This is a genomic window from Burkholderia stabilis (assembly GCF_001742165.1).
Lineage (GTDB): Bacteria > Pseudomonadota > Gammaproteobacteria > Burkholderiales > Burkholderiaceae > Burkholderia > Burkholderia stabilis.
Map to the genome: position 1 here is coordinate 802618 of NZ_CP016444.1, position 460312 is coordinate 1262929.

The 460312-nt window shown below is 64.3% G+C and carries 407 protein-coding genes, 20 pseudogenes and 2 riboswitches (1 of these 429 cut by a window edge); of the genes and pseudogenes, 213 read left to right on the plus strand and 214 right to left on the minus strand.

The window, feature by feature from the left end:
- Positions 1-88 precede the first annotated feature (88 nt).
- From BBJ41_RS36065 to BBJ41_RS36080, 4 genes are all read left to right on the plus strand, one after another.
- Positions 89-1489 (plus strand): cytochrome ubiquinol oxidase subunit I, encoded by a 1401-nt coding sequence (locus BBJ41_RS36065; protein WP_069751067.1) that lies wholly within the window; start codon positions 89-91, stop codon positions 1487-1489.
- A 3-nt stretch (positions 1490-1492) separates the two neighbouring features.
- Positions 1493-2500: a cytochrome d ubiquinol oxidase subunit II gene (cydB, locus tag BBJ41_RS36070; protein WP_069751068.1), complete on the plus strand. Its 1008-nt coding sequence runs from the start codon at positions 1493-1495 to the stop codon at positions 2498-2500.
- A 179-nt stretch (positions 2501-2679) separates the two neighbouring features.
- Positions 2680-3600 carry a bestrophin family protein gene (locus BBJ41_RS36075; protein WP_069751069.1) on the plus strand — a complete coding sequence of 307 codons (921 nt, stop codon included), beginning with the start codon at positions 2680-2682 and terminating at the stop codon, positions 3598-3600.
- Between the two features lie 258 nt (positions 3601-3858).
- Positions 3859-4245: a VOC family protein gene (locus BBJ41_RS36080; RefSeq protein WP_069751070.1), complete on the plus strand. Its 387-nt coding sequence runs from the start codon at positions 3859-3861 to the stop codon at positions 4243-4245.
- A 15-nt stretch (positions 4246-4260) separates the two neighbouring features.
- On the opposite strand, the gene BBJ41_RS36085 is transcribed toward BBJ41_RS36080, so the two are convergent.
- The 3 genes from BBJ41_RS36085 to BBJ41_RS36095 form a co-directional block, all read right to left on the minus strand.
- Positions 4261-4701 (minus strand): nuclear transport factor 2 family protein, encoded by a 441-nt coding sequence (locus BBJ41_RS36085; protein WP_069751071.1) that lies wholly within the window; start codon positions 4699-4701, stop codon positions 4261-4263.
- 244 nt (positions 4702-4945) lie between these two features.
- Positions 4946-6058 carry an NADH:flavin oxidoreductase gene (locus tag BBJ41_RS36090; protein ID WP_069751072.1) on the minus strand — a complete coding sequence of 371 codons (1113 nt, stop codon included), beginning with the start codon at positions 6056-6058 and terminating at the stop codon, positions 4946-4948.
- Between the two features lie 29 nt (positions 6059-6087).
- Entirely contained in the window at positions 6088-6930 is an 843-nt protein-coding gene (locus tag BBJ41_RS36095) for an alpha/beta fold hydrolase (RefSeq protein ID WP_083282128.1), read from the minus strand.
- 164 nt (positions 6931-7094) lie between these two features.
- Here BBJ41_RS36095 and BBJ41_RS36100 point away from each other — a divergent pair, with 164 nt between their 5' ends.
- Positions 7095-7466 carry a winged helix-turn-helix transcriptional regulator gene (locus BBJ41_RS36100; protein ID WP_069751073.1) on the plus strand — a complete coding sequence of 124 codons (372 nt, stop codon included), beginning with the start codon at positions 7095-7097 and terminating at the stop codon, positions 7464-7466.
- 213 nt (positions 7467-7679) lie between these two features.
- Here the strand turns inward: BBJ41_RS36100 and BBJ41_RS40930 are convergent, their stop codons facing one another.
- Positions 7680-7838 carry a hypothetical protein gene (locus BBJ41_RS40930; protein ID WP_156814987.1) on the minus strand — a complete coding sequence of 53 codons (159 nt, stop codon included), beginning with the start codon at positions 7836-7838 and terminating at the stop codon, positions 7680-7682.
- 147 nt (positions 7839-7985) lie between these two features.
- On the opposite strand from BBJ41_RS40930, the gene BBJ41_RS36105 reads away from it, so the two are divergent.
- Entirely contained in the window at positions 7986-8300 is a 315-nt protein-coding gene (locus tag BBJ41_RS36105) for an antibiotic biosynthesis monooxygenase family protein (protein ID WP_069751074.1), read from the plus strand.
- Positions 8301-8593: 293 nt separating this feature from the next.
- Positions 8594-9007, plus strand: a complete 414-nt coding sequence (locus tag BBJ41_RS36110; RefSeq protein ID WP_069751075.1) for a VOC family protein — start codon at positions 8594-8596, stop codon at positions 9005-9007.
- Between the two features lie 9 nt (positions 9008-9016).
- Here BBJ41_RS36110 and trpS read toward each other — a convergent pair whose 3' ends face one another.
- The 3 genes from trpS to BBJ41_RS40935 all read right to left on the minus strand — a co-directional run bounded on the left by trpS (position 9017) and on the right by BBJ41_RS40935 (position 10978).
- Entirely contained in the window at positions 9017-10030 is a 1014-nt protein-coding gene (gene trpS, locus BBJ41_RS36115) for a tryptophan--tRNA ligase (RefSeq protein WP_069751076.1), read from the minus strand.
- A gap of 209 nt (positions 10031-10239) precedes the next feature.
- Positions 10240-10395: a hypothetical protein gene (locus BBJ41_RS41355; RefSeq protein WP_163013089.1), complete on the minus strand. Its 156-nt coding sequence runs from the start codon at positions 10393-10395 to the stop codon at positions 10240-10242.
- 337 nt (positions 10396-10732) lie between these two features.
- Entirely contained in the window at positions 10733-10978 is a 246-nt protein-coding gene (locus BBJ41_RS40935; protein WP_156814988.1) for a hypothetical protein, read from the minus strand.
- Positions 10979-11280: 302 nt separating this feature from the next.
- On the opposite strand from BBJ41_RS40935, the gene BBJ41_RS36120 reads away from it, so the two are divergent.
- From BBJ41_RS36120 to BBJ41_RS36130, 3 genes are all read left to right on the plus strand, one after another.
- Positions 11281-12531 (plus strand): MFS transporter, encoded by a 1251-nt coding sequence (locus BBJ41_RS36120; protein ID WP_069751077.1) that lies wholly within the window; start codon positions 11281-11283, stop codon positions 12529-12531.
- A gap of 122 nt (positions 12532-12653) precedes the next feature.
- Positions 12654-13376, plus strand: a complete 723-nt coding sequence (locus BBJ41_RS36125; protein ID WP_167362250.1) for a TetR/AcrR family transcriptional regulator — start codon at positions 12654-12656, stop codon at positions 13374-13376.
- 206 nt (positions 13377-13582) lie between these two features.
- Entirely contained in the window at positions 13583-14821 is a 1239-nt protein-coding gene (locus BBJ41_RS36130; RefSeq protein WP_083282174.1) for a porin, read from the plus strand.
- A gap of 142 nt (positions 14822-14963) precedes the next feature.
- On the opposite strand, the gene BBJ41_RS36135 is transcribed toward BBJ41_RS36130, so the two are convergent.
- Positions 14964-16670: an extracellular solute-binding protein gene (locus BBJ41_RS36135; RefSeq protein WP_167362251.1), complete on the minus strand. Its 1707-nt coding sequence runs from the start codon at positions 16668-16670 to the stop codon at positions 14964-14966.
- Between BBJ41_RS36135 and BBJ41_RS42045 the strand changes: the two genes are divergently transcribed.
- Genes BBJ41_RS42045 through BBJ41_RS36165 form a run of 6 tightly spaced genes read left to right on the plus strand, consistent with a single transcriptional unit; the run spans position 16642 to position 21632 of the window.
- Positions 16642-17136, plus strand: a complete 495-nt coding sequence (locus tag BBJ41_RS42045; protein ID WP_335650842.1) for a YciI family protein — start codon at positions 16642-16644, stop codon at positions 17134-17136. The genes BBJ41_RS36135 and BBJ41_RS42045 overlap by 29 nt on opposite strands.
- Before the next feature lie 20 nt (positions 17137-17156).
- A complete protein-coding gene (locus BBJ41_RS36145) occupies positions 17157-18110 on the plus strand; it encodes an NAD(P)-dependent oxidoreductase (protein ID WP_083282130.1) in 954 nt (317 codons plus the stop codon).
- Positions 18103-19317 carry an alpha/beta hydrolase family protein gene (locus BBJ41_RS36150; protein WP_156814989.1) on the plus strand — a complete coding sequence of 405 codons (1215 nt, stop codon included), beginning with the start codon at positions 18103-18105 and terminating at the stop codon, positions 19315-19317. The genes BBJ41_RS36145 and BBJ41_RS36150 overlap by 8 nt, the downstream gene beginning before the upstream one ends.
- Positions 19317-20207, plus strand: coding sequence for an intradiol ring-cleavage dioxygenase (locus tag BBJ41_RS36155; protein ID WP_069751491.1), 891 nt, complete (start codon positions 19317-19319; stop codon positions 20205-20207). Before BBJ41_RS36150 ends, BBJ41_RS36155 begins: the two co-directional genes overlap by 1 nt.
- A gap of 12 nt (positions 20208-20219) precedes the next feature.
- Entirely contained in the window at positions 20220-20561 is a 342-nt protein-coding gene (locus tag BBJ41_RS36160; protein ID WP_069751080.1) for a Dabb family protein, read from the plus strand.
- 12 nt (positions 20562-20573) lie between these two features.
- Entirely contained in the window at positions 20574-21632 is a 1059-nt protein-coding gene (locus tag BBJ41_RS36165; RefSeq protein ID WP_069751081.1) for a maleylacetate reductase, read from the plus strand.
- Between the two features lie 97 nt (positions 21633-21729).
- Here the strand turns inward: BBJ41_RS36165 and BBJ41_RS36170 are convergent, their stop codons facing one another.
- Positions 21730-22674: a hypothetical protein gene (locus BBJ41_RS36170; RefSeq protein ID WP_069751082.1), complete on the minus strand. Its 945-nt coding sequence runs from the start codon at positions 22672-22674 to the stop codon at positions 21730-21732.
- Between the two features lie 151 nt (positions 22675-22825).
- Between BBJ41_RS36170 and BBJ41_RS36175 the strand changes: the two genes are divergently transcribed.
- The 9 genes and pseudogenes from BBJ41_RS36175 to BBJ41_RS36205 all read left to right on the plus strand — a co-directional run bounded on the left by BBJ41_RS36175 (position 22826) and on the right by BBJ41_RS36205 (position 33288).
- Positions 22826-23431, plus strand: a complete 606-nt coding sequence (locus BBJ41_RS36175) for a TetR/AcrR family transcriptional regulator (protein WP_167362252.1) — start codon at positions 22826-22828, stop codon at positions 23429-23431.
- Between the two features lie 250 nt (positions 23432-23681).
- On the plus strand, positions 23682-23930 hold the full coding sequence (locus BBJ41_RS41885) for an NAD(P)-binding protein (protein ID WP_197680907.1): 249 nt from the start codon (positions 23682-23684) through the stop codon (positions 23928-23930).
- Between the two features lie 26 nt (positions 23931-23956).
- A pseudogene (locus BBJ41_RS41800) lies at positions 23957-24499 on the plus strand (GMC family oxidoreductase N-terminal domain-containing protein); the annotation flags it as partial.
- A 63-nt stretch (positions 24500-24562) separates the two neighbouring features.
- Positions 24563-25387, plus strand: coding sequence for a GMC oxidoreductase (locus BBJ41_RS36180; protein ID WP_236872213.1), 825 nt, complete (start codon positions 24563-24565; stop codon positions 25385-25387).
- 431 nt (positions 25388-25818) lie between these two features.
- Complete coding sequence (locus BBJ41_RS36185) at positions 25819-28686, plus strand: type VI secretion system Vgr family protein (RefSeq protein WP_069751492.1); 2868 nt, start codon at positions 25819-25821, stop codon at positions 28684-28686.
- 35 nt (positions 28687-28721) lie between these two features.
- On the plus strand, positions 28722-30803 hold the full coding sequence (locus BBJ41_RS36190; protein ID WP_069751084.1) for a phospholipase D-like domain-containing protein: 2082 nt from the start codon (positions 28722-28724) through the stop codon (positions 30801-30803).
- Positions 30804-31143: 340 nt separating this feature from the next.
- Positions 31144-32475 carry an SEL1-like repeat protein gene (locus BBJ41_RS36195; protein ID WP_418222338.1) on the plus strand — a complete coding sequence of 444 codons (1332 nt, stop codon included), beginning with the start codon at positions 31144-31146 and terminating at the stop codon, positions 32473-32475.
- Between the two features lie 10 nt (positions 32476-32485).
- Positions 32486-32788 (plus strand): hypothetical protein, encoded by a 303-nt coding sequence (locus BBJ41_RS36200; RefSeq protein WP_069751086.1) that lies wholly within the window; start codon positions 32486-32488, stop codon positions 32786-32788.
- The gene (locus tag BBJ41_RS36205; protein ID WP_069751087.1) at positions 32785-33288 is read left to right on the plus strand and encodes a pentapeptide repeat-containing protein; all 504 of its coding nucleotides are present in this window, start codon (positions 32785-32787) and stop codon (positions 33286-33288) included. The genes BBJ41_RS36200 and BBJ41_RS36205 overlap by 4 nt, the downstream gene beginning before the upstream one ends.
- Positions 33289-33566: 278 nt before the next feature.
- Here the strand turns inward: BBJ41_RS36205 and BBJ41_RS36210 are convergent, their stop codons facing one another.
- Together BBJ41_RS36210 and BBJ41_RS36215 are read right to left on the minus strand one after the other, a co-directional pair.
- Positions 33567-35309, minus strand: a complete 1743-nt coding sequence (locus BBJ41_RS36210; RefSeq protein ID WP_083282134.1) for a thiamine pyrophosphate-binding protein — start codon at positions 35307-35309, stop codon at positions 33567-33569.
- 80 nt (positions 35310-35389) lie between these two features.
- Entirely contained in the window at positions 35390-36268 is an 879-nt protein-coding gene (locus tag BBJ41_RS36215) for a helix-turn-helix domain-containing protein (protein ID WP_069751088.1), read from the minus strand.
- Between the two features lie 321 nt (positions 36269-36589).
- Between BBJ41_RS36215 and BBJ41_RS36220 the strand changes: the two genes are divergently transcribed.
- The 4 genes from BBJ41_RS36220 to argE all read left to right on the plus strand — a co-directional run bounded on the left by BBJ41_RS36220 (position 36590) and on the right by argE (position 40255).
- Complete coding sequence (locus BBJ41_RS36220) at positions 36590-37912, plus strand: flavin-containing monooxygenase (RefSeq protein WP_069751089.1); 1323 nt, start codon at positions 36590-36592, stop codon at positions 37910-37912.
- 63 nt (positions 37913-37975) lie between these two features.
- Entirely contained in the window at positions 37976-38413 is a 438-nt protein-coding gene (locus tag BBJ41_RS36225; RefSeq protein ID WP_069751090.1) for a RidA family protein, read from the plus strand.
- A gap of 8 nt (positions 38414-38421) precedes the next feature.
- Positions 38422-39099, plus strand: a complete 678-nt coding sequence (locus BBJ41_RS36230) for a DUF1028 domain-containing protein (protein WP_069751091.1) — start codon at positions 38422-38424, stop codon at positions 39097-39099.
- Positions 39092-40255 carry an acetylornithine deacetylase gene (gene argE / locus BBJ41_RS36235; RefSeq protein WP_069751092.1) on the plus strand — a complete coding sequence of 388 codons (1164 nt, stop codon included), beginning with the start codon at positions 39092-39094 and terminating at the stop codon, positions 40253-40255. The genes BBJ41_RS36230 and argE overlap by 8 nt, the downstream gene beginning before the upstream one ends.
- 52 nt (positions 40256-40307) lie before the next feature.
- On the opposite strand, the gene BBJ41_RS36240 is transcribed toward argE, so the two are convergent.
- Positions 40308-41231 (minus strand): LysR substrate-binding domain-containing protein, encoded by a 924-nt coding sequence (locus tag BBJ41_RS36240; RefSeq protein WP_069751093.1) that lies wholly within the window; start codon positions 41229-41231, stop codon positions 40308-40310.
- Positions 41232-41619: 388 nt separating this feature from the next.
- Between BBJ41_RS36240 and BBJ41_RS36245 the strand changes: the two genes are divergently transcribed.
- Complete coding sequence (locus tag BBJ41_RS36245; protein ID WP_069751094.1) at positions 41620-43041, plus strand: purine-cytosine permease family protein; 1422 nt, start codon at positions 41620-41622, stop codon at positions 43039-43041.
- A 120-nt stretch (positions 43042-43161) separates the two neighbouring features.
- On the opposite strand, the gene BBJ41_RS36250 is transcribed toward BBJ41_RS36245, so the two are convergent.
- From BBJ41_RS36250 to BBJ41_RS36270, 5 genes are all read right to left on the minus strand, one after another.
- Positions 43162-45441, minus strand: coding sequence for an FdhF/YdeP family oxidoreductase (locus tag BBJ41_RS36250; protein ID WP_069751095.1), 2280 nt, complete (start codon positions 45439-45441; stop codon positions 43162-43164).
- Between the two features lie 123 nt (positions 45442-45564).
- Positions 45565-48411 (minus strand): ATP-dependent Clp protease ATP-binding subunit, encoded by a 2847-nt coding sequence (locus BBJ41_RS36255; protein ID WP_069751096.1) that lies wholly within the window; start codon positions 48409-48411, stop codon positions 45565-45567.
- Between the two features lie 635 nt (positions 48412-49046).
- Positions 49047-49316 (minus strand): hypothetical protein, encoded by a 270-nt coding sequence (locus BBJ41_RS36260; RefSeq protein ID WP_069751494.1) that lies wholly within the window; start codon positions 49314-49316, stop codon positions 49047-49049.
- A 105-nt stretch (positions 49317-49421) separates the two neighbouring features.
- Entirely contained in the window at positions 49422-50237 is an 816-nt protein-coding gene (locus BBJ41_RS36265; protein ID WP_069751097.1) for a family 1 encapsulin nanocompartment shell protein, read from the minus strand.
- Complete coding sequence (locus BBJ41_RS36270; protein WP_069751098.1) at positions 50230-51297, minus strand: Dyp-type peroxidase; 1068 nt, start codon at positions 51295-51297, stop codon at positions 50230-50232. Before BBJ41_RS36270 ends, BBJ41_RS36265 begins: the two co-directional genes overlap by 8 nt.
- Positions 51298-51674: 377 nt before the next feature.
- Here BBJ41_RS36270 and BBJ41_RS36275 point away from each other — a divergent pair, with 377 nt between their 5' ends.
- On the plus strand, positions 51675-52046 hold the full coding sequence (locus BBJ41_RS36275; protein WP_069751099.1) for a LysR family transcriptional regulator: 372 nt from the start codon (positions 51675-51677) through the stop codon (positions 52044-52046).
- A 107-nt stretch (positions 52047-52153) separates the two neighbouring features.
- Here BBJ41_RS36275 and BBJ41_RS40940 read toward each other — a convergent pair whose 3' ends face one another.
- Positions 52154-52408: a hypothetical protein gene (locus BBJ41_RS40940; protein WP_156814990.1), complete on the minus strand. Its 255-nt coding sequence runs from the start codon at positions 52406-52408 to the stop codon at positions 52154-52156.
- Positions 52409-52667: 259 nt separating this feature from the next.
- On the opposite strand from BBJ41_RS40940, the gene BBJ41_RS36280 reads away from it, so the two are divergent.
- Positions 52668-53510 (plus strand): M24 family metallopeptidase, encoded by an 843-nt coding sequence (locus tag BBJ41_RS36280; protein ID WP_069751100.1) that lies wholly within the window; start codon positions 52668-52670, stop codon positions 53508-53510.
- Here BBJ41_RS36280 and BBJ41_RS36285 read toward each other — a convergent pair.
- From BBJ41_RS36285 to BBJ41_RS36300, 4 genes are read right to left on the minus strand one after another with little or no spacing between them, the layout of a single operon-like run.
- On the minus strand, positions 53507-54436 hold the full coding sequence (locus BBJ41_RS36285; protein ID WP_069751101.1) for a LysR substrate-binding domain-containing protein: 930 nt from the start codon (positions 54434-54436) through the stop codon (positions 53507-53509). The genes BBJ41_RS36280 and BBJ41_RS36285 overlap by 4 nt on opposite strands.
- Before the next feature lie 19 nt (positions 54437-54455).
- Positions 54456-55907, minus strand: a complete 1452-nt coding sequence (locus tag BBJ41_RS36290; RefSeq protein WP_069751102.1) for a short-chain fatty acid transporter — start codon at positions 55905-55907, stop codon at positions 54456-54458.
- Positions 55908-55932: 25 nt separating this feature from the next.
- Positions 55933-56868, minus strand: a complete 936-nt coding sequence (gene lhpI, locus BBJ41_RS36295) for a bifunctional Delta(1)-pyrroline-2-carboxylate/Delta(1)-piperideine-2-carboxylate reductase (protein ID WP_069751103.1) — start codon at positions 56866-56868, stop codon at positions 55933-55935.
- Between the two features lie 23 nt (positions 56869-56891).
- Positions 56892-60338, minus strand: a complete 3447-nt coding sequence (locus BBJ41_RS36300; protein ID WP_069751104.1) for a molybdopterin-dependent oxidoreductase — start codon at positions 60336-60338, stop codon at positions 56892-56894.
- 183 nt (positions 60339-60521) lie between these two features.
- On the opposite strand from BBJ41_RS36300, the gene BBJ41_RS36305 reads away from it, so the two are divergent.
- The 5 genes and pseudogenes from BBJ41_RS36305 to BBJ41_RS36325 all read left to right on the plus strand — a co-directional run bounded on the left by BBJ41_RS36305 (position 60522) and on the right by BBJ41_RS36325 (position 62834).
- A complete protein-coding gene (locus BBJ41_RS36305) occupies positions 60522-61433 on the plus strand; it encodes a LysR family transcriptional regulator (protein WP_069751105.1) in 912 nt (303 codons plus the stop codon).
- A gap of 87 nt (positions 61434-61520) precedes the next feature.
- Positions 61521-61721, plus strand: a pseudogene (locus tag BBJ41_RS36310) (phosphate-starvation-inducible protein PsiE); the annotation flags it as partial.
- A 59-nt stretch (positions 61722-61780) separates the two neighbouring features.
- A complete protein-coding gene (locus BBJ41_RS36315; protein ID WP_069751106.1) occupies positions 61781-61978 on the plus strand; it encodes a hypothetical protein in 198 nt (65 codons plus the stop codon).
- A gap of 117 nt (positions 61979-62095) precedes the next feature.
- The gene (locus BBJ41_RS36320; RefSeq protein ID WP_069751107.1) at positions 62096-62551 is read left to right on the plus strand and encodes a DUF1269 domain-containing protein; all 456 of its coding nucleotides are present in this window, start codon (positions 62096-62098) and stop codon (positions 62549-62551) included.
- 34 nt (positions 62552-62585) lie between these two features.
- The gene (locus BBJ41_RS36325; protein WP_069751108.1) at positions 62586-62834 is read left to right on the plus strand and encodes a hypothetical protein; all 249 of its coding nucleotides are present in this window, start codon (positions 62586-62588) and stop codon (positions 62832-62834) included.
- A gap of 36 nt (positions 62835-62870) precedes the next feature.
- Here the strand turns inward: BBJ41_RS36325 and BBJ41_RS36330 are convergent, their stop codons facing one another.
- Complete coding sequence (locus BBJ41_RS36330) at positions 62871-64031, minus strand: NAD-dependent formate dehydrogenase (protein ID WP_069751109.1); 1161 nt, start codon at positions 64029-64031, stop codon at positions 62871-62873.
- Between the two features lie 242 nt (positions 64032-64273).
- Here BBJ41_RS36330 and BBJ41_RS36335 point away from each other — a divergent pair, with 242 nt between their 5' ends.
- Together BBJ41_RS36335 and BBJ41_RS36340 are read left to right on the plus strand one after the other, a co-directional pair.
- Positions 64274-65806, plus strand: a complete 1533-nt coding sequence (locus tag BBJ41_RS36335; RefSeq protein WP_069751110.1) for an FAD-dependent oxidoreductase — start codon at positions 64274-64276, stop codon at positions 65804-65806.
- Positions 65807-65846: 40 nt separating this feature from the next.
- Positions 65847-66224: a DUF5594 family protein gene (locus tag BBJ41_RS36340; RefSeq protein ID WP_069751111.1), complete on the plus strand. Its 378-nt coding sequence runs from the start codon at positions 65847-65849 to the stop codon at positions 66222-66224.
- 76 nt (positions 66225-66300) lie between these two features.
- Here BBJ41_RS36340 and BBJ41_RS36345 read toward each other — a convergent pair whose 3' ends face one another.
- The gene (locus BBJ41_RS36345) at positions 66301-66519 is read right to left on the minus strand and encodes a DUF6566 family protein (RefSeq protein ID WP_069751495.1); all 219 of its coding nucleotides are present in this window, start codon (positions 66517-66519) and stop codon (positions 66301-66303) included.
- Between the two features lie 194 nt (positions 66520-66713).
- Between BBJ41_RS36345 and BBJ41_RS36350 the strand changes: the two genes are divergently transcribed.
- The 11 genes and pseudogenes from BBJ41_RS36350 to BBJ41_RS36400 all read left to right on the plus strand — a co-directional run bounded on the left by BBJ41_RS36350 (position 66714) and on the right by BBJ41_RS36400 (position 75663).
- The gene (locus tag BBJ41_RS36350) at positions 66714-67352 is read left to right on the plus strand and encodes a MarC family protein (RefSeq protein ID WP_069751112.1); all 639 of its coding nucleotides are present in this window, start codon (positions 66714-66716) and stop codon (positions 67350-67352) included.
- Between the two features lie 45 nt (positions 67353-67397).
- Positions 67398-67862, plus strand: coding sequence for a DUF1269 domain-containing protein (locus BBJ41_RS36355; protein WP_069751113.1), 465 nt, complete (start codon positions 67398-67400; stop codon positions 67860-67862).
- A gap of 519 nt (positions 67863-68381) precedes the next feature.
- Positions 68382-69749 (plus strand): sigma-54-dependent transcriptional regulator, encoded by a 1368-nt coding sequence (locus BBJ41_RS36360; RefSeq protein ID WP_069751114.1) that lies wholly within the window; start codon positions 68382-68384, stop codon positions 69747-69749.
- A 124-nt stretch (positions 69750-69873) separates the two neighbouring features.
- Entirely contained in the window at positions 69874-72189 is a 2316-nt protein-coding gene (locus BBJ41_RS36365; protein ID WP_069751115.1) for a hybrid sensor histidine kinase/response regulator, read from the plus strand.
- Between the two features lie 193 nt (positions 72190-72382).
- Complete coding sequence (gene rpoN / locus BBJ41_RS36370) at positions 72383-73819, plus strand: RNA polymerase factor sigma-54 (RefSeq protein ID WP_069751116.1); 1437 nt, start codon at positions 72383-72385, stop codon at positions 73817-73819.
- A gap of 46 nt (positions 73820-73865) precedes the next feature.
- Positions 73866-74054: a DUF3008 family protein gene (locus tag BBJ41_RS36375; RefSeq protein ID WP_069751496.1), complete on the plus strand. Its 189-nt coding sequence runs from the start codon at positions 73866-73868 to the stop codon at positions 74052-74054.
- A gap of 46 nt (positions 74055-74100) precedes the next feature.
- The gene (locus BBJ41_RS36380; protein WP_069751117.1) at positions 74101-74262 is read left to right on the plus strand and encodes a DUF1328 family protein; all 162 of its coding nucleotides are present in this window, start codon (positions 74101-74103) and stop codon (positions 74260-74262) included.
- Positions 74259-74549: pseudogene (locus BBJ41_RS36385) on the plus strand (DUF3022 domain-containing protein); the annotation flags it as partial. The gene BBJ41_RS36380 and the pseudogene BBJ41_RS36385, both read left to right, overlap by 4 nt.
- Before the next feature lie 217 nt (positions 74550-74766).
- The gene (locus BBJ41_RS36390) at positions 74767-74994 is read left to right on the plus strand and encodes a hypothetical protein (RefSeq protein WP_069751118.1); all 228 of its coding nucleotides are present in this window, start codon (positions 74767-74769) and stop codon (positions 74992-74994) included.
- 159 nt (positions 74995-75153) lie between these two features.
- Positions 75154-75288: an entericidin A/B family lipoprotein gene (locus BBJ41_RS36395; RefSeq protein ID WP_069751497.1), complete on the plus strand. Its 135-nt coding sequence runs from the start codon at positions 75154-75156 to the stop codon at positions 75286-75288.
- Between the two features lie 18 nt (positions 75289-75306).
- Positions 75307-75663, plus strand: a complete 357-nt coding sequence (locus BBJ41_RS36400) for a SpoIIAA family protein (RefSeq protein WP_069751119.1) — start codon at positions 75307-75309, stop codon at positions 75661-75663.
- A 78-nt stretch (positions 75664-75741) separates the two neighbouring features.
- Here BBJ41_RS36400 and BBJ41_RS36405 read toward each other — a convergent pair whose 3' ends face one another.
- Complete coding sequence (locus tag BBJ41_RS36405; RefSeq protein ID WP_069751120.1) at positions 75742-76713, minus strand: LysR family transcriptional regulator; 972 nt, start codon at positions 76711-76713, stop codon at positions 75742-75744.
- 199 nt (positions 76714-76912) lie between these two features.
- Here BBJ41_RS36405 and BBJ41_RS36410 point away from each other — a divergent pair, with 199 nt between their 5' ends.
- Together BBJ41_RS36410 and BBJ41_RS36415 are read left to right on the plus strand one after the other, a co-directional pair.
- Positions 76913-77764: an aldo/keto reductase gene (locus BBJ41_RS36410; protein ID WP_069751121.1), complete on the plus strand. Its 852-nt coding sequence runs from the start codon at positions 76913-76915 to the stop codon at positions 77762-77764.
- A 224-nt stretch (positions 77765-77988) separates the two neighbouring features.
- Entirely contained in the window at positions 77989-79173 is a 1185-nt protein-coding gene (locus BBJ41_RS36415; RefSeq protein ID WP_069751122.1) for a sugar transporter, read from the plus strand.
- Between the two features lie 149 nt (positions 79174-79322).
- Here the strand turns inward: BBJ41_RS36415 and BBJ41_RS36420 are convergent, their stop codons facing one another.
- The gene (locus tag BBJ41_RS36420; protein WP_069751123.1) at positions 79323-80099 is read right to left on the minus strand and encodes an SDR family NAD(P)-dependent oxidoreductase; all 777 of its coding nucleotides are present in this window, start codon (positions 80097-80099) and stop codon (positions 79323-79325) included.
- A gap of 161 nt (positions 80100-80260) precedes the next feature.
- Here BBJ41_RS36420 and BBJ41_RS36425 point away from each other — a divergent pair, with 161 nt between their 5' ends.
- Entirely contained in the window at positions 80261-81163 is a 903-nt protein-coding gene (locus BBJ41_RS36425) for a LysR family transcriptional regulator (protein ID WP_069751124.1), read from the plus strand.
- Between the two features lie 295 nt (positions 81164-81458).
- Here the strand turns inward: BBJ41_RS36425 and BBJ41_RS40945 are convergent, their stop codons facing one another.
- On the minus strand, positions 81459-81653 hold the full coding sequence (locus BBJ41_RS40945; protein WP_156814991.1) for a hypothetical protein: 195 nt from the start codon (positions 81651-81653) through the stop codon (positions 81459-81461).
- On the opposite strand from BBJ41_RS40945, the gene BBJ41_RS36430 reads away from it, so the two are divergent.
- The 9 genes from BBJ41_RS36430 (at position 81652) to BBJ41_RS36470 (ending at position 91020) form a co-directional block, all read left to right on the plus strand.
- Positions 81652-83658 carry an alpha-galactosidase gene (locus tag BBJ41_RS36430; RefSeq protein ID WP_236872165.1) on the plus strand — a complete coding sequence of 669 codons (2007 nt, stop codon included), beginning with the start codon at positions 81652-81654 and terminating at the stop codon, positions 83656-83658. The genes BBJ41_RS40945 and BBJ41_RS36430 overlap by 2 nt on opposite strands.
- A 158-nt stretch (positions 83659-83816) precedes the next feature.
- A complete protein-coding gene (locus tag BBJ41_RS36435) occupies positions 83817-84254 on the plus strand; it encodes a hypothetical protein (RefSeq protein WP_156814992.1) in 438 nt (145 codons plus the stop codon).
- Positions 84255-84621: 367 nt separating this feature from the next.
- Positions 84622-85758 carry a muconate/chloromuconate family cycloisomerase gene (locus tag BBJ41_RS36440; protein ID WP_069751126.1) on the plus strand — a complete coding sequence of 379 codons (1137 nt, stop codon included), beginning with the start codon at positions 84622-84624 and terminating at the stop codon, positions 85756-85758.
- A gap of 52 nt (positions 85759-85810) precedes the next feature.
- Positions 85811-86746, plus strand: a complete 936-nt coding sequence (gene catA, locus BBJ41_RS36445) for a catechol 1,2-dioxygenase (protein ID WP_069751127.1) — start codon at positions 85811-85813, stop codon at positions 86744-86746.
- Positions 86747-86861: 115 nt separating this feature from the next.
- The gene (locus BBJ41_RS36450; protein ID WP_069751128.1) at positions 86862-88220 is read left to right on the plus strand and encodes a Rieske 2Fe-2S domain-containing protein; all 1359 of its coding nucleotides are present in this window, start codon (positions 86862-86864) and stop codon (positions 88218-88220) included.
- Positions 88217-88705: a benzoate 1,2-dioxygenase small subunit gene (benB, locus tag BBJ41_RS36455; protein ID WP_069751129.1), complete on the plus strand. Its 489-nt coding sequence runs from the start codon at positions 88217-88219 to the stop codon at positions 88703-88705. Before BBJ41_RS36450 ends, benB begins: the two co-directional genes overlap by 4 nt.
- Positions 88706-88744: 39 nt before the next feature.
- The gene (gene benC / locus BBJ41_RS36460; protein WP_069751130.1) at positions 88745-89767 is read left to right on the plus strand and encodes a benzoate 1,2-dioxygenase electron transfer component BenC; all 1023 of its coding nucleotides are present in this window, start codon (positions 88745-88747) and stop codon (positions 89765-89767) included.
- Complete coding sequence (benD, locus tag BBJ41_RS36465) at positions 89764-90540, plus strand: benzoate diol dehydrogenase BenD (RefSeq protein WP_069751131.1); 777 nt, start codon at positions 89764-89766, stop codon at positions 90538-90540. The genes benC and benD overlap by 4 nt, the downstream gene beginning before the upstream one ends.
- 81 nt (positions 90541-90621) lie before the next feature.
- Positions 90622-91020, plus strand: coding sequence for a RidA family protein (locus tag BBJ41_RS36470; protein WP_069751132.1), 399 nt, complete (start codon positions 90622-90624; stop codon positions 91018-91020).
- A gap of 23 nt (positions 91021-91043) precedes the next feature.
- Here the strand turns inward: BBJ41_RS36470 and BBJ41_RS36475 are convergent, their stop codons facing one another.
- The gene (locus tag BBJ41_RS36475; protein WP_069751133.1) at positions 91044-91706 is read right to left on the minus strand and encodes a hypothetical protein; all 663 of its coding nucleotides are present in this window, start codon (positions 91704-91706) and stop codon (positions 91044-91046) included.
- A 56-nt stretch (positions 91707-91762) separates the two neighbouring features.
- Here BBJ41_RS36475 and BBJ41_RS36480 point away from each other — a divergent pair, with 56 nt between their 5' ends.
- Positions 91763-92296, plus strand: a complete 534-nt coding sequence (locus BBJ41_RS36480; protein ID WP_236872166.1) for a P-loop NTPase family protein — start codon at positions 91763-91765, stop codon at positions 92294-92296.
- A gap of 133 nt (positions 92297-92429) precedes the next feature.
- On the plus strand, positions 92430-92912 hold the full coding sequence (locus tag BBJ41_RS36485) for a DUF1641 domain-containing protein (protein WP_069751135.1): 483 nt from the start codon (positions 92430-92432) through the stop codon (positions 92910-92912).
- Positions 92913-92962: 50 nt separating this feature from the next.
- Here BBJ41_RS36485 and BBJ41_RS36490 read toward each other — a convergent pair whose 3' ends face one another.
- From BBJ41_RS36490 to BBJ41_RS36515, 6 genes are read right to left on the minus strand one after another with little or no spacing between them, the layout of a single operon-like run.
- A complete protein-coding gene (locus tag BBJ41_RS36490) occupies positions 92963-93502 on the minus strand; it encodes a GNAT family N-acetyltransferase (RefSeq protein WP_069751136.1) in 540 nt (179 codons plus the stop codon).
- Between the two features lie 36 nt (positions 93503-93538).
- Positions 93539-94351, minus strand: a complete 813-nt coding sequence (locus BBJ41_RS36495; RefSeq protein WP_232036321.1) for a DeoR/GlpR family DNA-binding transcription regulator — start codon at positions 94349-94351, stop codon at positions 93539-93541.
- A gap of 34 nt (positions 94352-94385) precedes the next feature.
- Positions 94386-95360, minus strand: a complete 975-nt coding sequence (locus BBJ41_RS36500) for an N-acetylglucosamine kinase (RefSeq protein ID WP_069751138.1) — start codon at positions 95358-95360, stop codon at positions 94386-94388.
- Positions 95357-96529 (minus strand): SIS domain-containing protein, encoded by a 1173-nt coding sequence (locus tag BBJ41_RS36505; RefSeq protein WP_069751139.1) that lies wholly within the window; start codon positions 96527-96529, stop codon positions 95357-95359. The genes BBJ41_RS36500 and BBJ41_RS36505 overlap by 4 nt, the downstream gene beginning before the upstream one ends.
- A 22-nt stretch (positions 96530-96551) precedes the next feature.
- Entirely contained in the window at positions 96552-97835 is a 1284-nt protein-coding gene (locus tag BBJ41_RS36510; protein WP_069751140.1) for a D-tagatose-bisphosphate aldolase, class II, non-catalytic subunit, read from the minus strand.
- Positions 97832-98734 (minus strand): DMT family transporter, encoded by a 903-nt coding sequence (locus BBJ41_RS36515; RefSeq protein WP_069751141.1) that lies wholly within the window; start codon positions 98732-98734, stop codon positions 97832-97834. The genes BBJ41_RS36510 and BBJ41_RS36515 overlap by 4 nt, the downstream gene beginning before the upstream one ends.
- Positions 98735-99125: 391 nt before the next feature.
- Between BBJ41_RS36515 and BBJ41_RS36520 the strand changes: the two genes are divergently transcribed.
- From BBJ41_RS36520 to BBJ41_RS36530, 3 genes are all read left to right on the plus strand, one after another.
- A complete protein-coding gene (locus tag BBJ41_RS36520; RefSeq protein WP_069751142.1) occupies positions 99126-101261 on the plus strand; it encodes a glycoside hydrolase family 36 protein in 2136 nt (711 codons plus the stop codon).
- 97 nt (positions 101262-101358) lie between these two features.
- Positions 101359-102237 (plus strand): endo alpha-1,4 polygalactosaminidase, encoded by an 879-nt coding sequence (locus BBJ41_RS36525; RefSeq protein ID WP_069751143.1) that lies wholly within the window; start codon positions 101359-101361, stop codon positions 102235-102237.
- A 168-nt stretch (positions 102238-102405) separates the two neighbouring features.
- Entirely contained in the window at positions 102406-103533 is a 1128-nt protein-coding gene (locus BBJ41_RS36530) for a porin (RefSeq protein ID WP_069751144.1), read from the plus strand.
- A 22-nt stretch (positions 103534-103555) separates the two neighbouring features.
- Here BBJ41_RS36530 and BBJ41_RS36535 read toward each other — a convergent pair whose 3' ends face one another.
- Together BBJ41_RS36535 and BBJ41_RS36540 are read right to left on the minus strand one after the other, a co-directional pair.
- The gene (locus BBJ41_RS36535) at positions 103556-103777 is read right to left on the minus strand and encodes a hypothetical protein (protein WP_069751145.1); all 222 of its coding nucleotides are present in this window, start codon (positions 103775-103777) and stop codon (positions 103556-103558) included.
- Positions 103778-103843: 66 nt separating this feature from the next.
- Positions 103844-104095: an HPr family phosphocarrier protein gene (locus BBJ41_RS36540; RefSeq protein WP_083282137.1), complete on the minus strand. Its 252-nt coding sequence runs from the start codon at positions 104093-104095 to the stop codon at positions 103844-103846.
- Positions 104096-104471: 376 nt separating this feature from the next.
- On the opposite strand from BBJ41_RS36540, the gene BBJ41_RS36545 reads away from it, so the two are divergent.
- Both BBJ41_RS36545 and BBJ41_RS36550 read left to right on the plus strand, forming a co-directional pair.
- Positions 104472-104816 carry a zinc ribbon domain-containing protein YjdM gene (locus BBJ41_RS36545; protein ID WP_069751146.1) on the plus strand — a complete coding sequence of 115 codons (345 nt, stop codon included), beginning with the start codon at positions 104472-104474 and terminating at the stop codon, positions 104814-104816.
- Positions 104817-104860: 44 nt separating this feature from the next.
- Complete coding sequence (locus BBJ41_RS36550) at positions 104861-105697, plus strand: class I SAM-dependent methyltransferase (protein ID WP_069751147.1); 837 nt, start codon at positions 104861-104863, stop codon at positions 105695-105697.
- A gap of 33 nt (positions 105698-105730) precedes the next feature.
- Here the strand turns inward: BBJ41_RS36550 and BBJ41_RS36555 are convergent, their stop codons facing one another.
- Positions 105731-105916 (minus strand): ribbon-helix-helix protein, CopG family, encoded by a 186-nt coding sequence (locus BBJ41_RS36555; RefSeq protein ID WP_069751148.1) that lies wholly within the window; start codon positions 105914-105916, stop codon positions 105731-105733.
- A gap of 86 nt (positions 105917-106002) precedes the next feature.
- Complete coding sequence (locus tag BBJ41_RS36560; RefSeq protein WP_069751149.1) at positions 106003-106761, minus strand: YoaK family protein; 759 nt, start codon at positions 106759-106761, stop codon at positions 106003-106005.
- Between the two features lie 209 nt (positions 106762-106970).
- Here BBJ41_RS36560 and BBJ41_RS36565 point away from each other — a divergent pair, with 209 nt between their 5' ends.
- Positions 106971-107321, plus strand: coding sequence for a hypothetical protein (locus tag BBJ41_RS36565; RefSeq protein WP_069751150.1), 351 nt, complete (start codon positions 106971-106973; stop codon positions 107319-107321).
- On the plus strand, positions 107318-107530 hold the full coding sequence (locus BBJ41_RS36570) for a twin transmembrane helix small protein (RefSeq protein WP_048246513.1): 213 nt from the start codon (positions 107318-107320) through the stop codon (positions 107528-107530). The genes BBJ41_RS36565 and BBJ41_RS36570 overlap by 4 nt, the downstream gene beginning before the upstream one ends.
- 179 nt (positions 107531-107709) lie before the next feature.
- Here the strand turns inward: BBJ41_RS36570 and BBJ41_RS36575 are convergent, their stop codons facing one another.
- Positions 107710-108630: an AraC family transcriptional regulator gene (locus tag BBJ41_RS36575; protein WP_069751151.1), complete on the minus strand. Its 921-nt coding sequence runs from the start codon at positions 108628-108630 to the stop codon at positions 107710-107712.
- Positions 108631-108769: 139 nt separating this feature from the next.
- On the opposite strand from BBJ41_RS36575, the gene BBJ41_RS36580 reads away from it, so the two are divergent.
- Positions 108770-109735 carry an SDR family NAD(P)-dependent oxidoreductase gene (locus tag BBJ41_RS36580; protein ID WP_069751152.1) on the plus strand — a complete coding sequence of 322 codons (966 nt, stop codon included), beginning with the start codon at positions 108770-108772 and terminating at the stop codon, positions 109733-109735.
- Between the two features lie 149 nt (positions 109736-109884).
- Here the strand turns inward: BBJ41_RS36580 and BBJ41_RS36585 are convergent, their stop codons facing one another.
- Both BBJ41_RS36585 and BBJ41_RS36590 read right to left on the minus strand, forming a co-directional pair.
- Positions 109885-111189 (minus strand): HipA domain-containing protein, encoded by a 1305-nt coding sequence (locus tag BBJ41_RS36585; protein ID WP_069751153.1) that lies wholly within the window; start codon positions 111187-111189, stop codon positions 109885-109887.
- Positions 111179-111463 carry a helix-turn-helix domain-containing protein gene (locus tag BBJ41_RS36590; protein ID WP_069751154.1) on the minus strand — a complete coding sequence of 95 codons (285 nt, stop codon included), beginning with the start codon at positions 111461-111463 and terminating at the stop codon, positions 111179-111181. Before BBJ41_RS36590 ends, BBJ41_RS36585 begins: the two co-directional genes overlap by 11 nt.
- 480 nt (positions 111464-111943) lie before the next feature.
- Between BBJ41_RS36590 and BBJ41_RS36595 the strand changes: the two genes are divergently transcribed.
- Positions 111944-112561, plus strand: a complete 618-nt coding sequence (locus tag BBJ41_RS36595; protein ID WP_156814993.1) for a hypothetical protein — start codon at positions 111944-111946, stop codon at positions 112559-112561.
- 19 nt (positions 112562-112580) lie between these two features.
- Here the strand turns inward: BBJ41_RS36595 and BBJ41_RS36600 are convergent, their stop codons facing one another.
- From BBJ41_RS36600 to BBJ41_RS36610, 3 genes are all read right to left on the minus strand, one after another.
- Positions 112581-113447: a helix-turn-helix transcriptional regulator gene (locus tag BBJ41_RS36600; protein ID WP_156814994.1), complete on the minus strand. Its 867-nt coding sequence runs from the start codon at positions 113445-113447 to the stop codon at positions 112581-112583.
- A gap of 77 nt (positions 113448-113524) precedes the next feature.
- A complete protein-coding gene (locus tag BBJ41_RS36605) occupies positions 113525-114316 on the minus strand; it encodes an SDR family NAD(P)-dependent oxidoreductase (protein ID WP_069751156.1) in 792 nt (263 codons plus the stop codon).
- Positions 114317-114337: 21 nt separating this feature from the next.
- Positions 114338-115876, minus strand: a complete 1539-nt coding sequence (locus tag BBJ41_RS36610; protein WP_236872167.1) for an amino acid permease — start codon at positions 115874-115876, stop codon at positions 114338-114340.
- A gap of 359 nt (positions 115877-116235) precedes the next feature.
- Between BBJ41_RS36610 and BBJ41_RS36615 the strand changes: the two genes are divergently transcribed.
- The 5 genes from BBJ41_RS36615 (at position 116236) to BBJ41_RS36635 (ending at position 121548) form a co-directional block, all read left to right on the plus strand.
- Complete coding sequence (locus BBJ41_RS36615) at positions 116236-117165, plus strand: TauD/TfdA dioxygenase family protein (protein WP_069751158.1); 930 nt, start codon at positions 116236-116238, stop codon at positions 117163-117165.
- 47 nt (positions 117166-117212) lie between these two features.
- A complete protein-coding gene (locus BBJ41_RS36620; protein WP_069751159.1) occupies positions 117213-118244 on the plus strand; it encodes an ABC transporter substrate-binding protein in 1032 nt (343 codons plus the stop codon).
- A gap of 67 nt (positions 118245-118311) precedes the next feature.
- Complete coding sequence (locus BBJ41_RS36625) at positions 118312-119289, plus strand: ABC transporter ATP-binding protein (RefSeq protein ID WP_083282175.1); 978 nt, start codon at positions 118312-118314, stop codon at positions 119287-119289.
- Positions 119286-120164 carry an ABC transporter permease gene (locus BBJ41_RS36630; protein ID WP_069751161.1) on the plus strand — a complete coding sequence of 293 codons (879 nt, stop codon included), beginning with the start codon at positions 119286-119288 and terminating at the stop codon, positions 120162-120164. The genes BBJ41_RS36625 and BBJ41_RS36630 overlap by 4 nt, the downstream gene beginning before the upstream one ends.
- Positions 120165-120330: 166 nt before the next feature.
- Positions 120331-121548, plus strand: coding sequence for an acyl-CoA dehydrogenase family protein (locus BBJ41_RS36635; RefSeq protein WP_069751162.1), 1218 nt, complete (start codon positions 120331-120333; stop codon positions 121546-121548).
- Positions 121549-121550: 2 nt separating this feature from the next.
- Here the strand turns inward: BBJ41_RS36635 and BBJ41_RS36640 are convergent, their stop codons facing one another.
- From BBJ41_RS36640 to BBJ41_RS36655, 4 genes are all read right to left on the minus strand, one after another.
- Positions 121551-122738: an LLM class flavin-dependent oxidoreductase gene (locus tag BBJ41_RS36640; RefSeq protein WP_069751163.1), complete on the minus strand. Its 1188-nt coding sequence runs from the start codon at positions 122736-122738 to the stop codon at positions 121551-121553.
- An 85-nt stretch (positions 122739-122823) separates the two neighbouring features.
- A complete protein-coding gene (locus BBJ41_RS36645) occupies positions 122824-123351 on the minus strand; it encodes a c-type cytochrome (protein ID WP_069751164.1) in 528 nt (175 codons plus the stop codon).
- Positions 123344-124609 (minus strand): sulfite dehydrogenase, encoded by a 1266-nt coding sequence (soxC, locus tag BBJ41_RS36650; protein WP_069751165.1) that lies wholly within the window; start codon positions 124607-124609, stop codon positions 123344-123346. Before soxC ends, BBJ41_RS36645 begins: the two co-directional genes overlap by 8 nt.
- Positions 124610-124732: 123 nt before the next feature.
- A complete protein-coding gene (locus tag BBJ41_RS36655) occupies positions 124733-125917 on the minus strand; it encodes a porin (protein WP_069751166.1) in 1185 nt (394 codons plus the stop codon).
- Positions 125918-126401: 484 nt separating this feature from the next.
- Between BBJ41_RS36655 and BBJ41_RS36660 the strand changes: the two genes are divergently transcribed.
- Positions 126402-126746: a DUF3088 domain-containing protein gene (locus BBJ41_RS36660; protein ID WP_069751167.1), complete on the plus strand. Its 345-nt coding sequence runs from the start codon at positions 126402-126404 to the stop codon at positions 126744-126746.
- A gap of 450 nt (positions 126747-127196) precedes the next feature.
- Here the strand turns inward: BBJ41_RS36660 and BBJ41_RS36665 are convergent, their stop codons facing one another.
- Entirely contained in the window at positions 127197-128156 is a 960-nt protein-coding gene (locus BBJ41_RS36665) for an AraC family transcriptional regulator (protein WP_236872168.1), read from the minus strand.
- A 173-nt stretch (positions 128157-128329) separates the two neighbouring features.
- Here BBJ41_RS36665 and BBJ41_RS36670 point away from each other — a divergent pair, with 173 nt between their 5' ends.
- Complete coding sequence (locus BBJ41_RS36670) at positions 128330-129244, plus strand: alpha/beta hydrolase (protein WP_069751168.1); 915 nt, start codon at positions 128330-128332, stop codon at positions 129242-129244.
- Positions 129245-129546: 302 nt separating this feature from the next.
- Here BBJ41_RS36670 and BBJ41_RS36675 read toward each other — a convergent pair whose 3' ends face one another.
- The 4 genes from BBJ41_RS36675 to BBJ41_RS36690 form a co-directional block, all read right to left on the minus strand.
- Complete coding sequence (locus tag BBJ41_RS36675; protein WP_069751169.1) at positions 129547-130662, minus strand: NAD-dependent epimerase/dehydratase family protein; 1116 nt, start codon at positions 130660-130662, stop codon at positions 129547-129549.
- Positions 130659-131942 (minus strand): CaiB/BaiF CoA transferase family protein, encoded by a 1284-nt coding sequence (locus BBJ41_RS36680; protein ID WP_069751170.1) that lies wholly within the window; start codon positions 131940-131942, stop codon positions 130659-130661. The genes BBJ41_RS36675 and BBJ41_RS36680 overlap by 4 nt, the downstream gene beginning before the upstream one ends.
- 71 nt (positions 131943-132013) lie before the next feature.
- On the minus strand, positions 132014-133327 hold the full coding sequence (locus BBJ41_RS36685) for an acetyl-CoA hydrolase/transferase family protein (RefSeq protein WP_197680908.1): 1314 nt from the start codon (positions 133325-133327) through the stop codon (positions 132014-132016).
- Between the two features lie 123 nt (positions 133328-133450).
- On the minus strand, positions 133451-135847 hold the full coding sequence (locus BBJ41_RS36690; RefSeq protein ID WP_069751172.1) for an ATP-binding protein: 2397 nt from the start codon (positions 135845-135847) through the stop codon (positions 133451-133453).
- 193 nt (positions 135848-136040) lie between these two features.
- On the opposite strand from BBJ41_RS36690, the gene BBJ41_RS36695 reads away from it, so the two are divergent.
- Together BBJ41_RS36695 and BBJ41_RS42050 are read left to right on the plus strand one after the other, a co-directional pair.
- A complete protein-coding gene (locus tag BBJ41_RS36695) occupies positions 136041-137000 on the plus strand; it encodes an alpha/beta hydrolase (RefSeq protein WP_069751173.1) in 960 nt (319 codons plus the stop codon).
- A gap of 368 nt (positions 137001-137368) precedes the next feature.
- Positions 137369-137572: pseudogene (locus BBJ41_RS42050) on the plus strand (ABC transporter substrate-binding protein); the annotation flags it as partial.
- Positions 137573-137617: 45 nt separating this feature from the next.
- Here BBJ41_RS42050 and BBJ41_RS36705 read toward each other — a convergent pair.
- The 3 genes from BBJ41_RS36705 to BBJ41_RS36715 form a co-directional block, all read right to left on the minus strand.
- On the minus strand, positions 137618-139036 hold the full coding sequence (locus BBJ41_RS36705) for a glycosyltransferase family 9 protein (protein WP_083282140.1): 1419 nt from the start codon (positions 139034-139036) through the stop codon (positions 137618-137620).
- A gap of 417 nt (positions 139037-139453) precedes the next feature.
- A complete protein-coding gene (locus BBJ41_RS36710) occupies positions 139454-141097 on the minus strand; it encodes a serine hydrolase domain-containing protein (RefSeq protein WP_069751176.1) in 1644 nt (547 codons plus the stop codon).
- A 19-nt stretch (positions 141098-141116) separates the two neighbouring features.
- Positions 141117-143375, minus strand: coding sequence for a TonB-dependent receptor (locus BBJ41_RS36715; RefSeq protein ID WP_236872215.1), 2259 nt, complete (start codon positions 143373-143375; stop codon positions 141117-141119).
- Between the two features lie 383 nt (positions 143376-143758).
- Between BBJ41_RS36715 and BBJ41_RS36720 the strand changes: the two genes are divergently transcribed.
- Entirely contained in the window at positions 143759-144751 is a 993-nt protein-coding gene (locus BBJ41_RS36720) for an ATP-binding protein (protein ID WP_069751177.1), read from the plus strand.
- A 126-nt stretch (positions 144752-144877) separates the two neighbouring features.
- On the plus strand, positions 144878-146344 hold the full coding sequence (locus BBJ41_RS36725) for a M81 family metallopeptidase (RefSeq protein ID WP_069751178.1): 1467 nt from the start codon (positions 144878-144880) through the stop codon (positions 146342-146344).
- A gap of 34 nt (positions 146345-146378) precedes the next feature.
- Here the strand turns inward: BBJ41_RS36725 and BBJ41_RS36730 are convergent, their stop codons facing one another.
- The 7 genes from BBJ41_RS36730 to BBJ41_RS36760 are packed head-to-tail and all read right to left on the minus strand — an operon-like array spanning position 146379 to position 152849.
- Positions 146379-148040 (minus strand): serine hydrolase domain-containing protein, encoded by a 1662-nt coding sequence (locus tag BBJ41_RS36730; protein ID WP_069751179.1) that lies wholly within the window; start codon positions 148038-148040, stop codon positions 146379-146381.
- A 9-nt stretch (positions 148041-148049) separates the two neighbouring features.
- Positions 148050-149099 carry a dipeptide epimerase gene (locus BBJ41_RS36735; RefSeq protein ID WP_069751180.1) on the minus strand — a complete coding sequence of 350 codons (1050 nt, stop codon included), beginning with the start codon at positions 149097-149099 and terminating at the stop codon, positions 148050-148052.
- Positions 149092-150432, minus strand: coding sequence for an MFS transporter (locus BBJ41_RS36740; RefSeq protein ID WP_236872170.1), 1341 nt, complete (start codon positions 150430-150432; stop codon positions 149092-149094). Before BBJ41_RS36740 ends, BBJ41_RS36735 begins: the two co-directional genes overlap by 8 nt.
- Before the next feature lie 45 nt (positions 150433-150477).
- Positions 150478-150906, minus strand: coding sequence for an ExbD/TolR family protein (locus BBJ41_RS36745; RefSeq protein ID WP_069751182.1), 429 nt, complete (start codon positions 150904-150906; stop codon positions 150478-150480).
- A gap of 28 nt (positions 150907-150934) precedes the next feature.
- Positions 150935-151366, minus strand: a complete 432-nt coding sequence (locus tag BBJ41_RS36750) for an ExbD/TolR family protein (protein ID WP_069751183.1) — start codon at positions 151364-151366, stop codon at positions 150935-150937.
- A gap of 3 nt (positions 151367-151369) precedes the next feature.
- Positions 151370-152158 carry a MotA/TolQ/ExbB proton channel family protein gene (locus BBJ41_RS36755; protein ID WP_069751184.1) on the minus strand — a complete coding sequence of 263 codons (789 nt, stop codon included), beginning with the start codon at positions 152156-152158 and terminating at the stop codon, positions 151370-151372.
- Positions 152159-152213: 55 nt separating this feature from the next.
- Complete coding sequence (locus BBJ41_RS36760) at positions 152214-152849, minus strand: energy transducer TonB (protein ID WP_069751185.1); 636 nt, start codon at positions 152847-152849, stop codon at positions 152214-152216.
- 327 nt (positions 152850-153176) lie between these two features.
- Between BBJ41_RS36760 and BBJ41_RS36765 the strand changes: the two genes are divergently transcribed.
- Entirely contained in the window at positions 153177-153935 is a 759-nt protein-coding gene (locus BBJ41_RS36765) for a response regulator (protein WP_069751186.1), read from the plus strand.
- A 155-nt stretch (positions 153936-154090) separates the two neighbouring features.
- Here the strand turns inward: BBJ41_RS36765 and BBJ41_RS36770 are convergent.
- Both BBJ41_RS36770 and BBJ41_RS40950 read right to left on the minus strand, forming a co-directional pair.
- Positions 154091-156489 (minus strand): annotated as a pseudogene (locus BBJ41_RS36770) (penicillin acylase family protein).
- A gap of 469 nt (positions 156490-156958) precedes the next feature.
- Positions 156959-157094: pseudogene (locus BBJ41_RS40950) on the minus strand (transposase); the annotation flags it as partial.
- Positions 157095-157315: 221 nt separating this feature from the next.
- Here BBJ41_RS40950 and BBJ41_RS36775 point away from each other — a divergent pair.
- The 9 genes from BBJ41_RS36775 (at position 157316) to BBJ41_RS36815 (ending at position 171014) form a co-directional block, all read left to right on the plus strand.
- A complete protein-coding gene (locus BBJ41_RS36775; protein ID WP_083282142.1) occupies positions 157316-158779 on the plus strand; it encodes an acyltransferase domain-containing protein in 1464 nt (487 codons plus the stop codon).
- Between the two features lie 74 nt (positions 158780-158853).
- Positions 158854-159075: an MbtH family protein gene (locus BBJ41_RS36780; protein WP_069751188.1), complete on the plus strand. Its 222-nt coding sequence runs from the start codon at positions 158854-158856 to the stop codon at positions 159073-159075.
- A gap of 47 nt (positions 159076-159122) precedes the next feature.
- Entirely contained in the window at positions 159123-161549 is a 2427-nt protein-coding gene (locus BBJ41_RS36785; protein ID WP_083282143.1) for a non-ribosomal peptide synthetase, read from the plus strand.
- Positions 161521-162153 (plus strand): acyl-CoA synthetase family protein, encoded by a 633-nt coding sequence (locus BBJ41_RS41890; protein ID WP_083282144.1) that lies wholly within the window; start codon positions 161521-161523, stop codon positions 162151-162153. Before BBJ41_RS36785 ends, BBJ41_RS41890 begins: the two co-directional genes overlap by 29 nt.
- Before the next feature lie 17 nt (positions 162154-162170).
- Positions 162171-163106 carry an alpha/beta fold hydrolase gene (locus BBJ41_RS36795; protein WP_069751191.1) on the plus strand — a complete coding sequence of 312 codons (936 nt, stop codon included), beginning with the start codon at positions 162171-162173 and terminating at the stop codon, positions 163104-163106.
- A 162-nt stretch (positions 163107-163268) separates the two neighbouring features.
- Positions 163269-164612, plus strand: a complete 1344-nt coding sequence (locus BBJ41_RS36800; RefSeq protein WP_059667899.1) for a serine hydroxymethyltransferase — start codon at positions 163269-163271, stop codon at positions 164610-164612.
- A 153-nt stretch (positions 164613-164765) separates the two neighbouring features.
- Positions 164766-166181 (plus strand): multidrug transporter subunit MdtD, encoded by a 1416-nt coding sequence (gene mdtD, locus BBJ41_RS36805; RefSeq protein WP_069751192.1) that lies wholly within the window; start codon positions 164766-164768, stop codon positions 166179-166181.
- A 184-nt stretch (positions 166182-166365) separates the two neighbouring features.
- Positions 166366-168042, plus strand: coding sequence for a GMC family oxidoreductase (locus tag BBJ41_RS36810; protein WP_069751193.1), 1677 nt, complete (start codon positions 166366-166368; stop codon positions 168040-168042).
- A gap of 113 nt (positions 168043-168155) precedes the next feature.
- Positions 168156-171014, plus strand: coding sequence for a 2-oxoglutarate dehydrogenase E1 component (locus tag BBJ41_RS36815; protein ID WP_069751194.1), 2859 nt, complete (start codon positions 168156-168158; stop codon positions 171012-171014).
- Positions 171015-171095: 81 nt separating this feature from the next.
- Here BBJ41_RS36815 and BBJ41_RS36820 read toward each other — a convergent pair whose 3' ends face one another.
- From BBJ41_RS36820 to BBJ41_RS40060, 4 genes are all read right to left on the minus strand, one after another.
- Positions 171096-171404, minus strand: coding sequence for a putative quinol monooxygenase (locus BBJ41_RS36820; protein ID WP_069751195.1), 309 nt, complete (start codon positions 171402-171404; stop codon positions 171096-171098).
- Positions 171405-171544: 140 nt separating this feature from the next.
- Positions 171545-173044 (minus strand): amidase, encoded by a 1500-nt coding sequence (locus BBJ41_RS36825; protein ID WP_069751196.1) that lies wholly within the window; start codon positions 173042-173044, stop codon positions 171545-171547.
- 96 nt (positions 173045-173140) lie between these two features.
- Entirely contained in the window at positions 173141-173869 is a 729-nt protein-coding gene (locus tag BBJ41_RS40055; RefSeq protein WP_083282146.1) for a LuxR C-terminal-related transcriptional regulator, read from the minus strand.
- Positions 173870-174187: 318 nt separating this feature from the next.
- Positions 174188-174388 carry a DUF3563 family protein gene (locus tag BBJ41_RS40060; protein ID WP_083282147.1) on the minus strand — a complete coding sequence of 67 codons (201 nt, stop codon included), beginning with the start codon at positions 174386-174388 and terminating at the stop codon, positions 174188-174190.
- Positions 174389-174534: 146 nt separating this feature from the next.
- Here BBJ41_RS40060 and BBJ41_RS36835 point away from each other — a divergent pair, with 146 nt between their 5' ends.
- Positions 174535-175977 (plus strand): aminotransferase-like domain-containing protein, encoded by a 1443-nt coding sequence (locus BBJ41_RS36835; protein WP_083282148.1) that lies wholly within the window; start codon positions 174535-174537, stop codon positions 175975-175977.
- Between the two features lie 24 nt (positions 175978-176001).
- On the opposite strand, the gene BBJ41_RS36840 is transcribed toward BBJ41_RS36835, so the two are convergent.
- The 3 genes from BBJ41_RS36840 to BBJ41_RS36850 form a co-directional block, all read right to left on the minus strand.
- A complete protein-coding gene (locus BBJ41_RS36840) occupies positions 176002-177054 on the minus strand; it encodes a threonine aldolase family protein (protein ID WP_197680909.1) in 1053 nt (350 codons plus the stop codon).
- 297 nt (positions 177055-177351) lie between these two features.
- The gene (locus BBJ41_RS36845; protein ID WP_236872172.1) at positions 177352-178110 is read right to left on the minus strand and encodes a TolC family protein; all 759 of its coding nucleotides are present in this window, start codon (positions 178108-178110) and stop codon (positions 177352-177354) included.
- Between the two features lie 32 nt (positions 178111-178142).
- Positions 178143-178838 carry an IS3 family transposase gene (locus tag BBJ41_RS36850; RefSeq protein ID WP_083282176.1) on the minus strand — a complete coding sequence of 232 codons (696 nt, stop codon included), beginning with the start codon at positions 178836-178838 and terminating at the stop codon, positions 178143-178145.
- A 365-nt stretch (positions 178839-179203) separates the two neighbouring features.
- Between BBJ41_RS36850 and BBJ41_RS36855 the strand changes: the two genes are divergently transcribed.
- Positions 179204-179830 (plus strand): flavin reductase family protein, encoded by a 627-nt coding sequence (locus BBJ41_RS36855; protein WP_069751199.1) that lies wholly within the window; start codon positions 179204-179206, stop codon positions 179828-179830.
- Between the two features lie 216 nt (positions 179831-180046).
- Here the strand turns inward: BBJ41_RS36855 and istB are convergent, their stop codons facing one another.
- Both istB and istA read right to left on the minus strand, forming a co-directional pair.
- Positions 180047-180835: an IS21-like element ISBmu1 family helper ATPase IstB gene (gene istB, locus BBJ41_RS36860; protein ID WP_012213993.1), complete on the minus strand. Its 789-nt coding sequence runs from the start codon at positions 180833-180835 to the stop codon at positions 180047-180049.
- 4 nt (positions 180836-180839) lie between these two features.
- Positions 180840-182351, minus strand: coding sequence for an IS21 family transposase (gene istA, locus BBJ41_RS36865; RefSeq protein WP_027809980.1), 1512 nt, complete (start codon positions 182349-182351; stop codon positions 180840-180842).
- A 415-nt stretch (positions 182352-182766) separates the two neighbouring features.
- On the opposite strand from istA, the gene BBJ41_RS40065 reads away from it, so the two are divergent.
- From BBJ41_RS40065 to BBJ41_RS41480, 3 genes are all read left to right on the plus strand, one after another.
- Positions 182767-183030, plus strand: coding sequence for a hypothetical protein (locus BBJ41_RS40065; protein ID WP_156814995.1), 264 nt, complete (start codon positions 182767-182769; stop codon positions 183028-183030).
- A gap of 75 nt (positions 183031-183105) precedes the next feature.
- The gene (locus BBJ41_RS41475) at positions 183106-183168 is read left to right on the plus strand and encodes a hypothetical protein (protein ID WP_418222340.1); all 63 of its coding nucleotides are present in this window, start codon (positions 183106-183108) and stop codon (positions 183166-183168) included.
- A complete protein-coding gene (locus BBJ41_RS41480; protein WP_418222341.1) occupies positions 183165-183482 on the plus strand; it encodes a tyrosine-type recombinase/integrase in 318 nt (105 codons plus the stop codon). The genes BBJ41_RS41475 and BBJ41_RS41480 overlap by 4 nt, the downstream gene beginning before the upstream one ends.
- 35 nt (positions 183483-183517) lie before the next feature.
- Here BBJ41_RS41480 and BBJ41_RS40970 read toward each other — a convergent pair whose 3' ends face one another.
- Positions 183518-183841: a hypothetical protein gene (locus BBJ41_RS40970; RefSeq protein WP_156814997.1), complete on the minus strand. Its 324-nt coding sequence runs from the start codon at positions 183839-183841 to the stop codon at positions 183518-183520.
- A 47-nt stretch (positions 183842-183888) separates the two neighbouring features.
- Here BBJ41_RS40970 and BBJ41_RS36875 point away from each other — a divergent pair, with 47 nt between their 5' ends.
- Together BBJ41_RS36875 and mcrC are read left to right on the plus strand one after the other, a co-directional pair.
- Complete coding sequence (locus BBJ41_RS36875; protein ID WP_236872173.1) at positions 183889-186144, plus strand: AAA family ATPase; 2256 nt, start codon at positions 183889-183891, stop codon at positions 186142-186144.
- Positions 186144-187277 (plus strand): 5-methylcytosine-specific restriction endonuclease system specificity protein McrC, encoded by a 1134-nt coding sequence (gene mcrC, locus BBJ41_RS36880; RefSeq protein ID WP_069751202.1) that lies wholly within the window; start codon positions 186144-186146, stop codon positions 187275-187277. The genes BBJ41_RS36875 and mcrC overlap by 1 nt, the downstream gene beginning before the upstream one ends.
- Before the next feature lie 415 nt (positions 187278-187692).
- Here mcrC and BBJ41_RS40075 read toward each other — a convergent pair whose 3' ends face one another.
- On the minus strand, positions 187693-188619 hold the full coding sequence (locus BBJ41_RS40075) for a LysR family transcriptional regulator (RefSeq protein ID WP_083282150.1): 927 nt from the start codon (positions 188617-188619) through the stop codon (positions 187693-187695).
- 207 nt (positions 188620-188826) lie between these two features.
- Here BBJ41_RS40075 and BBJ41_RS36885 point away from each other — a divergent pair, with 207 nt between their 5' ends.
- Positions 188827-189963: an alkene reductase gene (locus BBJ41_RS36885; RefSeq protein WP_069751203.1), complete on the plus strand. Its 1137-nt coding sequence runs from the start codon at positions 188827-188829 to the stop codon at positions 189961-189963.
- 85 nt (positions 189964-190048) lie between these two features.
- Positions 190049-190325 (plus strand): annotated as a pseudogene (locus BBJ41_RS40080) (transposase); the annotation flags it as partial.
- Between the two features lie 150 nt (positions 190326-190475).
- Here BBJ41_RS40080 and BBJ41_RS36890 read toward each other — a convergent pair.
- A complete protein-coding gene (locus BBJ41_RS36890) occupies positions 190476-191789 on the minus strand; it encodes a spinster family MFS transporter (RefSeq protein ID WP_069751204.1) in 1314 nt (437 codons plus the stop codon).
- Between the two features lie 375 nt (positions 191790-192164).
- Between BBJ41_RS36890 and BBJ41_RS36895 the strand changes: the two genes are divergently transcribed.
- The 4 genes from BBJ41_RS36895 (at position 192165) to BBJ41_RS36910 (ending at position 196136) form a co-directional block, all read left to right on the plus strand.
- Positions 192165-192887 carry an enoyl-CoA hydratase/isomerase family protein gene (locus tag BBJ41_RS36895; protein WP_069751205.1) on the plus strand — a complete coding sequence of 241 codons (723 nt, stop codon included), beginning with the start codon at positions 192165-192167 and terminating at the stop codon, positions 192885-192887.
- A 3-nt stretch (positions 192888-192890) separates the two neighbouring features.
- Positions 192891-194090, plus strand: a complete 1200-nt coding sequence (locus tag BBJ41_RS36900) for a CaiB/BaiF CoA transferase family protein (RefSeq protein WP_083282152.1) — start codon at positions 192891-192893, stop codon at positions 194088-194090.
- Complete coding sequence (locus BBJ41_RS40085) at positions 194074-194937, plus strand: enoyl-CoA hydratase (protein WP_083282153.1); 864 nt, start codon at positions 194074-194076, stop codon at positions 194935-194937. Before BBJ41_RS36900 ends, BBJ41_RS40085 begins: the two co-directional genes overlap by 17 nt.
- Positions 194938-195041: 104 nt before the next feature.
- A complete protein-coding gene (locus BBJ41_RS36910; protein WP_167362254.1) occupies positions 195042-196136 on the plus strand; it encodes a porin in 1095 nt (364 codons plus the stop codon).
- Between the two features lie 82 nt (positions 196137-196218).
- On the opposite strand, the gene BBJ41_RS36915 is transcribed toward BBJ41_RS36910, so the two are convergent.
- Positions 196219-196869, minus strand: coding sequence for a GntR family transcriptional regulator (locus tag BBJ41_RS36915; protein WP_069751208.1), 651 nt, complete (start codon positions 196867-196869; stop codon positions 196219-196221).
- An 811-nt stretch (positions 196870-197680) separates the two neighbouring features.
- On the opposite strand from BBJ41_RS36915, the gene BBJ41_RS36920 reads away from it, so the two are divergent.
- The 7 genes and pseudogenes from BBJ41_RS36920 (at position 197681) to BBJ41_RS36955 (ending at position 206027) form a co-directional block, all read left to right on the plus strand.
- The gene (locus BBJ41_RS36920; RefSeq protein WP_069751209.1) at positions 197681-199417 is read left to right on the plus strand and encodes a flavin-containing monooxygenase; all 1737 of its coding nucleotides are present in this window, start codon (positions 197681-197683) and stop codon (positions 199415-199417) included.
- Between the two features lie 14 nt (positions 199418-199431).
- Positions 199432-200484 carry an alcohol dehydrogenase gene (locus BBJ41_RS36925; protein WP_069751210.1) on the plus strand — a complete coding sequence of 351 codons (1053 nt, stop codon included), beginning with the start codon at positions 199432-199434 and terminating at the stop codon, positions 200482-200484.
- A gap of 93 nt (positions 200485-200577) precedes the next feature.
- The gene (locus tag BBJ41_RS36935; protein WP_083282154.1) at positions 200578-201525 is read left to right on the plus strand and encodes an alpha/beta hydrolase; all 948 of its coding nucleotides are present in this window, start codon (positions 200578-200580) and stop codon (positions 201523-201525) included.
- Positions 201526-201628: 103 nt separating this feature from the next.
- Entirely contained in the window at positions 201629-203083 is a 1455-nt protein-coding gene (locus tag BBJ41_RS36940; RefSeq protein WP_156814999.1) for an NAD-dependent succinate-semialdehyde dehydrogenase, read from the plus strand.
- A 135-nt stretch (positions 203084-203218) separates the two neighbouring features.
- Positions 203219-203977 (plus strand): SDR family NAD(P)-dependent oxidoreductase, encoded by a 759-nt coding sequence (locus BBJ41_RS36945; RefSeq protein ID WP_257786498.1) that lies wholly within the window; start codon positions 203219-203221, stop codon positions 203975-203977.
- Positions 203978-204188: 211 nt separating this feature from the next.
- A pseudogene (locus BBJ41_RS36950) lies at positions 204189-204803 on the plus strand (AMP-binding protein); the annotation flags it as partial.
- A gap of 912 nt (positions 204804-205715) precedes the next feature.
- Positions 205716-206027, plus strand: a complete 312-nt coding sequence (locus BBJ41_RS36955; RefSeq protein ID WP_069751506.1) for a hypothetical protein — start codon at positions 205716-205718, stop codon at positions 206025-206027.
- Positions 206028-206101: 74 nt separating this feature from the next.
- On the opposite strand, the gene BBJ41_RS36960 is transcribed toward BBJ41_RS36955, so the two are convergent.
- From BBJ41_RS36960 to BBJ41_RS36970, 3 genes are all read right to left on the minus strand, one after another.
- Positions 206102-206476, minus strand: a complete 375-nt coding sequence (locus BBJ41_RS36960) for a DUF3564 domain-containing protein (RefSeq protein WP_069751214.1) — start codon at positions 206474-206476, stop codon at positions 206102-206104.
- A 55-nt stretch (positions 206477-206531) separates the two neighbouring features.
- Positions 206532-206876 (minus strand): c-type cytochrome, encoded by a 345-nt coding sequence (locus tag BBJ41_RS36965; RefSeq protein ID WP_069751215.1) that lies wholly within the window; start codon positions 206874-206876, stop codon positions 206532-206534.
- Positions 206877-207535: 659 nt separating this feature from the next.
- Positions 207536-209941: a phosphoketolase family protein gene (locus BBJ41_RS36970; protein ID WP_069751507.1), complete on the minus strand. Its 2406-nt coding sequence runs from the start codon at positions 209939-209941 to the stop codon at positions 207536-207538.
- Positions 209942-210224: 283 nt separating this feature from the next.
- On the opposite strand from BBJ41_RS36970, the gene BBJ41_RS42055 reads away from it, so the two are divergent.
- On the plus strand, positions 210225-210686 hold the full coding sequence (locus BBJ41_RS42055) for a CBS domain-containing protein (RefSeq protein ID WP_069751508.1): 462 nt from the start codon (positions 210225-210227) through the stop codon (positions 210684-210686).
- 52 nt (positions 210687-210738) lie between these two features.
- On the opposite strand, the gene BBJ41_RS36980 is transcribed toward BBJ41_RS42055, so the two are convergent.
- Positions 210739-212343: a bifunctional aminoglycoside phosphotransferase/ATP-binding protein gene (locus tag BBJ41_RS36980; RefSeq protein ID WP_069751216.1), complete on the minus strand. Its 1605-nt coding sequence runs from the start codon at positions 212341-212343 to the stop codon at positions 210739-210741.
- A gap of 487 nt (positions 212344-212830) precedes the next feature.
- Between BBJ41_RS36980 and BBJ41_RS36985 the strand changes: the two genes are divergently transcribed.
- The 3 genes and pseudogenes from BBJ41_RS36985 to BBJ41_RS36990 all read left to right on the plus strand — a co-directional run bounded on the left by BBJ41_RS36985 (position 212831) and on the right by BBJ41_RS36990 (position 214283).
- Positions 212831-213304 (plus strand): universal stress protein, encoded by a 474-nt coding sequence (locus BBJ41_RS36985; protein WP_069751217.1) that lies wholly within the window; start codon positions 212831-212833, stop codon positions 213302-213304.
- Between the two features lie 85 nt (positions 213305-213389).
- Positions 213390-213664: pseudogene (locus tag BBJ41_RS40090) on the plus strand (DUF1488 family protein).
- 184 nt (positions 213665-213848) lie between these two features.
- A complete protein-coding gene (locus BBJ41_RS36990; RefSeq protein ID WP_069751218.1) occupies positions 213849-214283 on the plus strand; it encodes an Hsp20/alpha crystallin family protein in 435 nt (144 codons plus the stop codon).
- Between the two features lie 103 nt (positions 214284-214386).
- On the opposite strand, the gene BBJ41_RS36995 is transcribed toward BBJ41_RS36990, so the two are convergent.
- The gene (locus tag BBJ41_RS36995; RefSeq protein ID WP_069751219.1) at positions 214387-215052 is read right to left on the minus strand and encodes a nitroreductase family protein; all 666 of its coding nucleotides are present in this window, start codon (positions 215050-215052) and stop codon (positions 214387-214389) included.
- Between the two features lie 230 nt (positions 215053-215282).
- Between BBJ41_RS36995 and BBJ41_RS37000 the strand changes: the two genes are divergently transcribed.
- Both BBJ41_RS37000 and BBJ41_RS37005 read left to right on the plus strand, forming a co-directional pair.
- Positions 215283-215933: a BON domain-containing protein gene (locus BBJ41_RS37000; RefSeq protein WP_069751509.1), complete on the plus strand. Its 651-nt coding sequence runs from the start codon at positions 215283-215285 to the stop codon at positions 215931-215933.
- A 55-nt stretch (positions 215934-215988) separates the two neighbouring features.
- Entirely contained in the window at positions 215989-216228 is a 240-nt protein-coding gene (locus BBJ41_RS37005) for a hypothetical protein (RefSeq protein WP_069751220.1), read from the plus strand.
- Positions 216229-216305: 77 nt separating this feature from the next.
- On the opposite strand, the gene BBJ41_RS37010 is transcribed toward BBJ41_RS37005, so the two are convergent.
- The 5 genes from BBJ41_RS37010 to BBJ41_RS37030 all read right to left on the minus strand — a co-directional run bounded on the left by BBJ41_RS37010 (position 216306) and on the right by BBJ41_RS37030 (position 221081).
- Positions 216306-218075 carry a SulP family inorganic anion transporter gene (locus BBJ41_RS37010; protein ID WP_069751221.1) on the minus strand — a complete coding sequence of 590 codons (1770 nt, stop codon included), beginning with the start codon at positions 218073-218075 and terminating at the stop codon, positions 216306-216308.
- 190 nt (positions 218076-218265) lie between these two features.
- On the minus strand, positions 218266-218502 hold the full coding sequence (locus BBJ41_RS37015) for a hypothetical protein (protein WP_069751510.1): 237 nt from the start codon (positions 218500-218502) through the stop codon (positions 218266-218268).
- 139 nt (positions 218503-218641) lie between these two features.
- Entirely contained in the window at positions 218642-219670 is a 1029-nt protein-coding gene (locus BBJ41_RS37020; RefSeq protein WP_069751222.1) for an LOG family protein, read from the minus strand.
- A gap of 22 nt (positions 219671-219692) precedes the next feature.
- Entirely contained in the window at positions 219693-220028 is a 336-nt protein-coding gene (locus tag BBJ41_RS37025) for a c-type cytochrome (RefSeq protein WP_069751223.1), read from the minus strand.
- A 51-nt stretch (positions 220029-220079) separates the two neighbouring features.
- On the minus strand, positions 220080-221081 hold the full coding sequence (locus BBJ41_RS37030) for an Acg family FMN-binding oxidoreductase (RefSeq protein WP_069751224.1): 1002 nt from the start codon (positions 221079-221081) through the stop codon (positions 220080-220082).
- 173 nt (positions 221082-221254) lie between these two features.
- Here BBJ41_RS37030 and BBJ41_RS37035 point away from each other — a divergent pair, with 173 nt between their 5' ends.
- The gene (locus tag BBJ41_RS37035) at positions 221255-222244 is read left to right on the plus strand and encodes a zinc-dependent alcohol dehydrogenase family protein (protein WP_069751225.1); all 990 of its coding nucleotides are present in this window, start codon (positions 221255-221257) and stop codon (positions 222242-222244) included.
- A 25-nt stretch (positions 222245-222269) separates the two neighbouring features.
- Here the strand turns inward: BBJ41_RS37035 and fnr are convergent, their stop codons facing one another.
- Both fnr and BBJ41_RS37045 read right to left on the minus strand, forming a co-directional pair.
- Positions 222270-223043, minus strand: coding sequence for a fumarate/nitrate reduction transcriptional regulator Fnr (fnr, locus tag BBJ41_RS37040; RefSeq protein WP_069751226.1), 774 nt, complete (start codon positions 223041-223043; stop codon positions 222270-222272).
- Between the two features lie 319 nt (positions 223044-223362).
- Entirely contained in the window at positions 223363-224010 is a 648-nt protein-coding gene (locus tag BBJ41_RS37045; RefSeq protein ID WP_069751227.1) for a response regulator, read from the minus strand.
- 339 nt (positions 224011-224349) lie between these two features.
- On the opposite strand from BBJ41_RS37045, the gene BBJ41_RS37050 reads away from it, so the two are divergent.
- On the plus strand, positions 224350-224820 hold the full coding sequence (locus tag BBJ41_RS37050) for a universal stress protein (protein WP_069751228.1): 471 nt from the start codon (positions 224350-224352) through the stop codon (positions 224818-224820).
- Between the two features lie 43 nt (positions 224821-224863).
- Here the strand turns inward: BBJ41_RS37050 and BBJ41_RS37055 are convergent, their stop codons facing one another.
- From BBJ41_RS37055 to BBJ41_RS37070, 4 genes are all read right to left on the minus strand, one after another.
- Positions 224864-225697: a universal stress protein gene (locus BBJ41_RS37055; RefSeq protein ID WP_069751229.1), complete on the minus strand. Its 834-nt coding sequence runs from the start codon at positions 225695-225697 to the stop codon at positions 224864-224866.
- Positions 225694-226197 (minus strand): universal stress protein, encoded by a 504-nt coding sequence (locus BBJ41_RS37060; RefSeq protein ID WP_069751230.1) that lies wholly within the window; start codon positions 226195-226197, stop codon positions 225694-225696. Before BBJ41_RS37060 ends, BBJ41_RS37055 begins: the two co-directional genes overlap by 4 nt.
- A gap of 69 nt (positions 226198-226266) precedes the next feature.
- Positions 226267-227466 (minus strand): acetate/propionate family kinase, encoded by a 1200-nt coding sequence (locus tag BBJ41_RS37065; protein ID WP_069751231.1) that lies wholly within the window; start codon positions 227464-227466, stop codon positions 226267-226269.
- Positions 227467-227474: 8 nt separating this feature from the next.
- Positions 227475-228314: a universal stress protein gene (locus tag BBJ41_RS37070; protein ID WP_069751232.1), complete on the minus strand. Its 840-nt coding sequence runs from the start codon at positions 228312-228314 to the stop codon at positions 227475-227477.
- A 153-nt stretch (positions 228315-228467) separates the two neighbouring features.
- Here BBJ41_RS37070 and BBJ41_RS37075 point away from each other — a divergent pair, with 153 nt between their 5' ends.
- The 4 genes from BBJ41_RS37075 (at position 228468) to BBJ41_RS37090 (ending at position 232684) form a co-directional block, all read left to right on the plus strand.
- Entirely contained in the window at positions 228468-228989 is a 522-nt protein-coding gene (locus BBJ41_RS37075) for a hypothetical protein (RefSeq protein WP_069751233.1), read from the plus strand.
- Positions 228979-229725 carry a beta-ketoacyl-ACP reductase gene (locus tag BBJ41_RS37080; protein WP_069751234.1) on the plus strand — a complete coding sequence of 249 codons (747 nt, stop codon included), beginning with the start codon at positions 228979-228981 and terminating at the stop codon, positions 229723-229725. Before BBJ41_RS37075 ends, BBJ41_RS37080 begins: the two co-directional genes overlap by 11 nt.
- The gene (locus BBJ41_RS37085) at positions 229722-231536 is read left to right on the plus strand and encodes a PHA/PHB synthase family protein (protein WP_069751235.1); all 1815 of its coding nucleotides are present in this window, start codon (positions 229722-229724) and stop codon (positions 231534-231536) included. Before BBJ41_RS37080 ends, BBJ41_RS37085 begins: the two co-directional genes overlap by 4 nt.
- A 107-nt stretch (positions 231537-231643) precedes the next feature.
- Entirely contained in the window at positions 231644-232684 is a 1041-nt protein-coding gene (locus tag BBJ41_RS37090; RefSeq protein WP_069751236.1) for a zinc-dependent alcohol dehydrogenase family protein, read from the plus strand.
- Between the two features lie 70 nt (positions 232685-232754).
- Here the strand turns inward: BBJ41_RS37090 and BBJ41_RS37095 are convergent, their stop codons facing one another.
- Positions 232755-234158, minus strand: coding sequence for an MBL fold metallo-hydrolase RNA specificity domain-containing protein (locus tag BBJ41_RS37095; protein WP_069751237.1), 1404 nt, complete (start codon positions 234156-234158; stop codon positions 232755-232757).
- Between the two features lie 279 nt (positions 234159-234437).
- Here BBJ41_RS37095 and BBJ41_RS37100 point away from each other — a divergent pair, with 279 nt between their 5' ends.
- The gene (locus BBJ41_RS37100) at positions 234438-234887 is read left to right on the plus strand and encodes a hypothetical protein (RefSeq protein WP_069751238.1); all 450 of its coding nucleotides are present in this window, start codon (positions 234438-234440) and stop codon (positions 234885-234887) included.
- 19 nt (positions 234888-234906) lie between these two features.
- On the opposite strand, the gene BBJ41_RS37105 is transcribed toward BBJ41_RS37100, so the two are convergent.
- The 6 genes and pseudogenes from BBJ41_RS37105 to BBJ41_RS37125 form a co-directional block, all read right to left on the minus strand.
- Positions 234907-236397 (minus strand): efflux transporter outer membrane subunit, encoded by a 1491-nt coding sequence (locus tag BBJ41_RS37105; protein WP_069751239.1) that lies wholly within the window; start codon positions 236395-236397, stop codon positions 234907-234909.
- Entirely contained in the window at positions 236375-237460 is a 1086-nt protein-coding gene (locus tag BBJ41_RS37110) for an HlyD family secretion protein (protein ID WP_069751511.1), read from the minus strand. Before BBJ41_RS37110 ends, BBJ41_RS37105 begins: the two co-directional genes overlap by 23 nt.
- 6 nt (positions 237461-237466) lie before the next feature.
- Positions 237467-238162: pseudogene (locus tag BBJ41_RS40095) on the minus strand (ABC transporter ATP-binding protein); the annotation flags it as partial.
- Positions 238159-239295: an ABC transporter permease gene (locus tag BBJ41_RS37115; RefSeq protein WP_069751240.1), complete on the minus strand. Its 1137-nt coding sequence runs from the start codon at positions 239293-239295 to the stop codon at positions 238159-238161. The gene BBJ41_RS37115 and the pseudogene BBJ41_RS40095, both read right to left, overlap by 4 nt.
- Positions 239296-239323: 28 nt before the next feature.
- On the minus strand, positions 239324-239512 hold the full coding sequence (locus BBJ41_RS37120) for a DUF2964 family protein (RefSeq protein WP_069751241.1): 189 nt from the start codon (positions 239510-239512) through the stop codon (positions 239324-239326).
- Positions 239513-239885: 373 nt separating this feature from the next.
- Positions 239886-240338 (minus strand): annotated as a pseudogene (locus tag BBJ41_RS37125) (lecithin retinol acyltransferase family protein); the annotation flags it as partial.
- 357 nt (positions 240339-240695) lie between these two features.
- On the opposite strand from BBJ41_RS37125, the gene BBJ41_RS37130 reads away from it, so the two are divergent.
- Complete coding sequence (locus BBJ41_RS37130; RefSeq protein ID WP_236872176.1) at positions 240696-241256, plus strand: hypothetical protein; 561 nt, start codon at positions 240696-240698, stop codon at positions 241254-241256.
- A 48-nt stretch (positions 241257-241304) separates the two neighbouring features.
- Here the strand turns inward: BBJ41_RS37130 and BBJ41_RS37135 are convergent, their stop codons facing one another.
- Genes BBJ41_RS37135 through BBJ41_RS37150 form a run of 4 tightly spaced genes read right to left on the minus strand, consistent with a single transcriptional unit; the run spans position 241305 to position 247796 of the window.
- A complete protein-coding gene (locus BBJ41_RS37135) occupies positions 241305-242429 on the minus strand; it encodes an ABC transporter permease (RefSeq protein ID WP_069751243.1) in 1125 nt (374 codons plus the stop codon).
- A 2-nt stretch (positions 242430-242431) separates the two neighbouring features.
- The gene (gene rbbA / locus BBJ41_RS37140; RefSeq protein WP_069751244.1) at positions 242432-245236 is read right to left on the minus strand and encodes a ribosome-associated ATPase/putative transporter RbbA; all 2805 of its coding nucleotides are present in this window, start codon (positions 245234-245236) and stop codon (positions 242432-242434) included.
- Positions 245233-246306 (minus strand): HlyD family secretion protein, encoded by a 1074-nt coding sequence (locus tag BBJ41_RS37145; RefSeq protein ID WP_069751245.1) that lies wholly within the window; start codon positions 246304-246306, stop codon positions 245233-245235. Before BBJ41_RS37145 ends, rbbA begins: the two co-directional genes overlap by 4 nt.
- The gene (locus tag BBJ41_RS37150) at positions 246303-247796 is read right to left on the minus strand and encodes an efflux transporter outer membrane subunit (protein ID WP_069751246.1); all 1494 of its coding nucleotides are present in this window, start codon (positions 247794-247796) and stop codon (positions 246303-246305) included. Before BBJ41_RS37150 ends, BBJ41_RS37145 begins: the two co-directional genes overlap by 4 nt.
- 450 nt (positions 247797-248246) lie before the next feature.
- On the opposite strand from BBJ41_RS37150, the gene BBJ41_RS37155 reads away from it, so the two are divergent.
- From BBJ41_RS37155 to BBJ41_RS37185, 7 genes are all read left to right on the plus strand, one after another.
- On the plus strand, positions 248247-250274 hold the full coding sequence (locus tag BBJ41_RS37155) for a PAS domain S-box protein (protein WP_236872177.1): 2028 nt from the start codon (positions 248247-248249) through the stop codon (positions 250272-250274).
- A gap of 11 nt (positions 250275-250285) precedes the next feature.
- A complete protein-coding gene (locus BBJ41_RS37160) occupies positions 250286-250738 on the plus strand; it encodes a response regulator (RefSeq protein ID WP_069751248.1) in 453 nt (150 codons plus the stop codon).
- Positions 250735-252213 carry a PAS domain-containing protein gene (locus BBJ41_RS37165; protein WP_069751249.1) on the plus strand — a complete coding sequence of 493 codons (1479 nt, stop codon included), beginning with the start codon at positions 250735-250737 and terminating at the stop codon, positions 252211-252213. Before BBJ41_RS37160 ends, BBJ41_RS37165 begins: the two co-directional genes overlap by 4 nt.
- A 421-nt stretch (positions 252214-252634) precedes the next feature.
- Positions 252635-254137 (plus strand): basic amino acid/polyamine antiporter, encoded by a 1503-nt coding sequence (locus tag BBJ41_RS37170; RefSeq protein ID WP_083282157.1) that lies wholly within the window; start codon positions 252635-252637, stop codon positions 254135-254137.
- Positions 254138-254237: 100 nt separating this feature from the next.
- The gene (locus BBJ41_RS37175; protein WP_069751250.1) at positions 254238-255461 is read left to right on the plus strand and encodes an arginine deiminase; all 1224 of its coding nucleotides are present in this window, start codon (positions 254238-254240) and stop codon (positions 255459-255461) included.
- Positions 255462-255498: 37 nt separating this feature from the next.
- On the plus strand, positions 255499-256503 hold the full coding sequence (locus tag BBJ41_RS37180) for an ornithine carbamoyltransferase (protein WP_069751251.1): 1005 nt from the start codon (positions 255499-255501) through the stop codon (positions 256501-256503).
- Positions 256504-256516: 13 nt separating this feature from the next.
- Positions 256517-257464: a carbamate kinase gene (locus BBJ41_RS37185; protein ID WP_069751252.1), complete on the plus strand. Its 948-nt coding sequence runs from the start codon at positions 256517-256519 to the stop codon at positions 257462-257464.
- A gap of 83 nt (positions 257465-257547) precedes the next feature.
- Here the strand turns inward: BBJ41_RS37185 and BBJ41_RS37190 are convergent, their stop codons facing one another.
- Positions 257548-257736, minus strand: a complete 189-nt coding sequence (locus BBJ41_RS37190) for a DUF2964 family protein (RefSeq protein WP_069751253.1) — start codon at positions 257734-257736, stop codon at positions 257548-257550.
- A gap of 295 nt (positions 257737-258031) precedes the next feature.
- On the opposite strand from BBJ41_RS37190, the gene BBJ41_RS37195 reads away from it, so the two are divergent.
- The 3 genes from BBJ41_RS37195 to ftsH are packed head-to-tail and all read left to right on the plus strand — an operon-like array spanning position 258032 to position 261157.
- On the plus strand, positions 258032-258679 hold the full coding sequence (locus BBJ41_RS37195) for a BON domain-containing protein (protein WP_069751254.1): 648 nt from the start codon (positions 258032-258034) through the stop codon (positions 258677-258679).
- 27 nt (positions 258680-258706) lie between these two features.
- The gene (locus BBJ41_RS37200; RefSeq protein WP_069751255.1) at positions 258707-259216 is read left to right on the plus strand and encodes a BCAM0308 family protein; all 510 of its coding nucleotides are present in this window, start codon (positions 258707-258709) and stop codon (positions 259214-259216) included.
- A 33-nt stretch (positions 259217-259249) separates the two neighbouring features.
- Positions 259250-261157: an ATP-dependent zinc metalloprotease FtsH gene (ftsH, locus tag BBJ41_RS37205; RefSeq protein WP_069751256.1), complete on the plus strand. Its 1908-nt coding sequence runs from the start codon at positions 259250-259252 to the stop codon at positions 261155-261157.
- A gap of 56 nt (positions 261158-261213) precedes the next feature.
- On the opposite strand, the pseudogene BBJ41_RS37210 reads toward ftsH, so the two are convergent.
- Positions 261214-261837 (minus strand): annotated as a pseudogene (locus BBJ41_RS37210) (ribonucleotide reductase-like protein); the annotation flags it as partial.
- A 406-nt stretch (positions 261838-262243) separates the two neighbouring features.
- On the opposite strand from BBJ41_RS37210, the gene BBJ41_RS37215 reads away from it, so the two are divergent.
- The 5 genes from BBJ41_RS37215 to BBJ41_RS37235 all read left to right on the plus strand — a co-directional run bounded on the left by BBJ41_RS37215 (position 262244) and on the right by BBJ41_RS37235 (position 267556).
- A complete protein-coding gene (locus BBJ41_RS37215; protein WP_069751257.1) occupies positions 262244-262564 on the plus strand; it encodes a DUF1840 domain-containing protein in 321 nt (106 codons plus the stop codon).
- Positions 262565-263161: 597 nt separating this feature from the next.
- The gene (locus BBJ41_RS37220; protein ID WP_059666580.1) at positions 263162-263587 is read left to right on the plus strand and encodes a MarR family winged helix-turn-helix transcriptional regulator; all 426 of its coding nucleotides are present in this window, start codon (positions 263162-263164) and stop codon (positions 263585-263587) included.
- A 122-nt stretch (positions 263588-263709) separates the two neighbouring features.
- The gene (locus BBJ41_RS37225; protein ID WP_236872178.1) at positions 263710-265284 is read left to right on the plus strand and encodes an APC family permease; all 1575 of its coding nucleotides are present in this window, start codon (positions 263710-263712) and stop codon (positions 265282-265284) included.
- Positions 265285-265341: 57 nt separating this feature from the next.
- A complete protein-coding gene (locus BBJ41_RS37230; RefSeq protein ID WP_230961111.1) occupies positions 265342-267318 on the plus strand; it encodes a chloride channel protein in 1977 nt (658 codons plus the stop codon).
- Positions 267302-267556, plus strand: coding sequence for a hypothetical protein (locus BBJ41_RS37235; protein WP_060170317.1), 255 nt, complete (start codon positions 267302-267304; stop codon positions 267554-267556). The genes BBJ41_RS37230 and BBJ41_RS37235 overlap by 17 nt, the downstream gene beginning before the upstream one ends.
- Before the next feature lie 70 nt (positions 267557-267626).
- Here the strand turns inward: BBJ41_RS37235 and pal are convergent, their stop codons facing one another.
- Complete coding sequence (gene pal / locus BBJ41_RS37240; RefSeq protein ID WP_059710520.1) at positions 267627-268130, minus strand: peptidoglycan-associated lipoprotein Pal; 504 nt, start codon at positions 268128-268130, stop codon at positions 267627-267629.
- A 405-nt stretch (positions 268131-268535) separates the two neighbouring features.
- On the opposite strand from pal, the gene BBJ41_RS37245 reads away from it, so the two are divergent.
- Genes BBJ41_RS37245 through BBJ41_RS37255 form a run of 3 tightly spaced genes read left to right on the plus strand, consistent with a single transcriptional unit; the run spans position 268536 to position 271554 of the window.
- Positions 268536-269723, plus strand: coding sequence for an MFS transporter (locus BBJ41_RS37245; RefSeq protein WP_069751258.1), 1188 nt, complete (start codon positions 268536-268538; stop codon positions 269721-269723).
- A 56-nt stretch (positions 269724-269779) separates the two neighbouring features.
- Positions 269780-271099: a chloride channel protein gene (locus tag BBJ41_RS37250; protein ID WP_060349225.1), complete on the plus strand. Its 1320-nt coding sequence runs from the start codon at positions 269780-269782 to the stop codon at positions 271097-271099.
- 56 nt (positions 271100-271155) lie between these two features.
- Positions 271156-271554, plus strand: coding sequence for a BspC domain-containing protein (locus BBJ41_RS37255; protein ID WP_069751259.1), 399 nt, complete (start codon positions 271156-271158; stop codon positions 271552-271554).
- 119 nt (positions 271555-271673) lie between these two features.
- On the opposite strand, the gene BBJ41_RS40975 is transcribed toward BBJ41_RS37255, so the two are convergent.
- The 4 genes from BBJ41_RS40975 to BBJ41_RS37270 all read right to left on the minus strand — a co-directional run bounded on the left by BBJ41_RS40975 (position 271674) and on the right by BBJ41_RS37270 (position 274404).
- Positions 271674-272066 carry a hypothetical protein gene (locus BBJ41_RS40975; protein ID WP_155687434.1) on the minus strand — a complete coding sequence of 131 codons (393 nt, stop codon included), beginning with the start codon at positions 272064-272066 and terminating at the stop codon, positions 271674-271676.
- Positions 272067-272225: 159 nt separating this feature from the next.
- Positions 272226-272852 carry a ubiquinol-cytochrome c reductase iron-sulfur subunit gene (gene petA, locus BBJ41_RS37260; protein WP_060349226.1) on the minus strand — a complete coding sequence of 209 codons (627 nt, stop codon included), beginning with the start codon at positions 272850-272852 and terminating at the stop codon, positions 272226-272228.
- A gap of 97 nt (positions 272853-272949) precedes the next feature.
- A complete protein-coding gene (locus BBJ41_RS37265) occupies positions 272950-273384 on the minus strand; it encodes a carboxypeptidase regulatory-like domain-containing protein (protein ID WP_060349227.1) in 435 nt (144 codons plus the stop codon).
- A gap of 51 nt (positions 273385-273435) precedes the next feature.
- Entirely contained in the window at positions 273436-274404 is a 969-nt protein-coding gene (locus BBJ41_RS37270) for a trypsin-like peptidase domain-containing protein (RefSeq protein WP_069751260.1), read from the minus strand.
- Positions 274405-274551: 147 nt separating this feature from the next.
- Here BBJ41_RS37270 and BBJ41_RS40980 point away from each other — a divergent pair, with 147 nt between their 5' ends.
- Complete coding sequence (locus BBJ41_RS40980; RefSeq protein ID WP_156815002.1) at positions 274552-274695, plus strand: hypothetical protein; 144 nt, start codon at positions 274552-274554, stop codon at positions 274693-274695.
- A 176-nt stretch (positions 274696-274871) separates the two neighbouring features.
- Positions 274872-276131, plus strand: coding sequence for a cation:proton antiporter (locus tag BBJ41_RS37275; RefSeq protein ID WP_069751261.1), 1260 nt, complete (start codon positions 274872-274874; stop codon positions 276129-276131).
- A 4-nt stretch (positions 276132-276135) separates the two neighbouring features.
- Here the strand turns inward: BBJ41_RS37275 and BBJ41_RS37280 are convergent, their stop codons facing one another.
- The 9 genes from BBJ41_RS37280 to atpD are packed head-to-tail and all read right to left on the minus strand — an operon-like array spanning position 276136 to position 282730.
- Positions 276136-276993: a F0F1 ATP synthase subunit gamma gene (locus tag BBJ41_RS37280; protein WP_069751262.1), complete on the minus strand. Its 858-nt coding sequence runs from the start codon at positions 276991-276993 to the stop codon at positions 276136-276138.
- Positions 276990-278537 (minus strand): F0F1 ATP synthase subunit alpha, encoded by a 1548-nt coding sequence (locus BBJ41_RS37285; RefSeq protein WP_069751263.1) that lies wholly within the window; start codon positions 278535-278537, stop codon positions 276990-276992. Before BBJ41_RS37285 ends, BBJ41_RS37280 begins: the two co-directional genes overlap by 4 nt.
- Complete coding sequence (locus tag BBJ41_RS37290) at positions 278515-279267, minus strand: F0F1 ATP synthase subunit B family protein (RefSeq protein ID WP_069751264.1); 753 nt, start codon at positions 279265-279267, stop codon at positions 278515-278517. Before BBJ41_RS37290 ends, BBJ41_RS37285 begins: the two co-directional genes overlap by 23 nt.
- Before the next feature lie 9 nt (positions 279268-279276).
- A complete protein-coding gene (locus tag BBJ41_RS37295) occupies positions 279277-279525 on the minus strand; it encodes a F0F1 ATP synthase subunit C (protein WP_038442209.1) in 249 nt (82 codons plus the stop codon).
- An 8-nt stretch (positions 279526-279533) separates the two neighbouring features.
- Complete coding sequence (locus tag BBJ41_RS37300) at positions 279534-280220, minus strand: F0F1 ATP synthase subunit A (RefSeq protein ID WP_069751265.1); 687 nt, start codon at positions 280218-280220, stop codon at positions 279534-279536.
- Positions 280217-280501, minus strand: coding sequence for an N-ATPase subunit AtpR (locus BBJ41_RS37305; RefSeq protein ID WP_069751266.1), 285 nt, complete (start codon positions 280499-280501; stop codon positions 280217-280219). The genes BBJ41_RS37300 and BBJ41_RS37305 overlap by 4 nt, the downstream gene beginning before the upstream one ends.
- Before the next feature lie 3 nt (positions 280502-280504).
- Entirely contained in the window at positions 280505-280864 is a 360-nt protein-coding gene (locus BBJ41_RS40100) for an AtpZ/AtpI family protein (RefSeq protein WP_236872179.1), read from the minus strand.
- Positions 280839-281303, minus strand: coding sequence for a F0F1 ATP synthase subunit epsilon (locus tag BBJ41_RS37310; RefSeq protein ID WP_069751267.1), 465 nt, complete (start codon positions 281301-281303; stop codon positions 280839-280841). The genes BBJ41_RS40100 and BBJ41_RS37310 overlap by 26 nt, the downstream gene beginning before the upstream one ends.
- Positions 281300-282730: a F0F1 ATP synthase subunit beta gene (gene atpD / locus BBJ41_RS37315; protein ID WP_069751268.1), complete on the minus strand. Its 1431-nt coding sequence runs from the start codon at positions 282728-282730 to the stop codon at positions 281300-281302. The genes BBJ41_RS37310 and atpD overlap by 4 nt, the downstream gene beginning before the upstream one ends.
- A 332-nt stretch (positions 282731-283062) precedes the next feature.
- Between atpD and BBJ41_RS37320 the strand changes: the two genes are divergently transcribed.
- Positions 283063-283752, plus strand: a complete 690-nt coding sequence (locus tag BBJ41_RS37320) for a CBS domain-containing protein (RefSeq protein WP_069751269.1) — start codon at positions 283063-283065, stop codon at positions 283750-283752.
- 181 nt (positions 283753-283933) lie between these two features.
- Here BBJ41_RS37320 and BBJ41_RS37325 read toward each other — a convergent pair whose 3' ends face one another.
- The gene (locus BBJ41_RS37325; RefSeq protein WP_069751270.1) at positions 283934-284500 is read right to left on the minus strand and encodes a cytochrome b; all 567 of its coding nucleotides are present in this window, start codon (positions 284498-284500) and stop codon (positions 283934-283936) included.
- A 43-nt stretch (positions 284501-284543) separates the two neighbouring features.
- Positions 284544-284918 carry a cytochrome b562 gene (locus BBJ41_RS37330; protein WP_060349418.1) on the minus strand — a complete coding sequence of 125 codons (375 nt, stop codon included), beginning with the start codon at positions 284916-284918 and terminating at the stop codon, positions 284544-284546.
- Between the two features lie 166 nt (positions 284919-285084).
- Between BBJ41_RS37330 and BBJ41_RS37335 the strand changes: the two genes are divergently transcribed.
- The 6 genes and pseudogenes from BBJ41_RS37335 to BBJ41_RS40105 all read left to right on the plus strand — a co-directional run.
- Complete coding sequence (locus BBJ41_RS37335; RefSeq protein WP_060349238.1) at positions 285085-285747, plus strand: response regulator transcription factor; 663 nt, start codon at positions 285085-285087, stop codon at positions 285745-285747.
- Positions 285747-287096: an ATP-binding protein gene (locus BBJ41_RS37340; protein WP_060349239.1), complete on the plus strand. Its 1350-nt coding sequence runs from the start codon at positions 285747-285749 to the stop codon at positions 287094-287096. Before BBJ41_RS37335 ends, BBJ41_RS37340 begins: the two co-directional genes overlap by 1 nt.
- Before the next feature lie 253 nt (positions 287097-287349).
- Positions 287350-287667, plus strand: coding sequence for a DUF4148 domain-containing protein (locus BBJ41_RS37345; protein ID WP_069751513.1), 318 nt, complete (start codon positions 287350-287352; stop codon positions 287665-287667).
- A gap of 622 nt (positions 287668-288289) precedes the next feature.
- Positions 288290-291226: a Tn3 family transposase gene (locus BBJ41_RS37350; protein WP_069751514.1), complete on the plus strand. Its 2937-nt coding sequence runs from the start codon at positions 288290-288292 to the stop codon at positions 291224-291226.
- Positions 291227-291449: 223 nt separating this feature from the next.
- Positions 291450-292934 (plus strand): annotated as a pseudogene (locus BBJ41_RS37355) (ISNCY family transposase).
- A gap of 189 nt (positions 292935-293123) precedes the next feature.
- A pseudogene (locus BBJ41_RS40105) lies at positions 293124-293342 on the plus strand (ISNCY family transposase); the annotation flags it as partial.
- Here BBJ41_RS40105 and BBJ41_RS37360 read toward each other — a convergent pair.
- From BBJ41_RS37360 to BBJ41_RS37395, 8 genes are all read right to left on the minus strand, one after another.
- The gene (locus BBJ41_RS37360; protein WP_069751271.1) at positions 293342-294559 is read right to left on the minus strand and encodes an MFS transporter; all 1218 of its coding nucleotides are present in this window, start codon (positions 294557-294559) and stop codon (positions 293342-293344) included. The pseudogene BBJ41_RS40105 and the gene BBJ41_RS37360 overlap by 1 nt on opposite strands.
- 181 nt (positions 294560-294740) lie before the next feature.
- Positions 294741-296039: an ATP-grasp domain-containing protein gene (locus tag BBJ41_RS37365; RefSeq protein ID WP_069751272.1), complete on the minus strand. Its 1299-nt coding sequence runs from the start codon at positions 296037-296039 to the stop codon at positions 294741-294743.
- A 3-nt stretch (positions 296040-296042) separates the two neighbouring features.
- Positions 296043-296876 carry an SDR family NAD(P)-dependent oxidoreductase gene (locus BBJ41_RS37370; protein WP_069751273.1) on the minus strand — a complete coding sequence of 278 codons (834 nt, stop codon included), beginning with the start codon at positions 296874-296876 and terminating at the stop codon, positions 296043-296045.
- The gene (locus BBJ41_RS37375; RefSeq protein ID WP_249762091.1) at positions 296848-297759 is read right to left on the minus strand and encodes a DapH/DapD/GlmU-related protein; all 912 of its coding nucleotides are present in this window, start codon (positions 297757-297759) and stop codon (positions 296848-296850) included. Before BBJ41_RS37375 ends, BBJ41_RS37370 begins: the two co-directional genes overlap by 29 nt.
- A gap of 12 nt (positions 297760-297771) precedes the next feature.
- Positions 297772-298740 (minus strand): phytanoyl-CoA dioxygenase family protein, encoded by a 969-nt coding sequence (locus BBJ41_RS37380; RefSeq protein ID WP_156815003.1) that lies wholly within the window; start codon positions 298738-298740, stop codon positions 297772-297774.
- A gap of 26 nt (positions 298741-298766) precedes the next feature.
- Positions 298767-299930, minus strand: a complete 1164-nt coding sequence (locus tag BBJ41_RS37385; RefSeq protein WP_069751275.1) for an NAD/NADP octopine/nopaline dehydrogenase family protein — start codon at positions 299928-299930, stop codon at positions 298767-298769.
- A 235-nt stretch (positions 299931-300165) separates the two neighbouring features.
- Positions 300166-301257, minus strand: a complete 1092-nt coding sequence (locus tag BBJ41_RS37390) for an IS5 family transposase (RefSeq protein ID WP_069746659.1) — start codon at positions 301255-301257, stop codon at positions 300166-300168.
- 152 nt (positions 301258-301409) lie between these two features.
- Positions 301410-302174, minus strand: a complete 765-nt coding sequence (locus BBJ41_RS37395) for a TauD/TfdA family dioxygenase (protein ID WP_069751276.1) — start codon at positions 302172-302174, stop codon at positions 301410-301412.
- 404 nt (positions 302175-302578) lie between these two features.
- Between BBJ41_RS37395 and BBJ41_RS37400 the strand changes: the two genes are divergently transcribed.
- Both BBJ41_RS37400 and BBJ41_RS41815 read left to right on the plus strand, forming a co-directional pair.
- On the plus strand, positions 302579-303571 hold the full coding sequence (locus BBJ41_RS37400) for an IS5-like element ISBmu2 family transposase (RefSeq protein ID WP_006412423.1): 993 nt from the start codon (positions 302579-302581) through the stop codon (positions 303569-303571).
- A gap of 255 nt (positions 303572-303826) precedes the next feature.
- Positions 303827-304054, plus strand: a complete 228-nt coding sequence (locus BBJ41_RS41815; protein ID WP_418222327.1) for a phage baseplate assembly protein V — start codon at positions 303827-303829, stop codon at positions 304052-304054.
- Here the strand turns inward: BBJ41_RS41815 and BBJ41_RS37405 are convergent.
- Complete coding sequence (locus BBJ41_RS37405) at positions 304040-304402, minus strand: hypothetical protein (protein ID WP_069751277.1); 363 nt, start codon at positions 304400-304402, stop codon at positions 304040-304042. The genes BBJ41_RS41815 and BBJ41_RS37405 overlap by 15 nt on opposite strands.
- Before the next feature lie 340 nt (positions 304403-304742).
- Positions 304743-305735 (minus strand): IS5-like element ISBmu2 family transposase, encoded by a 993-nt coding sequence (locus BBJ41_RS37410; RefSeq protein WP_006412423.1) that lies wholly within the window; start codon positions 305733-305735, stop codon positions 304743-304745.
- 182 nt (positions 305736-305917) lie between these two features.
- Between BBJ41_RS37410 and BBJ41_RS42170 the strand changes: the two are divergent.
- The 4 genes and pseudogenes from BBJ41_RS42170 to BBJ41_RS41825 form a co-directional block, all read left to right on the plus strand.
- Positions 305918-306427, plus strand: a pseudogene (locus tag BBJ41_RS42170) (helix-turn-helix domain-containing protein).
- A gap of 213 nt (positions 306428-306640) precedes the next feature.
- Positions 306641-307807, plus strand: a complete 1167-nt coding sequence (locus tag BBJ41_RS37420) for a porin (protein ID WP_069751279.1) — start codon at positions 306641-306643, stop codon at positions 307805-307807.
- Between the two features lie 123 nt (positions 307808-307930).
- A pseudogene (locus BBJ41_RS41820) lies at positions 307931-308143 on the plus strand (ISNCY family transposase); the annotation flags it as partial.
- A gap of 15 nt (positions 308144-308158) precedes the next feature.
- Positions 308159-308416: pseudogene (locus BBJ41_RS41825) on the plus strand (hypothetical protein); the annotation flags it as partial.
- Between the two features lie 9 nt (positions 308417-308425).
- Here the strand turns inward: BBJ41_RS41825 and BBJ41_RS37425 are convergent.
- The 13 genes and pseudogenes from BBJ41_RS37425 to BBJ41_RS37480 form a co-directional block, all read right to left on the minus strand.
- Positions 308426-309445 carry an acyltransferase family protein gene (locus tag BBJ41_RS37425; protein ID WP_069751280.1) on the minus strand — a complete coding sequence of 340 codons (1020 nt, stop codon included), beginning with the start codon at positions 309443-309445 and terminating at the stop codon, positions 308426-308428.
- A gap of 53 nt (positions 309446-309498) precedes the next feature.
- A pseudogene (locus BBJ41_RS37430) lies at positions 309499-309864 on the minus strand (DUF4158 domain-containing protein); the annotation flags it as partial.
- A 161-nt stretch (positions 309865-310025) separates the two neighbouring features.
- Positions 310026-311804, minus strand: coding sequence for a M61 family metallopeptidase (locus BBJ41_RS37435; RefSeq protein ID WP_069751282.1), 1779 nt, complete (start codon positions 311802-311804; stop codon positions 310026-310028).
- Positions 311801-312574: a hypothetical protein gene (locus BBJ41_RS37440; RefSeq protein WP_156815008.1), complete on the minus strand. Its 774-nt coding sequence runs from the start codon at positions 312572-312574 to the stop codon at positions 311801-311803. Before BBJ41_RS37440 ends, BBJ41_RS37435 begins: the two co-directional genes overlap by 4 nt.
- Positions 312571-313749: an NAD(P)/FAD-dependent oxidoreductase gene (locus BBJ41_RS37445; protein ID WP_069751283.1), complete on the minus strand. Its 1179-nt coding sequence runs from the start codon at positions 313747-313749 to the stop codon at positions 312571-312573. The genes BBJ41_RS37440 and BBJ41_RS37445 overlap by 4 nt, the downstream gene beginning before the upstream one ends.
- 3 nt (positions 313750-313752) lie before the next feature.
- Positions 313753-315819, minus strand: a complete 2067-nt coding sequence (locus BBJ41_RS37450) for a LodA/GoxA family CTQ-dependent oxidase (protein ID WP_069751284.1) — start codon at positions 315817-315819, stop codon at positions 313753-313755.
- The gene (locus BBJ41_RS37455) at positions 315816-316799 is read right to left on the minus strand and encodes a ferritin-like domain-containing protein (protein WP_197680913.1); all 984 of its coding nucleotides are present in this window, start codon (positions 316797-316799) and stop codon (positions 315816-315818) included. Before BBJ41_RS37455 ends, BBJ41_RS37450 begins: the two co-directional genes overlap by 4 nt.
- On the minus strand, positions 316796-318355 hold the full coding sequence (locus BBJ41_RS37460) for a hypothetical protein (RefSeq protein ID WP_069751285.1): 1560 nt from the start codon (positions 318353-318355) through the stop codon (positions 316796-316798). Before BBJ41_RS37460 ends, BBJ41_RS37455 begins: the two co-directional genes overlap by 4 nt.
- Entirely contained in the window at positions 318355-320082 is a 1728-nt protein-coding gene (locus BBJ41_RS37465) for a hypothetical protein (protein ID WP_069751286.1), read from the minus strand. The genes BBJ41_RS37460 and BBJ41_RS37465 overlap by 1 nt, the downstream gene beginning before the upstream one ends.
- A 434-nt stretch (positions 320083-320516) precedes the next feature.
- Complete coding sequence (locus tag BBJ41_RS37470; RefSeq protein ID WP_069751287.1) at positions 320517-322808, minus strand: sigma-54-dependent transcriptional regulator; 2292 nt, start codon at positions 322806-322808, stop codon at positions 320517-320519.
- Positions 322809-322879: 71 nt separating this feature from the next.
- Complete coding sequence (locus BBJ41_RS40995; protein WP_156815010.1) at positions 322880-323074, minus strand: hypothetical protein; 195 nt, start codon at positions 323072-323074, stop codon at positions 322880-322882.
- A gap of 225 nt (positions 323075-323299) precedes the next feature.
- Positions 323300-324292: an IS5-like element ISBmu2 family transposase gene (locus tag BBJ41_RS37475; protein WP_006412423.1), complete on the minus strand. Its 993-nt coding sequence runs from the start codon at positions 324290-324292 to the stop codon at positions 323300-323302.
- A 221-nt stretch (positions 324293-324513) separates the two neighbouring features.
- Positions 324514-325506: an IS5-like element ISBmu2 family transposase gene (locus BBJ41_RS37480; RefSeq protein ID WP_006412423.1), complete on the minus strand. Its 993-nt coding sequence runs from the start codon at positions 325504-325506 to the stop codon at positions 324514-324516.
- A gap of 589 nt (positions 325507-326095) precedes the next feature.
- Between BBJ41_RS37480 and BBJ41_RS37485 the strand changes: the two genes are divergently transcribed.
- Positions 326096-327538, plus strand: coding sequence for a sensor histidine kinase (locus tag BBJ41_RS37485; protein WP_069751288.1), 1443 nt, complete (start codon positions 326096-326098; stop codon positions 327536-327538).
- Between the two features lie 13 nt (positions 327539-327551).
- Here the strand turns inward: BBJ41_RS37485 and BBJ41_RS37490 are convergent, their stop codons facing one another.
- On the minus strand, positions 327552-328025 hold the full coding sequence (locus BBJ41_RS37490; RefSeq protein WP_069751289.1) for an acyl-CoA thioesterase: 474 nt from the start codon (positions 328023-328025) through the stop codon (positions 327552-327554).
- A gap of 243 nt (positions 328026-328268) precedes the next feature.
- Between BBJ41_RS37490 and BBJ41_RS37495 the strand changes: the two genes are divergently transcribed.
- Positions 328269-329207, plus strand: coding sequence for a response regulator (locus BBJ41_RS37495; RefSeq protein WP_069751290.1), 939 nt, complete (start codon positions 328269-328271; stop codon positions 329205-329207).
- Between the two features lie 162 nt (positions 329208-329369).
- Here the strand turns inward: BBJ41_RS37495 and BBJ41_RS37500 are convergent, their stop codons facing one another.
- Positions 329370-330506, minus strand: a complete 1137-nt coding sequence (locus BBJ41_RS37500; protein ID WP_069751291.1) for an alpha/beta hydrolase family protein — start codon at positions 330504-330506, stop codon at positions 329370-329372.
- A 718-nt stretch (positions 330507-331224) separates the two neighbouring features.
- The gene (locus BBJ41_RS37505; RefSeq protein ID WP_069751292.1) at positions 331225-331614 is read right to left on the minus strand and encodes a winged helix-turn-helix transcriptional regulator; all 390 of its coding nucleotides are present in this window, start codon (positions 331612-331614) and stop codon (positions 331225-331227) included.
- A 57-nt stretch (positions 331615-331671) separates the two neighbouring features.
- Between BBJ41_RS37505 and BBJ41_RS37510 the strand changes: the two genes are divergently transcribed.
- From BBJ41_RS37510 to BBJ41_RS37525, 4 genes are all read left to right on the plus strand, one after another.
- Positions 331672-332589, plus strand: coding sequence for an enoyl-CoA hydratase/isomerase family protein (locus BBJ41_RS37510; RefSeq protein WP_197680914.1), 918 nt, complete (start codon positions 331672-331674; stop codon positions 332587-332589).
- Between the two features lie 653 nt (positions 332590-333242).
- Positions 333243-334937, plus strand: a complete 1695-nt coding sequence (locus tag BBJ41_RS37515) for a M4 family metallopeptidase (RefSeq protein ID WP_069751293.1) — start codon at positions 333243-333245, stop codon at positions 334935-334937.
- Between the two features lie 226 nt (positions 334938-335163).
- Positions 335164-336504 (plus strand): nitrate regulatory protein, encoded by a 1341-nt coding sequence (locus BBJ41_RS37520; RefSeq protein ID WP_069751294.1) that lies wholly within the window; start codon positions 335164-335166, stop codon positions 336502-336504.
- 334 nt (positions 336505-336838) lie between these two features.
- A complete protein-coding gene (locus tag BBJ41_RS37525) occupies positions 336839-337681 on the plus strand; it encodes a formate/nitrite transporter family protein (RefSeq protein ID WP_069751295.1) in 843 nt (280 codons plus the stop codon).
- Positions 337682-337744: 63 nt separating this feature from the next.
- Here BBJ41_RS37525 and BBJ41_RS37530 read toward each other — a convergent pair whose 3' ends face one another.
- From BBJ41_RS37530 to BBJ41_RS37555, 6 genes are read right to left on the minus strand one after another with little or no spacing between them, the layout of a single operon-like run.
- On the minus strand, positions 337745-338659 hold the full coding sequence (locus BBJ41_RS37530) for an ABC transporter ATP-binding protein (RefSeq protein ID WP_069751296.1): 915 nt from the start codon (positions 338657-338659) through the stop codon (positions 337745-337747).
- Between the two features lie 45 nt (positions 338660-338704).
- The gene (locus tag BBJ41_RS37535; protein ID WP_069751297.1) at positions 338705-339679 is read right to left on the minus strand and encodes an ABC transporter permease; all 975 of its coding nucleotides are present in this window, start codon (positions 339677-339679) and stop codon (positions 338705-338707) included.
- Positions 339680-339727: 48 nt separating this feature from the next.
- Positions 339728-341596 carry an allophanate hydrolase gene (gene atzF / locus BBJ41_RS37540; protein ID WP_069751298.1) on the minus strand — a complete coding sequence of 623 codons (1869 nt, stop codon included), beginning with the start codon at positions 341594-341596 and terminating at the stop codon, positions 339728-339730.
- Positions 341593-345237, minus strand: a complete 3645-nt coding sequence (uca, locus tag BBJ41_RS37545; protein WP_069751519.1) for an urea carboxylase — start codon at positions 345235-345237, stop codon at positions 341593-341595. The genes atzF and uca overlap by 4 nt, the downstream gene beginning before the upstream one ends.
- Positions 345237-345890, minus strand: a complete 654-nt coding sequence (locus BBJ41_RS37550; protein WP_069751299.1) for an urea amidolyase associated protein UAAP2 — start codon at positions 345888-345890, stop codon at positions 345237-345239. The genes uca and BBJ41_RS37550 overlap by 1 nt, the downstream gene beginning before the upstream one ends.
- An 11-nt stretch (positions 345891-345901) precedes the next feature.
- Positions 345902-346657 (minus strand): urea amidolyase associated protein UAAP1, encoded by a 756-nt coding sequence (locus BBJ41_RS37555; RefSeq protein WP_069751300.1) that lies wholly within the window; start codon positions 346655-346657, stop codon positions 345902-345904.
- Between the two features lie 58 nt (positions 346658-346715).
- Positions 346716-346851: riboswitch (guanidine-I (ykkC/yxkD leader) on the minus strand.
- Positions 346852-347308: 457 nt separating this feature from the next.
- Positions 347309-347430: riboswitch (guanidine-I (ykkC/yxkD leader) on the plus strand.
- A 137-nt stretch (positions 347431-347567) separates the two neighbouring features.
- Between BBJ41_RS37555 and BBJ41_RS37560 the strand changes: the two genes are divergently transcribed.
- A complete protein-coding gene (locus BBJ41_RS37560) occupies positions 347568-348599 on the plus strand; it encodes an ABC transporter substrate-binding protein (protein ID WP_069751520.1) in 1032 nt (343 codons plus the stop codon).
- 120 nt (positions 348600-348719) lie between these two features.
- On the opposite strand, the gene BBJ41_RS37565 is transcribed toward BBJ41_RS37560, so the two are convergent.
- The 4 genes from BBJ41_RS37565 to BBJ41_RS37580 form a co-directional block, all read right to left on the minus strand.
- Positions 348720-349034: a hypothetical protein gene (locus BBJ41_RS37565; protein ID WP_122172766.1), complete on the minus strand. Its 315-nt coding sequence runs from the start codon at positions 349032-349034 to the stop codon at positions 348720-348722.
- A 104-nt stretch (positions 349035-349138) separates the two neighbouring features.
- Entirely contained in the window at positions 349139-349780 is a 642-nt protein-coding gene (locus tag BBJ41_RS37570; RefSeq protein ID WP_197680915.1) for a 2OG-Fe(II) oxygenase family protein, read from the minus strand.
- Positions 349781-349824: 44 nt separating this feature from the next.
- A complete protein-coding gene (locus BBJ41_RS37575) occupies positions 349825-350721 on the minus strand; it encodes a hypothetical protein (RefSeq protein WP_197680916.1) in 897 nt (298 codons plus the stop codon).
- A gap of 75 nt (positions 350722-350796) precedes the next feature.
- On the minus strand, positions 350797-352125 hold the full coding sequence (locus BBJ41_RS37580; protein ID WP_069751303.1) for an SAM-dependent methyltransferase: 1329 nt from the start codon (positions 352123-352125) through the stop codon (positions 350797-350799).
- A 315-nt stretch (positions 352126-352440) separates the two neighbouring features.
- On the opposite strand from BBJ41_RS37580, the gene BBJ41_RS41000 reads away from it, so the two are divergent.
- Entirely contained in the window at positions 352441-352809 is a 369-nt protein-coding gene (locus BBJ41_RS41000; protein WP_156815011.1) for a hypothetical protein, read from the plus strand.
- Positions 352810-352874: 65 nt separating this feature from the next.
- On the opposite strand, the gene BBJ41_RS37585 is transcribed toward BBJ41_RS41000, so the two are convergent.
- Both BBJ41_RS37585 and BBJ41_RS37590 read right to left on the minus strand, forming a co-directional pair.
- A complete protein-coding gene (locus tag BBJ41_RS37585) occupies positions 352875-353984 on the minus strand; it encodes a DNA alkylation repair protein (RefSeq protein ID WP_069751304.1) in 1110 nt (369 codons plus the stop codon).
- Between the two features lie 163 nt (positions 353985-354147).
- Positions 354148-355002, minus strand: a complete 855-nt coding sequence (locus BBJ41_RS37590) for a hypothetical protein (protein WP_418222328.1) — start codon at positions 355000-355002, stop codon at positions 354148-354150.
- A gap of 334 nt (positions 355003-355336) precedes the next feature.
- Between BBJ41_RS37590 and BBJ41_RS41955 the strand changes: the two genes are divergently transcribed.
- From BBJ41_RS41955 to BBJ41_RS41005, 3 genes are all read left to right on the plus strand, one after another.
- Positions 355337-355465 (plus strand): hypothetical protein, encoded by a 129-nt coding sequence (locus BBJ41_RS41955; RefSeq protein WP_021162513.1) that lies wholly within the window; start codon positions 355337-355339, stop codon positions 355463-355465.
- A gap of 594 nt (positions 355466-356059) precedes the next feature.
- Entirely contained in the window at positions 356060-357346 is a 1287-nt protein-coding gene (locus BBJ41_RS37595) for an MFS transporter (protein WP_069751305.1), read from the plus strand.
- Between the two features lie 13 nt (positions 357347-357359).
- On the plus strand, positions 357360-357515 hold the full coding sequence (locus BBJ41_RS41005) for a hypothetical protein (protein WP_156815012.1): 156 nt from the start codon (positions 357360-357362) through the stop codon (positions 357513-357515).
- Here the strand turns inward: BBJ41_RS41005 and BBJ41_RS37600 are convergent.
- The 11 genes from BBJ41_RS37600 to BBJ41_RS37655 form a co-directional block, all read right to left on the minus strand.
- The gene (locus tag BBJ41_RS37600) at positions 357512-358090 is read right to left on the minus strand and encodes a DUF2889 domain-containing protein (RefSeq protein WP_069751306.1); all 579 of its coding nucleotides are present in this window, start codon (positions 358088-358090) and stop codon (positions 357512-357514) included. The genes BBJ41_RS41005 and BBJ41_RS37600 overlap by 4 nt on opposite strands.
- Positions 358087-358506 (minus strand): MmgE/PrpD family protein, encoded by a 420-nt coding sequence (locus tag BBJ41_RS37605; RefSeq protein ID WP_069751307.1) that lies wholly within the window; start codon positions 358504-358506, stop codon positions 358087-358089. The genes BBJ41_RS37600 and BBJ41_RS37605 overlap by 4 nt, the downstream gene beginning before the upstream one ends.
- 407 nt (positions 358507-358913) lie before the next feature.
- Positions 358914-359846 (minus strand): LysR family transcriptional regulator, encoded by a 933-nt coding sequence (locus BBJ41_RS37615; protein WP_069751309.1) that lies wholly within the window; start codon positions 359844-359846, stop codon positions 358914-358916.
- Between the two features lie 298 nt (positions 359847-360144).
- On the minus strand, positions 360145-361293 hold the full coding sequence (locus tag BBJ41_RS37620; RefSeq protein WP_069751310.1) for a CaiB/BaiF CoA transferase family protein: 1149 nt from the start codon (positions 361291-361293) through the stop codon (positions 360145-360147).
- Positions 361294-361315: 22 nt separating this feature from the next.
- On the minus strand, positions 361316-362536 hold the full coding sequence (locus BBJ41_RS37625; protein ID WP_069751311.1) for a CaiB/BaiF CoA transferase family protein: 1221 nt from the start codon (positions 362534-362536) through the stop codon (positions 361316-361318).
- A 104-nt stretch (positions 362537-362640) separates the two neighbouring features.
- Positions 362641-363060: a Zn-ribbon domain-containing OB-fold protein gene (locus BBJ41_RS37630; RefSeq protein ID WP_069751312.1), complete on the minus strand. Its 420-nt coding sequence runs from the start codon at positions 363058-363060 to the stop codon at positions 362641-362643.
- Positions 363061-363079: 19 nt separating this feature from the next.
- Complete coding sequence (locus BBJ41_RS37635) at positions 363080-364291, minus strand: thiolase family protein (RefSeq protein ID WP_069751313.1); 1212 nt, start codon at positions 364289-364291, stop codon at positions 363080-363082.
- An 11-nt stretch (positions 364292-364302) separates the two neighbouring features.
- Positions 364303-364800 (minus strand): MaoC family dehydratase, encoded by a 498-nt coding sequence (locus BBJ41_RS37640; RefSeq protein WP_069751314.1) that lies wholly within the window; start codon positions 364798-364800, stop codon positions 364303-364305.
- A gap of 84 nt (positions 364801-364884) precedes the next feature.
- On the minus strand, positions 364885-366027 hold the full coding sequence (locus BBJ41_RS37645) for an acyl-CoA dehydrogenase family protein (RefSeq protein ID WP_059241745.1): 1143 nt from the start codon (positions 366025-366027) through the stop codon (positions 364885-364887).
- 329 nt (positions 366028-366356) lie between these two features.
- The gene (locus tag BBJ41_RS37650) at positions 366357-367511 is read right to left on the minus strand and encodes a CaiB/BaiF CoA transferase family protein (RefSeq protein WP_069751523.1); all 1155 of its coding nucleotides are present in this window, start codon (positions 367509-367511) and stop codon (positions 366357-366359) included.
- Positions 367512-367663: 152 nt separating this feature from the next.
- The gene (locus BBJ41_RS37655) at positions 367664-368956 is read right to left on the minus strand and encodes an acetyl-CoA hydrolase/transferase family protein (RefSeq protein ID WP_083282159.1); all 1293 of its coding nucleotides are present in this window, start codon (positions 368954-368956) and stop codon (positions 367664-367666) included.
- Between the two features lie 540 nt (positions 368957-369496).
- Here BBJ41_RS37655 and BBJ41_RS37660 point away from each other — a divergent pair.
- Positions 369497-369775 (plus strand): hypothetical protein, encoded by a 279-nt coding sequence (locus BBJ41_RS37660; protein WP_069751315.1) that lies wholly within the window; start codon positions 369497-369499, stop codon positions 369773-369775.
- Positions 369776-369783: 8 nt separating this feature from the next.
- Here BBJ41_RS37660 and BBJ41_RS41010 read toward each other — a convergent pair whose 3' ends face one another.
- A complete protein-coding gene (locus BBJ41_RS41010) occupies positions 369784-370101 on the minus strand; it encodes a hypothetical protein (protein WP_156815013.1) in 318 nt (105 codons plus the stop codon).
- 123 nt (positions 370102-370224) lie between these two features.
- Here BBJ41_RS41010 and BBJ41_RS37665 point away from each other — a divergent pair, with 123 nt between their 5' ends.
- On the plus strand, positions 370225-371406 hold the full coding sequence (locus BBJ41_RS37665; protein WP_069751316.1) for a porin: 1182 nt from the start codon (positions 370225-370227) through the stop codon (positions 371404-371406).
- A 115-nt stretch (positions 371407-371521) separates the two neighbouring features.
- On the opposite strand, the gene BBJ41_RS37670 is transcribed toward BBJ41_RS37665, so the two are convergent.
- Entirely contained in the window at positions 371522-372484 is a 963-nt protein-coding gene (locus BBJ41_RS37670) for a PDR/VanB family oxidoreductase (protein ID WP_069751317.1), read from the minus strand.
- Positions 372485-373025: 541 nt separating this feature from the next.
- On the opposite strand from BBJ41_RS37670, the gene BBJ41_RS37675 reads away from it, so the two are divergent.
- Both BBJ41_RS37675 and BBJ41_RS37680 read left to right on the plus strand, forming a co-directional pair.
- Positions 373026-373820, plus strand: a complete 795-nt coding sequence (locus BBJ41_RS37675) for an SDR family NAD(P)-dependent oxidoreductase (protein ID WP_069751318.1) — start codon at positions 373026-373028, stop codon at positions 373818-373820.
- 87 nt (positions 373821-373907) lie between these two features.
- Positions 373908-375419, plus strand: a complete 1512-nt coding sequence (locus BBJ41_RS37680) for an aldehyde dehydrogenase (protein ID WP_175984681.1) — start codon at positions 373908-373910, stop codon at positions 375417-375419.
- Between the two features lie 76 nt (positions 375420-375495).
- Here the strand turns inward: BBJ41_RS37680 and BBJ41_RS37685 are convergent, their stop codons facing one another.
- Entirely contained in the window at positions 375496-376431 is a 936-nt protein-coding gene (locus BBJ41_RS37685; RefSeq protein WP_236872180.1) for a LysR family transcriptional regulator, read from the minus strand.
- Positions 376432-376592: 161 nt separating this feature from the next.
- On the opposite strand from BBJ41_RS37685, the gene BBJ41_RS37690 reads away from it, so the two are divergent.
- The 3 genes from BBJ41_RS37690 to BBJ41_RS37700 all read left to right on the plus strand — a co-directional run bounded on the left by BBJ41_RS37690 (position 376593) and on the right by BBJ41_RS37700 (position 379081).
- Entirely contained in the window at positions 376593-377513 is a 921-nt protein-coding gene (locus BBJ41_RS37690) for an alpha/beta hydrolase (protein WP_069751320.1), read from the plus strand.
- A gap of 186 nt (positions 377514-377699) precedes the next feature.
- On the plus strand, positions 377700-378335 hold the full coding sequence (locus BBJ41_RS37695) for an SDR family oxidoreductase (protein WP_069751321.1): 636 nt from the start codon (positions 377700-377702) through the stop codon (positions 378333-378335).
- A 23-nt stretch (positions 378336-378358) separates the two neighbouring features.
- Positions 378359-379081, plus strand: a complete 723-nt coding sequence (locus tag BBJ41_RS37700) for an NAD-dependent epimerase/dehydratase family protein (RefSeq protein ID WP_069751322.1) — start codon at positions 378359-378361, stop codon at positions 379079-379081.
- A 67-nt stretch (positions 379082-379148) separates the two neighbouring features.
- Here the strand turns inward: BBJ41_RS37700 and BBJ41_RS37705 are convergent, their stop codons facing one another.
- Together BBJ41_RS37705 and BBJ41_RS37710 are read right to left on the minus strand one after the other, a co-directional pair.
- Positions 379149-379457 carry an H-NS histone family protein gene (locus BBJ41_RS37705; RefSeq protein ID WP_069751323.1) on the minus strand — a complete coding sequence of 103 codons (309 nt, stop codon included), beginning with the start codon at positions 379455-379457 and terminating at the stop codon, positions 379149-379151.
- A gap of 130 nt (positions 379458-379587) precedes the next feature.
- Positions 379588-379821, minus strand: coding sequence for a flagellar transcriptional regulator FlhD (locus tag BBJ41_RS37710; protein WP_069751324.1), 234 nt, complete (start codon positions 379819-379821; stop codon positions 379588-379590).
- Between the two features lie 359 nt (positions 379822-380180).
- Between BBJ41_RS37710 and galU the strand changes: the two genes are divergently transcribed.
- From galU to BBJ41_RS37730, 4 genes are all read left to right on the plus strand, one after another.
- The gene (galU, locus tag BBJ41_RS37715) at positions 380181-381065 is read left to right on the plus strand and encodes a UTP--glucose-1-phosphate uridylyltransferase GalU (RefSeq protein ID WP_069751325.1); all 885 of its coding nucleotides are present in this window, start codon (positions 380181-380183) and stop codon (positions 381063-381065) included.
- A gap of 25 nt (positions 381066-381090) precedes the next feature.
- The gene (locus BBJ41_RS37720; RefSeq protein WP_069751326.1) at positions 381091-381678 is read left to right on the plus strand and encodes a phosphatase PAP2 family protein; all 588 of its coding nucleotides are present in this window, start codon (positions 381091-381093) and stop codon (positions 381676-381678) included.
- A gap of 305 nt (positions 381679-381983) precedes the next feature.
- On the plus strand, positions 381984-383177 hold the full coding sequence (locus tag BBJ41_RS37725; RefSeq protein WP_069751327.1) for a hypothetical protein: 1194 nt from the start codon (positions 381984-381986) through the stop codon (positions 383175-383177).
- A 32-nt stretch (positions 383178-383209) separates the two neighbouring features.
- Positions 383210-384376: a sialidase family protein gene (locus BBJ41_RS37730; protein ID WP_069751328.1), complete on the plus strand. Its 1167-nt coding sequence runs from the start codon at positions 383210-383212 to the stop codon at positions 384374-384376.
- A gap of 62 nt (positions 384377-384438) precedes the next feature.
- Here BBJ41_RS37730 and BBJ41_RS37735 read toward each other — a convergent pair whose 3' ends face one another.
- From BBJ41_RS37735 to BBJ41_RS37805, 15 genes are all read right to left on the minus strand, one after another.
- Positions 384439-385374, minus strand: coding sequence for a KpsF/GutQ family sugar-phosphate isomerase (locus tag BBJ41_RS37735; RefSeq protein ID WP_069751329.1), 936 nt, complete (start codon positions 385372-385374; stop codon positions 384439-384441).
- A complete protein-coding gene (gene kdsB / locus BBJ41_RS37740; protein WP_069751330.1) occupies positions 385352-386167 on the minus strand; it encodes a 3-deoxy-manno-octulosonate cytidylyltransferase in 816 nt (271 codons plus the stop codon). Before kdsB ends, BBJ41_RS37735 begins: the two co-directional genes overlap by 23 nt.
- Entirely contained in the window at positions 386151-386702 is a 552-nt protein-coding gene (locus BBJ41_RS37745; protein WP_069751331.1) for a KdsC family phosphatase, read from the minus strand. Before BBJ41_RS37745 ends, kdsB begins: the two co-directional genes overlap by 17 nt.
- Complete coding sequence (gene kdsA, locus BBJ41_RS37750; protein ID WP_069751332.1) at positions 386699-387544, minus strand: 3-deoxy-8-phosphooctulonate synthase; 846 nt, start codon at positions 387542-387544, stop codon at positions 386699-386701. Before kdsA ends, BBJ41_RS37745 begins: the two co-directional genes overlap by 4 nt.
- 93 nt (positions 387545-387637) lie before the next feature.
- Positions 387638-388720 (minus strand): glycosyltransferase, encoded by a 1083-nt coding sequence (locus BBJ41_RS37755; protein ID WP_069751526.1) that lies wholly within the window; start codon positions 388718-388720, stop codon positions 387638-387640.
- Positions 388721-388774: 54 nt separating this feature from the next.
- Positions 388775-389749 (minus strand): glycosyltransferase, encoded by a 975-nt coding sequence (locus tag BBJ41_RS37760; protein WP_069751333.1) that lies wholly within the window; start codon positions 389747-389749, stop codon positions 388775-388777.
- Entirely contained in the window at positions 389746-390276 is a 531-nt protein-coding gene (locus BBJ41_RS37765) for a serine O-acetyltransferase (protein WP_069751334.1), read from the minus strand. Before BBJ41_RS37765 ends, BBJ41_RS37760 begins: the two co-directional genes overlap by 4 nt.
- A 1-nt stretch (position 390277) precedes the next feature.
- Positions 390278-391477, minus strand: a complete 1200-nt coding sequence (locus tag BBJ41_RS37770; RefSeq protein ID WP_069751335.1) for a capsular polysaccharide export protein, LipB/KpsS family — start codon at positions 391475-391477, stop codon at positions 390278-390280.
- A 28-nt stretch (positions 391478-391505) separates the two neighbouring features.
- Positions 391506-392738 (minus strand): lipopolysaccharide biosynthesis protein, encoded by a 1233-nt coding sequence (locus BBJ41_RS37775; RefSeq protein ID WP_069751336.1) that lies wholly within the window; start codon positions 392736-392738, stop codon positions 391506-391508.
- 63 nt (positions 392739-392801) lie between these two features.
- The gene (locus tag BBJ41_RS37780; protein ID WP_069751337.1) at positions 392802-395039 is read right to left on the minus strand and encodes a polysaccharide biosynthesis tyrosine autokinase; all 2238 of its coding nucleotides are present in this window, start codon (positions 395037-395039) and stop codon (positions 392802-392804) included.
- A 52-nt stretch (positions 395040-395091) separates the two neighbouring features.
- Positions 395092-395526 carry a low molecular weight protein-tyrosine-phosphatase gene (locus BBJ41_RS37785; RefSeq protein ID WP_069751338.1) on the minus strand — a complete coding sequence of 145 codons (435 nt, stop codon included), beginning with the start codon at positions 395524-395526 and terminating at the stop codon, positions 395092-395094.
- Positions 395523-396698, minus strand: coding sequence for a polysaccharide biosynthesis/export family protein (locus tag BBJ41_RS37790; RefSeq protein WP_069751339.1), 1176 nt, complete (start codon positions 396696-396698; stop codon positions 395523-395525). The genes BBJ41_RS37785 and BBJ41_RS37790 overlap by 4 nt, the downstream gene beginning before the upstream one ends.
- A 165-nt stretch (positions 396699-396863) precedes the next feature.
- Complete coding sequence (locus BBJ41_RS37795) at positions 396864-397940, minus strand: sugar transferase (protein WP_069751340.1); 1077 nt, start codon at positions 397938-397940, stop codon at positions 396864-396866.
- Between the two features lie 55 nt (positions 397941-397995).
- Entirely contained in the window at positions 397996-398199 is a 204-nt protein-coding gene (locus BBJ41_RS37800) for a hypothetical protein (protein WP_069751341.1), read from the minus strand.
- A 569-nt stretch (positions 398200-398768) separates the two neighbouring features.
- Complete coding sequence (locus BBJ41_RS37805) at positions 398769-399836, minus strand: GlxA family transcriptional regulator (RefSeq protein ID WP_083282160.1); 1068 nt, start codon at positions 399834-399836, stop codon at positions 398769-398771.
- Positions 399837-400264: 428 nt separating this feature from the next.
- Between BBJ41_RS37805 and BBJ41_RS41015 the strand changes: the two genes are divergently transcribed.
- Positions 400265-400585 carry a hypothetical protein gene (locus tag BBJ41_RS41015; protein ID WP_156815014.1) on the plus strand — a complete coding sequence of 107 codons (321 nt, stop codon included), beginning with the start codon at positions 400265-400267 and terminating at the stop codon, positions 400583-400585.
- Positions 400586-401319: 734 nt separating this feature from the next.
- Here the strand turns inward: BBJ41_RS41015 and BBJ41_RS42175 are convergent.
- On the minus strand, positions 401320-401583 hold the full coding sequence (locus BBJ41_RS42175; protein WP_156815015.1) for a hypothetical protein: 264 nt from the start codon (positions 401581-401583) through the stop codon (positions 401320-401322).
- A gap of 105 nt (positions 401584-401688) precedes the next feature.
- Complete coding sequence (locus BBJ41_RS37810) at positions 401689-403602, minus strand: sigma-54-dependent Fis family transcriptional regulator (protein ID WP_236872181.1); 1914 nt, start codon at positions 403600-403602, stop codon at positions 401689-401691.
- A gap of 399 nt (positions 403603-404001) precedes the next feature.
- Here BBJ41_RS37810 and BBJ41_RS37815 point away from each other — a divergent pair, with 399 nt between their 5' ends.
- Together BBJ41_RS37815 and BBJ41_RS37820 are read left to right on the plus strand one after the other, a co-directional pair.
- A complete protein-coding gene (locus BBJ41_RS37815; RefSeq protein ID WP_236872182.1) occupies positions 404002-405639 on the plus strand; it encodes an aldehyde dehydrogenase family protein in 1638 nt (545 codons plus the stop codon).
- A gap of 112 nt (positions 405640-405751) precedes the next feature.
- The gene (locus BBJ41_RS37820; RefSeq protein WP_069751343.1) at positions 405752-406837 is read left to right on the plus strand and encodes a Zn-dependent alcohol dehydrogenase; all 1086 of its coding nucleotides are present in this window, start codon (positions 405752-405754) and stop codon (positions 406835-406837) included.
- Positions 406838-407168: 331 nt separating this feature from the next.
- Here the strand turns inward: BBJ41_RS37820 and BBJ41_RS37825 are convergent, their stop codons facing one another.
- The 3 genes and pseudogenes from BBJ41_RS37825 to BBJ41_RS42180 all read right to left on the minus strand — a co-directional run bounded on the left by BBJ41_RS37825 (position 407169) and on the right by BBJ41_RS42180 (position 411301).
- The gene (locus BBJ41_RS37825) at positions 407169-408482 is read right to left on the minus strand and encodes an MFS transporter (protein ID WP_069751529.1); all 1314 of its coding nucleotides are present in this window, start codon (positions 408480-408482) and stop codon (positions 407169-407171) included.
- 271 nt (positions 408483-408753) lie between these two features.
- Positions 408754-409671, minus strand: a complete 918-nt coding sequence (locus BBJ41_RS37830) for a LysR family transcriptional regulator (protein WP_069751344.1) — start codon at positions 409669-409671, stop codon at positions 408754-408756.
- Positions 409672-409898: 227 nt separating this feature from the next.
- Positions 409899-411301, minus strand: a pseudogene (locus BBJ41_RS42180) (CaiB/BaiF CoA transferase family protein).
- A gap of 440 nt (positions 411302-411741) precedes the next feature.
- Here BBJ41_RS42180 and BBJ41_RS37840 point away from each other — a divergent pair.
- The 5 genes from BBJ41_RS37840 to BBJ41_RS37860 all read left to right on the plus strand — a co-directional run bounded on the left by BBJ41_RS37840 (position 411742) and on the right by BBJ41_RS37860 (position 417555).
- Entirely contained in the window at positions 411742-412542 is an 801-nt protein-coding gene (locus BBJ41_RS37840; protein WP_069751345.1) for an SDR family NAD(P)-dependent oxidoreductase, read from the plus strand.
- Between the two features lie 112 nt (positions 412543-412654).
- A complete protein-coding gene (locus BBJ41_RS37845; RefSeq protein ID WP_069751346.1) occupies positions 412655-413710 on the plus strand; it encodes a zinc-dependent alcohol dehydrogenase family protein in 1056 nt (351 codons plus the stop codon).
- Between the two features lie 67 nt (positions 413711-413777).
- Positions 413778-415238, plus strand: coding sequence for an aldehyde dehydrogenase (locus tag BBJ41_RS37850; RefSeq protein ID WP_083282178.1), 1461 nt, complete (start codon positions 413778-413780; stop codon positions 415236-415238).
- A 254-nt stretch (positions 415239-415492) separates the two neighbouring features.
- Positions 415493-416002: a MerR family transcriptional regulator gene (locus tag BBJ41_RS37855; protein ID WP_069751348.1), complete on the plus strand. Its 510-nt coding sequence runs from the start codon at positions 415493-415495 to the stop codon at positions 416000-416002.
- A gap of 2 nt (positions 416003-416004) precedes the next feature.
- The gene (locus BBJ41_RS37860; RefSeq protein WP_069751349.1) at positions 416005-417555 is read left to right on the plus strand and encodes an MFS transporter; all 1551 of its coding nucleotides are present in this window, start codon (positions 416005-416007) and stop codon (positions 417553-417555) included.
- 138 nt (positions 417556-417693) lie between these two features.
- Here the strand turns inward: BBJ41_RS37860 and BBJ41_RS37865 are convergent, their stop codons facing one another.
- From BBJ41_RS37865 to BBJ41_RS37890, 7 genes and pseudogenes are all read right to left on the minus strand, one after another.
- Entirely contained in the window at positions 417694-418149 is a 456-nt protein-coding gene (locus BBJ41_RS37865; RefSeq protein ID WP_069751530.1) for a nuclear transport factor 2 family protein, read from the minus strand.
- A gap of 185 nt (positions 418150-418334) precedes the next feature.
- Entirely contained in the window at positions 418335-418739 is a 405-nt protein-coding gene (locus tag BBJ41_RS41845) for a helix-turn-helix transcriptional regulator (RefSeq protein ID WP_236872185.1), read from the minus strand.
- Between the two features lie 61 nt (positions 418740-418800).
- Positions 418801-419376: pseudogene (locus BBJ41_RS41850) on the minus strand (cupin domain-containing protein); the annotation flags it as partial.
- Positions 419377-419551: 175 nt separating this feature from the next.
- Positions 419552-420343 (minus strand): helix-turn-helix transcriptional regulator, encoded by a 792-nt coding sequence (locus BBJ41_RS37875; RefSeq protein WP_156815016.1) that lies wholly within the window; start codon positions 420341-420343, stop codon positions 419552-419554.
- Between the two features lie 213 nt (positions 420344-420556).
- Entirely contained in the window at positions 420557-422527 is a 1971-nt protein-coding gene (locus BBJ41_RS37880; RefSeq protein WP_069751351.1) for a hydantoinase B/oxoprolinase family protein, read from the minus strand.
- 7 nt (positions 422528-422534) lie between these two features.
- On the minus strand, positions 422535-424580 hold the full coding sequence (locus BBJ41_RS37885) for a hydantoinase/oxoprolinase family protein (protein ID WP_069751352.1): 2046 nt from the start codon (positions 424578-424580) through the stop codon (positions 422535-422537).
- A gap of 12 nt (positions 424581-424592) precedes the next feature.
- On the minus strand, positions 424593-424814 hold the full coding sequence (locus tag BBJ41_RS37890) for a hypothetical protein (RefSeq protein ID WP_048027079.1): 222 nt from the start codon (positions 424812-424814) through the stop codon (positions 424593-424595).
- A gap of 490 nt (positions 424815-425304) precedes the next feature.
- Here BBJ41_RS37890 and BBJ41_RS37895 point away from each other — a divergent pair, with 490 nt between their 5' ends.
- From BBJ41_RS37895 to BBJ41_RS37910, 4 genes are all read left to right on the plus strand, one after another.
- Positions 425305-426240, plus strand: coding sequence for an alpha/beta hydrolase (locus BBJ41_RS37895; RefSeq protein ID WP_069751353.1), 936 nt, complete (start codon positions 425305-425307; stop codon positions 426238-426240).
- A gap of 121 nt (positions 426241-426361) precedes the next feature.
- Positions 426362-427135 (plus strand): SDR family NAD(P)-dependent oxidoreductase, encoded by a 774-nt coding sequence (locus BBJ41_RS37900; protein WP_069751354.1) that lies wholly within the window; start codon positions 426362-426364, stop codon positions 427133-427135.
- A 97-nt stretch (positions 427136-427232) separates the two neighbouring features.
- Positions 427233-427868, plus strand: a complete 636-nt coding sequence (locus BBJ41_RS37905; protein ID WP_069751355.1) for an SDR family oxidoreductase — start codon at positions 427233-427235, stop codon at positions 427866-427868.
- A gap of 12 nt (positions 427869-427880) precedes the next feature.
- Positions 427881-428615 carry an SDR family oxidoreductase gene (locus tag BBJ41_RS37910; protein WP_069751356.1) on the plus strand — a complete coding sequence of 245 codons (735 nt, stop codon included), beginning with the start codon at positions 427881-427883 and terminating at the stop codon, positions 428613-428615.
- A 62-nt stretch (positions 428616-428677) separates the two neighbouring features.
- On the opposite strand, the gene BBJ41_RS37915 is transcribed toward BBJ41_RS37910, so the two are convergent.
- Positions 428678-429832 carry an NADH-dependent flavin oxidoreductase gene (locus BBJ41_RS37915; RefSeq protein WP_069751357.1) on the minus strand — a complete coding sequence of 385 codons (1155 nt, stop codon included), beginning with the start codon at positions 429830-429832 and terminating at the stop codon, positions 428678-428680.
- A gap of 382 nt (positions 429833-430214) precedes the next feature.
- Between BBJ41_RS37915 and BBJ41_RS37920 the strand changes: the two genes are divergently transcribed.
- The 10 genes from BBJ41_RS37920 (at position 430215) to BBJ41_RS37965 (ending at position 440560) form a co-directional block, all read left to right on the plus strand.
- The gene (locus BBJ41_RS37920) at positions 430215-431129 is read left to right on the plus strand and encodes an alpha/beta hydrolase (protein WP_069751358.1); all 915 of its coding nucleotides are present in this window, start codon (positions 430215-430217) and stop codon (positions 431127-431129) included.
- A 169-nt stretch (positions 431130-431298) separates the two neighbouring features.
- A complete protein-coding gene (locus tag BBJ41_RS37925; RefSeq protein WP_069751359.1) occupies positions 431299-431916 on the plus strand; it encodes a TetR/AcrR family transcriptional regulator in 618 nt (205 codons plus the stop codon).
- A 206-nt stretch (positions 431917-432122) separates the two neighbouring features.
- Positions 432123-433010 (plus strand): HpcH/HpaI aldolase/citrate lyase family protein, encoded by an 888-nt coding sequence (locus BBJ41_RS37930; RefSeq protein WP_069751360.1) that lies wholly within the window; start codon positions 432123-432125, stop codon positions 433008-433010.
- A gap of 31 nt (positions 433011-433041) precedes the next feature.
- Positions 433042-433503, plus strand: a complete 462-nt coding sequence (locus BBJ41_RS37935) for a MaoC family dehydratase (RefSeq protein WP_069751361.1) — start codon at positions 433042-433044, stop codon at positions 433501-433503.
- Between the two features lie 25 nt (positions 433504-433528).
- Complete coding sequence (locus BBJ41_RS37940; protein ID WP_069751362.1) at positions 433529-434695, plus strand: acyl-CoA dehydrogenase family protein; 1167 nt, start codon at positions 433529-433531, stop codon at positions 434693-434695.
- Between the two features lie 131 nt (positions 434696-434826).
- Positions 434827-436065, plus strand: a complete 1239-nt coding sequence (locus tag BBJ41_RS37945) for a CaiB/BaiF CoA transferase family protein (protein ID WP_069751363.1) — start codon at positions 434827-434829, stop codon at positions 436063-436065.
- Positions 436066-436067: 2 nt separating this feature from the next.
- Positions 436068-437234 (plus strand): CaiB/BaiF CoA transferase family protein, encoded by a 1167-nt coding sequence (locus BBJ41_RS37950; RefSeq protein WP_069751364.1) that lies wholly within the window; start codon positions 436068-436070, stop codon positions 437232-437234.
- A gap of 118 nt (positions 437235-437352) precedes the next feature.
- On the plus strand, positions 437353-438039 hold the full coding sequence (locus BBJ41_RS37955; protein ID WP_069751365.1) for a nitroreductase family protein: 687 nt from the start codon (positions 437353-437355) through the stop codon (positions 438037-438039).
- Between the two features lie 47 nt (positions 438040-438086).
- Positions 438087-439583, plus strand: coding sequence for a class I adenylate-forming enzyme family protein (locus tag BBJ41_RS37960; RefSeq protein WP_069751366.1), 1497 nt, complete (start codon positions 438087-438089; stop codon positions 439581-439583).
- A 143-nt stretch (positions 439584-439726) separates the two neighbouring features.
- A complete protein-coding gene (locus BBJ41_RS37965) occupies positions 439727-440560 on the plus strand; it encodes an AraC family transcriptional regulator (RefSeq protein WP_069751367.1) in 834 nt (277 codons plus the stop codon).
- A gap of 216 nt (positions 440561-440776) precedes the next feature.
- Here BBJ41_RS37965 and BBJ41_RS37970 read toward each other — a convergent pair whose 3' ends face one another.
- Positions 440777-441706: a LysR family transcriptional regulator gene (locus BBJ41_RS37970; protein WP_069751368.1), complete on the minus strand. Its 930-nt coding sequence runs from the start codon at positions 441704-441706 to the stop codon at positions 440777-440779.
- A 112-nt stretch (positions 441707-441818) separates the two neighbouring features.
- On the opposite strand from BBJ41_RS37970, the gene BBJ41_RS37975 reads away from it, so the two are divergent.
- The 6 genes from BBJ41_RS37975 (at position 441819) to BBJ41_RS38000 (ending at position 447704) form a co-directional block, all read left to right on the plus strand.
- Complete coding sequence (locus tag BBJ41_RS37975; RefSeq protein WP_059241687.1) at positions 441819-442991, plus strand: acyl-CoA dehydrogenase family protein; 1173 nt, start codon at positions 441819-441821, stop codon at positions 442989-442991.
- 20 nt (positions 442992-443011) lie between these two features.
- On the plus strand, positions 443012-443761 hold the full coding sequence (locus tag BBJ41_RS37980) for an electron transfer flavoprotein subunit beta/FixA family protein (protein WP_069751369.1): 750 nt from the start codon (positions 443012-443014) through the stop codon (positions 443759-443761).
- 16 nt (positions 443762-443777) lie between these two features.
- Positions 443778-444710: an electron transfer flavoprotein subunit alpha/FixB family protein gene (locus tag BBJ41_RS37985; protein WP_069751370.1), complete on the plus strand. Its 933-nt coding sequence runs from the start codon at positions 443778-443780 to the stop codon at positions 444708-444710.
- Positions 444711-444790: 80 nt separating this feature from the next.
- Positions 444791-445648 (plus strand): HTD2 family dehydratase, encoded by an 858-nt coding sequence (locus BBJ41_RS37990; RefSeq protein ID WP_069751371.1) that lies wholly within the window; start codon positions 444791-444793, stop codon positions 445646-445648.
- A gap of 10 nt (positions 445649-445658) precedes the next feature.
- A complete protein-coding gene (locus tag BBJ41_RS37995) occupies positions 445659-446849 on the plus strand; it encodes a CaiB/BaiF CoA transferase family protein (RefSeq protein ID WP_069751372.1) in 1191 nt (396 codons plus the stop codon).
- A gap of 3 nt (positions 446850-446852) precedes the next feature.
- Positions 446853-447704, plus strand: a complete 852-nt coding sequence (locus BBJ41_RS38000; protein WP_069751373.1) for an HpcH/HpaI aldolase/citrate lyase family protein — start codon at positions 446853-446855, stop codon at positions 447702-447704.
- A gap of 167 nt (positions 447705-447871) precedes the next feature.
- On the opposite strand, the gene BBJ41_RS38005 is transcribed toward BBJ41_RS38000, so the two are convergent.
- The 8 genes from BBJ41_RS38005 to BBJ41_RS38040 form a co-directional block, all read right to left on the minus strand.
- Positions 447872-449290, minus strand: a complete 1419-nt coding sequence (locus tag BBJ41_RS38005; RefSeq protein ID WP_069751374.1) for an MmgE/PrpD family protein — start codon at positions 449288-449290, stop codon at positions 447872-447874.
- Between the two features lie 59 nt (positions 449291-449349).
- Entirely contained in the window at positions 449350-450639 is a 1290-nt protein-coding gene (locus BBJ41_RS38010; RefSeq protein ID WP_069751375.1) for an MFS transporter, read from the minus strand.
- Between the two features lie 89 nt (positions 450640-450728).
- Positions 450729-452138 carry an MmgE/PrpD family protein gene (locus tag BBJ41_RS38015; RefSeq protein WP_069751376.1) on the minus strand — a complete coding sequence of 470 codons (1410 nt, stop codon included), beginning with the start codon at positions 452136-452138 and terminating at the stop codon, positions 450729-450731.
- A 35-nt stretch (positions 452139-452173) separates the two neighbouring features.
- Positions 452174-453244 carry a zinc-dependent alcohol dehydrogenase family protein gene (locus BBJ41_RS38020; RefSeq protein WP_069751377.1) on the minus strand — a complete coding sequence of 357 codons (1071 nt, stop codon included), beginning with the start codon at positions 453242-453244 and terminating at the stop codon, positions 452174-452176.
- A 55-nt stretch (positions 453245-453299) separates the two neighbouring features.
- Positions 453300-454775: an aldehyde dehydrogenase family protein gene (locus BBJ41_RS38025; RefSeq protein ID WP_175984698.1), complete on the minus strand. Its 1476-nt coding sequence runs from the start codon at positions 454773-454775 to the stop codon at positions 453300-453302.
- A 36-nt stretch (positions 454776-454811) separates the two neighbouring features.
- Positions 454812-456302: an aldehyde dehydrogenase family protein gene (locus tag BBJ41_RS38030; RefSeq protein ID WP_069751378.1), complete on the minus strand. Its 1491-nt coding sequence runs from the start codon at positions 456300-456302 to the stop codon at positions 454812-454814.
- A gap of 37 nt (positions 456303-456339) precedes the next feature.
- Positions 456340-457230 (minus strand): SMP-30/gluconolactonase/LRE family protein, encoded by an 891-nt coding sequence (locus BBJ41_RS38035; RefSeq protein ID WP_069751379.1) that lies wholly within the window; start codon positions 457228-457230, stop codon positions 456340-456342.
- A 61-nt stretch (positions 457231-457291) separates the two neighbouring features.
- Complete coding sequence (locus tag BBJ41_RS38040; protein ID WP_069751380.1) at positions 457292-458104, minus strand: enoyl-CoA hydratase/isomerase family protein; 813 nt, start codon at positions 458102-458104, stop codon at positions 457292-457294.
- A 324-nt stretch (positions 458105-458428) separates the two neighbouring features.
- Between BBJ41_RS38040 and BBJ41_RS38045 the strand changes: the two genes are divergently transcribed.
- Both BBJ41_RS38045 and BBJ41_RS38050 read left to right on the plus strand, forming a co-directional pair.
- Positions 458429-459868: an MmgE/PrpD family protein gene (locus BBJ41_RS38045; RefSeq protein ID WP_069751381.1), complete on the plus strand. Its 1440-nt coding sequence runs from the start codon at positions 458429-458431 to the stop codon at positions 459866-459868.
- Positions 459869-459897: 29 nt separating this feature from the next.
- Positions 459898-460312: the start of an aldehyde dehydrogenase gene (locus BBJ41_RS38050; protein WP_069751532.1), read on the plus strand. 1058 nt of this gene lie beyond the right edge of the window; 415 of the gene's 1473 nt are visible here — the first part of the coding sequence; its start codon is at positions 459898-459900; its stop codon lies off the right edge, out of view.

Consider the following 460312-nt stretch of genomic DNA (forward strand, 5'->3'; position numbering starts at 1 on the left):
CGTTTGTGTTCGCATGTGTTGTCGGCAAGCCGTCGCGCGATTTCCTGCTTCGGGCGGACGTTCTCACAACCACGAGCAAATTACGGTCATGGAAATCTTCGATGCGTTCCATCTCGCACGATTGCAATTCGCGTTCACGGTGTCGTTCCACATCGTGTTTCCCGCGATCAGCATTGGCATGGCGAGCTTCCTGGCGGTGCTGGAGTGGCGTTATCTCGTCACCGGCGACGCCGCCTACAAATCCATGTTCCAGTTCTGGTCGAAGATCTTCGCGATCGGCTTCGGGATGGGCGTGGTCTCCGGCGTCGTGATGGCGTACGAGTTCGGCACGAACTGGGCCGGCTTCTCGCGCGTCGCCGGCAACATCACGGGCCCGCTGCTTACGTATGAAGTGTTGACGGCGTTCTTCCTCGAAGCCGGCTTCCTCGGCGTGATGCTGTTCGGCTGGCAGCGCGTGAGCCCGCGCGCGCACTTCTTCGCGACGCTGATGGTCGCGGTCGGCACGCTGATCTCGACGTTCTGGATCCTCGCGTCGAACAGCTTCATGCAGACGCCGCAGGGCTACAAGATCGAGAACGGCCTCGTCGTGCCGGTCGACTGGTTCAAGATCGTCTTCAACCCGTCGTTCCCGTTTCGTCTGGCGCACATGACGATCGCGGCGTTCATCGTCGCGGGCTTCATCGTCGCCGCGTGCGGCGCGTGGCACCTGCTGAAGGGGCGCCGCGACGAGCCGGTGAAGCGCAGCTTCTCGATGGCACTGTGGATGCTGCTGGTGCTCGCGCCGATCCAGATCGTCGTCGGCGACGCGCACGGGCTGAACACGCGCGAATACCAGCCGGCGAAGATCGCCGCGATCGAAGGGCTGTGGGAAACCGAGAAGGGCGGCACCGCGCTGAACCTGTTCGGGCTGCCCGACATGCAGGCCGAAACCACGCGCTATGCGATCCAGGTGCCGCACCTCGGCAGCCTGATCCTCGCGCACAGCTGGGACGGCGAGATTCGCGGGCTGAAGGAATTCCCGCCGCAGGATCGCCCGTATTCGCCGATCATCTTCTGGACCTTCCGGATCATGGCCGGCCTCGGGATGCTGATGCTGCTCACCGCGCTGCTCGGGCTGCTGCTGAGAAAGGGCGGGCGCCTCTATGAAACGCGCTGGTTCCAGTGGTTCGTGGTCTGCATGGGGCCGTCCGGCATCGTCGCGCTGCTGGCCGGCTGGATCACGACCGAGGTCGGGCGGCAGCCGTGGACCGTCTACGGCGTGCTGCGCACCATCGATTCGGTTGCGCCGTTGAGCGCGCAACAGGTCGGCGTGTCGCTGCTGATCTTCGTGGTCGTCTATTTCCTGGTATTCGGGACGGGTATCTACTACATGATGAAACTGATGAAGCGCGGGCCGGCTGCCCAGGCCGGGTACATCGAGCTGCACCGGCATCCGGGGCTGCGCAAGAGCGCGCTGTCCACGCCGCTGAACGTCACCGAAGCGGAGTAAGCCATGCAAATCGATCTTCCTGTCGTGTGGGCCGCGATCATCGGCCTCGGCGTGTTCATCTACGTGATGCTGGACGGCTTCGATCTCGGCATCGGCCTGCTGTTTCCGTTCTTCGACGCGAAAGCCGAGCGCCAGGTGATGCTCGACACCGTCGCGCCGGTGTGGGACGGCAACGAGACCTTCCTCGTGCTCGGTGGCGCGGGCCTGTATGGCGCGTTTCCGGTCGTGTATTCGACGCTGCTGCCCGCGAATTACCTGCCGCTGGTGCTGATGCTGGTCGGGCTGATTTTCCGCGGCGCGGCGTTCGAGCTGCGCGCGAAGGCGACCCGCACGCAGCACATGTGGGATCTCGCGTTCATCGGCGGCTCCGCGCTCGCGGCGTTCTGCCAGGGCATCGTGCTCGGTTCGCTGCTGCAGGGCATCAAGATCGAGAACAACCAGTTCGCGGGCGGCCCGTTCGACTGGCTGTCGCCGTTCAGCCTGCTCTGCGGGATCGGCGTGCTCGTCACGTATGCGACGCTCGGCTGCGGCTGGCTGATCCTGAAGGTCGACGGCGAGCTGCAGCGCAAGATGCGGCTGCTGATGAAGCCGCTCGCGGGCGTGCTGCTCGCGGTGATGGGCGTGGTCAGCCTGTGGACCGTGATCGGGCTGCCGGCCGTCGCGCACCGCTGGTTCGGCAGCGGCAATCTCGGCTGGTTCCTGCCGGTGCCGATCCTCGTCGTCGCGTGCGTGTGGGGCATCTTCCACACGGTGAAGCGCGAGCACGAAGCCACGCCGTTCCTGTTGACGCTCGCGCTCGTGTTCCTCGGCTACACGGGGCTCGTGATCAGCATCTGGCCGAACATCGTGCCGCCGTCGCTGACGATCTGGGATGCATCGTCGAGCCATTCAAGCCAGCTGTTCGCGCTCGTCGGCACGGTGATCGTGCTGCCGATCATCCTCGTGTACAACGCGATGCAGTACCGCGTGTTCCGCGGCAAGGTGCGCGAGGGCGACATCGGCTATCACTGAGCGGCACGCGATGTGACGGAACGCGGCGCGCGCGGGGGTATCATCTCGCGCAGCGCGGCGTCCGGCACGGCATCGATCCGAAAGCGGCCCGCCACGCGCGGGCCGTTGCGCATCGGGCGCGGGCGAGCCGCGTTGCGTATTCCCGCGTTGCGTATTTCCTTGGCAGTCGAGAAAACATCATGATCGTCAGACCACGACAAAACTGGCTCAGGATGCTGTTCGTGTGGAACGGCTCCGTGCTGCAATCGATCATTCCGCAACTCGTGTTCATGGCGATCGTCAGCACGCTGGCGGTCTTCACGAACGGGCGCATCTTCGGCGAGAAAATTCCGCTCAACACCGCGCCGTTCACGCTGTTCGGGCTCGCGCTCGCGATCTTCCTCGCGTTTCGCAACAACGCGAGCTTCGAGCGCTTCAAGGAGGCGCGGCACCTGTGGGGCAACCTGCTGATCGCGGCACGCACCCTGACGTCGCAGCTTCATCGCTACCTGCCCGACAACGTCGACGACGAGCAGCGCGGCCGGCTCGCCGATCTGCTGATCGCGTTCACTTATGCGCTGAAGCATCAACTGCGCCATACCGACCCGACGGAAGACCTGGCGCGGATTCTCGGCGCCGAGCGCGCCGGTGCGCTCGCGCGCAAATGCTTCAAGCCCGTCGCGATCCTCGACGAGCTGCGCGGCGGCATCGTCCGCGCGCTGGGCCGCGCGCCCGGCAGCGAAACGACGTGCTGGATGTTCGAGACGCAGCTCGACGAACTGGGCAAGTCGGTGGGCGGCTGCGAGCGCATCCTGTCGACGCCGATCCCGTTTTCGTACAGCGTGCTGCTGCATCGCACCGTGTATGCGTACTGCGTGCTGCTGCCGTTCGGTCTCGTCGATTCGACGGAGTTCTTCACGCCACTGATCTGCGTGTTCATCTCGTACACGCTGATCGCGCTCGAAGCGATCGCGAACGAAGTGGCCGAGCCGTTCGGCCTCGCGCCGAACGCGCTCGCGCTCGATGCGATGACGCGCACGATCGAGCGGTCGGTGCTGGAGCTCGGCAACCGAGAGATGCCGGAGGAATTCGTGCCGGCGTCGTCGTACCAGATCACGTAAGCGGGCCGCACGTCGCAGCGCTACATCGATTTCGATCCGGCACCGGGCGGCAAGGCCGGGCAGGTCGTGCGTTTCCTGCATGATCCCGACAGCTACGCGGTGATCGCCGACGACTTCGACGGCTACCTGCGCAAGCTGATCGACGATGGTTATGCGTTTGTCATCGATTTCGACGAAGAATAGCGGTGCGGCGTGTTTGCCAGGCGTCGCATGAGCGGAATGACGGCGGCGCCGGCTGCCTCATCAGGAGGAATTGAAATGCGAATCTACGTGACGAGTATCTTTGTCGACGATCAGGACAAGGCGTTGACGTTCTACACCGACCAGCTCGGGTTCAGGCTGAAGAACAACGTGCCGGTGGGCGAGTACCGCTGGCTGACCGTGGTGTCGCCGGACCAGCCGGACAGTACCGAGCTGCTGCTCGAGCCGAGCAATCATCGCGCCGTGGGGCCGTACAAACAGGCGCTGTACGACGATGGCATCCCGGCGGCGTCGTTCCAGGTCGACGATCTCGACGGCGAGTTCGCGCGGCTCACGGCGCACGGCGTGCGGTTCACGCTGGAGCCGATGGACGCGGGGCCCGTGCGTGTCGCGGTTCTCGACGATACCTGCGGGAACCTCATCCAGCTGATGCAGATGAAGTAACGCGCCGCGGGCCGCTCAACGCACCGCGACCGGCGGCGCGTTGTGCATCCAGCTGCGCTCCTGCATGCGGCTCTGGATGCGCCATCCGCATTCGGTCCGCACCAGCAGGTCGCGATACCACAGCCCGACGAAGCACACGCGATCGTCGCCGGTGTCGCCGGCCGAGATCATCATCGCCTGGCCGGCCGTGCGCGCGGTTGCGGCGTCGCCATCGACGACGACCAGCGACGTCGAGATCGTGTGCTGCGTGCCGCGCATCGCCGACGTCACCTGTTGCAGGTAGTCCGCGATTTCCGCGCGGTTGCCGACCGGCCCGCCGAAAGCCGCGTAATCGAGCACCGCATTGCTCGCGAAGAGCCGTTCGAAATCGCGCCAGTCCCGGCGGTCGACGGCGTGACAGTAGCGGGTCAGCAGATCCTGGATTTCCAGGCGGTCGATCGTTTCCTGTTGGGTCATGGTGTCGTGAACTGTGTGAATGACGGGGAAACGATAGCGGGTGCGCAGGGGCGCGACATCGGCGGAGTGGACTAAGAAGCCGTGGCGAAATGGGTGGGACGTTGTCTCGAGCGGGTTCCGGCAAGCAGGGTTGCATCGAGGCTGCCGCCGGAGGGCAGCGACAGCCTTGGGCCGCGGGTACGCACGAGAGCCGCCATGCTCCACCCCGTGCGACGGAGCAGGCCGCTTCGCGTGAGGTAACGAACTAGCTCAGCGTGGCGAAGGCCGAGGGCGTGAAGTCGGCAATGGCTTCGAGACGATTCTCGCGGATCTTGTCGAGCCAGGCCGGGTCCTGAAGCAACGGGCGTCCGACTGCGACAAGATCGAATTCGTCACGCGCCAGCCGTTCCAGCAGGCCATCGAGCGACGCCGTTTGCGCGTGCTTGCCGGCGAACGATTCGTAGACGTCGTTCGTCAATCCAACCGAGCCCACGGTAATGGCGGTCACGCCCGTGAGCTTCTTCGCCCAGGCCGCCAGGTTCAGCGCTGGGTCGACTTCCGGGAAAGCCGCCTGCCAAAACCGCTGTTGAGAGAGATGGAAGGCGCTGGCGCCTGCGTCGACGAGCGCACCCAGCCACTGTTCCAGCACCTGGGGCGTTGCGGCGAGACGCGCGTTGAAATCCTTCGGCTTCCATTGTGACAGGCGGAGAATGACCGGGAAGTCGGGGCTCACGACGGCGCGGATCGACTTCAGCACTTCAATGGCGAAGCGCGAGCGATCGAGAAGTGTCGAGCCGCCATACTGGTCGCTGCGCCGATTCGAATCTTCGGAGAAAAACTGGTTGATGAGGTAGTTGTGCGCACCGTGCAACTCGATACCGTCGAATCCGATTCTTTCGGCGTCGGCTGCCGCGCGTGCGAACGCGTCGATGGTTTGTGCTACGTCGGCATCACTCATCGGTTCACCTGCCGGCTGCCCCGTCAAGGAAAGACCCGAAGGACTCTCGTAGGGCGCCGGTGGTATCCAGTCGGAAGCAGCATTCGAGCGTTTCTGACCCACATGCATGAGTTGCGGTGCGATACGCCCGCCTGCTGCATGGACTTCATCCACGATCGTTTTCCAGCTGGCGAGCTCCGTTTCGCCATGAAAGCGAGGAATGTCCGGCTCGTTCAGCGCGGCCGGGCGATCGACGCCGGTGGCCTCGGTAATGATGAGACCCACGCCGTGCTCGGCGCGGCGACGGTAGTACGCGGCCATGTCGGCGGTGGGCACGCCGCCGGGCGACAACGATCGCGTCATCGGCGCCATCACCACGCGATTCGGCAAATCGAGCGTATGCAGGCGATAGGGGCTGAACAGGACATCAAGATTCGACATGGGCATTCTCGAGCTTGGAAGGGCGTGGACTACAGCGAATCGATCCACGAGGTCACGGCGGCATTCACGTCGTCCTTGCGGTCTTGCATGATCCAGTGACCTGCGTCAGACCATGCCTGCACCTTCGATTTCGGATGCGAGAACCATGGCCGCATGCGATCGGCCTGCACGGGATCGATGCACAGGTGGTAGACGGGCACCGTCAGGCCGGCGCAGAACGCGGCGCTCGCTTCGCCGATACCTACCTGCCCCTCGCCGAAGAACAGGGGTACGAAGGATTCGCGAATGACGTGCAACGGCACTGACTGAAGCCGGTTGGCGTGCAAGCGCTTGTGAGCCGGATCGGTCCCGGGGCCGTAGACCTGTTCGAAGAGGGCCGTGACCACGCCGCGCGTATCTTCCCCGTTCATGTCGCTCGCGGTTTTCGCGAAGACTTCGGCAGCTTCGGCGGGAAGTCCGAGCGCGCCGTCAACGGAAACGATGGCGCGGACCAGCTCGGGGCGGCGCGCCGCGAGGCGGGCCGCAATCTGGCCGCCCATCGAATGCCCCACCAGAATGAAGGGTTCGCTCGCGTAGCGCGTCGTGATCAACGATTCGATGTCGGCGACATAATCCTCCGGCGAGTACGCGCCGGACGGCATGATCTCGGACCTTCCATGTCCACGCAGTTCGACGGTCACGGTGCGATACCTGTTCGAGAAGGAGGGGGCTTGCCCGCTCCAGTCGTCGGCGTCGCAGGTCCAGCCGTGCAGCAACATCACGTTCCTGCCGCTGCCGACATCCGTTGAATAAAGACGTGCCGCCGATTCAATTGCAGTGTCGGCCGGACCGGCTCCATCGGCCAACCATGAATTGCTCGGGTTTGCTTCCATTCCGTATTCTCCGTGGTGTCGAGCCGGGCAATCCGGCTGGCATGCCGGCCGCGCATTTGCGATTCGAGGCCCGGTGCGATTGAGGTGACACCTATGGTATACGTCGGATATCTGCGGTCAATTACGCACCACGAAGTGCGTAGATATACAGGAGGATATCTGGCATGGCATGTGAGGTTGACGCAATATTCTTTGCGGACTGCGCCGCGCGCTCGTTTTTCGATCAGGTGGCGAATAAATGGTCCGTGATGATTCTCACACTGCTTTCGGAGCAGCCCACACGCTTCAATGAAATCAAGCGGCGTCTGGAGGGCGTCACGCACAAGGCGCTTACGCAGGCGCTGCGGCGCCTCGAACGTAATGGCTTGATCGCGCGCAAGGTGATCCACGCTTCGCCGGTTGCCGTCGAATACTCGATTACCGAGTTGGGGCGCACGCTGCAGGTGCCATTCGGCGCCGTCTACGACTGGTCGATCAACCACCTGGACGAGATCGAACAGGCTCGGCAAGCCTATGACGAGCGGGAAGGCGCGTGACGATCGTCGGCTCGAAGCGAGTCAACTGCAAGGCCGTGTGCGTGTGCGACATTTACGCGACGAATACGTATTCGGGAGAATGGCCGGCGCTTCGCGTCGACGAGCGGTCGTCGAATGGCGGCTTCGTTACTTGGCGCGACCCTTCATCATCGCCTCGCTTTGTGATCTATCTGGTCTGCATCGAAAAAGCGAGAGCATGATTTGATCAGGAAATCATATTGATTGTTGAGTGACGCTGGCGCGACGAGCTGATGAAGCGCTGGAAAGAACACCTTGTCGATCGCTTCGCGAATCGGGTCGGTTCTTCGTGGTGAGCACCGTGCCGACACGCGCATGCCGTGCAACATGGATATTGCCAAGAGACTGTTTCATGAAGGCTGTCTCCGACATCGGAACGATCGGAGCTTGACGGATGGGCCAGTCGATCATTTGCGGCGAAAGCAGCATTCTGATCCACGCGACATGTGCAACGCGTTGCAAACACCCCCCCTGCATCACCACGGAAGAGGAACATTGAACATGTATATCGCAGTCAATCGTTTCAAGGTGAAACTCGGATCCGAAGCTGCATTCGAACATATCTGGTCGACTCGCGAGACCTACCTGAGGGAACTCCCGGGCGCCATCGAATTCAATCTGCTGAAGGGTGGAAGCAGGGAAGATCACATTCTGTATTCCAGTCAGACGATCTGGACGGATTACGTGGCCTTCGAGTCATGGAGAAATTCGAAAGCCTTCGACGCCACGCATCGAGGTGAGTCGAACGACAGTCGCTCACTCTTTCTCGGGCATCCGGAATTTGAAGGCTTCGAGGTCGTTCAATCCATCAAGTAGGTGCGCCGATCGATCGCCGAAACCGCCGCGTAATGCATCTTCAAGCGCCGCGCGGCGCTCGAGCCCGGTATCGCGCAAGAAACATCGGAGATTTTCCGGGCCGGGTAGGCCAGCGTAGAATGACATCTGAAAGCACGATGCCCCATTTGAATCAGTGAAGTCATTCGGACAGGCGGTTCGCCGATCGAATCCGCTTCGCCTGATTTCAATGGACATGCGTGGTGCCCGTGCAGCCTTTTTCGACAGGGCGCTTGCACGTTTCCACAGGTGTTCAATTCTCGGTTGACCAACCCATGCAACTTCTTGATCACGTATCGATCAGTGTTCCGGATATCGATCTGGCTCGCCCTTTCTACGATGCCGTCATGACCGCGCTGGGCGCATCCAAGGTCTATGACCGGCCCACTGCGCTCGGCTACGGCGAACGGTGCAATGCGAGCGACACCGCGTCGACCTTCCTGGCGGTGTATCTGGATCCCGCCGAAGTCGGAGCGAGCAAGCGGCACTGGTGTTTCAAGGCTGTTTCCCGCGAGCAGGTCGATGCGTTTTTCGAGGCCGGTGTGTCGGCGGGCGGTCAGTCCGACGGCGATCCCGGTTTGAGGCCGCACTACCACGACGACTATTACGCGGCCTTTCTGGTCGATCCGGCCGGCAACCGGATCGAGGCCGTGTGTCATGCCGCTGCGCCGGAGCGCAAGCGGCCGTGACGGCGCCGCTCAATCGAAATACGTCAGCCCCATTGCGCCCTTCACCTCAGAGATCGTTGCGCCCGCCACTTCCCGCGCGTGCAGCGTGCCGCGCTTCAGGATCGCCATCACCTCGGCCTTGTCGGCTTCGAACTCGCGGCGGCGCGTGCGGATCGGCTCGATCAGCGCCTGCAGTCGTTCGTTCAGCACGCGCTTGACGACGCTGTCGCCGAGTCCGCCTCGGCGATAGTGAGCCTTCAGTTCGTCGACTTTCGCCACGTCCGGCTCGAATGCATCGAGGAACGTGAACACGACGTTGCCCTCGACCTGGCCCGGGTCGCTCACGCGCAGGTGGTTCGGGTCGGTGTACATGTCCTTTACGGCCTGCGTGATTTCGTCCGGCGTCGAGCCGAGCGTGATCGCGTTGCCGAGCGACTTGCTCATCTTCGCCTTGCCGTCGATGCCCGGCAGCCGCGTGACCGACGACAGCACGGCCTCGCATTCGACCAGCACGGGTTGCTCGACGGTCGCGTTGAAGCGGCGCACGAGTTCGTTGGTCTGTTCGATCATCGGAAGCTGATCGTCGCCGACCGGCACGTGCGTCGCCTTGAACGCTGTGATGTCGGCCGCCTGGCTCACCGGGTAGGTCAGGAAGCCGGCCGGAATGTCACGCTCGAAGCCGCGCAGGCGGATCTCTTCCTTGATGGTCGGATTGCGTTCGAGGCGCGCGACCGTGACGAGGTTGAGCAGGTATTGCGACAGTTCGGCGAGTTCAGGCACCTGCGACTGAACGACGATCGTCGAGACGGCCGGATCGATGCCGACGGCGAGATAGTCGAGCGCGACCTCGATCACGTTCTCGGTGACGCGCTGGCGGCGGCCCATGTTGTCGGTCAGCGCTTGCGTATCGGCGAGCAGCAGGAATTGCCGCGCTTCGTGCTGCATCTGCACGCGCGCGCGCAGCGAGCCGATGTAGTGGCCGAGGTGCAGCGGGCCGGTCGTGCGGTCGCCGGTGAGGATCGTCGGTCGGTTCGGATGGGTCATGGTTGTCGTTGGCTCCGGGTTGTCGAAGCGGCCAGCCATGATGTCGGCGCAGAAACGCAAATGCCGCCATGGCTGGCGGCATCACGTTTGGGACATGCAAAAGGAAACGGGCCGCCTGGGTCAGGCGCGCCACCAGCGATGCACGTTCGGCGAGGCAGGTTTGGTTTCCATCGCGAGAGTATAGCGCAGCGCCGGGTTGGCCGGGCGCGTCAGCGGATCACCGACTCCAGCGCGAGACACGCGGTTTCGGCGGATGGCCACAGCAGGTACAGCAGGCCGGCCATCAGCAGCAGCGCGCCTGCGCGCGCCAGCGGCGTGCGGTCTTTGTCGCGCGGGGTGCGGGTGGGCTGCTTCGAGTTCTTCATGCTTGCTGGCGCGCGAGGCGCCACTCCAACGGTTGCTGCAACGGGTCGCGCGGGGCGATGCCGGGGTGTCGCGGGGTTCAACGGGGGGCCGGGCAGGTCGTCGCCAACGGGACCGACGGGCGTTCATGGGCCGAGGCATCCGGTTGTTATGGCCGCAGGCGGCCCGATGCCGGGACGGCGGTCTGCACGGTATGAAAAGGGGCGCGATCGGGTGTCCCGAGCGCGCTCCGTGGAGCCCGGACGGCACCCTGCCGCGTATCGCCTATCGTGAGGCGACGCGCATGCTACCAGTTCGGCGATTTGCAGACCGTCAAGAATTGTCCAGGTCATGACCGAATCAACGCGCCATCGCATGAACGGGCACTGGCGATCGCTGGTACGCGTTGCCGAGCATCCGGCACGCGTCACCGGCCTCGATGTGCGTTTCGCCTTCCTTCAGCATTCCGATCATGCTCACTTTGCCGAACCGGGCCCCGTCACGACAAGAATTCGCCATGCTGCATGGCCGCAGCAACGAGAAGAGCAGCACCAGGAATCGTTGCGGTACAGGCAACCAACTATCCGTGATCAGGCGAATTTGCATCGAATCTGTCCAATTTCGATAAATCCCGCGGCTTTTCGAGGGCGGACATGAGCATGCCGGGTTTTCTCTAGATATCTGATTGGACACTCGTACAGATAATGGCGGCGAATCGACAGGGGGCACGGGTGGTGTGTGCGATACCGCGGGAGGTGCCGCATCGGAACGTGCTTTCCACACCTGTCGATCGTGGGATGGCAGGCAGTCCGGTAGCAGATTCCATTGCCCGGTACGCACCCTGCGTGGCGGCGGTGGAAACGGCGGAACCGGCTACAGGCCGACAGAGGATATTTAGGAGCGAGGCGATGTCGACGAAGTTGGACGTAGGGTCACCGAATCGGTGGCATGTTTTGTTCGCGAGTTTTCTGGCATACATGTTCGATGCGATGGACTTCATGCTGCTGGCCGTCGCGATGCCGGCGATCATGGCGGATATGAAGTTGTCCCTCACGATGGCTGGACTGATCGGAACGGCGACACTGGTTGGGGTAGGGTTCAGTAGCGTCCTGATCGGGTGGTACGCGGACAACCATGGACGCAAGAAGGCGCTGGTCGGAAGCCTGCTGGTATTTGGCGTGTTTACTGCCGCCGTGGGCTTTGCGCAGGACTGGAGCCATTTGATGATTTTCCGATTCCTGGCCGGCCTCGGTCTCGGCGGGGTATGGGGCGTCGCCGCGGCTTTCATCAGCGAGGTGTTCCCTTCGCGGCAACGAGGACGCGCCGCATCATTCGTCATCAGTGCGTGGCCGATCGGGTTCGGTGCCGCGGCTCTGCTCGCCCGATTCGTGCTGCCGGCGTACGGCTGGCGTGTGCTGTTCTTCTGCGGGGTGGGCGCGGTGGTGGCGGCCATCTATACGCTGGTCTTCGTGCGCGAATCGGAAGCGTGGCTTGCCGATCGCGCGTCGACGTCGGCGGCCCGGCGTTCGGTGTCCGTCCGGGAAATCTTCTCGGACGATCTGCGCGTCACGACCCTCCTTGGCACTTTGGCAGCCACATGCGCACTGGTGGGCTACTGGGGCGCGAATACCTGGATTCCGACCTATCTGGTCAAGGAACGCGGGCTCGGAACGGCAAGCATGACGGCTTTCGTGATCCTGCTCAACGTGGGCATGTTCGCCGGACTGCACTTCTTCGGCTGGCTGGGGGACCGGATCGGGCGCGATCGAGCCGTTGTCGTGTCGTTCATCGGAGCCGCCGTGATGTTGCCGATCTATGCGGTGATGCGAAACGACACGATGTTGCTCTGGATGGGACCCTTGACCGCGCTTTTCTTCCCGTTTGGCGGCCTGTTCGGGGCGTACTTCGGTGAACTGTACCCGGCTCGCGTTCGAAGCCTCGGAGCCGGCTTCTGCTTCAATTTCGGACGGGGACTGTCGGCATTCGCGCCATTCGCACTAGGTGCGATCGCCACGAAATCCAGTCTGGCTACCGGCATTGCGCTTTGCAGCGTGGCGTTCGGCTTCGCCGCGATCTTCACCGTCATGCTGGCGCGCGCCCAGCAACGTCGCGTATCACCGGCTCAACCGGCATCCGGTGTGCAACTCGCAAGGGAATAGCGACGGGAAAGTCGATCGAAGCGTCATGCGTGGGGCCTGGAGCGGGGCCAATCCGGAAAATGTGCTGTGCAATAATCGAAACTGTACAGATGTCCAATTTAGTGCGGACCATTTTCAGGAACATGAAGAAGCCCTCCATTTCGAGCGGAGCAGCGCGGCGTAGCCGCATTGCGACGAACTTGCCGGGTGTGGCTCGACCCCGGACCCGCAAGGCTGGCGACGCGACGCGGGAAAAGATCCTGGACGCTGCGGAAGCGCTCTTCGCGGAGAACGGGTTCCACGGTACGTCGATGCGGCAAGTGGCGGAGGCGTCGGATGCGCGTATTGCGCTCGTCACATACCACTTCGGCACCAAGGATCTCTTGTTCGACAAGGTGATCGAGCGACGTGCGTCCGTGATGGCGTATCACCGCATCCAGGCACTCGATCTTGCGAGGCAGCGCGCTTCGAACGGCCCGATTCCGCTGAAGGATCTCGTCGAAGGTTATGTCTGGCCTTTCGTCGAGCGCAGCGTCCACGGAGGGCAAGGCTGGAAGCATTACTCGCTGGTGATCTCGCGGCTAGCCAACTCGCCGAGTGCTGCGAAGGTGATCAGCAAGCATTTCGATGCGGTCGCAAGGCAGTATCTGGTCGAGTTCCGGCGCACGATGCCTGACGTTTCGGAGACGGATGTTTACCACGGCTTCAGTTTTATGGTCGGCGCGATGGTGGCGCTCAGCGCGGAGCCGGGGCGCGTCGAGTTGCTGTCGGTCGGGCGCTTTGCGTCCACGGATCTGACACAGGCCTATCAGCGGCTCGTTCCGTTCCTGATCAGCGGTTTTGAGGGACTTGCCGTAGCCGATTAGTTCTTGCCGCCGGAACCCGGCAGCGACGTTCTGTAAGCAACCAGATCGACATTCGTTCGTCTGGCCATTCATAAAAATTTGGATAACTAATAACAAGAAAAACGGATGTTCAATAAAAATCCGCCGATTGAGTGGTGCGCCGCTCGTTGTGGATGGACCGATGCATGATGGTTTTAAATTCGGATAGCTTAATATACAAGAGAGGTATGGAGATGAAGCGGGTTTTACGGGTGATGGTGGTTGGTGCCACTTGCGCATGGGCATACGGCGCATGCGCGCAAAGCAGCGTGACGTTGTACGGGGTTATCGATCCGGATGTTGTGTTTGTCAGCAACGCGCAAGTGAACAAGGCGGGCGGGGCTCTTCACGGCGCCCGTCAGGTGTCGATGCTGGATGCGTCGACATCTGCGTATGCCGGCAGCCGGTTCGGGCTCCAGGGGAAAGAAGAGCTGGGCGGTGGTACGTTGGCGATATTCACCCTGGAGAACGGTTTCAATGCGGCCAATGGTGCGCTGGGCCAAGGCGGGGCTCTGTTCGGTCGCCAGGCATTTGTCGGGTTGGTCAACGAGAGCATCGGCAAAGTGACGCTCGGGCGGCAATATTCACCGGTGGTCGATTTCCTGTCACCGATGACGGCAATCGTGCAATGGGGCGGATTCATCGCGGCGCATCCCGACGATATCGACAACCTCGGCATGACGGCCCGTCAGAACAACGCGGTAAAAGTCACGTCTCCCACGTGGCGCGGGTGGTCGGCGAGTGCGATGTACGGGGCCGGCGGGGTCGCAGGACACACGTCGCAGAATCAGACCATTGCTGCCGGCCTTGGATACACGGGCGGCCCGCTGCGGGTCGGCATCGGCTACATGAGCGCGTACGACCCGAATGTCTCGATGTGGGGGAGTCAGCCAAACGGTGGCGGTAACGAGGCGAACAACATCGGGTCGTTCGGCTCGGCGACCACGCCGGAAAAGAACCCGGTGATCGCCGGCTATGCGTCCGCACACCGGTTGCAAACCGTCGGTGCCGGCGCGAGCTATACACTCGGTCGTGCAGTATTGGGCGCGATTTACACGAACACACGCTTCATCGGTCTGGGCTCGGACGCCGGCCCGAATCCGCTGGGCTATGCCGGTAGTGCCACATTCAACACGATCGAGGTCAATGGCTCATACCGGTTCACTCCGGCGTTGTCGCTGGGAGTAGCGTATTCGTACACGCTCGCACACGGTCCCGAAGCAAACAATGCGCATTACAACCAGGCCAACGCAGGCATCCATTACGCGCTATCGAAACGGACGGACATATACATGGTCGCGGTCTATCAACGGGCATCGGGTGTCGATTCGCTCGGACAAACCGCTGTGGCGTCCATTAACGGCATGACGCCGTCGGCGTCACGGCAGCAGTTCGTCGATGCGATCGGTCTGGCGCATCGATTCTGATCGGTACGCTGCATGCGCGGTCAGGACGCCCGCGCATGCAGGATCTAATCGCACAGCGTGTGCAGCATGCACACGGATACGGCCAACGAGCGCCCATACAGCGACGTCAACGCTGCGACTGGAGGCGGCCGTCGATGTTCGGCTAACGGTCCAGCACCGTATCCAGAAGTTCCTGCACTCTGCCCTGGAGCTTCTGTAGCGCGTCTTCGTGCGAGATCCGGCCGCAGAGGGCGTTGTGGATCTCGATGCCCACGATCTCCTCGATTCGGCTGTATACGGGCGTAAGCGGCCGCATCGTATTGGAAATCAGGCCGTTGCGTGCCAGCTTGTCGACGAAGCTGACGATCGGTGACACGATGCTGAGTTCAGGATCGGAGCTGACGCTGAAGCGCGGTGCAACCGGCAATTCGTTGTGCGCATTCGACTTCATCGCCTGCGACGAAGTCATCCACTGGATCGCCTGATGGGCAAGTGCCGCACGCTCGGGTGGCAGATTGCTCGGAACGGCGAGAAAAAAACCGCCGATGGGCACCGATCGCCGCACGCCGTGGACGTTGGGATGGGGGAGAAACATCACCTTGCCCTTTACTTTGGACCGGATATCCAGCTCGAGGCGCGCGGCACGCATCGACCATGCGTAACACAGCGCGGCGCGCCCGGCCATGAACTCGCCAAGACTGTCATCCCAGTCGAAGTCGAGCGTACCGGGCGGGGAAACGGACAGCAGCTGCTCCATGAATGCCAGTGTCGTGCGCGCCTCCTTGCTGTCGAGGCCGGCGCGAACGCGCGGGGTGCGTGCGGAGCTTGAACGCGTTCGACCCGCCGATGAGCCGCTGGCGATGATCGAGCCGCCGTGCGCGTTCAGGAAAAACATGAAGGCGCTGGCGATCGGCATGCCGCGTGCAGCATTCCAGACGAGGCCATACTGGTCGCGCTTGGGCTTGTGCAGGCGCCGCGCCACGGCAAGGAGATTCTTGGGGGTCGTCGGGTACGCCAGCGCGTTGTTCTCGAAAATGTCCCGGCGAGCGATCAGGCTTTCGACCGTGACGTAGACCGGCAGTCCATAGAGACAGTCGTCGTACGTGACGCACGCCAGGGCGGCCGGATGAAAATCGGGAAGATTCGCGGACGCGCCATGAACATCAACGTCGAGCGCAGAGATCAACTCCTTTTGAGCGAATTCGGCGAGCCATGGGTAGTTCAACGTGATGATGTCGAACTCGGATTCGTTCCGGGCACCGTTGGCGAGTGCCTTCTCGTACAGATCCTGCAGGTGCACCAGTTCGAAATCTTCGCTTCTGCCGGCGTTGGCGCGGAAATCGATCCAGAGATTGCGCAGCGCCGAAAAATAGTTGTCGTCGTGAAACAGGAACCGCAGTCGCTTTCCGTTGCCGCTTCTTGATTCGAGAAGGTTGGACGGCGGAACCAGTTGCTGCAGCGATTTCCTGGGTTCACCGAAATAATATTGCTCCGAGTTCTGGCTTTCGTCGCGCTGCCCGACCAGCGTCGCGACCAGGGATTTGACCTGAAGCGCGAGCGCTTCGAACCCTTGCATCAGCGCTTGGCTGGGAAGAAGCACGCGGGATTTTCCCGTCGGCGATGCCGGGGCGATATCGATCAACCCTTCGTCGATCAGGATGTTGATGCGCCGATGAGCGGTTCCGTACGGAAGGCCGGAGGCTGCGATGAGCTGCGAAATCGATACCGCTTGCTGCAGGAGTTTCGCTCGAATCAGGTAGCTGGTCAGCGCCCAGTCGGAGTCGGGCGACATGCCGGCAATCTGTGCCGCGAACGGCGCCCGGGTGCCGTCTATGAACTCAATGATTCTCAGAAATTCGTGTTCGTTCATCGTGTTGACGTCGGTGATTTCCCCCGCCATCGGTTCGACCGCGCGAACCGATCAAGCGGAATATCCATTCTGGATGACCGGGCGGTTGGTGTCCAGAGCGATCCCCATTAGTCTAGGTTCCATCGTTGGCGCACCGATGCGGGAGCACGGCGTTGGCGACTTAACCGAGGAGGAAAACATGTATTTCGTCGTCCATTGTGTTGACCGTGAGGGCGCGCTGGAGCGCCGGCTCGCGAACTACGAAGCACACAAGGCTTACCTGGCCAGTGCGAAGGTGCGATCGATCATTTCCGGGCCGCTGGTATCGGACGAAGGCGAAACGATGATCGGGAGTTTTTTCCTGGTCGAGGCCGAACGCAAGGAAGACGTGATCGCGTTCAACCGGAACGACCCGTTCAGCGCGGCAGACGTCTGGGGGCAAGTCAGCATTCATCCTTTCCTGAAGCGTGTAGACAACCGGGAATGACACACGGACTGACGTCATGGATGGTCCGCGCCGGGCGCGAACTTCGTTGCGACGTCGAGATCGGAAATGAAATCATGAAAGACACCATTGCATTCATCGGGCTTGGAAAGATGGGGCTTCCGATGGCCGCGCATCTCGTGCGCGGTGGCTATGCCGTCACCGGATTCGACACGTCCGACGCGCGTCAAGCCGCGGCGCGGGAGGCAGGGTTGAGCGTGACGTCGGCGCTTGAAGATCTTCTTGGATCGAGCGCCGTTCTCGTTTCGTCGCTGCCGAACGACGCCGCGCTTCTGAGCGTCGGCGAGCAGATTGCCCGGCACGCCGCAGCCGGTTCGATCTTCATCGATACGAGCACGGTTTCGGTGGACGCATCTGCCGCCGTCGCGGAGCAACTCGCGCGTGCAGGCATCAGGTATCTGCGTTGCACGGTGTCCGGGAATACCGTGATGGCGGAGGCCGCGAAGCTGACCGTCATGGTTTCGGGCGACCGCGCGGCATTCGATGCATGCGACGGATTGTTCGGAAACTGGGGAGAAAAGTGCTTTTACCTGGGCGACGCCGAACAAGCCAAGCTGATGAAGTTGTCGATCAATCTCATGATCGCGCACACCGCGGGCATGCTTGCCGAAGCCATGTCCCTCGGGCAAAAGGGCGGGCTGGCATGGGCGGACATGTGGCAGGTCGTCGAGGCCAGCGCGGTCGGGTCCCCTATCGTGAAGGCGAAGGCCGGTGCGTTGTCGAAGCGGGACTTCACGGCAACCTTTACGGTCGAACAGATGCGCAAGGATGTCGGGCTGATTCTCGATGCAGGGAAGTCGTTGAACGTGCCTTTGGGTCTCACCGCGTTGACGGCCCAGTTGTTGTCGAGCGCGTCGGCAAGCGGTTACGCAAACGAGGACTACGCGGCAATCATCAAGGTGGTCGAGCACGCAGCGCATGTGAAGCGCGGCAACGTCGAGGTGGAAGGTGCTTGAGTACTTTGCCGATTACGCGTGGAACCTGGCGCTTGGCATGGCGCTCGACATGGGTGCCAACATGGACGAGATCGATCGTGCGTCTCGCACACTGCGCGATCGAGGCGCGCAGGACGCGAGCGATCCTGCGAAGGCGTTTTTCCATGCATGGACGGATGCGGCAGTGCAACTGGTCGAGAAGGCCGAACTGGATCGGCAGAACGGCAACGTTCTGAGTGCGTCCGAGAAGTATCGTCGCGCCGCGATCATGTATATCACCGGGGAGCGGATGCCTCCGCACGACTATCCGCCGCGGATCGAAGCCTACGACAGCTTGCTGACCTGTTTTTCCCGGTACGTGTCTCTCGGTGGCGTCAATTGCACGCGCGTATCCGTGCCATATGAAGGATCGGTTTTGCCGGCACTGTTCGTGCGCGCACAAGGCGACGGTCCCGCGCCTTGCATGGTGCACTTCAACGGGCTGGACGGGCTGAAGGAGTTCCTGTTTCTGTCAGGTTTCCCGCAGGCGCTTGCGCGGCGCGGCATATCGACGCTTGTCGTTGATAACCCGGGGGTCGGAGAGGCATTGAGAAAGCACGACCTGCACAATTTCGCGGAAGCGGAGCGGCCGGCAGGCGTTTGCGTCGACTATCTCGAAGGGCGCAATGACGTCGACGCGACAAGGGTCGGCATGGTCGCGCTGAGTATGGGCGGTCATCATGCGCCGCGAGCGGTCGCGTTCGAAAGCCGGTTCAAGTGCTGTGTGGCGTGGGGCGCGAACTACGATTTTGCGTCGCGTTTTCGCCGCCGTGTCGACGGTGTAGTAGATCCCGGCCTGGCACCGTCCGTGCCGCATCTCTTCGAACATATCCTCTGGGTCTTCGGGGCGAAATCCATCGCGGAGGCTCTGCCGATTGCGGATCGTTTCACACTCGAAGGTGTGCTCGATCGCATCCATGTACCGATCCTCATTACGCACGGCGAGTGTGATCGCCAGATCTCGGTCGAAGACGCATATCAGACTTACGACGGGTGCGTGAACAGCCCGCGGCGCGAACTGCGAATCTTCACGGCGCAGGAGGGCGGAGAGCAACACTGCAGTATCGGCAACATGAGTCTGGCGACCGACTTCATGGCGGACTGGATTGCCGATGTGCTGGGCGGGCGTGCGGCGACACACGCTCAAGCATGCCAATCGAGGCCGTCAGGCCACCAAAAGGAGACATGATGAGAAACGTCGACGAAGACACCATCACGCAAATCGTTCTTGCGCGGCACGCCGATGCGGAAAATCCACGTCTCAAACAGCTCATGACGAGCGTCGTCCAGCATCTGCATGCGTTCGCGCGGGATGTCGAACTGACCGAGGAAGAGTGGTTCGAGGGGATCAGGTTTCTCACTGAAGTCGGGCATATCACCGATGACAAGCGGCAGGAATTCATCCTGCTGTCCGACACGCTGGGGCTGTCGATGCTGGTCAATGCGCTCAACAACCGCAAGCCGCACGGCTGCACTGAATCGACGGTGTTCGGGCCGTTCTTCGTGGAGAACGCGCCGGAGTACCGGAATGGGGACGACGTCGCCAACGGAGCGAAAGGTGAGCCGTGTTTCGTGACGGGGCGGATCGTCGGGCCCGAAGGTGAGCCGGTGCCGAATGCGCGCATCGAGGTGTGGCAGGCCGATTCCGACGGCTTCTACGACGTGCAGTACAAGGACGTCGAGGGTAGCCAGGGCCGCGGCATGCTGCGCAGCCTGAGCGACGGCTCGTTCCATTTCCGCTCGATTACCGCAGAGCCTTATCCGATTCCGCACGACGGCCCGGTGGGTCGCATGCTGGAGGCACTTGGCCGGCATCCGTGGCGACCGGCGCATCTGCATTTCCTGATCGAGGCACCGGGTTACGAGCGGCTCATCACTCACGTGTTCCGCTCGGGCGACAAGTACCTCGATTCCGATGCGGTGTTCGGCGTGCGATCGTCATTGATCACGGACTGGGTGCGTCATGAGCCCGGCAAAGCACCGGACGGTAGCCGAATCGATACGCCGTTCAGCACACTCGATTTCAATTTCGTGCTTCATCGCGTGGATCACGATGCGGCCCGCGAGACGAACCAGTAGGGAGATGGGCAGATGATCAAACACATCGTGATGTGGAATGTAAAAGGCGATACGCCGGAAGAAAGAGCGCAAGCAATCGGCCGGCTGAAAGGCGCGTTCGAAAGCCTCGTCGGGAAAATTCCGGGATTGCTGCATCTGGAGATCGGTGTCGATTCGAGTCGTGTCGATTATGCGTGCGACGTCGTGCTCTATTCGGAATTCGATTCGAACGAATCGCTCGCGCAGTATGCGGTGCATGCGGAACATTTGCGTGTAAAGAACGAACTCGGCGACATGCGTATTGCCCGGCATCAGGTGGACTACCGTGTCGTGTCGGCCGCGCGCGCCGGCTGCAGTGACGTTTCGAACTATTGAGGGAGACCGGTCATGGTGGATACCTTCACCTATCAGATGCTGCCCGCACGCGTCGTGTTCGGACAAGGCACACGCAAGAGGCTGGCTGAGGAGGCGGATCGTCTTGGCGTGCGGCGTTTGCTCGTGCTGTCGACGCCTGAGCAAACGGCGCTGGCTGACGAAGTGTGCCGGTTGTTGGGTACGAAAGCGGCCGGCACGTTCGATCGTGCAACCATGCATACGCCGGTGGATGTCACGGAGCGCGCGCTCGAAGTCGTGAAAGCGCACAACGTCGACGGGCTCGTCGCGGTTGGCGGGGGTTCCACAACGGGCCTGGGCAAGGCGATCGCGCTTAGAACCGACCTGCCGCAGATTGTATTGCCGACGACCTACGCGGGTTCCGAGATGACGCCGATCCTCGGCGAGACACAGGACGGGCGCAAGGTGACTCAGCGGAGCCCGAAGATTCAGCCCGAGGTTGTCATCTACGACGTGGACCTGACGCTGTCGCTTCCGCCGGCGATTTCTGCATTGTCGGCGTTCAATGCGATTGCTCACGCGGCCGAAGCGCTCTATGCGCCGGACGGAAACCCGATCGTCGCGCTGATGGCGGAAGAGGGCGTACGTGCGATTGCCGACGCGTTGCCGCGCGTCATGCGTGCGCCGGGCGATGTCGACGCGCGCCGCTCGCTGCTCTATGGCGCCTGGTTATGCGCGTGCTGTCTGGGTGCGACGACGATGGGGCTTCATCACAAGCTGTGTCACACGCTCGGCGGCCTGTTCGATCTGCCGCATGCCCAGACGCACGCGATCGTGCTGCCTTATGCGCTGGCGTACAACGCGTCGCGGATTCCGGAAGCGCTCGAACGTCTTGCTCGCGCGATGAAGGCGTCGAATGCTGTCGACGCGATCTTCAGGCTGGAGCGTGATTGCGGGATACCGCTCGCGCTGCGCGACATCGGCATGCCCGAGAGCGGCATCGCCAGCACGGTGGCACAGGCCCTTGCGAATCCGTACGCGAACCCCAGAGCGGTCGACGCGGATTCATTGAGCGAGATGCTGACGCGTGCATGGCGCGGACAGGGTATTTGACGGGAAGGTACGTGCTGACCAAAGCGCGGCGCAACTGGCGGTCAGCGACACGCCGCTGACGCGCATGCCGTTCAGCGGCTGGCGCGGGGCTGCGCCGTCAATCGCCGGTCTCGGCGATATAGGCGGTAATCCAGTTGGAAAACTCGCAAGCAAGATGCCAGGCATGTTCGGTCGTTGTCCAGAATGGCAGCGTGCCGGGAAAGTAGACAGCGAGTTTGCACTGAAATCCTTGGTCGAGATCGCGGAATTGATGCATGACGCCGCCCACGGTGGAGCCCAGTCCGTTCACCGCCATTCCGGCGAGTCGAATGGGGTAGGCCAGGTCGATGTCCGACTGCGGAAGATTGTTCGCGTGATCGTAGTCGACCGTAAAGTGGGTGACGATGAGCGCCCCGCCGGTTTCTTCCATGACGTCCTGGCCTTTGGGTTGCAACGGCGCGAAAAAGTAGTGATCGGGGCAGGCGACGAGCATGGATCGTTCGTCGAAGTCGAGCATCGACTTGTTCAGAAACCAGTTCGTGAACCCCTCCGCGGTTCCCCGGTTGCTCGTCACCTCGGTCCTGCTTGGCGCGTAATTGCCGAAACTGGTGCTGGCCGCCACCGTCGACAGCGGATCGGAAACCAGCAAATCGGCAGCGACCAATGATTTCATCGCGGCGTGACCTGCACGAATCTTTGCATCCGCAAGCGCATTGCGCTCCTGGTCGATATGGGCGATGGAAGCCGGCGGCCGAACGATGAGTGCGGCGAGATCCGACACAAGGTAGGCGGGCAGGTTGTTCTTCATTTTGTTCGCGACGACCTGCACGCGACGGGCTTCCCATTGAAGTACCTGGTCCCGGCTGACCGTGGCGCCGTTCAGGTGCGACGTGAGTGTCAGTTGAGGCTTGGCGAGCGGCTGCGCGCCCCTGTTGACGGCAAGGTTCGATGCGCCGGGGACGCCCCCCGAACCGGATTCGCCGCCGCAGCCCTGCAGGGTGAACGGAAGCAGTGTCGATGCACCGAGTGCGGCTGTTTTTTGCAGAAATTTCCGTCGATGCATGGTCGTGTCTGGCTCCGGCAGGGGGCATGATAGGCATGTAGATCAAAATCTAGATCATGATCTAATGTAAGATGTGGCCCCGACGTGGTCAATTCAGGGTTAGCCATTAGTGATGAATCGGTCAGATCAAAGCGAGCGGGTCCGGCGACAGGTGATCGACACGGCGAAGCGCCTGTTTTTCGAGAACGGATACGATCAGACCACGTTGCGTCAGATTTCGACGGCCGCCGGTGTTTCACACGGAAGTATTTATCATCATTTCGCCGACAAGGAAGGCATATTCCTTGCCCTTGTCACCGAGGCATTCGACGAGATTCAGCAAATAACCGATCGGGAATTTTCCGAAGCGCGAGATCCTTATTTGCGACTCAGTTTGAAGTGGGCGATTCTGGTTGCGGCTGCATCGATTGATGTGCGTGTCGCGGAATTACTCGATATTGCCTACGCATCGAAGAAGATTTCAACGGAGATCGTTGCGTCCTCCACGTTGCGGCATCGCAACTGGCTGGGGGAGCAGCTCCCGGACTGGACAGACAACGATTTCTACGCTGCGACACTCGTGCTGAAGGGCGCGATGGCTGCTGTTGTCGAAGACAAGTTGTCGACGGATCGTCTGAGTATGGAGGAGCGGATACGCTCGGTGCTCCGTGCGGCATTGTTCGGCTTTGGGGCGGCCCCGGATCAAATAGCGGAGATTCTGGAGCGTGTCCTGGATGGCATGGCGCGTGTCGATCCCTTTGCGTTGTACAAATTCTGAGGAAGCATTCATCCTGCGGTGGAGGGAGAATCGGCAGGACTCGAAGGGTAACGGCCCGGCTCATGCCGGGCCGTTTTGCATGGCGGGTCATGAACGAGCAGCGGGCCTGGCGGGTTTCATGTGTCTGATGTCCATTCTGGATGAGCCTGCGATTGGTGCCGTGGAGCACGGTCGTTAATCTGATTGCACGTGTGAGGTCGCGTCTCGAGACGGTGCGCTCGGCGACTCACCGCTCATGCATGAGGAGACCATGGAGTTCGATTTCTTGATCGTAGGTGGCGGCACCGCCGGCGCGGTAATGGCCTCGCGTCTTTCCGCCAACCCGGATTGCCGCGTGCTGCTTGTCGAGGCAGGCGCGGACGTCGCGCCGGGAGCCGAGCCGGCGGATATTCGGGACGCCTTCCCGGCGTCCACACTGAATGCGGGCTACTTCTGGAGCGGCCTGACTGCGACAGCGAGGGACGGGGGCGGCCGGCGCCCTATCCGCAAGCCAGGGTGATGGGCGGCGGCTCGAGCATCAACGGCATGTTCGCCCTGCGCGGCATGCCGTCGGATTATCGAAGGTGGGCCGATGCCGGAGCCGGTCGTTTCTCATGGGACTCCGTGCTGCCGTATTTCCGCAAGGTCGAGGACGATCGAGACCGTCCGGGCAAGGCGGGTGGCGTGCACGCCATTGAGCGGATGCCGAAGGCGTAGTGGCCGGCATTTGTGCGCGCCATGGAGCAGGCCGCGCAGCGCTGCGGATTTCCGTCCATACCGGACATCAACGAGGAACCCGGTGACGGTTTTTTCCCGATGCCGCTCGCGATCGATTCGGATACGCGCGTGACCAGCACCGGTTGTTATTTGACGCGGGAGGTCAGAGCTCGGGCCAATCTCGAGATACTGTCCGAGACGCAGGTCATGCGATTGCGCATGACGGGCAACACCGTGCAGGGTGTCGAGGTGCTACGTGATGGTGCGATCGTGCATCTGAGCGCGCGCAATGTCGTCGTTTCGGCCGGTGGCATATTTTCTCCGGCCCTGCTGCTGCGATCGGGAATCGGTCCGGCTGCGACATTGTCCTCGCTGGGCATTCGGATGGTTGCCGATCGGCCCGGCGTCGGCAGGAACCTGCAGAACCATCCGTACATGTTCTTTGCGCTCACACTCCCGCGCGGCAAGCGCATCGCGGCGGACCTCAGGCGGTTTGCCGTGGCCGGTCTGCGCTCGTCGTCGGATGCGCCGGGCTGTCCGGCGAGCGACCTGTTTTCGTTCGTGATCGGTCGGGTCAGCGGCGCGTCTTTCGGGCCGGATTTCGCGTTGGTCGGGAGCGCGCTGTATGCGCCGAAATCGCGCGGCTCGGTGACGCTCGAAAGCGCCGATCCCCTCGTGAATCCTGTCGTCAACTTCCGGTTCATGTCGGACCCGGCCGATCCCCAACGGATGATCAAGTCGGCGCGGCTGACCGAACGGTTATTGCGCGAACCGGGTGTCGCTGCCCAGTATCACGAGGCCTTTCTGTTGCCCGGCGCGCTGGCGGTGACGCAATTCAATCGTACCGGGCTGACCGGAAAAATGCTCGCGATGGCGGCCGAGGCAGCGGCGAACGCCCCGGGCGTCGTGCGTCGCGCGATTTTCGGCCGCGCGTTTCGAAGCGGCGGACCCGTCGCATATCGTGGCGGTGGTCGCGAGATCTCGGATGACGACATTCTGTCGTCGATCAGCCCGATGGGGCATCCGGTCGGCACGTGTGCGATGGGCAGCGCGGACGACGCCATGGCCGTGGTCGATGAAGACTTCCGTGTGCACGGAATCCGGAACCTCTTTGTGGTCGATGCCTCCGTGATGCCGCTGATACCGAGTGCGAACACGAATCTGCCTACGCTGATGCTTGCCGAACTGGCTGCGGATCGTATCGGCGCGCGGGATGGCTGCATTCGGGCGGTTGCCGGTATCGACGCGTCGGGCCGCTGAGCGCGCCTTCGGCGCCGCATCTCGCGGCCCCCTTACTGCCACGCCCAGCTTTTTGCTCGGTAACATCAACAACAAACATCATTTCTCGACCGCCCGCGTGTCAGCGGATTGGTTCCACGCCAGTCGGGCAATGGCCGGGTTAAAGGGCGGGCAGGCGTGGAAATGTTTTAAAACAAATGTTTGAAATAATGAAAAATTAAATAAAATCAATATGTTGATGTTGATTTTATTGAAGGGGTCAAATGAGGTGATGGGGTATCGAGTATGCGCCGCGCCTGTCTTCTTGCGATCGAGCGGTTATTACCATAATGCGATTGTTTTTGTGTGACCGTTGCATTTAAAATCGACAGCCAAACAATCAAGCGCGCAGGTGACGTAGCGGTCTGAGAGTGCCGTCGCCAAATGCCCATCGACAAGTGAACGTGACCGAAATGCTGCGCGCCTTCGTGAGCGCGCTCGACCAGAACAATCGCGCGATCCGGTTTCATTGGGGCCGTCATCAGGAAGCGCTGGCGCATGTCCTCGTCCCGCAGAGCGTGGATTTGACGGAAGGCCTGTGTACCGGCATCGAAGGGCACCTGACCTGCCTGTCGTCCCGCCCGGACCTTCCGCTATCTGCTTTCCTGGGGCTGCCGCTTTCGGTGCAACTGGTCACGGATCGAGGCGAGCCATATCCGGTCAACGGGATCTTCACCGACGTGCGGGCCGGCCAATCGGACGGCTCGCTCACGTGCGTCCAGCTGACGTTGCGAGATGCGCTGAATATCCTCGAGCAACGTGTCAACAGCAGAACGTTCCGCTCAATGAGTGTTCCGGACATTCTGGAAGCGCTGCTGCACGAATGGCAGCAACGCAGCTCCGCGTTGGCACAGGCTTTCGATTTCGAGCTTGTGCTCGATCGCAATCAGTATCCAAAGCGCGAGCAGACGCGCCAGGCGGATGAGTCTGATGCGGCCTTCATTCGCCGGCTGTGCCGACGCGACGGCATTTTCTGGTATGCCCGGGCCGGCAAGCATGATGGCGCATCGACCGATACGCCAGTCCATACGCTGGTGTTCTGCGATGACCCGACGAAGTTGCCTCAGGCGGCGGCGGGCCGCGTGTCGTACCATCGCGGCGCGCAGTCCAGGGAGCGCGATTCGGTCACGCTCTGGTCCACCGCCCGTGTGCTGACGCCAGGAAGCGTGCGGCGCTCCAGCTGGGATTACAAGACCGGCAGGATGGCCCAGTCCGAGCAGGAGACGATCGTCGATCAGGGCGAGACCGGCAACGATCTGGCGAAGTTGCTGGCCGATTCTGTCATCGACGTCCCGCATGCAGGCGATTCGGACGCCGATCAAGAGCGTCTGGCGAAGGCCCGCATTCTGGCGCACGAGCATCGCGCCGAGTGCGTGTATGCGTCGAGCGATGTCCGGGATATCTCGCCGGGTTTCTGGTTCACGCTGCTCGGGCATCCGGAGGTCGATACCCGGCCTGACGAGCAGCGGCAATTCGTCGTGACCAGCCTTCACCACCGGGCGACCAACAATTTTTCGAAGTCGCTCGATGAGCGGGCGCAGGCGTTGTTTGCCGCGAGCCGCTGGAGTTTCGACGCGTTGCCGGCCGAAGACGGTGCCGGAGTCCGCTACGAGAACACTTTCATGTGCGTGCGCCGTGGCGTGCCATTGACGCCCGCCTACGATCCGCGCGTCGATTTGCCGCCGGTGCATCCGTTTACCGCGAAGGTGGTTGGCCAGGATGGTGAGGAAGTGCACTGCGACGAATTGGGCCGCATCAAGGTGCAGATTCTCGGTTTGCGCGCGGACGACCATACGCATGCGCAGGGCGCCGGCGCCAGCGGAACCGAGCGGGACAGCGCGTGGGTGAGATGGGTCAGCCCCTGGGCCGGCCCGAACTACGGCATGGACATGCTGCCGCGCGCCGGCATGGAGGTGCTGATCGACCATCTGCATGGCGATCCCGACAAGATGGTCGTGACCGGGGTGCTGCATGGCGGTCCCAACATGCCGACCACGTTCAGCCACACGGGCTCGCTTCCGGGGAATCGATATCTGTCCGGCATCAAGACCAAGGAGGTCAAGGCGAATCGCTACAACCAGTTGCGTTTCGACGATACGCCCGGCCAGATCAGCAGTCAGCTTGCCAGCGAGCACACCTATACCCAGCTGAACCTGGGCTACCTGACGGAGCCTCGCGATGATGGCAAAGGGGCGCCTCGCGGTGACGGTCTGGAGGCCAGAACCGATGCCCAGGCTGTCATTCGCGCCGCGAAGGGCGTCTATGTGACCGCACAGCAGCAGGGGCGTGCCGAAGGCAAGATGCTCGAACGTACTGCGTTGCAGACGTTGATCGAGCAATTGCAGGACCTGGTACGGAACCTCGGTGATGCATCCGCTGCGAACGACGCCGACAACACCGACCTCGCACGCATCGAAAAGATCGCGTCGCAGATCAAGGGCTGGGATGCCGGAAGCAACGTCGACCAGGGCGCCGGCGCCGGCGGCGCGCCGATGGTTGCGATCGAGGGGCCGGCCGGCGTGACCGTGGTCAGCCAGGACGCGATGGTGCTCGGTGCGCAGACCAACATCGATGCCGTGAGCGCCGGCAACACGCAGATCAGCGCGGGACGTCGTTTGCTGATGCGGGTCGGAGACTGGATGAGCGCGTTCGCGGCCAAGGGCATGACGCTGGTCACGGCTGACGGCAAGCTCCGGATCGAGGCGCACAAGGAGGACGTTGTGGTGAAGGCCGCCAGGCGGATCATCCTGGAGGCAGGCGAAGAAATCGTGTTTCGCTCGCCGAAGGTCAGCACCCAGGCGAGCGACGAAGCGTCGATCAACGGCGGCTCGAGCTACAGCCAGTGGAATGGCGGCGGCGTCGTGCACGGTACGAGCGGCGTATGGCGCGAACACGCGGCGTCGCACAGTCTCGTCGGGCCGGACAACAAACCGGTGAAAGCGCCCGATCCCCTGACCTTCAAGGAACTGGAGCAACAGGACAGCCTCGCGGTGGTGCTCCGTTCACACCCGAACGACGGCCGGCCGCTCGCCTACGAGCCGTACACGCTTTACAAGGGTGCGGCCAAGATTGCGGACGGGGTGACCGACGAGCATGGGCAACTGATCATTTCAAATCACCAGAAAGGCACGTCTTCCTATACGGTCAAGCTGCACAATGGGCATGAGATCGAGGTACCCGTGAAGGAAGGCGGGTTGACCGACGACGATCAACTGGCCGCGCAGGGATGGCGGGCAGTCGACGGTGAGCCGGAATCACGCCAGCGCCACGCAGAAGGCTGACGTTCGATGTGCCGCAGTTTTCGACGAGAAACTTGATGTCCGACACCAATACCCAAAACAAATCGAAGGCGCCGGTCGACGTTTGTACGCGTCAGACGGTCGCCAGTGCGCAATGGTTTCTCGAGAAGCAGGGGGACTACTACGCGCCGCCTTACGAAAAGAACAATCTCGACGTATTCATCTGCGGCGAGGATGCGTTCGTACAGATAGCGGCCGATTTGAAAGCGGCCAAGCATAGTGTTGAAATCATTTGCTGGGGCTTCGACCCGGGTATGGAATTGATCCGGAAGGGAGCGGTCTGGCCGCGGGGAGATACCTGGGGCGGGCTGCTGCGCGATGTGGCGGCGGGGAAGTTCAACAACGGCAAGCCGGTGCAGGTTCGCTTGCTCTCGTGGTATGGCGTGATCGGAAGTACCATTTCGAACAACATGCCGGGCTACAGCGGTGGTCGCCTTACCTACGAGCAGAAAATGGCCAGGGAGATCGGCAAGGGGGGCGGCATCTATTTGCGGTTGGGCGATGCGCCGCAGCCGCAGTCTCCCCAGGAGCGGCGCGAGGATTTCAATGCGCAATGGTACGACGACGCATTTGCCGGCCGCCTGCCCAACCTGTCGCTTCGTACACGGGACGGCAGCAGCAAGGACGTTCACGAAAGCTTGGCACACGAGCCGGGCAAGCGCGATAACCTGGAAGATTTCGGCCTGGAGAAATTGGCCACGGACCATCAGAAGACCATCCTGATCGACTACGACCACGAGGGCGGTACGCACGCGGTCGGCTACGTGATGGGACTGAACAGCGTGACGGACTATTGGGATACGCAGCAGCATATCTTCAACGATCCGCGTCGCGGAGAGGGATGGGAGGGCGCCAACGACTCGCAACCGGGGTTGAAGCCTTACCAGGACTACGCAAGCCGGATTCGGGGCGAAGCACTGGTGGCGGTGAGCAAGAACTTCACCGATGCGTGGAACCGGGCCAAGGGCACGGGCGCGAACCTGTCGCGAACGCACGATTTCAAAAAGGTGCCCCCGGGTTTGACGGAGAACCTTGGCACGCCGTGTCAGCGCGCGCAAATCGTCCGTACGCAGCCCGAAGAAAAGGACAAATCCGTCAAGGCCTTGTATCTCCAGGCGACGTCGTTTGCGCGCAGTTATATCTACATCGAGAACCAGTATTTTCAGTATACCGAGTGGCCGACGAAGCTGAAGGAATTGCGAACCGCGTTTCTGTCGTGCAACCAGGCGGCCGGAAAGAAGCCTGTCGACATACCGAATTTGCACGTGATGGCTGTCATCCCCACGCCCGAGCGGAAACAGATGGTGCCGCGTACGCACGATACGGTCAAGGTACTGGGCTATGCCACGTCGATGCCCAATCAGGACAAGGCGGTGGAAGATGAACTCGCGCGCAACCGGCAGCAACAGGCAACCTGGGACGCCTACGTCAAGCGGCAGAAAGCGAGTGGCGCAAGGATCGACCCCGACTATTACCCTGCTCCGCTGTCGCCTGCGGCGCAAAGTGCCAAGGACCTCGGCGACAAGGCGTCCCTGACGAAATCGCTGGATCAGATGGGTATTCGCGCGCTGGTCGGTAGCCTGTGGTCCTTTGACTACAATTGGCGCAGTTCCAAGCTGAACACCGAGACGGAGAAGAAGCAGGCTCGCTGGGACGACTACGTAAAAAAGCAGCAAGCCAAAGGCGAACTGCCCGACCCGGATCTGGCGCCGATGCTGCCGTTGCCGACACAATCATTCGCGGCCCGGTATAGGGAGATCTACATTCACAGCAAATTGTTGATGATCGACGACAGCTTCTTCACGTTGGGCAGCGCTAATCTGAATTTGCGGAGCATGGCAGTGGATGCCGAGATCAACGTGGGAACCGACGACCGCACGAAAAGCGAAGATCTGCGAAAGCGGGTGTGGAAGCTTCACACCGGAAATGCAGCGGATTGCAACCCGTCGTCGCTGACTCCGCAGGCCATGTCGAAGGCGTTCCTCAATTGGGTGCAATTGCTAAGGGCCAATGAGATTGCGCGAAAGAAGGGAGACGCGCCAACCGGTTTCCTGCATCCGTTCCATGATGAGCGCGTGACAGGCGTTCGCTTATCCTGAGTAGGCTTCCCAAATCGTGCTAAATCAATTGCGTTCGACTGCTGCCAACCGTATCGGCTTTACCCGGTTAGTTTCTGCTTTCCTGTTCCTTGCATGTGCCGCCTGCTCAATGAACGATTCTCTTCCTCGCAACATGTCGTTGACTGCCTTCAACCCTCATCGCGCAGCATTTGAGTGCAAGCACGAGGTTGATGTGGTTCCTCCGCTCGATCCGGAGGCCGATCGATGGAATCAGCAGGCAATGGCGCTGACCAGCGCGCTGTTGTGGCCGAACCAGCGCGATTACAAGGGTGCTGTCGATTTATGGACAAAGGCAGCCGAACGCAAGCACTGGAAGGCAATGCTGAATCTGGCGAATGCCTACGCCCAGGGGCAGGGTGTGGATCGTGATTCCGAACATGCCGTGCAGATCACCGAACAGGCAATGAAACTGGGTATTCCGGCGGCCTACGATCTGATGGGTACGTATCACATGAACGGGATGGGCGTAAAGCAGGATGCCAGCCGCGCCTATGCATTCTGGCAACTGGCCGCCGATATGGGCAGCCCGAGTGCGATGGCGTATCTGGGTGGCAAGATGGACGCGCTCTATGATGATCCGAAGGCGGGTTTCTGGGGCAACCGCAAGATCGCACTCCAGATGCTTGAATGTGCGGTCGCGCAGGGCAATGGACTTGCAGCATATGAGTTGGGAACGACGATTGCGGGTGATCGAGCCGAGTTGAGCGAGAACAATGAACGCGCACTCAAGACGCTGCATGCGGGCGTGAAATTCGGCAGTGCCGAGAGTGCGGGATGGTTGAGTGCGTCGTTTGGCAAGGGGGACGCGCTGGTCGGTCATGTCAAGGATGAAGCCCGGGCCGAACGTTATAGCGTTCTCGCCGACCGCCTCGAGCGCGACCCCGACCTGCGCCTGCCGAACCTGGACAAGGTGGTGCCGTTGCCGCCTGCCAAATTGCCCAAGTGGGACGGCCACAAGGAGACGTTAATCGACGCGGCGAAGGCCGTGACGTCCGCGCCGGTGTCGCCGGCCAAATCCGCCGTGCACCCCGTGTCGATGCGTACCGACCGCGCGCACGTGCCCTATGGCTACATGGTGCCGGAAAAGCCGTCGGTTGCCGTTCCTCCGCAGGCGGAAACGACCGCCGCCCCTGTCGGTGGCTACTGGATCGCACAACTGAAATATCCGACGGCCGAACGTCACTTCGCATGGAATGCGGCCCAGGTGCCGATGCATTACCGGAAGGACGAATTGTTCGACCGGAGCCGCCCCGGCTTGATGCCTGAGGACGGTCGCATCTTCTTCCATTACGTCGGCGACGCGATTCCCGTGCCCGCGCAGCAGGCTGAATCGCATCCCCGCGTGACGCAGGGCATCGTACGCATCGCGGAATTCCCGGACCCCGCCATCCGGTGTCGCGGCACGCGTGCGTGTCCGGTGACGGGCGTCTGGCAGGCCGGTGTGGCGGACGATCATCTTCGGGCGGCCACGTTCAATCAATGGTATCGCCAGGCCTACGTCATGCAGGGGGATACATTCCCCGATCCGCGCGCCATGCATCTGGACGTATCGCCGGCGGACGTGACGTGGACGTGGTGGAACGAAGCCAATCATCTGGGGTTCGCGAAACTGCCTCAGGTCAGCGTCGGCAACGCGCCCGAGCACGCTTGACGGAGCGAAGATGCGTAAATCGACGATTGCCGCGACGGTGTGTGTCGGAGGATTGATCCTGGCGGCCTGGGGGGCGATTGCGGCATTGGGGGCCGTGGCCCAGATCAGCGGAGGTAGCTACGGTTCGCACGAGGTGAGCGATTTCGCGATCGAGAACTTCCTGTTTCTCGGCCCGCTGCTTGCTTTGGGGGGCTTGGTCGCATGGTTCGCCAGCCGGGGTTCGGCAACATCCGATGACGACGATGATGAACAGCACTCGGGTAAGGATGAGAGCGATCCGGCTGCTCCCGCGCACCGGGAGGCAGACCGATGAGCAGTTCCGAAATCATCTACAAACATGACTTGTGGCGTAAGGGCGCGGGTGGCATGCCCGCGGGGCTGTCCGGTCAGGCGGACAGTTCGGCCTATGCGGGCCTTGATCTGGGGCTCGCGCAATTTGCCGCCAGCAATTTCAGCGGCAGCAGCTTCACCGCAACGTCATTCCGACAGGCCGGCTGGACGGGGTGCCGGTTCTCGGCCTGCACGTTCGCCGGTTGCGATTTCGCGGAGATTGCGATTTCCGGATGCACGTTCGTGGATTGCATCTTCAATGACGCCGCCTTTCAGGGCAGCACATTCAACGGCGTGAAATTTCTCGGATGCAAGTGGAACGGTGTCAGGTTCGACGGCAACACGTGGCGTTCGGTGCAGGTGCTGGACTGTACCGGCACCACGGTTGAAGCTCACGGTCTCAAGGGGCTGGACGTCGATTTCACCGGGAGCTATTTCGAGCATCTGGCCTTCGAGGATACGGAAATCAACGGTGGGCATTGAGTCGAGCCGGAGGCCGTTACCGGGTTTCGTCAACGTAGTGGCGAGTTTTACTGCAACGGGTATCCGCTCCGAATTCGATCGAGCATGGCTGCCCCGCTGAAAATGGCGTTCCGCCGGACCAGCGTGAGCACAACGCAGCAACGTTCTACGACGGTGTTCGCAGCGATACGCCAGGCAATCGGAGACGCTTCCGCTTCTGCGGGACCCCGGTTTGAATGGACCCCGACGAGGCGGCGCGATCCCGACGAGGCCCTTCGGCCCTGAACCACGAACACCGGTTACGTCACGCTGACCGGAATCTCTATCAGGTTCGGTCGTCCCGATGCGATCCCGCACTCGACAGCGGCCGCGATGTCTCCCGCACGCGCCACGCGACGGGCCGCCACACCCCATGATCTCGCGAGTGCCAGGAAGTCGATCGGCGGGTCCTTGAGGTCCATGCCGACGAAGCGATCGGCGTGGGCGCTGACGAAATGCTGCTGCGATTTCATGTACTTCTTCAGGATGTTGTACTCCTGATTGTTCACTACGACGAACGTGACCGGCAGACCTTCATGCGCCGCGGTCCACAACGCTTGCGGCGCGTAGAGGGCCGAGCCGTCGCCGATGATCGCGACGACGGGCTCCCGTCCGAGACCCAGCGACAGGCCGACCGCCGCTCCCATGCCCCATCCGAGAATGGCGCCCCGGGTACCGTAGTACTGCCGCGTACCGGCGGAGTGGAGCGCGCGGCGAATCAGCGGCATCGTCGCCGGCGATTCATCGACGAGCGGCGTCGTCGGACCCAGCGCCCGAGCGACTTCGTGCGCGGCGACAAGCGGCGTCGTCATCGCGGCGTTCAACCCGGACGCGACTTGCTCCTCGAGGCTGGCGCGCTGTCGTGCGCGACCGCGCTGCGCTTCGGCGTGCAACGCGTCGATTTCAGCGCGCCGATGCTGCGACGCTTCGCGCAGCATCGGCAGGAGTGCCTGGAGCGATGCGCGAAGGGCGCCGACGCAACCCAGTGCGGTTGCATGTATCCGGCCCAGGTCATGCGGATCGCTTGCCAGTTGATAGAGCCTGCACGCAGTCGGAATGGCCGGGCCGGTGGAGTAGAGGATCGTGATGCTGAAGTGGCCGCCCAGCACGAAGACCGCGTCGAAGTCGCGGAGCGTTTCATGCATGTCGGCGACCGTCATGGGCAGGTTGCCGCACCACAACGCATGCGACGTCGGAAACGGCAGGTGGGCCGGCCAGGATGGGCCAAATACCGGGGCGCCCAGCGTTTCGGCGACGGCCACGGCTGCCGCGCTGGCGCCGGCCGCGAACACTTCGTCGCCGACCACCATCGCGAGGCGTCCGGGGCGGATCGATGCCAATGCCTTCGCCAGATCGGGCAGCGCCGACGGGATCGAGGTGCGGTCGATCGCCGATCGCCGCGGGACAGGCTCGGTCGTGGCGCGCTCCATCACATCCATCGGCAGGGACAGAAAGACCGGTCCGGACGGCGCGGCCGCGCTGTCGTTGAATGCCCGCCGCACGAGCACGCCGATTTCATCCGGGTGAGAGACTTCCCGCGCCCATTTGACCGCCGGACGGGCGACGCCCAGCGAATCGCCGTACAACAGCGGATCGGTGTAGGCATGGCGGGTATCCTGCTGGCCCGCAGTGACGACCAGTGGCGTCCTGGCCGCCTTTGCATTCAGCAGGGCGCCCATCGCGTGGCCGAGGCCGCCCACCGTATGCAGGTTCGTGAAGCCGGGCCGGCCGGAAGCCTGCGCATAGCCGTCCGCCATCGCAACGACCGCGGCTTCCTGCAAGCCCAGCACGTACGACAGGTCGGGGGCGTCGGTCAGCGCATCGATGAATGACAGCTCGGTCGTGCCGGGATTGCCGAAAACGTAGCGTACCCCTTCGCTTCTCAGCACCTCGACCAGAACCTCCGCGCCGCGTCGGGGCCGGATGTCGTCGAGGGCCACGAAACTCGTACCGGCTTCGGCTTCCCCGATCGTCACGGGGCTTCGTCGTTGATCTGCGTTCATGTCTTCCTCCCATTGAGGGCGAGGATAGGACGCGATACGACGCTCGCGCTTGAACGTTCTTGTGCTGTGGGCCCTTTTCGTTACCGGGTGTCGCTCCAGCGACTCGGCGCGACGCCGTTTGCCTTCTTGAAGTGTCGGTTGAAGTGGCTCTGGTCCGCGAAGCCGAAAGTCGCGGCCACGTCGGTTGCGGGCACGCCGGCACGAAGCGCATCGCAGGCGCGGGCCAGTCGAACCTGATTGCGCCACGCATGCGGCGCCATGCCGACTTCGCGCGAGAAGATTCGCGCGGCATGGAATTTCGACAATCCAACGACATTGGCCAGCTCGGCCAGGTCGAGCGATGCGGTCAGCTCGTCGAGCATGCGCGCTTTCATGCGCTCGACACGCAGGCGATCGATGCTCATTGGCCGCGAAGGCGGGCGCATCCGCCCGTAGCGTTTCAGCAGCGTCGAAACGGCGTCGAGCAGCGCGTACTCCACGGCCAGCATGTCGGTGCCGGTCTCGAGCACGCGGTGCGCCCGCAGCGCGCGGCCGACCAGATCGGCATCCCTGATGATGTCCGAGTCGAACCAGGGCGTATCGTGATGGCGCAACCCTGCTTCCTCGGCCACGCCCTGCACGAAATCGACCGGCAAATAGAACGTGCGGCATTGCCAGCCCGCGTCGGCTGCGCTCGAGCCGGTATGAATTTCGCCGGGATTGATGATGGGAAGGGATCCGGCATCGGCGACGAACCGCGTACCGTGATAGTCGTAACGTTCGGCTCCGCGTTCTATCACCGATATGGTGTACGCGTCGTGCCAGTGGGGCGAGTACACATGGTCGGTGAATCGGGCCGTGACCATCTCTCCACCGGGGATCAGCGTGGAGCGCCAGACGCGCGCGTCATTCCGGCGCGTCGCCGTGCCGTTCGCCGGAAGCGCGTGTGGCTCGATATCGTCGGAGTCGATGGCAGACATGGGTCACTCGGGCAGGGTCATCCGTGTTCGAACCGCAGAATAGCGTCAAAACGAAATGTTCGCCGACGCGTTTTCGCCGGCAAGCCGCGACGGCCTTGCCAACGCGCCGTGCGGCCGCGATTGTGCCGACGATGCGCCCGGTATCCCGGGACAGGCGCCGCACCGCCGGCCGCACGACCGCCACCCGCCCCAGCTTTTTGCTCATCAACACCAACAAAAAACATCATTTCGCGCCCGCCGGCGTGTCAGCAGAATGTCTCCATTCCAACTCGTGCGACAGCAGGACCATCGCAGCGAGCCGCACTTCAGAAGGAGACACTCGTGGCACTCGAAACAACCTCAATCGATACGCTCGTCGTCGGCGCCGGGCAGGCCGGCGTGGCCATGAGCGAGCACCTGGGCAAGCTGGGCGTGCCGCATCTCGTGCTGGAGCGCAGCCGCATCGCCGAGCGCTGGCGCACGGGGCGCTGGGATTCGCTGGTCGCGAACGGCCCCGCGTGGCATGACCGCTTCCCGGGGCTCGAATTCGACGGACTCGATCCCGATGCGTTCGCCTCGAAAGACCAGGTCGCCGACTACTTCGAAGCGTATGCGCGCAAATTCAACGCGCCGATCCGCACCGGCGTCGAAGTGAAGCAGGTCGTGCGTAACACCGGCAAGCCGGGTTTCGTCGTCGAGACCTCCGACGGCACGATCGAAGCGAACCGCGTGGTCGTCGCGACGGGCCCGTTCCAGCGCCCGGTCATTCCGCCGATCGCGCCGGCCGACGCGCGTCTCGTGCAGATCCATTCCGCCGACTACCGCAACCCGGGCCAGCTTCCGGAGGGCGCGGTGCTGGTGGTCGGCGCGGGCTCGTCGGGCGTGCAGATCGCCGACGAGCTGCAGCGCGCGGGCCGGCAGGTCTACCTGTCGGTCGGGCCGCACGATCGCCCGCCGCGCGCGTATCGCGGCCGCGATTTCTGCTGGTGGCTCGGCGTGCTCGGCGAATGGGACAAGGAAGTCGCGACGCCCGGCCGCGAGCACGTGACGATCGCGGTGAGCGGTGCGCGTGGCGGCCATACGGTCGATTTCCGCGCGCTCGCGAACCAGGGCGTGACGCTCGTCGGGCTGACGAAGTCGTTCGACGGCGGCGTGGCCGTGTTCGAACGCGATCTCGCGATCAATCTCGCGCGCGGCGACGAGAACTACCTGTCGTTGCTCGACGCGGCCGACGCCTATGCGGTGCGCAACGGTCTCGACCTGCCGGAAGAACCGGAAGCGCGTCGCATCCTGCCGAACCCCGATTGCGTCGCGCATCCGATCCCCGCGCTCGATCTTGCCGGCGCGGGAGTCACGTCGATCGTGTGGGCGACGGGTTATGCGGTCGACTACGGCTGGCTGAACGTCGATGCATTCGCGGCGAACGGCAAGCCGCAGCACCAGCGCGGTGTGTCGAAGGAGCCCGGCATCTATTTCCTCGGGCTGCCGTGGCTGTCGCGGCGCGGTTCCAGCTTCATCTGGGGCGTGTGGCACGACGCGAAGCACATCGCCGATCACATCGTGACGCAGCGCAAGTACCTCGCCTACCACGACGCGTCGCAGCACCGCGCGGACGCGCAGCCGGCGCAGGCCGACGCGCGCCCGCTCGCCGAAGCAGCGAACTGACACGAACCCGCCGCGCCTCGTTCCGGCGCGGCGGGCGTTTCCATTGACGATCGAAGGACCCCGATGAGCCAGCCTACCCATACGCGTATCCGCATGTTCAACACCAAGGATACCTACCCGAACCAGACGCTCGACAACGACCTGTGCCAGGCCGTGCGGGCCGGCAACACCGTCTACGTGCGCGGCCAGGTCGGCACCGATTTCGACGGTAACCTGATCGGCCTCGGCGATCCGCGCGCGCAGGCCGAGCAGGCGATGAAGAACGTCAGGCAATTGCTGGAGGAAGCCGGCAGCGACATCACGCATATCGTGAAGACGACGACCTACCTGATCGACCCGCGTTATCGCGAGCCGGTGTACCAGGAAGTCGGCAAGTGGCTGAAGGGCGTCTACCCGATCTCGACGGGGCTCGTCGTGTCCGCGCTCGGCCAGCCGCAGTGGCTGATGGAGATCGACGTGATCGCGGTGATCCCCGACAACTGGCAGCCGAACCGCGCATAGGAGGCGACATGACTTTCTCCATCGTCGGGCGCTGCCCGGAGACGGGCCAGCTCGGGATCGCGATCAGTTCGTCGAGCATCGCGGTGGGCGCGCGCTGCCCGTGGGTGCGCGCGGGCGTCGGCGCCGTCGCGACGCAGAACATCACGCTGCCGGCGCTTGGCCCGCAGATCCTCGACCTGATCGAGCACGACCAGCTTGCGCCCGCCGCGGCGCTCGACCGCGCGCTGAATGCGAACGGCTGGAGCCAGTACCGGCAGGTCACGGTGATCGACGGACAGGGGCAGACGGCGTGCTTCACCGGCAAGGAAGCGCTCGGCACGCATCACGCGGTACAAGGCGAGCAATGCGTGGCGGCGGGCAACCTGCTCGCTGCGCCGGCCGTGATCGACGCGATGGCGAGCGCATTCGAGCACGCGCCCGGCCTGCTCGCCGATCGGCTGCTCGCCGCGATGCACGCGGCGATGGCGGCTGGCGGCGAAGCGGGGCCGGTGCATTCGGCCGCGCTAAAGGTGGTCGACGACCTGACCTGGCCGGTGGTCGACCTGCGCGTCGACTGGGCCGATGCCGATCCGATCGGGCAGCTCGATGCGCTGTGGCGCGCGTACCGGCCGCAGATGCAGGACTACCAGACGCGCGCGCTGAACCCGACCGCCGCGCCGAGCTACGGAGTGCCGGGCGATGAGTGACCTGTCGAGCCGCACGCTGCTCGAACGGCTGATCGGCTTTGCGACGGTCAGCCGCGATTCGAACCTCGAGATGATCGGCTTCATCCGCGACTATCTCGCGGGCTTCGGCGTGGAGAGCGAACTGTTCTACAACGCGGAACGCACGAAGGCGAGCCTGTACGCGACGATCGGGCCGAACGATCGCGGCGGCATTGCGCTGTCGGGCCATACCGACGTGGTGCCGGTAGACGGGCAGGCGTGGACGGTCGAACCGTTCCGTCTGAGCGAGCGCGACGGCCGCCTGTACGGCCGCGGCACGGCCGACATGAAGGGTTTCATTGCGTCGGTGCTCGCGGCCGTGCCCGCGTTCGTCGCGCGGCCGCTGAGCCTGCCCGTGCATCTCGCGTTCTCGTACGACGAGGAGGTCGGGTGCCTCGGCGTGCGGCCGATGCTCGAACAACTGGCCGCGCGTGAGCACCGGCCGCGCCTGTGCCTGATCGGCGAGCCGACCGAACTGAAGCCGGTGCTCGGTCACAAGGGCAAGCTCGCGATGCGGTGTCACGTGAAGGGCGCCGCGTGCCACTCGGCGTACGCGCCGTCGGGCGTCAACGCGATCGATTACGCGGCGAAACTGATCGGCCGGCTCGGCGAGATCGGCGCGGCGCTCGCACGGCCCGAACGGCAAGACAGCCGTTTCGATCCGCCGTTCTCGACCGTGCAGACGGGCCTGATCAAGGGCGGCCGCGCGCTGAACATCGTGCCGGCCGAATGCGAGTTCGATTTCGAGGTGCGTGCGCTGCCTGATTTCGATGCGCACGACGTGCCGACGAAGCTGCAGGACTATGCGGAATCCGAACTGTTGCCGAAGATGCGTGCGGTGCAATCCGATACCGACATCCGGTTGCAGCCGTTGGGCGCGTATCCGGGGCTCGCGACGTCGCCGGACAGCGAAGCCGCGCGCCTGCTCGCGATGCTGAGCGGCTCCGACGCGTTCGGCACGGTTGCGTTCGGCACCGAGGGCGGGCTGTTCGGGCAGGCCGGCATTCCGACCGTGGTGTGCGGGCCCGGCAGCATGGACCAGGGGCACAAGCCCGACGAGTTCGTCACGCTCGAACAATTGCACGGATGCGACGCGATGCTTGCCCGGCTGGCTGCGCATCTTTCATCGGCCGCCTGACTGTCGCAGCCGGCACGCACGCGCCCGTTCCGCGGCGCGTGCGTATTCGTTTCTATCGTGTCGTTTCCGCGACGATCTGCGCGAGCCGCTCGCGGCAGAAATCGACGAACGACTGCGCCTGCTTGGTCAACTGCCCGCGTTTCAGGCGCGCGCTCACGAGCCCCGACGGGCTCACCGTTTCGCTCAGGCTGATCGTCACGACGCGCTGGCCGTCATACGTGTATTCGGAATGCGGGCGCGTGACGAGCAGCGAGAATCCGAACCCCTGGCCGACCATCCCGCGCACCATCTCGATCGACGGCGAGCCGAACACGATGTTCGGCGTCAGCCCGAGCTCGTGAAACAGGCTGACGAAGTACGTGCGGCTCGGCTGCACGTCGAGCAGGATCATCGGCTCGACGCAGAGGTCGCGCAGCGACACGTGTGTCTGGCCCGCGAAACGGTGGTTCTCCGGCAGCAGCACGTACGGCTGCTGCGGCGGCATCAGCGGCTCGGTTTCGATCGTGCCGTCGAGATCGTGGTCGTACATCAACGCGAGATCGAAGGTGCCGGACGTCAGGCCCTGCACGAGCTCCTGCTGGTCGCCGTCGCGCAGCCGGATGTTCACGCCCGGGTAGCGTTCGCGAAACCCCGCGATCAGTTGCGGCAGATAGAGCGGCGCGACCGTCTCGAAGCAGCCGATGTCGATCTGCCCGGCGATCACGTCGTTGTCGGCGAGCGCGTTCTGCTCGAATTCATGCGCGATGCGCAGCAGCTCCTGCGCCTTCCGGTAGAAGCGCGTACCGCTCGGCGTCAGCGACACGCCCTGCGCGTGATGGCGGATGAACAGCTTCACGCCGAAGCTCTCCTCGAGCCCCTTGATCGCGCTGGAGATCGACGGCTGCGCGATGAAAAGCTGACGCGACGCCTCGGCGACGCTGCCGGATTCGACCGTCGTGATGAAGTATTTCAGTTGCCGCAAAGTGTAGTGAGCCACAAGCACCTCTGATGCCCGGCCCGCGCGTGCCGCCGCGGGCGCATGCTGTCCATGGTTTCGCGTAGCACCTTACCTGAAGTCGATCGGCGCCGGAATTTCCGCTGCAGAGCTTTTTCGTATGTCGCGGAAATATTTTTAGTATTTTCCGGTCGCGATACACGTGGCGCACCATCGTCTCCAACCTGGATCACGACGAGGCCGCGCACGCGCCGGCGGGATGTGTCATCCGTCCCCGCTTGACGCGCATGTTCCGCCTCGGCCGATACCGCCGCGCGTGCACGCGGCGCGCCGTCGCTCGCGTATCCGGACCCGATTGCCGGCGCGCACCCCGACGCGCGCCGGCGGAAACGGCAAGCGCGCATCGCCGCGCAGGACAGGAGACATCACCATGACGAACGTGGACCGCAACGCGTCCCCGATGATAGAGAAACACACGATCGGCTATGTGCCGCCCGCGGAGCGCCACGGCAAGGTGCGCGACCTGTTCACGCTCTGGTTCGGCGGCAACATCGCGCCGCTGCCGATCGTGACCGGCGCGCTCGGCGTACAGATCTTCCACCTGAACCTGATGTGGGGCATCGTCGCGATCGTCGTCGGGCAGGCCGTCGGCGGCGTGCTGATGGCGCTGCATTCCGCGCAGGGGCCGCAGATGGGCATCCCGCAGATGATCCAGAGCCGCGCGCAGTTCGGCTCGTGGGGCGCGCTGCTCGTCACGGTGATCGCGGCCGTGATGTACGTCGGCTTCTTCGCGTCGAACATCGTACTCGCCGGAAAGTCGGTGCACGGCATCGCGTCGTCGGTGCCGGTGCCCGTCGGCATCGTGATCGGCGCGGTGGGCTCGGGGCTGATCGGCATCGTCGGCTACCGGTTCATCCACATCCTGAACCGCATCGGCACGTGGGTGCTCGGCATCGGCATTTTCGTCGGCTTCTGGATGATCCTCACGCACGTGACGACCGACGATTTCCTGACGCGCGGCGGCTTCGACTTCGCGGGCTGGCTCGCGACGGTATCGCTGTCGGCGCTGTGGCAGATCGCGTTCGCGCCGTACGTGTCGGACTATTCGCGTTATCTGCCGGAGGACGTTGGCGTCGCGTCGACGTTCTGGGCGACCTATCTCGGCTGCACGATCGGCTCGACGCTCGCGTTCATTTTCGGTGCGGTCGCGGTGCTCGCGGTGCCGGCCGGCGCGGACACGATGGATGCGGTCAAGCAGGCGACCGGCCCGCTCGGCCCGCTGATGCTCGTGCTGTTCCTGCTGAGCGTGATCAGCCACAACGCGCTCAACCTGTACGGCGCGGTGCTCGCGGTGATCACGTCGGTGCAGACGTTCGCGTACAAGTGGATTCCGACCGCGAAGGCGCGTGCGGTGGTGTCGGTCGTGATCTTCGTCGCGTGCTGCTACGCGGCCATCGGCGCGTCGACGAACTTCGTCGGCAACCTCGTCGATCTGGTGCTCGCGCTGCTCGTCGTGCTCGTGCCGTGGACGGCGATCAACCTGATCGACTTCTACGTGATCCACCAGGGAAAGTACGACATCAAGTCGATCTTCATGGCGGACGGCGGGATCTACGGGCGCTTCAATCCGCAGGCGCTGCTCGCGTATGCGATCGGCATCCTCGTGCAGATTCCGTTCATGAACACGCCGATGTATGCAGGCCCGATTCCCGCGCATCTCGGCGGCGCGGACCTGTCGTGGGTGGTCGGGCTGGTGCTGACGTCGCCGCTGTACTACTGGCTCGCGACGCGCGACAGCGCGTATCGTCGCCGGCAGACGGGCGCGACGATGCCGCCGACGGCGGCGCGGTAAGCGGTTCGCAGAGCAAAGGACGGGGCGGCCGCATCGGTTGCGATGCGGCCGCCCATGGAGTGTTTCGGTATGACGACGGCGGGCCCGCGGCGGGCGAGGTGCCGCGGGCCCGTCCGTGCATCAGACCACCGCCGAGCGCGCGACGCGCACCGGCACCGACTTGTACGACGGCGTGCCGCTTTCCTTGTCGATGTAGTCGAGCGGCACGAGCACGTTCGCTTCCGGGTAATACGCGCCGACCGAACCCGGTGCGATGTCGTACTCGATCGCGGTGATCTTCTCGAGTCGCAGCGTGCGGCCCGACGCGGTGATCGTCTCGATGTCGACGAGGTCGCCGTGTTCGAGCCCGTACTTCGCGAGATCCGCCGTGTTCATGAACAGCACGTCGCGCCGCCCGAACACGCCGCGATAGCGGTCGTCGAGCCCGTAGATCGTCGTGTTGTACTGGTCATGACTGCGCAGCGTGATGAGCCGCAGCACCTGCTCGCCGCCGAGCACTTCGGCATCTTCCGCGACGCCCTTGTAGACCGAGAACATCGCCTTGCCGGTCGGCGTGGGCCACACGCGCTCGGTCGGCGGCAGCGGCAGGCGGAAGCCGCCCGGCGTGCGGATGCGCTCGTTGAACGCCTCGAAGCCGGACACAGTGCGGTCGATCAGGTCGCGGATGCGATCGTAGTCGGCGATCAGGTCGAGCCACGCGACCTTGCTGTTCGGCAGCGTCGCATGCGCGATCCCCGCGACGATCGCGGGCTCCGAGCGCAACTGGTCCGACGCCGGCTTGAGCTTGCCGGCCGACGCATGGACCATCGACATCGAATCCTCGACGGTGATCGATTGCCGGCCGCTCGCCTGCATGTCGAGCTCGGTGCGGCCGAGCACCGGCAGGATGAAGGTTTCCTTGCCGACCAGCAGGTGCGAGCGGTTCAGCTTCGTGCCGAGATGCACGCTCAGGTCGAGCTTGGCCATCGCCGGAAACGACAGTTCGGGATCGGGCAGTGCGACCGCGAAGTTGCCGCCGAGGCACAGCAGCGCCTTCGCGCTGCCGTCGATCATCGCCTGCATCGCCTGCACGGCGTCGTGCCCGTGATGCGCGGGCGGCGTGAACCCGCATACGTCCTCGATCTTCTTCAGGAACTCGGCCGACGGTTTCTCGGTGATGCCGACCGTCCGGTTGCCCTGCACGTTCGAATGGCCGCGCAGCGGGCACACGCCGGCGCCGGGCTTGCCGATGTTGCCGCGCATCAGCAGCAGGTCGGCGATCAGGCGCACGGTTGCCGTGCCCTTGTTGTGCTGCGTGACGCCCATCCCGTACGTGATGATCGTCGCGTTCGACTTCGCATAGGCGAGCGCGACCTGTTCGAGCTGCGCCTGGCTCAGGCCGCTCGCGCGCTCGATGTCGTCCCACGACGTGGCCTGCAGGTCGGCCGAGAACGCGTCGAAGCCGTCGGTATGCTGCGCGATGAAGTCGCGGTCGAGCACGTCGCCGCGCTCGGCTTCGAGCTGCAGCAGCGCCTTCATGATGCCCTTCAGCGCGGCCGCGTCGCCGCCGGCGTCGACCTGGTAGTACGTCGATGCGATCCGCGTCGAGCCGAACGACGCCATCTCGATCATGTCCTGCGGGTCCGCGAAGCGTTCGAGCGCGCGTTCGCGCAGCGGATTGAACACGATGATCGGCACGTGGCGGCGCGCGCACTCGTGCAGCGTGCCCATCATCCGCGGGTGGTTCGTGCCGGGGTTGTGGCCGATCGAGATGATCAGCTCGCACTGGTCGAAATCCTCCAGCGACACGGTGCCCTTGCCGATGCCGATCGACTGCGGCAGCCCGACGCTGGTCGGCTCGTGGCACATGTTCGAGCAGTCGGGGAAGTTGTTGGTGCCGAGCTCGCGCGCGAACAGCTGGTACAGGTACGCGGCTTCGTTCGACGCGCGGCCCGACGTATAGAACTCCACCTGCTCGGGCGGCAGTGCGCGCAGCACTTCGCCGATGCGCGCGAACGCGTCGTCCCATTCGATCGCGCGGAACGTGTCGGTCGCGCGATCGTAGACGAGCGGGTGCGTGAGCCGCCCCATGTTCTCCAGTTCGTAATCCGACATGCGCAGCAGCGACGACACGGTGTTCGCCGCGAAGAACTCGGGCGGCACGCGCTTGGTCGTCGCTTCCCACGTGACGGCCTTCGCGCCGTTCTCGCAGAACTGGAACGTCGACTTGTGTTCCTTGTCCGGCCAGGCGCAGCCGGGGCAGTCGAAACCGTCGGGCTGGTTGGTCCGCATCAGCACGATCGGCGCCTCGATGGTTTCCATCTGCGTGCGCACGGCCTCGGCTGTCGCGCGAAGCGCGCCCCAACCGCCGGCGGGCCCATCGTACTTCCTGATGCCTGGCACTTCGCGTCGATTTGTCATGTGAATCTCCATGAGCCGGCCCGGTGCGGGCGGCTCGGGTTGCGCCGCGTCGCGGCGTAGGGCGGCTCCGTCCGGTGGACGGAGCCGGTCATGCGAGCCCTGGGCTGCAGGGCAGGCGGGGTTTCAGTGCGCGTCCTTCTTCGAGCCGGACGACTTTTTGCCAGACGGTTTCGCCGCGGGCGGCGGCGCGTCGGCCGGCGCCTCGCCGGCCTTCGCTTCACCGGATGCCTTGGCGGCCGCCTTGCCGTTCGGCTTCGCCTTGCCGTCGGCGTCCTTCTTCGCGTCCTTCGTGTCCTTCGCTTCAGGCGCGGCGATCTTGTCGAACTTCACTTCGTCGCTGTCCTTGTCGTAGTCGACCTCGACGTGGTCGCCCGACTTCAGCCGGTCGGCGAGGATCTCCTTCGCGAGCTTGGTTTCGATCGTTTGCCTGATCTGACGCTTCAGCTCGCGTGCGCCGAACTCCGGCTGGTAACCGGCTTCGGTCAGGTGGTCGACGAGCGCGTCGCCCATCACGAGCGTGATGTCCTGCGCGGCGGCCGTGCGCACCACGCGGTCGAGCTGGATCTGCACGATCGAGCGGATGTTGTCCTTCGACAGCGCATGGAAGACGATCACCTCGTCGATCCGGTTCAGGAACTCGGGGCGGAAGTGGCCCTTCAGCACCTGCATCAGCTCCTCGCGGATCGCCTTGTCGGTCTTGCGCGCGGCTTCCGGTTGCGTGAGGTTGTCCATGATGATCGCCGCGCCGAGGTTGCTCGTCGCGATGATGATCGTGTTGCTGAAGTCGACCACGCGGCCCTTGCCGTCGGTCAGGCGGCCATCGTCGAACACCTGCAGCAGCACGTTGTAGACGTCCGGGTGCGCCTTCTCGATCTCGTCGAGCAGGATCACGCTGTACGGGCGGCGCCGCACGCGTTCGGTGAGCTGGCCGCCTTCGTCGTAGCCGACGTAGCCGGGCGGCGCGCCGATCAGCCGCGCGACCGCGTGCCGTTCCATGTATTCGGACATGTCGATGCGGATGATCGCCTGCTCGTCGCCGAACACGGTCTCGGCCAGCGCCTTCGCGAGCTCGGTCTTGCCGACGCCCGTCGGCCCGAGGAACAGGAACGTCGCGATCGGCCGGTGCGTCTGGCCGAGCCCCGCGCGCGACAGCCGCACGGCGTCGCTGACGGCGACCACCGCGTCGCTCTGGCCGACCACGCGTTCGCGCAGCTGCTCTTCCATCTTCAGCAGCTTCTGGCGTTCTTCCTGCGTGAGTTCGGACACGGGGATGCCGGTCAGCCGCGACACGACTTCGGCCACGGCTTCGACGGTCACTTCGAGCGTTTCGGAGCCGGTCTTGCGCTGCCACGCTTCCATCTTTTCATCGACCGCCTTCTGCTTCTCGTTGATCTGCTCTTCGAACTGCTTCGCTTCGTCGAAGCGCTTGCGCGAGGTCGCGTAGTCCTGTTCGCGCTTCAGTTGCGCGATCTGCGCTTCGCCTTCCTGAATATCGACCGGGCGCGACGTCGCGCCGATCCGCACGCGTGCGGCGGCCTGGTCGATCAGGTCGATCGCCTTGTCGGGCAGGAAGCGCGACGTGATGTAGCGGTCGGCGAATTCGGCGGCGGCGACGAATGCGTCGTCGGCGAACGTCACCTGGTGGTGCGCCTCGAGGCTGTCGCGCAGCCCGCGCAGGATCACGATCGTCTGCTCGACGCTCGGCTCCGGCACGAACACCGGCTGGAAGCGCCGTTCGAGCGCCGCGTCCTTCTCGATGTACTTCTGGTATTCGTTGAGCGTCGTCGCGCCGATCAGGCTCAGCTCGCCGCGCGCGAGCGCGGGCTTCAGCACGTTCGCGATATCGAGGCCGCCTTCGCCGCCGCCCTGGCCGGCACCGACGATCGTGTGCAGCTCGTCGATGAACAGGATCAGTTCGTCCTGCTTCGCGGTCACTTCGTCGATCAGCTGCTTCGCGCGCTCCTCGAATTCGCCGCGATACTTCGCACCGGCCACCATCGAGTTGATGTTGACTTCGACGAGCCGCTTGTTGCGCAGCACCTCGGGCACGTCGCCGTTGACGATCCGCTGCGCGAGCCCTTCGACGATCGCCGTTTTGCCGACGCCCGGCTCGCCGATCAGCACAGGGTTGTTCTTCTTGCGGCGCGCGAGCACCTCGATCGTGCTCTCGATTTCCTGCGCGCGGCCGAGCACCGGGTCGAGCTTGCCCTGGCGTGCGATCGCGGTGAGGTCGCGGCCGAACTTGTCGAGGTTCGGCGTGCCGGTCGGCGCATCGACGCGGCCGTCCTCGGCGCCCTTGCCGACCACCTTGACGACTTTCTGGCGCAGCGCCTCGGGCGTCACGCCGTATTTCTTCAGCAATGTACCGGCGATGCTGTCCGGCACCGACGCGAGGCCGATCAGCAGGTGCTCGGGGCCGATGTACGAGTGGCCGAGATCGCGCGACGCCTGGAACGCGTACTGCACGGCCTTCTTCACACGCGGGGAGATCGACAGCTTGTCGAGCGGCGCATCGGGGTCGGCCGTGCCGGTGTGCGCGTGCTCGTCGATATACGACTTGATGTCCTGCGGCGACAGCTTCAGTTCCTTCAGCAGCGCGGCGCACACGTCGGTGTCCGCGAGCGCGTAGAGCAGGTGTTCGGAATCGAGCTCGCTGCGGCGCAGTTCGTGCGCTTTTTCGGCCGCGCGCTGCAGCAGTTCGAGCGTCTGTTCGCTGAACGCGTCGGTCGGGTCGACCGACTCACGCGGTACTTCGGCGGCGAGCGGCGATTCGTCGCCGAGCTCGCCGAACAGCGACGACGAGCCGCCTCCGCCCAGCAGCGAATCGAACGGGTTCAGCATGCTTTGATGCCGCATCAGCTGACGGAAGTGGTAATCGCAGATCGAAATCGTCTTGCGCTCGCCGTCCTGCATCACGGTTGCGCGCGCGACGGCCGGCCGCGCGTGGCAGATATCGCAAAGTGCGGGCATGGTGGTCTGGCTCCTGTCTGTGAAGGTGGGTCGAAGGGTGAAGTCCCGATGCGGTGCGGCGCTCGCGCGTCCCGACCGCGAACAGACGACGCGCGGCGCGGCGGCGCGCGTGCCGCGCCCGCGCTGTCGCGCAGTGCGCGCCGGCGTCGCGCACGGTCGCGGTCGCGGCGGGGAGCACGAGTGCTGCGAGGAGCCCACGGCATGGCTTCGACTGCATTCAAAATAGCGAATCGGCGGGGGGCATCCAAGACACAGTTCCATGCCGGACCCACGGCGAATTGCACCCTCACATGCGTGCGCTTACGGGCGGCAAGGAGTACAGACGGGCGAGCATGCGGTGGCGCGGCCGTGCGCGGCGTGTGTCGTGCGCGTTGGCCGGAAGCGGGGAGCAGCGGAACGGGAAGGGATCGCGGTGCGACATCGGCGCGCAGGGCGCGGGCTGGCGGCAAGCGGGCGGTGATGCGGGGGGACAACCGCGGCACGAGCGCCGCGGTGTGAGCGCGTGCGCCGCAGGCGTGCGCGAAGTGGTCACGACCGGCCACGCGCACACCGCAACCGATGCGTGCGTGGCAGCCGGAGGAGCGGTCGGGTTGCACGGTGCGGGCCGGACATGGCGCAACCGTGGAGAACCGCGATCAGCCCGAGAGTTTCATCGCGAGCCGCTGCCGGGCAATCTGCTTCACGTCGGTTGACAGTGCCGCATTCGGCAGACCATTGGCCCACACGGAGAACGAATCCTCAATCAGGTTGCGCGTGTCGGGCGGCAACTCGGCCAGCATCAGCGACACGACGGTAAACAGCACGGCGGTGTCGCCGGCCTGGCTGCCCGCGTTCGCATCGACCGTCTTCTTCAGGCTGTCGACCGACGCTTGCAGCGCCTGCAGTGCATCATTCGTATCGCTCATGACAATCTCCATGCAGGATGGGTTCGATCGGCGACGAACATGCGGCCGGCGGCGCGGCCTGTCGCGCGCGACGCCCGGGCGGGCATCGCGCGCAGGCAACCGGGGTCAGGCCGCCGGATTGCCCTGCGGCGCCACGGCCACCGATGCTTCGCTCGTCAGCATCAGGAACGTGAACGTTTCGCGCAGGTACAGGCGGACGGCCTTGTCGGTATGGCTCGTGTAGCCGATCGATACGTCTTCCCCGAGGTGCAGCTCGTAATCGCCGCCGCGCATGGACAGCACGCAGCCGCCGCTGATCGCCGGCGCCCAGATGATCTCGCCGCTGACGATGCGTTTGATGTGACCGAGGACCGGATAACCCTGGTCGCGCGCCTCGCTGAGCGCGGTATAGGCGTCCGAGCCGAGCACGACCGAGTACGGGCCGTCGACGCCGGCGAGCCGCAGCGCTTCGAGCGCGTCGCTGATCGCGTCCGGGTACGCGCTGACGTCGGCCGGCAGCGTGAGCTTGCGGTTCGACGTGCCTTCGCGGATGCCGACGATGCCGGCCGCCGGATAGCCGTCGAAAATCGCGTTGTCTTCGGCGAACGCGAGCCGCTGCGCGGCGTCCTTCGCCGGTTGCCAGTCGGCATCGCGCGCGCCGCGCTCGACGCTGTCGATCGCATCGCGGCTCAACTCGAACGGCACCGTCAGCTCGACGATCGTGCGGACTTCGCGCAGCCGCGCGTTCACGTGCTCGCGCGGCGCGGCGACTTCCACCAGATGCCCGGTGCCGACGGCCGACAGCTCGGGGCCTTCGGGGCCGTCGACGTCGACGACGCGGCGGCCGGCCACCGATCGTTTGAAGGTGCGCGCCACTTCCTCCTCGATTTGTTCCCAGGCGGACGACGAGATCGGGGCGAGTTCGCGGTGCAGATTATTCATGGGCTTGGGTTCCTTTCAGCGAGCCGATTTTCAGCGAGCCGTCGCGATGCGGCGCGGACGACGAGGGTTCGGGTGGCGCGGCGTCGGCGGCGGGCGCCGCGCGATCGGCGAGCGCTTCGAGCAGGTCGGCCGACGGCACGAAGAACAGCGAGCCGGTGACCGCGCGGCTGTAGTCGAGCAGGCGGTCGTAGTTGCCGGGCGGGCGGCCGACGAACATGTTCTCGAGCATCTGTTCGATCGGCGCGGGCGAGCGCGCATAGCCGATGAAATAGGTGCCGAACTCGCCGGCGCCCGGGCGCCCGAACGGCATGTTGTCGCGCAGGATCTTCACTTCCTGGCCGTTCTCGTCGAGCGTGGTCAGCGAGCTGTGCGAACACGACGGCTTCACGTTCGGCGCGAGCTCGATGTCGGACAATTTGGTGCGGCCGATGATGCGCTCCTGCGTCTCGACCGCGAGCGCGTTCCAGCCGGCCATGTCGTGCAGGTATTTCTGCACGATCACGTAGCTGCCGCCGGTGAACTCCGCGTCTTCGTCGCCGATCACCGTGAAGTCGACCGCCTCGCGGCCTTCCGGGTTCTCGGTGCCGTCGACGAAGCCGATCATCGCGCGCTGGTCGAAGTTGCGGAAGCCGTGCACCTCGTCGACGACCGTGACGGCTTCACCGAGCGCGCCGAGCAGTTGCGTCGCGAGCTCGAAGCAGAGGTCCATCGCATCGGCGCGGATGTGCAGCAGGATGTCGCCGGGCGTCGCGACCGCGACGCGCTGGCCTGCGCCGAACTCGCGGAACGAGTGCAGCGACGCCGGGCGCGGGCCGCCGAACAGCGCGTCCCATGCGTCGGCGCCGAAGCCGCAGACGCACGACAGGTTGCCGCCCGGCACGCGCTTGCCGACCGAGCGCACCAGCGCGGCGATGTCGCCGCACCATGAACGGATCGTGTCGGCGTGATCGGCGCCGGGATTGATCGTCGCCACGAGGAAGATCGCGCTGCGCGTGATCGGGCTGTGAACGGCCTGGGAGAGTGGGGGAGGTGTCTGCATCGCGGGCTGCCGGTCAGTCATGTCGGGACGGACGGGCCACGGCTGCCGCGGCGCGCGAGGGCGAACGGTTGAACTGTGTCATGCGACTCTTCTCTTTGTGACATGCGGATGAAGGACGTTGCGCGGGCCTCGCGCAACGGGCCGCGGCAGCGGCGGCCGGCCGCCCGGCGCGTGAACTGCGCGCACCGCGTAACGTCGTCGAGCATGCAATCTAGCAGCTTCGACGGGTCTTTGGAACACGTATCGACAATCTGTCATTCGAATCCGTCAAACAGGCCCGGATTTTGCGCAACGCCCGCGCAGCTGTACTCCTGGGGCGCGCGGCGCTGTGCTCTTGAGCGCGCGTGCGGCGTGCAGTAGATTAGGTTCCGCTGCGCCCGCCGACGAGGAGCTTCATCATGAACCTGCTGGAAGCGATGCGTGTTTATGTCGCGGTGGTCGAGCACGGCGGCGTTGCCGGTGCGGCGTCCGAGCTGAAGCTCGGCGAAGCGCAGGTGAGCGACCGGATCGACTGCCTCGAACGGTATCTCGGCTGCCGCCTGCTGCAGTGCCGCGAGCGCGGCTACGTCGCCTGCACCGACACGGGCGTCGCATTCCACGTGTGCTGCCGGCGTACGCTGTCCGCGGTCGAGCAGGCGACCGGCGCGGCGCTCACGCGAAAGACCGACGCGCGGGATTGCGCAGACGACACCGCGCATTGCTCCACGCATTGCCCTGATTTCCCGCCGCCCGGTGCCGCTCACGCCTCCTCACACCGGCCGTCACCTTGATGTTCGCCAGGCGAGCGCATCCGCCGCCGCTTCGGTCATTTCCTGCTCGCAGCTGATGGCCGGGATGATCGTGATCGGCCTGCGACCGCGATGACGCAGGCAGCGTCTCAGGTCACGACGATGGTCTCGGTCCGGTGCTGATGGACATGCTTGCCACGTACGCCGCCAGGGCTGGCCGATCGAGCTTCGCTCGTCGACGGGCCGGATCGTGCGTCGTGATGCTCGATCCCTGCGCTGCATCCACTACCGAATGACGGTGTTCGATCATCTGATTGCTGCTTCGATATCGAGTCATTCGTTTCCGCCTTCCTGCTCATCTCGATGTCGTCTGCCGCTATGGATTTCGATTCGAGAATTTCCACGAGAGGCTGGCCGGTCCCCGTGAGGGCGGATATCAAAAATCGTTCACATCAGTCGTGAAAATCCATCGTTGGACGTTGGCGACCTGGAATCCAATACTTCCATCATGTCGACGCGATGAATCTCCCGCTCGACACGCGGTTGCGATCCGCACGTTCCGACAGTCCATCATGTTGTGTTTTGGGTCTAACGCATCAGGTGGTGGCAATCGGGCGCTTCGACATTGCAACATACGTTCAACTTGAAAGTGCACGGTACAACATGAGCCACAACGTCGACTACAACGAAATTTCGATCAAGACACCTGAAGAGATCGCGATGCTGCGTGCCGCAGGGCGCATCGCAGCGCAGGTCCTGCAGGATCTCACCCCTCACATCCAGCCTGGCGTGACATCGCGTCAGATCAACGACATCGCCTACGACCTGATCGTCAACAAGTACCACGCGGAAATCGATCGGGAAGATCTCTCCGGCTACGACTCGAGCGAGTACGCCTGCATTTCGATCGCGCATAACGAGAACGCCTTCAGTGGCGAACCGAACGACCTTCCGTTGAAAAAAGGCGATCTTTTCGGTGTCGACGTCAGCATCAAGAAGGAAGGATGGTGCGGCGACACTCAGCGCATGTGGATCGCGGGTGAGGAAACAAGTGCCGAGGCGCGTTTGCTGATGGCGGTCGGATATCAGGCCATGTGTCTCGGCATCAGTCTGGTTCGTCCGGGCGCGGCGGTGCAGGATATTGCGCGTCGCGTCCAGGCCTACGTCGAATCGTTCGGGTTTTCGATGCTGCGAGTTCCCAGCGGAACGGGGCATTCGATCGGTCAGGTTCACGCGGACGGATGGCTGATACCGTACTACGAGTCGTCCGTGAACGAAGGGCGCGTGCTGGAAAAAGGCATGGTCATCACGGTCGAGCCGTTCATCTGCGCCGGGTCCGGCGAGGGTATCCGTTTGAACAACGTCACGCGTTCGGCGCAGACCGCGGACAAGTCGCTTGCCGTCTACTGGGAGCACGTGGTCGCGGTCACGGAGTCCGGCTGCGAGGTGCTCGATCTGCGCGACGGCGAGGACGTTACGTTCTACGACGCTCGTCGTCGCGGCTAAGGCACGACGGTTTTGTCTTGCGCAAGCGAGTCCCGGTCTTTCTGTCGGACCATTTCCTCCAGCCAGGCCACGAACTGCAGGATGGCGTCCTGTTTGGGATCGCCTTCCCGCCAGCACAGATAGTAGGCAAGGTTGGAGGGAATTCGGGTGCTCCCGACCTGTACCAGTTTTCCCTCCTGCAGGTAAGAGCGTATCAACCGCTCTCTCAGCATGGCGACACCTTGCCCCGCGAGTGCGGCATGGAGCAGGGATGCGGCATCGTTGAACATGGGGCCGTACTCCGGGTCACTCGCAACGAGATCGGCAGCATGAAAGAACTCGCGCCACGACCGACCGGAGAAGCGTAGCAGCGGAACGCGAGCCAGATCCGTGACGGTCAGCGGCCGGTGCTTGTCGAGAAACGCGGGCGTGCATGCCGCAATCACCTGGTCGTCCAGCAGTTTCCTTGACTGGAATCCGTTTCGATCGATGCTTTTATGCCAGATGCCGATATCCGATTCGTGTCCTTCGGGAACGTCGAGCGTATTGCGAACCGCGATCGAGAGATCGAGATGCGGGTATCGGCTGTAAAACACGTCGAGCTCCGGAATCAGCCATGCGGTCGCGAAGTCGGCCATGACGCTGACCTTGAGAACGAGACGCTGTTGTCTATCCGCATCCCTTGCTTCCAGAAGCGCGCATTCGATGTCGGCCAGTCCCTGACGCACGCGCTCGGCCAGACGCGTACACGCGGGCGTTGGAATCATCTGCGACTGCGTACGCGTGAACAACGATATTCCCAGCATCGATTCGATCTGCCGGATCTGGTGACTGATCGCACTATGCGTAAGACTCAGCTCGTTGGCGGCCGCAGTAAAGCTTCGGCTTCGTTCGGCCGTTTCGAGTGCGCGCAGCGCAGAAAAATTGAATCGAATCCGGTCGGTCATCTCGAGGGCGGGGCGTAAGTTACGGGATGATCGGCGGATGGTAGGCGAGGGTACCCGCAAGGGCCCAGAGCATGAAGATCACCAGCGGAAGATGGACGACCAGTTGCGTGAACGTGAATCCGACGATGTCACGCGCACGCAGCCCGAGCACGCCGAGCAGAGGCAGCATCCAGAATGGATTGATCAGGTTCGGTAATGCCTCCGCCGCGTTGTACACCGTTACTGCCCAGCCCAGATGCACGTGCAGCAGTTTCGCGGCCTCGATCACGTACGGCGCCTCGATGATCCATTTGCCGCCGCCGGACGGCACGAAGAATCCGAGAACGGCCGAGTACACGCCCATGACGGCGGGAAATGACGAGTGCGAGGACAGCGCGACGAAGAAATGCGCGAGGTGATCGGACAGCGTCAATCCGGCGGGCGCCGACGCCTTCGTCAGGATGTAGGCGATGCCGCCGTACAACGGAAACTGGATCAGCACCCCTGCAACCGACGGTACCGAACGCGCGACGGCATTGAGGAATCGCCGCGGCCGCCAGTTCAGCAGCATCCCGAGCATCAGGAACAAGTAGTTGTAGGTGTTCAGATTCGAGATGGCGATCATCGGGTTTTTCGTCGTGAACTCGTGCCACGCCCAGATTGCACCGATCGCCACGATGACGATCGTGATGAGAGGACTGTATTCGAGCCAGTCTCCCGGGCGCGACGGGCGCGCGATCGTTGCATGGGCTTCGTCGAGTTGAATCCCCAACTCCGTCGCGGTCTTCGCACGTGCGTCACCGGGGGCGGACAGATAAGCGATCGCTAGCGATACGATGGTCAGCACGACGGCCATCAGAATCGACTGCGGCAGAAAGATGGTCTCCGAGAACGGGATCACGCCCGAGATCGCCAGCAATGCCTTGGGCAGGCTATCCGGATTCGCCTGAAGTTGCGCGGCGGACGAGCTCAATCCAAGCGCCCAGGTCGCACCCATGCCCAGATAGGCGGCCGCACCCGCTGCGCGATAGTCCATGCGCAGGTCGGCGCGGCGCGCCAGCGCACGAACGAGGAGGCCGCTCAGGATCAGGCTGATCGCCCAGTTGAACAGCGAAGCGACGATACTGACCAGCGCGACGAATGTCACTGCCGCACGTCCTGACGACGGCAGACGCGCGAGTCTTTCGATCAACCGCGAGGCGGGCGGCGACACGGCGACGACGTAGCCCGAGATGGCGACGATCGCCATCTGCATGGTGAACGGGATGAGGCTCCAGAAGCCGTCGCCGAACGCGATGCCGACCTGACTGACCGGCGCGCCGATCGCGAGCGCCCCGGCGGCCACGACGATGACCGCGATGGCGGCGAAAATATACGCGTCCGGAAACCACTTCTCCGACCAGCGCGCCACGCTCGCCGCCATCCGTTCAAGCGCGCCCTCGCGATCCGCCATGGGCGCGTCGCCCCTCTGCATTTCCGTCAACTCTTTCATCCTGGTCTCCTTGGCAGTCATCGCTTCAATTTGATTTTTCGTAGACCTGAACGGCAGCCGCAAGATCTTCCAGTGCGGTGCCGACGGCCTTGAACACGGTTCTCTGGCCGTGGTTCGTACGCCCTTCCGTGTCGTCGCGACACAGCGCGGTCAGCGTTCTGCTCAGGCTGCCGGGCGAAATGACGCCGCGCGACAACGGGCCAAGCAGGTCACCGGATTTCTGCGGCGCCTCGTCCGTATCGACGTAAATTTCCGCTTGCCGGAAGCAGGCGTCGTCGGCCTCGCGCATACGCGGCGTAAAACTGCCGATCAGGTCCAGATGCGAGCCGGGTGCCAGCCATGCGCCACAGACAATCGGCTCCGTCGCAAGGGTTGCGCAGGTAACGACGTCGGCGCGACGAACGCTGGTCTCGAGATGGGCGACCGGCATCGCATTGAAGCCCAGGCCGTTCAATCGATCGACCAGCGCGGCCACGGCCTCCGGATTGTGGTCCCACACCTCGACGTCCACGATCGGCAACTGGCTGCGATACGCGAGCGGAATCAGGCTGCCGACTCGTCCGGCACCCAGCAGGACGAGGCGCGATGCGTCCTGACGAGCCAGGTAAGTCGCAGCCAGTGCCGATGCGGCCGCCGTGCGGCGCGACGTGATTTCATTTCCGTCCAGTTGCGCAAGCGGGCTACCCGTTCGTCCGTCGTACAGCACATAAGTCGAGTGCAGCCCCGGCATCCGGTGTCTGGCGTTGCCGGGAAAGATGTTGACCGTCTTGATGCCCAGGTAGCCGTTGTCTTCCCAGGCAGGCATCACGAGAACGGTCCCCTCGCTTTCGCTGCCTGAATTGAGCACGTGCGAATGACGCAACGGCACGTGACAGCCATCGATGAAAGCCCGTCGCAAACGCACGATCAGCGATTCGAAATCCAGCGCGTCGCGCGTGGCGACGGCATCGAAAATTTTCATGTCAACCCTTTCCTCTAGTGAATTCATGCGTCGATGCTGATGTCCGTGACTGGAACGGCCTGGCAGGCCAGGCACATCCCCGCCTCGTCAGGCCCGGACCCGCCGGGATGCGTGACTTCACCCGACACGACCCTGACCGCGCAGCTTTCGCACTGCCCGACGCGGCAGCCGCTCGGCATCGCGATGCCGAGGCTTTCCGCGAACGACAGCAGGCTCCCGTCGCGCGGTGTCCAGATCGCCGTGCGATGCGATCGAGCAAACTGAACGGAAAATTGCTGGGACGGGTCGAGCGCCGGTCTGGACGGGGATCGGAACGCCTCCTTGAATATGTCGAACGGCGGAACGCCACGCTCGACCAGTCCTGCCGTGATGGCCTGCATCATCGGCTCCGGGCCGCACAGATAGAACCTGGCGCGCCGCAGGATCAGGTCGTCGCTGACCACGTCGGCCGTCAGATAGCCATGCATCCGGTAGTCGCGGCCCAGTACCTCGTCGCGCGGCTGGTTGTAACAATCGACGACCTCGAGCCGCGGCAAGCACTGCCTGAGCGCCCCGATGCGCTCGCGGAAGGCATGTGTCAGGCTGTTGAGGTTTGCGTAGAAGAGGTGCGACTCCGGCGCGTGGTCGCCCAGGTCCCGGATCGACTCCAGGTAGGAAAGGAATGGCGTGATCCCGATACCGCCCGCGAACATCACGATCGGCTGCTTCGACGCGGGAGGCACGATGAATGACCCGGCGGGGGCGCCGAGCAATACGGAATCCCCGATCGCCAGGACGCCGTGGATATGGGACGACATCACGCCTTCGAACGGCACGCCGTCGCGTGTGCTGCCCTTCTGGTGACGCACGGCGATCGAGTAGGTCCGGCGGTCATTGTCGTGCGCGGCACCCGTCAGCGAATAAGCGCGGGTCGTGCCGCCGTCGCCGAGCGTCGGGATATGGACGGTCACGTGCTGGCCGGGCAGGTAGTCCGGCAGCGCGCCGCCATCCGCAGCCCGGAACGTGATGGTTCGCACGCCGCTCGCTTCCGTCCGGACGGCTGACACGACGAACGCCCGCCGTCCCTGCCACGATCGGCGCGCCGGATCGATCGACGGGTCGCGGCGAATGTGGCAGCGTACGGAGCGCAGCGGCGACGAACCGCTCACCGGATCGAGTGTCGTCGCCGAGACGAGCTGGTTGAAATTGCTGTTGTTTCGGCCGCCGGCGGCGAGCGCGTCCATGCCGATCTCGTCGCAGGCTTGCCACCAGCCGTACTCGGCGACGATCACGTCCCGCGCGAGCTCCGGCACGAGGCGCGCCTTGAAGCGGGCCGAACCGTTCGTCGTTTCGATCAGGCACCAGTCGCCGTCGACAATGCCGTGCTCTGCCGCCAGTGCGTCGTTGAGTTCCGCGACCGGGTACGGCGCGCGGCGGCGCAGGCTCGGAAGGCCACGATGCTGGCTATGGCAGTAGTACCCGTTCTTCATCGAGGTCAACATATAAGGGAATCGCCGGCGATTGTTCGCCTCACCGTCCTGGCCATGCTGCGGCGGCACGTAGCGCGGAACGGGCGGATAGCCGTGACGATGCAGTCGCTCGGAATACAGTTCGACGCGCGTCGTCTCCGTGTTGAAGCCGCGCACGCCGTCGGGCGTCGCCGACGCATACTGCCGCTCGCGCTGGATCAGGGGCCTGTACACACCTTCCGGACGCGCGCGCAGCGATGCCACGTCCAGCCCGAGCGGCTCGAGCACGTGATTCCATCCCGCTTCTATGCTTCCGCCGAAAAACGCATCGCTCATGCCGAGCCGGACGGCCAGATCGAAGACGATGTCGTAGTCGGCGCGACTCTCTCCGCGCGGCGGCACCATGCGCTGCCTGAGCTGGATCAGCTCGACGGCGCGCTCGTTGATCTCGAAGCCGAGCCGCAACCCTTCGCGCTCCCACGGTGTGTTCACCGGCAACAGGATGTCCGCATAGCGCGACGACGGCGTCTCGAAGAGATCGCAGTGAACGTGAAAATCGAGTGCGCAGAGCGCATCGTGGGCGATGCCGCCGTCGGCCTGCGACATCACCATGTTCGTGCCGAACGCGACGAGCGCGCGCACCCGGTAGGGTTCGCCGTCGAGAACCGCGCGATAGACGTCGCGTGCCGTCACCCATCCTTGCGATGGCGGACCGAGCGGCCGCTCGTCGAGGCCGAGCGCCTTGGCGCGCTGCTGCGGATTCAGCATGGCATAGCGGCTGACAGCATTGGCCGGCTGCTTCGCCAGTTCCCTGTTCGAGCCGCGCGTGTCGAACGCACCCGTCAGCGCATACAGTGTCGCAATGGAGCGTTCTGTCTGCGTGGCGTTGGTGTGCATGCTTACGCCGGACCACGCGTGATACGCGATGCGCTGGTGCGGCCGCAGCATGTCGGCAGCCTTCTCGATGTCGGCCGCGCTGACGCCGGTCATTGCGCTCGCGTGTTCCGGGGTGTATTCCTCGAGTGCCTTCGCATAAAGGTCGAAGGCCGGCGCGCATTCCACATGCTGTCGGTGGCCGGCCGAATCGTCGATCGCGACGCGGCGCGTGCCAGCCATCGCCAGGTCGTCAGGCATGGTGCCTGGTTCTTCTCCGATCAGTTCCAGCCGATCCAGCACCTGGTTCCACACTGCATACCGGTTGCTCGCCGCGTGCCTGTCCATGTCCCGCTCGCGCAGGAACCGCCCGGTGTCGGCGCGTACCAGCAGCGGGCCGTTCGTCCAGGCCCGGACGAATGCATCGTCGATATTGCCGATTGCGATCATCTGCCTCGCGATGGCCATGGCGAGTGCGCCATCCGTACCCGGATTGACCTTCAGCCAAAGATCCGCTTCGCGTGCGAGGGCGGTCGGCCGCGGGTCGACAACGATCAGTTTCGCGCCGCGGCGACGGCCTTTCGCGATTGCGTCGGCCTGCGCCAACCAGGTGTTGGCGGGATTGTTGCCCCACAACATGATGACTTCGGCGTTCTGGTAGTCCGCGGTCGGCATCCCGCAACCAAACGTGAAGACATGGGCACTGTCCTTGTGCCAGTTGCAAATCTCGGTTGCGTAGCAAATGTTCGGACTTCCATATAACCAGACGAATCGCTCGACCCAGTCGATGCTGTCGCTCATCGGTGTCCCGCTGGGCGTGGTCACGCCGAACGCAACCGATTCGGCGCCGTTCTCGCGCTTGAAGTGCGCGAGCCGTTCCGCGATCTCGGACAACGCTTCGTCCCAGCCGATCCGCTGCCAGCCCGGATCGGCGGAATCCTTGGGGCGGGTGCGTCGCATGGGATACAACACCCGGTTGGGGCTATGCACCAATTCGGGCGCGGCTTTGCCCTTCATGCACATTGCATGGCCGGTCGGGTGTGTGTCGTCGGGGCGCACCTTGATCATCATGTCGCCTCGCACGACGTTGATCGTCCCGCACCGTGACCGGCACAGCGTGCAATAGCCCTTTTTCTCCTGAGTCTCCATCCGTTTGCATCGTCCGCTTCATGTTTGCGTCAATGCTATGAAGCCGGAGTGACCATGACAAATTCATCCTTTCGATGACTTGATATATATTTAATCAATATCACTCGACCCGATCCGAGGTACTGTTCGGGCCTTCGAGGCAGTGCTGTTCCGGAACTGCCCGGGTTTCTCAGGTTCCTCCCCATGGGCACGCACATCACCCTTCGCCAGATCGAATACTTCATCTCCGTGGCCGACACCGGCCAGATCTCGCAGTCCGCCAACCTGTGCGCGGTGTCTCAATCGTCGATGACGATCGCGTTGAAGAACCTCGAGGATGCGGTGGGTGTCACGCTGCTTCAGCGTCATTCGAAAGGGGTACGGCTCACGCAAGCTGGCGAGCGATTCCTGCGGCATGTCCAGCACGCGACGATGTCCGTCGACCGTGCCGTCGCGGCGGCACAGGAGGATCCCGAGCAAATCTCGGGGCATGTCCGCATCGGCGTAACCGAAACCATCTCGGCTTACCTGATGCCGTCGCTGATGTCCCTCGTTGCCCAGCGTTTCGGCAAGTTGAGCGTGAGCATCGTCGAGAGCGAACGCGAAGCGATCGAGGGAATGCTCGTCGATGATCGCCTCGATATTGCGCTGCTGCTGGTGTCGAACGCGCCGGAAATCAAGGAATTGAAGTACGAGACGATTCTTCGCTCCACGCGCAGGCTGTGGGCTCATCCGGAGCATCCGCTGCTGGAGGCGCAGCGGGTCACGCTCGACGATGTCGCGCGCGAGAACTATCTGCTGCTGGACATGGACGAGCATCTGCGGACCGTCGGCAAGTATTGGGGAGACTACGGAATCACGCCGAACATCTGGATGCAAAGCAAATCGATCGAAGCCGTCAGAAGCTTCGTTGCGCTCGGGCAGGGTGTCACGATTCTGTCGGATCTGGTGTATCGGCCCTGGTCGCTGGAAGGCAACCGGATCAGTCGCCGGAGCCTCAGCGTCACGGTCCCGACCATGGATGTCGGCGCGGTATGGCACCGGGACGGCGTGATGTCGACACCGTGCCGTGCATTGCTGGATCTGTTACGGTCACAAAAAAAGATTACGCGGTAGCGAGTGCGTCGTAGACGTGACGCCAGATGGAACCCTGGCACACGCTCGCTAACCAAGCATCAAGTCGGCGAACACGTGTAATGTTGCATGACGGTGCGGTCTCCGCTGTTCGTCGCGATGACGTCGCTCGCGCGCGACTTGATCCTGCGAGGCGCGACCGACAGCCCTGGGCGGATGCGGATGACGACCTTCGGCATCGTGTTGCTCGCGGTGGGCGTGCTGATCCTGAATGTCGGCCAGCATCGCTTTCCGGCCGAGGTCAACGATGATGTGCATGCGCGCCGCTGACACGCGGCCGCCATGCTGCCCATGTATGCCATGTCTCTGTCTCTACAGGAGGGGGCCGGATGAGCACGCATTCAGTCGAAGCCCGGCAGGCGATCGAATTGCAGCGAGCGTCGTCGGACGCATACCGGCAGGCACGCGACGCGTATGACGCCGATCCGGCGCGCGCACACGCGGCGTCCGTCGACGCGCTGCAGCAGGCGGCCGCGCAAGCGTATGCCGACGCGGCCCGCGCACGTGTTGCCGCAACCGGCGCCTGAGTCGAACCCCGGGTCGCCGGCGCACGATGGGCGCCCGTCCCGTATCCGCTGCGCCGGACCGTTGTGCCGTACGACGTGCGGCGGCCGCGCGGCTCATTCACGCGAGGGAGGTATCGAATGACGAAGCAACTGATCGTCGCCGTGTTCGGCGATGTCGAAACGGCCCGGAAGGCCGCGAGCGATTTCGAGGCGTTGTCGGAAAAGAACGAAGGATTCCATATCGAGAACGGTGTCGTCGTCGAGAAGGATGCGACCGGCAAGCTCGCGGTGCTCGATGCCGAATCGCGGCCGTTCAAGGGCGGCGTGATCGGCGCGATCGCGGGCGGGCTGCTCGGCCTGCTCGCCGGGCCGATCGGGGTGGTGACGGGAATGGCGGCCGGTGCGGGCGCGGGCATTCTCGCGCATGCGGCCGGCAATGCGCTGCTCGACGGCACGTTCGTCGAAACGGTTGCGGCGCGGCTCTTGCCAGGCAGCATCGCGATCATTCTCGAGGCGAAGGAAGACACGCCGTTTTCGGTCGACAACGTCGTGACGGGATTCGGCGGCAAGGTCTTCCGCCAGTCGCTCGATTGAGCGAACCGCTTTCGGACCGTTCCAGGAGAACAGCATGCGCATCGATCAATCGTACCGGGGCTTCGACATCGCGGCGACGCTGTCGCCGCTGCCGGGCAACCGCGCGGTCGCGAACGTCGACGTGACGACCGAAGATCCGGCCCGCATCGCCGATCTCGGCACGGGCAAGTTCATGCAGATCAGCAAGTGGGTCGAGTCGAACGACGTCGCGCTGCTGACGGTGGTGTTCGACGCGTGCAAGGTTGCGATCGACCACTACGCGGACAACGTCGACGACGCGTGAACCCGCGCGCCGTCGAACCGGCTCGCGCGCGTCGCGTCAGGTCAGCCGGTACGACTGCGCGCCCGTTCCCGCGAGCGTGCCGCCGTCGACGATCAGGTATTCATTGCGGATCGGCCGGCCGTCGAACCAGCACTGCAGGATCTCCAGCGTGCCGGCCGCATAGCGCGCCTGCGCCGACAGCGACGTGCCGGAGATGTGCGGCGTCATCCCGTTGAACGGCATCGCGCGCCACGGGTGATCGGCCGGCGCGGGCTGCGGAAACCACACGTCGCCGCCGTAGCCGGCGAGATGGCCGGACGTGACCGCGCGCACCACGGCATCGCGATCGACCAGCTTCGCGCGCGCGGTGTTGATCAGGTACGCGCCGCGTTTCATCCGCGCGATCATCGCCGCGTCGAACAGGTGCTCGGTCGACGGATACAGCGGGATCTGCAGGTTGACGATGTCGACCGCGGCGGCGAGCGACGCGGGATCGGCGTGATACGTGAGCCCGAGTTCCTGCTCGATCGCGGCGTCGAGCCGGTGCCGCTGTGTGTAGTGCAGGTGCAGGCCGAACGGCTTCAGCCGGCGCAACACCGCGAGACCGATGCGTCCCGCGCCGACCGTGCCGAAGTGCATCCCTTCGACGTCGTAGCTGCGCGACACGCAATCGGCGATGTTCCAGCCGCCTTGCTGCGCGATCGCATGCGACGGCAGGTAGTTGCGCACCAGCGCGAGCGTCGTCATCACCACGTGTTCGGCCACGCTGATGCTGTTCGAGCCGGTGACTTCCGCGACGGTGATGTGTGCGCGCGCCGCGGCGTCGAGATCGACATGATCGGAGCCGATGCCGGCCGTCAGCGCGAGCCTGAGCTTCGGCGCGCGGGCGATCCGTTCGGCGGTCAGGTACGCGGGCCAGAACGGCTGCGAAATCACCACGTCCGCGTCGGGCAGCCGGCGTTCGAATTCGGAATCGGGGCCGTCCTTGTCACTCGTCACGATCAGCGTGTGACCGTGCGCTTCCAGGTAGCCGCGCAGCCCGAGCGCGCCGGACACCGAGCCGACGAGTTCGCCGGGCCGGAAACCGGGCGGGCCGGCCGGCGTCGGCGCGGTTTGTCCGTCCGCGTATCGCGTGATGACCGGAATCGTGTCGCGCACGTAGTGCGGCGGATAGCCGTCGACGGGATCGGGGTAGAGCACGCACAGGACGGTGGCCATCGGGTAGCACTCCTGGTGATGGAATGAAGGCGGCGTGGCATGCGAATTGCGTGTGCCGCGCAGAACGTGTCGCAAGCCGCATCGGCGTGTTGCGCCGCAACGTTGATGACGTTCTACGCCGGTCGCGGACCGCATACAAGTTACAGTCGGTGTTTGCGTGCGCTGCGGGGTCGTCTGTACCTGTTCTTTTCATGAAGGACGCCGATAATGGGATCGTTACCTGACTCTCCGGGAGCGACGTCATGTCCGGAAACGACGCCTCGCCGTCACGCCCTGATCTCGCACAGGGCATCGCGCTCGACGATATCGCCGACGGCGCGATGATCGAAGGCCATGTCGGCGATGCGTCGGTGCTGCTCGTGCGCCGCGCCGACGAACTGTTCGCCGTGGGCGCGCAATGCCCGCACTACGGCGCGCCGCTGGCCGACGGCCTGCTGGTCGGCGAGACGATCCGGTGCCCGTGGCACCACGCGGCGTTCTGCCTGCGCACCGGCGAACTGCTGCGCGCGCCGGCGCTGGACGGGCTGCCGTGCTGGCGTGTCGAACGCCGCGACGGCCGCGCCGTCGTGCTCGATGCGCGGCCGGCCGCCGTGCCGCCGGCGCTGAATTCGCCCGGGTTGCCCGCATCGGTGGTGATCGTCGGCGGCGGCGCCGCCGCGATTGCGGCCGCCGTGACGTTGCGGCAGGAGGGCTATCCGCATCCCGTCACGCTGCTGAGCGCCGACCGCGATCCGCCGTACGACCGGCCGAACCTGTCGAAGGACTATCTCGCGGGTACGGCCGACGCTGACTGGCTGCCGCTGCGCGCGCCGTCCTTCTATGCCGAACAGCGCATCGACGTGCGATGCGGCACGCGCGTCGCACGAATCGATCCCGCGCAGCAAGCGGTCGAGCTGGCCGACGGCAGCCGGCTCGCATACGGCGCGCTGCTGCTTGCCACCGGCGCCGAGCCGAACCGGCTGACCGTGCCCGGCGCCGACCTGCCGCACGTATGCGTGCTCCGGTCGCGCGCCGATTGCGATGCGCTGATCGGCAAGCTGAAAACCGCGCGCCGCTGCGTCGTGGTCGGCGCGAGTTTCATCGGACTTGAAGCGGCCGCCGCGCTGCGCACGCGCGGGCTCGACGTGCACGTCGTCGCGCCCGATGCGCATCCGATGGCACGCGTGCTCGGCGAAGCGCTCGGCGACACGATCAAGGCGCTGCACGAGTCGCACGGCGTCGTGTTTCATCTCGGCGCGACGCCCGCCCAGATCTCGCCGGACAGCGTCACGCTGTCGACCGGCGAGATGCTGCCGGCCGAGGTCGTGGTGGTCGGCATCGGCGTGCATCCGAACGTCGCGCTCGCACAGGACGCGGGCCTTGCCGTCGAGCGCGGCGTGACCGTCGACCGCTTTCTTCAAACGAGTGCGCCCGGCATTTACGCGGCGGGCGACATCGCGCGCTGGCCCGATCCGCTGACGGGCGAGCGTATTCGCGTCGAGCACTGGGTCGTCGCCGAGCGGCAGGGGATCGTCGCGGCGCGCAACATGCTCGGGCAGCAGCAGCCATTCGATGCGGTGCCGTTCTTCTGGAGCCAGCATTACGACATGACGGTCAACTATGTCGGGCACGCGGAGCAATGGGACCGTGTCGAGATCGACGGCGACCTCGCGGCGCACGACTGCTCGATCGCGTACTGGCGCGGCGACACGCGGCTCGCGGTGGCCACGGTCGGGCGCGATCTCGACAGTTTGAAGGCGGAAGCAGCACTCGAGCGGCAGATTGCAGCCGCGTGACAGTCGCACGGTGACACGATCCCGATCCATCGGAGGCGAGATGAATCCCGAAGTTCGCACACGTTTCGAAACCGAATTCGCGCCGCGCATTGCGGCGCGCCTGCTCGGCCTGTACCGGCCCGGGGAAGTGAAGGTCGAGGTCGTGCCGCACGACGGGCAAGGCAGCCCGACCTGCGTCGACGTGATCGGCCTCACGTCGACGGTCGGCCTGCCGAACCGGCTGAACGCGCGGCTCGCGTGGAGCGACGATGCGATCGACGGCCTGCTGGCCGAGCCCGACCGCAGCCGCTTCGATCGTTATCTCGCGGCGCTGCCGGTCAGGATCGAACGATGGCAGATGGCGTTGCCGGTCGACTTCAGCACGCGAACCCAGCGCGACCGCGAGATCCTGATCGGCGACCTGGATTTCGACGCGTGACACGCGTCGTGCGATGCGTGTGCGCCCCGCGGACGAGGCACCGATGCAACGATGCACGCGGGTAAACCGCGCGCGGCTAGCGGTCGTGCGTCTTGATGATCACGCGGCCCTGGTCGATACCGCCGCGCAGCGCTTCGTCGCACGTGAGCCATTCGGGCGTGACGAGCTCGGGCGCAGGCAGGTCGACCGGCGCGCCGTCGCGGAAGATCCGCACCTGCGCGACCCACGCGCCGCGTGCGTTGCGCGTCGCGTCGACGCGAATCTCGTGATCCATGAAGGTGTCGGTGGCTTGCATCGGTCGGGGCCCTCCGTCGTTCGTGAACGCGCTTGCGGCGGCAGTGCAACGCGCGCCCGCGTCGATGCCGGCGCCGCGCCGCTGAACGCGGTGCGTCGATCGTATCAGCATGGCGCGCGTGTTGCACCCGAAACGAACCGGAACCTGCCTGCGATTTTCCGCGCGGATCTGATGCGCGATAGGGGAGCGAACCTGTGGCCTTCGACCTGACGTTTTCCATCAAGGTGTTCGCGGCGCTGTTCGCGATCATGAACCCGATCGCGAACATCCCGGTGTTCCTGTCGCTGACGCAAGGCGCGCCGGACGGTGTACGCCGCAAGGTTGCGCTGACGGCCGCGATCGGCGTGACGATCGGCTGCATCGTGTCGGCCGTCGCGGGCGGCGCGATCCTCCGCGTGTTCGGCCTGACGATCGACGATTTCCGGCTCGCGGGCGGGTTGCTGGTGCTGCTGATCGCGCTGTCGATGCTGCATGGCGCGCCGAGCCGCCAGCATTCGCCGGGCGCGGACGAAGGCGCCGATCCGTCGGCGGCCGAAAGCATGGCGATCTACCCGCTGACGATTCCGCTGCTGGTCGGCCCCGGCACGATCGCGACGATGATCGTGCTCGGGCACGGCGCGTTCGCGACCGGGCAGGAACTCGCGTTCGCGCTCGGGCTTGCCGCGTTTCTCGTGCTGCTGGCCGCTGCGTTGCTGTCGGCGCCGCTGATCGGCCATTACCTGTCGCCGCGCGTGACGGCCGTCACGCAGCGCCTGATGGGGATGATTCTCGCGGCGATCGCGATGCAGATGATCGTCGCGAGCCTGAAGGCCGTGTTCGGGCTGCCGCATTGAGCATCGGACGCCGGAACCCGGCCGTTTGATTTCATGGAGTGACTGATGAACACGCTGATTGCGTTGTCCTATCCTGACCTCGAGACCGCCCACCGCGCACTGGCCGAACTCGGGACGTTGCGTGACCGGCACGTCGTCGCGTTGTCGGGCGTCGTGATCGTCGAGTGCGCGACCGGCGGACAGTTGCGCGCGCATGCGGTCGATCCCGATGCCGCATCGTCCGGGTCGCTGCTTGGCCGTGCGGTCGAGCGCATCGAATCGTCGATCGACGCATGGCGCGAGCGGCCGGTGGACGACGCGCTGATCGACCACGTCGCGCGCAAGGCGCGTCCCGGCACCGTGTCGCTCGGATTGTCCGCGACGCAATTCGACATCTATGCGCTGAGCGCCGCACTCGCACCGTTCGGCGGTGAAGTGATCGACACGACGTTGTCGATCGACGACGAACTGAAGCTCGTCGAAGCGATCTCGAACGCGCGTAATGGCAGCGGCGGTGCAGTAGCCGATTGACGCGCCGCGCCGCGTCCGATCGCGCGGTGGGTGCGCGGTCGCTGCTGCTCGCGCATCGGCCTTGTCGTACGTCGCCAGCCTGCCGATCATCGTCGAACGTGCGAACTTTGGCGGCAGGGTCTGACTCGAACGCGAGTCGCCATTTGCTTTCCTGGATGCATTTCGACATGCGAAAAACCGGACAGGAAAGTTTGACCGCCCATGTCGGCGCAGGATGCAAAAGCGACAGCCGTGACGGCTGAACGCCGCCTGAATCGTCGAAAACCATGACGTTCTTACCGATTCGCACGCATTGAATCTGGCAATGCGGACCGCCCGCATGGATAGATTTATTCGATGAGCGGCGAATGCGCGACATGGCTCTTCTATACTGACGAGGACCGCTTTTCATGGCAGGACAGCCAGTCCGCACGATGGCGACCATCGTGGAGTACCGTCGTGCGACCGACGGCAGGACGCGCTGCAACTCGCCGCGGTTTCGGCTGATACACGCGCCGGGCCGCGTCACAAGGAGCCACGATGCCCTATGTCCTGATCGTCGAAGACGACGCCGATACCCGCACGATGCTCGCGACGCTGGCGCGCACGCAGCAGCTTGCGTGCGATACGGCCGCGACGCTCGAGGAAGCGCGCACGCTCGTCTCGACGCACACCCCCGATCTCGTGCTGTGCGATCTCGTGCTGCCGGACGGCAACGGCATGGACCTGTTCGATGCGTTGCCGAAACGATCGCACTGCGAAATGGTGCTGACCACCGGCCACGCGAGCCTGGAAACCGCGATCGACGCGTTGCGGCGCGGCGCGACCGACTATCTCGTGAAGCCGCTCAACATGCAGCGGCTGAACAGCATCTTCGCGCGCGTGCCGCGCACGACCGCGCTGCACGAAGAAATCGCCGAGCTGCGCTCGGAGCTGCAGCGCCTCGGCCGTTTCGGCCGCATGCTCGGCAACTCGCCCGCGATGCAGGCCGTCTACGACGCGATCGGCCGTGTCGCGCGCACCGAGGCGTCGGTGCTGTTGACCGGCGAGTCGGGCACCGGCAAGGAGCTGGCCGCGCAGACGGTGCACGACCTCAGCCTGCGCCGCCGCGGCCCGTTCCTCGCGGTGAACTGCGGTGCGATTGCCGCGAACCTGGTCGAGAGCGAGATGTTCGGCCACGACCGCGGCAGCTTCACGGGCGCGGAGCGTCAGCACAAGGGCTTCTTCGAACGCGCGGACGGCGGCACGCTGTTTCTCGACGAAATCACCGAGATGCCGCTCGAATCGCAGGTCAAGCTGTTGCGCGTGCTGGAGACGGGGCGCCTCACGCGGCTCGGCTCGACGCGCGAGATCGACGTCGACGTGCGCATCGTCGCGGCGACGAACCGCGACCCGGAAGCCGCGATGGCCGATGGCAAGCTGCGTCCCGACCTGTTTCACCGGATCAACGTGTTTCCGGTGCCGCTGCCGTCGTTGCGCGAGCGTGGCGATGACATCCCGATGCTCGCCGACGCGTTCCTGCAGCACTTCAACGAAGAGAGCGGCCGGCATCAGCGCTTCGCACCGGCTGCGCGCGAGGCGCTGAAGAACTACGAATGGCCGGGCAACGTCCGCGAGCTGCGCAACTTCGTGCAGCGCGCGAGCATCTTCTGCGACGCCGACGTGATCGACACGCTGCCGCGGCCGATCATGGACGAGCTGTCGAACGTGGCCGATTCGCACGAGGATCGCGTGACCGTGTCGTTCGGCACGCCGCTCGAGGAAGTCGACCGGCGGCTGATCCTCGGCACGATCGCGCAATGCGGCGGCGTGAAGGCGCAGGCGGCCGAAGTGCTCGACGTCAGCCTGAAGACGATCTACAACCGTCTCGCGCAACTGGAAGACGAAGTGGAAAAGCCGGATTCCTGATGCCGTCGCGACTCGTGCCCATGCCTCCGTTCTGGTGCGTCGCCGCGCAGCGCCGCAGGGCGGCGGCGTGTTCCGCCCGGCCCGCATGCGGGTGCGACGGGATCGACCGGCCGGAGCACGCGCGATGATCGATATTTCACGGACGCGCGCCGGGAATTACGCAACGGCCGTGATGCTGGTCGCGATCGCGACCGTGCTGCAGGCGCTCGCGATCCGCTTCGGCGGCGTGAACCTGCCGCTGGCCCTGTACTACCCGCTGCTCGCGGGCGCCGCGTGGGCCACGTCGTTCCTGTTCGGGATGGTCGCGACCGTGGTCAGCGGCATGCTCGTGTGGACACTCTTCCTGTCCGATCCGGCCGCCTACACGGAGCCGTTGCCCGAGCGGCTCGTGCGGCTCGGCACGCTCGTGCTGGTCGGCGCGCTCGTCTGCGGGATCGCGTCGATGCTGCGGAACGCGCGATTCACGAACGACGACGCGCGCCGGCGCGATGCGGCCGCCCATCGGCGGCTCGAGGCCATGCTGCAGGCGTTGCCGCATGGCGTGATCGCCACCGATATGAACGGACGGCTCACGTACATGAATGCCGCTGCGGCCGCGCTCGTCGGCTGCGCGCCGGGCGACGCGGCGGGCCGTGCTGCGCGCGACGTGCTGCGCGTGTTCGACCGCGACGGCCGCCGCGTGCACGCGACGCCGCTCGACCGCGCGCTCGGCGGCGCGGGCGTCGTGTCCGACCGGCACTGGTTGCATGCGAACGGCGGCGAGCCGGTGCCGATCGTCGAGGTCGCGTCGCCGATCGATGACGCCGACGGCAACGTCGGCGGGGCCGTGCTGCTGTTGCGCGATGCCGGCGCCGAGCGATCGCGCGCCGATGCGTCCCGGCTGCAGCGCGCGGTGGTCGACGCATCGCCGGACGCGATCGTCGGCATCGACGCCGATGGCCGCATCGTCAGCTGGAACCCGGCCGCGCAGCGCCTGTTCGGCTACGACGAAGCCGCCGCGCGCGGGCGCGCGTTCGAAACGCTGGTCGCGATGCGCTGGCTGAAACGCAAGCCGTTCGCCGCGGCATTCGACGATCTGCGTGACACGGTCGGGCCGGTCGACCTGCTGTGCGTACGGCGCGACGGCCGGCGTTTTCGGGCGACGGTGTCGGCGTGCCCGGTGCACGGCGATGCGCGCGCGTACGTCGCGCTGTCGCTCACGTTGCGCGCAGCCGGCGCGCAACGCCGGCGCGACCTGCGTGCACTGCGGGCGCTGCGTTCGCTGCAGGGTGCGCGTGATGCGCGCGATCAGGCCGATACGTCGAACCGCCTGAAGGACGAACTGCTCGCGACCGTGTCGCATGAACTGCGCACGCCGCTGAACGTGATCTACGGCTGGATCGAAGTGCTGCGCAATTCGGGCGACAACGCGCTGCAGCAGCAGGCGATCGACGCGATCGACCGCAGCGCGCGTTCGCTCACGCGAATGGTCGGCGACATCCTCGACGCGTCGTCGCTCGCAACCGGCAAGCTGCAGCTCGATGCGATGCCGGTGGATGTCGTGCGGCTGTTCGCCGACTCGGTCGGCGCGTTCCAGACGGCCGCGTCGTCGGCCGGCATCGTGCTCGAGTTCGACTGCGCGGCGACGACCTGTGTCGTATCGGGCGATGCCGAGCGGCTGCGGCAGATGCTGTCGAACCTCGTGTCGAACGCGCTCAAGTTCACGCCGGGCGGCGGGCGCGTGACGGTCGCGCTCGCGCGCGACGACGCGCACGCGGTGCTCACCGTGTCCGACACGGGGCAGGGCATCGCGCCGGAGTTTGTGCCGTACGTATTCGACATGTTCCGCCGCGCGGACGATTCGCCCGCGTCCTCACGGCGCGGGCTCGGCCTTGGCCTGTCGATCGTGCGGCACATCGCCGAACTGCACGGCGGCAGCGTGACCGTCGAAAGCGCGGGCCGCAATCGCGGCGCGACGTTTACGGTGAAGCTGCCGCCCGGCTGGCAACCGGTTGGCGCGATGGCGTGGCGGGACGCGCATGCGGATGCCCGTCGCGATGCGGCAGTGCTCGATACGCACCGCATCCTGGTCGTCGACGACGATGCGACGACGCGCGCGAGCCTCACCGCCGCGCTGGCGACGTTCGGCGCGGCCGTCTCGACCGCATCGACGGGCCGCGAAGCGCTTTCGGTGGCCGCCGACGTGCGGCCGACCGTCGTACTGTCCGATCTTGCGATGCCGGATGGCGACGGTTTCTGGCTGCTCGACGCATTGCGGCGCGGTGCGGCGAACGGCAGTGGCGCGCCGTCCGGCGTGCGCGTGCTGGCCGTGACCGCGCACGCGGGCCTGGCCGACGAACGCCGCGCGCTCGAGGCCGGGTTCGACGGTTATCTGTGCAAGCCGGTCGACGTGCGCGAACTGGCGGACAAGATCGCACGCGTGACGAAGCGCGCCGGTTGACGGCACGGCCTTCGCTGCGCGCGAAATACGTGCCCAAACTTGCCGCCGGCTTGTAAAAAAGCGGTTCCTCCGCATGGCAGCACGGGGTGCGATCCCGCGCGAACCGCGTCGCATGGCGATCGGCCGGCCTGGCACGGAAGCTGCGTGAATCCTGGATACGAAGCGAAACCCGCGAAAGATCAGGAGGGCATCGATGTCCGTCACGCTTGCGTTGCAGATGCGGCAGCATCTGGCACTTACGCCGAGGCTTCAGCAGTCGCTGCGGCTGCTGCAGTTGTCCTCGCTCGAATTTCAACAGGAATTGCGGCAGGCGCTTTATCTGAATCCGTTTCTCGAAGATGGCCTGAGCGACGACGAGACGGCTGCCGAGCCGGCCGTGCAGGCGGCCGAAGCCGCCGTGCCCGAAGCGACGCCCGAAGTACGCGACGACGTGCGGCCGCCGGACGGCGAGGTGCCGTACACGGCTGCGCCCGCACCGCGCGGCTCGGGCAGTCAGCATGACGATGCGGGCGGCCTTTTGCCCGGCGAATGGATGGCGGCCGAGCCTTCGTTGCATCAGCAACTGCACGACGCGTTGCGGCTTTACCCGCTGAACAGACGCGACCGCGAAGCCGCACGCATCGTGATCGACGCACTCGACGACGACGGCTACCTGCGTCAGGAACTACCGGAACTCGTCGCCGCGGCCGATCCCGCGCTGCTGCTCTCCGAACAGGATCTCGCGGTCGCGCTGCGGCTCGTGCAGATGCTCGACCGCCCGGGCATCGCCGCACGCTCGCTGTCCGAATGCCTGATGCTGCAACTCGACGCGATGCCGGCCGGCACGCCGGCGCTCGCGGAAGCGAAGGCAATCGCGCGCGAGCACCTCGAACGGCTCGCACGGCGCGAGACGGCCGAGATCCAGCGGCGCGTCGGTTGCCATCAGCAGGCGCTGCATGCGGCGTGCGCGCTCGTGCGCGGGCTCGATCCACGCCCCGGCGATCACTACGGCAGCACGCGCGGCGACTACGTCGTGCCCGACGTGATCGTGCGCCAGGTGCGCGACGACTGGATCGTGACGATCAACCCGGCTGTGCTGCCGCGCGCGCGCCTGCACGAGCGTTATGCGACGCTGTTCGCGCAGTCGAGCGGCGAACGCGATTCGCCGCTCGGCCAGCAGCTTCAGGAGGCGCGCTGGCTGATCCGCAACGTTCAGAAGCGCTTCGACACGATCCAGCGGGTCGGCGAATGCATCGTCGCGCGGCAACGCGATTTCTTCCGCTACGGCGAGATCGCGATGAAGCCGCTCGTGCTGCGCGACATCGCCGAAGAACTCGACCTGCACGAATCGACGGTGTCGCGCGCGACGGGCAACAAGTACATGGCGACGCCGCACGGCACGTTCGAGTTCAAGCACTTCTTCCCGCGCAAGCTCGAGGTGGCGGGCAAGGGCGTGTGCTCGGCGTCGGCCGCGAAGGTGCTGATCCGCGACATGATCGCGGCCGAGCGGCACACCGATCCGCTGTCAGACGTGACGCTCGCGCAGAATCTCGCCGGGCGCGGCATTCTGCTCGCGCGCCGGACGGTGACCAAGTACCGCCAGGCGATGAAGATCCCGGCGGCCGACCTGCGGCGGCGGGACGCCGCGTGACGTTCGGTGAACCTGCCGCGTGCATGCCGACGACAGGAGCGCAACCATGCCAGCGAAATCGCAAGCCCGGCAGCCTGCCGCCGGGGCCGCACTGTCGGCCCGGCACGGCGACACGAACATGAAGGGCCTCACCCCGCCGGCGAAGTCGATGGCTAGCTCGACGAACGACAAGGCGCGCGAGGAAATGGCTTCCGCAGAGGCCCGACGCAAACCCGGGCACGAGCACGATGCGTGATCGACGACGACGCACGTTGACGACCGCTGTCCTTCAGGAGATATCCATGCTTCGATATGCCGTCATCTTCTTCATCATCGCGATCATCGCGGCCGTGCTCGGCTTCGGCGGCATTGCAGCCGGTGCGGCCGAGATCGCGAAGATCCTGTTCTACATCTTCGTCGTGATCTTCCTGGTCACGTTGCTGCTGGGCGTCGTGCGCCGATGAGCGAGGCGGCCGACCGGCCGCGGTGCATCAAGGAACTTGAGCATGCGGTCGCGAACGGCTTTCCGTCGCAGTCGACCGTCGTCGCTCATGGGGACGACGCATCCGGGCGGCCGACGATCCAGATGTCGTGGGTACGCGTGCCGGCGGAAGAAAGCGCGCACGAATGGCGTTGCGCGGTCGATCTGCGGTTCGCGTCGCACATGGTCGAGCGTTATGCGTGGCTCGATGCGGTCGACCGGCTGCACGTGCGCACGCATCTGTGCAACGGTGCGTGGCGCGCGGTGGATCGGCCGCTCAGCATTACACGCCGTTGAAAACTTTGCATGGGCTGGCGGGCACCGCGCGGTGCCATATCGCACCGCGCGCTTACGGCACGGGTACTCGCCGATTCGCGTGCATTGGCACGGTCCGTGCGTACATCGACGATTGTCGGCACGCGTATCGTGCCGCATGTCGGTGCGAAACCGTTGCCGCACCGCGCAAAGCCGTCGACGGGAAACGAGCATGCTGACCGCCCATGAATTCGCCGTGCTGTTCCTGGTGTATCGCGCGCCGGAGCAGATCCAGCTCGATCGCGAGGACGTCGTCGCGCTGGTCGAGCAGCACCTGATCGTGATGCAACGCGACGACGCGTCGGGCAAGCACCGGCCCGCGCTGACGGCCGACGGGCTGTCGGTCCTGCGGCGCGTGCAGCGACATGACGCGGGCGAGTCCGACGTTATCGATACATGACATGCAAGCGGGCACGGATTCAGCGCACGGTTGGCTGACGCCTCTCCTACAATGAGACTCATGCGGACGCCTCGCCGGATCGAACCGGTGCGCAGCGCCCGCGCAGGTTCAGGCTCGCTTCCGTTTGTCGTCGCCAAGGATCCATCGAAGGAGGGCAACATGACGAAACTCATCGCTCTGTTTCTGGTCGCCGGTAGTGCTTTTCTCGCGGGCTGCAACACCGTTGCGGGCGCGGGTGAAGATATTTCGAAGGGCGGCCAGGCCATCCACAACACGGCCGAACAAGCCAAATAACCGACAGGCGGTCTTGCCATGATCCTCTATCACACCGAGCCCGACTCGCCTGTCGTCGAAATTACCGTCGAAGGAAAAATCACCGACCACGATCTGCGCGAAGCCATCGAGCGCATGCGCGGCGATCTCGAACTGAACGGCAAGACCCGCGTGCTCGAACGCATCGAGCATTTCACCGGCATCGAGCCGAAGGCACTGTGGACCGATATCACGCTTGGCGTCCCGGTGGCCCGCAAGGTCACGCGCGCCGCGGTGGTGTCCGACGCGGGCTGGATCCGTGCATCGATGCATCTGGCGCGGTTCTTCGTCAAGGCCGAGGTCAAGGCGTTCCACGTCGACGAGCTGGAGCAGGCGCGCGTCTGGGTCAACGCCTGAGGATCGGCGAACGATTGTCCAGGCATCTGGCGCGCCGGGCAGGCGTGCGTCCCAGCCCCATTTGATGGAGCGATCGAACTATCGCCCGCGGATCGATCGCTTCGACCGCGACTTGAATCGCTCCAGTTCCTTGTCGGACAGTACGTAATCGGTGCAGTCATGCAGGCGCTCGAAGGCGAGATCCAGGAATGCCCGCACGCGCTTGGGCAACGCAGTTCGGCTTCCGTAATAAAGATGCAGGCCGATGTGCGTGCTCATGTGCTGCAGGAGAACCGGCACCAGTCGTCCGGCCCGGATGTGGCGTACCGCCGAGAACCCTGCCAGTTGCCCCATCACTTGCCCGGCAAGCACGGCTTGCACTTCAAGCTCGGAGTCGTTCGTCGAAAACGCCGGAGACATCTGCCGATGTTCGAGCTTGCCGTCGACGCTCAAATACCAGGGCGCCACCTTGCCCGTGCCGGGATGCCGGAACACGGCACAACGATGCACCGCGAGGTCATCCAGTGTCGACGGCGTGTCGTGTGCGTCGAGATATTCAGGCGTCGCGCACACGATCATCTGGATCGGAAAGAGCTGCCGGCCGATGACGCCTTCGCTGGCTGACGCGCCGATCCTGAAGCCGACATCGACGCGATCCAGCACCCAGTTGCCGATGCCGTCATCAAGCTGGACATCCGGCTGAATACCGGGGTGCTCGCGACAGAATTCGTCGAGCAGCGGCATGAGGATGGCGGCGAACGACGATTTCGGCCCAACGATACGCAACGGCCCCGCGATCTCGTCCTTGGACTCCCGCGCCAGGACCAGCGCCCGGTCCAGTGCGTCCAGTGCGGGCTGCGTGTTCTCCAGAAACCGCTGGCCTTCCTCGGTAAGGGCGAGGCTGCGCGTCGTTCGATGCAATAGCCGGACGCCGAGGCGCTGCTCCAGTTGCGCGATAGCCTGACTTGCCGCCTGGGGCGTGACGCCTTGGGCAAGCGCCGCCTGCCGGATGCTGCCGAGTTCCACTGCTTTGGCAAAGGTCGCGATGGCCTTGAAGTCGCTGGCGGGCATGGTCGATGTGTGCGTTGAAGTGCGGATGGTCGCGGTTTCGCGTCGTGCCAGTATCAATCTGCAGTTGATACTGGTGCAACAAGAATTCGACTATTCGCTTGAAACTGCGCCTTCTAAAGTAGCGACTTGGGCCAGGGTATCCGGCTCGTCGTCGAGCCGGCCCCATGCCGCCATCGACTTTCAGTGCAAAGGACCGATCATGCAGGATGTGACACTGAACAACGGGATGAAGATGCCGATCCTCGGCTACGGCGTCTTTCAGATTGCCGACGAGGCGGAATGCGAGCGCTGCGTCGTCGATGCGGTACAGGCAGGCTACCGCCTGATCGACACCGCTGCGTCCTACCGGAACGAGGCGGCTGTCGGGCGCGGCCTCGAACGTTGCGGGGTGCCGCGTGACCAGCTTTTCGTCACCAGCAAGCTGTGGGTCGAGGACGCCGGTTACGAGCAGGCGAGGGTGGCCATCGACAAGTCGCTGAAGCGTCTGGGCCTCGACTACCTCGACCTGTTTCTGATCCATCAACCGTTCTCGGACGTTCACGGCGCGTGGAGAGCGATGGAAGAGGCGCATCGTGCCGGCAAGCTGCGCGCGATCGGCCTGAGTAACTTCCACCCGGATCGCCTCATGGACATCGCGTGTTTCAACGAGGTGCCGCCAGCGGTCAACCAGATCGAAGTCAACCCGTTCCACCAGCAGGACGAAAGCGTCGACTTCATGCGCGGGCTCGGCGTTCAGCCAGAGGCGTGGGCGCCCTTCGCCGAAGGGCGCAACAACCTGTTCGAAAACGCGCAGCTCGCGGCGATTGCGCAGCGCCACGGCAAGACCGTGGGGCAAGTCGTGTTGCGATGGGTGGTTCAGCGGGGCATCGTCGCGCTGGCGAAGTCCGTGCGAAAGGAGCGAATGCTGGAAAATCTGGCCGTGTTCGACTTTGAATTGTCCACGGAAGACATGCAGGCCATCGCCACGCTGGAGACCGGCACGAGCAGTTTCTTCTCCCATCGCGATCCGGCGATCGTGAAGTGGATGAGCGAACGAAAACTCGGCCTCTGACGCGTAAACCTGGGCCGTCCGGCCTGCGTTGACGGCATCGAATATACCCCGTCCGGCCGCCCGGCCCGAGGGATCGCAAGGGCCTCGACACCGCGTCGCAAGACCTCGTCTGGCGGGGCACGCGACGTGCCGCTCCGCGTCAATTGCCGCTGGTACAATCGCGGCGATGCGCCGGGCCGGGGTTTTCCGCGCCGTACGCGCCCCAACCTTTGTCGATCCCAGGTATGGCCACACCGGACGCCGTCAGCTCCGGGCAATCGTGGCAGGGCGTAATCGCCCTGGCCCTGACTGCCTTCATCTTCAATACCACCGAGTTCGTGCCGGTCGCGCTGCTTGGCGCGATCGGCGACAGCCTTCACATGCAGCCGACCGACGTCGGGCTGATGCTGACGATCTACGCGTGGACCGTCGCCGTCGTATCCCTGCCGCTGACGCTGGCCACGCGTCACGTCGGGCGCCGCAAGCTGCTGACCTGGGCGTTGCTGGTGTTCATCGGCAGCCATATCGTCACCGGCGTCGCGTGGAATTTCGCGGTGCTGATGGTCGGCCGGCTCGGCATCGCGTGCGCGCACGCGGTGTTCTGGTCGATTTCCGTCCCGCTGGCCGTGCGGCTCGCGCCGATCGACCGCAAAAGCCGCGCGCTCGGCATGCTCGCGATGGGCACGTCGATCGCGATGGTCGCCGGCATTCCGCTCGGGCGCGTGATCGGCGAGGCGTTCGGCTGGCGCGTCACGTTCCTGATCATTGCGGGCGCGGCGGGCATCGCGTTGCTGCTGCTGCGCGCGACGTTGCCCGCGCTGCCGAGCCAGGGCGCCGGGTCCCTCAGCAGCATCGGCGTGTTCCTGCGCAAGCCGGCGCTGGTTGCGCTGTACGCGATCACGGTGCTCGTCGTGTCCGCGCATTTCACGTCGTACACGTATATCGAGCCCTTCGTCCAGAGCGTGAACCACGCGAGCAGCAGCCGGATCACGTATGTGCTGATCCTGTTCGGCATCGCCGGGATGCCGGCTGCGATCTGCTTCAATCGCGTCTATCCGCGCGAGCCGGACAAGTTCCTGCTGGCGTCGATCGTCACGTTGTCGGGATGCCTGCTGATCCTGTTTCCGTGTGCGCTGAACATCGTCACGCTGTCGGTGCATACGCTGGTCTGGGGCGGGGCGATCGTCTGTTTCGGCCTCGCGATGCAGGCATGGGTGCTGAAGCTGGCGCCGGAGGGGACCGATCTCGCGGTATCGATTTTCTCCGGGCTGTACAACGTCGGCATCGGCGCGGGCGCGCTCCTCGGCAACCATATCGCCGGCGACTTCGGGCTGCCGTGGATCGGGACCTTCGGCGGCGTGGTCGGCGCGCTCGCGGTCGGGATTGCGTGGCTCGCGCTGCGTCTTCACGCGAAGCGGGAGACTGCGTAACCCGCTCCGGGTTACGGATGGCGGCGAAGGCGGCGACGGCCCGATGAAATGGCTTCCCGGGCAAGCCGGGAGGCGCGACCCGGTCGCGTGCGGCAAGCCCGGTCACGCAAGGTGAGCGGCCGCTGCACGACCGGGTCGCGAGTCACATGTCATGCGATCGAATAGCCGCCGTCGGCGACGAGCGCATGCCCCGACACATAGCTGGAATCGTCCGACGCGAGGAACGCGACGATCGTCGCCATCTCCTCGGCCGACCCCCACCGTCCCGCCGGCGTCGACGCAGCGAAGGCCTGTTGCGCATCGTCCGACGGCCAGATGCCGCGATGATGGAACGGCGTTTCGATCAGCCCGGGGCACAGCGCGTTGACGCGGATGCCTCGCTTGAACCACTCGATCGAAGCCGTCTTCGTCATCCCGATCACGGCGTGCTTGCTCGCGATATAGACCGACGCGTTTTCGAAGCCGATGAGCCCGCCCATCGACGCGTTGTTGATGATGCTGCCCGAGCCCTGGCGCAACATGATTTCTGCCGCGTACTTCATCGAGTTGAACACGCCGCGCACGTTCGGTTCGAACACCTTGTCGAAGCGTTCGGCATCCTGTTCGAGCAGCGGCGCGAATACCCCTTCCGTGCCGGCATTGTTGAACGCGATGTCGAGGCGTCCGTAGGTCGATACCGTGAAACCGAAGAGCTTGCGAAGATCGTCTTCGTTGGCGACGTCCGCGACGAATGCGCTGGCTTCGCCGCCGGCGGTCGCGATTTCGTCGACCAGTCGATCGAGTTCCGTCTTGCGTCGCGCGCTGACGACGACTTTCGCGCCGCGACGTGCGAGTTCGATCGCCGATGCGCGGCCGATGCCGGAACTGGCGCCCGTCACCAGGGCGATGCGGCCGTCGAGTTGGGTCGATTGGGTGCGTGCATTCATGATGGGATTCTCCTGAGAGGTTGCGAACCGTTCACGTCGAAGCGACGTCTGTTGCTCATTGTGGTCGCTCATCGGTCGCAATAAAATGGAACAATCGCGCATTGAGAATTCCCGTTTCAGGAATTAAATGCGATTTTTCCAGAGCGTCAGAAGGATTCGCCATGCTCAATCGACTCGACATCCTGAAGATCTTCTCCGCGGCAGCTTCAGCGCCCACGTTCCGCGAGGCGGCGACGCGTCTGGGCGTGTCGCCGCAGGTCGTGACGCGCGCGGTGCGCGAACTGGAGGAGACGCTCGGCGAAACCCTGTTCCATCGAACGACCCGCAGTATCCGGATTACCGCCTTCGGGCAGTCGTTTGCGCTTGAAGCGCAGGCGGCGCTGGCCGCGGTCGACGGGCTGTTCGGGGCCGCGAACGGTCAGGGCGATGAACCGGTCGGCGTCGTCAGGATGACGGCGCCGTCGGGCATGGGGCGTCATTACGTACAACCGATCCTGGCCGATCTCGTGCAGCGGTATCCGGGCCTCGTGCCCGATCTGAGGCTGTCCGACGTGCCTTCGCCGGTGGTCGACGAACAGATCGACATCGGCGTGCGGGTCGGCGCGATCGGAGACAACCGCTTCGTCGCGCGAATGGTCGGGCCGTTGCCGATGTGGGTCGTCGGCGCGCCGGCGCTGATCAAACGGCTGGGCGAGCCCAGGAACCTCAAGGAGCTCGAATCGATGCCGGTGACGTGCCTGATCGACCGCGCGAACGGCCGGGCATGGCCGTGGATTTTCCGCGGAGAGCGACAATTCAAACCCGCGTCGCCCACCTATCTGACGGACGACACCGAGGCGGAGATCGAGGCCGTTTGTGCGGGGTTCGGATTGGGCCAGTGCTCGGAGTATCTCGCGCGGCCCTACATCAAGAAGGGACGCCTGGTGCGGTTGCTGCCCGGCCTCGAACCCGAGCCGTGGAAGCTGTACGTCTATCGGCCGCGGCGCGGGCCGATGCCGCGTCGCATCAGGGTGGTGTACGACGAACTGGTGGCGAAGCTCGGGCAGGCGACCTGGCGAGGATAGTCGGCGCTGCCGGGATGCTTCATGAGTCGAGCCAGCCGAGGCGAAGTGGAATGAACGCCCGGTTTCACCATAAACCCGCAATAACCATCCGGATTGTTTCCGCGGCGTCGGCTGTCTCTCCAAAGATTGGGTATTGGCCGTCAATGAGTTAAATCATCAACGACAAAACATTCCCGCTGGAAAATCCGTGTTCTCCCAGTATTTGATCGCATGCTGCAAAGATTGAAACAGGCCAAGGAACGTCATTAATCTGCGTACGCGTACGAAGCCGGCTGACGTGCGTCATTCACAACAATCAGGAGACGGAGATGAAGGGCGTAAATAAGTTAGGAATATTGATGACATGCTTCGTCGCGGCAGCGATAGGGCTGTCCGGATGCGGTGGCGACGACGTCAGTGCGTCGCCATCGGCAAGCGCATCGCCACCGGGCACGGGAACGACACCGGCGACCGGCGGAAACGGAACCACGAATCCCTCGCCTGCGGCCATGCAGCAGATCGCGGTGAATCCGCCGCCGATGGGCTGGTCGTCGTGGAACAGCCTCGAGGAAAACGTGAGCTTCGCGACGATCAAGGCGCAGGCCGACGGGCTGGCCGCGTTGAACGCGAACCTCGCAACGGGCAACAAGTACCAGTATGTGAATATCGACGAGGGCTGGTGGACGTCGAGAAAGCGCGACGCGAACGGCAATTTCATCATCAACGTCGACATGAACGGCAATCCCACCAACCAGTGGCCGGGCGGGATGAAGGCGATGGCCGATTACATTCACGGCAAAGGGTTGAAGGCCGGCATCTATATCGACTCGGGCCCGCAAGGCTGCGGGAGCACGAACGACACGCATTTCGTCGGCAGCGATTACGCGCATTACGATCACGATTTCCTGCAGTTCGCGCAATGGGGCTACGACTTCGTCAAGGTCGACTGGTGCGGCGGGCGGGTGGCCGGATACGATCCGCAGCAGGCCTATACGGCGATATCGCAGGCGATCCGGAAAGCCTATGCGGCCACCGGGAAACTGCTGGTGCTGAACATGTGCGACTGGGGCACGCTCGGCGGCAGCGGCTACCCGGACTACAACCTGGGGCCGTGGGATTGGGCGGCCGGCATCGCGACATCGTGGCGGACGACGGGCGATATCTACGGCCCGGGAAGCGGCGTACCGAAGTTCGGCTCGGTGCTCGGCAATTTCAACGGAAACTATCACCCTGAAGGTCAGCACACCGGTTACTACAACGATCCCGACATGATGGTGGCCGGCATGGGCATGACCGCGGCGAACGACCTCGCGCACGTGAATCTGTGGGCTGTTGCCGGCGCGCCGATGATCCTCGGGAACGATCTGTCGCAAACCCTCTCGAGCGACACGGTGAGCCTGCTCACCAACCCCGAGCTGATCGCGATCGACCAGGACATGCTCGGCCTGCAGGGATTGAAGGTCGCAGACGCGAATGGACAGCAGGTGTGGGCGAAGCTGCTGGCCGGTACGGGGAAACGCGCCGTCCTGCTGTTCAACAACGGCGCGTCGGCGAGTTCGATGACGGTCACGTGGCAGCAACTCGGGCTGGCTGCGGGGACCTCGGCGACCGTTCGCGATATCTGGGCGCACAAGGATCTCGGCGCGGCAACCGGTTCCTATACGGTCGCAAGCGTGCCGGCCGGCGGCACCGTGATGCTGGTGCTGAGCGGCACGGATGTTCCGTCTGCGACGTTCCTGCCCAGTACGTTGTCCGGCGGCGCGACCTATTCGGACTGTTCTGCTTGCGCGAGCGGCAAGATCGTCACCGGGCTCGGGACGGTGGCATTCAACAACGTGACCTCGCAGACCGCGGGCGGCTACATCCAGATCGCGTACCAGAACGCCGGCACGGAAGTCGTCAAGGCACAGCTTGCCGCGAACGGCGGAAACGGCACGACGCTCGCGTTTCCGCCCACGGGCAATGCGGTCGGCACGGTGACGGTCTTCGTCAACCTCACGGCCGGGCAGAACGCGCTGACGTTGTCGAGCGTCGACGGCACGACGCCGGCGCCCTCGATCGCGTCTGTCGCCGTGGTCGCCGGGCCGGTGAAGGTTCCGCCGCCGCCGCCGCTGGCTTATGAAGCCGAAGCTGCCGGCAACACGCTCAGCGGTGCGGCTCGCGTGTCGTCATGCGGCGCGTGCTCCGGCGGGCAGGACGTCGGCTATATCGGCAACGGCGACGGGACCAGCAACGGGACGTTGACGATCAACGGCATTTCGGTGGCCGCGGACGGCACGTACAGCGTCGCGATCGCTTACGTGAACGGCGATTCGACACCGCGTAGCGCGCAGCTCAGTTTCGACGGCGCAGCACCGATCACGGTGTCTTTCCCGTCGACCGGCGGGTGGGGGAGCGTATCGACGCTGACGGTGACGGGCGCGTTCAAGCAGGGCAGTGCCAACACGCTGAAGTTCTCCAACCCGACGGGCTGGGCGCCCGACATCGACGGAATCGCCGCACCGGCCAAGCAGTAACGTGCGGGTGGCGCGGCTACCCGATCATGGGTGGCCGCGCCATGCTCCGGGTGCTGAGCCGACGAGGTCGCGCACGCACGGCAAGCCGACACATTGCGGCATCATCATGGGGCCGACGCACCGACGCCCGGTGCGCAATGTTCGACTGGAGACCTTGCATGCCGATAACCCGGATTGAGACCCGCGACGCGATGGGCGATCCCGATGTCGTCTACGTCAACCCGGAGCACGTGCTGTGGATGTCGCTGCCGACCGCCGCGTACCGGCGGCCGGACAGCATGGCCATTCGCGTGGACGACCGCGTCAAGGGCGGCAGCCTGCTGATGGCCGACAATCCGCCCGCCGGCCAGCTTCTTCAGGATCTCGGCCCGTTCGTGACGGTGACGCTGGCGAACCCGTCGTCCGACTATCCGGACGGTGTCGTGCATGTGCGTGCGCATGCGATCGTCAAGATCGCGACGGACGAGCACGACAAGCCGCTGGCCGACCGGATGCTCGGCTGGGTTCATGTCCAGGATGGCTCGGCCTTCAAGGCCAGGGATTACGCCGGCGTGGCCGCGCAATGGCAGGCGTCGATCACAGCGGCCGGCCGCTGACCGGCCATTCGTGCCGGCCGGATGAAGCAGCGTCCCGCCGCGAGGCTGCCGTCCGGCCGTCTTTCCCCTCAGGAAAACCCTGATCTTCCCGCAGCGACCGCCGGTTTCAGCGGTCGCCGCCCGCCTGCAAACGGTCGCAGCGCAATGCCCGGCCCGGCGTATCCCGCACGCGGGCTGACCCCGCTCCAGTAAGGCTCGGCGCACCGATAACCAACCAAAAAAGGTATGGTGCGCCGCAGTGATGCGTGAATATTCGCGGATTTCGATACCTATCAGGTATGAAAATCCGAGGCCAAAAGTATTGGACGCTCGTTTTGGGCGGGGCGTATAAATCCGTTCCATGAACACCCCACAAGCAGCGTGCCCCATGTCCACCGCCACCATCGAACGCATCGAAACCCGTCTCGTCGACCTGCCGACGATCCGCCCGCACAAGCTGTCGGTCGCGACGATGCATGGCCAGACGCTGATGCTGGTGAAGGTGTTCTGCAGCGACGGCGTGACGGGTATCGGCGAAGGCACCACGATCGCGGGGATGGCCTACGGCCCTGAAAGCCCCGAGGCGATGAAGCTCGCGATCGACGCGTACCTCGCGCCGGCGATCGTCGGCCGCGACGCGACGCGCATTCAGACGCTGATGGCGTTCCTCGGCAAGCTCGCGAAGGTCAACCACTTCGCGAAGAGCGCGCTCGAAACCGCGCTGCTCGACGCGCACGGCAAGCGGCTCGGCGTGCCGGTCAGCGAACTGCTCGGCGGCCGCCGGCGTGACCGCCTGCCGGTTGCATGGACGCTCGCGTCGGGCGACACGTCGACCGACATCGCTGAAGCCGAACGCATGCTCGACCTGCGCCGCCACAACGTATTCAAGCTGAAGATCGGCGCGAAGGCGCTCGATGCGGATATCCGGCACGTGGCCGAGATCAAGAAGGCCGTCGGCGATCGCGCATCGGTGCGCGTCGACGTGAACATGGCGTGGAGCGAAACGCAGGCCGCGCGCGCGATTCCGGCGCTGGCCGATGCCGGCTGCGAACTGGTCGAGCAGCCGGTCGCGTCGGCCGCGGCGCTCGCGCGCCTGATGCGCCGCTTTCCGGTCGCGCTGATGGCCGACGAAATCCTGCAAGGCCCCGACAGCGCATTCGAGATCGCGAAGCATCACGGCGCGGACGTGTTCGCGATCAAGATCGAACAGAGCGGCGGGCTGTTCGCGGCACAGCGCGTGGCCGCGATCGCGGATGCGGCCGGCATCGAGCTGTACGGCGGCACGATGCTCGAAGGCGCATTCAGCACGGTGGCTTCCGCGCACCTGTTCGCGAGCTTCGCGAACCTGCAGTGGGGCACCGAGCTGTTCGGGCCGCTGCTGATCACCGAAGAGATCCTGACGAAGCCGCTCGACTACAGCGACTTCGAACTGACCGTGCCGGGCGGCCCCGGTCTCGGCATCGAGCTCGACGACGCGAAGGTCGGGCGTTTCACCCGCGACGGGCTGACGAAAGTCGTCCGGTAGCACGAGTCAGGCCAAGGCCGTCATTCCCCCCAATACACGTGGAGACACCATCATGAGCGTCAAAGTTTTCGATTCCCGGGAAGTGCAGGATCTGCTGAAGGCCGCATCGAATGCCGGCGGGAACGGCGGCAACGCGCGCGTGCAGCAGATCGTGCATCGCCTGCTCGGCGACCTGTTCAAGGCGATCGACGATCTCGACATCACGCCCGACGAGGTGTGGGCCGGCGTCAACTACCTGAACAAGCTCGGCCAGGACGGCGAAGCCGCGCTGCTCGCGGCCGGCCTCGGTCTCGAGAAGTATCTCGACATCCGGATGGACGCCGCGGACAAGGCAGCCGGCCTCGACGGCGGCACGCCGCGCACGATCGAAGGGCCGCTGTACGTGGCGGGCGCGCCGGTGCGCGACGGCGTGTCGAAGATCGACCTCGACGCGGACGAAGGCGCGGGCCCGCTGGTGATCCACGGCACGGTGACGGGCCTCGACGGCAAGCCGGTGGCCGGCGCGCTGGTCGAATGCTGGCACGCGAACTCGAAGGGCTTCTATTCGCACTTCGACCCGACCGGCGCGCAGACCGATTTCAACCTGCGCGGCGCGGTGAAGACGGGCGCGGACGGCAAGTACGAATTCCGCACGCTGATGCCGGTCGGTTACGGCTGCCCGCCGCAGGGCGCGACGCAGCAACTGCTGAACGGTCTCGGCCGCCACGGCAACCGCCCGGCGCACGTGCACTTCTTCGTCGACAGCCACGATCACCGCAAGCTGACGACGCAGTTCAACATCGACGGCGATCCGCTGATCTGGGATGACTTCGCGTATGCGACGCGCGAGGAGCTGATCCCGCCGGTGGTCGGCAAGACCGGCGGCGCGGCGCTCGGAATGAAGGCCGATGCGTACCAGGACATCGAGTTCAACTTCGTGCTGACGCCGCTGCTGCAGGGCAAGGACAACCAGATCGTCCACCGCCTGCGCGCCGCCGCGCACGCATAACCGCCCGACGGCGCGGCGCGGTTGCGCCGCCGCCGGCCGGGCCCCCCGCGAGATTCAACCGTTACCGATGCGAGCGTGCCTTGCAGGACCCGGCACGCGCATGGGAGGAGCCAACATGTCCGCCACGATCGACCAAGCCAACGCACTGGATCACCTGCTCGCCACCGCCGTGCAGGACGACAAGGCAGCCGGCGTATTCCGCTGCCGCCGCGACATCTTCACGAACCCGGAACTGTACGAGCTCGAGATGAAGCACATCTTCGAGAGCAACTGGGTGTACCTGGCGCACGAAAGCCAGATTCCGGACAACAACGATTACTACACGACGTGGATCGGCCGCCAGCCGATCGTCATCACGCGCGACAAGACCGGCGAGCTGCATGCGGTCATCAATGCGTGCGCGCACAAGGGCGCGATGCTGTGCCGCCGCAAGCACGGCAACAAGGGCAGCTTCACGTGCCCGTTCCACGGCTGGACGTTCTCGAACACCGGCAAGCTGCTGAAGGTGAAGGACGAGAAGACGACCGAGTACCCGGTGCAGTTCAACACGCACGGGTCGCACGACCTGAAGAAGGTCGCGCGCTTCCAGAACTATCGCGGCTTCCTGTTCGGCAGCCTCAGCGCCGACGTGCTGCCGCTCGAGGACTACCTCGGCGAAGCGCGCGTGATCATCGACCAGATCGTCGACCAGGCGCCGAACGGCCTCGAAGTGCTGCGCGGCAATTCGTCCTACATCTACGAAGGCAACTGGAAGATGCAGATGGAGAACGGCTGCGACGGCTATCACGTCAGCACAGTGCACTGGAACTACGCGGCGACGATGGGCCGCCGCAAGGAAGAAGGCACCAAGGCCGTCGATGCGAACAGCTGGAGCAAGTCGGTCGCCGGCGTGTACGGCTTCGACAACGGCCACATCCTGCTTTGGACGCAGACGATGAACCCGGAAGTGCGGCCCGTGTATCAGCATCGCGACGAGATCAAGGCGCGCGTCGGCGACGTGCAGGCCGATTTCATCGTCAACCAGACGCGCAACCTGTGCGTGTACCCGAACGTGTTCCTGATGGACCAGTTCAGCACGCAGATCCGCGTCGTGCGGCCGCTCGGCGTCGACAAGACCGAAGTCAGCATCTTCTGCTTCGCGCCGAAGGGCGAGAGCGAAGCCGACCGCACGACCCGCATCCGCCAGTACGAGGATTTCTTCAACGTGACGGGCATGGGCACCGCCGACGATCTCGAAGAGTTCCGCGCGTGCCAGTCCGGTTATGCGGGCATCACGGCGATGTGGAACGACCTGTCGCGCGGCGCGCCGCTGTGGGTCGATGGCCCGGACGAGAACGCGAAGAAGATGGGGCTGAACCCGCGCATTTCCGGCGAGCGCAGCGAGGACGAAGGGCTGTTCGTGTGTCAGCACGAATACTGGGTGCACGTGATGCGCGATGCGCTCAGGAAGGAACGCGCGGAGGTGGCGGCATGAGCTTCGATTACCGGACCATCTGCGCCGCGCTGTATCGCGAAGCGCGCCTGCTCGACGATCGCCAGTGGGACGAGTGGCTGACCTGCTACACGGAAGACGTCACGTACTGGATGCCCGCGTGGGACGACGACGATCGGCCGACCGACGATCCTCAGAGCCAGATCTCGCTGATGTATTACGCGGATCGCGGCGGCCTCGAGGATCGCGTGTTCCGCATCAAGACCGAGCGCAGCGGCGCATCGACGCCCGAGCCGCGCACGAGCCACAACGTGACGAACGTCGAGGTGCTGGCCGAGCGCGAGAACGAAGTGGACGTGCGCTACAACTTCGACACGCTGAACCATCGTTACCGCGTGACCGATCACTTCTTCGGCACGATGTTCGTCACGTTGCGCAAGTCGGGCGACGAGCTGTTGATCGCGTCGAAGAAGATCGTGCTGAAGAACGATTACATCCGGCAGGTGCTCGACGTTTATCACGTCTGATGCCCGTTGCCTTGTCATGAAAGAAGTGGAGGTGATGCCATGTCCAGCTACAGGATTGCACTGAATTTCGAGGACGGGGTGACCCGCTTCATCGACTGCAAGGCCGGCGAGAAAGTCCTCGACGCGGCTTTCCGCGCGAAGATCAACCTGCCGATGGATTGTTCCGACGGCGTGTGCGGCACCTGCAAGTGCCGCGCCGAAAGCGGCCGCTACGATCTCGGCGACGACTACATCGACGATGCGCTAACCGAGGACGAAAAGGACGGCGGCCTCGTGCTGACGTGCCAGATGGTGCCGCAAAGCGATTGCGTGATCGCGGTGCCGACGTCGTCGGTCGCCTGCAAGACCGGGCAAAGCGGCTTTGCCGCGACCGTGACGAAGGTCGAGCAGCACAACGATGCGGCGGTCGTGCTCGAACTCGACGTCGGCGCGGCCGCGCCCGTGTTCCTGCCGGGCCAGTACGTGAACATCGACGTGCCGGCGAGCGGCCAGCACCGTTCGTATTCGTTCTCGTCGGCGCCGGCCGACGCGAAGGTGAGCTTCCTGATCAAGAAGATTCCCGGCGGCGTGATGAGCACGTGGCTCGAATCGGCGCAGCCCGGCGACACGCTGGAACTGCACGGGCCGCTCGGCAGTTTCTACCTGCGCGACGTGCAGCGACCGCTGCTGTTGCTCGCGGGCGGCACGGGCCTCGCGCCGTTCCTGTCGATGCTCGAAGTGCTGGCGCGCAGCGGGTCGCAGCAGAAGGTGCACCTGATCTACGGCGTGACGCGCGATCTCGATCTCGTGCTGGTCGACGCGATCGAGGCGTATGCGGCAAAGCTGCCGAACTTCAGCTTCGCGACGGTCGTGGCCGATGCGGAGTCGGCCCATCCGCGCAAGGGCTGGGTTACGCAGCACATTCCGGCCGATGCGCTGAACGACGGCGATGTCGACGTGTATCTGTGCGGCCCGCCGCCGATGGTCGACGCGGTGCGCAAGTACTTCGACGACGAAGGCGTGAAGCCGAACAGCTTCCACTACGAGAAGTTCACCCCCAACGTCACGGCAAAGGCGGCATGACCATGCAACGATTCTCCGGCAAGGTGGTGGTCGTCACCGGTGCGGCGCAGGGCATCGGCCGCGGTGTCGCGCTGCGCGCGGCGGCCGAGGGCGGCAAGGTGCTGTTCGTCGATCGCGCGGATTTCGTCGCCGACGTGGCGGCCGAAGCACCGCACGGCGAGACGGCGGGTTTCGTCGCGGATCTCGAGACATACGAAGGTGCACACGCGGCGATCGCGTGCGCGGTGCAGACGTTCGGCGGCATCGACATCCTGATCAATGGAGTCGGCGGCGCGATCCGGATGCGGCCGTTCGCCGAATTCGAGCCGGCGCAGATCGACGCGGAAATCCGCCGCTCGCTGATGCCGACGCTCTACACGTGCCACGCGGTGCTGCCGCACCTGCTCGCGCGCGGCGGCGGCACGATCGTCAACATCTCGTCGAATGCGACGCGCGGCATCCGGCGCGTGCCGTATTCGGCGGCGAAAGGCGGCGTCAATGCGCTGACGCACGCGCTCGCGATGGAATACGCGGAGCACAACATCCGCGTGGTCGCGACTGCGCCGGGCGGCACCAGCGCGCCGCCGCGCCGCGTGCCGCGCAATGCGGCCGGCGACAGCGCGCAGGAACAGGCGTGGATGGCTGAAGCCGTGCGGCAGGTGACCGACTCGACGTACTTCAAGCGCTACGGCAGCCTCGACGAACAGATCGCGCCGATCCTGTTCCTCGCATCGGACGAGGCGAGCTACATCACCGGCACGGTGCTGCCGGTCGCGGGCGGCGATACGGGTTGAGCGGCGCGTGGCGCAGCTACGTGCCAGCTGTTCATCGACAATCAACCGGCCGGCGCGAAGACGCCGGCCACGGAGACATCCATGCGTGATCGCAAAGCCATCGTTCCGGCCGGAATGGAAGCGGTGTACGAAAAAATCGGCTACGCGCCGGGCCTGAAGGTCGGCGATACGCTGTACGTGTCCGGCCAGATCGGCCGCGATGCGGCGATGCAGTTGGTCGAAGGCCGCGAAGCGCAGATCGTGCAGGCGTTCGAGAATCTCAAGCACGTGCTGGAGGCGGCCGGCGCATCGTTCAACGATGTAGTCGATCTCACGACGTTCCACACCGACATGCGCGACCTGCCGCTGTTCATGCAGGTTCGCGACCGTTACCTCGTCGGGCATCCGAAGCCGGCGTGGACGGCGGTCGGTGCGCACATGCTGGGCGGCTCGCCGGGGTATATCGTCGAGATCAAGGCGGTGGCCGTGTTGCCGGAATGACGTGTTCCCGGTGTTGCTGAACGCTACTTCGCGTCCTTCAGTCCCAGCATGCTCATCGGGACGGTGAGGTCGACATAAAACCCGGCGGGCAACGCGTTTCCTCGCCATGTGACGGGCGCAGCCAGAAAGCACGATCTCAATGCGGGGCCGGCCGGCGTGAGGTCGAAAACCGTATCGCCGCACGGTAGGCCGTCGATCACCGTGCCCGCGCTGACCTCCGCGCGGGCCTGCTCGCAACAGTTCTCGGGGATGAAGATCAGGCCGTCGATCGGGACGTTGCCCAGCAGGACGGGGTGAGCGCTGTGAATCGACTGCAGCGTGCGTTTTGCGCCCCAGCCGAACAGGCCGCCTTCGCCGTTGTAGCGGGCCTGGCTGCCGGGCGGAAAGGTGGCGCCGAATACCACCATCGGTTTCGTCGTGACTTCGGGCCGGTCGATGTATCCGTCGAGCGCGTAGTCCTTGAGGAGCGCGCCGCCGAGCATGAATAGCGGCAGGAAGAAAAACAGCACGGTACATGCGAGCCGCTTGAGCAACGGCAACCGGCGCAGGACCCACACGAACACCACCAGGGTCAGCACGATCCAGACCGCCGACGAGAACGTGAACGCGGCCATCGCGATGCCGCCCAGTTCGCCGGCTTCGGCATGGCTCATCGACGGGAACAGCGCGGACAGCAGGGCCGGCATGGCAAACTTGCCGAAGCGCGATCGGAGGTGTCGGAGTGGCATCGGTCGTTTGTTCAATGAAAGCTGATCGTTATTCGGGGCTCGTGATGGACTTCAGCAGAACGCTCGTGATCGGAAACTCGGGTTCCGGGAAGAGCTGGCTGGCCGAGCGTATCGCCGGTCGTATCGATGCCGCATGTGTCGACCTCGATCTGGTCCATTGGCTGCCCGGCGGGTACAACGCCGCCCGCGAACGGGCCGATGCGATCCGGCTGGTCCGGCAGGCGGCGAGTGCCGATCGCTGGGTTATCGAAGGCATTTACGGCTGGCTCGTCGACGAAGTCAAGCGCGACGCGAGCGCGCTGATCTGGCTGCGCATCGACGAATCCGAATGCGTGGCCAATATCCGCCAGCGCGGCATTCGGCGCGGCGGCTCCGCCGACGCTTTCGTTGCGCTGCAGGCGTGGGCTTCGACCTACCGGTCGCGCAGCGGGTCCAGCTCGCATGACGCGCACGCGGCCATTTTCAATCAGTTCGCCGGCGACAAGATCATGTTGGTGTCGCGCGATGCCGTCACGCAGTTCGCGAGCCGGTTGCTTTCAATCGGGTGACGACGCAGGCCGAGGAATCCGGGTACTAGACTGTAGGAAGTGGTGCCGTCTCGCAGTGAAAGACGAACGAGGCGAACCCGGCGCGCGACCGCCGCCCTGGCGGCCACGTGGCACGCCATCCGGAGACAAGCCGATGACCGAACGCCCGCCCCCCGACATGCCCCCTCCGCACGCGGAGCCCAGCGCGCACGACGCGCTCGAACACCTGCTCGGCAGCCTGCACCGGCATGGTTTCCTGCATTTTGCGAACGAGGTCGTCAGCGCGAACGCACGGCTGGCCGACACGTTCGTCGATGCGCTCGACAAGCCGGGCATGCAGAGCGGGATGCAGAACCTCGCGGTGCTGCTGACGGCGCTGTCGCGCATTCCGCCGGAGCAGTTCGGCAAGGCCGTGTTCGCCGCCGCCGACGCATTGCATCACGTCGGGGCGTGGAAGCCGGCGGAACACGAGCACGTCGCGCCCGGCGTGCGCGGCGCGTACCGGCTGCTGCACGACGAAGCGTTGTGGGATGCGTTGACGCCGTTGCTCGAAGGATTGAAAGTGTTCGCGCAGGGGCTCGCGCGTGACCCCGGGCAGGCGGTTACGGCATCAAGCGAAAAGCCGGGCGGCAAGTGACGAAGCGCATCGCGTATCTGTCGACAGCCGGCGACTGCCCGGCCTGGCCCTTACCGGCTCGCGCGTGAAAACAGCAACGAATCGGCGTCGTTGAACCGAATCCGCACCGGCTCGCGATATCCGGCTTTCTCCGCGACGCGGATCGACGCGACGTTGGTCGGCGCGATCAGGCACACGCTGCGCTCGAATTGCTGCTGCGAATCGAGCCATGCGTGTGCGGCCGCGAGCGCCTCGGTCGCGTAGCCCTTGCCGTGCGCCCAGGTCGCGAGCGCCCAGCCGGCTTCCGGTATGCCGCGAACCGACGGTTCGATGTTCCGGTGGAAATCCGCGAAACCGAGATCGCCGACATAACGGCCCGACGCCTTCTCGCGAATCGCCCAGTAGCCATAGCCGAGCAGCGGCCACAGCCCGCGATACGCGAGCATGCGCATCCACGAGTCGCGCGGTGCGGACGGCTCGCCGTTGAAGATGTGCGCGACGACGCCCGGCTCGGCCCACATGGCGGCGAGCGCGTCGAAGTCGCCGAGCGGATGGCCTTCGAGGACGAGGCGCGGCGTGTCGAGAACGGGCGGGGAGGAGACGAGCGGCATCGTGGTTTCCGGAGGAGAGGTGGATACGGTGGCGGGTCAGACCGTCAGCACGTCGATGCCGCGCTGGCGAAGATCCTCGACCACGGCCGCGTCGGCGCCCGTATCGGTGATCAGCATGTCGAGCTGCTCGACGCTCGCGATCACCGACAGGTTGCGCTTCATCAGCTTCGACGAATCGGCCACCGCGATCACCTGGCGCGCGATCTTCAGCATCTGCGCGTTGAGCTGCGCTTCGAGCAGGTGCGGCGTCATCAGGCCGATCTCGGGGTCGAGGCTGTCGACGCCGAGGAACAGCCGGTCCGCGTACAGCCCCTGCAATGCGACGACGGCCTGCGGCCCCGACAGCGAATAGGAATTCGGCCGAAGCTGGCCGCCCGGCATGATCAGGTTGATGTGCGGCGCCGCCGCGAGCAGCACGGCCACGTTCAGCGCGTTCGTGATCACGTTCAGCGACTGCAGCTTCATCGTGAGGATCTGCTTCGCGATTTCCTCGGTCGTGCTGCCGGAGTCGAGCAGGATCGTCTCGCCGTCGCCGATCAGCGCGGCCGCCGCCGCCGCGATCCGCACCTTCTCCGCGTGACGCAGCTTCTGCTTGACCGCGATCGGCACTTCGTCGCTTTCGCGCAGCACGAGCGCGCCGCCGTGCGTGCGCAGCACCGCGCCCGCTGCCGCGAGCGCGTTCAGGTCGCTGCGCACCGTGACGAGCGAAATGCCGAAACGCTCGGCCAGCTCCTCGACGGTGACTTTCTCCCGTTCGCGCACCAGCTCGCAGATCAGGCGGCGGCGTTCCTCGACGAGCAGCGGCGCGTGATCGACGGCAGACGGCGGAGGCACTCGGTGAGCGGGCATGTCCATTTCGGCAAGGCAGGGAGCCGAAATGATATCAAAACCCCTGCCCGGGCTGGAGCGCGCGCAATGCCGACGGTTCGAGCGGCCGGCCCGCCAGCCGCGCCGCGTGGACGGCCGCGCCGACATGCGGCCCGAGACGCGGCGCGGTGAGCACGGCGTGCGGCACGACGCGGGCGAGCGCGTCGCGCAGCGGAGCGAGCACGAGCGCGCCCGCGTTGAAGACGCCGCCCGAATACGACACGGGCAGCGGCTCGCCCGGCGGCCAGTCGAGCGCGCGCGCGACGCCGGCCGCGAGCTGCGCGAGTTCGTCGGCCGCGCGATCGATCAGCGCGTGCGCGTGCGCGTCGCCCGCGCGCGCCGCATCGATCACGAGCCGCGACAACTGCGCGAAGCGGCTGCGCACGGCACCCGAATTCACCGCCGCGCACACGTCGAGATCGTGTTCGAGCGAGAAGTGCGCACGCACGATGTCGAACAACGGCCCGCGCGCGGCGCGCCCGTCGGCCATCCGCGAGAACGCCGCGAGCCCTTCGCGCGCGAGCCAGTAGGCCGAGCCCTCGTCGCCGAAGATCTCGCCCCAGCCGCCGCAGCGCGCGGTGCGGCCTTCGAGTTGCCCGTACGCGATCGACCCGGTGCCCGCGACGATGCTGATGCCGTCGCCGCCGGCCAGCGTGCCGGCCCAGCTGCACACCATGTCGTTGCCGATCCGGCAGCGGTCGCGGTCGAACAGCGGGTCGAGCAGGCCGTCGAGTTCGGGCAGCAGGCGGCTGTCCTCGCCGTACGCGGGCAAACCGGCGAACGCATACGCGATCTCGCCGCGCGCGACGTTCGCCGCGGCCAGCACCGCGTGCACGCCGTCGGCGAGCAGCGTGCGCAGCGCGTCCATGCCGATTTCGAGGTAGTAGCTGGTGGTCGTCTCGTGGCGCGCACGAACGCGGCCTTGCGCGTCGATCACCATGAACGCGGTTTTCGTGCCGCCGCCGTCGATGCCGAGAAAGAGTGAGGTCATGAGGGCTGCCCCGCATACGGATGAATGGTGACGCCCGCCACGACGCGATTGACGGTGCCGGACGCGCTCGGATTGTCGGGCGTGAGCCCGAGCCGCAACGACGCGAGCAGCGCGAAGCATTGCGCGAGGATCAGCGCGACGGGCGCGAGCGCGAGATCGGGCAGGCCGGGCGGCAGCGGCACCGTCAGATCGTCGTCGGACGGCGGCGGTGCGCCGGTGCCGTTCGACGGCGCGGCACTGACCGACAGTATGCCGGCCGCGCGGTTTTCGCGCCGCAGTTCGCGCAGCAGGTCGAGATCGTAGCGACGCGTGTGCGGATCGCCCGACAGCAGCACGACGACCAGCGTGCGCTCGTCGAGGAACGTTTTCGGGCCGTGGCGGAAGCCGAGCGGCGATTCGGCCATCGCGACGATCAGCCCGTCCGTCAGTTCCAGCAGCTTCAGCGCGGCTTCGCGCGCGAGCCCGAGCAGCGCGCCGCTGCCGAGATAGACGACCCGCTCGGGCAACTGCCGCACGCGTTCGGCGATGCGCGCCGACTGCTCGCGCAGCAGCGTGCGCGCGGCGTCGGCCAGCGGTTCGACCGGCATGCCCGGCACGCCGAACGCCCATGCCGCGCCGAGCAGCATGCCGCTGAAACTGGACGTCATCGCGAACGCCTGATCGTGCGTGGCATCCGGCAACAGCACGACGTGCGCGTGCGGATGGGCGGCGAGGCGCCGGTTCAGCGTGCCGTCGGCCGCGCACGTGAACACGAGATGGCGGCAGCCGGCGACGACGCGGTCGGCCAGTTCGACGGCCGCGAGGCTTTCCGGGCTGTTGCCCGAGCGCGCGAACGACACGAGCAGCGTCGGCACGCCGGGCTGCAGCGTTTCGTCGGGGCACGCGACGATGTCGGTGGTGGCCACCGCTTCGACGCGGCCGCCGAACCGGTGTCGCAGCGCGGGCACGAGGCACTGGCCGATGAAGGCCGAGCTGCCGGCGCCCGTGAGCACGATGCGCAGGCCGGGATCGGCGAGCAGCGGCGCGAGGAATGCGTCGAGCGCCGCGCGTTGCGCGGCGACGACCGCATGCACGTCGGGCCAGACGTCGGGTTGCTGGGCGATTTCGCGCGCTGTATGGGCGGCGTGGCGGCGGGCAAGGTCGGCGGGATCGAAGTCGAAAAATTCCATGGGCGGATCTGAGGAGAGTCGGTCACGCGGCACACGCGTGAAGATACGGACGAACGGCCTCGGCCGTGCCGTCCTGCAACAGTGCGCCGGTACGCAATGGGAGCCGTCCTTCGCGGACGGCCTCGTACTGGCGCGGCAAATGCTGGCTGACCAGCGTGAGCGGCGGCGGCGACGCGTCGAGACGCGCGAGCAGGCCGGCGCACGCGCGCTGCACGGCCGGATGGGCCCAGTAGTAGCGGATGCGGTCGCTCAGGCTGTAGGCGAGGTCGAGATCGAGATGCGCGCCGGCCGCGTAGTAGTCGCGCCAGTGCGCGGGTTCGCTGCGCATCACGCCGAGCACGGTTTCGATGAAACCGTCGTCGTCGCCGAGCCATTCGCGTTCGATTGCGGCAAGCGCCCACAGCGTTTCGCGCATCGCGAAGGTCACGCCGGGTCCGACCTTCAGGATCGCGAAGTGGTCGCGCGCAAGTTGAGCGAGCCGATCGGGCGTCTGGTAGTCGGTCGAGTGCGCTTCGAACACGAGCGCCGGTTCGCTTTCGATGAATGCGCTCAGCGCGCGCGCGTTGCCGGCATCGTAGTCGATGACCTTGTGATGATCGAACTCGACGCCGGGCTGCACGACCATCGCGATCACGCGCGACCACGCATCGTCGAGGCCCGCACGCGCGAACGCGTCGCGGTGCAGCGCGAGCGTCGAGGCGGCCGCGTCAGGCGCGGTGACCGCCAGCGTGTCGAGCGTGTCGTGCGCGCCGCCGGGCACCGGCACCTCGGTGCCGATCACGTAGACCGGCGGCTCGCCGCGCGGCGAGCCGGCCGCCCAGGCGTGTTCGGCGGCGCGGCACAGGCGCACCGCGCGTGCCGCGATTTCGAATTCGGGCAGCGGCGACGGATCGTCCGCGCACGACATCGAGCAGTCGAGATGCAGCTTGCGAAAGCCGGCCGCGACGTACTGCGCGACCATTGCTTCGGCCTTGTCCATTGCGTGCGCGGCCGGCAGCCGGCGCCATGCGTTCGGGCCCAGGTGGTCGCCGCCGAGCAGGATCGCCTCGGGGCTCACGCGTTCGCGCGCGGCGATCTCGAACACGTAGCGGCGGAAGTCGTGCGGCGTCATGCCCGTATAGCCGCCGTCCTGGTTGACCTGGTTGCAGGTCGCTTCGATCAGCGCGGGGCGATCGAGCGCCGCGCACTCGCGCAGCGCCGCCGCGATCGCGACCGGATGCGCGGAACACACCGAAGGCATGCCGACCGGCGGCGTGCCGCGCGGCGCCTGCTTGTGACGGCGAACGAGATCGAGCAGGTATTTCATGCCGATTCTCCCGCCGCGCCGGCCGTTGCCGCGTTCTCCGGTTGCAGCGCGAGCAGCAGCGCGGCAAGCAGCGCCAGCGCGATGCCCGTCAGCTTGCTGCCGGTCGGCGTCGTGCCCGTGACGGCCATCGAGATCACCGACGTCAGCAACGGCGCGCCCGCGTTGACGAGCGGCGACACGACGATCGCCTTGCCGAAGCGGAACGCGTACACGAGCGTCAGCGCGCCGATCGCGTTCAGCACCTGGATGACGGCGGCGAGCCCCGGGCCGCTCATGCCGTAGTTGATCGTCCGGCCGAAGTCGGTCATCCACAGGGCGAACGGCACGCACAGCAGGCCGGTCAGCGCCATGTAGAAGAAGATCGATTCCGCATCCATCGTCGCGTTCGCGATCTTGATGAAATACGCCTGCAGCCCCCACGCGACGAGCACCAGCAGCGCGAGCGCGAACCACAGCCCGAATTTCGCGGGCCCCTGGCCGGACTGGAAGTCGAACAGCGGCAGCGAGCACAGCGCGAGCACGATGCCGGCGAGGCCGAGCTTGCCGGTGCGTTCGTGCAGCAGCAGGAACGACAGCGCGATCGTCAGCGCGGGCGACAGCGACACGATCGGGAACACGAGATACGGCGGCCCCGACTCGACCGCACGAAACAGCAGCATCTGCCCGCCCGCGCCGAGCAGCCCGATGGCGAGCCCCAGCGCCAGCGAACGGCCGTCATGCCGCACGCGCCAGCCGGCGCGCCCGAGCGCCACCAGCGCCGGCGGAATCATCGTGAACGCCCACACCACGTAGATCAGCGTATCGGGGAAGCCCTGTTCGGCGGGCAAACCGGTGAATGCGCCCCACACGCCCCACAGCAGGGTCGTGACGAGCGCGTGGACTAGCCAGTTGTTTTGCATCGGTCGCGTCTTTCGAAGATGGTTCAGAACCGTCGAATGCTTTCGTTTTCTGCTTTGCGAGCGCCGCCGGAAGCCAATCGATGGACCACTCCCGGTGACGTTTCACATAAAAGCGTCAGAATCGCCTGCCGGGAGTCGTCAATCTATTGGCTTTCGATTTCTTTCGTTATTAGTGTAAACCACAAACGAAAGAAATCGAAAGATCGTCTAGATTGCCGATCAGCACGATGCGGATGTGTCGGCGCATGGCCCTTCTTCACGAGGAACCTCGCATGAACGCTTGCTTTTCCTTTCGATTTTCGTTGTTTGGCCGGTTCGCCGGCCGGCTGCACCGGTTCGTGCCGGTTGCCTTCTGCGCTGGCGGCGCGCCGCTTCGGCACGGGGTGTGGCAATGACCACGCGACGGGCGTTCATGCAGTGGCTGGCCGCCGGTGCGGCGAGCCCGATCCTGATCGGTGTCGGCGTGCGCGATGCGCACGGCGGCGAGCCGCAGCGTGTCGCGTTGCGTGACGACCGGCTCGTGATCGAGTTCGATCCGGCGATGCGCTGCCGGCTGGGCGTCCGCCGCGGCGGCGGCACGCGCGCGCTGACCCGTTTCGATGCAAGCGAGACGCTCGAGCAGCTGATCGGTCCGGCGCCGCCGCCGACGTCGGACGGCCCGGCGCCCGACACGCGGCCGGTGCGCACGATCGGGCGCTTCGCGATCGTCGACGCCGCGCACGCCGAAGTCGCGACCGTGTTCGGTGCAGGCCGGCAACTGCGGCTGGTCGGCCGCTCGGCGGACGGATTCGAGAAGACGCTGCGCGTCACGTTGCTCGATGCGCGGCCGGGTGTCGCGCTGATCGACACGCAGTTTCGCAACGCCGGCACGCAGGCGGCCGATATCCGCGCATGGAGCGTCGGCGCGCACCGGCTGCTGCCGGCCGCCGCCGGCGCGGGCGGGTACTGGACCTATTCCGGGGCGAGCCATGCCGACCGGCGCGACTGGGTGCAGCCGGTGAAGGCCGGCTTCGACCAGCGCAATTTCATGGGCATGAACGCGTCGGACTACGGCGGCGGCACGCCCGTCGTCGATGTGTGGCGGCGCGACCTGGGCATCGCGCTAGGGCATCTCGACACGGTGCCGCGCCTCGTGTCGCTGCCCGTGCGCGCGGTGCGCAACGAAGTCGCGCTCGGCATGCGCGGCGAGAAGACGGTCACGCTCGCGCCGGGCGCGACGCTCGACACGCCGACCGCGTTCGTGATGCTGCACGACGGCGACTATTTCGTCGCGCTCGATACCTATCGGCAGATGATGGGCGCGCACGGTTTTCATGCGCCGCAACCGCCGGCGAGCGCCTACGAGCCGATCTGGTGCGCGTGGGGCTACGAGCGCCAGTTCAGCCTCGACTACGTGCGCGCCACGTTGCCGAAGGTGCGGGAACTCGGCTTCAAGTGGGCCGTGCTCGACGACGGCTGGCAACGGCGCACCGGCGACTGGGTGCCCGACCGCGCGAAATTCCCGGCCGGCGACGCGGACATGAAGGCGCTCGTCGACGACATCCATGCGAGCGGGCAGAAGGCGCGGCTCTGGATCGCGCCGCTCGCGGTCGCGCCGGGCAGCGACGAACTGCACGACCACACCGACATGCTGCTGCTCGACGCGGACGGCGCGCCGCAGGCGATCACGTGGTGGAACAGCTTCTACCTGTGCCCGGCCTACGAGAAGACGCAGGCGCACGTCGCCGCGCTCGTGAAGAAGGTGATCGGCGAATGGGGCTTCGACGGGATGAAGATCGACGGCCAGCACCTGAACGGCGTCGCGCCATGCTTCAACCCTGCGCACAGCCATGCACGGCCGGAGGATTCGGTCGAGCATCTGGCGGATTTCTACCGCGTGTTCCATGACACCGCGCATGCAATCAAGCCGGATGCCGTCGTCGAAGTGTGCCCGTGCGGCACCGCGTACGCGTTCCACAACATGCGCTACATCGACCAGGCGCCCGCGTCCGATCCGCTGTCGAGCTGGCAGGTGCGGCACAAGGGCAAGACGCTGAAGGCGTTGATGGGCGCGTCGTCCGCGTTCGCGGGCGACCACGTCGAGCTGAGCGACGGCGGGCGCGATTTCGCGTCGGCGGTCGGCGTCGGCGCGGTCATCTCGACGAAGTTCACGTGGCCCGTCGATCCGAAGCCGAAGAATTCGTTCCTGCTGACGCCCGAGCGCGAGCAGGCGTGGCGGCACTGGGTCGGCGTGTACAACGCGCACCGGCTTGCGGAGGGCCGTTATCGCGGCGAGCTCTACGACATCGCGTTCGACAAGCCGGAAACGCACGTCGTGGAAAAGGACGGCGTGCTGCATTACGCGTGCTACGCCGAGCGCTGGAATGGCGCCGTCGCGCTGCGCGGCCTGCAGCCCGGCCGGTCGTACCGGATCGTCGACTACGCGAACGGCAATCGCGAGGTCGGCCGCGTCGCGCCCGGACAGGCCGCGATCGCATTGCGCTTCGAGCATGCGGCGCTGCTGCGCGCCGAGCCGCTCGACGCGTAGGAAGCAAGCGTCACCCTGCATCACCCGTATCACTTCGCGTCACCGAGCAACCCGTAGTTCAATTCGTCATCCCGACTCCTCCACTGGAGATGCATCGATGAAAAAAACCGTACGCAACCTTTCCTGTGTCGCGGCGCTCGCGCTGTGTGCATCGATCCTGCAGGTCTGCGGCGACGGGTCGTCCGCCCCGTTGGCCAGCGCGTTCGCCGCGAGCCCGCCGGCCACGGCGACGCCCGCGCGCGCCGGCTCGCACTGGGTTCCCGTCGCATCCGACACATGGCAATGGCAGCTCAGGGGCAAGCTGAACACGTCCTACGACGTGACCATCTACGACATTGACCTGTTCGACACCGCGCCGGAGAAGATCGCGGCGCTCAAGCAGGCCGGGCGCAAGGTCGTCTGCTATTTCTCGGCGGGGAGTTCGGAGAACTGGCGGAGCGACTTCAAGAAGTTCAAGGAATCCGACCAGGGCAAGAAGCTCGATGACTGGGAAGGCGAGCGCTGGCTCGACATCCGCTCGAGCAACGTTCGCGACATCATGACGGCCCGCCTCGACCTCGCCGCGTCGAAGGGATGCGACGGCGTCGAGCCCGACAACGTCGACGGTTATGCGAACGACACGGGCTTCCCGCTGCAGGACGGCGACCAGTATGCGTTCAACGTGTTTCTCGCGAACGAGGCGCACAAGCGCAATCTGGCGGTCGGGCTGAAGAACGACGTCGACCAGCTCGTGGCGCTCGAGCCGTCGTTCGATTTCGCGGTGAACGAGGAGTGCAACGAGCAGAAGGAATGCAGCGGCTACAAGGTGTTCACGTCGAAGAACAAGCCGGTGCTGAATGCCGAATATGCGGGCAAGTACCGCACGCCGAGCGGCCAGCGCGCGCTGTGCAATGCGGCGCGCGCCCTCAACATGCGCACGCTCGTGCTGGCCAAGAAGCTCGACGACACCTACCGGTTCAGCTGCGACGCATCCTGATCCGGTCGCGCCCGCCGAAGCGGGCGAACCTGCGTGACTGATTCTCGCGCGCGCACGCCACGTGCCCAGGCGTGCGCGTCCGCGAGCGTCACGATGCCGTGAACCGGCACGGGCGACGCATCGCCGTCGCCCGTTCATCTCGATTCGCAGTACTTCTCAATAGACACGATGAAAAATTGCATGCTGATTGCAGGCGCTGCCGTTGCGGCCGCGTGTTCCGTCGTCGCGCGCGCGGAAGGCTCGGTCACGCTGTACGGCACGATCGATACGGGAATCGCCTATCTGAACCACGCGGAAGGCGGACGCTCGCGCGTGTCGATGTCGTCGGGCGCGCTGTCGTCGAACGAATGGGGGTTGACCGGCAGCGAGGATCTCGGCGGCGGGATGAGCGCGATCTTCACGCTGGAAAACAACTTCGACGTGGCGAGCGGCCAGCTCGACGGCGGGCTGCTGTTCGGCTCGAAAGCATTCGTCGGCATCGCGTCCGGCACGTGGGGCAAGCTGACGCTCGGCCGGCAGAACGATCCCGTGACGGACCTCGTGCAGCCGATCACGGCCGATGCGTTCAGCGGACTGTTCGCGCCGCCCGGCGACGTCGACAACTACGACAGCAGCGTGACGTTCAACAATGCGGTCAAATGGACGAGTGCGACATGGCACGGCGTGACGGTCGCGGCGATGGCCTCGCCGGGTGGTGTGGCCGGTGCGTCGGGGTCGGGCCTCGTGTATGCCGGCGCGGTCGGTTACGCCGACGGTCCGCTGAGCGCGGCGGCCGGCTACCTGCACGTCGACAACGGCAATCCGGCCCGGTCGACGCGTGGGGTGTCGTCGGCCGATTCGTTCTTCAAAAGCGCCGTCAGTCGCGCGTATGCATCGGCGCGTTCGATCGGGATCGCGCGCGCCGGTGCGCAGTACGCGATCGGCAACGTGACGGTCGGCGCGGCGTTCAGCTTCAGCGAATACCTTCCCGACGCGTCATCGACGTTCGTGCATGCGGAGCGCTTCCGGAACGGTTCCGCGTTTGCGCAGTGGCAGGCATTGCCGGCGCTGCTGGCCATCGTCGGCTACAACTTCACGTGGTCGGGCGGCGATTCGTCCGCGCGCTATCACCAGGTCAACGTCGGCGTCGACTATCTGCTGAGCAAGCGCACCGATCTCTATACGACGGTCGGCTATCAGCATGCGAACGGCTTCAACGGGAGCGGGCCGGCACAGGCCGTGATCGGGTCGTACAACGTCGATGCCGGCACGAATTCGCAACTGCTTGCGATCGTGGGTATCCGGCATCGGTTCTGAGCCCGATGGGGGGGCGGGCGGTCTACTTCCGGTTTTTCAGGAAAGTCCGCCCTGCGGCGGTGATCGACGCGCCGGAGCGGCCGTGCGCCGGATGGCTGACGAAGCCTGCGCTGACGAGCTCGCTCGCGATCGACCAGCCGAGCGCCGGCGCATCGCGTCCGTAGCGCACGTCGGCGAGGCGCTCGAGCGCCCAGATGGCGGAGGCCGACAGGTTCGGGGCGTTTGACGTGTGGTTGTCGCTCATCGCTTCCTCGTGGAGTGGAGATTCGGGGTGGGCGGCGCAATGCCGTGACATCGCGTCGCGCAAGGATCAGCCCGCCTGCAGCAGCGGCAGCAAGGCCTGAAGCGCCGCTTCCTCGTCGGGGCCGGTAGCCAGCACCTGCGCGGACGTGCCGCCGTGTACCTGCAGCGACGCGATCGCCGCGCCATCCTTCGCGTTGCCGCTGCATCCGTTCGCGATCAGCAGGATGTCGCTTTCGAAGCCGCATGCCGCGTCGACGGCCGCGTCGCGTGCCGTGCTGCCGCGGTTGCGGTTCCATGCGGGGCCGATTTGAACGTACACAACGGTTGCCACGATGTCGGAAAGCCTCTGAATGGATCGTCGGGATCGGTGCGCGGCGCCGGGCCGGCCGCGCGCGGAAAACACGCGAAACGCGCCTTCCCGCAGGGTTTCGGGGCGCCGGCCGACCATCGGTGGCAAGCAATCCTGCATTGAAAATGCCGGCATCCTCGGCGAAGCCGCCTGCAAATCCGGCTAACGGCGGAAGTGATGGATTATAATGCATCGATCAATGTATGTGTATTGCATTATAATGTCGTGTGCGCCAGCGACAGCGAGCCGATCCTTCGGCGCGCGCGTCCAGGCGGACCGGACGACGCGGTTTGCTCGTCCGGCTTTTTTATCGACCGATCCGAACTCCTCCCGAATGGAAGCTGCAATGAACGCCGCCCCCGCCTGCCCGCAATGCGCGATGGAAAACACCTACCCGGACGGCACGCTGACCGTGTGCGCGGACTGCGGCCATGAATGGTCGGCCGGCGCCGGCCCTGAAGCGGGCGACGAACCGGCGGGCGACGTCGTCAAGGACGCGAACGGCAACGTGCTGTCGGACGGCGATTCGGTCGTGCTGATCAAGGACCTGCGCGTGAAGGGCTCGTCGATCACGCTGAAGATGGGCACCAAGGTCAAGAGCATCCGGCTCGTCGGCGGCGATCACGAAGTCGACTGCAAGACCGACATGGGCGGCTTCATGCTGAAAGCCTGCTATCTAAAGAAGGTCTGAGCACGCGCTGCTTCAATCGACCGTCTGCATCCAGCGACCCGGACATGCCTGAAGATCGAACTTCGTACGACGCGTTCGTCAGGTTCCTGGCGACGCCACTGAACGACGGCCGGCCATTCGTGCTGGAGACGCAGCACGCGATTTCGCTGCACTTCGATCACTTCGGCACGCAGAGCTTCATGTCGCTCAGGCACCCGGTCAGGCTCGAACTCGGCTATACGCGCGTGATGATGGGCTTTCTGCTGCTTCAACCCGAGCCTGCCCGCATCTGCATGCTCGGGCTCGGCGGCGGTTCGCTGGCGAAATACTGCTACCGGCATTTGCCCGGCGCGGCGATCGACGCGGTCGAGATCAACCCGGACGTGATCGCATTGCGCGATGTGTTCAGGATTCCTGCCGACGACGCACGATTCGCGGTGGTGTGCGCCGACGGCGCGGATCATGTGGAAAGAGCGGACATCCGGGCGGACGTGATCCTGCACGACGCGTTCGTCGCCGACGGCACGCCGGGCCGCTGCGCGGGGCAAGCCTTCCTCGCAGCATGCCGTGCGCGCCTGAGCGAAACAGGTGTACTGGCGATCAACTTGATGGACGACGATCCGGCGCTGCCGCGGCATCTCGAGCAACTGCGATCGGTATTCGGTTCGTCGTATGCGCTGGTGCCGTGCGGCGACGACAACAACTTCATTGTGTTCGCATGGAAGGACGGCCATCGGCTGCCGTCGTTGCGCGTCCTGCTCGAACGCGCGCTCGCGTGCGAGCAGGCCGGCGAGCTCAAGCTGGCGGCCACGGCGAGGCGCATGAAGGCAGGAGAGGGCGTTGATCCGCGGCGGCTGGCACGGTGCGCACAATCGCACGGACGATGGGAAATCGGCGCGTAACCCGCGCCGCCGGTGCGGCCCCTGCAGCCGCGCTTACTTCACGCGCTTGCCGAGCGCACTCTTGGTCTTGTACGTGACGCCGTGCTGGTCGAGATACTCGCGGATCAACTGCCGTACGACTTGCGACGGCGTGAGATCCTGCTCCGCGCAGAGTATTTCGAACGCTTCTTTCTTGGCGGGGTCGATCAGGACGGTCAGGCGGGCGGTTTTCGTTTCCATTGCGGGGTGAGGGCGGTCGGTATGTTAATCAAATTATAATCGATCCGCTTTCGGCGGCATCGCCTGAAACACCGCCTGGTGTGCAGTCAGCGCCTGCGGCCGAGCAACGCGAGCAGGTCGTCGATCACGGGCACGATCGCGAGCGTGACGAGCATGGCCGCGAGCGGCACGGTCGACACGTAGCCGACACGCTTGAAGCCGATCGCGCCGGCCAGGCCGCCGACGAAGAACGACGCGAGCATCGCACCGTGAATCCTCAGTTTCGCGCGGTTGGCGGTTACGGCTTGCGCGTCGACGTCGGCAGCCGACCGGTTCCAGTAGAACAGCTTCCCGAGCTCGATGCCGAGGTCGGTCACGATGCCGGTCATGTGCGTCGTGCGGATTTCCGCGCCCGACAGTTTCGTGATCGTCGCATTTTGCAGCCCCATGATGAAGCACAGCAGCGTCACGGTGACCGGGACGAAGAACGCTTCCCACAGCGCCAGGTGGCTGCCGAGCAGCCCGAACAGGAGCAGCAGCGCGGCCTCGATCAGCAGCGGCAGCATGAACTGGCTCTGCAGGCCGCGGCGGCGCCCCCAGTTGACGAGGATCGCCGAGCAACTGGCGCCGATCAGGAACGACCCCAGCGAACTGATGCCGGCCAGCACGAGCCGCACGTCGCCGAGTGCCGTCTGGTCGGCGATCGCCGACACGATGCCGCTCATGTGCGACGTGTATTGCCTGACCGCGAGGAAGCCGCCGGCATTGGTCGCGCCGGCGACGAACGCCAGCGAAAACCCGAGCTGACGGTTTGCTCTCTCGCTGCGGTGTTTGCCTGTCAGGGTTCGAAAGTACTGCGCTGGCATAGGGGCTTCGCTCAATCGCCTCGGGTCGCGGGCATGGACGTGAAGACCGGCGCCGGGCGCCGGGTTTCTCGAATCATGTGATGAACATGATAATGTCATTATCATACTCTGTTAGCCTGATGGGGCTTTCAGTACAATGTGCGACGCGGTTCACCTGTGGCTTCGCGGCCGCGCGGCCCGCGTTCGCGACGACTTCGACCCACCGCTTCATGACCCCGACCAAGTTCATTCTTCGCTACACGGCGATCCCTTTCACGGCCATCCTGGCCGTGGTGATCTGGACTGTCATACCATCGATGAAAGAGATCGATGCGCGACAATATGCGGCGCTGTCGCGCGCATACGCGAGTTTCCCGCTGCCGTTCCGGCGCGAGATTTCCGAAACGATGGACGATGGCCGGATCAACGACCGGCGTTACCAGACACTCGTGCGCGATTCGCTGGGCAATGGCCTCGCCCTGGACTGGCCGGCGTCAGGCGTCGGCGACATCGCCGCCGAACGGCAAAAACTGGCCGAGCTGATTCAGGCCGATTCCGATCTTCAAAGGCAACACCGATGAAAACTCTGCTGGTTTCTGTGGCATTCGCGCTGATCATTGCAAGCCTGATCTTCGCGCTGTATTTCATGAATCACGATCGCGGAAAATCCAAGCGGATGGCGTGGTCGCTCGCCGCGCGCGTCGGGTTGTCGGTCACGTTGTTCCTGTCGCTGCTCATCGCTTACAAGCTCGGCTGGATCGAGCCGACCGGGTTGCCGATCGGACGTTGAGCGGTACACGCGCCGCAGGGTGCGGCGCGTTTGCACAAATGCAAGTTGTGCTCTTCAACAGGTGTATTGTGATAAGAATACTTATCCCGATGACGTTGATGTGAATGAATGCGGTCGATGGAATGGCGGGATGGCTTGCGTGACCGAGGCGGGTTCCGGGCTTCGACAGAGGCGCTAATCTAGCCGCCCGACTCGCTGGTCATGTCATGACGATACGCGCGTGGCGAGCAGCCCGCGATGCGCTTGAACGCATGTCCGAATGCGCTATCCGAGTCGTAGCCGAGCATCTGCGCGATTGCCGATATCGATGCGTTCGAGCGCTTCAGCTCCCGCATCGCAAGCTGTATCCGCCAACGCAGCACGTATTCGAGCGGCCCGAATCCCAGCCGCCGCTTGAAATGCAGCGCGAACGTCGAACGCGATACGTGGCAGCAGGCCGCGAGTTCGTCGACGGTCCAGCGTCGCGCGGGGGCCGCGTGTATGGCGGCAAGCGCCGCGCTCACCCTCGAATCCGCGAACCCGGCAAGCCATCCGACATCGCCGTTCGCGCCGTCGTCCATGTAGCGCCGCAGGATCTGCGCCAGCATCATGTGTCCGAGATGCTGAACCATCAACGACCCGCCTGGCGGCGCCGCGACGAATTCATGCGCGAGTTGCTGCAGCGCCCAGCGCAGCACCGCCGCCTGCTCGGAGTCGCCGCTCACGACGACCACCGGCGGCAGGTTGCCGAGCAGCAGGGGCATGCCCTCTTCGTACGAGAAGCGGCCACCGATCAGGAAGCAATCCGCCGGCTCGCCATGGTGCGCGATACCGCGTTCGATATTCCGGTACACGTCGGCGGCCGGCACCGGCGCAACCGACGGGTCGCTCGCCAGCGAAAATGCCCGCGGCGCTGCAAGCAGGAAGCAGTCTCCCGTGCGCAGCCGGATGGGCGGCCCTGAGCCGTCGACGGTCAGCCAGCAGCACCCTTCGACGACCGCATTGAACTTGATCCCGTCGGGCGGGGGAACGGCGACCGCCCAATCGCCGCCTGCTCGCAAGCCGACGAAATACGAATCTCGCGTTTCCAGCAGCGACAGCACTTCCGATAGGGGATCCACGCTCAATTCCCGGACGATCTCGACGAAAAACCGGATTTTATTGCATTCACAGTCCGGGTGCGTGACCGGAGAATGACTTCGTGCAGCGACGCGACCGACGGGCGGCCGCGTGCTTCACGCATCGTTCCTGGAGCCTTCAATGACGAACAGGCAGCAACCTCTTTATTCCGGATTCGACGCCGCATCGACGGCAAGCGACGTTCTGGCCGATCTCGACCTCCGCGGCAAAACCGCGATCGTCACGGGCGGCCACTCGGGTCTCGGCCTGGAAACGACGCGTGCGCTGGCGCAGGCCGGCGCGAACGTGGTCGTCGGTGCACGGAGCCCCGATGCCGCGCGCGAAGCGACGCACGGCATGGCCGGCGTCGGGATCGCGGCGCTCGATCTCGCCGATCTCGCGAGCGTGGCCGCCTTCGCCGCGCGGTTCGTCGATGCGCGACGCGACGTGCATATCGTGATCAACAGCGCGGGCATCATGGCGTGTCCCGAGGCGCGCATCGGCAATGGCCCGGAAGTACAGATGGCCGTCAATCATCTCGGCCATTACGCTCTCGTCAACCGGCTGTGGCCTGCGCTCGCGCACGGCCACGGCGCCCGCGTGGTTGCGGTGTCGTCGCTCGGCCATCGGCTGTCGCCGATTCGCTGGGATGACATTCAGTTCGCGCACGGCTACGACAAATGGCTCGCGTACGGACAATCGAAGACCGCGAACGCGCTGTTCGCGGTGCAGCTCGACGTGCTGGGCGCCCCGTTCGGCGTTCGGGCCTATTCGTTGCATCCGGGCAAGATCGCGACGCCGCTGCAGCGACACCTGACACGTGAGGAGATGATGGCGCAGGGCTGGGTGGACGAGCACGGGGTGCCGATCGATCCGACTTTCAAGACGCCCGAGCAGGGTGCGGCGACGCAGGTATGGGCGGCAACGTCGCCGCGCCTCGCCGGTATCGGCGGCATTTACTGCGAGGATTGCGACATTGCGGTGGTCACGCATGGGAACGAGGAGGCGGGCGTGCGGCCGCACGCGATCGATCCCGAGGATGCGGCACGTCTGTGGGCGTGGTCCGCGAAATCGACGGGCGTCGATGCCTTTGCGGCGCGTCGCTGATGCGTGCGTTCGCACGGCGCAATGCGTTGAAACCGGACACCGCCTGACATCGTCGGCCGCGCCGGCAAAGCGCTGGCAAAGCGCTGGGCAGGCGTTTCGCGCATCGGCCGCCATGAGGTCGCGGCCGATGCGCGCGTGCCGATAGCCGTTTATCCGGCCGCCTGGCGAAGCGCGCGGCTCATCTCCGCGATCGGCATCGCGGCAATCGAGTTCAGCAAGCGGGTTTCACCGGCGTCGGGGCGGGCAATTTCGCGCACTTCGTCGAGCGTTCGTGCAACGCTGCGATCGAGCGGTTCAAGAAAACGCTGAAGCTCGTTTTCGGCCGCTTTCTCCTTGAGCCCGAGTGCGTGGCCGAAAGCGATCAGCGCGCGCGTGTCGATGTCGGAGAACCGCGTCGCGGCGCCGAGCGGCATCGTCAGTTCGCAGTGCGGCCAGTGATCGCCGCGATGGTCGGGCCGGTGCGTGGGCGTGTGATAGACGACCGTGCTGACGATGTCGTAGAACGGCGCGAGCCGGTAGCCGTGCGCGTCGACGAAGAACGACAGGTTTTTCAGGTGCGCGTCGGCATTGCCTACCACCACGTTGAAAATCGTCCAGCGGAACACCGACAGGCGCGCCAGCGCGCGCGTGCTGGTCTGCCCGATCGCACGGCCGAGTTCTTCCGCGTTCGCGCGCTGGTACTTGAAGCCGCGATCGTAGTTCAGCAACTGCATCGCGTCGATCGTGTGCAGGCGTGCGGCCGGCTCCGCGGCGGTATCGCGGTCGAAACGGTCGATCACGTAGCACGCGGACGGCGCGCGCAGAAAGTGCACGTCGGGAACGTCGAGGCCCATCCGCTTCGCGAGCTTCATGCAGAAGAACTCGTTGATCGCCGAATGCGGGTAGCCGGCGGCGCGCATGTCCGGTTTCAACAGGTGCATCGACGGCTCGCTGCCAACCGGCTCGAACAGCGCGTAGTCCGGCGCGTCGCCGCGCAGGATCAGCAGCAGCTTCTGCTGCGCGCCGGCCGCGGACATGCGCTTGGGCGCGGTTGCCGTCAGCGCGTGCTCGGGCATCGCCTGGATGCGGCGCTCGAGTTCGTCGAGCGGGAGCGGTTGCATGCTGCCGGCCGCTTCCTGCTCGCCTTCGGCCAGCAGCGTGAGCGCGCCGGCCGATTCGCGCCCGAAGTACGCGAGCAGGCCCCAGGCGTCGGCGGCATCGATCTTCGCCTCGCGCGCGAGCGAGGTCCGCATGCCTTCTTCGGGCAGCAGGTTGTCGAAGAACCACTGCACCGGGCGATCGGTCGAGCTGTCGGTGAAGGTGTCGGCCCGCAGCGCGAAAGCGGGCGACAGCGGGTATGCGCTCGGTGACGCCAGCCACTGCGCATCGTACGTGAACGACCAGACGCCTTTGTCGTCGGTCAGCCGGCCCATGCGCAGCCCGTTCGCGGACGCGATCAGCGTTCTAGCCGCCATAGTTGCTCCTGCGGCGTTGTGCGGCTTTGTACGCGTTTTCCGCCGAAATCTCGATGGACGGCTGCGCGAGCAGGCGCACGCCCAGCTCGCCGAGCAGCAGCAGTACCTTGCCGATTTGCGCGGTCGGCTTCCCGGCTTCCACCTGGCTGATGAATTTCGGCGAGAGCCCCGTGGCGTCCGCGAGTTCGTCCCGCGTGAACCCCTGCTGGAGCCGCGCCGCGCGGATGAGGTTGGCGAGTGCGCCGATCGTGGTGACGGACAGGGTCTCCGGCATGACGTTCTCCGTGCTTCGTATCTGATCGGGAACAGTATTGCACAACTCGCAGGTGCGAGCATCCATTCGTATTCGATCGGGAACGAAATCGTTCGGACGGCAACGAAAGGATCGTTTCGTACCCGATCGGGAACCGGATGTCATGAAATCCGGGCCGATGGCGATTCCGTATCCAGGCGGATACGTGATGGCTCGACGTGCCGCATCGCATCGGTTCCGTGCACCGCCAGCCGCGCCTGAGCGGCAGTTTTCGGCACGTATACCGCGTGATCCGGTTTGACTAGAATCCGGATTCACCGAGGTCCGTCGGCTTTTGTCGAACGCGCTGGCAACAACAATCCTGCAAGGCGCCCGCCCATGCTCAGGCTGCTCCCGGACGAAATTCGTTCGTCGCGCGTTTTGCGACGCTTGCGCGCGACCTCGCGTTCGCTGTCGTCGAGCGGCGGCGATCCGGCATGGTCGAATCGTGAGGAGACACCGATGGCGACGACATCAGCATGGGTCACGCGTACCGGCCGGCTGCTGATGCTGATTACGGCGGTGGGCGTGTCGGGCGGTTGCCAGATGGCGCCGCGAGAGGCGTCCTCGCTACCCGGCACGACGGCGGAGCCCACCGCCGCGCCCGCATCGGCCGGCCTCAGCGCCATCCAGGCGCTGGAGCGCATGCTCGACCTGATCCGGGCCAGCCCGCGCGCCGCCGACATGACGCCGGACGTCGTGCAGCGCATCGTCGGCGTGCCGCTCGTGCAAACCCGGCCGCACCAGTTCAACTACGGCCAGCGCCTGCCCGGCGACTGGGCGTTCGGCGTCGAGATCGGGCAGGACGAAACCGGCCGCCCGCGTGTGGACCTGTTCATCGATCCGATCCCGGCCACGCCGGCCTCACCCACGCCGGGATGCGTGCCCGACTACGAGCGGGTTGCGGGCGAACTGGCATCGATGGGATTTGCGCGGCACTCGTGGTACAGCTCGCATCGCCAATGGCGCTACGACTACTTCCACCGGGACGGCATGACCGTGTACGTGTATCCGAGGACCGAGCGGTCGAGCGATGGCGCAGTCGTCATGACCTGCATTCACGGGATCAGGGTGTCGTGAAAGCCAACCCGCAAGCGGTTCACGACACGATGCGCCGCGAGAACAGATGCTCGACGAAGCGATGAAACAGCTCCGACTGGCTTGAAATCCCGAGCTTCGCGTGGATGTGCTTGCGGTGGTTCTTCACCGTGCCTTCCGCGATGTCGAGCAGGTGAGCGATCGACAGGCTCGAATGCCCGCGCAGGATCAGGCTGACGATTTCCTGCTCGCGCAGTGTGAGCGCCTCCGTCGCGAAATCGGCGAAGGCGGCTTCGAGGTAGCCGCGAACGTCCTGCTCCGGCTGTTCGACACGTTGCCCGTCGGGCCGCGCAGGCGCCGTCGCACTGGCGTGGCGGCACAGCAGCGCATTGAGCAGCGGTTGGATCGCGCGCAGCGCGGCGACGTCGCCGTCGGTGAAGCGCGCGCGGCCGTTGCTGCGCATCAGCGAATATGCGACGCGGCGCTCGGGCGTCGGCGCGCCGATGAACACGATTTCCTCGGCGAGCGACCCGGATGTCATCGAGATGCACGGATGCACGAGCGGCGAGTGATAGTAGTCGCTGTCGAAGAAGGCGTCGGGCGCCAGTTCTTCCATCCGGTAGAGGCCGGCCGCGATCGCACCCGCGCATGCCGAGTAGACGGGGTCAAGCAGGTACGTGCCCGTCAGGTAGTTGCGCATCGCGTCCGGCTCGGACACGTTCTTCAGGTTGTCGTGCAGCAGCAGCGGCGCGTGCGCGTGCTCGTACATCAGCACGCAGGTCAGGTCGAATTCGACGATGCGGGACAGTACGTCGTCGAGCGTGGCCATGAACGATGGTTCGCCGAGCGCGTCGACGAGCGACGGGGCGGCGGCGAGCCACGCATCGTGCGGGCGTGCGGGCGGGGACGATTCCGGTGAAGCGCTCATCGGCGGAAGGGCGAGAAAACGCGACCCGTGTGGCCGCGTGAAGATCCGCCCGAGCATAGCGTGCGCTCCGGAACGCGTCAAACCGCCGAAAAACCGTTGTCGACGAACAGGTGCGCACCGTTCACGAAGCTCGCATCGTCGGACGCGAGAAACAGCGCGGCGCGCGCGACTTCGTCCGGCTCGCACAGGCGGCCCTGCTGCTCGGCGATCGCGGCTTCGGACGCCGGCACGCCCATCGCCTGCAGGTCGCGCAGCTCGCGCAGGCCGTGCGGCGTGCGGATGAAGCCGGGTGCGATCGCGTTGCAGCGGATGCCGCGGTCGCGGTATTCGACGGCGATCGCGCGCGCGAACATGTGGCACGCGCCCTTGGTCGTGTCGTACAGCACTTCGCCCGGCGTGCCGAACTGCGCGGAAATCGACGACGTGCACACGATGCTGCCGCGCCCCTTGCGCAGCATCTGCGGGAGCACCGCGCGCGTCATCAGGTACATGCTCTTCACGTTGACGGCCATCAGCCAGTCCCATTCCTCTTCGGTCGTCTCGAGGAACGGCTTCACGATCAGCGTGCCCGCGTGGTTGAACAGCACGTCGGCGTCGCCGAAGGCGGCATGCGCGGCATCGGCCGCCGCCGCGACGTCGGTTGCGCGCGACACGTCGGCGGCCAGCCCGATCGCGTCGCCGCCGCCCGCGCGGATGCGTTCGGCGAGCGTGGCGGCGGCGTCCGCGTCGCGGTCGATGATCGCGACGCGCGCGCCGTGCGCGGCGAACAGCGTCGCCGCGGCGGCGCCGCATCCGCCCGCGCCGCCGCTGACGATCGCGACCTTGCCGTCGAGCCGGCGCGCGACCGGCGTGGAGAGAGTGGAAGTCATGCGTGATTCCTGTCGGTGAGATCAGTGGGATCGATGGTCGTCCGGCATGCCGCGTCGGCCGCCCGAGACGGCGAATTCCTCTTCGGGCGACAACACGAGCCGGTGGCGGCGATAGAAACCGAAGTAGCAGAGCCCGAGCGCGTACCAGAGCGCCGCGCCGAGCGCCGCCCATTTGTAGACGGGGTCGACGAACTGGAACGCGAGCGTCGCGGCGGCGATCGCGATCGTGACGACGGCGCCGAACAGGCCGAACGGGCTGCGGAACGGCCGCTTCAGGTTCGCGTGCAGGCGCTTCAGCCGGATATACGACAGGCTCTGGAAGATGTACGAGATCATCCCCGCGAACACGATCATGCTGACGAGCACGCCGCCCATCAGCGCGTTGTCGCGGCGGCCGAACGTGAACCAGAACGCGAGCAGCACCGTGAGCGCGAGCAGCGAGCCGGCGGTGAGCGCGCGGTTCGGCGTTTTCTTGACCGGATGCGTGACGGACAGCGCGGTCGGCAGATAGCCGGCGCGCGACAGCGAGTAGATGTTGCGGCCCGCTGCGAAGCTGCCGGCGAGGAACGACGCGGCGAGACCGAGCACTGCGACGCCCGCGAGCAGCTTGCTGGCGGTGTGGCCGAACAGCGCGCGGAAACCGTCGAGCAGCGGTTCGCCGGAGGTGCTGAGCGCGAACGTACCGTGCGGAATCGACGCGCTGAAGAACACGATGCCGAGCGCGAGCACGGTCAGGATCAGGATGCCGAACATCAGCGCGAGCGGCATGTGGCGGATCGGGTCGTGCGCTTCCTCGGCGGTGAGCGGCAATTGCTCGATCGCGAGGAACATGTACACCGCGAACGGCATCGCGAGCATCACGCCCGTCGCGCCGAACGGCAGCCACGGGCCGTGCCCGCCCGGCAGCTCGACCGGCTTGCCGGCGGCATCCGCGCCGAGGTTGAGCGCGTAGCGCGCGAAGTCGACGTGCGGCAACGCCGCGATGCAGAAGAACGCGAGCACGGCGACCGCGGCGATCGTGACGATCACGACGACCCGCATCGACAGGTCGAGCCCGCGCACCGACAGCAGCAGCATCAACGCGTAACCCGCGATCCACCACAGCGGCTGCGCGTCGGCCGGCGTGCCGAAGATCGCGCCGAGATACGCACCCATGAAGAACATGTTGCCGGCCGGCGCCAGCACGAATTCGATGTTCTCCGCGAGGCCGGTCGTGAAGCCGCCCCACGGGCCCATCGTCGTGCGCGCGAACGAATAGGCGCCGCCCGTATGCGGCAGCGCGGCGGCCATCTCGCCGATCGACGCACACAGGAACACGTACATCACGGCAATGATCACGGTGGCGAACAGCATCCCGCCGAAACCCTGCGATACGCCGAGGTTCCAGCCCGAATACTGGCCGGCGACCACCGCGCCGACCCCGAGCACGAGCAGCGTGAAGAAACCCGCGTGGCGCTGCAGTTGCCGCTGCTCGAAATAGCCGTGTTCGACGTGCTGATAGCTGACGCCTGGCGCGCCGGGCGGCGCGGCGCTGGCGCCGGTCATGGTTTTGTCCGTCACGATTCGTCTCCGGTCCTGGGCGCGCTCGAAACGGCGCATGGTGGACATCATCGGCTTGCCTGCACGGAATTTGAATGTCCCGAAGGGGACAGGCGTGGCGGGCGGTTCGCATCGACTCGGCACGGCCCGATCGACATCCGGTGTCCGGAAGGCATCGTGCGCATACCCGGCTCGTCGACGTAATCGTGACAAAACCCCGGCCGGCGCGGTGCCGTGCCCGGCGCGACCGCCCGTTGCCGCGCGTATGCCCGAACAGCGATCTTTATGACCGCAGCAGATAAACGTATCCGAATCGCTTCGTTGACGCCGTCCGGCACGCACTCGTAGATTCGCGTTTTGACCGAATCAGGGGCCGTGCCGTGACGACTGCTGCCATCCGCGACACCGCGTCGCTTTCCGCCGGGCATCCGCCCGTGTTGCAGCCGGATGGTGCGGCGCAACGCTTCGACATCGTTCCGTTCGACGCACCGCTCGACGCGGAAGTGATCGGCCTCGACCTGTCGCAACCGCTGGACGCCGATGGTTTCGCGCGCATCCATCGCGCGCATCTCGACCACCACGTGCTGGTGTTTCGCGACCAGCGCATCACGCCCGACGAGCACATCGCCTTCAGCCGCCGCTTCGGCCCGCTGCAGATTCACGTGCTGCACCAGTTCGCGCTCGCCGGCCATCCGGAGGTGCTGATCGTGTCGAACATCGTCGAGCACGGCAAGCCGATCGGGCTCGGCGACGCGGGTCATTTCTGGCATTCCGACCTGTCGTACAAGGAGAAGCCGAGCCTCGGCTCGCTGCTGCATGCACAGGAATTGCCGGCAGAGGGCGGCGACACGCTGTTCGCGAACATGCATCTCGCATGGGACACGCTGCCGGCCCGCCTGCGCCGCGCGATCGAAGGGCGGCGCGCCGAGCATACCTATCTCGCACGCTATGCGGAGCTGCAGGCGCGCAGCCCGTGGCGGCCGAACCTGTCGCCCGAGCAGATCGCGCAGGTCGAAGCGGTCGTCCATCCGATCGTGCGCACGCATCCGGAAACCGGCCGCAAGGCGTTGTTCGTCAGCGAGCATTTCACGACGCGCATCGTCGGCCTCCCGGAAGACGAAAGCCGCGCACTGCTCGACGAGTTGTTCGCGCACAGCGTGCGCGCCGAACACCTGTACCGGCATCGGTGGCGCGAGCACGATCTCGTGTTCTGGGACAACCGCTCGCTGATGCATCTCGCCGCGGGCACGCCCGACCACCTGCGCCGCAAGCTGTACCGCACGACGATCGAAGGCGACGCGCCTTTCTGAGCCGCGCGCCGCGTCACTCTTCCGCCCCCATCCTGACCGGAGTTCCGATGTCGTTTTCGTTTTTGCCGGCGCGCCGCGCGCTGGCGGCCACGCTCACCGCCGCGCTCGCATTCGCGGGCGCTTTCACGCCGCACGCCGCGCACGCGGAGGGCCGCATCCGCATCGCCGAGCAGTTCGGCGTCGTCTACCTGATGCTGAACGTCGCGCGCGACCAGCAACTGATCGAAAAGGAAGGGCGCAAGGCCGGCATCGACATCAAGGTCGACTGGGTGCGGCTGTCGGGCGGCGCGGCCGTGAACGACGCACTGCTGTCCGGCGCGGTCGATATCGCGGGCGCGGGCGTCGGGCCGCTGCTGACCGTCTGGGACCGCACGCGCGGCCGGCAGAACGTGAAGGGCGTCGCGTCGCTCGGCAATTTCCCGTACTACCTCGTCAGCAGCAACCCGAACGTGAAGACGATCGCCGACCTGAGCGCGAAGGACCGCATCGCGGTGCCGGCGGTCGGCGTGTCGGTGCAGTCGCGCGTGCTGCAGTACGCGGCCGCGAAGCAGTGGGGCGACAAGCAGTTCGACAAGCTCGACGCGCTGACGCAGGCGATTCCGCACCCCGACGCAACGTCCGCGATTCTCGCGAACAGCAGCGTGATCACCGGCCACTTCGGCAATCCGCCGTTTCAGGAGCAGGAGCTTGCCGGTAACCCGAACGCGCATATCGTGCTGAATTCCTATGACGTGCTCGGCGGCCCGAGCTCCGCGACGGTGCTGTACGCAACCGAAAAATTCCGCGACGACAACCCGAAAACTTACCGTGCGTTCGTCGCCGCGCTCGCCGATGCGGCCCGGCAGATCGCGGCCGATCCCGAGCGCGCGGCCGATACCTATATCCGCGTGAATGCGTCGAAGATCGACCGCACGCTGCTGCTGAAGATCCTGCGCAATCCGCAGGTGCAGTTCAAGACCGCGCCGCAGAACACGCTGCCGCTCGCGCAGTTCATGCACCGCACCGGCGCGATCCGCAACGAGCCGAAGTCGTGGCGCGACTACTTCTTCGACGATCCGGCGACCGCCGGCGGCAGTTGAGTTGCACCGCTGCGTTGACGCCGCGATCGACGCTTATGCGTCGGCGCGGTTTCGATATGCGCAATCGTTGGTTGGTCCGCGCGAGGCCCGGCCGTATGTTGACGTTTTTCCCGCAAGAGTTTCGACCGTGAACGCCACCTCTCCCCGAACCTGGCTGCCGCCGTATGCGGCGCGCGGCGGCGTGCCGCCGGCCGCCCAGGCCGCGCCCGACACGCGGGCCGCGGTCCGGCCCGCACTGACTGGCGCGCACAGCGAACGCCTGCTGGCCATCGACCGCGTGAGCCTCGAATACCGGAGCGGCGCGCGGATCGTTCGCGCGACCCACCAGGTGAGCTTCGACGTGTACGGCAGCGACCGCTTCGTGCTGCTCGGCCCGTCGGGTTGCGGGAAGTCGACGCTGCTGAAGGCGATCGCCGGCTTCATCGAGCCCGTGTCGGGGTCGATCGCGCTGGACGACCAACCCGTGCGCGGACCGGGGCCCGACCGCGTCGTGGTGTTCCAGGAGTTCGACCAGTTGCCGCCGTGGAAGACGGTCGTCGAGAACGTCGCGTTTCCGCTGCGCGCTGCCGCGAAGCTGTCGCGCGCGGCAGCACGCGAGCGCGCACTGCACTATCTCGACAAGGTCGGGCTGAGTGCATTCGCCGATGCCTATCCGCACACGTTGTCGGGCGGCATGAAGCAGCGCGTCGCGATCGCGCGCGCACTGGCGATGCAGCCGCGCGTGCTGCTGATGGACGAACCGTTCGCCGCGCTCGACGCGCTCACGCGCCGCAAGATGCAGGAGGAGCTGCTGCGGCTGTGGGACGAGTTTCGCTTCACGCTGCTGTTCGTCACGCACTCGATCGAGGAGGCGCTCGTCGTCGGCAATCGCATCCTGCTGCTGTCTCCGCATCCGGGCCGCGTGCGCGCGGAACTCAACAGTCACGAGCATTCGCTCGACAACGTCGACACCGGCGACTTCCGCGACAACGTTGCGCGCATCCATCGGCTGTTGTTCGACACCGACGCGACGCATACGTCGGACACGGAGGCCGCCGCGTCATGAGCACGCTCGATCCGCTCCTGCCGCCCGTTCGCGCCGAATACGAGCGCACGCTCGATACGCTGCCCGACGCCGAACGCGCGGTGCCGGCTCCGCTGTGGCGGCGCGTCGTCGATGCAAGCTGGTTTCGCCGCAGCGTCATCGCGCTCGTGCTGATCGCGGGCTGGGAAATCGTCGCGCGCATCGTCGCGAACGACCTGCTCGTGCCGACTTTCGGCGCGACGCTCGCCGCGTTCGTGCAGGGCATCGAGTCCGGCGAACTGCTCGTGAAGACCGGCATCTCGATGTCGGTGCTGCTGCGCGGTTACGCGCTGGGCGTGTTCTTCGCGTTCGCGCTGACGTCGCTTGCAGTATCGACGCGCATCGGCCGCGACCTGCTGACGATGCTCACGGCGATGTTCAATCCGCTGCCGTCGATCGCATTGCTGCCGATCGCACTGCTGTGGTTCGGGCTCGGCACCGGCAGCCTGCTGTTCGTGCTCGTGCACGCGGTGCTGTGGCCGCTCGCGCTCAGCATGTACACGGGCTTCGCCGGTGTGCCGGCCACGCTGAAGATGGCCGGGCGCAACTACGGCCTCACAGGCCTGCGCCAGATCGCGCTGATCCTCGTGCCGGCCGCGCTGCCGTCGATCCTGTCGGGCCTGCGGGTCGGCTGGGCGTTCGCGTGGCGCACGTTGATCGCGGCCGAGCTCGTGTTCGGCGCGAGCGCGGGCCAGGGCGGGCTCGGCTGGTACATCTTCCAGAACCGCAACGAGCTGTATACGGATCGCGTGTTCGCGGGCCTCGCAGCCGTGATCGTGATCTGCCTGCTCGTCGAGAACCTCGTGTTCGACACGCTCGAACGCGTAACCGTGCGGCGCTGGGGCATCCAGCACTGAGCCGCGCGGCCATTCCCGGCGCACGCATAACAAAAGCTGAAATCGGCTTTTCGCGCGCGCCGGGAGCGTCCCTATACTTTGCGGTGCTGCGCGCGCGCCGGTTCGCGGATGCGTCCTTCGTGCCGCGCAGCGACGCTCCCGATCTTCCCGCATGAGGAACTGCCGAATGACTGCCCGTGATGCCGTCGATCCGCGCGTCGCATTGCGCGATGCGCTCGCCGCACTACCCGATCTCGCGAACGCGATCGGGCAGGATGCCGCGCAACGCGAGGCGCGCCGCGAGCTGCCGTTCGACGGCTTCGCGATCTTCCGGCGCTCGGCGCTGGGCGTCTTGCGGATTCCGGTCGAGCGCGGCGGCCTCGGCGGCACGCTCGTCGACCTGTTCGACACGATCGCGACGCTGGCCGCCGCCGACTCGAATCTCGCGCATGCGCTGCGCATCCACTACGACCAGATTGAAACGCTGCGGCTGTCGCCGCGCACGCCGTTCAACGACGTGCAGCTCGAACGCGCGCTGGCCGGCGCGATCTTCGGCGGCGCATCGACCGAGCGCGGCACGTCGCGGCCAGGCGAGAACACGACCGTGTTGCGCCGGGACGGCGATCACCATCGCGTGACGGGCCGCAAATACTATTCGACGGGCACCGCGTTTGCCGATTACGCGCGCATCAACGTCGAGAACGAGCAGGGCGACGCGTTGGCCGTGATCATTCCGGTCGCGCGCGACGGCGTGCAGGTGCTCGACGACTGGGACGGGATGGGCCAGCGCATGACCGCGAGCGGCACGCTGCTGCTGAACGACGTGCAGGTGCTCGCGGAAGAAGTCGCCGCGCGCGACGGTTCGACGCTCGTCGGCCGTCATTGCGGCGCGCTGCGGCAACTCCATCTCGTCGCGACGGGCGCGGGCATCGTGCGCAACGTGGTCGCCGATGCGCGCCGCTACGTGCGCGAACACGGCCGCCCGGTGCTGCACAGCCCGGCGCCGACCGCGCGCGACGATCATTTCATCCAGCAAGTTGTGGGCGAACTGTCCGCACACAGTCACGCGATCGATGCGCTCGTGCGCGAGAACGCGCGGGCGCTCGACCGTTCCGCCGATGCGATCGAGGCCGGCGACGCCGATGCGCACGCGCTCGTGCTCGACAGCGCGCTCGCGACCGCGCGCACGCAGCTGATCGTCAGCAAGCTCGCGCTGCATGCGGCCGAGCGACTGTTCGAAGTCGGCGGCGCATCGGCGACGGCGCGTGAACACAACTTCGACCGGCACTGGCGCAACCTGCGCACGATCTTCAGCCACAACCCGCTGCTGCACAAGGCGCGTGTGATCGGCGACTACGAACTGAACGGCGTGACGACGCACCTGACCGAAGGGCGTGTGTTCTGACGTCAGCGCCGCAGGCCGGCGTCTCGCAGTAGCGGCAGCACGCGTTCGCCGAAGAAGTCGAGATCGGGCTTGAAGTCGTAGAAGCTCAACTGGATGCCGTCGATGCCCGCACGGTGCAGGCGCACGATGGTGTCGGCGACTTCGCCGGGCGAGCCCGTGATCGAGATATTGCCGCCGATCGCGCGTGCGGCGGCCTGGGCGCGCTGCTCGAAGCCGCCGCGCCACGCATGCGCGTCGCTGTCGAAGCGGTGGAAGCTGCCTTCGTCCGCATGCGCGACGATCGCATCGCGGTACGCGCGCGCCTCGGCCGCCGTCTCGCGGCAGATCACGAGCGGATTGAGCAGCGTGCGGATCGTTCGGCCGCGCGCCGCGGCGGCGGCCTTGACGCGTGCCGTATGCGCGGGCAGCGCGTCGATCGCGCGCTCGGCGTCCGGGCCGGCCGGGCTCGTGACGAACACGATGTCCGAATAGCGCGCTGCGAAATCGATGCCCGCATCGGAGCCGGTCGCATTGATCAGCAGCGGGCGGCCGTAACTCGGTTTCGGCGTCACGAATGCGCCGCCCAGGCGCCAGCTCGATAGCGCGGGCGCGTAGCTGAAATTGTCCGGTTGCGCCCACAACTGCTGAACCGCGTCGAGGAATTCGGCGGCCATCTCGTAGCGCCGGTCGTGTTCGATCCGGTTCCAGCCGAACATCTCGTGCTCGATCGCGCGATGGCCGGTCACGACGTTGATGCCCCAGCGCCCGCGCGAGATATGGTCGAGCGTCGCGGTGAACTTCGCGAAATGCAGCGGATGCCACGGCCCGTAGAGCACGTGGTTCGTCGCGACGAGCATGATCCGCTCGGTGCGCGCGGTGAGCGCGGCCAGCGTCATGAACGAGTCGAGCGCCTGGCCGTCGAACACGCCACCGTAGCCGCCTTTCGGCAGCCACTGCGACAGCGCGAACACGAGATCGAAGCCGAGCGCCTCGGCGCGCGCGACCAGTTCCGCGTTGTAGTCGAACGTCCAGTCGGTCGAGCGCGGCAGTGTCGACGCGCTCCATCCGCCGGCCTGGATCGGCAGGAACAGCCCGAGCATCAGCGGCTGCGCGAGCACGCGCGATACGGGGCTGTCGGGGAAATCCGCCGGCGAGCGGACGTCGACGAACGGCGACGGTGCGACGGAGGCTGCGAGGGAGGTGTCGCTCATGATGGGTTCCTTGCGGGGTGGGTGCGCGCTGCGGTGTTTCCGCCGGAGGCGATACCCGATGCTCCGGCGAGCGGATCGTGCCGCGTCATAGCTTGCCTGGCCTCGGATCGGGCACGAAGCCTGCGCGGTTCGGCATCTGCACGCGCGGCAGCGTGCGCGCGTCGAGCCGTGCGTCGTCGGGCACGATGCCGTTCAGGTGGAGGACGTACGCGGTAACCGCGTAGACGTCGTCCGCGCTCAGCGATTGCGGCGCGTTGTACGGCATCGCGCGGCGAATGTAGTCGAACAGCGTCGTCGCGTAGGGCCAGTAGCTGCCGACCGTCTTTTTCGGCTTCGTGCCCGCGAGCGAGCCGATGCCGCCGACGAGCGGATCGCCGACGCCGCCTTCGCCGTGGGCGCCGTGGCACATCGCGCATTTGTCCGCGAACACGTGGCCGCCGCGCGCGACCCTGCCTGCGCCGGGCGGCAGGCCGCTGCCGTCGGGCGCGACGTCGATGTCCCACGCGGAGAGCGCCGCACGGTCGATCGGCTGCCCGAGGCCGAAGCCCGCGCCGAAAGCCGGCATGGCGATCAGGCAGCACGCGAGTGCGGATGTGGCGAGCAGGCTACGCATTGCGCACCTCGCCGTCCGCGCCGACGCGCCAGTTCTGGATACCGTTGTAGTGGTATTGCGAATTGAGGCCACGCGCGGCGACGAGCGCGTCGCGGGTCGGCTGCACGTAGCCGGTTTCGTCGGTCGCGCGGCTTTGCAGTTCGGCCGGCTCGCCGCTCCAGACCCAGTCGGCCTCGAAGCGCGTCAACGCGCGATCGCGCACGTCGCCCGTGATGCGCGCGGGCCGCCACGTGCGGCCGCCGTCGGTCGACACGTCGACCGCGCGAATCCGGCCGCGGCCCGACCACGCATAACCGCTGATCGGGTGATAGCCGTGCACGGCAAGCCGGTGGCCGGCCGACGGGCGCGTGATGACCGACTTCGCGTCCATCTCGAACACGAACTGGCGCGCACAGCCGTCGGGCAGCAGGTTCGTGTATTTCGACGTTTCCTCGCGCGTCATCTCCGGCGCGCGGACCAGCTTCAGCCGCCGCAGCCACTTGATGTTCGTGTTGCCTTCGAAACCCGGCACGATCAGCCGCACCGGGTAACCGTTCTCGGGGCGCAGCCGTTCGCCGTTCTGTGCATACACGACGAGCGCGCGCTCGAGAATCCGGTCGAGCGGCAGGCTGCGTGTCATCGCCGCGCCGTCCGCGCCTTCGGCGAGCAGCCAGCGCGCGTCCGGATCGACGCCCGTTTCGTCGAGCAGCGTCGACAGCCGGACACCCGTCCATTCGCAGCACGACAGCAGCCCGTGCGTGAACTGAACGGGCAGCCCGCTCGGGCCGTTCCATTCGCTGCCGGTGTTGCCCGAGCATTCGAGGAAGTGGATGCGCGATTCGGACGGAAAGCGCAGCAGGTCGTCGATCGTGAACACGCGCGGCTCGCGCACGAGGCCGTGCACGACGACGCGATGGCGCTGCGCATCGATCTCCGGCACGCCCGCGTGATGGCGCTCGTAGACGAGGCCGTTCGGCGTGATGTCGCCGAACAGGTCGGCGAGCGGCGTCATCGACGAGCCGGAACCGGGCAAGGCGGGTGAGCGGGCGCTGCGGCGAATGACGTTGCTCTCGTGCGGCCCCGGTACGCCGTATGGCGGTGACAGCAGCGGCGCGCCCGGCGTGCGCGTCCATGGTGGCACGTCCAGAGAGGCGAGCGGCTGGCTCGCGAGTGCGCCGCCGGCAGGCAGCATCGCGGCGGCCCATCCGCCGGCGAGCTGGCGCAGCGCCGCGCGCCGGCCGGTACGCGGCGCACGGGAAGGGGAGCGGGAGTCGGTCATGGTCGAACGCATATCGCGCGCAGGGGCCGCGCGCGGGGAAACGGACATTCTCGGCAACCGGGCGCGGCGCGGCAAACAACGATTCTCGCTTTGCTTATCGCGCCGCGCCCGATGCGCATGCGCTCAGAACTTCACGCGCAGCCCGCTGACGACCGCGACCTGACGGTTCGTCGACGACGCGCTGCCGATGTTCGCGATCGACGCGACCGCGCGATAGCCGCCCGCCGTTGCGGAGCTCGGGTCGCCGGCCGCGAGCTGATAGATGCCGGACAGGTAGAGATCGGTGCGTTTCGACAACGCATAGTCGAACCCGAGCGTGAACTGGTGCCAGCGCGGCTTCAGCGTCTGGCCGCCGGTGCCCGGCAAGCCGCTCGCGCGCCCGTCGGTGAACGTATACACGCCGATCAGCGTGGCCGCCGGCGTGATCTGGTAGCGCGCGTTCACGTCGTAGTTGTTGAACTTGCGCGACGAGCCGTCGACATAGTCGAGCTGCGTGTGGCTCCACGCGAAGCCGAGCGTCGCGCGGCCGAGCGCGTAGTTCGCGCCCACGGCGCCGATCTGCTGCTTGAGCACGCCGCCGTTCAGCCCGTAGAAGAACGCGCCGCTGTAGTCGTTGCCCGTGGTCGAGGTCGCGCCGCCCACCGCGCCGGTCGTATTTGACGTCGCATTCGGATGATTGAGCCGCACATAACCGCCGCCGACCGACAGTGGGCCGTTCACGTAGTTCGCCGACACGCCCCACGCGTTGTTGTTCGAGAAGCCCGTTCCCGCGCCGCCGTTGGCCTGGTTGCTGAACGCATAGAGGAGGTCGGCCGTGAAACCGGCGATCGTGTCGCTGCGGAACTTCACCGCGTTGTTCAGGCGGAAGCTCTGGTTCATGTTGTCGTTGTCGCCCACGTGCGTGGCCGGCGACCAGAACCCGGAGCCCGAATACTGCGCGACGAGATCGGTGATCGGCTCGTACTGGCGGCCGAACGTCAGCGTGCCGAGGCCTTGCTTGGCGAACCCGACGTAAGCGGAGCGGCCGAACAGGCGGCCGCCCTGGCCAAGCCCGCCGTCGCTCGGCCGGAACCCGCCTTCGAGCGTGAACACGGCCTGCAGGCCGCCGCCGAGATCCTCGGCGCCTTTCAGGCCCCAGCGGCTGCCGCTCAGCTTGCCGCTCGTCTGCTGGATGTTGCTGGCGCCGCCCTGATTGTTCGTATAGGCGATGCCGGCATCGACGACGCCGTACAGCGTGACCGAACTTTGCGCATATGCGTTGACCGAACCGATCGAAACCAAACCCAGGACTACCGATTTTTTGATCATCACTATCCTCTGTTTTTATGGGTACGTCTGCGAGGATCACGATGCTATTGACGACAGGCGCCGCGATGAATGATCGATCCGTGGTTTGCAAATCGGTGCGCGGCCGATTTGCAATGTGCAATGCCGCCAACCCGGCATGTGCGTCGCGATCGCGCCCGTCGCGCATGCTGTTGCGAACGCATCGTGAGGACGGCGAACGTCGGGCGCCGGCCATGCGCGATCGTCGTCATATCGATCGGTGAAATCGTTCGATGTGCGCAGCGCATGCCGTTCGGATCGCGATGCTTTTATGCAACGGCCCTCTGTGCGGCGAACGGCCGATGCGCTATGCGCGCCCGCATATCGATTCCGTAAAACGTTGGTAGGGCCGTGCGATGCGTGACGGTAGAGTCGGGCATCCGGTCGCGGGCCGGCATGCTCCGGGAGCGCGAAGCGCGCACGCGCGTTCGCCCCGGTTGAACAACGAACACGGGAGTCGTCTGACATGAGTCGTGATGTGCTGTTTCTGCTGGAACCGGGTTTTGCCGATCCGAAACATCCGGGCCAACGGTTCGTCTGTCCGCACGGACTGTCGATCGAAGGGCTGCTGGCGAGCGCACCCGACCTCGCGGGCCGCATCGACGTGAAGCGCGTCGGCTTCGAGCGGCCCCGGCCCGACGTGATCGACGCACTCGACGATGCGCACCAGGGCCTGCCGGTCCTCGTGCTCGGTGCCGGGCAGCTGGCGCCGGATGACGCGCAGACGCTCGGCGACGTGCGCTTCGTCACCGACGCGCGCCGTATCCTCGAACTGCTGGCCGAGCGCCACGGGTTTCCGGCGCTGCATTGACGCGACGGTGTCGACTTTCCATCCGATTCCCATTCGATCGACAGGAGCATCCGATGTCGTCAATTTCGGCGGCACGCCGCCTGCTGCTCGCAGGAACGCCGCGAGTTCGGGGGCGACCCGGAGCGCTGGCCGGCGGGGGCCGCAGCCCGTTGCGAACGAGGAGGCGGTGCAACGCCGCCCGCGGACGACGGGGCGTGTCTGGCCACGAGGACTTTTTGCAGGCCATGGCCGATCCGCGGCATCCGGAATACGAGAACATGGCCTGATGGCCTGGCCACGAGAGCCGGGATGCGAACGTCTTCGATATTGCAGAGGTCAATGACGGGCCTGCAGATATCAAGGTGCGAGCGTCGAAAGGGTCCCGATGCCATGCTTACACGAGACGGGGTTCGCGAGTGAACCTTGATGGCCGCGCCCTGCCTGACGGTGAACGCGCAGTACAAATTGGCCTTAGCTCGTGACGTAGACGGAGGTGCTTTCCAAAGGCATCAACGCCGCGTTGCTCCTCGCATGTTCCACTTCCTTTGTCGGCGTGCGGCCAAACAGGCGCTTGAAGTCCCGGCTAAACTGCGACGGGCTTTCATAGCCCACTTTGGAGGACGCGGCGGCAGCACCGACGCCGCTGTGAAGCATTAATAGACGTGCTTTCTGCAGGCGCGTGATTTTCAGATACTGCAAGGGTGAAGTCGCAGTGACGGCTTTGAACTTCGCATGAAAGCTGGCGACGCTCATATGTGCTTCGTCGGCCAGCATCCCCACGCTAAGGTCACTGGAAAAGTCGCGGTGGATACGCCGCAGTGCTTGCGCGATCTGGCCAAAGTCGTTGCGGCGCATCAACGCCGCCCGCAATACGTCGCCCTGTTCGCCCGTCAGTATCCGAAAACAGATTTCACGCACGATCGAGGGACCCAGCACGTCCGCTTCGACCGTGCTGCACAACGACTTGAGCAACCGCATGACGGCATCACTCATTTCGTCAGACAAGGCAGTGGTGAAAATGCCGGTCGGTGCGGCGTCGGTTCGGCCGCAACGCGAGTCGAGTAACTCCAGCAGATCGACGAGGACATCGGCATCCACGCGCACGCACACGGCGAACATCGGCGCGTCCTCGCTTGCCTCTGTTTCACATTCGAGAGGCAAGGGCACGGACAGAACAAGATACTGATTGGCGTCATATGTATAGACGTGTTGACCAACGAATGCGCGTTTTCGCCCTTGGCACAGGAACACGATGCTCGGCTCGTACATGATCGGCGTCCGTGCGATCGAGCGGTTCGCGCGCACGAATTTGACTGAATCGAGACGGGATTGCGTCGCCCCCTCGTTGGGCGCAAGCTGGTTGAGCAAATCGAGCATGGCAGTCAGGGAACGTCCGTTCGCCTCTCCGGCTTCATGAGGGATCTTGGTCATGGCGGTGTCTGCATCGGCGATAAACGAGCAAGAATTCTTTCACATTGGCCCCGGTTCGTCTGCAGGCTTGTAGAAACAGGCAAGGTTCTTCGAGGTTTCATCATTCGCTTTTGAGCCATCGACTTCTAACATTGACTCACCGGCGCCTTGCCGATTTCACTCAAGGATGAAAGATGAAAACGAACGTGTCATTCACCAGCAACGGCCTGAAAATTGCCGGTCATCTCTACCTGCCAGACGGCTACAAGGAAGGGGAAAAACTGCCCGCGATCGTCACCAGCCACCCGTTCGGCGGCGTGAAGGAGCAGACGGCCGGACTCTATGCGCAGAAGCTTGCCGACAAGGGTTTCGTGACGCTCGCCTTCGACGCGTCCTATCAGGGCGAGAGCGAAGGGGAGCCACGCTACCTGGAAGATCCCTTTACGCGAGCCGAAGATATCAAGTCGGCCGTAACCTTCCTCGCGAACCGCGCCGAAGTCGACGCCGAACGTATCGGCGCCCTGGGCATCTGCGCCTCCGGTGGATACGTGCCCTACACGGCGCAAACCGAACGACGCATCAAGGCCGTTGCTGCGGTAAGCGGCGCCGACATGGGGGCGCTCTTCCGCGAAGGACTCGGCGGCGGTGGCAGCAAGGAAGCGCTGCAGGCCATGCTGGAGCAATCGGGCAAAGCACGCACGGCGGAGGCGAATGGCGAGCCGGCACACCTCGAGCACATCGTGCCGAACACGCCCGGGGAAATTACCAAGGACACGCCGACCCTGTATGCCGAGGGCACCGACTACTACCGGACACCGCGTGCGCAACATCCGAATTCGCCAAACTGGTTCGTGTTCAGGAGTGTCGATCGTATTGCCGCCTATTCGTCATACGACCGCGTCGATCTGATCTCGCCGCATCCTCTGCTGATGATCGCCGGCACGAGGGCCGACACGCGCTACTTCAGCGAATTGGCCATCGAGAAGGCCCAGGAGCCGAAGGAACTGTTCCTGATCGAAGGTGCATCGCATATCGACCTTTACGACAAGGAGGAATATGTCGGACCGGCAGTCGAGAAGCTCGGCAGTTTCTTCAAGCAATATCTGTAGTCCGGGGCCCAAGCAGAACCTTTGAATCATGACAGCCGGGGATATGGCGGGGCCCCGGTCTGTCCATGCGGCGGCTTACCTGATATCGCTCAGGTAAGCCTACTTGCATTCAGCCTGGCGACATAGGGCCGGCCCCAACGAGCGTCCCGAAAGAACGCCATCAAAAAGCCAGTGCTGCATTGACAGGTGGAATCGATACGTAGAGCAAAGTATCCGGTTGGCGAACGCCATGACCATCTCGCTACTTCTCGAGCACCGGATCAGGCGCGAATGGCTCACACTCGACCCGGCGCCCGGGACCCTCAGCGTTGAGACCCAGCGACAGCCATCCCGGCCCCGGCGTCAGCCTCGCCCGGCGCTTTGGGATGCGCGTAGGGGTGCTGGTACCGCACACCCGCGAACGGCAACGCCGCGGCGCGCGCGTTCATCTCGTCGAGCAGCGCGATGAAGGTGTCCTCTGCCGCATAGTCGAAGGGATCCCCGATCTGCTGTTCGGCCTCGATCCCGAGGGGGTGTTCGAGGTAGTGCTCGACGGTGCGCTTGATGCCTTCCTCGAAGCTGATGAGGTCGGTGTAGCCGAGCTCGCTGCGGATCTTGCCGCTGTCGATCAGCAAGTGGTGCGTCGTGGGCGGGAGGCCGGTCCTGGTGAAGTTGAGGTCCCGGTTGGCGCCCCAGAAGTAGGCGGGTCGGCCCATCTCCGGGGTGAAGTTCGCGAGTTCGACTTCGACGCCCATCACCTTCGCGATCGTGCGCACCAAGGTCGCATCGGATGGCGTGTAGGCGTCGGCAACGTTGTAGATCTGCCCCGATGATGTTTCAGGTTGATCGACGGAGAGCAGGATCGCGTTCGCAGCGTTCTCGACGTATGCCTTGGTCTCCAGGGTCAGGCCGCCATTGATGACGGGGACGTGGGTGCGCCCGTCGCGGAGGCGGCGGATGATGCTCCACTCGCGGGGTGCGAGCTGACGGGGGCCGAACAGGCACGGATAGCGGAGGTGCGTGATGTTGTAGCGTCCGGCCAGGTGGGCGTCCATGAGGATCTGCTCGGTCTCCACGATCTTCTCGCTGAGCTTGTGCCCAGTCTTGCGGGGGCCGTCCTCGGCGGAGGGGCGCGCCAGGTTGTCGCCGTAGGCCGCCCCGCCGACGGTGATGAGTCGTTCGCTCACACCCGCGAGCGCGTCGACGAAGAGGCGCAGGCGCCCGTAGGTCGCCACGACGAGGTCGTAACGATGGCCCTTGAGCGCCTCGGTCAGGCCTTCGAGGAAGTTCGGATCGGTGTGAATGTGCGGCACGTCGTCGGGCAGGTCGATCTCGTGCCGCCCTGTGTGCAGGATGGTGGTCTCGTAGCCGCGCTGCCGCAGCCCCTCGACGATGAACGGGCCGGTGGGGCCGGTGCCCCCGATGACAAGTGCCTTCATGATGTTGTCTCCGTGTGGTTCTGCTGCTGGGTGAATGCTTCCCGGGCGATGCCGGCGCTCGTCAGCGACGCGATCTCCGCATCGTCAAACCCGGCTTCGCGCAAGATCTCGGCGGTGTGCTCACCGAGCGCGGGCGCGTAGCCGCGAGGGCCCGTGGGCGCCGCCGCGAAACGGATCGGGTTGTTGGGCACGCGGTATTCGCCGTGGATCGGGTGGTTGAGGGTGGTGAGGGATTCGTTGGCGATGGCTTGTGGATCCTCGATCGCGTCTTCGAGCGCGTGGATCGGACCGCAAGGCACGCCGGCGGCTTCGAGCGCTGCGAGCCAGTAATCGGCGGGCTGCGTCGCGAAGATCGCTTCGAGTCGACCGCACAGTTCCGAGCGATGGGTGACGCGGCCGGTGTTCGTGGCGAAGCGCGGATCGTGGAAGTCGCCGTAGCGATCGAGCAAGGGCAGCATCTTCTGCCAGAACTTGTCGTTCATGCAGGCGAGGATGAAGTGCTTCTGGTCGGCGCCGAGGAACGGCTGATAGGGTACGAGCTGCGGGTGCCCGCCGCCCTGACGGCGGAACGGCACGCGCGTTTTGTCGTACACCGTCAAGTAGTTCGCGAAGCTGGCGATCATGCCGTCGAGCAGGTTCACCGTGACCTTGTCGCCCTGGCCGGTCCGGTCGCGCAACCGCAGCGCGGCGCAGACGCCGAAGCCGAGCAGGTAGGAAGCGACGAAATCGGCGATCGGCACGCCGACCTTCACGGGGCCTCCGCCGATCTCGCCGGTGACGCCCATGATCCCGCTCATGGCCTGCGCGAGGATGTCCATGCCGGGCAGGTGCGCACGCGGTCCGGTCTCACCGAATGCGGTGATGGAGCAGTAGATGAGGCGATCGTTGATCTTGCGCAGGGACTCGTAGTCGATGCCCATGCGCTGCACGGCGTCGGGCCTGAATGCGACGGCGAACACGTCGGCCTCCTTGACGAGCCGGGTGAGCACCTCGAAGCCGCGTTCGCTCTTGAGGTTCAGCGCGATGGAGCGTTTGCTGCGGTTCACACCGTAGAAGTAGGCACTTTCGCCCTCGCCGAATGCGTCGTCGACGTAGCGGAAAGTGTCGCCCTCGAGCGGCTCGACCTTGATGACGTCGGCGCCGAGATCGCCCAGCAGCGAGGTGCAGTAGGGGCCGGCGCCCACCTGGGTGAGATCGACTACGCGAACGCCGCTCAGGGGCAGTGCGCCGCTTTCGGCGCCGCCGATGGTGAAGGGAATGTGGTCTGCCGGGTTGGGCATGTCGGACTCCTCGTCGTGCTGATGTCGGGTGTGATCAGTGTGCTTGGTGTGCGCTGGTGCGTGGCCGGCGGTCAGGATCGGCGCGCCTCGCGCAGCGCGTCGCGATGTTCGGGGGCGGCAATCCCGATCAGGCGCTCCGCGCGTTCCGCGACGGTGGTGCCCTGCAGGTCGGCGACGCCGTATTCGGTGATCACCATGTCGATGTCGCTCTGCAACGAGGTGACGGGTCCGCTGAGCGTGGAGACGATCTGGGGGCCGCCTTTGGGGCCGCGCGCCGGCATTGCAACGATCGCAAGGCCTGATGACGCGATGCGGGTCGCGCGGAAGGTGTCGACCTGGCTGCCGAGCGCACCGATGTACTGGCCGCCGACGACTTCAGAATTGACCTGCCCGAGCAGGTCGACTTCGAGGGCGGAGTTCACCGCGATGAAGGGATTGCACGACGCGACGGCCTCTGACGCCGTCAGATCGGTGATGGGCACGAAGCGGATCCGGTCGTGTCGCGCGACGAATTCGTAGAGCTCGGCGCTGCCGAGTGCCATGCCCGCAACGCAGGCGTCTTCACCACTCGCCAGTGCCCCCGACGCATCGAGGTCGAGCAGCCAGTCTCCGACGAGGCCGGATCGTACGCGCAGCTCGCGGTGCTCGCGGAGTGCGCGGCCGATCGCCGTCGCCAGTGCGCCGATGCCGAGCTGTATCGAGGCGCCGTCGGGCACGACGGATGCGACGTTACGCGCGATCGCGTGGTCGATGTCCGAAAGTGCGCGGGCGGGGGTGCCCTCCAGCGGTCGATCTGTCGCGAACCACGCGGTGATCTGCGAGCGGTGCAATCGCCACTTCGTGCGTGTCGAGGGCATGTTCTCGTTGATCTCGGCGATGATGACGGGGCCGGGACGGTCAGCGGTTCCTGCTGGTGCGGCTGCCGGAGCTGCCTGCGCGGCCTTCGCGACGTAATCGACGGAGGTGCCGAAGCTGTGGTATCCGTCCGGGTCGGCCGGGGGCAACTGCAGCAGGATCACATCCGGCTGAAATGCGCCAGTGGTGACGAGCCGCTCGAAGTGGCTGTAGTGGTTGGGAAGAATGTCGATCTCGCCCGAGCGCGCCAGGCTACGCAGCGGGCCATGCGCGGAGTAGGTGGCCACTCGCGGCTTGCCGCGCGTCACGCGCTTCCAGTCGTCTGAGAGCGCGTACCCGCATACCACGGTGAGATTCGCGATCTGCTGCGATGCGTTGATGAGTTGTGCGACTAGTTCGTGCGGCTCGGCAGCAGCCTGACCGACCAGCACGGTGTCGTTCGGTCGCAGATAATCGGCCAGCGAGAATTCGGAGGAGGCGTGCGTTGGTGCGGTCATGGGTGCGTGCGTCGGAGCGATCATGGATGTCATGTTATCCATGCGTGTTGCCGCGCGCGCCGGGAGAAATACCTGAATCGCTCCCCGAGTTCATACGTGTATGCGTGCCGCCTGGCGACGCACGAGGGGAGAAATACCTGAATCGTTCCCCGATGCTTATTCGTGTGTGCGCTGCCGCTTGGCGACCCACGCGGCCACCTTTGCGCGGGATCGGAAGCCGAGCTTGGCGAGGATGCGCTCCACGTGCCCCTCGGCGGTACGCTGGGCGATCACGAGTCGCTCCGCGATCTGCCGGTTGCTGAGCCCCTCGGCGATGAGGGCCGCGACTTCGGCCTCGCGCCGGGTGAGTCCCTCGGCAATCAGTGCTTTGGCGGCGTCGGCCGGCCGGGGCGCGAGCGCTTCTGTCGGGATGAGGCCGGGTGCGGGCTCGGCAGCAAGCTCAGGTGCGTCGCCGATGGCATAGCGAGCCGCGTCGGCCACCGAGAACGCGGCACCGTGATCGAATGCGGCGCGATAGCGCGCCTCGCCGAGTGCCGTCCGGATCTGCGCGTCGACGGTGTCGGTGCCGAGACTGCGCACGACGGCCTGCGGAAACGGCGCCGCGGCTCTGCGCCACGCGGCGTGGGCGGCCCCCTTCAGGGTCGCCGCGTGCTCGGCCTGTCCGAGTGCGGCGGCGGTCAGCGCCAATCCTTCGCAGCACATTGCGATGCCCTCTACGAAACCGCGAGCTTCGTAGAGGGGCAGCGCCTCCCGCAGGCGGGCCGAGGCGAGTTGCTGATCGCCGGTGCGCCAAAGGCAGAAGCCGTCGATCCACAGCCCGCTCGCGATGCGGTACGGAGATCCGTGCTCTTGCGCGAGCGCAAGAGACGCGCGGGCGAATTCGGCGGCGCGCTCGTCGTGCATGCCTAGTGCGGTGACCGCTGCGCGGTAAAGCGCGTCGCAAGCGCCCGCGAGATTGCCCGAGGCGGTGCAGAGGGCGACCGCTGCTTCGGAGAGCCGGAGCGTGCGAGCGCGATCTCCGCCGTGAAAGCTTGCGCGCGCGATGCCGCACGCGGCGTCCGCCGCAACGCCGGGCAACTCCAGGGCATCGGCGAGGTCGGCAGCCTCGCGCGCGCGCTGCTCGGCTTCGTCGCCGTTGCCCATGAGCGACGCCGCATAGCTGCACGCGACGAGCGCGCGTGCGCGGGTCTCGCTCGGGGCGCGGTCATGCTCGAGCGCAGCGGCGAGCCAGCGGTGCTCCTCGACGACGTAGCTCGCGCCGACCCGGTAAAGCTGGAGGGGCGCGACGATCGCCATCACCGACGCGTAATCGTGCAGTTCGGCGCTGCAGTACTCGGCAGCCGCTCGAAGGTTCGCGTGCTCTTCGCGTACGCGCCGCGCCCACTCCATCTCGCGGGGGCTGAAGTACGCTGTCTCGCCGCGCCCGGCCAGCGTTCTGAAGTAGTCGAGGTGATGCTGCCTGAACTGCGCTTCCTCGCCGGCTTCCCGCAACCGCTGAATCCCGAATTCGCGAAGCAGGCCGAGCATTTTCAGCCGTGACGTTCCACCGCCCGGGCCTCCCTCGCGGGTCAGGATGGACTTGTCGACCAGCCCGGTGAGCAGATCGAAGATCTGCTCGCGCACGATCGGCCCGCCGCTGCAGACGTCCTCTGCCGCATCGACGGTGAAGCCGTCGGCGAACACCGAGAGACGCGCCCACAGCACCTGCTCGGGCGCGGAGCACAACGCGTAGCTCCAGGCCACCGTCGACTCGAGGGTGCGATGACGCTCGGGCGTCGTTCGAAGCGTGCTTGCGAGTGCCCGGAGGGAGCCGTCGAGTCGCTCGAGAATCATTTCGAGCGAGAAGGCACGCAGCCGCGCTGCCGCGAGCTCGATCGCCAGGGGAATCCCCTCCAGGCGATGGCAGATCCGGTACAGCAGATCCCGGTTGGAGTGGTCGATGGCGAACCCGGGCAGCGCCGCCGCCGCGCGGTCCGCGAACAGCAAGACCGAGTCCGGGATTGCTGGGGATCCTGCCCCCGCGGGAGCAGGATCATCGCGGTTCGCCATCGTTTCATCGGCCGGCGGTGCTGCAAGCGGTGGTATCGGGAGCACGCGTTCCCCGGGCACGCCTAGCACCTGCCGACTTGTCGTGAGCACGCGAAGCTCGGGTGCGGCCGCAAGCAGATCGTGCAGCAGTAGGGCGACCGGCTCGATCAGGTGCTCGCAGTTGTCGACGACGAGCAGCATGTGCTCTCCGGGCAGGTGCTCGGCGAGGTCCCCGGCGGTCTCGGTCGGGGTGTGAAAGAGGCCGAGCCTCGATCCGATCACCGATGGGAGCAGGTCGCCATCGGTGATATCCGTGAGATCGACGAACCAAACGCCGTCGCGAAAGACGTGCCGGTGCTCGGCGGCGATCTGCCTGGCAAGGCGGGTCTTGCCGACCCCGCCAGAGCCAATCAGGGTCAGCAGGCGAGTCGAGACCAGCAGCGTGCGCACCTTCTCAAGCTCGGCGGTGCGACCGATGAAGCTCGACACATCGGCCGGCAGGTTGCCCTGGTCAGGCGAACGCATGCTCGCTCCGGCGCCGGCGGCGCTGCAGGTGTCGGTGCGGATGCCGCATCCGTTGCTTCATGCGGCCAGTGGGTAAACGGCAAGTCGTCATCTATCTAACACTAGGTAGAATGCTTTATATTGCGAGATGCTCGTAGCCGAGATCCAGCAGCGTACGGGTCTCTCTCATGGGAAGTGACGAAAGGAGTATCGAATGATAGTACCCACGCTTGAATCTTGGCAGCCGGAGTTGCGCGAGGTGATCGCAACCACACGATCGTTTACCCTGCGCTCGGAGATCGTCGGCGGCGCCTTTGCGGTCTGGGTAACGGTACCGCCGGGATACGGCGCGGGAGACGCAGCCCTGCCCGTACTCTACGTCGCGGACGGCAACACGCAACTTGCGATCACCGCCCCCACTGGCTCGCTGATGATGATGCACGAGACCAGCCCGATCCGGCCATTCATCCAGGTGACGATCGGATACCTGGGCGATGACGCGAGAAACTTCCTGAAGGTGCGCAACCGTGACCTCGTGCCGCCGGACGAGCCGTTCCCTCATCAGATGGCGGCGCATCTGCGCCCACGCGTCGAGCGGGGAACACTGAGCGAGGAGAAGTACGCCGCGATCCTCGCCGATCTCAGCCACTCCGCCGGCGATCGGTTCCTCGCCTTCATCGAGCGCGAACTGCACCCCCGGATCGCCGAGCGCTGGCGGGTGGATGCCGATGACGTCGGCCTGTTCGGCTACTCCTACGGCGGCCTCTTCGCCATGTACGCGTTCGCGACGGCCAGCCCGCTGTTCACCGTGATCGGAGCGAGCAGTCCCGGCATACTGTCGGCGGAGAGTGAAGTGTTCCGGCGCTACGATCGCCGCCTCGCCGAGGGCGACCGCACCTTGCCGCCCCGGCTGCACCTGACGATCAACGACAGCGAGACGAGCAGCGAGTTCGCCCTCTACCGGGACCTCTCGCAGCACTACCTGGCGCTCGTCGACCGTATCCGCCGTACTCCGTTGCCGGGACTGCGCGCGACGGCCGAGGTGATCCGGGGTGAAACGCATGGCACCGGCATCGTCGACGCCTACCGCAGTTTCGTGCGTTCCTGCTACGCAGTGCGAGGGCATGATCCGCGCACCGAGATCTCCTGGCCTGTCGAACACGACACGAACTGACCGACGTTCGAATGAAAAATCGCTGCCGAGAGGCGGGTTCGGCCTGTTCTCTCGCGGGGGTGGGCGGGGTTTGGCCGAGAGGAGTCGAGCCGGATGGCCGGGGCTGATCGACAAGATCCTGACGCACCCGGGTCGGACCGGCAGCCACTGCGCGGCGGATGCGCGCGAGGTAGGGCCGGACTTCGACGCCTGAGTTGTCCCTGCCGCCGCCTCGCCGTCAGAAGCACCACGCCCCCCGGGTTGCATCGCCCGGTCAGCCCGGGCGGTACTGCGCGCGACTGGCCATGGGAATAGGGCATTGCGCAGATATCGGCACGGCGGCTAACGAGCACGACGTCAAAGCGGTCTTTGCGCTGTTGCACGGGGAAGAAACGGATGTTTACGCTGCCGATCTCGTCGCGATGTTCGACCAGCGCAGCGAAGACTACGCGTTGTTGCCGGTGACGCCCGACGTGGTGGCGCAGCATCAGCAGGTCGCCGATGTATTCGTCCGGATCGGCGTGCTGGACGGCCCGGCCAATGTCGCGCCGCTCTGGGATACGTCGTTCAACGCGCTGCTTGCTTCGGCGTGAGGCTGTCGGTGCGGGTACGTCCGCATGAGCCGGCGAAGGCGCTGCTCACGAAAACCTTCCGGTACGGCACCAGCCGTCGAGTACCCATTGCGCATCGGCGACCGTTGCATCCCACGCGCCGATCGCCGGTTGCCGGACGATACGCACCCCGGGATACCACGGCGTCGACGTCGGCAGCCGTTCGTAGCGCCAATCGCCGTGGAGCGGCGACAGCAGGATCGTCGGCAGGTCGAGGCTGGCGGCGAGATGCAACGGGCCGCTGTCGATGCTGATGACCAGATCCGCTGCCGCGGACAGCAGCACGGCCAGCGAATGCAGATCGGTCGTCGAGTCGATGTTGGTTGCCGTCTGCGACAAATCGTCGGCGAGCCATCGCTGCATTTCGAGGCCGCGCTGGAAGACGATCCAGTGAATATCCTGGTTTTCCAGCAGCGGACGTATCTGCTGCAGCCGCAGACTCTTCCACGCAAAATCCCCGTGAGCGGATTCGTTCGACGACCAGAACAGCGCACAGCACGGACGGCCGCGCGCAGCGCGGCGGATGCGTTCCACTTGCTCGGCAAGTTCGGGCGACGGCGCCGATTCGACCATCGCGCGTTGCGCCGGCAGGTAGCCGGCGAGCGGGAACATCGCGGTGAACAGCGAGAACGGCGTTGCCCACATTTCATCGAGCGGAGCGTTGCCGACGAGCGGCTTCAGCAGATCGCCGGCGCCGACGTCGCGATAGTCGTTCAACCAGGCCGGATTGACGTCCGGGCATGGCCACGGTTCGTGACAGACGAGTTCGGTGCCGACCTGTGCGAGCAGCGCGCGATAGCGGAGGAACTGGACCCAGTCGCCGAAACCGCCGCCACGGACGTAGCGCAGCACGCGCGGCAGCGGCGTGTCGCCGCACCAGTAACCGGGATCGTTGACGCCGTACACCTCCGACACGGCCGGCCGGCTCGTAAAGCTGGATGCGTATTCGCCGATGCCGGCGGAAATGCCGTGCGCGCGCATGAGCGACGTGCTGCGACTTTTGCGCAACTGAATCGCCGTGGCGTGAGGGATCGTGCCTGCCTCATGTGCCGCCTGATACGACGCGGATCTTGCAATGACCTCGTCGTCGCGGCCGGAGATGTACAAGGCTTCGAGCAGGACCCGTTGACGATCCCACTCGTCGAGACCCTGCACGAGCGCGTCGAATTGCGCATCGATCAGGTCGATTCGGCCGAGGTGCGCACAGGCGTGGAAAAAGATCAGCCGGTGGTTCGCGTATCCCGGCGCGCGCTGCGTGACGGTCAGGCAGCGGTCGACTGCTTCTTCGAATTCGCCGAGCAAGTAGTGGAACTGCGCACAGGCGTGGAAGTATTGCGCGCTGGCGCCATCCGTGTCGCTCAGGTTTTCGAGCAAGCGCCGGGCTTCGTCAATGGCGCCGCACTGTACGAGCCGCTGCACCTCGGCAACCGGATTGTCTGGGGTCATGGGCTGTGCGATTGCGAAGAACCTCGGGTGATGTTCGTGGCATCGCGTCACGCAGGCGACCTTGCCTGGGTGCGATGGATGAATGTCGGCATGCCGACATCGGCTTGCCCCCGGCGTGGATCGTTTTCGACGAAGGCCTGCGTTACCCGGTTCGCGAATCTCGTGAACGTCAGGCAGTGTAGCAAACCCGTCAGGCGTTTGACGGGTTTCGGCGGACGGAGGCGGCCACCGACTTCATCGTGCAGCATCCGGGCACCCTGGGCCAGTTGTCGCCGCTGGCGGTCCCGCCGCGCCGGTAGCTGGCCGCCGGCCACCCGGCGACGCTGCTGCGTGCCGGGCGCATCCGACGGGGCTGCCAGCCTGAACCGCGCACCCCGCCACGCAACAAAAACGGTGCATCAGGCAGCGACACTGTGCCTATGAACCACACACCTCACGCTCGAAGTTCAGGTTGCGCGTGCGCGCCGTGTCGATGCGAAAGCGCGTCACCTCGTTACCCGAGCGCTCCACCGTCAAGACGCCGTGCATGACGGCCAACTGGCCGACAGGCGCGAACGTGAAAATGTCGTCGGCTACCGGCTCCAGCCGATAGCCGACACTGCCTGCAACGCCGTCCATGGTCATGGTGAGTTCGCCGTTCGTCACGGCGATCGTCGCACGTGCCGCGGCATCGTGACCGTGATACGTACCCGCCAGACCCGCCGACGCATCGGAGAATGACGGTGCGTGATCGGGTAAGCGCTCGAGCGTCTCCGCATGACCGCAGTCCACCAGCTCGAGCGCCGTCACACGTGCCTCTGCTGTCGGCGCGCGAGGTTTGATCAGCAACGCTCCGCCTGCCCCGTCGTCAACCCGCAACCCGGCTGCCGTCTCGATGAGCGGCTGGGGCATCTGTTTGACGTTATGGAAGATCGCGTTCACCTGCCCGTCGTGATCGTCGATCACGCATAACGTCCCGGACGCACGCGAGTGGTACTTGCCGAGCAGGGTTTCGTGACCGGCGGTCTGCAGGGGCGCGGCAGGCTTCGCGCCCAGTATCGCATCGCCCAGAACGATATCGACGACCTGCGTAGCCAGTTCAACCGGATTGGCTGCCGCGCCGTTGGTGAGAATGATGACGTCCAGTGCCTGCTTTGCCACGGTCAACATCTGACAGGCGCCGCCGAACACACCGCCGGCGTGGTGCAGCACCTCCACGTCGCGATGCGGCGTGCGCATCAGCCCGAGCGCGTAGACGCCTTCCGCACCGCTCGAATAGTGCGGTTTGGTCAGCATCTGGCGCCAGCTTGCTTCGCTGCCGAGCCGCTTGGGGCCGCGCAGATGCGCGAGCCAGAGCAGCATGTCGTCGACCGTCGATACGATCCCGCCTTCACCGAGCACTTCCCACGTGGGAAAGAGGCCGCGCATGAATCCGCCTTTTCCATCGGGCACATGCTGGGTCGCCATGCGCGGGCGGATTCGCATGTCGTCGGCGACCGACTCCGTGTCGACCATGCCCATCACATCGAAGATGCGTTCCTTCAGGAAGGTCTCGAAGGGGATTCCGCTGACCCGTTCGATCGCGAGCGACAGCAGGTGATATCCGCCGTTGCAGTAGATCATCCGTTCGCCCGGCGGGAAATTGACGTCGCGTTGCCGGACTTCCGCAGCCAGCGCGCCGCCACGCGGCAGCGTCGCCACGCCTTGCGCGAGCAGCGTCAGGTCGAGATAGCAACGGTAACCTCCCGTATGCGTCATCAGTTGGCGCAAGCTGGGATCGCCCGCCAGCAGCGGCAGTTCAGGCAGGTACGTGCGAATCCCGGCGTCGATGTCGAGCTTGCCGTCTTCGGCGAGCAGGAGTGCGGCGAGGCAGGTGAAGTGTTTGCTCGTCGAGCCGATGCGCAAGCGTGTGGCCGGGGAATTGGCGACACCGTGCTCCAGGCTTGCCATGCCGAAGCCTCGCCGGTAGAGGATTTCGCCTCGATGTGCCACGGCCACGACGAGGCCGGGTTCATCGCACTTGTTGAAACGTTCGAACAGGGTATCCAGTTGCTGGGCGATATCGTGCGATTCTTGTTTCATTTCAAGTTATCCATATTGTTTAGAACGGAACCGTGAGCGCCGCGCCGATCGTACGCGGCTGAATCACGCTGACGAGCGCCGGACCGCCCAGCGGCATCAGCGAAGTCCCGGCCGCGATCAACGCGCGACGGTCGAACAGGTTGCGAACGTAGAACGCCAGGCTGAACTTCCTGAAGTCCACGCCCGCTTGCAAATCCGTGATCGCGTAGCCTGGCAGCGGGTAGTCCGGCCGGCCCGAGCTGGCGTCGAACCCGCTATGACGTCGGCCGACGAATCGTTGGGTGATACCCGCATACGACGGATACCCTTGTGCGGTGAACAGATAGGTGCCCGAGAACGTCGCGGAGAACTTGGCCGAGTTCGGCAGTGGCTGCCCCGCTGTCGTACCCGCGCTGGCATTGCCGGTCGTCAGGCTGGCGTCGATGAGCGACAGGTTCGCGCTGAAGTTCCAGTGCGGGCCGGGACGAAACGTGCCGGAAAACTCGAGGCCCTTGATGCGCGCATTGCCGGCGTTGATGACCTGATTGACGCCATCGACGGTGCCGAGCTGCTGGATATTTTTCCACTCGATGTCGTAGACGGACGTCTCCAGCGAGAGCCGCTTGTCGAGCAGGTCGGCCTTGTAGCCCGCCTCATAGCTCCACAGCGTGTCGGGCGCGAAGGTCGGGCTGCCCGACGCGCGTATGCCGGTGAGTGGATCGATCAGCAGTGCATTCGGGCCGCCAGGCCGGTATCCGCTGGCGATGCGGACATACGCATTGCTGTTGGGGGTCAGCGCATAGCGCGCGGTGAACATGTAGGTCTTGCTGGTGTCCGACGACGGCGCCGAGACGGTCTGTGTCGGGCCGGCGAGCGTGCCGGAGGTCGTCTGTTCATAGGTCTGGGTGTTGTGGGCGATCCGGACGCCGCCGGTCAACGAGAGGCGCGGCGTGAGGTGATAAGTCAGGTCGCCATAGGCCGCGTACTCGTTGTACGTGCTGGGCGCCTGGATCTCCGACAGGTTCGGGCCGGGCGAGCCATCGGGCAACGTCGTCAGAAAGCCCTCGTTCAAATTGCTGCGCTCGTGCGTATAGAAGAGTCCGGCTAGCCACTCGAGTCGCTGGTTGCCCGGCGAGGTCAGGCGAAGCTCCTGGGTGAACTTGTTCGTGGTGGCCACGTCCTTGGCTACCACCGAACCCAGGTTCAGCCCCTGGGCGGCAAACAGCGGCCCATATACGCCGGTCAGGTCTTGTGGCGCGCTCGAGTTGATCCTTTGATACGACGTGATCGAGTTCAGGCGCGCCCAGCCGAGTTCGTATTCGACTCCGGCCGAATAGAGTTGAATGTTCTGATGAAAGGGTTGTGCGGCGAACTGTTGCGTTGTCAGGTCGCCCCAAACCGACTGCCCGTTGGTGCCGTATTCGACGTAGTTCGGGTCGTTGCGATTGATGTTTTGCGAGACCGCGGTCAACCGGACCGTCAAATCTCTGGTCGGCGTCAGCAGCAACGACGCGCGGGCACCGTAGGTGTCGCCGCGATCGATGTGGGAGCCCGCCTCGGGGCCCACTGCGTCGACATAACCGCCATCGTGCTGTCCGAAGACGGAGACGCGCAGCGCAGCAACGTCGGTCTTCAGCGGGATATTCAACGCTGCGTTGGCCGTACCGCTCACACCGCCATGCGCCGTCCCCGACACACCGGTGCCGACTTGTCCGGAAAACTGCCCCGAGTCCGGTTCGTTGGTCACGTATTTCAGCAAACCGCCCATCGCGCCTGCGCCATACAGCGTGCCTTGCGGACCTCGCAGGATTTCAACGTGGTTGAGGTCGAGCAGGCTCATGTCGAGCGCGAACGTTGCACTTTGGGAGAACAGGGTGCTGCCGCCGAACGCGACGTCGTCGATGTACATGCCGACCGTCGGCCCCGTCTGAATACCTGTCGTCACGCCGCGGATACTGACCTGACCGGACCCGCTGCCGCCACTGGCGTTCAAGTCGACACCCGGCTCCGCGGACAGGTAGTCGGACATCGTTTTCGCGCCGCTCTTCTGCAGTTCGTCGGCGGAAAGCACATTGACCTGCATGGGTACTTCGCGAGCCGGTTCACGTCGGCGTGCCGCGGTCACCACAACGGTATTGAGCGTCGCGCCGCCTTTGCCTTGCGCTTTCGACATCTCGGCTGGAGGGGTATTCGGCACCGCGGTGCCGGGCGCAGTGGCGGGCGTCGCAGCGGACGCCGCTTCAGGCGCGGCGATCTGCTGAGCCTGCATTGGCGCTTGCGCTTGTTCCTGCGCATGCACGCCCAACGATGCCAATCCGAATACCGGTCCGACGAAGAGGGGGGGCGTAACGCACGCCGTGCCGCAGCGGCAGCGTTGCCGAAACCGCCGTGTGCTTCGTTCGGTTTTTCATCTTCACCATTGTCTCCTCCTGGTTTTGCCATCTACTGAAAGCGATGCTCGGTAGCGCAACTCAGGGTGAACGGTAAGTGCCGGTTATTTCTGGTTCATGTGGCGTTTGTATCGTCGCTGATACAAACGATCGGCGACGGTGAAGGGCGGCCAGGCAGGCAGACGCGGCGGGCCCGAGACGGAGACTTGTTTCGGGTTTGAAATAAAGGACTCACATAGGCCCTACATTCACGGGTGATAATTGAAGCCATCGCTCGCCGTCGGCCACGACCATGCAAAAACCCCGCTTCGATTCAGCTTTCTATCGCCTGTTTTTCGTGATGATCTCGATCATCCTCGTGATGCAGATCAGTGCCGGCCTGCTGCTCTTCAAGCTCTACAGCACCGCTCCCTTCAAACCGCCTCCCGGAATGAGCGCATCGTTGCAGTGGTGCGCCGCGGTGATGATCCAGGTGATGCCCGCGCTGATCTCGTCCTGGATCGGCGCGCGCATGCTGGCCGCGCCGTTCCGCTCGTTAGCCGTCGGGGCCGCAGAACTGTCGAGGAATATCGATGCGCCGCCGATCGAGGAAATCGGCCCTGTCGAGGCGCGTCAGGCTGCCAGCGTGTTCAACACGATGCAGGCGTCGCTGCGGCGGCAAATGAGTGAGCGAAACCGCTTTCTGGCGGCCGTGTCGCACGATTTGCGCACCCCGCTGACGCGTATGACGCTGCGCCTTCGTTCTGCTCAGGATGTCGAATTGAGTGAGCGACTCAGAGCCGATATCGACGAGATGACACAGCTGCTGGAGGCCACCTTGTCGTTCCTGCGCAATGAAGAGGTGGTCGAGGCGTTCAGTCCGGTCGATATCAATGCACTGGTGGATGCAATAGCGGAAGACGCAGCCGAAAACGGCCAGAAGGTGACGATCAGCGGCGAGGTGCCGCCGATATCGGCGCAACCGCTCGGCCTCAAGCGCTGCCTGACGAATCTGGTTGCCAACGCGATTCGATACGGCGAAGACGCGCACATTCGTCTGTTCGACGCGCCGTCGTGCGTGCGTATCCAGATTGCCGATCACGGCCCGGGCATCCCGGAGTCGCAACTGGAGCGGGCCCTGGAGCCGTTCTACCGGGTGGAAAGCTCCCGCAACAAGAACACGGGCGGGACAGGGCTTGGCCTTGCCATTGCGAACGACGTCGTGAAGCGCCACGGTGGGGAACTGGTGCTGCGCAACGGTACGGAAGGCGGGCTGGTGGCACAGGTCACGTTGCCGCGCAGATAGGGTAAGCGGGCGGATCGATCGTTGGCGCAGCTCTGTTTCACGCTTGATACACATTGCTCACAAAGCGGAAATAGCGCGTGCTTATAGTCGTTTCACGCCCTTCAATCCCATTCGGCAGACCTCCTCATGAAGATATACACGGCTCAGCTTTCGACCGAAACCAATACATTCGCCCCGTGCCCCACCGGTTGGGGCGGCTTCGAAGAGAGCACGATCTTTCGCGGCGACGCGAGTTTGCGCGAGCCTGAAGGCATCGGCCATGTGCTCGCGGAAGTGCGGCGCCTCGCGGAGGGCGACGGTCACGAAATCGTTGAAGGTCTGTGTGCCGAAGCCCAGCCGTCCGGCCGCACGATTCGTGCGGTCTACGAATCCCTGAGAGATGAAATTCTCGATGGCGTCAAGGCAGCCTTGCCGCTGGATGCCGTGATTCTGCTGCTGCACGGCGCGATGGTGGCGGAGGGTTACGACGATTGTGAAGGCGATCTGCTCGCCGGCGTTCGCGCCATTGTCGGACCCGGCGTTCCCATCTCGGTCACGCTCGACCCGCACTGTCATTTCACGCAACGGATGAAGGCATCGGCGGATGTCTTGATCGCTTACAAGGAGTATCCGCATATCGACGCCATCGATCGGGCGCGCGAGGCTTATCGGTTGGCGCTCGATATGGCTGCCGGACGCATCCGTCCGACGATCGGCGTGTTCGACTGCCGGATGGTCGGTGCGTGGCACACCACCAGCGAACCGATGGCGGGGTTCGTCCGGCGGATGCAGTCGCTTGAAGGACACGACGGCGTGCTATCGGTGTCGCTCGGCCATGGGTTCCCGTGGGGCGACGTGCCGGAAGCCGGCGCGAAACTCTGGGTGGTGACGGACAACGATCTCGCCAAGGCCGAAGCGCTGGCGGCGCAACTGGCGCGCGAGTTCTGGGAACTGCGTGACGCGACCCGCCCCGCATGGCTCGATATCGATTCCGGGCTGGATCGCGCGCTGGCGGTCGAGGGCGGCCCGGTCGTCCTGGCGGATGTCGCGGACAACCCCGGCGGTGGTGCGCCGTGCGATAGCACGTTCATTCTGCGTCGCGTGGTCGAGCGACGGATTGCCAACGTGGCGATCGGGTGCTTCTGGGATCTCGGCGCCATTCAGATTTGCAAGGACGCGGGTGTCGGGGCAACGCTGAATCTGCGCATTGGCGGTAAATGCAGCGTGTATTCCGGGGACCCGATCGACCTGCGCGTCACCGTGCGCAGCGTGGTCGAGCGGCATACGCAAAGCATCATGGGTCTCGAGCAGCCGCTGGGCCGGGCGGTGTGGGTCGAAGCGGACAACGGGCTGGACCTCGCGCTGATATCGGTTCGCACCCAGGTGCTGGGCGTGGACGCATTCACCGGCCTCGGCATCGACTTTGCCGGCAAGAAGCTGGTGATTGTGAAATCGACGCAGCATTTTCAGACCGATTTCGCGCCGCGCGCCGAGGCCATATTTCATATCGCTGCGCCAGGTGCGCTCACGATGGATTTTGCCAACCTGGACTATCGACATCGTGATCTCGACTATTGGCCGCGCGTGTCGAATCCGTTTGCGTCGGCGATGTGAAAACCCGCCGGCGCTGTTCGTGCGCCGGCAGGTATCAGGCATCGGCCTGCACCCGTGTGAAGGCCAGATTCCGGGTGCGCTGGGTATCGACGAGAAAGCCGCTGATGTTTGCGCTCGTTGCGTCGCGTGTCAGCGTGACGATTCCGGTCATGACGTCCATTGGATCGACCGGCACCAGTCCGAAGACATCGTCGGCCAGCGGTGTGAGGCGGTAGTCGCAACGGCCCACCGCGCCGTGCATGCGAAGCACGAGTGCTTCGTCGTCGAGTCGAATGATTGCGCGGGCATTGGCGTCGTGGCTCGCGAATGTGCCTGACATCGCGGCGACGAGAGACGGCGTCATCGCCGGCGCTTCGCCGAGGCGAGCGAACGTTTCGACATGGCCGCAATGCACGATGCGCAGGCTGGAGAGATCGTCCGGTGTGCAAGACGATCCCCAGCGCAACGCCAGCGGCCCGTCGCCGCCCGCTTCGATCTCGACGTCGTTCAGGTCATGGGCGCTGTCGTAGAGCGGCATCGACGGTGCGGGGCAAAGCGGCCCCGTCAACACCAGCGCGCCTTCATGATCTTCGAGTGCATACACGGCGCCGGTGCTGGACGACCGGTAGCTGCCGAGGCGTGCCACATGGCTGGCAGCGCGCGCCGCGACAGGCGGGCCATCGCCGTCAAGCTCGCCTGCGAGCACGATGTCGACGATACGCTTCGACAGTTCGAGCGGTGCGTCGAGTGCGCCGTTGCCGAGCAATACGACGTCGAGCCCGTGCGCCGCCGACAGCAGCATCTGGCAAGTCCCGCCGACGACGCCACCGGCATGGTGTATCAGCTCGACACCTCGATAGAGGCTCTGCTTGAGACCGAGCGCGTATTGGCTGCGCTCACCGCTGGAGAATACGGGCAAAGCCAGCATCTGCATCCAGGTATCGTCGCTGCCGACGATCTTGTTGCCGCATCGCAGGTGCGCGGTCCATCGCAACATGTCGTCGACGGTCGAGACGATCGAGCCTTCACCCAGCAGTTCCCACGACGGAAAGATCCCGCGCCGGAATCCGCCCTTGCCGTCAGGAACATGCATCGTCGCGATGCCGCGCCCGATGGTCATGTCGTCGGGTACGCACGCGGTGTCGCGCATGCGCATGGGGTTGAAGATATGTGTGGTGAGGAATGCGTCGAATGACATCCCGCTCGCACGTTCGACGGCGAGCGAAAGCAGGTGATAACCGCCGTTCGAATACATCATGCGTTCGCCCGGCGGAAAGTTTTCATCGCGCTGACGTTGCTGCGACGCCAGGAGCGCGCCATGCGGCGAAATGGCAAGACCCTGCGTCAGCAGTGCAAGGTCCAGCGCGCATCGCTGCCCGCCGCGATGCGACATCAGTTGCCGCAGCGTCGGCCGGCCCGCGGCCGGCGGAAGCTCCGGCAGATACGCGCCGATGGGGGCGTCGGCGTCGACAGCGCCGCGCTCGCACAGGAGCAGCACGGCGAGGCAAGTGAAATGTTTGCTGACCGAGCCAATGCGCATGCGCGTGGCCGGCGTGTTGGCGATGCCGTGTTCGAGGCTGGCCATGCCGAAACCGCGCCGATACAACAGTTGGCCGCGATGGACGATGCCGGCGATCAATCCGGGGGCATCGGCGCGTCGATAAGGCGCGAACAGTGCGTCGAGCTGTGCCGTCGTGGCGGATGAATCCGATGTCATGTCGATCGCTCAGCGAGAGGAAGCCGTGACGCCCGCGTGGCCCCAGCTCCCGGGCGGGCAGTGCAGCAGGCCGTCGATGTAGGCGACACCCGTCTCGCGATCGCGTGCGAGGAAGATCGGTCCGTCCAGATCGACGTGATCGCACTGTTGCCCGAGCAGAAAGGCGGGAGCGACCGCCAGCGAGGTGCCTGCCATGCAACCGACCATCACCGACAAGCCGGCTTCGCGTACACGCGTGGCCAGGTCGAACGCGCGCGTCAGGCCGCCGCATTTGTCGAGCTTGAGGTTGACGATGTCGTAGCGGCGCGCGACGGCGGGCAGATCGCCGAGATCCTGAAACGATTCGTCGGCCGCGAGCGGGATCGGACAATCGACATGTTCGAGACAGGCGTCCGCGCCGATCGCAAACGGCTGTTCGAGCATGCGGACATCAAGCTGTTGCAGCACGGGGATCATCGCGTCGAAGTGCGCGCGCGACCAGCCCTGATTCGCGTCGACGGCGAGCGGGACTTCCGGGCGTACCTCGCGGATTGCCGCGAGACGCGCGGCGTCGGCGGCGCTGCCGTCCAGCTTGACCTTCAGCGCCCGGGCGTGGGGCAGCATCCGCGCGGCCGCTGCCATGGCATCCGGCGTGTCCACGCCGATCGTCATCGTGGTCAGCAACAGGCGCGGCGCGCAGAGGCCCGCCATGCGCCAGACGGGCATGGCTTGCTGTTGTGATTCAAGCGCCCACAATGCCGCATCGACCGCATTGCGTGCGCCGCCGTGCGGCAGTACGTCGAGCAACTGCGCGCGCGTGATCCCCGCTTCTATCGACGCCCGGACGCTCTCGATTTGCGCGACGATGGATTCGGGTGTTTCGCCACGGTAAAAGACCCCGGATGCTTCGCCGTTGCCGGCGTGATGTCCGTCGTCAACGGTAACGCGCACGACGCGAGCGGCGTCGATGACGTGGCCGGTGATATGGAACGGAACGGCCAGCGGCCAACGTTCGATACGCAGCGAGAGTGAGAGCGTGCGAGGTGACATGGAATAGGGAGGAAGAAGAGAATTACGCATAGCGTTCGATTGCCTCGCGCACACCACGGCCCGCCGCGCGCATCAAGATGCAGGCGGCAAAGAAGCCGAACGCCGCCACGCAGACGATCGACCACAGCAAACCCTGGCCGAACGCGTGCAGACGATCCGACATGAAACCGATGAACACCGGGCTGCCGGATTGCACGACGATCGACGTCAGCGCACCAATCGCCGCCACGCGCGAGCGCAGGTGGGCAGGGCAGATGTTCTGCATGATGGTGGGAAACAGCACCATGCCTGCGACCATGCACGCGAGCTGCGCGCCGAAGAGCGCGTAGACCGGCGTAAGCGAGCCCACGGCCAGATAGAGGAACGACAGGCCGCCGGCGGCCAGCGCGCCACATTCACAGACACGCAGCGGCGCGAGCACGCCGAAGCGCGCTCTCATGCGGCCGGCAACGAGTCCGCTGAGCACGCACCCCGCGATACCGCCGGCCATCGCCGCCACGCCCATGCCGCCGCCGGCTTCGGCCGGCGTCGCGCCGAAGGTCCGCACCGCCACGACCGGCATCCACGTCGCCACACCGCCGAACGACAGGTTGACCAGGCCGATGGCGCCGAAGAACTTGAGCATCATGACGGCTTCGCGCCGGAAGTAGACCGGTGCGGACGGCAGCGGCGCGCTAGGCCGGTGACGCGTTGCGGATGCTTCCGTGTCGCCGTGCCTTCCGGGTCGAATGAGCAGAACCAGCACGACCAGCACGGGGGCCGGCAAGGCCACGGCAAAAAACGCGAGCCGCCACGGCGCGAGATCGGCGAGCCCGGCCGGCAACGCGCCGTGCACCGCCGCGATGCCGTGCATCAGTGCGCCGCCGAGCGCCATCCCCGCACCTGCGCCCAACAGGTTGGCCAGCGCGAAGATCGCATTGGCGAGCACGCGTTGGCGCGCCGGGAAGAGATCGGGAATCAGGCCGTAGATCACCGGCACCAGTCCGGCTTCGCCGATCCCCAGCCCGACGGTGGCGATGAACAACTGCCAGAAGTGGGTGGTCATGCCGCAGATCGCGGTGGCAGCGCTCCAGACGAGGACGCACGCGACCAGCACCATCCGGCGATCCACGCGGTCGGCGATCCAGCCGATCGGCAACGAAGCCACGCCTGCGAACAGCGCGATGCCCGCGCCTTGCATCAGGCCGATTTGCGTGTCGGTCAGCCCGAAATCGTGGCGGATGGGCTCCGTCAGCAGGATCAGCATCTGACGGTCGACGAACGCGAAGAACGCCACGATCACGAGAATCGCCAGACCGAACCACGCGAGCGGTCCGGCGGGGGAATCCGATGGCGGGCTTTGGGCCGCCTCGGGGGCGGGCAAGTCGAGGTTGGAGTCGAACATGAGGGCTCTGTGATGAGAAAGCGGTTACTGCATGAACTGCTCGTTGCCCACGAGCCCGATGTGGGTCGCGCCGAGCCGCTGCGCGGACGCCATGACCATCGCGACGGCGCGGTAAGGCGCCGCCTTGTCGGGCCGCAAATGCAGTTCCGTCGGCGCGGGGCTGGCGGCTACGTCGCGCAAGCGCGTTTCCAGTTGCTCGCGCGAACCCAGCGTCTCGCCGTTCCATGCGACGGTGCCGTCGGCCGCGATGTCGATCTGCACCACGGGCGGTGTCTGCGGTTGCGACGGCGGTGCGCCGGTCGGCATGTCGAGCTTGACCGCGTTCGTCTGAACGGGAATCGTGAGGATCAGCATGATGAGCAGGACGAGCATCACGTCGATGAGCGGCGTGGTGTTGATCTCGATCATCACATCGGCTTCGTCTGCGTTGCCGGTGGGCATCGTCATGGCCATCTCGGGTCTCCTTGTCGATCTGAATGGATCATTGGCGCGGTGGCGGTTCGGTGATGAAGTCGACCTTGGCGATGCCCGCGCGCTGGCAGGCAAACACGACCCGGCCGATCGCGGCATAGCGCGCGTCGAGATCGCCGCGGATGTGGACTTCGGGTTGCGGCGATTGCACCGCGACCGTCTTGAGTTTCTCGACGAGCGTGGCCGCGTCGGGTACGCGCCGTTCGTCCCAGAACACGTCGCCGTCTTTCGTGACGGCGAGAATCACGTTCTGCGGGGTCGTCTGCAGCGGCTGCACGGTCTCCTTGGGCAGCGTGACCGGCACGGTGTGCGATACCACCGGAATCGTGATGAGGAAGATGATCAGCAGCACCAGCATCACGTCGACCAGTGGCGTCGTGTTGATGGACGACATGGTCTCGTCGTGATCGTCGCCGTCGCGGGATCCTGTGGTCATGGCCATGGCTTACCCCACGCGGGAGAGGGCCGCGGCCTTGGTCGCGGCGGCAGCCCCGGCCGTGGTCGTGCCGGTCAGGATGACGATGTGCAATTCCGTCGAAAACCCGCGCACGCGCTCCATCACGGCCTTGTTGCGGCGCACGAGCCAGTTGTAGCCGAGCACGGCGGGCACCGCGACAGCCAGGCCGATCGCGGTCATGATCAGCGCTTCGCCGACCGGCCCCGCGACCTTGTCGATCGAGGCCTGACCCGCGATGCCGATGGCGGTCAGCGCGTGATAAATGCCCCACACCGTGCCGAACAGGCCAATGAACGGCGCGGTCGACCCGACGGTGCCGAGAAACGCGAGGCCGTCCTGCAAGCGGCTCGAGACCGACACGGTCGCGCGCTCGATGGCTGCCGCGACCCAATGGTTGAGGTCGACCTGTTCGAGCAGCGCGCCTTCGTGATGATCGAATGCCGCAAGACCTGTTTCGGCGATGAAGCGGAACGGACTGCCGGCGTCCAGCTGACGCGTGCCTTCGTTGAGACTGCCCGCTTTCCAGAAACCCTTCTCCGCCGCCTTCGCACGGCGCAGCACACGCGTTTGCTCGAGCAGTTTCGCGACGATGATGTACCAACTGCCCATGGACATGACGACCAGAATGAGCAGCGTGCCTCGCGCGATGAAATCGCCGCCCTTCCAGAGCGCATCGAGGCCGTAGGGATTCGCCACCGTATCGGTAGCGGCGTGAGCGGCGCTGGCCGCGAGGAACAGAGCCGTCACCAAGGCGGCCATGCGGGTGCGATTGATCATGAACGTCTCCTGAAATGCGTTGCCAGGTAAAAAAGAACAGCTGTCGAGGGCAGCCTCAATCGAGCTTGAAAGAGAAGGGCACTTGCACGCGGACTTCCTCGCCCTGTGCGACGCAGTGGAACTGCCTGACGGCGTTTTCCGCGGCCCTGTCGAGAACGGGCGCGGCCGACTGCGTCACGCTCAGGTCCTTGACGTTGCCGTCGGTGCCGACGACGAAGGTCACGACGACGTCGCCGGTCAGGTTGTCCTTGAGCGCTTCACGCGGATAGCGAATCGCGGCGCGGACCTGCGTCGAGTTCGGGCACACCACGCCGACGCTCGTCGACACCGGCGCGGCAGCGGCGGGCGGTGCTGGCGGCGCGACGGGCGCCGACGGTGCGGGCGTGGTCGACTGCGTGGTGATCGCGTTCGGCGACGGAGGCGCTGCGACGCGCACTTCGGGTGGCGGCACGAACGGCGGCGGTGGCGCGACGTGCTTCGGCGGCGGCGGTGCGATCCGCTTCGGTGGCGGTGGTGGGGGCGGCGGCTTGATCTCTTCGATGATGCGCGTCTCGATCGGCCGACGAATCACGTCCACGACTTTCGTCGCGAGACCGGTGAGCAACGCGTAGACGATCATCGCGTGCAATCCGACCACGAACGCGATGCCGCCAATGCGCCGGACGGGCGGCTTGGGTTGTGCATAGTTCATGTCCCGCGTGTCTCCTGCCTCGATATGACCTGGGAGCCACGTTAAAACCCGGGCATTTCTGTTTCATATCGGCTTTGTATCTGCGCTGACACAAAGTCTTTCTGGCCTGACGATGTTGCGGCACGAGGCGCAAACCCAGGCGGGGCGGGGAAGGCGGACGATGCGCGGCGGCGCTACTCCGGGAAAATACCGGGCGGGTTATCCATGACCCGAACCCTCCTCGCGCGTCCCGATTTTTCCGGATGACCTTGTGGGGCAAGGTGCGGGGGCAATTATTTCAAGGCTGCAACAAATCGTGCAAAAAGCCCTTATATTTGACGAGCAATAATGAGTGCGGGGCACATCTCAGCGCCGCAACATCGGAGACAAGACGCCGTGAACAAAGCGATTCGTATTCTCGTCGTCGACGACGACTCGCAAATTCGCAGCCTGTTGTGCGACTGCCTTGCAGACTTCGGCATGACGACTGCGCAAGCCGGCACCGGCGCGGAAATGCATCGCGCGCTCGGGGAGGGCGGTTTCGATCTCGTGGTGCTCGACCTGATGCTGCCGGACGACGACGGCCTCAATCTTTGCCGCGAGATTCGTGCGACTTCGGAGATTCCATTGATCATCCTGACCGCGCGCGGCGAGATGACCGACCGGATCGTCGGGCTGGAACTGGGTGCCGACGACTATATCGTCAAGCCGTTCGAGCCGCGCGAACTGGTCGCGCGCATCCAGACGATCCTGCGCCGCGTGCGCGCGCAAACACAAGGTCGGACGAGGGCGCAGGAGGAAAGCCGCTTCGCCGGATGGCGGCTTCACCAGATCGGCCGCCACCTGATTGCTGCCGACAACACGGTCATTCCGTTGTCGAACGCGGAATTTCGCCTGCTCAACGCCTTCCTTGCCGCGCCGGGGCGTGTACTGAGCCGCGAATACCTGATGGATACCGCGCGCGGGAAGTCGATCGACACGTTCGACCGCAGCATCGACGTGCAGATATCACGCTTGCGTCAGAAATTGCGCGAGGACATCAAGGAGCCGCGCCTGATTCGCACGATTCGCGGGGAAGGCTACATGCTGGATGTCGGTCATCGTTAGGGGCCGTGGCGGCTGAACGAACGATGGAATCGGGTTGCCGGTGCAGTCGGGTTCAATTCTGTTCATGGGCCGCCGTTACCATCGCAATGCGACTCAAAAGCGAGAGGCGCGCGTCCAGGCCGAGGCGACCTGGGCGAACAAGCTGACAATACAAATCAATGATCAGACGCACGTTGCGTCGGTGCATTAGGCACGAGGTGGATGCGCGTTTCGGTTGCGGCCTCAACGGCCGCTCGTGAATAAAGGAGCGGGAAATAGTGGCCGTTTAACCAGAGTGGCGCCAGATCGCGGTAGTGCGAGCTGTCTGGAACGCCAGATTCCCCGGGCAGATTGACGGCGAGAGAATTGTCCCAGTTGCCAACGTCCACGATGATACGGAACGACGGCCCGTTGATCTGCCTGAAGTCGCTCGGACGATACGTCGACTGATTCGGTGTGTATGGGCCTCCTCCCTTGCCGACGGGGCCAACGTCGATTTTCTTGCGCATATCGTCGTCGACAATGTCGCTGAATGGATGCTTGTCGACGTTCGTCTGCAGCTTTCCCCATTGCCACTGGCGTGGATCCGGCCCCTGCAAGCGCACCATTTCGGCATGGGCATCGCGCAGGCTTTCAAGCAGCACGGCATCGCGTTTCGTATGCGCATGCTCGCCGAAGCGGGCCTCGGGATGTTCAAGCGAATCAAGCATGACTGCTGTATCGGGAGAACCGAAAGAGGACGCAGCCGCTTTGGGTAGGACGGCGTCCTTGAACGCCGCGCCGAGGTAGTGGCTGAGCCATACCTCCTCGAGCGCGGCTTGCGCGGATTCTGCGTCCAATCGTCCATCCCATCCCTTCAGCATCGCAAGGGCGGCGCGCGTATCCGGGTCCTGGCTGGATAGCGGCGCAATCAGTTTGACGAGACGGCGTGCCGGGATGGATTCAACGTCATTCTGAAGGCGCCCGGAATCCTCGATCGACACCTTGGGTAGCTGACTCAGCACTTCTTCTATGCGCTGGTGACGCGAGCTATTGAACCATTCGAAGCTGAGCTTGCGCTTTGAGTAGGGATAACCGTATGGAAGGTTCATTTCATTTGACGTGCTGAAATATCCCTTCCGGGGATTGTAGGTGGACGGCAAGTCGTTGGGCGGCCAGAACCCGGCCCACTCATATCGGCCGTCACCCGGAACGGGTAGCAGGCCGTCCCAATTGGGACGTTTCGGGGCCAACCCGCTTGCCACCCAGCCGATGTTGCCGCGGGTATCCGCATAAACCTGATTCACGGGAGGGGCGCCCCAGGTCGACAGCGCGCGCTTGAACTGATCAAAATTTCTTGCATGCAGATAGCGCAGGGAATCGAAGTAAGGTGAGGTGCCCGGTTCAAGCCACACTGTGCGCACGGCGAATGCGCGATGCTTCGCGGCTTCGGTATAGATCACGGGCCATGTCGCGTAAAGGCCAGATCGGCGATAACGGGCGCAGCGCCACGTACAGGGATCGTTTCCCGTACTACGCTCATGGGCTCCCACTTGCCCTTGTAGCGATACTGCTGCGGGTTCGCGGGATTCAGATCGTAGACGTACAAGTCTTCCTGATCGATGTTGAAGATCGTGAGCCCGAATGCGATCGTGCCGTTATGCCCAATTGAAATGCCGGGCGCCGATGGCTCCCCGCCGCCGATGATGTCGAGAGTGGGCGTGCTGATCTGCTGGATATACCGCAGGCTGGGCGCGGCATACGCGCGATGAGGATCGTTGGCCATGATCGGACGGCCGGTTGCGGATTTTCCTCGTGCGATGACCCAGTTATTGCTGCCTTGCGTCGCTGTTTCAAGGTTGTCGTTGACCGCGACCGCCGTGCTCGACGTATCCATGCCATTGAGCGATTCGCGTGAGACATGCACGCCTTGTGTGGCGAGGGAGAAAACCTTGAGCACATCGTCAGGCAGGCACGGGTCAAGTCCATCGGGTACACGTGTTTGCCATGCCGGTTGAAGGCCGAACCGTACCGAATCGAAATGAATCGAGCTCTTGCATGCGACCTTCGCGCGCGCGACTTCACCATTCAGATGCAGCGTAAGTCCGTTGCTGCGAATCCGCACCACGTCGTCGACCGACCACTTCTCAGGCCAATAGTGAACTTTTCGAAACTCATAGGGCAGTTGATCGGGATTTTTTACGAGCCAGTCGATGTAGCTGTTTATGCCGGCAACAAAGCGTGTGGCGACGAGCTTCGCGTCCGAGCCGTAATGCTGCCACTCGGCGTTCATGTCGCCCCGGTAAAGAAACAGGCGCGCTGCCTTGTCTTCTTCGATGTAGGCTGGACCCAATACCTCGGCAAGCTTACCCAGTCCGCGCCTACGCCAGAGATCGATCTGGAATAACCGGTCACGTGCCGTGTTGAAGCCTTGTACGTAAAAGCCATCGCTTTCCGAGGCAGCGAAAATATGTGGCACGCCCCAATGATCAACCAGAATGTCTGCGGGCAGCGTCAGTCCCTCCAGCGCAATGACCTGAACCTGGGCTTCCTTGGCGTGCCCGATACTGCAGATCGAGCCAATCAACCAGGCCAGTCCCGAAAATTTCAGCAACTTGAGGAAGTTTTTCACGCGTGACCGGATAGCGTGAATGCAACTCACCACGAGGGAACGAGGTTCCGTCAGGCTCCCGGATCGCCTCTCGCGCCAGCGCCGGCCGGGCGATTCAAGTCCCGTCGGCAGGCATCGCTGTTTTGATGTCGGTTTTGCGGACTTGTATATATTCATGCGAGTTATATTGTTATCAGGTTTCGGTAGTTAAAGCGATTCGCTTCTGTCTTCCGGATAATTGGCGCGTATTGCGCAACTTCGCGATGTAATCTAATTGAAATAACTGTAAGCGTATCGCGGGCCGAGTGGGGCGCCAGCGTTTCATGGACACTCGTGAGCCGTTTGTCGCGTAGCGCTGCTCCAACTCTACAGATGATAGATCGCAAGCGGGTTTCCACACTTCGACTAGCGGTGCCTGCCCCTTCAGTCTGGCGCACGACATCAGGTTTCTCGAACTTAGCCTTCCAGGCATACAGGCCGTGCGTCGCGATGCCCAATCGCTGCGCCACGTCTGGGACCGAGCAACCTCGCCCGGTTAGCTGCTCGACTGCCTCGATCCTGAACTCGTTCGTGTACCGCTTGCCGCTCATTCAGGCCTCTCGGTTACCGTAAATTATGACCTTAAGATGTTTACAAAATGCTGGCCGGTGCAGCGCGAAAATACGTCGCCTATAAAAATCGCTAGCTTGTTCTCTGTGAATCAATCTGAGAAATTCTCCCTGGAATCATATTTTTTTGCGCAAGCCTTTGTAACTTCCTGTTTGTTCATTCCGGATACTGATCCACTTAGGTCGAACTGGAGTAAGAGGAAATGAAAGAGCGCGATTCACTGGATTTTCTGGAATGCCGTCAAGCTGGTATCGATATCGATGCCGGGCGACGTCTGGTATTTCTATTTCCAGGAGGCGGCGTGCAGTATCCGGGCATGGGGCGTGAACTCTACTGCCACCATCCGGTTTTTCGCGAGGCGGTAGATGTTTGCCGCGAGTTACTGCGTAGCAATGGCGCGCATGATGTACTCCCCGCCTTTATCGCGCCGTCCGGCGACGAGTGGGTTACAGCGGCGATTCAGTCTCCGAGCCGTTCTGGTGTGTGTACCTTCGTATACCAGTACGCGATGGTGCGACTGCTCGCCAGTATTGGCGTCACGCCGGATGCGGTGATAGGCCACAGCCTGGGCGAATATGCGAGTGCGGTGACATCGGGAGCGCTGACGCTTAGCGACGCGCTGACGCTCATGCATGTCCGGGGTACGCTGCTTGAACAACTGCCCGAACCTGGCGCGATGCTGCTCATCGGCACATCCGCTGCCGCCTTGAGTCGCTTTCTTGACCAGGACACGGCCATCGTCGCTTTCAACGGGCCGCACTCGAATGGCGTCGCCGGGTCATGCGTCGCGATCGACGCATTGGCACAGCGCCTGAACGTTGAAGGCGTGTCTTACCGCCGTATTCGCTACGGTGCCGCGTCGCATTGTCATCTGGTTGAACCGTTGCTGCCTGAGTTTGAAGCAGCGCTCGCCAAATGCTCGCTCCAGGCAACGCGGATTCCATGGATCTCTACGGTTACGGCGACTTGTCAACCTGCCGGCGCCATCGTCGATACGACTTACTGGCGCCGGCAGTTCAGGGAGCCGGTCCGTTTCGCCAGCACAGTCAGCGCCGTAGCCAGGGAGGGGGCCGTTTTGTTCGTCGAAATTGGCCCGCAAAACGGACTCGCGAATCTTGTCACCTCCAGCGTGCCGGAGGCGAAGATCGTCAGCTTCAGTCAGCATGCGAGGGACGCGCGTGATAACCGGGTCGTGGTCCAGGATGCGATCAAAACCTTGATCGCGCTGGGTGTGACTATCAAGCAGGGCGCGGTGGATCTGGAGACAGCGGCGCCGCTCGATCATGACGCGCCAGATCACCCAGCCATCGCTTCGACGGCCGCGCGGAAGGAAAGCCATACCGAGTTCATTATTCGCGGCGTGTGGCAGGAGATGTTCGACCGGGACCGGATTGATCACGTCGATAATTTCTTTGATCTGGGCGGTCATTCATTGCTGGCGGTCCGGATGCACTCCGAGTTGCAGCTGCATTTTCAATTCGAGTTCCCGCTAGGTTTCCATTTCGATCATCCAACGATATCAAGTCTCGCCCAAGCGATCGTGACCGCGGGGTGGGCAGCCGACGTTGACATTGAATCCATAGCGGCAACGTTACGCGAAGTCAGTGAGATGTCGGACGAGGAGCTGGGATGTGTCATCGCCGGAGAGGCGATGGCGTATGGCTGAGCCGGGGCCAGGGTTTGGGGCGTTGGATAGCGGGTAGGTGAAAGCTTTGAAAAATTCAATTCGGATGACGAATCATGACATCAATATTTGAGAGCGATGGGCAGAGATTTGACGTAGTTGTCAACGAGGAAAAGCAGTACTCCATTTGGCCGGAACGTTGGGATGTGCCCATCGGCTGGCGAACGACCGGGGTAAGCGGGCAGAGGGCGGACTGCTTGCGCCATATCGAATCGGTCTGGATCGATCTGCGTCCGGCTTCATTGATTCGAAAGATGGATGGGCACGCCACGTTGTAGGCCGCGTCCGAAAATAAAAACTATCTTGGCTACTCGGAGTATTCAGCATGGCTACAGAATTTCTTTCGAAAGAGAGACAGCAACTGGCACGGAATCTCCTCGAAAGGCGGGGGCTCGCGGCAGGACGTTATCAGGCTATTTCGCGCCGCACCGACGACGGTCCTGCGCCTTTGTCCTTCGCGCAACTTCGGCTCTGGTATCACGAACAGCTCCATCCGGGAAGCGCGCTTTACAACACGCCGATCGCCGTTGAATTTCAAGGCAAGCTCGATACCCGGGCGTTGGAGCGCGCCATTGAACACGTCATCGAACGGCATGAGATTCTGCGCACGGTATTTCGCATGGTCGACGGCGAGCCTCGTCAAGTGGTCCAGGCACCGCGAGGTGTGCAGCTACCCATCGAGGATCTGACGTCATTCCCGGTTGAAGATCGAGAGCGGATTGCCACGATCTCGGCGGAGCGTGCGGTCAGGGAACCTATCAACCTGTCGGACGGCCCAGTCTTCCACGCGCGCCTCATCAGGCTGGACGAGCAACGATGGTGGCTGTTGGTGCTCAACCACCACATGGTGTTCGACGGCTGGTCGCGCACGGTACTGGTCAAGGAGTTGGCCGCCTGGTACGCGACCATCCTGGGTCAGGGGGCGCCGCTGCCTCCGCTATCGATCCAATATGGCGATTTCGCCAGCTGGCAGCGCTCGAAAGAAGTGGAGGCCAAGCTCGACGAACAACTGACATGGTGGAAGCGGACCCTTGAGGGCGCGCCGACCTTTCTGTCGTTGCCGACCGATCGTCCGCGTCCGCCGGTCCAAAGTTTTCGCGGCAATACCACGGTATTCACCATCGACGCGGCAACCCACGCGCAAATCGGCGCCTTTGCTCGCGAAACCGGTGTGTCGACCTTCGTGGTGCTGGCTGCCGCCCTGAAGCTGCTGCTGTACCGTCTGACCGGCCAGGCAGATCTGATCGTCAGTACGGGGATTGCGACGCGCCAGCAAAAGCAGATCGAGGATTTGATCGGATGCTTCATCAACGTGCTGTTGCTGCGCACGAATTTTTCCGATTCACCCAGCTGCGTCGATCTCGTGCGTCGGGTGAGCGACACGACGATGAATGCGTTCGCCCACCAGGACCTGCCGTTCGATCGGCTCGTCACGGCGCTCGCACCAGAACGTGATCTGAGCTACAACCCGCTGGCCCAGGTGATGATCGTCCATCACAACGAGGATAGGGACGAGGGCGAATTTCCCGGCTTGCGGATGCAACGCATCATGCCGGAGAAGTTGATCGCGCAATATGATCTGCTTCTGCACCTGCGTCCGATCGATGAAGAACTCTTTGGCATGCTTGAGTACAACGTCGATCTCTTCGACGAGCGCACCGTCCAGCGGATGTGCGAACAATATGTTCACGTATTGGGCGAAATCATCGCAAATCCGCATGTGTCGATCGAAGACGTCACCGTGTTGCCGCAGCATCAGGTTGAAGCGATTCTCGCGTTGAATGAGGCCCCGGCTCAGTTCCCGCACGATCGCTGCATTCACGGTCTCATCGAGGCGCGCGCGGGTGAGCAACCGGACGCGCCGGCGATAGAGACGGCCGGCACGGTGATCTCGTATGGAGACCTGAATCGGGACGCCAACAAGTTGGCGCGCCATATGCGCCGGCTCGGTGTGCGCAGAGGCGACGTGGTGGGTGTCAGTCTCGAACGGACTCCCGAGATGGCGATCGCTTTGCTGGCCATCGTGAAGTGCGGCGCGGCCTATGTGCCGATTGATCCGAATTACCCGCTCGAGCGGGTGCGCTATATCGTGTCCGACTCGAAAACAAGGTTGGTCGTGACGCAAAGCGGCTTCCTCGAAAAGTTGGGCGATCAGATCGATGGCGTGACGCTATTGAGCCTGGATCACGAGACGGACAGGATCGCAGACTATCCGGACGAGAATCTCGACCTCGAAGTCTCGTCCGACGATCTGCTCTATCTCATCTACACGTCTGGCTCCACCGGTGCGCCAAAGGGCGTGATGCTCGACCATCGCGGCCGGGTCAACAACTTCCACGATTTCAATACGCGCTTCCAGGTCGGCCCGGGCGATCGTGTGCTGGCCGTGTCGTCACCCAGCTTCGATATGTGTGCGTACGACGTCTTCGGTACGCTGATGGCGGGCGGAACGATCGTGATGCCTTCGGGTGGCGCGCTGCCGCAACCGGACGAGTGGGGGGCATTGATCCGCAGCCACGGCGTCACGATATGGCATTCGGCTCCCGCATTGCTTGGCGCGCTGCTGGAGCGTTTCGAGCGCGGGGCTATTGATGCCGCTCCCAGGTTGCGTCTCGCGCTCCTCGGCGGCGACTGGATTCCGCTCACCGTGCCCGATGATCTGCGCCGATATGCCGGCCCGGACGTGGTCGTGGTGAGCCTGGGGGGGCGCAACGGAAGTCTCCATGGATTCCACGATTCATGTCGTCGGTGAACGCGATCCGAACTGGAGCAGCATCCCGTATGGCGTGGCGATGGCGAATCAAACGGCCTATGTGCTCGATGACAGGATGCGTGTTGCCCCGATCGGCGTGGCTGGCGACCTGTATCTCGGCGGTGTCGGTGTCGGCTGGGGCTACTTTCATCGGGCGGAACTGAGTGCGACCCGATTCGTCCCGAACCGGTATTCGCGCGTTCCGGGTGAACGCATCTACCGCACCGGCGATATTGCGCGCTGGACCAACGCAGGCACGCTGGAACTGTTGGGCCGCGCCGACTTCCAGGTCAAGATCAACGGTGTGCGCATGGAGCTTGGCGAGATCGATGCCGCGCTCGTTGCGCTGGACGGCGTAAAGGCTTGTGTCACGTCATTGCACCGTCCGACAGATGCCCCGCCCCGGTTGGTGAGCTATATCGTGACGGAAGGCGAGGGCTTCGACTGGGAGCGCGCACGCAATGCATTGTTCGAGCGCTTGCCCTCGTACATGGTGCCTCGGCACCACGTGTTGCTCGAGCGGCTACCGTTGTCCCCCAATGGCAAGGTATTGCGCACCGCATTGCCGCCCCCGCGATCGATACGTCGGCCGAAGTCGCGCTGACCGGCCCTCGAACGGTGATGGAGCGCACGCTGCATACGCTATGGGCATCGGCCCTCGGGCACGAGGAGTTCGGCATCGATCACGACTTCTTCGACCTGGGCGGCACGTCCTTGCAAGCGGCCCTGATCGTCAACCGGCTGCCCCGCCGTCTTTCCCTGGTTGAGTTCATGCGCCATAGCACGGTGCGCACGCAGGCCGCGGTGCTGTCGAATGACGATCGTCCCGCGGAGTCGCGGATATTCCGTTTCCCGGCCAACGGCGTCTCGCGTTTGACCCTGCTATGCGTGCCGTATGCCGGTGGCAGTGCAATCGTGTTCCGGGGGCTGGCGCGCGCGTTGCCGAGCGGTGTTGCGACGGCGGTCGTGACGATGCCGCCTCCGGCAGATTGCGAGAACCCGGCCGTCACGCTGGAGGCCATTGCTGGGCAATGTCTTGATGAATTGTCCACGCAAGAGTTGAGCAACATCGCCTTGTATGGCCATTGCGCCGGCACGGCGCTCGCGGCCGAACTTGCTCGTCAGCTGGAAAGGCGTGGACACAAGGTTCGTGGTCTGTTTCTGGCCGCGGCCATGCCGCCGGGGATTCCGTCACCGTTCACCCAGCCGCGCGAAACCGAAGAAGAGATCGTTGAATTCGTCGCGGCCCTGGGCGGGACCGAGGAAAGCAGCAACGTCGACGACTGGAAAGTCATGGTGCGTGAGTTCCAGCGCGACAGCCGCCTGGTTCGCGAGCATTTCAAGCGCATCCTGGCGCAACCTCGCGAGCCTTTGGCGGCGCCTCTGACCGTCCTGATGGGCGACAACGATCCGTTGACGGAAGGGCACCAGGATCACGAGCAAGTCTGGCAAAGGGTATCGGGCCGCATCGCAATCCACACTGTCGAGGGCGGGCATTACTTCGTCAGTACGGCATCGGGACGAGTGGCGGACATTGTGGCTGGAAGCCTCGAATAAAGCCGCCGTGATCATGGGATTGAAGTGGTGAGTCGATTTGAAGGGATGGCGCCGATCGCGGGCGCCATCGTTGATCCACGGCGGGCGAGTGTTCAGGCTCGCCCTGGATCTGCCAACTGACATTCTTCTTAAGGAGGGCGCCGGCAAGCCGGCGTCAATGCTATGTCTACCAACGTTCTTGAGAGATTCTCCTCGGAAGCTCAGGCGAGTTTGTACAGAGCCGATTCGGAACTTCATGGTCTGCTGAGCGAAGAGCTTTCCCGTCAGCACAGTACCTTGGCGCTTGTGGCATCGTGCAGCATTGCCGACATCAGCGTACTGGCATGCGAAGGAGCCTTCCTGGACAACGTCACCGCGGAGGGCTATCCCGGGGCTCGCTATCATGCCGGCTGCGAAGTGATTGACAAGATCGAGCGGTTGGCCATTGAGCGCGCGCGTCAGGTATTTGGCGCGCAGTATGCGAACGTGCAGCCGCTTTCGGCGAGCATCGCCAATCAGATCGTGATTGCGTCGCTTCTTCAGCCGGGCGATACGCTCCTGGGAATGGATCTGGATGCGGGTGGCCATTTGAGCCACGGGTCGAGGGTTAACGTATCGGGCAAGCATTTCAATTCCATTCCGTACGGGGTGGGAAAGAATGGATACATCGACTACGATGCGGTGCGCGAACTGGCGCTTCAGCATCGGCCGAAACTCATCATCGCCGGTACCACCGCTTATCCCAGGACGCTCGATTTTTCGCGCTTTCGCGACATCGCCGATGAAGTCGGCGCATTCCTGCTGGCCGACATCACGCATATTGCCGGCCTGGTGGCCGCCGGCGAGCATCCGTCACCCGTGGACATCGCGCATGTGACCACGATGTGCACCCACAAGCAGCTCTACGGCCCTCGCGGCGGCCTGATCCTGTGCGGCAAGGATCACGCCGTCACGGTGAACGATTCCGGTATGACGCTGACCGAGAAACTGGATCGAGGCGTGTTCCCGCTTTATCAAGGGGCGCCCGCGGTCAACAAGATCGCAGCGAAGGCGCGCGCGCTCGGAAGGGCCGCGACACCCGAATTCCGTGATCTGGCGCACGATATTCGCGAGCTTGCGCGGGCTGCGGCCGAGACGCTGGAGTATCTGGGCGCACGCGTGATGTTCGGCGGAACCGACAACCATATTGTCATCATCGACGTTCTGACGACCTTCGGCATAACCGGTATCGTCGCTCAGCGCTCGCTGGAAGAATGCGGCATTATCGTGAATAAAAATCGGATCGTGAACGACACCAAGCCCGTGACGGTTGCCAGTGGAATCCGCATTGGCACCAATAGTGCGGCCGCGCGCCGCATGACGGCTGAAGCGATGAGCGACATCTGTCACACGATCGTGAGCGTTCTGCGGCGCGTCGACTCCAGCGGTGATCGGGAATACGTATTGAATTCGAGCGAAAGGCAGGTTGCACGCCAAGAGGTACAGAAGATCTGCGACAAGTTTCCGCTCCCGGGATACGTGCGCTGAATGTGCGATCAGTGCCGTGGCGCCCTTGATGCATAAGAGCCCGGTGCGTCACGGCACGCGTCTGATGGCAGTCCGTGTCTTTATCAAATAAATCTGGAATGGTGCAGGCCGATCCATTCCTTTCAAACACAGCGTAGGAATACGCGACGAACCATGTCCATGACAAACGCAGCCGCCGCTCCGTCCTCCCGATCGCTTGATGTGATGGTGTGGCTCGTTGCCATTGGTTTTCTCATGCAGACGCTGGACGCAACCATCGTGAACACGGCGTTGCCGGCGATGGCGAGCAGTCTCGGCGAGCTGCCGTTGAGAATGCAATCCGTCGTGATTGCCTATTCCCTGACCATGGCGGTGATCGTGCCGGGATCGGGGTGGCTTGCGGATAAGTTCGGAACACGGCAAGTGTTCTTCGCGGCGATTCTCCTGTTTACGGTGGGTTCGCTGTTATGCGCGAATGCGCATACGCTGACGGAAGTCGTGATCTGGCGCAGCTTGCAAGGCGCGGGAGGCGCGATGTTGTTGCCGGTTGGGCGGCTCGCGCTATTGCGCGCATTCACCGCGGAGCGCTTTCTTCCGGCACTGTCTCTCGTTGCCATGACGGGTTTGATCGGGCCGCTCATCGGGCCGCCGATCGGCGGCTGGCTGGTCAAGATTGCATCATGGCACTGGATTTTCCTGATCAACGTGCCGGTGGGCATACTGGGCTGCATTGCGACGCTGATATTCATGCCGGACAGCCGTAACCCGAATACCGGGCGTTTTGATGTGAAGGGCTACCTGCTATTGGCGGTGAGCATGGTGGCGGTTTCGGTGGCGCTCGATGGCCGTTCCGAGTTCGGGATCGAGCGAACGACCATGTTCGGGCTGCTATTACTGAGCCTGGCGACCTTTGTTGGCTACGGGCTGTATGCGGCACGTGCGCGGCAGCCGCTTTTTCCGCTCGATCTCTTCAAAATTCGCACCTTCAGTGTCGGGGTGCTCGGCAATTTGTTCGCCCGAATCGGCAGCGGCGCCATGCCGTATCTGATCCCGTTATTGCTGCAAGTGAGCCTGGGCTATTCGGCGCTCGAAGCCGGCGTGATGATGCTGCCGGTCGCGGCGGCAGGGATGACCGCGCGGCCGATCGTGACGCGGTTGATCAAGAAATACGGCTACCGACGCGTGCTCGTGATCAACACGTTCCTGGTCGGCGCCGTGATTGCGAGCTTCGCGCTGACGAGTGCCGATCAACCAATGTGGCTGCGGCTTGTGCAACTGGCCGTGTTCGGGACGGTAAATTCGATCCAGTTTACGGCGATGAATACGCTGACACTCAAGGATCTCGGCCCCACCGGGGCGAGTAGCGGCAATAGCCTGTTCTCGCTCGTCCAGATGCTGTCGTTGAGCCTGGGTGTAACCGTCGCCGGTGCGTTGCTAACCCTGTTTACCGGGCGCCTTGCGGATCTGGCGGCGATCGATACGCTGCCCGCCTTCCATGCAACGTTTCTCTGTGTTGGCGTCGTTACCGCCGCCACCGCGTGGATCTTCGCGCAGCTCAAGCCGGACGGCCATTCAACGAGGAGCAAGTAGACCGGCGGCCAGGAGAGACTTGAAGCGCGGCCGGATCCCGCTGACACGGACTGCATTGACGATGGCGACGGGTCATGCCGCTTGGATTTTTTTCAATAGCTTCAGCGGAGATTCAAGCAGATTCCTCCTCTGGAGGCTGATTTATCCGGTGATGATGAAAATAAAGATCAGGATATTTTAGAAAATGAAATCAGATCAAGCGCGCGAAGTGGATTTCATCGTGGTTGGGGCCGGTGCGGCCGGGAGCGTCGTCGCGGCACGCCTGACGGAAAACCGCGATATCTCGGTGCTGCTGCTCGAGGCAGGGTCTGCCGACCGGCTGGGCATTACCCGTATTCCAGCTTCGCTGTTGCATACCGTCGGGAAACCGAAGTATGACTGGTGCTATCGCTCGGAGCCGGATCCTACCCGGGACGGCTTTTCGGAGCTGTGGCCGCGTGGGCGGACGTTTGGCGGATCGACCGCGATCAACGGCATGGTGTTCATTCGCGGTACTCCCACGGACTACGACACCTGGGCTGGCCTCGGCAATGCGGGCTGGGACTGGCAGTCCGTATTGCCGTTGTTTCAACGCATGGAAACGGCGGATGAAGGTACCGGCAGGTTGCGTGGTCATCAGGGGCCGTTGCGTGTCAGTGCACTTCGGTGGCGCCATCCGCTGTCCCGGAAATTCATTGATTCGGCCGTGGCGACGGGGATCGCCTACAGCGACGATCTGAACGGCAGCGAGCACGAGGGCGTGGGCTGGAGCGATGGTTCAATCAACCGCGGCCGGCGCCATACTGCCTATGACGCTTATATCGCGCCTAATCTGGAACGACCCAATTTGACGGTGTGGGGCGAGGTGCTGGTGGAGCGCGTCGTGATCGAGAATGGGCGCGCGACGGGCGTGGTGGTTCAGCGGAGCAGGCAGAAAGACCAGCGCACGACGTTACGTGCGCGTCGTGGCGTGATTCTGTGCGCTGGCGCGATCAATTCGCCGCAGTTGCTGATGCTATCGGGGATTGGGCCGGCAGAGGAACTGGCCCGGGCCGGTGTGCGGACCCTGGTCGATAGCCCCGAAGTCGGCCGCAACCTGATGGAGCATCCGGGCCTGTATGTGCAGGCGGAAATGAATGTTCCCACCATCAACCGCTACGCGACGCGGTGGCAGATTCCGGTGCAGGTGTCGCGGTGGCTTCTGTTCAAATCAGGTCCTTTGAGCGCATCGGCCGCCCAGGTTCTGGCATTCTGCCGTTCGCATCCGGGCGTGACCGAGGCGGACCTGCAAATCTTGTTTTTTGCATATGGCAGCAAGATACAGGGCACACGCCGTGTCATCCCACGGCGCAATCTGGTCACGCTGCTCGTCAATATCAATCACCCGGCAAGCCGTGGGTATCTGTCGCTACGCAGCGCGGATCCCGCCGCGCCGCTCGCCATCCATCCGCAACTGCTGTCCGACCCCAGGGATCTTGAAGCGCTGCTGCGAGGTTTGGCCATGCTGCGCCGTATCGCTTCGACGCCTCCGTTCAGCAACGATCTGGTGTCGTTTCCCGATTTGCCGCCGGTCGATGCGGGGCGCGACGCTGAAATCGCCTATGTGCGAGGCGCCACGCGACCGTTTTATCACCCGGCCGGGACGTGCCGGATGGGGAGCGACGCCACCTCGGTCGTCACGCCCGATCTGCGCGTGCGCGGCGTCGATGGTCTTTGGGTTGCCGACGCGTCCGTTTTTCCACGCATGGTGGCGGGCAATATCAATGCAACGACGCTGATGGTTGGCGAGAAGGCATCGGATCTGATTCGGGCGTATCTGTCGACGCGCCCTGAGCCTGACGCCAGTCATGCCGCGCACCCTGGTTCCGCAGTCCCGGCGTGACCCGGGCCGAAGCTGATCGGCGTATTCGCTATTCCACACGCGGTGAAGCCGCATCGTGGAAGGTTTTTAAAACCACACTCAATGCCGGAAGCCGGCGAGAAAGGTGAGCAAAAATGATGCGCGAACTTTATTCGAATTCCTATTTATTCTCGGGGAATGCACCTTACGTCGAGGAAATGTACGAAGCTTATCTGGACGATCCAGGTTCCGTGTCGGAACACTGGCGCGACTACTTCGATGCGCTTCAGCACTTGCCGGCGATCGATGGCTCAAGTGCCCAGGACGTCGCGCATGCGCCTGTCATCGAATCGTTCGCGCGGCGTGCCAGGCATGGCAGTTTTTCCACCAAGGCATCGGACACCGCGCTTATCACCGCGCGCAAGCAGGTGCATGTTCAGTCACTGATCAGTGCATATCGCACTCTCGGCGCCCGGTGGGCGAATCTCGATCCGCTCAAGCGCCAGGGCCGTCCGCATATACCCGAGCTGGATCCGATGTTTTACGATCTGAGCGAAGCCGATATGGATACAGTGTTCAGCGCCGAGGACACTTTTTTCTCCGAGGCTGATCACATGACCTTGCGGGAAATCGTACAGGCGTTGCGGCAAACCTACTGTGGTTCGATCGGCGCGGAGTACATGCATATTAGCGAACCCGTCGAAAAACGCTGGTGGAAAAACCAGCTTGAAGGAATCCGTTCAACACCCGAGGTTGATGCGGACGGGAAGAAGCGGATTCTCGAGCGGCTGACGGCGGCCGAAGGCCTGGAACGCTACCTTCACGTCAAGTACGTCGGTCAGAAGCGCTACTCGCTGGAAGGCAGTGAGAGCTTTGTCGTTGCGATGGACGAGCTGGTGCAACGCGCGGGTGTGACGGGTGTCCGGGAAATCGTGATCGCGATGGCTCACCGCGGGCGCCTGAACGTGCTGGTGAACATACTCGGCAAGGCAACCAAGGACCTGTTCGCCGAGTTCGATCACACGGCACCTGAGGATTTGCCGTCGGGTGATGTGAAGTATCACATGGGTTTTTCGTCCGACATCTCGACAGCGGGCGGCCCTGTTCACCTCAGTCTTGCATTTAATCCTTCGCATCTCGAGATCGTTGGCCCGGTCGCCGAGGGCAGCGCGAAGGCTCGCCTGGACCGGAGGGGCGACAAGGAAGGACGGTCGGTCCTGCCGGTGCTCGTTCATGGCGATGCAGCCTTTGCCGGGCAGGGGGTCGTGATGGAGACGATGGCGCTGGCGCAGACACGCGGCTACTACACCGGCGGCACGGTTCACGTGGTCATCAATAACCAGATCGGTTTCACCACCAGCGACCCGCGTGATTCCCGCTCGACGCTGTATTGCACCGACGTGGCCAAAATGATAGAGGCGCCGGTGCTGCACGTGAATGGCGATGATCCAGAGGCGGTAGTCCTGTGCACGCAGTTGGCACTCGACTATCGGCAGGCCTTCAACAAGGATGTGGTGGTGGACATCGTGTGCTACCGCATGCGCGGGCACAATGAACAAGATACGCCGGAGCTGACCCAGCCGCTGATGTACCGCAAGGTTGCGACGCATCCCGGCACGCGGAAGCTTTACGGTGAAAAGCTGATTGCGCAGCACCTCCTGGAAGCAGGCGCCCCCGATGAGCTGGTGCGACTGACACGCGCTGCGCTGGATTCGGGAAGCAATACTTCCGACCCGGTCCTGACGGATTACAAGCGCCAGTTCGCAGTCAACTGGGCGCCATTCCTGCAAAAGAAATGGACCGATGCCGCGGACACGGCGCTGCCGCTGGCGGAGATAAAGCGTTTGGCCGAGCGTATTACAACGCTGCCCGTTGATTTTCAACCGCATGCGCTGGTCAGGAAAGTCATTGCGGATCGCGCGGCGATGGGGCGCGGCGAGATTCCTGTTGACTGGGGAATGGGCGAGCATCTGGCATTCGCGTCGCTCGTCGCCAGCGGGTTCGCGGTGCGTCTGTCCGGTGAGGATTGCGGCCGTGGCACGTTCTCACACCGTCATGCCGTACTGCATGACCAGAACCGCGAGAAGTGGGATGCCGGCACGTACACGCCGCTTGGGCACGTGGCCAAAGGCCAGGCGTCATTCGTGGCGATTGATTCGATCCTTTCGGAAGAAGCGGTGCTCGGCTTCGAATATGGTTACGCCAGTGCCGAACCGAACACGCTGGTGGTGTGGGAATCTCAATTCGGCGATTTCGCCAACGGTGCGCAAGTCGTGATCGATCAGTTCATCGCATCGGGCGAGGTCAAGTGGGGTCGTGCGAATGGCTTGACGCTGATGTTGCCGCATGGCTATGAAGGGCAGGGGCCGGAGCACTCGTCAGCCCGCATCGAGCGGTTCATGCAACTGGCCGCGGACAATAACATTCAGGTCGTGCAGCCCAGCTCGGCCAGCCAGATTTTCCATGTGCTGCGGCGTCAGATGGTGCGCATGTTCCGCAAACCCTTGATCATCATGACCCCCAAGTCGCTGCTGCGCGCAAAGGACGCCAGTTCGCCGCTTGCCGAATTTACCGACGGGGAATTCAAAACCGTGATCGGGGAGCAGTCCGCCGATGGACGTGTCGAGAAGATCAAACGCGTCATCGTTTGCTCCGGCAAGGTGTTTTACGATTTGTCGAAGGCACGTGCCGAAAGAAAGAGTGACGATGTCGCGATTGTGCGTGTTGAGCAGCTCTATCCATTTCCCCACAAGGCATTCGCGGCAGAGGTCAGGAAGTATCCCAATCTCGCTGAAGTGGTGTGGTGTCAGGATGAGCCGCAGAATCAAGGGGGATGGTTGTTCATGCAACGTTACCTGTACGAGAACATGAGCGAAGGACAGCGTCTCGGTTATGCGGGACGCCCGGCCTCGGCTTCGCCGGCGGTCGGTTATATCCGTTTGCATCAAGAGCAGCAAAGGACGTTGATCGACCACGCGTTCGGCAAGCTCAAGGGCCTCGTCCTGACCAAGTAGGCCGCATCGATGTTTGATCGGGGGTGCCGAGTGTGCTTGGCACCCCCGATCTTGTTTGGCACGTCGGCTTATCGCTCAGTATTACCCTTGCACGCCAATACCGGGTCCGAGAGACAGCACCGTTGCCCGCTCCGCCCTGAATGCCGGGCTGTTTGCGATCGCGGCAAGGATGTGAGGGGTTTTGTTGTGGGCGGCAAACGCTTCTTTCGAGGCCCACCGTTCAATGAAGACAAACCGGTCTTCGTCTCCGTCGACTGGATGAAGATCGTATTCGATGCAGCCCTCTTCCGCGCGCACGAGCGGAGCCAGTTCCTCGAACGCGGAAATCTGGTCCGATGCCCGGCCAGGCTGGGTCTTGACGAGAATCAGGATTTTTACCTCTTGAGTCATGAGTTTCTCCAGTTGGATTTCGTTGTATCAAGCGCGCGGATCCGCTGAAACCTGTCGCACGAAGATGATCCGAGCCATGATTGCGGGATGGCGGGTTTGGCATGTGGGACGTTCATCCCGGTTCCTGCAAAACACGCCTGTTAGCGGTATGCGACTGAATCATCGGGTGGATCCGTCACGATTGATTTCAATGCAGCGTGGCTTGCCATCAGCCTGGCGATATCCGGGGCGGGGCGCTTCAACGATTCGTCACGGGCGAACACCTCTTCAAGGGCTTGAGCGATATCCAGCACGCGGCGGTCCGAGCGTTGCGGTCCAATGAACTGCAGCCCGAACGGCATATCGGCGTGATCGGTGCCAGCCGGTAGCGACAGCGAAGGATTCGTCACCAGACTGACTACGTAGGTCACGCCGAGCCATCGATAGTAATTCTCGAGCGGGCGCCCATCTATTTCAGTGAGAGAGGCTTGTTGCCAGGGGAACGGCGAAACCGAGCAGGTCGGTGAGACGATGACGTCATAGTCATCGAAGATCGGCTGGAAGCGTCGGAATATCCGCGTCTGCTCAGCGTGGGCCCATACGACATCGCTGATCGACATTGCCAGGCCCATCTCGTAGTTGGCGCGCGTATTCTGTCCCAACAGATCGGGATCGCGCTCGTAGATGTCTTTGAGGCCTGCAATGAAGTTCTGGGCGCGGATCACGTCAAAACAGCGATCGACTTCACCCAGTTCGAAATTGACCGGCTCGCAGACGCCGACATGATGCGACAGCGCCGCTATTTTGGCGCGAAAGGTTTGCCGGGTGTCGTTCGACACGTCACACGCGCCGAAGTCTTCCGTATAGCCGACACGTAACGTGCTCGGGTCAATGCCTTGCGCATCGAGTATGGATCGGGAGTCGCACTCGATGCCGAGTGGTTCGCCGCGATGCAGCCCAACCATTGCGGCCAGTTGCAGACGGGTATCAGCCACGGTGCGTCCCATCGGTCCTGCAACGGTCAACGGTGACCAGCCGAGTAAGCGGGTATCGCTGGGTACAAGGCCTGGGGAAGGGCGAAATCCCACCACACCGCAAAGCGCAGCGGGAATGCGCAGGGATCCCCCCGTATCGGACCCGGTGCACACGGGGAGCATATCCGTTGCCAGAGCGACCGCGGACCCACCCGACGAACCGCCAGCGTTCAATTCGGCGGCAAAAGGATTTCCGGTGGCCCCCCACACTGCGTTGCGCGTATTGGCACCGGCGCCCATTTCCGGCGTATTGGTTTTCGCAGTCAGAATGGCACCGGCCGCCCGGAGGCGCGCAACCAGCGCATTGTCATGCGAGGGCACGTTGTTACGGAAATGCGGTGAGCCGTAGGTGGTCAACATGCCAGCCGTTTCTTCGAGGTCCTTTACTCCGAGTGGCAGTCCGTGCAGCAAACCCAATGTCTCTCCGCGCATGACAGCCTGCTCCGCCGCCCGCGCTTCACTTCGCGCCAGATCGAAACGCGTTGCAGCGAGCGCGTTGACATGTGGATTGACGCGTTCCATTTGCGCGATGCATGCATCAAGTAATTCGACGGGAGATATTTGACGACCAGCAATCAGGCGACGTGCGTCCACGGCTGAAAGACTGTTCAGTGAGTGTAAGTTCATAACCGCCTTGCTCCTCGGCACTTATCGCGAATCATGGCCGGTGATTTCGTCCGCGATGATGGATAAAATGTTGCAATGACGTCAAATGGAAGGCATTCAATCTACTACGCCGAGTTGCCTCGCGCAAACAATGGCCTGGATTTTAGTTGCTACTCCCAGTTTCTTTTTTGCATTCTGCAAATGGAATTGAACTGTTGCATACGTGATGCCGAGGTGGAGCGAAAGATCGGAGGCGGTCTTTCCTGCCGCGCTCAATTTCAAAACCTCGATTTCACGAGGGGAAAGATGTTTGAGATCATTTCTTGTCTGTCGTTTGTCGATCAGATCCTGTAGTCTGGAAGTTGCGAATTGAGAAAGAATCGTTAAATAGGGCTGAAGCAGATCCGCTTCGTGTTGTGAAATCGGCGGTGTGCTTCGGGCCAATGAAAGCAGCGTTGCCAGCCCACCTCTGGACCAGCCGGATTGAGCAATCCCCGTTTGCAAACCGAAATCCGTCATGCCGGGGCAGAGGCTTTGCGCCTCCGGGGTGAGCGAATCTCCCCATACGAGTGCGCGGCATGCTCGGGCGCTCGCTCGCGTCTTCGAGTCGATCGATAAATACCGAGCTGCCATATATCGTTCAAGAGACGCCTTGGGATCATCAAAAAGAATATCCGCCATGTCGTCTTGAGAAAAATCCCTGGCCCGATTCGCGCAAAACGACGTATGGCTAAATCCCAGTTTCATGCCGAATCTCGAGATCTGGGATAGAAGTGAATTTTCATCTGTAATATGAGCGAGGTCCCGCGAAAGATCATACCACCACGACATTAGGTCGAGTATCATTTTAATCTCGGTGACTTTTCTGTGACATGCGAATTTTGATGTAATTCGATCGGGAAGGGACGTGAATGATTTTTCCGGGCTGCCGCGCTCATTGTCGGTTATGGGGCTGTTTTATAGATTCCGTCACATGGATGACATGCGTGGAAGCGGTATCGGGTCGATTTTCGTGATGCGAAATTGCGATGGCGCGTAACGGCATGGGGTATTTGAATTGTGCGGTCTGGCTCGGCGTGACTCATCTGATGGCTTGACCGATTCAACTGCTCTAAAATGCGTTGATGGCACCGACGACTGCGCAGGCCGATGTTGATGCGCGAGTCAGGTTTCGCCATCGAGGTCTACGCACCGTATTCGCCTTTCCAGATCTGCATGATCGACCGATGCGGCGAGATAAGCGTCACGGCGGGCATGCGCGGCAGCTTCCAGTAGGTGCGCGATCTTCCTGATGAGATATCGAAGCATGACTTTTCCCCCGTAGTTGCAGGGATGGCCCGGCTGAAATTCCTTCCGAGCCGACATATCCCTTCGAAGTAGCGGAGTGCGATTTCGATGTCCCGAGCACACCTGCCGATTGAGTGTCTATGCTGGCATCTCGCTCTTCCGCGATCCATACACAGCAGGGGTGAATCTTTCACATAGCAGATGAGCTCCCCAGGAGTAAGCGCATGGACATGTCTCCCCTTTATCAGCGGCTGGCGGGTCGATTGCTGGAAGGCATTCAGCAGGCCAGGCTGGCCGACGGAACTCGTTTGCCATCTATCCGAACACTCGCAGCACAGCACGGTGTCAGCATGACGACAGCCATGCAGGCGCTTCGTTGGTTGGAGACGCAGGGCAGCATTCGTGCACGCCCGCGCTCCGGATACTTCGTGGCCAAGCCATCGGAACGGGGCAGCACACTGGATGCCGGCCGTTGGCTCGACCCGCTGCCGGAGCTTGATCCTCAGGCGCGTGCTCACCTGGCTATCGTGGGCGACCCCTGTGAGGTGCGTCTTGATCTCGCGGCCGGCGAGCCGGCTCTATATCCGATCGATCGATTCAGCGCGGTGTTTCGCCGTCTTGCCTACCGGCACCCGAACCTGATTGGAACCCACGTTCGCGGCACGGGCCATGAGGATTTGCGGCGGGAGATCGTGCGGCAGGCGATGCAATACGCATGCGAGCTGGATCCCGAAGAAGTGGTTGTGACGAACGGCTGCTGTGAGGCGCTGAATCTTGCTCTCAGGGCCGTGACTCGACCCGGCGACGTGATCGCCGTCGAGTCTCCGACGTACTTCGCGTTGATGCGAATGTTGCGCACCCTCGAGCTGACGCCGTTGCCCATTCCATGCCTGCCGGACGCCGGCATGGATCTGTCCGTCTTGAAGAGCATGCTGGAGCGGACGCCGATCAAGTGTGTCGTCACGATCGCCAACGGCAACAATCCCATGGGCAGCGTGGCATCGGACGCGTCTAAAGCCGAACTCGTGGCGCTTCTGCGGGAGCGGGACATTCCGCTGATCGAGGATGACATCTATGGGGATGTCTGTTTTGCCGACGTACGGCCCCGTCCGGTGCGAGCATTCGATACCAACGGAAATGTGCTTTTGTGCAGTGCGTTTTCAAAAAGTCTGTGTCCTGGCCTGCGTCTTGGCTGGATCGCGGCAGGGCGCTTCACGGAGCGCGTCAAGGCATTGAAGTACACGACCAGCATGGGAACGGCTGAGCTGCAGCAGGTCGCGGTTGCGGAGATGCTATCCAGTGGCGGCCATGCGTTGCACTTGAGACGCTTGAGAAAGGAGGTTCAGGGGCAACAGCTTTTGCTGCGTGACGCCGTACTGCGTTACTTTCCGGAAGGAACTGAACTCAGCGACCCGGCAGGAGGATTTGTACTCTGGGTGAAGCTGCCTTCATCCGACGGTGTTTCCGCCAGTACGCGTGCGATGTTTGAGCATGCGCGCAGTGAAGGCATCGGGTTCACGCCCGGTCATCTGTTCGGCCGAGGGGACGTGTATGACGACTGCCTGCGCTTGAACGCGGGCTACCGCTGGACGCCGAAGATAGAGTCGGCGCTCAAGCGTCTCGGTGAGCTGGCCCACATGTCACTGGCCGAGCGCGAGGGGCGGTAGTTGGCGGGAGCCCGGGCTTGCTCGTTATCGGGCGTCCGCGGCAAATTCACGTGCGATTTCGATCAACACGTCTGCCGCGGCAATCACGTCGTTGTGTGTCACGCCGAGGTGGGTCGTGGCACGTACGCGTCCGTCGGGCAGTGCGCGCACTCGCACCCCGCGCTTCAAGGCCTCTCCGACAAAGGTTGCGGTATTCACGCGCAAGCCCTGCAGGTTGAACAGGAGAATATTGGTGATGAGATCGGGGGGCGTGAATGTGAAGTAGGGTTCGCTCGTGAGCAGGCGGATGAGGAGCGTTGCGTTGTCGTGATCGTCCGCAAGGCGTGTAACGTGATGATCAAGCGCATACAGGGCCGCCGCGGCCATGATGCCGGACTGTCGCATCGCGCCCCCTAGCCGGTATTTCCATGTCCATGCATCGCGCACGAACTCCCTGTTTCCACTGAGTGCCGAACCGAAGGGGCATCCGAGCCCTTTGCTGAAGTCGATCCATGCACTGTCCCAGCCGCTGGTAAAGACCTTGGCCGGTACCCCAGCGGCCACGCTGGCGTTGAAGATCCGGGCGCCATCGATATGCGTGCGCAAGCCGGCATCATGGGCCGCATCGCGAACGGCATGGAGCGCTTCGACGGGCCATACTGCACCACCGCTGATGTTGGTGGTCTGCTCGATGCTCACCATTGCCGAGCGAGGCGCCGAGCGGGCGGGAGTCCGGATTGCATTCCGGCATTGTTCCGCCGTGAAGATCCCGGTACGGGTCTGAATGGGATTGACCGATACCCCGGCTATCACGGCGACGCCAGCGCTTTCCGTGGCAAAGATATGTGACTGGGCATCGGCAATCAGCTCGTCGCCCGGGCGTGTATGAACGAGTGTCGCGACCAGGTTACACATGGTTCCAGAAGGCATGAAAATCGCTGCCTCGAAACCCAGTTCCTCCGCAACGCGAGCACATAGCTCGCGCGTGGTCGGATCCTCGTCCATTTGCTCGTCTCCCACCTTTGCTGTGGCCATCGCCGCTCGCATAGCTTCGGTGGGCTCGCTCTTCGTGTCGCTGAAAAGGTCAATCAATTTCATGTTTTGTGCGGAAAGGAATTGAAACCGCCTGACGAAGCGTGGTCATCACCCGCCGAAAGCGGGAAACAGTCACGTGACTAATGTCAATGGGACGACGGGCACATCATGTGGGAAGGTCTGGGCACCGTCGATATACAGTACTCAGGGAAAGCAATAGAACAGATGACTGATCGTCAAGGTGTCACTTGTCGCCGTATCCCCACGCCGGGGTGAGAACACAAGAGGGTTGGCCGGGATTCGTGAAAAATCCGCCACATCTCAGGGTAACATATTGATTTTACGAAAGAATTCAGAATATCATTGCATCCCAATCCGCTCTGGATTCCACATCCCTGGCTTTCCCAGTTTCGATGCGAGCTGCAACCGCGCCGAGCGCCAGTCGGTCAGCGCTTGAATACGCTGCTTCTTTGCGTTGGCGAGCGCTGATTGCGCGTTGAGCAGTTCGAGGATGCTGCCCACGCCGATCTGATAGCGACGTTGCGCCGCGATGTAAGCCTGCTGCGCCAGCGTCAGCAGGTTCGCGCTGTTATCAAGATTCTTCGTGGTGCCCTGAAGCAACTGGTATGCGTTCCACACATCGAGCCCGACCTGTTGCCGTGCTTCGGCCAGCAAGTCGATTTGCAGTTCGGTCTGCGCATCGGCCTGCCGCACCTGATACGTCCGTGCGAAGCCTTCGAAGATCGGAATCGTCACCTGAAATCCGAGATACCACTCCCGGTGCGTCGCCGGAAATACCGGGAAGCCGAGCTGCAAACTCGTCGGCTGGTTGTTGAAGTTGTACTGTGCCACCAGATTCAGGCGCGGCAGCCCTTCGGCACGCGTCTGCGCGGCCTTGGCCCGCGCGGCTTCCACTTGCGCGACGGCCGCCGCAACGCCCGGATAGTGTTGCTGGGCATCCTCTATCAGCGCCGCGACCGAATCGCCGAACTCGTGGTCGGGTTTCACGCCGTCACCCACATCCGGCAACACGATCGGCGTACCCGGGGCGAGATTCATGTCGGACGCCAGCGTGCCCACGGCGCTTGCCCATTCGCTCTCGGCCTTCGTGCGGCTCACGATGGCCTCCGCATACGCCGTTTGTGTAGTGGTCAACCCATCCCGGACACTGCGTTGAGTTTTTCTTCTGCTACAGCAGGAGCTAGCCCGTCATTGAACTGATGCGGACGTATCCAGTTGTACCGCTGCATCAGGTAATGACTGATGTCCCGGTGAGCTTGCGGTGCAGTCATATATCCCGTGTTCGGTACCCATTCCGTTTTCAAGCTCCGGAACAAGCGTTCCATTGGCGAGTTGTCCCAGCAATTGCCGCGCCGACTCATGCTCTGCTCGATCCGGTACCGCCATAGTCGCTGGCGGAACTTGCGACTACCGTACTGACCACCCTGATCCGAGTGAAATTGCAGCCCTTGTGGACGACCGCGCTGCTCATAGGCCATATCGAGTGCCTGCACCACCAGGTCGGCGTCAGGACGCGTCGAGAACGCCCAACCGACGACACGGCGCGTGAACAGGTCCAGGACTGCGGCCAAGTAATGCCAACGGCCTTGCGCCCAAACGTACGTGATCTCAAGCTCCTGGATACGCTGCTGCTCTGGCGTGAGGGCCTTGCTCTGAGGGGTAACACCCCGGCGCTCAAGCTGGAGCTGATCAACCCATCGGCGCAAAACGGACTCGACAGCGCCGACAGACCGGCATGCATCCACGTGGCTGTAGTTCTGATCAAGAACCAGTGCCGCAGCGTTGCGTTTGAACTCAGGGGAAAACGATCGACGTTGTTTGGTCATCAGACACCTCTTTATGGCGAGCATTCTCGCCTAAATGAGTGTCCGGGGGGATTAGACCACTACAGTTTGCGCTGCGTTACCCGGAGCGATTCAACATCGGAATCTGAATCCTAACCCGCCTCTCACACGGAATTCCGGATACCTCCTCGGCTATGGGCTCGGCTGCCCCGAAGCGTGGCTTGCTTTTGGTATCAAAACGAAGTTCATCACGGCGGTGGATCGGTGTTCACTTGCCCGTCACGACGTCGAACGCGACACCATGTGATACTGGGCACGCACGTCGTACTGACCGCTGTTCCCGTCATCGGCACCTGTAACCTGTCGATGGAATCCAACGCAGTTTGCATATAGAAAGACGTCCCTCCATGACCGACTCGACCCACCATTATTACGAACCGTCGCAAGGCCACGGCCTTGCGCATGATCCCTTGAACGCGATCGTGGGCCCGCGCCCGATCGGCTGGATTTCATCGCGCGGCAACGACGGTACGGTCAACCTCGCGCCATACAGCTTCTTCAACGCATTCAACTACCGTCCGCCGATCATCGGTTTTTCGAGCGTTGCCGCCAAGGACAGCCTGCGCAACGTGCAGGAGACCGGCGAGTTCGTGTGGAATCTCGCGACGCGCGAGCTCGCCGAGCGGATGAACCAGACGTGTGCCGCGGTGCCGTACGACGTCGACGAGTTTGAGCTCGGCGGCCTGACCGCCGTGCCGTCGCGGCTGGTCGACGTACCGCGCGTCGCGGAAAGCGGCGTCAACTTCGAATGTAAGGTGACCGACGTGATTCGCCTGCGCGATCACCAGGGCGTGGAAACGCCGGCGTCGCTGGTGCTCGGCGAAGTCGTCGCCGTTCATATCCGGCAGGATCTGCTGAAGGACGGCATCTTCGACACGTTCGGCGCCGGCATCATTCTGCGCGCGGGCGGCCCGTCCGCCTACGTGCACGTGAAGCCCGACAGCAGGTTCGACCTCTTGCGCCCTGACGCATGATCCGTTGAACACTTGCTCGACAAACACGTTGTCGCACCAGCTTCCCTTGCCGTCCATCGACATCCGCACGCCCCGGCTCAGCACCGCCTCGGTGAACGCGCCCGCCGTGAACTGGCTACCCTGATTGATGTTGTCGCGGGGCGGCGTAAAGGAGCCGGGGATGGGCGGCGTAATGGCGCCAGCAGAACCGGGGGTAAAACGCGGATTCGAACGGTTTCAAGGTTGCGGTTTTTTGCCGTTTTTGGCAACTGCATTTTGAGGGGGATCTGGCATCGGTTTCGGGGTGCGGTAACTGTCGCCCTCGAGGACGAGCCGGTAGGCGCCGTGGCGTAGTCGGTCGAGTGTGGCGGTGCCGAGGATGCGGTTGTCGGGGAACGCGGCGCCCCATTCACCGAAGTCGAGATTCGACGTCAGGATGGTCGCCGCGTGCTCGTAGCGGGCCGCGACGAGATCGTGGAAGTCCTCGTCCTGCGGGGTACGTAGCGGTTTGAGCGCGAAGTCATCGACGATCAGCAGCGGCACCCGGGCGTACTGCTGGAACTTGCGGTCATAGGCGCCGGTGGCGCGCGCGGCGTTCAATCGCTTGAGCAGCTCGGTCTGCGAGATGAACAGCACATCGCGGCCTTGGCGGGCGGCGCAGTGGCCCAGCGCCTGGGCCAAGTGGCTTTTGCCGGTGCCGGTTGGACCGGCGATCAGGATCGCGACCTTCTCGTCGAGATACCGGCCTGTCGCGAGATCATGAACGTGTGAGCGGTTCAACGTAGGCAGCCGGTCGAAGTCGAACGTCTCGAGCGTCTTGCCCATCGCGAAGCCGGCGCGCAGCAGACGGGTGCCGAGCTTCTTGTGTTCGCGACGGGCAACCTCGTCGTGCAGCAGCATGGCAAGGAACTCGGTATAGGCGAGCTGCCCGTCGATCGCCTGACGGTTGCGCTGCTCAAGCGAGTCGAGGATGCCGGACAGGCGCAGCTGTTTGAGGATGGAATTCAATTCGGGACTCGGGTTCATGGTGTCAGTGGATCAGCAGGGATTGGAGATCACGGCCGAAGCGGCCGCCGTTCTGGTAAGCGCCAGTCGGGGCCGACGCGGGACGCGGCACCGGTTCGCTGTCCAGGCCTTTGTCGAGGATGCCCTTGATGGTGCTGTACTTCGCGCTGCTGAACGCGAGCGCACGCTCGCAGGCTGCTTCCAGCCTCTGATCGCCGACTTTCTGTCGCAGCCGGATGATCCCCTGCGCGCCGCGCAGGTTGACGAGCACCTTGTCGTTGAACAGCGCGAGGATCACGCCGTGGCACGACGGCCCGATCTCCTTCGCGCGCGCCAGACACCACTGCGGATCGTGCTCGAGCCAGGCCTGCGCTTCGGGCGGCTGGTGATCTCGCACCGTGTGGCGACCGCCGGCCCGCTGCCGCGGATGGGTTGCGACGAGTTCATGCCGATGGAACAGCTGGATGACCGTATCGGTCGCCTTCAGCCAGAGCGACTTGCCGACGAGCGTGAACGGTGCAGAGTACAGCGCGTGCTTGTAGACGACGTGGCCGTCGCGATGGACCGCCACCTCCTTCCAGACCGACAGTACCGGCGGCACGTCCGGCAATGCAGCGAGCAACGGGCGCTCGACGCCGAAGCGCGTCAGCGGCCGTTCGTGGACGGTGCCGTGGATACGAGTGCCGGCCTGCTGCATCACCCATTCGCGCAGTTGCCGGTTGGCGTCGGCCAGATCCCGGAACTCGCGCAGCGGCACGAAGGACTTCTTGACGTATTTGACGCCCGATTCGACGACGCCCTTCTTCTGGGGATCGTGCGGCGGACAGGCGTCGATCCGGAATCCATATCCCTCGGCAAGCGCGGCGTACGAGCGTTGCACCGCCGGCTCGTATCGACACGCCCGGATGATCGCGCACTTCGCGTTATCGATGATGACCCGGTCGGGACAGCCGCCGAACCATTCGAAGGCGCGCCGGTGGCTGGCGAGCCACGTCTCGACGGTCTGGTCCAGCACGATCTCGGCATACTGGTGGCGCGACCAGCACAACGTCATCACGAAGATCCACGTCCGGACCGCAATGCCCTCGACCGTCAGCACGGGTCCCGCGCCGAAGTCGACCTGCGCGGCGTCGGCCGGTGCGAAGTCGAGGATCGTTGTGGTGGCCACGCTGCGCTCGGCAGCCAGATGGCGCAGCATGCGCTTCACGGCACAATAGCTGCCGGCGTAGCCATGATTGCGTTGAAGGGCGGCATGGATCGTGGTGCCCTGAACGCCGGCGGCAAGCCATTCGCGGACCTGTTCGCGATATGGCTCAACCGTCGACACACAGGTGTGCGGCAGGTGCGGCGTGCGCCCGAAGACACCCGCGATCGTAGCGTCGTCCGGCAGCGGCTGCACCGGATCCAGCCAACTACGCGCTTCAGCCTCGCGGCGCACGGTCGTCAGCTTCTTGCGCCCCATCAAACCGCCGCGCGCGATGTCGCGGTCAGAATCGCCTTGCCGCATGCGGACAAGGACTTGGCGGTATTCAAACAATTCGAACCTCCTGTTGGCCATGGACGCTCCGTTCAAAAAGAACGGAGCGTACCGACTCGGAAAGTTCGAACCGCGTTCTCGCCCTGATGCTGCTGGCGCCTATGCGCCGCCCCTAACGTGGCGCCATTACGCCGCCCTTGGACTGGCGCCTATGTGCCGCCCCTCAAGTGGCGCCCTTATGCCGACCCCGCATTGGCTCCATAGCGCCGCCCCGTGACAGATGTTCAGTAAGTGAGGCTCCTGCGCCGTCTCGACGGTGTGAAAGGAAGTTGCCAAAGTAGTGGGGATCAAAGTGACAACAGTCGCACCGAAGTGAACAACACGCAAAGGCATCCCGAATCACCCGATCGAATTTCGACGGCATCTGGCCTGCGAGCCGGACGTACCGGTGGCGCGCTTGGTTATGGAGGATGGGGTGAATTCGAACCTGGTATTCAAATGGCCTCGAGCGCTGCATGCCGGCGAATACGACCTGGTGGAGTTGGTACCGGTGACCATGGAAGCACCGGCGCGAGAGATCGAGCAGCTGCTCCCAGAGCCGGTAGCCAGTGCCGCTTCGGCAAGTTGCCATCGAGATCTTCGTAGGCAACCCCGTGTGCGCATCGAAGGCTCGTCCCATGAAGCCGCGCTGTTGTTGGGGCACCGCATGTTGCTCGGCCCATCGGGACCGACAGCATGATCGGACTGCCCAGTCGCACGAAGGGGTTCCGGCGTAGAACCCACGAAGATCTGGTTGGCCACCGGCATGACCGACATGCATTCCGGCTTCAACAGCTTGGCCGCGAAAGTCCAGACCGTGCTGGAGCGAGACCCCTGACGCGCAACAGCGTAGACTCAATCCTGCAAAAAACCGTATCGCGCGCGTCCGGCACTTGTCCTGCCTTGAGTGAGAAACACGTCTCGCCCCATGTCGCCCGGCACACGACGGCCATGAATCTAGTGCAGTTGGGTGTCGACATGAGCGTGATCGCGCTTTGGCTCGGACATGAGCATCTCGACACGAGGAACATCTACATGGCAGCCGATCTCGCCCTGAAGGAGATGGTGCTGAATTGGCTTCAGTCGGCGGGGCAAACCGCTCTGCGGTTTCGAGCGACCGACAAGGTGATGGCGTTCCTCGAGAGCCTGTAATTATGTTCACCGCAGCGGCCCAAGATGTCCGTCACTTAATGCGTTCTGGTCGCCGCCGCGCATAATCCGACGCTGAGAATAATCGTGAATATGCGAAGCTTCGCATTATGACCGGTTGCGGGATTGGACGGCCATTCGCGCGGCACGTCGCGGAGGGCATCGGTCAGCCGCTCACCGCCCCGTCCGGGCGCGCTGACCGACTCGGGCATTGCTGCCGCCTGAAAGCAGATGTTCAAACGACGTCGAAGATACTCCACCAAAGTTTCATCGCTAGATCTGAAATCGGGTTGCGGCGGCTGACAGGTTGCATCGGATACCGACTGCCACTCCGCGTATCGAGTCGCGATTGCAGTCTGCAACGCAGTGTCCGATAATTTGCCATCATTTCGAGTCCCGCCACGAGGCCGTGTCAGAAGCTTCAAACGAACAGGAACAAGGGCATATGCTTGGTGGTAAGACAGGGGCAGCGTCGGCGTTCTGGTTCGTCGGCGCGAGTTTCGGCGCGTCAAAGGATCAGACGGCTCGCTTCCTCGAAGAGGGCATATGGGAAGTCCATACGCCAACTAGCCGGGAATCTGCCGATGTCAACGCCATGCGTGTCGGGGACCGCATCGCCATCAAGGCAGCCTATGTCCGCAAGCGCAACCTGCCGTTCGACATCCGCGACCAGTCTGTTTCTGTCATGGGCATCAAGGCCATCGGGACCGTGATCAGCAATGAAGGAAACGGCTATCAGGTCGGTGTGCAATGGACCGCCGTTGAGCCGGTGCGAGAGTGGTTCTTCTACACTTACCGCCCGACGATTTGGCGCGTGCTCCCTGACACTTGGAAAGCTGAAGCGCTGATCCGCTTCACCTTCGACAACGAACCGCAGGACTTTGAGCGCTTCTTGCAGTCGCCATACTGGCGCGACCGCTATGGTGTTGGTGACGAGGCGCATCAACCCTTCCGCTGGACAGGCTTCTTCCAAGCCATCGCCGACGCTCTGCGCGCCTATCGGTCGAATCGCAGCGTGCTGGTAGCCGGCCTGCAAGACATCGCGAGCCGCGTTGATGTGTTGGACTATTTGAACAAGGATCGGCTCCCGGACAGCCAGAGAGGTTTCGTGCGCGATATCTGTCCGTTCACAGTAATGGGCAGCTTCAACCGGGGCATCACGGACATCAACCGCAAGCAACTGGCCGACGAGCTGGCCCGGTTCCTTGGCGTATCCGAGCCGGTGCCTGCGTCGTTCGAAGGGGTACCGCTACTGAACAACCTCAAGTCCTGGTATTTTCCTTTCGAAGACGAGCGCCCAGTCGAGCAGATCGATCAGCTTTGGGACGTGTTCGCTGCGGCCATCGACTATGCGGAGTCTGACGACGACACTGGGCGCGAGCGTTTCGCCAAAGCGTTCGACCAAGTCAACGGCAAACCAGGCGTTGGCTGGAACCTCACGATGGGCCTTTTCTGGATTCGTCCATGGTCGTTTCCTACACTGGACGGCAATTCGCGTCGCCTGATCCGGGAAAAGCTGCTCGCCGAGATCAGCACCAGTGGGCCAAATCACCGCTGCAGCGCCACCGACTATCTCGCGCTGATCGATACTCTGGAACGGCGCTTCCAGGAACCGGACTACGCCGTACATTCGTTCCCCGATCTATCTCAACAGGCTTGGGTCTATCAACCGGCCGGTGGAGGGCCGCGAGGCATCAGAGAGGACGCTGATGGCGAGGGTAACGAAGGAGCCGACGTGATCTCAGAATCCCTCGTTCCGGACCGGCCGATTGTGCCGTATGCCGTCGACGACATTTTCAGGGAAGGCTGCTTCGTCGAACGGGCGACGGTAGAGCGCCTGCTCCAGAGGCTCGAGCAGAAAAAGAACCTCGTCTTGCAGGGGCCGCCTGGTACCGGCAAGACTTGGCTCGCCAGGCGTCTCGCGTTTGCGCTGATTGGCGAGAAGAACGACAGCAGAGTTCGACGCGTGCAGTTCCACCCCAATCTCTCCTATGAAGATTTCGTGCGGGGCTGGCGACCCACCGGCGACGGCAAACTTGCGCTGGTGGAAGGTGTATTCATGGAAGCGGCCCATGCCGCTCTGCGCGCGCCGGATCAAAAATTCGTCGTCGTCATCGAGGAAATCAATCGCGGCAATCCGGCACAGATCTTCGGCGAATTGTTGACCCTGCTCGAAGCCGGCAAGCGGACGCCAAATGAAGCCATCGAACTCTGCTATCCAGACGCGGATGGCAAGCGCCGCCCAGTGCATATTCCTGACAACCTCTACGTCATCGGCACGATGAATTTGGCCGACCGCTCGCTCGCACTGGTCGACATGGCGCTGCGCCGCCGCTTCGCGTTCGCCGAACTTGAACCCCAGCTTGGCCCGGTATGGCGGCAATGGGTCACCAGGCAAGTGAAGATGGATGTATCGCTTGCTGGCGCCATCGAGTTGCGCTTCGAAGCGCTCAATCGCACCATTGCAAATGACCCGAGGCTCGGCGAGCATTTTCGCCTGGGACATAGCTATGTGACGCCAACGGAAGTGCTCGAAGCCGGTTCCACACGCCAATGGTTCATTGACGTGGTCGACACTGAGATTCGTCCGTTGCTGGACGAATATTGGTTCGACACACCGGACGAAGCGCGCAAGGCGGTTGAGCAACTGTTACACGACTGGTGATGGCAACCGCGCCGGAAAGGGCTGACGGCGCCCCAGATGTAGCCAGCAGCGGGATGATAGGGCGCATTCCCGTACGCAACCTGTGGTTGTTGATGCTATACGCGTCCGATTTGTATCGCGCGCATGGGACAAGGTTTGTCGATATTGAAGACAATCCCGATGACCTAGCGGACCTCGTCGCCGAATTGCTAATCCACACGGTGGAACAACGACAACGCCGCCAACTCAATACAGGTTATCGAGCCTACGAGGCGATACTGAACCGCGTGCGCGGCCGCATCGACGTGCTGACGACCGAGAGACAACAACTGCTTGCGCGCGGCAGCGTAGCGTGCCGCTTCGAGGTGCTGACGATCGACACCCCACGCAACCGTTACGTCCGCGGTGCGCTGGAGCATATCGCACGCAACGTCAGCCCCAGTCGCGCCCGCAGGTGTATTGCGCTGGCGAACCATCTGAAGATGGCTGGCGTGTCAGGTGCGGTTCCTACGCGCGCACAAATGAGTACCGAGCATTTCTGCCGAAACGATCAGGACGACCGCCTGATGGTGGACACCGCGAAGCTGGCCTTCGACCTCGCGCTGCCGACGGAAGCCGCCGGATCACGCGCGATGCCGATTCCTGATCGCGAGGCGACATGGGTACGTAAGCTTTTCGAGAAAGCCGTCGGCGGCTTCTATCGGATCAATCTTGCGGAAGACAGCTGGCGCGTGAGAGCCGGCACTGTCCATCAATGGCGACTGACGGGCAAGACCGAAGGTATCCACAATATCCTTCCGAAGATGGAGACCGATATCATGCTCGATCATGTCCCCACCCGGCGCCGCATCATTATCGACACCAAATTCACATCGATTGTCACAAAGAGCCGGTTTCGCGAGGAGGTGCTCAAGAGTGGTTACGTCTACCAGATGTACGCCTATATCTTCTCGCAAAAGGGGCGAGGAGATCCCCATGCCGACAGTGCGGCCGGTTTGCTGTTGCATCCATCGGTCCATGCCCATGTCGACGAGCTCGCCATCATCCAGGATCATGCCGTTCGCTTCGGCACCGTCGATCTGGCCGCGCATCCCAGAGCGATCAAGGCGCAACTGTTGCGCTTCGCCGACCCTGATGGATATGTCATTGCCTAGTCGCAACGTGCCCGCGCTTAAGCCGCACCGGCGGCTGCCTCAGTACGTACGCGCCGAGCGCAGTGTTCGGAATTCCCTTGTCCCTACGCTCGTTGCACACAGTCTGGGTTCGAGCTCCAACAGCGTCTATTCACCGCCGCTGGTCCAGCCCTGACCCATATGCCCCGAAAGGGGATGACGCCACCTTCGTTCGCATGGCGAATGGCAGCTTGCCGATAGGGACGGACGTCTGAACGTCCGGGCGACGACATGAGCCCATGAGCCAACGGCACCTTCTGGCCGAGCTGAGTCAGGCGATCTGACGCTGTCTGTGTGGTCTAGTCCAGCCTTATACATGTCTACAGCGACAGCAGAGCAGCGACCACCGAAATGTCTGGCGTGTCACATCTGTAGCCCGCCCGGCGAACGTGCTCATTCACACTTGAACGTTCCATGCGGGCGGCGAACCGATTTGCTCGCAAAGGAATTCTGAAAGTGCTTTCACCTTTCTCGACCGTAGACGACCTTGAGGATACAGAAGGTGAATTTCGTGTGGCTCTGATTCGTCAGCCGGATCCCACTCTCTGAGCAGTGGTATGAGAAGCTGCTCCGAGAGAGTTTGTGTGCCATAGATCCAAGACGGAAAAAGAACGATTCCTCGCCCGTTGAGCGCTCCGTTCAAAAGTGCTTCGGCGTTATTGCTTTTGAAGTTTCCCGTTACATCGTGTGCGACTCGTTGTTGTGAGCCGGCGCTGCGGAAGTACCATCGCTGGTCCGCAAACTGCCCTTTGTAGAGCAGGCAATTGTGCGCTTGAAGATCGTTCGGAGAATTTGGATGGCCCATTTTGGTGAGATATGCTGGGCTGGCACAGAGGAGGTACTCCTGTGCTCCCAATGTCCGTGCAATCATTCCGGAGTCAGATAGCTTCCCAATGCGGAATGTGATGTCAGCGCGCTCTTGTACTGGATCGACGAACCTGTCTGTCAGGATCAGTTCCACGGAAATCGACGGATGCTTCTCCTGGAACATTTCCAGCAAGGGAGCGACATACATCGTTCCAAGACTTACAGGTGCGTTCAGCCGGATTATTCCACTGAGCGGGGCATCCGCGCTCATCAAGCCATCGGCCGCGGCATCAATCATCTCCACTGCCGGCTGAATTTCCGCAAGGTATCGCGCGCCCGCTTCTGTCAGTGCAACCGCCCTTGTGTGGCGCAAAAGAAGTTGGTGACCAAGCTCTGCTTCAAGCGCTGCAATCTGTCGCGTCACCGTCGACTGGGGAATGCCGAACCGTCGCGCCGTCATGATGAAGCTGCCGCTCGTCGCAACATGAATGAAGCATCGTAACGTATTGATTTTCATTGAGTTGCATAAATTGCATTATTGAAATCCTATTGTGCCATATTGTTGAATAAAGCATCGCCGCCTACGATGATGGCCAGTTGTCGACGCCCTTGTTCAGTAGGGTAAATCGGGTTTGACGATCTGCTGGTTGGAGATCGGTGCACCTTCATCGCACCTACGACTTTGCACCCCGCGATCCGCGACTGCATTCATCTTGGAGAATTCATGGCTAAGCTGTTCGAAACATTCAACCTGTCCGGCATCACTCTGCAAAATCGCGTCGTCATGGCGCCCATGACGCGCTCGCGCGCTTCGAGCGATATCGCGACCGAATCGATTGCCCTTTACTACACGCAACGAGCCACCGCAGGACTCATCGTGAGCGAAGGCACGCCCATTTCAAGAGAAGGCCAAGGATATCTTTTCATTCCTGGGATCTTTACCCGCGAGCAAATCGACGGCTGGCGACTGACGACCCAGTCGGTCCATGCCGTGGGCGGTCGCATCTTCGCGCAGATCTGGCATGTGGGGCGCGTGTCCCACCCTTCGATTCAAACGAATGATCAACCGCCTGTCAGCGCGAGCTCAAAAATTGCCGAAGGCGCAACTGCGTTTGGTTACGATCAGGACGGCCAGCCGGCATTTGTTCCGACCACCGTGCCACACCAGCTCTCAACGGAAGAAGTGCCGCGCGTTGTAGAGGATTTTGCGAATGCCGCGGCTAATGCGGTCGAAGCTGGGTTCGACGGGGTAGAGATTCACGGTGCTAATGGTTATCTCTTTGAGCAATTCCTGAACCCGAAAGTCAATGATCGCAGAGATCGCTATTCCGCCGATACAATGGAGAATCGCCTAAGATTCACTCTTGACGTGCTAGATGCTGTCGTCGCTAGGATCGGACGCGAGCGTGTCGGTATCCGTCTTTCACCCTATGGGCGGCTCTTCGATATGCGGCACTACGACGAAATTGATGAAACGTACACTGCGCTGGTTGCAGCGCTGGGCGAGCGCGGCATTGCGTACGTTCACATTATGGATCAGTCCGGTTTCGCAGCGGCGGAAACGATTAAAATGGCCGGGGAGTCCGTCTCTGATCGTATTCAACAACTGCTCAAGGCTTTCCGCAAGACTCTGCCGGAGACTGCACTTATCCTCGCTGGCGGAATGACCAAAGAGCGCGCAGAAGCCCTTATCGCGGATGGAACGGTCGATCTCGCAGGATTCGGTCAGCCGTTTATCTCGAACCCCGATCTCGTAGCGCGATTGAAAAATGGGTGGGCACTAACCGATCCTGATCGTTCCACGTACTATGGCGGCGATTCACGAGGTCTGATTGATTACTCTCCGTTCGTGGAGGCCTAGCAGGCTGTTGAAGTATCGGTAGTAACGTCATCGCGGAATGACCCTGAAACGTTGAGGGAAGCCCCCACTTGCCCCTCAAGAGATCGTGCGCGGCGCCGACGCATTCACGGAAAGTTTGTTTTCCATGCGCAAGCCGGAAGACTTCGTTCCGAAGTCGCATCCGTTGCGTTCGATCCGTGTCATGGCCAACGAAGCACTGGCGAAGATGGATCGGTTTTTTGCCGGGATGTGCGATGCCAATATCAAGAGTGGGCGACCGAGCATCCCGCCGGAGAAGTTGCTGCGAGCCATGCTGATCCAGGTGCTCTATAGCATCCGTTCGGATGCGCCAACTGATGGAGCAGGTGCAACACAACCGGCTTTGTCAAGTTGGCGCCCGGAGGCGATCTGTGTAGTCAAAGAGTAGCTATCCCTATCAGAAAGATTTTTCAGCTGCGTCCGTAGTATTTACGAATCCCGGCCGTCCCTCAAAATGCTCCGGCGTTACGGTGGTATCGCAGCAATCGACTGGCTTACTCGAGCAATCGTGCCGCCTTGCCAGGCAGATCCACGTCGACACTGTCGCATGCCGGAGAAGACGTAGTGGGGTCATCGTATCGCTCGCTTTCTCTGACACAGTCGCGATTGACGTAGCGCGTCGCAGCGGCAAAGAGAATCGAGGAAACTACATAGAGCGTAAGACCGCACAAGATGGAGTAGCGCAATGATTGCTCGCCGAAATGTGCGCGCATCGCGTCCGACAAGGCGCCAAGAATCAGGCTTCCGAGTCCGACGCCGATCAGATTGTTGATGAACAAAAAGCATGCAGAGGCGGTAGCGCGTGCTGGCGGAGGCGCGAGCAGTTGGATCGACGAGATGATCGGGCTAAACCAAACGTAGGACAGCGCGGCGGGAACGACGAACAACAGAAGCGCGACGAATGCGGATGGCATCATCAATCCGGCGATATAGAACGGTACAGCCGCCGCCAACATAGCTGCGCCGACGCGGACATGCGCGGCCGGATTGTCGGGGCCGAAGCGGTCTCCGAGCCAGCCACCCAGCCACACGCCCAGCACACCGCTGACGAGGACGACAGTGCCATAGCCCATTGAGATAGTGGTGAGGCCCAGGCCGAAGGTTCGGCTGAAAAATGCCGGCAGCCAAAACACCAACCCGTAATTCATCAACGATGCGAGGGATGAACCGAACGCTAGAAACAGAAAGCTTGGCTTACGTACAAGCAATGCCACGATCGCGCTGAGGCTCGGAGGGGCAGCAGTTTCGAGCGTGGACGTCCGCCCCTCGACGGCGCGCACAGGTTCGCGCACTAACACGCGAAATATTGGTGTCAACAGCAGTCCCGCCAACCCGACCACGATGAATGCGGTGCGCCAGTTGACGGCATTGGCGATCCAGCCCCCAAGCATGATGCCTGCGGCCGACCCGATCGGAATGCCGAACGCATAGATAGCGATAGCACGACTACGTAGGTGCTTTGGGAAGTAGTCGGTGATCAATGCGAATGATGGTGCAACGCCGCCGGCCTCCCCGACACCCACGCCCATACGGTACGCAAACATGTGCCAGAAATTTGTCGCTGTGCCGCACAGCGCGGTGAAGAGGCTCCACAGTCCGAGCGAGATCGTGATGATCCAGGTGCGGCTTTTGCGATCCGCCAGCCAGGCAATAGGAATCCCAAGACCGGCATAGAAGATTGCGAACGCTACACCACCCAAGGTGCCCAATTGCGTGTCCGTCAATCCGAGTTCGTGCTTGATCGGAATGACGAGGATCCCGATGATCTGCCGGTCTATCCAGTTCAGTGCGTACACCAGCAGCAGCATACCGAGTACTAGCCAACGGTACCCGCTCGCGTGGGGCGATGCTGGTGTTGCCGTCGGTCGTTGTTGTGTCTTGTCCCGCATGAAACCTCCAGTGATATGTGCCCCAAAGCGCATGACGGAGGGGCAGCAAGCTGGTGCCAGAACATCGCACGCATCACCGTCCCCGCACGAAAAGAATACAGAACTCACATTTGGTATTCCAATTGGGGGTTATCACTAGAATCTAACTCGGATGGAGGACGCCTGAAATTGGCAAAATCGCCCATGATTCCTCGAAGAATGCGCGTTTACCACGACAACAAAGCGATCGATGGTGATTGATTGAGGTATCCCAAAACTATATCCTGTATACCGATTTGTTAGAGAGGAGGGGGTATGTCTGAGGATGTGGTTTTGTATCAATCAGTCGACGGTGTTGCGATCGTCACGATCAATCGGTCGGCCAAGAAGAACGCAATCAATCGTGCTGTCGCGAAAGGGCTCGAGGAAGCGTGGCGACGGTTTGAGCTCGGTGGGGAGCGTGTAGCGGTGTTGACCGGGGCGGATGGTGATTTCACGGCAGGAATTGATATTGGTGAACCGCCGACGACGTCGAACTGGGCGCCGAACCTCGCGGTGCCGATAAGCAAACCTGTGATCGCTGCAGTGGAAGGATGGTGTATCGGTGCCGGGATGATCATGCTTCAACAGGCGGACCTCTGTATTGCCGCGTCGTCAGCGCGCTTTCGCTATCCCGAGGCGCGTATCGGACTAACGCGGGGTTTCGCAGTGGGTCTTGCCGCTAAGGTTCCGCACAAGCTGGCGATGGAAATTCTGTTGCGGGGTGCTGTCGTGAGTGCTGGCGACGCGCATCGAGTCGGCCTGGTGAACCGCGTGGTCGAGCCTGGACAATCGCTTGCCTTGGCGCTCGACTGGGCTCGTGAAATCGCTGCGGCCGATCCCCATGCGGTGGCATATATCAAAGCAGGTGTCGATGCCACTGTGCCGCGCGGCGCGGCCGAGCATGCGGAGCGAGTGCGTTGGTTGACCGAACAGGTACCTGCCAATCGTCGCCTGCTGGCCGGCGAGATTTCAATTGCTCAGTTGAAGGAGGTGTGACCGATGAAGCAAACGCCACACGGACAACCCATGCAGCCCCCTTTGCGCAACTTGCGCGTCCTTGACCTGACCCATTTCTTGTCGGGTCCATTCGCAACGATGATCCTCGGAGATCTGGGTGCGGAAATTATCAAGATCGAGCCGCCGGGCGGTGATCCCACCCGGCAGATACCGCCATTTCATGACGATGGTGTTGGTACGTTCTATTTCAGCGTTAACCGGAACAAGAAGAGTTTGGTGCTTGATCTGAAGCGTGACGACGATCGTGAAACCTTTCTCTCTCTCGTGGAAACTGCCGATGTCGTGTGCGAGAACTTTCGCCCAGGCGTGTTGGAGCGGCTGGGAATTGGTTACGACACGCTTGTCGAGCGCAAGCCGGACATCGTGCTGTGTTCGATCTTCGGATTTGACAGCGAGGGGGAGTATGCCGACCGGCCGGCCGTTGATACGCTGGTTCAGGCACTGAGCGGCGTCATGAGCCTTACCGGTGAGCGCGACGGGCCGCCGGCGCGAGTCGGTATCCAGATCGGTGATACCGGTGCGGGCTTGTGGGCTGCGATTGCCGTGCTCGCCGGATTGCAAGGGCGCCATGCCGACGGTAAGCCTCGTCATGTCGAGGTGTCATTGTTCGATGCGCAGCTCGGTCTTCTCGTCTGGCAGGCTCAGGATTTCCTGTCGTTTGGAACCGTTTATACGCGCATGGGAACAAGGCACGCGACGTTGCCGCCGAGTCAAGCATTCCGGTGCGCAGACGGGCGCTATGTCTACGCTACACCCAGCGCGTTACCTCGCTGGTGGCGGGGCTACTGCGAAGCACTTCATCTCCCTCACCTCGAGACGGATGCACGTTTTTCCGATCTGTCGTTGCGACAGCGTAATCGAGATGAGCTTGAAACGTTGCTCGAAGCACAGTTTGCGAGCCGCGACTCGGATTACTGGGTCGAGCAGTTTCGAAAACACGACGTTCCTGCGGCCCTGGTGCAAACCGTAAAGGAAGCATTTGAGTTCCCAACTGTCAAGCGTCGAAACATGATCATTAGTGTTAGTAATGCGAATGGAAGTGTCGCTCGCATGGTTGGAAACCCGGTCAAGACAGGGGCGGAGGAGCGGTTCAGCGTACCACCGGGACTTGGTGAGCACACGCACGAAATTCTTGAACATATCAAAGCACGGAGTGGCATTCACGATGAACACAACAAATAATTCGCCGTCGTCCGAGGACCCGGTTTTGTTCGAAACGGTCGGCAACGTGGCGTTGCTTACGCTGAATCGCCCTGAAGTTCGAAATGCCCAGAATGGTGCGCTCCTGTATGCACTGGATCGTGCATTTGAGCGATTTGCCTACGACGATTCACTCTCTGTCGCCATCTTGAGCGGGCGTGGACCGCACTTTTCTTCCGGGCATGATCTGGGGAAAACGGCGGACCGAGAAACGTCATTTGACCGCCGATCGCTATGGTGGGATCACGTTGGAAAACGTGGCGCCGACAACCGGTTCGCCCGCGAAAGCGAGCTGTACGTCGGACTATGCCGGCGCTGGCGTGACCTGCCTAAGCCGACAATTGCCGCCGTGCACGGTGCATGCATCATGGGCGGTTTGATGCTCGCATGGTCATGCGACTTGATTGTCGCAAGTGACGATGCGTATTTTGCCGATGCTGCAGTTGATTTTGGTATCCCGGGTGTCGAGTTGTTTGCTCATCCATGGGAACTGGGCAGTCGCCGCGCGAAGGAACTGCTCTTTACCGCGGAGCGTCTGACTGCCGCGGATGCACATCGGCTCGGCATGGTCAGTAGAGTGGTTCCGCGTGCGCAGTTGATGGATGAGGCGCTCACACTTGCTTCGCGTATCGCCGAGCGACCACGCCTGGGGTTGGCGCTTGCGAAACAGGCCGTCAATCAGTGCGACGACCTGATGGGTTACCGCAGCGGCACCGACTTGGCGTTCGGCCTTCATCACCTTGCGCATACGCACAACGCTGAAGTGGGTGAGAGTCCGAACGGGAAAGGTTCGCCACAGGCAGTGAAGCGTGCACTGGCTGGTGATTGACTAAGCCGAGCGTCGGATTGAGCTGCAGTGAGGCGCGGTAGTTAGCTGCCGCGCACTCGATAAAAATACAAGCAGGTTTGGAGGACGACATGAGGAGGCACTACGTGGCTGCGACCATGCTTTGCGTGGTCGCAGGGACGGTGCACGCACAAAACGTGACACTGTATGGAATAGTCGATGGGGCGATCACGATGGCCTGGCCGGGATACGGCAGCCACGTCGCGTTCCGGGAGGATTCGGGTGTCAGCAATGGGAGCCGTTTCGGTTTCCTCGGTAATGAAGATCTCGGCGGTGGTTTGCACGCGAAGTTCCAGCTTGAGAATGGATTCGCATCTAATACGGGTGTGGCCCAGCAGGGCGGTGCGATCTTCGGGCGCCAGGCGTGGGTTGGTTTGACATCCGATCGAGGCTGGAGTGTGACTCTTGGCAGGCAGTATTCACCGGTCGATATCTCGCTCGCGCTGAGCGACGCAGCATCTCAGATATTCTGGGGCAATACGCTCGTGACCGGAAACGGTATCTATCAGAGCCCGCTCGCGACGAGTGGATCAGCGGGCCTCAATTCGACTGCTCGGGTCAACAATTCGCTCCTGGGTAGCTTCAGTCGCGGCAGTTTCGAGTTGAAGGTTATCGGTTCCACCGGCGACCAGAACGCGGCGCGAACAGGCTTTTTATACGGCGGTAGTCTCACTTACTCAAACGACGCGGTCTATCTGACAGCCGCATTCAACCGATTTCGCCAATATGCGGCCGATATCCCGACAGGTGCGGCGGGAGCCTGGCAAACGGAGGCGACATTCGGTGTGGTCTACCGTTTCGGCTTCGGCAAGGTCTACGCGGGTTACTATTTTTTCAATCCATCAGAAGAGAACAAGAATTTGACCGCGACGACGTTTACCAGTACCAATACTTATTGGATCGGCATTCGTATCCCGGTGTTTGTGGTCGACGATCTGATCGCCGAGGTACTTCGAACCCGATTCAACTATGCAGACTCGCACGGGTCGGGGACAACCATCGGCATAACGTATGCACACTATCTGTCGAAGAAAACGACTGTCTACGTTACGTACGGTCAGGTCAACAACGCAGCGAACGCGGCAGCGATCTTATGGGGCGGTACTGCAGTGGTCAGCTATCCTGGGAAGCCGGGGGCAAACCCGCGGGCGTTCTCCATCGGAATTCGACAATTGTTTTGACTGGGTACCTGCTCAGCGAGCGAATCCGAATCAACTCCTGGCGCACCTGGTACGCTTGCAACTGCGTGCCAGGCACACAATCTTAACCGAGCGCCATCTTGATCGCAGCGGCGCCGCGCATCAGGTGCGTGCGGGAGACGGCTTCCGCTGTCGCTTGATCGCGTGTCCATAATGCATCGAGGATATCGCGATGCTCGGCGAATGCTTGCATGCGCTGCGCATCGCTATACAACGTCAGTGTTCGTGGAAAAACAGCAAACGGACTCATTCTATCCAGAGTCTCGATCAGACTTTTGTTGCCGCAGTGTCCGACAATTTGACGATGGAACTGCCGATTGAGATCAAGCAGGGTGTCCGTATTGGCGTTCCAGTCCTTCGACAAGGTCTCGATTTTGTCTTGCAGCACGTTGAGCTCATCAAGATCAGCAGTATTGACATGGTGAGCGGCGAGCCCAACCGCCAACGGTTCCAACTGAAGGCGAATTTGCAAAATCTCGGCGACTTTTCTCCGCAAGTCGATCACAACACGTGTTCCGCTCGGTCGAGCCTCAACGAGCCCCTCATCAAGCAGGCGCATCAATGCTTCGCGAACGGGAGTACGGCTGACGCCGAGCCGCTCCGCAAGCTTCATTTCGGTCAACGCGGTACCGGTCGCGAACTGCCCGGAAAGCAACTGGCGCTGCAATTCCTCATATATCTGATCACGCAATTGCGCTGCATCACTAGTCGACATCGCCGAGCTATTCCTTGAATGGTCTGGACTGACGGTCCACACGCTTCAGTATACCAGATCTCGATACGGTACCACGCACCTAAGGTTCGGTTGGTAGAACGCTCTATGACGAGATCTCTGCGGTAGCGCGGCAGGATGGGTGTTGAGAGGTTCGCGAGACTCGGTTGAAAAGCCTTGCGCCTAAACTTCCGCAGCCCCCACGGCGCACTGTGTCATGCGCCGGCACAGTCCACAAAATGCACCCGTCCTAAATCGTGAGGTATTGCGCGTATCCGTCGTGCTGAGACGCGGCCACACGCTATAGTCCGCCGACTTTTGAGGGACCCATCTCTGAGGGGCGCAGACGGCGGGTTATCGCACGCGACACGCTCTAACCGGTCGCCCGCCAGGAACCGTTGCACGTGCCTCCTCAAGTTGAAAACCAAGTTCGCAACCATTCCCAAGCATGGCACTTCGGCGCCACGCTTGATCGTCGAATTGGGGAAAACCTCAGTTTCCATCAATCACCTATCTGGATACCGTTAACGAAAATGGTATACCGAATTGAATTTATGGATTCTGCATCAGTGCGACCTTGAGCGCGTATGAGTCCCGGTGCTTCGACCGGCGCGAACTTGCGGGGGCCGTTGCGTTGCAGCCGACGTAGAAGCAGCAGAAGGTTTAACCAGGAGCGAGAGATGGCGAGGCGAGTTGTGAGGAGATGGGGGGGCCACGTAGGCCATGGCGAGAAGAGAGAGGCGATCGGTTCGTGTTCGTCGTGCAAAAGGGCTGACCACCGCGTTGGCACGGTGTATCGAGTCGGAGGGGCGTCATGACACTGCTGCGCAAGCGTGAAGACCAAGTACGTATCACAGAGCGCTACGATGTGGACGCTGTCATCGTTGGCGCGGGCTTTTCGGGAATGTATATGCTCCATAAGCTGCGTGCACTCGGACTGTCGACTATCGTTTTCGAACGTGGTGCCGGGGTCGGAGGAACGTGGTACTGGAACCGCTATCCGGGTGCTCGATGCGACATCGAAAGCGCGGACTACTCGTATTCATTCTCGGACGAACTTCAGCAGGAGTGGCGGTGGTCCGAGCGTTATGCCACGCAACCCGAAATTCTCCGGTATGTGAATCACGTTGCGGATCGATTCGATTTACGTCGAGATATCCGGTTCAACACGCAAGTAACGCATGCAAGCTATGACGAATCCGCCGGCGCATGGGATGTACTGACCGATCGCGGAGAATGCGTCCGTGCACGCTTTTTCATACTCGCGACGGGTTGTCTGTCGGTCGCGAACCTGCCAGATATCCGCGGATGCGACGCTTACGACGGTGATGTCTACCATACGGGGGACTGGCCGCACCAGGCGGTAGATTTCTCCGGCAAGAGAGTTGCCGTGATCGGTACGGGGTCATCGGCGATCCAGTCGATTCCACTGATCGCCGAGCGCGCGGATCACGTCTTCGTGCTTCAGCGTACCCCGAATTTTAGCGTACCAGCCCGCAATGCACCGATCACTGACGCGCAGGATGACGAGATCAAGAAGGGGTATGTCAAACGTAGACAGACTGCGCGTTACAACTCCGGCGGTGTCAATCGGATCGACTCAACGGTCGGCGCGTTGGACGTATCTGCTGACGCGCGTGAGCGCGAGTACGAGCGCAAATGGCGGGAAGGCGGCCTGAACTTTGCGTCGACATTCGCGGACCTGCGCGTCGATGAGGCCGCGAATGAAACGGCCGCAGATTTCATCCGCCGAAAAATCCGCGAAACAGTGCGGGATTCGAAAATGGCCGAAACCCTGGTCCCGACAGGCTATCCGTTTGCTGCCAAGCGGCCATGCGTGGATACGAACTATTACGAGACGTTCAATCGGGACAACGTGACCCTCGTCGATCTGCGTCGGACGCCGATTGCGGAGATTACGGCCCTCGGCGTACAAGCCGGAGATACACACTACGATGTCGACGCAATCGTGTTTGCCACCGGGTTTGACGCGATGACGGGCGCGATCCATGCAATCGATATCCGTGGTCGGGACGGCAAGCAACTGCGTGACCACTGGATGGCTGGGCCCCGTACTTATCTTGGCCTGATGAGCGCTGGGTTTCCGAATCTGTTCATTGTCGCTTCGGTGGGAAGCCCATCGGTCCTAAGTAACATGATGACGTCGATTGAACAGCACGTCGACTGGATCTCGACCTGCATCGGACGCGTTCGCGCGGAGAACATCGGCACCATCGAGGCCGCTCCTGCCGCAGAGCAAGTATGGGTGGAGCACGTCAACGCATTAGCGGCCTCGACGCTCTTCCCGCGCGGCACGTCGTGGTACATGGGTGCAAACATTCCAGGAAAGCCGCGAATCTTCATGCCATATGCAGGAGGTGTTGGTCGGTATCGTAAGTTGTGCGAAAAGATAGAGGAATTTGGATACCCTGGATTCCTCCTGGATCAGCGCGACTGTGAATCCATCAATGGCGTGACGCGATCGACGACGATGTCCGTCGAGTCGATTATTGAGGCTAGCGCCCCTTTCGATACCGCAGTTTCCGAGTAAAGGAGTTAAGGAACATGAAAAGTTTTCAGATTGAGGAATTCGGTGAGCCTCTTGTCGAAGCGGATGCCTCGACGCCGCAACCCGTCGGCAACCAGGTCTTGCTGAAAGTGCTCGGTGCGGGCATGTGCCATAGCGACCTTCATATTTGGGAGGGTTCTTATGAAATGGGGCATGGCCGAAAGCGGCTATCGTTTTCAGAGCGAGGAATGAAGTTGCCGGTCACGCTGGGCCACGAAACGGCCGGCGAGGTCGTAGCGATCGGGCCGGACGTGACGGACGTCAAAGTCGGCGATATCCGCCTGGTCTATCCGTGGATCGGCTGCGGCACGTGCTCTGTTTGTCGTGCCGGCGACGAACACATGTGCGCGAAACCCGCGTATATCGGCGTGCAACAACCGGGCGGTTACTCGGACCACGTGCTTGTTCCTCATGCGCGCTATTTGCTTGACCTGGGCGGCCTCGATCCGGTCGATGCCGCACCGTACGCGTGTTCGGGCATTACAGCCTATGGCGCCGTTAAGAAAGTGCGTGATGCATTCGAATCGCCGATTGTGATTATTGGGGCTGGTGGACTCGGGTTGATGGCCGTATCGCTGCTAAAGGCGATGGGCGGTCGCGGTGCGATCGTGCTGGATGTCGACGCTCGCAAGCGCGATGCCGCCATTCATGCCGGCGCGATGGCAGCAATCGATGCGTCGGCACGCAACGCACTGGAACAGGTTCTTGCAATCGCCGGCGGCCCAGTGCGAGCGGTGATCGATTTCGTTGGAAACCCGGAAACTGCGACGCTCGGTTTCGACAGCCTGGCCAAAGGCGGCAAGTTAGTGATGGTCGGCTTGTTCGGTGGAGGTGCGCCGTGGCCGCTTCCATTCATTCCGATCAAGGCAGTGACGATCCAGGGAAGTTACGTCGGCAGCTTGCGTGAAACTCAGGAACTGCTCGATCTGGTACGCGAGAAAAACCTTCGGCCGATTCCCGTCACTCGCCTCAAGCTTGCTGGCGTCAATGAAGCACTCGCGAACCTTCAAAGCGGGAAGCTCGTCGGCCGAGGCGTGCTTGTTCCCTGAGACCTGCCGCTTGCCCATCCGTTCGCGCCGTACTTCAGTCGGCGGCCGGCCTCACGTGCGATTTTGCAATCCGTGAAACTGCCAGAAAAGACGATGCCAATCGATTCCGAAATTTTGCCATATGTAGCGCAGTTCGAGCAGGCACTCGGTGCCCCGTTGCATCACATTGAACCAGTCGAGCTGCGCAAACTCACCGGCCGTGTCGGTTCCATCGCAAGGCCGGCGGACGTCGCGGTGAGCGATCGCGTTGTCGTCCATGCGGGGCGCGAGGTGCAGGTTCGCATCTATCGTCCTGCAGTCGCATCGCGTGCGAGTCGTCGCGCGCTGTTGTTCTTTCATGGCGGTGGTTGGGTCATCGGCAGCATCGACAGTTACGACGACGTCGCGGTTGACATCGCGTTATCAGCGCGCTGTACCGTGATTTCTGTCGAATATTCGCTTGCCCCCGAATGTCCATATCCCGCAGCACTACGCGACGGTGAAGCGGTTGTCGACTGGCTCGAGATGCACGCGTCCGAACTGGATATCGATCCTGAACACGTCGCGATTGGTGGTGACAGCGCAGGCGGAAATCTTGCCGCTGCACTATGCGTCAAGTACCGGGACCGCGGAGATCGGGTGCCGTTCCGGTTTCAGTGGCTGTTGTATCCCGCTTTGGATGTCGATGTCGACCGGCCATCGTACCTTGCGAATGCCGAGGCGCCCATTCTCGGGCGCAATACGATGATCTGGTTTCTTCATCAGTATCTTGGCGACGCCTGGCGAGCCCCGGATGTCTATGCCGCTCCGTACCGGGTGCGTAAGCTTGCTGGCCTGCCGGCCACATTCATTCATACCGCGTCGTTCGATCCGTTGCATGACGAAGGGGCCGAATTTGCGGAACAGCTGAAGGCTGCAGGTATACGTTGTTCGCACCGCAATGCCGACGATCTCGTGCACGGTTTCATTCGGATGAGAAACATCAGCACCCGTGCGCGAATCGAGTTTTCCGCTGCGTGTGCGGCACTCGACGACGGATTAGCTGAAACACCAACGACGTGATCGAACGGCGCGAGGTAGCGCTGCAACACCATATTTTTTCGCTTGAGCCGTTGCATTTCATTTTTCAACGCGGCCTGACTGGCAGGCCGCAGGAGACCGCAATATGCGTAACGAACAAACGATTCACCACTACCCGGACGTCAGATTATTCATTGGGGGCGAATGGCGGAGTGCTTCCGACGGTGGCAGAATTCCCGTCAATGATCCAGCGACTGGCGACGTGATTGGAACCGTCGCGTGCGCGACGCGCGCAGACCTCGAGCAGGCGGTGAACGCAGCGGAACGGAGTTTGGAGAAATGGCGTGGCGTATCACCTGTCGAGCGTGCTGAGATTTTGTGTGAAGCAGCGCGATTGCTTCGCACCCGTATTGACGAAATCGCGTGGCTCTTGACGCGCGAGCAAGGCAAGCCGCTTGCGCAAGCCGCAGCCGAAATCTCCGCGTCCGCAGACATGACGCAATGGTTGGCAGAGGAGGGGCGGCGAACATTCGGACGCGTGATTCCGTCCCGTTCGACCAATGTGTTGCAGTACACGACGAAGTTTCCGGTCGGCCCGGTGGCCGCGTTCACACCATGGAATTTCCCAGTCAATCAGGTCGCGCGCAAGCTTGCGGCGGCGTTGGCAGCTGGCTGCTCAGTGATCGTTAAAGCACCCGAGGAAACTCCCGCGTCTCCGGCAGCGTTGATTCAAGCTTTCGTCGATGCGGGCGTGCCTGCAGGTGTCGTTAATCTCGTCTACGGCGTACCGGAGGAAATCTCTGAGTTCCTGATTCCACATCCCGCGATCGCGAAGATTTCGTTCACAGGTTCGACGGCAGTCGGTAAGCATCTTGCGGCACTGGCTGGGCAGTACATGAAGCGCTCCACCATGGAGCTCGGCGGCCATGCACCGGTCCTCATCTTTGATGATGCTGATATCGACAAGGCGGTCGAAGTCCTGATCACCACCAAGTTCAGAAATGCCGGTCAGGTATGTGCGTCTCCGACACGCTTCTTACTCCAAGAAGGGATCGCAGAGCATTTCATCGACAAGTTCGTTACGGCGGCGCAGTCGCTTCAAATTGGTAGTGGGCTTGACCCTCAAGTACAGATGGGCCCGCTCGCGAACGAGCGGCGCGCACCGGCACTCGAAGCGCTCATTGATGACGCTGTCGGTCGAGGGGCGAAACTACTTATGGGCGGCGGGCGTCTTCCAGGCCGCGGCAACTTCTTCCCACCGACTGTGCTCGCCAATTTGCCGACGACAGCACGGATCATGAACGAGGAACCGTTTGGCCCCGTCGTTCTGCTGAACCGATTCCGGACACTGGACGAAGCCATCAAAGAGGCGAATCGACTGCCGTATGGGCTTGCTTCCTACGCTTACTCACGCTCGGCATCGACAATTCATGCCGTCGGCACCCGTATCGTGGCAGGCATGACGACTATCAACCACAGTGGACTTGGATTGCCGGAGGTGCCGTTTGGCGGGGTGCGCGATTCCGGCTACGGAGAGGAGGGGGGGCCGGACGCTGTCGAACCCTATTTGGTCAACAAGTTCGTGACTGTAGCGACCTAGGCGGATTTTGATATTCGATTGACGATCACTCTGGTTGGGGCTGGGTGCGCGTTGCAGTTCGCAGATTCAGCTCCAATCGTGCCAAGCAATTGGCACCCATGTTCTAAAGGATATGCGAGCCATGTCTGATCAACGATCGTTCGAGGGAAAAATACTGTTTGTCACTGGTGCGGGGGAGCGCTCGGAGCCGCCGTTGTGTCGAGTCTGGCCGGAAAAGGCGCAACCATTTGCGCGGTCGATCGAACTAGCGCTTGCTTAGACGTCTTACGTGCAACTGTCCCACAACCTCGATTTCTGGCTATTGAGGCAGATGTAACCGACGAATCGCAGATGGCGGAAGCAGTGCAAGACGTTTGTAGGCACTATGGACGGATTGATGTCTTCTATAACAACGCGGGCGTGGAGGGCGTTATTTTGCCGATCGAAGACTACCCGTTAGCAGCCTTCGATACTGTGATGCGGGTCAACGTCGTGGGGATATTCCTCGGTCTGAAGTACGTATTGCCTGTCATGTACCACCAGGGGTATGGCAGTGTGATAAACGTGTCAAGCGTAGCTGGTTTGATCGGCTCGCCGAACATGTCGGCCTACATCGCGTCGAAGCACACCGTCGTCGGCCTGACTCGAGCGGCAGCAGCGGAAGCGGCACCGCGCGGTGTTCGCGTCAACTGCATTAATCCTGGGCCGATAGAGAGCAGGATGATGCAATCGGTTGACCAGAGCCGCGGTGATGGCGTCGCGCAGCGTTCGAAGCAGGTTATTCCAGCCGGGCGCTATGGGCGGCCACACGAGGTGGCGGCTCTTGTTGCATTCCTTGCGAGTGATGGGGCGTCGTATTGCAATGGCGCTTGCTATTCCGTTGACGGGGGCCTTACTTCCATTCCTCGGAGATAGCGGGGCGCGACACCTGTGCCCCATTTCGCACTCTGGCTGCGCATCACTCGACGGGCAGCGTGCGCCAGATCTGACGTGCCAGCTCTTTGTGTCGATGGGGCGAAGGTACTACACCACCCACATCACGTTCAGCCGTCGTGCCCCTTCTACGCAAGAAAGGTGGTTTCATGGTTGCATGTTTGGACTACTACAACGCATCAAGGTGAATATCGTGAGGACTTATCGCAGATTCCACTCCAAGTCCATTACCCAAATGGAGGAATTCTGGCGCAGTGAAGCGGCTCGCATCCATTGGGAGGCACCGTTCACTCAGGTGCTCGATCGGTCGAATCCGCCCTTCGCGCGGTGGTTCGTCGGTGGTCGCACGAATCTTTGCTTCAACGCTGTTGACCGACATCTCACCACCCGAGCCAAACAAAATGCGCTCGTTTATGTGTCGACCGAAACGGGCATCGAGCGTCGCTACAGCTATCTGGACTTGCATGCTGAAGTGAATCGTATGGCTGCAGTGATACGGTCGCTCGGCGTGAGACGCGGTGATCGTGTACTCATCTATTTGCCGATGATTCCCGAGGCCGTGTTTGCAATGCTTGCCTGCGCGCGCTTGGGTGCGATTCATTCGGTCGTTTTCGGCGGGTTCGCGGCACCGAGCCTCGCAGCACGCATCGACGACGCAAAACCCACGCTGCTTGTGAGCGCCGACGCAGGGGCACGCGGCGGCAAAGTGATCGACTACATGCCGCTCGTTGACGAGGCCATGTCTAGCGCCAAACATGCACCTCCGCGCGTGCTGCTGATTGAGATAGACGCAGCAGGCGCGGAACTTGTTATGGATAACCTATTATTTGACATAAGGTGATTTATCGAGAAATTTGATTGTAGTGGCTAGATTGAAATGTCCGCTTTTGGCTACATAGAAATGTCCGCTTTCGTGCCACGTAAGCTGTCCGGCCGCCGGGTGTCGGGGTACCTTTGATTTTCGTGCATTTCTCCGGTTATCGGCATCCACGCCTGTCGCGGGCCTCACTTGCGGCCCTATATAATTTTTCTTTCGAATCATATATTTGCTGACTACCGATTCGGGGACACGGATGACCGCAGCAACTCAATGGTTCCCTTCGCAGACCTTGAGGAAAAGGTGATATTGCGGACGTCGTCTGCAACATCTCGAATCTTGAGAATCCCACTTTCATCACGCTCACCGTCTATCCCGTTGATATCGGACCAACTCGCCGCCTGCCGCGCGCCATTCGCCGAGATGCGTTGTGGCCGTCCGATCGATCGTCTGCCTGCTCCAGCTGTCCTGGGCTCCGTTGGTGCTTGGTGCCGAAATGGCCGCGCGGCCACCGCGCCGCGTGCTGATTTTCGTCCATCACCGGTTTGCTCCAGCGTCGCTGGATTCGATGACGGTGCGAGTCGAGACGTTGCGCGTCCACCTACGCGCAAACGGCTAACCGTACCGCCTCCATCTTGAATTCCTTCGTGTATTGCCTTCTTGGTATCAGCGTCTCTGACATGCATCTCTCCGTACACACAAAAAGTTATCAAACTTCTGGGTGTACGCGGAATCGAGACAGGATCGGTGCGGCGATGTCCGTCGTTTGACGCACATCAACGAGACAGTGCCGTCCCCGCGGAAGATGGATGCACGACATTGGGTCGTGCGAATGCACCACACTGTGAACCGGCTCTAGCCGTCAATCGGCGTGATCAACAGGAGCGGAACATGGGAATCGGGATGCAGATCGCTTACTTCGGCTTCGCCGGGACGGCTCGGCTGGAGGCGGAAGCGAGCATTCAACTGATACGCCTCGAGCCGTTCAGTGCGCAACTGGCCGGCTGTCATCTCGCGATCGAGGCCATGGATGCGTCGACTCGCCAGCCGAAGTATGACGTACGACTCGATCTGATCATGCGCAAGGGAGAATTCCGTCCCGTTCCACATATGACGGGTGCGGATCCCATGGACGCGCTGAAGCGGGCATTCGACCTCGCCGCACGGCAACTCTCCAACACCGCGGCCACTGGAGCCCACGAGAACCTACGCTGACAGGGTCCGAGAACCGGCCCGCGGCGGGTCGCCAGGCGTGAGTCGATCCGCCGCCGTCAGCACCTCTGGTCCGGCTAACCTTCTTCGTCGCCGGTGAATACCTCGTGTTCCGGTATCACCGTCGTATCGTCGATCCACTGCACTCGCCATGTGCCAGGCACTGGCGCTTGCCGTGCGTCGCGCAGCCAGCGCGCACGGCCGGCTTCGCCTTCGAACGGCCCGGACGGTGCTTCGAGATCGAAATCGTCGAGCCAGCATAGGGTGCCGGCGTTGTCGGGACCCGTCATCCGGGTGGTACTGCCTTCGTGGACGAGCGTCCCCCACGCGGGCAGATCCATCCCTGCATGACCTTCGCGCGACCAGCGGCGCATGGTCGTGTCGATCCAGAGAATGGCATAGGCCGAAGGGGTGTCGCAGGCGAAAGTATCGAGATGCAGGGTGATTCGCACGATGGGCTCCGAATCGACGAAGGAGGTCGGCCGCCGTCACCGGCGGTCGACGCTTTTACTGGCTCATGACCCAGCGAATCAGCGTATGCGCATCCTCGGATGACAGCGAGCCGCCACGCTCGGCGGGCAGCGGCATCGCGGTGTCTCCCCAGTGCGCGCGCCCGCCCAATCTCAGCTTGTTCGCGAGGATGTCCTCGGCATGCGGCGTGTTCCGATACCGTTCCGCAATCTCGTGGAACGACGGTGCGAGGAACGGCATGTCCGAGGTGTGACAGAACATGCAATGCTGCTGATCGATGAGCGCGGCGGGCTCCTGCACCTGGGCGGATGCCGTCCCGCTCGCGAGCCACGCGAGGGCGAGCAGGTATCCCGGCATGCGTGTCATTGGAGCGGTCGTCATCGCGCGGTGTCCGGCAAGTAGTCCGATCCAGTCTATGCGTGGCCCCGCGCCGGCGATTGATGCAAGTCAAACACCGGAACGCGCTCGCCGGCCGGTCGAATCCGTGGCCGACCCGCGCATCGATCCGCGTCGTGTTGACTCATGTCAAGCCGGCGGCGGCGATCGACCGATCAACGTGCATGCGTGCGATGGACGCCTGCCTTGTCTCCACGTCATCTAAAACGAATTGCGAAAACCGAAGCGCCCCGTCATTCCGGGCCTCGAGATCGTAGGTGGGTGGCGACGCCAGGCGACGGCGTGAAGGGTTTCGCGCTCGGCGATCGCGTCGGCGTGCCGGACTCGACCGTCCCTGCGGACGATGCGCGTTTTTCGCAAGCGAGCGCTGGAACTGGTGCGATTCGCCCGGGCGCGATACGACGTGTACGTGGCGCAGATCCTCGAGATCGAGAGCGACTTCCGGTCGTTCGCCGACCCGTTGTCCGAACCGGAAAGGGCGCGCATCTCGCCGGGATAGCGCGATCGTCATCGCATCGATGCGCGCCGATGCCGGCCGACGGGTGATTTGTCCGTGCGCGCTTCGGCGGGACTGCGACAGGACGCACGGCCGGGGTTCGCACTCGGCCCTGAGCTTTGGCCATCCTTCTGCGGATATGAGCGGCTCACAGTTTCGGGTTCCGGCTTCCCGGTGTCGCGTGCCAGCGCCAGTCGCGGATTTCCGGCAGGTCGTCCCCATACCGGTCCACATGACGTCGATGCTCGACCAGCCTGTCGCGCAGGTACTGCCTGAAATGCGCGCCCGGCTGCACGTGTTCGCCCACGTGATCGAGCACGGCCTCGCACAGATGGAACCGGTCGACCCGGTTGAGGACCGTCATGTCGAACGGCGTTGTGGTTGTTCCTTCCTCGATGAAACCGTGCACATGGAAATTCGCGTGATTCGTGCGGCGATAGGTCAGCCGGTGAATCAGGGCGGGGTAGCTGTGATGCGCGAATATCACCGGCCGGTGGGTCGTGAACATCGCGTCGAAATCCGCGTCGCTCAGCCCGTGCGGATGAACGTCGGCAGGCTCCAGCGTCATCAGGTCGACGACGTTGACGACCCGGACGCGCAACGCCGGCAGATGGGTGCGCAGCAGGTCGACGGCCGCGAGCGTCTCGAGCGTCGGCACATCGCCCGCGCAGGCCATCACGACATCCGGCTCGCCGTCGCCGTCGCTGCCAGCCCACTCCCAGATGCCTGCGCCGGTACTGCAATGCCGGATTGCGGCATCGAGGTCGAGCCATTGCGGCGCCGGTTGCTTGCCAGCAACGATCACGTTGATCCGGTTCCAGGTGCGCAGAGCGTGATCCGTGACGACCAGCAGCGTGTTCGCGTCGGGCGGCAGATAGACGCGCACCGTGTCGGCCTTCTTGTTGACCGCGAAATCGATGAAACCCGGATCCTGGTGGCTGAAGCCGTTGTGGTCCTGCCGCCAGACGTGCGATGTCAGCAGGTAGTTGAGCGACGGCAGCGGCCGCCGCCAGCGAATTTCCCGGCAGGCCTTCAACCATTTCGCATGCTGGTTGAACATCGAATCCACGATATGGATGAACGCCTCGTAGCACGACATCAGCCCGTGCCGCCCGGTCAGAAGATAGCCTTCGAGCCAGCCCTGGCAGGTATGCTCGCTGAGTATCTCCATGACCCGGCCGTCGGGCGCGAGTTGGACGTCGTCCGGATCGATCGCGGCCACCCAGCTGCGTGCGGTGACATCGAATATCGCCGACAAGCGGTTGGATTCCGTTTCATCCGGGCCGAACACGCGAAACGTCCGGTCCGCCAGATTCGCGGACATCACGTCGCGTAGGAAGCCGCCCATCACGCGCGTGGCTTGCGCGTCGACCTGTCCGGGCGCGGGCACCGCCACCGCGTGGCGGGTGAAATCCGGCATCCGCAACTCGCGCGCTTCGCCGCCGCCGTTCGCTACCGGATTCGCGCTCATTCGGCGCGGTCCGGCCGGCGACAGCGACCGGATTGCCTCGCACGGACGCCCGTCCGCGTCGAACAGTTCGTCAGGGCGATAGCTGCTCAGCCAGGCTTCCAGCAATTGCAGGTGCCCAGGTTGTTTCAGGTCGGCGATCGGCACCTGATGCGAACGGAAGTGCCCTTCCGCTTTCAGGCCGTCGACGTGCTTCGGGCCGGTCCAGCCCTTGGGCGTGCGCAGCACGATCATCGGCCAGCGAGGGCGGGCGACGTTCCCCCCGCTGCGCGCCCGCGTCTGGATGCCGCGAATGTCGTCCAGCGCGTCGTCGAGCGCGGCCGCCATGCGCTGGTGCGTGGCCATCGGCTCGTTGCCCGACACGAACAGCGGCCGATAGCCATAGCCGGTCAGCAGGCTCTCCAGTTCGTCCTGTCCGATGCGGCCGAGGATCGACGGACTGGCGATCTTGTAACCGTTCAAATGCAGGATGGGCAGCACCGCGCCGTCCGATGCCGGATTGAGGAACTTGTTCGAATGCCAGGCGGTGGCGAGCGGCCCGGTTTCCGCCTCGCCGTCGCCCACGACGCAGGCGACGATCAGTCCGGGACGATCGAAGGCCGCACCGAACGCATGCGACAGCGAGTAACCCAGTTCGCCGCCTTCGTGAATGGAGCCCGGCGTCTGCGGCGCGACGTGGCTCGGCACGCCGCCGGGGAAACTGAACTGGCGGAACAGCGCCGCCATGCCCTCGGCGTTTTGCGGCACGTTCGGATAGGTATCGCTGTATCCGCCTTCGAGCCAGGCGTTGGCGAGCACGCCAGGGCCGCCGTGGCCAGGCCCGGCGATGAACAGCACGTCCAGGTCGCGCGTGTTGATCACTCGGTTCAGATGGGCGTAGATGAAGTTCAGCCCCGGCGTCGTGCCCCAATGACCGAGCAGACGAGGCTTGACGTGCGCGATCTGCAGAGGCTCGCGAAGGAGCGCATTGTCGAGCAGATAGATCTGCCCGACCGACAGATAGTTGGCGGCCCGCCACCACGCGTTCATGCGATGCAGCAGCGCGTCGGAAAGCGGGGCGGGGGAGGTTCGGTCGGCTTGGTTCATGCAACGCTCCTGAAAGTGGCCGTGCCGCATGGAAGACAGCGCGATTCGCGGCGAATCGCCCAGCATCCACCGTACGGTGAGTTGCCCTGCAGCGTTTGATCGTCATCAACCCGGCGCAACGATCGGCCGGCGAATCCGCTACACGGCTTGCCGATTGGCGGGTTCCACCCAAGACATGCCAGCCGCCCGACAAGGGCTGGCGGCGGGATCGTCATTAACGCGGATAGCGTCTCCGCAACGCGGAAAACGATGCACGCTGCCGTCCGGCGACGGACTCGATCGCATCCAGGGCAGCGGCCCCTTTGCGAATCGCCAGCCACAGCCGGTCGAATCCTGCACGGAGGAATGCAGTGCGCTTGAACTCGCCGATCGTATGCGGCACGCGTATGTCGGCGACATCGTCGTGATCGCGTATCGCGATGGCGAAGCCATTCCGATTAGCCTCGTGACCGACCTCGATCTGGCGATCGAGATGATGGCCCGCGGCGACGATCGTGGCGACGTGATGGCCGGTCAAATCATGTCGCGGGGCCTCGTCGTCGTGTCCGACAACGACGAAATCGCCGTCGCACTCGAGGAGATGCGCGGGTCGGGCATTCGGAGATTGCTGGTCGTTGTAGACGACAGCCGCCTCATCGGCATTGCGGCGCGCGACGATATCGTCGAGTATCTTGCCGGGCTGCTCGGAGGCGTCGCGGCAGTGGCTACGCGGCAGCTTATCGAGGAGCTGCGTTTGCGCGCGTGACGTCGCCGGCCCGGCGCCCGGGATGCTTGCCCGAGTGGGGCGCATCGCGTGGCTACGTGCGCAGCGCGGTGAGCAACGGCGCCCAGAACGTGTGGCTCCCGTAAGCCGCGACATCGCAATCGGCCTCGAAACGAATCGAGATCGCCGCCTCTGATGCGGTCAGCGGATCGGCATGCCCGATCTGCCGGGCCAGCACGACCGTGTCGGCATCGGATGCATCGTGCCCGCGTGCCGCCCGGGCTGCGACACGCGAGACGAGCGTTGCGTCACTCGCGGTGAAATCGAGAATAGCGACGCGCACGCCGAGTTGCGCGGCGAGCGAGATGAACGCAGTCCGGTTGCGCTGGAGCAGGAACGTCGCGTCGACGATCGCCGTGAAGCCGCTGTCGACGACGGTGCCGGCCTGCGAACGCAGTCTTTCGTAAACCTCGCCGATCGACGCGTCCGAATAAGCGCACGGTGGCAGACGGGTTACCTCGGCAGCGCCGGCGAAGCGCTTGCGCTCGACGTCGCTGGACAGCCGGATAGCACCGAGTCGCTCGGCCAGCGCACGGCTGGCCGCCGATTTTCCCGAACCGGAAACCCCGTGACACAGAAGCAGGGCCGGTTGCGCCTCGCGTCGTGCCGCGGCCATCTCCGAAGCAATGCGCAGATAGCGGCTGCGTGCCGCATCGTCGCCGCGCAGTCGCGCGGTTAGCGCGCGCACCAGCGCGCGATAGACGAAGTAGCACGGCAGCACGCCCAGTGCCTCGTAGTCGCCCGTACGTGCCAGCCATCCGGAAAGGAGCCGGTGGGCGCAATCGGCGCGCCCGCGCGCGGAGAAATCCATCCACGCAAACGCGAGATCGCTCGCCACGTCGATCCAGCGAAGCGCGTCGCCGAATTCGATGCAGTCGAACATCAGGATCCGGTTCCGCCAGCGGACAATGTTGTCGAGATGCAGGTCCCCATGGCACGCGCGCACGAAACCGTTCGCATGCCGATCGGCGAGCCGCGGCGCGATCCGGGCCAGCTCGGCTTCGTACCAGGTACGCAGTGCGGCTTCCTCCGGCACATTGCCGTCGAGCGTGTCGACCAATGCCAGGCACTGGGTCGCGACACTCGCGGCGCTGCCAGGATGGCCGCACGGCGCACGGCGCGGCGCGTGAAGGTGATAGCGGGCCAATGTATCCGCGAGTGCGTCCGCATCCGCGAGTCCTTCGTCACACGACGCGCAGCGAACCGACAACATTGCATGCGCGTCGAACCGGCGCATACGCACCACGTACTCGCCTGACACCGCCGCTTGCCGATGCCGGCCCGCGCCGGCCCGCGCGGGTGGACCGAATGCGCATCGTCGGCCACGCGTGACGAGCGGCCATACACCCAGGTACAGCGCGCCGGCGAACGGTCGATTGAGCGTGCATTCCGCGAGCGCACAACGACGTCGCTGCGCGGGGCGCACGAGATCGACAAAGCCGAATTGCACGGGCTTGATACGTTTGTACGCATAGCGCCCAGCCAGATAAACGACGGACAGATGGGTTTCGATCCGCTTGATCTGGCCGGCGGGGTGGGGATAGGTGGCGGGGCGACGTAATGCGCGATCGAGTTGCCTGGTCTTCCGTCGTGCGTTGCCACGACTCAACGTGAATGATATGTGTGGCGCTCGGGACATGATGAACGGATCGATGCGACAGGGCGCGCGTACTCGTTGCAGCGCCCTCCGGGTTGGTTTCGAACGAGAACGGCACGTTCTCGTCGGCTCGATTTCGCGGGATCGGGCTGACAGGCCCGGGATCGCCGACTCGACGCCCCCTATTGCAGCCGACAAGCGCCGATCCCGGTTTGATACGTGTCAAGTCGGCCGACGTGCGTGCTCATATGGTTTGTCGCCGTCCGGCATGGGCCGGAAATCGGCGCAACGCTGCCGCAATAGCGCCAGTGCCGACCCTTCCGGTCCCAGTGGTACGTGGCTGCGTGCGGAACGCAACATGCGGGCGCCTTATAGGGTGGCAAGCTGCGATGGCCTCCGGTCTCGCCTCGTGCCGATTGCCGTGCGATTTCGAACCGTTGACCTCGGTCAACGCCCGTTTCCGGTGAGCGCTGATGATGAAAACAAATCCGAACGCCGCCGGCGCGTCGGTTCATCGAGCGAGGTCGGTATGTACACGAAGATCATGGTCGCCGTAGACGGTAGTCCTTCATCGAAACTGGCGCTCGACGAAGGTTTGAAGATGGCCAGAATGTGCGGCGCCCGTCTTTTTGCCGTTTTCGTCGTCGACAAATCCCTCCTGATCACTTACGCCGGACGAATGGACCCGGTTGCATTGATCGACGAGGTCCGGCGCGATGGCGTCGCGGTCTTGCGAGACGCCGAGCGGACCATTTCGCACGCAGCGGTGAATGGCGATACGGAACTCGTCGACACGGACCTCGGGCAGGATATCGCCGAACGCCTGCAACGTTATGTCGTCGATCGTTCGATCGATCTGGCCGTGATCGGCACGCACGGACGGCGCGGCGTGCGGCGGCTGGTGCTCGGCAGCGTCGCCGAACGTTTCCTGCGCGGATCGAGTTGCCCGGTCCTGCTCGTGCGCGGCGACGATGCCGCACATTCCGCCGTCGCGGCAGCATAGCGCCGGCTTGCGGTGAAGCGGCGCGACACCGGTGACGCTTCGCAAGCCGATGCCGCCCAGTGAGCAACCTGTTCAGGTGATCATCATGCAGATATCTTTTCCTGTCGAAAACCCGGCGTACTGCGGCCAGGATCCGGCGCTGACCTTTCCGGCGCTGGTCGAAGGCCGTCGCGTGCGCTGCGCGATCACCGCGGAAGCGCTGGAGGATCATTTCCGCGCGGCGTCCCCCGCGAACCGGATCTCGTGGACGCCTTTTCGCGCCATCGCCCCGCCATCGAGCGCGCGGCACGCTGCCTGCTCGAGGAGGTCGGCGGGCGGCCGATACTGCTCCACAGCGGATATTTCCGGTTCTGCACGTGAGCGCCGGTTGCCTTTGACGCGCATCAAGCCAATACCGCAGCCCGCGGGTACGCTGGATTCCGAAAGATCATTCGTCCCTTGCGCGGCACGCGGTGTTGGTGTCGCGTCAATCCGGCCTTCATCGCGGTTCTGCGAGGTCGGGACGAGCGCAGACCGCATGTCCACCGTTCGAGGAGTACGAACCATGAGCAATCTGACGCGTTACGATCCGTTTTCGATCGATCCCGTTTCCGACCTGTTTCAGGGGCTGTTCAGGCCGTTGCGCGGCATGGCGATGACGGACGAACCCGATCTGGCGTCGATGAAGATCGATGTGACAGAAAGCGATACTGCTTACAAGGTCAACGCGGAATTGCCCGGTGTCGCGAAGGACGACATCGACGTGCAGGTGACGGGCCGGACCGTATCGATCAACGCGAAGATCGAACGCGACAACGAGCAGAAGGAAGGCGAGCGCGTGATCCGGCGCGAGCGCTACAGCGGCGCGATTAGCCGCTCGTTCTCACTGTCGGGCGAGATCGACGACGCGAATGCGACGGCGACGTACCAGGATGGCGTGCTGTCGCTGACGCTGCCGAAGAAGGCGCCGGTCGGGCAGAAGAAGCTGGCGATCGGTTGATCGGACGAAAGGTACCGGGCGATGCGTGCATCGTCGTCAGAAGGGGGAAACCGGCGCGCGGAGCGGTCCGCGCGCCGTTTACTTGAAGCGACCGCCTGTCCGCTCACGTATTCGATACTGTACCGCCAGCCCGGTAGCCGACGGTCTGCGCGAGGATCGGGAGTTCGTCCTCGTTCAACCGCAGCGCGTCGGCAAGCGCGCGATGATTGATCCAGCCACGCACGACCGCGCCGAGCCCGGCTGCCGCACAGTAAAGCGAAACGTTCTGCGCAATGGCCCCGGCCGCGATCGCCGAGAACACGTCGCGTTGTTGCGGCGGCATGTCGAGTATCGCGGAAGTCCGGACGACATAGACGAGATCCAGCGGGGCGCGGCCGACGAAGTCCTGGTAACCCGTCAGGTTGCGTGCATCGACCGCGTGTTTCAGCACGAGTCGATGCGCGGGCGCGTCGTAACGATAGACGCCGTACGGCAGCGCGACATAGATGTCGATTTCATTGAATGCATGTGCGGACGGCGCCGTGCGACCGCCGCTCGCCGGCCGGTTGACGCCGCCTGCCGCCCACAGCATCGTGCCGAGCGTCGTCGGCGGGAGCGGCGTGGCGGCGAATTCGCGGGAACTCATTCTCGCCGCGAGTGCCGCCATCAATGGCATGCCGTCGTCGAGGTTCGGGCGCGGCAGATCGACGATGGCCGGCGATTCCCCTTGCGGCGCCGCCGGCACGGCCGGCAGCGCTGGCGAATAGGCCAACAGTTGCTGTTCCGTCATTTGAATCTCCTTCGAGCATCGGCGCGCGTGCCTGGAACGTCGCGCATCGACGATCTCACGATAAGACGACCGGGCCGCATCGGCTTGATCTCCGTCAAGCGGCGTATGCGCAGTCCGCAACCTGCGGCACGAGGCATCCGTTGACCTGCATCAGCGATCCGGGACCGCGCATGTGCAAATCTGGTCATGTGCGGCGGACGGACGCGCCGCGGCCCAACGGAGTGCAGGCGATGAAAACCGACAAACAGTTGAAGCAGGACGTTCAGGACGAACTGGAGTCCGACCCGGCGATCGACGCGACACGCATCGGTGTCGAGGTAGCCGACAGGATCGTGACGCTGTCGGGTCACCCGCCCAGCTACGCGGAGAAACTGGCGATCGAGCGCGCGGCGAATCGCGTGGCGGGCGTCAAGGCACTCGTCGTCGACATGACCGTGCATTTGCCGAACGACGATGTCCGCACCGACGAGGACATCGCGAACGCGGTGCGTTCGGTCCTGCACTGGACGGTCGGGCTGAATGACGATGCGGTCAAGGTGCAGGTCGAGCACGGCTGGATCACGTTGTCCGGCAGGGTCGATTGGCCCTACCAGAGCCATCTGGCCGTGCGCGCGATCTCGCAGATGCGCAGCGTGACCGGCGTGACCGACCACATCAGCGTGCAGGGGACGGTCGGATCGGACGATATCGGCGGCAACATCAAGCGCGCGATCATGCGTCACGCGGAGCGTGAGGCGAAGCACATCGTGATCGAGGTGCGCGACGGCACCGTGCGGCTGACGGGCAAGGTCGGCTCGTTCTCCGAGCGCAAGGCGGTGCGTGGTGCCGCGTGGTCTGCACGAGGCGTGCGTGCCGTCGTCGACGACCTGGTCGTCGAGTAAGCCCGCTGGACCGCAACCGGATGCGAAGCCCGCGCGAACGAGGAAGGAGAGCCGGATGTCACTGTCAGGCGAGGTACACGACGCGGACTGGTCGGTGGCGATCGAGACGATCGCCGCCGAAACGGGCGGCTATCGTTGCAGGATCCATGTGACGCTCGCGTCGCCGGACGGCGCATGCGAGCGTACGTTCGCGCCCGGCAGGATCCACGCCACCGAGCGCGAGGCTGCGGTCGACGGGCTGCGAGCCGGGATGACCTGGGTCGAGATGAGGAAATCGAACATGTTCACGGTCTGAATCGCCGGCTGTCGCGGACATGTCGCATCGACGATGGTGCTGCTTCCGTTGCGCGATGCGATCCGCACCGGATACCGCTAGCCGTCCGCCCGATCTCGACCGCGAAGCGATGACGCGGGGCGCGCGTTCGATTCGTCGTCGCGCGCCTGTTCGCCTTGTTGCTGAACGTGATGTGCGACGGCGTCGGTCAAGGTCGGAAAGAAGCTGGCGGGCCCGAATACGTCGAACAGGCCGTAAGCGCGCAGGCGATCCTTCACCGGCCCCTTCATTTCCGCGAAATTCAGCGCGATACCTTCTTCCCGGAGCTCGTCGCAAAGCGCCACGAGCCGATCCGCGGCGCTGACATCGATATCGGTGACGGGCTCCGCCGCGACGACGATTCGACTGACCGGGCACGCCGCCGACTGCGCGAGCGCAATGCGCAGATGCTCGCAGAAGATTTCGACATTCGCATAAAAGAGCGGGGCATCCCAGCGGAACAGCACGAGCCCGGGCGTCTGCACGGCGTCCGGATGCCGCGCAATGTCGTGATAGCCGCGCACGCCGGCCAGCCGGCCGAGCACCGCGTCGTACGGATGCCATGCGCGCCAGACGAACGACAGCAGCGACAGCGCGCTGGCGAGCAGGATGCCGGGCACGACACCCATGCCGATGACGCCTGCAAAGCACAGCACCGAAATCAGGCATTCGCCGCGGCGCATCCGGTACAGCCGCACGACGCTGCGGACGTCGGCGATCCCGAACGCGGCGTAAATCACGACAGCGGCCAGCGCGGCGCGCGGAACAGCCGTCAGCAACGTCGGCGCGGCAATGAGCAGCAACGCGATGCAACTCGCCGCGACGAGATTCGTGACCTGGCTTTGCGCACCCGCCGCAATCGCGACGGGGGTGCGCGATGCGCTGCTGCTGACCGCGCAGCCCTGCATCGCGCCGGCCAGCAGATTGGCCGCGCCCAACGCGACCAGTTCCTGATTGCGGTTCGGTGTGTCGCCTGCGCGTGCGGAAAGGGCACGCGACAGCATGCTGATGTCGGCGAACGACACCAGTGCGATGGCGATCGCGCCGGACGCGAGCGCGGTCACATCGGCGAGCGAGACGACCGGAAGATGCGGCGCCGGCGTGCCGGCCGGCAATGCGCCGATCGTCGCGACCCCGTGCAGCGGCGCCATGCGCGCGGCCAGCGTTGCCGCCAGCACGGCGATCAAGACACCGGGCCAGCGCGGCATCGTGCGCTTCATCAGCGCGATTGCCGCCAGCACGCCTGCGCCCAGCACACATGCATTGGTGGAAAACCGGTGCTCGACGAGGGCCCGCGCGATCTGCGGCAGGCCGGAGAACACGTCGTTGCTCGTGACGGACATGCCGAACAGCTCGGGCAACCGGCCGACTGCGAGCGTGATCGCGATGCCGTTCAGGTATCCGTACTGGATCGGGCGCGACAGCAGATCGGTGACGAAGCCGAGGCCGAGCGTACCGAGCAGGATGCAGATCGCTCCGGCCGACAGCGCCAGCGCGCCGGAAAGCGCGATGGCCCGCTGCGGATCGTTGCCGGCGAGCGGGACGATGGCCCCGGCGATCAGCGCGGCCAGCGCCGAATCCGGGCCGAGGACGAGGATCCGGCTCGGGCCGAGCACCGCATAGGCGAGCAACGCGGCGATCGATGCGTAGAGCCCCGTGACGGCGGGCAGGCCGGCCGCCTGCGCGTAGCTCATGCCGACCGGCACCAGCACGGCCGAGAGCGCCAGGCCCGCATACAGGTCGCGCGCGAGCCACGCGCGCCGGTAGTTCGCGAGCAGCGCGATTCCCGGGAGCAGTCGGGCGACGCGTTGGGAAAGGGGCCGGTTCATCGCGGCTTCATCAGGGAGAAGTCCGGGCGAAAAGGTTGACTTGCTGCGGCAAGCGCGCGTTCATCGGGAGGCGGCCAGCCCCGGCAGCTGCACGAAATGGCGGTGCGCGCGGGGCCATCGCGTCAGGTGACGGGCCGATGCCGTCGAAACGGATAAAGGTGCCGCGCCGCGACACCCCGACGGCCGGGCATCACGCCGCCTTGAGCGCCGAAAGCTGCAGTGCCTGTGCGAAACGGGCCAGCGTGGCGATCGATCCCGTCACGCTTTCGTACCGCTCGCGCCCGATCTGTCCGTCCAGTATCACGAGCATGCCGGCGTCGCGAGCGAGTGCGACGAGTGCCAGCGTATCAAGCGCGGCTGCCTCTGACTTGTCGGCCTGGCAGACGGCCTGAATGCCCGAACCGGAACGATAGGTAGCGTGTGACATGACGTCTCTCCTGGTGGCCTGCAACCGGTGTACCGCGCAGCCGGTATCCGTGAATTCAGTATCGTTGTCGCGCCCGTGCGATTCAATCGGCGTGCTCCGAAGCTGCGGTAGGAATCGTGCAAATTCCGTCGGCAGATTCCTACACGGTGCGCGGCTTCACTGAGGCGTTGCGTCGCGCCGACCGCTTTGTGCGACGCCTTGCATACCAGCATCCGATCGCGCGCCAGATGTCGGCAGCGGACTCACAATAGGTGAACAGATCGAGATCTCGGCGATCGATCATTCCTTCATCCGCGAGATACCCCAGGTCGACCGCACGGCGCCAGTACGCTTCGCCGACGAGAATCACCGGCAGCGGCGCGATCTTGCGAGTCTGCAGCAGCGTCAGGACCTCGAACAGCTCGTCGAACGTGCCGTATCCGCCGGGGAAAAATACGGCCGCTTTCGCGCGCTCGAGCAGGTGCAGCTTGCGGATCGCGAAATAGTGAAACCGGAAGCAGAGATCCGGCGTGATGTACGGGTTCGGCGCCTGTTCCCGCGGCAGCTCGATATTGAAGCCGATGCTCGGCGCGCCGCGTTCGTAGGCGCCGCGGTTGGCGGCCTCCATGATGCCGGGGCCGCCGCCGGTGACGACGGCGAGCCGCGCGGCGCGCGTGCACCGGTCGGCGTGGCCGACGATGCGCCCGAATTCGCGCGCGACGCGGTAATACACGCTGTGTTCGACGAGCCGGCTCGCGACCGTGACGGCACGACGCCGGCCGGCGTCGTGCGGACGCTCGGCGAGCAGGCGGTTCGCTTCGTCCAGCCGCGCGTTCGCTTCTGCCGGAGAAACGATGCGCGTGCTGCCGTAGATCACGACGGCATGACCGATGCGCTCATGCTGCAGGCGCTCCTCGGCTTTCCAGTAGTCGAGTTGCAGCCGGATGCCGCGCATGCCCGCGCGCTGCAGCACGGTCGCATCGTCGTCGGCAGGTGTACAGCTCGGGCTGTTGGCGAGTCGGCGCGGGCGACGCGAGACGCGCCCGGTACCGTCGTCGCCGACGAGCGCATCCGGCCGCGTGCGTACCCGTTTCCCGCTCGCCTGCGCGAGCGTCGCGTCGGGTGCGGTGCGGCGGCGGGCGCTGCGTTGCGCCAGGCCGCCAGGAACGCGTTTGGCTACGGTCGACATGAGCGGAAGGGCGGCCGGGCGATCACTGGCTCAGCACCCATTGCACGAGCTGATGCGCATCGTCGGGAGACAGTGGCCCGCCGCGATCGACGGCGGACGGCATGGGCGTATCTCCCCAGTGCGCCGGGCCGCCGACGCGCAGCTTGCGCTCGAGTTCGTCGGCGGCATTCGGAATGCCGCGGTATCGTGCCGCGATCTGGTGGAACGAAGGCCCGAGGAACGGCATGTCGGCCGTGTGGCAGAACATGCAGTGCTGTGCGTTGACCAGTTCGGTCGGTTCGGGCACGGTTGTCTGCGCGGCGGCCGTACCGGCCGTCGCGGCGATCAGGCAGAAGGCGAAGCAACGCTTGATGTTCATTTTATTTTCCCTCGTCCGGATCAAAGGGGCGACCCGCTTACCCGGATACGATCAGGAGACCACTTCGCAGAGCGGGCGACGCGGTGAATGCGGCGAATGCGGGCCGCGCCCGATACGCAGCAGCAACTGCGGCTCGCCACGAAGACCGAGCATGTGGCGCAGGTGGGCGCGCAACGCGGCCGTCTCGATCGGCTGGTTCAGGTACGACGCGGTATAGCCTGCACTCGTCGCGACGAGCAGCATCCGCTCCAGCGCCTGCCCCGCGGCGAGCCACGCCTCGCGATCGTCGCGCACGGTCGCGAGGCAGACGATCAACGGCGATGCGCCGACGAGTTGGTGATGCAGCGCGGCCAGCCCGTTGCCGAGATCGAATGTCCGTACCGCCATGGTCACGACAGGCGCCGCGAAGTCCAGAAGCGCAGGCACACCGGCCGCGAATGCCGGCATGCCGTCGACGTGCCGGCGTGGATCGATCCAGCTCGCCAGTTCGCGGCGGAAGCGCGGGTCCGCGAACTGCTGACGATCGGCTTCCGCGACCAGTTCGGCGACCCGCGCGCGATGTGCGATCGCGTCGACGCAGGCGACGTCGGCGCCTTCCGCGACGCCGGCTGCAATCAGTTCTTGCTGGAGTTCGTCCGGAACCGCGCTGGATTCGAAAGGTGCGCGCGTCGTGACGCGGTCCGGAATCGCATCGAACAGCGCACCGAGGGATGCGTCGGAATAACCGTCGTCGCAGACCCTTACTAGCGCAAGCAGATCGGGATCGACTTCGGAAGGAAACGTGCTGATCGTGTGAGCGAGCCCGGCGTGGTCGAGCGCGACACGCAGGTTGAGCAGCGCCGCACCGCAGCTGATGATCAGCTCGCGGTCGAACGGATCGACCACGGGCAACGCACGAACGCGGTCCGCGCAGACCGAGATCGTGGCCCGGTTGACGAGGAACCGCCACGGCTGGGAATTATGGCTGGACGGGGCCAGCACCGCGTAGCCCAACAGCGACCTCAGGAGATCTTCGGGATGAGCGCTTGCGGCAAGTGGGGGAACGGATATCATTCGAGCATCTCCAGATAGCCAACTGGCGGCATTGCGTTCTTTCATCGTGTCAGCAACCGCGCGGCGGCCGTTGACGCACATCAAGCGCCTGTCAACGGGGCGTACGGACGCGGCGCCCGGCGACTAGCCTTGGAAAGCGAAGCGCGCGAAGACCATCGCGCGAGGAGGCGAGCATGCTTGCGATGATGTATGACGGCACGACACCGACCTTGCGCGAGGCGCGCATGCCGGACCCGTTGCCGGCGGCGGGCCAACTGCTGATCGACGTAGACGCATGCGGCGTATGCCGGACCGATCTCCACGTCGTCGACGGCGATCTTATGCATCCGAAGCTGCCGCTGATTCCGGGGCACGAAATCGTCGGAACGGTGCGCGTGGCCGGCGAGGGCGTGACGGGTTTTTCCGTCGGTGACCGGGTGGGAGTCCCATGGCTCGGATCGACGTGTGGTCATTGCGCGTATTGCGCATCCGGGCGGGAAAATCTGTGCGACAGCCCCGAATTTACCGGCTATACGATCGACGGCGGCTATGCCGAGTGCGCGGTCGCCGACCATCGGTATTGCATGCACCTGCCGCGGCGCTATTCCGACCTGGAGGCCGCACCGCTGCTGTGCGCCGGCCTGATCGGCTACCGGACGTTGCGGATGGCCGGCAACGCTCGCCGCATAGGCATCTACGGTTTCGGCGCGGCGGCCCATCTCGTCGCGCAGGTCGCGCATCTCGAAGGACGGAAGGTGTTTGCGCTGACGAAGCCAGGCGATACCGTGGCCCAGCATCTCGCGCGGTCGCTGGGTGCGGCATGGGCCGGCGGCAGCGACGAAGCGCCGCCGGAGACACTCGATGCCGCGCTCGTTTTCGCGCCGGTGGGCGCACTGGTGCCGGTCGCGCTACGCGCGGTCGACAAAGGCGGAATCGTCGTGTGCGGCGGTATTCACATGAGCGACATCCCGAGCTTTCCCTACGCGTGGCTGTGGGGCGAGCGCCGTATTGCGTCGGTGGTCAACCTGACGCGTGCGGATGCGGTCGAATTCATGAGGATCGCCGATGCCATGCCGCTGCGGGTCGAGGCCGTGCGCTACGCGCTGACCGATGCGAATCGCGCGCTCGACGACTTGCGGATGGGACGTGTGTCAGGCGCCGCCGTGCTGGGCATGCGAAGCTGATCCACTCGTCCCATCCGCAGAGAGATCAGATCCGTCCGAGCCCTTCCGAGTCGACGATGCGAATCTGCTTGCCTTGCGCCGCGACGAGCCCCTTGTGCTGGAACTTCGACAGCATGCGGCTGACCGTTTCGAGCTTCATCCCGAGATATTCGCCGATCTCGTCGCGCGTCATCCTCAGCACGAATTCGGCGGCCGAGTAGCCTCGCGCCTTGAAGCGCGAGGAAAGATTCAGCAGGAATGCAGCCACGCGCTGCTCGGCGGTCATCGTGCCGAGCAGCAGCATCAGCGCCGATTCGCGGACGATTTCGCCGCCCATCATCTGGTACACGTGGTGCTGCATCGTCCGCACTTCGCGGCACATCTGCTCGAGCTGGCCGAATGGAATGATGCAGACCGTGCTGTCTTCGAGCGCGATCGCGTCGCCGTTGTGGTGCCCGGTGTGCACGCCGTCGAGCCCAAGCGATTCGCCGACGATCTGGAAGCCGGTGATCTGCTCGTCGCCGTCGCGGTGCATCACGATAGTCTTGAACGACCCGGTTCTCACCGCGTAGATGCTGTTGAACGCGTCGCCGGCGCGAAAGAGCGCTTCACCGCGCTTGACGTGACGCGTCGTGCAAATCATCGCGTCGAGCCGCGTCAGATCGCCGGGCGAAAGGTCGGACGGCATGCACACGGTACGCAGCGTGCACGTCGAACAGCGGGACGTGGCGCGCTTCGGCTGGTCCGCCGGTTCGACGGGGTGCAGCGGGATGAACGTGCGTAACGGCATGGTCCTCGAGACATCGGCATTGCTCTGCATGATCGACTCCAGTTGGGGGCAGCGGCGAGCCGCCTTGGGGCGGGGTCGCGCTGGCCGTCGTACCGGCGGCTTTGGTCTCTGCCGCCTTCCTGATGGAACAGCCACACCGGTCTCGACGATGACGCTGCCTTCGGTCCGGGGGGCATGCTTGATTGCTTTTCTTGATCAGGAGTATGGATGTTGCGCGGCGTCAATGAAATCAGCAGGCATTGAAGATGCAGTAGGAGACCGGGAAGTTCTGTAGGGAATTTCCTACAAGGGCGTGGCATCTTGTCGCGATCGTCGCCGCGGGCGGGCGCCGACGTGGTCCACGTCGCCGTCAGAGTTCGTCCGGATCTTCAAACACCTTGTGACGTATCGCGTAGCGCACGAGTGCCGTGTCGTTCGGCATCTGCATTTTCTCGAGTATCCGCGTCTTGTATGTGCTGACGGTCTTGACGCTCACGCAGAGCGCCTGCGCGATTTCGGAAATCGACTGGCCGGCGGTGACGCGCTGGAATACGTCGAACTCGCGGTCGGACAGGCGCTGGTGCGGCAGGAGGTCGGTCGGCTCGTTGAGGCTCTGCGCGAATTGCTCGGCCATGGTCAGGCTGACGTAAACGCCGCCAGCTGCGATCTTGGTCAGCGCCGCGACCAATTCGGCACTGGCGCTTTCCTTGGTCATGTATCCGGATGCACCCGCACGAAACGCGCGCACCGCGTATTGCTGCTCGGCATGCATCGTCAGCACGAGGATATGCAATGCCGGTTTTTCGTCCCTGATCTGCTTGATGAGCTCGATACCGTTTCGGCCGGGCATCGACAGGTCGAGCACCAGCACGTTCGCATTCGTGCCGCGCACGAGCGCGATCGTGGAAGCGCTGTCGCGCGCTTCACCGGCGACCTCGAAACCGCTTGCGTTCTGCAGGATATGTCGCAGGCCGTCCCTGACGAGCGCATGGTCGTCGGCGATGAGTACCCTGATCATGGCAGTGCGTTTCCCTGCCGGGTCGCGTAGAGCAGCCGCGCGACGACGATTGTCGATTCTGTTCCCGGCTTGGGCATCACTATCGTCCGTTGTTGGTCGAAAGTCATGACGGCCACCGTCAACGACGGGACGGCGGCCTTCGTTATACGGGTCAGATCGGCGCGCCATCCGACCCGCTGGCACGGCAGAAATTGTGCACGCTTTACCGGCGTTCGCCAATCGGGACCGATGCGTACGGCCGGCACCGTACGGGCTTGACCGGCGTCAACCGGATGGCGGCCGTCAGGATCAGACTGGTTTTCCAACCCGATCGAATCCGGACGAAAACAGGGAGGCGCCATGTATGCACGGATCCTTGCAGCACTCGACGGCAGCCGCAGCGCGCGGCTCGCGCTCGACGAGGCGATTTCGCTAGCGCGCACGTCGGGCGGCCTGATTGTCGCCGTCTGCGTGGTATCGGACGCGCCCAGGCTCACGGACGTCGACAGCGGTTATATCGACTGGCGCGACTCGGCGGGGCTGGACGCGGACAAGGCCGCGATCGCGGTCGCGGATGCCGAGACCGCGTTTCGCCTGTGCGGCGTACGCGGCACGGCGCAAACGATCGACGCGTGCGGCGAGGACATCTCGTCGGTGCTGGCGCGTGCGGCCGCCGAATGCGATGCCGACCTGATTGTGATGGGCACGCATGGCCGTCGCGGTGTGCGTCGCGCGTTGCTCGGCAGCGTCGCCGAAGCGCTGGTGCGCACCGCGGACCGGCCGGTGCTGGTCGTGCGGGAGGGGCCGGGCGCGGGCGCGGCCGTGTTGTGACACGGCGGCAGCCGCAAGCGGCTGCCGCTTTCTCGTCACGCGCTCAGTGAGACAGCAGGACCGGCACCGTCATCGTCTCGAGGATCGTGCGCGTCGCACCGCCCAGCACGCGTTCGTGCATGCGGGCATGGCTGTACAAACCCATCACGAGCAGATCCGCATGCAGGTCGGTCACCCGGTTGAGCAGCGTCGCGCCCACGCTGACCGACCGTTCGCGCGGTGTCGTCGAGAACGATGCGCGAACGCCGTGTCGTTCGAGATACGCGGCAACGTCGACGCCGGCCGGCGTCTCGTCGGGATCGGGACGCTTGTGGACGACCGTCTCGACGTTGACGAAGCGCGCGCGGGCGAGCAGCGGCAGCGCGTCGGCCATCACGCGCGCGGCTTCGCGTCCGCCGTCCCAGCCGATCAGCACGTTCTCGCCGAACGTTCGCACGTCGCCCGCGTAGGGCACGACGATCGCCGGGCGTCCGCTGCCCATCACGACATCCTCGACGAAATGGCGTGCCACGTAGGTCGTGCGGTCGTCGGGGTCTTCCTGGCCCAGCACCAGCAGATCGGCATGCCGCGCATGCTGGATCGCGGCATCGGTCGCGTTGCCTGCCGGCGCCTGCCATTCGACGCTGCGTCCCGCGCGCTCGGCGGCCATCAGGAAGCGCTCCTCCGCGTCCTTGCGCCGCTGCTCGCACAGACGCTCGTAGACGGCAAGCTTGAGGGGTTCGTCGGGCCGTCGCAACGGTTCGAAGAGGTCCTGGCAGACCACGTAGAGGCCGATCAGATGTGCGTTCCAGCGCGCCGCGAGTTCGAGCGCGAGGTCGACGCGCGTCGAGCAGCGCTCGCTGTCGTCGAGATGGACCAGCAGGGTCTTGTAGCTCATGACGGCTCCTTTTCGGTCGATGCTGCAGTGGTTTCGGCGGGCGCTTTCGGCGGGCAGCTCGCCGGGATCATCAGGACGGGGCACGTGGCGTGCCGCAGCACGCGCTCGGCCACGCTGCCGAGGACGAGGCGGCGAAAGCCGCGCCGCCCGTGCGTGCCGATCACGATCAGGTCGGCGTCGATTTCGTTGGCAAGGCTGACGAGCCGCAGCGAGATATCCTCGCCGGTCGGTGCGACATCGACGATCTGCGGCGTGCCGGACACGTCGCGCGCTTTCATGCGTTTCGCCGCGTCGTCCGTGACGCGCAGCCCTTCCTCGCGGAAGGCATCGATCAGGATCGACGGGTCGTATCCGTACGTGTCGTAGGCCGGCACTAGGAAATCGACGACGTAGACGGGTGTCAGCCGCGCACCTGTTTCCGACGCGAGCGTCAGCGCGGCGTCGAGCGCGCGGGACGACGTGTCGCTGCCGTCGAGCGCCACCAGAATATTCGAGTACATGGCGTTTTCCTTGAACGGATGTGGATGGAATCATCATCGGCGCGTGCGAGCTGATCGCGCTGATCTGGATCAAGCGTCCCGGTTGCCGCGAAGCACGCGCACCGCGGCGCGCGCCGCGATCCAGGCTTCGTTGGCCGGCTCGACCACCACCATGACCGCGCTCGACGCGGACGACACGACATGCGCATTGGCGGCATTCGCGCGAGCGTCGATTTCGATGCCGAGCCAGCCGAGCGACGCGCAGATCCGCTCGCGCAATACCGCCGAGTGCTCGCCGATGCCGGCCGTGAAGACCAGCATGTCGAGGCCGCCGAGCAGTGCGGTCAGCGCGCCTGCCTCGCGCACGATCCGATGGACGTACAGTGCCAGCGCATCGCGGGCCGGTGCGTCGCCGGCTGCTTCGCACGCGAGCAGCACCCGCGGGTCGCCGGACGTGCCCGAGACACCCTTGAGCCCCGACTCGTGATACAGCATGTGGCCCAGTGCGTCGCCCGACAGGTTCGCGACATCGAGCAGATGCAGGACGACACCGGGATCGAGCGTGCCGCAGCGGGTGCTCATCATCAGTCCGTCGAGCGCGGAGAAACCCATCGTCGTCGCAACGCTGTGGCAGTCGCGCAGCGCGCACAGGCTCGCGCCGCTGCCGAGGTGGGCGGCAATGACGCGGCCGCGCGCACGCACGCCGAACGCATCGTCGAGCGCGACGGCCAGGTATTCGTACGACAGACCATGGAATCCGTAACGACGCACGCCCTGGTCGAACCACGCGTGCGGCAGCGGCAGCAGTTGTTCGGTGCGCGGCAGCGTGCGATGAAACGCCGTGTCGAATACGGCGATTTGCGGAATGTCCGGAAACGCGTCGCGCAGCACCTCGATTGCGTCCAGGCTGTGCGGTTGATGCAAGGGCGCGAGCGGCGTCAGCGTGCGAAGCGAGCCGAGCACCGCATCGTCGACGATCACCGGCTCCACGTACCGTGCGCCGCCATGCACGACGCGATGGGCAATGGCGCCCAGTGCGACATGCGGCAACTGCACACGGATCCACATCGCGATCCGCGCAAGCACGGCGCGGTAGGGATCGCTCGTGCCCAGCGGCAGCGAACCGGCCGGTTCGGCATCGAAACGAATCGATACGCTGTTGCCGGTCTCGACGGCCTCGCCTTCGTGCAGCGGCCGTCGCGCGGGATCGTCGTGCGGCGGATAGGCGAACACCGCGAACTTCACGCTCGACGAACCGGCGTTGACGACAAGGAGCGCGAGCGTACGCATCGACCGGCTCAGTGCGACATCAGCACCGGCAGCGTCATCGACGACAGCACCGTGCGCGTGGCGCCGCCCATGACCAGTTCGCGCCAGCGCGAATGGCCGTACGCGCCCATCACGAGCAGGTCCGACCCCGTTTCGTAAGCACGCGACAGCAGCGTGTCGCCGACCGACGAGCCGGTGCCGGTATCGATATCGAGCACGTTGACGTCGCGCGCATGGCGCGCCAGCATCAACGCGGCATCGGCAGCCGGAATGCGCGTGGTTGCCGCTTCCGAATCGCCGTCGACCACGGCGACGACCGTCGTGCGCTTCGCATGCTCGAGGAAGGGCATGGCATCGTGCGCGGCGCGGACAGCTTCCCGGCTGCCGTCCCAGGCGACGACCACCCGTTCGCCGATCGACGGGAATTCCCCGGCGTACGGCACGAACAGCACCGGGCGACCGGCAGACAGCACGAGGTTCTCCGGAAACTGATCGTCGATAAAGGTCTCGGGATCGTTCGGGTCGCTCTGGCCGGCTATCACGAGGTCGGCGAGACGCGCCGCACGCGGCACGGCCACATTGGCGCGCTCGTCGGCACGTACCCAGGCCGCCGGCACTTTCGCGCGTGCCGTCTCCGCGTGGAACAGGCGCTCCAGCGCGGCGAGCCGTTCGTCGCGCTGCTCGCGCTGCGCGCGGAAATAATCGGCGGAACCGGCCATCACGTAGAACGAATGCGGCTCCGGCGTGTAGATCGCGAACAGCCCGGTCAGATGCGCGCCGAAGCGCCGGGCGAGACGCAATGCGAACTCGAGGCGCGAATGCGCTCGGGCGCTCGTATCGAGGTGCACGACTAGGCTCTTGTAGCTCATCGAAATCGCTCCGTCGACGGATGATCCGCCGGTGCAATCCAGTCTACGAAGCAGGCTTTCAGCGGGCTTGACTCAGATCAACGGCAGCCGTGCGCCACGGCCGCACAGTGAAGCGGACGCCAACCCATTGACCGGATCGAAGGAGGGAAGACGATGAGTCCCCACGCTTTGACGACACCGAATGACGTTTGTCGCGCGGGCTGCGATCTCGCGTTGCGCACGGTCGCGCTGAATCGCGACTGGCAGCATGAATGGCAGGTGCTGGCAGGACGACGCATCGACCGGGACCGCGACGCGGTGCGCCATCTGCAGCAAGCGCTCGCGGAAGCGAAAGCGTGGACGGCCTTCGGCGAAGCGGCACGGAAGGTGATGTGCGATTACACGACCGCCAGCGTCGCGATCTGGCAGGACGCGGCGGAGCTGTGCATGCGCGGGCAGTTCGAGAGCGCCAGTGCGTGGCGCACGTGGTTGCGCGATTACGGTACCGAGACCGACTCGTTGCCCGATCTCGGGCGACTGGCGGTGATCAACGAGGCCAGCATGCCGTGGCGCGACTGGATGGCGGCGTTCGAGCTCGGCATCACGGAAACCGTCGGGGCCAATGACGGCACGCCGGTTGCGGCCCGTCGTCTGGCGGGTATCGATGGCGAACGGGAGCACGATCATGTGCGCTAAACGCGTCGCGTTCGTCACGGGCGGCATGGGCGGCCTTGGCGCCGCGATCAGCCGTCGCCTGCACGAGGCCGGCATGACGGTGGTGGTATCGCACACGGAACGCAACGACCACGTCGCGACGTGGCTCACGCACGAACGCGAGGCGGGCCGCACGTTTCATGCGTTCGAGGTCGACGTTGCCGACTACGATTCGTGCCAGCACTGCGCGGCTCGCGTGCTGGCCGAATTCGGGCGCGTCGACGTGCTCGTCAACAACGCCGGCGTCACGCATGACGCCACCTTCTTGAAGATGACCAAGAGCATGTGGGACGCGGTGTTGCGCACCAATCTCGACAGCATGTTCAACATGACCAAGCCGTTCGTGCCCGGCATGATCGACGCGGGCTTCGGGCGGATCGTGAACATCGGCTCCGTGAACGGTTCGAGAGGCGCATACGGGCAAGCGAACTACGCGGCCGCGAAGGCCGGCATCCACGGCTTCACGAAAGCGCTGGCGCTCGAACTCGCGCGGCACGGCGTGACGGTCAATACGGTGTCACCGGGCTACCTGGCGACCGCGATGCTCGAGTCGGTGCCGAAGGAAGTGCTCGACACGAAGATCCTGCCGCAGATTCCGGTCGGGCGTCTCGGCGACCCCGACGAAATCGCCGCGCTCGTCGCGTTCCTGTGTTCCGACGCGGGGGCCTTCGCGACCGGCGCGGAATTCGACGTGAACGGCGGGATGCATATGCGATGAACGGGTCCGTCATCCGCGCGCCGTTCCCGCACGAATCGACGCAGCCATCGGGCCGGGACGAGCCGCAATCGAGCGCGACCGAATGCGTGCGGGTCGAGACGTCGCCGGCCGACCAGTGGAATCGCGCGGCGCATGCGAACGTTGCCGCGATGACCTTCGGGCTGTCGCCCGTGTCGCTGGCGCTGGCCGTGCTCGACTGGAGCGCGCATCTGGCGGTGTCGCCGGGAAAGTGCTTCGAGCTCGCGATGCTGGCATGGCAGGCCGCCGCGCCGTCGATGGCGGGCCACGGCACGGCGGACGATGCCGACGCAAACGGCGTGGCCGTGCACGCCGGGGAAGCCGATCCGCGTTTTTCCGACCCGGCGTGGGCCGGCTGGCCGTTTCGCGCGTATCGCGACGGCTTCCTGTCGATCCAGCGCTGGTGGTGCGACGCGACGCGCGGCGTGCCGGGCGTCGAGCGGCACCACGAGGAACTGGTCGGATTCGTCGCGCGTCAATGGCTCGACGCCTGCTCGCCCGGCAATTTCGTGGCGACCAATCCGGTCGTGCTCGACGCGACGCTGCGCAGCGTCGGCGCGAATCTCGCGGCGGGCCTGCGGCACTGGCTCGACGACGCGCACGCGTTGCGCGATCGCGCGGGCGGCAGGCATTCCATCGATGCGCGCGCGTATCTGCCGGGACGCGACGTGGCGATCACGCCCGGCAGGGTCGTCTGGCGAAACGCATTGTGCGAACTGTTGCAGTACGACCCGACGACGGCCCGCGTGGCGCGCGAGCCGATCCTGATCGTGCCTTCGTGGATCATGAAGTACTACATCCTCGATCTGCAGCCGCGCAATTCGCTGATCCGCTTCCTGGTCGATTCGGGCTATACGGTGTTCGCGGTGTCGTGGCGCAACCCGGGCGCGGAAGCGCGCGAGCTCGGGCTCGACGATTACCTGCGCGACGGATGCATGGCGGCGCTCGACGCCGTCCGGTCGATCTGCGGCGAAGCCGCGCACGCGGTCGGCTATTGTCTTGGCGGCACGCTGCTGGCGATCGGCGCGGCAACGCTCGCGCGGGACGGCCGGCAACACGAGGCCCTGCGATCCGTCACGTTGCTCGCGGCCCAGACCGATTTCAGCGAGCCCGGCGAACTCGGCCTGTTCATCGACGCCAGCGAACTGTCCGCGCTCGATGCGCTGATGTGGCGGCAGGGTTATCTGGATGGCGCGCAGATGTCCGCCGCATTCGAGCTGCTGAACGCGCGCGACCTGATCTGGTCGCGGATGATGAGCGAGTACCTGCTCGGCAAGCGCACGAAGCCGAACGACCTGATGTCGTGGAACGCGGACACCACGCGCATGCCGTATCGCATGCATTCCGAATACCTGACGCGGCTCTTTCTCGACAACGATCTCGCAGCGGGCCGCTACTGCGTCGACGGGCGGCCGGTCGCGTTGTCGGATATCGACGTGCCGACGTTCGCGGTCGGGACCGAGCGCGATCACGTGTCGCCGTGGCGGTCCGTCTACAAACTCCATCTGCTCACGCACCACGCGCTGACTTTCGTGCTGACGTCGGGCGGGCACAACGCGGGCATCGTGTCCGAGCCGGGCCACCCGGGCCGCCATTATCGCTGCGCGACCCGCGAGCCCGGCGCGCCTTACCGCAGCCGGCACGACTTCGTGCGCGACACGCCCGCGGTCAACGGATCGTGGTGGACGTGCTGGCGCGACTGGCTGTACGAGCGTTCGTCCGGCGAGGTGCCGGCGCGCGTGCCGGCCGCCGGGCTCGCCGCGGCACCCGGTACCTATGTGCTCGAAACATGAATGCGGGCGCTGGCGGCCCTGCGTGCCGATGATGGCGAAATCGCGGCGGCCGGCCATGCGCGAGTCCTGACGAACGAACGGATCACCCTTTCGATGAAGGAGCAGTGATGAAAGCACTCGTCTACAACGGGCCGGGGCGCAAGGCGCTCGAACGGCGGCCCATGCCGGAACTGCAGTCGCCCACCGATGCGATCGTCCGCGTGACGCGCACGACGATCTGCGGCACCGATCTGCATATCCTCAAGGGCGACGTACCGACCTGCGAGCCCGGCCGCGTTCTCGGCCACGAAGGCGTGGGGACCGTCGAGCAGGTCGGTGCCGCGGTCGATGCGCTGACGCCGGGCGATCACGTGCTGATTTCGTGCATCTCGTCGTGCGGCCGCTGCGAATATTGCCGCCGGGGACTGTATTCGCACTGCACGACGGGCGGCTGGATCCTCGGGCACCGGATCGACGGCACGCAGGCCGAGTACGTGCGCATCCCGCATGCGCAAACCAGCCTGTACCGGATTCCGGCCGGCGCGGACGAAGACGCGCTCGTGATGCTGTCCGACATCCTGCCGACCGGATTCGAATGCGGGGTGCTGAACGGCAAGGTGCAGCCGGGCTGCACGGTCGCGATCGTCGGCGCCGGCCCGATCGGGCTGGCGGCGTTGCTGACCGCGCAGTTCTACTCGCCGGCGCAGGTCATCATGATCGACCCGGACAGCAACCGGCTCGAGGTTGCGCGCCACTTCGGCGCGACCGATTGCTTCGACGGCCGCACCGGCGACCCGGTCGAGGAGGTGATGAAGCTGACCGACGGCGTCGGCGTCGATTGCGCGATCGAGGCGGTCGGCATTCCGGCGACGTTCGAGATGTGCACGTCGCTCGTCGCGCCGGGCGGCGTGGTCGCGAACGTCGGCGTGCATGGGGTCAAGGCCGACCTGCATCTCGAGAAGCTGTGGGATCGCAACATCTCGATCACGACGCGGCTCGTCGACACGGTCAGCACGCCGATGCTGCTGAAGACCGTGCGCGCCGGGCGTCTCGATCTGAATCGCCTGATCACGCACCGCTTTTCGCTCGACGACGTCGAGCGTGCGTACGACACGTTCGGCCGCGCGGCGCAAACCCATGCGCTGAAAGTCATCATCGAGGTCGGTTGATCGCCCGGGAACGGATGACGGGAGCCGGTACGCGACGTCCGGCTCCCAGCGCGCGCGGCGGGCGCCGCCGTCAGGACGAAAGCGCGGCCGGCTCGCGCGTGTCGCCGGTCTGGATCGCGTCGAGATCGACGCTTTGCGCGTAAGTCGGCACCTCGCACGGCCAATGCAGTCGTTCCGAGATGCGCCGCCGCAATGCATCGGCCGCGGCCGGTTCGCCATGCGTGATGAAGGTCCGCACCGGTGCGCGCTGCATCGTGCCGAGCCACTGGAGAATCTCCTCGTAGTCGGCATGTGCGGAGAGCGTGGTGATCGACTCGACCTGTGCGCGCACGCGCACGTATTCGCCGTGAATCTTCACCGTCGGCTCGTGCGCGGCCAGTGCCGCGCCGCGGGTGCCGACAGCCTGGTAGCCGACCAGCGCGATCGTGTTGCGCGCATCGGGCGCATAGTGGCTCAGGTGATGCAGCACACGCCCGCCCGTCGCCATGCCGCTGCCGGCGATGATGACCATCGGGCCATGATGTTCGCCGATCGCCTTCGATTGATCGACCGACCGGATCATCGTTGCCGCGTGACCGAGTGCGTTCGCTTCGGAAAGGGTCAGGCGGTGTTCGAGGATATGGTGACGATAGATCTCGGTCACGTCCGTCGCCATCGGGCTGTCGAGAAACACCGGGACGCGCGCCATCCGGCCGGATGCCTTCAGGCGCGCAATGTAGTGCAGGATTTCCTGCGCGCGGCCGACCGTGAAGCAGGGCATCACGACGACGCCGCCGCGCGCGAAGGTCTTGTCGAACAGCGCGGCCAGTTCGCTCTCGGGGTCGGCGTCCGGATGCAGCCGGTCGCCGTATGTCGATTCGACGACCAGGTAATCGGCATGAGCGGGCGCCAGCGGCGGCTGCATGATCGGGTCGTGATACCGGCCGAGGTCGCCCGAGAACGCGAGCACCTTGTGATTCCAGTGCATCACGACGCTCGCGGCGCCGAGAATATGCCCGGCCGGCAGCAGGCGGAACGACAGGCCGCCGCCCAGCGCGGTGCACTCGTCGAAGGCAACGGGCGTCAGCAGCTGCAGCGCGCGCTGCGCGTCGTCCACGGTGTACAGCGGTTGTGCCGGATGATGCTTCGAGTAGCCGTGGCGGTTCGCGAAGTCGGCTTCCTCCTCCTGCAGCCGCGCGCTGTCGCGCAACATGATGTCGCAGAGCTCGGCCGTTGCCGCGGTGCAATATACCGGCCCGCGATACCCTTCGCGCACCAGTACCGGAAGATAGCCGGTGTGGTCGACGTGCGCATGTGTGAGCACGACCGCGTCCAGCGTGTCGGGCGCGAGCGGCAGCGGGCTCCAGTTGCGCAGCCGCAGATTCTTCGTGCCCTGGAACAGGCCGCAATCGACCAGCACGCGCCGGTTGCCGTGCTCGATCAGGTACTTCGAGCCGGTGACGGTTTCGGTCGCACCGAGAAATGTCAGTTTCATCGCTCGCCTCGCTGGAAGTCGATGGGTTCAGTGAGTCGATTACATCGCGAACGCGCGTGCGACGGTTGATGGAAATCAGGGATTGCTGTATCCGTCGGCCGGTCGGGCGGGATTCGCAAGCGGTGCGTCGCCCGTCCGGGTTGATGTCAATCAACGACCGGGCCCGGCGGCGGGATGATAGTGAAACCGTGCGCGATTGCGATGCCAGGCTTGTGCCGCCCGCGCATGCCGCCTACGCAGTGCGTGGCGCTATCACGACGCTTTCGGGACGAACCCATCATGACGCTGATCGCAAATCTGGACGGTGCCCGGACCGGCTACCGGCTGTGCTTCGTCCGCGCGCCGTGGGCGTGGTTTACATGCTTGCCGCTCGATCGGCAATGCGGTGAGCGCTGGGCGGAAGTTCCGTACCAGGACTTTGCGCAATCGCCATACAGCGATTCGCGTGCCCAATTGCTGCGGGTCGCGTTCGACGCGCCGCGCCTGCTGTCGCCCGAGGCAGGACGACACGGGCATGCGTGGAGCGTCGAGCAGATCAATCGCGGCGCGGCGCCGTGGCTGCGCAGCGAGGATTTCGTCGATGCCATGACGCTGACCGTTCCGGCCGGCGCGACGCTCGGCGTGTTCGTCGAGGCGGTCGAAGCTGCCGGCGGCACCGTCTACGGCCCGCTCGGCTGGGCGGAGCTGCCGCCATGGCAGCAGCCCGACATCGCGACGCAAACGGGCTGAATGGCCGCGCCACGGCCCTTCAGCCCGCTTCCCCCCAGCCGCCGCCAAGCGCGACGTAGAACGCGACCGTGTCCTGCAGCCGCTGCGCGACGGCCTGCAACCATGCAATCCGCGCCTGATGGTATTGCACGTCGGCGACCAGCAACTGCACGTAGCCGGCGATTCCCGCGTCGTAGCCGGCCTGCGTGAGCTTCAGCGCGTCGCGGGCCGCGGCCATCGCGCGGGCCTGCGCATCGAGCGCGATCGCATCGTTCGCGAGCGCACGCAACGTGTCGGCCACCTGCGAGAACGCCGACAGGACGACCTGCCGGTAGGCCGCGTCCGCTTCGTCATACTCATCCTGCGCAGCGCGCCGCTGGTTCCGGAGCGTGCCGCCGTGAAAGAGCGGCGCGGTCAGGCCGGCGCCGACACTCCACGCGCGGCCGGCCGGTGAGAACAATTTGCCGGCGACGATGCTGTCGAACCCGCCGGACGCGGACAGCGTGACGGTCGGGTAGAGCGCGGCGGTCGCGACGCCGACCTGCGCGCTGGCCACGTGCAATTGCGCCTCCGCCTGCAGGATGTCCGGCCGGCGCCGCACCAGCGACGACGGCGCCGTATCCGGCAAGCGCGCGGGCAGTTCGATCCCGTCGAGCGACAGGTCCGGCGTCTGCCAGTCGGCGGGGTAGCGACCGGCCAGCAGCGCGAGCAGATCGTCGGCCTGCGCGCGTTTCTGGTCGAGCGCGGGCAGCGTCGCTTCGAGCGAGGCCCGCTGGGATTCCAGCGTGAGCACCGCGACATGGGCCGCCGCGCCGGCCGTCACCTGTGCGCGGGTCAGGCGAATCTGCTCGTCGAGCAAGCCGATCATTTCGCGCGTTGCCGAGCCCTCGTCGCGATAGGCGGCGCGCGCGATCATCGTATTGACGACGTTGGCGGTCAGCATCAGGTAGGCGCCCGCCAGCGCCTGGCGCTGCGCGTCGACGTCGGCCACCAGCGCCTCGACCTGGCGTCGTTCGCCGCCCCACAGGTCGAGCGTGTAGCTGACCGTTGCCGACAGCGTGAACAGGTTGAAGATCGATGCCGGCAGGGCCTGGCCGGTGCGCAGCGGAGCATAGCGCTGGCGCGACGCGCCGGCTTGCGCATCCACCTGCGGGAAGAAGATGCCTTCGCCGGCGCGCAGCGCATGTTCGCTGCGCCGCAGCGTCGCCTCGGCGAGATCGAGCGTCGGGCTGCCGGTCAGTGCTTCGCTCACGGTCGAGTCGATGTCGCGGCTGCCGAAACGCGTCCACCAGTCGCGCGCGAGCGTCGTGTCGGCCGACGGGACCTGCGTGGGTCCGCCGCCGGCCCGGGCACCGGACGCCGCGCCCGGATCGCCGGGCGGCACGAAGCGCGCGACGCGCGGCGCGGGCGGAGGGACGAAGTCGGGCCCGACCATGCATCCCGCGAGCAGCACGGCGAGCGCCAGCGCCGATGTTGCGTGGCGCAGCGTATGCCCGCGGCGGGGCCCGTCATTTGCCGGCGACGTAGACATCGACGATCTGCCCGGGAAACAGCCGCACGTTCCGGTTCGGCACGATACGGAAAATGACCGGCAGCACGCGCACGTCGACGCGCTCGGTGCGCTGGTCCGACAGTTCGATCTTCGGCGTGACGTACGGCTGCACGCGCACGAACTGGAGGTCGGCCTCGACCGACGTGCCGCGCACGAACATATGCGCCTTCAATGCATGCAGATCGGGCAGCTGGTGGATCAGGATTTCGTCGATGTAGCAGCGCACCTGCAGGTGGTCGACCGGCGTGCCGAGCACCGCGACGGGCGTGTTGCCCTGCGTATAGGTGTCGTAGAGCCCCTGCGAGGTCAGGTATGACCCGACGGCCGCGTTCATCGCCAGGACGGTGCCGTCCGCCGGCGCGCGCAGCGTGTAGCGCGCGAGCAGTGCGGCGGCCGCGTCGGCCGCACGCCGCAGCGCGATGGCCTGCGCCTCCTGGTTGCGGACGTCGAAGCTCCATGCGCCGGCTTTCGTCAGGCGATACTGCCGCGTCACGACGTCCAGGTTGGCCGCCGCGACGCGTACCGCGTTCGCGGCCGTGTCGAGCGCGTCGCGGCTGACCGCTTTCGGGTCGATGTCGTACGCGTGCCGCTGCTTGTCGTACTGATCCCGTGCCAGCTTCAGGCTGGCCTGGGCGGCCGCCGTTTGCGCACTGGCCACGTCGAGCACCTCGCGGCGCGGCTGCGCCTTCAGCTCGTCGAGCAGCGCGGTTGCCGCGTCGGCCTGCGCCGCGAGCTGGGCGGCCGTGGCGCGTTGCACCGAGTCGTCGATCGTCAGCAGCGCGTCGCCGGCCTTCACCGGGTCGCCGTCGTGCACGAGGATGCGTGTCACCGCGCCCGTGACGTCCGGATAGACGTTTACGTTCGCGCCGGCCGGCTGCTCGCTCTCGACGATGCCGTTCGCATAGACGCCGCGCGCGTACGGATTGGCGGCCGGCTTGAACACCGGCGGCTGCGGCGGCTCCTGGCGGCTGTACACCCACGCGGCGACGAGGCTCGCCAGGAAGCCGAGCAGGGCTGCCGCGAACACGAGCCGGTGTTTCAATCGCGCACCTCCGCGGTCGATGCCGTTCAGCTTGCCGTCCTCCATCCGCAGGATGCGATCCGCGTATTCGAAGATCCGCGCGTCGTGCGTGACGATCACGATGCAGCGCGTGTCGCTCAACACCTTGTGCTTGACGAAGTCGATGATCATGCGGCCCGTGTCGCCGTCGAGCGACGCGGTCGGCTCGTCGAGGATCAGCAGGTCGGGCTGGCTGACAATCGCGCGCGCGATCGCGACGCGCTGCTGTTCGCCGCCGGACAGCTTGACGGGCGGCAGTTGCGCGCGGTTCCCGAGTCCGACGACATCGAGATAGTTGCGTGCTTCCTTGATGGCGTCATCCCATGGCCGGCGTTTCAGGATCAGCGGGATCGCGACGTTCTCCACGGTCGTGAGTCTCGGAAACAGGTGGTAGTCCTGGAACACGAACCCGATCCGGTGCAGCCGGAAATCGGCGATCGCGTCGTTCGGCTGCGCCCACAGGTCGACACCGTCGATCGACACCGAGCCCGATTCCGGCCGCAGGATGCCCGAGATCACGCTGAGCAGCGTCGTCTTGCCGCTGCCTGACGGCCCGACGATCAGCAGCATCTCGCCGAAGCTGGCCTGCATCGACACGTCGCACAGGGCCTGCGTGCGCGCTTCGCCGTCGCCGAACCACTTGCTGACGCCACGCGCGTCGATCGCGACATTCGTCATCGTCAGCCCCGGAAGATGTCGAACGGTTCGATGCGCAGCACGCGCCGCACGCCGAGATAGCTCGAGATCGTCGCGATCACGACCACCATGCCGAACGCGAGCGACAGGTTGCCGAACGTGATGAGCGCCGCGTAGTCGGGAATCTGCAGTTTCGCGAGACTGATCAGCAGCACGCACAGGCCGACGCCGATTCCGTATCCCGTCAGCGCCGTGAACGTCGCCTGGAACAGGATCATCGTGACGAGCTCGCGGCTTTTCGCGCCGATCGCCTTCAGCGCGCCGAACTTGTCGAGGTTTTCGAGGATGAACGCGTAGAACGTCTGACCGGAAATCGACAACCCGATGATGAAGCTGATGATCGTCATCAGCATGATGTTGGTGCCGAGCCCCGTCTCGTACTTGTAGAAACGCGAGATCTGCGCGATGAATTCGTCGCGCGTGTAGGCTTGGTAGCCTAGCGATTTCACGACGGCCTTGATGTGCGCAATGTCCGCATCCGACTTCGGCTCGACGAGAATGTACGAGGTCGTGAAGCGCGGCGACGGAATATAGCGGATCGCGCGCGCATACGTGGTGTAAAGCGTCGGCGTGCCGAACAGCCCGCTCGCGGCGACCTTCGCGATGCCGACGATCACGCCGCGATGATCGTTCAGCTCGAAATCGGTGCCGACCGACGGGTTTTCCAGCTTGCGGAACTCGGTGTCGTCGATCGCGATGAAGCCGTTCTCCGCATAGATGTCCTCGATCCGGCCCTGCAGCATCGTCGGGCGACCCAGCAGGCTGGCGTCGTCGAGGCCGACGACCGTCACCGCCTGGTAGGTGCCGGAGCGCAGCTTGACGAGCGCGGCACCGGAATAGAGCGGCACCGCGTACTTGACGCCGTCGATGCTGCGCACGGCGTCGAGCACGTAGTCGGGCATGCCGATGCTGTTGGCGATCGTCTTCACGGCCGGGTCCATCACCCAGACCTTCGCGCCGATATTGATGACGGACGCCGACGATTTGTTCAGGATGCCTGCGAACAGCGACGTCATCTCGATCATCAGCAGCACCGAGAACGTGATGCCGACGGTCAGCGCAGTGAACTTCGCGCTGTCGTTCACGAGCAGCTTGAACGCGAGGCGGAGGATGCCGTTCACGATGTCGAATGAATCGGGCGCGGGTGCTTCAGGTACGCTCGCCGGCGGCCGGATTCAGCTGCGCGACGAATGCGACGACGCCCGAAATCAGCGCGACGATCGCGTACGGGAAGACGCGCGCTTCGACCAGCATGGCGTGCACGACGCCCAGCAGGGACGCGAGTGCGATGAACACGCCCAGCGTGGCAAGAACGGTCCGGTATTGCTCGCGAATCATGACGTTCTCCCGTGAAGCGGCGGCGTCCGTTCGCGCTGCCACGTTGCCGCGCGCTCGGCTTCCAGAGTTTTCTCAAGATGTGGCTTCATCATCGCGTGCGGGCCTCCGGTGCGGTTGATCTGTATCAACGGACGAATCCGGCGCCATCAGGGTGCCCGGCCTTCTGCCCGCCCGTCGTCGTTCTAACGCGTCGTTCGGTCGGCCCGTCTCAATCGACGTCGGACGCGATCGTCAGGCATGACACGGCCCACATCCCGCGACGTGCATCGCCGGTGTCGATGACCGTCGTGTCCCGGAACGGCTGCAGTTCCGGCCAGGGCGCGCATTGTCGCGACGTGCTCCGGTTTGCCGGGGCGGCCGGGTGCGACGCGTCATGCAACCTGCCGGCGATCACGCAGACGGCCAGCATCGTGACGACCGCTATCCCGTGTACGGGATTGCGCAGGCAGGCTTCGACCTGCTCGCTCCGGCTCGCGCCGAACAGGCACCAGCGGCAGAAGTGTTCGCAGTTGTTCGTGAGCAGCCGGTAATGGCGTTCGCCGAGGCGCGAGGCCGCGCGGCGAGCGACCTCCGATCCGCTGTACCGGGCGGCGGCGTGCCGGATGATCGCCAGTTCGAAACCGGCCGCAAAATGGTCAATGGAGATGATCTCGACCGGGCCGCCGCTCAGCCGCCGCGAGAGCCCCGCATAGTGAATCACCTGGCCCTCGCCGATGTAGATCCCGTGGTGCACGTAGCCCCTGCGCCGGGTCACGAGATGCGCGCCGACCGGCCATTCGCTGCCGGGCTCGGTGATGCCGGATTGCGCTGAAGTCGGGTGGTTCACTGCCAGCTCCTGAATCCCGCGGCATGGGCCGCCCCGTTGCCGGAGCCGGCCTGGCGGACGGTCCGCCGCGTGACCGCCGAACACGAGATGCCCTGTCACGCTTGCAGTATTGGCGGCGGCGCGAGGGGCATCAATCAGCGTGGTCCGAACTTGCTGTCCGATGTGCGCCCGCCGTGTCGGAATATTCCGACGCGGCAGGCGGTGACGGCTGACGGGCGGTGCGGCCGGACGCTGACCGGACTGTCCGTTTCCCCTGGCGTGCGGGCGATTCCGGCGGTACCTCCGGCACGCGCTTGATGTGGGTCAATCGCGGGTTGCGGCGGACCCATACAGTCGACACCAGGGCCCGCGCATGTCGTGCGTGAAGCGGCCGCGCCGGTGTTGCAGCCCGGGCTGCCCACCGGAACATGGAACTCCAGCCCCTGCGAGGCGTTGGCGATGAAACGAGGATGGTTGGCGACGGGCGTGCTGCTCGCGTTGAGTGCCTGTGCCGGAGACGCGCAGACCGGGGCGTTCCGCGAACGGGAAACGCAACTGCTGACAACGCGCGAGGCAGCATCGCTGCGGTGTGCGACGCAATCGGAATGCGATCGCGCGTGGGCTCGTGCGCGGCGCTTCATCGAAATGCATTCGTCGACCAGGATCACGCGATTCACCGCGGACGCGATCGAGACTGCGCAGCCGCTTCTGGCCGGAAACGTCTATCTCTGGGCGTCCCGCGCGGCGTCGGAGGACGGGAGATCGGTGATCCGGCTCAAGGTGATGTGCAAGGGCATGTACGACAGCGACGGCGGTCCGGGCTGGCAATACGACGCCTGCGCGACGAAAACCCTCGAACTGGAGGGAAGCTTCCGGTCGTTCGCGGGTGCGTCGTCCGCGCCCGAAACGCGTGGCCGGACGGTGGCGTCGCCACGATAGTGCGAAAGGACGACAGGGGGCGCGGTGCACCGCCGCGCGCCGGGCCGATTACGACATCTGGCCGATCGTCTTGCGAAAGCGCATCAGCGACAGCAGGAACAGCACGCATCCGATCGCGAACAACACCGCAAACTGCACCCAGACCGCATCGAGGCCGGCACCGCGATACAGGATGCGTTGCGCCAGCTCGACGAAATGGGTGGTCGGCGCGGCCAGCATGATGTCCTGCACGGCCAGCGGCATGCTCTCGCGCGGCGTCAGTCCGCCCGACAGCAACTGCAGCGGCAGCAGCACGAGCACGAGCAGCATCCCGAACTGCGGCATGCTGCGCACGAGCGTCGCGAGAAAAATCCCCATCGACGTCGCCGCGAACAGGTGCAACGCCATCCCGGCAACGAACAGCGGTATGGAGCCCGGAATCGGGACGTGCAGCGCACCGCCGACGACGAACGTCAGCGACGCGACGGCGGCCACCGTGACGACGAGCCCCATCGACCAGACCTTCGCGAGCATGATTTCCGCCGCGGTCACCGGCATGACAAGCAGATGCTCGATCGTGCCGTGCTCGCGCTCGCGAATCAGCGCGGCCCCGGTGAGTATCATCGACAGCATCGTCACGTTGTTGATCAGTTCCATCAGCGCGCCGAACCATACCTCGTCGAGATTCGGGTTGAAGCGCATCCGCAGCGCGAGGTCGACAGGCGGCAACGGCGTGCCGCGATAGCGCCGCACGAATGCGTCGATCTCGCCCGACACGATCTGCTGGACGTAACCGCCACCGGTAAACGCCTGCGTCATGCGTGTCGCGTCGACGTTGAGCTGGATCGTCGCATGGCGGCCGGCGAGCACGTCGCGCTGCAGGTCCGGCGGAATGTCGAGCGAGAACGTGTAGTCGCCGTTGTCGAGACCGCGATCGGCCGCGGCGGCGTCGACGATCGGGGGTGGCGCGAACTGCGGCGGGAAGAACGCCGCCGCGATGCGTGCCGACAGCGGCGATGCGTCCTCGTCGACGATCGCGATCGGCACCTTGTGCAGCGTTTCCGGGCTAGCGGTGGCGGCGACGTAGATCGACGCGCTGAACGTATAGACGATGAGTGCGAGCAGGATCGGGTCGCGAGCGAGGCTCCAGAGTTCCTTGACCCCGAGCCGGAAAATGGCGAGCAGGCGCGACATGGTCAGCGTTCCTGCTTGCGGAGCAGGACCCCGGTCATGACCAGGATGACCGGCGCCGCCGCGAGCAGCGGCCAGAACTGCGACGACAGGTCGGCGAACCCGAGCGCCTTGTTGTAGACACCGCGGCTGATCGCGAGCATGTAGGTGGCCGGGTAAACCGTACCGATCCATTTGCCGCTGCCTTCGAGCGACGACAGGGGCGTGAGCAGGCCCGAGAACTGCACGACGGGAATCAGCGTGCCGACGATCGTCATGAAGATCGCGGCGATCTGGCTGCGGGTGAACGTCGACGCGAACAGCCCGATGCCGGTGGCCACGACGTTGAAGATCAGCATCGCGGCCGCCAGCGTCGCAAGACTTCCCTTGATCCGCACGCCGAACACGACGTCGGCCAGCACGACCATCAGCACGAAGTTCAGCATCGCCAGCATGACGTACGGCGCCTGCTTGCCGAGCAGGAATTCGGCGCGTGTGACGGGCGTCACGTACAGGTTGACGATCGACCCGAGCTCGCGTTCCCGCACGACGGCGAGCGCCGTGAGCATCGCGGGCAGCATCAGCAGCAGCATCGGCATGATCGCCGGAATCATCGCGGGCAGGCTCCTGACGTCCGGGTTGTAGCGATAACGAACAGCGATGTCGACCGCCGGAACGAGCGACGCGCCGAGCCGGCGCCTGGCCTGATCGCGCAGCCAGTTCTCGTGCATGCCGGCGACATAGCCGCGGATCGTCTCCGCGCGCATCGGCATCGCGCCGTCGACCCACGCGCCGATCTCGACGCGCCGACCGCGCGCGACGTCGCGTGCGAACCCGGGCGGGATCTCGATCGCGAGCGACAACTGGCCGTTGCGCATGCGGCGATCGATGTCGCGATCATCCGCGAGCGCGGCGCGCGGCACGAAGTAGCGGGAACCGGCGAGGTTCTGCGCATAGTCCTGGCTCAGGATCGACTGATCGCGGTCGAGCACCGCGAACGTCAGGTTGTCGACGTCGAGACTGATGCCGATGCTGATCACGCACATCAGCACGAGCGAACCGAACAGCGCCAGCGTCGCGCGCAGCGGATCGCGTCGCAGTTCCAGCACTTCGCGCCACAGGTAGCTGCCGGCGCGCGCCGGGCTGAACCACGCGGCCCCGCGGCGGGCGCCGGCCGCCTCCGGCGGCGCGGCAAGCCAGCCGGCGTCGGACGGTGCCTCGGCCAACGCGCCGTCCGTGCGCTGCGCATCGGTCAGGTAGCCGATAAACGCATCCTCGAGCGTGCTGGCGCCGCGCGCGCGAACCAGCTCGTCGGGCGCGGCGCTCGCGAGCACGCGGCCAGCGTGCATCAGCGAGATGCGATCGCAGCGCGCGGCCTCGTTCATGAAGTGCGTCGAAATGAAGATCGTGACGCGATCCTGCCGGGCGAGCTCGATCATCAATCGCCAGAAATCGTCCCGTGCGACGGGGTCCACGCCCGAGGTCGGCTCGTCGAGGATCAGCAGTTCGGGCTTGTGCACCATCGCCACCGCGAGCGACAACCGCTGCCGCATGCCGAGCGGCAGGCGCTCGGGCAGCGCGTCGAGCGCATCGGCGAGCGCGAAGCGCTCGACCATTTCGGTCACCCGTCCCGGTACGTCAGGTTCCGGCACGCCGAACAGGCGTGCATGCAGCACCAGGTTCTGCCGGACGGTCAGTTCGCCGTACAGCGAAAATCCCTGCGACATGTAGCCGACCCGCCTGCGCGTGTCGATGTCGTCGGCGGCGACCGGCCGGCCGAACAGCGTCGCGGTGCCTTCGGATGCGGGGAGCAGCCCCGTGAGCATCTTCATGGTCGTCGATTTGCCGCAACCGTTGGAGCCGAGAAATCCGAAGATTTCGCCGCGGCGAATCTTCAGGCTCACGTGGTCGACCGCGACGAAATCGCCGAAGCGCATCGTCAGCGCATCGGCCTCGATGGCGTAGGCGGCGGAGTCGTCCGGCTGAAAAGGCGCAATCCGGATCGGCTGGTGTCCGTGCCGCCGGGCTTCCGGGAGCAACGCGATGAACGCGGCTTCCAGCGTGTCGCACCCGGTGCGGGCGAGCAGGTCGCCGGTGCCGCCCGTTGCCAGCACCCGGCCGGCGTCCATCGCGATCAGCCAGTCGAAACGCCGGGCCTCGTCCATGTATGCGGTAGCGACCAGTACGCTCATTGCCGGGCGTGCGGCGCGAATCCGGCCGATCAACTCCCAGAACTGCGCGCGCGAGAGCGGATCCACGCCGGTCGTCGGTTCGTCCAGGATCAGCAGGTCGGGATCGTGGATCAACGCGCAACACAGGCCGAGCTTCTGCTTCATGCCGCCGGACAGTTTGCCGGCAGGCCGATCCAGGAACGGATGAAGGCCGGTGCTGTGCGTGAGTGCGTCGATCCGGCGGCGTCGCTCCGCCGCGTCGTGGCCGAACAGTCTCGCGAAGAACTGCAGGTTTTCCTCGACCGACAGCGTCGCATACAGGTTTCGGCCGAGGCCCTGCGGCATGTAGGCGATGCGCCGGCAGACGCGTGCGCGATGGCGGCGCGACGACAGATCGCCGTCGAGTGCCAGGACACGCCCCTGCTGGATCGCACGCGCGCCGGAAACGAGCGCGAGCAGGCTCGACTTGCCGACGCCGTCCGGGCCGATCAGCCCGATCATGCGGCCGCCGGGGATATCGAGCGTCACGTTGTCGAGCGCGTACTTGTCGCCGTAGCGCAGCGACACGCCCGACAGCCGCGCGACCATGCCGGATTCCGCGCAGACCGGCGGACCTTCGGTCGCACCGGCGTCGGTATCGGCTGGCAACGTCGTCTTCATTGCGGCACCTTGACGGCGAGGCGCGCCGGCCAGTCTGCCTTCGGGTCGGCCTTCAGCCATGCGACACCCGGCAGCCCGGTCTTGACGAGTTTCAGGTGGCGCTGCAGCAGATCCCGGTCGATGCGCGCCTTCACCCGGAACATCAGCTTCTGCCGTTCGGTGGCCGTCTCGACCGTCTTCGGCGTGAACTGCGCGGTGCTCGACACGTACGACACGCTGGCCGGAATCACGTATTCCGGCGCCGCGTCGAGCACGATCCGCACGTCGGCGCCGAGCGGTACCCTGCCGACGACCGTTTCGGGCAGGAAGAACGTCATGTAGACGTCGGACAGGTCGACGACATTGAGCACTTTGCCGCCTGCCGGCAGGACCTCGCCCGATTCGGCGATGCGGTACTGGACCCGGCCGTCGCGCGGCGACGTCAGCTCGCTGTCCGCGATGTCGGCCTTCACGCGTGCCACGGTGGCCTGCGCGGCCGTGACCGCCGAACGCGCCGCGACGAGCTGGGCCTTCGTTGCATCGATGCCGGCCTGGGCGGCGTCCACCTGCGCTCGCGCGGCATTCACGGTTGCCCGCAGGCTGCCGGTGCGCGCGCGATCATCGTCGAGTTCCTGCATCGACGATGCGCCGTCGCGCGACAGCGTTTCGGAACGCGCGAGCCGTCGCGCTGCCGCGTCCAGTTCGCTTTCCCGCTGCACGACGACCGCCGCGGCCGCGGCCTTGTCGCTGCGGCGCTGGGCGACCTGCGCGTCGATGCTCGCCGCGGTGTTGGCCGCCTGTTGTTCCCTTGCCTGCGCCTCGTCGAGTTGCGCCTGCAGGACGACGACGTCCATGCGCGCGAGCGGCTGACCGGCCTTCACGAAATCGCCTTCGTCGACGAGCATGGTGGTGACGCGCCCCGGCAGCTTGGTCGCGACGTCGATCTCGGTCGCCTCGATGCGGCCGTTGCCGCTGACGAGCCCCGCATCCGTCTGTCCGTCGCGCCAGCGCGTCCACCCGTAGTACGTGAGGCCGATCGCGAGCACGGCCGCGCCGGCGCCGATCAGAAGGGGGCGCTTGATGGCTTTCATTGTCTGGAATCCGGGTCTGTCGAAAGGTTGTTCGGTGCGGCGGCAGTCCTGCCGGCGTCGGTCGTCTCGCCGCCGAGCGCGCCGTACAGCGCGACGCGGCTCGACAGGAGCGCGCGGCGCGTCATGACCAGTTGCTGCTCCGCGTTCATCAGGTCCCGCTGCGCGTCGAGCACCTCGAGAAACCGTGTGGCGCCGCTGTCGTAACGCAGCTTCGCCAGGCGCGCCCGTTCGGCCTGGGAGGCCAGCGTGGCGCGCTCGATGCGTACCTGGTCGGCCAGCCAGTAACGGGACGCGAGCGCGTCGGACACGTCGCGGAAGGCGCTTTGCAGCGTCTTTTCGTATTTCGCGAGCGCCTCGTCGCGCTGCGCATGCGCCAGCGCGAGATTCGAGCGATTGCGGCCGCCGTCGATGAGCGGCACCGTCACGGTGGGGACGATCGACCATACGCCGGCGCCGGACGACAGCAGCTCATGCAGCGCGCTGCTGCCCGAGCCGAACGAGCTCGTCAACGCAATGCGCGGAAAGAACGCGGCCCGCGCCGCGCCGATGTTGGTGCGCGTCGCCTGCAACTCGTGCTCGGCCGCGATCACGTCCGGACGGTTGGCGAGCAGCGACGAGGGCAGGCCGGGGGCGAGCGACGGCAGCACGGCGCCGTCGTCGAGCGCGAGCGGCGCGTCGGCCGGATCCGGCGGCGCACCGACGAGCAACGCCAGTGCATCGGCGGCCGACGCGCGCGCCTGCTGCAACTGGACGCCCAGGGATTCCGCCTGCTGCAGCAAGATCTCGGATTGCGTCAGGTCGAGGCGCGAGATCGCGCCGGCCGCCTGGCGAAGCCGGAAGATCCGCAGCGATTCGCGCCGCGTGTCGATCGTCGCGCGCGTCAGCGCGATGCGCTCGTCGATCTCGCACAGGGTCAGATACGCGTCCGCTACCCCGGTGATCACGCTCAACGCCACTGCCTGGCGGGCTGCGTCGCTTGCGAGGTAGCGCTGGAGCGCCGACGTTTTCAGGTTGCGCACGCGGCCCCAGAAGTCGATCTCCCATTGCGTCTCGGCCAGCTGGACCTCGTAGACCTGGCCGATCACCGGCGCCGGCGTCAGGAACCCGCCCGGCGCACGAAACCGCGCATAGGCCGCGCCGGCGCCGATCGTCGGCCACTGATCCGCGCTGCGGATGCCGTAGACGGCACGCGCCTGCTCGACACGTGCAAGGGCGGCGCGCAGATCGCGGTTGTTGACGAGCGCCTGCGCGATCAACGCGCGCAGGCGCGCGTCGACGAAATACCCTTGCCACGCAGGCACGTGCACCGCGGAAGTGCTGTCGGCGGACGGATCGGGAAACACCGCGGGGATCGGGGATGCGGGACGCGTGTCCGGTGGCGCGAACGACAGGCATCCCGACAGCAGGACCGCACCCGTTGCGAGTGCAACGAGACGCGTGCGTCGCGCGACGGCAGCATGAAAGAGAGCGGGAAGCGCGGCAACGCGCATGGAGTGCCTCGTCGAATACGGGAACGCTGGATGGCGCCGCCGTCATGGCGTCGCCGCTTCGGGTTCACTTATATCCGACGATTGCGGCTCCTCCCCTTGATCTGCATCACCCGGGCGGAAATGCGTTTCGAGCGGGCCTTCGATTGACAGGTGTGCAGGAGGGTGCTCCGCGTGCTTGCGTCGTGCCGAACCGAACCGGTGTCGACCACGACGGCGCAGCGCGGCACGCACGTTGCTTTCGAATGGCCGATCGGACCGACGGACCTCGTTGCGTACGGTGCTCGATCCGTGGCCGGCACATATATAGTGTCAGATGTCGCAGGCAGTCGAAAATATGTACCCAGGCTGGCAGAATGTCTCCATCATTCTTCTGAAGACTGCAGCCCTGCCGGAAATGAAGGCCAACCCGGGGCCGGCACCGGCCAGTCCAACCAGGAAGGAGCATTGCGCGTGGACACGATTGCTCGATTCTTTGTGGCGTCAGGTTTTGCTCCCCACGGTTATTGTCTCCAGTGGTCGCCCGGACTGATCTGGTCATACGTGGTTGCGGACGCAATCATCGCGCTGTCCTACTATTCGATCCCTGTCGCGTTGTGGATATTCGCGCGACGTCGCACGGACCTGCCTTTCAGCTGGCTGTTCCTGATGTTCGCCGTCTTCATCCTGGCCTGCGGCACCACGCATCTGATCTCGATCCTCGATATCTGGCAGCCGGTGTACTGGCTGGATGCGAGCGTCAAGACCCTCACCGCGGCGGCGTCGCTCGCCACGGCCGTCGTGATATGGCCCCTGATGCCCAAAGCGCTTGCGCTGCCGAGCCCGATGCAACTGGATCAGGCGAACCGGAACCTCGTGCGCGAGATTGCGGCACGCCAGGAGGCCGAGCGCCAGCTGCGCGCGCTCACCCATGAGCTTGAACAACGGGTTGCGACGCGTACTGCGGAGTTCGAAAGCGTCAACGATGCGCTGCGCCGCAAGGTCGCCGAACACGAACGGGCCGAGCTGGCGATACGCGACAGCCAGCAGCAGCTTCAGTCCATCGTCGACAATGCGGCGACGGTGATCAGCGTGAAGCAGGCGGATCGTCGTTACGTACTCGTCAACCGGCGCTTCGAGGATGTGTTTCATGTCCGTCGGCAGGATGCGTTCGGCAAGACGGATGCCCAGCTGTTTTCGGCGGAGCGGGCCGCCGCGTCTCGGCAAGCCGATGACCGGGTACTGGCCGGCGACGTGGTCGAGACCGAGGAAACCGTGATCCTGGGCGGGCAGCTCCATACCTTTCTATCGGTCAATTTTCCGATCAGGGACTCCGGCGGCCGGATCGTGTCGATCGGCGGTATTTCCACGGATATCAGCGAACGAAAGCGGGCGGAAGAGCGCCTGCGGCTGGTCGTCGAGGCGTCGCCGAACGCGATGGTCATGGTGAGCCACGGCGGCCGGATCGTGCTGGTGAATTCGCAGACCGAGCGTGTGTTCGGCTACTCGCGCGACGAACTGATCGGTCGCAGCATCGAGACGCTGGTGCCGGCGCGGTTTCGCGACCAGCATCCCGACCATCGCGCTGCGTTCCTCGCCGCCCCGAAGAGTCGCCCCATGGGAGCGGGCAGGCATCTTTACGGGTTGCGCAGCGACGGGTCCGAACTGCCGGTGGAAATCGGACTGAATCCGATTGAAACGGACGAGGGCATGTTCGTCCTGGCAGCGATCGTCGACATTACCGAGCGCACGCGTGCCGAAACAGCGTTGCGCGAACGCACCGACGAACTGGCGCGCTCCAATCGCGATCTGGAGCAATTCGCGTATGTGGCGTCGCACGACCTGCAGGAACCCCTTCGCGCGGTGGCCGGCCCGCTGCAGCTGTTGCAGCGTCGTTATCAGGGGCAGCTGGACGCGCGTGCGGACGAATACATCGGCCATGCCGTCGAAGGCGCCACCCGGATGCAGGCGCTGATCGAGGATCTTCTGACGTATTCGCGCGTCGGCCGGTCGGACAATCCGTTCCAGCCGGTGCAGTGTGCCGTCGTGCTCGACAGTGCGCTGAACAATCTTGCGGTGGCACTGGAGGAGGCCGGCGCCGACGTTCACCGCGGCCTCCTCCCGACGGTGCAGGCCATTCCGTCGCAACTCGCGCTGCTGTTTCAGAATCTGCTGGGCAATGCCGTCAAGTTTCGCCGCAAGGACGGGCCGCTGCGGATTCGGGTGGGCGCGGAACCGTGTGCCGACGGGTGGCTGTTTCGCGTCGAAGACAACGGCATCGGGATCGATGCCCAGTATTTCGAGCGGATCTTTTTGATATTCCAGCGTCTGCATACGCGTCGCGATTATCCCGGCACGGGGATCGGGCTCGCGCTGTGCAAGCGCATCGTGGAGCGTCATGGCGGCAGGATCTGGGTCGAATCCGAACCCGGAAACGGAACGACGTTTCTTTTCACGCTACCGGGCGGGGCGGGAACCGGCCCGAATGCCGAAGTCATTTGAGGAGAGAGCCAATGCCGATCGAATCGCTTGAAGGTCTCGTCGATATCCTGCTTGTGGAAGACAGCCCCACCGACGTGATGATGACCCGCGAGGGGCTCGAGTATTACAAGGTCCTCAATCCGCTGAAGGTCGTCGAAGACGGCGTGGCCGCGATGGCGTACCTCCGGCGGGAAGGGCAATACCAGGGCGCGCGCCGGCCGGGCCTCATCATCCTCGACCTGAATCTCCCGAGGAAGAGCGGGCGTGAAGTCCTTCAGGAGCTGAAGGACGATCCCGAGCTGCGCAACATTCCCGTCGTCATTCTGACGACGTCCAAATCGGAAGAGGACGTGGCGAAGTCGTACGGCCTTCACGCCAATTGCTACATCACCAAGCCGGTCGACTTCGCGAAGTTTGCCGATGTGGTGCGCCGGATCAGCGACTTCTGGTTCGGCGTCGTGACGCTGCCCCCCGCCGGCCGATGAATACCCCGCTCAACGAGGTCCGGATCCTGCTCGTCGAGGACAGCCCGACCGACACATTCCTGATTCGTGAAGCCCTCTTCGAGGTGCGGGACTTCGTCTCGGTGTTGCACCATGCCGAACGCCTGTCGGAGGGCATCGATCATTTTCGGGCGGAGCCTGTCGACGTGGCGCTGCTCGATCTCGGTCTTCCGGATTCACAGGGCCTCGACACGTTCAGCCGGCTTCATGCCGAGAAGCCGGGGGTGCCGATCATCGTGCTGACCGGGCTCGACGATCTCTCGGCGGGGTTGCAGGCGATCCAGGAAGGCGCACAGGATTACCTGCTCAAGAAGGACATTCAGCCCGCGCTGCTGGGCCGGGCGATCCGATACGCGATCGAGCGGCACCACGTGTCGGTTGCGCTGGCGGAAAGCGAGGAACGGTTCCAACTGGCGGTGAGCGGTGCGGCCGCCGGGCTGTGGGACTGGAACCTGCTCACCGGCACCATGTATCTCTCCGCCCACTTCCACGAGATCATGGGATACGACGATCGCGAATTGCCGAATGATGCGCGTACGCATCTCGACGCGATTCATCCCGACGACATCGACCGTGTGAAGTCGATCCTCGATCGGCATTTGCTGCGTGAACGGACCTACGACGTGGAATACCGGGTCCGGACCAAGTCCGGGGCGTTCCGGTGGATCCAGTCGAGGGGGCAGGCGTTGTGGGACAGCGCGGGCGAGCCGTACCGGATGGTGGGCTGGATCATGGACATTTCGGATCGCAGGCGTGCCGAGGAACAGCTGCGCGAATCGCGCGAGGAGCTGAAGCGCCTGTCGGCCGGTATCCTGCGCGCGCGGGAAGAGGAAAAGGCCCGCATCGCGCGCGAACTGCACGATGACCTGGGGCAGCAACTGACCGCGCTGAAGATGGTGACCGCGGTTCTCGAGAACAAGCTCAAGGGCGCGGAAGCGGGATCTCCCGAGGCGATGGTCGGCAACCTCTATTCGATGATCGATCAGATCGTCGTTTCGGTGCGACGCATCGCGGCGGACTTGCGACCGAGAATGCTGGACGATCTCGGACTGGTGCCCGCGGTCGACTGGCTGATCGCGGACTTCTCGTCACGATATGGCATTCATGTCGTCAGGAGCATCGATGCGAACCAGATCGCGTTCAATCGCGAGAGCGCAACGGCTGTGTTCCGGATGGTGCAGGAGGCGCTGACGAACAGTGCGCGCCATTCGGGCGCGACCGAGGTCACGATCGGCATCTCGCGGGACGAGCCGAACTGCATCGTGACGATCGCGGACAACGGCCAAGGCGCCGAGAGCGACGTGCGCCCCGGATTGAAATCGTTCGGCTTGCTCGGCATGAGGGAGCGCGCCGAGCGCGTGGGCGGCGAACTGCGAATCGAGACCGCGCCCGGCCATGGCTTTACCGTGAAAATCGTGATGCCGCTCGCGGCGGTCGAGGCTGACGATCACGATTGAGCGCGCGCATCCGTCCTGTTTCCGCGATCGGATTTGCCGGTCATCCACCGCATGGGATCTCGTTGAATCGGGATGCCGCATGACGCGCTCGGGGCGTGGATAAATATTCCAATAGCACGAACCGAAAGCGCCGATCCCTTTTTCATCCCTCCCGTCAGCCCGAACTCGCACGCTTGACCTGAATCAACCGGGTTCCGGCGATTCGGTATTTACTATCGTCACGGTTGTTTCGGTACCTGCACAGGCCGTCTTCCTGATGCGTCAAACGGTTGATTCCGATATTCATCGAGATTCGACGATAAGCAGATAAACAGGAATCCAGATTGTTTTGGTGAATCCATGAAAGGCTTCATGCCGGTTGCCGTCGGTTATCGCCGGCTGCCGGATGACCCGGAAAAGTCAACGTCTTCGGAGAGCTGAAATGAGTCAACCCGTAGTGGAGAAGCCGCCCGTCAAGGGCGATCAGACATCGTCCGGGCCGAAGGCGGCCGGCGGCGGGCCGGAGACACGCAAGCTCGGGCTGCTGCTGCTCAGCGGCATCGTCGTCGGGTCGATGATCGGTGGCGGTGCGTTCAACCTCCCGCAGAACATGGCTTCGGGTGCCGGGCTCGGCGCCATCGCAATCGCGTGGCTGATCACGCTCGTCGGCATGTTCTTTCTCGCCAACGCGTTTCGTACGCTGGCGGACCAGCGCCCGGAACTCACCGCAGGCATCTATTCGTACGCTCGCGAAGGTTTCGGCAAGTTCGCGGGCTTCGAGATGGCGTGGGGATACTGGCTCAGTTCCGCGTTCGGCAACGTGGCATTCGCCGTGTTGATCATGCAGACGCTCGGCTATTTTTTCCCGGCATTCGACGGCAAGAACTGGCAGTCGATCGCGGGCGGATCGCTGCTGATCTGGGCATTGCACTTCATGGTGCTGTCCGGCGTGAAGCGCACGGCGATCCTCAACACGATGGCGAGTGTGGTCAACGTCGTGACGCTGTCCGTCGCCATCGTCGTCATTGCATTGTTCTTCCAGAAAGGACATTTTTCGTTCGACGTATGGGGACAGCAGCAGCATCTCGGCGGCACGCTCGCCCAGGTCAAGAGCACGATGCTGGTCACGCTTTGGGTGTTCATCGGCATCGAAGGTGCTGTCGTCGTGTCCGACCGCGCGCGCAATCAGCACGAAGTGGGCACCGCGACGTTCGTCGGGCTGGCGGTCTGCACGACGCTCTATTTCCTGCTGTCCGCGCTGCCGTTCGGCGTCATGTCCCAGCATCAGCTGGCGGGCCTGCAGAATCCGTCCACCGCATATGTGATCGAGCAGCTCGTGGGGCACTGGGGCGCGGTCTTCGTCGTCGTTGCGCTGCTGTTCTCGGTGCTGAGTTGCTGGCTGGCGTGGACGGTTCTCGTCGCCGAGCTGCCGTATGCGGCCGCCAAGGACAACATTTTCCCGCGCTTTCTCTCGCACGAGAATCGCCATCATGCGGCTGCGCCGTCGCTCTGGATCTCGAGCGCGGTGATGCAGGTCATGATGTTCGTCGTGCTGTTCGCGCACGACGCGTGGATGTGGCTGATCAGCGTGGCGGGCGTGATGATCCTGCCGCCGTATCTGGCGAGTACCTGCTTTCTGTGGAAATGCGCGACGCAGAAGAACTTCCGCGAGCATGCCGGCGAGGGCAAGCGCGCATCGCTATGGACCGGCTTGCTGGGCACGGTTTACGCAGCGTGGCTGCTTTACGCGGCCGGCCCGACCTACCTGCTGATGTCGACGATCTTCTTCGTGATCGGCATCCCGGTGTTCTGGTACGCGCAACGCGAGAAACATCCCGCGTCACCCGTCTTTACCGGTATCGAGCGCATGGCCGCTGTCGTGCTGGTCGTCGTCGCGGCGAGCGCATTCGTGCTGTTTGCGAAGGGCATCGTGTCGGTCGGCTGACCGGCGCCGGACGCGGTGGATGGCGCGCATGACGGCAGCACGCGGCATCCGTATCGACATCGCAATCGAATAACTGCTTCAGGAATCGGGGAACCCGACCATGACACTTGGCGTTCATTCCGAGGCCGGCAAACTGCGCACCGTGATGGTCTGCGCGCCCGGCCTCGCTCATCGCCGGTTGACGCCGGCCAACTGCGGAACCTTGCTGTTCGACGACGTGATCTGGGTCGACAAGGCAGTCGAAGATCACCAGGCCTTCGTGCGCGTCCTGCGCGAACGGGACGTGGAGGTGCTGGAGTTCCAGCACCTGCTGGCCGAAGTCTGCCTGGACACCGGTGCGCGCGACTGGATACTCGACCGCCGCATCACCGAAGAGGAGGTCGGCACCGGCATGCTGCGCGAGCTGCGGCTTTGGCTCGAATCGATGCCGGCGCAGCGGCTTGCCGACGTGCTGATCGGCGGTGTCGCGAAGTCGGAGCTGCCGTTCGACGCGCGCGGGCTGTTCGGCGGTTATCTGGAGCGTTCGGACTTCGTGATTCCGCCGCTCGTTAACCTGATGTTCCAGCGTGACCCGAGCGCATGGATTTACGGCGGGGTGACGTTGCATCCGATGTTCTTTCCGGCGCGCCGGAAAGAAACGCTGCTGCTCGCGGCCGTCTATGCGTTTCATCCGCGCTTTGCCGGAAACGTGCGCACGTGGTGGGGCAGCCCTGACGTCGATCACGGCGCACAGACGCTCGAAGGCGGCGACGTGATGGCCATCGGCAACGGTGTCGTGCTGATCGGCATGGGCGAGCGCTCGAGCCCGCAAGCCGTCACGCAGGTCGCGCGCGCGCTGTTCGCCGGCCACGGCGCGAAGCGCGTGATCGCCTGCCAGTTTCCGAAGTCGCGTGCGTCGATGCATCTCGACACCGTTTTCTCGTTTCTCGACGTCGACTTCGTCAGCATTTATCCGGACGTGGCCGACGAGATCCGTTGCACGAGCCTGTATCCCGGAGATGCGCTCGGGCAGGTACGTTACGAGCGCCACGACGAAAAGTTCCTGGCGGTCGTGGCGGGCGCGCTCGGGGTCGGTTCGCTGCGGGTGCTGACGACGGGCGGCGACCGCTACGAGAGCGAACGCGAGCAATGGGACGACGGCAACAACGTGCTCGCGCTCGATCGCCGCGTCGTGCTCGCCTATGACCGCAACACCCATACGAACCGCAAAATGCGCCAGGCGGGCGTCGAGGTGATCGAGCTGCCTGGCGGCGAGCTTGGCCGCGGGCGCGGCGGCAGTCATTGCCTGAGCTGCCCGGTCGCGCGCGATCCGATCGCGCTCTGACCTGGGATTCAATACCGATATCGAGAGACCCGACTTCATCATGTTCAACGTACACAACCGCAGCTATCTGACGCTGATGGACTATACGCCGCGCCAGATCCGTTATCTGCTCGACCTGTCCCGCGACCTCAAGCGCGCGAAATATGCGGGCACCGAAGTACCGCGCCTGACCGGCAGGAACATTGCGCTGATCTTCGAAAAAACCTCGACCCGCACACGCTGCGCGTTCGAAGTCGCCGCGCATGACCAGGGCGCGCACGTCACCTACATCGATCCGGCCGGCTCGCAGATCGGCCACAAGGAATCGATGAAGGACACGGCCCGCGTGCTCGGCCGGATGTACGACGCGATCGAGTATCGCGGCTTCGGCCAGGAGATCGTCGAGGAACTCGCGCAATACGCGGGCGTGCCCGTCTACAACGGGCTGACCGACGAATTCCATCCGACCCAGATGCTGGCCGACGTGCTGACCATGCGCGAACACAGCGACAAGCCGATTCACGAGATTGCGTACTGCTACATCGGCGACGCACACAACAATACGGGCAATTCGTTGATGATCGTCGGGGCGAAGCTCGGCATGGACGTCCGCCTGTGCGCGCCGCGGAGCTTGTGGCCGCATGACGAACTGATCGCGCAATGCCGGGAGATCGCGGCGAATACGGGCGCCCGGATCACGTTGACCGAGCAGCCCGGGGAAGCCGTGAAGGGCGTGGACTTCATCTACACGGACGTGTGGGTATCGATGGGTGAACCGGAGGAGCGATGGGGAGAGCGCATCGGCACATTGCTTCCCTATCAGGTGAACGCGGGACTGCTGTCGGCCGCGGGTAACCCGCGCGTGAAGTTCATGCATTGCCTGCCGGCGTTCCACGACGCCCATACGGTGGTGGGCAAGCAGATTGCGGATCGCTACGGTTTGACCGACGGCGTCGAAGTGACCGACGAGGTGTTCGAATCCGACGCGTCGATCGTCTTCGAACAGGCCGAGAATCGCCTGCATACGATCAAGGCCGTGCTGGTCGCAACGCTCGCGGGCTAGGGGAGGGCAACCGATGCGTATCGTCGTCGCACTCGGCGGCAACGCGTTGCTGCGGCGCGGGGAGGTCATGAGTGCCGCCGCGCAACTGCAGAACGTGAGACTGGCCGCAGCCCAACTGGCGGGTATCGCGGATGGCAACGAACTCGTGATCGTGCACGGCAATGGCCCTCAGGTGGGCATGCTCGCCGCGCTGTCCCGGCAGGCTCCGCCGCCCGAACGCTTTCCGCTCGACGTGCTCGATGCCGAAACGGAAGGGATGATCGGCTACCTGATCGAACTGGAACTGCGCAACCGGATGCACGCGTCGCGTCCGTGCGCGACGCTGCTGACGATGGTCGAGGTGAGCGCCGCGGATCCGGCTTTCGATCATCCCGACAAGCCGGTCGGCCCGATTCTCACGCAAGCCGCGGCGACGGAGCTGGCATGTGTCAATGGCTGGCAGGTGGCCGCCGACGGCGATGGCTACCGCCGCGTCGTGCCGAGCCCGCAGCCGCTGCGCTTTCTGGAGATCGAACCGGTACGGGCGCTGCTCGCGAGCGGCACGATCGTGATTTGCGCGGGCGGGGGCGGGATTCCTGTTGTGGAAACGGAGGGCGGCCGGCATCAGGGGGTCGAGGCGGTGATCGACAAGGACCGCAGCGCGGCGCGCCTCGCACGCGAACTCGATGCGGACCTGTTCGTGATCGCGACCGACGTGGCGGGTGTTTACGCCGACTGGGGCACGCCCGACGCGCGGCTGGTGCGCCGTACGTCGCCGGAGGCGCTCGCCGCGCTGCATTTCGCGGCGGGCTCCATGGGGCCGAAGGTCGAGGCTGCCGCTGAGTTCGCACGCGGGTCGGGCCGGCGCGCGACCATCGGCGCGCTCGCGGACATCACGCGTCTCGTCGACGACACCGCAGGCACCTCGGTGAAGACCGGGCAGGCTTGCGCATTCGAGGATGCGCCGATGCCGGCGCGGTGACCGTCGCGCCGTCGCCGGCCAGCCGTTCGAACCCGCATCGGAAGATGCGGCTCATGCCGTCGGCCGCGTCGGGGCCGCGCGTGTTACGGGCGGTCGTCCGGTCCGGGATTCAGCAGTACGACGAACGCGACGATGCTCGAAATCAGCGTGACGATCGAGTACCTGAACACCTGCTCGTCGAACAGCATCCCGTGCACGATGCCGACCAGCGACGCAAGCGCGATGAATACGCTGAGCGTCGCGAGGACGATTCGGTACTGCTTGCGGATCATGACAATCTCCCGGGAAGCGGTGGTTGCCGGCTGTCGTACGGATGCGTAGCGTTCGTGTTGCCGCGGTTTGCGCGATATCCGGCGTCACGAATCATGATCGCGTCGCGTGCCGTCGCACCGTTGATCTGCATCAACGGATAAATTCAGCCGTCGTCCGCAGGCCGGCCGCCGTGTCCGGCCCGCTGTTGATTGATCCTCGTCAAGCCGCCGGCGCCGCCATGCGCGATGCTGAACGCGGTACGGCGCGCAACCGGTCGCAAGACTCGCGATCGACACGGGCCGACGGGAGACCGACATGAAGTCCGATGCAGCACTCAAGCAGGATGTCGAACAGGCGCTGTTCTGGAACCCGGCGATCGATGCGCGGCGGATCGACGTCGACGTACGCGACCGGATCGTGACGTTGCGCGGCACCGTCGATGGTTGGGCCCAGAAGCTGGAGGCGCAGAAAACCGCGCTGCATGTCGCGGACGCGCGCGCGCTGGTGCTCGAGCTGGATGTGGTCGCGCCGGCGAACGCGTGCGCGGATCAGGAACTGGCGATCGCGATCACGTTCGCGCTCGGCTGGCAGGAGGCGCTGCGCGATCACAAGATCCGCGTCGAAGTCGATCACGGATGCGTGACGCTCGACGGCGAAGTGGATCGCGCGTTCCAGAGCCGTGCGGCGGAAGCGATGGTGAGCCGGATGATTGGCGTCGTCGGCGTGGCGAACCGCATCCAGGTGCGTGCCGACCATACGGTGCCGGACGTCGGCGCGCGGATTGCCGAGGCGCTTGCGCGACGCGCACAGCGCGAATCCGCGGGGATTTCGATCGACGCGGCCGACGGGATCGTCACGTTAACGGGCACGGTCGCGTCGCTCGCCGAAAAGCGTGCCGCGTGCGGCGCGGCAGGGTCGGTCCGAGGCGTTCGCGAGGTCGTCGACCGGCTGACGGTTGCCTGACCGGCACGCTTACAAGGAGAAGCCGTGATGAACCGTTCGAATTCCGGCCCCGGCCGAAACTTCCTGCGCCGCGACAAGCGCATGCAGCCGCATACGAAGGACAGTTACCGCGATCCGAAGCGGCCGAAGGGCGACCGGATCTGCGAAAGCTGCGGCGCCGTCTGCGACGCGGGCCGCTGGACCTGGTACGCGACCGCGCTCGACCGGCGCCAGCTCGAATGCCCGGCCTGCAAGCGCATGCGGGAAAACGCGCCGGCCGGCGAACTGGTATTGCACGGCGATTACCTGCGCGCGCACCGGTCGGCGATCCTCGAACTGCTCCAGCATCAGGCCGATCTGGAGACGAGCGAACATGCGCTCGAACGCATCATGGAAATCGAGAAATCCCGCGATACGCTCGTCATCCGGACGACGGGCGTGCACATGGTGCGGCGCCTGGGCGAAGCGTTGCTGCATGCGCATCACGGCGATCTAGCGCTCAACTATCGCGACAGTGAGGACATGCTGCGCGCGCAATGGACACGTGACGATGCGTGACCGGGCATGCGCCCGTCGTGCAGGCTCGATGCCATGAAGAAAACCTTCGACTACTCCGCGCTGCTGATCCCGATCGCCTTCGCCGTACTGGTCGCGTTTCAGTTGCTGTCGGCCCGGCCGGCGACGACATCGATTTCGTACAGCGACTTCCACCGGCTGGTCGACGCGCGGCTCGTCGACGATCTGGAGATCGGTCAAGCGTCGATCTCGGGCGCACTGCGCATGCCCGAAGCCGGTACGGCGCTGCCGGCCTCAGACGCGCTGGCCGTGAAGAAGGCCGGATCGCCGTGGCGCTTCACGACGAACCGGGTGGCCGACGACCATCTGGTCGCGTCGTTGACGGCCGCCGGTATCCGCTATCGCGGAATGCCGGATTCGGGCTGGATCGAGACGCTTGCGACGTGGGTGTTTCCGGTGATCCTCGTCGTGCTGATCTGGAACTTCATGATGCGCAGGCCGAGCGGAATGCGGGACCTGAGCGGCATGGGAAAAAGCCAGGCCCGCGTCTATGTGCAGCAGGAAACCGGCATCACGTTCGACGATATCGCGGGCATCGACGAGGCGAAGGCCGAGCTGCAGCAGATCGTCGCGTTCCTGCGCAGCCCCGAACGCTACCAGCGGCTCGGCGGCAAGATTCCGAAGGGCGTGCTGATCGTCGGGGCGCCGGGGACCGGCAAGACGCTGCTCGCCCGCGCGGTCGCGGGCGAGGCGGCGGTGCCGTTCTTCTCGATCAGCGGGTCGGCCTTCGTCGAGATGTTCGTCGGCGTCGGCGCGGCCCGCGTGCGCGACCTGTTCGAGCAGGCGCAGCAGAAAGCGCCGTGCATCGTGTTCATCGACGAGCTCGATGCGCTCGGCAAGGCGCGCGGTGTCGGCCTGATGACCGGCAACGACGAGCGCGAGCAGACGCTCAACCAGTTGCTCGTCGAAATGGACGGCTTCCAAGCCAATTCGGGCGTCATCATCATGGCCGCGACCAACCGGCCGGAGATCCTGGATCCCGCGCTGCTGCGCCCCGGACGGTTCGACCGGCACATCGCGATCGACCGGCCGGACTTGACCGGCCGCAAGCAGATCCTGGCCGTGCACACGAAGCGCGTGAAGCTTGCCCCGGAAATCGATCTGGCCGAACTGGCGTCGCGCACGCCGGGCTTCGTCGGCGCCGATCTCGCGAACGTCGTCAACGAGGCCGCGCTGCATGCGGCCGAACTCGGCAAGCCCGCGATCGGGATGGCCGACTTCGACGAGGCGATCGATCGTGCAATGACGGGCATGGAGCGCAAGAGCCGCGTGATGAACGAACAGGAGAAGCGGACCATCGCGTACCACGAATCGGGGCATGCGCTCGTCGCGCAAAGCCGCGCGCACTGCGATCCGGTGAAGAAGGTGTCGATCATTCCGCGCGGCATCGCGGCCCTCGGCTACACGCAGCAAGTGCCGACCGAGGACCGCTACGTGCTGCGCAGGAGCGAATTGCTCGACCGGCTCGACGTGTTGCTCGGCGGGCGGGTGGCCGAGGAAATCGCGTTCGGCGATGTGTCGACCGGCGCGCAGAACGATCTCGAACGGGCGACCGCGCTCGCCCGGCACATGGTCATGCAGTACGGGATGAGCGACAAGCTCGGCCTGTCGACGTTCGACGATGCAGCGCCGCAGGGCGGGGCGCCCGGCGTATGGACGCCGGGCGACGGCCGTTGCAGCGAACACACGGCGCAACTGATCGACGAGGAGGTGCGCGTGCTGCTCGAGGACGCGCATGCGCGGGTCGCGGCGACGCTCGGCGAGCACCGCGACGCGCTCGAACGGATTGCACGGTGCTTGCTGCTGCACGAGTCGATCGATCACGACAGGCTGGTGGCGCTCATTGCGGCGCCGGACGATGCCGACGAGCCGAGCCGCCCCGCGGAAGCCGACTCGGAGACGACACCGGGGGCTGCCGCCTGAACGGTTGCCGGCTTCGTGCCGGACCGCCGAACGCTGATGTCCGGCAATCGTGTCGTTCAACAGCCGATGCAGACGGCGCCGTCGCGCTGTTGCGCGGCGTCGTCGGTGACGACCGATGCCAGTTGCGGATCGGGCCGGAAGACCGTGATGCCCTTGAGCCGGTCGCGCCACGCCTGGAAGAACAGCGCGTCGACCTGTGCAAGCGAGCATTGGCGAGGCAACGTCACGGTCTTCGAGATACCGGCGTCGACGCACGGCTGCAGTGCCGCGAGCATCGCGACATGGTCGACCGGCGCGATATCCGCCGCCGTGACGAAGTAGTCGGGCAACGTGACGCTGTCACCATACAGGTCGCGAAACAGCCGGTAAGCGTGATTCTCCACACGAAACGAACGAACCCGTCCATCCGCCGTGCGGACCATGCGACGCTGCGTCCAGCCGACAGCCGGCTCAATCCCGTTCGAGCAGTTGTCGCAAAACGCAAGACTCACACTGCCGGCCGGCGCGAACGACAGCAGATGGCTGTTGCGCAGCCCGTGCCGCGCGATCGCGTGATGCACCTTCAGCGGCAGGCGCATGCGGGATGCAGGGCCGGTCAGATAGGGGGCTGGATCGTAGGCCGGAAACGTGCCGCGCTCGGCGGCAAGCGCGGCCGATGCGGCAAACGCATGTTCGCGCAACTTCACTTGCGGCAGCGGCAGGTAGTCGAACTCGAGAATGATACCCCGCGTATCGGGCAGGCCAGAGTATCGCGTTGAGCTTATGTCAATCCTAAATCTCTGCCAGTTCGCTCCCGTGAGCCTGCTTTACCGACGCTGTACGCGAACATCCCTTCGACGCTCGCTTCCGCAAGAATCGGAGCGGCTACGCAACTTCAAACACGCACCGCTCCAAATCCATTATATGTCATCATGTGACATATAATGGATTGTGCACGCTACACGATCTATGGTCGCTGACTTCACGCATACCGGAGCACGATCACCGATCAGGATTCCAGGATGTGTGTGGGCGCAGCCACATTTCGACGATGAGCACGAAGAGACGCATTGGCCGACGCGTGGTGTGATGAGAACAGGAGAAGCTATGCTTATCAAATTTCACACGTCGGCAGCACCGGATATTGTCATGTTGCGCGATCTCGCGCAGTATCTTCTGGCACTGGTCGGAAAGGAACTACAAGCCCGAGGGGTGATTCAATCCAGCGAGCTTCCGAGCGCAATTGCACGACTCGAACAGGCAATCGCGGAGGACATGATGCGGGAAAACTCATATGAGCATTCGACGTTCGCGTTGCATGCAAATACTTTTCCGCGTTCGAGCGGCCTTGCACAACGGGCATGGCCATTTCTCGATCTACTGCGCGAGGCGCATAAGCAAGACAAAGATGTCATTTGGGGCGTGTGATCACTGCGGGGCGCGTCCGTTAAACTCGCATGCGAGATAATCTGCGTCGCTGAGTCCAAAGTGGGGGGCACCGAGGACGGCTGCGGATGCCGGACAAACCCACCGAATGACGCCGCGACGGAAATACTCGCGTCGGTCGATTTGCAGAATGCGGCACCGACCGATCACCAACGGAATCGATCTCCCACCAACCGGGAGTGTGCACCCCAACCGTCGGGGCGATATGTCACGCTTGGAATGTAGACAGGTACGGAAGTCGAATCGCTTGCCGCCGGGTGCCGGGCGTTCAGCATGACACTCGGCGACGCCAGCGGGTTGCGCACATGCAGTATATTTCGCGCCGGGACAACGACGTGGCTGGTCGTTCCCGCATGTGAGCTTATTGGATGACCGGGCTGTACGACGACCAGGGCGATCAGCAGCGGTATCGATATGCCGTCCACTTCTCCTCACCAATTCACGTTGATAGGGTCGTTCCACGCAGCAACAGGAGCAGCAATTGATGAAAGCACTTTGCACTACCCGGCGCGCGCGTCTATATTTTAGGTCACGTGATGACATGATTCCAGAAAACTCCCGGTATTTCTGGAGTTCGTAATGGCGGCAAGCAATCGCAAGGCCGGCGCAAGCGCCACGAAACACGACCTCGAGCAGCTATCTGAATTTCGCTATCGGCTGCGACGTTTCTTGCGTTTCTCGGAGGAAATTCTGCATGCCGAGGGGCTGACACCGTTGCAGTACATGCTGATGTTGCACACCTGCGCGTTTCCGGACAGATCATGGGCGACCGTGGGCGAGATTGCCGAGCGGCTGCAGGCGTCCTCGCATGGTACGGTGGCACTCATCACGCGCTGCGAGGCAGCCGGGCTCGTCCGGCGCCAGACGAGCGAGCAGGATAGAAGGCAAGTGGAGATCCATCTGACGGAAAAAGGGGCGGAATGCTTGCGTAAGGTAGCAGCTTTGCACAAGTCGGAAATTCAGTCGTTCGGCTGGGCATTCCAAGACGTCACCGATACCAACTGAGCGCGCGGCAGCGACACGCGCGGATTCACCGGGACGGCCGAGACGCATCGGTCGTCGCGACAACGGGCAGGGGAACGAACACACACACGCAGCAGGGGGAGGTCGTTTGCAAGGAGTCGCATATGAGCACGACCTCGAGCCTCAATCTGGAAGGCAAGCTCCGGCGTGACGCCGGAATCATCGGGCTGTTGTTCGCCAGCACGACCAGCATGGTCGGTTCCGGCTGGTTGTTCGGCGCCTATCACGCATCGCGCATCGCCGGCCCGCTGAGCATCGGCAGTTGGGTGCTGGGCGCGATCATCATCATGCTGATTGCACTGTGCTTCGCCGAGCTGGCAGCAATGTTTCCGCGCAGCGGCGCACTGGTGCACATGAGCCATGCGAGCCACGGCGTTGGTTTGGGCCGCATCTGGTGCGGTCTCCTGTTTCTTGCCTACGTGCCGGTCCCTGCGGTCGAGGCGGAGGCGATCGTCACCTACGCGAACAACTATCTCCCCTGGTTCATCCAGCCCGGAAGCGCGGGCTTGCTGACGGCGATCGGTTTCATGGCCTGTGCGGGTCTGCTAGGGATCATGGCCCTGCTGAATCTGATGGTGATCCGGTGGCTGTTGAGCGTCAACTCGACCATCACGTGGTGGAAGATCCTCGTACCGCTTCTGACGATTGCCGGCTTGATGGGTGCCAGCACGCACTGGGGCGTGATGCAGGCGGCGCCCGACAGCTATCATCTCTCCGGGATGTTCACCGCGTTGCCGGCTGCAGGCATCGTCTTCAGCTATCTCGGCTTTCGCACGGCAATCGACTTGGGTGGCGAAAGCGCCAATCCGCATAGAAACATTCCGCTCGCGGTGATCGGCGCGGTGCTTCTCGCAGCCGTCATCTACATCCTGCTTCAGATCGCGTTCATCTACGCGCTCGCGCCGGCCGACCTGGTCGCGGGATGGAACCATCTCAGCTTCAAGGGCGAGATGGGGCCGTTCGCAGGGCTCGCCGCGACGCTCGGCATGGGGTGGATGGCAACGCTGCTTTACATCGACGCATATGTGTCTCCTGGCGGAACCGGCCTGATGTATGTCACGGGCGGCTCGCGCATCCTGTTCGCAGCAGGTGAACTGGACGCGGGCCCGCGCATGCTGACGCGACTCAATGCCAACAAGATCCCGTGGGTCGCCGTGCTGATCATGTGGGCAGTTGGCGTGCTGTTCCTGCTGCCGTTTCCGGCTTGGCAGCAGATGGTGAGCTATATCACGTCGATCACCGTTCTCACGTACGGACTGGGACCCGTCGCGCTGCTGGTCCTGCGACGCAACATGCCGGATCTGCAGCGGCCGTTCCGCATGAGCGGAGCCGGGTTGATTGCGCCGATCGCATTCGTCTGCAGCAACCTCGTCATCTACTGGACCGGCTTCAAGACCAACAACTTCCTGTTCTCGCTGGTCGCAATCGGCTTCGTCCTTTACGCGCTCCACCATCACGTCGTCTTGCGCCGCAGCGCGCGAGATTTCGGCTGGAAACATATCGCGTGGTTACTCCCATGGTTCGGGGGCTTTGGTTGTTGTCCTGGATGGGCGGGATCGGTGGCGGCCTTGGCGTCATCGGATTCGGCTGGGACATTCTGCTGGTCGCCGTGTGGAGCCTGGTGGTACTTGCGCTGGCCATGCGCAGTGCGCTCGATGCCGGCGAAACGTCGGAGATGATGGGGCGGATGAACGAGACCAGTTGAAGGATCCACCTACTCGACAGGAACGGAAGCCATGACATCGGGATCGACAGGAGGAGAAGAAAAACCGGTCGGTGAACTCGCAGCAATGCGAGTGGAAACCGGGCGCGTCCAGCGGTTGCCGCAAATCGAGGACGACTCGTCACCGATCGACATGTATCGCCTGAGCTGCCTGGGTATCCTGGTCGGCGTCGTCACTGGAATCGGGGCCGTGGCATTCCGCGGCTTGATCGGCTTCGTCCACAACGCGTTTTTCCTCGGCCGGTGGTCGGTCTCATATAACGCGAGCGCATTTACGCCGCCTTCGGCATGGGGAGCGTTCGTCATACTGGTGCCGGTTGTCGGCGGCCTGATCGTCACCTGGCTTGTCGGAACCTTTGCACCGGAAGCGAAAGGGCATGGTGTGCCCGAGGTGATGGACGCGATCTACTTCAAGCGCGGCGTGATTCGCCCTGTCGTCGCGATCGTGAAATCGCTCGCGTCCGCGTTCGCAATCGGCACCGGTGCAGCGGTTGGCAGGGAAGGGCCGATCATCCAGATCGGTTCGGCGCTCGGCTCGACGCTGGGGCAGGCAGTCAGTATGACCGCGGGCCAGCGCATCACGCTGGTGGCGGCCGGCGCGGGCGCCGGGATTGCCGCGACTTTCAATACGCCGATCGGCGGCGTCCTGTTCGCGACCGAACTGATGATGCCGGAGATCAGCGTGAACACCTTCCTTCCCGTCGCGCTGGCAACCGGCACGGCGACCTTCGTCGGACGGCTGTTCTTCGGCAGTGCGCCGGCGTTTTTGGTGCCGGCCCAGTTGGGCGCGATTCCCGATCGTCCGGGCAGCGTGCTGACGCTTCTGCTATATGCCGCGCTTGGGATAGTCACCGGTGCCGGCGCGGCGCTGCTGACGCACGGGCTTCATTTTGCGGAGGACATGTTCGAGCGCATCCCAGGGCGCTACGCGCGTCACGCGCTGGGCATGTTGATCGTCGGGTTGATGATCTATTTTCTGATGCGCTTCGCCGGGCATTACTACGTCGAAGGCGTGGGTTATGCAACGATTCAGGCGCTGCTTTACGGACAGCTTGGCGGTTGCCTGTTTCTGATCGCGCTTGCGCTCTGCAAGACCTTCGCTACGTCGATCAGCCTCGGTTCCGGCTCCTCCGGAGGTGTCTTTTCTCCGTCGCTGTTCATCGGGGCGGCATTGGGTGCGGCGTTTGCCGCATTCGTGCAGGCCGTGCTGCCCGCCGCGCCCGTGAGTGCACCCGCGTTCGCGATGGTCGGAATGGGGGCGATGGTCGGCGGTGGAACCGGCGCGGCGATGACGGCGGTCGCGATGATCTTCGAGATGACCCGCGACTACGACATCGTGCTGCCGATGATCATCGCGGTTGCGGTCAGTCTTGCGACGCGGCGCCTGCTTTGCCGCGAAAGCATCTATACGCTCAAGCTGGTGCGTCGCGGTCATGTCATTCCGAACGCTTTGCACGCCAACATGTTCCTCGTCCAGAACGCGGCGCAAGTGATGGAGACGGACGTACTCGTGCAGGACGCGGACGTGCTCTTCCGCGATATTCTCGGCAATCTCGACGGGCCGCCGTTCCGCCACGTAGTCGTGACGCGATCGGGCCGGATCGAAGGCGTGCTGCGCATCAATACCGGCTTGCGCCGGGCCATCTCGCACGATCATCCATCGGTGACGCTCGGTGCGCTCGCTCAGCACAATTTCATCGTGGTCGCGCCGAATGATGCGGCCTTCGACGTGATCAGCCAGTTGCGCCAGAAGCACGCAACCATGGCGGTGGTGGTGACGGGCCCCGAACTGGAAGGCTCAGTGGAAGTGGTCGGGGTGATCGCCAAGGAGCACATCGCGGACGCAGTGGCGAGCAGCATCAGGATCTTTCCCGAGAACCGGCGCGGAATCGAGCGCGGCCGGCGCGGACCGCGGCATCGCGACAGCCACACACCGACACGGGGCGAAGCGCACGCCGGCAAGGAGGTTCCCCATGAAACTGGGTGTTGAACTGGCTGTTCTGCGCCGGCGGCTTGCGGTTGCCCTGCATCTCGATGAATGGAGAGAAGTGTTGGCAGGCAATCCGGAAGACGAGACGAATGACGATCGCGAGTGGGTCATCGTCTACAGAACGGCCAACGGATACTGTTGTTTTTATCGCGGGAGGCCGGTCGAGTTCGGCGAGTTCTCCGATGTCCAGTCGTGGTCCGCCGAGATGGATGTTCGACCGTACTTCATGGGCTTGTGATCACGATATCGATGACGAACAGGCCCTGTCTGGAAATGCGTGGCGGGGCGGATCCCCACCACGCAGGCGCTCATCGATAGACGATATCCGCGCGCCGATTCTGCGACCACGACGCTTCGTCGTGACCCAAAGCGACCGGCTTCTCCTTGCCAAAGCTGACCGCTTCAACCTGTGAGTCAGGTACGCCGAGCGTTTCCAGCGTGCGAAGCACGGCCTGCGAACGGCGTTCGCCCAGCGCGAGGTTGTACTCGCTGGTGCCACGTTCGTCGGTATTGCCCTGGATCAAAACGTGTCGGCCTGGATGAAGGCGCAGATAGTCGGCATGCGCCTGCAGCAGCGACTGGTATTCGGGCTTTACTTCATAGCTGTCGAAATCGAAATAGATGCTGCGTTTCGCCAGCGGACTGTTGGGGTTGTTCAATTCGTCGGCCATGGTCGACGGTGTCCCGATCGCCTGACTGTTTGCCGCGTTCTGATTCATCATGCCGGCGGTGCCGGGTGTCTTTGTTGCGGAGTGACATCCGCCGAACAGCACGAGCGCCAACACTACTGCATATCGCATCAAGCCTTTCATCACTGGTCTCCCGAAAGGGGCCGTCCGATCGAACGGAGTGGGTCGCAGATCAACGAAACGGGCGCGAGCTCAACCTCCGGAGGTGAAGTGCGTTGCGCACGTCTCTATTGGTGAGTGACGGTTTTTTGTAAATAAATTGAACGGCAATTTGAAAGATTTCGACATCGCATTGCCACTGCGGCAGCCCATATCAACTAGAGTAGGAGAAATGTCACATCATGACTAGTTTGCATGTTACGATGCGGGAATTCTGCGGAAATGTGAATTCAGATGTGCTCCCTCAGCTCGCTGAACTCGACGTCCGGTCGTCCCGATAAGAGAGGCCGGGACGAGCGTCTTGAACCCGGCTGCCCAGCTGGTTTTTTTTTCTCCGTTGTTCGGCCTGTTCGGTAAACTGCGTCAACGATGTCCCAGTCGTCCACCGTATCTTCCCGCATGACTGCGCCCGAATTGCGCGCGACCGCGTCGCTCGCGGCGATCTTCGCGCTGCGCATGCTCGGCCTGTTCATGATCATGCCGGTGTTCTCGGTCTACGCGAAAACCATCCCGGGCGGCGACAACGTGCTGCTCGTCGGCCTCGCGCTCGGGGCCTACGGCGTCACGCAGTCGCTGTTCTACATCTTCTACGGCTGGGCGTCCGACAAGTTCGGCCGCAAGCCGGTGATCGCCATGGGCCTCGTGATCTTCGCGCTCGGCAGCTTCGTCGCCGCGTCCGCGCACGACATCACGTGGATCATCGTCGGTCGCGTGATCCAGGGGATGGGCGCCGTGTCGTCCGCGGTGCTCGCGTTCATCGCCGACCTGACTTCCGAGCAGAACCGCACGAAGGCGATGGCGATGGTCGGCGGGTCGATCGGCGTGTCGTTCGCGGTCGCGATCGTCGGCGCGCCGATCGTATTCCACTGGGTCGGGATGAGCGGGCTGTTCGCGATCGTCGGCGTGCTGTCGATCCTCGCGATCGGCGTCGTGCTGTGGATCGTGCCCGACGCGGCCAAGCCCGTGCACGTGCCCGCGCCGTTCGCCGAGGTGCTGCACAACGTCGAGCTGCTGCGCCTGAACTTCGGCGTGCTGGTGCTGCACGCGACGCAGACGGCGCTGTTCCTCGTCGTGCCGCGCCTGCTGGTCGACGGCGGGCTGCCGGTCGCCGCGCACTGGAAGGTCTACCTGCCGGTGATGGGGCTCGCATTCGTGATGATGGTCCCGGCGATCATCGTCGCGGAAAAACGGGGCAAGATGAAGCCGGTGCTGCTCGGCGGCATTCTGGCTATCCTGATCGGTCAATTGTTGCTCGGCAGCGCGCCGCATACCATCCTGATTGTGGCTGCGATTCTGTTCGTCTACTTTCTCGGGTTCAACATCCTGGAGGCGTCGCAGCCTTCGCTCGTGTCGAAGCTCGCGCCCGGTTCGCGCAAGGGCGCGGCCACCGGTGTCTACAACACCACGCAGTCGATCGGGCTCGCGCTCGGCGGCATTGTAGGCGGCTGGCTGCTGAAGCAAGGCGGCCCGAACATGGTGTTTCTAATGTGTGCAGGCGCAGTGGCAGTATGGCTCGCAATCGCGTCCGGCATGAAGCCGCCGCCGGCGAGAACCTGAGCGATCGCTATATCGTTCAACATTGAATAAGCTGACAAGTAGGTAGGGGGAGACCGATGATTCGCATTTCCGCACTCGCGGATCGACGCGCATTGCTGCACGCGCGACGTCTGTGGCTTCACTATGGCGTGTTCTGGCTGGGTGCGGTGGCCGTAGGCCTCGTCGCGGTGCTTTATGCGAAGCTGATCGACTTCGGTTATGCGGTGTTTCTGGGCTACGCGGCTCAGCACGCGTGGCTGCCGCTGATCGTCACACCGATCATCGGCGCGCTGACGGTCTGGCTGACGCGGCGTTTCTTCGATGGTGCAGAGGGAAGCGGCATTCCACAGGTGATTGCGATGCTGCACGCGCCGGGCAACACGGGTGCCCGGTTGCTCAAATTCAGGATCCTGGTCGGCAAAATCCTCATCTCGTTCCTCGCCATTCTTGGCGGCTTCACGATCGGTCGGGAAGGGCCGACGATCCACGTGGGCGCTGCGCTCATGTTCAACCTGCGGAAATTCTATCCGCAGCGGTTTCGCGCGATTCGACCGGGTGTGCTTGAGCACCGGCTGGCTCTTGCCGGTGCGGCAGCGGGTCTTTCCGCCGCATTTAATGCGCCTCTCGCAGGGGTTGTGTTCGCGATCGAGGAACTCACGCGAAGCTTTGAGCAACGGACAAGTGGCGTGCTGATCACGGCGATCATCTTCGCCGGTATCGTGTCGCTCGGCCTGCAGGGTAACTACGTTTATTTCGGCACGATCGACGTAGGGGCGCACCTGCCGCAGTCGCTGGCGCTTGCGGTCGTCCTCATCGGTGTGATCGCGGGCGTCATGGGCGGAATCTTCTGCTGGTTGTTGCTCAACACGCAACGCTGGATGCCGCGGCGGCTTCAGGATTTTCGTGCCGGCCAGCCCGTGCTGTTCGGCGCAGCGTGCGGGCTGGTCGTCGCGGTCGTCGGCGTGGCGACGCATGGCCATACGTTTGGCAGCGGATACGCGGAAGCCCGGAGCATGCTCGAAAGCCACACGAACGTGAGCGTGCTGTACCCGGTGTTCAAGATGGTTTCAATGATTGGCTCGTACCTGCCCGGCGCGCCGGGCGGGTTGTTTGCACCGTCGCTCGCGATCGGTGCCGGGATCGGCAATACGCTGCACATCTTGTTTTCGGGAATGCAGCTGCAGATGCTGATCGCGCTCGGGATGGTTGGCTATCTCGCCGCGGTCACACAGAGCCCGATCACGGCGTTCGTGATCGTCATCGAGATGATCAACGGCCATGCGCTCGTCATTTCGCTGATGGCCACGGCCCTGATTGCCAGCCGCGTGTCGCGATTCTTCGCTCCGCCGCTGTATGAAGCGCTTTCCACGCGTTATTTCCCCGGAGATCACCGGTGACCTCGAGGGCATCGGTTCGCGGTACAGGACATGATTAACCTCGTCCGGTTCTACTCATGAAGGGGCCGCTCATCTTTCTCTCCGCGTTGATGCTTCTGTTTGCCTATGCGGCACGATGCAGCGCTGACGATACGATTTCAGAGGATTATCGTTATCTGGCGCGTATTAACGTTCGTCCGGTCGTCATCGATTGCGTCGCGGAAATCGACCGATGGATTCGAACCTCGTCGAAATACGACATGTTTCTTGCGCCTGACGGTCGTCTGCTGAGGGCCAAAGTTCGCGCGTTTCGCGCGATAGACGGGAGTGCCGACAACGGACTGTCTGTGGATTCAACGGGAACCATTCGCGCTTCCGCACGCCTTCGACAGCGTGCTGCCTGGCTTCCCGTGAAGGCAAAGTGCGACATCTGGCGCACGCATGTGGCGGGTATTGCAATGAAGCCGATGGAATGAGAGGCCGGCCGCCTCGCGCATGGCGAGCTCGCGACTGACGCGAGCGGTGAGCTTAAAGTGCGCGCAGGTGCTGTCAAATCATCGAGCCGGATCCCGAGCCTCGTGCGTCGCGCGGCCTGTCATGATCGCGGAACGGCCGGCGTGCCGGCTGCGCCACGGATCACATCGGGACGCAGGCATCCGCGCACCATCGACCAGTACAGCGGGTCTGTACGGCGCCGGCGGAAGTATTCGACGCGGGAGTGCCGTCCGTCAGTCAAGACGCGCAATCCGATCGGCACGCCGCGGAAGAATGATTCGGCACGCAGCAGGATCGCCCCGGCACCTTCCGCGCGATGCAGCTGCCGCGTACTTGATTTCCAGCGATGGACGACGCAGTTCGCGACCTCGGACGCAGATAGGCTCGATTGCTCCGCGAATACGGGGGATAGGGAGAAGACGCCGTCTCGGCGCGAACACGCCACGAGCAGCACACAGAACCCTGTTGCAATCGCCATCTGCCAATTGTTCATCGGTGATCTCCGTGTCGATGCGGCCCGAGGTGGGATCCGTTGACGAAATTGCATCGCAGTGTGGCACAAGAGTACATCGACGGCGCGGGGTCGAGCGTTCGTCCTGGCGGATTTTTGTTTCGATCGATATGCAGCGTTCCGGCGCATCGTCTCGGAAGGCTAGGCGGCCCCATGTTCGTCCTGACCGATCAACAGTTCGGTCGGCGACAAGAACATGTAACGTGGCACGTCGAGGTTCTGCGGTGCTGGCTTGTCGCGGAATACCCGTCCGGCAAGATCGTAGGTCGAGCCGTGGCAGGGACACAGGAAGCCGCCTGGCCAGTTTTCCGGCAGGTTTGGCTGAGACCCTGGTTGAAACCGAGGTGTCGGCGTACAACCGAGGTGCGTACAGACGCCAACCACGACCAGAATGTTCCGATGGTCGGCTCGCGAGCGAAAGGTGTTTTGGCAATAGAGCGGCAATGGCATTGAGAAGGCGTGGCGCGAGTCAGGATCAGCGACGAGCGGAGTCGCCTTGATGACGCTTTCAAGCATGGCCGGCGAGCGGTCGACGATGAACACCGGCTTCCCGCGCCATGCAACGGTCAACATTGCGCCTTCGGTCAAGCGGCCGATGTCGACCTTGACCGGTGCGCCAGCGGCCAGCGCATTGGCGGGTGGTGTCAGGGAATCAACGAAAGGGATGGCGGCTGCGATGCCGCCGATGCCGCTCGCGACGGATGTCGCGATCAGCCAACGGCGACGCTTGATGTCGGGCCCCACCGGCTCGGTCGGATTCTCGTCCATGTCGACTCCTTCGATGCAGCCGTCTTTCATGCTTTCCGGCTCGCTGCCATGCCCGACACCCTGGCCGAGCAGATGGGGCCGGCTCCCGGAGGTCGAGCTACATTGTCCAGACGAACACCGAGTGGGCATGCGACGACTCGCGTACGTCGACGCTTCGCCGCATGGCCTGCCCGTTATAGGTGGCCGACACGGTATAGCGTCCGTCGGGCATCGAGACGAGCAGGAATGGCCCGGTGGTTCGCGTCGAAAGCACGGTCTTGCCATGTGCATCGACGATCTTGACCGGGACATCGGCCAAATAGTCGTTCCCGCTGCTCGTATGCCCCGCAAACTCGAGCACGAGCGGATACCTGCCCATCTGCTGTTTGATTGCGGCCGATTGATCACTACCGATGCCGCCGGATAGATAGGTCACGTTGCCAGCGTGTTCGGGCTGCGGCAGTGATGCCTGCTCGGCGGAAAACGCGTCATGGGCGAACACGGCAATCGTCACGGCGACGACGCCGAGCGCTGTTCTGGACGAGTACTTCATGACTGACTCCTTGAATGTGCGCCATACCGAGCTGCTGGCAGCGAAACGTGCTCAACCTGTGTCCGTGGCGGGGTCGTTCGGCCGCATCGGCCGGAACGCCTTGGCAAGCGGAGCCGTCTCCTTCTTCGCTGAGACTCCGAGTTGTCCATGCACGGCCTTGCCATGCAACTTCAACTGGCGTTCGACCTTCATGGCCTTGTCGATCGGTATCGCAAAGGCGAGACCCTGATACACGTTGCCGTCGTCCGGAGGTGGCATTTCGATACCGACGACTTCACCCTTGAGGTTCAGGAGCGGACTACCGCCGTCCCCGGAGTGTTCCGTAAGATCGGTCTGGATCAACGGAACGTACGATTGATCGGGAGGCAGACGGGAGAGGTTGCTGACGACACCTTTGACGATCGAGGTTCCCAGCCCGTAGGGCGAACCGATCGAGGCGACCCATTCGCCGGCCTTGAGCATCGCAGGTGATCCGATCCGGGCGACAGGCAGACCCGTCGCATGAATATGAAGCAGCGCGACACCGCTCGCCGGATCGCTGCCGATCAACCGTGCGTGGTACGTTTGCCCGTCGGCGAGGGTAACGGCGATCCTCGATGCGCCCGCAACGTCGCCGGCATCGGTGAGGATGTCGCCGTCCGACGAGATGATGAAGCCGCTGGCGTGCCGCCGTGCCAGGGCACCGCGATCGGCGCCGGGTGGGGGTGAAAATTCCTCGAAGAAACCGAGGAACGGCGCGTTCGCGCTGCCTGGCGGGGGCCACAGTTGCTGCACACTCGGTATTGTGTCGATCCTGGACACCTTGACGGTCACGACGGCGGGGCCGTCGATTCGCGCCATGTTCTCGAAGTCGGACACGATTCCCGGGTAGGCCGTGAAACCCGGGCTTGCGGACAGAACAGCCTGCGGAGCGCGTGTCGCCGTTGCAGGCGACAGCGATTCCTTCGCCATGCAACTCGCGGACACGGCTGCAATGGCCAGACTGGTAAGCGCGATACGCTTGAACCCGATGCTTGCCATGACTACGCTCCCATCCCGCCGTGCCGAACGCACTGCGTATAGCCGCCCACACGGCTAATTCATGACACGACCATTCCACCGTAGGTCGCCAGAATTAAATTTTGCTTAAAAGGCCGGAATCAGCGTGTCCGTTCAAAGGAGCGTGCGTTGCTGCTTCTCGAGCGGCAAGGTCGTCATGGCCGGGCAGGCGAGAGTGCGCGCCTACGCAAGTCAATGAACGGAGGAATGATCGGCAAGACGATCAGTTTCGACCGCAAAAAAGTCGAGACGCTGCCCAGCCATCCCCATTGAACGGCGCATTCGGAAAGGGCGAACATCCGGCCCGCTTTCTCCGTGATGCCGAAGGTGCCTGCAAAGCGCAACATTCGCCATCCCGCTCCGGGCGGCATGGTATTCCTGTCACACTGTGACCTTTCTATTTCGGCGCGCGGCAGCACACCGTTCGGCCGGCCATCGGATCGATTGACATGACGTTCTTCCACGCGCTGACTGCATTGATCGTCCTGGCGGCATTGGGCAGCTACGTCAATCATCGCGTTTTCCATTTGCCGCCGACGATTGGGGTGATGACGATCGCACTGGTGGCAACCGTCCTGCTCGTCATATTGGGCGAATTCGGCGCAATCGACGTGACGCGCTTCACGCGGCTGATTCCGGAGATCGACTTCAGCGAACTCCTGTTTCACGGCTTCCTGCCGTTTCTTCTGTTTGCCGGCGCGTTGCATGTCGATTTTCACGATCTCCGCCAGGTGAAGTGGACAGTCGGCGTGCTCTCGACCGTCGGCACACTGATCTCCACCGTGTTCGTCGGTACCGCGTTCTGGTATGCGTCATGGTGGCTGGGCGTACGGATCGGCTTCATCTATGCGTTGCTGTTCGGCGCGCTCATCTCGCCTACCGACCCGATTGCCGTGATGAGCATCATCAAGAAGGCGGGTGCTCCAAGGGAATTGGAAACCCGAATTACCGGGGAAAGCCTATTTAACGACGGGGTGGGTGCGATCGTTTTCCTGACGCTTCTGAGTATCACAACTGCTGCTCGCGAACCCGGTGTCTTTGACGTCACCTTGCTGTTTCTCCAACAGGCGGCCGGCGGCGCCTTGGCAGGGTGGCTGGCTGGGTGGATCGTATCCCGTCTGGTCGCAAGTATCGACAATCATCACGTCGAGATCCTGCTATCGATCGCGCTCTGCATGGGATCCTATGCGTTGGCGGAACTTGGCCGTGTATCGGGACCGATCGCGGTGGTCGTGGCCGGGCTGTTTGCCGGCAACCACGGGACGATGAAGACCGTTTCCGGCCAGACGAGGGAGTATCTGAGCATGTTCTGGGAGATCGTCGACGAGATGATGAACAGCGTGCTCTTTCTGCTGATTGGTCTTGAAGTCCTCTCGATCCATCAGAGCCGGACGTATCTGATAGCCGGGATAGTCGCAGTCGGCTGTGTGCTGGCGGGACGCACGGTCAGCGTGGCCATTCCGCTCGGGGTGATCGGTCTGCGGATCCGGTTTCCGAAAGGCACGACCAGGCTGCTGATCTGGGGAGGCTTGCGCGGTGCCATCTCGCTCGCGCTCGCGCTTTTGCTTCCCCATGGGCCCCAGCGGGAACTGATCGTGACCGTAACCTATGTCGTCGTCGTCTTTTCCGTACTGACTCAGGGCACCACGTTCGGATGGCTGTTGCGGAAGTTGACATCGCCGCCCGAACCGACCATTACGGCACCGTAGCGATTCATGAAGCGAGCGTCCCCTCGACGGTCGACAATTCAACGATTTCGGCAGTGATCTGCTCCTGCCTCAAGCGGTGATAGTCCCGGTTCAGCCGCTGTGCGGTGTCGTCGATATTGCGTTTCGCCGCGATCATCGCGCGCATTCGCGCTTCGTTCTCCGCGGCGAACGACAGAATGATGGCCTCGCATACCTGGGTGTAGACGTATTCTTCGGCCAGTCTTTCCTGCAGTTGTTGTATCGGGAGCGTGACGACAGGCTGGAAGGGCCGTCTGGCCGGCTCGAACCGCCGGAAATCGAACGGCAGCAGCGAAGTCGACTGTACAGCCGATTCGCCGGCCGCTTGCGGCGCTCCGTGGACGAGCGTGACGTGCGAGGCGTTACCGTGACGCAGGCGGCCGTAAAGCGCATCGATGATCCTGGCTGCGAGATCGGACACCATATCGGCGTGACCGATCATTTCCGACGACCAGGTGACCGGCAGATTGAGCCCGTCGGCAGCGGCTCTTGCGCGATCACCTACGACGAAGTACTCGACGGCAACATTCGCAGGCGCACAAATCGACTGGAACACGCGTTGGTTGTAAGTGCCCACGAAGCCGTGCTCGGCGCCGATGACGATAAAGACGTGAGTGTCGGCCGTAACGTGCGGCTCTCGGCTCTCCGATGGGCATTGGGCGGCAATACCCATTGCGTCCGCGATCGCAAGGCCTATCAGGTCGGCGCAAGCCCGGATGCCCGGCAGGCGGGAGAGCGCTTCTCGCGTCCGTGTCGCTGCGATACCGCGCATTGCACGTACCACGGATTCCAGTTCGCGGACCGTACCCAATCGATTCTGGACTTCGTCGAGCCGATTGCTCATCGACCGCTCCTGATTTCCGCGGACTGCGGAATGAGGTCGTGGACAATGCGAACAAGCGCCGACCGGTCGTCGGATGACACTTTTCCGCCGGCAACGAGGATTGGACCCAATCTTGTCGCGATGCCGGTCGAATCTAGACGGGCGGGAAGCGCGACTCGCACGGCAGCGATCGTCGACAGTGCACACGCATCGAATACACCGTCGGCCAGCGCAAACAGCAACGCAATCTCGCCAACCGGACGTAGCAGCGCAAATCGCGGCTGCGCAATCAATGTCCGAATACGCTCTCCACGAGCGATTTGCGCCTTGATCCTCGTGTCGCCGAGACCGCCGAAGCGCGTGAACATCTCGAGCTCAAGAAACTGTGCATAGTCGAGCCGCAACCTTCCCGAGGCGGCTCTCAATGCCGGCAGTTGTGCCTTGCCGCCAACCCGGCTGATGCTGAGTCCGACATCGATCGCGGGGCGCTGGTTGGCCGCGAACAAGTGTGCATCCAGCACGATCTGGCCGTCGGTAATCGAGATCAGATTGGTCGGAATGTATGCCGCCAGGTTTCCGGCGTCGGTTTCCGCAATGGGGAGCGCGGTCAACGAGCCGCCGCCGCGTTCCGCGGATAGCTTGGCGGCACGCTCCAGCAGACGGGCGTGCAGATAGAAGATGTCGCCCGGATACGCTTCGCGCCCCGGCGGATCTCGTGCAAGCAATGCCAGTTCCCGATGGGTGGCGGCATGCTTGGTCAGGTCGTCGATGACGACGAGCGCATGCTCGCCCCGATCCCTGAAGTACTCCGCGATGCTGAACGCGGCAAATGGGGCAATCCATTGCAGGCCGGGCGGATCTGCCGCCGACGCGACGACGAAGATGCAGCGTTCCGGTGCACCGTGCAGTCGAACCGCATCGATCACGCGCTCGACCGAGGTGGCCCGCTGACCGATCGCCACGTAGACGCAGATCATGTCGGAATGTTTCTGGTTGACGATCGCGTCGACCGCGATGGACGTCTTGCCCGTTGCGCGATCGCCGATGATCAGTTCGCGCTGCCCACGGCCGATCGCGAAAAGCGCGTCGATCAGGAGAATGCCCGTTTCGACCGGTTGAGAGACCGGTGCGCGTTCGATGATCGACGGTGCGGCGCGTTCGATCGGGAGGGATAGCGTGCATTTCGGCGGCTGTCCGCGATCGAGCGGCCTCCCGAGTGGGTCGACGACGCGTCCGAGCAGGTCCGGACCTACCGGAACCTCAACCACGCGGCCGGTGCCGGATACGCGCGTGCCGGCGGCAATGCCGCTGCTGTCGTCGAGCAGCACGCAACTTAGCGTGTCGACGTCCAGCTTGAGCGCGAAGCCGTACTGTCCGTCCCCGAACTGCAACAACTCGTTCAGACGAACATGCGGGAGGCCGCTCACCCGTGCGATGCCGTCAGCGATATGCTCCACGCGCCCAACCGATTCCGCCTGCGGCGCAAGATTCAGCGACGCCAGCACGGCTCGGCCGTCCGTCAGCCATGCGTCGTCGGAGTCGTTATGCGTTTCGTTCGTCGCCATGGGAAATGAGTCCGCTTCTCAGGGATTCCAGGCTATGTCGAAAACTGTTTCGCACGATCAGGTGAGGTGCGACGAGTTCGAGTCCCGCGATCAGGGTGGGATCGACTTCGGTTCGAATGGAGAGGGCGTGGCCCGATGCTGTCGCGAGCATCGAACGGCAATGAGCCAGTTCGTCGTCGTTCAACGTGCGTGGGGCTATCAAGCGCAACGTTTCGCCTTCGCGGCCGAGGCAGGCGCGGTCCTCCGCGGGCAGGGCACGGACTGCGTCGGCGAGCGGAGCAATGAATCCTTCTACCAGCGTGCTCGACGGGAGCGTCGCGAGCAACCGCGCCGCGATGTCGACGGCAAACTGGCCGGCCCGCTCGGCATTGGCACGCAGCGCATCGTCCTTCATTGCCGCGGCTTCAGCCTCAGCCGTCTTTCTGAGTGTATCGGCCTCGGCGTGCGCCTCGGCGAGCAGGGATGCCTTGAGACGCTCTGCCTCCGACGCCACCGCACTCAATCGGTCAAGGCGCTCTGCGTCCTGTGCGGCACTTTCCCTTGCAGCCTTGTCGCGATCCTGCCGCGCTGCATCGCGGGCAGCCGACGCCTCTTGCAGGAGGCGTGCGGCGGCCTGCTGACGATCCGCCATGATCTGGGCGACCGGCTTGAACAGCAAGCGCGACAGCAGCCAGATCAGGACGAGGACGTTGATCGTCTGGAAGCTGAGTGTCCACCAGTCGATTCGCATGGCTAACGCCTACTTGATAAACGGATTCGCGAACAGAACGAGCAGGGCGACCACGAGACAGTAGATCGCCATGGTTTCGATCATGGCCAGACCGACAAACAACGTCCGGGAAATCGTGCCTGCCGATTCCGGCTGACGCGCCAGCGCGTCCATCGCGGCCGCGACGGCGCGACCTTCGGCCAGCGCCGGCCCAATCGCGCCGAATGAAACGGCAAGGGCTGCCGCGACGATGCTCACCAGCTGAATCCAGTTGCTCATGATGCTCCTTACCGTGGATGCGGCGTGGCTGCGCGCTCGTCGCCGAGCGCGGCGCCAATGAATACCGCCGCGAGTATCGTGAAGATGTACGCCTGAACCGCACCTGTCAGCAGATCGAGCGCCATGAGCGGGATCGGCACCAGAAGACCCGCGAGCGACAGCACGATACCGATCACGAACACGCCGCTCATGACGTTGCCGAAAAGGCGCACGATCAGTGAAAAGGTACGGGTTATCTGTTCGACCAGATTGAGCGGAATCATGATCCAGGTCGGTTGAGCGAACGAGGCGAGATAGCGGGCGAGCCCGCGTTCGTGGACGCCGTAAAACACCGTCGACGCGAACACGACGGCTGCGAGGGCCGCATCGGTTTCGAGATGGGCGGTAGGCGGCTCGACGCCGGGAATCAAGCCGGACCAGTTGGAAGTCAGGATGAACAGAAACAACGTTCCGAGCATGGCGCGGCAATGTGCGGGGTCGATTTGCATCGTGTCTTGCAACTGGCTGTCGAGCGTGGAGACGAACAGTTCCACCGCCGTCTGGAGTTTGCCCGGGGTCAACGACAGTCGCCTGCGCATCGCGGCCGCGGTGAGGGCGACGAGCGCCATCAGGGCCCAGGTGGTCGCGACCGGCGTCGACACGGGGATCGCCCCGATGCGAAACAGCGGTTCGGTCACGAGCGGTGAATGCATCATGACGAACCTCCCGGCAAGCGGATCATCGCGCGGCGAGCGAGCATGATGCCGGCGAGGCCGCTCAACAATGCAACGTATCCGATATGCGCCAGACCGAACAGCACCAGGGCGAGCGTGCCGAAACGAACGAGATGCACGATGATGGCGATGCTGATTGCATCCCTGACGTACCAGCGCACGTTAGCGAATAGCGACGCAAAATAGGCGAGCCCGACGACGCCACCGGTCACACTACCGGCAGCCATCTGCAGGGGAATCGACAATAAATGGACTGGCATCATGTTTCAGCTCCCTGGGCCTTGGCGATGCATCCAGCGCCACGCGGACCACAAACCGAATGCAGCGCCCAGCATCAGTAACGGCGCTGAGAAGAACACGCCGGTATGAAAATGTCGGTCGAGCCAATGTCCCGCCCAGAGTGCCAGTAAGGCCGGAATCACGATCATCCAGCCAAGCATGCCGATCTGCCCCAGTCTGGAGCCCAGTGTCGGCTCCGGTACATCGCGCGCCTGCCGGTCTCGCCGGACGGCGCGTTGCGTGGTTTGCTCGAGTACCCCCGCAACGGGCTTGGGTGCTTTCACGTCCCGGTCGCGCGGGCCAGGAGCGGGTTTTCGTGAGTTACCGGCCATGACCGTCGCCTTCATTCGTGCCATCCGCATGTCCGGCCGCAGCCGGGGCGCCGGGGCGCAAGTACTTCAGTACCTGCCGAATCGCCTGGGCATTGAGGCGCGTTTGCTCGACCCGCACGCGGCGGGCCGCATCGATTCGCGATTCGCGGGCTTCCCGGACGCGGGATTCGAGCGTCTCGAGCGCGTCCCCGAGTTCGCCGTCACGACACGCGATATTGATGTCTTTTCCGTTGACGACTCGCAACACGCCACCGCTTACGGCGCAAAACCTGCGCGTGCCATCCGCGGTGCGCCAACGCATGACGCAGGGCGACAGCACGGTGAGAAAATGCGCGTGGCCGGGCAGAACACCGAAGCTGCCGGTCGCATCCTCCGCACGGAAAGCAACGACATCGGGTGCGTCGACCAGCATCCCGGCAGGCGTCGCGATGGTCATGTGAAGCGCCGTGCTCATGACGTTTCTCGCTCCCGCTCGCGTGCTTCGTCCAGCGTCCCGACCATGTACAGCGATTGTTCCCGCCACGCGTCGCATTCGCCGTCCAGAATCGCGCGGCATCCTGAAATGGTGTCGTCGACCGCGACGGAACGGCCGGGCACACCCGTGAACGCTTCGGTGACGGCGAACGGCTGGGTCAGAAACCGCTGCAGACGGCGGGCCCGGCCGACGATCCTGCGGTCATCCGCTCCCAGTTCCTCGATCCCGAGCAGCGAGATGACATCCTGCAGTTCGCGGTAGTGCTCGATCGTGCGCCGAACGTCGGTTGCGACCTGAACGTGTTCGGCACCGACCACCAGCGGATCGAGCAGGATCGACGACGAGGTGATCGGATCGATCGCCGGATACATGCCTTCGGCGGCCATCGCACGGGACAGAACGACCATGCTGTCAACGTGCGCGGCGATGGTCGTGACGGCTGGGTCTGTGAAATCGTCCGCCGGAACGTAGACGGCCTCGATCGCCGTGATCGAGACGCCGCCGACGGATACGATGCGCTCTTGCAACGCAGCCACTTCGGTGGCGAGCGTCGGCTGATAGCCGACGCGTGACGGGAGTCTGCCGAGCAAGCCCGACACCTCGGCGCCGGCCTGGACGAAGCGGAATACGTTGTCCATCAGGAGCAGCACGTTCTGGTGCTGCTCGTCGCGAAAGTACTCGGCCACAGTCAGGGCGGTCAGCGGAACGCGCCAGCGCGCGCCCGGGGGCTCGTTCATCTGACCATACACGAGCACGGTCTTCGGCAGCACACCGGAATGCTGCATGTCCACCAGCAGTTCGTGGCCTTCTCGCGAGCGCTCCCCGACGCCGGCAAACACCGAGATTCCCTTGTATCGCTCGACCATCGCATGAATCAACTCCATGACGAGGACGGTTTTGCCCACGCCGGCACCGCCGAACATCGCCGCCTTGCCGCCCTGCGCGAGCGGGGCAAGGAGATCGACGACCTTGATGCCGGTCGCGAAGATGCCCGCTGCGCTGTCCTGTGAGGACAATGGCGGCGGCGATTGATGGATGGGGCGGCGCTGAACATCGACCGGAAGCGGCTCGCCCCGATCGCCCGGCGTGCCCATCACGTCGATCAGGCGACCGAGTACGGCATTGCCGACCGGAACCGCGATCGGTTGACATGATGCTTGCGCCGACGCGCCTCTGGGCAATCCGCTGGTCGACTGCATCGCCAGTGCCCGCACGGTCCTCTCATCGAGGTGGGCTTGCACTTCCGCAACGATCGAACTGCCGCCATCGACTTCGATCGAGATCGCGGTGTCCACCGGGGGCAGTGTCCCTGCCGGGAACGCGAGATCGACGACGGCACCGCGCACCGCGACGACGCATCCGGGAAGCTGCGGGCTGGAGACATTGGCGATCGTGGCGGCATTCATCGGTTTTCGTCGCTGTTGGGGGGCCCCCGTGCACCGGTCATCGCCGTACGAGTCCGCGTCACTGGCAAAAGCCACGAGCCAATATTTACTGCGATGCATCCTGTCGACGATTGATCGTGATCAAGGGGCCTGTCGCCGAGCTGGCTGAGAGGTGGGAGTGGAGATGGGGTCGTTCACGCCAAAACTCCGCCGATACCCGGCAATGTGCGATGTGCAAGCCAGATTGATGCACATCAACGAGCCGGTGCGCTCATCACCTAATCTCGATATCGGAAGCGCAGGCAAGCGCCGGCTATTGACGCATGACTGAAACAGGTGCGAGGAGGCTGACAATGCACGCCATTGACGTCATGACACCCTCGGTCGTTTCCGTGAAACCGGATATGACCGTTCAGCAAACGGCGGCGCTTCTCGTCGAGAATGGAATAAGTGGTGCGCCCGTGATCGACGCGAATGGACGGTTGGTCGGGATGATCAGCGAGTCGGATCTCGTGCGACGCGTGGAGATCGAAACGGACAGGCCACATCGCGCCTGGTGGATGGAACTGCTGACTGCCCGCCGCGACGATGCCGCCGACTATGTGAAAACGCATGCGCATCTCGTCAAGGATGTCATGACGAAGCACGTCGTCACTGTTCAGGAGATGACGCCGATCGACGAGGTGGCCCGTATTCTCGATAAGCTGCATATCAGACGCGTTCCGGTCGTGCGCGGCAATGAGGTCGTGGGGATCGTGAGCCGCGCCAATCTGGTTCAGGCACTCGCGATTTCGCCGTCAGCGCCGAACCTGCAACAGATCCTGAGCGACCGCGAGATTCGAGGTATGTTGTTGGCCGAGATCGCAGGCCGAAAGTGGAGCTTTCCCGGCCGAAACGTGATCGTCAAGAACGGGGTTGTCCATCTGTGGGGGTACTACGCATGGGCACCGAACGAGGTGCAAGCGATGCGCGTCGCGGCAGAGGGTATTCCCGGCGTCAAGGGGGTAGAAGATCACACGGGCGTATTGCATTCGGATGCGTAGGACGAGAAGCAGCGACCGTGCGTAGAGCGCAAGCCGGATTGACGTCCCATGGGAGCGCCACGGTTGTTTTGAGCCTCGAGAGAATTGCTCGACGCAGGCTCTCCGTCGGTGAAGGCGTTGCGCTTACCCTTGCAGCCACGAGACCGGAATTGCCCGGTCGCCGTAAGCTACATTGCTGGCTTTAGCCGATATCCTCTGTTTGGGCCTCATGCTGGCCGGCGCACGTCGACCACGGCAAGATGCGGGGAAGAATGTTCTCCGTCCGGATCACCCGATGCGCCAGTGCCCCGAGTACATGGACGCCGACCAGTGCGGCAAGTCCATATGCCGTCAGTGCGTGCAGCTCGCCTAGCCACTGCGACAGGGCATGACTTTTCGGCGCTAGCGTTGGCAACGAAAAGAATCCGAAGCAACTGGCCGTATGCCCGGCGGCGTTCGTCTTCATCCATCCGAGCAGCGGGATGACAAGCATCAGCACATAAAGCAGGCAGTGAACTGTGCGTTCGACGAGGCGGGCCGCCGTGCCGGCTGGATTGATCGACGGCGGCAACGCGTGTCGCTTTCGGACCCGATTCCCGAGACGAACCAGTACAAGGCCGAGAATGACGATGCCGATCGACTTGTGCAGACCGACGAGATCCTCGTTGTCGTCCAGCAGCAGGCCAACGATCAAGTTGCCGATCAGCGCGATGGCCAGCAGCCAGTGCAGCACGCTTATCGACAGTGGATAGCGGGTGACGATTTTCATGACGGGAATATCTTTTCAGTGGCAAAAGCGTGGTCGGTCGCAGTCAGCCGAGCAGATCGTGATAGTGCTTCTTCGTGCCGCTGATTCGTCGTAGCGCCTGCTTGGCGGCTGACAGATCGTTGGCCTGGATCGCATGGTCGACATCGGCCAGTTGACCCTGCAAGGTGCGCATTCCTTCGTCATAGGTCGGCTGGTCATCACGATACTTCTGGCGGCTAGCCTGTTGCACATCGCTTTCGAGCCGGGCCATATAGGCTTTCATTTCGGGAATCGTCTGGCTGTTCGCCGCACCTTGCATCGCGTGCTTCATGTCCCTCATCAATGTCTTGATCTCGCCGGCGCAGGCCGGCGCGGCAGCCACGGAAAGCAGCACGGCCAGCGCTGCGCAGAAACGGAGTCGGAACGAGAGACTGTTCATGGTCATCGATTCGATTGCGAATGTCAGTGATCGCGACCTTATGGCGCCGATGTTAACGAATTCTTAAGGCCCGGATTTTTTCGCGACCGGCTTGATGACGGCCCGCGCCTGCGGTTATCGTGCGGCAATGGACGGCCATGTCCGGAACTGACAGGAACACGACGCCATGCGGGTGCTACTCGTGGAAGACGACAAGCTGATCGGAAGCGGGGTGGAAGACGGCCTGATCGATGCAGGCATGACGGTCGACTGGGCGCATGACGGCAGGCAGGCCCAGCTCGCGCTCGAAACCACGCCGTATGATCTCGTCGTGCTCGATCTCGGTCTGCCCCGCATGTCGGGGGTTGAATTGCTGGACTGGCTCCGCAAGCGCCGCGACCATACACCGGTGCTCGTGATGACCGCGCGCGATACGGTGGCCGACCGCGTGAGCGGTTTGAGCGCGGGTGCCGACGATTATCTCGGCAAGCCGTTCGACCTGATCGAGCTGATCGCCCGCTGCCGGGCGCTCGTGCGCCGTTCGCAAGGCCGCGGCACCGACACGATCGAATATGGCGACCTGACGGTCGACCCCGCGTTGATGACCGTGACGAGAGGTTCCGAGCGGGTCGCCCTGACATCGCGCGAATGCGCGTTGCTGGTCGAATTGATGGCGAATCAGGGCCGCCCGCTCTCACGTGCGCAGCTCCAGGACAGCCTCTATGGCTGGAACGAAGAAATCGAAAGCAATGCGATCGATGTCCATGTGTCGAATCTACGCAAGAAATTGGGCACCGATCTGATCCGGACAATCCGCGGCGTCGGATACGTGGTGGAGAAGGCATCGTGATGCGCTCGATCCGGCAACGGCTCACCTTGCTCGTGTTGTCGGGTGTCGTGGTGGTCTGGGCGTACTCGCTGGTGTCGAGCTACCGCCAGGCGATTCACGAAGCGGAGGAATGGGACGAAACCCGCATCGAGCAAATTGCCAGGGCGCTGGCCGCGCTCGATGCCTCCGATCTCCCGGTTTTTGCGGACATCGCGCTCGGTTCGTCGGAAGACGACGACGGCGACAACGATGCAGCGCCGCGGATGCTGTATCAGGTCAGCGACGCCGGCGGACGCATCCTGGCCGCCAGTCCGGGGCTTGACTCGCTCGATCTACCGGTGTTTCCCGCTGCCGCATCGAGCCCAGCCCGGTTCGGCAATCCGAAGTGGCACGCGTATGTGCTGACCGATGCCGCGCGTGGCCGCACCGTGCGTATCTTCGAGCAACGCACGCACCGATCCGACTTGTCCGCGGAGGTAGCGCGCCGCGTCGCACGGCCGCTCGCATTCGCGTTGCCCGTGTTGGCGGTGTTGATCTGGCTGGCGATCGGACGTAGCCTGACACCTCTGCGGACGCTGTCCGAGGCGATCGAGGCACGTTCGCCCGACAGCCTGGACGCAATCGGCACGAATGGCACCCCTGACGAAGTGCGGCCGTTGGTCGCCGCACTGAACACATTGCTGCAACGTCTGCGCGGCTCTCTCGATCGCGAGCGTGCGTTCACGAGCGACGCCGCACACGAGCTCAAGACCCCACTCGCCGCGCTCAAGGTTCAGGCACAGGTCGCGCTCACGGCGCGCGATCCTGACCGTCAGCGGCGCGCCATGCAACGAGTCGTCGAGGGCGTCGACCGAAGTACGCATCTGGCGGACCAGTTGCTTGCACTGGCACGACTCGACGAGACGGTACCGATGCCTGGCGAGGACATCGATATCGCGCGCATCGTGCAAGCCTGTATCGACGACCACCAGGCGCGCGCGGATCGCAAGAGGATTGCGCTGAATTCGCGTGTCGACGGACCAGTCATCGCACATGTGCCATCGACGTTGGTGCGTGTCTTGCTGGACAACCTCGTCGATAACGCGATCAAGTACGGGCGCGAGCAGGGGCGCGTCGAAATCGCGTCGTGGCACGATGCCGGCGCCATCGGCCTCCAGGTACTGGACGACGGGCACGGCGTCTCGGACGAAGATTTGTCTCGATTGCAGGATCGCTTCTTTCGCGGTGCGGACCATGAAGAAAGCGGCAGCGGACTGGGGCTATCCATCGTTGCGCGCATCGTGACCAAACTTGGGGGTAGGTTCATGTATATCGATGGGCTCGACGGAAAGGGGTTGGGCGTTCGTGTCGTGTTGCCCGCATCGGCTTGATTCGGCATCCATGGTATGAGGTTCGCCATTGCTTCTCGGGCAGGGTAGGCGATGCGCAGCGCTTCCTGAACGCACGCGCCGTCATGATTTGAGTCGTTCCGTGTCGATCGGCTAACTTCGGACCTGCCGGCGTCATGTCTAATGCGCTCAAGCACGCGCAGTTAACATTGCCTTCATGTTGAGCGGGGCATGCTGTCATTACGGCAGAAGAGGCTTCCTTGGATGCCGACCCTGTTCATTGGAGGTTGAAATCATGAAGTTCGCTATCGGTACCATCATATTGGTCATGGGCATCGCTCCCATGTTTGCCTCGGCAGGTCAGTCGAGTGGCGCCTTGACCAGGGCGGAAGTTCGTGCGCAGCTCGTACAGATCGAGCAAGCCGGCTATAACCCAGCCAGAAAGGACATCCATTATCCGCGGTCGATCCAGCAAGCCGAGGCACGCATCCAGTCTTCGGAATCGAGGCACGCGGATGCATCGGGATATGGGTCCGCGCAGCCGTCGGGATTTGACTCGGGGGCAGCAGTCCAGAGCCACGCGCCGGCACGTTCGTTGTACTTGCATCATTGACGCGACGTACATACCATCGCTCTGTCATCCGGTGACGTATTCACGATCGAACGATAATTTCGCCGCTCAATCGCTTCGTTCGCGGACGTATTTACATGCAGCCGTGTCCCCGCAGGGCGACACATGAAACATCGCGAGTAGTCAAAAAATGACCCGATGTTGAACCGGGTCAAACGAGAGCCGTAGCCGGGAGGGCCAACAAGATTGGGGGGGGAACGCAGTCAATGCCGCGGCTGCTGGCACTCGGCGTGGACGATACAAAAAATGTTTGGCGCGATGTGAGTAATCGTAGCCATCTCCGATAGACCAGATTGACACGCAATACTTTAGGTTTCCTTAAGTACAATCTGAATCTCATTTCGGATGCCGAATTAATTTGACATAAGCTAAACTAGCAATTTTTTAGGGTCGCAAGAAAATACTGCGTCGAGCAAGCTACTCGCCAACCATTCTGCGCGACCGCAACGATGGCCCTCGCGCAGTTTTTTGCCCCGACTCGCCGTCGTTCTGACACCATTCTTAGGCGATCGGCGGCTACAGCTGCCATCCCGACTTTCCCCGTAGCACCTCAATTTTTGCCTCGCTACGCTTGGCCGCTCTCGTCATCGATGCGGAGTCGCTGATGGACCACTGGCGATTGGCTTATCTCGGGATCCGGCAGGTGCCGCGCGAGCTGAGCGAATTCGAGCTCGCCACATTCTTCACGTTCTCCAAGCGGGAGCGTGTTGCCATTGATTCGAGACGCACCGATCTCTTTCGGCTCGCGGTCGCGTTGCACATCGGCTTTCTGCGCATGACCGGCCGGCCACTCGGCTCGTACAAGCAGATCCCCACGGTTCTCTGGCGACATCTTGGTCGACAGCTGAATGTAAAACCGCCAGATCTCGGCACGTTACGTTCCCTATACGATGGCAACCTCAAGACCTTGTCCGACCACCAGCGCTTTGCTCGGGGCGCCATCAATTTTCGCGCCGTCGCGGAACATCAACGTCGGTATGTCATCCGTTGGCTCAAAGAACAACTCACCGGCCGCCCGGAACGCGGCCAGTTGACGAACGATCTCAAACGTTGGTTCTACGACCATCGCATCGTGATACCACCGGAGCGCATGCTCAGGCAGTTTGTCGTCCAGGCTGTACGCGACATTGAGGGGCAACTGCACGGCGCGCTCGAGCAGGCTGTTGGTATGGAAAAACTCGAGAGTTGGGCGCGAGTTCTGGCTCAGCCCCATGGAGAACATTCAAGTCTCCAGCGATGGCTGTGGGCCGTTCCGCTGCGCAACTCGACCCATCAGATGAGCGAGATCCTCGACAAAGTCAATTTGCTCACAATGTACGAGGTGGCAACGCGTTGGCCGGTTGAATGCAACGATGCCATGGTGCGCCACTACGCCCGCCGTTGCGCAAGTCGCCCGCCATCGATCAGCAAGCGAATCGAACCCCAAAGCCGACGAATCGAAGCCGCCTGTTTCATGCGGTATTCCCTCTGTATCGCGACTGATCAGGTACTCGAGATGCTCCGGAGATGGGTACTGAAGGTTGTCAACGACACGTCGCGCGAAGTGGACGCGATGCGGATGAAGGCCGCGGATCAACTCCGCGAGTTCGCGCTTGCCGTCAAAGCACTCGCCAATGATGAAACCCTCTCGCGCGAACAGCTCGGTGAGAAGCTTTGCCTGCTTGCAGATGATGTTTTGCAACCGCATCCCACCAGCCGTCGGAGCCAGATCCGGCAGTGCCTGGTCCGAAAGCGGTACTACGCCCGTAACCTTTTGAATCGGATCGTACAGCTGCCGTTCGAGGCCGAGGGTGCTCATCCTGTAATCGATGCTCTCTTGCTATTACGTGTGCTATATCGACGTCGCGCTTATCTTCTACCCGACGGGGTCAATATCAGGCTTGGGCGCGCGTGGCGCGAGGCGATCGATGGCTACGATCGGCTTCGGGCCATGGTTGCCTTCGAGTGGGCCACGCTCTTTGCGCTCCGTGTCGCTCTGCGCAACGGCTCGGTTTTCATCGGCCACAGCTTCTCGTTCAGAAGTCAGTCGCATATGCTGATCTCGGCCGAGCAGTGGAAGGCAAAGCGTAACAATCACTATGGACACCTCGGCCTGCCCCAAGATCCGAACGAATTTCTCGGACCAATCCTTGAACAGCTCGAACAGCGCCTCGCACTACTCGATGATGCCGTGGTCAATGGTTCGATCCGTGTTGATTCTGCTGTCCACCTCGACCCGATGGCTGCGCAGGATCCAGACGCACAAGCCGATCAACTTCGCCGTCAGATCTTCGAAGCTCATCCGCCAGGCCAATTTCCCGAGATCATCCTCGAGGTCGATAGTGCGACACGCTTCAGTTGGATCCTGCTTGGACGCGAGCCGCGGTCACGCACCGAGTTACTGATGGTGTATTCGGCGATACTGGCTCACGGCACCTCTCTGACGGCTGCTGATATTTCTCGGATGGTCCCGGAAGTGTCAACCGAAGCGATTCGTCAAATGATGAAGCGTCTCGCGGACGAACGAATGCTGCGTGCAGCTGCCGATGCCGTCCTTGAATTCATGCACGAACACCCGATCGCCGCCCACTGGGGCCGAGCCGATCTTGCATCGTCTGACATGATGTCGCTGGAGACAACCCGGACGATCTGGCGAGCGCGTGCAGACCCTCGTCGCCGGACTCCATCCATTGGGATGTACACGCATGTGCTGGATCGTTGGGGCATCTTCTACGACCAACCCATCGTCCTGAATGAGCGGCAGGCAGGTGTCGCAATCGAGGGCGTCGTCCGGCAAAGCGCCACCAAGGACATCGCTCAACTCGCTGTCGATACGCACGGCTACACCGATTTCGCGATGGGTGTGTCCCGGGCACTTGGCTTTGATTTATGCCCTCGCCTGTCACACCTTCGTGACCGACGTCTCCACGTGCCTCGCAGTCAGGTGGTACCGGCGCGGCTTGCAGCGGTCACGGATCGGGACGTCCGCCTCGGTCTCATCGTCGACGTGTGGGACGAATTCGTTAGGATCGTCGCCTCGATCCACTCTGGCCAATGCACAGCTGTCGAAGCGATCGCGAGATTCGGCTCGGCTGCTCGAGGTCAGGCTGTGTACGATTGCGGCGTACACATCGGCCGCTTGTTCAGAAGTATCTTTTTGATCGACTACTTCACCAATGCTTCGTTCCGGTCGGAGTTGCAACATGCGCTGAATCGGGGAGAAGCGGTGCATACCGTGCAACGCGCAATTCACATCGGTCGCATTCCGGCGGAGCTTGCTCGGCGCCAAGAATCACTAGCCGCGGTGTCATCGGCGTTGACCTTGCTCTCGAACATCTTGATGGCTTGGAACACCACCCACATGCAACGAGCCCTGGAGGACATCGAAGCCAGCCGGGGGCAGTCGATCGCAACCGAGCAGCTCAGGCGAATCGCCCCCACTCATATCGAGGGCATCAACTTGCGCGGCACCTTCAACTTTCCCGTGGCACTGTACGCAAAACGGATCATGCCGAGCATCACGGCCGAGGACCCCATTCCGTCAACCAGTCGGCGCGCCTAACGCCGGGGGAACTGGCAATGCCGGTCGAGGGAGCACTCATCTTCGATATAGCCACGTTCGGAGACGCCCTTTACTTCGTTGGCGAAGGGTAGACACTAACCCATTGTTTTATCGGGATAATTATTTAGGGCCGCAAGGCAAGGCCTTGCCAGGCCTAAAGGCGTCTAACCGGAAAAGTGCATGGAAATCAAAGGCACCCCGGTGTCCGGCGCCGGAGGCTGCGATGGCTGCAACGGAGCGGATCACGATGACGATGCGCGAGCTGGACAGGTTCAAGGTCATTCAAGACGTGGCGGACGGCAAGCTCAAGCCATGGCGTGCAGCGGAACGGCTGGAATTGACGACACGGCAGATTCGCCGGCTGGTCGCCCGGCTGCGTGAGCACGGTCCGGCGGGTTTGGTGTCGGGACACCGCGCGAAGCCCGGCAACCGCCGTCTGGACCCAGGAGACGCCGACCGGGCGCTGTCGATCATCCGCGATCGCTACGCCGATTTCGGACCGACATTGGCCTGCGAGAAGCTGTGGGAATGCCACGGTATCCGGCTGGCCAAGGAGACGGTCAGGAAGCTGATGACGGAGGCAGGTTTATGGGTGCCGCGCCGGCAGCGTCCGCCGAAGGTTTATCAGCCGCGAGCGCGCCGGGCCTGCCTGGGTGAATTGATCCAGATCGATGGCAGCGATCATCGGTGGTTTGAGGAACGGGCGCCGGCCTGCACGCTGCTGGTGTACGTGGATGACGCGACGAGCCGGCTGATGATGCTGCACTTCACGCAAACCGAATCGACCTTCAGCTACTTCGAAGCGACGCGCGCGTACATCAACCGGCACGGCAAACCTGGGGCGTTCTACAGCGACAAAGCCAGCGTATTTCGCAGCACGACCGCGAGCAAAACCGGCAGCAGCGTGACGCACTTTGGCCGGGCGATGTTCGAGTTGAACATCGATACGTTCTGTGCGAACAGCAGCTCGGCCAAGGGGCGCGTCGAGCGTGCGCACCTGACGCTGCAGGATCGGCTGGTCAAGGAGTTGAGATTGCGCGGCATCAGCACGGTCAACGAGGCCAACGCTTATGCGCCCTCCTTCATCGCTGCTTACAACGCACGCTTCGCGAAGCCGCCGAAGAGCGATTTCAACGCGCATCGGCCGCTGCGAGATGACGAGGATCTGAACACGGTGTTGACCTGACGCGAAACACGTCGGGTATCGAAATCGCTGACTGTTCTGCACGACCGAGTGCTTTACTTGCTGGACGACGCACCGGTCAACCGGAAGCTGATTCACCGCTATATCGATGTATGGGAGTACCCGGACGGGCGAATCGAAATCCGAGCCGATGGAAAAGTCCTGTCTTGCCGCATTTACGACAAGTTGGCGGAGGTCGATCAAGGTGCGGTGATCGAGCAAAAACGACTGAGTCACGTGCTGCAAGTGTCGCAAGCGATTCAGGCGCAACGCGACAATCGTCGAGCATCCGGATCGCCGTCGCGAACCAATCAAGGTCAAGCCGTGCGCGGTTCAAAGCAACCCGTCGGCACCAAGAAGCAACGTGCATTCACGCAGGCCGACGTCGAGCAGGTGATCGTTGATCTCGCCGAACACCGACAGGCACAGAACCAACCCCGCAAACCTGGCCGGCGGCCTGCGAAGGCCAACGCGGTAAGCGCAAGCGCCCTGCTCGATCAGGACCAAATCTTCGACACTGCGTGATCGAAGTCCATGAGAAACAAATCCTGAACCCCTGAAAACACGACATTTCTATTTAGCTGGCGCCACGACATCTTGAAATGGATACGACATTGGGTGTGGGTCCCAAGTTCAGATGTCGCGTTTCCGCTAAATAAAAATGTCGTGTTTTGGCCTGTAGGTTGATCGCCTGCACCCTTGGGAGCGCCGGCGATGAACGCGACTGGGACGATCACCATGACGATGCGCGAACTGGACCGATTCAAGGTCATTCAGGGCGTGACGGGCGGCAAGCTCAAGCCCTGGCGTGCAGCGGAACGACTGGTCATCCGATATCGAGAGCACGGGCCCGGCGGTGTGGCTTCGGGTCATCGCGATCGATCAGGCAACCGCAAGCTCGACGATGGACTGGCGTTACGTGCCCTGACCGTCTAAGCCAACGTATTCGGCACGCCCCTCGGTTTCGCCAGGACGACACCGGCCGCGAGGCCAACAGCGGTCACTGCCGCCAGCAAAGATGCCGCTTCCAGGCCACCTCGGTCCGCGATGACACCCAACGTCGGCGCGAATACCAGGAGTGCCGCTTGCACGATGCCGGCCCTGACAGGCACAAGGATGGTTGCTGCCGAAGCGGAAGCGTCGGCGATCATGGCGCTATTGATCGCGGTATAACAAACCTGAAAGACGAACAGATACGCGCCATATGCCGACAGACAGATCACGGGGTTGCGCAGGACCGGCGTGGTGACCATCAACAATCCGGAAACCGTGTTCAGGATGACGTAGATCCAGTGCCCATATTTCTCCAGCGTGGGAATCGCAAAGGAGGCAAACCATGCGCCTGCCGCCACCGAGACCGTGTTCACCAGCACGACGATTGCCACTCCCCGCACGCCCAGATCGAGATATTCAACCGCAAGCGGTGTGCGCGCGGCATGATGGAATGCCTGCAACGGGACGGTACTGAGCAAAAGTAGCAGCATGGCCACGCTTGGCGCCAGCGCATTCAGCCACGTTGCCTGCTTCCCGACAAAACGGGACTGCGTGTCGTCGATCGAGACCTCCCTCTGCCAGGTCAATGAAATGGCGGCGCCAACCACGGATACGCACGCGGCCGTCAGGCAAACAGTCTGAAAGCCGACCTGGTTCAGCGTCACCCAACCCGCAACGGAAGAGAGCATCGATCCGACAAGTCGACTGGCTTCGAATGCACTGATTTCCTTGCGCACAATTTCAGGCTCGGCAGCGCCTTTGACATACAGCGTTGCAGCGGTATATGAAATCGCACCAAAAAATCCACGTACGAACAGCATGGCCAACGCAAGGAACGCGTTCGAGTCAAATAACGTCCCCGCCATCGCCAATACCACCGCTCCCAGCAGTTCGCTGACAAGATAGAGCCGCCGAAGCCGAAACCTCGTCATGATCCGGTGCGAGAGTGGAACCAGACACAAAGCTGGAAACCAGACCGTCGAAAAGGCGATCGACGCCAGCGTCGCGGATTGATATTTCGTAAATAACGCCGGTGAAAGCGCCAGAAGCACGCTGGCCTGGCTGAACATGCCGACCGCCGCCGAGAGGTGAACACGAACAAGTCTTCTCATGACATCCCGCTGATATTCTGAAAGCCGCCTGCTCATGACCGACATCGCGAACTATCGATTGCGGTATGAAGCGCAGTCGACTGTCTCCGTCGGTTCGACAGGTTTCCGATACCTGGCCATACCCCACACGACTTGCAGCGGCGCCCCTCCCGGGACGACTCGCGGTTGTCCCGGGAGCAAGGGCGACCGGCGCATGACGGTTTGTCGGTGAACACCTGACAGCCGCTTACACCGCGGCGGATTCCGGTTGTATCCACTCGCCAGGTGCCGCCTCGAGCGTCGTCACGCCGAGCTTTTTTGCAACGTGACTGGAAATTTCGATAATGACGTCATCCGCGTTGCGCCCGTCGTCCACGACGACCTGCAAGCGAGCCAGTACGGTGGGATCGTCGATTTTCTGGCCCGCCTGAACATAGAAATCGCAGCGTGCCAATGCGCTTCGAAACTCGTCGGGTGGCTGGGCGACGAAGTCGGGCGATACAACCCCGCGCTCGGTCGTCTTCAGGGCAAACGAACTGACCGAGCGTCGGGAACTGACTGTCGGCAATGTGAGTGGATTTCCCAGGACGATGTCGATGAGCGCTTCGTGAATCGAACTCTCGGTGAGAAAGTCGTAAAGAAACGGCAGCATCCCGCCCATCAACCGGGCGTTCGCCTCGACGAGGCACGGCCCCGACGGCGTCACGATCATCTCCAGATGGAAGATTCCCACGTCGAGGCCAATGGCTTCGAGCACATTTCGGGCGTAAGCGAAACAGGCTTGTTTTTCCGACGCCGAAATGCGGGCGGGCAAGAAGCTGCCCAGTTCAATCGCCTCGTTACTCGCTGCGCGAAATCGGCCGGACACCATGAAGTCGTAGTATTGGTCTCCGCGTCGCCCGATCTCCACGGAAACGAGCGTCCCCGGCAGGTAGTCCTCGATCATGAAGCCGCGAGCGATGTATTCCCTGATCGTGCCGGAGAGAAAAGACAGTTCCGATTTCAGGTCGGCAGCGAGCGTCACCACTTCCCGCTCCGATCGCACAACCCTGACCAGGCTGCTGAAAACGCCGCTGATCGGCTTGATGACGAACGGAAGCGGCGTCGTTGCCGCATACTCGATCACCTCGTCGAACGTGCCGACCGTTCGACAACGGGCCGTCGGCAGGCCGGCCCTTGCGAGCGCTTCGCGAGTCTTGTTCTTGTGACGCGCCGTGTGGACGGCATCAACAGACGTAAAGGGTACGTTGATCGCCGCAGCCGAGTACGCCGCGGCTTCGATCGATCGCTCGAAGACGCAGAAAATGGCGTCGACGGGATCTTCGGCATGGACACCCAGAACGATCTGACTCACCGTATGCGTGTCGTGGCTGCCCGATATGTCTACGATCCGATCCAGGGCGGACAGAATCTTCAGGGCGTCGGCATCGGTCTGAAAGAACGCATCGGGAGGCCGGAGAAACGTCACGCGATGGCCGCGCCTCAGTAGTCGGCCGAGCAATCTGATGCCGGCAAAGTTGGAGTCTATGACCAAGCAATGTGCCATCTTCTAGTGCCTCTCCGGCGTTACGCACTTCGTTTTCATTCGACGGTCCTTCAGTTTCATGCCTGCGCGACAGCTTCCACCCTGCCCCCCCGCTTCAACGACCAGTTCGCGGATGCGGATGCGCGAAGGAGACGAGACGAGCCAGACGATCGCCGTCGATATGTCGTCAGGCTGCAGTATTTCGTCAGGCTCCTTCCGGCAGCCTCCGGCAGTGGCCATTCGCGTGTTGATCCAGCCTGGACAAATGGAAGTGACGCGAATATTGGTGTTCAGATTCCCCGCGTACAAAGCGTCGAAATACCGAATGGTGGCGGCTTTCGACGCGCCGTAGAGACCTTTGTCGGAAAACCCCTGAATTCCTGCCCGCGATGCGATGTTGATGATGTAGCCTTTATCCGCTTTCTCCATCAATCCGACGATGCCTCGCGCCAGATAGATCGGCGCCAATGCGTTGATGGCCATCACCTCATCCAGTTCGTCATCGTCGAAACGAGCCGTGCTATTGCTTGTTACACCGGCTGCCGAGATGAAGATTTCCGGCGCCTTCAGCGATTCGACCCGCGCAAGCAATGCCTTGATATCTTCCCGCTTCGCCAGATCCGCCTGGAATCCGGTGCAGGGACGAGAATCACCGAAGCGCAGGTTGATGTCGTCGGTGACGGTTCGAAGTTCTTCGGCGCGACGCCCGACGACGAGCGTCGCATAGCCGATCTCCGCGAGCGCTTTTGCGCACGATCCGCCGACGCCTCCCGATGCTCCGGTGATCAGGGCCAGTGGCGCGTCGGAGCCGCTTTGCGAGCGGCGGGTTTCATTCGTTGCCTGAATGAAGTGCGTCATTGATTCCTCCCCACCCTTCTTTGCTGACAGGAAGTGCCTCTACCACACCGGTCTGACTGTTGCGCCTGAACAGCAGGCCGTCCCGCCCGGACAGATTTCGCGCATGGTCGACCGAGCCATCGGGAAGACGGACCTTGGTTCCCGCCGTGACATAGAGGCCGGCTTCGACAATGCAGTTGTCGCCGAGCGAGATTCCGATGCCGGCGTTCGCGCCGAGCAGCGAGCCGCGTCCAATCGAGTTGATTCTTTTTCCTCCTCCGGACAGCGTGCCCATGATCGACGAGCCTGCCCCGACGTCGCTGCCTTCTCCAACCGTCACGCCTGGCGTAACACGTCCCTCTACCATGGCCTTCCCGAGCGTCCCGGCATTGAAGTTGACGAAGCCTTCGTGCATGACTGTCGTTCCTTCGGCAAGATGGGCGCCGAGGCGAACCCGGTCGGCGTCACCGATTCGCACCGCGCCGGGTACGACGTAATCGACCATTCGCGGAAATTTGTCGACGGAAAATACGGTGAGGTGGTGATAGTCGGCGGCGATCAGCGTGCGTAACCGGGTCACGAGGTGGGGCAACACAGGGCCTGCCGATGTCCACGCGACGATCGGCAGCGCTTCGAAAATTCCATCGAGCCGCAAGCTGTTCGGCTTCGCTGCCCGGCTGGAAATGAGAAACAGCCGCAGATAAGCGTCCTCCGTACTTCCGATCGGATCATTTGCGACGTCGACTTCGATATCGAAGGATTCGCCTCTGATGAGCTGGTGCTTTTCTGCCAGGCACGAACGGCCCGCCGCACTGTCATCTGAATAGAAGGCTTCGATCGCCCTCCCCGATTCGACATCGATATAGCGTTGCCCCTGCTTTCTTACGACCAGACTGTCTGCCATCATCCGTCTCCGTTACTTCGGCACTTTTATCAGGGTTGCGTCCGTCAGATCGAAATGCTCGCCCTGACTGCGCCCGCGTGTCATGCGATCGACGAGAACGGCGTCGTCGCCCCCTGCTTTCGACGCATTGATTTCATTGAATCGCGATTTGGCTTCGATGAAGCGCAGCACGAAGGCACGGCGCGTCTTCAGAAAACCCGGCAATAACGCATTGCTGCGATGGAATACATTCTTGTCGAAAATGATCGCATCACCCGGAGCGAGTTCGAAGGAGATGCCCTCGCTGTCGAACAGGTTCCGGCTGAAACCCGAAATATAGATCGAGTCGCTGAATAAATGCGGGAACTGCGCCTGAATGTATGGAAACAGCCGCTTGAATCGCTTTTGCTCATCCGTTCGATATTTCGGACCCAGGAGCGTCTTGAAGATATCCGGTATCTCATAGCGTCCCTCGACCAGGGATCTCGTTACCGTCGACTGCAGGTTGAAAAACTCGCGCCCGGAAAACGCCGAGGTCGAGAGCAATGTCAGTCCGCCGTCCTGTACCGCCGGGTCGATGGGGTCCAGCGTTACCCAGATCGAAAATGCATTGTCACGCGGGAAAACGTACTTGAAGCTCGTGATATCGAGATGCCAGTCAAATCCAAAAAGATCTGAATCCGTCTCGAAAATTACGCCGTCGGTGAAGACGCTGTCCTCGTACCCGAGAGCACCAATTAGCGATCCAAAAATATCATTCTGAACCATCGACCTGATGCTTGCATCGTCGATTCCCGTGTTGTATGTGTTTTTCTTTATCGTATCGAAGGTGGAGCCGTTTGCGGTATCTGCAATGACTGCGCGCAGATGTTCGATCATATTCTCCGGAATGAATTCCCGGATCGCACAGAAGCCGTGTTGCTTGAAGTGCGCTACGTCTGCTGTTGGGTTTGCCCCTATACTTTGCTGATTGGGGGAAATCAGGTTATTTGCACTGGCCATTTTCAGTCCCGATTAGATCCGGTCGATCAAGCCGTCAACAAATCGATGACGTCGGAACGCTTCAGCGAAAGGTGCTCGAGTTCGCGCCTGTAGCCGGAGAAGGCGTCCAGTTTCAATCCGAGCGATTCGACTTTACGAACGACTTCCCGGGTATGGGCGCGCGTGGCCGGCAAATCGATCCCGGCTCGCTCCGTCAGCCAGTCGATCGTCAGCAACGCAGGAATGTCTTCCTGCAACACTCTTCCTTCTTTCAGATCGATCAAGGATTCAGCAGAGCGCGATCGATAGATCGATTTCGTCTCCTGTATGGTCTCGAGAAATGTGGGTTTCCGTGGCAACCCATATTGCTCCTCCAGCATGTCCGTAAAGAGGCGCGTGTTCGCGCCGTAATGCGATGCGAGCGCGACACGCTCCTTGTCCAGTTCCTCGAGTTTTTCCGAGTTCTCGGCGTGAACGCCTTCGCTGTAGTGAAGATATCGGTCGCCTCTACGCGTTCTTTCCAGGTTTTTGTCGTCCAGGGCGACCCCGAGATGAATGATGTACCCGAGCGGATCGAACTGGAGATCGAGCGAACGGACCGGGACGAACTGATGCCAATCCTTCCCGATCGACGGGCCGGAGAACACTCTTCTGAGCAAGGCAAGCCCCTTGTCCGAATTCGGGCCGGCAAGCGCCACGTTGGTTCTTTTCTTTCTTTTGAATTCGATCTTGTTCGCGATGAATCGCGTTCCGTAGAAACTGTCTTCGACGAGGATCAGCGACGCATTGCTCAGCGCCTTGTCGGCACGGTGCCTTGCAAGCAGATAGATCAGTCCGCCCTGCCCGCCCCGCACGAAGACGAGCGCAGGATTTCGTTCGGCCGCATTTTTCTTGACCCAGTCGAGGATCTGTTCCCGCACCGGCAGGATGTCCGGCACCGTGACGATGACGAGTGCACTGTCGCGTAGCAGTGAACCGACATCCCCATTGAGCGTATGAACGTTGGCCTGCGGGAAGACGTGTGCCGATTTCTCGCCAGTGATGATGTTTTCAACGGCGATCTCGCTGGCCCCCTGATTGAAGAAAGGGTGATTTTCTCCGCGAATCAGTACCACATGTGGTTCGAGTTGGGTTTCGTGCTGTCTTTGGTGCAAGTCAACGGCGAGCGTCAGTCCGACATGACCGCCGCCGATAATGATAACCTTTTCCATTTTCAAGCCCTCACTCTCGTATTTGAATAGTCTGAATGCACCAGGAAATCATCGCACCCACAAATGTGGCTGAGCGCGATTGAGACTAGCAGGCCGTTGAAATACCTCTCAGCCTGACGCATTTTCCCTTTCGCCGTTCGCGGTGATCACCGAGAAGCGTTCGATTTCAGTTCAAGCGCCGATTTCAATGCGAATGGGTCAACGTTGAGCGCTTCCCGGCGCCCATTCCGGTGCATCAGGCGCTCTGCGGGCGCAACGCGGCCAACGATCTCAACCGCGTCAGGTTGTAGGCCGCCATCGTCAGCGTCAGCAGTTGGTCTACTTTCTCCAGGCCGCGAACCATGACCTGTCGCAGCGGCCCGATCGTCTTGCCCCAGCCGAAGCACTGCTCGATGCATTTCCGTTTGCGCTGGCTCAACGCGTAGCCCAGATGCCGGGTGGTGCGTTTGTCGATCGCGCTACCGCCGCTGCGTTTCGTATTCCGCGCCACGTGCGGCGTCACGTTCGCGTCCCGGCAGGCCTTGATGAACCCCCGCGTGTCGTAACCCTTGTCGGCGCCGACCGTGATGCGTCGATCGGCTAGTGCTACGTCCCGCAACATCTCGGCCGCAACGTTGCGTTCAGCCCGACCATTCGCCCGGCTGGCTTGCACATTGACCACCAGACCGTGCCGATTGTCAGTCAGCACATGGCCGAGATAGCTCGGCAGAGCCGGCGCCACATTGCTCTTTCGATACAAACGGCTGTCGCCGTCGCTCTTCGATTCGTGGGTTTCGTTGCTGCGCGTCTCGCCGTGCCAGTTGCCCGGCGGCCGGTCGTCGTCGCTGCCGTCCTTGCGGCGGAGGCTCTTGTGGCTAGCCCAGGCCTGAATCAGCGTGCCATCGACGCTGAAGTGCTCGCCTGACAGCAGGCCCCGTTTCTGCGCCGTTTCCACCGTCGCGTTGAACAACTCCGTCACCGCATCGAATTCGAGCAGCCGGTCACGGTTCTTACTGAAGACCGAGTGATTCCACACCGCATCCTCAATCGACAGGCCCACGAACCATCGAAACAGCAGGTTGTACGAGATCTGTTCAACCAGTTGCCGCTCGCTGCGGATGCTGTACAGCACCTGCAGCAGCATCGCCCGCATCAGCTTCTCCGGCGCGATGCTCGGGCGACCGCCCTTGACGTCCGCCTCGTACATCGCCGAGAACTTCGCGTCCATCTTCGATAGCGCTTCGTTCAACCATGTCCGGATCTGACGCAGCGGATGTGTCTGCGGCACAAATTCCTCCAGCCTCACCGTGCTGAACAATGATTCGTTGTAGCTGTCCGCGCCTCGCATCTGCCTTCGCTTCCTTGATCTCGGGTGACTACATCCTGCAGGATGGGGCGAGGTATTTCAACGACCTGCTAGACTGCGGAGATGCGATCAACTGACGTTGAATTTGAGCGACAAAAAACCGAAAATATTAAAATTATTTACTAAAAAATCAGTCAAAATCGAAGTGACAGCATCGTATTTCCATTTTGCCGGTGTGCTGTTTCTTTCTTGATGATGTAAGAACGAAAGAGGAGGCGCTCCGAGTTCGGATCCTCAAAAATATCTCGTCCATGAAGGGCGTAATCGTTTGGAATCAGAAGTGCCTGGCCTTGTTCTATCACATGGCCCTTTCTTCTTCCGATTTCAAGCGCAATTTCAGTGACGCGTTTGAGCGCTGCTGTCGCTCGCCTGGTTTGCGATTCGTCGAGATCCGAGATCGGGCGAATGTTGTCGAAACTCATGCGAATACGCAGGCGGCCAGCGGGATCGTGATTGAATATGCCGATTCGCCGTACTTGCTCACACGGCCATCTCAGCTTGCCGCCCGAGCGAATTTCGAAGATGTCCTCGTAAAGAATCGCGCGCTCGTCGTCGGAGAGGAGCGACTCGATCTCGTCGGCCGGCGCGAGCAAAGTCTTGGGTACGTTCCCTTTCGCGATGTGCGCGACCAGCGCCAGTGCGGCGGGGCGGCAGTCGTCGGAAGCGAACGTCAGATCATTGTGCATCGACAACAAGTCGGTGCCGCTGCTGGATTCTTTGGAAAACGGGGTCGGGCGAATATCGGTGATATAGCTCTGATTGTATTCGGAATAGCCGGCACACTTTCCTATTGCCTCGCCAATGGAAAGGACCAAAATCTTTGATCTCTCTACGTCGGAAAAGAATGGCACATTCTTCAGAAGCAGGGGTTCGGGGTTTGCCCAGAATGTATCGCTCAAGCGTATCGGAAATTGATCTGCGTAAGCTTCGAGCCTGGAGATGTACCTGCTTTGTATTTGACCCGGGCAATCCTCGTGAACTCGTATTACGAGGGATCGCAGTTTATCGGATTCGTCATCTGATAAATCGATTGTTCTTAACGATACACCCATGGCATGACCTCTCTCGCGATCAGCTTTAAATCATATTAATGTCGACTGATTTGTATAATCAGATAATTGGCTTCGTGATAATGGGTTGACGTGAATTTCCTGTCAAACAAGATATGGGAATATGTATATGAGGCGTGAGACTCGCGAAGTATTTTCCATCTTTAGGGAAACGCTGATTTATTCGGCTCGGCGGTCATCGCAGACGTAGCCGAGGACGTTTAGAAGACAGCTCACGGAACGGACCCACGACGATGAAGAGGCAGATCGGCTTCGCGGAAGCGGAAATTGCAGGCAAGAAGCGAGTGACGAGGCGCCAACGCTTCCTGGAAGAGATGGAGAAGGTCGTTCCGTGGCAGCGCTTGCTGTCGGCCATCGAACCGCACTATCCGAAGGGCACGCGAGGTCGCCCGCCGATTGGCCTTGAGCGGATGCTGCGAATCTACTTCGTGCAACAGTGGTACGGACTGTCGGACGAAGGACTGGAAGACGCGCTGTATGACAGCATCACGCTGCGAGCCTTCGCCGGCATCGATCTGGCGATCGAGAACGTGCCTGATGCAACCACGCTGTTGAAGTTCCGGCGCCTGCTGATCGAACACGAACTGACACGGAAGTTGTTCGACGAGATTGGCATCTCGCTGTGCGAGCGTGGGCTGATGATGAAGGAAGGCACGCTGGTTGACGCGACGATCATTGAAGCGCCGCCGTCGACCAAGAATGCCGGGAAGAGCCGTGACCCGGAAATGCATCAAACGAAGAAGGGCAACGAATGGCACTTTGGCATGAAAGCCCACATTGGCGTCGACGCCGACTCGGGCCTGATTCACAGTGTGGTTGGCACGGCGGCCAACGTGTCGGATGTATCGCAAGCTCATGCCCTGCTGCACGGGCATGAAGAGCAGGTGTTCGCCGACGCGGGCTACATTGGCGTCGACAAGCGCGAGGAAATGGCGGGCAAGGCCGTGAAGTGGCACGTCGCTGCCAGGCGGGGAAAGATCAAGGCGATGCAAGAAGGAGCGCTGAAGGACCTGGTGATCGCGCTCGAGCGAACCAAGGCGCAGATCCGTTCGCGGGTTGAGCATCCGTTTCATATCGTCAAGAATCTGTTTCAGCATCGCAAGACCCGATACAAGGGCTTGGCCAAGAACACCGCGCAACTGTTCAGCCTGTTCGCTCTGGCGAATCTGGTGATTGCGCGAAATCTGTTGCGATCGGTCCATGGGAGCAGTCCGTCATGCGTATGAAAAATGCGAGCAGGGGAGGCTCGCTTACGCGCCAAATTCACTGAATTGAGCGCCGATTCGCTTCGTCATCCAGAAAATTTGAAGCCATCTCGCCTGCAACTTCGGAAGTTGGTCCATTGATCAGCGTTTCCTTAGTGCCATTCCACTTCGATATATTCAATGCGACCCACGCGAGGCTGGCGGAATCGCCGTTGTTGCGGCGAGTTCATATGGAGGGGATTTCGTTTTCGAAACCATGACGTCGCACCCGGGGCGATGCGCAGTGAAGGGGCAATCTTCACTGACGATGGCAACTACGTGGGGGGCCGCACATCGAGCAGCCGGAACGAGCGCAATACAAAAGCGACGACATGGATCCGCACGGCGATGCCGGAGGCTGGCTCGACGCGCGGCAGCTACCTCCCGTTGTGCAAAGACGATCAGGTGCTACCGGGCTTCGCGAACGGCGATTGCGATCGCCAGTATTGTCTACGTGTTCGGTAAGCGGACACCCTGAGGCATATTCGAAACCCGTGAATCTGCTTCTGCTGTCCAGCGGGTGCACGAAGCGCGTTCCCGGGTCGCCGCGACCTGGGCGCACGCCTCGTGCTTTTGAGTCGCATTGCGATGATAGCGGCAGCCCATGAACAGGTTCTCAACCTGCCCCTCGACCGAGGTGAACTGCCGGCTCTGGCGCGCTGAATTGAAACGCCGCATCACCTTCTCTCGCACCCGCGCCTGTTCGCGCGAATTCTCCGCCTGGTTGTTCAGCCTCTTGTGCTGCTGGTGCTCCACGTTCTTCAGTTCGATTTCGTCGTTGGCCGCCTTGTAGCTGAAAAGCTTGACGGTCACGTCTCAACGCGCTGGTTCCCTGCGATGCCAGTGAGGATAGAGACCGTCTGCAGTCGCCACACAGGTGCTCCAGGTCGACACCGGGTTCTCGTCTGATCGTGCATCAGGGTGACGGCGCGGATCTCGCTGACGCTTTGTCCTGGTGACAATTCCTGTAAAGGAAATTCCAGTAAAGCGCAAAATACCAAACAAGATTAACTTATATCAAAGGAAACGCTGATCAATGGACCAACTTCCGAAGTTGCAGGCGAGATGGCTTCAAATTTTCTGGATGACGAAGCGAATCGGCGCTCAATTCAGTGAATTTGGCGCGTAAGCGAGCCTCCCCTGCTCGCATTTTTCATACGCATGACGGACTGCTCCCATGGACCGATCGCAACAGATTTCGCGCAATCACCAGATTCGCCAGAGCGAACAGGCTGAACAGTTGCGCGGTGTTCTTGGCCAAGCCCTTGTATCGGGTCTTGCGATGCTGAAACAGATTCTTGACGATATGAAACGGATGCTCAACCCGCGAACGGATCTGCGCCTTGGTTCGCTCGAGCGCGATCACCAGGTCCTTCAGCGCTCCTTCTTGCATCGCCTTGATCTTTCCCCGCCTGGCAGCGACGTGCCACTTCACGGCCTTGCCCGCCATTTCCTCGCGCTTGTCGACGCCAATGTAGCCCGCGTCGGCGAACACCTGCTCTTCATGCCCGTGCAGCAGGGCATGAGCTTGCGATACATCCGACACGTTGGCCGCCGTGCCAACCACACTGTGAATCAGGCCCGAGTCGGCGTCGACGCCAATGTGGGCTTTCATGCCAAAGTGCCATTCGTTGCCCTTCTTCGTTTGATGCATTTCCGGGTCACGGCTCTTCCCGGCATTCTTGGTCGACGGCGGCGCTTCAATGATCGTCGCGTCAACCAGCGTGCCTTCCTTCATCATCAGCCCACGCTCGCACAGCGAGATGCCAATCTCGTCGAACAACTTCCGTGTCAGTTCGTGTTCGATCAGCAGGCGCCGGAACTTCAACAGCGTGGTTGCATCAGGCACGTTCTCGATCGCCAGATCGATGCCGGCGAAGGCTCGCAGCGTGATGCTGTCATACAGCGCGTCTTCCAGTCCTTCGTCCGACAGTCCGTACCACTGTTGCACGAAGTAGATTCGCAGCATCCGCTCAAGGCCAATCGGCGGGCGACCTCGCGTGCCCTTCGGATAGTGCGGTTCGATGGCCGACAGCAAGCGCTGCCACGGAACGACCTTCTCCATCTCTTCCAGGAAGCGTTGGCGCCTCGTCACTCGCTTCTTGCCTGCAATTTCCGCTTCCGCGAAGCCGATCTGCCTCTTCATCGTCGTGGGTCCGTTCCGTGAGCTGTCTTCTAAACGTCCTCGGCTACGTCTGCGATGACCGCCGAGCCGAATAAATCAGCGTTTCCCAAACAAATTTTGACGACAATTTATGTTCCTGATATGTTTTTACACCTGCTGAGCGCGATCCGGCTGCATTGCCGATCGGCGAAACGGTCCACGCAATTCGTCAGCGGCTGAACTGGGTGCTCAATCCGCTTGCAATGGAAGCCGGTATTTACAGACCGGATTTTGTCGCAGGTCGAGCGTGGTCCGCTTTCGTCGTCGCCGACCTCGCTCACGCGTATTGCGCAGGCGTTGGGCGTGACGATGCAGTACTTCTTCGAAATGCCATCGGGGGAACGTTCGGCTTGGCGCGGTGATCAGCTCGAATTTTTCGGCTTTGCGGATTCGGCGTATCTGTTCGCCCGGATCGCGAATAGGACGGGAACACGGCGATTCGAATGAATCCTCTTGTGCACGTTTACGGGCAAGACGCGTCCCGGAAGCCGCCACGCAGGAGCGGGTTCCTGTACGTGATCGACGGTGAGGTTTCGCTGGAGCTGGAAGACAAGGTGTTTGTGCTGCAAACAGGCGATTCGGCACATGATCAATCGGCGGCGCCGTAAGGCTGGAGCAACAACGGGGGCAAGGGAGTAGGTTTCGTCCAGGCAAGGACGCCGCGCTTGTTCTAATCGGTGGAGTGCCGGACAGGTCGAGATGTATGGCGCTTCCCGGCGCAACATTACGAGTATCGCGAAATAATTTAATTCAATATGCCGATTTTGTGAATATGACGTCAGTCGTTGCGGCCGAGACGACACGCAGGTCGTGTGCCGCCATCTGCATTCGAATACAACGTAACCCGTTCAATCAATCCAAAAACCACTCCTGACAGTGAAATACAGATGAAATACAAAAAAATCAACGTCAGCGTTATCGCTGTTGCCGCTTTCGCAGCATCTTCGGCAGCAATGGCACAGTCGTCGATCACCCTGTACGGCATGCTCGATGCGGGTATCGGCTACACCTCCAACATCAATGGCCACGAGAGGTTCGGTCTCGATGGCGGTGCCACAGGGTCGAACAAGTGGGGTCTCAAGGGGGAGGAAGACCTCGGTGGCGGCCTCAAGGCTGTATTCAAGATCGAAAATGGTTTCAACATTGCGACCGGTGGCATTGGCGGCCAGGGGCCCATTGGTTCCACGCGTTCGCTGTTCAACCGCCAGGCCTACGTAGGCGTTACCTCCGATCGGTACGGTACCCTTCGCATGGGGCGCCAGCTCGACGCCGTGACGGAAATGGTTCAAGGCCTGACGGGCGACGCCATTTCGGCATCGACATTCTCGACCCCGGGCGACGTGGACAACAACGACAACACGACGAATCAAAACAACGCCGTGAAGTACATTTCGCCGATCATCAACGGTTTCCAGGCTGAAGGCGCGTACTCGTTCGGCGGTGTTGCCGGTGCCATGGGCTCGGGTCAATCGTGGTCGGTGGCGGCGAACTATGCTCAAGGTGGCCTGACGGTCGCCGGTGGCTACTTCCGTGCCGCAAACCAGGGTGAGAACGGGTGGTTGAACGCCACGGCACAACCGAATTTCGGCGCCACGCTGGGCTATCCGAGTTCGGGTTACAGCGGCGGCAATGCGTTCAAGAGCGCGGGCATCGCTCAAATCGCGGCTCAATACCAGATTGGTCCGTACACGGCTGGCGTGCGCTACTCGAACGCTCAGTATCAAGGCAACGATGGCCAGCCGTCGATTCACTTCAACGTGGTGGGTGCCCTCCTGCAGTACCAGGTCACCCCGGCGTTGTCGCTGGCCACCGGATACACGTATGTCTACGGTTCCGCAGCCACGCCCAAGCAAGCTGCCGAAGGCCGCACGATGGCTTCGATCAACCAGGTGTCGCTGGGGGCTACGTACGCACTGTCGAAGCGCACCGCGCTATACGCGGTGGGTGCCTACGCCCATGCTCTGGGCGCTCAGGCTTCGGTTGCCGACTTTGGTAATACCGCATCGGGCGGTAACCAGGTTCAAGTCAACGTCGGCATGCGACACAGCTTCTAATCGCAGGCCCGGAAGCCCGGAGTAGTGGATGCATTGCTCCGGCAAAGAAGAATGCCGCTGGTGGTTGACTGATGATGAGGCTAGCCCAATTTCCGCCTCGGTCTTAGTTGGAAAATTCCGACTCTTGAGGCTAGGCTCTGGATTCCGCGCCGGCAACGACCGCCCAAGGTCTACCGGCCGCGAGCGCGCCGGGCGTGCCTGGGCGAACTGATCCAGATCGATGGCAGCGACCATCGGTGGTTCGAGGAGCGGGCGCCGGCCTGCACGCTGCTGGTGTACGTCGACGATGCGACGAGCCGGCTGATGATGCTGCACTTCACGCAAACTGAATCGACAAGGCCGTCGTAGGTGCGGCTACGATTCCGATCCGCATCGTCAGCGATCGCGCGACGCCGCCCCGAACATGGCAGCGGCTTAGGCTACTTCCGCTGGTTGGTTGAACGGGCTCCCTCGTGGCTCTACAGCTTCCTCCACCTTCGTATTCGCGTCGATCGTCACGCTGACATCCACGAGGTAATCTCGAAACCCGGTTGCTCCCTCTTCTGCTGGTGTACGGAGCTGGCACTCCAGACGCCGCCTAAGTGGCGGCGCAATGCCTTCGAGTCGTGAATGCGGACGTCAGAGCGCCACCGCCCGCTGGAGCGTTGGAATGCCATTTTTGAGCGATAGTGCAGGCTTCTCGATCAGGTGCCACGACAGCCACGCACACACGAGCGTAATAACGGTTGTCAATGCAAGATAAGCGATGAATGGCAGGCTGTGTCCGAAACACCAGGCAAGCGTCTGTTGCACGATGAACGCATAGATATAGACACCGTAGGAAAGATCGCCGAATCGGCCGAAGCGACGGAGATACGCCGTAGACGCTTCTCCGAAAATCACGACGATCGGGGCGACGAGCAGCAATACGCCCAGGAGTGTCTGTCCGGCGAAATACGTCAACGTGCCAGTGAGCGCGGCCAGCACGACTGCTGTGTGGCGCCGCATTTGCCATTTATCGCGGTACAGCCACATCAGCGATCCAACACAAAAATAGAGACCGAAATCCGTGCTGTAAGCCCTGACAGGATTAATTTCGGCTTTATATACAGCGAAGTGATGAATGGCAAGCAGGACTGCCGCAATGAGTACGATCTGGCGCCTGCGCATCAGCGTCAGTGCACCGCCGATGACGAGATACAGGTACCAGCGAACTTCGAGCGGTATCGTCCACGTCGATCCGTTGACGGCGTCGGGATACGGATTGTGTTCGAAGACGCCGGGCAAAGTGAACGTCATCCTCAAACGAAGATTGTTCAAGTAGCTCAATAGCGACGGGTGTTGGAAATATTCCGCAGCCGGTAGCTGCGACACGAGCGGCCCCAAGACGAAAGCCGCAAGCATGGTGGCGACAAAAAGTCCAGGCCAGATTCTCACGAAGCGCTTCATCGCGAAACGAAGAATGTGCGGATCGCGTTCCCAGCTTTGCGTCACAAGATAGCCGCTAATGGTGAAAAAAACCGCGACGCCGATTGACCCGAATGAGAATCCATTTCCGAACCCCGGCTCTGGCAGCCCCAACAAGGCATGTTGGTGAGAGTACAGCACCATGAACGCCGCAAATAGTCTCAAGAAGTCGAAGTTGTTCGAGTGCTTCATTACAATGCCATCGGGTTGCGAGTAATCTATTGTAACAATGTTAAATCGTGAGCCAGATGGCGTCTGTGGCCATGTCCCAGCCGCTGCTCATCAGAAAGCGGGTCCATCAGAACGTTGTAGATCCGGCGGGCCGCACGCGTAATCGCCTCGGCGCAGATGCGCTCGATGACGTCGGCTCCAGGTAGCAGGATTGCCTGTCGACGCAAATGTTCGATCAGCGCGTGCGCGAGTACGATGCCCTTGTCGGTCTGCATCGCCAAATCGACGAGTGACCGCACGGCCGAGCGGTAGTTGGCGACAGCAAGAGGACGGGCCTGCAGACCCGACTGCAGTTCGATCACGTGTTCGCGATGGGTCTGGTCCCGCTGCCCATAAGCTTCCCACTGGTCCAGGGTGATTTCAGCGCCGGCGCGAAGTTGTCGTCGCGGGCACGAACACGTGCCCTGTCCCAACGGCCCCAGACGCCATCACTCATCAACCTATTCCGAACAACCGCCGATATCCGCGCCGCGATCGACATGAAACCGACGTTCCATGTCGATCTGCTCCCTGGCCACCGGGCGGTTACCCCCGCCGCGATTCAGATCACGGTCTCGATCCCGTGGAAGTTCTCATAGAAATCGAGCGGGACGCACTGCCCCGCCGACGGCGTAAACGGCTGGTTCAGCCATTGAGAAATCAACGCTGCCTGGCGTGCTGTGCCGGCCCAGCGAAGGCCCACCAGCGTCGTCCGCTCATCCGGCCGGATCGTATAACGACGGGACTGGTTGCCGCGCAGCACGTCGAGCGTCACATCGGCGCCCTGCCGGACGGCGCCGTTCAGCGCTTCCAGCGAGAACGGGTAGCCGTCGACGGCGACGATCGTGTCCTCGGCCGCGAGCCCGCTGCGGCTGGCCGGGCTGCCATCGAGGACGCTGTAGACGGCAGGGCCGGTATCGCTCGCGAGAATCACGCCGCAATACGGCACCTGCCCTTCGCTGACGTCGAAACCGAGCGCGCGCAGCCTGTCGGGCAGCGTGAGCCTCGCCGGCTCGACGGCCTGCGTTCTCAGGTGGTGGCCGAGGCCGGCCCGGTAGCGCTCGAAGAAATTACAGATGTCGTCGAGTGTGTACCCCGCGCCCACGCCCGCGAAGGCCTCGTAGAACGCGGCAAACACGGTGTCGAGCGATTGCGCGCCGTCGGTGTCGAGACGCAGCGTCGCATCGAGTTCGAATGCGATCACCATGCCGGCGTCGTAGTAGTCGATCGCACTGTTGGCGCGGCCCGGATATTTGTCGTGATTGAGGTAGGACGCCGCCGACGCGTCGGCCGGACTCACATGGCGATAGGCCGGCAGCGCGCTCAGGTGCGTGTAGTAGCCGGTCACCACGCTCAGGAACTGCGCCGGCGTATAGACGGCAGTGCGTGTGCAGGACAGGAATTCGTAATAGCGCGTGAAGCCCTCCGCGACCCACAGGCACTCGCTGAAACAACCGCGTTCGAATTCGAGGTGGCCGAGCGGCGCCGGCCGCAGGCGGCGGACGTTCCACGCATGAAACAGCTCATGCACGCAGACCCGTACGCTGACGTTGTACTGATCGGCGTCGTAGAAAGTCGACGGATCGAGCCCGACCATGGTGCTCGTCAGATGCTCGAGCCCCCACGCGTCGTTCGGATTGAACGACAGCACGTACGTATAGTCCTCGAACGGGAAGCCGCCGAAGATGTCGTGATACACGCCGGCAATCCTGCACAGATCGTCGACGAACCTGCCGACGTTCGCGTCGAACCCCTGCGCGCGCGTCAGGAACACGTGATGGAACGGTGTGCCGCGCACTTCGCGCGTGATCGTGTCGAAGTGCCCGAACGAGACGGGCGTATCAACCAGGCGCGCATAGCTGTCGTATTCCCAGGTCCGCTCCGGCATCGCCGTTGCGCCCGACGGATGATGGATCGCCCAGCCGTCGGGCACGTGATAGCGCACCGTGCAGCGGCCGTCGTGCGCGGTCACCCGCAGATACCGCGTGCCGAGCAGCACGCCGTTCAGGTCGCCGAGCACGCCGCACTCCTCGCTCATCTCGACCGAGGCGGCCGCGGCGCGATAGCGGACCGTCACCCTGCCCTCCGATGCGCTGCGTGCCGGCACCTCGACCGCGTAGGCGGGCCAGCCGCGGCGGTGCACGTCGAGCGCCGCGCCGGTTGCCCCGTCGGTCGCACGAACGTCGAACACGTCGCGGCCGAACGGCTCGAAATCGTAATCGCCCGGCACCCAGGTCGGCGTCGCCAGCACCAGCTCGCCGGGCGGTACGCCGTCGATCGTGAGCTCGACGGCCAGTTCGTGGCGTGCCGGATCAAGCGTGACGTCGTAGTGCACGTTCATTGCGCGACCTCGTTCGAGATGGCCGACTCCGAAGCTTGCCGGGCGCCGCAAGGATCGACCGCGTTGAGCGAGTTGCCGGTGCTGTACCAGAAGGTGTTGCCCACCGCCAGCGGCACCGCTGCGCCGGCGAGGCCCTGGAACTGCACCGTATGCGCGCCCGGCGTGACGGGCGGCGTACAGCCGATCGGCGTGCTCGGCTGCGGGAAGCTCACCAGCACGCCGGCTTGCAACTGCGTGACGTCGAGCCATTCGGGCACGGCCGGCAGCGTCAACAGGTGCTGGAAGTCCGGATCGACCGCGATGTAGTGATCGAGGTGCGCCTCCTTGCCGTCACCGAACAGCACGTAGGTCAGATTCGCCGGACGCGGAATGTTCTGGTCGAACGCACGGTACACGACGACGCGCTCGACGAACACGGTCGCCTCGCCGACGATCTGCGTACCCGGCGTGCCGCCGCCTTCGTTCGAATAATCGCGGTAGATCGCGGCGACGTACTGCCGGACCTGACCGCACGCAACCTGCGGCAGCGTGAACGAATCGCGCTCGAGATTGGTCAGGTTGTACGGGGAGCCGGGGTGCTGCGCCTTGTCCGCGAGATACGTCGACATCGACGCCGGGTCGAGTCGGGCCTGCAGCGTCATCTGATAGAGATGGTCTTCCATGCCGAACATCGGCATATGGCACAGATACAGCGTGGTCGTGCCGAGCATGAACATCCCGTGCGTATTGGGCGTGTCCTTGATCGGCCACGGCTTGGCGTTATCGTTCATGGCTGAGTCTCCGTTGCGTGAAGGACGCCGGCGGGCGTCGTCGTGTCGCGATGGCGTCGGTGGAGCCAGAACGGCGCATTGGCCCATCGACGTTCCTGGTCGTAAAAATCGTCGCGCATCCGCGTGTAGTCGGCGAACCGTTCGCCGATCCGCTGCTCGTGCCTCGCCGCGATCGCGCGGCCGTCCCGATCGCCGGCGATCTCGCGCGCAGCGGCCACCCCGTCTAGCATCGCCTTGATCACGCCTTGCGACGAGAGCGGATCGAAGCTCGCCGCCGCGTCGCCGATCGCCAGCCAGCGCGGCCCCGCGCATCGGCTCAGGCGTGCCGAGCGCGCCTGGCGGACCGTCAGCGTGGAAGGTGCATCCCGCACGCCGTCACCGAGCGCGGCTGCGACATGCCGCGTACCGCGCAGGCACGCATGCCACGACGCCGGCTGTTGAAGCGCGTGCCGGCACAGCATCTGCGCATCGGTTGCGACGACCACGATCGCCTCGTCGGGCGCGAAGCGCGCCGCGTACCACCAGCCGTATTCGACGGCTTCGAGCAACGAGCGCTGCCCGAGCCCGCTGTCGGCGTCGAGCGGCACGCAGGCCGATACGCAGACCAGCCGGTCGCCGTCGAGCTGCTCGGCGCCCATCGCGCGCGCGACGCAGGCGGCATGGCCGCTGGCATCGACGACGAACGCCGCATCGAAGCATTCCGTATCACCGCCGGGCAGCGCGAGCTGCAGCCGCACGCCGTTGCCGGTCGCGCTGCAATGCTCGACGCGGCCGGTTTTCCACTGTACGCCGGCGCGGATCGCGCAATCGCGCAGCAGCGCGTCGAAGCGTCGGCGCTCGACGTGCCAGCCGAAGCCGTGCGGGTTGAACAGGAAGTCGTTGTAGCCGAGCGCGTCGGCGCCCCACGACGACGCGCTGCCGCAACACGGATCGAAACCCTGCGCATCGAACGCGGGCTGCAGGCCCAGCGCCGCGAACACGAGCCGGATGTCGGGCGGCAGGCTTTCGCCGAAGCGCGGCCGGCGCGCGCCCGCCTCGCGCGCGCCGCCGGAATCGTCACGGCCGGCCGCATCGATCAGCAGCACCGGCCCCGCGCCGGCTTGCATCAGGGCGATCGCCGCCGCGCATCCGGCGGGGCCGGCGCCGACGATCGCGATGCCGTGACCTTGCGTCATCGCTCAGCCGTCGAGCGAGTTCGAGTTCATCGGCCACGGCTCGATCGGCGGATCGTCGAGCTGGCTCGCCACCTCCAGATAGAGTTCGGGGCTGTAGCGCGTGTCGCCCGCGATCGCGCTGCCCTGGATCACGAAGCCGATACGGTGCCAGTGCTTAACGATGTCGAGCAGGTCCTGATAGCGGCCGGCATTGCCGAGATCGTCGGTGGCGGTGCCGGGGCCGCGAATCGAGTAGCGTTGCGGCCCGGGCTTGCCGTCGTGCACGTCGGCCGCCGCATGGACGGCGACCGGCCGCTGCGACGGCCACGACCAGTAGAGCGCCGTGCTGTTGGTCGGATTCGGCGCCGAGTTGTGGGTCGCGCAGGCGTTGTAGTCGGTCTGCCACGGCACGGCCATGAACTTCGACACGTCGCCGGGCTCGAGCGGCGCGGAGCGCAGGCCGTCCGGCCCGGGATGCAGCGGCACATAGCCGACCGTGAGGAACGGCAAGCTCGCCTGCACCGTCGAGTAGTCGAGCGCGCGCGCGCGCAGCCGGAACGGCCCCGCGCCGGAGGTCTGCCAGTCCTGCTGGTAGATCGCCGGATCGCGGACGATGAAAGTCATTTCGATGCCGGGCGCGAAACGGCCGCCGAGGCAATTCACCATCACCGTGCGATCGAGCACCTCGCCCGGCCCGAGCTTCAGGCGTTCGCCACGCTCGAACTTGCCGTCGTTCCATTGCTGCAGGAAGAAATACTGGGTCAACGAGACGCTCATGAACGCCTTGCCGGCGTCCCCCATCGACAGCGGCATCAGCGGCGCGCCGAGGTTCGACTGCTCCGGCAGGTTCGGATTGCGCACGTAGGCGAGGCCCGTCATGATCGTCTCGCGCGGATCGTCCTGCGCGCGGATCGCGCCGACGGCATCGTGCGCGGCGATCGCCCGCGCGGGCAGGTTCGTGTTCCAGCGTTGCAGCGCGGGCGCGCGGAAGATCGGCAGCAGATGATCGTCGAACCGCGGCCGGTAATCCCGATTGAAACGGTGATCGAAGATCTCCGGCATCAGGTCCATGCGCCGCACCCAGGTGTCGAACATGTCGTCCCACAGGCTGGTCACGTTCAGCGTCTGCGGCGCATAGCCGGGATCGGTGCTGATCACCCACGCGGGCACGACGGACGCGGTGCTGTCGTCGTCGAACACGAGCGTCGCCGAGACCGGGCCGTCCGCGGTGTCGTCGAACCAGCCGTCCGCGTTCACGTCGCCGTATTCTCCCGGCGCGATCAGGCCGCCGATCAGCGGGAACGGCGTGCCGTCGGGCCGCAACCAGCCGCATGCGCGGCCCCACGCCGGCAGCACAAGCAGGCGCCCCTGGTCGTCGGTGCGCAGCTCGCCGAGCGTCTCGATCATGCCGGTCGGCGTATAAAGCTGCGAGAAGCTGTCGTCGGGGAACGTCTTCGGATAATGCGGCATCGACTGGATCGTCCCGTGCTCCGCCACGTAGGTCGCGATCGTCGCCTTGTCGAACCGCACGCTGCCGTGGCTCGTGCCGCGAATCGCGCGCGGGCCCGCGTCGATCACGAGCTTCTTGAGGCGCGCGGCGTTGTCGGGGTCCTCGCCCTCGGCGGCGTTGCGCAGGTTCAGGTGGCTGGCATTCGCTTTCTCGTACACGGCGAGGCCGAGCTCGTCGTTCAGCATGTACGAGTTCGCCTTCTTGTTCGCGAGATGCACGGTCCAGACGATGTCGCGCACGGTCCTGCCGCCGATCACGCTGCCGATCGACACTTCGGTGCCGCCGCCGTTCGGGTAGCGCTCCTCGCTGCCGTCGCCGGCCGCATAGTGGTAGATGCGAAAGCGTGCCGCCTGCCGCTTCATGCGGCCGCCGCGGTCGCGCAGGTCGTCGCTCGAGATCACCTGCGATTCGGTTCCGGCCTTGATCGGCAGGCCGCCCGTCACGTTCGGGTTGCCGACGTCGACGGACGGATCGATCGGCAGGCCCGCCATCGTTTCAGGCCCGAGGTAGAACTCGTCGCTCGTGCCGACCCGCGCGATGCCGAAGGCCGGATGGATACGGAAGACGGATGACAGCGTCATGCTTGCTCCTGCGAGAAACGGGGAATGGCCTGGTGCTTCCAGCAGCTCAGGATGTCGCCGCCGAGCTTCGCCATCAGGCTACCGAACGAAGGCGGCGGGGCCTCACCACGGAACATCTGGTTGAGCACGCCGAGGAAGGTCGCGAAATCGCGGATCAGGATCTGCTGAGCGTCGTGGCCGGGGCTGCCAGCCGGCGGATTCGCCTCGCCCTGGTAGGTGGCGGGCAGCACCGGCAGCTTCCGGATGAAGTCGAAGCGCTGGAAATGCGGCGTCTTGTTGTGGAAGCCGTCGGCCGTGTTCTGGAATTCGACGGGCACGGTCTCCATGGGTTCGGTCTGCCCTTCCCCTTGTTCGACGATCACGTCGAGCAGCGTCAGCGCCTGGCGGAACCCGGCATCGCCGTCTTCCGTCACGGTGAGCCCCGGGTGGTTACGGTAGAACGGCCCGAATTCGTCGAACTGGCGGCGCCGGCCGACGACCTCGGAGCGCAGCGCGGACATGCCGTAGCGTAGCGCCACGTAGAACTCGGCGATCGAGCCGTACTCGTCGGTCGAATCGGCCACGTCGGGCTCGCGACCGGTGCACCACTCCGGATATTCGACGAGGCACATCGTGTTGATCCGCGCCGCGTCGAGCGGGCCGAGCTCCGCGCTGTACGGCGCAAACTCGGTCGTCGGGTTCGGCTCGTCCAGAGCGAAATCGAGATGCGGCACCGCCTGCCCGCGGTACACCGGCACGGTCGCGACCGGCGAGAAGCCGTACGCGTTCGCGACGTTGGCAACCAGTTGCGCGTGCAACATTTCCTGGTAGACGGCGGCCTGGATCAGTTGCGCGGCCGGCGAGCCCTTGTCCTTGATCGAGTAGAGCACCGTCAGGTAGTACGGAATCGTCCACAGCTCGAGATCGAGCGCGTCCTGGAAGTGCGCCTGCAATGCCGGCAGGGTCCACTCGCGCGGCAACTCCAATTTTTCTCTTTTCACGGTTTTCTCCTTGAACAACCAAGTTCCTTCTGATGGCCCGCACGCGCCGCCGCCGGTTTGCACGGGGCGGCCACGAGCGAGGCAGCCGCCTGCGCGTCGGCCTCGCTGAACAGGAAGCTGTAGTCGCTTGCGTAGTTCTTCGGCCTGGTGCCCCAGTCGGGCGGCACGCCGCGATTCGGCAACGTCGCGACCGTGTGGCACGCGAGACAGTTCGGTTGCGTCAGCTGACTATTCGGCGACAGCGAGTTGAGGGTCTGGAAGAAGGTTTCGAGCACCGCGTTCGCGAGCCCGCCGACGCCGTTCGGCGGCTGCGGCACGCCGGCAGTCAGCGGCGTCAGCCCCGCACCGGTGAGCGTCGTCGATGCGGACGGCCACATCACGCTGATCAACTGGTAGTACTGCATCACCGACTGCGGATTCGCGTCGCGAATCACGCCTTGCACGTACGTGTTCAGTGCCGCGACGTCGTCGAGGATCGGCTGCACGCGCGCGACCTGGGTCGGCAACGCGTAGTCGCACGCGTTGCCGGTGCACAGCGGAATCGTGTTGACGCGGCACTGATAGGGATCCGACGCCGGATCGCAATGCGGGTTGTAGTAGGTGTACGGCCCCGCGCCGACCTGGCCTTGTACCGGCACGTTGTCGACCTGCTCGAACGTCGCCCACGCGAACTGCTGCGCCTTGCGCGTCTTGTGGATGATGTGCAGCCCGACGAGGCCGACCACCGCGCTCGTGCGCTTGCCGGTCGCCGGGTCGACCAGCGTGGCCGGCCGCGTCAGATAGCGCGCGTACAGCGACGGATCGGTGAGCGGCAGCCATGCGGCCTTGATCTCGATCGCGCCGACGGTGCCCGACGCGGAGCCGTCCGGCAGATGGATGCCGGTGTTGCTGACGATCTGTTGCCACTGCGCGGTCGCGTCGTAGAGTCGGTTGTTGACGATGTAGTCGTACTCCTCGACGTTCATGCGCTTCTCGTAGTAGGTCGGCATGCCGTTCTGCGCGGTGATCCATCCCTTGGAGTTGGTGAACGCCTGATAAATGTCGACGAGCGCGTCCTCGGCCGCCGCGCCGCGTACGAACGGGGCGCGGCCTGGCCTGGCGCGTGCGGCCGCCTTGCGGCTCGCGCCGTTGAATGGCAACGGCGTGGCCGCGTTCGGGCGGAATACGTTGGAACTCAGCGCGTAGGTTTCCCATACGGTCGGCGCAGGCGCCGACGGCATGCCGAACGATCGGGCCGTCACGCTCGTGTCGGGCTGGCCGTTCTGCGTGGCCGACGCCTGCCAGTTCAACGCGATGAACTGCTGCCACGCGAAGCAGTTCATGTCGTCCTGATCGGACAGGGCCGCATCGGCGGGCAGCACGGACGACACGGTCGGTGCGGTGAAGCAGGCGCTGTAGGTCGATGCCCCGTTGCGCGCCGTCGTCGCGTAGCCGTTCGCGTCGGCGGTCGCCGACGATTCTTTCGCGTGCGCGATGCCCGCCGCGAACGCCGCGCATGCGCCGAGCATCACGGCGATGCGTGCCGCCGGACGGAATGGCTGTCTCGCACGCCGCATCATTCGATCCGGAGGAAGCTCGGCGCGGCCTGGCCCGCCGCTTCCCCGGGGTTGCCGATGCGCACGCCCCGCAGGCCGGGCGCCGCGCCGGCATCGACCGTCACCTCGAGCGACAGCACCTGGTTGCTCGACGGATACGAATCCCCCGGCACCGTATAGGTGACGCCGCTGGTCAATACGGCGACGACAGCCGTCACGCCGCCGTCCGGCCCGTCGAAACTGACGGTCGGCAACTCGCCGTGCTTGCCGAGGTTCGCACCACGGCACACCAGCGTCATCGGCACCCGCGCCTGCCCGCGCTTGAGCGTCGGCGGCAGGATCACCGTGTTGCTGGCGAGCACCATCGGCTGCGCGACCGGATTCGCCGGCGCGGCGGTGCCGTAATAGGCGTTCCACAGCGACGTGTGCCACATCTGCAGCGGCTGCGGCGTCGGATTCTGCGGGTCGCCCACGCAGCCTTCGGGGTTCGGCTGCGCGCTGATCGAAATCGGCGTCGCGTTGATCTGCATGAGGAAGGTCGCCGCGACCTGCGCGGCATAGTCGATCGGCGTGCCGCCGATCGTGATGTCGCCGACGGTGAAGCCAAGCTCGCGCGGCACCTCGAACACCGCGTGCAGGATCTGGTTGCCCGGCAACGGGTTGCCGTTCATGTCGTTCAACGTCGTCGTCCCGCGCACGACCCGCCAGTAGTCCTGCGCCTTCGCGCCGGCGGGCGCATTCGACGGCAGCGCGTACTGGCTGAAGTTGGGCATCTGCATGTAGAGGCCGGGAGGATCGGCGATCGTGACTTTGTTGCACAGACCGACCACCTGGTTGACGACGAGTCCGATATGCGGATCGCTGTTGCGGTGCGGCTGGCCGTACTGCGCGCAGCAGAGAAGCGTTTCAGGATCGCCCGAACCGCAGGTCCGCTGAATGGTGGCCGCGCCGGCGAGCCCGGCAATCTCCGTCTGCAAGGTGTTGGGCGTACTCGTCAGATGCATCGCGCCACCCGATGTCGCGGTGCGCTCCGGCCCGCGATTCCAGATGTTCAGCGGGTCGTACGCGGGGGCGCCCGTCGACGGATCGATCACGGCCTGGCCCGTGGCGTCCTTGAGCCACAGGTCCGACGGCTGGATCGCCGGATTGTCGAGCGTCGCGCGGTACAGGTCGACGACGACGTCGGGCGCGACCCGCCACAGCGTGTACCAGTACTCCGGGTTCTCGCAGGTGAAGTCGATGCGAAGGATCTTGCTGGTGGTCGGGTCGCGCAGCACGCTCCATTCGCAGTATTCGTCCTGCCAGCCGCGCGGGCCGTACGGGCCGTACGCCTTGACGTCCTGTTCGCCCGAGCACGGATCCGTGGTCAGGTTCGGAAAGGTCTGGCGGTCGGCCGCGCTGGACGACGGCGTCCAGCCGTAGTCCGCGAGCTGGTTGATCTGCGTGGCCGACAGCGCGCTGCCCCATTGCGTCTGGTCGTAGTACAGGATGCGGCCGGGCATCGCCGACCACTGGACCCCCTTGGTCGCCGCGTCGTCCGGAACCGCCGTGGTCAGCGGATTGAAGTAGTACGGCGTGTTCGACGAATTGCTCGCCTGCCACGGATTGCCGACGATCGCCTGCTGCGTGATTCCGTCGAGATACGTGTTCCAGAGTGCGGCGAACGCCGTCCGCGCGGCCGGATAGTCGGCGAGATCCCTGGTGGCCTGATCGGCGGGGGAACGGAAAGCGGAGAGCAGATTTGCCATATCGACCTCGTCTCGGAAGGGGAGCACGGGCGCCGGCAGCGCATGTCGTGCACGGCCGGGCGCGACGTCGGCGACCCCGACGCACGGCGTGTCTCTTTAGCGAATCCCGTGCCAGTCGCCCACTGCCCCGCCCGGCGGCCGTTCTCGACGAGCGGGGTGAGCACGGCGCCCAGGCGCCGGACGTCGGCGTCCGGCGAAGCGACGCGGAATGGACGAATTCGTCCGCTCGAGCGCAGGGATACAACGGGATCTCGTCTCGTTCGCGCAGCGGCGGAATGCGCGCCTGTGTGCGACGCGTCGCTTTGCAGGACGTGTCGAGAACTTCGCGCGTCCCGGCGGGCGCGCAAAGTAACGGGGCCGCGCAGCAGGCGGCCCTGTTCGTCGCGGCAAATTTGCCGACATTCGCGGGTATTGGAGCGAACGCCCCGGATCGGTCAGGGACGTGCCGGACGCGCGTCGAAGGCGGATTCGTGGCGCGTCGGCGCGAAGGCCAACGTCGCGTGCGCGCGGCGCAGCTCGGCAAGCCGCGATGCCGCGCGCTGCGTGACGGGTGCGGCCTGCAGCGGCGGCGTGCCGCGCAATGCGCGTTCGAGCGTCTGGATCGCATCGGCGTGCCGGCCGATTTCGGCCAGCAGATCGGCGAGATGCGTCGCGGCGGCGATGCGCGCGGGCACCGAGCCGAGCGCCTGAGCCGTCGAGATCGCGCTGCGCAGTTCCTGTTCGGCCAGCGCCAGTTCGCCGCTCGCGCGTACCGCGCGCGCGCGGACGATCAGCAATTCGCTGAGATACACACGCTCCTGCCGCTCGAGCACGACGTCGAGCGCGGCGCTCAGCACCCGCTCGCAGTCTCGGGGGCGGCCCGCGCGCAGCAACAGTTCGCCGTGATGCCAGGCCGTAAACGAATAGAACAGTGCGCCGCCGTGCCCGACCATCCGCTGATAGCCGTCGAGCAGCAGTTGCTCGGCCTCGTCGAACTCGCCGTGCGCGCCGAGCCAGCAGGCCCGGAACACCTCGCCCACGCCCTGATGGAACGCAAGACCGGCGAATGCCGACACGCCGACGAGCTCGGTTGCGAGATCACCGAGCCGCTCGACGTCGTCGAACAGACAGGCGAGCCACGCGGCGCCCTGCAGGTTCAGCGCGTGCGCGAGCGCATGCGTGTTCGGACGGGCCGCGCGGGCCATCAGCACCGTCATCGCGTGCCGCGCGCGATCGTCGGCGCCCGTCTGGTAACAGGCGAGCCCCGCGAAGGTCAGCGCAAGCCCGGCCAGGTCGAGCCCTTGCGCGCCGATGCGATGATCGTCGAGACCGATGCCGAGCAGGTTGCCGCGCGCCAGGCAGGCGAGCGCCTCGCTGCTGTCGCCGAGCCAGAACAGCGTGTTGGTCATCGCGAGGTGCGCTTCGTCGAGCGTCGCCGGCGTGCCGATCCGTTGCGCACGCTGCAGCAGGTCCTGCGCGGTCGCCCGCGCGTCGCTCAGTTGCAGCGTCGTGAGCTGCGTGGTCCAGATGCCGAGCCGCACCGAGGCGAGCTCGGCGGCGTCGCACACGCCCTCGCCCGCCTCGAGCGCGGCGGCATACGCGGCGGCCGCCTCCGGATACAGCCAGCCATGCAGGCTGCGCAGGCTGACGGCCAGTGCCAGGTTGGCCTCGAAACGCAGGCGCCGCGTGTTCGCCTCCTCGCCGCTCTTCAACAGGCAGTCGAGGCAACGGTGCAGCAGCGGCACCGCATCGCGGAACTGCGCGTCGCGGATGGACGCCTGCGCGCGGCGCAGATGGCGGCGCGCTTCGTCGTCGCGGTCGGCCCGCGCCTTCAGCCGGCGCTCGACGACCTTGCGGCTGACCCCCAGCAGCGCGGCCGCCGCGCTTTTGTTGTTGGCGGTGCGCTGGAGTGCGCGATCGATCAGCAGATATTCGGCGGCCGCGAGCTTGTCGTCGCCGTCGAGCAGCAGCAGGCGGTCGGCGAGCCGCTCGCACGCCTCGGGGCCATCCGTCTCGGCCGCGAGGAACGGTTCCAGCACGTCGACGTCGACCTGCGTATCGGGGGCGAGCACGCTGAGCCGGCTGACGAGATTGCGCAATTGCCGTACGTGCCCCGGCCAGGCGTGCCGGCGCAGCCGCTGCATCGCTGCCTGTGTGAAATCGATTACGCGTCGCTGCTGCGCGGCAAAGTGCTGGACGAGCTCGGGGATGTCATCGTCGCGCTGATCGAGGCCGGGCACCGCGAGCACGAATACCGCGAGCCGGTAGTAGAGATCCTCGCGAAAGCCGCCGGCGCGGGCCGCCGCGAGCAGGTCGCGATGGGTGGCCGCAACCACGCGCCCGTCGAAGCGCAGCGGGGCCGAGGCGCCGATCGGGCGAAAGCTGCCGGTCTCGAGCACGCGCAGCAGTTTCGGCTGCAACGCGAGCGGCAGTTCGCCGATCTCGTCGAGAAACAGCGTGCCGCGCCCGACCTGCTGGAACACGCCGGCCCGGCTCTCCGACGCGCCGGTAAACGCGCCTCGCACGTGACCGAACAGCTCGGCCTCGACCAGGTTTTCGGGAATCGCGCCGCAGTTCACGTCGACGAACGGCTCGTCGGGCATTTCACTGTGCGCATGGATGCGCCGCGCGACGATTTCCTTGCCGGAGCCAGTCGGCCCCGTCACCAGCAATGCATGGCGCGTCGGCGCCACGCGGTCGACCATCTGGATCAGCTGCTGGAGCGCCGGCGACTGGCCGACGAGCATGGATTCGGCGAGCGGGCGTGGTGCCGATCCGGCACGTTGCGCGCCAAACTGTAATGCCCCGCGCGGCGCATTCATCGTTGCGCTCCGGCGTGCTTCGACGGGATACCCGACTTCAGCGCCGCCAGCCGGCGACGGAACGCACCTTGCCACGCCATGAGCTTCACCCCGGGGACTGTACTTTTTTTGGTGACGTTACGCCGGCGCCCTTCGCCTTCGGTGCGGCGGCCGGTGTCATCGTTCGATGAAATTCGCCGCTCGCCCTTCATTCATCTCCATATCGGCACGCAGCGCGTTTTATTTATTAATTCATTCAATTTCCGAGCGACGCGAAATATTCGCGAAACGCCGTGTTAAATCCTAGGGAAACGCTGATCAATGGACCAACTTCCGAAGTTGCAGGCGAGATGGCTTCAAATTTTCTGGATGACGAAGCGAATCGGCGCTCAATTCAGTGAATTTGGCGCGTAAGCGAGCCTCCCTGCTCGCATTTTTCATACGCATGACGGACTGCTCCCATGGACCGATCGCAACAGATTTCGCGCAATCACCAGATTCGCCAGAGCGAACAGGCTGAACAGTTGCGCGGTGTTCTTGGCCAAGCCCTTGTATCGGGTCTTGCGATGCTGAAACAGATTCTTGACGATATGAAACGGATGCTCAACCCGCGAACGGATCTGCGCCTTGGTTCGCTCGAGCGCGATCACCAGGTCCTTCAGCGCTCCTTCTTGCATCGCCTTGATCTTTCCCCGCCTGGCAGCGACGTGCCACTTCACGGCCTTGCCCGCCATTTCCTCGCGCTTGTCGACGCCAATGTAGCCCGCGTCGGCGAACACCTGCTCTTCATGCCCGTGCAGCAGGGCATGAGCTTGCGATACATCCGACACGTTGGCCGCCGTGCCAACCACACTGTGAATCAGGCCCGAGTCGGCGTCGACGCCAATGTGGGCTTTCATGCCAAAGTGCCATTCGTTGCCCTTCTTCGTTTGATGCATTTCCGGGTCACGGCTCTTCCCGGCATTCTTGGTCGACGGCGGCGCTTCAATGATCGTCGCGTCAACCAGCGTGCCTTCCTTCATCATCAGCCCACGCTCGCACAGCGAGATGCCAATCTCGTCGAACAACTTCCGTGTCAGTTCGTGTTCGATCAGCAGGCGCCGGAACTTCAACAGCGTGGTTGCATCAGGCACGTTCTCGATCGCCAGATCGATGCCGGCGAAGGCTCGCAGCGTGATGCTGTCATACAGCGCGTCTTCCAGTCCTTCGTCCGACAGTCCGTACCACTGTTGCACGAAGTAGATTCGCAGCATCCGCTCAAGGCCAATCGGCGGGCGACCTCGCGTGCCCTTCGGATAGTGCGGTTCGATGGCCGACAGCAAGCGCTGCCACGGAACGACCTTCTCCATCTCTTCCAGGAAGCGTTGGCGCCTCGTCACTCGCTTCTTGCCTGCAATTTCCGCTTCCGCGAAGCCGATCTGCCTCTTCATCGTCGTGGGTCCGTTCCGTGAGCTGTCTTCTAAACGTCCTCGGCTACGTCTGCGATGACCGCCGAGCCGAATAAATCAGCGTTTCCCTAGGGAAACGCTGATCAATGGACCAACTTCCGAAGTTGCAGGCGAGATGGCTTCAAATTTTCTGGATGACGAAGCGAATCGGCGCTCAATTCAGTGAATTTGGCGCGTAAGCGAGCCTCCCCTGCTCGCATTTTTCATACGCATGACGGACTGCTCCCATGGACCGATCGCAACAGATTTCGCGCAATCACCAGATTCGCCAGAGCGAACAGGCTGAACAGTTGCGCGGTGTTCTTGGCCAAGCCCTTGTATCGGGTCTTGCGATGCTGAAACAGATTCTTGACGATATGAAACGGATGCTCAACCCGCGAACGGATCTGCGCCTTGGTTCGCTCGAGCGCGATCACCAGGTCCTTCAGCGCTCCTTCTTGCATCGCCTTGATCTTTCCCCGCCTGGCAGCGACGTGCCACTTCACGGCCTTGCCCGCCATTTCCTCGCGCTTGTCGACGCCAATGTAGCCCGCGTCGGCGAACACCTGCTCTTCATGCCCGTGCAGCAGGGCATGAGCTTGCGATACATCCGACACGTTGGCCGCCGTGCCAACCACACTGTGAATCAGGCCCGAGTCGGCGTCGACGCCAATGTGGGCTTTCATGCCAAAGTGCCATTCGTTGCCCTTCTTCGTTTGATGCATTTCCGGGTCACGGCTCTTCCCGGCATTCTTGGTCGACGGCGGCGCTTCAATGATCGTCGCGTCAACCAGCGTGCCTTCCTTCATCATCAGCCCACGCTCGCACAGCGAGATGCCAATCTCGTCGAACAACTTCCGTGTCAGTTCGTGTTCGATCAGCAGGCGCCGGAACTTCAACAGCGTGGTTGCATCAGGCACGTTCTCGATCGCCAGATCGATGCCGGCGAAGGCTCGCAGCGTGATGCTGTCATACAGCGCGTCTTCCAGTCCTTCGTCCGACAGTCCGTACCACTGTTGCACGAAGTAGATTCGCAGCATCCGCTCAAGGCCAATCGGCGGGCGACCTCGCGTGCCCTTCGGATAGTGCGGTTCGATGGCCGACAGCAAGCGCTGCCACGGAACGACCTTCTCCATCTCTTCCAGGAAGCGTTGGCGCCTCGTCACTCGCTTCTTGCCTGCAATTTCCGCTTCCGCGAAGCCGATCTGCCTCTTCATCGTCGTGGGTCCGTTCCGTGAGCTGTCTTCTAAACGTCCTCGGCTACGTCTGCGATGACCGCCGAGCCGAATAAATCAGCGTTTCCCTAGCACGCGGTGCTTTCCGCAAGCATGCATCTGCTATCCGGTTGGCATCATTTTCTTACGGCAGATAACACGGATTCCCGGCTCGGTGTATCGGGTCGGCCGATTATTCGAGGTTTCGTATTGGATCGGTGCGATTGCTTCGAAAATTCACTTGCAAATCGATGACGATTCATTCGCCCGTCGGGCAGTTCGACGAGGCAGAATGGAGTCCTGTTCGCGTTCCCGCTTCATACGATCGGCTGCCGCTTCTGCCACGGCGCGGCTCATGACATTCGTCGTTTCGATAGCCTGCACGATCGCGATGACAAATCCAATCGCGGCGACATAGCAGGTAGCGGCCAGGTTTTAATCGATGGCCGGCTCTTGAGCACGATGGCATTCGATTATCCTATCCGGCATCCGTCACCCGCGTGATCGACGATTTTGATGCGCGGAAGCCCTGTGGACAAACCCGCGCGCTCGCCAGCCGGCGCGACCCGTGAACATTGTGGATTTACGCATCATGTACTCGATCCTGCCCGCGTTCATCTCTGCGTTGTTTCTCGGGTTCGGCCTCTACGTGCTGGCCACCAAGGGGCTTACGCGGGTATCCGTCCCGTTCGTCCTGATGTGCGCGGCGACCTTCGTCTGGCAGGGAACGTGGGCCTTCCTGTTCCAGACGACCGATCCGGACATCGCCGACGTGCTGGTCAAGGCCGGCTATCTGTTCATCCTTTTCCTGCCGACGACCTTCTATCACTTCGTGACGGAGGTCGTGTCGCGTCGCGGCGAGCGGCCGATCATGTTCGCGTCCTACGGGCTCTGCGTCGTGCTGGCCGTGCTGCTGGTCACGAGCAATGAGGTCGTCGATGGATTCCGCGTGCATTTCTTTGGACCGTATCCGAAGGCGGGCCCGCTGCATCCGTTGCACGTCGTGCAGACGGTATTGCTGGCCGGCCGCAGCGGTTGGCTGCTGATCGAGGCAAGACGACAGGAGCGAGCGCGGGACGTCCGGCAACTGCTCACGCAATGTTTCGTCAGCCTGGGCTTCTACTCGCTCGCGGCCACCGACTACGCGGTGAACTACGGCGTCGAGTTCTATCCGGTGGGGGTGCTGTTCATCGCGCTCAGTCTCGGGATTCTCGCGACGTCGATCGTCCGCTATGGCCTGATGGGCCCCTATCTGCTGGCCGCGACGGTCGCGCACGAAGTGGCCACGCCGCTGGCGGCGATCGGCCTGCACGCGGACGAGCTGCGCAACGTCCTGCCGGTCCTGCTGCGCGGGTATCGGCTGGCGGTGGAGCACCGGTTGTGCGCCGACGGTCTGTATCCCGGGCAGCTGGAGCGGCTGCCGGCGCTCGCGTCGTCGATCCGGCGCCAGGTCGACACCACGAGTACCGTGGTCGAAATGTCCCTGGCGTCCTTTACGCTGGACCGACTCGATCGCCATGGCTTCGCCGCCTATTCGATACGGGCCTGTGTCGACGCCGCGTTGGATCGCTTCCCCTTCCGTCCGGGCGAGCGAGACCGCGTATCGGTCGGCGCGATCGATCCGGACCTTCGGTTTTCCGGATCCGACTCGCTCGTGATATTCGTCATCTTCAATCTGCTGAAAAACGCCCTGTACGCGATCCACGCAGAAGGCCACGGGCAGATCGGGATCGAGGCCCATCGCAGCGACGGTTATTGCGTGATGCGTTTCAGCGATACGGGCCCGGGCATTGCGCCCGAGGTGCTTCCTCGAATCTTCGACGCCTTCTTCTCGACCAAATCGCACGGTTGCGGCGCCGGCATGGGCCTGAGTTTTTGCCGCCGCGTATGCGAAGCGCTCGGCGGCACCATCGCGTGTGAATCCGTCCCTGGCGTACGGACCACGTTCACGCTTCGGCTGCCGGAGCCCGGTTCGCCGGCGGACCAGGCATTGCGCGATCCGCCGGCGCCCTCCCGGCGCTATCGCATCGGGTAAGGCGGTTTCACCTTCAGTTCACGGCGGACGGCAGGATCACTTCATACGCCTTGACGCGCTCGATGATGCCCGCCGGAAACCGGCGGATCCGCTTGTCGGGACCGGCAAACACGATCTGCTGATACCCCAGCGACACCTGTCGCCCGTCGACGTAGAAGCGAAACAGCAGATACGCCGAACACTGCCGAACCTCGAACGTATTGAGAAAGCAATCGACCCGCTGGAACGGAAACGTCTCGTGGACGTATTCCTGATGCGCGCGCTTGGTCACGAACGACCCGCCGGCCGCCAGCAGGTTGTTGTGGATGCATTCGTGAAACCAGCGTTCACGGCATACGCCCTGCCATTCGAAGTAGCGTGCGAAATAGGTATTCATGAAGGCATTGGAATCCTTGAGGTAAATGTCAATGACGTGATGGAAGGTTTTTTCGGACAGATCTGCCGTTTCGTTGGAAAGGACGTGAAGAATCGCGTCTCGCGTCAGCATGGATAACTCCTTGAATCGCTACTTGCGGTAGCGGCGCATTCCTTCGACGAGAAGGAATGGCCCGATTCTCCCCGGGCAATTCTCCTGAGCGGCGTGATCGAAACGTGTCGAAATGGCGAATGCGAGCAGTTGATGCGCGCCCTGCTTTCACCGGATAATTGGCGCGGTCGTGCAATTCGACCGCCATTCGCGGTAATGCGTCGCCGGTACCGCCTCTACTTCCGCTGATTTATCGAGACTCGTATGCAATCCTTTGTCAGGCAGCCGGTGCTCTATCCCGTGTCCGTGGTGTTTGTCGACGACAATCCGGATTTCCTGCAGGCGCTGCAAGGCGCATTTCCGGACGAACACCTGAACCGTTTTTTTACGCAACCCAAGGTGGCGCTCGACTTCGTTTCGTCGCGTGATGCGGAGATGCCGCCAACGGCCGCGGACTATTTCGGTGCGGAGAAAAAAGGTGGAAATGCGGTCGGCCAGGATGCGCTTGCCGATCCCGCACGGTTCGAGGCGGTGGGCGCGGTGGTCGTCGACTATTCGATGCCGGAGGTCGACGGCATCCAGTTTCTGTCCTCCATCCGCAACGAGAACTGCACGAAAATCCTGCTCACCGGCGTCGCCGACGAGCGCGCGGCGGTGGACGCGTTCAACGCCGGACTGATCGATTGCTATCTGAAGAAGACCGACGTCGAGATGGCGCGCAAGCTGGCAGCCGTGCTGGACAACGCGAAACGCAAGCACTGCGCGGCCCGCGGGCACATCAGCCTGCATGAAGCGGGCGCGACCTACCGGGACCCGCGGATCGTCAAACTGATCGACGAGGTGGCCGCGCGGGAAGGGATCGTCGAATACTACTGGCGCCCCCATCAAGACGCCGTGCTGATGTTCGACGCCGCCGGCGCGCCCAGCGTATTGCTCGCCTGGAACGAAGAGGACTGGTCGTTTCACTGCGATATCGTGTCCGACGCGCACGGGCCGGCCGAGTTGCGCGACGGCATGGAAGCGCGCCGCGTGATGCCGCTGTTCTGGCCATGTCAGGCCTATCGGCCGGGCCTCACGGACATTCGCTGCGCGGCCCCGCTACCCGTTCCGGAATGGCCAGGCACGTTTTATAGCTGGACCCGTCTGGATGAAACGGCCACCGAGCACGCGCTGCCTACGTTGGCAAAATGGCGTCAGGCGTAAGAGATAGTCCGCTCGCTTCCGAGCGACGAGAATAAGCGGGGCAGTGCTGTCGTCGACTCGGAAGCAACTCGAATTGGAACAATTCGTGCAATTGTTGCCGATGCCGAGCTTCTTTCCAGCACGCTTGCCCCGGTTTTCGCTACCCGCGTGTCGCGGCCGCCGTCAGCGTCGATCTCCGGATAACGCGTTGAACCATTTTGCGATCTCCCGTCCAGCGTAGTCGGGCGGATAATGCCCCGGAGCCTTTCCGTCACCGGAATAGGCGCGGTCGTACAAGGTCAATCGAACGACGTCCCGATCGACGCACCCTGTCGCGACGGTACTGTGTTGAGCGTCAGTCGTGAGCCGATTGCTGGCGGGCACGCCGGTGATGTCGATGGGAAACGAGACATCGCTATGTGCCGAGCATGTGCGGTCGCGCTTCCAGAATTCGTGTTGAAGCTTTCCGAACAGGCCGCGCGGGTCGCGATTGCCGAGCTCCGGCGAGGTTTCCTCGGCGTCCTTGAAGAATTCGTCGTCGCGACCGAACCACGTCCAGATCGGCATGGTCTGCTTGCATTGAACGGCGCTCCCCGTTGGCGTCTTGAACCAGAAAGGCTCGTTTGCGCCGATGGGCGCGACGCCGCCGAACTGCCTGCCGGACAGGCACGCGACGACCGCAGCCATGTCGCCGCCCCACGAGTGTCCGGTCAGGAAGATTCTGTCGTCGTCGACACCGTATACCTGCTTGAGTTTATCGATCAGTTCATCGGCGAACTTAAGGTCGGCATCTCCGATGGCCTGCCGTTGGTTCGGATCGCGCGACGCGTAAGGCCCGAGCAGCCAGCCGCGTGTGTTCAGCCAGCAATGCTCGGCGTCGGGGGCGCAGTCGGAACCGCGCCATCCTGGAAACGTCCTGCGCTTCGGATCGGGATAGACGAAGATCGTATCGCGCATGTAGTGCTCGATGCCGGTCTTCTTGCCGCTCCATCCCGCGCCGAACCAGGTTTGCATCTCCTTGCCGCTCGTATCTGTCCCGGGGAACACGATGACGAGGCGGTGTCGGGCAGACGGATCGAAAGACTTCGACAGCGACACATAGAAACTTCGCTTGCCGCCGGCCTCGGCCGAAAACCTTTCGACGTCATTCTGCCCGCCTTTCTGCCAGTCGAAACCCTGCGTGGGTGCGGCGTTCCACCTGTCGGCGCCGCCGGCAGCCGCTGGCCTGCCGTTGTCCGCGGCGTGGGTGGTGGAGACTGACGCAGCGAGGAGAATGGCGCCGGTCAATCGTGTAGCCATGCGAAACAAATTGATCTTCATCTTTCCTCTTTTTTTCAGGCGAAAAATTCCTGCTCTTGTCTGGCTGGAAATTGCGGGCGGCGTCGCTGAGGTTCCACCCGTCGAATGCGGTCACTCCGCGAATTCATCGCGTGTGAGCCGCTACCCGCCCTCGCCCTCGAAAACAACGTTCGACCGGAACCCGCTGACGATGGCCCGTCATGCCTCCCAGGCGTCGAGCGATCGCGCCGCTTGGTGCCAGGCCGAACGCCGCTCTGACAGACGTGCTGTACCGCTATTCCTCGGTTTTCCCCTGTCGGCATGGACGATCGGTCTCGATCAGCTCGTTACCCTAGCAGCCAGGCAATTCCCCTCGCATCGACGAACACGTGTTTCCCGTCATGGGGAGAGCCTAGGGGCGAGTAAAGCATGGGGGATTGGTTCGGAAAAGCGTAGAACCGGCCAGGAAAAGGGATATTTCGGCCAAACGTGCTTCTCCGTTGATCAAGGTCTCGGCGGCGATTCATTGCGCTGCTGGTTTGATGAAAACAGCACATATCCCGGCCCTGCTCGCTGGACGGTACCGGGCTGCGGAGACAGGTGGTCTCTTGATGAAGCGGCCGTGGCGGGCCGCCAGTCGGCACCGGGATGCACCCGGGGCCTTTGCGGAATCCAGCGGCCGCACAACCCTGCTCGATGCAGGCCGAGTGTTCAGCCTGGTGTCGAGTATGCCGATGATCCAACGACACGCTACGACATCCTAATCAACCGAATCTGAGCGATTTTGCTCATCGCATTGATCGTAGCGAGATTGGCAGACCTGGATCGCTTCCATGTTCTCGACGGTCCAGTCATAGAGTGCGGCAAACGGCGATTCGAGGGATCTGCCGAGCGGTGTCAGTGCGTATTCCACACCCAGGATCTTTCCGTCCATGACGGTGCGCGTCACCATGCCATTGCGTTCCAGCTTGCGAAGCGTCTGCGTCAATACGCGTTGGGTAATGCCATCGAGGCGCCGCTTGATGGCATTGAAACGATGCGGCTTGCGCAGCACCATCAAGACCAGCATCGACCACTTGTCGGCGATTTGGTCGAGGATGGCGCGGCTCGGGCAGTCGGCACGGTAAATCGGATCGAGATCAGAACTCATCGGTATGCTCCACCATACTTGGGATGCTTAAGGTGCGTAATTGACGCCAAGTATGCGATGGATACCATGTTTGTGCAGCACAGGACATTCCTGGCTGAGCAACCACAATCAAGGGACATGATGAGCAACCAGGCTTATTCCAGGCTTCACATCGAGCACGATTGCGGCGTGGCGACCGTCACCATCGACAATCCGCCTGTCAACGTACTCGACGTCGCATTGATGAGCGAGATCCGACGTTTCCTCGCCTCGGTCCACGACGATCCGTCGACCCGCGTGATCGTATTCCAAAGCGCCGATCCCGAATTCTTCATCGCTCACGTCGACATGACGCTGATCGACGAACCCCACGCTTTCGACCAGATCGCCAGGGAAGCCCCCGACGGATTGAACCCGTTCCAGGCCTTCGGGGAATCGATCCGTGCCCAGCCGCAAATAACGATCGTCAAGCTCGCGGGCCTGGCGCGCGGCGGCGGCGCAGAATTCGTGGCCGCCGCCGACATGGCGTTCGCCGCCATCGGCCGCGCGGGTCTTGCCCAATGCGAGGCGCTGATGGGCATCACCCCAGGGGGCGGGGCAACCCAGTATCTGTCGCAGCGCATGACGCGCGGTCGCGCGCTCGAAGTGATCCTCGGCGCCGATCTCGCCGACGCGCTGACGGCGGAACGCTACGGATGGGTGAATCGCGCGCTTCCCGCCAGCGAACTGGATGCTTTCGTCGGCCGCCTCGCCCGCCATATCGCGGCGTTGCCGGACGGCGTCATCGCGGCCGCAAAAAAGGCCGTGCGACCGGCGGACCTGCGTGAAGGTTTCCGCCGGGAACACGACGCGTGGCAAGGCCTGTTTGCGTTGCCCGCCGCCGAAAGACTGATTCGGGGCGGGCTGCATGCGGGCGCGCAGACGAAGGACGGCGAGCGCGATCTGGAACGACTGCTGCGCGAACTCTCCCCATCGCCGGATCGCACTTCTGTCTGACAGCGGACCGTTTGCGTGAGCATGCGGAGTGGGCAACGTATCGCACGAAGACGCTCGACACTGCGCTGCTCCCCGTTTATGGCGTGTGATGGGCCGACTGCAAGGCGCGGCCGCTGATCGCGTGCAAGCGCATCGATCCGACCAAACGACTTCGGATATTGCGGACGACAGCGCGGCAGTTTTGTTGACGACGGTTTGATACCGTATTCAATCGGCTGTCCCCGGCCTTTATTGTTTCTCAATTTCGCAGTAAATGAACGAATCGCTGATCGATTGGATTCGATGCAAACGGCGGCAACAATGAAGAAGAATATTTAATAAAGTAAATTACGCCCGATGCTGTCGTCCCGCTTCACATTTCCCTCTCTGCCTGGGTGGCATCCCGCCCCACCCCAAGCTCTCCCCAGGCCCACCCCGCCCACGCGATGTTGCCAATACCGCCAACGCGGCCGACAGGATCATTTCATGTTTCTCACCAAATCCTGACTTGATTAACATCGACAGAACAAGAATTTAATCCATCCGAAAATATCTTGTAATTATAAAAATGACCTTCTAGCATGCCTCTGCTGTTCGTGACGTGTCTTGTATCAAGGTCTGTACTTGATTTATTCCTCGAATATCACGCATTTATTCATAATCTGGGGGATTACATGAAGAAACTGTCTCGTCTGCTGTCCATCTCCGCGATTACCCTCGCGAGTCTCAGCGCTTTTGCCCAGGCCGGCAACCAGCCGGCTGCGGTCGACAAGGCGCTGCAACTGATCCAGCAGAACCCGTCCGCTTTCAGCCTGGCTACCGGTGGCGCACGCGCGTTGAAGTTCGCGGGGCCGCAGGCAGGCGCACCGACGGACGGCGACCAGTTCCAGGTACGCGACGTGATCGTCGATCCCGACGGCACCGAGCACGTGCGCTTCGACCGCTTCTACGCTGGCGTGCCCGTGATCGGCGGCGACGTCGTCGTTCATTCGAACCAGGGGCAGCTGAAACAGGCGAGCGTGACCCAGCCCGCACCGGTCAGTCTCGCGGGCAAGATCGGCAAGGTCGGCGATCGCTACGTGGTGCGCAACGCGCCCGACGTGGGGGCAGCCCGGGTCAGGCGTATCGCGGTCGCGCGTTTCAATTCGGACGTGCGTCGCGCAGACGAAGCGGAACTCGTCGTGTTCGCGCGCGATGTCACGCCGACGCTGGCCTACGCGGTGCGCGTATACGGCAAGGCGACCGACGCGCACGGCGAGGCGGTGCTGTACTACGTCGACGCGCGCACGGGCACCGTGCTCGATGCGCAGGACCTGATCAAGACCGCCGCCGCGACCGGCACCGGCCGCTCGCTGTACTACGGCACGCTGACGCTGACCACCGACCAGACCGGCACGAACGCGTACCGGATGCTCGATCCGAATCGCGGCAGCGGCTCCGTCTACGACGGCCGCGGACTGATCGCGGAGGACGTCGAGCAGGCGAGCGACTTGCAGATCTTCACGAGCAGCACGAACGTGTGGGGCAACAACACGACCACCGACCGGCAGACTGTCGCCGCCGACATCGATTACGGTCTCGCCCTGACCTGGGACTACTACAAGACCACGCACAACCGCAACGGCATCTTCAACGACGGGCGCGGCGTGAAGAGTTTCGCGCACGTCGTGTTCGACACCGGCAGCGGCACGACCGGCGCGAACGCGGCATGGATGCCGTCGCACATCATGGTGTACGGCGATGGCCAGCCGGGCACGAGCCTGCCGAAGCCGGTCGTATCGGTCGACGTGGCCGGGCACGAGATGAGTCACGGCGTGACCGAGGCCACCGCCAACCTGAATTATTCCGGCGACGCGGGCGGCCTGAACGAATCGACGTCCGACATTTTCGGCACGCTCGTGAAGTTCTACGCGAACAACCCGAACGATCCCGGCAACTACGTGATCGGTGCGCGCGTGGTGAGCGGCGGCCTGCGCAAGATGTACAAGCAGGATCTCGATGGCCGGTCGTTCAGCTGCTATCCGTCCGGCGGCTTCTCGTGGTCGAATCCGCGCCACGATCCGCACTTCACGTCGGGCGTCGGCAACCGCTTCTTCTACCTGCTGTCGGAAGGCCCGGCGGTGCCGTCGACCGATACCGGCCTGTCGAGGACGCAACTGGTCTGCAACGGCGACACGACCTTCAGCGGCCTGGGCCGCGAGAAGGCCGGCAAGATCTGGTACCGGACGCTGACCGTGTACCTGAACGCCAACTCGAGCTACCCGAACGCGCGGCGTGCATCCATTCAGGCGGCGAACGACCTGTATGGCGCGAACTCGGCCGAGAGCGCAACGGTCGCGCGTGCGTGGAGTGCCGTCGGGGTGAACTGATGGCGCTTGCGCGGGCGTGTTGAACGCCCGGGCGTCGCGTGGCGGGTCGTCGCTGCGGCGGAAAGCGAGCCGAGCGAGGTGACGCGTCGCCCATGCATGAAAACGGCAGGTGTCGATCGGCCGCCGGTGATCGCAGGCGGCCGATCGGCGGACGACGGGTTGCCCACGACGCCCATTATTGTCCGCACTACACTGCATCGAGCCCCTACCGCCGCTCGATGCCGCCATGTCCGCCACCGCCCTGCAATTCGCGCTGTTCGCCAAGCAGCAGGAAATCGCATCGCTGCGCCGCGTGGCCGGGCAGATCGAGCTGATCGACCTGCTCGGCCGCCTGATCCATGCGCTGCAGCGCGAGCGTGGCGCGACCAGTATCTATCTGGCGTCGCTCGGCCGGCGTTTCGTCGCGGAACGCGCGGCAGCCCGCGACGAATCGGGGCCGCTCGTCGCGCAGCTGCGCGAACGCCTGGATCGGGAACTGGCGCCCGCGCGCGGCTCGACGTCGCGCCTGCTGTCGCTGATCGCATGGGTACTGCTCGACCTGGAATCGCTGGATGCGCTGCGGGAACGAATCGACCGTATCGCGCTGTCCGCGCCGGATTCCGTCCAGGCGTTCAGCACCGTGATCGGCGGCCTGGTGGAGCTGATATTCCAGCTCGCCGACAGCGCGGCGGACCCGTCGGTGGCGCGCCTGCTGATCGCGCTCGTCCACGTCGTCGAGGGCAAGGAGGAAGCGGGACAGGAACGCGCTGTCGGCGCGCACATGTTCGCGGCGGGCGCGTTTTCGGCGGACCAGCAGCAGCGCCTGCTGTATCTGATCGCGGCGCAGGAGCGCAGTCTCGAAGTGTTCGCGAATTTCGCCAGCGCCGCGCAAAACGCATGGCAGGAAACGCGCATGACGGGGCCGCACGGGGCGGCGCTCGAGAAACTGCGACGCGTGCTGTGCACGGCGCAGGCCGGCGATGCGCTCGATGCCGGCCTGAGCGAAGCATGGTTCGATGCCGCGAGCGAGCGCATCGACGATCTCTGGCACCTTCAGATCGCGCTGACGCTGCAGGTGCAGGAAACATGCGACGCCCGGATCGACGATGCGCGCCGGACGCTGCGCGACTCCGAACGCCTGATGGCGCAGTTGCGGAACAATCCGCCGCCGCATATCCAGGCGCTCGCCCATTTCTTCGCCGGCGATCCGCTGTCCGCGCGCGCGGCGGTTCACGAACTGCCGGAGCGCCTCTCCGGCGCCGATCCGTCGACGCTCGCCAGCCTCAAATCGCTGCTGGAATCGCAATCGGCGCGACTGGCCGGCGCGGAAGTCGAACTCGACGCCGCCCGTCGCGCACTCTACGAACGCAAGCTCGTGCAGCGCGCCAAGAGCACACTGATGACGCGCTTCAACCTGAGGGAGGACGAGGCGTACCGGATGCTGCAGAAAGCGTCGATGGACGGCAATCGTCCGCTGGCCGATATCGCGGAAGACGCGCTTGCGTCACCCGAGCAATTCGTCGACGAACACGCGCAGCCGGCCGGCCGACGACGTACGCAGCGGAACGCGCCGGACGGCAAGACCTGAGCGAGCTTCACCACACCGCGCACCGCGCACCGCGATGGCGCGCGCGGCGCGTACGGGCGGCGCGACCTGCACCGCACGAGTGCGATTCGGCGCGATCGGCTCGCGGCCGTGGCGCCCGCGATGTCACGCCCCGCCTGCCTGCATCGCGATTTCCCCGCCACTGGTATGAAAGTTGCGAACGACACGCTGTCGGGCTAATGGCGGCCTGACGATCGCGTCATGTCGAATCATGGCGGACGATCACGTGGATAACAGCGTCCGCGCCGGGCACTCGCATATCGAGCGAGTGCCCGGCGCGGTTTTTTTTGCCCGTCCAACTTCACGAGCGCACCCCATGGCCTACCTCACGCCCAACGAATTCGTCACCAAGATGGTCGACGCAGGTGAATCGAAACTGTCGATGTCGACCCGCGATACGCTGATTCGCGCCTACATGGCGGGCGCGATCCTCGCGCTCGCAGCCGCCTTCGCGGTCAGCATCACGATCAATACCGGCAACGCGCTGGCGGGGGCGCTGCTGTTTCCGGTCGGCTTCTGCATGCTGTACCTGCTCGGCTTCGACCTGCTCACCGGCGTCTTCACGCTCGCCCCGCTCGCGGTGATCGACCGCCGGCCCGGCGCGACCTGGAGCGGCGTGTTCCGCAACTGGACGCTGGTGTTCTTCGGCAATTTCGCGGGCGCGCTGACGGTCGCGCTGTTCATGGCGATCATCTTCACGTTCGGTTTTTCGGAAGCGCCGAACGTGATCGGACAGAAGATCGGAGGCATCGGCGAAGCGCGCACGCTCGGTTATGCGGCGCACGGCGCGGCCGGCATGCTGACGCTGTTCGTGCGCGGCGTGATGTGCAACTGGATGGTATCGACCGGCGTGGTCGCCGCGATGATGTCGACGTCGGTTCCCGGCAAGGTGATCGCGATGTGGATGCCGATCCTCGTGTTCTTCTACATGGGCTTCGAGCATTCGGTCGTGAACATGTTCCTGTTCCCGTCCGGCCTGATGCTCGGCGCCCACTTCACGATCGTCGACTACCTGCTGTGGAACGAGATCCCGACGGTGCTCGGCAACCTGGTCGGCGGGCTGCTGTTCGTCGGCGCGGCGCTGTACAGCACGCACTACAAGACCGCGCCGAAACGCGTACCCGCTGCGCCGGTGGGCGCCATCGCGCGCAAGGCCTGATCGCCCTGCGGCAGCCCCGGGAGGCCGCCCCGGCACCGTCGTCGCGCGGCGGGGCGGCATGCGTCACTCGACGTTGTCGGTCACGTCCGTCATCCGGATCATGTGCGGGCGCACCGCGTCCTCGTCCGGCGCGTCGCCTGTCGGCTCGGGATGAATCAGCGCTTCGAGCCGCGCCTTCGTCGCGATGAATTCCGGCGTGTTGAGCTGCGAATAACCGCGCGGACGCGGCACCGGCACCTCGATCAGTTCCTGCACTTCGCCCGGATTGGCCTTCAGTACGAGAATCCGGTCCGCGAGCAGGATCGCCTCGTCGAGATCGTGCGTGATGAACAGGATCGTCACGTCGATGTTGCGCCAGATGTCGAGCAGGTGCGCCTGCATCTTCGCGCGGGTCTGCGCGTCGAGCGCGCCGAACGGCTCGTCCATCAGCAGGATGCGCGGCCGGTTCGCGAGCGCGCGCGCGATCGCGACGCGCTGCTTCATCCCGCCGGACAGCTGGTGCGGATACACGTTTGCGAAGCGCGTGAGCCCGACGAGATCGAGCCACTGCAGCGCCTCGCGCTCCGCCTCCCCGTTGCTGCTGCCGTTGCGCTTCAGGCCGAACATCACGTTCTTTTTTACGGTCAGCCACGGAAACAGCGTATAGCCCTGGAACACCATCCCGCGATCAGCGCCGGGGCCCTGCACGGGCTTGCCGTCGAGCAGCACGTCGCCGCTCGTCTGCGATTCGAGCCCGGCCAGGATGCGGATCAGCGTCGACTTGCCGCAACCGGACGGCCCGATCACGCAGACGAACTCGCGCCGGTGGGTGCGAAAGCTGATGTCGTCGAGCGCGACCACTTCGCCCTGCGGCGACCGGAAGCGCTTGCCGAGATGGCGCACGTCGAGGATCACGTCGCGCGCCTTCAGGCGCGCGAAGCGCTCGCGGACGGCGTCGGACTGGAGCAGGTAGTCGGGCAGGCTGTGCGGATTCTGCATGATCGTCTCTTCCGAAAGGATGGGGTGGGTCATCGTCTTCAGCCGTCACGCCTTCAGCGTGCGGTCCCATGGAAACAGCCGGCGGCCGAGCAGCGCGAGCACGATGTCGGTTCCGAGGCCGATGATCCCGATCATCAGGATCGCGGCATACACGTTGTCGAAATGCTGGTAGCGCGCCTGCTGGCTGATGTACCACGTGATGCCCGAACTGGTGCCGACCAGCTCGGCGACGATCAGGTAGGTCCATGCCCAGCCGAGCAGGATCCGCTGGTCGCGGTACAGGTCGGGCAGGATGCCCGGCACGACGACGTGCGCGATCAGCCCCGGCTTCTTCGTGCCGAGCGTCAACGCCGCCTCGAACAGCCCGTATTCGAGCTTGCGCGTGGTGTTCGCGACGATCAGCACCTGCTGGAAGAACGTGCCGATCACGATGATCGCGATCTTCGGCGCGTCGTAGATGCCGAGGATGGCCACCATCAGCGCGCCGAACGCCGGCGCGGGCAGATAGCGGAAGAACTCGAAGAACGGCTCCTGCAGCCGCGCGAGCGCGCTGAAGGTGCCGCACACGATGCCGATCGGCACGCCGATCGCGGACGAAATCACGAAGCCCCAGAAGATGATGCGGATGCTGTGCCACAGGCTTTCGTGAAGCCAGACGCCCTCGCGCGACGCCGGCGGCGTCGTGAACGCCGTGTAGAACGCGCGCAGCACCTGATGCGGCGCAGGCAGGTACACGGGGTTCGCGCGCTCGCCTTCGGGCACCGCCGCATGCGTTGCGCGCGCATGCGCCAGCTCGTCGTCGAACACGTCGCGGTCGACCTGCATGCCGGGCTGGAAATAATCGACGCTGCCGGGGTTCGAGATGCGCACCTGCGGATGCCAGACGAACGGCACGTAGCTGAGCACGCACCAGACGGCGAGCGGCAGCAGGAAGGACGCGACGCCGAGCGTCCACTTGCCGCGGGTCGACAGCTCGCGGCGCACCGCGAGCCAGTCGGTCGTATTGCGGGTCACTGACATGGTGAATCTCCGTATCGTGTTGCTTGCCGGTCGCGGGCGACCGGGCGTTCAGCGCGGCGCACCGTTCGCGCCGGTCGCACCGGTTGCACGGTAGGCACGCCAGCCGCCGAAGCGGGTGATGTCCTCGGCATCGGCGAGCGCGGCGGGTTCGCATACAAACCCCTGCACCTGCGCGCCGTCCGCGAGCGTCAGCGTGCCGATGCCGAGCGGCGCGCCGATACCGGCGACGAAGCTGCCGTAGGCCGCGACCGGCATCTCCCAGATCTCGACCGCGATCTCCGCGCCGTCTTCCGGCACGCGCACGAGGCCCGGCTTCGCGACGCCGCCCGACGCCGCCGCGCTCAAGGCATAGAGACGGTACGCCGGCGCGGTGGTCGTCGCGGCGACGAAGCGCGCGCCGCGTTGCGTGAGTTGCCCGTTCAGCGGCTCGCCACGCAGATGCGCGCCGACCACGGCCACGCGCACGACGCCCGCCGGCGCGGCGAGCGGCCGTGCGGCCGTGGCATCGACGTTGCCCGCCTGCGCAGCGGCCCACGCGTCGGCCAGATCGAGCAGCATCGCGTCGTCGTGCGCGCGGCCGACGAACGTGATGCCGAACGGCAAACCCGCATGCGGCCCGGTTTCGCAGACGCCCGCCGGCACCGCGATCGCGGACAGGTCGAGCAGGTTGACGAAGTTCGTGTAATAACCGAAGCGCGCGTTGACGCCGATCGGATCGGCTTCCAGCTCGTCGACGGTCGCGGTCGTCGCGGAGGTCGGCATCACGATCGCATCGATGCCGTCCCATGCGCGCGCGGCGTCGACGCGCAGCGCGGCGAGCCGGTCGAACGCCGCGAACGCGTCGGCGGCGCTGAAGCGCGACGCGCCGCCGACGATCTCGCGAATCACCGGATGCAGCGCGTCGGGCTGTTCCGCAAAGAACGCGCCGATCGCGGCGCGCCGCTCGGCGACCCACGGCCCTTCGTACAGCAGCCGCGCGGTGGCGAGGAACGCGCCGAAATCGATCTCGACGACCGTCGCACCGGTCGCACGCAGGCGTTCGACGGCCGTCTGCCACGCGGCCCGATACGACGCGTCGCCGAAGAACTCGAGCTGATCGGCGCGCGGCATGCCGAAGCGCAGGCTCGCGAGCGGCCGGGCGTGCCGTGCATGACGGCCGTCCGTGTCGAGCAGCGGCTGCCAGGCGCGTCCGTACGGATCGCCATCCGTGACGCCGTGCGCCACGGCGAACACCGCGCGCGCGTCGTCCGGCGAATGCGCGAACACCGACACGCAGTCGAGCGACCGGCACGCCGGCACGACGCCGAGCGTGCTCAGCACGCCCTTGGTCGGCTTGAGCCCGACGAGCCCGTGAAACGCGGCCGGCACGCGGCCCGACCCGGCCGTGTCGGTGCCGAGCGCGAACGCGGCGACGCCGAGCGCGACGGCGACGGCCGACCCCGAGCTCGAGCCGCCCGACGCATAACGCGGATCGAGCGCATTGCGGCACGCGCCGTACGGCGAGCGCTGCCCGGACAGCCCGGTGGCGAACTGGTCGAGATTGGTCTTGCCGATCGGGATCGCGCCGGCGGCGATCAACCGCTCGACGACGGGCGCGCTGCGCGACGGCACATACGCGTAAGCGGGACACGCGGCCGTCGTCGGAATGCCGGCTAGGTCGATGTTGTCCTTGATCGCGAACGGCACGCCATACAGCGGCAGCGTGGTGATGTCGCGTCCGGCCAGCGCATCCGCGTAGCGCGTCATTTCGTCGTGCGCGAGCGGCCGGATCCACGCATGATGCGGATCGCCCGCGTCGAAATGCGCGGCGATCGCATCGACGAGCGCATGCGGGCTCAGGCTGCCGGCCTCGTACCGCGCGCGCAGCGCGGCGATCGAGCGCAGGCCCGGTTCAGGATGACCGTCGAAGGGTTTCATGCGATTTCCTCCGTGGCACCGGCCTTCATCACCATCAACCGCTGGCCGGCGACGACCGCCGCGCCGGGCGCGCAATCGACCGTCTCGATCACGCCGTCTTCCATCGCCACCACGGACACCTCCATCTTCATCGATTCGAGAATCGCGACGACCTGCCCTTCGGTCACCCGCGCGCCGGCTTCGACCAGCACTTTCCACACGCTGCCCGACACGTCGGCGGCGATGCCGCGCTGCGCGCCGGTGAGCGTGTCGCCGGCCGCTGCCGCACCGGCATCGCCCTGCCCGGCTTCGCCTGCATATTCGGCGTGGCCGGCGGCCCGCCAGCGCTCGCGTTCGTCGTCGAACGCGGCCTGCTGCGTCGTCTTGAACGCGGCGATCGATTCGGCTTCGTCGCGCAGGAAGCGGTTGTACGCGCCGAGATCGAACACCGATTCCTCGATCTTCAGCTCGGCCCGGCCCGCGATGAAATCCGCGCGCAGTTCGGCCAGCTCGGCCTCGCTGACTTCGTAGAAGCGGATCTCGTCGAAGAACCGCAGCAGCCACGGCTTACCGGGCTCGAACGCGCGCGTCGTCCGGTGACGGTTCCACATCTGCACCGTGCGGCCGACGAACTGATAGCCGCCGGGCCCCTCCATCCCGTACACGCACAGGTACGCGCCGCCGATGCCGACCGCGTTCTCCGGCGTCCAGGTGCGGGCCGGGTTGTACTTGGTCGTCACGAGCCGGTGCCGCGGATCGAGCGGCGTCGCGACCGGCGCGCCGAGATAGACGTCGCCGAGCCCCATCACCAGATAGCGCGCGTCGAACACGATGCGCTTCACGTCGTCGATGCCGTTCAGGCCGTTGATCCGGCGGATGAACTCGATATTGCTCGGGCACCACGGCGCGTCCGGCCGCACCGACTGCATGTAACGCTCGATCGCGACGCGCGTCGACGGGTCGTCCCACGACAGCGGCAGATGCACGATCCGGTTCGGCACGCGCATGTCGGCGACGTCGGGCAGCTCGCGTTCCGCGGCCTGCAGATGCGCGAGCAGCGCATCGAGCGGCAGCACGTGCGCATCGAAATGCACCTGCAGCGACCGGATGCCGGGCGTGAGGTCGAGCATGCCGGGCAGCCGGTGCGCGTCGAGCCAGCACATCAGCGCGTGCACGCGAAAGCGCAGGTTCAGGTCGAGCACGAGCGGGCCGTATTCGATCAGCACGTTACGGTCGCCCGAGCGCCGGTAGACGACGCCGATGCCGTTGCCGGCCGTCGGGTCGCGGTACAGCACGCAGTCGTTCGCGCCGTTGGTCGAAGCGCCGGACGCCGGCAGCAGCGCGGGAGCCTGCACGGGCATGGCGGCCACGCGCGCGAACTGCACGGTATTGCCCGGCCGCAATTGCCCGAGCTTCCACAGTTCGTCGCGCACGACCGTCACCGGGCAGACGAAGCCGCCGAGGCTCGGCCCGTCGGGCCCGAGAATCACTGGCATGTCGCCGGTGAAATCGACCGCGCCGATCGCATACGCGTTGTCGTGGATGTTCGACGGATGCAGCCCCGCTTCGCCGCCGTCCGCGCGCGCCCATTGCGGCTTCGGGCCGATCAGCCGCACGCCCGTGCGGCTCGAGTTGTAATGGACCGTCCAGCGCGTGTCGTAGAGCATCGCGATGTCGTCGGCCGTGAAGAAATCCGGCGCGCCGTGCGGGCCGTCGAGCACGCCGAGCGTCCACGCGTGCGTCAGCGCCGGCCGGTCGGCCTCGGCGAGCGTCGCGCCTGCGTTGCCGCGCGCCGCGTCCGCATGCAGATGCAGCACGTCGCCCTTGCGCAGCGCGCGGCCTGCATGACCGCCGAACTGGCCGAGCGTGAAGGTCGCCTTGCTGCCGAGATAGTCGGGCACCTGCAGCCCGCCCTTCACCACGAGGCATGCGCGCACGCCGGCGCCCGTCACGCCGCCCAGCTTCAGCACCGCGCCGGGCGTCGCACGCAGCACTTGCCAGAACGGCGCGGGCGCGCCATCGAGCGTCGCGGCGAGCGGCGCGCCGCCGAGCACGAACAGCGTGTCGGCATTGAAGCGCAGCGTCGCGCCGACCATCGTGAACTCGAGGCCGGCAGCGTCGCGCGGATTGCCGAGCAGCGCATTCGCGAGATCGAATGCGCGGTCGTCCATCGGCCCGGACGGCGGCACGCCGACGGCCCAGTAGCCGACACGGCCCGGCGTCTGCTGCACGGTCGTCTGCACGCCGCCGTCGAGCACGTCGATCGTGTGCGGCGCGAACGCGAAACGCGACAGGAACGCGGTCGTCTGCGCGCCGCGCGCGAACGTATCGGAACCGGCGATCGCGCGCAGGTAGTCGAGATTGGTCTCGATCCCGTACAGCTCGGTGGCGGCCAGCGCGTCGCGCAATGCCGCGAGCGCGTCGCGGCGGGTGTCGCCGCGCACGATCAGTTTCGCGAGCAGCGGATCGTAATACGAGCTGACCTCGGTGCCCGCATCGATCCACGTATCGACGCGCGCCGTGTCCGGAAACGCGACATGCGTGAGCACGCCCGCGCTCGGCCGGAACTGCTGGTGCGGATCTTCCGCATAGAGCCGCACCTGGATGCTCGCGCCGCGCGGCGCGACGGCGAGTGTGTCGAGCGGCGGCAGGTCGCCTTCGGCCTGCCGGATCATCCATTCGACGAGATCGATGCCGGTCACGGCTTCCGTCACGCAATGCTCGACCTGCAGCCGCGTCTTCACCTCGAGAAAATAGAAGCGGCGCGCGTGCGCATCGAACACGAACTCGACCGTGCCGGCCGACGCATACGCGACCGCACGCGCGAGCCGCACCGCGCTCGCATGCAGCGCGGCGCGCTCGCCGTCGGCGAGATCCGGCGCGGGCGTTTCCTCGATCACCTTCTGGTTGCGCCGCTGCACCGAGCAGTCGCGCTCGCCGAGGGCGATCACGCCGCCGCGCCCGTCGCCGAAAATCTGCACCTCGATGTGCCGCGCATGCTCGACGAACTTCTCCAGGTAGACGCCCGCATGCGCGAAGTTCGCGCTGCCGAGCCGCACGACGGATTCGAAGGCCGCCGCGAGCTGCGCGGCGTCGCGGCACAACGACATGCCGATGCCGCCGCCGCCCGCCGTGCTCTTCAGCATGACCGGATAGCCGATCGCGTCGGCTTCGGCGAGCGCCGTCGCGACATCGGCGAGCAGCCCGGTGCCCGGCAGCAACGCGACGTCGTGCGCGCGCGCCAGTTCGCGTGCGGTGTGCTTGAGGCCGAACGCGCGCATCTGCGCGCCGCTCGGGCCGATGAAGCGCAGGCCGGCGGCCTCGCATGCATCGGCGAAACCGGCGTTCTCCGACAGGAAGCCGTAGCCGGGGTGCACGGCCTGCGCGCCGGTCGCGCGCGCCGCAGCGAGGATCGCGGCGACGTTCAGGTAGCTGTCGGCCGCCGGCGCGGCGCCGACGCAGACGGCTTCGTCGGCGAGCGTCACGTGGCGCGCATCGCGATCGGCTTCCGAGTAGATCGCGACCGACGCGATGCCGAGCCGCTTCAGCGTGCGGATGATGCGGCAAGCGATTTCGCCGCGGTTGGCGACGAGGACTTTCGTGAATCTCGTGCTGCCGCCCTCTTGCGGGGCAGCGAACGGGTGGGCGTGGAGGTCGTTCATCATGCCTCCCAGATCGTCAGCCGCACCGGCGTCGGGTTGTAGCCGTTGCACGGGTTGTTGAGTTGCGGGCAGTTCGAGATCAGCACCGTGACGTCCATCTCCGCGCGCATCTCGACATACTTGCCGGGCGCGGAAATGCCGTCCTCGAACGTCAGCCGCCCAAGCGGCGTGACGGGCACGTTCATGAAGAAATTGACGTTGCCGACGAGGTCGCGCTTGGTCAGCCGCGCGCCGGCGCCACATGTGCAATGCGCAATCGCGTTGAGGAAGCTGTCGCGGCAGTTGTGCATGTGGCGCTTGTCGAGCGCGTAGCGCACCGTGTTGCTTTCGGCCGCGCAGGCGCCGCCGAGCGTGTCGTGGCGGCCGCAGGTATCGGCGACGATCGTCACCATCGGATTGCCGAGGCCGGACAGCAGCACGCTGCCCGCGCTCAGGTACAGGTTGCGCTGCTCGCGGATCGTGTCCTGCGCGCTGTAGCGTTCGTCAGGCGCGTCGGTGCGATAGAACAGCGTGTCGACGGCCTGGTTGCCTTCGAGATCGAGAATGCGCAGCACCTGCCCGCGCTTCAGGTCGTGCAGCCACGGTTCGCCGGCGTTCAGCGTGGTGTCGTGGATCGCGTGCTTCGGGTCGAGACGGCTTTCGATGATCGGCATGTCGGGGCTCCTTACGCGAACAGTCGGTCGGTGTTGACGAAGCCGCGCGTGTTCTCCGCGCAGGCGGTGCGGCACGGGTCGTCCTCCGGCGCGGCGCCGTCGGCCGGGTACGCGCGGTAGGCGATCAGCTTCACGGGTTTCGGCGCATAGGCCGGCTGAGGATCGAGCGGATGCGGCGCGGTCGAGAACGCGGCGAGCGTGTTCATCTCGAAGCGCAGGTCGAACGCGCTGCCGGCCGGCGAGTGGCCCGCGACGAAGTCGAACGAACCGTCGTCGCGCGGCGCGAGCTTGCTGAAGAAATTGACGTTCGCGACGAGATCGCGCGCGGACAGCCCGTATTTCGCGAGTTCGAGCACGAGGCTGTCGCGGCCGTTGCGGATCATCGCGTTGCGTTCGGCCTGATACGACGATGCGCCGTACTTGCGCGCGAACAGCCGCGCGTCGCCGACGCCGCCGAGCGGATCGTGCCAGCCGAGCGTGTCGGCCGTGATCGACGCGATCACGCGGCCCATGTCCGTATACAACGCATGGCCGCGCGTCAGGTGCGCGGTGTGCTGCGCCTTCAGCGTATCGGCCATGTTGTAACGCTCGAGCGGATCTTCTTGGCGATGAAAGACGGCGGACAGGTTCGCGCCGCCGTCGGGATCGACGACGCGCAGCGCGAGGCCGCGGCGCAGGATGCCGGACCAATGGGTCCCGGCGGGAATGACCGCTTCCCACACGACGTGCGGCAACGGGGCAAGCGAGGCTTGGGGGCTTGGCGACATGGCGGCTCCTCGGATCGGTTGGACAAAAGGCGTGAGAGGGCGACCGAACGACATCGCGACCTCCCGGGCTTTTGTCCCTCCGTGGAGCCTCGCCGGAGCCTCGCAACAAGGCAGGCGGCAAGACCGGATTGCTCTCGGACCAGGCATCGTGCGGCGTGTGACGCCGCGCGACCGGAACCCTAGCGATCCTGAAGATGATGCAAATTGCTTCGCACCTCTCGGCAGGTGAATAAGCGAGTTGCGTGCCAGCGCATTCCGAAAGCCGCGCCGAGCCCCGCCGCGCAGGGCCGAGGCGGCCGGCCCCCGGGGCGACGCGCGATCCCGGGCCGCCCCCGAGTTGGGCATCGCGCGCACCAGGCGAACGCGGCCGGCACCAGCGCGGGGCAGCAATTCGCACGCGCACCGCGTGGCATCGCGATGGCACGGGCATTGCTGAATACGCACACCTTCACTCTGTCGATCGACCGCTCATGAACACACTCGACCTGCTCAGGCGCGCGCTGGCCGCCCTCTTCTCCGTCCGATTCATCGAACTGCAACGCGCCGCGCGCCGCCGCTGACCCGCGCGTTTCCGGCGCACGTCGGCCGCGGGATCGCATCGCTGGCATGCTTCTCGCTCGCTCCGATGCCGAGAGGTGCGGCGGTGTCGCATCTTAGGGATGCTAGGGTTCCGGTTCGTCGAACGTCTGGTCCGAGAGCAGCCCGGCGTCGGTGCGTACGGTCGTCGATCGTGCGCGCATGGCGCTACACGGCGGGACAAAAGCCCGGGAGAAAAGGCGATGGCGACGGCCGTCGCGCCTCTCCGTGGCCGGCCGTTCGTCCCGCATCCGCAGGAACCGGTCACGTGGCCGGATCGCGCATGAGCGCGACCCGTGCCGACGATCCCCATCCCGGTCTCCTGGAGAAAACGATGACCCGCCTCGCCTCGCCGTTCCGCCGCCTGCTGACCTCCCGGCACCTTCGTCCCGTCCGCCGTGCGCTTGCCGCCGTCGCCATCACGACGTCACTGTTCTCCGCCCCCGCCGCGCATGCGGCTGCGCCGCTGAAAATCGGCTACAGCGACTGGCCCGGCTGGGTCGCATTCCAGGTCGCGCTCGACAAGGGCTGGTTCAAGGAGGCCGGCGTCGACGTCGATTTCGAATGGTTCGATTATTCGGCGTCGCTCGACGCGTTTTCCGCGGGCAAGCTCGACGCGGTCGCGGCGACCAACGGCGATGCGCTCGTGACCGGCGCGTCCGGCGCGAAGAACGTGATGATCCTGCTCACCGACTATTCGGCCGGCAACGACATGATCATCGCGAAACCGCCGCTGCGGACCGTCGAAGGCCTGAAGGGCAGGAAGGTCGGCGTCGAGCTCGGGCTCGTCGATCACCTGCTGCTCGAAACCGCGCTGCAGAAGCATGGCCTGAAGGACGGCGACGTCACGCTCGTCAACGCGAAGACCAACGAATTGCCGCAGGTGCTCGGCGCGTCGTCCGACATCGCGGCGGTCGCGGCGTGGCAGCCGAACGCCGGCGAGGCGCTGAAACGCGCGCCGGGTGCGCGCGCGATCTTCACGTCCGCGGATGCGCCGGGGCTGATCTACGACGCGATCACGGTGACGCCGACGAGCCTCGCCGCGCGCCGGGCCGACTGGGCGAAGGTCGTCAAGGTCTGGTATCGCTGCGTTGCGTACATCAACGATCCGAAGACGCAGGCTGACGCGGTGAAGATCATGTCTGCGCGCGTGGGCCTGACGCCTGCGCAATATCTGCCGCTGCTGAAGGGCACGCACCTGCTCGATGCCACGGCCGCGAAGCAGGCGTTCCGCAAGGGCGACGGCCTCGATTCGATCTACGGCTCGACCCGCAACGCGAACGCATTCAACGTGCGCAACGCGGTGTACAAGCAGTCGCAGGACATCGACGCGTATATCGATCCGCGCCTCGTCGAATCGCACTGAAGACGGCGGGCGCAACGCGGGTGAGGTATCCGGATCGGGCGTCGTGCGTGGCTCGACGCCAATGGGCACGCGCCCGAATCCGGCGATCGTCTGAAATCGACTGATTTGGCGGTTTCAGGTCTATTTCGAGGGCGACGGTGAACACCCGGAAATAATGCAGTTGGTGATGTTTCGATACCCGTTCGTGACGATCTCGGTCGTTTGCACGATGAGCGGTCGGCCCGACGTGAGCCCTGCCATCAGCGCGGTGTAAATGTGATCGACCGCGTAGATGCTTTTGGATATGTCGACATAGAACTTCTGTTGTATCTCTTCCCCATTTTTTTTCGACAGGGTGACGATCGGATTGTTGATGTAGAGGCTCGGACTCGCTTCGATACGAGTGACGATGACATCCGTGTAGGTTTCGAGATTCAGGGGGGCGGCATTTTCCACGTTTTTCTCCGTCGGGAAATTCATTGAGGGTGATGTTTCGGTGCGACCTGGAAATCAATTGCCGATAGCGCGATGCGCAATCGCGCCGGGGTCTTCCTCTGTTGCTAGATCGAGAAGCGGAAGTCGTAAGAAATTCTGGTGGCGCCGCTGACGTTGTCCAGCGTGCCGTGCATCATCTCGGTGCCGTAGAACATGAATGCCTCGCCATACTCGAGCTCGACGGGCTTGAAGTCGCTCAGCCCCGGCGCGGATTCGACGTACATCGAGTTGCTGTCGAAGGCGCGCGTGACCGGCAGCCAGATGTTGACCAGGTTCGGCCGCTGCCCGTATTCCGAGTCGCGATGAAAACGCAGGATCGCGCGCGAACCGTGGAAGTTGACCCGCATCATCGCGACCGGCTGGCAACTGCGGATCGGGCCGGCGAAGCCGTCGATATGGTCGAACACGAGCGACTGGACCACGGCCATCGAGCGCTCGATGACCGCGTCGCGCAAGGCCTTGCTGACGTCCCAGCTATTTCGGGTAACGAAGTGATGCGGCAGCGCGAGTTCCGCTTTCTGCGGGTTCCAGCGCGGGTCCAGGTGCAGCGTCTCGAGCGCGTCGGTGCCGAAAAATTCCGCCACGATCGCGCGTAGATCCCATCGCGTCGTGTCGTAGGCGAAGACGGACGACAATGGCAGGGCCCGCCCCGCCACGTCGACCGTCTCCGCGCTGCGGAACCGGACCGGGTGACCGTCAGATGCCATGAGCGGTTTCCTCGGTGCGCCGGCCTGCATCACACCGGCCCGGCTCATTCCGCCAGCGCCAGCGCTTTTTCGAGCAGCTTCTCCGCCGCCGCCGCGTCCTCCTTCGGAAGGGACGCCTTGGCCGAGCCGGGCGACGGTTTGTCGTCGTCCTCCGCGAGCACTTCGACCACCGCCACGGCCACCTCCGTCAGCACTTCGGTGGTGACTTCCGTCGTGACCTCGGTGGTCACTTCGGTCGTGACTTCCGTCGTCACCTCGGTGGTCACTTCCGTCGTCACTTCGGTCGCGGTGTTGCTGATCAGCGCGGCCACCACCGTGATGGTCGGCGGGGTCGAGCTGGATTTGGTGGTGCCCGAGAGATTGACGTAAGTGGGCTGCGCGCCGCTGTTCCACAATTCCCCGTAGAGCGTCAGCGTCGGCGCCTGCGAATTCGAGAACTGGATGATCGCGTTCTGCGGGTTGCCGTTCGCGCTGAACCACGCGAGCTGGTCGATCTCGCCTTTCGGCCCCTTCTCGCCGGTGTAGACGGGCTTGTTCACGATCGACCCGCCGTACGTGACCTGCGGCGCGCTGATGACCAGCTTGTCGCTCAGCGGCGTGCTCTTGCCGTCCGCGGTCAGGCTGAACAGGTTGTACGTGCCGTTCCACGTCGACAACTGCTGCGTGGCGGCGCCGGCGTTGCCGAACAGGTTGTTGGCGGCCGGCAGCGGGTCGCTCCCCTGCGAGAACAGGCCGACGAAGCCGTTGACGCCGCCGTTCTGGTAGAAGGTCAGCTTGGCCGACGTCGCATTGCCGCCGGTCGCCGCCCAGCTCACCCCGGTCGTGGTGAACGACGGCGACGCGATCGTGGCGCCATTGAGCGTGACGGACTGGTTGCTGGTGTCGATCACGACCGGGCCGGGAATGTAGGTTTTCCCGTCCGGCTGCAGCCAGCTGGTCATGTATGTTCCGGACACATCGAAGGAAGCCATTTTCTTGTTCCTTTTTGCATGAGGTTGGGCGGCGCTGACAGGCGTTCAGGCCACGCTCAGGTGGTCCTTGCTGGTGTACACCTCTTCCATGGCCCGGGTCACGGCGGCGGGCGTGGCGGCATAACCCTGCCCGCGCAGCCAGGACGCAACCACGCCTTCGTACTCGCCGACGGGAATGTCGTGGTTGGCGACGGCTTGCGCGGCCGCGGCTTGCCGATCGCGGTATTCGCGCGCCAGCGCCGGATCGAGCAAGGCGGCGCCGACGAAGCGGACGGCCTCCTTGTCCGGATCGCGCTTGAACATCATCCGGGTGACGCCGGTGTGCTGAAGCAGCAGGCTGCGTCGCTCATCCGCGGTCAGGCCCGGGCGCGCTTCGAGGTAGGCGCGCGGATTCGCCTGGAATTCGCCCTGCGCGCGCTGGTCGAGTGCGAGCGTGAGCAGCGTCTGGTACAGCGCATCCGACGCGAAGCTGTACTTGTAGCCGGGCGGCACCTTGTGGTTGTGGATGTTGCGCCTGGCGATGTCGGCCAGCACCCGGTAGTCTTCACGGTCGCAGATCAGCGGCGTGCGGCGCGCCTCGCTGATCTTGGCGAGGCCGAGCTTGGCGAGCATGCCCGCGTCGGACTGGATGCCGTCCTTCGCCGGAATGAAGAAGGTCGAGATGCCGGAAACCTTCGCCTTCACCTCCGGGTCGCGGTAGTCGCCGATCACATGGCGGTCGATCTGCGGCGGGCCGGAGAACATGTTCGCGACGTAGTTGATGGCCGGATGGTCGGCGCCGTAGATCTCTTCGAGGTAGTCGAGCAGCACGTCGAACTTGTCATTCTTGTAGCCGCCGAACTTGAACCCCAGATCGCCGATGCAGCCGACCTGCCAGAGCACGAAATTGGCGGTGGTGTCCACCTTGCGCCGGCGCAGCAGGAAATCGGTCGCCTCGTAGATCTGCATGCCCGGCACGCTCGGGTCCACGCCGAGGTCTGCGTACAGGCAGTCCTCGGCCGACACTGCCGGCAGCATCACTGCGTCGAAGCCTTCCTGGCGGGCGATCGCGATCGCGTTGTGCGACGGCGTCACGAATACGCCGGGGTGGCCGTAGAACAGCGCGCACACGTATTTGCCCGCCCGAACCTCGGCCATGATCCGCTCGATCATCTGCACGTACGTGATCAGGCGCGCCTTGTCGTCCGCGTAGTACTGGTAGAGATCGAACGCGTTGGGGTTCTGCGACTCGATCCACATGTCGGTGACCGGGTCGGCCGCCGCGTAGAGCACGATATCCGCCTGCTGGATGTGCGCCTGCGCCTCCAGCGTGAAGTGCGACACCGCCTTGATGCCCGATCCGATGACCACCAGCCTGCCTTTGGCCTCGCTCATTGTTCATTCTCCGTTATCAGACATACGAACATATAGACCTCTCGAATCCGGATTCGAGAAACCCCGTCGGAACGATAAAGCAGTTCCAGTCCTGTTCTGTCCTGCTCAAGACTGATAGGCGCACGACTCGATGTGGTTCGGGTTAAGCGTGCGTCATTAGGTATAGCCTGATTTGTCGGAAATTCAATGTGCAATTGAGTGTGCCGAATTTTCTTGTCAGATTCGGACGTCTTGCAAGCCGCGGGGAAACTTCAGCGTTTCCGCCCTGCTTTTTTAATTAAACAAAATACCGCCAATAATGATCGGCGGCATTGAATGATTCGAAATGAACCCCGGCCGGGGCCGGAACGTCCGGGCGCGTGGCATCTGGTTGGCGGCGGCAGCGGCGCGCCACCGCCGTCGTTGGTCCGGCCCGCGTCGCGCTTGCCGTGCCGCTTCCGGCCGATCGCAGGACGGAGCGGCGTGGCCGACGTTTCGCCGAAGCTCACCGGATCAAGCCAGGGCTGTGCCGGCTCAATTTTGGTCGAGCCTTCAAAAAATCGTAATGATCAAATTCGATGCAGCCTGGTCGTTTTGAATGGTGATTTTATGCGAGGCATTGCATCGGAAAATTGTCGTGGTGTTCTTGCCCGATTATTTTTATGGAATCGGGGGAATCGCCAGAAAGACCGGCTGCCAAAATAAAAGTCGCGGCTTTAAAACATGCACTGCCGTTTCGAATGCCTTCCGTCACACTTTCAAATGCCCATTCACACTGAAAGATCGAAGAAAGATCGTGCAACGACCTGGCCGTTCACGATCAACTCGACCTCATGCCGGCCCGCATAATGCCGGCGTGTCGTGAAATCGCGAATCGGCCGGCTCTGCCTGAGCGTCACGCGCTGCCCCGGTTCGAGCGTCAGCCCCTTCAGCTTGAACACCTTCGGCGACGCTCCGCCGTTCTGCTTCACGTACGCGATTCGATAATCGACGACGAGCCGCTGCGCCGTCGCGGCCGTCGATTGCAGCTCGCACTCGAGCGTGATCGACTCGCCGAGCACCACCCGCGCGGGCGTCACGTCGAGCGTGCCGGCTTCCAGGCGCGGCGCGCTTTCGGCGCCCAGTATCGCGAGCGCTCGCCTATCGCCCTGCTTCACGAGCGTGCGAAGCGCATGACGGACGATCCACCGCGTATGCGGATCGTCGCCGCCCCATCGTTCGGCCCGGTCGAGCACCCATGCCGGATGCGTCTTCGCCACATCGTTCAGGTGATTCGCGACCGAGCGGCGCACATAGGCGCTCGGGTCCGCGCGCAGCGTGTCGAGAATCCGCGCGGCCAGCGCCGGATCGGCCTCGATCTCGCGAAGCCGGAACGACCATGGCAGGCGCGGGCGACTCCCCTCGCTTGCCAGCCGGCGGACGGCATCGTCCGGATCGTGCGTCCAGGTTTCCATGGTCGCGAGCGCGCGCGCCCTGTCGATGCGCAGGAACTCCCGCACCGCGAATTCCGACGTGCCGAACGGCGTGAAATATTTCAGCGCGTCCATCGAGCGGTCGAAGGCGTGCCGGCCGTATTGCCCGACGTAATCGGGCGCGATGAACGAGACGAAGCCGCGGCCGAATCGCGGCGCGGCCTCCTGCAACAACGTCAGCACGGCATCGTATCCGCCGGCCAACGCGCGGGCACCCGAGTCGATCGCCGCGCTGGCGCGCCTGACGCGCTCCATCAGCGTCAAGCCGTCGAGGCCGTCGAGCGCCGTCGCAAGAAACGCGGTGCGGTCGAACGCGGGTTCGATCGAATGCAGCACGTCGGACAGCATGCGGAACTGCCGTTCGCCCAGCGATTCTTTCAGCGGGGCGGGAACTTCAATGGTCGTCATGGCGAGGAGATTCGGCGGGTGCCGCAGGTCGTCGGGTGTGAAAGCGCACAGTATCGCCGAAGCCCCTGCCAGTTCCTGTCAGCAGACTTTGCGCGGGAGCACGTTCTCGTGCGGTGTTCAGGCGGCCTGCGCGGGTGGCGAGCCGGGACCGGACCCGGCTCGCTCAGGTATCGGTCGAACGCGGTTCGCGGGACGGCTCGCGCGAACTGCCGCCGGAGAGCCGGTTGCGCACATGACCGCCAGCGATGGCCGCCACAATCAGCGACAGATAGCCGGCCACGAGGAGATGCCGCCAACCGTCGAGCGCGGCGCGGTGCGCAACCAGCGCGGCATCGGCGGCCGGTACGGCGAGATTGCCCGGCGCGATCGCGCGTGTCATCTGCACGAATCCCGCCGCCGACAGCACGGGGAGCAGCACGAGCACGGCCAGCAGCACGAACCTTGCGCGATGCCAGAACGCATGCCGGCGCAAATGAAACCACAGCCCGAGGCTGCCGTGCACCCACCCCGGTGCGAGCAGCGCGATCTGCAGGCCCTGCGTGCCGCTCGTGAGGAGCGACACGATCACCCGCTCGTAGTTCGGTTCGAAGCCGTAAAACGATGTCGCGACCCGGGTCCCGACGACATGGCGGATCAGCAGCATGGGCAGGCTGAGCCCGGCCCAGAGACGCAGCCATTCGGCGGGCGGCAGCGCCCAGTGTCGGCGGCCGTAGAGGGTGCGGATCGCCAGCGCGAAATGCAGGCCGGCCGCGCCGTACAGCAGGATCGTGCCGGGCAGGCTTTGCCAGATCCCGATCGCCAGGTGCAGCCCGCGCTCGGCGACATCGATCGACCAGATGCCGAGCGCATGATTGACCATGTGGATGGAAATATAGAGCCACAACATGATGCCGGAGCCGAGTTGCAGCATGCGCGCGGCCCGGCGCATGCCGTCGTGCGCCGGCGCCGGTTTGCCGGCATCGGGGTCATTCGCATGGCGTACCGGGCGCGGTGCGCGGTTGTGCGACGGCGGGCGCATGCGGGCGTCACGGCGAAATGGCGATGAGCGTGGTTCGTCGCTCGCGCTCGGGCCGTCGTCGCGATCGTGCGGTGCCCGGCCCGGCGTGTCCCGGCTTTGCTTCCCGTCGTCGTTCATTGGCGCCTCCCCTCGGTGCGTCCGGTGCTTGATCGGCATACCGGGAAGCAGGCCCGTTTATTCCCGCGAGACGCCACATTTTGCGCAGCAGGCGCATTGCGCGGTTTCGGGAATAGGCGCCGTGCCCGCCGGGTATACGGAGTGCAGGCTCGACGGATAACGACCGCGACGCGGCGGCATCCGTCCCATCGCAACGAACGAAACCGGGGAGACCATCATGTCCAACGTTCTGTCCCACTGGATCCTGATCGGTTGCGACGCATACGACGAGTATGTGTTCGTGCCGTGGCTCGATAAATCCGTCTATCTGCGAACGGTCACCCTGCGGCGCGTCTGCCTGTTGTGAAGGAGGCCGTGTGCCCTTGCCGGGTGCTGCGCCACTGCCGGCACCTCATGCAGCTTCGCCGACAACAGCGGTCGCGCAGGCGTGATCGCCAACGCGGCTTTCCCGTCCGCTTCACGGATGCGGTACAGCGAGACGATTCGTGACTGAGCGAATGCGCCGCGCGGAACCGGAAATGTCGACACCCGGTGCGCGACTTTCGTCTGCCGAAACCTCGCCGGCACCTGCCTGCCGGATTCGATCCCCACGAAGCGCGATTTCGTAAAAACTCAATTGGTTTGCCGCAGGCGTGCTCTTACGCTGTCCGTCACGAATTGCAGCCGGGCAAAACCCGGCACACGGGCATCGGCACGAGATCGCACGGCACACATCGCCCGTTCCGGTTGGTCATCTTCATGACCGGAGCGCGGCGCCGGCAATCACCCGCACGACGTGTACGCACACCCAAGTCCGCCGATCGAGCGCGACCTGACCCGACGCACAAGAAGAATCCGGGACGCCCCCGGAATTGATCGACCGGGTATCCGCTGTGCGGCGGGCAGGATCGCCATGCTTGCGCACCCGACAACACCCATACAACAAAGGGTTGGAGACAACATGAATCAATCGACGCCGCCGGTCCGCAGCAGCCTGTTCGTCGTTTTCCTATGCTTCCTGACGCTCGTCGCGGACGGCTACGATCTCATCGTTTACGGCGCGACCGTTCCGCATTTGCTGGCTGAGCCCGGCTGGCACCTGAGCCCCGCCACCGCCGGCATGATCGGCAGCTGGACGCTGGTCGGGCTGATGGTCGGCCTTGCCGCGGCCGGCCCGCTGACCGATCGTATCGGCCGGCGCCGTCTGCTGATGGCGGGCGTGCTGTGGTTCTCCATCGGGTCGGTCGTCTGCGCATTCGCGACGTCCCCTACGTTTCTGGGCGCGGCCCGCTTCGTCACCGGGATCGGCATGGGTGGCGTGGTGCCGTCCGCCGTGGCGCTGTCGGTGGAGTACGCGCCCAAGGGCCGCCGCCAGCTCTACAACGCGCTCACGCTGACCGGCTACTCGGTCGGCGGCATCGTCAGCGCGTTGCTCGCCATCGCGTTGCTTCACGAGCACGGCTGGCGTACGTTGTACGCGCTCGGTGCGTGCTATGCGCTGATCCTGCCGATCATGGTCTTCCTGCTTCCCGAGTCGGTGGATTTCCTGGTCGAGCGCGGCCGCATGCACGAGGCGCGTGCGCTCGCGGCCCGCTATTCGCTCGATCTCGACCAGATCCTGCGCGACAAGGATGCCCAACGCGCGTCGCAAGGTACCGCGCAGGCGGCCAGCGGCTACCGGCTGGTGCTCTCCCGCGAGTTCCGCGCCACTGCGCTGCTGCTCGCGTTCATGGCCTTCTGCCTGCAACTGATCGTCTACGGGCTCAATGCGTGGCTGCCGCAGTTGATGCGGGCGGCCGGTTATCCGCTCGGCTCGTCGCTGCAGTTCCTGCTGGTGATGCAGTTCGGCGCGGTCGTGGGCATGCTCGGTGGCGCGTGGCTGGCCGATCGCGTCGGGGCACGACGCGTCATGTTTCCGTTTCTCGTGATCGGCGGCGTGTCGCTGATCGCGCTGAGCCAGAAGCTCGGCGCCACGTGGCTGATGCTCGCCGTGTTCGGCGCGGGGCTCGGCTCGATCGGCACCAGCAGCCTGATCTACGGGTATATCGCCGCGCATTTCCCGACGTCGTGCCGCGGGTCGGCGCTGGGCGGCGCACAGGCCGTCGGGCGTTTCGGCTCGATCCTCGGGCCGATGATCGGCGGCTGGATCGTCGGCGCCAACCTTGGCCTGCAATGGAATTTCTACGCGTTCGCGCTGCCCGCCATCGTCGCGGCGACGGTCGTGCCGCTGATCCCGAAAGCGGATTGAGGTCCGCCATTCGATGGACACATACGACTACGTCGTGCCGCGGATCGTCGCCGGCAATACCAGCGCCGCCTGCAGCGTGAAAAGGCCGCACGTCACCGGGCCTCCCGAGCAGCGGGCCGGTGACGTGATGCAGGTGTGCGGCGCGCGCGTCGACGCGCTGGCCGGCTAGTCCTGATCCGGCCGGTGAAACGTCGGCCAGCGCTGCAGGACGAGTTCGCGCGACGCACCGTATGCGTAGCAACTGTCGATCTTGAGCGGTTTCCCGCTGGCGTCGGTCGCGTCGAGCAAGCCTTGCGAACGCAGCGGGTTGACGGTCTGGATGGCCGCGGTCGCGAGCGGAATCAGGATTTCCCGCAAATGCGTGCAGGTGTCGCCGGGCGGCAGGCGCTTGCGTACCTCGGCGCTCCAGCCCGCACCGATGCGCAGCCCCACCAGCGCTTGCAGCGACGCGCCGCCGCCCGGGCATTCGCGGTACGGATAGGCGCGAATGACGGTGCTGACCGCGTGGATGACCATGTCGAGGTCGAACACCACGCACAGGCCGATGTCGTGAATCGGATCGTTCGCCGGCACCACGCGCGCGCCGCTCGGCGGTGCGAAATCGTGCGATTTCAGATCCGTCAGGTGGCCTTCGATTTCGAAGAGGCCGTCGCTTCGCCTGAACCCGTCGAATGCGATGTATCGGGTGTGCAGCGGCTCGCGTGTGATGTGTTCCGTTGCCGCAGCGTTGTCGTGGGTACTCATCCCGCACTCCTGTTTGCATCGATCTCGCGCGAGACATTCGCCAGCATCTGCGCTTCGTTTCCGGCCGCCACGGCCAGCGCCGCGGGAATGACGGCCGCGCCGGGATGGCTCGGCGTCTCGCGATGCGTATTGTCGAGTTCGTCGCGGTGCGACGCCGTGTCGTGCACCCGTGCGGCAACGGATGCGTCGGCCGGCCCGTCGTCACCGGGCACCAGGCTTGCGCGCGTACCGGCGAAACGACGCGACCAGTGCGCGATCTGGCCGGTCCACGGCCAGGTCGCGCTCCACAGCGAGACGATGAAGTTGTCGAGGAAAAGGCGGCGCAGTGCCGCGGCATCGGTCGCGCGCCCGTTTGCCACGCGCGTGACATCCGTCGGTGCGGACGCAGTTTCGTCGGCGCCGGCGGGGAATTGCATGTTCCATCTCCTGTCGTGACGCGTCCGCCGGCACGATACGTGTTCATGCAGTACGTGCGCCGCATGAACGTTCCATTGCCGTCGAGACACGCAACGTACGCAGCAAAGCGCAAACCTCAGGATGGTTCGGCCATCGGCTCGCCGTCAATACGCGGCGGATGGCTCTCCCGTACTTTGAAATGCCGCTGTCGGAAACGGGCACGCAGGACCGTCGATCACCCGTATCGGTCGTGCCCGCAGGCTTTCGACGCGCACGCGATATTCTCCGCCCGATGTCGGGCGCCTGGCGCAAGACGTTCGAGGGCTCCCCCCTCTATGACGCGAACCGGCGCGATGCGCCGTCCGCGTTCCCGCTGCTCGTCGACGCGCCGAGATACCGGAAGCCGTGAAGGCGGGCGTGCCGCCGCTCACTCCGCCGGCGCGTCGCCGGCCGGCCGGTCCAGCAGTTGCCGGATCAGCGCGCGCGCAATCGGGCCTTGCTCGCGACCGCGCGCGGTCGCGATATGAATCCGGCGTACGGCCCACGGTTCCGCCAGCTCCATCACGGCGACGCGGCTGAACAGCTCGTGACTCACCAGGCACTCCGGCTGGACGGTCACGCCGAGCCCGGCCTGCACGAGGCTGACGGCCACCCCGGCGCTCTTCACGCCGTACTTCGGCTCGAAATCGATGCCGAAGCGCCGCGCCGCCGCCTTGATCGCGCCGAGCATCGCGCCGACCACGATCAGGTTCTCCGACAGCAGGTCCTGCGTCGTCAGGCTGGCGCGTGCCGCGAGCGGGTGACCCAGCGGGACGACCGCGATGAGGCGGTCCTCGCGGTAAGGCGTTACGTCGACGCCGCCGAGATCGAGCTCGTGCGTGGCCGCGAACACGCCGACGTCCGCGTCGCCGCGCGCGACGGCCTGCACGATGTCGGCGTTCTCGAGTTCGCTCACCGCGAGATCGACGAGCGGATAGTCGCGCTGGAAATCGCCGATCTCGCGCGCGAGAAACGGCACGATGATGGAGCGGGCCGACGCGACCGACAGCTCTCCCCGCATGCCGTCGGTAAACGACGAGATCTCGGAACGCATGTCGTCGAGGTTGTCGAAGATCCGGCGGATATAGCGAACCAGCACCTCACCCGCGGGGCTCGGCGCGACGCCTTTCGGGCTGCGTTCCAGCAGCTTGATGCCCGCGATGTCCTCGAGATCCTGAATGCGCTTGGTCGCGGTCGATGCGGCCACGTTCTCGCGGATGGCCGCGAGCCCGATCTGCTGCTCCTCGACTGCCGACAGGAACAGCTTCAGCGTAAACAGATCGACCTGCCGGATCAGGTGCAGGCGATTGAATGTACTCATGTCTCCCCTCATGCACGTCTTCATGACGTTGTCGGACGCCGCGACCGGTCGCACGTCGCAGTCGTGTCGGGATCGCCTTGGGGGGAAACGATACGTTGCGGCGCGCGCGCGTGGCGTGAAGAACAGCGGCGTTCAAAGCCGATCGTACACCGGGATCGACGCGAACAGTGGTGCGGCGCGGCAGGACGCGGCCGGGCGGCTCACTCCCCGCCGGCCGCGCAGGCCGCTTTCCGTGGCATGGCGAGCGGCCGCGGCGGCGCGCGGCTTCGCCAATCGTCAGACCGTTGGCGCGACGCGCCTAGCGGCCCGAACGGAGGAGCGCGTCGAGCGACGCGTTGTCGGCGCCGATGTCGCGGGCCGCGTGCAGCGGCGGCGGGCGCTTGCCGTCGAACGACAGCGGCAGTCCGACCAGGCCGATCTCGTCGTCCGACGGTTTCTCGATGATGCCGAGCGCGTGCGTCTGTGCATGCGCGACCACCTCCGCCGTGGTCTGGATCGGCGCGACGGGAATGCCGGCCGCCTGCAGTCGTGCCTGCCACCCCGCGCGATTGTCCGTCGACAGCCGCTCGCCGATCAGGCGATCGATCTCCGCGCGATTGCGCAGCCGCCCCGCGTTGGTCGCGAACCGGTCGTCCAGTGCCCATTCGGGACGCTCCAGCGCCGCGCACAGCTTGGCGAACAGCGCATCGTTCGCGGCGCTGACGATCAGGTGGCCGTCGGCCGTCGAATACGCGCGATGCGGGACGATGAACGCGACGCCCGAGCCGTGCCGGCCGCCGGTGTCGCCGTCCGCGCTGTAATTCGCGATGGCCACCGACATCCAGCCGATCGCCGTCTCCAGCAGCGAGCCGTTGACGGTCGCACCGCAATGCTTGATCTGGCGGCGATACAGCGCCGACAGGATACCGATCACGGCCCACAGCCCCGCGCCGAAATCGACGATCGATACGCCGGCGCGAACCGGCGACTGCCCTTCCTCGCCGGTGATGCTCATGATCCCCGAGAACGCCTGCATCAGCGGATCGTAGCCGGGCAGCGTGTTCATCGGCCCGAGATGGCCGAACGCGCCGATCTCGCAGTAGACCAGCTCCGGCTTGGTCACGCGCAGGCTGTCGGCGTCGAGGCCGTATTCCGCGCTCGAGCCCGGCCGCAGGTTGTGGATGAACACGTCCGCATGCTCGGCGATCAGCCGGTGCAGCGTCTCCAGTTGCTCGCGATCCTTGATGTCGATGCAGATCGCGCGTTTGCCGCGATTCAGCGCATGAAACGCGGCGCCGCTGCCCTTCCATTCGCTCGGCCCCCAGCCGCGCGCCGAGTCGCCCGTCGGGCGCTCGATTTTCCAGACTTCGGCGCCGAGCGCCGCGAGGATTTTTCCGCTGAACGGCGCCGATGCGCTATCGCTCAGTTCGACCACTACGACGCCCGACAGTGGCAGGTCACGCAACATGTCGCTTCTCCTTATTTCGTGTTTACTGCGATTGGTGCGAGCTGTCCGCGTCCGGCGCATATACGCCGCCGGAACGCAGCATCCTGTCGATTTCCTCGGGACCGAAACCGTACTCGGCCAGCAGCGCCACCGAATGCTCGCCGAGGCGAGGCGCCGGATGGCGCAGCGCCGGCGCGCTTTCGCTCCATTGCTGCGGAACGCCCAGTGTCCTGATCCGGCCTTCGGACGGATGATCCTGCTCGGCGAAGAAGTCGACCGCCTTCATGTGCGGATCGTCGAGCAGCGTTTCGGGCGTATGCATTTCGATCACGGGGATGTCCGCTTCGGTCAGCGTCTGGATCCACTCGGCCGTGGTGCGCGTTTCGAATACGCGCGCAAGGAACGCGTACAGGTGCGCGATGTGCTCGGTTCGTCCGCCGATGTTGTTGAAGCGCGGATCCTCGGCCATCTCCGGATGGCCCGACAGCACGAAGAAGCGGTGCCAGTGATGGTCGGCGTAGACGTTCACGCCGATGTAACCGTCGAGCGTGCGGTACGGGCGCCGGTCCGGGTTCATCATCCGCGCATAACCCCAGTCGCCGAGCGGCGGCACGAACGTGTGGCCGTACAGGTGATCGCCGAGCACGAAATGCGCGAAGGTCTCGAGCATCGGCACGAACACCTGCTGCCCGACGCCGGTCTTCTCGCGCCGGTAGAGCGCCATCGCCACCGCGTTGCTGGTCGCCATGCCGACGACGCGGTCGGCGACCGCCGTCGCGACGTAGGTCGGCGGCCCCTTCTTCCGGCTTTGCAGCACCGGCATGCCGACCGCGGCCTGAATCAGGTCGTCGTACGCCGGGCGGGCCGCATACGGGCCGTTCTGCCCGAATCCGAACGCGCCGCAGTAGATGATGCGCGGGTTGAGCCGGCGCACGTCCTCGTACGCGATGCCGAGCTTCGCCATCGTGTGCGGCCGCATGCTGTAAAGGAGCACGTCGGCCGATTCCGCCATGCGCCTGAGCGCGGCGATCCCGTCCGGATGCTTGAGGTCCAGCACGATGCTGCGCTTGTTGCGATTCAGGTGCAGGAAGATCGGGCCCATGCCGGGATGGCGGCTCGGGCCGATGTTGCGCGTCGTGTCGCCGTCGCGCGATTCGATCTTGCACACGTCGGCGCCCATGTCCGCGAGCAGCAGCGACGCATAGGGGCCCATGAAATTCGACGTCAGGTCGAGGATGCGTACGCCATCGAGCGGTCCGGCCATGTCAGCCTCCGTCGACGTCAAGAAAATTGAACAGCTTCACGATGTCTCCTCCGTGATCGGGCTGCCGCGCGGGCGCCGGTGTGCCGGCGCTCCGCGGGCGTCCCTCAGGTTTCCGACGGCACGAACACCGGCAGCTTTTGCTCGCCGCGCTGCACGAACCGGACTTCGACGGGCTGGCCGATCCGGATCGTTTCAGGCGGTGCGTCGATCTGCGCGAACAGGTAATAGCCTTCGTCCATGCGGATGAAGCCGACCGTGTACGGAACGATCTCGGCCCACACCGGCGTCGGTCCGCGCGTGATCGTGCTGTGCGAATAGATTTCGCCGCGGCCCGACGCTTCGGTCCAGTCGAGCGATGTCGCACCGCAATGCGTGCAGAACGAGTGAGCCGGCCACACGGCTTCGCTGCACGCCGTGCAACGCTGGAACGTCAGCCTCTCTTCGGCCAGCGCATCCCAGTAGGGTTGCGCGTCGAGCAGCCGGTAAGGCTGCGGCCAGGCATTCGGCGAATGCGTTTCGGTCATGGAATGCTCCGGTCAGATATCACGTTGCGGACGACAGCAGCAGCACCGCGCCGGCGGCCAGCATCCCGCCCGCGCCCTGCACCAGCACGGTTTCCGGGCGACGGGTCGGCGCGAGCCCGAGCGCCTCGCCGCGCAACTGTCGGACGGCTTCGATCAGGCTGTCCATGTTGCACGAGATGCCGGGCTGCCCGAACGACAGCCAGCCGCCGTTGGTGTCGGTCGGCAGGTCGCCGTCGACGCCGGTACGGCCTTCGCGATAGAGATCGATGCCGCGCCCCTTCTTCGCGAAGCCCAGGTCCTCCATCACGATCGGCCCCATGTGCGCGAAGTTCACCGAGATCTGCGCCATGTCGATGTCCGCAGGCGACAGCCCCGACATCGCATACGCCTGCCGTGCCGCCTCGGCGGTCGCCGTGGTCGTCAGGTTCGGCAGTGCGCCGAGGCTGTCGAACCGGCATTGCCGCAGGTTCATCCGGTCGGTCAGGTATTCGTGGGTCGTGGCCGATCCGTAGCCGAGCAGGTACACCGGATCGCGTGCGTGGCGCGCGTTCTCCGGCGACGTCACGACCAGCGCCCCGCCGGTGCCGCCGCCCCACGTCGAGCACATCCAGCGACGCAGCGGCGTCGCCACGTACGGCGACGACATCACCGCCGCGCGATCGATCTCGCCGAACTTCGCCTTCGCCGCATGCGGATGATGGCGGCCCCAGCGCTGGTTCGCGATCACGACATCGGCGAGATCGTCCTCGGTGATGCCGAACTCGTGAAAGTAGCGCTGCGCGGCTTGCGCATAGAGCGCCGGAATCGTCGGGCCGTACGGAATCTCGAACTGCGGGTCCGCGTCGGCTTCCGCGCCCATCGCGACCGCGTCGACGAACAGCTCGGTCGCGTCGCTCTGCAGGCACAGCACGTATTCCGCGCGGCCGGCCGCGATCATCTGCGATGCGACCGCGAGCGTCGACGTCAGGCCGGCGCCGTGCATCGTCAGCTCGCTCGTGAGCGTCACCGGCATCTGCATGTGCGAGATGAAGATGTTGCTCCACTGCGAACGCTTGTCGGCCCACGGCGAGCGCCCCGTGAATACGGCGTCGACCTGGTTCTTGCCGATGCCCGCGTCGGCGAGCGCGTTGCGCGTCGCCTCGGCGGCCAACTGCAGCGGGTCCTTGCGATTCGCGCGCGACGCATAGGCATCGCCCATGCCGACGATCGCCGCAACCGGACGAGGAGTCATGGCCGCGCTCCTCAGACCTTGAACTCGGGCTGCGCTTCGGCGATCAGCGCGTCGAGGTCGGCGCGCTTGCGCAGCATCAGCAGGCTCCATTCGCTGCGCTGCACGACTTCGCCGCGCTGGTTGTACGCCTGGATCAGCATCGTGCCGACGCCGAACTTGTCGTCCTTGTCCTTCTTCGCGATGACTTCGGCGGTCGCGTAGACGGTGTCGCCGATCTTCACCGGGTTCAGGAAGCGCATCTTGTCGACGCCGTAGTTCGCCTGGATCGCGGGGCCGAACTGCAGCAGGCCCGAGATCAGCGAGAACGTCAGCATGCCCTGCACGATGCGCTCGCCCCAGCGGGTTTTCTCCGCGTATTCCTTGTTCGAGTGGATCTCGATCCAGTTGCCGGTGAACATGCAGAACATCACGACGTCGCTCTCGGTCACGGTGCGGCCGGGCGAACGGAATTTATGGCCGACTTCGAGCTCGTCGAGCGGAATGTTGACGCTGTTGTTGATGCCGCTCATGGCGGTGTCTCCTGATTGCTTGGTTCGAGGGAGCCGGCGCGGCGGCGGCAAGCGCGCCGCGCCGGTGGAAGGCTCGGTGGCCCGTTACTGACGCATCGACTTCGCGATGATCGTGCGCTGGATCTGCGACGTACCGCCGCCGATCGTCGATTGAATGCTTTCGCGCAGGTAACGTTCCATGTCGGCTTCCGGCAGGTTCGCGTAGCCGCCGAGGATCTGCATGCCGGCCAGCGCGCATTCCTTCAGCGTTTCCGAGCCGTACAGCTTCGCCATCGACACTTCACGGCTGCACGGCACGTGATCCGCCGCCATCCGCGCCGCGCGATAGCAGAGCAGGCGTGCCGCGTCGACCTTCGTCTGGCAGTCGGCGAGCAGGTGGCGAATCACCTGGAAGTCGTACAGCTGATGGTCGAACTGAATGCGATCGTGCGCGTAGCGCGTTGCCGTCGTCACGGCCTGTTGGGCATTGCCCGTATAAGCCGCCGCCACCGCGCAACGCTCGAGTTCGAGGTGTTCGGTGATGATCTTCCAGCCCTGCCCCTCTTCGCCCAGCAGCGCATCGGCCGGCACGCGCACTTCGTCGAGGAAGATTTCGGTCGTGCCCGTCGCGTGACGCGACAGCGTCGGCAGCTTGTTGATCACCACGCCCGGCGTGTCGTTCGGGATCAGCAGCACCGACAGGCCCTTGTGCTTGTCGTCCGTGCTGGTACGCACCAGCATCGCGATCACGGTGTCCTTCGCGGCCGCGCCGCTGCACCAGAGCTTCTGGCCGCTGACGATCCAGTCGCCGTTGGCGTCGCGGCGTGCACGCGTTTTCGTGTTCGCCGCATCGGAACCCGCATCGGGTTCGGAGATCGAGACCGAGAAGCGGATCTTGCCGTCGATGAACGCCTGCACGTACTTTTTCTTCTGCTCCGGCGTGCCGAACTTGGTGATGTTCATTGCAGTGAACGTCGGCACCAGCACCGAGCACGCGAAGTCGAAACCGAACTTGCCGAGGCCTTCGGCCATCAGCGAATAATCGAAGATGTCGCCGCCCGAGCCGCCCTCTTCCTCGGGAATCAGGAGCCCGAGCCAGCCCTGCTTCGCGATTTTTTCATACGCCTCGTACGGGTAGTCGCGATTCATGTCGCACTTGCGCACGTATTCGACCGTGATCTCGTTGTCCATGAACTTGTTCACGGTGTCGAGCCACATGGTCTGCGATTCGTCGAGAAAGTTAGCCATTTGTCTTCGCTCCAGTTATCGGCGTCTGCTCAAGCAGGCGCGCTGTTCGTCGTGGAATTGAGCTTAGGGCCTCATGCGTTTCGAACCAACTGGCCATTTCTGAAGCGGCGATTCGAAAATGTCGAAGCGCGATTCGGCACGGTCGAAAGCGGTGTCGCGACCTCGATCGCGGATGCGATTGCGACGTGAGGAACGGGATGAAATGGACGCGCCGCGCAGCGCGAGGTTCACGCGTTGCGCGGGGATGGACGGGATTTTGGGGAGAACGGCAGGAACGCGCCCGCACGTGGTGCGGGCGCTAGCGACCTTGACGGCACGCTGCGTTCAGGTCACGCGATCGCGCCGGTCTCGTGCAGCGTCGCGAGTTCCGCGGGCGTGAATCCCCAGTCGCCGAGCACGGCGTCGGTGTGTTCGCCGGGCCGCGCCGGCGACGACTGGATCGCGCCGGGTGTGCGGCTGAAGCGCGGCGCCGGCGCGGGCTGCACGATGCCGTCGCGTTCGATGAACGTCTGCCGTGCGCGCAGGTGCGGATGGGCCGGCGCTTCCGTCAGCGACATCACCGGCGCGATGCAGACGTCGCGGCCTTCGGCGAGCGCGCACCATTCGTCGCGCGTGCGCGTGCGAAATATCGCGGCGAACTTCGCGTGGATCTCGGGCCATCGCGCGCGGTCGTGCTGATCCGGCATGTCGTCTTCACGCAGGCCGAGCAACGCCAGCGTATTGCGCCAGAAGCGCGCCTCGTTCGATCCGACGCTGACCCAGCGGCCGTCTTTCGTCTCGTACACGTCGTACCAGGGTGCGCCGGAGTCGAGCCGGTTGCTGCCGCGCTCGTCCTTCCAGTACCCGCTCGCGAACATGCCGTAGAAGAGCGTCATCAGCGACGCCGAACCGTCGACCATCGCGGCGTCCACGACCTGGCCCTGCCCCGAGCGCCGGCTCTCGAGCAGCGCGGACACCACACCGAGCGCGAGATACAGCGAGCCGCCACCGAAGTCGCCCGCCAGGTTGAGCGGGATCACCGGCGGGCCACCGGCCGCGCCGATCGAATGCAGCACGCCGCTCAGCGAGATGTAGTTGATGTCGTGGCCCGGCGCTTGCGCGAGCGGGCCGTCCTGCCCCCAGCCGGTCATGCGGCCGTAGACGAGCGCCGGGTTGGCCGCGAGGCAAGCGTCCGGCCCGAGACCCAGTTTCTCCGCGACACCCGGACGGAACCCTTCGACCAGCGCATCGGCCTGGGCGACGAGTTTCAGGACCGCGTCGGTCGCTTCCCGCTTCTTCAGGTCGAATGCCGCGCTGCGTCGCCCGCGGTTCAGCAGGTTGAAGCGCGGGTCGCCCGGCTGGCCGCCGTCGTAACCGGGCGGGCGGTCGATGCGGATGATGTCCGCGCCTAGATCCGACAGCAGCATGCAGCAGAACGGCACCGGCCCGACGCCGCCCAGTTCCACGATCCTGATACCCGCGAGCGGTCCTTTTGCATTGCCCATCCTGATCGTCTCCATGATTATTTTGTTTTCAGCTTACGCGTGTCGGGCGATCCCTCCAATTTCGATTAATCGAATCGGCATTTCGCGAAAATCGAAATGGCCGGCCGCGCGGGAAGCTGTGGCGCTCGCGGCGGCGCTTCTCATCGTCTCGCTCAGCCCGGCACGCAGGCCTCGCGCTCCAACCGTTCGCGATGATCGGGATGGGCAATGGCAATCATCTTCGGAATCCGCTGCGCGAGCGACAGGCCGCGCAAATCGGCGACGCCGTATTCGGTGACGATCACGCACGCGTCGCTGCGCGGCACCGTGACCGGGCCCGACAACCGGGTCACGATGCGACTGTGCACGCTCGCGGTGGACGGCAATGCAACGATCGGCACGCCGCCGCGGCTGGCCTGCGCCGCGCGCAGGAAATCGGCGACGCCGCCGATCGCGCCGACGTACGTGCCGGCGGCGACTTCGGCGTTGATCTGCCCGGTCAGGTCCACCTCCACCGCCGAATTGATCGCGACGAAGCGATCGATCCGGCGCAGCACGTGCGGGTTGTGCGTGTATTCGGTGCCGCGCAGCTCGAGCGCGGGGTTGCGATGCGCAAAACGGCGCACGTGCGCGGAACCGATGATGACCCCGCCGACCGTGACGCCCGCGTCGATCGTCTTGCGCGCGTTCGTCACGATACCGGCTTCGCACAGCGTCGCGATGCCGTCGCCGATGCTGCCGGTGTGCACGCCCAGGTCGCGCTTGTCGTGGAGCGCGGCCATCACCGCATCCGGAATCGCGCCGATGCCCGTCTGCAGCGTCGCACCGTCTTCCACGAGCGACGCGACGTGCCGCCCGATCGCCTGTTCCACCGGCCCGGGTGTCGTCGGCGCGGCATCCGGGAACGACGCGTCCGACGCCACCAGCAAATCGATGTCGGCTGCGCGCAAGTAGGGTCCGCCATAGGTCCACGGCACGTCCAGGTGCACTTCCACGATGATCGCCCGCGCATGCTTCACCGCTTCGACCAGGTACTCGCGGGCGAGCCCGAGGCTGTAGCGGCCTTGTTCATCCGGCGGCGAGACCTGCAGCATCACGACGTCGATCCGCAACGCACCGCTGCGGATCAGGTCCGGCAGTTGCGAATAGTGGGCGGGAAGAATGTCGAGCACGTTCGCGCGTGCGAGCTTGCGGTTGGCGCCGCTGCCGCAATAGGCGAGGAAATCGAATGCGTCGGCGTGTTCGGGCGCGAGGATGTCGGCGAGGCCGATACCGAGAAAGATGCGAATCCGTTGCAGGCTGTGCCGCTGGGCGACCAGCGCGTGCATCAGCGTCACCGGCTCGGCGTGCGACTGGCCCCACATCACCGTATCGCCGGGACGAATGAGCGTGGAAAGTGCGGGGCCGTCGCCAGCCTGGCGGGCATCGGTCGAACCGCCCGGAATCGCGAGTTCTGCGTGGTTCATGAATGGACAAGGTCGAATGTCACGTCGCACGCTCCGGCGTCGTTCACGTTATCCGGAATCGTCGTCGTGACGGATTGAAATTCTCGTGCGTCGCGTCGGCGGCGCCGGCGTATCGACGGGAAATCCGGCTATGCGTCTGTTCCGGAACGAGCCCGGTCGCCATGCAAGGCGGCGGGCATCGGCATTCATCGTGTGTGGCGCGCCCGGGAGCGTCAATGCCGGGCCGGCGGTTGTTCCGTACGTCGGAACGCCCGTGTCGGGCCTTTTCGTCCGGCAAGCATGACCTGTCCGGCACGACGGATTCCACATTCCCCGCGCGGCTTCCGAAGTACGGAATCATTGCGCACGCGGCCTTGACGTCACGGCAGCCGAACCGACACTGTTGACACTACGGCATGGTTGGGTCCCGGTAGATAAGCGTGGTCAATGGTGGCTTCGTCGGCGACCCGTTCGACACGATGTCGGAATCGACGGGCCAGCCTGGCTCATTGCGAGGCTCAGACAATGCAAAAGCGACTCACCGAGAATTACTTATCGAGCATGATGGGCGCGCGCGCCGCAGCACGCGACAGCGCCAATGCGGAAGACGCCGCGCTGTGGCGATGGTTTGCCGCGTTGCTCGACGAGCGACGGATCCGCTGGTGCCACAGCGGGCGCGGATGGCTGGTCAGCGTGGATCATCGTCACGTGGCCACCGGCACGCAGTTCGATCAGGCGATGCGGATTGCGAAGGAAAACGTCGAAAGCGGCGGCACGGTGCGCATCGATACACCATCGACATCCACCGATTCCGGAAGACGGATTCACCTCGTGAAGTAACGACGGGTTCAATCACGCTGCCGGATCACGCCTCCGCGATTCAACGCATGCGTGCCGGCACCTTCGATCACGATCTCCGCCGTTGATCGACCTCCTCCACCTCGCCCTCGATACATCACCCGCACTCCGCACGATCGCGACGAAACGCGCTCGAACCCGCGCGCTGCGGCTTTACCCTTAAGGGTCTCTACGCTGTCCGCAAGGCGTCGCGACACGCCTGTTTCACTGCACGGAATCGGATCGCCCGATCGATTGACGGTGATACCGGCCACGCATCTAATCACCGAACGTTGCTGCAGCGGGACGTTGCAGGTTCGGTCGAGCATGGTGATCGGGTCGTTGGAAAGAGACCTCCATCGATCCCTATCGTTTAGCTTTGCGAATCATTGAATCTCCTGCTGATTGCCACGTCACGACACGTAAATTCAAAAGAAGTTTGGAGACATTCAATGAAGAAGACGATTGCGCTTTGCGCAGCGGTGGGTTGCGTCAGCGGCACGGCACATGCGCAGAGCAGCGTGCAGTTGTACGGGATCCTCGACGAAGGGGTCAACTACGTCAGCAACGCATCCGGCCATCATCTCTACAACATGGCGAGCGGCGTACTGAACGGAAGCCGCTGGGGCTTACGCGTGAAGGAGGATCTCGGCGGCGGCTACGGCGTGGTCGCCGTGATGGAAAACGGCTTTGACGTCAATACCGGCAAGCTCGGCCAGGGCGGCCTCGAATTCGGCCGGCAGGTCTATGTCGGCCTTTCCGGCCCGTATGGCGTCGTCACCCTCGGGCGTCAATACGATTCCGTCGTCGATTCGGTCGGCCTGCTCGAGGCGGGCGATCAATGGGGCGGCTACCTGGCCGCCCACCCGTCCGACAACGACAACTTCAACAATACCAACCGCGTCAACAACGCGATCAAGTACACCAGCCCGGTATTTCACGGCGTGACCGCGACCGCGCTCTATTCGCTGGGCGGCGTGCCGGGGCGCACCGGGCGCAACCAGATCTGGTCGGCCGGCGCGAGCTACACGAACGGCCCGCTTTCGCTGGGCGCCGGCTACCTCAACGTGCGGAACCCGAACACGTCCTTTTACGGATCGGGCGGAACCGTCGCCGCGACGGTCAACGATGTGCCGGGCTCGAACTTCGGCGCGTCGCCGGTGATTTCGGGTTATGCATCGGCCCATACGCTGCAGGTGATCGGCACAGGCGCCGCCTACACGATCGGTTCGCTGACATTGGGCGCGACCTATTCGAACACGCAGTTCCGTCATCTCGGCGATACCACGACCGGCCCCGTGCCGGCCGGCGGGATCAGCGGTACCGCGAAATTCAACAACGCGGAGCTGAACGTGAAGTATCAGCTCACGCCGGCGTTCATCGTCGGCGCGAACTATGTCTACACGAAGAACAGCGGCGCCGATGCGACCGGAGGCGCCCACTACAACCAGGCGTCGGTCGGCGCCGACTACTTCCTGTCGAAACGCACGGATGTGTACTTCGTCGGCACGTATCAGCGCGCCAGCGGAACCGATTCGACCGGACGCAGCGCAGTCGCGTCCATCAACCAGTTGACGCCGTCGACGTCCAATCACCAGGTCGCGCTTCGCATCGCGATGCGACACAAGTTCTGACGCATCGCGGCGATTCCGATCGTCGTGTCGACGTACCGCGCCGCACGCATCCGCCGCAGGTCTCCCGGCGGATGCGTGCGGCGCACTGCGTTTCGGATCGGCTGCGACACGCCCGTTACAGGTCCAGCACCAGCCTCGCGGTTTTCGAGCGCGAACAGCACGGCAGGAACTGGTCGTTCGCCGCGCGTTCGTCAGGCGTCAGGCATAGATCGAAATGCTCGGGTTCTCCCGCGAGCACGCGGGTCGCGCACGTCCCGCACACGCCCTGCTCGCACGACGTCTCGATCTCGATGCCGGCCTTCGCGAGCGCCTGCACGACCGATTCGTTCTTCTCGACGACGATCACCCTGCCCGAGCTCGCTATCTCGACTTCGAACCGGCCGTCCTGATCCTTCTGTCGCTCGTCCGCCGCGAAGAACTCGTAATGCAGTTGCGCTTCCGGCCATCCGCTCGCACGCGCGGTGGTCAGCACCGCATCCATGAACCCCTTCGGGCCACAGACGTACAGGTGCGTACCGGGCTCGGGAACGGCGAGCCGTGCCGCGATATCGAAGCGCTGGCTGTCGGCTTCGTCGTCGAAATGAACCTGCACGCGGCCGGCATAGGGCGCGCGCGCGATGCGGTCGAGAAATGCCGTGCGCGGACGTGAACGCGTGCAGTAATGCATGTCGAACGACGCATCGATGCGCGCCAGCCGTTCCGCCATGCAGAGAATCGGCGTCACGCCGATGCCGCCCGCCAGAAGCAGGCTGTGCGTCGCGCCAGGCGCGAGCGCGAAATGATTCCTCGGCGCGCTGATCGTCAGCGTGTCGCCTGCGTTCACCCGGTCGTGCATGCCGGCCGACCCGCCGCGTGACTTCGGATCGCGCAGCACGGCAATCCGGTAGCGATGATTTTCGTCGGGCGCATTGCACAGCGAATACTGGCGCGTCGGCCCGCCGGGCACGATCACGTCAATATGCGAACCCGCCGAGAACGGCGGCAGCGGCAGGCCATCCGCGCGAACCAGTTCGAAACTGCAGATGTCGGCGGCTTCGTCATGTTTCGCCGCGACCCGGACGGTCAGTCCGTCGATCATGTTCGTCACCTCTTGTCGTCGAACGTCGCAGCGCGTGCGTTCGCGGTCGTCAACCCCGTGAAAAACGCACGACGGACATCGCACGATTCCCCTTCCTGATCTTTCGATTACAGAGGCGGGGTTGCCCGGTGTCAATTCGACGCGTTTCGACGTTCCGTACTTCGGGGCGGCTTCCTTGCTTGCGACGGACCGCGCGTGCCGACGCATGCACATTCATGCGCGTACTCGATCGATGCCGCGGATCGCATCATCCGCACACCACGTGATTCCGTACGATCGAGCAACAAATACGAACGCTGCAGCATGGCCTGTTCGGCATCCGGTACTTAAGATCGGCACGCGACGCGTTGCGCCGCTGAAGCTGGCGCGAATACCGCCCCCGCTCGGCACGCTTCCCGGCAAATCCCCGTACGAACCGGACGCTTCGGATCACGCGCCCCCGTCCGGCTTCAGGCGATGGCGCGCGGAACGACCGATCGCCACGAGACAGCGAACGCGCGACGGCTCGCTGCCGACAGAATCCACAACACCAGGAGACATCATGCAGATTACGCTGAACGACAAGGTTGCCGTCGTGACCGGCGCAGCGCAGGGCATTGGCCATGCGATCGCGAAGCAGCTCGCGCAGTGCGGCGCCGAGGTCGTCGTAAACGACGTCGACGAGAAACGGATCGCGGCGGCCGTCGCGGCGATCAAGGCCGCGATTCCGGGGGCCAAGGTGCGCGGCGCGGCCGCCGACCTGTCGTCCGCCGCAGGGTGCGACGCGCTCGTCGAACAGGTGCCCGACTGCGACATCCTGGTGAACAACGCGGCCATCTACGAAACCGCCGATTTCTTCGAGACCTCCGACGCGACCTGGCAACGGTACTTCGATATCAACGTCATGTCCGGGGTCCGGCTGTCGCGAGCCTACTTGCCGAAAATGGGCAAACGCGGCTGGGGGCGTGTCGTGTTCATCAGTTCGGAGTGCGGGATCAGCACGCCGCCCGACATGCTGCATTACGCGGTCACCAAGACGGCGCTGCTCGGCCTTTCGCGCGGCCTCGCGAAACGCATGGCGGAAACCGGCGTCACGGTGAACGCGGTCCTGCCCGGCCCGACGCTGAGCGAAGGGGTCGTGGGCTTCCTGGAGGCCGAGATCCGCCGTACCGGCAAGACCATCGAGGAACAAGGCGCCGAACTGGTCAAGGCGCTGCGTCCGTCGTCGATCACGCGGCGCTTCGCGTCGGTCGACGAAGTGGCCAACCTCGTGCTCTACACGTGCTCTCCCCTCGCCTCGGCCACGACGGGCGCCGCGCTGCGGGCGGACGGCGGCGTGGCAGACACGCCGATCTGAGCCGCAGGCCGCCGCTCGCGCCGTTCACGCATTGGCGTGACGCGCGCACGATTTCACGAACCACGCACGACCTGACCGGAGTACCGAATGTCCAACGAATCACGCGCAATGACGGGTGAAGCACCCTTGCGCCGCTACGAGCACCTGTACATCGACGGCGCATGGGTGAAGCCGATCGACGGCGAGCTCGTCGAAAGCATCGATCCCGCCACCGGCCAGCCCTGGGCGATCGCGCCGATGGGCGGGCCGCAGGACATCGATCGCGCGGTTGCCGCGGCCCGCGCCGCATTCAACGGCACCTGGCGCCGCACGCCGGGACACGAGCGGGCCGCCCTGCTGCGCCGCCTCGCGGAGCGCTTCAGCGCGGCTATCCCCGAGCTGGCGGTCATCGAGTCGCGCGACAACGGCAATCTCGTGCGCGAGCACCGCGCGAGCCTGGCCGCTCAGGTGCAGTGGTATCAATGGTTCGCGTCGCTGGCTGACAAGGCACAAGGCACGACCATCCCGATCGACGACAGCGTTCATGCGTTCACGACGCGCGTCCCGATCGGCGTGGTGGGCGCGATCATTCCGTGGAACGCGCCGTTGCTCGCAACCTGCCTGAAGATCGGCGCCGCGCTCGCGGCCGGCTGCACCGTCGTCGTCAAGCCGGCCGAGCAAACGCCCGTGTCGGCGCTCGAACTCGCGCGCCTCGTTCACGAAGCGGGGTTTCCGCCGGGCGTGTTCAACGTCGTGCCCGGCTACGGGCGCACCGCCGGCGCGCATCTGGTCCAGCATCCGGATGTCAACAAGATCTCGTTTACGGGCGCCAGCCAGACCGCCAGACAGATGGTTCGCGACGGCGCCGACAATCTGAAGCGCTTCACGTTCGAACTCGGCGGCAAGGCGCCGCATATCCTCTTCGCGGACGCCGACATCGACAACGCGATCAATGCCGCCACCGCATCCGCATGGCGGCTGACCGGGCAGAGTTGCGCGCTCGGCTCGCGCGTGCTCGTCGAGCGGCCGATCTACGATCGCGTCGTCGATGCATTCCGCACGCGCGCGAAATCGGTGCGCGTCGGCATGCCGTCGATCGATTCGAATCACATGGGCCCGCAATCGCATGAGGCGCAGCTGAACAAAACGCTGTCGTACATCGAGATCGGCAAGCAGGATGGTGCGGAACTCGTCGCCGGCGGTCATCGCATAACGACGCCCGAACTCGCGGCCGGTTATTTCGTCGAGCCGACCGTGTTCGCCGGCGTGACGAACCGGATGCGCGTCGCCCGCGACGAGATCTTCGGCCCGGTGGCGTCGCTGATTCCGTTCGACGGCGAAGACGAAGCCATCGCGATCGCGAACGACACGCCATACGGCCTGACCGCGGGCCTGTGGACCCGCGATGTCGGCCGCGCGCATCGCGTATCCGGCCGCATCGACGCGGGCATGGTGTGGGTCAACACCTACTCGTTCCTGCGCTGGTCGACGCCGTACGGCGGTTTCAAGGCGAGCGGCTGGGGGCGCGAAAACGGGATCGACGCGCTCGATCCGTATCTGGAAACCCGGACGACGGTGATCAGCACGACGGGGCAGTTTCCGAACCTTTACGGGGATTGAGCGAACTGTGCGCCGTGGGGCGGGCGCGACAAGGATTCCTTCACGCTGCCCGCCCCGGCAACGAGCAGGTTTTCGATCAACGAGCGCGGAGCGTCGATTCGGAAACGCGGGAAGCCGCAATCGCTTCCCGCTTCTCCACCAGGAAATCGATGAGCGCCCTGACCTTGGTCGGCATCTGTGTGCGCGTCGGCGCATAGACGTAGAAGCCCGCGAAGGGTTTGCACCATGGCCGCAACACGCGTATCAGCGCGCCCGAGTTCAGATGCTGTTGCACGGCGATGTCGATGTGCTGGATGAGCCCGACATTCTGTAACGCTGCCCGGATCATTCCGTCGTCATCGTTAGTGGTGATGCTGCCCCGCGGCTCCACCGCGAACCCGTGCCCCGGCTCTTCCGGCGACGTGAACTCCCACGGATGAATCGCGCCACTGACCTGCCGGAAGCGCAGGCAATTGTGTTCGGTCAGATCGGCCGGCGTCACGGGTTCGCCGTAGCGCTTGAAATAAGCCGGCGTGCCGACCACCGCCATCTCCAACGACGGCGTAATCGGTACGGCAATCATGTGCGGCGCAAGGCTCTCGCCGATGCGAATGCCGACATCGCATCCGTCCGCCACGATGTTGGCCAGGCTGTCGTTCATGACCAATTCAAGGCCGAGTGCTGGAAAGCGCGTACTGAACTCCTCCAGATGTGGCTCGATCAGGGTCTTGGCCGCGACGCGCGATGTGTTCATACGAATCAGGCCGGAAGGCTCGTCGCGTGCGTCGTGCAGCGCGTCCACGGTCCTTTCGACCGCGACCAATGCGGGGTACCACACGTCGTAGAGCCGTTGCCCTTCCTCGGTCAGCGACATGTCGCGGGTCGTTCGATACAGCAGCTTGACGTTCAGCCGACGCTCGAGCGCCTTCACGTTCTGCGAGAGATTCGCGCGCGACGCGCCCACCTCGGCCGCCGCTTTCGTGAAACTGCGATGGTGGGCGACGCGGGCAAACCACGCGAGGGACGGGAGCAACGAAGGATCCATGCCGGGGCCACTGTCAATTTGGAAATACCACTGTAGTCCAGATTGCAATCTTCCGTCATCTCAATCGGCTCGCTATATTCAAACCGTCGCCGCTCGGCCCTGAACGATTCGGCCTTGCGAACCCAACTTCCCCCCTGGATGGAGCCGTCATGAAAAGCGTCAAGATCAAGCATGTGTACTGGGATATCGCCGCCAACCTCTACTTCCCGCCGAATTTCGATGAAGGTAAAAAATACCCGGCCATCATCAGCGCGCATCCGATCGGCAGCTGCAAGGAGCAAACCTCGGGCAACGTGTATGGCGAAGCGCTGGCCAAGGAAGGCTTCGTCGTCATCGCATTCGACGCCAGCTTCCAGGGCGATAGCGGTGGCGAGCCGCGTTACACCGAAGATCCGACGTTGCGCGTCGAGGATTTCCGCGTCGTCTGCGACTACCTCGTGACGCTTCCGTACGTCGACGAAGACCGCATCGGCGTGCTGGGCATCTGCGGTGGCGGCGGCTATTCGATCAATGCCGCCATGACCGAGCGCCGCATCAAGGCGGTGGGCACCGTCACGGGCGCCAACTACGGCCGCCTGATGCGCGAAGGCTTCAGCAACTACGACCCGATCGCCGCCCTCGAGGCCATGGCCAAACAGCGCACGGCCGAAGCGCGCGGTGCGGCCTTGCGCGTGGACGATCTGCTGCCCCCGTCGCCCGAGGCCGCGAAGGAAGCCGGCCTGACGGAAGTCGATGTCTACGGTGCGACCGAATACTATCGTTCGGATCGCGGCCGTGCGCCGAACGGCGTGAACCGCGCGCTGTATTCGCACCAGGCCGTCGCCGTGGGCTGGGATGCGTTCCACCTGTGCGAAACGCTGCTCACCCAGCCGCTGATGGTGGTGGTGGGCGATCAGGTCGGTGCGTTCGGCGCCTACCGTGACGGCTGCGAAATCATCGGTCGCGCGGCATCGAAGAAGAAGGAGCTGGTGGTCGTCGCCGGTTGGTCGCACTACGATTTGTACGACAAGCCCGAGCCCGTCGGCCAGGCGCTGGCAAAGCTGATTCCGTTCTACAAGGAAAACCTGTAATCCCCGTTGCCGGAATCTTGCACCGTGGCGAGCGCCTACCGCGCTCGTCGGCGCCCTCGCATGCCGGACATGAATGGGCGTTCCCCGAATGGTGTCCCACGCTTGCTGCCGCACAACGGCACGCTTTCCTTCGAACATGCCCCCGCTCATCGCGGGGAACCCGCTTCAACAACACGGAAGACAACCATGACCAAGGTACTGGTCCTCGGCGCAAGCGGGCAAATCGCCCGCTGGGCCGTACAAATGCTGGGTGTGAAGCACGGCGTCGAGCAAACGCTCCTCGTGCGCGATCCCAAAAAGCTGGCCGGCAACGAGCCTGCCAATGCGAGCGTCGTGATCGGCGACGTGCTGGACAAAAAACTGCTGCCGCGAATCATGGAAGGGCAAGACGTCGTGTATGCCAACCTGGCCGGCGACGTGGATACGCAAACCGAACATATCCTGGCCACGATGAAAGCGACCGGCGTCAAGCGGCTGATCTTCGTCAACTCGCTCGGCATCTACGACGAGGTGCCCGGAAAATTCGGCGAATGGAACCGCCGGGAGATCGGACAGTATCTGCCGCCCTATCGCCGATCCGCCGATCTGATCGAGGCGTCGGACTCGGATTACACCATTCTTCGTGCCGCCTGGCTGCAAGACAAGGATGAGGTGGACTACGAGATCACCGCACGCGACGAACCGTTCAAGGGCACCGAGATTTCCCGCAAGAGCGTGGCCGCACTGGTGGCCGAGCTGGTCGAACATCCCGACCGGCTGGTGCGCGCCAACGTCGGCGTCAACAAGCCGGGAACCGACGGCGACAAGCCCGCTTTCGTCTGACCTGAAACTGCGAAAGGATCGATATGAAAGTCATCGTGTTCGGCGCCTCGGGGATGGTCGGTCAGGGCGTGCTGCGCGAGTGTCTGCTGGCGCCGGACGTCGAGTCGGTTCTGGTCGTCGGGCGCAGCGCGTTGACGATGCAGCATCCCATATTGCAGCAACTCGTACGCCCGGATCTGTTCGACTACGCCGATATCGAAGCGCGATTCGACGGTTATGACGCGTGCTTCTTCTGCCTCGGCGTATCCGCAAGCGAAACCGATGAAGCCGGCTTCGTCCGAATCAATCACGATTTGCCGCTCGCAGTCGGCCAGGTTCTGGTGCGCCGTCACGCCGCCATGGTGTTCGTCTACGTATCAGGCGGCGGCACCGATTCCACCGAACGAGGCCCCGTCATGTGGGCGCGTGTCAAAGGCAAGACGGAAAACGCGCTACAGCGCCTGGGATTCCGCGCGGTCTATCTGTTTCGCCCCGGCTTCATTCTTCCGCTGAACGGCGAACAATCCAAGACGCGCATGCTCCGGCTGCTCTACTCGTATCTGGGGTGGGCCTTTGCAATGTTGCGAAAGCTGTTTCCCGAAAAGATCCTCGACACGGTACGCATGGGGCAAGCGATGTTGCAGATTGCGCGGCATGGAAACGACACCGCCGTGGTCGAAAGCGCCGACATCAGCCGGCTTGCCGCAACTGCAAGGGTTGCGACGCCAGCAGCGGGAAAACGCATCGCCGATACCCCCGGCAAATAGAAGGCACACGACTTCCCGGCCGTGCTTGTTCCCTGTTCAGCGGGGCATTGGCGTGTCGCGGCCCGGTTCAACCGGCATCGCGCTCGATCAGGAACCGGTCGCGGCGGCCGCCTTTGATCCAGCCGGGCTCGCGACCGCGCCCGCTCCACGTCGCGCCGGTCTTGGGGTCGCGATAGCGGGGTGACGATGCCCGCTTTCGCGGCGTCGTTTTCGCGGCGCCGCCGGGGCGGCCGAAGATCTGTCCGGCGGTCAGCCCATATTCGGCGACCCGGGTGCGAACCTCCTGTATGACGGCCTCGAGTTCGGCGAGTCGGGCTTCCTCGACTCGCTTCATCAATTCATCGGCTTGCGCCTTCAATTCGCGATAACCGGACATGCAACGCCTCCACATTCTCATGGTGTAAAAAAAACCGAACGGACGCGACGACGCGATCGCGTGACCACCCCGATGCAATCTCGTGCAAAGACGCGACCGGAACGTCCATTCGGGAAAACCGGAAAACGGATTACGCGCGGCCTGGCGCGTTTTCCGTGCGAAATTCACAAACCAACTCGCCGCTGGACGCGAGCTCATCGATCTGATCCGGCGTCAACGCATCAATCGAAGCGGCAATTTCATCCGGGATACCCAATTGCCGCTTTCCTTGTTCGTAGTCGATACGCAATATGCGCTGCGCGAGCACGAGATATGCGCGGTTGAATTCCGCGATGGCATCGAAGATATCGCCCTGTCCAGTCATGACTGCTCCTGAGCCGACGGCGATCCTCGCATGCCGCACGCGCGGCGCCGCAATCGGCCGTCCAGTAATGGATGCCTGAATCTATGTCATGCCATCCACGTCATGCCGACAATTCCTAGATGGCATCCGACATACGCGAAATCGGCGATTGCAATTCGACATTCGCCATTCATCGCTGTCGGATTCAACCTAGATTCGGTCACCAATCGAGACGGGAACGCCCATACGATTTTCGAACGGCGCGCGGCTTCGTCCGCGCGAGCAATACGGCACCGGCGAACGATGATTGCGATGCGCACATCGCCGCCTTCTCTCGGCATCGTTGATGCCTGATCCTGAACGGATGGAATTCGAAAATCATGTTGAAAGTGACGAAAGCGGTATTTCCGGTCGCCGGTCTAGGCACGCGATTTCTGCCGGCGACCAAAGCCAGCCCGAAAGAAATGCTGCCGGTCGTGGACAAGCCGCTGATTCAATATGCGGTCGAGGAAGCGATCGACGCGGGCATCACCGAAATGATTTTCGTGACCGGCCGCAGCAAGCGCGCGATCGAAGACCACTTCGACAAATCCTATGAGATCGAGGCCGAACTCGAAGCGCGCGGCAAGGAGAAGCTGCTGTCGCTGGTTCGCAGCATCAAGCCGAGCCACGTCGACTGCTTCTACGTGCGCCAGGCCGAAGCGCTGGGGCTCGGCCATGCCGTGCTGTGCGCGGAGAAGCTGGTCGGCGACCAGCCGTTCGCGGTGATCCTCGCCGACGACCTGCTCGACGGTCCGAGGCCCGTGCTGCGCCAGATGATCGACGTGTTCGATCACTATCACGCGTCGGTGGTCGGCGTGGAGGAAATTCCGCCCGAGGCATCGAAGTCGTACGGCGTGATCGACGGCAAGCGCTGGGAGGACAACCTGTTCAAGCTGTCCGGGATCGTCGAGAAGCCGGAGCCGGCGAAGGCGCCGTCGAATTTCGGCGTGGTGGGCCGCTACGTGCTGAAGCCGAAGGTGTTCGAGCATCTGCGCGCGCTGCGGCCCGGTGCCGGCGGCGAACTGCAGTTGACGGACGCGATCCAGTCGCTGCTCTCGGACGAGCAGGTGCTCGCCCATCGCTACGACGGCACGCGTTTCGATTGCGGCAGCAAGCTCGGCTATCTGAAGGCGACGGTCGAGTTCGCGCTGCGGCATCCGGAGGTGGCCGCGGATTTCGAAAGCTATCTGGCCACGCGCATGTCGGCGCTGCTGGTCGCCTGACCGGGCGGCCGTCACGAGCCCGGTCGTGTGGACCGCCGTCAGCGATCTCGGCGACGCGGCAATGACGCTGCCGCTGGCCGTCGTGTGCATCGCCTGGCTCACGCGCTCGACGGCCGGCCGGCGTCACGCGGTGTCATGGGCGCTGATGCTCGCGGCCGGCATGGCGCTCGTCGGCGCCACCAAGATCCTGTACGCCGGCTGCGGGCTCCAGATCCGCTCGATCGATTTCCGCGTGATCAGCGGGCACACGATGCTCGCGTCGGCGGTCTGGCCGATGACCTGCGTGCTGGTGTTGAACGGCGGCGCGCACCTGCGGGCGGGCGCGTCGCTGTCGCTCGGACTCGCGCTCGGCGCGCTGATCGGCGTCGCGCGCGTGTTCGACGACGCGCACACGCCGTCGGAAGTCGTCGTCGGCTGGCTCGTCGGCTCGACGGTCGCGCTGGCGTTCGAATGGCGGCATGGCGCGCCGTGTGTCGACGCGCGGTATCGCGCGCTCGTCGCCGGCTCGCTGCTGGCCGTGTCGGCCATCGCGTATGGCCGTCATGCGCCGATTCAGACGGCGATCGAGCTGTATTCGCCGTTTTTGTGCGGGCGGTTCGCTCTGCCACCGTGACGGCCTCGGCCGGCCGGCGCCGTGCGAATGAACCTGACCACACCCGCCCGCTCGGCCGACCCCGGCGTAAATAGACAAAATGCCGCCCGGATCGGACAACCCGGCTCGCCCGACCGTCCAGCCCGCTATGCTTGATCGCCGGAATGCGCTTCGTCTCGGACGACGGAAGCGCATTCCGCGTGCGACACGGCGCGCAAGCCAGCCCTGCCCGACAGGCATCTTGCCCCGCATCGCACGACACCTCGCCGCGTGGCGCCGGCACGGCCGGCACGCAGCGAATCCGGAGTCTCCGATCGGGCGCACGCATGTCGACCTTGCTCTTTTCAGCCAGCGTACTGTTCTTCTCGCTCAACGCGTTCAGCGTGCGGGCAACCTTCGCCGCGTATGTCCTGCTCTGCGCGCTCGCTTTTCTGCGCGCGCCGACGCTGATGAACCGGCAGCGGCACCTGTTTCCGGTTTGCACGTACTGGCTGATCGGCACCTGCCTCGCGTTCATCCTGTCCGCGTTCGGCGATTTCTACGTGAACTTCTTCATCAAGTTCGTGCTGATCCAGACGTATATCGCGTTGAGCTACTGGATGTTCGCCGGCGGCGTGCTCACGCGGGAATCGCTCGACACCGCGTGCAAGACGCTGATCTATGTCCACGCCGCGTTCTTCACGTTCCAGCTCGTCTACTACCTCGGGACCGGCACCTTCATCGACTTCGACAGCTATGTGCGCGAAGCCGATTCCGAAGCGCTCTACGCGACCAAGGCACTGACCGACAGCCTGATTTCGATCCGCGCGCTCGGCCTGTACTCCGAACCGTCGTTCTATGCGATGACGGTCGTGCCGAGCGCGGTGATCCTGCTGCTGTCGAAGCGGCGCATCACGCTCGCCCCCGTGATCGGGTTCGCCACCGCGCTGCTCAGCTTCTCGGTCGCGTCGATGGCCGTGTGCGCCGTGCTGTGCGGGCTGCACGTGGTCACCGGGCACGGGCGGCTGCGGACCCGGATCGCCGTCGTCGTCGTCGCGCTCGCCTGCGTGCCCTGGCTCTACAGCGTGTACGACCAGCGGGTGAACCAGTCGGTCGACTACGATGCGGTCGGCAGCCGGACGCTCGTGCTGACGGAGCTGACCGAGCGCGACGTCGTCGCGGGGGTGTTCGGCGGCGGCCTGTTCTGGGACGAGCGCAACAACGTCGGGAAAACGCACATGCGCGGCTATCAGGTGCGGGACAGTTCGTTCTACATCTACCTCGTGTTCGCCGCGGGTGCCGCCGGTTCCGTCGTGTTCTTCGGTACGCTCGTCATGCTGTTCCGCCGCAACGGGCGGCGCAAGTATCTGCTGTACCTGCTGCCGATCCTGCTGTTCAAGTATCACGTGCTCTATGGCATGCTCTGGCTCACCATCCTGCTGTTCGTCGTGCTGGCCGACCAGGACGCGCCGCACCGGCGCGCGGTCGCCCGTCCCTTCCCGAACGCATCCGGCGGCAAGCCGCTCGCGCACCTGACATGACATCATTCCGGCATGCATCGGCATCACACACGATGAAACGATCGCTCATCGCGGCGGTTTGCCTGTGCTGCGCGGCGATGGCGGCACACGCGGAATCCGTCCCCCGGCCGCCCGGCGAGGTGATCGCGCACAGCCGCGCCGCCACGCGCGTGTATCTGGGATCGCCGTCACTGGCCGTGCTGCCGAACGGCGACTATGTCGCGAGCTTCGACACGTTCGGCGCCGCGTCGGCGCAGAACCGGGTGTCCGTGTTCACGTCGCACGACAAGGGCGCGACCTGGATCAGGCTCGACGACGTGCCGGACCAGTACTGGTCGTCGCTGTTCGTGCTGAACGGCGCGCTCTACCTGATGGGCACCAACCGCTCGATGGGCACGCCGTCGATTCGCCGCTCCGACGACGGCGGCGCGTCGTGGACCACGCCGGTCGACGCGTCCACCGGGCTGCTGCCGTATCCGGGGCGCTTCATCACCGGGCCGGTGCCGGTTCTCGTCGATCGCGGACGCGTCTGGCGCGCGTATGAAAGCGTCGAGGACGGCGACCTGCGCGCGCTGGTGATGTCCGCGCCCGCCGATCGCGACCTGCTCGACGCGCGCAACTGGCGCGTGTCCGCGCATCTGCCGTCGGACACGCACTGGCTCGGCGGCAAGTTCCAGTCGTGGGAAGAAGGCAACGTGGTCGGCAAACCAGGCAGCGCGCCGGCGGTCGTGCTGCGCGTGAACACCGCGAACGGCCCGGAGAAGGCCGCGCTGCTGGCGACGAGCGACGACGGCCGCACGCTGTCGTTCGACCCGGCACGCGATTTCGTCGACCTGCCGGGCGCCGGCAAGAAGTTCACGATTCGCTTCGATCCGCAGTCGAAGCAATACTGGACGATCACGAACGCGGTGCCGAAAAGCGTCGGGCGGATGAACCTCGAGCGGGTCCGCAACACGCTGGTGCTGCTGTCGTCGCCCGATCTTCGGCAATGGACCGCCCGGCGCATCGTGTTGCAACACGCCGACACGAAACGGCACGGCTTCCAGTACGTCGACTGGCAATTCGACGGCAGCGACCTCGTCGCGGTGCTCCGCGTCGCGTTCGACGACCCGGAAGGCGGCGCAGGCAGCCAGCACGACTCGAACTTCATCACGTTCCTGCGCGTGCGCGGGTTTCGCCAGGACGCCGCGTCCGCTGCGCTGACGCAAAGCCTGCAATAACCCGCGCCGGTGCCGACCGCGCCTCCCGCACGCCGGGCGACGCGGCGGGAGGCGCTACCCGCCTATTTCTTGAACACGCCGACGACTTCGCCGCCGTCGACCACCAGCAGCGCGCCGATCCGCTGCTGCTGCATCAACTCCAAAGCATCCTCGACCCGCGTGCCGGGCCGCACCGTGGACGGCTCGATCGACATCATGTCGGCCGCCGTGCGCCGCAATACACCGTCGCCATGCCGTTCGATCGCGCGGCGGATGTCGCCGTCGGTCACGATCCCCCAGCCGGGGTCGCGCCTGACGATCGCGAGCCCGAGCCGCCCGCGCGTCATCGCGTCCAGCACGTCGAGCGTCGACATGTCCTCCGTCACGAACGGCAGGTTCCCGCGCGCCATTTCGTCGTCGACCGTGGACAACAGCCGGCGGCCGAGCGAGCCGCCCGGATGGAAGCGCGCGAAGTGTTCCGGCAGGAAGCCGCGCGCCCGCATCAGCGTGACGGCCAGCGCATCGCCCATCGCGAGCGTCGCCGTCGTCGACGCGGTCGGCGCGAGCTGCAGCGGGCACGCCTCGCGTTCGACGCCGATGTCCAGATGGACCCGCGCGGCGCTCGCGAGCGTCGACACGGGATTGCCCGTCAGCGCGATCAGGTCGTTGCCGTTGCCGCGCAGGAACGGAATCAGCTTGATCACCTCGTCCGTTTCGCCCGAATTCGAAATCGCGAGAAACGTGTCGTCCGGCGTCACCATGCCGAGATCGCCGTGATAAGCCTCGCCCGGATGCATGAAGAAGGCGGGCGTGCCGGTACTCGACAGCGTCGCGGCGATCTTCCTGCCGACGATGCCGGACTTGCCCATCCCGCACACGACGACGCGCGCCCGCGACGCGAGGATCAGCTCGACCGCTTCCTCGAAATTCGCGTCGAGCCGCGCAGCCACGCCGGCCAATGCCCGCGACTCGATCTCGAAGACCTGCCGGGCGGATTCAATATGGTTCTGTCGCGTCATGGGTTTGCCGTTTGAGAAGGGAGACGACACGGGCGACGTCGTCGGGCGTATCGATGCCGGGGGGCGGTGCGTCGGGCCAGCGCATCACGTCGATCGGCATGCCGAGCCAGAGCGCGCGCAACTGCTCGAGCCTCTCCAGTTGCTCGAGTTCGCACGGCGCCGTGCTCGCCAGCGTCTGCAACGTTGCATTCGCATAGCCGTAGAGGCCGATGTGACGCAGGAATACGCCGCCATTCGGATCATTCGAACCGTTGGCCCCCGCCGGCCGCCCGTCGCGGCAGAACGGGATCGCCGCGCGCGAGAAGTACAGCGCACGGCCGCGGCAGTCGACGACGAGCTTGACGATCGCCGGCTCGTCGAGCAGCGCGGCCTCGCCGACCGGGCATGCGACGGTCGCGACGCCAAGCTCGGGCGCCGCGCCGCAGAAGCCGGCGAATGCCTTCAGCAGCGCCGTCGGCACGAGCGGTTCGTCGCCCTGCACGTTGAGCACCGCATCGGTATCGGGCCAGCCGGACACGCGCGCGACTTCCGCCGCGCGGTCGGTGCCGGATTCATGACCGGTGTCGGTCATCGCGAACCGGATGCCGCGCGCATCGAGCACATCGGCGATGCGTGCGTCGTCGATCGCGACGACGATGTCGGCATCGGGCAGCGCGCGGCGCACGCGCGCGTGCACCCGGACGATCATCGGTTCGCCGTCCAGATCGACGAGCGGCTTGCCCGGCAACCGCGTCGAACCATACCGGGCCGGAATCACGACGCGCACCGGGCGAGCGCTATTGAACGACGTCATGGCCGCTCCATTGTTCGAGCAACGGCCGGTACGCGTCGTCGAGCGACAGCCCGGCATCCATCAGCAGATGCTCGGCCACCTCGCGCGCGACGCCACGACCGCCGGCCGTGCGCGCGACATGGTCGACGCGCACGCGCACGAGCCGATGGGCATCGGCCGGCGCATACGACACGCCGACACGTTCGATGACCGCGAGATCGTTCACGTCGTCGCCGACATACGCGACCTCGTGATCGTCGACCCGTTGTCGCGCCTTGATGTCCGCATAGCCTGCGCCCTTGTCGTCGCAGCCGCTCACGAGCACGTCGACGCCGAGCTGCGCCGCCCGCCACGTCAGCGCGCCGCTGTGCTTGCCCGACAGGATGCCGGTGCGGATTCCGTGCGCGCGCAGCAGCGCGACCGCGACGCCGTCGTGCGCGTGGAAGCTCTTCATGAACTCGCCTTCGTGCGTCACGTGCAGCAGGCCGTCGGTCAGCACGCCGTCGACGTCGAACAGCACCAGGCGCACGGGCCCGCGATACGTCGCGCCGCTCACCGGATATCGAGCGGCGGCAGCCGCTTGACCAGGTCGTCCACCGCCTTCACCTGCTGCAGGAACGCGTCGAGCAGCGCGAGCGGCAACGCGCTCGGGCCGTCGCAGCGCGCGCGGTCGGGGTCGGGGTGCGCTTCGAGGAACAGCCCGGCCAGCCCGACCGCCATCCCGGCGCGCGCGAGATCGAGCACCTGGCGCCGCCGGCCGCCCGATGCGGCGCCGCCCGGATCGCGCATCTGCAGGCTGTGCGTGACGTCGAAGATCACCGGGCAGTCGCCCGTCGCGTCGCGCATCTGGCGAAAACCCAGCATGTCGACGACGAGATTGTCATAGCCGAACGACGAGCCGCGCTCGCACAGGATCACGCGGTCGTTGCCGGCCTCGCGGCACTTCGACACGACGTGCTCGATCTGCGTCGGGCTCATGAACTGCGGCTTCTTGATGTTGACCGCGTTACCGGTCTGCGCGATCGCGACCACGAGGTCCGTCTGGCGCGCGAGGAACGCCGGCACCTGCAGCACGTCGACGACCTGCGAGGCCGGTTCGGCCTGCCACACTTCATGCACGTCCGAGATCACGGGCACGCCGAACCGGCGCTTGACCTCGTCGAAGATCCTGAGCCCTTCGTCGAATCCCACCCCGCGATACGAGTGGATCGACGAGCGGTTGGCCTTGTCGAAGGATGCCTTGAACACCAGCGGAATGCCGAGACGGTGTGTGACCTCGACGAACGTGTTGCAGACGTCAAGCGTGAACTCGAGGCTTTCGAGCACGTTGAGGCCGCCAAAGAGGACGAACGGCAAGGTGTTGCCGACCGTGACGTCCGGGTTGATGGTTACATTCATGGGGTTCTCCTCGAAATTGGGGCGGCGGTATGCGCGTCGCGCCGCAGGGGGTGCCGAGCAATCGCGCCGGGCGAGCGCGGCCGAACGCCGATGTCAGCGGGCCGTCCATGCAGCATAGAGCGGCGCAAGCTCCGCCAACAAGCGCTCCTCGCCGAAGCGTTGCCGCGCCTCGCGGCTCGCTCGCCGGGCCAGTTCCCGGCGCAGCGCGTCGTCGGCGGCGAGGCGCTCCAGCCACGCGACCGCGTCGGCCGCCGTCGCGTAGATCACGCCGGTCTGCAGATGGCGCACGACATCGACGTTGCCGGCGCAGCCGGACACGATGACGGGCCGCCCGGCCAGCATCGCCTCGATGACCGACACCGGCATGCCTTCCCACGACGACGTCGACAGATACACGTCCGTGATTTCGAGCCGCCGCGCGACCTCGTCGTGCGGCAACCATCCGGTCACCTCGACGCCCGCCTCGGCCAGCCGCACCTTCAACGCGTCGTCGCCATCGCCGATCCAGACGAAGCGCACGCCGCGCGCACGCATGCCGTGCGCGATCTGCGCGAATAGCGCCGGATTCTTCTGCGCGCGGATGCCGCCGACGGTCACCACGCACAGGGGGCCGTCGGCCGCCCGCCGGGCGTCGCGCGGCGGTGCGGACGACGGCGCAGCGCGCACGGCATTCTCGACCACCACCACCGGCTGGCGAAGCCAGGCGCGAATTACGCGGCCCTCGCTTTCCGAACACGCGACGTACAGGCATTTCCGCACGCATGCGATCCATTCGAGACCGACGAATGCCAGGCGCTTCGCACTGGAGATATCGCGGCGCATGAACGAGATGCAGTGCGGGCTGTAGAAGAACGCCGCCTTCGGCAACGCGAACAGCGTCGACAGCCGCCCGAGAAAGCCGGCGAACGACGAATGCAGATGCACGACGTCCGGGCCGATCTCGTTGAGCGTCGCGCGCAGCCGGCCCACGGTGCGCAGCAGGCCCGCGCCTTTCATCTGGACGTGGCGCAGCGACACCCGCGTGTCGAACATCGCGGCAAGACCGGGCGGCGTATCCGGCCGCACCGAGTAGACGACATGCACGTCGTGGCCGTCGCGCGCCAGGCGATTCGCGATCAGGCACACCATCGACAACGTGCCCGTGGCGCTGGATTCGACCATGTGGACGATCTTCATCGGAATCCGTTCCATGAGGGATGAGCCGTCGCGCACCGACGGCGAATGACGCCGTCAGACACCGGCACGGCGCCCCGCGACCGCATCGATATACGCGAGCACGCCCGAGCGCTCGATCACGCGCCCCCATTCGAGCGACTTCATCGCGATCGGGTCGGGACGGGTCGCGCGAATTCGCGACAGCGGAAACAGTTCGTCGAAGATCGTCGCGCCGGTGACGTGACACTGGATGCCGAGCGCGTGCGCGGTGCGCACGTTCGACGGCGCGTCGTTGCATACGATCTTCTTGCCGAGCGACGCGTATTCGAGCAGCTTCGTCGGCGTCTGGAAGCAATGCGGCCGGTGATACGGAAAGAAGCACACCGCGTATTCGCTGTCGCGGACGATCCGCAGCGCGTCCGGCTGCGGCACGCGGCCGACGAAGCGGATGCCCGGCGTGTCGGCGAATGCCGCGTGAATTTCGGGCTCCGGGTGACCGACCAGCACGAGCGTGTCCGATTCGTCGCGACGCGCGTCGCGATAGGCGGCCAGCACCTTGTGAAAGCCGCGTTCGCGGCTCATCTCGCCGATATAGCAGAACCGTCCGTACGGGGTTGGCGCGGCCCCGGCGCGGCCCGGCGCGGCGACATCCGCACCCGCGTCGGCCGGATCGAAGATCCAGTCCGGCACGCCCATCGGCAACAGCAACGCGCGCACGCCGTCGCGAAACCCCATCGCTTCGCGCATCTGCTCGTTCTGGAAAATTCGCAAGTCGGGCCGGACGTTCAGCACGCGCTTCACGCCGTCCTTGACGGCCGCGAGCCGGCCGACCGACAGCGACCGATAGTCGTGAATCACGAACCGCGCGGGCGGCAGCGCGCGATAGAAACCCATGATGCACCACAGGATGCAGACGTCCCGATCGGGAAAGCGCGCGTACGCATCGAGATCGCCGTCGAACACCTCGAACCCGTGCGTCCTCAGGCGGCTGCCGTAGGCGGCGATCTCCGGATAGTTCGCCTTGCCGGGATGCAGGATGAACACTTTCATTTCGGCTCCTGTTCGTTGTCGAGAATGCGCGCCGGGACGCCGACGGCCACGCGGCCCTCGGGTATGTCGCGCAACACCACCGCGCCTGCGCCGATCCGTGCGCGGTCGCCGACACGAACCGCGCCGAGCACGACGCTGTGCACGCCGAATTCCACGTGATCGCCGATCGTCGGCACGCCGCCGATCGTGCCGTCCTTCCGGATGGTGTTGCCGATCGTCACGCCGTGCCGCAGCGTGCAGTAGTCACCGATCACCGCGTAGCCGTTGATCACGAGGCCGGTGCCGTGATAGAGCGCGAGCCCCTTGCCGATCTTCGTCTTGGCCGGAATCTCGATGCCCATCAGCCAGTCGCACAGCACGATGTAGAGCAGGATCAGCGGCGCGCCGGCCAGCAGCGTGAACCGGCTCCGGCACGCGAGGTAATGCACGACGCGGTAGAAGATCACCACGCTGCGCGTCTTCACGAACGCATTGCGGCGGCAGTCTTCGGCGATCGCCTCGGCGGTCTGTCGCAACGTGACAGCCATGTCAGTGCCGCCTCGCGAACACGCGCCGGGCCGCATCGGCGGGGATGCGCGCGGCGCCGAAATAGTCGATGCCGTCGACCAGGAACGAATGGATGTACTTCAGCAGCCGCTCGCGGTCGAATTCCTGGTAGAAGCAGCGGCCGAGCGGCACCACGCGCTTGCCATACAGCATCGCCTCCAGCCCGACCGTCGAATTGATCGTGACGACCGCATACGCGTGCCGGAGCAGGTCCGTGGTCGGCGACGTGACGATCTCGAAGTGATACGTCTGCTGCAGGCGCACGATCGCGTCGATCTCCGCCGCATCGGTCTCGGCCGGATGCAGTTTCACGAACAGGTCGGCACTCTCGTTCGCCGCGAACTCGAACGCATGGCGGATCGCCTCGAGATTGTCGACGTCCGAATGCAGCCTGATCTGCGTGTCGCCGGACACCTGCAGCGGCAGGAACACATAGCGGCAGGTCGCCAGCGTGTCGGTCGACATGAAGGTGGCCTGTCGCGGCGCCGGCATCCCGTTGCGCGCACGCACGCTCGCCAGCCGCCGGCGGCCGACGCCGCGGCTGACCACTTTCAGTACGTAGTTGGTCGCCGACAGGGCCTTGCGCGCGAGCGACGTCCTGGCCTGCGGCAGCGGCATCTGCTTGTAGCGTTCGTAGGCCGACAGCCAGCGCGCATGCGTGTCCTCGTCGGGCAGCGGCAATCGGTCGATGACTTCGGGGTTGCGGCTGATCGTCGACAGCGCATTGACGCCCAGCGAATCGACGAACAGCTTGCCGGGCAGGTTCGAGATCTCGATGAAACGGGTCGCCACACCGTGCACCGTGCAGGCCTGCCGCACCGCACGACACACCAGTTGCTGCCCGTTCCACATCACGCACTGCTCGACCCGCAGGCCGCGCAGGACTTCCGACGCGATATGGAAGATCGCCGCCGATTCGCGTTTCGCGCGCGCCTCGGTCACCTGCCCGTTCAGCACCTCGATCGACAGCTGGTACGGCGTGCGGTCGGCCGGCTGGCCGTCGGGCACGTCGATCGGCATCAGCCGGTTCAGGTACACCGACCGGTAGCCGCTCAGCAGCAGGCCGAGATGCGCAACCGGTTCGCTCGTCAGGAACGCGAACTCGTATTCGTGACGGACCGCGTTCACCAGGCGGGTGGCGAAGTAGTAACGCTCGAGGGAATCGATGACAATCAGGATCATGGTGTGCTCGTTCGTCGTGTCGGCGATCTCACGCCAGCGCCCGGAAGCGGGACAGATTCGTGTCGAGAACCCGGTACGTCAGCGCGATGCCGGCCGCCATCAGCACCGCGCCGGTCAGCGAAAAAATCTGCACGCTGGTCTGGGCCGACAGGTTCATCAACCGCGCGATGCCCAGCGCGCCGGCAAGACACGCGCCGCTGGTCAGCTGAAACAGGAAATCGATGCGCTGCGCACGCATCGCGAGAAAGATCTGCGACAGCGGCACGTAGATCAGCTGCAGCGCGAACAGCGGCATCAGGCTGTGGTAGAACCCGACCGAGCCGCGCCAGCTCGCGCCGAAGAACAGGTCGACGAGCGGCGCGAACAGCAGCAGCCCGCCGGCCATGTACACGGCCGCGAGGACCGCGAGCGCGCGGGCGTAGGTCCGGTACACGCGCGGCACCGTCGTGCCCGCATCCGGACGCGCCATCGCGCCGATCGCGTCGCGGCGGAACACGCCGCCGACGCTCTGCGCGATCAGCGACACGGGAAAGAATCCGAGCCGGTATGCGGCGGCGAAATAGCCGGCGCTCTGCGCATCGAACCAGTGCGGAATCGCGATCGACAGCGCGTAGGTCAGCACCGACGCGCACAGCGTCGACGGCAGGATATACAGCGCGAAACGGCGGTTCCTGACGAAGAACCCGCGCGACAGCCTGAACGAATACCCGGCGCGATACCCGGAGAACAGGATCGCCGCGGCCATCACGATCGAGACCGCCGCGGTCACCCACGCATACAGCGCGAACACGTCCACGTGCCCGCACGCGGGGCATGCGAGCGACAGCACCAGGCCCGCGAGGAACGCGCCGTTGATCACCACGCGCGACAGCGCAATCCAGCCGTAGCGCCGGAGGCTGTTCAGGTAGGACCCGGCGGCCAGCTGCACGAACGATGCCAGCGCGTAGACCGCGACGAGCTGCAGGTCCGTGCGGCCGGCGACGGCGATCGCGATGCCGAACCCGGCGGTGGCCACCAGACTCAGCGCGCTCACGTTGACGAACGCGTTGAACGACTCGCCCAGCGCGTCGTCGACGCACGCGAGTTCGTAGCGCAACGCGAGCAGCGTGCCGGCGAAGGTCGCCAGCGCGAGCAAATAGTTGAAGTGGCCGAGCGACTCCGGCCCGAAGCGCCGCCCGATCACGAAGATGCAGGCGAACAGCGCGATCTGCCCGGCCACGACGCCGGCGAGCGACACGATCGAATCCCGCGGATTGATCATCTCGCCCCCGTGCGCGGCGCGCGGCCGGCTACGCGGGCCGGGCCGCCGACGGCATGGTGCGCGTCACGCATCCTGCACCCCGTATTCATAAGCGACATAGCGGTAACCGCCGTACTTCGACCCGTAGCCGTACTGTCCGAGCCGCGGATTGACGCCGTTGAAGATGACACCGTTCAACCGGACGCCGTTCTGCGCGAAGCGCTTCGTGGATTCGCCGATCTCGCCGAGCTTCGTCTTGCCCGCCATCGTGACGAGCAACGCGGTGCCGGCGACCGCGCCGAGAATGCCGGCATCGGGCACGGCAAGCACCGGCGCCGAGTCGATCACGACGATGTCGTAATGCGACGAGAGTTCGTCGACCAGCGCTGCGAGATTGCGGCTCAGCAGCAGTTCCGCGGGATTCTTCGGCATCGTCCCGGTCGAGATAAAGTCGAGACCCTCGACCACCTCGCGGTGAATCACGTCCGCCACGCGCGCGCTGCCGGCGATCAGCTCCGTGAAGCCGCGCCCGCGCGGGAAGCCGAGATAGTCGTGCAGCCGGCCCTTGCGGATGTCGCCGTCGATCAGCAGCACGCGCTTGCCGGCGCTCGCCATCACGACCGCGAGGTTCGACGACAGGAAGGTCTTGCCGACGCCCGGCGCGGGGCCGGCGATCAGCACGATGTTGTTCTTCGCCTCGAGCATCGCGAACTGCAGCGCGGTGCGCAGGCTGCGCAGGCACTCGACGGCCGGCTCGTTCGGGAAGTCGATCGACAGGATCGACTTGTGGCCGCTCTTGCGCGCGGCCTCCTCGGCCAGGTCGCGCTGATGGTCGCTGATCGGCACCGTCGCATACACCGCGAGGCCGAGACGGCGCTCGATCTCGTTGTGATCGGAGATCCCGTGGAACAGCATCGAGCGGGCGATCGCGGTGCCGCACCCGGCGAGCAGCCCGAGCAGCAGCGATGCCAGCGCGACGAGCGCCTTCTTCGGCCGCACCGCCACTTCCGGCACCGCCGCGGTGTCGACGAGGCGCACGTTGCCGGTCTTGCCGGCCTGCACGAGCTGCAGCTGCTGCATGTTGTTCAGCAACGCGGTGTAGAGGTCGGTGTTGACCCTCACGTCGAGCATCAGTCGCACGGTTTCCTGCTGCAGGTCCGGCAGGCGCCGGATCTGCTGCTCGGCCGTACTCCGATAGCCGTTCAGCGCGGCGATCTGCTCGTCGATCGCGGCCACGCTCGGATGCCGCTCGGTGAAGCGCGACATCAGCTCCTGCCGCTTCTGCTGCAACTCGAGCAGGCGCGTCTTCGCGTCGGCGGTCTGCGCCAGCGCGAGCTTCGCCTCCTCGGTGAGATCGACCGTGCCGTGCTCGTTGCGCAGCTTCGTCAGGCGCGCTTCGGAATCGGTCAGCTGCTGCTTGAGCTGAGGCAGTTGCCCGTTCAGGAATTCGAGCGACTGCGCGGCCTCCGCCGATTTCCGCTCGATGTTCTGCCGCACGTACTGACGACCGATCTCGTTCATCGTGTCGCTGACCCATTTCGGATCGGTATCCTGCAGGCTCGCGACGACGACGTCCGATTGCTTCACGCGCTCCTGCACGTTGAGGCGGTCGCGGATGTCCTCGATCGTCTTCAGCCGCGAATTGCGGACCAGCACGAACGCGGCGCCGGGCTTCGCGGCGATCGACGCGACCTGCAGCGTGATCGGGCCGCGCGGCGAGCGGAAATGCTCGAGTGTGCCGACCGTGCCCTCGACCGCGGCGTCGAGATCGCCACCTTCGAGCCGATAGCGCTTGCCGTCGAGGCGCGTCAGCGTGAACGTGTCGCCCTCATTCTTGCGCGGCACGTCGAACCGTGGCACGTCGATGCGCTCGCGGCCCCATGCGTAGCCGCCGAATCCGGCCAGGCCGGGATCGGACAGGCCGTCGGCGTGGCGGGCGATCCAGTCGCCGATCAGCGGAAAGCGCTTCGGCGATGCGTCGATGAACAGGTTGAGCTTGTCGACCGCACGTTCGACGACCAGCCGCGACGCGAGAATCTGCTGTTCGGCGGCAGCCGACGACTTCACGTCGAACAGCGCCGATACGTCGCCCAGCAACGACTTGGCGGCCGACGTGTCGGGGCTGTCCTCGACCTGGACCATGATATTGGCTTCGAACACGGGCTTGCCGAGAATCGCATACGCGAGGCCGGCGGCCAGCAGCACGCACGTGATGATCGCGATCAGCCAGCGGCTTTCGAGCAGGATGTCGAGCACCGCGACGAAATCGGTCTCGCTGCCGTCTTCGACAGCTTGCTGCGGTGGGGCGGAGGGTTGGGTCATGGCAACGATATGAGGCGTATGGGTTCCAGTGGGGCATCGACCAACGGCCGCTTCAGACGATACGCAGCCGCTTCGACCACTCGGACACGCCGAGTTCGATCAGGCGCGCGCAGCGTTCGAACACGAATCTGGGCTGGCGGTAAGGGTCGTGCACGTCGAAATCCGTGTACTCGCCAAGACGGAACACGCGTCCCCGCACGAACGGGAACTGGTTCTCGAGCGACGTACGCTGTCGACGGTCCATCACGAGGATCAGGTCGGCGTCGGTACACAGCGAACGGCCGATCTGCTGCGCGCGATGCGTCGATACGTCGAATCCACGCATGCGCATCACGTCCTGCGTATACGGCGCGGCCGGCATGCCGACCAGCGCGTTCAGGCCGGCGGACGCGATGCGGCGCCCGGGCATGGCGTGACGCAGCATCGCTTCGGCCATCGGGCTGCGGCAGATGTTGCCTTCGCAGACGATCAGGATGGATTCCATCATTTGGTCGCAATCGCCGCGGTCAGGCCAGCGTTGATGGCCGGCAGCAACAGGCTGAGCACGCGGCTGAAGCGGACGAGCCCGTTGCCGTCGACGTACACGACGTCCTTCGGCTTCAGCTGGAACTGATTCGCCAGCACCATCGCGACCGGCGAGCGCGCGTCGAGGTGATAGACCTGCGGCTGCTCGTCCTGCATCCCGCGCACCACGTAGAGCTGCGCGGCGTCGGCCGTGTTCGCGTTCAGGCTGCCGGCCTGCGCGATCGCCTCGCTCAGCGTCAGCCGGCCATTGCGCATCGGCAATGCCGTCACGGGCCTGTTGACCTCGCCCATCACGAACACGCCGCTCTCGTCGCGCGGCAGCACGCGCACGAGATCGCCGTTGCGCAGCACGATCTTCGACGGGTTACGCCCCTGCTCCGCCATCTCGGTCAGGTCGATCCGGCGTTCGACGCCGTCGCGCACGAGCACGATGCGACTCTGGTCGGCCGCCGCCGAAAAACCGCCGGCCCGCCCGATCGCGTCATACAGCGTCATCGGGATGTCGTTCACGGACTGCGAGCCCGGCGTATGCACCTCGCCCTCGATATACACCTGCTTCGCGCGGAACGACGCGATGCGCACGGTGACCTGCGGATTCCTGAACGTCTTGTCGAGACGGCGCGTGAGCTGCGTCTGCACCTGCTCCGCCGTCAGCCCGGCGACCGCCAGCCGGCCCGCGTACGGAAACTGCAGCGTGCCGTCCTGGTCGACGACGAACCCCGGCGGCGCATCCGCCGCGCGCGGTGCGGCCTGCGCCGGCGCGCCGAGCGCCGCCGCGAGTTCCGGGTGATCCCATACGGTGATCTGCAGCACGTCGCCGCGCCCGATCGTGTAGGCGTCCGGCGACGTGCCGATATCGCGGGCTTCGCCGCCCATACTGCGTTCGGTATCGCGCATGCGCCGGATCAGCAACAGGTCGATGTTCGTGACCGGAACCGGCAGCGCGGCACTGTCGGCCGGCGTGGCGCCGCTTTGCAGCGGAATCGACGCCGGCTGCTGCATGCGCATGCCGGGCGCGATACCGCACGCGCCCAGCAATGCGCACAGCGGCAGGATCGCAATGAGCGATCCGACACGCGATGGCCGGTGCGGCGCGATCGCGCGTGCCGGCTCCATTTGACGCAACCTCTGCATTACAACCTCGCACTTTTTTAATTTGAAATTGCACCGGTCGCCCCGCGTCATGTCGACCACGAGTACAGCACCCCTGTCGAGACCGGACATGCCTGCTGCCCTGCTGCCACTGAACACCGCGCCTGCTGCCGCCGCGCATCCTTCGCGACGTGCGCGCCGCTGCGGCTAATACGCACCCGAACCGCGCACCACCACGTTGATCGTCCGGAACAGAATGCCGATGTCGCGGCGCAGCGACCATTCGCGCACGTACGATACGTCGAGCGACACGCGCGTCGAATAGTCGGTGTCGTTGCGGCCGCTGACCTGCCAGAGGCCGGTCATGCCGGGTTTCGCCATCAGGTAGTAGCGCACATCGGCGCCATAGCGTTCGAGCTCGGCCTCGACGATCGGGCGCGGCCCGACGAGGCTCATGTCGCCCTTCAGCACGTTCAGCAACTGCGGCAATTCGTCGAGACTCGTCTTGCGCAGCAGGCGGCCGATCGGCGTGATGCGGACATCGTTCTTCAGCTTGAATTCGCGATCCCATTCCGCGCGGGCGTCGGCGTCGCGCTCGAGCAGCGCCTTGAGCACCGCATCGGCATTCGTCACCATCGAGCGGAATTTCAGGCACTTGAACCGCCGGCCGTTGCGGCCGACGCGCTCGTGCCCGAAGATCGCCGGGCCGCCGTCGCGCCGCACCGTCCATGCGATGCCCAGCAATAACGGCGCCAGCATGACGAGCAGCAACGACGCGCCAACCAGGTCGAAGCTGCGCTTGACCATCCGCTTGACGCGCCCGACCGTCCGGTGCCCGATCTCGAGCTGCCCGCGCAGGTCCGCGTGCGCGATGGCCGCCGCACGCACCTGATCGCCGGCACGTTCGATCATCCCGAAGATCGCGAGCGTCAGCGCGCGGAACACGATCAGGCCGATCCCGCTGGCGAGCGTCCAGTACACGAACCATTCGTTCGACAGCACGTGGGCACGATGCAGCATGTACAGCAGCGCGGTGCTCATGCCCTGCACGACGATCCACGCAAGCACGGTGCGGCCGAGCACGTGCAGCGCCGAACGCGTGCGCGCCGCGTCGTAGATGCCGCAGGCGGGAAATACCGACAACGCCAGCGCGGCGGCAAAGGCGACGAGCGCACCGTCGAACAGGGTCCCGCGTGTGCCGCCGGTGGCACCGATCAATGCGGGAATGAACGCGCCCAGCACGATCAGCCCGATATCGGTCGCTCGATTGATCAACGAATTCATTGATATGAACTCCTAATTTGACATTCAACATCCGTTCGCTTTGCGCGCCGGTGTTTTACGTCTGCAATTCGTGTCGCCCCGTGGCAAACATCCGGTCATGCTGCGGCAAGTTGCAGAGGAACTTGCCGGTCAGCGTGCCTATCCGTTTGCCTGTCGGAACGTCGTCGCTTCCGTGTTTCCGCAGTGCATCATATTCGTCGCGAGTCGCGCTCTTATCGCTTGCGTCCGAATTCGCCTTGTTGATGGCGGAAGGAATCAAGGGTGATTTCGTCGCGGAATTATTCGATCGACTTCACGATTAACCCGGCGAAATCTCATGCAGGAATGACGCGTGATTTCGATGAGAAATTCTCGAATCCTGATCGCTGCGGCAACACGCCATTTCACGCCAATACATGAGTCATCTTGCCGGTCTTGTCCGGCGCACCACGGAGCGATTGCATCGCTGATTGCCGCGCGGAACATGCGAGCGAGCATCGGCCGGATGTCATCGGCGCGAATACTGGCTCGAGGAATAAAAAGGCCTGCGCAGTGCGCTCACGACGACACGGCAGGCAAAATTCCGAGGAGTACCGGGGTGCCGCCTCCTCGAAAGGCCAGTCGATAAATTAATCGAGTGGATACGTGTTTGGGACGCCTGGTGTCGGACGCCGCCGCGATTGTGGCCGAATCCAACTGCGTCACGTGACGATCGACGGATATCCGCATTTCCTGTTCCGGAATGATCATCCTGTCATTCGATCGAAATACATTTATCCGGAAATTGATTATTCCCGGCTGAGTGAATTGACACGCGTCGGCTTCGAGTGACGAACGGCGGTCGCGTGTCTACGATGTCGCGCTGTTCATCCAGCCGCTCAGGTCCGACGCATACAACATCTCCGCCGAAGCGTCGCCGCCTTTTCGGGCGGCGGCCCGGTATTCGGTCGGTGAAGTCTGCAAGTGCTGGCGAAACAGCTTGGCCATCCGGTCGCCACTACCGAGGCCGGTTCGTCTTGCGACCTTGTCGGCCGGAAGATCCGTCTCGATCAGCATGCGGCAGGCTTTTTCCAGGCGGATTCTCAACACGAACTCGGTCGGCGTGACACCGATCTCGTTCTTGAAGCGCCGCAGGAAATTGCGCTCGCTCATCGCCGCGGCCTGCGCCTCGTCCGCGATGGAGATTCGATTCTCGCTGTTGACGCGCAGATGATGCGCCGCTCGCCGGATCAATGTGCTGGCCCGCGCGAGGCGTGCGCCGAACAGCACGTCGGTCAGCTTGCGATTCGCACCCGACACCATGCACGTCACGATTTCCTGCGCGATTTCGTAGCCCATGTCGACGCGCACGATCGACAACGCATCCGAAAACGGCCCGTCGTCCTCGTCACCGGCATGTTCGACGTCGTCACGTCCGGCGTGCGAAGCGCTGCCGTCGTCCACCGCCGGCGACACCTTGTCGACCTCCTTTTGCGCCAGATGAATCTGCGTCAACAGCTTCCGGCCACCACTGCTGCCCCTGACGACACGTGCGCGCTGGTGCGCATGCCTGACCCACGCGATCAATTGCTCGTCGAGCGCCTCGATCCCGCCATCACCGCTCAGAACGAACATCGCGTGAACCGTGCTTGCCTCGAGCATGCGGGTTGCGTCCGTCCAGATCCCGACACCGGACGACGAACGAACCGGGCCGCCATGGATCGAATAAAGCCGCAATTCGTAGTGGTCGGCGAATGCGCCGTCGGCTCGACCAAGCTGATTGGCCAGTTCGAAAACCGCAGCCAGCTTGCCCATCTGCATAATCGAAAAACCTTCGAGCAACAGTACGATTACGCTTGCCCGTTGATGCCCGTTTCCTGGACCTCTACCACGATTCACGCTTAACCCCGCCGATGAATGATTCGACACTGTTTGCATCTTTCGGCCCTTTAACAATTGCTTACATTTCTCGATTTCTGCGCCGCATCATATGCGGCGGTCATTGTTCGCCGATTTATCAATGTCTGTTTCCGCCGTGTTGTTGTCGGAATCAATCAAGCCGATGATGTGCCCCCTATTTATTGAAAACGGCCGGCTCCGATGCAAATTCATTCGCTGAATTCGACAAAAAATTGACGTAAATCATTGATCCTGGATATCGAACGGGATAGCGGGAGACCGCTTCGCTTCCGGATAATTGCGACGGAATTTGAGCCGGCCAATGCGCGACCAATGCTGGCCGGCGCGGATGAGGAGCGGTGTCGCGGCGACCATGCCCAGGCAGCGTGGATTCCGTTTCGGCCGTGGGCCGTCTAGTATTGCCCGCGTCCGGATGAAGTCGGCGCCAACTGACAGGACCGAGATACGTGCGTGCCGACAAGCGCAAAAAACGGGCCGCTGCTCGGGTTATTCGCGCACGTCGGCAACACGTTCAATTCGACGTCGATCGCACCGGCCTCGAGCGTAATGCAGACGACAATCGATGTAATCGCGTGAGCCCTGATCGGCAATCACTGAAAACGAATCACCGGCGCGGCATGCGATTCAGTGTCGCGCAAACGTTCGCCGCAAAAGAATTCGTCGAATGTCATTGGAAATTCGTGCAATCGCTCGCCCTGTATCGACGATCGAATATCGATATAGTCGCTGAATATTTCGATACCGTGCCACGCAAACGTTTCCATTGAATGGGAGCTTATCCATTCGCGAATGCGCGACATTGGTGCACCAATGTCGCACCAGCGGCGTATTCGACACATTGACGTCGCAGTAGAAAGGCAAGCTGCGCTGACTTGCGTCGAGGTTCATTTCGACGGTAACGGGAGCGCGCGCGGCAGCCATCGACCCGAAGCCATCGGTCATGCCGGTGTGTATCCCACAAATTAACCGGATGGTCGGTCGCTTCGTGAATATGGTGAAACGCGACTCCATCGCCTACTCGATGACGTGCGTAACCGACATGATGGAGCCAGCGCCTCGCATGCCCGCACCAAGCGGTTTGAGCCTATGGCCTAGCCATCCGGGACAGCGGACACCGGGAATACTTCAGGTGGACAGGCCACTCCTATGCGATGAGCCGCCAGCGCGTGTCGGCAGTTGGCCGCCGTTGCGATCCGCCCGGTTGCGCGACGAGCGCGAATCCGTCGTCGTCGTGCTGCCCACCGGCTCCCGATAGTGATCTAGACGAGGGACGGGTTTGCGAATCGCAGGGCTGGATGTGTCGCGCTCCGTGACAGAGATCGCATGCCCGGCGGATGGCACGCTCGCCTTTGGCAATCAGCACCGGGTCGAACGGCTCTTTACGTTGCGCGGAATCTCGACGTCGAGCAGGCCGTCGTGAGCCTATCAGGGGTAGCCACGCTCGTGCTATCGATGCCTGCTCGTCGTCAATCGATTTGACCGTGCTCGCTCGAGCGACAAATCATCGCGACATGCAGTCTGTCCCGGACGCCGGCAGCTTGCCGGCCGCGTAGTCGCCGCCAACAAGTCGTCCCGCTGCCGAAGCGGGTTCCTGCGGAAGGTCTTCCCAGCGGATACCGTTCAGCGCAGCACTGCCATCGACCGAACGACGCCGCTCTCCTTCGACGAATGCCCGAACGCCGAAATCAGCGGCTGCGGCACAGCCCGCGTTTCGATGCTGATCGTTCTTCTTGCCATGCGTGCGACGATACGGGCTGGCGAACATCGCGCCCGGTCATGTTGCCGCTTTACAGCCGATCAACATCCTGCCGAACCTTTGAGCAGGCGCCGGTGAGGTGCGGAGATGTCCGCCGTATCGGGGGGACGTTCACTATTGAACTTCTCCGCGTAAAATTCTCCGATGGATCGTGGCGCGAGAAATTCCCAATTCCCGGGCCGCCTCTGAGCGATTGCCGTTCAGCTGGTTCAACGCACTCTGGATCGCTTCATTCGAAGTGCGGTGTGTCCTCTTCGGTCGTGCACCAGCCGGAACCGGAAAACCGCCATGGCGACAGCGATCGACGGCTTCCAGCCACACTGCGTCGAAATGTTCAAGACCAATCCGCTCGCAGTCTCCGGATATCGCCACGGAAGTCCGGATCACCTGATGCAGTTCCCTGAGATTACCGGGCCACGGATACGACAGGAAAAAATCCATGACGTCGTGATCAAAGTGCTTGTCCCTGCCCCGCGCGAACTCACGAAGCGCGGTGTTGACGAGATCAGGCAGATCCTTCCGGTCACGAAGTGCGGGCAGGCGCACCGCAATGCCACCGAGTCGAAAGTACAGATCTTCGCGGAACACGCCGCGCCGCACCAGAGCAGAAAGATCCTGATGCGTTGCACACATGACCAGGATATCGACGCCAATCTCCCGGGTCGAACCGACCCTCGTAACAGTCCGTTCCTGGATCACGCGCAGCAAACGGGTCTGCAATGACAGGGGCATGTCGCCAATCTCGTCCAGAAACAAGGTACCTCGATCGGCGAGTTCGATTTTTCCCGGATTGCCACCTTTGCGAGCCCCCGTGAAGGCGCCATCCACATACCCGAACAACTCGGCCTCTACAAGCCCTTCAGGCATGGCCGAGCAGTCGATCGAAACGAACCTGCCACCCGGCCGACTCGCATCGTGCAATGCCTTCGCGAGCCTGCTCTTCCCCGTCCCGGTTTCTCCGAGCAGGATAACCGGGACGTTCTCCCGCAACGCCAGCGACGCTCGACGGAAAACGTCCTGCATCACGACGTCCTCGTGCGGCTGGCCCGGCACAGGTTCCAGCCGCTGCTTACTGGACGCCGCAGGTCCCGGGTGACCCGAGCGACGGCGCACCCGAGACTCCGGCTCCATCGACACGTAAAGGTATGCGCCGGTATGCGTGCGCACCGAGGCAGGAATTGCCCCATGCTTGTTCGACAGGCGGCCTGCAAACACCGCTTCGAATTCGACCCGGACTCCACCATCATCCGGAAGGCTCAACAAGCGCCGCGCAACGCGATTCGCGCCAACGATCACGTTGTCTTGCGACACGGCAATGATGCCTTCTGCCGGTGTATGGAGAAAGCGGTGGTCGTAATGCAGCCGCACCACGCGACAACCAGGCACGCATCCGTACGTGGCGTTTCCGATTGCAGTCGCGGAGGCAGTCACAAGCCGAAGGGCGTAGCTTGGTAAATCCACACCGAATCCCGACAGGTTCAGCATTCCGATCAGCTGATTCCGATGATCGAGAATCGGTGCTGCCGCACACACGTTATCGACCAACTCGTGAAGATAGTGCTCGCCACGCCCCACTTCAGTCGGCCTGTAATCGTCGGCAAGGACGCAACCGGGCGCACACGTTCCGATCACCGACTCGGATGCATGAAAACCCGGCTGCAGAGGCGCCCGGCTTTCCTGGTGGTCGACAACGAGGCTGGACGATGCCACCAGAACGCCTTGTGCATTCAGGCATGACACGGTCCATTCGCGCGACGAAAATCCGCGCGCAAGCGCGTTCATCTCGGCACTGACCAGGTCGATCAGCGCGCGATTCTCGTCGACGCACTGACGTTGTCGACTTACCTCGATCTGATCGGAAAACAGTACACGCTGCTCCGGTCGGATACCGATGAGTGCAACGCGTTGCCAGGATCGCAAAATACTTTCATGAACGGTACCGGTCGGTATGTCTTTGCCATCGAAAAAGTATCGACGCGCAATCATGGAATTGCGCGCCGCATGGCCTGGCAGGTTTCCCATCAACATGTCTCCAGTCTCCGGACCTGTTCTCGCCGACATCTGCACATCTACGCTGCATGCGAGTCAGATCACTTTCGATTTTTTTCAGCCGATTCTTAATCTGCTAGGAATCGGCCCGATTGTCAATTGACGACCGACGTGACGCGCCCGACCGTCGAGACGAACTGCGGTCGGTATCTTCATCTGTCGCTTCGTCCTGACCTCGCGTCGCCCTTGTGCGATGCCGAGGTGTCGCAGTACTGCTGCAATGCGACAGTTGCACCATGCAATGCGACAGTATTGCCTCTCCGATACGCACACATCGACCAACCGAGTCTCGCCCTCCCGCGGCGCTGCAAGGGTGGTCGGTCGACATACGGATGTTTGCGTCGCGTGGCATGGCTATTGCATCTGCTGTAAAGCGCCATGGATCAACCTCAGCCAGACGTGGCGCACTCACAGTTCGAGCAGTCGTGCCACCGCAAGGCGAAGCATTCGGATCTCCATATCCGCAAAAAACCAGGGGCCGACGCGTTCGACAAATCAATCATCGGAGACAGTATGACCAAGGTGGAGAAATCCGCACTCGCTTTTGGCCAGGCCCGAAACACACGGGTACAAGATTGGCTCAACGCTCACAAACCCTGTTTGCTCATCAACAATCAGTGGGTCTCGGCGAAGTCGGGCAAGGTATTCCCGACGCTCAATCCGGCAACGGAGCAGATTCTGGGGCAGGCCGCACAGGCCGATGCGACCGATGTCGACGAGGCGGTGAAAGCCGCGCGCGCCGCATTTGACAGTGGACCGTGGCCACGCATGAGCCCTCACGAGCGCGCGCGCTATCTGCGTCGTTGGGCTGAACTGATCGATCAGCACACGGACGAGCTTGCCGAGTTGGAAACACTGAATAACGGCATGACGATCGGCACTGCAAAGATGTTCGTCGCGCTGGCGGTGGAAACGCTGCACTATTTCGCCGGCGCCGCTGCGCAGGTCAGCGGATACACCATGGCATCGGCCGCCGGGACCTTCAACTATGTCCTCCGGGAGCCGGTCGGCGTAGTCGGCGGGATCACGCCATGGAACGGCCCGATCGCGAGTGTGGCGTGGAAAGCCGGCCCTGCCCTGGCTGCAGGAAACTGTCTGATCCTGAAGCCCGCGGAAGGCACGCCGTTGACGACATGCCGAATGGCTGAACTCGCCCTGGAGGCAGGGTTTCCGGATGGTGTTCTGCAAGTCCTGACCGGCTTCGGTTCCGAGGCAGGCGCGTCCCTTTCCGCTCATCCGGGTGTCAACAAGATCTCGTTCACCGGATCAGTTGAAACCGGTCGAAAGATCATGCAGGCGTCGCTCGGCAACATGAAGCGCGTCACGCTCGAACTCGGTGGAAAATCGCCGAATATCGTGTTTCCGGACGCCGACATTGAACAAGCGCTGCAGGTTTCTCTCGCCGGATTCTGCACGCTGACTGGCCAGGTATGTGCCGCTGGCACACGGCTGTTCGTGCAACGCGACGTCAAGGACGAGTTTGTGGAAAGGCTGGCCCGCTACGCGGCGGGCATCAAGATCGGCGATCCGCTCGACCCGTCAACGACCATGGGCCCCCTCGCATCGCGAGCGCAGTACGAACGCGTTCGGGACTATCTCGAGACCGGTCTCAGCGAAGGAGCCAAGGCAAAAATCGGTGGCGAACTGCCGGAATCCGTCGGGTATTTCGCAACGCCGACCATCTTCGACGACGTGAACAATTCGATGCGCATCGCCCGGGAAGAGATTTTCGGTCCTGTCGTATCGGTCATTCCCTTTTCCGACGAAACCGACGCCGTTTTGCAAGGTAACGACTCGACCTACGGCCTGGCCGCGGCCGTCTGGACGCGCGATATCCAGCGCGCTCATACGGTGGCCCGACGCCTGAGGGCGGGGACAGTCTGGATCAATACCTATCTTGCACTCGATCCAAACATGCCCTTTGGCGGCTACAAGGAATCAGGCCAGGGACGCGAGCTCGGCAAGGATTGGTACGTCGCGTACACCGAAGAAAAGTCTGTCTTCGTCAAGCTTTAAGGAGCGGAGAAAAGAGCCCGAACGGTACCGATCGTTCACGCGGATACTTTGGCGCTCAGGGCTCCGTTCACTGCAAATGCAGATCACCATTCTCATACTGTGAGGTAGAAAAATGAAAGCAGCTGTCTTGCATCGGCCCGGTACGCCGTTGAGCATCGAAGACGTTGCCATCAGCAAACCAGGGCCACGGGAAGTTCTGGTCCGTACTGCGGCTGTCGGTATGTGTCATTCCGACCTGCACTTCATCGACGGTCTGTTCCCGTATTCAATCCCGGTGATTCTCGGCCATGAGGCAGCGGGGATCGTCGAGCAAGTCGGCTCCGATGTCGTGACCGTCAAACCCGGAGATCACGTCATTACCTGCGTAACGGCGTTTTGCGGCCACTGCGCGAACTGCGTGACCGGCCGCCTCTCTCTGTGCGAATCGTCGGAGACACAACGCAAGCCGGCCGAGGAGCCGCGTCTTTCCTACGCACACAAACCGATGCAGCAGTTTTACAACCTGTCGGCGTATGCGGAACAGATGTTGGTCCACGAAAATGCAGTCGTGTCGATTCGCAAGGACATGCCGCTCGATCGCGCTGCATTGCTGGGTTGCGCGGTCCTCACGGGAACCGGCGCCGTATTCAATACGGCCGGCGTGCGTCCTGGTGCTACCGTGGCCGTCCTGGGCTGCGGCGGCATCGGGCTGTCGGCAATCAACGGTGCGGCGCTGGCAGGCGCGGCCCAGATTATCGCGATCGACACGCTGGATTCAAAGCTCGAATTGGCACGCCAGTTCGGCGCGACCGACGTGATCAACGTGAATGATAGCGACCCGGTGCAGGCAGTGAAGGAGCTGACGCGCGGTGGAGTCCAGTACTCATTCGAGTGTATCGGCCTGAAAAGAACGGCAGAACAGGCGTTCGAGATGCTCCGCCGGGGCGGCGCTGCCACGCTGATCGGCATGGTGAAATACGGCACGAAGCTCGAACTGGATTCGTGGGAGATGCTTCAGGAGCGCCGCTTCCAGGGATCCAGTATGGGAGCCAGCCGGTTCCCGGTCGATCTCCCCAATCTGGTGACCTACTACATGCAAGGCAGGTTGAATCTTGACAAGCTGATTTCGCAGCACATCAAGCTTGAACAAATCAATGAGGGGTTTGACGAACTTCGACGCGGCGAGCTCACCCGATCCGTGATCGTATTCGATCATTGACGCTGCGAACCACTCGAAGGTTTGTCAGCGCTTTGCCGGGCGAGAATACGCTCTCTTTCCGAGAATGGATTCTCGCCCGGCCCGTCTTCCCGTAGCGCGGCATCCTGGTGCGCGGCAGCGGCGGCAGCGGCGGCAGCGGCAGGCACTGCAGCCGAATGGGCATCGACGCCCTGCTGCCGGCATCGATCCGCAGTTGCGCCTGGGCGGCGACATCCGGCCGCGGATCATCGACACGTCGGTCATGCTACGGATCGTGCCGGCAGCACGAAAGCTGCCGGCATCAGGACTGGGTCGTGACGCGACGGCTCGTCCGTCACGATCTGCGTTCAGGTCACGCCTTCACATAAGACGTGCTCACGCGCGCGCCCTTGGGAATCTGCGTCACCATCACCGCGGCGATCACGGATGGAATCGCGAATACGTAGAAATTCCATTGATGGCCCAGACTCGACCCGACGACCCATCCGCCGATCATCGGCCCCAGCACCGAGCCGATCCGCCCCAGACCCTGCGCTGTCCCGATAGCCGAGCCACGGCACAAGGCGGGGAAGTACGCGGCGATGTAGCCATAACCGAGCGTCGTCGATCCGATCGAACCCAGTCCCGCGCCGAACACCGCAAGCATCAACCACGCGTAATCGGGTTTCTGGCTCATGACCAGCAATGACAGTGCGCAAATGACGAAGAACGAAATGAGTATCTTTCGGGAACCCAGTCGATCGGCGAGCCACGCGCCGACCACATTGCCGGCGACGGCGCCGAACTGCATCACCAGCAGAAAGTGCAACGACGATCCGAGCGGATAACCGGCCTTGCGCATCAGTGTGGGCAACCAGACGTTCATTCCATAGACGACGATCTGACCGCAGAAGCAGACGACTGCGAACAGCAGCACCGCGGATCGCCATTCGGTCGACATCACGAGCCTGAAGCCGCGCAGTTCTCCGGTGCTCGCATGAAGCTGACGCTGGCTTTCGTGATCGGCCAGCACCTGATCGAAGTCGAGCGAATAACGGGTGGCCAGTGCGCGCGCTTCGTCCATCCGGTTGCGATCGACAAGAAAATTCACCGACTCCGGCAGGAAGAAGTACATCACCGGCAAGGCGAAGATGTACAGCGAGCCGGCGCCATAAAGCACTCGCCAGCCATGACTTTGCAGCAGCGAAATGGCCAGCAACGCACAAATCACTCCGCCGATCGCATAACCCGAGAGCGCAAGCGCGTTGTAGAGCTGCCGGCGGTTTCTCGGCGCATACTCGACCGTCAGCGCCACCGACGACGGCACGACACTCCCGAGTCCGACACCGGTGAAAAAGCGGGCAATGCCCAACTGGGTCGGCGAATGCGCCAGCGCGCACAGTAGCGAACCGATCGAAAACCAGAACACGCCGGCCATGATCAGGTTGCGTCGCCCGATGCGATCGGACAGGGAGCCCGCGCCGAACAGGCCGAGCATCAACCCGGCCAGGGTCCAGCTTCCGATCATTCCGGCGCCCGCGGCAGTCAGGCCCCAGCCGGGTTCCGCAAAAAGCGCTGATACCGTTGCGCCATACACGATGAGATCGTAGCCGTCGACGGCGATTGTCAGAAAGCACAATGCGACCACGAATAGACCGCTGCGCTTCGAGAGGGAAGTGTCGTTCACGTTGTCTCCGTTTTTCATTCATGGACACCCGTTATAGGCCGGGCTTTTTTATGTTCGATGAAAATATAGGGATACGAAATTTTCAGGCCAAGTGACGGATTTCGAAGTGTCGATTCGACGAATCCGAATCGATGCCCGCATGTCCGGGAAAACCACACCCGCACGAGCACCGGATCAGCGCTGCCCGGAATACCGGCCACGCACGCGGATGCGCTCGACGTGCTCGCCCCTGCCGCGCGCTTCGCGGACACGCGCATCGCCGGAACGGGAATCAGCGGTCGGTCAACTGCGCAACGAACGCCCGCGTGGCCGCCGGCAGCGAATCGCCGCGCTTGGTGCCGATGCAAAGCCGGCGCAGCGCCCATGGCTCGTCCAGCGCGACGAGCGTCACTTTTTTGAATTCTTCGAGCGGCAGCATGCTCTCGGGATGGATCGTCACGCCCAGGCCGGCTTTGACCAGGCTTCGGGCCGCTTCGATCGTGTTGACCCGGTACTTCACGACCAGCTCGCGCCCCAGCGCGGATGCGGCGTTTTTCAGTTGCGTCATCATCGAAGTCGTCGGCGACAGGCCGATGATGTTCTCGTCGAGCAAGTCGCGCGTCGTCACGCTCGCGCGCTCCGCCAGGCGGTGCCCCTGCGATACGACGGCAACCAGGCGGTCGGTGCGGTATTCGATGATCTCGAGCGCCTCCCGGTCGATATCGTCGGTTGCATAGAACATGGCCACATCGGCCTTGCCGGTCACGACGGCACCGACCACGTTCGTATTCGCATCCTCTTGCAACTCGATGTCGACGAGCGGAAAGTCCCGCGTGAATTCGGCGATCTCGCGCGCCAGGAATTGAACGATGATCGTGCTGGTGGAGCTGATGCGGATATGCCCGCGCACGCCCTCCGTGAACTCGGCGACTTCCCGGCGCATCACGTCGAGATTCTCGAACAGCAAGCGCACGTGGCGGGCCAGCACTTCGCCGGCGGGGCTCGGCACCATGCCGCCCGGCAGCCGCTCGAACAGATCGATGCCGGCAACCTCCTCGAGATCCTGGATGCGTCTCGTGGCGGCCGACGGCGTGATGTTTTCCCTCACCGCTGCGCGACGCATCTGCTGCTCCTCCACGACGGTGAGAAACAACCGCAATGTGAACAGGTCGACGCGCCGCGTCAGATTGTGGAGACTGAGCCCCGTCATTCGACCTCCATGATCGTCCGGTTGGGCCCCATCGAGCGCCCGAGACCGAAAGACTATGTCGGAGGGGAGCCATCGTCAATCGGGGCGCGGGCGCCGTTTGACCGGAGCCGCTGACGCCATATCCGCCCGCCTCGCCGGGCCGCCGGAAAGCCCGGGCAAACCCCGACGGAATGCGCGCGCCCAAGCACGCTGAACCGACGCGGTTGCCCGGCGCCATGCCGCCGGGCTCAGATCACGCTCATGTCACGCAATCTCCCGATTTCGCCTTCGCTCATGCCAAGCCATTCGTGCAGCACATCCGCGTTGTGCTCGCCCAGGCTCGGCGGCGCTTTTGCGTCGGGCTCGGGCACATCCGACATCTTGACCGGGTTCCCGGCCACTTGGATGGGGCCCCACACCGGATCGTCGAGCGTCATGAGCATCTTGCGCGCGGCAACGTGCGGGCAGTCGAACAGGTCCGGCACATCGTTGACGTTCGAGCACGGCACCCCGCCCGCGCGCAGCGTCGCCAGCGCCGTTTCGCGCGTTCGATCGGCCAGCCACACATCGATCTCGACGTTCAGCGCGTCCAGATGCTGCTTGCGCAGCACGCCGTCGGCGAATCTCGGGTCGCTCGTCAGGTCGGGACGGCCGATCGTTTCCGCGAACCGCTTCCAGATGTGTTCGCCCAGCACCGCAATGACGATGTAGCCGTCCTTCGCACGATAGGTTCCGAACGGCGCGGTGACGGCATGCACACCGGGCGGCGATGTCCGTTTCGTCGCGGAATACATCGTGACCGAGATTTCGTTGAGAATCAGCGATGCGTCGTACATCGAGATATCGATTTTCTTGCCCTTGCCTGTCGTGTGGCGGTGCAGAAGCGCCAGCACGACGCCGTAGAGCGCCAGGATTCCACACTGGATATCGGCAAGCGAGAAGCCCAGATAGGTGGGGCGATCTCCGCTACGCTCGGGGCGATACATGAGTCCGCTCATGGCCTGCCCACGATATCGAACGCGGGGAAGTCGCCATACGGGCTGGGCAGGATGTCGTCGTGCCCGAACCCGGAAATGGCGCCGTAGATCAGGCGCGGATTGACCTTGCTCAGATCCGCGTAACCGAGCCCCAGCCGGTCCATGACATTGGGCCGCAGGTTCTCGATCACCACATCGGCCTGTGCCGCGAGCTCGAGGAAGATGCGTCGCCCCTCCTCATGCTTGAGATCGAGCGTGACGCTCTTCTTGTTCCGATTCGTCCGAAGAAACGCGAGCCCGTTCGGCTTGCCGTCGGCATCGGGTTTGACCGGGCTCGTGCTCCGTGCAAAATCGCCGCCCTCGCGCGTCTCGATCTTGACGACTTCCGCGCCTGCATCCGCCAGCCACATCGAAGCAAACGGCGCCGCGATGAAGTTCTCGACTGTCAGCACCCGTATACCGGCCAATGGTCGTTCGGCGCCGGGTTTCGTTCCGACGAGCGAATCGTGAAGTGCCGCCTCCATCCTGTCTCCTTTTTTAATGTCTCTTGATACTGTTTTCGTGTGCCGGCCGCCGCGGGTCCGATGGTGCAGCGCATCGATTTCGCGGTGTCTCGTGACCGGCAACGCTTCGTTTTGTGTGCGCTGCGAGAATCGCAGCGCATTGGATCTCATCCGATGGGTGAGCGATTCCGGATCGACCCCATCGCCTGATACGAACGATGCTAGGTGAGTCAGCCAGATCGTTCAAATGCGCATTCGCGAAGACGGCATTGCGGTTTCGCGAACCGGCATGTCGGGCCGCACGACGTCGGGATCGACGGTCCACCTGCTCGCGCGTCGGTCAACCGGATGTTCGCGCGTCACGCATCGACGTGCGTCGGCGTTCGGGTTCGAAAAAATGCAATGCCCCGTTCGAGAAACAGCACTCGAATTGATGCCTCCTTGTCCCTACCATTGCTCAAACCGACAGGCGGCGGGCCATTGAGTCAACCGGCTTTGATCTGGCCGCCAGCCTCGATCCGTCGGCGGCTACGCGCGATCGGCCATGCCGGGCGTACCCGACCTGACGACACGTTCGAACGCAATTCTCAATGTCTTGAAGGCGATTTTCGATGAGCAGTCTTGAAGGGAAAGTAGCGATCGTCACCGGCGGCACTGGCGGGATCGGCAGAGGTATCGCATTGCAACTCGCGGCTCGCGGCGCAACCGTCGTGATCAACGGACGAAGCGCAGCAAAAGCCGAGTCGGTCCTTGCCGAACTGCGGCAGGCCGGAGGCCAGGCCGATTTTCTGCCCGGCGACGTTCGAACGAAAGCCGATATGGACGCCCTCGCATCGGAAACCGCCCGCCGCTACGGCGGCATCGACATCGTCGTCGCCAATGCCGGCGGCAATGACGACGAGGCCCGGTCTCCCAGGGTGCGTGGTCCGTTTGCCGATATCGATCTGGCGCGCGTGGCGGCCGTCGTGGCCGAAAATACGACGGCCAAGCTCTTCCCGGTACAGGCCGCGGTGCCCTACCTGCGTGCCCGGGGCGGCGGCAGTGTGATTTTCGTGACGTCGGAAGGCGGCCGGGTGCCGACACCCGGTCAAACCGCCGTTTCGACGTTTGCCGGCGGATTGATCCGCGCGAGCAAGGTGATCGCCAAGGAACTCGCACGAGACAAGATCAGGGTCAACTGCGTGTGCGTGACGGTCGTGCGCGACAGCCCGTCGTGGGACGCCGTATTCGGCGCCGACAGCAAGGTTTCGGAGCAGCACCGCAAGCAATACGAGAAGGTGGTCGCCGGGTGCCCGCTCGGCGTTGCGGCACCGACCGATATCGGTCAGGTGGTCGCGTTCCTCGCATCCGCCGAGTCAGCGTATCTGACCGGTGCAACGCTCAGTCCGACAGGCGGATTGACCATTCACTGACCTGCGCCGCGCGTCGCGCCCGAGCTCGCCGCGCCGGTATCGGAACAGGGATGCCTTGCGCACGCGCGCTCACGCACACGCCGGTTCAAGTCTCAGCAGTTGGAGAATTTTCATGCGCGGCATGGTGTTTCAGGGAAATTGCAAGGTCGACGTTCTGAATTTCGACGACCCCGTTCCCGGATACGGAGAAGCAGTCATCGAAATGAAGGCGTCCGGCATGTGCGGAACCGACCTTCACTATTACCGCCACGGCATGGCGGAGTCGCTAAGCATGCTCGGCTTGCGGGACCGGATGGAATCCGCGCAGATCATCGGCGGCCACGAGCCGTGCGGCGTCGTGGCCGCGGTCGGCCCCGGCGTCGATCCCGGCACGTTTCGGGTGGGCGACCGGGTAATGGTGTTTCACTACGCCGGCTGCAGCTGCTGCGATCACTGCCGCACGGGCTGGACCCAACTGTGCGATCGCGGCGCACGCATCTACGGCGTACTCAGCCACGGCGGGCATGCGAACTACATGAAGGTACCGGTATCGTCACTGGTCCATCTGCCGCAGGAAGTGTCGTTCAAGGGCGGCGCGGCCATCGCGTGCGGCACCGGCACGGCATACGGCGCGTTGTTGCGCCTGGAGATCAGTGCGCGCGACACGCTTGCCGTCTATGGCCTGGGCCCGGTCGGGCTGTCCACGGCCCAACTCGCCGCCGCGATGGGTATCGAGGTGATCGGTATCGACATCAATCCGGATCGCGTCGAACGCGCGAAAGCCTTTGGCGTCACGCACGGCATCGATGCCAGCAAAGTCGACCCGGTCGAAGAGATCCACAAGCTGACCGGCGGAAAAGGCGTGTCCTGTGCGGTCGAATGTGCCGGCGGCGAATTGCCGCGCGCACAGGCCATTCGCAGCACGAAAACATGGGGGCGCGTCGTTCTCGTTGCGGTCGGCGGGAACCTGACCATCGACGCAATGAAGGATCTGATCGGCAAGCAAAGAACGCTGGTCGGCTCCTTTACCTTCTCCGAAGTCGGCATGAAGGATTGTGCTCACTTCATCGCCGACCACGGCGTCGAGGTAGACAAGCTCTTTACCGACGAGTGGAGTCTCGAGCAAGCCGGTGACGCCTACGCTCACTTCAATCAACAGACGAGTGGCAAGGGCGTCATCGTATTTTGACGGCACGCACACCTCCGTGCTGTCCGGAAATTGGAAAGTGCCGCCGATGGCGGCCATGGAGATTCAGATGACCAAGAGAACGATCGACCTCAAGCATCCTCGAGAGTTCTATATCGGTGGGCAATGGGTTCAACCGTCCACCGCCGACACGTTCGACGTGTTCGATTGCGCGACGGAAGAAGTCGTGGCGACCGTGGCAAAGGCCGCGTCCGCCGACATGCAGCGTGCCATCACGGCAGCGCGTGACGCCTTCGACAACGGCCCGTGGCCCCGGATGACGCCGCAGGAGCGCGCGGTTTATCTCGAGAAGTTCGCGCAACGGCTGGAAGCGCTGAACGACGATTTCGCGCGTATCTGGGCGATCGAGACCGGCATCGTCTATAAAGTCGCGCAGCCCCGTATCGGGCTGTTCATCAGCGGCGCATTTCGCCAGTACGCGGCAATGGCATCGACCTTTCCGTTCGTCGAAGAGCATCGGTCGGTCACCGGTAATCTCGGCTATCGCGTCTACGAGCCGGTCGGCGTCGTCGGCGAAATCATTCCGTGGAACGGCCCCGCCGGTCTGATGGCGTACAAGACCGCACCGGCGCTGCTCGCAGGCTGCACGCTGGTGATCAAATCGTCGCCCGAAGCGCCCTGCTCGGCCTACCTGTTCGCCGAGATCTGCGAAGAAATCGGCTTGCCGCCCGGCGTGATCAACGTCGTGACGGCCGATCGCGACGTATCCGAGGAGTTGGTTCGCGACCCTCGCGTCGACAAGATCACGTTCACGGGATCGACCGGTGCCGGCCGCCGGATCGCGTCCATCGCCGGCGATCGCGTCGCGCGCGTCACGCTCGAGCTGGGCGGAAAATCGCCCGCCGTCATTCTCGACGACTACGACATCGAAGCCGCGGCCAACGTGCTCGGCCCGTCCTATTTCGGCTACAACACCGGGCAGATCTGCCACAGCCTGACGCGCGTGATCGTTCCCCGTGCGAAGCACGATGCGATGGTCGAAGCGTTGTCGAACGCCGCGAAAAAGATCGTGCTCGGCGATCAGTTCGCGCCGGAAACCACCTCCGGCCCGCTCGCTAGCGCACGGCAGCGGGAAACCGTCGAGCGGTTCGTCGCCAAGGGCATCGCGGAAGGCGCAACGTTGGCAGCCGGCGGCAAACGGCCGGCCGGGCTGGAGCGCGGCTTCTTCTTCGAGCCGACGGTGTTCGGCAACGTGGACAATCGTTCGACGATCGCGCAGGAAGAAATCTTCGGCCCGGTGCTGAGCGTCATTCCCGCCGACGACGAAGCGAGCGCGATCGCGATGGCGAACGACACGCCGTTCGGCCTGAATGCCGCGGTCTTCACGAACGACAGCGCCCGTGCGCTGCACGTGGCACGGCAGATCCGCTCGGGTACGGTCGGCCACAATGGCCCGCGCACCGATTTCTCGATCGGCTTCGGCGGGTTCAAGCAGTCGGGCATCGGGCGTGAAGGCGGTGTCGAAGGGCTGGCCGCGTTCATGGAATCGAAAACCATCGTGATGGCTTGACGGTCCGATGCTTCCCGCGCGGTGCGCATATCGACGCGGGTAGCAGAACCGGTTGGTCGTGCGCTTCCTGATTCCGTGTAACGGATCGAGCGCGTTTTCCCCTGCCCACCCGTTCGACCCAATGAAGCGCCGACAGCACGTCGGCGTTTCATTTTCCCTCAACCTGTACGCATACGTTGACGTTCCAGACGGCGCCCGAACGCGCTGCGTGACTCCGTATGCCGGGGTGATTGGCCCCTTTCCCCTTTCGATCGATGCAAGCCATGAATCCGCAACTCGTCGCGATTCGCGAGGCCGCCCGGCAACTGTCCGTGACGCCGCGCACACTGAAGTATTACGAGGAGCTCGGCCTTGTGATTCCCGCCAGGAGCAACGGGAGGTACCGGCTCTACAGCGTTGCGGATCTGGACAGGTTCAGACGAATCCTGCGACTGCGATCCCTCGGGTTTTCGCTGCACGGCATCACCGAAATGCTCAAGCAGCCATTGGCGATCGAGGCCGACGGCCGCAGGCAGTATTCCGCCGAGTCGTTGCACGAGATTTCGTCGAGTCTCGCGGAACAGATAACGCGCCTGAATGCCAGGATCGTGCAGGTCCGACGTGAATTGACGGATGCGGAAACGCTCCGCAACGAGCTGAACGACGATCTCGAGTATTTGCGTCGGCGACTCGCCGGCACCCCCGCGGAAGTGCTCGAAGGCGAACGGCTTGCCGCTCGCGAGCGCCGTTCCGCGTCGACCGGTTCCGGAAACGGAGCATCGTGATCATGGCGTTCTCCCGTGCGCGGTCGCTTACGTTCCGTCATCTACGCAGCGACTTCTTTCCGTGGGCCGTCGCGTTGTCGGTCGGGCTCGACTACTTCGACAACACGGCATTCTCGTTTTTCAGCAGCTATGTGGCCGGCGGCATCAATGTACCGCCCGACGAGCTGGTATGGTCGTCGTCCGCCTACGCTGTCGCGTCGGTACTGGGCATTCTTCAACAGCAATGGCTGATCGAGCGGATCGGGTTCCGTCGCTACCTCAGCGGATGCCTGCTGATGTTCGCGATCGGTTCGCTGGCGGCATCCGTCAGCACTACGTCATTTCAACTGGCGATGGCACGAGGCTTTCAAGCCTATTTCATCGGCCCGATGCTCGGTACGTGCCGGATTCTCCTGCAGACCGGTTTCTCGCCGAAGAATCGCCCGCCCGCGACGCGCCTCTTCCTGACGATCATTCTGTTGGCGAGCGCCCTCGCGCCGCTGATCGGCGGGGTTCTCATTGCAAACTTTGGCTGGCATGCGCTGTTCCTCTGCACAACCGTCGCCGGACTCGCACTGTCAGTCTTTGCGTTCCTGGTCGTCCCGCATATCGGCAAGCGCCAGGCGGCGCTGCGCAGCGATACGCATCTCTGGCCTTATCTGATTTTCGCACTCGCGCTGGGGGCGCTGCAGATCGTCGCCCAGCAGATCCGCTTCGAGCTGTTCAGTACGTCTCCGGTGCTGTTGCTCCTGACCGTAACGGGTTTGCTCGCGCTCGGCTGGGTTGCCTGGCAACAATGGACCCACCCCAAACCGCTGATCCGGTTGAATACGCTGCGGGAAGGGCCGTTCCGGATCGCGATCCTCCTCTACGCGTTCTACTACTACATCACGAATGCGATCGGCTACCTGATTTCCCGACTGCTCGAAGGCGGGCTCGGGTATCCCGTGGAGAACGCGGGCCGAATCGTCGGCTTCACATCACTGTCGTCGATCGCGATGGCCTTCCTGTACTTCCGATACGCGAAGTTCGTCACACGCAAAAAACTGCTGATCGTTCCGGGATTCCTGATGGCCACGTTCATCGCCGTGTGGTTCATGAACCTTCCACCAGACGTGAGCGTTCCTTGGCTCCTGGCACCGTTGATCGTACGCGGCTTCCTGCTGATGTTCATCGCCCTGCCCAACGGAAACGTGGCGTTCCAGATCTTCCCGGATCACGAGTTTACGCACGGCTACCGGCTGAAGAATATCGTCAAGCAACTCGCCTATTCGCTTTCGACGGCGTCCATCATCATCCTGGATCAACACCGTCTCGCACTCCATCAAACCCGGTTGGCCGAGTTCGCGACCCCTTACAACCCGATCTTCGAGAACGCGCTGCAGTCGACGGCTCGCGCGTTCGTCGAACAGGGCATGAGTACCGCGCAGGCCCAAGGTGCTGCCCTCGGAGAATTTGCCCGAATGGCGGCACACCAAGCGAGCTTCATGAGCGTGCTGGATTGCTTCTATGTGATTGCGATCATCTCCGTGGCAGGTGCCATCATCGCGCTCGTTCAGAAGCAGATAAAGTGACGGCCCGGAGGCACGACGCGTTCTGTTGACCCTTGCCCCTAACCCAGAATCAGTCGCCATCGGAGGTGGGGATTTCCGGTTCGGCCCAGTGGCCGGGCAAGGCGGAATCCCTTGCCGGACGAGCGAACCCGGCAGGCGTCATCCAGTAATGTTTTCCTTGAAGACCGGGCTGATCGTCCCGAAGCTGGCGAACTTCAGACAGGTCGTCTTCCACGCGCCGGCGATCCTCGAGAACCGGAATGCATAGGTGCCGGAAAGCAGTTGCAGGACGCCGTCGTCCGTCTGCCGGTAATAGATCACGTCGGTGGCCGCCGTCGCACGATCGCCATCGATGCCGATCAGCGGATTGGTGATGTGATGATGGCACTTCGGCACCTCTCGCCAGACCTTGCGGACCAGTTGCCGGATACCGTCGATGCCGGCGGTCTGCCCGCGTGGCAGTTCGTAGACGCCGTCGTCCGCCCAGATGCTCATGAAGGTGGCTTCGTCGTGCTTGTCGATGCCGTGACAGTACTTCGACATCAACGTCCTGATCTCGTCGGTATCGATGATTCGCTGGAGCTTCTCCTCGCAGCCGGCATCGCGGGATGTCATTTCCATCGTCTCCTGATATGGGTTGATGCGTGTGCGGACGCACGCGTGGCATCGTTTCGGATGCACGCGTTTTCGTATCGCCGCGTGACGATCCCGATCGGGCACGGCGTCATGTTATTTTTTCGCGGGCCGCCGGACATTTCGCCGTCGTTCGCTTCTGTTGCGAGATCGTACGGAACTGACGCCTACGCCCGCCGGCGATACTGCGTCGGCGAACAGCACATGGTTCGCTTGAATGCGGTGCAGAACGCGCTTTCGGATTCGTAGCCGAGCGAGAACGCGATCGACGCAATGCTCTCGCGCCCGACGCGCAGGCGATCCGCCGCGATCAGCATCCGCCAGCGCGTGAGGTAGTGGATGGTGGTCGCGCCGACGAGGTGCTTGAAGCGCTGCGCGAAGACGGTCCGCGACAGCCCGGCGATGCGCGCCAGTTCCTCCAGCGTCCAGTGGCGTGCGGGTTCCGAATGGATGGCGCCGATGGCCGCGCTGATGCGCCGGTCGGACAGCGCCATGAACCATCCCTCCGGCGATGCCGCCAGGTGAAGGCGCAGCACCTGCACGAGCATCAGATGCAGCAGGTGGTTCGACACCAGCGCCCCGCCCGGCTGCGGGTCGCGCAGTTCGGGCGGTCAATTGATCGAGCGACCAGCGCAGGACCTCGGCCTGGCTGGATGCGCGCGGCACGTTGATGAGCGGCGGCAGCGCATCGAACGGCACTGCGGCATGGTCGCTGGAGAACGCAAAGAATCCGCTGATCAGCAGCACGTCGCCGCCGCCGTCGTGCACGGCGATACCGTCGCGGGCGACCGCATCCATGATGGACGTCGAATCCTGCGGCTCGAGCGCCAGATCGGTGGTCAACACGATGCTGCGCCGGCTGTTCAGCAGGAAGCAATCGCCTTGCTCGAAGCGGACCGGCTGCTGAACGCCTTCGATCACGCCCCAGCATCCGCCCTGCAATACCGCGGCGAACTTGATCCCCTCGTATTCCGGAAACGCGAACGACCACTCGCCCGCCGCGTCGAGCCCTGCATAGAATTGACTGCGCGGCTTCAGCAGCGAAAGCACATCCGAAAGCGAATCCATAGGCAATCTATCCGTGAACGATGACCGGCGCACCGTCCATCGGACCACGGCGGACCCGTATCGTCTGTCTCCTGGTCGCAAAGCCCGTCCCGGCCGTTGCGACGTCGTATCTGTTCGCGCGTCCGCTGCCGGTAATCGCATGCTGCCCGACGGCCGCCGCGACACGGCGATCGCAAGCGGCACGGGTATCACGGCGGCCGGACGCAATGTGGGCCAGCGTGATTCCGGCACGCAGGCAAGTCAATTCGCACGGCGACACCATTCCGTACTTCGAAATTACGGGCACGGGAAATGGAAATGCGGAGCCTGCCCGGCTTCATTGCATCTGGCTGCAGAGGTTCAGATACCAAAGCAGCAGTTCCCGGTGGCTGCCGATCGACAAGCGTTCATACAGGCGCTTTCGATACGTGACGACGGTCTCCGCGCCGATGCCGAGATCGGCCGCGATCCCCGACGTCGGCAGGCCGTACAGATAGCGCGCGCAAACCTCGGATTCGCGCGCGGTCAGCCGCTCGCCGGACAGCGCGATCTGCCGCTCGATCTCGGCCAGGTCGGTCAGCAGGCTCGGCAGCCGGCGCGCCCGCATCGCAAGATCGTAATGCCTGGCGACGATCGACAGGATCGTCGCCGCGCGATCGGCCAGCGCATCCACGTGACGCGTTTCGAACGGGCCGTATTGTTCCGGGCGCGTGATGCCGAGCACCAGCGGATCGCCATCGACGCGGCCGCCCATCAGCACCCGGTCGCGGATGTTCAATTGCCCGTAAAGCGTCTGGCGCAAGCGCGGCGGCGCCGACAGCTTGAAGTCCGTCTTCAGCAGCGTGCAGGCATCGCCCCCGCTCGTGCCGAGTTCGTTGATCTCGTCGTCGAACTGCCACCATTGGCCGCCGAGATAGGTATTGCGCACGTGCTCGGCACGATCGGAACCGTCGCAGCCGATCGATACGAACTCGACCGGGCGTGCATCGACGATCCGGAAAATGAACGCGAGCTCGGCGCCGCACAGCGCGCGCAGCGTTGTGCCGACCCGCTCGGGAAACGCCGCGCTCCCGATCGCGCCGATAAGGCCGTCGAGCGGATTGGTCGATCCGATTGCCGCACCGGACAAGCTCGCCTCCGTCTGCCCCAACAGGGTGGATTCATCGAATGCCGGTGCCGGCCCGGGCGTGACGCCGGGACCGGAAACCGAACCGATCAAATGTTAGGTAGTCGGAACGACGTTTGATAGCTGGTGTTTTCCTGTACATCGTCCGCGCATGGCCGGATCGCCGAACCGGCGCATCCGGCCATGCGCACGCGAACGTGTCGCGTTCGAACGCCGTCAGCGCGCCGCGCGCAGGCGTTGCGTGCCGGCTTCGTCGATCCGCAGCCCTTCCGGGTCCCGACGCGGATCGCCCGCCACCACGACGCCATAGTCGCGCGCCGCGCCCGCGATGCTGACGTACTCGTCGCGCACGTCGGCCAGCACCCTGGCCGGATCGCGCGCGAACGCGTCGCCCCACCCGCCGCCGCCATTCGTGATGTAGCGCGATATCGCACCCGGCTCGGTCCGCCACACCGGCTGGCTCCCGTAGTAGTGATAGCGGCCCTGCTGCGGGTCGAGCACCTTGCTCTGCGGATCGAGCACGCCCGCGACCGGCGTGCTGGCCGCATAGACGTCCGGGCCGGTGCCGAGCAGCGCGTCCGGGCGGCCGTCCGCACGGTGGGCGGGCGGGAAGAACCAGACGCCGCCGCACGGCCCGGCGCTGCCGCCGTTCGCGCCGACACCGCTCGGCTCGCGCGTGCGGAATGGCGAGCTGTGGTGATCGGCCGCCGTCAGCCACAGCGCGTCCTTCAGGTGCGCGGCGCCGCCGCGATGCGCGCCCGCGCCGCCGCCGTCGATCGCGTGCTCCTTGCGCAGCAGCACGACCGGCGAATCGGCCTCGATCGATTCCGTCGCCGGGTCGAGGTTGTTGAGCGTCAGCAGCACGGTGTAGCTGTCGCCGTCCGCTTCCTTGGTCGCGCCCCACGGGCCATGCTCGCCGCCGCACTGGCAGACATTGGCCCACGGTGTGCCGGCACGGGTCACGCCATACGCGTTGTGCGTGCTGGTCGAGCCGTAGTCGCCCGCCACCGCGTTCTCGCCGAGCACCGGGTTGAGCGCGTTGAGAATCGCCGCGACCAGCGCGCCGCTGCTCTCCCAGAACATCATGATCGCGCCGTCGGGCGGCAACGACGTCAGCAGCGTGCCGGCCGGCGCGGCCAGGTCGATGTCGCGCCAGGTGCCGGAGGTGAACGGGGCCTCCGGATCGAGCAGCAGCGTCAGCGCGACGCCGAGCGCCGTCTTCGCATCGAGAATGCCGCAGTTGATCGACGAACGCGCCTGCGCCGAGGTGCCCGACAGGTCGGCCTCGATCCGGTGGCCACGCTTGCGCAGCGTGATGTTGACGCGATAGTCGACGCTGGCGTCGACGCCATCCGCATCGATCAGCGCGGAGCCGGTGTAGTCGCCGTCGGGAATCCGCCCGATCGCATCGCGCATGCGCTCGGCCGATACGTCGCACGCGTAGGCCAGGCTGCCCAAATACGCGTCGAGGCCGTAGCGCGCGATGTTTTCGCGCACCAGCCGCTCGCCCAGTTCCAGCTGGTGCGCGATGCTGTGGAAGTCGGGCAGCAGCAGGCCGCCGAAGCGCGAATTGTCGAAGATCAGGCTGAACGTCGAGCGCACCGGCTTGCCCTTCGACCACAGCAGCATCGGCGGGATCACGAGGCCGTTCTCGTAGACGTTGCGCTTGGTTGCCGAGAAGCCGCCCGGCACGACGCCGCCGATGTCGAGCTGGTGCGCGCGCATGTTGACGAACGACACCAGCCGGCCGTCGACGAACACCGGGCGGATGAAGCAGACGTCGTTGACGTGCGTGCCGACGCGGTACGGGTCGTTGCAGATCAGCACGTCGCCGGGTTCGAGGTTGTGCGGCCCGTATTCCTGCACCGCGTTGCGCACCGCGTCGCCCATCGTGCCGAGGAACACGACTAGGCTGTTGCTGACCACCGGCATCGGGTAGTCCATCTCCGGCGGCCCGCTCAGGGTGCACGCGAAGTCGTACCAGTCGCGGATGATCGGCGAGAACGCTTCGCGCATGAAGCCGGTCGACATGTGCTCGACCGCGTAGCGCAGGCGGTTGATCAGCACGGACGCCGTGAAGCGCTCGCACGCGTACCGCTCCAGGAATTGCGCGTCGGACAGCGTGCGGATGCGCGCATGGGTGTCGCCGGCGCGCGGTGCGGCGGCGATATCGGTCAGGAGATTCATGGTGCGCTCATTCCTTGTTGCGGATCAGCATTTCGCCGAAGCGGCCCACCGTCGCGGTCTGGCGCGCGCCGATGTGCGTGGTCGACAAGCCTTCATTGACGACGGCCGGGCCGTCGATCACGTCGCCGCGACGCAGCGCATCGCGGTGATAGACGGCCGCGTCCTGGCGCCCTTCGCCGCTCGCGTCGGACAGGTCGCCGAGGTAGCGCAGCGTCGTGCGGCCCGCCGGGCGCAGCGGTTCGGCGCCGCGCGCCGGCAGCTCCGGATAGGCGACCTTCGGCGTCTCGAGCACGGCGCGCACGCGGAACGTCACGCCCTGCACCGGGAAAGCTTCGAAGCGGTTGCCCGAGCGCGTCTCGTAGCTGTGGTGGAACGCGGCGATCATGGTGTCGATCGCGGCCGCGTCGATCGTGCCGTTCGGCGCGGGCACGAACGGCGTCTCCCAGCTCTGGCCGGCCAGGCGCGCGTCGAAGCTGCGCTCGAAGGTGACGCGTGCGCCCGCATCGAGCCCTTCGCGCAGCTGCGCTTCCATCGTTGCGTAGAGCGCGTCGACCTGCGGCGCGAGTTCCGCCGAGAGGATCGCGTAGTGACTGCGGCTCGCGGTGAACACCTGGTCGGCCGACAGCAACCCGAGCGCCGAGAACAAACCGGGATTCGGCGGCACGATCACCTGCTTGCACTTGAGCGTGTCGAGCACGCCCGGCAACAGCATCGGCCCGGCCGCGCCGTACGCCATCAGGCTGTAATCGCGCGGATCGATGCCGTTCTTGATCGCGACGTTGAGCAGCCCTTCGGCGATGTTGTGGATCGCGATCTCGTACGCGTAGCGCACGCGCTGGGCCAGCGTGAATCCCGTGTCGAGATGCTCGAAAGCCTGCCGCGACAGCGCGCGGTCGAGCTTGATCGCGCCGTTCGCGAAGCCGTGCTCGTCGATCACGCCGATCATCAGGAAGGTGTCGGTAGTGGTCGGCTGCGTGCCGCCGCGACCGTAGCAGGCCGGCCCCGGCGTCGAGCCGGCGCTCGCCGGCCCGACCTGGATCTCGCCGGCCGGCCCGATCGCGACGATGCTGCCACCGCCCGCCCCGATCGCCGTGACGTCGATCGCGAGTGCGTTCACCACCATGTCGTGCTCGAGCTCGAACGACGTGTTGACGAACGGCGCGCCGCCCGTGACCACGCTGATGTCGAGCGACGTGCCGCCGACGTCGGCGCACAGCAGGTTCGGCTCGCCGATCATCGCGCCGAAGTGCGCGCTGCCGATCGCGCCCGCCGACGGGCCGGAAAACACGATGCGGTACGGCTGCTCCATCGCGCGCCGCACCGGCACGAGCGTCGCCGCGCAGTCCGCGAAGTTCAGCTCGCCGCCGAAGCCCGCCGCCTTCAGGCCGTTCTCGAGTCGCTCGGTGTAGTCCGCGTAGATGATCTTCATGAAGGTGTCGATCACGGTCGTCGACGCACGCGGGTACTCGCGCGCGAGCGGCGAAACCTCGCTCGAGATCGAACAGGCGACGTCGCCCAGCACGTCCCGCACGAGCGCCTTCAGACGGACTTCATGGGCGGGATTCAGGTACGAATTGAGCAGGCAGATCGACACGCCGGTCACGCCGCAACGCTTGAGCACTTCAAGCTCTTCGCGCGCCTGCGCTTCGTCGAGCGGGAACAGCACCGAGCCGTCGGCGAGCATCCGCTCGCGGATGCCGCGGCGCAGGTAGCGCGGCACCAGCGGGCGCGTCGCATCGCCAAAGCTGCGGCGCCACCTCGGATCGAGGATCGCCGATGCGGGACGCCAGACGCGGCCCATGTCGAGAATGTCGCGATGGCCTTCGGTGGTCAGGAATCCGATCTTCGGCAGCCGGCGCGTGATGACGGCGTTCAGGCCGTGCGTGCTGGCGTGGTTGAACGCCGTGGCGTCGGCGACGTTCAATTCGCGCGCGCCGGCGAGAATCGGTTTCGTCACGTCGTCATAGTCCGTCGAGATCTTCGCGGTCTCGATTCGACCGTCTCGCAGCGAGACCACGTCGGTAAACGTACCGCCTACATCGATAGCAATCATCCGGTCTCTCTCCTACAGGGTGTCCGACAACAGGCGCAGCACGGGCCCGAGCCGGGACGCCGGCTCGCGCCGGATGGAATGCAGGCACGCCTGGCATTTGACGACATCGAACCAGCCGCCCTCCGAATGCACCGGATAGCGCGCGAGCATCGTCGCGTCGCACGCGGGACAGGCACCGTCCACGGGCGTGCGTTCCAGGTGCAGCGCCTGGCTTGTCACGGTCGTTGAAGTCATGGGGTCCTCGCCGGATGGCCGGCGGCCACGGCTCGATGCCGGGGCCGGCACGACACGCTGAATGTCATGGACATGTCTCCTGTCTGTTGTGATCGTTCTCGTCGCGTTCGCCTGTGCGAACCGACGAGACCGATGATAGGAAGCGCGTGCGCCGCCGCCCATCACCTTCCAGGGGGGCAAAGCGCCCGCATTGTTAAGCGGGACTTACATGTGTAGTAGCCGGGCGGTGCTTGTCGATCGCCGGTGCGGTTCCTACCATGGGACCTGACAGCACGTGCATCGCCGATCGAGCGACCGCCGGCTGTCCGCGCCGCCCGCCCGGGCATACCAATGGGCCTCGTCGACTGCGCGAACCCAGCCTCGCCGCGCGACGCGCCGTCATACGCCGATCAAGCCGTATCCGTACTCGCGCCGTTATCCCGGCGAGCGTTGAAGAAGCCTTTGCGAGGGCGCGCACCGCGCCGTCACCCCCGTCACACTGGAGCAGTTCATGAGCACGAACCCGATCAAGACCGTCACCTACCCGAACCTTGGCTGGGACACGGCCGCCGACCTCTACTTCCCGCCGGGTTTCGACGAAGGCAAGCAGTATCCGGCCATCGTCAGCACGCACCCGATCGGCAGCTGCAAGGAGCAGACCGCCGGCAACATCTACGCGAAGGGGCTGGCCGAGGCAGGCTTCGTCGTGCTGGTGCACGACGCGAGCTTCCAGGGCGCGAGCGGCGGCCTGCCGCGCTTCATCGAAGATCCGTCGATCCGCGTGTCGGACATCCGCTTCGCGGTCGACTACCTGCAGTCGCTGCCGTATGTCGACGCGGGCCGTATCGGCGCGATCGGCGTCTGCGGCGGCGGCGCCTATACCGTGCATGCCGGCATCACCGATCACCGCATCAAGGCGCTGGTGTCGATCACCGGCGTGAACTACGGCCGACTGATCCGTGAAGGCTTCGCCAACTTCAAGCCGGTCGGGTTCCTCGAGAACATGGCCGCGATGCGTACCGCGGAAGCACAGGGCGGAGAGCGCCACGTCGCCAACCTGCTGCCCGAGTCCGTGGAAGCGGGCAAGCAGGCCGGCATCACCGACATCGACGTGCTCGAAGCCACCGAGTACTACAAGACCGCGCGCGGGCAGCAGCCGAACGGCGCCACCAGCCAGCTGATGTCGTTCAGCAGCGCGGCGATGGGCTGGGACGCGTTCCTGCACGCCGAAGTGCTACTGACCCAGCCGCTGCTGGTGGTGATCGGCGACAAGCCGGGCGGCTTCGGCGCGTATCGCGACGGCTGGGAGATCTACGATCGCGCGGCATCGAAGGACAAGCGGATCGTCGTGGCCGAAGGCTGGTCGCACTACGACCTGTACGACAAATCCGAACCGGTCGGCATCGCGATGAAGCAGGTCGTGCCGTTCTTCAAGGAAACCCTCTAAGGCCTGTTCACGCCAATAACTGGCTTGCGCGGGCCCCAGGCGTCACGGCCAGCCGCGACGCCACTCACCGGACGGGCGTGGCACACGCCCGTTTTCTTTTGACCAGACGAAACCCTCTCCCATGAAATCACTGCTTTCCGGAAAGACCGCCATCATCACCGGCGCCAGCAAGGGCATCGGCCTCGCGACGGCGCAACTGTTCGCGCAGGAAGGCGCCAACGTCGTGCTGACCGCGCGCAAGCAGGCCGACCTGGACGCGGCCGTGAACGGCATCGTCGCGGCGGGCGGCAAGGCCATCGGCGTGCTGGCCGACTCGGCCGACCCGAGCGCGCCGAAGACGGTCTTCGCGCAGGCCATCGAAGCCTTCGGCCAGGTCGACATCCTGGTCAACAACGCCGGTTATGGCGACATGGTTTCCATCGAGGAGTGCTCGGACGAGCACTTCGACCAGGTCGTGCAGGTCAACTACGCGGGCGTGTTCCGCTTCTGCCGCGAGGCGATCCAGCACTATCTGCCGCGCAACGAAGGGGTGATCGTGAACGTCACGTCGATCAACGGCTCGTTGCCGGTCGGCGGCGTGGCCTACACGTCGACCAAGGGCGCGGTGAACACGATGACGACCAATATCGCGGTGCGCTTCTCGGGCACCGGCATCCGCTGCAACGCGGTGGCACCCGGCAATACGGACACGCCGATGGCCCAGGCCTGGGCGGCGGGCGAACTGCCGGGCGGCACGACGATGGTGGAGTACGCGGGCAAGTACGCGAACCAGGAACTGCCCTTCACCCAGCCGGACGACCAGGCCAACGCGATCCTCTATTTCGCCAGCGACCTGAGCCGGGCCGTGACCGGCCGCGTGCTGGTGGTCGACAACGGCGCCTATATCGGCGCATGACGGGCTCGGCCGGCGTGCCGGGAGATCGGGCGCGCCGCGTGCGCGCCGGCCCGCATGCTGGCCGACCTATCGCAATCATCGTAAAAGGAGTCATCTCGTGAAGCACGTTCTCATTCTGGGCGCCAACGGCCAGATCGCCCGCTGGGTGATCGACGCACTCGCGGCCGACAGGAACATCAGTCAGACCTTGCTCGTGCGCAACCCCAAAAATCTCGGCGATACGCCGGCGAACGCGCGGGTCGTGACCGGCGACGTGCTCGACCGCGCGCTGCTGCTGAACACGGTGAAAGGGCAGGACATCGTCTACGCGAACCTGGCCGGCGCGAACCTCGACACGCAGGCGGCGAGCGTGATCGCGGCGATGCAGGCGGCAGGCGTCAAGCGCCTCGTCTTCGTGCTGTCGCTCGGCATCTACGACGAAGTGCCCGGCAAGTTCGGCGACTGGAACAACGCGATCATCGGCGAAGACCTCAAGCCCTACCGCCGCTCGGCCGAGGCGATCGAGGCATCCGGCCTGCAATACACGATCCTGCGCCCGGCCTGGCTGACGGACGAAGATGAAATCGACTACGAACTCACGGGCAGGAACGAACCGTTCAAGGGCACCGTGGTGTCGCGCAGGAGCGTGGGCGACCTGATCGTGCGGATCGTCGCGTCGCCCGAATTGCACGTGGGCGAGAACCTCGGCGTCAACCAGCCCGGCAGCGACGGCGACAAGCCCTACTTCATGTAAGAGGTGACACGGATGATGTTGCAGGACCTGAACGGCAAGGTCGCCGTGATTACCGGCGCGTCGAGCGGCATCGGCGAAGCGGCCGCGCGCCTGCTCGTTGCCGAAGGCATGAAGGTCGTCCTGACCGCGCGCCGGAAGGAACGGATCGACACGCTCGCCGCCGAGCTGGGCGATGCGGCGCTGGCGGTGGCGGCGGACGTCTCCGACGCCGCCCAGGTCGCCGCGCTGTTCGACACCGTGCGCACGCATTTCGGCGGGCTCGATCTGTTGTTCAACAACGCGGGCATGGGCATCGCCGGCGCGTTCGAACACAGCTGGCCCGATGAATGGCGTACGCAAATCGACGCGAACCTGTACGGCATGCTGCATTGCACGCACGCGGCCATTCCGTTGATGAAGGGTCGCGCGGGCGCGATGATTTCCACCGTGTCCAGCGTCGGCGGCAAGACGGGGGCACCGAACTGGGCCGTGTACTGCGCGACCAAGTTCGCGGTCGGCGGCTTTTGCGAAGGCTTGCGGCAGGAACTGGCCGGTGACGGCATCCGTGTGTCGCTGATCTACCCCGGCGCCGTGCATACCGAATGGGGGCACAACGTCCCGGCCGAAGCGATGCGCGCGCGCCGCGACGCGATCGGCGCATTGCTGCCCGACGACGTCGCCCGCGCGTTGATGTACAGCTTCGCGCAACCGCCGGGTGTGCTCGTCAATGAGCTCGAGATTCGCCCTAGCCTGCAGCTCACGCTGTAGGCGCCGCGGCCGCGCCGTGACCGATGCCGCCGCCGGATTGCCCCGCCGGCGGCATCGCTGCGTCAGGCGGCCGAACGCGCGTCGCGCTGCACCGGGAACCAGCCGTTCGTCGCGTCGATGACGCTCCACAGCTTGTCGGGAATCCCGAGCTGCGGTACGTCGACCGGATTCAACTGCGTGCTGATCGCAGTGGCGTCGCCGCGCAGCGCATGCTCGACCCAGCCGGGGTTCATCACGAGCCCCTTGCCCACCGCCACCACCGACACGCCCAGCGCAAGCGCGGCTTCCGCCTGGGCCGGCGTCCTGATCGTGCCGGCCGCCATCAGCGGCACGCGGCCCTGCACGATGTCGGCGACGCGCTCGATCGTGCGGCGCTCGTCGCTCGCATCGAGCGGCTTCGCATTCAGCAGGTCCGTCAGCGACACGTGGATGTAGTCGATGCCCGCCACGATCAGGCGATCGATCAGCGTCAGCGTATCGCCGATGCGCAGCCCGTCCGCATCGGGTTCTTCCGGCGAAATCCGGTAACCGAGCACGAACGGACGATCCGCATGCAGCGCGATCACGCGCTTGAGTTCGGCAACCAGTGCAAGCGGGAAACGCATCCGGTTCTCGAGCGAGCCGCCCCATGCATCGGTGCGCTGATTGAAGCGCGGCGAGAAGAAATTCTGGATCAGGAAACCGTGTGCGCCGTGCAGCTCGACGCCGTCGAAACCGGCTTCGATCGCGCGTCGCGTGGTTTCGCCGAATGCGCGGATCATCTCGCCGATTTCGTCGTGGGTCAGCGCGCGGCTCTCGAGTTCGCCGCTGTTGAACGGCCCGGGCGGCGCCTTCATCGCGCTCGCGCTGACGAGCACGCCATCCGGCACCAGCGCCGGCACGGCCTTGTTGCCCGCGTGAAAGATCTGAAGGATCGCGGGCGCCCCGCCGCTTTTCGCGGCGTCCGCCAGCTTGCGCAGGCTCGGCACGTAACGATCGTCGTGCGCGGCGAATTCGTCGGTGAAGCCGATGCCGCTTTCCGTTACGTGCGTGCAGCCGGTGAGCACCGCTCCGACGCCGTTCGCGCGGCGGCGGTAATACGCGAGTTCCTGATCGGACACGGTGCCGTCCGGATTCGACGACCAGGTGGTCATCGGCGCCATCAGCACGCGGTTGCGGAACGTGACGCCGTTCGGGAACGTAAGTGGCTGGAACAGCGTTGCAAAGGGTTGAGTCATGGTGTTTCCTGGTTGGCCGCCGCAGCGAGATGCGCTCGCCGCGCGGCATGATGTGGAACGTGCGGCTTGACGCCGCAATGGCATGGCGCTCGCCTCGCCGGCAGCGGTTTCGCGGAACGCGACCCGGGCCGGTGGTCCGGCGGACCCTCCTATCGTATGGCTCGATTGACATTACTCAAGCGCGCAAAACTGACATCAGTCGTATGTCAGCCTTAACAATCGCCCCGCCGGGCCACGCATCGCGGCGAAGCGGTTCCCCCTGCATCTGTAAAGACAGGCTTAACACTGAAGTCTTTTTTAGCCCATATATCCGCATCAATTTCTTGACTACCATGCATCACATCACCTCACCTCGTTGCCACCTACCACCGGAGTTAGCGTCATGCAGAAAGTCAACTTCAAGAACCTGAACGGCCAGGGCGTTACGATTGCCGCCGTGATCCATGTTCCCGCCGGTTTCGATTCGAACGCCAAGTACCCGGCCGTCGTCGTCGCACATCCGGGCGGCGGCGTAAAGGAACAGACGGCCGGTCTGTACGCGAAGAAACTCGCCGAAAACGGTCTCGTCGCGATCGCGTTCGATGCGTCGTATCAAGGCGAAAGCACCGGCGAGCCGCGCCAGCTCGAAAATCCGTATATCCGCACGGAAGACGTCAGCGCGGTGGTCGACTACCTGACCACGCTGCCGTACGTCGACGCGGACCGGATCGGCGCGATGGGGATCTGCGCGGGCGGCGGCTACGCGGCCAACGCGGCCATCAACGACCGCCGCATCAAGGCGCTCGGCACGGTCAGCGCGGTCAACATCGGTTCGATGTTCCGCAATGGCTGGGAAAACAACGTGAAGGATGCCGATGCGATCCCGTACATCGCACACGGTTCGCAGGCGCGCACCAGCGACGCGTCGGGCGCACAACTGGCCACGCTGCCGCTCGCGCCGATGCGCAAGGAAGATGCGCCGAACAAGGAACTGGAAGAAGCATGGGAGTACTACCATACGCCGCGCTGCGAACACCCGAATGCGCCCGGCTTCATGACCGCCCGCAGCCTCAACCAGATCATCACGTACGACGCGTATAACAAGGCCGAAGCGTTCCTCACGCAGCCGCTGCAGATCGTGGCCGGCAGCGTCGCGGGCAGCAAGTGGATGAGCGACGACCTGTTCGCCCGCGCGGCCAGCGCCGACAAGCGCTTCCACGTGGTCGAAGGCGCGAACCACATGTCGCTGTACGACGTCCCGCAATACGTCGACGAAGCGGTTTCCGTGCTTGCGCCGTTCTTCCAGAACACGCTGTAACGCGGCACGCGGCCGGTGCGCGCAACCGCGCACCGCGCTGACCGGACGGACAACGAACGGATCGCCTGCTTTCCCGAGGCGATCCGTTCGCACATCCAAATCACCCTGACGCCAACCTAACTACTGTTAGTATGTCGGCATGACTCACCATGCGCAGGCAACCAGGGGTATGGCCAAACGATCCAAGTCGAATTCCGTCGGCACGTGCGAGACGCGTGAATCGCTGATCCGTTTTGCCGCCCGCACGTTCGGCACGCAAGGCTATTCGGCCACGACGATGCGCAACATCGCCGATCAGGCCGGCATCGAGGCCGCGAGCATCTACTACCACTTTTCGTCGAAGGAAGAGCTGGTCGAGGCGGTGATGGAGCAAGGCGCCCAACACATCGTCCATCACCTGAACGAGCAGCTGGACGCGCTCGGCCCCGGCGCCACGGCCGAACAACGGTTCCGGGCGGCGGTACTCGGGCAGATGCGCGGCCTCGTCATGCACGGCGATTTCGCGGTCGCGCACGGCAGGCTGCTCGGCCAGTTGCCCGACACGATTCGCGAACGGCAGGTCGTGCGGCGCGAACATCACCAGACGCTCTGGAACGGGCTGCTGGAAGCCCTGCGTGTGGAAGGCAGGCTCCGCGAGGACGTGGACATCCACCTCGCGCGCATCCATATCCTGGGCAGCATCAATTCGATCCAGTCGTGGTTCAACCCGCAAAAAGGCTCGCTGGAGCGGATCGCCGGTCAACTTTGCACCATGTTCTTCTCCGGCGTGGGGCCGTCGTCGCGTTGATTCCCGCGCCCTTCCCCGCCACGCGCAACCGCCGTGCGTCGCCTTCGAACCCGAAGCCGGCGTGCGAGCCGATGCGTCGCGGCAACCACGTCTCGGTATAAACCCCAATGACGGTCTCGGCGTTTGCGCATCAAACTAACTACCAGTTGTTAGGTAATGCCTAACGCACGTATCAGGTGCCCCCCCATCAACAGGCCGAGACAGTCATGACCACGCAGATGAAACCGATCCGTTCCTTCCTTTTCGTTCCGGGCAACAAGCCGACCTGGATCGAGAAATCCATTCAGTCCGGCGCCGATGCGCTGATCCTCGACCTCGAGGACAGCGTGCCGCCGGCCCAGAAAGTCGAAGCGCGCGAGATCGTCCGCTCGAAGCTGGCGTGGCTGGCCGAACAGAAGCAGCGCGTCTGGGTGCGCATCAACCGCAGCGCGCACCTGTACGACTTCGACGACATCCTGGCGATCGTGAACCCGGTGGTCGAGGGCATCGTGATTTCCAAGCCCTGCGGGCCGGAAGACATCCACACCGTGTCGTCGATGCTGGCCGAAGCCGAGTACCGCGCCGGCGTCGAAGTCGGTCACACCAAGGTGATTCCGCTGCTGGAAACCGCCCGCTCGCTGCAACTCGCGTATGAAATCGCGCAGCACGACCGGGTGCCCGCGATCGTGGGCGCGACGGCCAAGAACGCCGACGTGGCACGCGCACTGAAGACCGTCTGGTCGCTCGAAGGCCGCGAAACCCAGTTCCTGAAGTCGCGCATCGTGATGGCCGCGCGCGCCGCCGGCAAGCTGCCGATCGGCGGCGTGTGGCAGCAGGTGCATGACCTCGACGGGCTCAAGGTCTCGTCGGCGAACGACCGCCAGCTCGGCATGAGCGGCGAGCTGGTGCTGCATCCGTCGAACGTCGAGATCGTCAACCGCACCTACAGCCCGACCGAAGAAGAAGTCGCGTTCTACCAGGGCATGATCGACGCGCTCGACAAGGCCCAGGCGGAAGGCCGCGCGTCGTGCATCTATGACGGCGAGCACATCGACATCGCCCACGCGAAAACGGCACGCGAAATCATCGCGCTCGCGCAGTCGTTCAACCGCTGATTCCCCACCCGAATACGTCAGGAGACACAAAATGGCAGGCCTTTACTTCGAAGAATTCAAGCCCGGCATGGTGATCGAGCATGCGATCCGCCGCACGGTGACCGAGACCGACAACGTGCTGTTCTCGGCGATGACCTACAACTGCGCGCCGCTGCACATCGACGCCGAATACAGCAAGAACACGATGTACGGCCAGCGCCTCGTGAACAGCATGTTCCTGCTCGCGCTGGTGGCCGGCATCACCGTGTACGAAACGACGCTCGGCACGACGCTCGGCAATCTGGGCTTCGGCGAGATCGCGTTCCCGAAGCCGACCTTCCACGGCGACACGATCCGCGTCGAGACCGAGATCGTCGAGGCGCGCCTGTCGAAGAGCCGCACCGATTCGGGCATCGTCACCTTCAAGCACGTGGCCCGGAACCAGCGCGACGAGATCGTGTGCACCGCCGTGCGCACGGGCCTGATGATGCTGCGCCCCGCCAGCCAGGCTTGACCTCGTTCCCGCAGGAGAATTTGACATGGACTACCAACTGAGCCCCGACCAGGTCGCGATCGTCGATGCGGCGCAGAAAATCTGCGCGGACTTTCCGCTCGAGTACTGGCGCAACAAGGACAAGAATCACGAATTCCCGCACGAGTTCTTCAAGGCCGTCGCGAGCGGCGGCTGGCTCGGTATCTGCATGCCGGAAGACGTGGGCGGCGCGAACCTCGGCGTGACGGAAGCGGCACTGTTCATGCGTACGGTGGCCGAATGCGGCGGGCAAGCGGCTGCATCGACCATCCACATGAACATCTTCGGCCTGCAGCCGGTCGTGCATTTCGGCACGGACGCGCAGAAGAAGGCATGGCTGCCGCCGTTCGCACGCGGCGAGCACAAGGCCTGTTTCGCGGTGACCGAGCCGGACACGGGCCTCGACACCACGAAGCTCAAGGTGGTCGCGAAGAAGCAGCCCGACGGCAATTACCTGATCTCGGGCAAGAAGGTCTTCATCTCGACCGCGCAGGTGGCCGATCACATGCTGATCCTCGCGCGCACCACGCCGATCGAGCAGGTGAAGAAGCACAGCGAAGGGCTGAGCCTGTTCTACACGAAGCTCGACCGCAAGTACGTCGACATCCGCGAGATCGACAAGCTCGGCCGCGCGGCGGTCGATACCAACGAGCTGTTCATCGACGATCTGCCGGTGTCGAAGGACGAACTGATCGGCGAGGAAGGCAAGGGCCTGAGCTACATCTTCCACGGGATGAACGCCGAGCGCGTGCTGGTGGCCGTCGAGCAGGTCGGCATCGGCCGCGCGGTGCTCAACCTCGCGACGCAATATGCGAAGGAGCGCGTCGTGTTCGGCCGCCCGATCGGCCAGAACCAGGGCGTGCAGCATCCGCTCGCGCGCAACTGGGCGGAGCTGGAAGCCGCGAACCACATGATCTTCGCGGCGGCAGACCTGTACGACCGGGGGCAACCGTGCGGCTCGGAGGCGAACGCGGCGAAGCTGCTGGCGTCCGAAGCGTGCATGAACGCGTGCCAGACGTCGATCCTCACGCACGGCGGCTTCGGTTATGCGAAGGAGTATCACGTCGAGCGGTTCATGCGCGAGGCGTGGATCGGCTACATTGCCCCTGTCACCCCGCAACTCATTCTGTCGAACATCGCCGAGCGCAAGCTCGGGTTGCCGAAGTCTTACTGAATCCGGTAATCCGCCGACGTTTTCCCGGTTCGGGAAACGTCGGCACCGAACAGGCATAAAGAACTGTCTGCGCGCCACGCGCGGCGCATCCGGGACGCGCACCGGCCGCAGACCAGTTTCAGGAGACAAGCATGTCAGCTGCAAGACCGTTGGAAGGTATCCGAGTGCTCGATCTGACCGTGGCCCTGGCCGGCCCGTACGGATCGCTGCTGCTGGGTGGCATGGGCGCCGAAGTCATCCGCGTCGAATCGCCGGGCGGCGGCGACATCGCACGCAACAATCCCCCGTATGTCGGCAAGGACGGCGTCCACTTCGGCGTCAAGGGCGACGACGAGGTGTCGCTGACCATCCTCAACCGCGCGCGCAACAAGAAAAGCATCACGCTCGACCTGAAATCGGAACAGGGCAAGGCGCTGTTCATGGAGCTGGTCAAGGAATCCGACGTCGTCATCGAGAACGCCAGCGAGGGCGTGACGGCGCGCCTGGGCGTGGACTACGAGAGCGTGCGCGAGGTCAACCCGCGCATTGTCTATGCGTCGATCAAGGCGTTCGGCGAGCCGAGCCCGTACAAGAACCTGAAAGGCATGGACATCATCGTCCAGGCGCTGTCGGGGATCATGGACGTGACCGGTTTCGCCGACGGCCCGCCGACCCGCTCGGGCCTGCCGATCGCCGATCTGATCACGCCGCTGTACGCCGTCAACGGCATCCTCGCCGCGCTGATTCACCGTGGCCGCACCGGCGTGGGCCAGTCCGTGCAGGTGTCGATGCTCGACTGCCTGTCGTCGCTGGTGGCCGAGGAGCATTTCGACGTGTTCCTCAAGCACGGCTACTCGAAGCGCTCGGGCAATTTCCAGGACCGGCTGGTGCCCTTCGGCGTGTACGGCACGCTCGACGGCCACGTGGCGATGGTGGCGTTTCAGCCGGACTGGTTCCAGAACCTGATGGAAGCCGTGGGCCGGCCGGAGATCGTCACGGACCCGCGCTACGCGACGCGCGGCCCGCGCATGAAGCATGCGGCCGAGATCAACGCGATCATCGAGGCATGGACGAGCCGCCACAGCACCGAGGAAGTGATCGCCGAACTGCAGGTCAGGCGCGGCGTGCCGGCCGCGCCGGTGCGCTCGCCGCTCGACGTGCTGAAGGACCCGGTGCTGCAGGCGCGCGGCGCCGTGGTGAAGCTGGAGCACCCGGGGCTGGCCGACGTCGATGCGATGGGCATGGGCCTGCCGATCAAGCTGTCGCAGACACCCGTGCAGTTCGACCAGCCGGCGCAGGAACTCGGCGCTGCCAACGACGAGATCTACCGGGGGCTGCTCAAGCTGTCCGAGGATCGCCTGCAGCAACTGCGCGACCAGGGAGTGATCTGACCATGTCCGCCGCACCCTCCCGTCGCGGCCCGCTCGCGGGCATCCGGATCGTCGAGATCGCGGGCATCGGCCCCGGGCCGCTGGCCGCGATGTTCCTGGCCGATCTGGGCGCGACCGTCATCCGCGTGGACCGCAAGGAGCCTTCGGGGCTCGGCGCGCCGCGCCCCGTCGAATTCGACCTGGGCCTGCGCAATCGCAAGTCGGTGCGCGTCGACCTGAAAGATCCCGCCGCCGTCGAGATGGTGCTCGAGCTGATCGACCAGGCCGACGGCCTGATCGAGGGCTTTCGTCCCGGCGTGATGGAACGCCTCGGTCTCGGCCCCGAACCGTGCCTGGCGCGCAACCCGCGCCTCGTCTACGGCCGCGTGACCGGATGGGGGCAGGACGGCCCGCTGTCGCAGGTGGCCGGACACGACCTGAACTACATTTCGATCACCGGCGCGCTGCATGCGATGGGCCGCGCCGGGCAGGCGCCGACCCCGCCGCTCAACGTGCTGGGCGACTATGCGGGCGGCTCGCTGTACCTGGCGTTCGGGCTGCTCGCGGGCATCCTCGAAGCGCGCGGCTCCGGGCAGGGCCAGGTGGTGGACGCCGCGATGGTCGACGGCGTGGCGTCGATCATGACCGTGACGATGGGCCTGCATGCGGCCGGCATGCTCGACAAGGCTCGCGGCACGAACCTGCTCGACACCGGCGCGCCGTTCTACGAGGTGTACGCGTGCGCCGACGGCAAGTACGTCAGCGTCGGCCCCATCGAGGGCAAGTTCTACCGGCTGCTGCTCGAGCAGCTCGGGCTGCAGGACCATCCGCGGTTGCAGGCGCAGATGGACCGCGCGCAGTGGCCCGAAGCCAAGCAGATACTCGCCGCGAAATTCAGGGAACGCACGCGCGACGAGTGGGCGCAACAGCTCGGCCATCTCGACGTGTGCGTGGCGCCCGTGCTCGACTTCGACGAAACGCCCGAGCATCCGCACGTGAAGGCGCGCGGCACGTTCATCGACCTGGACGGCGTGACGCATCCGGCGCCCGGCCCGCGTTTTTCGCGCACGCCGGCCGCACCGCCCGAACCGCCCGCGGCGCCGACCACCGACAACGCGATCGCCGCGCTGCAGGACTGGCTGCCCGATGCGCGCATCGACGCGTGGCGCGCGCAGGGCACATTCATCTGACGCGGGCGAACATGGCCGCCGGCGCAATCGCCGGCGTATTCCCCGCGATGGTTTTCCGCTCGCGCCCGTCGCGCCCCCGAAGCGCGCGGGCCGGGCAACTGGCAAGGACGCAACTGACATGACATCGCCCATCCCCGAACTCGCGGCGCTCGATCGCCTGACGAGCGGCCGCTCGACGTGCCGCGCCTATCGACACCAGGCGCTGGACACCGAACTGATCCGCAGCATCGTCGGCATGGCGGGCCGCTCGGCCTCGTGGTGCAACGTGCAGCCGTGGCAACTGGTCATCACCGAAACGCCCGAGAGCACCGAACGCTTTCGGCAGGCGCTGATCGAGCGGGTCAACACGCATCCGGAAAACGAATCGGACCTGCCCTTCCCGCCGCGCTACGAAGGCATTTACCGCGACCGGCGACGCGGCGCGGGCATTGCGCTGTATTCGGCGCTCGGGATCGGCCCGAAGGACAGCGAGCGCAGCGCCGAGCAGGCATTCCGCAACTTCCGCATGTTCGACGCGCCGCACGTGGCGATCGTCACGGTGCCGGTGGAGCTGGGCCCGTATGCGCTCATCGACGCGGGCGGCTTCGTGTCGTCGTTCCTGATCGCCGCCTATGCGCACGGCGTGGCCACCACGCCGCAGGGTGCACTGGCCCGCCATGCCCGTTTCGTGCGCGAGTACTTCGGCATTCCCGATACGCAGCAGATGATTTGCGGCATTTCGTTCGGTTACGCGGAAGACGCGCATCCGGTCAACCAGTTCCGCACCACGCGTGCCGGCGTGGACGACCTCGTGCGCTTCGTCTGAGGCGGCCGCCGTACGCGTATCGCAAGCACGGCCAAGGAGAATCGGGCATGACCGCACGCATTCATGAATTGCTGGATCGATGGCTGTCCGAGGCCCCCGGGCGCCCGTTCATCCATCTCCCCGATCGCAGCCTGAGCTACGCGGACATCGGCGCGCTGGCCGATGCACTCGAACGCGAGCTGCGGGCCGACGGCGTGCGCCGCGGCGACCGCGTGCTGGTGGTGGCCGAGAACTGCGCCGAACATGCCGCGCTGCTGATCGCGTGCAGCCGCGTCGGCGCGTGGTCGTGCGGCGTCAATGCGCGCATGGCGCCGGGCGAAGTCGACGCGTTCGCGCTCAAGGCCGATGCGCGCGTGCTGTACTTCACGTCGGGCGTGTCGCCGGCGGCCGGCGCGCATGCGGCGCGGCACGGCGCCGGCCCGTCATGCGCGAACGGCCTCGCGCGCAGCGCCTTGCATGCCGCGGCGCGGGTCGAACCGGAGCCGCTGGCCAGCGACGTGGCGGCCATCATCTTCACGTCCGGAACCACCGGCGCCCCCAAGGGCGTGATGATGACGCACCGCGGTGTGCTGCATTTCGCGCGCGTATCGGCCGAATCGCGCGCGCTGGGCCCCGACGACCGCGTCTACGCGTACGCGCCGATGACGCATATCTTCGGTCTCGGCACGGTGCTGCTGGCGTCGCTGCACGCGGGCGCGGCGCTGGAAATGCGGCCGCAGTTCGAACCGGCGGAGCTGTTCGACGCGCTGGCGCACCGGCGCGTGAGCCAGGTGCAGGGGCCGCCGATGCTGTTCTCCCGGCTGCTGCGGTATTGCGCGGAACATCGTATCGCCCGCCCCGACGCACCCTGCCTGCGTTATCTCTACGCCGGCGCCGGGCCGCTCGACATGGCGCTCAAGCAGCAGGTCGAGGCATTGTTCGGGCAGCCGCTGCATCACGGTTACGGCCTGTCGGAATACGCGGGCTCGCTGCACGCCACCCGCCTCGGCGAAACGCGCGGCGATACCAGCGCGGGCTACGCGTTCCCGGGCGCCGAACTGCGCATCGTCGATCCGGCCAGCGGCCGGACGCTACCCGTCGGCGCGCGCGGTGAAATCTGGCTGCGCGGCACGGGTCTGATGCCCGGTTATTTCCGCGACCCGCAGGCCACCGCCGACGTGATGCGCGATGGCGGCTGGTACGCGTCGGGCGACCTGGGCGAACTGCACGACGACGGCGCGCTGTTCATCGTCGGGCGGCTCAAGGAGATGATCATCCGCTCCGGGTTCAACGTGTATCCGGGCGAAGTGGAGCAGGCGCTCAACCGTTTCCCGGGCATCCTGAACTCGGCCGTCGTCGGGCAGAAAGAAGCGGACGGCAACGAGGCCGTCATCGCATTCGTCGAGCTCGATGCCGCGCATCCGCTGGACGAAAGCGCATTGCGCCGGTACTTGCGCGAACAACTCGCGCCGTACAAGCATCCGGCGCGCATCATCCCCGTCGACAAACTGCCGTTCAACAGCAACGGCAAGCTCATGCGGCGGCAATTGCTGGAACGGCTGTAGGCCGCTGCCGCCCCGCCTTTCCCTGCCCGCGCCGCGCCGGTCACGCGTGCGCGAGCCGGCACACGCCCCCTTCCCCGCGCCCGCCGAAAACCGCAAAATCTGCAAACCCGCCGACCCTACATTGCTCCTCCAGGAGCCCGCAATTGAAACCCCGAACCCTTACCCGGTATGCCCGGCGCATGGACCCCGTCCTGCGCTGGCTGGCAAGCCACCCCGACGCCGACCCGGATCTGTATCTGCTGGCCGACCTCGCGTGCTTGTCGCCGTATCACTTTCACCGCGTTTACCGCGCGATGATCGGCGAGACGGTGAACGCCACCGTGCAGCGCATCCGCATGCACCGCGCGGCGGTCGCACTGGGCGGGACCGGGGCGCCATTGCGCGACGTTGCGCAGCGCGCCGGCTATACGTCGGACGCTGCCTTCAACCGCGCGTTCGGTGCGACCTTCGGCATGTCGCCGGGGCGCTACCGCGCGGCCCGCTCCGTTCCGTTCAATCCCGAGGAGCTCGGCATGTATCCCGTCACCATCGAAACCTTCCCCGGCGCCGTACTGGCCGCGTTGCCGCATCGCGGCAGCTATCAGGAAATCGGCCCGGTCTTCACCCGCGCGTTCATGCTGGCCGCCGGCCGCGGCCTGGCGCGCCCCGAAGCGATCGGCATCGGCGTGTATTTCGACGATCCCGAGCAGGTGCCGCCCGACCGGCTGCGCTCGATGGCCGGCATGTCGGTCGCGCCCGATGCCGACCTGGGCGACGAGCTGGAGCGCTTCGAGATCCCCGCCGGCCGCTGCGCGATCCTGACCTACACCGGGCCGTACAACGAAATGGACCAGCCGTACAACTGGATGTTTTCGGAATGGCTGCCCGCCAGCGGCATGGTGCCCGCCGACTTCCCGATGTTCGAGCAATACCTGAACGACCCGCGCACCACGCCGCCCGCCCGGTTGCAGACGCGCATCTGCATGCCGTTGAAGTAAGCGCCGCGCGGCCCGGCGAATACGGGCCGTGGCCTGCTGGTGCTGGTGCCGGTGCCGGTGCTGGTGCTGGTGCTGGTGCCGGTGCCGGTGCTGGTGCTGGTGCTGGTGCTGGTGCTGGTGCTGGTGCTGGTGCTGGTGCTGGTGCTGGTGCTGGTGCTGGTGCTGGTGCGGCACCCCCCGGCCGGGCCCGCCCGCCGGGGGTGCCACACAGCCGCCCTAGCCGAGCCAGCGTGCATCGGGCCAGTGGCCCTCGTCGAACGTGGCCTTCACGCAGTCGAGCAGCACGGCGACCACGCAGCGCACCGGCGCCGTGGCCTGCCGGCTGCTGGGCGCCGCCAGCACGATCGTGCGCTTGATGCCCGGCGGCGCGAGCGGCGCCGCGCACAGCGTGCCCTGCTCGACTTCCCGCGTGACGCCGACGGCCGGCAGGATCGTCCAGCCGTGGCCTTGCGCGACCAGGTCCTTCTGCACGCTCAGCGCATTCGTTTCGGTGACGACCCGCAGCGTCACGTCCGCCTCGGCCGCCGCGTGCTCGATCGCCGCGCGCAGGCCCTGCGGTGCCGACGGCAGGATGAACGGCTCGCTCGCGACCCGCGACAGCGCGAGCGGCCGCTTGCGCGACAGCCCGGCAGCGGGCGCCGCCACCGCCCACAGGCTTTCCTCGATCAGCGCCTTGACGTGCAGCGCGGGCGTTTCCTTCTGCCCGTACAACAGCGCGGCGTCCACGTCCCCGGCTTCGAGCCAGTCCTGCAGGTGCCCCGCGTAGCCGATCGTGAGCCGCAGGCGGATGTGCGGGTAACGCCGCGCGACCTCGCTCGCCAGCCGCGTGGCCAGCAGATCCGACGTGCTGGCCAGCAGGCCGATGCTGACGATGCCGGCGACCGGCCCGTCGGTGGGCTGAATCTCGGCCTTGGCGCGCGCCACCTCGTTGAGGATGCGCCGCGCGTATTCGAGCATCGTTTTGCCCGACGGCGTGAGCTGCATCCCGTGACGGCCGCGCTCGAACAGCTCCGTGCCCATGTCTTCCTCGAGCAGGCGCAGCTGGCGCGACACCGCCGGCTGCACGAGATTCAGCAGGCTCGACGCGCGCGTGACGTTGCCGGTTTCGGCCACCGTGACGAAGGCGCGCAGTTGCTTGAGATCCATCGCAGAGTCCTCGATACCGAAAACTGATACATCCATCAAAAAATTCTATTTTTTCACCGATCCATCAAAACTTATTATGGACCTAACCGATGCCAATGACGAGACAGGATTCATGAGCGCCTCCATCTTTTCCGCCCCCGACCAGTACCAGGAAATCCGCGACGCCGTGCGCGGCCTGTGCAGCCAGTTTCCGGCTGAATACCACCGCAAGATCGACGAGGAGCGCGGTTATCCCGAGGCCTTCGTCACCGCACTCACGCAGGCCGGCTGGCTGGCCGCGCTGATTCCGCAGGAATACGACGGCCCCGGCCTGTCGATGGCCGAAGCGTCGGTCATCATGGAAGAGATCAACCGTTCCGGCGGCAATTCCGGCGCCTGCCACGGCCAGATGTACGTGATGAACACCATCGTGTTCAGCGGCACCGAAGCGCAGAAACAGCGTTACCTGCCGCGCATCGCGTCGGGCGAGCTGCGCGTGCAGTCGATGGGCGTGACCGAGCCCACCACCGGCAGCGATACCACCAAGCTCAAGACCACCGCCGTGAAGAAGGACGGCCGCTGGGTCATCAACGGCCAGAAGGTCTGGATCTCGCGCGTGCAGCACAGCGACCTGCTGATCCTGCTCGCGCGCACCACGCCGCTGGACCAGGTGCAGAAGAAAAGCGACGGCCTGTCGTGCTTCATCGTCGAGCTGGACAAGGCGATCGGCAACGGCCTCACCGTGCGCCCGATCCTCAACATGGTCAACCACGAGACGAACGAGCTGTTCTTCGACAATCTCGAACTGCCGGAAGACGCACTGCTCGGCACCGAGGGCAAGGGGCTGAAGGTGATCTTCGACGGCCTGAACGCCGAGCGCACGCTGATCGCGGCCGAGTGCATCGGCGACGGTTACTGGTTCCTGGAAAAGGCCCGCGACTACGCGGTCGAGCGCAAGGTGTTCGGCCGCCCGATCGGGCAGAACCAGGGGATCCAGTTTCCGCTGGCCGAATCGTTCATCGAGCTCGAAGCCGCCAACCTGATGCGCTGGCGTGCGTGCGAGAAGATCGACGCGCGCCAGAACGCGGGCGTCGAGGCCAACATGGCCAAGTACCTGGCCGCGAAGGCGAGCTGGGAAGCGGCGAACGCGTGCCTGCAGACGCACGGCGGTTTCGGCTTCGCGTGCGAATACGACGTCGAACGCAAATTCCGCGAAACGCGCCTGTACCAGGTCGCGCCGATTTCCACCAACATGATTCTGGGGCATGTGGCCGAGCACGTGCTGCAACTGCCCCGTTCGTACTGATTCACGAAGGAAACTCTTTCATGAAGATTCTCGTACCCGTCAAACGCGTGATCGACGCGAACGTGAAGGTCGGCGTGAAGTCCGATCAATCCGGCGTCGACATCGCGAACGTGAAGATGTCGATGAACCCGTTCGACGAAATCGCCGTTGAAGAAGCCGTGCGCCTGAAGGAAGCGGGCGTGGCGACCGAAGTGATCGCCGTGTCGGTGGGCGTCACGCAAGCGCAGGAAACGCTGCGCACGGCGCTGGCGATCGGCGCGGATCGCGCGATCCTCGTCGAGTCGACCGACGGCGTCGAGCCGCTGGCCGTCGCGAAGATCCTGAAGGCGCTGGTCGACAAGGAGCAGCCGCAACTGGTGATCCTCGGCAAGCAGGCGATCGACGACGATTCGAACCAGACGGGCCAGATGCTGGCCGCGCTGGCAGGCCTGCCGCAAGCGACGTTCGCGTCGAAGGTGACGGTCGCCGACGGCAAGGCTACGGTCGCGCGCGAAGTCGACGGCGGCGCGGAAACGCTGTCGCTGACGCTGCCGGCGGTCATCACGACCGACCTGCGCCTGAACGAGCCGCGCTACGTGACGCTGCCGAACATCATGAAGGCGAAGAAGAAGCCGCTGGAAACCGTGAAGCCGGAAGACCTGGGCGTGGACGTCGCGCCGCGTCTGAAGACGCTGAAGGTGGTCGAGCCGCCGAAGCGCGCAGCCGGCGTGAAGGTGCCGGACGTGAAGACGCTGGTCGAGAAGCTGAAGACCGAAGCCAAGGTGCTGTAAGAGGGAGCGCAAGAAAATGACGATTCTGGTGATTGCAGAACACGACAACGCGTCGGTCAAGGCCGCGACGTTGAACACGGTAGCGGCGGCGGCGAAGATCGGTGGCGACGTTCACGTGCTGGTCGCGGGCCACAACGCGCAAGCGGCTGCGGATGCAGCGGCGAAAATCGCGGGTGTGTCGAAGGTGTTGCTGGCCGATGCGCCGCAGCTCGAAGCGGGCCTGGCGGAAAACGTCGAAGCGACCGCGCTGAACATTGCGAAGGACTACTCGCACATCCTCGCGCCGGCGACCGCCTACGGCAAGAACATCGCGCCGCGCATCGCCGCGAAGCTGGATGTCGCGCAGATCTCGGACATCACGGCGGTCGATTCGGCTGACACGTTCGAGCGCCCGATCTACGCGGGCAACGCGATCGCGACGGTGCAGTCGAGCGACCCGATCAAGGTCATCACGGTGCGCGCAACGGGCTTCGATCCGGTTGCAGCCGAAGGCGGCAGCGCAGCGGTCGAGAAGATCGAAGCGGCAGCCGACGCAGGCAAGTCGCAATTCGTGAGCCGTGAAGTGACGAAGCTGGACCGTCCGGAGCTGACTAGCGCGAAGATCATCGTGTCGGGCGGCCGCGGTCTGGGCAGCGGCGAGAACTACACGAAGGTGCTGGAGCCGCTGGCGGACAAGCTGTCGGCCGCACTCGGCGCATCGCGCGCGGCAGTGGACGCAGGCTACGTGCCGAACGACTATCAGGTTGGCCAGACCGGCAAGATCGTCGCACCGCAGCTGTACATTGCGGTCGGCATCTCGGGTGCGATCCAGCACTTGGCCGGCATGAAGGATTCGAAGGTGATCGTCGCGATCAACAAGGATCCGGAAGCGCCGATCTTCAGCGTGGCCGATTACGGCCTCGTCGGCGATCTGTTCGCGCTCGTGCCGGAACTGGTCAACGAACTCTGACGCGAATGGCTGCAACGGCGCGTTCGCGCGAGCCGCTTGCAGCCTTCACGACGCATCCCATTTCGAGAGCGCGAAACGACATGAGTGTCGAGCAACCCGAATCATTCGACGCCTGGATCGGCCGCAGCGAGGACAGCGCGGACCGGATCACCCAGGCGCCGATCCGCCTCCTGCAGGCCGCGCTGGACTACGCGGATGCGCCGGCGCTGCCGGCCGCCCTGCCGCCGCTGTGGCACTGGCTGTACTTCCTGCCCGGCGAACGCCAGTCGAATATCGGCGTAGACGGCCACCCGCGGCGCGGCGGTTTCCTGCCGCCGGTCGCGCTGCCGCGCCGCATGTGGGCCGGCGGACGGCTGCAGTTCCTGCGCCCGCTGGCCGTCGATGCGCCCGTGCAGCGCCGGTCGACGATCACGAACGTGCAGAGCAAGTCCGGCCGCAGCGGCCAGCTCGTGTTCGTGACCGTGCTGCACGAAATCAGCGACGTACAAGGCGTGGCGATCCGCGAAGAACAGGACATCGTGTACCGCAACGCGCCGCCGCCCGCGGCCGCCGGCGCCCCGGCCCCGGCTCCGCAGCCGGCGCCGACCGACGAGCAGTATTCGCGCATCGTCACGCCCGATCCGGTGCTGCTGATGCGCTTTTCCGCACTGACCTTTAACGGCCACCGGATTCACTACGACCGCCCGTACGCGATGCAGGAAGAAGGTTATCCGGGCCTGGTGGTGCACGGCCCGCTGATCGCGATGCTGCTGATGGAAGAACTGCGTCGCACGCACCCCGGCAAGACCATCCGCCAATTCGAGTTCAAGGCGGTCAGCCCGCTGTTCGACACCGCGCCGTTCTCGGTGAACGGCAAGCTTGAAGGCAACACCGCCCGCGTGTGGGCACGCGGCCCGCAAGGACAACTGGCCATGCAGGCCAGTATCGAACTGGAATAGCGATCCGACCATGCAAGCTCGAAAAGGCCCCCTGAGCGGGATGACCGTCGTCACGCTCGAACACGCGATCGCCGCGCCCTTCTGCACCCGCCAGCTCGCCGATCTCGGCGCGCGCGTCATCAAGGTGGAACGCCCCGGCGTCGGCGATTTCGCGCGCGCTTACGATCACCGCACGCGCGGACTCGCGTCGCACTTCGTCTGGACCAACCGTTCGAAGGAAAGCCTCACGCTGGACCTGAAGCAACCCGCCGCGCAGGACGTGCTCGGCGAGCTCATCGCCCAGGCCGACGTGCTGGTGCAAAACCTCGCCCCGGGCGCGGCCGCGCGCATGGGCCTGTCGTTCGACGCACTGCACGCCAAATATCCGCGGCTGATCGTGTGCGACATCTCCGGCTACGGCGGCGACGGCCCGTATCGCGACAAGAAGGCCTATGACCTGCTGATCCAGAGCGAGGCCGCATTCCTGTCGATCACCGGCACGCCCGACGAGCCGAGCAAGGCCGGCAATTCGATCGCGGACATCGCGGCCGGCATGTATGCGTACACGGGCATTCTCAGCGCACTCCTGCAGCGTGGCATCACGGGCGAAGGCTCGCACGTGGAAATCTCGATGCTCGAAGCGCTCGCCGAATGGATGGGCTTCCCGATGTACTACGCGTACGACGGCCAGCAGCAGCCGGGCCGCAACGGCGCGGCGCACGCGACGATCTATCCGTACGGCCCGTTCACGGCAGGCGACGGCCGCGTGGTCATGCTGGGCCTGCAGAACGAGCGCGAATGGAAAGCGTTCTGCGATACCGTGCTGCGCGACCCGGCGCTCGCGACCGACCCGCGTTTCGACGCCAATGTGCGCCGCTCGGAGCATCGCGCCGAACTGAAGGCCGTGATCGAAGCGGCTTTTGCCAGCCTCACCGCGCAGGAGGTCATTACGCGCCTCGACGAAGCGCAAATCGCCAATGCGGCCGTCAATCAGGTCGGCGATCTCTGGACGCATCCGCAACTGCATGCGCGCGAGCGCTTCCGCACCATCGATTCGCCCGCCGGCGAACTGCAGGCGCTGTTGCCGCCCGCCACGATCGACAGCTTCGACGTTCGCATGGACGCGGTGCCCGCACTGGGCGAGCACAGCACGGCCATTCTCCGCGGGCTCGGGCGCTCCGACGCCGATATCGAACAACTGCGCGCCGCCGGCGCGATCTGAACCATGTCCACGCCCTCTTCTCCCGTGCATCACGCACGCAGTTTCCTGTTCGTGCCGGCCACCCGGCCCGAGCGCATTGCGAAGGCGCTCGACTCGGCCGCCGACTGCATCGTCATCGACCTCGAGGATGCCGTCGCGATGGACGCCAAGGACGCCGCGCGCGCGCAGCTCGCGCAGCACCTGCCGCTGCTGACGCAGGAACAGCGCGCACGCACCGTCGTGCGCGTGAATGCCGTCGGTACGCCGTGGCACGACGCGGACATCGCGCTGCTGCGCGACTGGGCGTCGCAAGGCGTCGTCGTGATGTTGCCGAAGGCCGAAGACGCGGACGCGCTGCGCCGCGTCGCGCAACAGCTCGGCGACGCAGCGCGCATCGTCGCGCTGATCGAATCGCTGGCCGGGCTCGACGCAGCCGATGCGCTGGCGCGCGATCCGCAGGTCGCGCGGCTCGCGTTCGGCCATCTGGATTTCCAGCTCGACCTCGGCATGCGCGCATCGGCGGAGGAACCGGAACTGGCCTTTGCGCGCAACGCGCTCGTGGCCGCATCGCGCCGCGCGCGGTTGCCCGCGCCGATCGACGGCGTGACCGTGCGCACCGACGACGCCGAGCGGCTCGCGGCCGATGCCCGGCGCGCGCGTGCATTCGGTTTCGGCGGCAAGCTGTGCATCCACCCGGCGCAGGTCGCCGGCGTAAACGACGCATTGGGCTATTCGGACGACGAGCATGCATGGGCGCGCCGCGTGATCGACGAAGCCGGGAAACACGGCGGCGCGGTGTTCAGCCTGGACGGCCGCATGGTCGATCTCCCGGTGATCCGGGCGGCCGAGGCGATCGTCGCGAGCGTGCGGAAATAAGCGCGGTTGGCAGGCGGTTCGCGCGTCGCTCGCGGCGCTGACAGCCCGGTATCCGAAGACCGATGACAAAAAAGATGGGCGGCGTCCGGTATCGGACGCCGCCCATTTTCCTGGGATGCCGATATCCGGGGCATACGCATCACCCCGGACAATGCTCACGCTCGGCCTCAGACGGCCCACATGGCAGTCAAATCGGCGGCCTTCGTCGCCGGGTTCAGCTCACGCAGCGCGGCCAGCAGCGCGCGCGAGCGTTCGGCGCCCAGCACGTCCGTGGTCAGGTCCATGAACTTCGCATCCTGCTCGTGCTCCGGCATCGGGTTCGTGTCGGTACCGATCGGATCGCCGACGAACACGTGCTCGGTGCGGCCGTCCTTGAACGTGACGGTCACGTCGGCCACGAACTTGCCGGGATACTGCTTCTCCAGCTCGGGTTCCTCGGTGATGCGGATGCTGCGCGCGATGTCGATCACGGGCGCCATGTCCACCTTGCCGGCCAGGTAGTCGCGGTGAACCGGGTAGCCGTTGCCCTTGCCGAGCAGCGTGAACGCGGCCTGGATCGGCAGGCTGAACTGCACGTGTTCGATGTTCTTCGGCGCGTACGCGTTGACATTGGCCGTGCCGACGACGACGTTGAAGTGCGGCGTGATCTTCAGGTGGATGTCGGCGATCTCGTCGCGGCGTGCCGCGAACGGCCGCAGCGCATCGATGTACGCGTGCGTGCAGTAGCACGCGCAGTACGCCTTCAGCCACACCGTGCCGATCTCGAACGGCCGGTCGATGACGAAGCGCTTTTCGGCATTGTCCCCGGCCGTGCGTTGCAGGAAGGTGCGGAAGAAGCCCTTGTTGCCGCTCAGGAACGCGCGCGGGCCGGTGATGCCGGCGCGCGCCATGTCGGCCGCCGCCATCCCGTTGCGCGTGCCGATGCCCGCATGGATGCGCTTGATCGAGCCGCCGGTCGACGTGTACTCGGTCGTGCCCGACACGTGGCTCAGCGCAACCGCCAGCGCGTGCAGCGTCGTTTCGGCGTCGAACCCGCGCAGCTTGGCCGCCACGGCCGCCGCGCCGAAATTGGACAGCGTGCCGTGCGGGTGATACCCGCGCTGCAACAGCTCGGGCGCGGCCAGCATGCCGATGCGCGCATAGACCTCGTAGCCGGCCACCATCGCGACGATGATCTCCTCGAGCGACGAACCCAGTTCCTCGCCGATCGCCAGCGCGGCCGGAATCACGCAGCTGCCGGGGTGGCTGTAGCTGGGGCCGTGCGCGTCGTCGTACTCGAAACCGTGCCCGTACGAGCCGTTGACGAACGCGGCGTCGGCCGCGCTCATCGTCAGCGCCGACGCGCTCACGCGGCTGTTGCCCGGGCGCTGCTGGGCCGTCGCATACGCGAGCAGCTGCTCGGACCACGGCAGCTTCGAAATGCCGACCTGCAACGCGATCTGGTCGCGCATCAACCGGCTGATGCCGGCATGCGCGCGCGCGTCGAGATGCTCGTATTTCAGTTCCTGGATGAAGCGCACCACCGCTTGCTCGAGCGGCGGGCAGTTGTCCGGCGCAACGGGCCGGGTGTCACGGGTGTCGATCATGACAGTCTCCTTGATGATCGAAAGATGAATGGCCCGGCCTGCGCGCGGGCCACGTCGGTTCATGCGGGGTGATAGGTACGGCGCTGCCGCCCCACCGAAAGTGCGATGCCGGCCGCAATCACGGCGACGACGGCCATCAGCAGCAGCGCTGCCGTGTAGCCACCGGTCCGGGCCTTGGTCACGCCGAGCAGGTAGGGCCCGGCGAAACCGCCCAGATTGCCGACCGCGCCGATCCACGCGATGCTGGCCGCGGCGGCCGCCCCGGACAGCAGGTCGGTATTGATCGCCCAGAACGCGGGAAGCGCGCCGAACACGCCGAAGGCCAGCACGCAGAAGCAGCCGAGCTTGAGCACCGGCGCATCGATCAGGCCGGCCCCGACCAGCGCCGCGGCGGCGATCAGTGCGGGAATGGCGATGTTCCAGCGCCGCTCGCCGGTCCGGTCGGCGCGGCGCGCCCAGAACACCAGGCTCGCCGAGCCGATCACGTAAGGGATCGCCGTGACGAAGCCGGTCTGCACGTTGGTCAGGCCGAAGGATTTGACGATCTGCGGCAGGAAAAAGCCGATGCCGTAAATCGTCAGGAAGAAGCCGAACGCCATCGCCGCCAGCATCCACACGCGCCGGTCGCTGAACACGCGCGCCACCGGGACGTCGTGCTCGCCGCGGCGCCGGTTGTCCTCGCTCGTCATACGTGCGGCGAGCCACGCGCGCTCGTCCGCCTGCAGCCAGTGCGCATCGCGCGGCGAACCCTTCAGGTAGCGCAGCGTGACGAAGCCCAGGACCACGGCGGGCGCCGCCTCGATCAGGAACATCCACTGCCAGCCTTGCAGCCCGCCCAGGCCGTCGAGCCCGCGAAGCCCGAGCAGCATGCCCGAGATCGGCGAGCCGATCACCGACGACAGCGGCGCGGCCACCAGCAGATAACCCATCACGCGCGCGCGGTAAGCCGACGGGAACCACAGCGTGATGCAATACGCGACACCGGGGAAGAAGCCGGCTTCGGCGAGGCCCAGCAGCAGGCGCACGGCATAAAAGCTCCACGGGCCGGCCACGAAGGCCGTGGCGCCCGAGATCAGCCCCCACGTAATCAGGATGCGGGCGATCCACACGCGGGTGCCCACGCGCACCAGCAACAGGTTGGACGGCACCTCGAACAGGAAATAAAGCAGGAAGAACAACCCCGAGCCCAGGCCGTACTGCGCGGGCGTGAGGCCGATCGCGTCGTTCATCTGCAGGCTGGCGAAGCCGACGTTGACGCGATCCAGGAACGAGATGAAGTAGCACAGCATGAAAAACGGGACCAGGCGCCGAAACACCTTGGCCATCGTGACCTGCTCGAGCGAATGCATGAGGTCTCCTCACATGTTTTTATGGTGCCGGGCGACGGCAGCGATTCGCCCGGCACGAACTTCCCGCTCCGGTTTCAACCGGGTATCGATCAGCGCCCGGACGGAACCAGCGGATCGAGCAGCACGGCGGCCACGTCATCCACTTCGTCGAGGTGCAGGATGTCGCCGATCATCCTGTCGACCGTCTGCTTCGACAGATCGATCGCGGCATACGGCACGCACAGCCTGAACTTGGCGACGAAGTCTTCTTCCGTGAACGGGTTGCGCGGGTGGCCCTTCACGTAGACGCATTCCTTCTTCAGCGTGCGCCCGTCGTGCAACCTGACGGCGAGGCGCGCTCCCCAGTCGGGCACGTCGGGGTTTTCCTCGGCGGTGATGCGCGTCATCAGCTCGCGAACCTCGGGCCGGGCACGCGCATCCTCGCTGTACGACTCGAGGAACACCTTGTCGTCGAACGCGGCAATCGCCACCACGTACGGCAGGCTGAACTGGCATTCGGGCACCGTGACCGGATGCCACTTCTTCTCCTGCGGCTCGCACACCGCCCGCCAGCTCGGCGTGGACGTCTCGATGTGAATGCCGGCGATGTCGGCCGCGCCGAACCGGTGCGCCTTCATCAGTTCGCGGATCGCGTCGATCGACGAGTGCGAGAAATAGCAGGCGCTGTAGCCCTTGGTGATGATGTTTTCCATCTCCCAGTGCTCGCCCAGCGCGTGCAGGATGAAATCGGGATCGGTCTCCCAGCGCGCCGTGCTCAGATACCCCTTGGGCCCCACCAGCACTTCGGCGCGCGGCCCCGTGATGCCGCGCTGCGCCAGCTGGCAGCACGTGATCGCGGCCTGGCTCACGAGCCCGTGATGCATCCGCACCATCAGCGTGGCCGGCGAATAGATGCCCATGGTGTTGGGCTGCGTCATGGTGCGCGCGATGCCCTGCGCGTTTTCCAGCTGGTCCTGCGTCAGCCCGAGCAGCTTGCCGACGGCCGCCACCGCACCGAAGATGTAGTGGCCGCCGCATTCGTGGTGCTTGATCGCGCGGTTGATGACCTTGTAGGCCGTGCCGAGCCGCACCAGGATTTCCTGCCCCACCGCCATCGCCGCGAGGAATTCCTTGCCCGACACCTTGCCGCGCAGGCCGGTGGCCGCCAGCAGCGTCGGCACCACGTACTCGGTCACGTGGCCGGCTTCCTCGTGCAGGTCGCCGCAATCCATCGCGCGCGGCATCGGGCCCAGCGCGAGCGCCGCCTCGTGGGCCGGCACGCGGCCGCCGTAGAACGGCAGCGGCGTCTGCGGGTTGCCGCCGCGCTCCTTCACGAGCGAGACGATCTCGGGAATGCCTTCCATCGCCGAGCCGCCGATGGTGACGCCCATCGCGTCGAGCAGCGTCTGCTTCGCATGGCGCGCCACGCCGACCGGCAGGTCGGCGTACTGCGTGTGGAGCGCCATCCGGCACAGCGTGGCCATCGGGTCCTCGATGCCCTGCCGTTCAAATTTCGCCATTCTTCCGTCTCCTTGTCGCGGGTGGCGCGGCGTGCTCAGAACAGGAACACGCCCTTGCCGCCCGCCTGCGCGTCGAACAACCGGTAAGCCTCGTCGGCCTGCTCCAGTTTCCAGTGGTCGGTGAACAGCTTGTCGACGTCCACGCCATGCTTGGCGACGAAGTGGATGCAATCCTTCATCCCGACTTCCGAGAACGTATAGGACCCGATGATGGTGCGCTGCTTGCCGATCACGTCCTTCATGCCGTCGACGTTGAGGTTGCCGTTCACGGCCACCAGCGCGATGCGGCCCCACGGGCGCGTGCTGCGCACGGCCTGCTGCTTGGGCACGTCGCCGCCCGCGCAATCGATCGCGCAGGTCACGCCGAGGCCGCCGGTGAGCTTGTGGATTTCCTCGATCGGGTCCTGCTTGCTGCCGTCGATCACGTGGGTCGCGCCGAATTCCTTCGCGCGCTCGACGCGATCGGCCGCGATGTCGATGCCGATCACTTCCACGCCCATCGCCGCGGCCAGCTGCACGGCCGACAGCCCGACCGGGCCCAGGCCGAACACCGCGAGCGAGTCGCGCGCGCTGATGTCGAGACGCAGCAGCGCGCCCCAGGCCGTTCCCGTGCCGCAGGAAATGGCGGCGCCGGTGGCGAACGAGACTTCGTCGGGCAGGTGGACCAGCGACGTCACCGGCGCCTTCATGTAGTGCGCATGGCCGCCGTGCTTGATGACGCCGTGAATGTCCGCGCCGTGGCTGCACATCTGCGTCCAGCCGGTACGGCAGTGGTCGCAGTGCATGCAGCCTTCGTAGTGGAACACCGCGACGCGGTCACCGACCTTGAACGCACGCGGATCGACGCCCGCGCCGACCGCGACCACCTGTCCGCACGGCTCGTGACCGCCGATGATCGGCGTGTCCTCCGACATGCCGCGCGAAGCGAGATCCTTGAAGCCCAGCGAGCGGATCACGTCGGCCGGCTTGTGGCGATAGAAATGCAGGTCGCTGCCGCACATGCCCGATGCCTTCATCTCGATCACGGCTTCGCCCGGGCCGGGCGTGGGGTCCTCGAAATCCAGGATCTCGAGCGTGCGTTCGCCTTTGAAAACTACGCCTTTCATGTTTTGTGTCTCCTGTTTGCAGCGGAATGGGGTCGATCGACGGCGACGTGCCGGCTCAGACCAGATTGATATAGGTGGCCTTCGGGTACAGGAAGCTCTCGACGTGCTCCTTCCCGCCCTTCCATCCGTAGCCGCTCATCTTGGTGCCGCCGAAGCCCACGGCCGGGTCGATCACGCCGTAGCAGTTGACCCAGACGGTGCCCGAGCGAATGCCCTGCGAGACCTTGTGCGCAGTCGACAGGCTGCTCGTCCACACGCCGCCGGCAAGGCCGTACGGCGTATCGTTCGCGAGCTTCAGCGCGTCGTCCATCGTGTCGAACGGGATCACCGACGCGACGGGCCCGAAGATTTCCTCGCGGGCGATCGTCATGTCGTTGCGCACATCGGCGAACACCGTCGGCTCGACGAAGAAGCCGCCGGCCGGCACGCCGCCGGGGCGCCGGCCGCCGTGCACGAGCCGCGCCTCCGTGCCGCCGATGTCCACGTAATGCATCACGCGGTCGAGCTGGCGCCGCGAGATCAGCGGGCCGATCTGCGTATCGGGATCGCGGCCGTCGCCGATCCGGATGGTGCCGGCGAACGCGGCCATGCGCTGCACGAATTCGTCGTGGATCGCGCGCTGCACGAAGATGCGCGTGCCGGCCACGCAGACCTGGCCGGTGTTGGTGAACACGCCCATCGACGCGCCGGGCACGGCTTTGTCGAGATCGGCATCGGCGAACACGATGTCGGGCGACTTGCCGCCGAGTTCGAGCTGCAGCCGCTTCAGGTTGCCGGCCGACGCGCGCACGATGGCCTGCGCGGTGCCCACCGAGCCCGTGAAGGCCACGCGATCGACGTCCGGATGTTCGGCCAGCGCCTGGCCGACGTCCTTACCGTAGCCGGTCACGACGTTGATCACGCCTTCGGGCACGCCGGCTTCCATCATCAGTTCGGATACGCGCAGCGACGACAGCGACGCATCCTCGGCCGGCTTCAGCACGGCCGTGCAGCCCGTGGCGAGTGCGGGGCCGTAGATCCACCACAGCCCCATCAGCGGGCCGTTCCACGGGATGATCCCGCCGACCACGCCCACCGGCATCAATTGCTTGAGCGCGGTGAAGCCGGGCGCGATCGACATCGGCGGCGTTTCCACCGCGCCGGCGCCGGTTTGCGATGCGTAGAACTGCAGCAGTTGCGACAGCCATTCCTTGTAGCCGCGCGTGCGCGCAAGCGGCGCCCCCATGTCGAGCGTCTCGATCAGCGCGAGCTCGTCGAAATGATCGAGGATGACGTCGTGCACGCGCAGCAGCAGCTTGCGCCGTTCATGCGGCGTGAAGCGGCTCCACGGCCCCTCGAACGCGCGGCGCGCGGCCGCCACGGCGCGGGCAACGTCCTGCGCGTTGCCCTGCGCGATATGGCACAGCACTTCGCCGGTCGCGGGATTGATGGCCTCGATGCGTTCGCCGCCGGCAGGCTCGACCCACTCGCCGCCGATCAGCAGTTTCTTGGTGCCGCGCACGAAATCCGGAATGCTCGGGTTGATGCTCACGGGTGTCTCCGTTGAAATTGTTATGGATGACGAAAATTACATGCGAAGCATGATCGACTTGGTCTGCGTGTAGGCCTCGATCGATTCCTGGCCGAATTCGCGCCCCCATCCCGATTGCTTGTATCCGCCGAACGCCATGGCCGGATCGGATTCGCCGAAGGTGTTGATCCACAGCCGCCCGGCCTTGAGCGCGCGCACCACCTTGTGCGCGCGGGCCACGTCGCGCGTCCATACCGCGGCGGAAAGGCCGTAGGTGGTGTCGTTGGCCTGCAGCACCGCATCGTCCTCGTCCTTGAACGGGATGATCGACAGCACCGGCCCGAAGATCTCTTCCTGCGCGATCCGCATGCCGTTGCGCACGTTGTCGAACACCGTCGGCTCGACGAAGTAGCCGGCGCCGTCCCATGGCTGGCCGCCGAGCCGCAACGTCGCGCCGCCCTCCTGGCCCACGCCGATGTACGACCGGACGCGCTCGCGCTGCGTCGCCGAAATCAGCGGGCCGATCTTCGTGTCGGCCGCGAACGGGTCGCCGGCCTTCCACGCGCCCGCCACCTGCGCCACGCGTTCCGCCACCTGTTCGTGGATGCTCTCCTGCACGAACAGCCGCGTGCCGGCCGAGCACACCTGGCCCGAGTTGCCGCAGAAGGTTTTCACCGCGGCCTGCACGGCCTTCTCGATGTCGGCGTCGGCGAACACCACGTTCGGCGCTTTGCCGCCGAGCTCCAGCGTCACCTTCTTCAGGTTCCCCGTGGCGTCGCGCGTGATCTGCTTGCCGACCGCCGTCGAGCCCGTGAACGCGATCTTGTCGATGCCCGGGTGCTGCGCCAGCGCGGCGCCCGCGGTCGCGCCGAAGCCCGGCAGCACGTTGATGACGCCCGGCGGCAGGTCGGTTTCCTGGATCAGCTCCGCAAGGCGAATCGAGGTCAGGCACGCCAGCTCGGCGGGCTTGAGGATCACCGTGTTGCCGCAGCACAGCGCGTTGGCGAACTTGATCGCGGCCATCAGGATCGGCACGTTCCACGGGATGATCTGGCCGCATACGCCGAGCGGTTCGCGCAGCGTATAGATCAGCGTGCTGCCGTCCGACGGGATCGTGGTGCCGAGCACCTTTGAACACCAGCCCGCGTAGTAGCGCACGATGTCCACCGTGGCGGTCACCGCGCCCTGCGCGAACCACAGCGGCATGCCGTTGTCGAGCGACTCGATCGCGGCCAGTTCGTCGATGTGGGCCTCGATCTTGTCCGCGATCTTCAGCAGCGCGCGCGTGCGGGCGTGCGGCGACAACGCGGACCACGACGGCGCTTCGAACGCCTTGCGGGCGGCGATCACCGCGGCGTCCACATCGGCGCTGTCGGCCTCGGCGACCCGGCAAAGCAATTGTTCGGTCGCGGGATTGATCGTCTCGAACGTCTTGCCCGATGCGGCGTCGACCCATTGCCCGCCGATCAGCAGGCGCTTCGTGCCTTGCCCGATCCACGCAAGCGCTTTCGCACGCGCGGCTTGCGCGGTGTCAGTTACAGTCGTCATGAAACCTCCGGTTGATGTGACTTGATGCGTCAGTACGTCAGGCCAGTGGCACGTCGACGCGCGTCGACAGCACCGCGCTCAATGGATTGGCACGACGCACCTGCGGATTGAAATCGGCGGGCGTCACGCACATGAACAACGTGCGCCGATCCTCGCCGCCCAGCGCGCATGCGTAGCAGTTGCGCTCGCCGGTCTGGATCTCCTCGAGAATCCTGCCGCCGGGCGCCACGCGCAGTACGCGCGTCTTCGTGAAATCCGCGACCCAGATCGCGCCCTCGGCATCGACCTGCGAGATGCCGTCCGGCGCCACGACGATTTCGCCCATCGACCGGATCACGTCCTCGTCCTGCGGCACCGGGCCGAAGGTCGCCCAGTCGCGACGCGCGGAAAGCGAGCCGTCGGGCTGGATGTCGAACGCCGACATGCGGTTGCCCCAGGATTCGGACACCACCAGCGTGCGCCCGTCGATGATCGTCGCGCCGTTCGCGAAGTGCAGCGGCTCGCTCACCATCGTGACCGTGCCGTCCGGATCGACGCGCGCGAGCCGGCCCGGGCGGCGCGGCGCAAGCTTCATCACGTCGAAGCCCAGGTTGCCGACCCACACGCGGCCTTGCGCGTCCACCACCATGTCGTTGGGTTCGAATTCCAGGTGCGGCGACAGGTCGGCATGGCGCACGACCGACCCGTCGTGCTCGCGCCGCAACAGCGCGCGGTCGTGCATCGACACGACGAGCAGGCGCCCGTCGGGCAGCCAGCCGATGCCGGACGGACATTCGGGAACGTGCATCTCCTCGCAGAGGTTGCTGCCGTCCTCGCGGATCGAGTACACGCATTCGGTATAGAGATCGCTGAACCAGAAGCGGCCGTCGTGCCAGCGCGCGGCTTCGGTATGCGTCATGCCGTCGAGAAGCAGGGTGAGCTGTCTCATTTAACCTGTCGTTAGTTAGATTGAAGAATGCAGCGTGATCCGGATACGGACGTTCGACCGGTCACGACTGCGGCAGCAGGGCCGACGGGAATTCGGGCTGACGCTTGCCGCGCAATGCGGCGACGCCTTCCTTGACGTCCGGCCCCAGGAAACACAGCATCTCCAGCGCGAGCGAGTTGTCGAATACCGGCCCCGCCACGCGCATCCAGTTGTTGAGCGATTTCTTGGTCGCGCGGATCGCGGTCTGGCTGCCGCGCGCGAGGTTGGCGGCAATGGCCAGCGATCGCGACAGCACGTCGGCGCGCGGCGCGCAGAAGCTGACCAGGCCGATTCGTTCGGCTTCCTTGCCGTCGATGAAATCCGCGGTCATCAGGTAATACTTGGCCTTCGCCATCCCGCACAGCAGCGGCCACACGATGGCCGCGTGATCGCCCGCCGACACGCCGAGGCGCGCATGTCCGTCGGTCAGCTTCGCATCCTCGGCCATCACGCTCACGTCGGCCAGCAGCGCAACGACGAGACCCGCGCCGACGGCCGTGCCGTTGATCGCGGAGATGATCGGCTTGTCGCACGCGAGCATGTTGTAGACGATGTCGGACGCCTCCTTCATCACGCGCATCGTGGCCTCCTGGCTGGCCGCCATTTCCTCGACCACGGCAAGATCGCCGCCGGCCGAGAACGCGCGATCGCCGGCGCCGGTCACGACGACCACCTTGACGCCCGGATCGTCGCCGACGACGCCCCAGACCTTGGTCAATTCCCAGTGCATCCGGTTGTTCGTCGCGTTCATCACCTCCGGACGATTGAGCGTGACGAGCAGGACGCCGTCCGGCTGGCGATCGAACAGGAGGAACTGGAAATCTTCGTATTTCATGCTGGGCCCAGGGATTTTTTGGAACGGCGGGCGGCGTGTGTCGAAGCCCGCCGGTAAAGTGGCCTGCGTCGGTTCGCGGCACCGGGGAAAAGCGCAAGGGATCGTCGGGATACCCTTCAATCTAACTAACAGTTGTTATTCTATTTTGCTTGCGGGAATTTCCCATCAGGGAATCCCCGCATGCCGCCGGTCAATCGCGTGTTTTCCGGTGCGGGATTTTCGAAGAGCGGAACGTTTCGAACGCAAACATTGCGTACGGCGGCATCGGAGCCAAACCTGACGGCATTCGTCGGAACAGAAGAATCAGAACAAGGAGCGAGACACATGAGCCACCCCACCATCATCCAGCAACTGGCTGATTTCTCGGCCGACGTCGACATCGACCGGTTGCCCGACATCGTCGTACAGGAATGCAAGCGCGACATTCTCGATTCGCTGGGTGTCGCGCTGGCGGGGATCGATCATCCGAGGGGGCGCATCGGCATCGAAACCGGCCGCCGCATCGGCGGCAGCGCGGGCGATGCGACGATCATCGGCACCGGCGAGCGCTCGACTGCGTACGGCGCCGCGTTCGCCAACAGCGAGTTGCTCAACGCGCTGGATGCCGACTCGGTGCTGTTGCCCGGCCACGTGAGCCCGTACGTGCTGCCCGGCGCATTCGCGACGGCGGAGACGCAGCGGCGTTCGGGCCGCGACCTGATCGCCGCCGTGGCCGTGTCGCACGAGATCTCCTGCCGCTTCGGCGCCGCGATGAGCGGCTACCGCGATACCAAGGATGGCAAGTCCGCGAACCCTGCATCGGTGGTCGGCTACAGCAGCACCGTGTTCGGCGCCACTGCATCCGCGGGCAAGCTCAAGCGGCTGTCGGCGGCCAAACTGGCCAACGCGCTGGGCCTGGCCGCCGCATCGGCGCCGGTGAATGCGCAGCGCGCGTGGTTCACGCACGCGCCCACCGCCACGATCAAATACCAGCTCGCCGGCGGCCTGACCAACATCGCGCTCACGGCCGCCGACCTGGGCGAACTGGGCCATCGCGGCGATCTGCGCATCCTCGATGACGCGGTCAACGGTTACGCGAGCTTCATCGGCACCGACCGCTGGCTGCCTGAGAAAATTACCGACGGCCTGGGCGACGAGTGGCGCTTTCCCGGCTTCCAGATGTTCAAGCCCTATCCGCACTGTCGCGTGATGCACGCCCCGCTCGACCTGCTGATCGACATCGTGACCCGCAACGACCTGAAGCCCGACGAGATCGAGCGCATTACCTCCTTCGGCGAAGGCTGGGCCTATGTGCTGCCCTGCTTCACCAACCGGGAAATCCTGGAAGTGCACGACGCGCAGTTCTGTTTCTCGCACGGGCTGGCCGTCGCGGCCCACCGCATTCCGCCCGGCCCCCGGTGGCAGGACCCGGCCGTCGTGTTCGACCCGTCCGTGATGGCGCTGATGAATCGCGTGTCGCTGGAAATCCATCCAACCTATTTCCAGTCGGTATCGGCGGACATTTCCAGCCGCCCGTCGCGCGTGGAAGTGCGCGCGCGCGGCCAGGTCTTCGCCGGCGAGAAGATGTTCCCCAAGGGAACGCCGTCGGCAGACCCCGCGACCTACATGACCACCGACGAACTGGTGAACAAATTCCGCACGTTCGTCGACGGCCTGCTGCCGGCATCGACCATTGAACGGGTCGTCGACAGCGTGCTGAACCTCGAAAAGGTGGACGACTTCGGCAGCGTGATCCGCCAGTTCGTGCGGTCATCCGGCCACTGAGCGTGGACAGCAACCTGGAAAACCAAGACATGACCCGTCATACCGTCAACATGCCGCACCCGGATCGTCTCTATATCGGCGGACGCTGGGTAGCGCCCTCTTCCGCCGACACCTTCGCCGTGCTCGACTGCACGACCGAAGAAGTGGTTGCGCACGCAGCCATGGCGACCGAAACGGAGATCGATGCCGCCGTGCGCGCCGCGCGTGAAGCGTTCGATCACGGGCCGTGGCCGCAGTTGTCCCCCGCCGAACGCGCCGCCTTCCTCGAGAAAATCGCCGAACGCGTCGAAGCGCTGAACGACGATTTCGCACGCGGGTGGAGCATCGAATCCGGCGTGTTCTACAAGATTGCCAAGCCGCGCATCGGCCTGTTCCTGAGCGGCGCGTTTCGCCAGTATGAGGCGATGGCGCACAGCTATCCGTTCGTCGAGCCCGCGCGTTCCG

Bases quoted from the DNA above. Each gene is read 5' to 3' on its own strand.
- BBJ41_RS36065 (WP_069751067.1), top strand. From the start codon at position 89: ATGGAAATCTTCGATGCGTTCCATCTCGCACGATTGCAATTCGCGTTC.
- cydB (WP_069751068.1), top strand. From the start codon at position 1,493: ATGCAAATCGATCTTCCTGTCGTGTGGGCCGCGATCATCGGCCTCGGC.
- BBJ41_RS36075 (WP_069751069.1), top strand. From the start codon at position 2,680: ATGATCGTCAGACCACGACAAAACTGGCTCAGGATGCTGTTCGTGTGG.
- BBJ41_RS36080 (WP_069751070.1), top strand. From the start codon at position 3,859: ATGCGAATCTACGTGACGAGTATCTTTGTCGACGATCAGGACAAGGCG.
- BBJ41_RS36085 (WP_069751071.1), bottom strand. From the start codon at position 4,701: ATGACCCAACAGGAAACGATCGACCGCCTGGAAATCCAGGATCTGCTG.
- BBJ41_RS36090 (WP_069751072.1), bottom strand. From the start codon at position 6,058: ATGTCGAATCTTGATGTCCTGTTCAGCCCCTATCGCCTGCATACGCTC.
- BBJ41_RS36095 (WP_083282128.1), bottom strand. From the start codon at position 6,930: ATGGAAGCAAACCCGAGCAATTCATGGTTGGCCGATGGAGCCGGTCCG.
- BBJ41_RS36100 (WP_069751073.1), top strand. From the start codon at position 7,095: ATGGCATGTGAGGTTGACGCAATATTCTTTGCGGACTGCGCCGCGCGC.
- BBJ41_RS40930 (WP_156814987.1), bottom strand. From the start codon at position 7,838: ATGAAACAGTCTCTTGGCAATATCCATGTTGCACGGCATGCGCGTGTC.
- BBJ41_RS36105 (WP_069751074.1), top strand. From the start codon at position 7,986: ATGTATATCGCAGTCAATCGTTTCAAGGTGAAACTCGGATCCGAAGCT.
- BBJ41_RS36110 (WP_069751075.1), top strand. From the start codon at position 8,594: ATGCAACTTCTTGATCACGTATCGATCAGTGTTCCGGATATCGATCTG.
- trpS (WP_069751076.1), bottom strand. From the start codon at position 10,030: ATGACCCATCCGAACCGACCGACGATCCTCACCGGCGACCGCACGACC.
- BBJ41_RS41355 (WP_163013089.1), bottom strand. From the start codon at position 10,395: ATGAAGAACTCGAAGCAGCCCACCCGCACCCCGCGCGACAAAGACCGC.
- BBJ41_RS40935 (WP_156814988.1), bottom strand. From the start codon at position 10,978: ATGCAAATTCGCCTGATCACGGATAGTTGGTTGCCTGTACCGCAACGA.
- BBJ41_RS36120 (WP_069751077.1), top strand. From the start codon at position 11,281: ATGTCGACGAAGTTGGACGTAGGGTCACCGAATCGGTGGCATGTTTTG.
- BBJ41_RS36125 (WP_167362250.1), top strand. From the start codon at position 12,654: ATGAAGAAGCCCTCCATTTCGAGCGGAGCAGCGCGGCGTAGCCGCATT.
- BBJ41_RS36130 (WP_083282174.1), top strand. From the start codon at position 13,583: ATGGAGATGAAGCGGGTTTTACGGGTGATGGTGGTTGGTGCCACTTGC.
- BBJ41_RS42045 (WP_335650842.1), top strand. From the start codon at position 16,642: ATGATTCTCAGAAATTCGTGTTCGTTCATCGTGTTGACGTCGGTGATT.
- BBJ41_RS36135 (WP_167362251.1), bottom strand. From the start codon at position 16,670: ATGAACGAACACGAATTTCTGAGAATCATTGAGTTCATAGACGGCACC.
- BBJ41_RS36145 (WP_083282130.1), top strand. From the start codon at position 17,157: ATGGTCCGCGCCGGGCGCGAACTTCGTTGCGACGTCGAGATCGGAAAT.
- BBJ41_RS36155 (WP_069751491.1), top strand. From the start codon at position 19,317: ATGAGAAACGTCGACGAAGACACCATCACGCAAATCGTTCTTGCGCGG.
- BBJ41_RS36160 (WP_069751080.1), top strand. From the start codon at position 20,220: ATGATCAAACACATCGTGATGTGGAATGTAAAAGGCGATACGCCGGAA.
- BBJ41_RS36165 (WP_069751081.1), top strand. From the start codon at position 20,574: ATGGTGGATACCTTCACCTATCAGATGCTGCCCGCACGCGTCGTGTTC.
- BBJ41_RS36170 (WP_069751082.1), bottom strand. From the start codon at position 22,674: ATGCATCGACGGAAATTTCTGCAAAAAACAGCCGCACTCGGTGCATCG.
- BBJ41_RS41885 (WP_197680907.1), top strand. From the start codon at position 23,682: ATGGAGTTCGATTTCTTGATCGTAGGTGGCGGCACCGCCGGCGCGGTA.
- BBJ41_RS36180 (WP_236872213.1), top strand. From the start codon at position 24,563: ATGTTCTTTGCGCTCACACTCCCGCGCGGCAAGCGCATCGCGGCGGAC.
- BBJ41_RS36185 (WP_069751492.1), top strand. From the start codon at position 25,819: ATGCTGCGCGCCTTCGTGAGCGCGCTCGACCAGAACAATCGCGCGATC.
- BBJ41_RS36190 (WP_069751084.1), top strand. From the start codon at position 28,722: ATGTCCGACACCAATACCCAAAACAAATCGAAGGCGCCGGTCGACGTT.
- BBJ41_RS36195 (WP_418222338.1), top strand. From the start codon at position 31,144: ATGCTGAATCTGGCGAATGCCTACGCCCAGGGGCAGGGTGTGGATCGT.
- BBJ41_RS36200 (WP_069751086.1), top strand. From the start codon at position 32,486: ATGCGTAAATCGACGATTGCCGCGACGGTGTGTGTCGGAGGATTGATC.
- BBJ41_RS36205 (WP_069751087.1), top strand. From the start codon at position 32,785: ATGAGCAGTTCCGAAATCATCTACAAACATGACTTGTGGCGTAAGGGC.
- BBJ41_RS36210 (WP_083282134.1), bottom strand. From the start codon at position 35,309: ATGAACGCAGATCAACGACGAAGCCCCGTGACGATCGGGGAAGCCGAA.
- BBJ41_RS36215 (WP_069751088.1), bottom strand. From the start codon at position 36,268: ATGTCTGCCATCGACTCCGACGATATCGAGCCACACGCGCTTCCGGCG.
- BBJ41_RS36225 (WP_069751090.1), top strand. From the start codon at position 37,976: ATGAGCCAGCCTACCCATACGCGTATCCGCATGTTCAACACCAAGGAT.
- BBJ41_RS36230 (WP_069751091.1), top strand. From the start codon at position 38,422: ATGACTTTCTCCATCGTCGGGCGCTGCCCGGAGACGGGCCAGCTCGGG.
- argE (WP_069751092.1), top strand. From the start codon at position 39,092: ATGAGTGACCTGTCGAGCCGCACGCTGCTCGAACGGCTGATCGGCTTT.
- BBJ41_RS36245 (WP_069751094.1), top strand. From the start codon at position 41,620: ATGACGAACGTGGACCGCAACGCGTCCCCGATGATAGAGAAACACACG.
- BBJ41_RS36250 (WP_069751095.1), bottom strand. From the start codon at position 45,441: ATGACAAATCGACGCGAAGTGCCAGGCATCAGGAAGTACGATGGGCCC.
- BBJ41_RS36255 (WP_069751096.1), bottom strand. From the start codon at position 48,411: ATGCCCGCACTTTGCGATATCTGCCACGCGCGGCCGGCCGTCGCGCGC.
- BBJ41_RS36260 (WP_069751494.1), bottom strand. From the start codon at position 49,316: ATGAGCGATACGAATGATGCACTGCAGGCGCTGCAAGCGTCGGTCGAC.
- BBJ41_RS36265 (WP_069751097.1), bottom strand. From the start codon at position 50,237: ATGAATAATCTGCACCGCGAACTCGCCCCGATCTCGTCGTCCGCCTGG.
- BBJ41_RS36270 (WP_069751098.1), bottom strand. From the start codon at position 51,297: ATGACTGACCGGCAGCCCGCGATGCAGACACCTCCCCCACTCTCCCAG.
- BBJ41_RS36275 (WP_069751099.1), top strand. From the start codon at position 51,675: ATGAACCTGCTGGAAGCGATGCGTGTTTATGTCGCGGTGGTCGAGCAC.
- BBJ41_RS36280 (WP_069751100.1), top strand. From the start codon at position 52,668: ATGAGCCACAACGTCGACTACAACGAAATTTCGATCAAGACACCTGAA.
- BBJ41_RS36285 (WP_069751101.1), bottom strand. From the start codon at position 54,436: ATGACCGACCGGATTCGATTCAATTTTTCTGCGCTGCGCGCACTCGAA.
- BBJ41_RS36290 (WP_069751102.1), bottom strand. From the start codon at position 55,907: ATGAAAGAGTTGACGGAAATGCAGAGGGGCGACGCGCCCATGGCGGAT.
- lhpI (WP_069751103.1), bottom strand. From the start codon at position 56,868: ATGAAAATTTTCGATGCCGTCGCCACGCGCGACGCGCTGGATTTCGAA.
- BBJ41_RS36300 (WP_069751104.1), bottom strand. From the start codon at position 60,338: ATGGAGACTCAGGAGAAAAAGGGCTATTGCACGCTGTGCCGGTCACGG.
- BBJ41_RS36305 (WP_069751105.1), top strand. From the start codon at position 60,522: ATGGGCACGCACATCACCCTTCGCCAGATCGAATACTTCATCTCCGTG.
- BBJ41_RS36315 (WP_069751106.1), top strand. From the start codon at position 61,781: ATGAGCACGCATTCAGTCGAAGCCCGGCAGGCGATCGAATTGCAGCGA.
- BBJ41_RS36320 (WP_069751107.1), top strand. From the start codon at position 62,096: ATGACGAAGCAACTGATCGTCGCCGTGTTCGGCGATGTCGAAACGGCC.
- BBJ41_RS36325 (WP_069751108.1), top strand. From the start codon at position 62,586: ATGCGCATCGATCAATCGTACCGGGGCTTCGACATCGCGGCGACGCTG.
- BBJ41_RS36330 (WP_069751109.1), bottom strand. From the start codon at position 64,031: ATGGCCACCGTCCTGTGCGTGCTCTACCCCGATCCCGTCGACGGCTAT.
- BBJ41_RS36335 (WP_069751110.1), top strand. From the start codon at position 64,274: ATGTCCGGAAACGACGCCTCGCCGTCACGCCCTGATCTCGCACAGGGC.
- BBJ41_RS36340 (WP_069751111.1), top strand. From the start codon at position 65,847: ATGAATCCCGAAGTTCGCACACGTTTCGAAACCGAATTCGCGCCGCGC.
- BBJ41_RS36345 (WP_069751495.1), bottom strand. From the start codon at position 66,519: ATGCAAGCCACCGACACCTTCATGGATCACGAGATTCGCGTCGACGCG.
- BBJ41_RS36355 (WP_069751113.1), top strand. From the start codon at position 67,398: ATGAACACGCTGATTGCGTTGTCCTATCCTGACCTCGAGACCGCCCAC.
- BBJ41_RS36360 (WP_069751114.1), top strand. From the start codon at position 68,382: ATGCCCTATGTCCTGATCGTCGAAGACGACGCCGATACCCGCACGATG.
- BBJ41_RS36365 (WP_069751115.1), top strand. From the start codon at position 69,874: ATGATCGATATTTCACGGACGCGCGCCGGGAATTACGCAACGGCCGTG.
- rpoN (WP_069751116.1), top strand. From the start codon at position 72,383: ATGTCCGTCACGCTTGCGTTGCAGATGCGGCAGCATCTGGCACTTACG.
- BBJ41_RS36375 (WP_069751496.1), top strand. From the start codon at position 73,866: ATGCCAGCGAAATCGCAAGCCCGGCAGCCTGCCGCCGGGGCCGCACTG.
- BBJ41_RS36380 (WP_069751117.1), top strand. From the start codon at position 74,101: ATGCTTCGATATGCCGTCATCTTCTTCATCATCGCGATCATCGCGGCC.
- BBJ41_RS36390 (WP_069751118.1), top strand. From the start codon at position 74,767: ATGCTGACCGCCCATGAATTCGCCGTGCTGTTCCTGGTGTATCGCGCG.
- BBJ41_RS36395 (WP_069751497.1), top strand. From the start codon at position 75,154: ATGACGAAACTCATCGCTCTGTTTCTGGTCGCCGGTAGTGCTTTTCTC.
- BBJ41_RS36400 (WP_069751119.1), top strand. From the start codon at position 75,307: ATGATCCTCTATCACACCGAGCCCGACTCGCCTGTCGTCGAAATTACC.
- BBJ41_RS36405 (WP_069751120.1), bottom strand. From the start codon at position 76,713: ATGCCCGCCAGCGACTTCAAGGCCATCGCGACCTTTGCCAAAGCAGTG.
- BBJ41_RS36410 (WP_069751121.1), top strand. From the start codon at position 76,913: ATGCAGGATGTGACACTGAACAACGGGATGAAGATGCCGATCCTCGGC.
- BBJ41_RS36415 (WP_069751122.1), top strand. From the start codon at position 77,989: ATGGCCACACCGGACGCCGTCAGCTCCGGGCAATCGTGGCAGGGCGTA.
- BBJ41_RS36420 (WP_069751123.1), bottom strand. From the start codon at position 80,099: ATGAATGCACGCACCCAATCGACCCAACTCGACGGCCGCATCGCCCTG.
- BBJ41_RS36425 (WP_069751124.1), top strand. From the start codon at position 80,261: ATGCTCAATCGACTCGACATCCTGAAGATCTTCTCCGCGGCAGCTTCA.
- BBJ41_RS36430 (WP_236872165.1), top strand. From the start codon at position 81,652: ATGCAGCAGATCGCGGTGAATCCGCCGCCGATGGGCTGGTCGTCGTGG.
- BBJ41_RS40945 (WP_156814991.1), bottom strand. From the start codon at position 81,653: ATGGCCGCAGGCGAGGGATTCGTGGTTCCGTTTCCGCCGGTCGCCGGT.
- BBJ41_RS36435 (WP_156814992.1), top strand. From the start codon at position 83,817: ATGCCGATAACCCGGATTGAGACCCGCGACGCGATGGGCGATCCCGAT.
- BBJ41_RS36440 (WP_069751126.1), top strand. From the start codon at position 84,622: ATGTCCACCGCCACCATCGAACGCATCGAAACCCGTCTCGTCGACCTG.
- catA (WP_069751127.1), top strand. From the start codon at position 85,811: ATGAGCGTCAAAGTTTTCGATTCCCGGGAAGTGCAGGATCTGCTGAAG.
- BBJ41_RS36450 (WP_069751128.1), top strand. From the start codon at position 86,862: ATGTCCGCCACGATCGACCAAGCCAACGCACTGGATCACCTGCTCGCC.
- benB (WP_069751129.1), top strand. From the start codon at position 88,217: ATGAGCTTCGATTACCGGACCATCTGCGCCGCGCTGTATCGCGAAGCG.
- benC (WP_069751130.1), top strand. From the start codon at position 88,745: ATGTCCAGCTACAGGATTGCACTGAATTTCGAGGACGGGGTGACCCGC.
- benD (WP_069751131.1), top strand. From the start codon at position 89,764: ATGACCATGCAACGATTCTCCGGCAAGGTGGTGGTCGTCACCGGTGCG.
- BBJ41_RS36470 (WP_069751132.1), top strand. From the start codon at position 90,622: ATGCGTGATCGCAAAGCCATCGTTCCGGCCGGAATGGAAGCGGTGTAC.
- BBJ41_RS36475 (WP_069751133.1), bottom strand. From the start codon at position 91,706: ATGCCGGCCCTGCTGTCCGCGCTGTTCCCGTCGATGAGCCATGCCGAA.
- BBJ41_RS36480 (WP_236872166.1), top strand. From the start codon at position 91,763: ATGAAAGCTGATCGTTATTCGGGGCTCGTGATGGACTTCAGCAGAACG.
- BBJ41_RS36485 (WP_069751135.1), top strand. From the start codon at position 92,430: ATGACCGAACGCCCGCCCCCCGACATGCCCCCTCCGCACGCGGAGCCC.
- BBJ41_RS36490 (WP_069751136.1), bottom strand. From the start codon at position 93,502: ATGCCGCTCGTCTCCTCCCCGCCCGTTCTCGACACGCCGCGCCTCGTC.
- BBJ41_RS36495 (WP_232036321.1), bottom strand. From the start codon at position 94,351: ATGCCCGCTCACCGAGTGCCTCCGCCGTCTGCCGTCGATCACGCGCCG.
- BBJ41_RS36500 (WP_069751138.1), bottom strand. From the start codon at position 95,360: ATGACCTCACTCTTTCTCGGCATCGACGGCGGCGGCACGAAAACCGCG.
- BBJ41_RS36505 (WP_069751139.1), bottom strand. From the start codon at position 96,529: ATGGAATTTTTCGACTTCGATCCCGCCGACCTTGCCCGCCGCCACGCC.
- BBJ41_RS36510 (WP_069751140.1), bottom strand. From the start codon at position 97,835: ATGAAATACCTGCTCGATCTCGTTCGCCGTCACAAGCAGGCGCCGCGC.
- BBJ41_RS36515 (WP_069751141.1), bottom strand. From the start codon at position 98,734: ATGCAAAACAACTGGCTAGTCCACGCGCTCGTCACGACCCTGCTGTGG.
- BBJ41_RS36520 (WP_069751142.1), top strand. From the start codon at position 99,126: ATGACCACGCGACGGGCGTTCATGCAGTGGCTGGCCGCCGGTGCGGCG.
- BBJ41_RS36525 (WP_069751143.1), top strand. From the start codon at position 101,359: ATGAAAAAAACCGTACGCAACCTTTCCTGTGTCGCGGCGCTCGCGCTG.
- BBJ41_RS36530 (WP_069751144.1), top strand. From the start codon at position 102,406: ATGAAAAATTGCATGCTGATTGCAGGCGCTGCCGTTGCGGCCGCGTGT.
- BBJ41_RS36535 (WP_069751145.1), bottom strand. From the start codon at position 103,777: ATGAGCGACAACCACACGTCAAACGCCCCGAACCTGTCGGCCTCCGCC.
- BBJ41_RS36545 (WP_069751146.1), top strand. From the start codon at position 104,472: ATGAACGCCGCCCCCGCCTGCCCGCAATGCGCGATGGAAAACACCTAC.
- BBJ41_RS36550 (WP_069751147.1), top strand. From the start codon at position 104,861: ATGCCTGAAGATCGAACTTCGTACGACGCGTTCGTCAGGTTCCTGGCG.
- BBJ41_RS36555 (WP_069751148.1), bottom strand. From the start codon at position 105,916: ATGGAAACGAAAACCGCCCGCCTGACCGTCCTGATCGACCCCGCCAAG.
- BBJ41_RS36560 (WP_069751149.1), bottom strand. From the start codon at position 106,761: ATGCCAGCGCAGTACTTTCGAACCCTGACAGGCAAACACCGCAGCGAG.
- BBJ41_RS36565 (WP_069751150.1), top strand. From the start codon at position 106,971: ATGACCCCGACCAAGTTCATTCTTCGCTACACGGCGATCCCTTTCACG.
- BBJ41_RS36570 (WP_048246513.1), top strand. From the start codon at position 107,318: ATGAAAACTCTGCTGGTTTCTGTGGCATTCGCGCTGATCATTGCAAGC.
- BBJ41_RS36580 (WP_069751152.1), top strand. From the start codon at position 108,770: ATGACGAACAGGCAGCAACCTCTTTATTCCGGATTCGACGCCGCATCG.
- BBJ41_RS36585 (WP_069751153.1), bottom strand. From the start codon at position 111,189: ATGGCGGCTAGAACGCTGATCGCGTCCGCGAACGGGCTGCGCATGGGC.
- BBJ41_RS36590 (WP_069751154.1), bottom strand. From the start codon at position 111,463: ATGCCGGAGACCCTGTCCGTCACCACGATCGGCGCACTCGCCAACCTC.
- BBJ41_RS36595 (WP_156814993.1), top strand. From the start codon at position 111,944: ATGGCGACGACATCAGCATGGGTCACGCGTACCGGCCGGCTGCTGATG.
- BBJ41_RS36600 (WP_156814994.1), bottom strand. From the start codon at position 113,447: ATGAGCGCTTCACCGGAATCGTCCCCGCCCGCACGCCCGCACGATGCG.
- BBJ41_RS36605 (WP_069751156.1), bottom strand. From the start codon at position 114,316: ATGACTTCCACTCTCTCCACGCCGGTCGCGCGCCGGCTCGACGGCAAG.
- BBJ41_RS36620 (WP_069751159.1), top strand. From the start codon at position 117,213: ATGTCGTTTTCGTTTTTGCCGGCGCGCCGCGCGCTGGCGGCCACGCTC.
- BBJ41_RS36630 (WP_069751161.1), top strand. From the start codon at position 119,286: ATGAGCACGCTCGATCCGCTCCTGCCGCCCGTTCGCGCCGAATACGAG.
- BBJ41_RS36635 (WP_069751162.1), top strand. From the start codon at position 120,331: ATGACTGCCCGTGATGCCGTCGATCCGCGCGTCGCATTGCGCGATGCG.
- BBJ41_RS36640 (WP_069751163.1), bottom strand. From the start codon at position 122,738: ATGAGCGACACCTCCCTCGCAGCCTCCGTCGCACCGTCGCCGTTCGTC.
- BBJ41_RS36645 (WP_069751164.1), bottom strand. From the start codon at position 123,351: ATGCGTAGCCTGCTCGCCACATCCGCACTCGCGTGCTGCCTGATCGCC.
- soxC (WP_069751165.1), bottom strand. From the start codon at position 124,609: ATGACCGACTCCCGCTCCCCTTCCCGTGCGCCGCGTACCGGCCGGCGC.
- BBJ41_RS36655 (WP_069751166.1), bottom strand. From the start codon at position 125,917: ATGATCAAAAAATCGGTAGTCCTGGGTTTGGTTTCGATCGGTTCGGTC.
- BBJ41_RS36660 (WP_069751167.1), top strand. From the start codon at position 126,402: ATGAGTCGTGATGTGCTGTTTCTGCTGGAACCGGGTTTTGCCGATCCG.
- BBJ41_RS36665 (WP_236872168.1), bottom strand. From the start codon at position 128,156: ATGACCAAGATCCCTCATGAAGCCGGAGAGGCGAACGGACGTTCCCTG.
- BBJ41_RS36670 (WP_069751168.1), top strand. From the start codon at position 128,330: ATGAAAACGAACGTGTCATTCACCAGCAACGGCCTGAAAATTGCCGGT.
- BBJ41_RS36675 (WP_069751169.1), bottom strand. From the start codon at position 130,662: ATGAAGGCACTTGTCATCGGGGGCACCGGCCCCACCGGCCCGTTCATC.
- BBJ41_RS36680 (WP_069751170.1), bottom strand. From the start codon at position 131,942: ATGCCCAACCCGGCAGACCACATTCCCTTCACCATCGGCGGCGCCGAA.
- BBJ41_RS36685 (WP_197680908.1), bottom strand. From the start codon at position 133,327: ATGACATCCATGATCGCTCCGACGCACGCACCCATGACCGCACCAACG.
- BBJ41_RS36690 (WP_069751172.1), bottom strand. From the start codon at position 135,847: ATGCGTTCGCCTGACCAGGGCAACCTGCCGGCCGATGTGTCGAGCTTC.
- BBJ41_RS36695 (WP_069751173.1), top strand. From the start codon at position 136,041: ATGATAGTACCCACGCTTGAATCTTGGCAGCCGGAGTTGCGCGAGGTG.
- BBJ41_RS36705 (WP_083282140.1), bottom strand. From the start codon at position 139,036: ATGACCCCAGACAATCCGGTTGCCGAGGTGCAGCGGCTCGTACAGTGC.
- BBJ41_RS36710 (WP_069751176.1), bottom strand. From the start codon at position 141,097: ATGAAACAAGAATCGCACGATATCGCCCAGCAACTGGATACCCTGTTC.
- BBJ41_RS36720 (WP_069751177.1), top strand. From the start codon at position 143,759: ATGCAAAAACCCCGCTTCGATTCAGCTTTCTATCGCCTGTTTTTCGTG.
- BBJ41_RS36725 (WP_069751178.1), top strand. From the start codon at position 144,878: ATGAAGATATACACGGCTCAGCTTTCGACCGAAACCAATACATTCGCC.
- BBJ41_RS36730 (WP_069751179.1), bottom strand. From the start codon at position 148,040: ATGACATCGGATTCATCCGCCACGACGGCACAGCTCGACGCACTGTTC.
- BBJ41_RS36735 (WP_069751180.1), bottom strand. From the start codon at position 149,099: ATGCGTAATTCTCTTCTTCCTCCCTATTCCATGTCACCTCGCACGCTC.
- BBJ41_RS36745 (WP_069751182.1), bottom strand. From the start codon at position 150,906: ATGGCCATGACGATGCCCACCGGCAACGCAGACGAAGCCGATGTGATG.
- BBJ41_RS36750 (WP_069751183.1), bottom strand. From the start codon at position 151,366: ATGGCCATGACCACAGGATCCCGCGACGGCGACGATCACGACGAGACC.
- BBJ41_RS36755 (WP_069751184.1), bottom strand. From the start codon at position 152,158: ATGATCAATCGCACCCGCATGGCCGCCTTGGTGACGGCTCTGTTCCTC.
- BBJ41_RS36760 (WP_069751185.1), bottom strand. From the start codon at position 152,849: ATGAACTATGCACAACCCAAGCCGCCCGTCCGGCGCATTGGCGGCATC.
- BBJ41_RS36765 (WP_069751186.1), top strand. From the start codon at position 153,177: ATGAGTGCGGGGCACATCTCAGCGCCGCAACATCGGAGACAAGACGCC.
- BBJ41_RS36775 (WP_083282142.1), top strand. From the start codon at position 157,316: ATGAAAGAGCGCGATTCACTGGATTTTCTGGAATGCCGTCAAGCTGGT.
- BBJ41_RS36780 (WP_069751188.1), top strand. From the start codon at position 158,854: ATGACATCAATATTTGAGAGCGATGGGCAGAGATTTGACGTAGTTGTC.
- BBJ41_RS36785 (WP_083282143.1), top strand. From the start codon at position 159,123: ATGGCTACAGAATTTCTTTCGAAAGAGAGACAGCAACTGGCACGGAAT.
- BBJ41_RS41890 (WP_083282144.1), top strand. From the start codon at position 161,521: ATGGATTCCACGATTCATGTCGTCGGTGAACGCGATCCGAACTGGAGC.
- BBJ41_RS36795 (WP_069751191.1), top strand. From the start codon at position 162,171: ATGGAGCGCACGCTGCATACGCTATGGGCATCGGCCCTCGGGCACGAG.
- BBJ41_RS36800 (WP_059667899.1), top strand. From the start codon at position 163,269: ATGTCTACCAACGTTCTTGAGAGATTCTCCTCGGAAGCTCAGGCGAGT.
- mdtD (WP_069751192.1), top strand. From the start codon at position 164,766: ATGTCCATGACAAACGCAGCCGCCGCTCCGTCCTCCCGATCGCTTGAT.
- BBJ41_RS36810 (WP_069751193.1), top strand. From the start codon at position 166,366: ATGAAATCAGATCAAGCGCGCGAAGTGGATTTCATCGTGGTTGGGGCC.
- BBJ41_RS36815 (WP_069751194.1), top strand. From the start codon at position 168,156: ATGATGCGCGAACTTTATTCGAATTCCTATTTATTCTCGGGGAATGCA.
- BBJ41_RS36820 (WP_069751195.1), bottom strand. From the start codon at position 171,404: ATGACTCAAGAGGTAAAAATCCTGATTCTCGTCAAGACCCAGCCTGGC.
- BBJ41_RS36825 (WP_069751196.1), bottom strand. From the start codon at position 173,044: ATGAACTTACACTCACTGAACAGTCTTTCAGCCGTGGACGCACGTCGC.
- BBJ41_RS40055 (WP_083282146.1), bottom strand. From the start codon at position 173,869: ATGATACTCGACCTAATGTCGTGGTGGTATGATCTTTCGCGGGACCTC.
- BBJ41_RS40060 (WP_083282147.1), bottom strand. From the start codon at position 174,388: ATGTCGGCTCGGAAGGAATTTCAGCCGGGCCATCCCTGCAACTACGGG.
- BBJ41_RS36835 (WP_083282148.1), top strand. From the start codon at position 174,535: ATGGACATGTCTCCCCTTTATCAGCGGCTGGCGGGTCGATTGCTGGAA.
- BBJ41_RS36840 (WP_197680909.1), bottom strand. From the start codon at position 177,054: ATGAAATTGATTGACCTTTTCAGCGACACGAAGAGCGAGCCCACCGAA.
- BBJ41_RS36850 (WP_083282176.1), bottom strand. From the start codon at position 178,838: ATGACCAAACAACGTCGATCGTTTTCCCCTGAGTTCAAACGCAACGCT.
- BBJ41_RS36855 (WP_069751199.1), top strand. From the start codon at position 179,204: ATGACCGACTCGACCCACCATTATTACGAACCGTCGCAAGGCCACGGC.
- istB (WP_012213993.1), bottom strand. From the start codon at position 180,835: ATGAACCCGAGTCCCGAATTGAATTCCATCCTCAAACAGCTGCGCCTG.
- mcrC (WP_069751202.1), top strand. From the start codon at position 186,144: ATGGCAACCGCGCCGGAAAGGGCTGACGGCGCCCCAGATGTAGCCAGC.
- BBJ41_RS40075 (WP_083282150.1), bottom strand. From the start codon at position 188,619: ATGAAAATCAATACGTTACGATGCTTCATTCATGTTGCGACGAGCGGC.
- BBJ41_RS36885 (WP_069751203.1), top strand. From the start codon at position 188,827: ATGGCTAAGCTGTTCGAAACATTCAACCTGTCCGGCATCACTCTGCAA.
- BBJ41_RS36890 (WP_069751204.1), bottom strand. From the start codon at position 191,789: ATGCTGCTGCTGGTGTACGCACTGAACTGGATAGACCGGCAGATCATC.
- BBJ41_RS36895 (WP_069751205.1), top strand. From the start codon at position 192,165: ATGTCTGAGGATGTGGTTTTGTATCAATCAGTCGACGGTGTTGCGATC.
- BBJ41_RS36900 (WP_083282152.1), top strand. From the start codon at position 192,891: ATGAAGCAAACGCCACACGGACAACCCATGCAGCCCCCTTTGCGCAAC.
- BBJ41_RS40085 (WP_083282153.1), top strand. From the start codon at position 194,074: ATGAACACAACAAATAATTCGCCGTCGTCCGAGGACCCGGTTTTGTTC.
- BBJ41_RS36915 (WP_069751208.1), bottom strand. From the start codon at position 196,869: ATGTCGACTAGTGATGCAGCGCAATTGCGTGATCAGATATATGAGGAA.
- BBJ41_RS36920 (WP_069751209.1), top strand. From the start codon at position 197,681: ATGACACTGCTGCGCAAGCGTGAAGACCAAGTACGTATCACAGAGCGC.
- BBJ41_RS36925 (WP_069751210.1), top strand. From the start codon at position 199,432: ATGAAAAGTTTTCAGATTGAGGAATTCGGTGAGCCTCTTGTCGAAGCG.
- BBJ41_RS36935 (WP_083282154.1), top strand. From the start codon at position 200,578: ATGCCAATCGATTCCGAAATTTTGCCATATGTAGCGCAGTTCGAGCAG.
- BBJ41_RS36940 (WP_156814999.1), top strand. From the start codon at position 201,629: ATGCGTAACGAACAAACGATTCACCACTACCCGGACGTCAGATTATTC.
- BBJ41_RS36955 (WP_069751506.1), top strand. From the start codon at position 205,716: ATGCAGATCGCTTACTTCGGCTTCGCCGGGACGGCTCGGCTGGAGGCG.
- BBJ41_RS36965 (WP_069751215.1), bottom strand. From the start codon at position 206,876: ATGACGACCGCTCCAATGACACGCATGCCGGGATACCTGCTCGCCCTC.
- BBJ41_RS36970 (WP_069751507.1), bottom strand. From the start codon at position 209,941: ATGAACCAAGCCGACCGAACCTCCCCCGCCCCGCTTTCCGACGCGCTG.
- BBJ41_RS36980 (WP_069751216.1), bottom strand. From the start codon at position 212,343: ATGTCCCGAGCGCCACACATATCATTCACGTTGAGTCGTGGCAACGCA.
- BBJ41_RS36985 (WP_069751217.1), top strand. From the start codon at position 212,831: ATGTACACGAAGATCATGGTCGCCGTAGACGGTAGTCCTTCATCGAAA.
- BBJ41_RS36990 (WP_069751218.1), top strand. From the start codon at position 213,849: ATGAGCAATCTGACGCGTTACGATCCGTTTTCGATCGATCCCGTTTCC.
- BBJ41_RS36995 (WP_069751219.1), bottom strand. From the start codon at position 215,052: ATGACGGAACAGCAACTGTTGGCCTATTCGCCAGCGCTGCCGGCCGTG.
- BBJ41_RS37000 (WP_069751509.1), top strand. From the start codon at position 215,283: ATGAAAACCGACAAACAGTTGAAGCAGGACGTTCAGGACGAACTGGAG.
- BBJ41_RS37005 (WP_069751220.1), top strand. From the start codon at position 215,989: ATGTCACTGTCAGGCGAGGTACACGACGCGGACTGGTCGGTGGCGATC.
- BBJ41_RS37010 (WP_069751221.1), bottom strand. From the start codon at position 218,075: ATGAACCGGCCCCTTTCCCAACGCGTCGCCCGACTGCTCCCGGGAATC.
- BBJ41_RS37015 (WP_069751510.1), bottom strand. From the start codon at position 218,502: ATGTCACACGCTACCTATCGTTCCGGTTCGGGCATTCAGGCCGTCTGC.
- BBJ41_RS37020 (WP_069751222.1), bottom strand. From the start codon at position 219,670: ATGTCGACCGTAGCCAAACGCGTTCCTGGCGGCCTGGCGCAACGCAGC.
- BBJ41_RS37025 (WP_069751223.1), bottom strand. From the start codon at position 220,028: ATGAACATCAAGCGTTGCTTCGCCTTCTGCCTGATCGCCGCGACGGCC.
- BBJ41_RS37030 (WP_069751224.1), bottom strand. From the start codon at position 221,081: ATGATATCCGTTCCCCCACTTGCCGCAAGCGCTCATCCCGAAGATCTC.
- BBJ41_RS37035 (WP_069751225.1), top strand. From the start codon at position 221,255: ATGCTTGCGATGATGTATGACGGCACGACACCGACCTTGCGCGAGGCG.
- fnr (WP_069751226.1), bottom strand. From the start codon at position 223,043: ATGCAGAGCAATGCCGATGTCTCGAGGACCATGCCGTTACGCACGTTC.
- BBJ41_RS37045 (WP_069751227.1), bottom strand. From the start codon at position 224,010: ATGATCAGGGTACTCATCGCCGACGACCATGCGCTCGTCAGGGACGGC.
- BBJ41_RS37050 (WP_069751228.1), top strand. From the start codon at position 224,350: ATGTATGCACGGATCCTTGCAGCACTCGACGGCAGCCGCAGCGCGCGG.
- BBJ41_RS37055 (WP_069751229.1), bottom strand. From the start codon at position 225,697: ATGAGCTACAAGACCCTGCTGGTCCATCTCGACGACAGCGAGCGCTGC.
- BBJ41_RS37060 (WP_069751230.1), bottom strand. From the start codon at position 226,197: ATGTACTCGAATATTCTGGTGGCGCTCGACGGCAGCGACACGTCGTCC.
- BBJ41_RS37065 (WP_069751231.1), bottom strand. From the start codon at position 227,466: ATGCGTACGCTCGCGCTCCTTGTCGTCAACGCCGGTTCGTCGAGCGTG.
- BBJ41_RS37070 (WP_069751232.1), bottom strand. From the start codon at position 228,314: ATGAGCTACAAGAGCCTAGTCGTGCACCTCGATACGAGCGCCCGAGCG.
- BBJ41_RS37075 (WP_069751233.1), top strand. From the start codon at position 228,468: ATGAGTCCCCACGCTTTGACGACACCGAATGACGTTTGTCGCGCGGGC.
- BBJ41_RS37080 (WP_069751234.1), top strand. From the start codon at position 228,979: ATGTGCGCTAAACGCGTCGCGTTCGTCACGGGCGGCATGGGCGGCCTT.
- BBJ41_RS37085 (WP_069751235.1), top strand. From the start codon at position 229,722: ATGAACGGGTCCGTCATCCGCGCGCCGTTCCCGCACGAATCGACGCAG.
- BBJ41_RS37090 (WP_069751236.1), top strand. From the start codon at position 231,644: ATGAAAGCACTCGTCTACAACGGGCCGGGGCGCAAGGCGCTCGAACGG.
- BBJ41_RS37095 (WP_069751237.1), bottom strand. From the start codon at position 234,158: ATGAAACTGACATTTCTCGGTGCGACCGAAACCGTCACCGGCTCGAAG.
- BBJ41_RS37100 (WP_069751238.1), top strand. From the start codon at position 234,438: ATGACGCTGATCGCAAATCTGGACGGTGCCCGGACCGGCTACCGGCTG.
- BBJ41_RS37105 (WP_069751239.1), bottom strand. From the start codon at position 236,397: ATGTCTACGTCGCCGGCAAATGACGGGCCCCGCCGCGGGCATACGCTG.
- BBJ41_RS37120 (WP_069751241.1), bottom strand. From the start codon at position 239,512: ATGATTCGCGAGCAATACCGGACCGTTCTTGCCACGCTGGGCGTGTTC.
- BBJ41_RS37135 (WP_069751243.1), bottom strand. From the start codon at position 242,429: ATGTCGCGCCTGCTCGCCATTTTCCGGCTCGGGGTCAAGGAACTCTGG.
- rbbA (WP_069751244.1), bottom strand. From the start codon at position 245,236: ATGAAGACGACGTTGCCAGCCGATACCGACGCCGGTGCGACCGAAGGT.
- BBJ41_RS37145 (WP_069751245.1), bottom strand. From the start codon at position 246,306: ATGAAAGCCATCAAGCGCCCCCTTCTGATCGGCGCCGGCGCGGCCGTG.
- BBJ41_RS37150 (WP_069751246.1), bottom strand. From the start codon at position 247,796: ATGCGCGTTGCCGCGCTTCCCGCTCTCTTTCATGCTGCCGTCGCGCGA.
- BBJ41_RS37160 (WP_069751248.1), top strand. From the start codon at position 250,286: ATGCCGATCGAATCGCTTGAAGGTCTCGTCGATATCCTGCTTGTGGAA.
- BBJ41_RS37165 (WP_069751249.1), top strand. From the start codon at position 250,735: ATGAATACCCCGCTCAACGAGGTCCGGATCCTGCTCGTCGAGGACAGC.
- BBJ41_RS37170 (WP_083282157.1), top strand. From the start codon at position 252,635: ATGAGTCAACCCGTAGTGGAGAAGCCGCCCGTCAAGGGCGATCAGACA.
- BBJ41_RS37175 (WP_069751250.1), top strand. From the start codon at position 254,238: ATGACACTTGGCGTTCATTCCGAGGCCGGCAAACTGCGCACCGTGATG.
- BBJ41_RS37185 (WP_069751252.1), top strand. From the start codon at position 256,517: ATGCGTATCGTCGTCGCACTCGGCGGCAACGCGTTGCTGCGGCGCGGG.
- BBJ41_RS37190 (WP_069751253.1), bottom strand. From the start codon at position 257,736: ATGATCCGCAAGCAGTACCGAATCGTCCTCGCGACGCTCAGCGTATTC.
- BBJ41_RS37195 (WP_069751254.1), top strand. From the start codon at position 258,032: ATGAAGTCCGATGCAGCACTCAAGCAGGATGTCGAACAGGCGCTGTTC.
- BBJ41_RS37200 (WP_069751255.1), top strand. From the start codon at position 258,707: ATGAACCGTTCGAATTCCGGCCCCGGCCGAAACTTCCTGCGCCGCGAC.
- ftsH (WP_069751256.1), top strand. From the start codon at position 259,250: ATGAAGAAAACCTTCGACTACTCCGCGCTGCTGATCCCGATCGCCTTC.
- BBJ41_RS37215 (WP_069751257.1), top strand. From the start codon at position 262,244: ATGCTTATCAAATTTCACACGTCGGCAGCACCGGATATTGTCATGTTG.
- BBJ41_RS37220 (WP_059666580.1), top strand. From the start codon at position 263,162: ATGGCGGCAAGCAATCGCAAGGCCGGCGCAAGCGCCACGAAACACGAC.
- BBJ41_RS37225 (WP_236872178.1), top strand. From the start codon at position 263,710: ATGAGCACGACCTCGAGCCTCAATCTGGAAGGCAAGCTCCGGCGTGAC.
- BBJ41_RS37230 (WP_230961111.1), top strand. From the start codon at position 265,342: ATGACATCGGGATCGACAGGAGGAGAAGAAAAACCGGTCGGTGAACTC.
- BBJ41_RS37235 (WP_060170317.1), top strand. From the start codon at position 267,302: ATGAAACTGGGTGTTGAACTGGCTGTTCTGCGCCGGCGGCTTGCGGTT.
- pal (WP_059710520.1), bottom strand. From the start codon at position 268,130: ATGAAAGGCTTGATGCGATATGCAGTAGTGTTGGCGCTCGTGCTGTTC.
- BBJ41_RS37245 (WP_069751258.1), top strand. From the start codon at position 268,536: ATGTCCCAGTCGTCCACCGTATCTTCCCGCATGACTGCGCCCGAATTG.
- BBJ41_RS37250 (WP_060349225.1), top strand. From the start codon at position 269,780: ATGATTCGCATTTCCGCACTCGCGGATCGACGCGCATTGCTGCACGCG.
- BBJ41_RS37255 (WP_069751259.1), top strand. From the start codon at position 271,156: ATGAAGGGGCCGCTCATCTTTCTCTCCGCGTTGATGCTTCTGTTTGCC.
- BBJ41_RS40975 (WP_155687434.1), bottom strand. From the start codon at position 272,066: ATGAACAATTGGCAGATGGCGATTGCAACAGGGTTCTGTGTGCTGCTC.
- petA (WP_060349226.1), bottom strand. From the start codon at position 272,852: ATGGACGAGAATCCGACCGAGCCGGTGGGGCCCGACATCAAGCGTCGC.
- BBJ41_RS37265 (WP_060349227.1), bottom strand. From the start codon at position 273,384: ATGAAGTACTCGTCCAGAACAGCGCTCGGCGTCGTCGCCGTGACGATT.
- BBJ41_RS37270 (WP_069751260.1), bottom strand. From the start codon at position 274,404: ATGGCAAGCATCGGGTTCAAGCGTATCGCGCTTACCAGTCTGGCCATT.
- BBJ41_RS37275 (WP_069751261.1), top strand. From the start codon at position 274,872: ATGACGTTCTTCCACGCGCTGACTGCATTGATCGTCCTGGCGGCATTG.
- BBJ41_RS37280 (WP_069751262.1), bottom strand. From the start codon at position 276,993: ATGAGCAATCGGCTCGACGAAGTCCAGAATCGATTGGGTACGGTCCGC.
- BBJ41_RS37285 (WP_069751263.1), bottom strand. From the start codon at position 278,537: ATGGCGACGAACGAAACGCATAACGACTCCGACGACGCATGGCTGACG.
- BBJ41_RS37290 (WP_069751264.1), bottom strand. From the start codon at position 279,267: ATGCGAATCGACTGGTGGACACTCAGCTTCCAGACGATCAACGTCCTC.
- BBJ41_RS37295 (WP_038442209.1), bottom strand. From the start codon at position 279,525: ATGAGCAACTGGATTCAGCTGGTGAGCATCGTCGCGGCAGCCCTTGCC.
- BBJ41_RS37300 (WP_069751265.1), bottom strand. From the start codon at position 280,220: ATGATGCATTCACCGCTCGTGACCGAACCGCTGTTTCGCATCGGGGCG.
- BBJ41_RS37305 (WP_069751266.1), bottom strand. From the start codon at position 280,501: ATGATGCCAGTCCATTTATTGTCGATTCCCCTGCAGATGGCTGCCGGT.
- BBJ41_RS40100 (WP_236872179.1), bottom strand. From the start codon at position 280,864: ATGAAGGCGACGGTCATGGCCGGTAACTCACGAAAACCCGCTCCTGGC.
- BBJ41_RS37310 (WP_069751267.1), bottom strand. From the start codon at position 281,303: ATGAGCACGGCGCTTCACATGACCATCGCGACGCCTGCCGGGATGCTG.
- atpD (WP_069751268.1), bottom strand. From the start codon at position 282,730: ATGAATGCCGCCACGATCGCCAATGTCTCCAGCCCGCAGCTTCCCGGA.
- BBJ41_RS37320 (WP_069751269.1), top strand. From the start codon at position 283,063: ATGCACGCCATTGACGTCATGACACCCTCGGTCGTTTCCGTGAAACCG.
- BBJ41_RS37325 (WP_069751270.1), bottom strand. From the start codon at position 284,500: ATGAAAATCGTCACCCGCTATCCACTGTCGATAAGCGTGCTGCACTGG.
- BBJ41_RS37330 (WP_060349418.1), bottom strand. From the start codon at position 284,918: ATGAACAGTCTCTCGTTCCGACTCCGTTTCTGCGCAGCGCTGGCCGTG.
- BBJ41_RS37335 (WP_060349238.1), top strand. From the start codon at position 285,085: ATGCGGGTGCTACTCGTGGAAGACGACAAGCTGATCGGAAGCGGGGTG.
- BBJ41_RS37340 (WP_060349239.1), top strand. From the start codon at position 285,747: ATGCGCTCGATCCGGCAACGGCTCACCTTGCTCGTGTTGTCGGGTGTC.
- BBJ41_RS37345 (WP_069751513.1), top strand. From the start codon at position 287,350: ATGAAGTTCGCTATCGGTACCATCATATTGGTCATGGGCATCGCTCCC.
- BBJ41_RS37350 (WP_069751514.1), top strand. From the start codon at position 288,290: ATGGACCACTGGCGATTGGCTTATCTCGGGATCCGGCAGGTGCCGCGC.
- BBJ41_RS37360 (WP_069751271.1), bottom strand. From the start codon at position 294,559: ATGTCGGTCATGAGCAGGCGGCTTTCAGAATATCAGCGGGATGTCATG.
- BBJ41_RS37365 (WP_069751272.1), bottom strand. From the start codon at position 296,039: ATGGCACATTGCTTGGTCATAGACTCCAACTTTGCCGGCATCAGATTG.
- BBJ41_RS37370 (WP_069751273.1), bottom strand. From the start codon at position 296,876: ATGACGCACTTCATTCAGGCAACGAATGAAACCCGCCGCTCGCAAAGC.
- BBJ41_RS37375 (WP_249762091.1), bottom strand. From the start codon at position 297,759: ATGGCAGACAGTCTGGTCGTAAGAAAGCAGGGGCAACGCTATATCGAT.
- BBJ41_RS37380 (WP_156815003.1), bottom strand. From the start codon at position 298,740: ATGGCCAGTGCAAATAACCTGATTTCCCCCAATCAGCAAAGTATAGGG.
- BBJ41_RS37385 (WP_069751275.1), bottom strand. From the start codon at position 299,930: ATGGAAAAGGTTATCATTATCGGCGGCGGTCATGTCGGACTGACGCTC.
- BBJ41_RS37390 (WP_069746659.1), bottom strand. From the start codon at position 301,257: ATGCGAGGCGCGGACAGCTACAACGAATCATTGTTCAGCACGGTGAGG.
- BBJ41_RS37400 (WP_006412423.1), top strand. From the start codon at position 302,579: ATGAAGAGGCAGATCGGCTTCGCGGAAGCGGAAATTGCAGGCAAGAAG.
- BBJ41_RS41815 (WP_418222327.1), top strand. From the start codon at position 303,827: ATGCGCAGTGAAGGGGCAATCTTCACTGACGATGGCAACTACGTGGGG.
- BBJ41_RS37410 (WP_006412423.1), bottom strand. From the start codon at position 305,735: ATGAAGAGGCAGATCGGCTTCGCGGAAGCGGAAATTGCAGGCAAGAAG.
- BBJ41_RS37420 (WP_069751279.1), top strand. From the start codon at position 306,641: ATGAAATACAAAAAAATCAACGTCAGCGTTATCGCTGTTGCCGCTTTC.
- BBJ41_RS37425 (WP_069751280.1), bottom strand. From the start codon at position 309,445: ATGAAGCACTCGAACAACTTCGACTTCTTGAGACTATTTGCGGCGTTC.
- BBJ41_RS37435 (WP_069751282.1), bottom strand. From the start codon at position 311,804: ATGAACGTGCACTACGACGTCACGCTTGATCCGGCACGCCACGAACTG.
- BBJ41_RS37440 (WP_156815008.1), bottom strand. From the start codon at position 312,574: ATGAACGATAACGCCAAGCCGTGGCCGATCAAGGACACGCCCAATACG.
- BBJ41_RS37445 (WP_069751283.1), bottom strand. From the start codon at position 313,749: ATGACGCAAGGTCACGGCATCGCGATCGTCGGCGCCGGCCCCGCCGGA.
- BBJ41_RS37450 (WP_069751284.1), bottom strand. From the start codon at position 315,819: ATGACGCTGTCATCCGTCTTCCGTATCCATCCGGCCTTCGGCATCGCG.
- BBJ41_RS37460 (WP_069751285.1), bottom strand. From the start codon at position 318,355: ATGCGGCGTGCGAGACAGCCATTCCGTCCGGCGGCACGCATCGCCGTG.
- BBJ41_RS37465 (WP_069751286.1), bottom strand. From the start codon at position 320,082: ATGGCAAATCTGCTCTCCGCTTTCCGTTCCCCCGCCGATCAGGCCACC.
- BBJ41_RS37470 (WP_069751287.1), bottom strand. From the start codon at position 322,808: ATGCTCGTCGGCCAGTCGCCGGCGCTCCAGCAGCTGATCCAGATGGTC.
- BBJ41_RS40995 (WP_156815010.1), bottom strand. From the start codon at position 323,074: ATGAAGGGCGAGCGGCGAATTTCATCGAACGATGACACCGGCCGCCGC.
- BBJ41_RS37475 (WP_006412423.1), bottom strand. From the start codon at position 324,292: ATGAAGAGGCAGATCGGCTTCGCGGAAGCGGAAATTGCAGGCAAGAAG.
- BBJ41_RS37480 (WP_006412423.1), bottom strand. From the start codon at position 325,506: ATGAAGAGGCAGATCGGCTTCGCGGAAGCGGAAATTGCAGGCAAGAAG.
- BBJ41_RS37485 (WP_069751288.1), top strand. From the start codon at position 326,096: ATGTACTCGATCCTGCCCGCGTTCATCTCTGCGTTGTTTCTCGGGTTC.
- BBJ41_RS37490 (WP_069751289.1), bottom strand. From the start codon at position 328,025: ATGCTGACGCGAGACGCGATTCTTCACGTCCTTTCCAACGAAACGGCA.
- BBJ41_RS37495 (WP_069751290.1), top strand. From the start codon at position 328,269: ATGCAATCCTTTGTCAGGCAGCCGGTGCTCTATCCCGTGTCCGTGGTG.
- BBJ41_RS37500 (WP_069751291.1), bottom strand. From the start codon at position 330,506: ATGAAGATCAATTTGTTTCGCATGGCTACACGATTGACCGGCGCCATT.
- BBJ41_RS37505 (WP_069751292.1), bottom strand. From the start codon at position 331,614: ATGAGTTCTGATCTCGATCCGATTTACCGTGCCGACTGCCCGAGCCGC.
- BBJ41_RS37510 (WP_197680914.1), top strand. From the start codon at position 331,672: ATGGATACCATGTTTGTGCAGCACAGGACATTCCTGGCTGAGCAACCA.
- BBJ41_RS37515 (WP_069751293.1), top strand. From the start codon at position 333,243: ATGAAGAAACTGTCTCGTCTGCTGTCCATCTCCGCGATTACCCTCGCG.
- BBJ41_RS37520 (WP_069751294.1), top strand. From the start codon at position 335,164: ATGTCCGCCACCGCCCTGCAATTCGCGCTGTTCGCCAAGCAGCAGGAA.
- BBJ41_RS37525 (WP_069751295.1), top strand. From the start codon at position 336,839: ATGGCCTACCTCACGCCCAACGAATTCGTCACCAAGATGGTCGACGCA.
- BBJ41_RS37530 (WP_069751296.1), bottom strand. From the start codon at position 338,659: ATGCAGAATCCGCACAGCCTGCCCGACTACCTGCTCCAGTCCGACGCC.
- BBJ41_RS37535 (WP_069751297.1), bottom strand. From the start codon at position 339,679: ATGTCAGTGACCCGCAATACGACCGACTGGCTCGCGGTGCGCCGCGAG.
- atzF (WP_069751298.1), bottom strand. From the start codon at position 341,596: ATGAAACCCTTCGACGGTCATCCTGAACCGGGCCTGCGCTCGATCGCC.
- uca (WP_069751519.1), bottom strand. From the start codon at position 345,237: ATGAACGACCTCCACGCCCACCCGTTCGCTGCCCCGCAAGAGGGCGGC.
- BBJ41_RS37550 (WP_069751299.1), bottom strand. From the start codon at position 345,890: ATGCCGATCATCGAAAGCCGTCTCGACCCGAAGCACGCGATCCACGAC.
- BBJ41_RS37555 (WP_069751300.1), bottom strand. From the start codon at position 346,657: ATGTCGCCAAGCCCCCAAGCCTCGCTTGCCCCGTTGCCGCACGTCGTG.
- BBJ41_RS37560 (WP_069751520.1), top strand. From the start codon at position 347,568: ATGACCCGCCTCGCCTCGCCGTTCCGCCGCCTGCTGACCTCCCGGCAC.
- BBJ41_RS37570 (WP_197680915.1), bottom strand. From the start codon at position 349,780: ATGGCATCTGACGGTCACCCGGTCCGGTTCCGCAGCGCGGAGACGGTC.
- BBJ41_RS37575 (WP_197680916.1), bottom strand. From the start codon at position 350,721: ATGACCAGCTGGCTGCAGCCGGACGGGAAAACCTACATTCCCGGCCCG.
- BBJ41_RS37580 (WP_069751303.1), bottom strand. From the start codon at position 352,125: ATGAGCGAGGCCAAAGGCAGGCTGGTGGTCATCGGATCGGGCATCAAG.
- BBJ41_RS41000 (WP_156815011.1), top strand. From the start codon at position 352,441: ATGATTCGAAATGAACCCCGGCCGGGGCCGGAACGTCCGGGCGCGTGG.
- BBJ41_RS37585 (WP_069751304.1), bottom strand. From the start codon at position 353,984: ATGACGACCATTGAAGTTCCCGCCCCGCTGAAAGAATCGCTGGGCGAA.
- BBJ41_RS37590 (WP_418222328.1), bottom strand. From the start codon at position 355,002: ATGCGCCCGCCGTCGCACAACCGCGCACCGCGCCCGGTACGCCATGCG.
- BBJ41_RS41955 (WP_021162513.1), top strand. From the start codon at position 355,337: ATGTCCAACGTTCTGTCCCACTGGATCCTGATCGGTTGCGACGCATAC.
- BBJ41_RS37595 (WP_069751305.1), top strand. From the start codon at position 356,060: ATGAATCAATCGACGCCGCCGGTCCGCAGCAGCCTGTTCGTCGTTTTC.
- BBJ41_RS41005 (WP_156815012.1), top strand. From the start codon at position 357,360: ATGGACACATACGACTACGTCGTGCCGCGGATCGTCGCCGGCAATACC.
- BBJ41_RS37600 (WP_069751306.1), bottom strand. From the start codon at position 358,090: ATGAGTACCCACGACAACGCTGCGGCAACGGAACACATCACACGCGAG.
- BBJ41_RS37605 (WP_069751307.1), bottom strand. From the start codon at position 358,506: ATGCAATTCCCCGCCGGCGCCGACGAAACTGCGTCCGCACCGACGGAT.
- BBJ41_RS37615 (WP_069751309.1), bottom strand. From the start codon at position 359,846: ATGAGTACATTCAATCGCCTGCACCTGATCCGGCAGGTCGATCTGTTT.
- BBJ41_RS37620 (WP_069751310.1), bottom strand. From the start codon at position 361,293: ATGTTGCGTGACCTGCCACTGTCGGGCGTCGTAGTGGTCGAACTGAGC.
- BBJ41_RS37625 (WP_069751311.1), bottom strand. From the start codon at position 362,536: ATGGCCGGACCGCTCGATGGCGTACGCATCCTCGACCTGACGTCGAAT.
- BBJ41_RS37630 (WP_069751312.1), bottom strand. From the start codon at position 363,060: ATGACCGAAACGCATTCGCCGAATGCCTGGCCGCAGCCTTACCGGCTG.
- BBJ41_RS37635 (WP_069751313.1), bottom strand. From the start codon at position 364,291: ATGACTCCTCGTCCGGTTGCGGCGATCGTCGGCATGGGCGATGCCTAT.
- BBJ41_RS37640 (WP_069751314.1), bottom strand. From the start codon at position 364,800: ATGAGCGGCATCAACAACAGCGTCAACATTCCGCTCGACGAGCTCGAA.
- BBJ41_RS37645 (WP_059241745.1), bottom strand. From the start codon at position 366,027: ATGGCTAACTTTCTCGACGAATCGCAGACCATGTGGCTCGACACCGTG.
- BBJ41_RS37650 (WP_069751523.1), bottom strand. From the start codon at position 367,511: ATGGGCAATGCAAAAGGACCGCTCGCGGGTATCAGGATCGTGGAACTG.
- BBJ41_RS37655 (WP_083282159.1), bottom strand. From the start codon at position 368,956: ATGAACCACGCAGAACTCGCGATTCCGGGCGGTTCGACCGATGCCCGC.
- BBJ41_RS37660 (WP_069751315.1), top strand. From the start codon at position 369,497: ATGATGGGCGCGCGCGCCGCAGCACGCGACAGCGCCAATGCGGAAGAC.
- BBJ41_RS41010 (WP_156815013.1), bottom strand. From the start codon at position 370,101: ATGCTCGACCGAACCTGCAACGTCCCGCTGCAGCAACGTTCGGTGATT.
- BBJ41_RS37665 (WP_069751316.1), top strand. From the start codon at position 370,225: ATGAAGAAGACGATTGCGCTTTGCGCAGCGGTGGGTTGCGTCAGCGGC.
- BBJ41_RS37670 (WP_069751317.1), bottom strand. From the start codon at position 372,484: ATGATCGACGGACTGACCGTCCGGGTCGCGGCGAAACATGACGAAGCC.
- BBJ41_RS37675 (WP_069751318.1), top strand. From the start codon at position 373,026: ATGCAGATTACGCTGAACGACAAGGTTGCCGTCGTGACCGGCGCAGCG.
- BBJ41_RS37680 (WP_175984681.1), top strand. From the start codon at position 373,908: ATGTCCAACGAATCACGCGCAATGACGGGTGAAGCACCCTTGCGCCGC.
- BBJ41_RS37690 (WP_069751320.1), top strand. From the start codon at position 376,593: ATGAAAAGCGTCAAGATCAAGCATGTGTACTGGGATATCGCCGCCAAC.
- BBJ41_RS37695 (WP_069751321.1), top strand. From the start codon at position 377,700: ATGACCAAGGTACTGGTCCTCGGCGCAAGCGGGCAAATCGCCCGCTGG.
- BBJ41_RS37700 (WP_069751322.1), top strand. From the start codon at position 378,359: ATGAAAGTCATCGTGTTCGGCGCCTCGGGGATGGTCGGTCAGGGCGTG.
- BBJ41_RS37705 (WP_069751323.1), bottom strand. From the start codon at position 379,457: ATGTCCGGTTATCGCGAATTGAAGGCGCAAGCCGATGAATTGATGAAG.
- BBJ41_RS37710 (WP_069751324.1), bottom strand. From the start codon at position 379,821: ATGACTGGACAGGGCGATATCTTCGATGCCATCGCGGAATTCAACCGC.
- galU (WP_069751325.1), top strand. From the start codon at position 380,181: ATGTTGAAAGTGACGAAAGCGGTATTTCCGGTCGCCGGTCTAGGCACG.
- BBJ41_RS37725 (WP_069751327.1), top strand. From the start codon at position 381,984: ATGTCGACCTTGCTCTTTTCAGCCAGCGTACTGTTCTTCTCGCTCAAC.
- BBJ41_RS37730 (WP_069751328.1), top strand. From the start codon at position 383,210: ATGAAACGATCGCTCATCGCGGCGGTTTGCCTGTGCTGCGCGGCGATG.
- BBJ41_RS37735 (WP_069751329.1), bottom strand. From the start codon at position 385,374: ATGACGCGACAGAACCATATTGAATCCGCCCGGCAGGTCTTCGAGATC.
- kdsB (WP_069751330.1), bottom strand. From the start codon at position 386,167: ATGACGTCGTTCAATAGCGCTCGCCCGGTGCGCGTCGTGATTCCGGCC.
- kdsA (WP_069751332.1), bottom strand. From the start codon at position 387,544: ATGAATGTAACCATCAACCCGGACGTCACGGTCGGCAACACCTTGCCG.
- BBJ41_RS37755 (WP_069751526.1), bottom strand. From the start codon at position 388,720: ATGAAGATCGTCCACATGGTCGAATCCAGCGCCACGGGCACGTTGTCG.
- BBJ41_RS37760 (WP_069751333.1), bottom strand. From the start codon at position 389,749: ATGAAAGTGTTCATCCTGCATCCCGGCAAGGCGAACTATCCGGAGATC.
- BBJ41_RS37765 (WP_069751334.1), bottom strand. From the start codon at position 390,276: ATGGCTGTCACGTTGCGACAGACCGCCGAGGCGATCGCCGAAGACTGC.
- BBJ41_RS37770 (WP_069751335.1), bottom strand. From the start codon at position 391,477: ATGATCCTGATTGTCATCGATTCCCTCGAGCGTTACTACTTCGCCACC.
- BBJ41_RS37775 (WP_069751336.1), bottom strand. From the start codon at position 392,738: ATGATCAATCCGCGGGATTCGATCGTGTCGCTCGCCGGCGTCGTGGCC.
- BBJ41_RS37780 (WP_069751337.1), bottom strand. From the start codon at position 395,039: ATGACCCAACCCTCCGCCCCACCGCAGCAAGCTGTCGAAGACGGCAGC.
- BBJ41_RS37785 (WP_069751338.1), bottom strand. From the start codon at position 395,526: ATGATGGAATCCATCCTGATCGTCTGCGAAGGCAACATCTGCCGCAGC.
- BBJ41_RS37790 (WP_069751339.1), bottom strand. From the start codon at position 396,698: ATGCAGAGGTTGCGTCAAATGGAGCCGGCACGCGCGATCGCGCCGCAC.
- BBJ41_RS37795 (WP_069751340.1), bottom strand. From the start codon at position 397,940: ATGAATTCGTTGATCAATCGAGCGACCGATATCGGGCTGATCGTGCTG.
- BBJ41_RS37805 (WP_083282160.1), bottom strand. From the start codon at position 399,836: ATGCAAACAGTGTCGAATCATTCATCGGCGGGGTTAAGCGTGAATCGT.
- BBJ41_RS42175 (WP_156815015.1), bottom strand. From the start codon at position 401,583: ATGTTCGCCAGCCCGTATCGTCGCACGCATGGCAAGAAGAACGATCAG.
- BBJ41_RS37810 (WP_236872181.1), bottom strand. From the start codon at position 403,602: ATGTTGATGGGAAACCTGCCAGGCCATGCGGCGCGCAATTCCATGATT.
- BBJ41_RS37815 (WP_236872182.1), top strand. From the start codon at position 404,002: ATGGATCAACCTCAGCCAGACGTGGCGCACTCACAGTTCGAGCAGTCG.
- BBJ41_RS37820 (WP_069751343.1), top strand. From the start codon at position 405,752: ATGAAAGCAGCTGTCTTGCATCGGCCCGGTACGCCGTTGAGCATCGAA.
- BBJ41_RS37830 (WP_069751344.1), bottom strand. From the start codon at position 409,671: ATGACGGGGCTCAGTCTCCACAATCTGACGCGGCGCGTCGACCTGTTC.
- BBJ41_RS37840 (WP_069751345.1), top strand. From the start codon at position 411,742: ATGAGCAGTCTTGAAGGGAAAGTAGCGATCGTCACCGGCGGCACTGGC.
- BBJ41_RS37845 (WP_069751346.1), top strand. From the start codon at position 412,655: ATGCGCGGCATGGTGTTTCAGGGAAATTGCAAGGTCGACGTTCTGAAT.
- BBJ41_RS37850 (WP_083282178.1), top strand. From the start codon at position 413,778: ATGACCAAGAGAACGATCGACCTCAAGCATCCTCGAGAGTTCTATATC.
- BBJ41_RS37855 (WP_069751348.1), top strand. From the start codon at position 415,493: ATGCAAGCCATGAATCCGCAACTCGTCGCGATTCGCGAGGCCGCCCGG.
- BBJ41_RS37860 (WP_069751349.1), top strand. From the start codon at position 416,005: ATGGCGTTCTCCCGTGCGCGGTCGCTTACGTTCCGTCATCTACGCAGC.
- BBJ41_RS37865 (WP_069751530.1), bottom strand. From the start codon at position 418,149: ATGACATCCCGCGATGCCGGCTGCGAGGAGAAGCTCCAGCGAATCATC.
- BBJ41_RS37880 (WP_069751351.1), bottom strand. From the start codon at position 422,527: ATGAATCTCCTGACCGATATCGCCGCCGCACCGCGCGCCGGCGACACC.
- BBJ41_RS37885 (WP_069751352.1), bottom strand. From the start codon at position 424,580: ATGATTGCTATCGATGTAGGCGGTACGTTTACCGACGTGGTCTCGCTG.
- BBJ41_RS37890 (WP_048027079.1), bottom strand. From the start codon at position 424,814: ATGACTTCAACGACCGTGACAAGCCAGGCGCTGCACCTGGAACGCACG.
- BBJ41_RS37895 (WP_069751353.1), top strand. From the start codon at position 425,305: ATGAGCACGAACCCGATCAAGACCGTCACCTACCCGAACCTTGGCTGG.
- BBJ41_RS37900 (WP_069751354.1), top strand. From the start codon at position 426,362: ATGAAATCACTGCTTTCCGGAAAGACCGCCATCATCACCGGCGCCAGC.
- BBJ41_RS37910 (WP_069751356.1), top strand. From the start codon at position 427,881: ATGATGTTGCAGGACCTGAACGGCAAGGTCGCCGTGATTACCGGCGCG.
- BBJ41_RS37915 (WP_069751357.1), bottom strand. From the start codon at position 429,832: ATGACTCAACCCTTTGCAACGCTGTTCCAGCCACTTACGTTCCCGAAC.
- BBJ41_RS37920 (WP_069751358.1), top strand. From the start codon at position 430,215: ATGCAGAAAGTCAACTTCAAGAACCTGAACGGCCAGGGCGTTACGATT.
- BBJ41_RS37925 (WP_069751359.1), top strand. From the start codon at position 431,299: ATGGCCAAACGATCCAAGTCGAATTCCGTCGGCACGTGCGAGACGCGT.
- BBJ41_RS37930 (WP_069751360.1), top strand. From the start codon at position 432,123: ATGACCACGCAGATGAAACCGATCCGTTCCTTCCTTTTCGTTCCGGGC.
- BBJ41_RS37935 (WP_069751361.1), top strand. From the start codon at position 433,042: ATGGCAGGCCTTTACTTCGAAGAATTCAAGCCCGGCATGGTGATCGAG.
- BBJ41_RS37940 (WP_069751362.1), top strand. From the start codon at position 433,529: ATGGACTACCAACTGAGCCCCGACCAGGTCGCGATCGTCGATGCGGCG.
- BBJ41_RS37945 (WP_069751363.1), top strand. From the start codon at position 434,827: ATGTCAGCTGCAAGACCGTTGGAAGGTATCCGAGTGCTCGATCTGACC.
- BBJ41_RS37950 (WP_069751364.1), top strand. From the start codon at position 436,068: ATGTCCGCCGCACCCTCCCGTCGCGGCCCGCTCGCGGGCATCCGGATC.
- BBJ41_RS37955 (WP_069751365.1), top strand. From the start codon at position 437,353: ATGACATCGCCCATCCCCGAACTCGCGGCGCTCGATCGCCTGACGAGC.
- BBJ41_RS37960 (WP_069751366.1), top strand. From the start codon at position 438,087: ATGACCGCACGCATTCATGAATTGCTGGATCGATGGCTGTCCGAGGCC.
- BBJ41_RS37970 (WP_069751368.1), bottom strand. From the start codon at position 441,706: ATGGATCTCAAGCAACTGCGCGCCTTCGTCACGGTGGCCGAAACCGGC.
- BBJ41_RS37975 (WP_059241687.1), top strand. From the start codon at position 441,819: ATGAGCGCCTCCATCTTTTCCGCCCCCGACCAGTACCAGGAAATCCGC.
- BBJ41_RS37980 (WP_069751369.1), top strand. From the start codon at position 443,012: ATGAAGATTCTCGTACCCGTCAAACGCGTGATCGACGCGAACGTGAAG.
- BBJ41_RS37985 (WP_069751370.1), top strand. From the start codon at position 443,778: ATGACGATTCTGGTGATTGCAGAACACGACAACGCGTCGGTCAAGGCC.
- BBJ41_RS37990 (WP_069751371.1), top strand. From the start codon at position 444,791: ATGAGTGTCGAGCAACCCGAATCATTCGACGCCTGGATCGGCCGCAGC.
- BBJ41_RS37995 (WP_069751372.1), top strand. From the start codon at position 445,659: ATGCAAGCTCGAAAAGGCCCCCTGAGCGGGATGACCGTCGTCACGCTC.
- BBJ41_RS38000 (WP_069751373.1), top strand. From the start codon at position 446,853: ATGTCCACGCCCTCTTCTCCCGTGCATCACGCACGCAGTTTCCTGTTC.
- BBJ41_RS38005 (WP_069751374.1), bottom strand. From the start codon at position 449,290: ATGATCGACACCCGTGACACCCGGCCCGTTGCGCCGGACAACTGCCCG.
- BBJ41_RS38010 (WP_069751375.1), bottom strand. From the start codon at position 450,639: ATGCATTCGCTCGAGCAGGTCACGATGGCCAAGGTGTTTCGGCGCCTG.
- BBJ41_RS38015 (WP_069751376.1), bottom strand. From the start codon at position 452,138: ATGGCGAAATTTGAACGGCAGGGCATCGAGGACCCGATGGCCACGCTG.
- BBJ41_RS38020 (WP_069751377.1), bottom strand. From the start codon at position 453,244: ATGAAAGGCGTAGTTTTCAAAGGCGAACGCACGCTCGAGATCCTGGAT.
- BBJ41_RS38030 (WP_069751378.1), bottom strand. From the start codon at position 456,302: ATGACGACTGTAACTGACACCGCGCAAGCCGCGCGTGCGAAAGCGCTT.
- BBJ41_RS38035 (WP_069751379.1), bottom strand. From the start codon at position 457,230: ATGAGACAGCTCACCCTGCTTCTCGACGGCATGACGCATACCGAAGCC.
- BBJ41_RS38040 (WP_069751380.1), bottom strand. From the start codon at position 458,104: ATGAAATACGAAGATTTCCAGTTCCTCCTGTTCGATCGCCAGCCGGAC.
- BBJ41_RS38045 (WP_069751381.1), top strand. From the start codon at position 458,429: ATGAGCCACCCCACCATCATCCAGCAACTGGCTGATTTCTCGGCCGAC.